Below are 461373 nucleotides of genomic sequence, written 5' to 3'. Positions count from 1 at the left end.
ATGTATTGATTTATAAATTCTGGAAAATGAAGGATTTTCACAATGCGAAATCGTGCTGTTTTTTATTGCAATGTGGTAACTTGATGAGAACCCAAAGGATAAAAACCGAACCTTTTAGTGCGAGGCCCCCCATGTCTGACGCAAAACCGGAAGCGCGAATCCAGGTCATCGACCGGGCCGCGACCCTGCTTGATGTGATCTCCCGCTACTCAACGCCGGTCAAACTCAAGGTGTTGAGCGCCGATGCCGGCCTGCATCCCTCCACCGCCTACCGGATTCTGCATTCACTGATCGATAACCGCTTTGTCGAGCGTGGCGAGGACGGCAGCTACCGGCTGGGACAGCGTCTGCTGCAGCTCAGCAACCGTATCCACTCCGACATCGAACTCAGAGCGGTGGCCATGCCCTATATGGTCAAGCTGCGTGATCAGCTGGGGGAAACGATCAACCTGACCATTCGGGAAGGCGATGCCGTGGTCTACTACGACAAGGCCACTCCCAACCGCATGATGCATGTGCACCAGATCATCGGCAGCCGGGCGCCCCTGCACGTCACCGGTGTCGGCAAACTGATGCTGGGCAAGGGGGGAGAAAAAGAGATTGCAGGTTATGCACAACGGACCAACCTGCCGGCCTACACCCGCAACACCTTTACCTCGCTACCGACGCTGACCGACGAATGCCTGGCATCGGTGGAACGCGGCTACGCATTGGATAACGAGGAAGCGGAGATCGGCGTGGGCTGCATCGGCGTGCTGATCTACGATCACACCAATCAGCCGGTGGCGGGATTGTCACTGTCCGCCCCGATCGAGCGCCGCCGTGACGAGTGGGTCGCCGACCTTGTGGCGGCGGGAGAAGCGATTTCGGAACAACTGGGGTATCGGCCGCCGGAGACAGCGGAGCAGTAGCCGCTCACGCAGGGTGCAGCTGTGCGATGTGACAGTACGGATGTGCTAGGCTGATTTTTACTACCAACAGATCTGCCGGCCCCGATTATGCCCAAGCTGCCGCGCTGGATACGCGATTGGATCGGGGGCTCTGACGTCATCCGTCGCACCGATCGCAAAATCACGCCAATGAACGCCCTGCAAAACGCAGGCGGCATTCTCGCCCTCGCCTTCGCCCAACCTATTCTCGCCTGGTTACTGGACAACGACTCGGCACAGGTGGTGCTTGTTGCACGCTTCATTATCCTGGCAGCGCTCGTTGCGATGGCGCACTACGTCGTCATATCGAAGTGCGAGGCACCACCGGACGAAACCACCCCAAGGCTGGCCGGTGTTGGTACTACCCCTAAACTGGCCTATGTTTATAGCGAAGGAGATCGGCTGACATCGAAACTCGTCGTGATCCTGGGACTGGCATTACTCGTGTATCTGTCCTGGCCCAAAGTTTCGACCTGCTATCTGTCGGTACAGATTCAGCCTCCACCGGGTGTATCCGTTACGTCCTTTCGCGGCATGTCGCTCGACGTAGCAGGTGCAGACTACAGCAATCAGTTTCTGCTCTCGGCAACGGGGACGGCACACATCGTGATCGAGCCCCCACAGGTGTCGGCCTGGACGCTGGGGTTGCATGATGCCGACGGCCAGCGCCTTACGGGTATCGAACTCAAGGGGTGTATCGATGCGCAACAGCGGGACACTTCAGCGGACAACTGGACATTCAGTTTCGCCCCGAGGTAACAGCCTGCGCCAGGGCACCCTGATGATCACACTGAGCCTGCTCATGGCCTGGCATCAGCCACTGCTGGCCGAAACCATTGTGCGCGGCAAGTTATCGGACCAGGTGTCCGAGCGGCCCATGATGGGCGTCCAGGTCAGCGTCTTAAAGGGAAGCCAGGTGCTCGACACGGCCAGCAGCGAAACGGACGGCCGTTACCAGCTTGTTATCGATGTGGGCACCAGCCCGTCGCCCCAGACCCTGACACTGTCCGCCGAACTTGACGGCTATGTTACCCAGACCCAGGACTTCACCGTCACCTCGGGGAGCACAGACAGCCCGGCATACGACCTGGAGCTGTTTCCGATGGCGCTGAACGCCTGTCGTATCACCGGAGGCCACGGCGTGATTGTCGGCTATTTTCGCGCACCGCCTGCGGCGAATGTCAGCGATCTGACCTACCGCATCAGTGATGCTCTGACCTACAGCCTGCTGACGCGTCTGCAGCAGGCCCACCTGGATACATCCCTGCAGCCGGAATTCTGGGCCTGCAACGAGGCCAAGCTGCGCTCCGCCACGCTGGGGCAAAGATACGCCACGGTGCTCGGTGCAGTCGCCTTCGTCACCGGTGACGTAAATTCGGCAGACGGCACATACGACATCAGCACCTATGTCAGTGATCGCTTCGGTATCTTCAGACTGCCCCACCGCTCCGTCAATCAGGCGGTGGACCTGGGCGATCCCGGCGCGGCAAAACTGGACCCCGGCACCCACGGCGCAATTCTGACCGCGGTAGCCGCCGCCTACGAGAATGACGGTCGTTACGCCGAGGGTGTGGATGTCACCGTGGCGGCCGAGCAGCTGATGGGTTTCCTGACGCCCGAGCTGGAAGCCATTCGCAGCCGCTGTCAGGCCAATATCGAGAACCGCGGGTTACTCAGGGGGGATTCGCCATGAAGCGGATTCACTGCGCACTGGCTGGCCTGGCGGCATTGCTGCTCTGTCTGCCGCATTATGTACTGGCAGGCATCCAACTCGATATTGAAACCGAACTTCGCCTGCTGGAAGAAGGCGGCCAGAGCCAGCGCTATATCCCCGCCGCGGAATTTCGGGCGGCCACGTTTACCTACGAAGACCCCGACGGTACCGGCTGGGGTGAAGAGATCGGTCGCCTTATGGGCCACGAGATTCTGATGAACAGCGGTGTCTATTCCCTGGGGGTGTTGAAATACGAGGGCCAGCTGGCACCTCAGGAAAAAGGCGGCCTGAGCTACTTCGACAAGGTTGAGCGGCTGGCGGAGGCACAGCAGGTGACGCTCTCTGTGTGGGGAGTGATCCGGCACACCGGCAACGCCTTCCAGATCGATACCTACGCACAGATATCGCCCAGCGCCTTGAAGCAGTATCTGCAGTGGCAACTCCCTTTGCCGAAAGCGATGGGAGGCGGCACGCTCCAGGCTCATCTGCGTCCCGACCGCATCCGCGTACAGAGCCTGAGCGTCGATGCAACGGCGATGGATGACATTCTCAGTGCCACCAGGCGCCTTGCGACCCTGCGCGCCTCGCCTCGCCGCGATGCGGCCGTGGTGGGCGAGCTTCCGCAGGGGCAGGTTCACTATGTGCTGCGACGAGAGGGAGATTGGGCGCTGCTGCAGATACCTCAAGGCCCGAAAGGCTGGGTCCCGGTGAGCGGATACTGCCTGCGTGCCTGCAAGCACCTACTGGAAGCAGCACGCTTCTCTGGCGGGGTGCTGAGCTACATGGCAAGCCACAAGTTACAGAACGCCAGCGATCACCTTACCAATGAGACGCTGGCGGTCGAGGAGCAGATCAAAGCGCTGGATGGGCTTAACAATCCATCGGCAGAGAAGATCAACAAAGAGAGCTTGCAACGCGCCGAGCGCTGGGTCGGCCCTGAGCGCTGGACAGGCAAAGACGAGTGGACAGAGATAGATCGTGGCAGTGGTATCGCCCCCGGCGGTGCCAGCTTCGCAAACATCCGTTCACTGGCCAAGCTGGCCATAGCCCTGCAACACGCCTACGAAGATCGCATCGAGACGCTTACGCCAGAGATCGCACACATCCAACGACGCCTGCAATCTGAGTACGGTGATGATTGGCGCCAGCATCTGCCAGAGCGGTTCAGCCCCAAAGGCATCTTCGACGGGGTCGCATTGAGAAAAGAGTTCGTTGAACAGATCGCCTTCGAGCTGGCCGATTCATCCCTTTACGACCCCAGGAACACCGACGTGCTTACCAATCTGGCAATGCTGTTCGGCTATGTGGGTGATACAGAACGCAGCCAGCTTGCGCAGGACCTGTACGAAAAGTACGCGGGTGTGCTCGCCCCTGCAGAGCGATAACACAGTTTTGATCTCATAGAATGCCGAAAAGGCTAAAGGGCTGCGCTTTGAGCTTTCCAGTGCCGATTACGAAAACGTACCGGGACATGGATAGAGGAAAGTAAGAAGAGCCAGAAACGAAAAAATCGCCAAACGGCGATTCTTCTGGTCTCTGGATTTTAATGGTCGGGACGGCAGGATTTGAACCTGCGACCCCCTGCACCCCATGCAGGTGCGCTACCAGACTGCGCTACGCCCCGACTGAGCTGAGACCCCAAGGTCTCGAAGAGAGATGCGAATACTACATTAAGGGTTTGATAATGTGAAGCTTTTTATCGAACTGTTTTTAACAGGTCGCGGATCTCTTCGAGCTCCGAAATGGTCTGTTTAAGCAGCTGGCGATACTGCTTGGCATCATCACCGGCGTGATCGCCCTTGAGCCACTGACGGGCACCGACAATGGTAAAACCCTGGTCGTAGAGCAGGCTTCTGATCTGACGAATGAGCAGCAGATCCTGGCGCTGGTAATAACGGCGGTTGCTGCGTTTGACCGGCTTGATCTGTTCAAACTCCTGCTCCCAGTATCGCAATACGTGGGGTTTGAGCTCACAGAGCTTGGACGCTTCGCCGATGGTGAAATACCGCTTGCCGGGAATGGGCTCCAGCTCAGTCTGAGTTGGATTGCTGTCCGGCATAGGCTTCTACACGTTCCTTCAGTTTCTGGCCCGGACGGAAGGTCACGACCCGGCGTGCCGAGATCGGGACCTCCTCTCCGGTTTTCGGGTTTCGGCCCGGACGCTGACGCTTGTCGCGCAGGTCGAAGTTGCCGAAGCCCGAAAGTTTCACATGCTCATTTGACGCCAGACTCGACCGAATCTCTTCAAAGAAGGATTCAACCATATCTTTAGCTTCACGTTTATTGAGGCCCAGTTCTTCAAAAAGGCGCTCTGCCATATCCGCTTTCGTCAAAGAGCTCATGACACCACCCTGTCTTAATCTCTTAAAGTCGCTCCCAGCTTTTCGCCCAGAGCGGCAACCACAGCACTCACTGCGCTGTTTATTTCTTCATCAGTAAGAGTGCGTGATGGATGCTGCCAGGTCAAGCCCAGGGCCAGACTTTTTCGTCCCGGTTCAATACCTTGGCCCTGATAGACGTCAAATAGCGTCACTTGCTTCAGGTGCTCTCCGGCCTCTGCAACAGCCACTTCACGCAGCTCTGCAAAGCGGGTTTCGGCACTAACCAGCACCGCCAGATCGCGGCGCGATTCCGGAAATTTGGACAGTTCGCTGAAGCGGGAAACCTGTCCTTCGATCACGGCATCCAGCTCGATTTCAAACAGGAACACGGGACCGGTCAGGTCCAGTGATTTCTGCAGGCTCGGGTGCAGCGCACCGATACGACCCACGGTCTTGCCACCACGCTGAATCGCAGCGCTCTGACCCGGGTGCAGGGCGACATTGGACTCGGCGACAAAACTGAACTGATCGGCACAGCTACCCAGTCCAAGCAGGGTTTCCACATCGCCTTTCAGATCGAAGAAATCGACCTTGTCGCTACCGCCGTTCCAGCCTTCCGGCTGACGGGAGCCACAGATAATACCGGCAACTACGTTCTGCTGCTTGAGACCATCTTCTTCAGGCACAAAGCGCTGACCGATCTCGAACAGACGCACGCGCGGCTGCTGACGGTGCTGGTTGTACTGCAGCGCCTTGGCCAGACCCGGCCAGAGCGTGGTGCGCATCACGGCCATTTCGGCAGAGATCGGGTTAGCCAGCGCCATCGGCTCATGCTGGTCATCGAACTGGGCGGACAGGCCTTTCTCGATGAAGCTGTAGGTGATCGCTTCCTGGTAGCCCAGGCTGATCAGGTGGCTGCGGATACGGCCCTGCAGCACCTGTGCTTCGGACTGAGGTGCGATCGGCAGCTCTGCCAGCGGTGTACGCGACGGCAGGTTGTTGTAGCCGTAGACACGGGCGATCTCTTCGATCAGATCCACTTCCAGGCTGATGTCGAAACGGTAGCTCGGTACGCTCACCTGCCACTGACGCTCGCCGCTGACTTCCAGCGACAGGCCCAGGCGGGTCAGGATCTCAACGATCTCTTCCGCCGGGATCTCCAGTGCCAGCATCGAGGTGACACGGTCATGACGCAGAGTCACCTGAGCCACTTCCGGCAGGTCTGCTTCGGACACCGCTTCGGTTACCGGACCGGCTTCACCGCCGACGATGTCGACCAGCAATGCGGTGGCACGCTCCATGGCGCGACGCTGCTGCTGCCAGTCCACGCCACGCTCAAAGCGATGGGAGGAGTCGGTGTGCAGACCGTAGCTACGGGCACGGCCAGCAATCGCCAGCGGTGCGAAGAAGGCGCTTTCCAGCAGGATATCGCGGGTCTCTCCGGTCACAGAGGTAGGCTCGCCGCCCATGATGCCCGCCATGGCAACCGCCTTGGACTGGTCGGCAATCACCAGCGTATCGCTGTTGAGTTTGATCTCCTGGCCGTCCAGCAGCGTAAGCTGCTCATCCTGCTCTGCCATGCGTACCTGGATGCCGCCATCGAGCTTAGCCAGGTCAAAGGCGTGCATCGGCTGACCGAGCTCGATCAGCACGTAGTTGGTGACATCGACTACCGGGTCGATGGAGCGGATACCGGAGCGGCGCAGTTTTTCCTGCATCCACAGCGGAGTTTCAACGCCAGGGTTGATGTTGCGGATCACACGCGCCAGATAGCGCGGGCAACCGTTGGCAGCAACCAGGGTTGCTTCGACCTGATCGTCGATCTGCGGAGCAACCGCAGAACAGTCGATATCGGTGACCGGAGCCTTGTTGAGCACGCCCACTTCGCGCGCCATACCCGCCAGGCTCAGACAGTCGCCACGGTTCGGGGTCAGGTCTACATCGATGATCTGGTCATCAAGCTTCAGGTATTCGCGGATATCGGTGCCGACCGGCGCATCCGCCGCCAGCTCCATCAGGCCGCCGTGATCGTCCGACAGACCCAGCTCATCTTCGGCGCAGAGCATGCCGAAGGACTCAACCTGACGCAGTTTGGCTTTCTTGATCTTGAAATCGCCCGGCAGGACAGCGCCTACCTTGGCAAAAGGCACGCGGATGCCGGCACGGGCATTGGGCGCGCCGCAGACAACCTGGAACTCTTCGCTGCCATCAGATACCTGGCAAACGCGCAGTTTGTCGGCATTGGGATGCTGCTCGGCGCTGATAATCTCGCCAATTACCACACCGCTGAACTGACCGGCCACCGGCTCGACTTCGTCGACTTCCAGTCCCGACAGGCTGAGCTGATCGACCAGTGTCTGGGTATCAATTTCGGGCTGCACCAGTTCGCGCAACCAGTGTTCACTGAATTTCATGCTGCTGTCCTGAAATCTCTGAATTCTGGGTTGGGTCGATCAACGGAACTGGCCGAGGAAGCGCAGATCGTTTTCGAAGAACAGGCGCAGGTCATCAACGCCGTAACGGAGCATGGCAAAACGCTCAACGCCCATACCAAAGGCAAAACCGCTGTACTCGTCGGGATCGATACCGGACATCTCCAGCACTTTCGGGTGCACCATGCCGCAACCCAGCACTTCCAGCCACTTGCCATCGCCACGGTCGATATCAACCTCGATGGAGGGCTCGGTAAACGGGAAATAGGAGGGACGGAAACGAACTTTCACATCTTCTTCGAAGAAGGCGCGCAGGAACTGCTCCAGCGTACCCTTGAGATCGGCGAAGCTGATGTTTTTGTCGATCAACAGACCTTCCACCTGGTGAAACATCGGTGAGTGGGTCTGATCGTAGTCACAGCGGTATACACGGCCCGGGCAGATGATGCGGATCGGCGGCTGCTGCGCTTCCATGGTACGCACCTGCACCGGCGACGTATGGGTACGCAGCAGTGTGTGGGTGTCGAAGTAGAAGGTATCGTGCATGGCACGTGCCGGGTGATGCGACGGAATATTGAGCGCTTCGAAGTTGTGGTAGTCGTCTTCGATCTCCGGACCTTCTTCAACGGTGTAACCGATGCTGCCGAAGAAAGATTCGATACGCTCCATGGTCTTGGTGACTGGGTGCAAACCACCCAGCTGCTGACCACGTCCCGGCAGGGTAACGTCGATGGTTTCCGCTGCCAGCTTCTGCTCAAGAGCGGCACGCTCGAGCTGTTCCTTGCGGGAACTCAGCTCTTTCGCCAGCTCTTCCTTGGCTTCATTGATTTTCGCACCCGCTGCAGGGCGTTCTTCGGCTGAGAGTTTGCCCAGCCCTTTCAGCAACTGGGTAAGATGACCTTTCTTACCCAGGTACTGAACGCGCACGTCGTCCAGCGTCTTTACATCGTCGGCCTGAGCGACCGCCTGTTTGCCATCCGCCAGGAGGGCGTGAAGATTTTCCATGTCCGGCTCCAAACAAAAATAGGGGAAGAGCTTGCACCCTTCCCCTATTCGATTCGATCAATTACCTACCATCAGGCGGGTGACGCCTTAGGCCAGGGCAGCTTTCGCTTTTTCGACAACCGCAGCAAAGGCAGCCTGCTGGTGAACAGCCAGGTCAGCCAGAACCTTACGGTCGATTTCGATGTTGGCCTTTTTCAGACCAGCGATGAAGCGGCTGTAGGACAGACCGTTGATACGGGCAGCAGCGTTGATACGTGCGATCCACAGAGCGCGGAACTGACGCTTACGCTGACGACGGTCACGGTAAGCATACTGACCAGCTTTGATGACCGCCTGCTTGGCAACGCGGAATACACGGCTGCGAGCGCCGTAGTAACCTTTTGCCTGTTTCAGGACTTTCTTATGACGAGCACGAGCCACAACACCACGTTTTACACGAGCCATGGTATTTCCTTCTAATTAAAAGTTGATTCAGACAAAAAGCTTACAGATACGGCAGCATGCGCTTGACCAGAGCCTGGTCAGCATCATGAACCTGCAGCATCGGGCGCAGCTGACGCTTACGCTTGGTGCTTTTCTTGGTCAGAATGTGGCTTTTGAAGGCCTGCTTGTGCTTGACGCCATTAGCAGTTTTCTTGAAACGTTTTGCCGCACCGCGGACAGATTTAATCTTAGGCATTACTCAATCTCCACGCATTCGTTTGTAATACGCCAGCCTGAATCGACAAAACCCACACAGTCTCTCTGCTATAGAGAAACAGCGCGGGTCTCGTAGAAACGCTGACTATTTCTTCTTCGGGGCGACGACCATCACCATCTGGCGACCTTCCATCTTCGGCTGCTGTTCTACAGTACCGAGCTCCAACTCGACGAGGTCTGCCTCGACGCGTCGCAGCAACTGCATACCCAGCTCCTGATGGGCCATCTCACGACCACGGAAACGCAATGTCACCTTGGCCTTGTCCCCGGCTTCAAGGAAACGTATCAGGTTGCGCAGTTTTACCTGATAATCCCCTTCTTCCGTACCGGGACGGAATTTCACTTCCTTGACCTGCATCTGAGACTGCTTCTTCTTAGCCTCATTTGCTTTCTTCTTCAGCTCATACTGATGCTTACCATAGTCCATGATCTTGCAGACGATGGGATCAGAATCAGAGATCTGTACAAGGTCAAGCTCGGCCTCCTGAGCATGCTCAAGAGCCTCATTAATCGAAACGACACCAACCTGGTTACCATCCGCTCCAATGAGACGGACTTCACGAGCACGAATGTTATCGTTGATTGGCGGCAGGTTCTGTCGACCGCCGCGCCTGTTATCACGCCTGATAGCTATATCTCCTGACGAATTTTATTCCTGACGCCCTTTAAGGGAGACTTCCACATTCAGCATCTCAATGAGGGCATCGACGGACATAGTGCCAAGATCTTCACCGGAGCGCGTACGCACTGCAACGGATCCGTTCTCCACCTCTTTGTCACCTATGACGAGCAGGTAGGGCACTTTCTGTAAAGTACGCTCGCGGATTTTAAAGCCGATCTTCTCGTTTCTCAAGTCCGCAACGGCACGATAACCCTGATTTTCAAGTCTTTCGGTCACTTCATTAACAAACGGCGCCTGTTTATCGGTAATATTCATCACCGCAACCTGCACCGGCGCCAGCCAGGTCGGCAGTGCACCGGCGTAATGCTCGATCAGGATACCGATGAAACGCTCGAAGGAACCGAGGATTGCACGGTGCAGCATCACCGGTGTTTCGCGATCGCCCTGCTCATTGACGAACTGCGCATTCAGGCGGCCCGGCATAGAGAAGTCCACCTGGATGGTACCGCACTGCCAGACACGGCCGAGGCAGTCACGCAGGGAGAATTCAATCTTCGGCCCGTAGAACGCACCTTCGCCCGGCAGTTCTTCCCAGTCCAGCTCAGCGGCGTCCAGCGCATCGGCCAGCGCCTTCTCGGCCTTGTCCCAGACCTCGTCGGAACCGACGCGTTGCTCCGGACGGGTGGAGAGCTTGTAAAGGATGTCGCTGAAGCCGAAGTCTGCGTACACCTCGTGCAGGAAGTCGATAAAAGACGCAACTTCCGACTGAATCGAGTCTTCGCCACAGAAGATGTGCGCATCGTCCTGAACGAAGCCGCGCACACGCATGATGCCGTGCAGCGCACCGGAGGGCTCGTTACGGTGGCAGGAGCCGAACTCCGCCAGACGCAGCGGCATTTCACGGTAAGAACGCAGGCCCTGGTTGAACACCTGGATGTGGCAGGGGCAGTTCATCGGTTTGATGGCGAAGTCGCGGCTCTCGGAGTGCGTGGTAAACATCTGCTCCTGGAACTTGTCCCAGTGACCGGACTTTTCCCACAGCGTGCGCTCGACAACCTGCGGTGTCTTGATCTCCTGATAGCCGTGCTTGCGTTGCTTGGCACGCATGTACTGTTCAATCTGCTGGTACAGAGTCCAGCCGTGCGGATGCCAGAACACCATGCCCGGCGCTTCTTCCTGCAGGTGGAACAGGTTCAGCTGCTTGGCCAGTTTACGGTGGTCACGCTTCTCTGCTTCTTCCAGACGGTGCAGGTATGCCTTGAGCGCTTTTTTGTCGCCCCAGGCGGTACCGTAGATGCGCTGCAGCATCTCGTTCTTGGCATCACCGCGCCAGTAAGCACCGGCAACCTTCATCAGCTTGAACGCTTTGATGTGACCGGTAGCCGGCACGTGCGGACCACGGCAGAGGTCGATAAAGTCGCCCTGCTTGTAAAAGGAGAGAGGCTCTTCACCCGGGATGTCCTGGATGATTTCGACCTTGTACTTCTCGCCCATCTGCTCGAACATCGCCACCGCTTCGTCACGGTTCATGATGGAGCGGGATACCTCCAGGTTCTGCTTCGACAGCTCGGTCATCCGCTTCTCGATCTTCTCGAGATCTTCCTGGGTGAAGGGACGCTCATAAGAGAAGTCGTAATAGAAGCCGTTGTCGATCACCGGGCCGATCGTTACCTGGGCGCCGGGGAACAGTTCCTGAACAGCCATGGCCATCAGGTGGGCGCAGGAGTGACGAATAACTTCGAGGCCTTCCTCATCGCGTGCCGTGACGATCGCCAGCTCGGCATCGTTTTCAATGACGTAACTGGTATCCACCAGCGTGCCATCGACTTTGCCGGCAAGAGCTGCCTTGGCCAGGCCGGTACCGATATCGGCGGCCACATCGAATACGCTGACGGGGTGATCGAATTCGCGAATACTCGCATCGGGAAGGGTAATAACAGGCATGGTAAATCCTATGCTTAGTGGTGGCCCCTACGACAGGCCACATAAGAGTGTTGGCCGACAATCGACGGACGACCCTGAGCAAGACGCGAGAGTATAACGTTCCCGCTCCAGTGCCACCACCCATACGGACAAATCAGTAGCTTAGGCGTACACTTTAGGGTCAAAACAGGCCCGATATATAACAATTCCATGCCACACATCCGTTTACGTATCAGCACCCGTTTAATGATTGTTCTGTGCCTGCTGGTACTGGTGCAGTCCGTTGTCCTGGGTGGTTTCGCCCTGCGTCATCTCGGCGACTCCCTTGAGGAACAGATCGCGCAGCGGGCGGTTCAGCTCGCTTCAATGATCGCGCAGACCCCATCGATCCGCCGCGCCGTGGCAGCCAACGACGCCGACACCACCAACCGTATCGCCTCCGAATTGCGCGATGCCACCGACGCCAGCTTTATCTCCATCGGCAATATCGACGGTATCCGCCTCTCCCACCCCGTTCCCGACCGCATCGGCAAACCGATGGTCGGCGGCGATAACTACGCCGTGCTCAAGGAGGGACGCACCATCATATCGGCAGCTACCGGCAGCCTGGGGCCGTCGATCCGCGGCAAGGCACCGGTGTTCAACGATATCGGCGAAGTGGTAGGCGTGGTTTCGGTGGGCTACCTGACCAATGAGATCGACAACACGGTACTGACCTACCAGCGTATCGTGATCATCGTCACCCTGGTCCTGCTGGTGCTGTCGGTGCTGATCGCCAGCTGGATCGGGCGCCGTTTCCGCGCCGCCATCTTCGACCTGGAACCTCATGAGATCGCCACACTTTTCGAGGAGCGCAACGCCACCCTGGAATCGGTTCGCGAAGGCATCATCGCTATCAACCGGCAGGGCCTGATCACCACCTTCAACCGCGCCGCCATCGATACATTGGACCTGGGCAGCGAGCCGCTTACAGGACGCCATATCCGCGAAGTCCTGCCCGAGAGCCGGATGCCCGCCCTGCTCGAAAGCGGCGAGCCGGAATTCGACAAGGAGATGGTGGTCGATGGCCGCCACCTGGTGATCAACCGGATTCCGATCCGTGTTCACGGCAAGATCAGCGGCGTGGTCGCCAGTTTCCGCGAGCGTGACGAACTCACCATGGTCAGCCGGCGTCTCACCCGTATCCGCCAGTATGCGGATTCCCTGCGCAGCCAGGCCCACGAATACGCCAACAAGCTGCACACCATCGCCGGTCTGATTCAGCTCGACAAGAGCGACGAGGCGCTGGAGCTGATCGGCCAGGAGACCCGGGATCACCAGGCGATGCTGCGCTGGCTGGTGGATTCGGTGGATGACCCGGTGGTCTCCGGCTGCCTGCTGGGCAAGTTCAACCGCGCCCATGAGCTGGGGCTGCACCTCGATATCGACGAGGACAGCCACCTGGGCCCCCTGCCGGCGGCAATTTCCACCGAACGGATGGTCACGCTGATCGGCAATCTGCTGGATAACGCCTTTGACGCCACCCTCTCCGAGGGCAACCGGCGCATCAGTCTCTCCATGACCGACATCGGCCAGGACATCATTATCGAGGTCGAAGACCAGGGACCGGGAATAGAAGATGACGACTTCGCCCGCGTTTTCGAGCGCGGCTTCAGCAGCAAGGCAGAAGGTCGCGGCATCGGCCTGCACCTGGTCAAAGAGATTGTCAGCGACCTGGGCGGCGAGGTGGTGGTTGAAAATCTCGCCGGCAAAGGCGCACGCTTCACTCTTTACCTTCCCAAGGAGACACATTGATGAGCACACCTGTGGGTATCGTTATCGCCGAGGATGATCCTCAGATCGCCGAGATCCAGCGCCGCTTCGTCGAGCGCGTGCCCGGCTTCGAGGTCCGCGGTATCGCACATACCACGCGGGATGCCCGGGAGCTTATCGAGGTATTCCAGCCCAACCTGGTGCTGCTGGATATCCAGTTTCCCGATGGTAGCGGCCTGGACCTGCTGCGCGAGATCCGCGCGTCCGCCAGCCCTACCGACGTGATTCTGGTGACCGCAGCCAAGGAGGTCGACAGTCTGACCGAGGCGCTGCGCTGCGGGGTATTTGACTATATTCTCAAGCCGCTGGTGTTCGAACGCCTGGAGCAGGCGCTGCAGAATTTCACCTCCCACCTGGCAAAACTCAAGGCACTGGAAAGCCTCAGCCAGCAATCGGTGGACGGCCTCCTGCCCCGCAACACACCGGTTCCGCAGCAAAGCACACAGCCCGCGCGTAAACGCCTGCCCAAGGGGATAGACACCCTGACACTGGATAAAGTGCGCAGTGCCCTTGTGGACAGCAAAGAAAGCCTGAGCGCCGAGCAGGTCGGCGAGCGGATCGGTTCCAGCCGGACCACGGCGAGACGTTACCTGGAATACCTGGTCTCGGAGCAGGAACTGGAGGCGGATGTGAACTACGGCAGCATAGGCCGACCGGAGCGGCGTTATCGTGCAGCGCCCGACCTGAAGCCGACAGAATAAAAAAGCCACCGCGTCAGCAGTGCCGACGGGTGGCCAGAAAATACCGGATGACAGGAACCTTGGGTCATCCGGCAGGTGCAAACAACAACGACGTTTGCGGAGGCTTAACACATGTCAGGCAGAGGGCTCAGTCGGCCTCTTCCGGAACTTCGAGACGGGCACGGGCACGTTCCATACGGCGACGCAGAACCGGGCCGATGATGTAAGGCAGTGCCAGCCCCAGGAACGCTACGATCCAGATACCGATGCTCAGGCCGCTGGAGAACAACGCCGTCCAGTCACCATCAGAGATAGTCAGCGCATGGCGCAGGTTCAGCTCCATTTCAGGCCCCAGCAGCATACCGAGGATGACCGGTACCAGCGGCACATCAAGCTTACGCAGGACGTAGCCCAGCAGACCGAAGCCGACCATGAAGTAGAGATCCAGCGCGCTGTTGCTAATTGAGTAGATACCCACAGCCGCCACCAGCGTAACCACCGGCATCAGATACTTCGGCGGAATGCTCAGCAGTTTGACGAACACACCGATCATCGGGATGTTCAGCAACAGCAGCATGATGTTACCCACCAGCAGGGCTGCAATCACACCCCAGACCAGTTCAGCATTCTGCTGGAACAGCATCGGACCCGGCTGGATATTCAGCGAGATCAGCATCGCCAGCAGTACCGCCGTGGTACCACTACCCGGCACACCGAGGGTCAGCATCGGCACCAGGGCACCGTTGGCGGCGGCGTTGTTACCCGCTTCCGGTGCAGCCACACCGCGGGGGTCGCCTTCACCGAACTTGCCTTTGGAACCAACTATCCGCTTCTCCAGGGTGTAGCTGATAAAGCTACCCAGAGAGGCACCGGCACCCGGCAGCACGCCGGAAACGAAGCCCAGCAGAGAACCACGCAAGCTGGTCGGCAGAACCTCGATAATATCCTTCATCTTCAGGCTCAGCTTGTTCAGCTTCGCTGCTGCAAGTCCTTCACCGACATGTTTCTCGATAAAGAACAGCAGTTCGCTGACTGCAAACAGGCCGACGATGGCGATGATGAAGTCGATCCCCTCGTAAAGCTCGAGGATATTGAACGTATAACGCTGGTTGCCGGTGGAGATATCCACACCCACGGTGGCTACCATCAGACCCAACGCCGCAGCGACGATGGTTTTTACCGGATTCTTGCCGGTAATACCGCCCAGCGTGGCGAATGCCAGTGCGAACAGCGCAAAGTATTCCGCAGGACCGAAATGCAGGGCGAAACGCGCCAGAATCGGTGCCAGGATGATCAGGCCGATGGTGGCCAGCAGGCTGCCGATAAAGGAGGCAATAGCGGAGATCGCCAGCGCCTCGGCGGCCTTGCCCTTCATCGCCATCGGGTAACCGTCGAGTGTCGTCATCATCGCCGGCTCGTCACCGGGGATGTTGAGCAGGATGCTCGAGATACGCCCACCATACATGGCGCCAGCATAGACCGAGGTCAGCATGATCAGCGATGCAGCCGGCGACAGACCCAGACTGAAGGCCAGCGGGATCAGGATAGCAACACCGTTAGCAGGGCCAAGACCGGGCAAGGCGCCGATCAGAGTGCCGAGCATCGCGCCGATCGCTGCAAACATCAGGTGCTCCGGTGTCAGCGCGACGGCGAAGCCCTGCAGCAGGAAAGAAAGAGTTTCCATCAGTTCAGCTCCTTAACTCAGCTCGAGGATGCCAGCCGGCAGATGCAGCTCAAGCACGAAGTTGAACAGCACATAGACCACCACCGCGCAGCCGATACCGGTCAGACCGGCCGAAATCGGGCGGGCACCCATGCGCCAGCAGAGCACACCAACCATCAGCGTAGTGGAGATCACGAAGCCCACGGGGGCCAGCATCGCGGAGAAGATCATCAGCACCACAAGCACGAAGCCGAGGTCGAGCAGGGTTTTCATGCCTGGCCAGGGCTGGTCCGGATCCGGCTTAACGATCAGGTAGACGCTGGACAGACCCAGGACTACCGCCAGCAGCAGCGGGAATGTCTCGGGCCCAACCGCCTCGGCGCCACCAAAGGGGACCGGGAACTGGCTGGCCTCCCAGCCGTACGCGACGGCCAGGAGGAGCAGAATGATGCCAAGAATACGATCGCCGATCATTTGATCAGACCGATTTCAACGGAGAGATCACGGATATCCTTCACCTGCTGCTGGACGAAGGCTTCGAACTCCTCACCGGATTTATGGAACGGCATCAGACCGTTCTGCGTCATGATCTGCTTCCATTCGTCGCTCTGGTAAACACCGTCGATAGTTGCGGTCCACCAGTCATAGGCGTCGTCCGGTACGCCGGCCGGCAGGTAGAAACCACGCCAGTTCGGAGCGATCGAGTCTACACCTTGCTCGACAGCGGTCGGCATGCCTGCGAATTCACCGGGCAGGCGTTCCTCTGACAGTACCGCGAGTACACGCAGGTCACCGGACTCGACGAAGCCGAGCACCTCAGATACGTCACCGGTGAAGCCCTGGATGTGACCACCGACCACCTGAGTGATCGCTTCGGCGCCACCGCTGTAAGCCAGGTATTTGATTTTCGGCAGATCGGTCACGCCGGCCGCCTTCGCCGTAATCAGCACTTTCAGGTGATCCCAGCCACCCAGAGCGCTGCCGCCACCGAACTTGACGGACTGCGGGTCTTCTTTGATCGCTTCGATCAGATCGTTCAGGCTCTTGTAAGGTGCATCAGCCGCTACAGCGATGACACCGTAATCCGCGCCGAGTGCGCCGACCCAGCTCACCTGATCAGCGCTCAGGCCGGCGAACTGCCCCTGCGCGAGGCGTGTCGTGGTCGCAGTACTGGCCGCGACGATCAGCGAGGAATCACCCTCGCGCTTGGAAACAGCATGCGCAAAAGCAACACCGCCGCCGGCACCCGGCATGTTCACGGTCTGAACATTGCCTTCAATGTAATCCAGGTCGGTCAGTACCTTGCCGACACTACGGCAGGTGAAATCCCAGCCACCACCCGGGTTGGCCGGCGCGATACACTCGGCGGTGCGCTCTGGCTCAAAGGCGTAGGACTGGGAAGCTGCAAATACGAGGGAAGTGGCAAGCATCAGCTTGCGGATAGGACGTTGCATAATGCGATCTCTCCGAGATTATTGTTTTAGTCGTGAGAGCCGGCCGTATTTTGGGGATGCCGGCATTACGCAGGCGCTCATGGGCAGCCTGATCACAACCGAAACATAGTCGCGAAGACACGCTGTTGAAAGTTAAGGTGAATATTAAGCGTTTAGGCCTTATCGGCCGTTTTGTTCATAAAGTTCACGCCCTAACCGTTTCGATCGAAGAGAATGTAGGAAATGAGGTGGACCCGCCCACCCCGTGCCATGAATGCGTTCGACAAAACCAATCAAGGGTCGGCATCGATGCCCAGGGTCGAAAGATCTTTTCCAAACGCTTGAAACGTACTCAGCTACTCGCGTTTCTCGTGGCCATACCGGGTTTCCATCGGCTGTTAATCACGACTGACTCACGATAGTTGAAATATCGGGCCCCGAGACCTGACACGTTATTGCCGTGCTGTTTCGCGTAAACAGCCTCGAAGGCCTATATTCAAGGGAAGCTGCGAGCAACAGCATTGGCATTGATATCAACTACGGAGAGTGATCATCCATGAAAATGAACAAACTGCTGTTTTCCTGTGTGCTGGCATCGGCGACGCTTTTGGCCGGGTGCGGTAGCGAGGAAGCCGACGAAGCGAAAACGGAAAAAAGCGCGCCCAGTGTCAAGGAAATGGCATCGGACGCTGCCGAGAAGGTTAAGGAATCTGCGGCCAAGGCCGGCGATGCGATGGAGGAAGCGGCAGACAAAACCGGTGAGATGGCTTCGGATGCCATCGACAAAGCCGGAGAGATGGCCGAGGACGCCGGCGATATGGCGAAAGACGCGGCCGACTCGGCCATGGAAAGTGCCAGCGAAATGGGCGAAGCGGCCGGTGAGATGATGAGCGATGCCGCCGATGCCGCCGGGGAGATGGCAGACGATGCCATGAAGGCGACCGGTGAAGCGGCTAAAGATGCTGCTGCGGCGGCGGACGAGGCTGTCGATGCCGCCAAGGAGTCGATGGGCATGAACGAGGCCGCCGAGACCGCCGAGGAGGCCGGTGACGCAGCGGCCGAAGGTGCAGAGGAAGCCGCCGATGCGATGAAAGAGGCCCAGCAGTAACTCGAAGTGGTGCACGGCGGCGCCCGGGTGAGGCCTGTTACAGCAGATCCTTCATCCGGTAATACAGCATCCCCATCGCCAGCAGCGGAGAACGCAGCGCCGGGCCGCCCGGGAAGGTCATATGCCTGACCTTGTCGAACACGTCGAAACGCTCCGCCTGGCCGCTGAGCATCTCGGCGATAACCCTTGCAGCCATATGGGTGGCGTTGACGCCGTGGCCGGCATAAGCCTGGGCAAAGAGGATATTGGGCGCATCCGGCAGACGCCCCACCTGGGGCAGACGGTTGGCGCCGATGCCGATCATACCGCCCCATTCGTAATCGATTTTAACGCCCTTGAGTTGCGGGAACACCCGCTCAAGATTGGGCCTCAGGGCGCCGGTGATGTCCCTGGGGTCTTTACCCGAATAATTACACAGGCCGCCAAACAGCAGACGGTTATCCGCCGACAGGTGGAAATAATCCAGCGCCACGCTGAGATCAGCAAAGGCCATGTTCTGTGGAATGATCTGTTTGGCCTGGGCATCGCTGAGCGGCTCAGTGGCGATGACGTAACTGCCTGCAGGCAGCACCTTGCCGCCGATATGAGACTCCAGCTTGTGGCCGATATAGGCGTTACCGCAGAGCACCAGGTAGCGGCAGCTGACCTCACCCTCAGGGGTCAGCACACGCGGCTTTTCGCCCTTGATGATCTTCTCCGCCGGGGAGTATTCAAAGATCTGCACGCCGGCGGCTTCGGCGGCCACCGCCTCTCCCAGCACCAGGTTGAGCGGATGCAGATGACCGCTACCCATATCCACCATGGCACCAAGATAACGGTCGGAGCCGATCACCTGTCCGACTTCGTCACGGTCGAGAATCTCCAGATCGTAACCGTACCCCAGGGCTTCGAGCTCGGCGCGCTCAGCCACCATCTCATCGATATGGCGCGGCTTGAGCGCCAGGTCGCAGTAACCCATCTGCAGATCGCAGTCGATGTTGTAGCGCTCGACCCGGTTACGCACGATCTCCACCGCCTCGATCCCCATGCGGCCCAGCGCCTCGACACCGGCGTCGCCGATCTGGTCACGGAACTGGTCAACGCCGTGGCCGATACCACGGATCAGCTCGCCGCCGTTGCGACCGGAAGCGCCCCAGCCCACCCGCTTTGCCTCCAGCAGTGCCACGGAAAACCCCCGCTCGGCCAGTTCCAGTGCCGTATTAACGCCGCTGAAACCACCACCGACCACGCAGACATCCACCTCCAGCGACCCGGACAGCGCCGGACGCTCCTTCTGATAGCGCGCCGTGGCGGTGTAAAAGGAGTTGGGGTAGTTATTGCTGTGTACGGGGTCTTTCATGGGAGTCTCCCGGTTCCATCGGGTTAATTTAAAACGTAACTGCCAAATAACTTAGCAGGGTGTTGAAAAGCGTTTTCGAGGCCGCCGAGGCAAGCGGTTCGCCGCCCGGGCAAAACAGGCGAAAAAGCGGAGTTTAGTACACTAAATGAGCATATTACTCGCTCCGCTCGCCCCTTTGGGGCCGCACTAAAGTGCGTTCAGGCAAGGCCTGTGAGCCTGTTTTTAACGCCGCATTCGGCAACGTAGATAGCTTTTCAGCATCCTGTCAGGGCATGGGCTGCTGCTGCGTAATGCAGTGAATATTGCCACCGCCAAGCAGTATTTCGCGGCCAGGCAAAGCAACGATCTTACGGTCAGGGAACATCTGCTGCATCAGCGCCTGTGCAGGCTCATCCGCGGGATCATCAAAGCACGGCATGATGACACCACCATTGACCAGAAGGAAGTTCACGTAGGAACCCGCCAGCCACTCCTCAGGGGTTCTCGGCTGACTGCCCTCCACCTGCTGTACACCCTGACATTCCGCTTCGGTAGCGTGGATCGCACCCGGCAGCGGCATCTTGTGCACTGTCAGTTCACGCCCTTTGGCATCACGGCTCTGCTCGATCACCGCAAGCGAAGCACGACAGCGCTCGTAGTTGGGATTATCCGGATCATCGGTCCAGGCCAGCACCAGCTCAGCGGGCGCAACAAAACAGCAGCAGTTATCCACATGACCATCGGTCTCATCGTTGTAGAGACCTTCCGGCAGCCAGATCACCTTGCTGACACCCAGGTAATCACCCAGCAGCTGTTCCAGATCGGCGCGGCTCAGGTGCGGATTACGGTTGGGGTTAAGCAGGCACTCTTCGGTGGTGATCAGCGTGCCCTCGCCATCCACATGAATGGAACCGCCCTCGAGCACGAAGTCGGCGGCGTAGCGGTCGCAGCCGGCAACAGCGGCCATTTTGGCGGCCACCCGCTCGTCCTGCTCCCAGGAGGCATAAAGCCCGCCGTTTTCGCCGCCCCAGGCGTTAAAACGCCAGTCCACGGCACGCAGGGTTTTGCCGTTACTGACGAACGTTGGGCCGGTATCCCGCGCCCAGGCATCGTCACTGGCGATCTCCACCACGGAGATCCCCGGGTAATCCAGCGCCGCCAGTGCCCGGTCATACTGGGCTGCACTGGCACCGACAGTGACCGGTTCAAACTCGGCGATCGCCCTGGCAACGGCGCTGAACGCCTGCTGCGCGGGCCCTGCGCCATCACGCCAGTTATCCGGACGCTCCGGCCAGAGCATCCAGACACGCTGCTGCGGCGCCCATTCGGCGGGCATACTGAAGCCTTCCTGTACCGGCTTGGCGTTAACTAGCATCGCGTCTTCCCCTATCAATTAACCAACCGATTTATGACTACCATCCAGCGTAGCAATCGCTGTGTACAGATCCGGGCGACGGTCACGGAACAATCCCCAGGCCGCACGCTGCGCCGCCAGTTTATCCAGATCGAACGACTGCACCAGCAGGGTTTCGCTTTCCTGGTCCGCCTCGGCGCAGAGCTGCCCGTCGGGACCTGCGATAAACGACGAGCCGTAGAAGCGCAGCTCCACCTCGCCATCGCGCTCACGGCCGATGCGGTTGGAGGCGATCACCGGCGTCAGGTTGGCGGCAGCATGGCCGCGCTGGGTGTTCTGCCAGTGCAGGCGCGAATCCAGCGTCGGATCCTGGGGCTCGCTGCCGATGGCCGTCGGGAAGAACAGCAGCTCGGCACCGGCCAGCACCATGGAGCGTGCGGTTTCCGGGAACCACTGATCCCAGCAGATCGCCACGCCGATACGGCCGTGGGCGGTATCCCAGACCCGGAAACCGGTATCGCCGGGCGAGAAATAGAACTTCTCGCTATATCCCGGGCCGTCCGGGATATGGCTTTTGCGATACACACCGGGCAGCACCTGGCCGTTCGCATCGATCACCACCAGGGAGTTAAAGCGCGCCTGGCCTGCACGCTCGTAAAAGCTGATCGGCAGCACCACACCCAGCTCTTCGGCCACACCGCGGAAATGCTGGATCGCCGGGTTCTCCTCCACGCTGGTGGCCAGCGCGAGATACTCGGCATCATGACGTTTGCAGAAGTAGGGTGTTTCGAACAGCTCCTGCAGCAGGATAACCTGGGCACCCTGAGCCGCCGCCTGGCGCACCAGCTTCTCGCCGTTGGCGATATTCTCTTCCACACTGTCGCTGCAGGCCATCTGGGTGGCCGCGACCACAACCGATCTTGTCATTGTTATTCTCCTCAGACTGTATGCAGGTACCAGGCGTATTCCAGGTCAGAAATCGTCTGTTCGAACTCGGCCAATTCGTGCTCTTTGCAGGCGACGAAGATATCCAGGAACTCGGATCCCAGGTATTCACGCATCACGCTGGAGGATTCCAGCGCACGCAGGGAGTCACGCAGGTTCGTCGGCAGGCAGGGGTCGACCTTTTCGTAGGCGTTGCCCTCGACCATTTCGTTGGGCTCCACCTTGTTGGTGATGCCGTAATGGATCGCCGACAGCATCGCCGCCATCATCAGGTAAGGGTTGGCATCGGTGCCCGCCACGCGGTGTTCGATACGGGTAGCCTCCGGTGCACCACCCGGAATACGCAGCGCGGTGGTGCGGTTCTCTATGCCCCAGGTGGGCGCCAGTGGCACGAAGAACTGGCTGCTGAAGCGGCGGTAGGAGTTGATGTTCGGGCAGAGGATGGCGAAGTACTGATCCAGGGTTTCCAGCAGGCCACCGAGGGCCCAGCGCATGATGTCGTTGGGCTTGTCGTTATCGACGGCGAAGACATTGTTGCCATCTCTGTCCACCAGGCTGATATGCATATGCATACCGTTACCGGCCTGATCTTCGTAAGGTTTGGCCATGAAGGTGGTGTCCATGCCGTGATCGTAGGCCACGTTCTTCACCACCCGGCGCAGCAGCGTGGTGTTGTCGCATGAGCGCACCGGATCATCCACATGGTTGAGGTTGATCTCAAATTGCCCCGGCGCCGACTCGGCGACGATGGTATCCGCCGGCAGGCCCTGCTCGCGGGCACTGGAGATAATATCCATCAGCAGATCGGTATACTCATCGAGTTCATCGATGGAGTAGACCTGCACACTTTCAGGACGCTTGCCGGAGATCGGCGAGCAGGCGGGTTGCGGACGTCCGTTTACCATCTCCTGGTCGATCAGATAAAACTCCAGCTCAAACGCGGTCACCGGCGTCAATCCGAGCTCTTCAAAACGGCGCACCACGCTGCGCAGAATCATGCGCGGGTCGGCAAAAAACGGCTCGCCCGGCTCTTCATACATCGACATCAGGCACTGGGCGATCGGACGCTTCTGCCAGGGCTCCATGGCCAGGGTGCCAGGTACCGGCAGACAGATACGGTCGGAATCGCCAATCTCCAGGCCCAGACCGGTCTCTTCGACGGTTGTACCCTGGATATTCAGACCATAAATCGATGCAGGCAGAGCGACACCGGATTTAAATACTTTGGAAAGGACTGATTTATCGACTCTTTTTCCACGAACGATGCCGTTCATATCGGCAATCAATAAATCGACGAACTGCACTTCGGGGTGTTTTTCAAGAAATTCTTCTGCTTCTTTTAATTCAGGATTTTCAGCATCCTTGGTACATACATTCGACATTTTATCTATCCAGTTATTAAAAACCGCGCGAAAGGATATCTGCGCTGGCTCGGATCGGTCGGAAATACAGGCTGGAAACAACCGAAATGCACCAAATTGGTACAACCAAGTTGTTGGCCGCACTATAGATGTGCCATATAATTCTGATTTAAAAGCGCTTTGCAGAAAATACCTCCCAGGGGGTATTGTCGCTCAGGCGCTCCAAAACGATGATCGAACAACACTCAAACGAGATAACGGGTCTTTCGGAAAAGCTGTTTTCGGGTAACAAATATCCCCGTTAAAAAGAGATTTAAAATTGTTTCCGAAAGCCTCGCGACGAATGGTTAAATAACATGGATAGCGACAAACCGGGTATTGAAAACTGGCTACGAAACGAAGCCATAACTGAAGTTGAATGCGTGGTCAGCGACCTGACAGGCATTGCCCGGGGAAAAATTTCTCCGGTGGATAAATTTATTGCCGAAGGCGGCATGCGACTTCCAGAAAGTGTGCTGCTGCAAACCGTCACCGGCGATTATGTCGAAGACGATCTTTACTACTCCCTGCTCCACCCCGCCGACATCGATTTCATCTGCAAACCGGATCCCAGCGCCGCCTTCCTGATTCCCTGGACCGAAGAGAAAACGGCCCTGGTAATCCATGACACTTACGATCGCCAGGGACGCCCCATCGAGCTTTCTCCCCGCAACGTGCTGAAAAAGGTACTGGACCTGTACAAGGCCAAGGGCTGGAAACCGGTGGTGGCGCCGGAGATGGAGTTCTACCTGACCGCCCGCACCGCCGATCCGGACCAGCCGCTGCAGGCGCCGATCGGTCGCTCGGGCCGTCGCGAAAGCGGCCGCCAGTCCTTCTCCATTGACGCGGCCAACGAATATGATCCGCTGTTCGAAGACATGTATGACTGGTGTGAGACCCAGGGTCTGGATATCGATACCCTGATCCACGAGGAAGGTACCGCGCAGATGGAGATCAACTTCCTGCACGGTGACCCGCTGCACATTGCCGACCAGGTGTTCGTGTTCAAGCGCACCATGCGCGAGGCCGCCCTCAAGCACAAGGTGATCGCCACCTTCATGGCCAAGCCGGTCAGCAATGAACCGGGCAGCGCCATGCATATTCACCAGAGCATTCTCGACGTCGAAACCGGTCACAATGTATTCAGTGGCGAGGATGGCCAGCGCAGCAACCTGTTCCTTGCCCATGTCGCGGGCCTGCAGACCTACCTGCCGGAACTGATCCCGCTGTTGGCGCCGAACGTGAACTCCTTCCGCCGCTTCCTGCCGGATACCTCGGCACCGGTTAACGTGGAATGGGGTGCAGAGAACCGCACCTGCGGCCTGCGCGAACCCGCCTCCAGCCCGGAGAACCGCCGTATCGAAAACCGCCTTGCCGGCGCCGATGCCAACGTCTACCTGGCGGTGGCCGCCAGCCTGCTGGCCGGCTACCTGGGCATGATCGAGAACCTGCGCCCGACCGCGCCCATCGATGGCCGCGCCTACGACCGTGACAACCTGCGCCTGCCGGTCACGCTGGAAGCCGCTATCGAACAGATGGACGAGTCACCCCAGGTCCGCCAGTACCTTGGCGATCTGTTTGTGGATGGCTATATCGCCACCCGCAAAGCGGAAATGGAAAACTTCAAACGGGTTATCAGCTCCTGGGAACGCGAGTTCCTGCTGCTGACCGTTTAGCAACGCCCATAAAAAAGAAGAACTCCGGCGTGCCACCGGGCAACGCCGGAAACCTCTGCCCCTTGTTGTAGAAGCCAAAAACCGAACTGAGATAAAGAACAACAACTGACAGCCACGGTCCCCACCGGGCTTCCTGTAACAGCTGAGGAGAGAAATGATGACATCAGGTTTCAAACGCACGCTGCTCGCCGTATCCACCGCACTGGCAATTTCGACTGTAGCCCAGGCCGAAGAGCGCACGCTGCATGTCTACAACTGGTCCGATTACATCGCCGAGGACACCCTGGCCGAGTTCGAGAAAGAGACCGGTATCAAGGTGGTTTACGACGTGTTCGACAGTAACCAGGTACTGGAAGCCAAGCTGCTGTCCGGCCACTCCGGTTACGATATCGTCGTGCCGTCCAACAGCTTTCTGGCCAAGCAGATCCGCGCCGGCATCTTCGCCGAGCTGGACAAGGAGAAGCTGCCCAACTGGAGCAACCTGAACACCACCCTGCTCGGCTCACTGAACAGCGCCGATCCGGGCAACATGCACGCGTTCCCCTATCTCTGGGGTACCACCGGCATCGGCTATAACGCCGACAAGGTAAAAGAAGCCCTGGGTATCGACGAGATCACCTCCTGGGACGTGGTGTTCGAACCGGAGAACCTGTCCAAGCTGCAGGAGTGCGGTGTATCCATGCTCGACGCCGTGGACGAGATCTACCCGGCAGCGCTGAACTATATCGGCGAAGATCCCAACCCGACCACCACCGAAGCGGTGGACAAGGCTGAAGAGATCGTCAGTGCGGTTCGCCCGTACGTGCGCTACTTCCACTCCTCCAAGTACATCACCGACCTGGCTAACGGCGACATCTGCCTGGCGATCGGCTGGTCCGGCGATATCCTTCAGGCTCAGGCCCGTGCCGTCGAAGCGGATAACGGTGTCGATGTGCAGTACGTTATCCCGAAAGAGGGCGCGGGTACCTTCTTTGACATGATGGCGATGCCGGCGGACGCCAAAAACAAGGATGAAGCCTACGAGTTCATGAACTACATCCTGCGTCCGGACGTGATCGCCAAGATCTCTGACTATGTCGCCTATGCCAACGGTAACACCGAGGCCACTGCGCTGATCGATGAGGAGATCCGTAACAACCCGGGTATTTACCCGAGCGACGAAATCAGCGAAAAACTCTATACCTTCGCTGACCTGGATCCGAAGGTTATCCGCGCGATGACCCGCAGCTGGACCCGTGTGACTGCCGGTCATTAAGCCGACACAGGATTTATCTAAAACAACCAGCTCCGGCGGTCGCCGCCGGAGCCAACTCTGCCTGGAGTAGATTGATGGCATTAGCCCAGAACACTCAACCGACTCCCTCCGCCGTTCCCGGCGAGGAGATCCTGCGTATCGAGGGTGTCAGCAAACTGTTCGATGACGTCCGCGCCGTCGACGACGTGTCTCTGAGTATCAAGCGCGGAGAGATCTTCGCACTGCTCGGAGGTTCGGGTTCCGGCAAGTCCACACTCCTGAGAATGCTCGCGGGATTCGAAAAGCCCTCCAGCGGCCGCATCTATCTGGATGGCCAGGACATCACCGACCTGCCGCCCTACGAGCGGCCGATCAACATGATGTTCCAGTCCTACGCTCTGTTCCCGCACATGAGCGTGGCGGATAACATCGCCTTCGGCCTCAAGCGCGACAAACTGCCGAAAGCAGAGATCGAAACCCGGGTGAAAGAACTGCTCGCCCTGGTACACATGGAAAAATTTGCCCGTCGCAAACCGCATCAGCTCTCCGGTGGTCAGCGCCAGCGTGTCGCCCTGGCCCGCTCCCTGGCAAAACGCCCCAAGCTTTTGCTGCTGGACGAGCCGATGGGCGCCCTGGACAAAAAGCTGCGTACCCAGATGCAGCTGGAAGTGGTCGAGATCCTGGAACGGGTCGGCGTTACCTGCGTCATGGTGACCCACGACCAGGAAGAGGCGATGACCATGGCGGCACGTATCTCCATCATGGATGAAGGCTGGATCGCCCAGACCGGCACCCCGATGGATATCTACGAGAGCCCCAACAGCCGCATGATCGCCGAGTTTATCGGCTCGGTGAACCTGTTCGAGGGTGACATCGTCGCCGACGAGCCGGATCACGCGATCATCCAGTCAGCGGGATTGAGCCAGCCGATCTACGTGGGCTACGGCGTCTCCACCAGCGCGGAGAGCCGGCATGTCTGGCTGGCGGTGCGGCCGGAGAAGACCCTGCTCTCCCGCGAGAAACCGGAAGGCGAGTACAACTGGGCCGCCGGTGTTATCGATGATATCGCCTACCTGGGCGGCCTCTCCGTGTTCTATGTCCGCCTGGAAAGCGGTCAGATCGTGCAGTGCTGTATGACCAACCGCGAACGCCGCGGCGTTCATCCGCAGTGGGACGATAAAGTCTATATCAGCTGGGAAGCCGACAGCGGCGTGGTACTGAGATCATGAAGTTAAGCGCATTGAAGCGTCCCAACGGGCGCATCTTTACCATCGGGGTGCCCTACCTCTGGCTGCTGTTGTTCTTCGCCCTGCCGTTCCTGATCGTACTGAAGATCAGCTTTTCCAGCATGGCGATCGCGATTCCGCCCTACGAGGCGATTATTCAGTATCGCGACGAGGTGATCGAGTTCGCCCTCAACATCGGCAACTACATTCTATTGATGGACGACTCACTCTACGTGTCGGCCTATCTGAACTCACTGAAGGTAGCGTTTATCTCTACCGTCTGGTGTCTGATACTTGGCTACCCCATGGCCTATGCCATCGCCAAGGCGCCGCCGCGCAAGCAGACCATCCTGCTGCTGCTGGTGATGTTGCCCTCCTGGACCTCTTTCCTGATCCGTGTATACGCCTGGATGGGGCTGATCAGCGACACCGGCCTGATCAACACCACGCTGATGTCGCTGGGAATCATCGACAGCCCGCTGCGAATCATGAACACCAATACCGCGGTCTATATCGGTATCGTCTACGCCTACCTGCCGTTCATGGTACTGCCGCTGTATGCCAACCTGGTCAAACTGGATCGCAGCCTGCTTGAAGCGGCGTCGGATCTGGGTTCTCGCAGCCTGCACAGCTTCTGGACTATCACTCTGCCCCTGTCCAAGGGCGGCATTATTGCCGGCTCCATGCTGGTATTTATCCCGGCAGTGGGCGAGTTCGTCATTCCGGAACTGCTTGGCGGCCCCAACTCGCTGATGATCGGCAAGGTGCTCTGGCAGGAGTTCTTCAATAACCGTGACTGGCCCGTGGCCTCCGCCCTGGCGATGGTGATGCTGTTACTGCTGATCATTCCGATCGCCCTGTTCCACCGCTATCAGTCCCGCACCATGGAGGCCCAATCATGAGAAAGCTTGGATTCTCCACCATCATGCTCTGGGTCGGTCTGGTATTCCTCTACCTGCCGATGCTGATCCTGGTGATCTACTCATTCAACGCCTCAAAACTGGTGACGGTCTGGGGCGGCTGGTCCGGCAAGTGGTATGCCGAGCTGTTAAAGGATGAGCAGATTATCGATGCGGTGTTTACCAGTCTGGCGATCGCCTTCTACAGCTCCTGTATGGCGGTCATTCTGGGCACCATGGCGGCCTTCGTCATGACCCGTTTCCGCCATTCCTGGGCCAAGATGACCCTGTCCAACATGATCACCGCGCCGCTGGTTATGCCGGAAGTTATCACCGGTCTTTCCCTGCTGCTGCTGTTCGTACACATGTCGGACCTGCTGGGCTGGCCCACCGAGCGCGGCATGACCACCGTCTGGATTGCGCACTCCACCTTCTGTGCCGCCTACGTGGCCGTGGTGGTGTCATCCCGCCTGCGTGAAGTGGACCGCTCCGTGGAGGAAGCCGCGCTGGATCTCGGCGCGACACCGCTGCAGTCCTTCTTCCTGGTCACGGTACCGATGATCACCCCGGCACTGGTCTCCGGCTGGCTGCTGGCGTTCAGTCTGTCGCTGGATGACCTGGTAATTGCCAGCTTCACCTCCGGCCCGGGCTCAACTACCCTGCCGATGGTGGTGTTCTCCTCGGTACGCCTTGGCGTCTCGCCGAAGATCAACGCTCTGGCGACACTGATCATCCTGGCGGTCTCGCTGGTCGCACTGATCGCCTGGTACGTGGCGCACCGCTCTCACAAGCGCTCCATGGCGAAGATGAACGAAGGCTGATCCAGCGCCTGAACTAAAAAAGCCACTGCGGTTTACGGCCGCAGTGGCTTTTTTGTCTGTAACCGGGAGCTCAGGCTCTTTCAGGTTGGGCTTATCCACGCCTTCACTCCGCAAGCATCCAGCTTCAGGGCCGGTAGTTCGCTTTACATATTCATCCGCTTCACGATACCGGTTTCGCCTGCTGACGAATCAAGAGTCTTGAACGGCTTTATGGACCGGTGCGCTCAGAGACTTAGGAAGAAACCGAACCTTGTTCTTGATACAGGCGGAAACAGGCCAAGCCTCGACTAGCCCCCCGTAGATAGTGACTGAAAAGCGAAAACAAAAACGGGCCTCACAGGCCCGTTTATAAGTCATTTTAGTCCTGAGCGAATCAGTAATCCCGCTTCAGGAACTTCACCATCCAGCGCGCCACACGCTCAGACTCCGGCTGCTGGCCCGTTTCCAGCCCCGCCAGCGCCTCATCGGCAACGGCTTCAGGCACGGTCGGTCCGCGGCGCGCGGCGACCAGCTCGCGTTCGTAATCGTTGCTGAACTCGGGATGCGCCTGCAGTGTCAGGATGCGGTCGTCGTACACCAGTCCTGCATAACGGCAGAACTCTGAGCTGGCAAACAGGCGGGCGTTCTGCGGCAGCTCAAGCACCTGGTCCTGGTGCATGGCGTTGATGGTAAAGCTGTCCTGCTCGTCGCCGGCAAGGAAACCCCAATCACCCTCGATCCGGTAGGTGTTCAGACCGACGCCCCAGCCAGCCTCATATTTTTCCACTTTTGCGCCAAAGGCGCTGGCAACGATCTGGTGACCGAAGCAGATACCGACCAGCGGCTGGCCGGCGTCATAAATCTCGCGAATCAGACCACTCAGGCGCTGCATCCACGGCAGATTATCGTAGACACCACAGCGGGAGCCGGTGATCACCCAGGCATCGAAGCTGTCGATCGATGCGGGGAAATCATCATCCCTGACGTCGAAAATCTCAAACGTCATCTCCGGGTCCTCGTTACCCAGCAGGGCGACGAACATATCGGCGTAGGAGCCATACTGCTCCAGCAGTTCCGGCGGGGTAATGCCGGTGGCCAGAATTCCAGTCTTCATCTTTTTTCCTGTATCCAAACTATTTATACAGCCTGTGCAAACCGTCTTTGCACACTGAGGTTCCGAATCTAGCTTTCAGTGTAGGAGACCAGCCTGAGGTTCAAAATATCCCCCGGTAGGTATATGCCCAGCACCGGAGCCCTCAGTATCGTGGGGGAAGCTTTCAACGAGCCGCCTAGCGCGAACATTTGATACTGGAGAGATTGAATGAATTCAACCACCCGAGCGATCCTCAGCCCCGAGTGCACCGAAACCCAGGCAAGGGACGCACAGCACCATCTGCACCCTTTTACCGACACCAAGGCGCTGAATGCAAAAAACGCCCGGGTTATTGAACGTGCCGAAGGCATCTACATCTGGGACAGCGAAGGCAACCGGATGATCGACGGCATGGCCGGTCTCTGGTGCGTCAACCTGGGCTATGGTCGCCCGGAGCTGGCCGAGGTGGCCGCCCAACAGATGAACCAGTTGCCCTACTACAACACCTTTTTCCAGACCACGACCCATCCGGCCGCCGAGCTGGCCGAGCAGATCGCTGCACTGACACCGGGTGACCTGAACCACGTATTCTTCGCCAACTCCGGTTCCGAAGCGATCGATACTGTGATCCGCATGGTGCGTCGCTACTGGGAAGTGGTCGGCAAGCCCTGGCGCAAGATCCTGATCTCCCGTGAAAACGCCTACCACGGCAGCACCCTGGGCGGTGTAAGCCTCGGCGGCATGGGCGGCATGCACGCCCAGGGCACGCCGATGCTGCCGGGCATCGAGCATATCCGCCAGCCTTACTGGTATGGCGAGGCCGAAGCGGGCCAGAGCGAAGAGGAGTTCGCCCTGGAGTGCGCCCAGGCACTGGAAGAGCGCATCCTGGAAGTGGGCCCGGACAACGTGGCCGCCTTTGTCGGCGAGCCGATCCAGGGCGCCGGTGGCGTCATCATGCCGCCGCCGGGCTACTGGAAAGAGATCCAGCGCATCTGCAAGAAATACGACATCCTGGTGGTTGCCGATGAGGTGATCTGCGGTTTTGGCCGCACTGGCCAGTGGTTCGGCAGCCAGACCCTGGGTATCGAACCGGACATGATGTCCATGGCCAAGGGACTCTCCTCCGGCTACCTGCCGATCTCAGCAGTGGCGGTCGGTGACCGCGTCGCCAACGCCCTGATCGAGGACGGCGGCGAGTTCAATCACGGCTTCACCTACTCAGGGCATCCGGTCGCTGCCGCCGTGGCACTGGAGAATATCCGCATCCTGCGTGATGAGGGCATAGTCGAGAAAGTGGGCTCGGATACCGGCCCCTACCTGCAGCAGCAGCTGCGCGAGCGTGTCGGTGCGCATCCGCTGATCGGCCATATTGAGGGTACCGGCCTGGTGGCCGGCATGGCACTGGTGAAAAGCAAGGAACCCAAGACCTTCTTCGGCAAGGATGAGGATGCCGGCACCGTCTGCCGCGACCACTGCTTCGAGAACGGCCTGATCATGCGCGCCTGCGGCAACCGCATGGTGCTGTCACCGCCGCTGATCATCAGCCGCGAGCAGATCGACGAGATGATCGATCTGGTGCTGGTCTGCCTCGACAAGACCGAAACCAGCCTAAAAGAGAAAGGCTGGATGTAAGCGCTAAAGCGCATTAAGTGCCCGGGCTCTGGCACACCTGTAATCGCCAGAGCCCTCTTTCCACGGTAAGCTGATACAATCGCGCAACCCTGGAGAGCAACGGACATTTCATGGCTGAACATTTTCCGGCGATTAACGTCACCAACAGCTGGCAGAAGAACCTGGCGGTTCTGATCGACCACGTTAAATCGAACACCTTTCCCGATTGCCTGGTGGAATACCTCGCGACCCTCTGCGATTTCAATACCGCGCTGACCGTCACCTACAAGAAGTCGTTCAAGCCGATCATTCTGCAGCCGCTGGATCCCGCCGAGCAGAGCCAGACGCTGATCTCCTATATCGACAACGGCTATTACCTGCTGGACCCGCTGTTCAACGCGGTGCAACAGGGGATCAGCGGTGTTGTTCGGGTAGCCGAAATCTCGCCAGACTCTTTCCAGCAGAGCGAATTCTTTGAGAACTGCTACCAGTACTTCAACATCATCGACGAGATCGTCCTGATCATCGACCTGAGCGACGAAGTCACCTGCACCATCTCCCTGGGCCGTCAGCCGTCCCTGGGCACCATCACCCGCGGTGAATTGCGTGCGCTGCAGGAGATCTACCCCGTGATCAGTGCGCTGTTTCGCCAGTTCTGGTCCACCCAGTCGGGCCAGTATGTGCAGTACGAACAATCCGACGATGCCACCAAGCAGGCGCTGAAGAGTTTCGGCAGCGGCGTGCTGACCCAGCGCGAACGCCAGATCACCGAACTGGTGGTGAAGGGCAACTCATCCCAGGCGATCGCCGATCAGCTCAACATCAGCGTGGGCACGGTGAAGGTTCACAGGAAGAACATCCACGCCAAGATGCACACTTCCACCCAATCTGAGCTGTTCAACCTGTTTCTGGATCACCTGAAGTCGGTGAGCTGAACGGATAAAACTGTGTTTCCGCGCAGCGCCTTGGGGTCAGAGCAACAGGCTATTCGATCCGCTCATAAGTCAGGGTCTTGCCGCCGGGGATATAGACAAACTCCAGTAACCTCTCCCCTGCCAAGGTGAGGTGGTAACAAAGGGTGTCAGCCTCGTCGGCAACGGTGAAAAACTCCCCCTGTGGATCCTGAATCTGCGCTTCGCAATTGTTCACAAACCTCAGAACGCCCTTGCTGACCACCGTATCGACGTAAATGGACAGAACAGTGTTGCCGTCAATTTCGAGGCTGGCAGAGGCATCGTTCAGGGAGCGCCAGCGGCCCTGCAGCCTGTCAGCGCTGCTGATGGAACCGGTTTCAGCTTTAACGGGGGCAACGTCGGCACCGGCCCTGCTCTCTGTCGAGCGCCCCGTCGAACAGGCTGAGACGCCAAGGGCGAGCATGAAGGCGAGCAGGGCAAAACGGTAAGGGCGGGCGTTGCCAGGCGGTGAATAACGCATCGACTTCCTTTCAGTTCCAGGCTTTCGGTTCCAGGTTTTCAGTTTCGAGCAGGTGAGACCCGCGCAGATCCAGCGGTTTGGCCAGGATTCAACGGAGAACAACTAACCATCTTCGTCTTCCAGGTTCGGCGCCCCGCGCAGGGCCGACAGTCTTAACTCGATGGCGGCCTCGGTGATGGGGCCGGCAATGCCATCAACACCCAAACCGGCCGCTGACTGGAACGCACGTACGGCCATCCGTGTCTTGGGCCCCATGCGGCCATCGACAACGAGTTGGGGATCAGCGCCGAGATCGTTGAGCGCCTGCTGCAGCTGCTTCACCTCGGGGTCTTCCAGACCGACCATATCCGGATCAACCGCCTGGCCCTCTTCACTCAGCAGCGGAAGCAGTTTATTGAACAGCTGTTTGCGGTGCGCAAGCCCATTGAAGCCGCCATTAATCCGGCGGGTAATCGCATTAATGTTGTTGCGATCAGCCTGGACGTTGAGATTGCCTTCTGTCCATTCCTGCAGTGCGGGCTTGAGCGCGTGCTCGGGATCGGTCGCCAGTTCAGGGTGGTTTTCGAAGTCGACCCCCACCGCATCGCCCATCCGTTTGTGGCCGCCCCGGCCCGTGGTCTGCAGGACACCGTTGCCCCGGTAACGAAAGCCATCACCAGGCTGGTCATTACCGAGCTCCCTGGCCTTGCGTGGATTGCCAAGTCCATAGACCCGTTCGGCTATCTGCTCCGGTTTATGTGCCAGCGACTCCGCCTCCGCCCGGGTCACCGCGGCGCTGTGGTTGCCGACGCCGAAGATCACGACCATGCGCTCGGCCGAGTAGCTCATATTTTCTCTAAGTATCCTGAACCCTCCCGTTTCATGAAGGGCTTGAGCCAGAAAATGCGCCATGCGCAGCGGCGTATTGATACCGTGCTGCTGGAACAGGGCATCACCCTTTTGCATAGCTTCCAGATACTCCTGTCTCGCGTGAGGGGCGAGCCGTTTAACAGCCTCGATAGCGGTCATAGCCATGATGGTTCTCCTGCTATGGGGTTAACCCGCAATTGGGTTTCTGGTAAACGGTTTCGGAGGTGCACCTCGGGGCACTGAGAATTACAGCCTGTTCCAGTCTATTGCCACCCGTTAAAGATGGCTTCAGGCAACTGCCGGTTCTGTCCAAACCCTGCTTAAACAGACCGGCCCCTGGGGTATAGGTACCGAACTTCACAACCGTTTCTGCTTTCCTTCGTCAACCAAGCCAGTATAGACCTGACAGCAGAATCGGTTCGTCCTGAGTCTATTACTCGGCCAGCCTTGCTTCGCTGGAGAGACGGCGCAGCCCTTCGATGTCGCGCTTGGGCGGCGTTCCATACAGGCGGCTGTACTCCCGGCTGAACTGGGATGGGCTCTCGTAGCCTACGGTAAACCCGGCACGGGCAGCATCCAGACCATCGCTGAGCATCAGCCTTCTTGCCTCGCTCAGGCGCAACCATTTCTGGTACTGCAACGGACTCTTGGCGGTCAGCTGGCGGAAGTAATGATGCAGGCTGGATGTACTCATCTGCACATGGGAAGCCAGCTCATCAATCCGCAGCGGCTGGTTGTAGTTGACCTTGAGCCAGTCAATGGCGCGGGCTATACGCTGGCTTTGGCTACCTGCCGATACAACCCGCCACAGGCCGGCGGCCAGATCACTTTTTAGCAGCCGGTAATGAATTTCCCGCCTGATCAACGGCTCGAGTACCGCGATATCTTCAGGTGTATTGAGCAGTTTCAGCAAACGCGAAAAAGTCTCCAGCAGCTCCGGCGAAAGCCTGCCGATATACGCTCCCTCCTCGCTGGTTCGTTCCCGGGGCGGTTGCAGGCGATGTTGAGAAATAAGCTCGGCAATAATATTCAGATCGAGGTTGAACACCAGGCCCAGGGATGGCTTCTCCTGCGATGCCTCAAGCACCTGAGAACTGGCGGGCAGATCCAGCGACGTGATCAGAAAACGGCCGGGATCGTAGCGATAGGCGTTATCACCAATCAGCAACTGCTTTACGCCCTGAGCCACCAGCACGATGCTAGGCTCAACGACACAGTCGCAAGGCTCGGTCACGGTTTCCCGGCGAAAAAGAGAGAGGCTGGAGATCGAGGTCTGTAGATCCTCTACTCCCACTGTCCACTGATCGATCACCTCGGCCAACTGCCTGTGGGCTTCATCCATTAATGGGTCAGCCTGCTGACCGGCCTGATTTGATATAGGCATGGTTATCTCCCCTCGTTGTATAAGCCGAGATTAAGTGGATAGCGCCCTTCTGTCTAATAAAAATCCGAAAGACTGGAGTAATAGGCAATAACCTGACCAGATCATTATACCGCTAACGTCTTCACCTGAACCAAAATATCAACAGTCAGCAAGCCTTCCTATCGATTGGCAAGGAGATTGTCATGGGTCAGACAGATCAATCCTCCGCCCGGGAGACATTCTTTACTTCAACTGCGGGGGTCGTCACTGACACGACCTATATACAACACCTAGCCGCACAGGAAGGCCTGGATGGAAGTCCCGTCACCTCGACCGAGCCGGTTACTGACGAGGAGGACCTCGGCGGCCCGGTCCTGAAGGACTGATATTTCTTCAGACCAGGCAGCATTCCTGCCCTACGGACTATTATTTTGGGCTGAAATGAGATTCAGGCAGCAGCCCGACCAGCATCAGGAGACTGAACATGAGCAACTACATTTTTACTCTCAGCGACAAAGTGACCCGCAAGGCGGTTAGCTACAAAACCCGCTTTGGCATCGAACTATCCGCTGACCTTTATCTGCCGGCAGACTTTGACGCCGCCAACAGCTATCCGGCGCTGGTCATTGGCGCACCCTACGGTGGTGTCAAAGAGCAGGGTCCGGGCGTGTATGCCAATGAACTGGCGCAACGTGGCTTTGTGGCACTGACTTTCGACCCGTCCTACAACGGTGACTCCAGCGGCTTCCCGCGTCACCTGTCGTCACCGGAAATGTTCGTGGAAGATTTTCACGCCGGTGTTGATTTCATCGGAACCCAGGCAGGCGTTGATCGCAACAGGATCGGTGTACTCGGTATCTGCGGCTCCGGCGGTTTCGGCCTCAGTGCCGCCCAGGTGGATCCGCGTATCAAGGCCGTGGCTACCGTGAGCATGTACGATATCTCCCGCATGCACGCAGAAGGCTTTGCCGGCTCTCTGGATGAGGAATCCCGCAAGGCGATGCTGGAAGCCCTGGCCGAACAGCGCTGGGCCGAGTTTGAAACTGGTCGACCAGAGCTGTCCGAACGTGGCGCACCGATGGAGATCGATGAAAATACGCACCCGATCGGTCGTGAGTTCGGCGAGTTCTACTCCCGTCCAAGGGGTTACCACCCGAACTCCATCACCCAGTTCACCCAGACCTCGGCCCAGGCCTTCATGAACTTCCCGCTGCTCGACAAGCTGGAGTGGATCTCCCCGCGCCCCATTCTGTTGATCATGGGCGAAGAGGCACACTCACGTTTTTACAGTGAGGATATCTATGCTGCTGCAGCCGAGCCGAAAGAGCTGTACATCGTACCGGGCGCCAACCATGTCGACCTCTACGACCGCACCGATGTAATCCCCTTCGACAAGCTCGAAGGCTTCTTCGGCGAAGCGCTGAAGTAACCCTTGCATCGAGTCCAGGCTAACTGCCCTTGAGCTCCTCACACCGGCAGCCCGCCAGACAACGCTTATCCAGCCCGGGTCAGCGTTGTCCGGGCGGCGGTTCCGCCGGTGCCCTTCATCACCTTCGAAGCCTGTTTCGGCCTCCCTCAGAGCGCGTGAATGCAGTAGTCACTCGGCAACCTCAAGGTCACTGGGCTATAACAGGCAAACCTGCCCGAGCTGATCTAGGCTGACTCGGTACTGACGCAGCGCTCCCCACAGCGACTGCCAACCGGTTTTCGGGGCTTTAATTACAGAATCAGGCAAGAAATCTGAAGAATCGTTGTACGCCTGACGATGGCAGCACTGATTGAATCAGACGATCAACTCATTGAACCCCGCTATCGAATTGCGGCTTTGGGAGACGCTTATGCAACTGGAACGCAGACATCTGAACCTTATCGCCATCGCCATAACCGGCTGGGGCTACAGCCTTGGGGCCCTGGCTGGAGATACACAGCCTGAGTCTCAAACCCACTACCCCCTGGGTTCACAGCAATCTTTCACCGGCCCTGAGAACCTGTTTAGCGGCGATGTTCAGGTCGACATCCTGTTTCCGGCCAATGAGACAGCGCACTTTTCCGGTGCCTATGTCACCTTCGCACCGGGCGCGCACACAGCCTGGCATAACCATCCGGCCGGTCAGCATATGATTGTGACGGACGGAACCGCGCTTACCGGGACCCGTGATGGCAAGGTGATCGATTTCACCGAGGGCGAGACGGTCTGGTGCCCGCCCGGTATCGATCACTGGCACGGCGCAACACCCGAGGCTCCGATGACACACCTGGTCATTACCGGCAGCCTTGATGGTGAAAATGTTAACTGGAAGGAAAAACTCACGGCTGCCGAATACAGCAACGCCGTGATTGAGAAGACCGCTGTATTCGAGGCACTGAGTACGAAGCAGCAGGCGCTCATTCCGATCGCTGCGTTCACCGCTAACGGCGACCAGGCCGCGCTCAAAAACGCCATTATCAAAGGGCTTGATGCGGGGCTGAGCATCAATGAAATCAAAGAGGTTCAGGTTCACCTCTACGCTTATACCGGCTTTCCGCGCGCCCTGAACGGCCTGGTTACTTTTATGCAGGTGCTGGAAGCGCGCAAGGCGAGCGGCATCGAAGATGAACAGGGCCAAGAACCCGGCGCTGTTGCCGCAACCGAATCCAGTCAGGTGGTCGGTGAACAGGTTCAGACCGAGCTGGTCGGCCGCCCCGTATCGGGCCCGCTGTTCGACTTCGCACCCGGCATGAATACGTTCCTGCAAAGCCACCTGTTCGGCGACATCTTCGCGCGGGGCGTTCTCGATTATGAACAGCGTGAACTGGTCACCGTATCGGCACTTGCCAGCATCACCGGCGCCGAGTCTCAGCTCGGTTCGCATATTCAGATGGCAACCAATGTGGGTGTCAGCGAGGCGCAACTGACCGAATTGGCGACCGTACTGGATATCAGCGTTGGCAAGGCGGAAGGACTGCGTGTTGAGCAGGCAATAACACGGATTCTGCACCCCGAAAACGACGCGGGTTAACCAGCACTTTGCTGCCTTGAAGTATCTATACTGAGAGGCACGGTTTTTCAGGTTGGCCGCGTCGTTAACGGCGCGGTCATCCGATAAACGGGGCGTTTCCTCCTGGAACACCGCAAAACCAAATTAAGGGCTAAGCGTGAAATACCGGGGCCTGCACAAGCTTTTTTGCCTGACGTTCTTACTGCCAGTACTGAGTCCTGCGCCCAGCCTCGGCGCTGATGGCCCCGCCAGTCCCTCTTCTATTCAAACTCAACTTCCGGACCCTGCTTTTATGAAGATCCGTATGATTATCAATGGCGAACCGGTGCCAGCCAGGCTCGATGACAACCCGTCGGCCCGCGATTTTTTTGCCCGCCTGCCGCTGACACTGACCTTTGAGGACTACGCCAGCACCGAGAAAATTGCCTACCTGGAGCAGCCTCTGGATCAGCAGGACGCACCCGCCGGATACTCTGCATCGGCCGGTGACATCACCTACTACGCGCCCTGGGGTAACCTGGCGCTGTTTTACAAGGGCTTCGGCTACGCCAAGGGCCTCATCAGGCTGGGGAATCTCGAGGAGCGTGCCGAACTGCTGGCAACGCCCGGTAAACTGAATATCCGCATCGAAGCCGATTGAATAGCGATGTAAAAATCCACCTGCATAGCAGGTAGCTTTGCATGAAGCTCCCTAAAAGGGAGCCTGGGTAGACCTACCGACTAATGCTGGGATCACCCATATCGGCTTACTTTTCGCGGCCTGTTTCGGCTGTTGCCGAGCAAAGGGACTTGTACGGACAAGTCCCTTTGCAATCCCAAACCGCCCCTATGGCTTGGTCGGCTACGCCGACTACCCTGTGCTTCTCGTCTAAAAGAGCGGGACAGGCTTTCTTTCTAAAAATCAGTCGGCTACGCCTCAAACAGCCTGTCCCTTGCCTCTCTTTCAGCCTGCGATGCTCGGCTGCGCCAAAGGGGATGGATTGCTGCGCTCAGGCAGCCATGAGACATCGAGCCCTGTCTTCACCAAGGCACCAGAAAGGCCTGGCCCCGATTAGACAATCACCACCTCCATAGGAGGAGGAGGCTTAAGAGCAACAATAAAAAACGCCTGCCCGGATAGCCGGACAGGCGTTTTAATGTACCCGTCTGCTTGCCTGGATTAGAGGCTGATCCAGACCGATTTGAGCTCGGTGTATTTCTCCAGCGAGTGCAGCGACTTGTCGCGGCCGTTACCCGAGCCTTTGACGCCACCGAACGGCATGGTGGTATCGCCCTCGCCCCAGGTGTTAACCCAGACCATACCGCTTTCGATCTCGCGGCTGACGCGGTGAGCGCGGGACAGGTTGTCGGTCCAGATCGATGCGCCCAGGCCGTAGACGCAGTCATTGGCCATGGCGATCACTTCCTCTTCGGTATCGAAACCGGCTACCGCCAGTACCGGGCCGAAGATCTCTTCACGCACACAGGTCATGTCTGCGTGGGTCTCGGTGATGATTGTCGGCTGGGAGAAGAAGCCTTTCTCGGCACTTTCGATGATGCCGCCAAACTCCACCTTACCGCCCTCTTCCAGAGCACCGGCGATGTAGCGGTTAACGGTTTCCAGTTGCGCCTTGTCCACCATCGGGCCCATTTTCACTTCAGGATCCAACGGGTTACCCGGCTTGTATTGGGCGGCATAGCGCTTCAGCGCTGCCATGAACTGCTCACGGATGCCGTTCTGCACATACAGGCGGGAGCCGGCGATGCAGACCTCACCCTGGTTGGTGAAGATAGCGGTGGCTGCGCCCTGGGCCGCGGCTTCGATATCGCCGCAATCATCAAACACGATCAACGGCGACTTGCCGCCCGCTTCGATCCAGACCCGTTTCAGGTTGGACTGACCGGCGTACTGCATCAGCATACCGGCCACACGGGTGGAACCGGTGAAGGCCAGAGAGTCCACATCCATATGCAGCGCCAGCGCCTTGCCCGCGGTGTGGCCAAAGCCCGGCACCACGTTCAGCACGCCATCCGGCAGGCCCGCCTCTTTGGCCAGTTCAGCGAAGCGCAGGCAGCTCAGGGAGGCTTTTTCTGACGGCTTGAGTACCACGGAGTTACCGGCGGCCAGTGCTGGCGCCAGCTTCCACATCGCCATCATCAGCGGGTAGTTCCACGGCGTGATCGCACCGATAACACCGATCGGGTGGCGGGTGATCAGGCCAAGTGTAGTCGCTTTGGTCGGCGCGATTTCACCGTAGATCTTGTCGATGCACTCCGCGCTCCAGCGCAGGCAGTCGATGGAATCGGGTACATCGATACCGGTCATCTCGGCAATGCCCTTGCCCATATCCAGGGTATCAAGCAGCGCGAACTCGTCGAAATGCTCCTGCATCAGGTCGGCCAGTTTCAGCAGGATGCGCTTGCGCTCCGCCGGTGCCGCTCGGGACCAGTCACCCGCCTTGAAGGCTGCACGGGCCGCTTTCACCGCCGCATCGATATCAGGCTCATCGCAGCTGGCCAGCTCGGTCAGCTGCTCTTCAGTGGTCGGGTTGATCGCCGGAAAGGTTTCACCGCTCGCGGCCGGGCGAAACTCGCCGTTGATCCATGCCTGGTGGCGAAACTCGATTTTCTCGGACAGGGCTGTCCACTCAGCCAGCGTATGCATGGTGTCTCCTTTAAACAGTGCTAACAATAGGGAGAGATTAGGCTTCCTGAAGGATGAAGCCAATACACCCCAGGGGGTAGATTAGTCGGCCTCGAGCAATCCCCGGGTATAGAGGATGTGATCCCGGGCGACACGGCGCGCGGTCTCGGCATCCCGCGCCTGGATCGCGCGGTGGATATCGGCATGCTGGCCACGAATCCCTTCCGGGTAGCGGCCAAACTTTTTCAGCGTGCGCGAGAGCACGCCATAGATCGCATTGAAGTAGCGCTCATAGAAAATCTGGCTAAAGGATACCAGCAACAGGTGATGGCTGTAGCGAGCGATCAGCGTGTGAAACTGCAGATCCGCCTTGGCCCTGGCCAGGGTGGTTTCCCGCTGCCCGCGCTCATAAAGCCGGCCATACTCCTCGGACAGCAGACCAAGTTCTGCCTCGCTGGCCCGGGTAGCACAGTACCAGGCGCACTCCCCCTCCAGAAACGCACGCACCTCCAAGACCTGCAGCTGAAACGCCAGATCATCGCCCAGCCCCTCCAGTGGCAGATTCAGGTGAGGCTCCACCAGGTTGGCTACCCGGTTAGCGCGCCCCTGGGAAACCTCCACAAAGCCAACCGCCTGCAGCCGGGTAGTTGCCTGGCGCACCATCTCCCGCGACAGCCCCTGTTCCTCGGACAGTTTACGCTCTGACGGCAATCGCTCACCGGGCGCGAGCTGCGTGCAGGCAATCATGCCCAGCAACTGCTCGTAAAGTTCATCACTGCGCGTGGCTGTTTCGTTTGGCTTCATGTCGACAAAACGCCCCCGGCTAGGCTGAGTAATCACTCTTGGTCAGACCAGTTTGCAGGATAACATTTCCAACCGCTGCCGCCTCACCTATCTTTCACTGCAGCCTGTAACTGCAAACAGCCAGTACCCCAAAAACAACCAATAAGAGATATCTGTCATGGCATCAGCACATCCCCGGGTCGGTCTTTTCGTGACCTGCCTGGCCGATATGTTCCGACCGGAAGTGGCCTTCGCCAGCGTCAAGCTGCTGGAACTGGCCGGCTTCGACGTCGAGGTTCCCGAACGCCAGACCTGCTGCGGCCAGCCGGCTTTCAACTCCGGCGACCGTCACGACAGCGCCGCCATCGCCCGCCAGACTATCGAGGCGTTCGACGGCTTTGAATATGTGGTCGGTCCCTCCGGCTCCTGCATCGGCATGCTGCACCATTACCCCGAGCTGTTCGCTGAGAGCGATCCCTGGCACCAGCGCGCCCTGGATCTCAAGTCCCGCGCCTTCGAGATCACCAGCTTTCTGGCGCAGCATCTTGATATGGACAAGCTATCCAGCTCTTTTAGCGGGAAAGTGACCTATCACGATTCCTGTTCTGGCCTGCGCGAGCTCGGCATCAAACGCCAGCCCCGCGAACTGCTGTCGAAGATTCCCGGCGTGCAGATCTGCGAGATGGAAGAGTCGGAAACCTGCTGCGGCTTTGGCGGCACCTTCTGCGTCAAATACCCGGATATATCCAACCGCATGGTCGGCAACAAGAGCGAGAACATCCGCGCCACCGGCGCCGATACCCTGCTCGCCGGTGACCTGGGCTGCCTGTTGAACATGGCCGGCAAGCTCAAGCGCGAAGGCGTTGATGTTCAGGCCCGCCACGTGGTCGAAGTACTGGCCGATATGGCCAGCACTCCAGCCATTGGGGAAGCGGCCATCGGCGAAACCGCTGTTGGCGCAGCAGAGAAGAGGAGCTGAGCCATGCAGATCAAGAGCCCCGAGTTCAAACAGAACGCCCGCATAGCGCTGCAAGATGCCAACCTGCAGCGTGCGCTGGGTAACCTGAAAGCCGGTTTTCCACACAAACGTGCTGCCGCTGTCGCCCGCATGCCGGAGTTCGACCAGCTGCGCGATGAAGCCCGCGACCTGAAAAACCATATTCTCGAGCACCTGGACCTCTACCTGGAAGAGTTCGAGAAAAACGTGGTCGCCAACGGTGGCACCGTGCACTGGTGCCGCACCGCCGAGGACGCGCGCAAAAAGATTCTGGAGATCTGCAAGGATCAGGATGCGAAGACGGTGACCAAGGGTAAGTCCATGGTCACCGAAGAGATCGATCTAAACGACTACCTGGAAAAAAACGGCGTCAAACCGGTAGAAACCGATCTCGGCGAATACATCCTGCAGCTGCGCGAGGATCATCCCAGCCATATCATCGCCCCGGCGATCCACCTCAATATCGAGGATGTGGCGGATGCATTCCACGAGCACCACCAGCGCCCGAAAAGCAACGACCCGGCTCACCTGATGCGTGAAGCGCGCGAAATGCTGCGCAAGCATTTTGTCGCCGCCGATGTGGGCATCACCGGCGCCAACTTCCTGGTGGCGGAGACCGGTTCCACCATCATCTGCACCAACGAGGGTAACGGCGACCTGACCCAGACGCTGCCGAAGACCCATATTGTTGTCTCCTCTATCGAGAAGGTGGTACCGACCCTGGAGGATATGACTCTGTTCCTGCGTCTGCTGGCTCGCTCGGCCACCGGTCAGGAGTTCACCGTCTACAACACCCTCTCCTCCGGCCCGCGTCGCCCCGGCGATCAGGACGGTCCGGAAAATTTCCATGTGGTGCTGGTGGATAACGGTCGCAGCGACATGGTCGGTTCCGAGTTCCAGGAGATGCTGCGCTGTATCCGCTGTTCCGCCTGCATGAACCACTGCCCGGTTTACGGCGCCGTGGGCGGCCACAGCTACGGCTGGGTCTACCCCGGCCCCATGGGCTCGGTGCTGACGCCGCAGATGATCGGCATCGAAAACGCGGGGCTTCTGCCCAACGCCTCCACGTTCTGCGGCAAGTGCGAGGAGGTGTGCCCGGTGCGCATTCCGCTGCCCAAGCTGATGCGCCACTGGCGCGACAAGGAGTATGAGAAGCATCTGAGCCCATCAAGCGTACGCTCGGGGCTGGCCCTGTGGAGTTTCTTTGCCACCCGGCCGAAGCTTTACCGCCTGTTCGCCGCTGTGGGTAACCGCTTCCTGCGCTTCAAGGCGGGCAAAAAAGGACGCACCAGCAAGCTGCCATTGGCCAGCGCCTGGACCGATCACCGTGATATGCCGGCACCGAGCGGCAAAACCTTCATGCAGCAGTGGAAGGAGCAGAACCGATGAGCAAGGCCGATATTTTCAACCGTATTCGCATCGGTCTGCATGTGCCCAGTGACGACTCGGCCCGACGCGAGGCGGTCAAGGCACGCCTCGATGCCCGCAAACGCAACCTGATTCCCCAGCGTGCCCAGCTGCCGGAGAACGAGCGCCTGCGCCTGTTTATCGATATGGCCGATGAAGCAGCAGCGGAACTGGTCGAGCTGCACAGCGCCACGGAACTGGTGGGTGCCATTGAGAGCTGGGCTCAGGAAAACGGCGTATCGCACCTGATAACCGCCAGCGATGAGCAGATTAAAAACCTGGACTGGTCCGGCAACGGCACCCTGGTGCGCGAAGAGCGGGTCGCCCAGGTGGGTGATGAGGCCAGCCTGACCTGCGCGTTCTGCGGTATCGCCGAGACCGGCACCCTGATGCTCTACTCCGGTGAAGACAGCCCAACCACGCTGAACTTCCTGCCCGACACGCATCTGGTCGTTCTGCGCGCCAGCACCATCGTCGGCCCCTATGAGGATGCTTGGCAGATGCTGCGAGATGCCACCGGTGGCGAGATGCCGCGCACGGTCAACCTGATCACCGGCCCGTCACGCAGCGCCGATATCGAACAGAAGCTGCAGATGGGTGCCCACGGCCCGCGCCGTCTGGTGATATTCCTGCTGCACGGCGAATAAGCTTTCCGACCTTTTAAAACTCTCGATTTCGCAACCTCTTAGCGCCCCAGCCGGGGCGCTTCTTTTACCCGCTATCAATCAAGCTATTGACCCCACCCCATCCTGGCATTAAGAGTAACCAATCCTTTCTAGTGGGCCTCACACGGCATGGAATTTATCCGGCATCGCATAGAGCAGCAGGTTTTCAGTATCACAGGCCTTGCCCTTAACCAGATCGACTATGAAAACCCCAAGGGCGACCCCGGCCTGTTCGGCCCCGGCAGCGTCTGCTGGACCGTCCATGCGGACTTCCCCTCCATGCTCTGTGGCGGCATCGGCGCGCTGATGCTGCAGATGCTTCACCCCTTGGCCCTGGCCGGTGTCTGGGACCACTCCAGCTTCCGCGAGGATATGATCGGCCGCCTGCGCCGCACCAGCCAGTTTATCGCCGGTACCACCTTCGCCGCCCAAAAGGATGCCGAATGGCTGATCGAGCGCGTACGTCAGATCCACTCTCAGGTGCAAGGCACGGCGCCGGATGGCCGGGCGTACTCTGCAAATGATCCGGACCTGCTGACCTGGGTGCATGTGGCTGAGGTGCGAAGCTTTATGGCGGGTTATCTGCGCTATGGTGATCCGACACTGAGTATCGAGAAGCAGGATCGTTACTTTGACGAGGTGGCGCTGATTGCCGAGGCCCTCGGCGCGGAAAACGTGCCCCGCACCCGGCGGGATATCGATGCCTATATCGAAGCGATGCGACCCCAGCTCTGCTTCAACGAGCGCACCGCGGAGGTACTCCAACTCCTGCTCACAGCACCTGCACCGAATCTGGTGACCAAACCCATGGGGTATCTGATGGCCAGAGCCGGAGTCGATCTATTACCGGACTGGGGGCTGGAGATGGCGGGTATCAAGCTGAGCCCGCGGCGGCGCAAGGCGATCCAGTCGGGCATGCACCTGCTCGCGCCCTCTTTGCGCTGGGCGCTGCGTAATGGTGTATCGAACCGGGCCAAGCGGCGTATGGGGATAACCTGAGCCAGCACCTTTGCGTCGCAGAATTCAACCTATACTTCCCGACAGCCGCCGCAGTCCACCCAACTCCACGCCAAGCCGCCTGCCTGGGTACCGGAGTAATGGTATAGGGAAAGATCATGAATACGACTTATCTACGCAGTATCCTGCTGCCGCTTGGGCTAGCTCTGCTCGCTACTTTCAGCCTGCCGTCTCAGGCTTACCAACTTATGCAAATTCAGGGTATACCGGGCGATGCGCAGGAGCCTGGCTATAGGAACTGGATCCGGATTGACTCAATTTCGGCAAACATTCTAAATGGGGAATGCAGTCAAATAGTGATTGCTAAACGCTTCGACTCTACCAGCCTGCCGCTGATCATGGCTGCCAGCTCCGGCATGATCATTGAAGAGATTTTGATTGCGAATCTGGAAAACACAGCTGGCGAAAAACCCATTGAAACCTTCCGCGTGCAACTTTCGCCTGCATCCATAGAGACGGTGTCCTTGTCAGGCGCTGATTCATTACAGGAAAGTCTCTCCATCATGACCGAAAACCTGACCTTTAACCCGGGCCCAGAAGAGTACATCGTGCCCTGTAACAAGAGGATCAAGTGAGCAGGGGGTCTAATCGCTCCCTACCTGCTGACTCCACTGCTCGTTTCTCCAGGATCAAAAAAGTCCCGGCTGAAAAACCGGGACTTTTTCGTTTCAGGCGACTTTTTAAAGTGGGAGCCCCCGGTGCCATACTGACACCAGGATACCTGCCGGTGGTTATTTTTGCTTCGGCCACTCAGCGATGACCACGCCATTCTCGGCAACGTAGTCTTCCCACTCCTGCTTCATCTCGGCAAGTTTTTCGGGATTTGCGTCAGCCAGGTTAGTGGTTTCGCCCGGGTCCTTGGCCATATTGAACAGCTGCCAGCCATCGGTTTTGACAGGTCCGACCTTAACCCACACCAGTTTCCAGTCTCCCTTGCGCAGCGCCTGTTTCTCGGCGATTTCAACACCCACCGCATAGTCGCTGTCGTGTACGGCCTCGGCTTCGCCCCTGATCATTGGCATCAGCGACTTACCCTTGTGCGGATAAATCTTGATGCCGTTGTAGGTCTCCGGATGCTCGGCATCGGCAACTTCCAGGAATGTCGGTGCAATATCCATCACGGTGGTCAGCGCGGTGGTATTCACCTTGCCCATGACACCCCCCGGGTATTTAACGATCAGCGGCGAGCGGATGCCGCCCTCGGTGACTGTGCCCTTGAAGTCACGGAAGGGTCCCGCGCTGGCCTGCGCCCACTCCTGGTATGCCGCGAACGAATTGGGCCGCCCCATATTTTCAAAGCTCAGATCGTAGGTCGCTTTCCAGTCGTTGGCGGCCTGCTCTCCATATCGCTTCCAGATATTGATCGGATTGCCGCCCTCGGGTCCGTTATCGGACATAAATACAAACAGGGTATTGTCGTACTCGCCAATCTCTTTCAGGTGTTCCAGCAGGCGGCCGATATTGAAATCCATGTTAGCCACCATCGCCGCATAAATTTCCATCTTGCGGCTCGATACGGCTTTCTGCTCGTCTGTCAGAGAATCCCAGGACTTGTGAATTTTCAGTGGCGTAAAGGCATAAGGGGCGGCATCTTCGGGGAAGAGTCCCAGCGCCTTGGCCCGTTCGGTGCGCTGCTGAACCAGCTTTTCATAGCCTTCAGCGTAGCGTCCCTTGTACTTGTCGATCCAGCTGTCAGGTGCCTGAATCGGCCAGTGCGGGGCGGTGTAGGCGACGTAGGCAAAGAACGGCTTGTCGTCGTTCCGGTCCTCGTCGATATACTCGATAACCTTGTCGGTATAGAAGTCGGTAGAGAAAAAGTCCTTGGGCAATGACTCGACTTCCTTGCCATTGTCCCTGTAGGGGGCAATGGGTTTATCCGGGGTGTAACCCTTCTGGGTGCCGAAATGACTCGCGCCCCCCTTGAGCATCACGAACGACTTTTCAAAACCACGGCTATGCGGCATGTGCGGCTCATCCAAGCCCAGATGCCATTTGCCGACCATGTAAGTGCGATAGCCTGCGTTTTTCAGCGTTTCCGATATCGGCATCACATCGTCTCTCAGATAGCCGACATAACCCGGTTGCCCCTGCTGGTTGGGTGCCTTTTTCCACTCGGCCATCTGCCCCATCCCGGCCAGATGACTATCGGTTCCGGAGAGCATCATTGACCGTGTCGGCGAACACTGGGGAGCCACCTGAAAGTCAGAGATCAACAGCCCTTCATGGGCCATCTTATCCAGGTTCGGTGTATCGATTTCCCCACCGGTAACCCCGAGGTCGGTATATCCCATGTCATCCGCAACAATCAAAACGATATTCGGACGTTCAGCGACCGCCAGCGGAGAAAAAACCAAGCCGCCGATCAAGGCACCCAGTAGCGCCTTGGAACGGATTCCAGCCCTGTACTTGCCTGTAAGATAAGCCATCAGTGACACCCCTTATGTTGTTAGCATTTATTATTCTGTTTTGATATCAAGCCAATGCACGTTGGCAGCGGTGATCAAGTCACCGGCGTGCAGCGATGCACTGCAAAACTTTGTGCTCAGGTCATAACAGTTACGCTTTAGTCTAGCGCTGCATTGCCAGTGTGAAGAATAGATTAAGGGCGGGCGTTCCACCTGGTGGCACAAAGTCGGCTGAAAAGCCGCGTGATCACTGGAGAGTGATATGTTGCCGATCTACTGCCCCGAATATCCGCGAAAAATGGACAACCCCAGAGTAGAAAGACCGGTCAACTAGCAGGTGGTTACCGCTGCTCTTGAATCATCTGGCACGGCGGTTGAGTTAGGGTTGAGTTAGCTCAGGCCAGCCCTGAGCGACGCCTGAGCAAAGACCGTTTAGGCGGTAAGGCTTCAGTTATCAGAAGGCACTGTCAGCTCGTTTGCATTCCTGCACACCCGCCCGGCCCTCTTCTTCTGACACTTCATGAAGTTGTGAACGAGCGGTCCACATGCCCATCTTCACCTCCTGCCAGATGAAATAATTCCTGCCGGCTTCAGTGGTCAGCGTTAAACGAGCCTCGTTTTCCGTATGGGAAACCACCTCATGCTGACCGGGCTCGACTTCCCAAAGGAAAAAGGTCTCAGGTCCTGTGCGCCCCGCCATGCGACCATCAAGACTGACCGGCATCGCAATGGCGCCACCGAACATCTCATTGCGATAGAGGTAGATATTCGACTTGTCATCGGCAACGGCAAACTCTTTTGCCTGCCGGTCCGCGTCCAGAGAGGTCATCGAGACAGAGGCACAGCCACCAAGCAGCAGAAACAGAAAGGGTATCAGGGTCAGGGCGAGTTTTTTCATTGTTGTTATCTCTCTGGGGAGGACGTCATCAACCGCTTTTAAGTAAAGCCTGTTTTGACGGAGTCTACCCGTACGGCGAAGCTGAACACTGATCTGGAGCAGTCCCCTAACGACGGCCCTGTCCCCGTTCAGCGCCCTGCAGGCACCCTCAACGTCAGTGTGCCGTCGCGCTGGGTCATTTCGAGATGCTGCATAAAGCTCATGCCAAGCAGTACGAGATCCTCATGCATGCCGGGGTTGATGGTGGCGCTGACGTTGTTCATGTGGATCCCGCCCAGGGTGACGCTGTCCAGGGTTGTGCGGTAAACCCTCACCACACCGTTGGCAGTCATCGACTGCATCGCCCTGCCGCGCTCAAGCCCCAGCTCCTCAGCCAGTGTCGCCGGTACACTGACGGTGGTGGCGCCGGTATCGAGCAGGAACTGAACCCGCTCGCCATTGATCCGCCCCGGCGCCAGGTAGTGTCCGGCGCGGTTACGCTCAAGCACGACCTCGGCGTTCTTGCCGTTGAGATAAGCCAGATCCGCATTCGGATTGTCGCGGGATTCGATGTAGTTGTTGAAGAACAGCGTCAGCATCGCCAGGATGGCGACCCAGGTCAGGTGGGTCATCAGCCGGCCCATGCGGCGGCGGTTTCGGTCGGGATCGTACATCGGCCTCTCGCTTCCTAAATTGCCCCAGCCTGCTGCCACCGGATTCAGAACAGACCGATCTGGGGCGCTGCCAGGGTTTCGAATCGCTCACCGATAAACGGCAGGATCGAATCAGCCACCGGCAGCAGCTGCTTGTCGATATAGTGCTGGTAATCGATCGGCGAGCGCAACAGCTCCAAAGGCTCGGGGCCATTCACGGTAATCAGATAACGTACACTGTCGCCAATGGCGTAGGCTGGCGGCAATCCCTGCTTGCGCCGTTCGGTTTCCAGCAAGCGTGCGGCACGCGCATGGGGCGGCTGGTTGTGGATGTAGGCATCCAGCGGCTGACGCAGTCGGCGACGGTAGACCAGCTCGTTATCGCACTCCCCCGCCTGCAGCCGGTTGATCGTCCGGTCGATCAGCTCCCGATAGGAGCGGCCATGAAAGATGCGCTCGTAGAGCTCGCGCTGAAATTCGCGCGCCAGCGCCGTCCAGTCGGTACGCACAGACTCAAGACCACGAAATACCAGTTCAGTGGCGCCTTTACCTTTTCGCTTTAGACCGGCGTACCTTTTCTTGGTGCCCTTGTCGCTGTGCCTCATGGTCGGCATCAGAAAGCGCTCGTAGTGTGCCTCGAACTGCAGCTCCAGCGCGCTGTCGAGTTCAAACTCCTGAGCCAGCTTCTGGGTCCACCAGGCGTTCAACGCCTGCGCCAGCTGCTCGCCATACTCTGCGGTATTCTGGTCGGGCCAGTCATCGCCCAGCCAGACGAATACGGAGTCGGTATCGCCGTAGATCACGCGATGGCCGTGATGCTGCTCTATCCGCTCGGCGGTCTGGTTGAGTATCTGGTGACCGCGCAGAGTGATCGAGCCGGACAGACGCTGATCGAAAAAACGGCAGATTTTCGATCCCAGCACCCCGTAGCAGGCGTTCATCTGGATCTTGATCGCCTGTGATAAGGGCGCATTACCCTCAGCCTTGGCCCGGTCACGTGCCTGCCAGAGCTGCTCGATAATACCCGGCAGCAGGTTGCGGGAGCGTGAGAAGATCGCGCCATGAAAGCCCGGCACCAGATCGTCGGGCTCGGCGTCATCGATCAAGCCCTGGGCCAGCCCCAGGGGATCGATCTTGAAGGTGCGGATAATACTCGGATACAGGCTTTTGAAGTCGAGCACCAGGATATGGCGGTAGAGTCCAGGTCGGGAGTCCATGACAAAACCGCCTGGGATCGTCAGGTCCGAGCGCCCGGAGGCATAGCGCGGCGCCACATAGCCCTGACGGTGCAGGGCCGGCAGATAGAGGTTATCAAACGCCTGCTGCGAGCCGCCCACCTTGTCCAGCGGCAACCCGGTGAGACGAGCTCTTTCGATCAGATACTCGATCAGGCCGGCGTGCTCAAAGATTTCGCTGACCAGCCGGCAGTCTTCCAGGTTGTAATGGGCAAACGCCAGTCGGTCTTCGGCGTAAAGTCGCTGGATCTCAGCGCCACGATCGTCCACCTTGTCGATCGCCTTGCCACGTCCGAGCAGCTCATGGGCAACAAAGTCCAGGCCGTAACGCTCGAAGCGCCAGGTGGCGCCCTTCAGCGTATCGATGCCATCGAGTACCACTCGTCCCGGTATACGCGCGAACCAGCGTCCGTTTTGCGCCCTGTCCACCAGTATCGGCTGGGGCTCTCTACCTTTATTGTCGCCACCTGTGCCGATGCGACCTATCGTCAAACTGAGCCCGCAGGCCCTGGCCCTTGCTTCCAGTACCCTCAGGTCAAAACCGATCACATTCCAGCCGATCAGGATATCCGGGTCGTACTCGTTAATCACCGCCATGCTGCGTTCCAGCAGTTGACGCTCGCCGACGCAGCTCTCGATCCAGGGTTCGGCAGGTCCCTGACCGTTGATCAGCACCCGTTCAAGCCCCGGCCCCTGCAGTGCCACCGACAGCACCCGGTCGGCCCGCATGGTGGTTTCGATATCGATGGAGAGAATGCGAAAAGCGGGAGTGTACTCGGCCGGTTTGAGCGCAGCACCGTCGGGGCGCTGGATCAACCGGGCACCGGCCTGCACGAACCGCTCCATCAGGTAGCGATCCACCGGCCGGATATCCTCTTCCATCAGGCCGATTCCGGCTTGCTGCAGGCGCTCGATCGACTGCCGCCAGAGCGCCAGGCTCCTGCAGTAAAGCGCACAGACCGGCTGCTGCGACAGATCTTTCAATGCCAGTTCGCGCAGGCGCCAGCCGGACAGATCACTGAGCAATTCTGCCGCCCTGTCCCGGTCATCCGCGCGCAGGAAAAACACCGCCTCTTCACCATGAATCTCCACAAGGCGGGGGCCTTCAGCCGTGGAGAGCCAGTAACTCAGTTCAATCTGATCATTGCGATCACGCTGCTGGCGGGCCAGCACAAATCCGCTAGCCAAGGTGGTCAGACACCAAACGGCTGAACGACTTCCAGCGACGGGAACTGGGCTTCAACCGCCCCGCGGGAGGCACTTTCAAACAGCAGCTTGAGGTTGGGCCCTGCATCCATGGTGAAGTAGAGCGCCATTCCTTCTGCACGCAGTTTCCAGACCTTCTGCATCGCCGCTACGCTGTCAGGCTGCCAGTAGAGCAGCGGCGGCCAGGAGGCGATCATGGTCGCGTGCATCGACAGCGCATTCTGCTCGGCCACGCTGCCAAGCAAGGCAAAGTCGCACTCCGCTATCGCTTGCTGCAGCTTGCCGAGATCGGCCGCGGCCTGTAGAGGCCAGCTCTGATAAAGATGGGCGGTCTCCTTGGTGCGCTGCATACCCGCGCGGGAGTCGACGCTTTTTTCGTTCTCGTCCACATGAAGAAGACCAACGCAGAGGCCCGGCCAGCGCTGCTCCAGCGGCTCGGCAAAGCTATCCATACCGTCTTCACGGACGCCCATCTGCCATTCAACAAAACCATCGAACAGTGAGCGGCAGGCACTGCCACTGCCCATACGCGCCATCACTGAAAGCTCGGTATCACTGAGATCGAGCTTGAACGCATCGTTCATGGCACGGGTCAGGGCAGCAAAACCGGATGCTGAAGAAGCCAGGCCGGCAGCGGTGGGAATGTTGTTCTCGGTGTTCACCCGGAACGCCTGCTCCGGATGGTAGATACGGAACAGATCGATAAAGGCGGACACCCGTTTCGCGAAGCGGGACTCCGGTTGCTGCCGGGCGCCATTAAGCCAGACTTCGTCCGCCTCGCCATCGATCGGCTCGACGCGGGTACGGCTGCCCAGGTGATCCAGGGATACCGACAGCGAACCGTTCACCGGCAGGTTCAGTTCCGTATCGCGTTTACCCCAGTACTTGCACAAGGCGATGTTGCTGGGGGCGAAATGCTCGGCACTGGCCCCTGGTGTTGCGCTTTGCGGCAACCATGCGGTCATAAAATCGGTCTTGTTCATCGCTAGCCTTCAGTCCTTTCCCAACTCGACTTCTGCACTATAGGATACCACTGGATCGGCCATTGGACGGAACGTGACCGGGATTCGGACAATGCCGGCAGACAGCGGAAAGCCAATCTTCACTATCTGAAGACCGCCCGGGGGAGATGCACAAAGTAGGAAAGTGTCAGAGCTCAACCACAGCGCCGCGAGCGGAGACCGCCACCGGAATCTGCTGATAGGCCAGGTTGTCGGGGGCCTTTTGGCCGAGCACAACGACACAGTCGCCAAGGCCGGATCCGGAGATCTTCGCCCCCCGATTCCCCTGCTCCGCTCTCAGCCGATAGATCAATTCAGACAGATTGGCATCGTTCACGCCGAGAGCATCCATCAACCCCTGGTAGATATTCATCAGTTCGCCCAGTGCGTCCCAGTCACTGCTGTCGATCGCCGCTTCTGCCTGCGCGCAGCAATCAGCCATCAGCCGGTCCAGCCCCGCATAAAGCATCGGGAAACGCTGGCTGCGTTGCTCGACCAGCGCCAGCACCGCGGGCGTCTTCATCTTGTAACCCACGTACCAGAGGCTCAGCGGCGGCAGGCCCTGCAGCGGGCGCAGTTCGCGCGGCTCGACCCGGTAGGCGATCAGGCCACCATAGAGACTGGCCGCCAGATCGGTACCTGAACCACGGCCATTCTGTACCGCGTGGATCACCCTTAGCGCGGCATCGAACTGCTGCTCGCGACTCATGTCGGTACCGGCAAACCTGTCCAGCGCCACGGTCAGCGCAGCAACCACGGCGGCGGAGGAACCCAGACCCACAGTGTGGGAAAACTCCGATTCGATCCTCAGATCCAGCCCCGCGGGCAGTTGCCCGGCCCAGTGGCGGATAGCGGTAACGACAAAGGAAAGGTCATCGGATTCGGGCAGCTGATCCAGCGTGGCGGAATAGGCACCCAGCGCACTCTGGATAGATACCTGCCGGTCCTCACGGGGAATCAACGTCAGGTGGATATAGCTGTCCACCGCGCAGGCGATGGCCCGGGCACCACGCAGTACCGCGTGCTCGCCCATCAACATGATGCTGCCGGGCGCACTAGCCCTGATCGTCGAGCAGTCGGACACCCTTCGGATCCTCCTTCAGTTCACCCCAGTGCCAGTCTTTCGGCATATTCAGCTGCGCCGGTGTTCCCTGCGGTAACCAGACCAGCATCAGGCCGCCACTGTCGCCGCTGACCGAGCCTGCGCCGGAGACCTTGGCGGCGCCGCCATGCTGCTCCACCTGTTCGGCAAACTGCTGCAGCGGTGCGGGCACCACCCCAAGCCGGGAGAGCAGATGGTGATTCTGGCGCACCAGTTCGGTCAGCGGTTTGCCATCGCGTAGAGAGTCTTCCACCTGGCCGGTGAGCTCGGCAAACTCGCTCCAGATCGCGGAGTGCTCGAAGCCGCGACGTACCTGATCGACACAGGCGCCGGTACTGGCCGCCGGTGTACCGGTAAAGACCCAGAACCAGCCCTCACCCAGCCCCTGCTCTGACAGAGTCTGGCGGCTGTACTCGCCGGCACGCAGCCGCACCAGCCCGCCGAGACACACCGTGGCCGCATCGATCAGACTGCCACGGCCGTGCTGCAGGCGTTCACAGTGATGCACCTGGCGGATCAGCTCATCCTCGCTGTCGAAATGGCCGAACAGTTTCAGCAGCGCGGCGATCAAGGCGGCCGAAGACCCCATGCCGGCACCGATGGGAATATCGGAGTCGATCTTCACGCTACCGCGGGGAATGGCATCCAGCCCCGACACCATGCGCGCCATATCCACGGCGTAGAACGCCAGTTCCGCCGGTTTCTTGAGGATATCGGTGATCGAGACTTCGCCGCGCAGGTAGCGCTCGAAATGGGAATCAAGCCGGCGCCGCAACGCGGCGAACTTGTCCAGCCCCAGTACATGGGTGCGCTCCTGGGCATGCCAGCTCAGGCGCGGCAGGCGGTCCGGCTCGTAGTAGACGCGCATGTGGCGGTCCACCGCCAGGGCCAGCGCCGGCGCGCCATAGACCACGGCATGTTCGCCACTGAGGATCACCTTGCCAGGGGCGCAGGCGATCCGCATCAGCAGGTCACGTATTCGCGCTTGTGATGACTGATCGCCGCAAGCCGGTAGCCGCCACGGGTGACGTGGGGCAACTCGTGCTCACCACCGTCGGTGGGGTTGGGGTAGTTGTAAAGATTGAGGTACTCGTCGTAGCTCAGCGACTCACGGTTGTCGAGTAGCTCGCGGTGCGCCTCGGTATGCAGGTGCTGCTCATAGCCCGGCTTGACCGTGCCACTGAAGAACTCGGCGACACAACCGGAACCGTAGCTGAAAAAGCCGATACGCTGGCCGGCCAGGTTCTCCTGGCAGGTCTCCAGCAACGAGCAGAGCCCAATATACATCGACGCGGTATAGCTGTTACCGATCGTGCGGTTATAGCTGAGTGTCGGCTCGATCTGCTCTTCGATCTGTTCCGGTGTCAGCGCCACCTTGTTCATTTTGGCCAGGTGCTGGTGTGCCTTCTGCGCCATGCGGCTGAACGGCAGGTGATAGCAGAAACGGCTCAGGTCGGAAAAATTCAGGGCACTGACTTCGCGGAAGTTCTCCCAGGCCTTTTTCAGCGACTTCAGATAGATCTTGGTGGAGTATTTGCCATCCACCAGCGCCGTTGTGCGGTAGTTCGGACGCCAGAAATCCATCACGTCTTCGGTGTAGTTACCCACTTCCGGATCGATGCTGACCAGGCGCGGGTTGGCGCTGATCATCATCGCCACGGCACCGCAGCCCTGGGTCGCTTCCCCCGGCGTGTTCAGGTCGTAACGGGCCACATCGGAGGCGATCACCAGTACCTTGCGCTCCGGCTGACGCGCCACCAGGGCACAGGCCATCTGCAGCGCCGCGGTGGCGCTGTAGCAGGCCTGCTTGAGTTCAACCACACGGCAGTTGGCACCAAGCCCCAGCAGGCGGTGCACGTAAACGCCAGCCGCCTTGGACTGGTCGATACCGGTTTCGGTGGCAAACAGCAGCGTACTGACGGCATCGCTGCCGGCGGCGTCGATCAGCGGCCGGGCGGCATTGGCTGCCATGGTGACGATATCTTCATCGGGGGCGGCCATGCCCATTTTTTCCTGCCCGATCCCGACATAATACTTCTCCGGGTCGGTCTCCTGGAATTCCGCCAACGTCCTCAAATCGAAGTAGTAGCTGGACGTATAAAAACTGATTTCGTCTATACCCACGGACATCTTAGGCTTGGATCCTCAACGCTCGTCCAAGATCAGCGCCCGGTTGTTGCGCAGTGAGGCAACATCCGCAACGCCTAGCAGGAACATCGCTGTTACAAATTCACGTTTTAACCGCTCGATTTCTGCAATCACGGCCTCGGTCGACTCGGCTGCCGGGCGCAGGAAAGGCGCCGCCAGGCCGCACAGCGAGGCGCCGAGTATAACAGATTTAGCCATATCGAGCCCATCTCTGAGGCCGCCACTGGCGATCAGGTTGATCCGCTCCAGCCAGGGTTCGGCACGTTTCAGCGCCAGCGGAGTCGGCAGACCCCAGTCCTGGAAGCGCAGGCCGATATCGCTGCCATCATTGCGGCGGTGGTGCTCAATCCGGCTCCAGGAGGTACCGCCGGTTCCGGCCACATCAAAATGGCGCACGCCCTGGGCGTAACCCGCGGCGATATCTTCCGAAGACAGGCCGGAACCCACCTCTTTCAGCAGCACCGGAACGCTCAGCGACTGAGTAATCTCGCCAATGCGCTGAGCGATTCCGGCAAAATTGGTATCGCCCTCCGGCTGGATCGCCTCCTGCAGCGGGTTCAGGTGCAGATAAAGGCCGTCGGCCTTCAGACAATCCACCGCCGCCTGGCACTGCTCGATACCGAAACCGTAGTTCAGCTGCACGGCACCGACATTGCCGATCAGCACCGTGGACGGCGCAAACTGGCGCAGTTCGAAACTGGCCCGCGCCGCCGGCTGGTCGAACATCACCCGCTGGGACCCCACGGCCAACGCAACGCCGCACTGCTCCGCTGCTTCGGCCAGGTGGCGGTTGATCTTGCGCACCAGCTCATGGTCGCCACCGGTCATCGACGAGATCAGCAGCGGAAAACTCAGACGCTTGCCGAGAAACTCCACCGCCGGGTCCACGGCCGCCAGATCCAGATCCGGTAGCGCCCGATGGGTCAGATGAATCCGATCAAAGTAGCGCCCGTCACGATCGGTGGCCGGATCGTTCTCGATAGCACGGATATGCTCGATCTTGCGATCATTGATCTGATCGGACATCAGCGCTCCAACTTGATGTGAGCATCCATCAGCTCACCCGGGTTGGTCTGTGCCGCCAACAAAGAAAGCTCACCGCAGAGTACCGTGGCTGCACAAATGGCGGCCAGGCGGCGGGCATTGGCGCCCGGCTCACGCTCTTCGCGGCAGCCCAGTTGCCTGAGGTTATCCTCGACAAAATCTATCCCCTTGCCGTTACCGACCGAGCCGACAATCAGGTTCGGCAGGGTGCAGGAGAAGTAGAGATCGCCATCACGCACCTCGGCGTGTACCACACCCTGGGAGCCTTCAATGATATTTGCAGCGTCCTGACCGGTGGCCAGATAAAAGGCCAGCAGCATGTTGGCGTAGTGCGCATTGGCACTGCGCAGGCCACCCGCCATCAGGGTGCCGATCAGGTTTTTCTTGATGTTCAGGTCGACCACTTTTTCCGGCGTAGTCTTCAGACGACGCTCGCAGACATCACGTGGAATCAGAATCTCGCTGACCACGTATTTGCCACGACCGAGAATACCGTTAACGGCGGTCGCCTTTTTGTCCGAGCAGTAGTTGGCCGAGATGGAGCTGTAACGCAGCTGTGGATATTCCGCCAGCAGCCAGGGAAACAGCTTGTCCGCCGCATTGGTCACCATGTTGTGACCTGAGGCGTCACCGGTGGTGAACTCAAGTCGCAGGTAGATCAGGTTGCCGACGATCTGACTGTGCATATCGATCAGGTTGGCAAAGCGGCTGCTTGTTGCGACCACCGCGTTCAGGTCATCCCGGCGCGCCTTGATCGACTCCACCGCCTGGTGCGCGGCCAGCGCATCATCGGCTTCCAGCAGGATGGAACGGGTCATCCGCTCGTCAACCAGGGTGGTCTTGATGCCCTCTTCGCACAGCATCGACACCCGCGCACCACGCCCAACGGAGGGCCAGAGCGGAGTTTCGTAGGTGGCCAGGGGGACGCTCAGGCTTTCATCCAGTACATTACCGCTGATCTTGACCGGGCCCACCCAGCGCATCGGGATAGGTGCCTGAAGTATCTTGTGTGATTTCATCGGCTCTCTTTGTCCCGCTGCTGCGCATCCTGCGCTCGCGGAAAAACTACGTCCTGTGGCTAAAACAGAAAGAGGGTTGCAGCTCCTGCAACCCTCTCAGGTAAAAAGGATGGCGGCGATTTTAGCCAGCCACCTCTATGGATGCAATCAGACCTCAGCTGGCGCTGCTGTCAGACCCCATCTCCTCCTCCGGCGCCATCTCGCCTTCAGGCATCGCTTCGGGCTCGGTGGTGACAGTTTCAGCAGCCAGAGCTACCTCGTCATCGAACGGCATTTCGATCGCCATCGCCTGCAGCAGCTGCCCGGTACCGTTCAGGATACGCAATTGGGCGATCTGCTGATCAAGCTGTGCTTCCGCCAGCTGGTTCTTTGCGGAGAACACTTCGTTCTCGGTATCGAGCAGGTCGAGCAGTGAGCGCTGACCGATATCGAACTGTTTCTTGTAGGAGTTGCGGGTCTCCTCACTGGACATCACGTGCTGTTCCAGATGCTCGATCTGGCGACCGAGAATCTCGTTGGCGTTCCAGGACAGTTCCAGGCTCTGCTTGATCTGACGCATGGAGTCGCGCTGAACCTGCTGCGCTTCGCCAATCTGGTACTCGGTCTGACGGATACGTGCCTTGTCGGCACCGCCGTTAAACAGGTTGTAGCGCAGGCGCAGCATGGCAGTGAAGTCTTCATCATTGCCTTCGATACCATCAATATCCTCGTCCCAACGACGCTCGAGCTCGAGATCCAGGCGCGGATACATGGCGCTCTTGGCGGCATCGCGCTGAGCGTAGGTCGCTTCCACGTCTGCCTGGGCTACGCCCACAATCGGGTGATTCTCATTGGCGATCGCCAGTGCCTCGTCGAGCGTTCCAGGCAGCTCGAACATTTCGTCCAGCGGCTCCAGCACTTCCGGCGCCGGCTGGCCGACTACACGCTCGTAGTTTGCCTGGGCATCGAGCAGATTGTTCTCGGCGGCCAAGGTGTTAACCTCGGCCAGGGCCAGACGGCCTTCAGCCTGCTGGATCGACGCCATGGTACCCAGACCCGATTCCGAACGACGCTTGATCTGGTCGTAGATATTGACGTGGTTATACAGGGTTTCCTTCGACAGTTTCAGCAGCTGGTCGCGGCGCAGCAGCTCCAGATAGGCCCGGGACGCCTGCAGCGCGTAGTTCTCCGCCACATCAAGCGCCGCACTGCGGGCTGACGCCATACGCGCCTCCTGACGTTTGACCTCGCTCGGTGTGGCCAGGCCGTCAAACAGCATCTGGTTGACGTTCAGGCGTCCCTCGCGTCGGTTCAGCTCGGTATCCTGAATGCCGTTTTCCTTGTCAGTCCACTCCCAGCCGTAGCCCAGGGTGGCATCCACGGTGGGCAGATAACCCGCCTTGGCCTGGTCAACCTCCTTGGTCACCGCACGATAGCTTTCAAGCGCCCGTGCGACCTCAGGGTTCTGGGCCAGATTATCCGCTACAACTTCCTGTACTGTCGCTGCCTGGACACCGCCGGCCATCACGGCTAGCAGAGCCGCAGCGAGCAAAGACTGTTTAAACTCCATCTTCTTCCCCTGTTTTCGTCTGTCCCTGTCTAGACAGCGTTTTGCTCAGCGTGCTGAGCCAGCAAAATCAGTTCAACGCGATCATGAGCACCCGTCTTAGTGAGGATAGCACTCATATGCGCTTTTACTGTCCGTTCGGTTATATTCAGCCGTCGTGCAACGACCTTGTTACTGGCACCGGCCATCACTTCAACCAGTACTTCAGCCTCGCGGTCACTCAATCCAAAGCGCTCCGCAAGGCTTTTTGCCGGTGGGTCGACCTGCTCCAGCAACAGTCGCAACACCGATTGCAAGACGTCGGGACCTGCCCAGATATCCCCCGCCTTGACCGCCTTCACCATCTCTCCCAGCAGACTGGGAGTCACAAACGTGTTGCCGTACCCTTTGGCGCCACGCCGAATCACCTCCCGGCCCTGTTCCGTGTTGGGGTAGTCGGTCAGCACCAGCAGCTGCAGTGCGCTGTTATGCGCCTGGCATAACAGGCGCTCCCGGGCCGCCGGCATCAGGCAATCCCAATGCGCCAGGCAGATCCCCTCTCCCGGAAGTTTGTCGTCCAGCACGTCAGTGCTGAGGTGATTCAGCGTCACATGCAATGCCAGTGACCAGCGCTCTGCAATATCCTCCCGGGCAACCAGGCAAAAATAATCCATTCTAACGCTCCGTCAGCGCACGCTCCCGTGCTCTGGTAATCGGTTTCAGCAGATACTGGAGTACCGTTTTCTTACCGGTCATGATATCCGCCGATACCGTCATCCCCGCTATCAGCGGCATTTCCTGTTCGTCGCCGAGGTAGGGCCTCTCGGTTTCAAGCCGCACCAGGTAATAGGTTTCGTCCTGCTCGTCGACGATAGTGCTCGGTGAAATATAGACAAGTTCCGCCGGAAGTCCGCCATAAATGGCAAAGTCATAGGCGCTGACTTTTACCACCGCTGGCTGCCCCACCCGAAGCTGGCCGATATCTGATGGCCGGATCTTGGTTTCGACCAAAAGCTTGTCTTCCCAGGGCACTATATTGAGCAGCTGGTCACCGGGGCGGACAACGCCCCCGATAGTGTTGATCAGCAGCTGTTTCACGCGGCCCTTGATCGGAGCACGCACCTCGGTACGGCGGATGCGGTCCTGCATACCGGTCAGCGTTTCCTGCAGCCGCGCCTGCTCGGCTTCCAGTTCATTGAGTTCCGAGCGCGCCTTGTTGCGGAACTGCAACTCCATCTCTTTAACTTTCTGGTCGATCTCATCGATGGTCGACCTGATACGCGGCAAACTCAGCTCGATACTGGAGAGCTCGCCACGCAGATCGTTGACCTGACGCCTCAACCGCAGATACTCAACCTCTGAGATAACACCTTCGCTCAGCAGCGGCTCGGTGATGCGCATCTCCTGCAGCAGCAGGTTGTAGCTGCGGCGCACCTGCCCCTGACGTGATTCCGCCTCACGCAGCTCCTGTTCACGCTGCTGACGCTGCTCGCTCAGCACCGCCAGGTTTGCTTCGAGCTCACTTTTGCGAGTGTTGTAAAGCCGCACTTCACGATCGAGCATGCTGGCGTACTGATCGGGAAATGCTTCCGGCAGTTTCAGCTCCTCGTTATTGGCCTCTGCGTTAAGTCGTGCGCCTTTAGCCTGGAGCTCCAGGAAGCGCACCCGGTTTTCCTCCACCGAGCTGACAAAACGCTTGTCCTCGATCCGCATCAGGACCTGGCCCTGCTCAACAAGCTGCCCCTCACGAACCAGTATCTCCGAGACGATACCACCCTCCAGGTTCTGAACAACCTGCAACTGTCGTGACGGAATGATCTCCCCATCACCACGGGTGATCTCATCCAGCGTCGCCCAGTTGGCCCAGGCTATGGCAGCGGCGATAAACAGTGCCATGGACCAGAGCAACAGGCTGGCGCCGCGCGGCGCCTGCTCCAGCATGGCCGCGCTGATGCTCGACGTGTAACCGAGATCTTCGGCTCTTGGCGTTACATCTTTATGTTTCATCGACCCACAGCTCCCTATCGCCGAACCTGCAGGCGTCCCTGCTTGAGTGCTTCCAGCACCGTATCTTTCGGCCCATCTGCGACGATCTGCCCCTGATCAACGACGATCAGGCGATCAACCAGCGACAGCAGCGACATCTTGTGCGTAACCATCAGCAGGGTGCGCCCCTTCATCACGTCAGTCAGCTGGCGTTTGAACTGCTCTTCCGTGGCGTTATCCATGGAATTACTGGGTTCATCCAGGATCAGCAGATTCGGTTCGTGAAGCAGTGCCCGGGCAATGGCGATCGATTGTTTCTGGCCGCCCGAAAGAGCCTGACCACGTTCGCCCGCAGGCATATCGAACCCCATGGGGTGCAGGTTAACAAACTGCTCCACACCCGCCAGCTTGGCGGCTCTCAGCATGTCGGCATCCGTGGCCCGAGGTGAACCGATCAGGATGTTATCCCGCACGGAGCCGGCAAACAGCATCACATCCTGGGGTACGTAGCCGGTGTTACGGCGCAGGTCCACGGGGTCGATCTGGTTGATATCGACCCCATCAAGCAGAATCGCACCATCGCTTGGCTGATAGAGCCCAAGCAGGAGTTTTTCTATCGTTGTTTTGCCCGAGCCGATGCGCCCGATCATCGCCACACGCTCACCGGCCTTGATACGGAAAGAGACGTTCTTCAACGCCGCATGTTCAACGCCGGGATAGTTGAAGCTAACATTTTTGAATTCCAGGTTTCCGTTCAACGTCGGACGATGCACAAAATGGGTGCCCTCATCACGCTCTACCGGCAGCTCCATGATCTCGTTCAGGGTTTTCAGCGCCTTGGCGGACTGTTCGTACTGGATGATCAGGCTTGCCACCTGGGCCATCGGCGCAATGGCGCGGCCGGACAGGATATTACAGGCGATCAAGGCACCCAGGGAGAGCTCCTGTTCCATGATCAGGTAGACACCGCCGATGATAATCAGCACCGAGGCCAGCTGCTGCGTGGCGCCGGCAAAGGTCACCACCGACGAGGACAGCATTCTTGACCTTAATCCCCAGCGGGAAATGTAACCGACAGCCTGCTCCCAGCGCTCCTGCAGCGGACTGGCTGCGCGCTGGGTTTTAACCGTTTCCATGGCGGTAAGCGATTCCACCAGGGTACCGTTCTTCTGCGCCGAGGAGGCGAAGGTACGCTCGACAGAATCGCGCAGCTTGGGTCGGATAATCATCGCATAAATAATAATCACGGGAACGGCAACGGCGGGCACCACGACCAGAGGACCACCGATCAGACTGATCACCAGGATGTAGATCAGCATGAACGGGATATCGATCAGGACGGTATTGGTGGTGGAGCTGAGAAAGTTGCGAATACTGTCGAACTCGCGCAGGTTGCTTGCGAAGGCACCGACGGAGGCGGGCATCCGGTCGTAGCGGACACGCATCACTTTCTCGAAAATCTGCGCTGACAACAGCACATCGGCCTTTTTCGCGGCCACCTCTATAAAGTAGGCACGCAACATCTTCAGTCCGAAGTCGAAGGCGTACACCAGCATGACACCGATCGCCAGCACCCAGAGCGTTTCCACCGCACCATTGGGCACGACCCGGTCGTACACATTCATGACAAACAGCGGGTTCGCAAGCACAAACAGGTTGATCAGAAAACTCGCAACCAGGACGTCGCGATAGATACGGCTGGATCTTTTCAGCGTACCCCAGAACCAGTGTCCGGAGCGCCCATCGAGTACCCGGTTGGAGTCACCGTTGGAGGCATATTCCTGGCGTACGAAAATCAGGTATCCGGAGTACTGCTCTTCAAGCTTTTCCAGCGGCAGCGAGAAGCTGCCGCCGCTTTCAGGCTGTTGAACAACAGCCTCCTGGCGTTCGTAATCCAGCTCGTGAAGAATACAGGCGCCCTTGTCCTTCAACAGCAGGACCACAGGCAGTAACAGACTGGAGAGTTCTTTCAGCGGGCGTTCGGCGACCTTTGCGGCAAGACCGGCCCGCGACGCCGCACGCACGAAAAGTTGCGGGGTCAGGCGGTTATCAACCAGAGGCAGCCCGTCTGCCAATACTTCGGCTGATGTGGGCCTCCGATATTGCTGGGCAAGTATCACCAGGCAATCCAGAAGCGGGTCGTGCGATGCATCCATACTCGTTGACCTTATTCTTAGGACGGTTAATACTAACAGCTGTTTGGATTTAATCTAGCCCTCAGATTTAGCAAGGATTCCGGTCGATGCTCTACGCACACTTCGACGACCAGGGAAAGGTAACAGGCTTAACGGAAACTCCTGCTCAGGGTGCCCGCGAGGTCAGCCTGAAAGACCCGGAAGTGCTGAAATTCCTCGCCATGGCCGAGGATGGCGATTTTGACCCGGACACCTTTCTCGACGAGTCCGACAAGGGCACGATCCGTATTCTCGAAGACCTGATCGACACTCTGGTCGAACATCACCTTATTCGCTTCACCGACCTGCCGATGCCGGCACAGAAAAAGCTGCTCGGCCGAAGGCTGGCACGCTCGCTGGTGCGTGAGGAGTCCGGCAGCACCGAAGCATCGAAAGATACACGGAGCAGCGGCGGTTTTCTTGCCGATGAAGATGAACCGTTGTTTTAACCAGCGTCCAGTTGCGCCACGCTTTCCGACAATCTCCGCCCCAGTCCCAGATAACGCTGCTGCTGCTTAGGCGTTAGTGCCGCAAACTGCAGTGAATAAAACGCCTCATCGCAGGCTGCCAGCATTCCCCGGTGTACAGTTCCGGGAGCGCGCCGGAACAGCTCCAGCGCGGTCTGCACCAGGTTAAGCGCGATACTCGGTGTGCCGGGCTGCTGCGCCAGCGCATCACTGAACGAGGCATAAGCCTCGGCCAGCTCTCCGTGTCGAAACTGCATCATGCCCTTCAGGTTTGCCCGGCCCCACTTCAGTCTGGCCATCTGCCGGTTCAGATCATGCCGCGCGGCCTGGGCTTCCTCCTCTACCGGGGAGCCCTCAACACCTTCAACCAGCTGCTCCAACCACATTGCCTGATCATCCGGTGACAGCTGACGATAGATCACCATCGCCTCATGGGCAGACAGGCTGGCCTGCTCTTCATCACCCACGGCGCGATAAACTTCGCTCGCCAGCAGACGACTCTTAAACTGAATAACAGGCTGATCGAGAAAGTCCCGTCGCGCCTGCTCCAGCAGCCGAACAGCCTCCTCCTCGGCCTGGCCGGAGGCCGCATCTGGACCACTCATCCGCTTCATCAGCGTTCTTACCAGCCCGAAGTAGAAATCGGGGTGCTGAAAGGCTGTATACCGGCTGTACTTGATGGCGGCGCGAAACGAATCGATCGCCAGGCGAGTATCGTTATTCATCGCCGCCTGGTTGGCCAGATCCCCCTGCAAGAGCGCCACCGTCGGCTGCACGACCACAGCCTGGCGCAGCAGATTCTGAGCTTCGCCATAATCACCGTAGAGACGATGGAGCCGGGCACGCCAGACAAACGCCTCGATACAGATCTGCTGCTGAGCGATAACCTGGTCCAGCTGCCCCTTCGCCTGGTCGAACCAGCCACTGCGGCAGGCCGCCATAGCCAGACCGATACGAATCCAGGGTTTATCCCGCCCTGACAGGAGCCCCGAAAACACGCCCCTTGCCTGCTCGGGCAGGTTTTGGCGCAGATAGATAATGCCGCGCAAACGCTGCAGGTAGATCCGCAACCCGGGATATTGCTCTTCAAGCACCTGGCAGGCATCGAGCGCTGCTTCAAGCTCACCCTTATCCATCAGGCTTTCCACCGGATACAGGCTCTGCTTCAGCCGCATCAGCTTTTCGATGCGCTGACTCAGCAGCACACGATCATAGGGTTTGGAGATGTAGATATCGGGCGCGTTTTCCGGAGATCCCAGCAGCAGGTTCGACTTTTCCGGATCGATCACCAGGATATAGCAGGCAGAATAGAGACGCCGGCCCTCAGCCTGCAGCTCAAACATCAACTGCAGTCCGTTTTTCTCGTCTCGGCCCAATTCGTAATTAAGGAAGAACAGATCGATCGGCTGATCATGCAGCAGGCTCAGTGCCATATTCACCGACGAGGCGACAAAAACATCGGATACGCCGATATTTTCCATGATAGCCCGCAGGGTCTGTAGATCTTCGAACTTCTTGTCGAGGATCAGCGTGGACTTTCCTGTTAACAGATTTGCCATAAGCTCAGAGGCGACCGAATTTCAGCAAAAGTAGCATGAAAATCAGCCAATTATCAAAAACTGACAAGCCCGGCTGAGAATAAAAACAGAAAAGCCCGCGAGCACATGGCTGGCGGGCTTTGTTGCAGTAACGACAGGCTGCGAAATCAGTCGTCCAGCAGGCTACGGCCTTTGCTGGCGGCGATACGCATGCGCAGCGCGTTCAGCTTGATAAAGCCTTCGGCGTCTTTCTGATCGTAGGAGCCGGCGTCATCTTCGAAGGTCGCGATGCTTTCATCGAACAGGCTGTCTTTAGAGCGACGGCCAACAACGGATACAGCGCCCTTGTAGAGCTTCACGCGAACTTCACCGTTCACGTTGCGCTGGCTGTAGTCGATCATCTGCTGCATCATCTTGCGCTCTTCAGACCACCAGAAGCCGTTGTAGATGACCTTGGCGTAACGCGGCATCAGCTCATCTTTCAGGTGAGCCGCTTCACGATCCAGGGTGATCGACTCGATACCACGGTGAGCGGTCAGCATGATGGTGCCCCCCGGCGTCTCGTAGCAACCACGGGACTTCATACCGACGAAACGGTTCTCAACGATATCCAGACGACCTACACCGTTTTCACCGCCGACCTTGTTCAGGTAAGCCAGCACGGTAGCCGGGCTCATCGCTTCGCCGTTGATGGCAACGATATCACCCTTCTCGTAGGTCAGTTCCAGGTAGGTCGGCTGATCCGGGGCTTCTTCCGGAGACACGCTCCAGCGCCACATATCGGTTTCAGCCTCGGCCCAGGGATCCTCCAGAATGCCGCCCTCGTAGGAGATGTGCAGCAGGTTGGCGTCCATGGAGTAGGGAGACTTCTTCTTGTTCTTGGCGAAGTCCACCGGGATGTCACGCTCTTCGCAGTAAGTCATCAGCTTTTCGCGGGAGTTCAAATCCCACTCACGCCAGGGCGCGATAACCTTGACGCCCGGCTTCAGCGCGTAGGCACCCATCTCGAAACGAACCTGGTCGTTACCCTTACCGGTAGCACCGTGGGAGATAGCGTCGGCGCCGGTCTCGTTGGCGATCTCAACCAGGCGCTTGGCGATCAGCGGACGCGCAATGGAGGTACCGAGCAGGTACTCGCCCTCGTAGATGGTGTTGGCACGAAACATCGGGAACACGTAGTCGCGTACGAACTCTTCGCGCAGATCCTCGATGTAGATCTCTTTTACACCCAGAGCCTCGGCCTTGGCGCGTGCCGGCTCTACTTCTTCACCCTGGCCCAGGTCAGCGGTAAAGGTCACCACTTCACAGTTGTAGGTGTCCTGCAGCCACCGGACGATCACGGAGGTATCCAGACCGCCGGAGTATGCCAGTACGACCTTATTGATATCGGACATGTATGCGACTCCAGATCACAGAAAACCGGCTCCCGTCACGGGAACCGGGTATTAAATTCGGAAAGCCGGGAAGTATATCAGATTGCGGACGGCGGCAGAACCAAGGCGATTCAGAGAGTGCTGCCCTCTTCGCGCTCCAGCCGAACCGTCACACGACGGTTGCGGGCGCGGTTTTCGACGCTGTTGTTCGGCACCACCGGGTAGCGCTCACCGTGATAGCGGGTAATGATCCTGTCTTCCGGCAGCCCCTGCTGCACCAGGTAGCGGGTGACCTCTTCCGCCCGCTTCTTGGAAAGATCCCGGTTGAGCAGACGACGTCCCAGGTTATCGGAGTGACCATCCACATAGATCGTCTGCACGCTGTTATCCGCTTTGACGTAAGTGGCGATCAGATCGAGACGCTGACGGGTGGCATCGGACAGACCGGACTGACCGGAGGGAAACAGGATCGCGGTACGCGCCACCTGACGGAAGTTAGCCGGCAACAGCCCGCTCACGCAGTCCAGATAATCAGTGTACGCCGACTGGAAGTTCGCCGCCGATACACCGACCTTGAGAAGCTCGGGAGCGCCATACCACTGATCGGTATTAAAGGTTGGCGTCATCCCCTTGTAGAGCGCTGCCAGCATATTCTCGGCAAGTTGAGCCGGCACTTCGATAACGCCCCGACTACCGCTGACACGAACCACACCAAGAAACTCCGGCGCCAAACCCGGTTGCCACTGGGAGGCTTCTGCCACAAGCCGTGCCGAGCCTCTAACCTGCTGCTGCTGGGTCGGGGTCAGTACAAAACGCACCGCCTCCCCCGCCTGGTGTTCAAAAGATGCCGTGCCGTAGGCAGGGATCGTCTGACGCAAACGGCAGGAAAACTCCGATGTTTCCATCTCCCAGCTGGCTTCGTCGATCTCCGCCTGAAAGGTGACGGCCTCAACCAAGGAAACAGGCAGAGATAAGATCAGAAACAGAAGACAGGCTCGCATCAAATGGTGATTCCGTAGGTCAGAGGTGTCGCAATACGGCCCAAACCGTTGCTCCAGCACCTGAGATTAACGGCCGGAAGGGCCACAGCTTTAGAAAAAGACCAGCAATTGGCCCCTCTTCCCCTGCCTGTTAGAATACAGACAGGAATCTCCTCCCCACAACACTGATCTAAGGAAGCTGTTTGAGCTCTGCACCCAAACACCCCATGTCCGATCGCTTCCGTGGTTTTTTGCCTGTCGTTGTCGACGTCGAAACCGCTGGATTCAATCCCCGAACCGATGCCCTGCTGGAGATCGCAGCGGTTACGCTCACCATGGACGAAGAGGGCTACCTGATTCCAGACAAAAGCTACGAAGCCCAGGTAGAACCGTTCGAAGGAGCCAACCTGGAGCCCGAGGCTCTGGCATTCACCGGCATAGACCCGCTCGATCCGGCGCGGGGCGCCGTCAGTGAGCTGACAGCGCTGGAATCGATTTTCAAGCCGATCCGGAAATCGATAAAGTCTCACGACTGCAAGCGTGCCGTGCTGGTTGGCCATAACGCCTCGTTTGACCACGGTTTTGTCTGCAACGCCGCCGAGCGTTCAGAGATCAAGCGCAATCCGTTCCACCCGTTCTCAACCTTTGACACAGCCACGCTTGCCGGACTGGCCTTTGGACAGACCGTGCTCGCCCGCGCCTGCGATGTTGCCGGCATAGACTTCGACGGCAAACAGGCCCACTCGGCGCTCTACGATACGGAAAAAACAGCGGAGCTGTTCTGCACCATCGTCAATCGCTGGAAAGACCTGGGCGGCTGGGAAATGGTACTGGCCACCCGCGACTAGGCCACGCCCCCTAATAGCGACAACGCACAGACACAAAAAAACCGCCCGAAGGCGGTTTTTTTTTCGGATCAGGCAAGCCTTACAGCTTGTCGGATTCCTCGGACAGGTACTTGGCAACGCCTTCAGTGGAGGCAGCCATACCCTTGTCACCCTTGTTCCAGCCAGCCGGGCAAACTTCGCCGTGCTCTTCGTGGAACTGCAGCGCGTCAACCAGACGGATCAGCTCGTCCATGTTACGGCCCAGCGGCAGGTCGTTGACGATCTGGGAACGCACGTTACCTTCCTGGTCGATCAGGAAAGCGCCACGGAAGGCAACACCGGCGTCAGCTTCAACGTCGTATGCCTGGCAGATTTCGTGCTTGGTGTCAGCAACCAGAGTGTATTTAACCGGACCGATACCACCGTCGTTGACGGAAGTGTTACGCCAAGCGTTGTGGGTGAACTGGGAATCGATGGAAACACCGATCACCTCTACGCCACGCTCCTTGAACGCATCCATACGGTGATCCAGTGCGATCAGCTCGGAAGGACAAACGAACGTGAAATCCAGCGGGTAGAAGAATACCAGGCCGTATTTGCCCTTGATCGCTTCGCTCAGCGTGAATTCATCAACGATGCTGCCATCGCCTAGAACCGCTGCTGCTGTAAAGTCCGGTGCTTTCTTACCTACGAGTACGCCCATGCTCTCTAAACTCCTTGCTTAGGTTGAGATATTCGGGGACTGAATCAAACGCTTATAAAGCCGCGTCAACTAACGGAAGAGGCTATCAAGCCTCTTCGGAACCTTCCTGCTTGGCCGCTGCGGCAACCAGCTCCTTGAGCTCGCCACTTTCCGCCATTTCGCAGATGATGTCACATCCGCCAACCAGCTCACCGTTGACCCACAGCTGCGGGAAGGTCGGCCAGTTCGCGTATTTCGGCAGCTCGGAGCGGATCTCCGGTGCTTCCAGAATGTTTACAAACGCAAAGCGCTCGCCGCACTCAACCAGCGCCGCCGAAGCCCGGGAGGAGAATCCACACTGGGGGAAACGGGGAGTACCCTTCATATATAGCAGAATCGTGTTGCTCTCGATCTGCTCTTTAATGGTGTCGACTACGCTCATGGTTACACCTTGCTATTAAATTTCTATGTACCCGGACCCCCGGGGCCCGAAAAAACCCAAGCCTCTTATCCTACCGCCATGCTCGGATAAATTGAACATCAAAATAGCCTGACAGCTAAGGTAGCAGCTTCGGTCTCGCTCCTGTTACCGACCTTTAATGGTGCCAAAACATTCCGATTCAAGTCCCCTGTCGCGCCCGCGCCATGAATATTGCCAAAATCATAACCCACACATAGAATGGTCGTTTTTTCGGCAGCTTTGGCTGCCTTTTTGCGTTGTATGGAGAAACGCCCAATGTCGCTTCAGCCTTTGATGAATACCTATAACAGGCTTTCGGTCGCCTTCGATCACGGCGAGGGCGCTTGGATTTACGACACCGACGGGAACAAATATCTGGACGCTCTCTGCGGTATCGCCGTCACCGGCCTCGGACATGCACACCCCGCGGTCACCAAAGCGATCAGCGACCAGGCCAGCCGCCTGATCCACTGTTCCAACCTGTACACCGTGCCGCTGCAGGAGCAGCTCGGTGAAAAACTCACCAGCCTGTCCGGCATGGACAATATCTTTTTCTGCAACTCCGGTGCAGAAGCCAACGAAGCGGCCATTAAACTGGCACGCCGCTATGGCCACCAGAAAGGGATCGACACCCCGACCATCATCGTGATGGAAAACTCGTTCCACGGACGCACCCTGGCAACCCTGAGCGCCACCGGTAACCGTGCCGCCCAGGCCGGCTTTGAGCCGTTGGTATCGGGCTTCGTACGCGTCCCCTATGATGATGTCGAGGCGATCCACCAGGTCGCGGAAAAGAACCCGAATGTGGTTGCCATTTTCGTCGAGCCGGTGCAGGGTGAAGGCGGTGTTCACATCCCCGCCGCGGATTACCTGAACCAGCTGCGTGAAATCTGTGACCAGCAGGAGTGGCTGCTGATGCTGGACGAAGTCCAGACCGGCAACGGCCGCACCGGCCGCTATTTCGCATACCAGCACAACAACATCCTGCCGGATGTGGTAACAACGGCAAAAGGGCTGGCCAACGGCGTTCCCATCGGCGCCTGCCTGGCACACGGCGCGGCAGCCAAGCTGTTCACACCGGGTACTCACGGCACCACCTTTGGCGGCAACCCGCTGGCCTGCGCAGCGGCGCTGGCCGTGGTGGATACCATCAGCGCTGAGAACCTTTGCCAGCGTGCAGAACAACTGGGTCAGTACATCGTCGACCAGTTCCGCGCCCAGCTCGGCGACGCCCCCTACATCCGCAACATCCGCGGCAAGGGGCTGATGATCGGCATTGAGCTGACCGAGGCGGGAACAGAGCTGGCCGTGCTGGCCAAGGTAAAAGGCGTACTGCTTAATGTTACAGGGGGCGGCCGCGTCGTGCGCATGCTGCCGCCGCTGATCATGAGCCAGAATGAGGCCGACCTCATGATCAATACTGTGTCCCAACTGATCCGTGTATACGCCGGTGACGAGCGTTCCAGCTGAACGCGACAGACACATTAATCCATCATTGACCTCTGGAACCGGCGGCTCCGCCGCCGTTAACTATATGAGTACAAGACACTTTCTGACCCTGCTGGATATGACACCGGCGGAGCTACAAGGAATTATCGAACGAGCCACCGAGCTCAAGCGCATCCGCAACAACGGCGAAATTTACGAGCCGCTGAAAAACCGCGTGATGGCGATGATTTTTGAAAAAGCCTCCACGCGCACCCGCGTCTCCTTCGAATCCGGCATGGCTCAGTTCGGCGGCCACGCCATGTTTCTGTCCCCGCGCGACACCCAACTGGGCCGCGGCGAACCGATCGAAGACAGCGCCCGTGTCATCTCCAGCATGGTCGACGTGGTGATGATCCGTACTTACAGCCATGAAGCGGTCGAGACCTTCGCCGCCCACTCCCGGGTACCGGTCATCAATGCACTGACTGACGACTACCACCCCTGCCAGCTGCTGGCCGACATGCAGACTTTCCACGAGCTGCGCGGCTCGATCAAGGGCAAGACCGTGGTCTGGGTCGGCGATGGCAACAACATGTGCAACTCCTACATCAACGCGGCGCAGCAGTTTGACTTCAACCTGCATATCGCCTGCCCGGAAGAGTTCGCGCCGAGCTCGGAACTGGTGCTGAAAAACGCTGACCGCGTGCGAGTATTCTCCGACCCCGAAGAGGCCGTCGCCGGCGCCCACATGGTCTACACCGATGTCTGGGCCTCCATGGGCCAGGAAGAGGAACAGAAGCAGCGCCTGCGTGAGTTCCGTGGTTACCAGGTCAGCCCGGCACTGATGGACCTGGCCGCTGACGACGCCCTGTTCATGCACTGCCTGCCCGCTCACCGGGGGGAGGAGATCAGCGAAGACATGATGGACGACCCTCGCTGTGTGGCATTCCACCAGGCCGAGAACCGACTGCATGCACAGAAAGCGCTGCTCGAGTTCCTGCTGGTAACCCACGGCAAGTAAGCACAACGGGGGCCTGGCGCCTGCACACCGCGCCAAGCCCCGCCTGCCAATCTCTTCGAACATCTCTCGCCAGACCCCAAGGCGCCGACTATACTGCCGACAGCGTCTAGTTTTGCCAGGCACCTGCAACCCGTTCCCCAACCAAGGAGAGTCCTTCTGGCATGATCGAGTTACGTCATTTGAAAACGCTGGCCGCCCTGCGTGATGCCGGAAGCCTCGTGGAAGCCGCCGAAAGAGTTCATCTGACGCAATCCGCCCTGTCTCACCAGATCAAGGACCTGGAAGAGCGCCTCAACTGCTCACTGTTCATCCGTAAAACCAAGCCGATCTGCTTTACCAGCGCCGGTCAGCGACTGCTGGCACTGGCCGACGACATGCTGCCGATGATCCGCAACGCAGAGCGCGACATCGCCCGGCTTGCCGGCGGCGAAGCGGGCCGGCTGAATATCTGTATCGAATGTCACAGCTGCTTCGACTGGCTGATGCCCACCATCGACCACTTCCGCCAGAACTGGCCGGAGGTGGAGCTTGATCTGTCCACCGGTTTCACCTTCCAACCGCTGCCGGCGCTGGCCCGCGGCGACCTGGACCTGGTGATCACCTCGGATCCAGAGCCCCGTAGCGGCATCCATTATGTACCGCTGTTCAGCTATGAGTCGGTACTCGCCATGGGACGCCAGCATCGGCTGATCGCGAGAAAGTTTATCAACCCCCGGGATCTGGCCCAGGAAACCCTGATCACCTACCCGGTGGAGCCGGGGCGCCTGGACGTATTCAGCCGTTTTCTCGACCCGGCCAACGTCGAACCCGCGGAGATCCGCACCGCAGAGCTCACCGTCATGATGGTGCAACTGGTCGCCAGCGGCCGCGGTGTGGCGGCACTGCCCAACTGGGCACTGCACGAGTATCTCGAACGTGACTATATCGCTGCCCGCCCGCTGGGGGAAAAAGGCCTGTGGTGCACACTCTACGCGGCGATGCGTGAAGACCAGAAAAACTCGGACTTCATGCTCGACTTTCTCGGTACCGCCAGAGATGTCACTTTTCGCAACCTGAACGGCATTCGCTGCGCCTCCTGAAGCCTCTCCCAGGCTTCAGCCTGCTCTCCCCTATCCCTTTGTTTACCCCTCCCGATAACATACACTTAGGGGCTGCGCGCGAGCGCGCTCACTAATAATCAGACGTACTTGGATATCCACACATGCAGAACTGGAGCCCCAGCAGCTGGCGCGAAAAACCGATCGTCCAGCAGCCTGTTTATCCCGATGCCGACGCACTGGCGGCGGCCGAAGCCAAGCTGTCAAAGTATCCCCCGCTGGTCTTTGCGGGCGAGATCCGCTCACTGAAAGAGGACCTTACAGCGGTCAGCCGGGGTGAAGGTTTCCTGCTCCAGGGCGGCGATTGTGCCGAAAGCTTTGCCGAGTTTAATGCCAACAAGATCAAGGACACCTTCCAGCTGCTGCTGCAGATGGCGATCGTACTGACCTTCGCCGGCAGCTGCCCGGTGGTTAAGATCGGTCGTATGGCGGGCCAGTTTGCCAAGCCGCGCTCATCCGGCACCGAGACCATCGATGGCATTGAGCTGCCCTCGTACCGCGGCGACATCGTCAATGACATCGCATTCACCGAAGCGGCTCGCACCCCGGACCCCCAGCGCCTGCTCGATGCCTACCACCAGGCGTCCTCCACGCTGAACCTGCTGCGCGCGTTTGCCGGCGGTGGCCTGGCAGACCTGCACCAGGTGCACCAGTGGAACCTGGGCTTTGTCGCACAAAGCCCGCTGCATGAAAAATATGAGCACCTGGCTGCCCAGATCGATCAGACCCTTTCGTTCATGAAGGCCTGCGGTCTCAGCCCGAGCAACACACCCCAGTTGAAAGAGACCGATTTCTACACCTCCCACGAGGCGCTGCTGCTCAATTACGAGCAGGCCCTGACCCGACAGGACAGCCTGACCGGTGACTGGTATGACTGCTCGGCGCACATGCTGTGGATCGGCGACCGTACCCGCCAGCCGGATCACGCTCACGTGGAGTTCCTGCGCGGTGTGCATAACCCGATCGGCATCAAGGTGGGTCCGACCACCGATCCGGAGGACCTGCGCCGCCTGCTGGACACCCTGAACCCGGACAACGCACCGGGCCGGATTACCCTGATCGCGCGCATGGGTTCAGAAAAAATTCTCGACAAGCTGCCGCCGCTGGTGCGCGCCGTGAAAGCGATGGGTGCCAACGTGGTGTGGAGCTCCGACCCGATGCACGGCAACACCATCAAGGCCAGTAACGGCTACAAAACCCGCAATGTGGCCGCGATCCTGCACGAAATGCAGGGCTTCTTCGAGGTACACAATGCCGAAGGCACCTATGCCGGCGGTGTGCATTTCGAGATGACCGGCAACGATGTGACCGAATGTATCGGTGGCGCCTACCAGATCACCGAAGAGGGTCTGGCCGACCGGTACCACACCCACTGCGATCCGCGCCTGAACGCCGACCAGTCGCTGGAACTGGCCTTCATGATCGCCGATACCCTGAAAGTCGCCCGGAGGCAACGTTGAGCCAACGCCAGCAAATTCTGTCCCTGTTGCTGGAGGTCGAGCGCGAAATGCGTGCGCTCGACCTCTGGTCCGAAACCATGCCGTCAGCGGAAGCGCTGATGAGTCAGCAGCCGTTCTGCGTGGACACCCTTGATTTTCATGAGTGGGTACAGTGGCTGCTGCTACCGCGCATGGAACAGATCATTGTCGAGCAGATGCCGCTGCCAACCAGCTGCGATATCGCACCGATGGCCGAGGAAGCTTTCAAGCAGATCGAGGCCGAAACAGACCAGTTATTGCAGTTGATTGCCGATCTGGACCGGGCCGTCACTGAGGGGCAGTAACCCGGGCGCCACCCCGCAAGCGCCCAGGGCAGGGAAGTACATATATGGAACACTCGCTTTTTGAACAGCTGCTACTGATCCTGGTGGGGGCGGTGATCGCCACGACCCTGTTCCGGCGGCTCAACATGCCGCCGATCCTGGCCTACATCGCCGTAGGCGTGGTGATCGGCCCCTTTGCTCTGCAGATGGCCGATCCTCACGAGATGGAGCTGATGTCGGAGCTGGGCGTGGTGTTCCTGCTGTTCATGCTGGGGCTGGAGTTTTCCCTGCCCCGCATGATCGCCATGCGGCGACTGGTATTTGGTCTCGGCGCGCTGCAGGTGGCGATGACCACCGTGGCGTTGATACTGATCTCCCTGGCCCTGGGTATCGACCTCAACAGCGGCATCGTCATCGCAGGTGCCCTGGCGCTGTCCTCAACCGCCGTAGTCACCCGCGAGCTGCTGCGACTCAATCAGCTCAGTGCACCGCACGGCCAGATCTCCTTCGGCATTCTGCTGTTCCAGGATCTGGCGGCGGTCTTTTTCCTGATTATCGTCCCGGTGCTGGGCAGCAACGGTGGCGAGGTCAACTCCGAAGAGCTGTTCATGTCGCTGCTGCAGGGCGCAGGTCTGCTGCTGGTTCTGCTGGTACTGGGGCGTACCGTGCTGCCAGCCCTGTTTAAAGAGATCGCCCGCTCCCGCTCCGACGAGCTGTTTGTCCTGATGGCGCTGGTGACTGCACTGGCCGCCGCCTGGATCACCCACGCGGCCGGCCTGTCCATGGCACTGGGTGGCTTCCTCGCTGGCATGATGCTGGGCGAGAGCCACTACAAGCATCAGCTGGAAGCGGATATCCGTCCCTTCCGCGACGTACTGCTGGGTCTGTTCTTTGTCACCGTGGGTATGCAGCTGAACCTGGACACCCTGATCACCAACTGGCACTGGATCCTGATCTGCGCCGGCAGTCTGATGCTGCTCAAAGCCGCCATCATAGCCCTGGTTGTCGGCCGGGTTAATCGCGACGGACACAACGCGCTGCGCTCGGCACTCTGCCTAGCCCAGGGCGGTGAGTTCGGCTTCGCGCTGCTGGCACTGGGGTTGGGTCACGGCGTGATCAGCAGCGAACTGAACGCCATTATTACCGCCACGATCATCCTCAGCATGGTCATCACCCCGCTATTGATCGGTTTTAACGGCCAGATCGCCTCCTTTCTGCTGCGCGAGAAAGTTCCGCAGAGCGCCAGCGTTAAAGAGCCCAGCCTCGAAGAGCTTAACGACGCCAGCGAGCATCTGGATGGCCATGTGATCATCTGCGGCTTCGGCCGTGTTGGCCAGATCGTCGCTCGTTTTCTGAGGCCGCTGGATATTCCCTATATCGCCATAGACTCCGACCCCTTCCGCACCCATGAGGCTGCTCAGGCCGGGGAACCGATGTTCTACGGCGACGCCCGCCGTGCCGACATCCTCAAGGCGATCGGCGCCGAGCGTGCCCGTCTGCTGATCCTGACCGTGCCGGACCACGGCGAGAGCATGGCGGCGCTGAAGCAGATCAAACGCAACTGCCCCGACCTGCCGGTGCTGGTGCGCACCCAGGATGACAGCAAGCTGGAACTTTACCAGAACGCCGGCGCCACCGAGGTGGTCCCCGAAGCGCTGGAGGGCAGCCTGATGCTGGTGTCGCATATCCTGACCCTGCTCGATATACCGGAAGAGGATATCCGCTCCCGTATCGATGCCGTGCGCTCTGAACGCTACCAGCTGCTGCACGGCTTCCTACATGGCAAGCGTTCGAAAAAAGTCACCGATACCGGCGACCCCAACGAGCTTCGCCACCCGGTGACGCTGACCGAAGACTGCTACGCCAGCGGACGTACGCTGGAAAGCCTCGCCCTGAAAGCGCGCGTGGTTGCGCTGAAACGCGGCGATATCGAGCTGGGTTCACCGCCCGGCGAAGAGGTGCTGCAGAGCGGCGACATCGTCATTCTGACCGGCGAACCGAGCCAGGTAGAAGCGGCGGAGGAACGCCTGTTCAGCGGCTGAGACGCAGCTGGTAGAATAGCGGCCCCTCAATGCCCGATCAGGAGCCGCCATGACCAGCCCCAACGAACAACCGACCCTGATGCAGGTGCTGCGCGAAGCCGGCGCGGCCGTACGTATCTTCGATATGGGCCGCCGCGTCAGCAAGCTGACCTCGGAGGAGTTCGAGCGTATCGAAGAGGCCCGCACGCCCTACCCCACTCCGTTTCTGCACCACGCCTGGCTCGGCATCCTGATCTGGCACCCGAAGCAACCCACCCAGAACGCCATCTGGTTTCTGAAGCTGCCACTGGATGAGCAGGGCTACCTGGTTCAGGCCGCCCGCGACGACCTGGTCAGCCGGCTGCTGCTCAACGCCGTCAACAGCAAGCAGGGCGCGCTGGAAGAGGATGCACTGAAGGACAATCCCTACTCTTTCAAACCCGAGCAGGAAAAGATGGCGATCTTCCATGCCCGCGCCGCACTCGCCACCGGCGCACCGGCATCCGCCTATTACGAGGCCGCCCAGCAGTATGTGAACGGCTCTATGCCGCTGGATCGCTGGGCCGATCTGGCCCTGCAGGGGCTGGCCGACCTGGTGGTCAGGCTGGATGACAACAGCCCAGCCCTGGCGGCCCGCATCACCGAAATGCCGGAACCGGTGCTGGCCTCTATTGCCACACTACTTGAGCATGTCACACCACCGGTTGTCGTGCGCGACGCGCTGGCAGGACGCCTGACAACGGCGCTGAGCGAAGGCGAAGAAAAGGCCCTGCTGGTGGCAGCACTGATTCGCGGCCTTTCCAACGTAGCGGACGAGCGCTTCAAACAGCAGCAGGTAATGAAGGTTCTGCAAAGCGAGCATGCGCTGGAGGCGGAGGTGATCGTCGCCATCGCCACCCGCTGCAGCTCGGCACTGCAGGCGCCGGACGTGCTGCTACCGTTTCTGGAACGACTCTCCGAGGGCAAGGCAGGACAGGCGGGATTCAGCCGTGTACTGGCGGACCTGATGTTTATGCCGGCGCAACGGGCGCTGATCATGCAGGCGTTTCGCAGCCCCGAGCGCAGCGAGCAGTTAAGTAAGGCGATTGGGGAGATGTTTGGGCAGACGTTTACTCGTCACTGACCATGACAGGCATTAGTCACTTAAAACTAATGTGGGTGGCCTTCTAGGCCTAAGTATATTTCTGTTGCAGGTTTCGCCTGCTGGCGAATTAAGGGCTTTAATGCAAAGCCCTTAATAATCCCAAGCCACCCCTGCCGCTTGGTCGGCTTCGCCGACTGCCCTGTGCTTCTCGCCTGAAAGAGCGGGACAGACTCTTCACCTTACAGGAACTCACTCCTTCGTCGCTCAAACAACCCGTCCCCTGTTTCTCTTTCAGGCTGCGATGCTCGGCGGCGCTGAAGGGGACGCCTTGCTGCGCTCAGCTAATATCAGACGCAATGGATAATCGAGCCCTGTTCAAACTCAGTATCAGGTGATCGCGCCCGGCTCGTCGGGCAGCTGGATCCCTTTACCCTGTTTGTCGAGCTTTTCCTGGGCCTGGGCCTTCAGGCGTTTGCGCACCGCGCTGCCCTTCGGCAGGGTCAGGTAGTAAAGCAGACTGCAGGCCTCTTCCGGGGGCAGGCCCTGTTTTTCACCGAAGGCGAGCATAAAGCGCGCAAGGGTGCCGTCCTGCTTGTTCTCTATAGCCGGCATCACCGGCAGCTCCAGCTCTTCGCCCTGACGCACACGGCGGCAGAGCACGTCGTAGTGGTAGCTGAACTTGGGCAGCACCTCCGGTTCATCCTCGCTGCGCAGTTCGAACCAGCCGGTGTTACGGCCGGCCAGATACACCGCCGGATGGCTCCAGTCGTGCTCACGGGGATGATCGGCGTACATGCAGGCTTCGGTATAGGCGTCACGCAGTGGCGGCAGGCCGAAGTCGCCATCCAGATCGCGGATAATGCTGAGAAACTCGGAGATGGTTGGCATCCAGGCCAGGGTTTCCTTGCAGCGGTTAATCGCCGCCACCAGCTCGCGCTCGCCATAGCCGCGCAGACTCAACGCCCACTCCCGCTTGGCGATGCGGATCTCCTGTTCGGTCTCGAAGCAGCTTTTGAACTTGTGCCCGTAGATCGCCATAAACCGGGTGAAGATCATGTTGACCAGCACCTTGGTCTCATCGGGAATCACCTGTTCCTGGGGATCCCGGTCAGCGTAACCGGCCCGGGGGTCACGCACTTCATGACCGCGATCACCAGTCGGTGTTCTTGATGTCCATGAGCGCTGCGGTAATCCGTTTCCGCTTTTCCCGAGAATCTGATCGGCTGTTTTCATCTTTCGCTGCTCCTGTTGAGCCGGATTCGCGCTCCTGCTGGTATCGCTGATCGCGCGCATCCTGTGTCTGCTTCTTGACCCATTCCCGTTTTACCCAGGCGAGGAACTTCTGATCCCAATTGGTTTCCTTGCGGTCCTTATCGAGAAAATAGAGCACAAATTCATCGATACAGCCGTCGGCAAAATCGGCCGGAATCGCATAGCGCGGCAGCAACTGGTGAAACAGGTCGGAGGGCTGCCAACCGATATACATCGCCTGCAGCTTCTGGTTGCGCTGCTCCGCCTGCTCGAAGATCTCCTCCAGCTCATCCTTGTGCCGGCGCCAGCCGATGCTGCCACCAAAGGTGGGCGCAGGGCCCTTTTGTCGGGCCAGATTGGGCTGACGAGCGGAGGCACGTGGCCCCTGGGCCGGCGGTTCATCCACCACCGGGATATGGCGCACACCCGCTTCCCGCGGTGGAGCAGGTTCAGGGCGCCTGGTCGGTACGGGCGTCTGTTCGGCCGCAGCCAGCTTCAGCCTGAGGTTACCGGCGCCGCCCCAGGCGATCTCGATCAGGCCCAGTTCGACCAGCTGCTCGGTCACTGAGCGCAGCCGCCCTTCATCCCAGAAGTCCGCCAGGGCCAGCCACTGACTGCGGGATAACAGCAACTCTGCCCTGCCGCGTTCATCGGTCATCCCGCTGCGCTCCATCGCCTCATGGTAGAGACCGAGCAGCAGTGCCGGTTCAACCCCGATCTGGCGCGCCAGAGACGGGTAAATCAGCATCGGCTTTTCCGGGAAAGTAAAACTCATGAGCGCTGCGCTCTCCTATAACGGTTTCCAATCTTTAATAGTAGCTCAGGCAGGCTGGCTTTCGATATGGCCTCAATCGAACACCACTGTCTTGTTGCCGTGGACCAGCACCCGGTCCTCCAGGTGCCAGCGCAGCCCCCGGGCAAGGGTGAGTTTCTCCACGTCACGCCCCAGGCGCACCATATCCTCCGGCAGGCTGCGGTGGCTGACCCGGGTAACCTCCTGGTCGATGATCGGACCGGCATCCAGGTCCGGCGTCACATAGTGGCAGGTCGCACCGATCAGCTTGACGCCGCGGTCATGGGCCTGATGGTAGGGTCGCGCGCCGACAAACGACGGCAGGAAGCTGTGGTGGATATTGATGATCCGGTGCGGATAACGATCACACACCTCCTGCGGCAGGATCTGCATGTAGCGCGCCAGCACCACGGTATCTGCATCGTGTTCGCGGATCAGTTCATCCACACGGCTGAAGTGCGCCTGCTTGTTATCTTTCTCTGCCGGCACGCAGAAGTAGGGAATACCGTGCCATTCCACCATCGAGCGCAGGTCCTCGTGGTTGGAGATCACACAGGGGATCTCGCAGAACAGCTCCTTGCTGTGATAGCGGTAGAGCAGATCAGCCAGGCAGTGCGACTGACGACTGGCCATCAGTATCACCTTTTTTGGCACACTGGAGTCGGTGATCGCCCACTCCATATCGAACGAACCGGCGATCGGTGCGAAGGCTTCACGCAGGCGCTCAAGTGTGAACGGCAGGCTCGACGCATCGATCTCAACGCGCATAAAAAAGTAACCGCTCATCGGGTCGGAATGCTGGTTGGCGTCGGTGATCGAGCCGCCATGGCTGGAGATAAAATTACTGACCATCGATACGATGCCCACACGATCGGGGCAGGATAAAACCAACCGGTAATTGCGTTCCATCAGAGGGAGTCCTGTTCACAGCCAGCGAAAATGAGCGTGGTATTCTACCAGTACCGGGGCGGTGCCGGGAGTCTGCCTTCGCTGAGCACTGCGCGCGGATCTTCAGTTGCGTTACTATTGAGTAAAAATTCAAGGATAAAACCGGGATGCATTTCACGCCGGAAAAGATGGCCCCCCTCAAGGCCTGCCGCCTGGGTATAGATACCCACCACGAGCCGACACTCTTTCTGCGTAACGACAGCCCGATCTGCCGATCGGAAGGTTTTGACAGCCTGTCACGGGTGCGGGTCAACTGCGGCGACCGACACATCATCGCCTCACTGAACATGGTCAGTTCCGAGTTGCTTGACCCAAGTCAGGCAGGCTTCTCCGAGTCTGCCTGGGAGCGACTGGACGCCACTCCCAATGCCGATGTCTGGCTGTCACACCCAAGACCTGTGCAGTCGCTGTCCCACGTTCGCGCCAAGGTGTATGGCCATGAGCTGAACGAGCTGCAGATCCAGAGCATCATCAACGATATCGTTGAAGGCCGCTATGCCGATGTACACCTGGCGGCGTTCATCACCGCCTGCGGCGACGAATCCCTGAACGATCGCGAGATCACCGCCCTCACCCAGGCGATGGTCAACGCCGGCAGCCGCATCGACTGGGGGCTGGAACGGGTGATCGACAAACACTGTGTCGGCGGTCTGCCCGGCAACCGCACCACCCCGATTGTCGTCTCGATTCTGACCGCCTGCGGCCTGACCGTGCCGAAAACCTCTTCCCGCGCCATCACCTCCCCGGCCGGTACCGCCGACACCATGGAGACGCTGACCGATGTCAGCCTCTCCCTTGAACAGATGCGCCAGGTGGTCGGTACCCAGGGCGGATGCCTGGCCTGGGGCGGCGCCATGCGTCTCAGCCCGGCGGACGATCTGCTGATTCAGGTTGAACGGGCGCTGGATATCGACAGCGAGGGTCAGCTGATCGCCTCCGTGCTGTCGAAAAAGCTCGCCGCCGGCGCCACCCACGTATTGATCGATATTCCGGTCGGACCCACTGCCAAGGTGCGCAGCCAGGAAGCGGCCGACAAGCTGGCACAGAGCTTCCGTAATGTGGCCGACAACCTGGGTCTGCAGCTGAAAACCCTGATGACCGACGGCAGCCAGCCGATCGGGCGCGGCATCGGCCCGGCGCTGGAAGCCCATGACATTCTCGCGGTACTGAAAAACAAGCCGGGCGCCCCCGCCGACCTGCGGGAACGGGCCTGCCAGATCGCCGGCGCCATGCTGGAGATGACCGGCGAAGCCGCCCCGGGAGAGGGCGAAAGGCACGCCCAGTCCGTGATCGAATCGGGCGCCGCCTGGGACAAGTTTTACGCGATCTGCACGGCTCAGGGCGGCTTGAAACACCCGCCGGTTGCACCCTATCGCTACGCGCTGATCGCCCCCCATGACTGCCGGGTGACCGGGATCGATAACCGCCAGCTGGCAAAGGTGGCCAAACTGGCAGGAGCACCTGCGGATCCGGCCGCCGGCATCGAGCTGCATGTAAAGATCGGCGATACGGTAGAGCAGTATGATCCCCTGCTGACGATCCATGCGGAGAACGCCGGCGAACTGAACTACGCCGTGGAATACCTGACTGACCATAAACTGGTCATGACCCTGAGCGAAGAGCCGAAAGGACAACCCTGATGCGACCACTGCTTTTCAACCTGGACGCCGACCCAGACCTCGGCAGCCGCCTCTGTACAGCCCTGGACGCAGACCACGGCGAACTGGAGCAGCGCCACTTCCCCGATGGCGAGAGCTATCTGCGCGTCCACACCGCGCCCGCCAAACGGGACTGCCTGATCCTGTGCAACCTCTACCGGCCAGACAATGTCACCTTGCGGCTGCTGTTCCTTGCCGATACGCTGCGGGAACTCGGCGCCAACCGGGTCGGCCTGATCACGCCTTACCTGCCCTACATGCGCCAGGACAAACGTTTTCACTCCGGCGAGTGCGTCAGTTCACGCCCTTTCGCCCGGCTGTTATCCAGCAGTCTCGACCTGCTGGTCACCGTGGATCCGCACCTGCACCGCTACAACTCGCTGGACGAGATCTACTCGCTGAAGTCCGCGGTGGTGCATGCCGCACCGATGATCGCCCAATGGATCAGCGAACAGGTTGAAAAGCCGTTGCTGATCGGCCCGGACAGCGAAAGCGAGCAGTGGGTTTCCGAGGTGGCAAAACTGGCAGATGCGCCGTTTCAGGTGCTCAGCAAGGAGCGCCGCGGCGATTACGACGTCAGCGTCTCGCTGCCGGATGTGGAAAAGTGGCGCAGCCATACGCCGGTACTGGTGGACGATATCATCTCCAGCGGCCGCACCATGCTGGAGACACTGAAACACCTGCAGGCGGCCGGCCTGCCCCGCGCCCGGGTGATCGCCGTACACGGTCTTTTCGCCGGCGATGCCTGGCAGCAACTGGAGGCGCTGGCGGATGTCACCACCTGCGAATCGGTGCCACATCCAAGCAACGCTATCGGTCTCGCCAAGGCACTTGCCGAGGCCACCGGGACGCTGCTGGCCAGCGATAAAGGTGCATAAGCCAGACAGCGGCGATGCACTTTTTGCACTGGTCCACCGCCGCTTGAGATTGCATCATGGGCGCTAGAATCCCGTTCTGAAGTCGATCCACTCATCCTTCCAGCGAAAGAGGTCCGTTTACCCCAATGAATGCCGTGATAGACCTGCTCAAAAGCCACCGTTCAATCCGTAAATTCCGCCAGGAGCCGATCGATCAGGAGACGCTGAACCAGCTGGTTGCAGCAGGCCAGAGCGCCGCCACCTCCAGTTTCATTCAGGCATGCAGCGTCATTCAGGTGGATAACCCGGAAACCCGGGAGCAGCTGGCCGAATGCACCGGCGGCCAGGCCTATGTCGCCGAGGCACCCCGTTTTCTGGTGTTCTGCGCCGATATGCACCGTCACCAGATCGCCTGCGACATGCACGCTGCCGAGATGAAATCCGGCTTTACCGAGCAGTTCCTGACCGCCTCTCTGGACTGCGCCCTGTTTGCACAGAACGTCGTGGTTGCCGCCGAATCTCTGGGCCTGGGCGTCGTCTACATTGGCGGCCTGCGTAACCAGATCCAGCGCGTGGCCGAGCTACTCGAACTCCCGGAGCTGGTCTACCCCGTGTTCGGCCTCTGCCTGGGTTACCCGGACCAGAACCCGGAAACCAAACCGCGTCTGCCGCTAACGGCCGTACTCAAACATGAACGTTATGACGACAACCAGGACCGGGAGATTATCGCCGCCTACGACAACGACGTGCGCGAATACTACCGCACCCGTACCGGCGGCAATAAAGAGATGAGCTGGAGCGAGCAGATTTCAGGCATGCTGGTCAAAGAGGCCAGACCCCATATGCTGGCGTTTCTGCAGAGTCGCGGCTTCCTGAAAAAATAGCCCTGTCTATACCATATGCAGCGCACAAAACTCTCGGCTATGATGAGGATGTAACCCAACCTAGCCGGGAGAGCGATAAGCCATGCCAGACAGACAGATTAATTCCCTGCTTGATGAGCTTGAACACCGGGCTAAACGCGTCGCCAGTCAGAAAGAGGTGACACTGAAGGTAGATCAGGAAGATCTGATCCGCCTGAGAGCGCTGGCCGAGGTGTATGGACTGAGTATCGACGAGGTCACAAACAGCCTGCTGCACAATATCCTGATGGAGGTGGAAGCGAAGCTTCCCTACCGTGCCGGCAAGCGGATCATCCGGGTCGAAGATGACGATCCGGTCTACGAGGATATCGGACCGACCCCCCGTTACCTCGAAGCCAAACGGCGTTTTGAGAAGGACTGCGCCTGACCGAATCGATCAGCCGGTTTCACCCCGCGTGAAAAGTTAACCCGGGGTTCTGCTTGCTGCCTGCCCGGCGGCCAAGGACAATGTGCGCTCGAATAAGGCTCACCACCTAAAGGCTGCAAGCGACGCATGGTCAGGATAGTAAAATCGGTTCCCACCAACATTGTTACCGGCTTCCTCGGCGCCGGTAAAACGACCGCCATCAATCACCTGCTCAGGCTCAAACCGGCACACGAACGCTGGGCCGTACTGGTCAACGAGTTTGGCCAGATCGGCGTCGACCAGTCACTGTTCGATGCCAACGACGCTGTTCATATCAGCGAAATCCCCGGTGGCTGCCTGTGCTGTACCCGAGGCCCACAAATGCGTGTGGCCCTGACCCGGCTGCTCAGGGAGGCCCGCCCGGACCGTTTACTGATCGAACCCACCGGACTTGGTCACCCCACGGGCATCGTCGACCTGCTGCAGGGCGCAGATTTCAACGCGGCCATCGATCTGCACTCGATGATCTGCCTGGTCGATCCCCAGGTCCTTGATGAGCCGCGGGTCCTGCGACACCCGGTCTTCAATGACCAGATCGAGTTGGCCGATATCCTGGTGCTGAACAAAACCGACCTCTGCGCCCCCCAGCAGCTTGCCGAGGCGGTCTCCCTCTCCAACAACATGTTTCCACCGAAACGCAGCGTCGTGCAGACAACCCGAGGCGAGATTCCGCTTGAGCTGCTAGACCTGAGCAGCGAGCGCAGCGCGGCGGGCTCCAGCCTCAGCCCCATCAACCGCCCGGCTCCGGTGGAGACGCCAGCAACCGAACCCTCAGTGGCTGCACCCGGTAGCCCGCTGCTGCAAACCGGGCAGCTGGACGGTATGTATAGCTATAGCTGGCTCTTCAGTGCCGACGACCTGTTTGATACGGACTCGATCCTGGCACTGCTCGATGCAGACACCGACGCGCTGCGGATAAAAGCGGTGCTGCGTCTTGGTCATGCCTGGATCAGTTACAACCGGGCTCTGTCCAATGACCGTGAGGTCAGAGAGAGTAGCTGGCGCCGGGATTCACGGGTTGAAATTATCAGCGATCGGGCGATGGATGCGGAAGCGATGAGCGAACGTCTGAGAAACTGCCTGAAAACGGGCATGTAAACGGTTTGGCCAGTTTGGCCTTTAACCGGAGAGCAAGCGTTAAAGCGGGGAGTAAAGCGGGGGAAGATATCGGAGGATGGATACCGGAATATCCATCCTCCTGAATACGGGCGCTACTTAAGCAACGACCGTAACGTTCTCAGCCTGAGGACCTTTCTGGCCCTGAGTTACTTCGAAAGTAACCTGCTGGTTTTCGTGCAGAGTACGACGGCCTGTGCCGTTGATTGCACGGAAGTGAACGAATACGTCAGGACCGTTTTCCTGCTGGATGAAGCCGAAGCCTTTCTCATCGTTGAACCATTTAACGGTGCCGGTTACGAGCTGTGACATGTTTTGCCTCTTTCTTTTTACTTTCAGACCAGCCTTTTGACTGGTGACTTCTAACTGACCGAAATCCTGTATTTCGACCTTTTCAGACGATTTCAACCGGCTGCCACTCCTGTGACACACTCGGTATAAAACCGCTTGACGATAACAGGCCGCTACGCAACCTGGCCTCGCCGTTCCGGCAACCGCGTGAGCTTTCCCGCGGCGCTGAACATTTCATCTGCGACTAAAGCCGCTCTGGGCCCGGGATCACCCTGCGCCCATCTCACCTCTGACAAATTCCGGACACAGCGCTGCCCTGATCGAAACGCCGGAGTCGACGACGATACGCTGGCAATCATGAGTCAAACGGAAAGCGGCGGCCGGAATGGCCGAAATCTGAGATGTGGCTGTCGCTTCAAAGGCCGTCGTTCCCTGACATGTGGATCGTACCGGCTGATTATGAAGCTTTGCGGTCAAAAACCCGCGAATGTTTTGTTGCATCAAACTTAAAATAACTCCGTGCCAGCATACCCGCTGGCGGGTCCGGTCTTGCTGCATCGTCTATCCCGTTGTGGATATACGTTTCAGGACGCTTGACAGCCTGCCCTGAAGTTGCCGACCGGAGGACAACCTTTTCCGCATAATACTCCAGTTGTGATCAATTACAATGGCCTGTTTGCGCGAAGTTGCTGATTCGGGTATCGGCGTAATTGCCGGCGCCTCAACTTCAAACCTGGCCCTCCCTGGCTGTCTCTGTGATGCGTTCGGCAAAGTCCGGCGGACCAGACTTAAACCCGACGCGCCTTGCGCTCGCCTTTACCCCGGCTTTTGCTCTTGCCCTGCACCTGCGTGCCCGGCTTGCGGGGCGCCGATGAGCGCGGCTTGCGCGAGCCATCATCCCGCGGCGGCAGACCGTTGTGCTGGGTCTGAATACGGCCCTTGCCGGCGCGCGCAGACTGTCTGGAGTTCTTGCGCCGCGGCGCATTGTAGGCCTGACCGTCCGGTTGATCTTTGGGGATCAGCTGGTGCTCGCCATCCCCGATCAGATCCGCCCGCCCCATGGCTATCAGCGCTTCACGCAGCAACGGCCAGTTTTCCGGATCGTGCCAGCGCAGAAACGCCTTGTGCAAACGGCGCTGACGCTCGCCCTTCACCGTTTCCACCTTCTCCGAGCTCTTCTTGTAGCTCAGGCGGCGCAGCGGGTTGCGGCCAGAGTGATACATGGCGGTGGCCGACGCCATCGGCGAGGGATAAAACGCCTGCACCTGGTCAGCCTTGAAGCCGTTGGTTTTCAGCCAGAGCGCCAGGTTCATCATATCTTCATCGGTGGTGCCCGGGTGCGCCGCGATGAAGTAAGGAATCAGGTACTGCTCCTTGCCCGCCTCGGCGGAGAAGCGTTCAAACATCTTCTTGAACGCATCGTAGGTGCCGATACCCGGCTTCATCATCTTGTCGAGCGGACCGCGTTCGGTGTGCTCCGGCGCGATCTTCAGGTAACCACCCACGTGGTGGGTCACCAGCTCGCGCACATACTCCGGATCTTCCACCGCCAGGTCGTAACGCAGGCCGGAGGCGATCAGGATCTTCTTGATCCCCTTGAGGCTGCGCGCCTCGCGGTAAAGCTTGGTCAGCGACGAATGGTCGGTATTCAGGTTCTGGCAGATGCCCGGGTAGACACAGGAGGGCTTGCGACAGGCCGCCTCGATCTCACGGCTCTTGCACGCCAGACGATACATGTTGGCAGTAGGGCCACCAAGATCAGAGATCACGCCGGTAAAGCCCGGCACCTTGTCGCGAATCTCCTTGATCTCGCGGACGATGGAGTCCTGGGAGCGGTTCTGGATAATCCGTCCCTCGTGCTCGGTGATGGAGCAGAAGGTACAGCCGCCGAAGCAACCACGCATGATGTTCACCGAGAAGCGGATCATCTTGTAAGCGGGAATTTCCTCCTTGCCGTAGGCCGGGTGCGGCACGCGGGCGTAGGAGAGATCGAACACATAGTCCATCTCCTCCATGCTCAGCGGGATCGGCGGCGGGTTCAGCCAGACCTCCTGATCACCGTGCAGCTGCACCAGCGCCCGGGCGTTGCCCGGGTTGGTCTCCAGGTGCAGTACCCGGTTGGCATGGGCGTAGAGCACCGGATCCTTGCTGACCTTCTCGTAGGAGGGTATGCGGATCACGGTTTTGGCGCGATCCAGTCGCATCCGTGGCGAAGACTCGATATGCAGCACCTGCAGCTCATCTTCGGCATCCATCTCGGCGGTTTCGCCGCCCTTTTCCCGCTCAATCTCACAGGCGGCCAGATCCCGGGTATTCACATAGGGGTTGATGATCTTGTCGATCTTGCCCGGGCGGTCGATACGGGTGGAGTCGATCTCCATCCAGCCTTCGGGCGTGTCTTTGCGCACGAAAGCGGTACCGCGAATGTCGCGGATCTCTTCCACCGCTTCGCCGGCATCGAGACGATGCGCCAGCTCAACCACGGCACGCTCGGCGTTACCGTAAAGCAGCAGATCGGCACGGGCATCCAGCAGGATCGAACGGCGCACCTTGTCCTGCCAGTAATCGTAATGGGCGATACGGCGCAGGGAGCCTTCGATACCACCGAGGATAATCGGCACATCCTTATAGGCTTCACGGCAGCGCTGGCTGTAGACCAGGCTGGCCCGGTCCGGACGTTTACCGGCCTTGCCACCCGGCGTGTAGGCATCGTCAGAACGCTTCTTCCGGTCCGCCGTGTAGCGGTTGATCATGGAATCCATATTGCCGGCGGCCACGCCGAAAAACAGGCGCGGCTTGCCCAGCGCCTTGAACGCATCAGCGCTGTGCCAGTCCGGCTGGGCGATAATACCGACACGGAAGCCCTGGGCTTCGAGCAGACGGCCGATGATCGCCATGCCAAAGGAGGGATGGTCGACATAGGCATCACCGGTGACAACGATGATATCGCAGGCGTCCCAGCCCAGCTGTTCCATCTCCTGCCGGCTCATCGGCAAAAAGGGTGCGGGATCGCGTCTGGCATTGAAGCTTGCCAGATCCTGAAGCGGGGTCGGGGTCTGCATAGGGAGTAAACCGGTTAAATCGAGCGTATCGGAAAAGGCCGGGCGGCCGGAATCGATGGCAGTATACCCCAGCCGTGCCTAATTTCCGACCAACTGGCTGCGATATTCCCCGCTTCAGTCCCGGATCGGGTCCAGCCAGGCCAGGCCCAGCTGGCGCATCTGCCGCTCTATCCAGCGCGCTCTTTTCTGTACATAGGGACCGGGCGGCTGCGCCGAGTAGCGCCAGGGGTTGGGCAGAATCGCTGCCAGCCGTGCCGCCTGGTTATCGCTGATGGTCTGCACCGGGCGCTGGTACCAGTACTCGCTGGCCGCACCGACGCCAAATACACCGGGACCAAATTCAGCGATATTCAGGTAGACCTCAAGAATACGCTCCTTGCCCCAGATCCACTCCAGCAGGAACGCCAGGGGCAGCTCCAGCCCTTTGCGCAGCCAGTCACGGCCCGGCCAGAGCAGCAGGTTTTTCGCTGTTTGCTGGGTCAGGGTGCTGGCACCGCGCAACCCTTCCCCTTCCAGCGCTTCGTTGACTGCCTCGCCGATCGCCTGGGTATCGACACCGGAGTGCAGCGGAAAACGCTGATCCTCAGAGGCAACCACTGCCAGCTGCATCGACAGCGGTATCTCCTCCAGATCGACCCACTGGTGGTAAAACTTGCCACTGAACTCCTCCGGCGGGTTGAACCAGCGGTGCATCTGCCAGCTCCAGACCGGAGGATCCAGGTATTTCAGTACAAGCAGCAGAGCCAGCAGGACGCCGACCGTCCCCAGCAGCAGCCAAAGCAATGCTCTGCGAAACCGTGCCAGCAGCCCCGAGGTACGTTTTTGCGATCCTTTTCTCAAACCCGGAATCAACGCTTCTACTACCTTCTAAATTTGCCCTGAACGCTTTCATTCGGCTGCTACAGCCAGCTTCAACTCTCCACTGCGCCGACTTTGGTATTGATCTTACACTCAGAAATATCTGATATGATCCGTTCTATCTTTTAATGCAGCAACGGACTGCGTATGACCATGAATCTCAAAACCCGGTTCATGCTGCTGATGATGGCACTTTTCCTGCTCTCGGCGGCCATTATCTGGGTACTTGTCCGCCAGCTCTCCGAATCCATCGTCGAGGAGTGGGCCACCCGCTATGCCGAAAAGCAGGTACTTTACGATAAAGCCCGCACGGTTCAGCCCATTCTGCGCGAGATCGCACTGTCCAGCCAGTTCGCACACTCCCGGCAGTTGATCGAGTGGGCGCAAAACCCGGACGATCCGGTGTTGAAGCAGCGCGCCATCGCCGAGATGGAAAACTACCGCCTCAACTTCCATGACAACAGCTATTTCGTCGCCCTTCTGGCATCGGGCGATTACTACCACAATAACGCCGCCAATGAATACGCCGGTGCCCAGTATCGCTACACCCTCGACCCTTCCCGCCCCGCCGACAGCTGGTTCTACGACATCATTGAACAAAACCGGGACATGCACCTGAACGTGAACCCGGATGTGGAGCTCGGTGTTACCAAGCTCTGGATCGACATGCTGCTGCGCGACGGCGACGAGATTCTCGGGGTGGTCGGCACCGGTCTGGATCTGACCAGCTTTATCAATGAGGTGGTCAACCAGGACGAACCCGGCATCACCAGCCTGTTCACCGACCATGACGGCGCGATTCAACTCTACCGTGACCAGAGCCTGATCGACTTTGCCACAATCACCAAGTCGAGCAGCGACAAGACCATGGTTGACCGGCTGTTCTCCGACCCGGATGACCAGCGTGCGGTACACAGACTGATGCAGCAGCTGGTTAACGACCCGAACCAGGTACTGACCCGTTTTGTCGATATCGACGGTCGCCGCCACCTGGCCGGCATCGCATACCTGCCGGAGATCGGCTGGTATGAGATCACCCTGCTTGACCTGGAGGTGGTGCTGCCGTTCAGCCTGTTCAGCGGCATTCTGTTCAGCTTCGGGCTGATGCTGCTGCTCAGCCTGTTACTCCTGCATCTGGCACTTAAATATTTCGTCATCACACCGCTGGTCAAGCTGGAAGCGGGGATGGACGATATCAAAGAGGGTCATTATCCGAAAAACCTGGAGCAGGCCCTGCCTTCCGGGGAAATAGGCCGCCTGATGAACCATTTCAAAGGCATGGCCAAGGCGGTACAGAGCGCACGTCTGGACCTGGAGTACAAGGTAAGGGTGCGTACCGAAGCACTGGAGAACCTGACCAAAACCGATCCGCTCACCGAGCTGCTTAACCGCCGCGGCATGCAGGAGCGTCTCGAGGGCGTGCGCCAGCAGCTGGAACGCGAAGGACGTCAGTTCGGCTTGATCTGGATCGATCTGGATGCTTTCAAGGAGATCAACGACCAGTACGGCCACAAGGCCGGTGACCAGGTTCTGCTCGAGGTCGCAGCTCAGGTCCGCACGCAACTGCGCGGTTATGACTGTGCCGCCCGCTGGGGCGGCGATGAGTTTCTGCTGCTGATCCAGACAGACGAGTTAGACGCGCTGCAAAGCCTCAGCGAGCGTATCCGCAGCGGCATCGGGGATTGCAACATCCATTACGACGACGATCAGGCGCCACTCAAGGTGACGGTCAGCGCCGGCTGCTACCTGGTGAGTCAGAACGAGTCGCTGGAGAAGTCTCTGCAGTCGGCCGACATGGCGCTTTACCAGGCCAAGCAGGCAGGTCGGAACCGCAGCGCCGCCTATGAGTCGCTCTGACCCCGTCAGATCATCTGCAGCAGCGCCTTTGCCACCGGCCAGGTCGGCCCCTTACAGACATCCACTCGCTTAGAGTCAGGGGACTTACCCGGGGCAAGGAACAACCTGCGTTTTTAATTCACCAGCCCCCATTTACAACGAGGCACCAACAAGTAGAAAGTTTGTATTCATCACACGACGAAAAGACAGTTTCAGAATTCTTGAGTAATATAAGGGAAGCTATGAACAGGTCCGTGCCATCTCAGGCTACACTGAAGCGCTCAAGTGCTATCGATAGTTTCTCATGGATAAGTCGAGACCTCGTCGGAGAAGAATATGGCAAAGAAGTTGCGCTTCCCCAAGCGGATGCTGCCGCCACTGATACTGGGAAGCCTGATCACCAGCCTGTCGGCAGAGCCGCTTGTTATCGCCACAGAGGGCACCTACCCCCCTTTCAGTTACACTGACGAACGTGGCGAGCTCACCGGGTTTGACGTGGATATTGCCTGGGCGCTCTGTGAACGCATGCAGCGCGACTGCGAAATGGTTGAGGCCGAGTGGACTCAGTTACTGCCACTGCTTGAGTCAGGCAAGGCCGATTTTGTCGTCGCCAGCATGGCAAAAACAGCGGAACGGGACCTCCGCGTGGACTTTACCGATTACTACTACCGCTCCCATACCATCTTTATCGGCGACCCCAAACGCTTCACTGCAAGCACGCCATCAGCGCTGGCCGGCGCAGTGCTGACCACTGGTCGCGGTACGATACAGGCCGATTTTCTTAACAAGCATTACACCAACAGCGAGATCAGGCTGACAGACGATCAGGTCCAGGCCCTGGAGCTGCTGACGTCGGGCCAGGCCGACCTGGTCCTGTCCGATACCATCAACCTGCTCGATTTCCTGCAGCAACCTGAATCATCGCAGTATGACTTCATCGGCGCACCGCTCAACTCCGAAGAGCTACTTTCGAAGGCCCACATCGCGGTTCGTCAGGGTGACGACGACTTACGGGAAGCGCTCAACAGCGCCCTCGAACGTCTGCGGCTTGATGGCGGCTATGACCGCATCAACCGCAAGTATTTTCCGTTCAGCATCTACTGATCCGAAACGGGAGAGATCAGGATGCAGAAACGGGCCCATCAGTTCCGCCCCAGCCTGGCCCACACCATTCACATCGGCGTGTTACTGCTGCTGCTGCTTCTTGGCGTGATGATCTGGCTGGCGATGCCGCTGATGAACGGCATCGTGGATAAAGCACGGGAAACCCGTGATATTCACCTCCCGGCCATCACCCAGTGGCGCCACAACAGCCAGCGGGCAGACCGGCTTTACTACTTTATCAACACCCTTTACCGGACGGAGGACCCGGCACTGATCCGCCGTACCCGCCTGCAGTCTCAGGTACTGGTTAACGGTTTTGCCTTCGAGCCGGACCCACAACTGGCAAAGCAGGCCAGCAGCGTAATGCAGGCCATTCTGCCACTGTCAGAACGGCGCACAGAACAGCATCGCCTGCAACAGTTGCTGCACACGGACGCCAGGGCGCTGCGCCAGATCAGCGAACAACTGGCGCTGCCACACCAGGCACAGATATCGGCAGGCCCCCAGGCGTCAGCGATCAGCCGCTCGCTGTTTGTCCTCGCCACCAACATAGAACATACCAACCTTCTCACCGCTGACTGGGCCGGACTGATCGAGGAGATCGAACGTACCAGGCAGCAGACATCCCAGAGCCCTTTGACCTTTGCCAGCTCGGCCGGCGCGTCAAGTGACACACTGGGTCAACTGCTGGCTCGGCTGCAGGAGCGTACTGTCGACATCATCCAACTGCAGATTCAGGCTGAAGGTTATTACCAGGAAGCGATCCGCGAACAGCTGCATCTCAGCAACCTGCTAAACAACGATGCCGCGCTGAAAACACAGCAACTGGCCAAGCGTGTGGAAGACGATGCCCTGCAGGTACAGCACTTAACCTGGGTCTTTATTGCCGCATTTCTGGTGATCGGCACGGCGCTGCTGATCGGTTTCAACTACCTGGTGCTGCGTCCCATACTGCGCACCAGCGAGGCCCTGGAGCTCGCCAGCAGAGGCATTCCGCTGTCCGATGAGGATAAAAAGCTGGGCTACTTCTCGGAGATAAATGCCATCGCCGAAAATATACAGCACTACAGCGAAACCTCTATGGAGCTTCGCCACCTGAATGAAGAGCTGGAAAAGCTGTCTCATCTCGATGGCCTTACCGGCATCGCCAATCGCCGCCAGTTCGACACCTGTCTGCAGCAAGAGCTGAACCGGGCGACGCGACACCAGCAAACCCTGGCACTGATCCTGTTTGATATCGACCATTTCAAACAGATCAATGACGCCTACGGCCATCAGCAGGGCGATGACTGCCTGCGCGCGTTCGCCCACCTGCTCAAACGCTTCGCTCAGCGCTCCGGCGAACTCGCTGCGCGCTATGGCGGTGAGGAGTTCGCCCTCATCCTGCCTCAGATCGGCCTTTCCGAGGCCCAGGCGATAGCCGAACAGATACGGGTTGAAGCCCCCGAACTCTCCATCCAGTCCAAGCAGGGCGAACTGATCAACCTGAACATCAGTGCCGGCGTCGCTTATTTTGACTACGGCGACCTGTGCACCGACAGCGAACTGCTGCAGAAAGCCGACTCGGCACTCTACCGGGCAAAACAGGCGGGCAGAAACCAGGTGGCCACCAGCCCGGGCGGCCCACCGGATGCCTACATTACCTGATAAACCCCGCCCCAATGCCGACACTGTGTCGGCAACCTCACACTGAGCCGCGACAAAACAACTGAATTTCATAAGCTTAGCCCTGGCATGGCGTTTGCCCCTGACAATCTGGCAACAGACGCGAGGAGACAGGGGTGAAACTTCAAATCGAGCGAAATGTGGCGACAACGCTGTTCCAGCGCTGTCCATCACTGACGACCTGGGAAGAGCAGCTCAAGCTGGCAAGCAGGGTTGAGATCCCGTTTCAGGTCTTCAACCAGGAGCAGTTAAATCTGCTGATCGACATCTACGGCCAGCTTCCGGGAGGGGCCGGCAAGAAAGCCCAACTGCAGGCGCTGCGCGATGCCAGTTTTGCCGCCGAGCCTGTCAGCGTAGGAGAGGATCTCGAGGAGCTGCTGCCGGAACTGATCGCCCATCTGAGCCAGAACGTCAGCCGGGGCTGGCTGTTCCGCCTGGAAGGCAGCGGCACTCTGCTGCCCTGGGCGGTCTCCCGCATCGACTTCACCCCCGCCGGCAGCGAGGAGCAGGCGCGTATCGTCATCGACCTGAAAGCCAACAGCCGAGGCAAGCTCCAGACCAAGCAGCTGATCATCTCCGAGCGTGACCTCAACAATCAGTCACTGGTAGAGCTGCTCGCCACCAAGGGTTATCTGAAAGAGACCGACCACCTGCTGGCCAGCTTTGACGCCGCCAACGAGCGCTATATCAACTGGCGCGCCAACTTCGGCGAGCAGTTCTCCGGCAGCGGCACCGGCATCTACGCCGAAGACCCGGCCGCCTCGCACCGCAACAGCGAATGGGGCCGCAAGCCCCGTGTCGTGCTATCCGCCAGCGGCGGCGACGCCCGGCTGGTGAACGACGAGGAGGTGCTCGCCGAGCGGGAACTGACGCTGCAGCAGAGCGGCAAGATCCTTAACGCCATCCTCAAGCGCATCGCCCGCCAGTCCAGCTTCAGTGATGAGGTGGACAAGCGCATCGAGGCCCTGGCCGAGGCGATCCCGGAACCCCTGTTCAGCCGAATTCCGGTGCATGGCTATATCCTGATGTTCCATCTGGAGCTGCACCACCATCTCTGGGTGCATGTGGATAACCTGCAGCCCTACCGCTATCAACCGGAGCTGAAAGATAAACTGGTCCTGCCCCAGGCCCACACTGATCTGATCGATATACTCACCGCCGAGATGGAGATGCTGCTGGACGATATCATCGACGGCAAATCCGGCGGCACCACCGTGCTCTGCAGCGGTCCCGCCGGTGTCGGCAAAACCCTGACCGCCGAAGTCTATGCGGAGATCATCGGCCGCCCGCTGTATCGCGTTCACTCCGGCCAGCTGGGGCTTAACGTGGCCGAGATGGAGAAAAACCTGAAGGATGTGTTGATCCGTGCCCAGCGCTGGGGCGCCGTAATGCTGATCGACGAGGCGGATGTCTATATCAAGCGCCGCGACGACAACCTGACCATGAACGCGGTGGTCGGTGTATTCCTGCGCGTGCTGGAGTACTTTAACGGTCTGCTGTTCCTGACCACCAACCGCATCGACGATATCGACGAAGCGATCATCTCCCGCTGTATCGCCATGGTGCGTTATCAACACCCCGATGCCGAGGAACGCAGCCGCATCTGGCAGGTGATGACAGAGCAGTTTGGTCTGCCGCTGGAGGCAGAGCAGCTTGAGCAACTGGCCGAACGCTTCGCCAGCGCCAGCGGCCGCGATATCAAGGGCCTGGCCAAACTGGTGGCGAAATTCTGCAGCTTCAGAGACTGCCCGCCGAGCATGGAGGTGTTCGAGCATTGCGCCGGTTTCCGCGGTCTGGATATGACCGGCACGAACGCACAACGCCCGAAGAGTGCCGCCTAGGGGAGTAATATCAGATGAGCGCTCTTATACCCGCTGAAGAGTGGCTGAAAAGTCATTCGCTTTCGCCTCGGGAGATCGACTGCGTGATCGCCCTTATGCTCAAGATCCTCGACGGCAAGTGCAAGATGAATGAGCAGGACAAGACGCTGGCTGCCGAGCTCTACCGACACTGCAGCACTCTCAGCGGTGAACATCTGGGGGACGAGATGCATACATTGATTGCCACAGTCGGGCAGACGCCCTCGGCGGCGATGATCGAGCAGATCTACGAAACCCGTGTACTGGCGGAAACGCGGATCTCGCGACCGGTGATGAAAGCTTTCAAGGCCAGACTCAGGAAAGAGGGACTACTGCCGAAGAAAAGCCCCTCCCCTGCCAAAGAGCCAGATTGATCAATTACCCGCCTGATCAGTTCAGGGATTTCAGAAAAGCGATCAGGTAGTCCTGTTCCACCGGGTCGGTCACCGAGACGTGACGCATGCGTGTGCCCGGCACCAGCGCTTCGTTATCGGCCACCCACTTACGCAGGTTCTCCTCGCTCCAGGTAAGCCCTGAATTTTTCAGCGCATCGGAATAGGCAAAACGCGGCACGGTACCGGCTTCACGCCCGACCACGCCATGCAGATCGGGACCAAAGCCGTTCTTTGCCGGGTCCAATGTATGACAGGCTTCGCACTGATGAAACACGGCAGCACCCGCCGCTGCCATCGCTTCCTGATCGCTGCCTTCGGCGTAAAGCGCGGGAGAAGCAACCAGAGCAGTGAGAGCAACCAGGGCAGAAGGAGAAAGTGCAGCTATCCAACGGTTATTCATGGCACACCTCATGAGGCCAGTTAACAGATAGCTCCACTATATGCCCCACCGGAATCCGGCCTCTTTAGTACTTGAGTACTGTTTGCAGGTCTCCTTTGATAAGGGTCAACAAACTCCGACCGACAGCCTGTTGCCAGAAACGCAAAACCCCGGCAAAGGAGGCTGTGTAAAAACACAGTTCCCTCAGGCCCGGGTAAAGAACCCTGTCATTTGGCAGGGTTCTTCGTTTCTGAGCGCGACTAATTCACAACCCATCTATCAGATCAGTTGCAGCATTCTCTGGACCCCAAGAGCATTGATCATGCGATTTAAGTTGTAAGCCATAACCGCCAACCCCATTTCTGATTCTGCACCGGATTTCCCCCAACATCCGAAACGCCGCATACCCATATTGTGCTTAAGTTGAGCAAACGGACGCTCGACAACGGCACTTCGTAACCGCATTAAACCTGGATTTTCATCAACTCTTTGCTGGGAACGATCCAGTGCGTCTTCATTGAAGTGTCGGGTGACCCAGCGTTTATCAGCGCTTGTGCACCGGCCCTGCAAGGGGCAGGCGTTACAACCAGTCCGGGCATATAGGCGGTGCTTTTTCTTGCGATTGTAGGTCTGGTAGGTCAACAACTGACCGGCTGGGCAAGTAAACTGATCTTGCTCACTGTCGTAGGTGAACTCACTTTTCTGGAAGTAGTTCCCCTTATTGTTAACAGCGCGATTGACCGGAACTGCGGGTTCGATGCCTTGCTCCTCACATCGCTCCAACTGCTCCCCATTGGAGTAGCCTGCATCGGCGAGAACTTGAAGTGTATCTGCACCAAGCTCCGACTTTGCAGCCGTTGCTATCGGCTCCAATTGACGGTTGTCGCTACCTTCGGTCGTGACATCATGATGGACGATCAGGCCAGTCTCTACGTCAACGGCACTTTGTACGTTATATCCAACCACAATGCCTTCCCGGCCGGAGCGCATACGCTTGGCCTCAGGCTCGGTTTCACAGCACTGTGATGCCCCTTTATCTAGAGAGCCTGAGAGCCCGTCGAGCCTTACTTTGCGCTTCTGGAGCTGACTCAATGCCTCGTGGATGGAGCCTTTGTCGTTCGTACCCGATTGCTCGGATTTAGCCATCAGGTGCAGGTAATCATCAATCTTGCGGTTTAAGCGTTTCTGGAGAGCGTCGAGCTGCTTACGGTTATACGTTTTACTCATGCTGGCGGCAGCTCGGAACTTGCTGCCATCAATCGCTATCATCCGACTATCAAGTAGGCTCGCTTCACGGCAAAACTGAATGAAGCCGCGGCAGGCCTCGCGTATGGCTTTGCTGTTTTGTTGACGGAAGTTAGCCAGTGTCTTGAAGTCGGGCGCCAATCGCTTCATCAGCCACAGTACTTCGACGTTGCGGTGGCACTCTTTCTCTAGTCTGCGGGTACTGCGCACTTGGTTGAGGTACCCGTAGGTATAGAGTTTAAGGAGATCGGCCGGGTCATAGGGTTTGCGACCGGTGTGTTTGGTAGCGGCCTGAGTAAAGCCCAGAGCTAGCATATCCAATGAATCCATGTAGGCATCGATAACCCTGACAGGATTATCTGCCGAGACATAATCATCTAAGCTTTCTGGAAACAGAGTGCTCTGCTGCCGGGGTTCCCCTTTGAGATGACGCATAAAAAAATACCCGCACTTATTGGTGCGGGTATTTTGTCGGTATAGAGAGTGTTTTTACACACCCTCAAAGGCCGGGGTTTGTCATGAAGCGGAGAGTATTTATCAGGCGCTGTGCGCGATGATGTCCTTCCACTTGGCCGGGCCAGTGGTGTGCACAGACTCGCCAGAGGTGTCTACCGCGACGGTAACCGGCATATCCTTCACTTCAAACTCGTAGATCGCCTCCATTCCCATTTCAGGGAAGGCCAGCACCTTGGAGTCGGTGATCGCCTTGGATACCAGGTAGGCGGCGCCGCCCACAGCCATCAGATAAACCGCCTGGCTGTCCTTGATCGCTTCGATGGCCACGGGGCCACGCTCGGATTTACCGATCATGCCCAGCAGGCCCGTGCTTTCAAGGATCTGACGGGTGAACTTGTCCATGCGGGTAGAGGTCGTCGGGCCTGCGGGGCCAACTACTTCGTCACGCACCGGGTCAACCGGGCCCACGTAGTAGATGAAGCGGCCTTTCAGATCCACCGGCAGCTCTTCGCCGTTGTTGAGCATCTCGACCATGCGCTTGTGCGCCGCGTCGCGGCCAGTCAGCATCTTGCCGTTCAGCAGGATGGTTTCACCGACCTTCCACTCTTTCACCACTTCCGGGGTGATTTCGTCCAGGTTGACGCGACGGGTGTTGGCGCCGACCTCGAAGGTCACTTCCGGCCACTCATCCAGGCTCGGCGGCGTCAGTACGGCCGGGCCGTTACCGTTGAGCTTGAAGTGGGTGTGGCGGGTCGCGGCACAGTTCGGGATCATGCAGATCGGCAGAGACGCCGCGTGGGTCGGGTAATCCTTGATCTTAACGTCGAGGATAGTGGTCAGACCGCCCAGACCCTGAGCGCCGATGCCCAGGGCGTTAACCGCGTCCATGATCTCCAGACGCAGCTCTTCGACACGGTTCTGAGGACCGCGCTCGCGCAGTTCGTGGATGTCGATCGGGTCCATCAGGGATTCTTTCGCCAGTACCGCGGCTTTCTCGGCGGTACCGCCGATACCTATGCCGAGCATACCCGGCGGACACCAGCCAGCGCCCATGGTCGGTACGGTTTTGACGATCCAGTCGACGATGCTGTCAGACGGGTTCAGCATTACCATCTTGGACTTGTTCTCGGAGCCGCCGCCTTTGGCTGCCACGTGAACCTCGACCTCGTCACCTTCGACGATCTCGTAGTGGATAACCGCCGGGGTGTTGTCCTTGGTGTTCTGACGCTTGCCGGCCGGATCGGCCAGGATGGAGGCGCGCAGAACGTTGTCCGGGTTCAGGTAAGCCTGACGCACACCTTCGTTGACCATATCGGTCACGGACATCTTCGCGTCCCACTGCACGTTCATACCCACTTTCAGGAACACGGTGACGATACCGGTATCCTGGCAGATCGGGCGGTGGCCTTCGGCACACATGCGGGAGTTGATCAGGATCTGCGCCATGGCGTCCTTGGCCGCCGGGTTCTCCTCCTTCAGGTAGGCTTCATGCACACCCTGGATAAAATCGATCGGGTGGTAGTAGGAGATGAACTGCAACGCATCGGCAACGCTGCTGATGAAATCATCCTGGCGAATAACGCTCATTCGTGACTCTCCATTCAGGCTAGGGCCATTGCTACTAGATAGTGGCCCTGGTTTGGATCAGGGCGCTATTCAAGCTTTGACAGACTCGCGGGCACCCCTCGGATGGCGCAGGATTATACACCAGATGTCGCAATGATGGTGCGGGTTGTACGACTAACGGTGTATGCCCAGGTAGCGATTTAGCCGATCGTTACGCAAAACAGTAAACCGAAAATCATCACCAGGCGCCCGGTGGCCGGCGGCAGAGGCCGCCGCTCTTCGGCCGGGCGGTTGAGATAGCGCAGCGGCATCAGCATGAACGGCAACGCCGCCAGCAACGGCCAGGGAGCCGGGATCATCTTCAGCCCCCAGAGCAGCAGCGTGCTCAGTGGTGTCAGCAACAGCAGGCTCAGGTAGAGCCGGCGTGAGCGCTCGTAGCCGCCACGCACCGTCAGTGTCTTCAACCCCTGCTCCCTGTCACTCTCGTAATCGCGCAGCTCATTGCTTAGCAACAGCAGCGACACCAGCAGACTGATCGGTACCGACTGCGCCAGGATCTGTGTATTCAGCGTGCCGCCCACCGCCACATAGCTGCCTGCGACCATAAACACGCCCATCAGCCAGAACACCAGCAAAACCGCCAGGCCCCGGTCCTTGTAATTCAGCGGTCGCAGGGTATAACCCAACGCCCCGACCAGGCCAACCAGGAAAAGCCCCAACAACGCGATGGAGCGATCAAACACCAGGTAAAGTCCCAGCGGTGTGGCGAGCAGAAAGCAGAGCATGCCGATACGGAAGTTACGCCGGATGGCGATAACGCTGGCTTTCACCTGCGCCGAATCGCCCAGCTCGGCGATATCCGAATAGTCGTTGATGAGATTGACGCCCGCCTGCAGCAGCAGTCCACCGACCAATACCAATACCGCATTGAGCGGAATGAGCAGGCCCTGCTGCCAGGCGGCAGTGATGCCGATCAGACAGGTGGTTAGCGCCACGCCAAAGGAAAAAGGACGCAGTGCACGTTTAAACTGGTACTTTGTTAATGAGTGCGCGGAGAGAGTGGTCAAGTCGGTAACTGCCTGTCGCCAGAAAACAAAACGGGAGCCTGAAGAGGCTCCCGTGATGATGCCATTATCCGGCGGGCCGGACTAGCGCGCAGCGGTTACTGCGAGATTAACGCTGCGGCGCGTTGGGCAGATCCCGCATCAGCAGCGCGTGGCGCATATCGGTATCGAAATCCAGCGGGATGGTCACGCGGTGACCGGAACCCGGTGCCGCATCTACCGCCTCACCCTTCTTGTTGTAGAGTTCGGACAGCTTGAAGCGGCGGTTACCGGCCGGCGTCATCAGCTCCAGCGTATCGCCCATCTCGAAGCGGTTTTTCACATCGATCTCCAGCGTACCGCGCTGGGAGTCGTGATCCAGTACTTCACCGACGAACTGCTGGTGCACGCCGATAGAGCTGCCGTTTTCGTAGTTCTGGTACTCGTCATGCACGTGGCGACGGTAGAAACCTTCGGTGTAACCGCGGTTCGCCATGTTCTCCAGTACATCCATCAGGCCCATATCGAAAGGCTTGCCGGCAACGGCATCGTCGATCGCCTGGCGGTATGCCTGGGCGGTACGCGCTACATAATAGTGTGACTTGGTACGGCCTTCGATCTTCAGGGAGTCCACGCCCATCTCCGCCAGCTTGTGTACGTGCTGGATGGCGCGCAGGTCCTTGGAGTTCATGATGTAGGTACCGTGCTCGTCCTCGAACGCAGGCATGTACTCGCCAGGACGGTTCTCCTCCTGCAGCAGGAAGATCTGGTCGGACGGTTTGCCTTCACCCAGGGCCGGCTCGTGGGTCGCAGCGCCCTGCTCGGCCGGGTCGAACGACTGTACCGGCACCACATCGCCAGACTCGTCTTCCTTCGCCTCGTGAGCGTCGTACTTCCAGCGGCAGGCGTTGGTGCAGGTGCCCTGGTTCGGGTCGCGGTGGTTCATATAGCCGGACAGCAGGCAACGGCCGGAGTAGGCGATACAGAGCGAGCCGTGCACGAACACTTCCAGCTCCATCTCCGGGCAGCAGTCACGGATCTCGGCCACCTCTTCAAGCGACAGCTCGCGGGACAGTATGACGCGCTCGATACCGTTACGGTGCCAGAATTTCACCGACGCCCAGTTCATGGTGTTGGACTGCACCGACAGGTGGATCGGCAGATCCGGGTACTTGTCCTTGACCATCATGATCAGGCCCGGGTCGGACATGATCAGCGCATCCGGCCCCATCTCGATGACGGGCTCGATATCACGCATGTAGGTGGTCAGCTTGGAGTTGTGCGGCAGGATGTTACTGGCCACAAAGAACTTTTTGCCCAGGTCATGGGCAATACGAATCCCTTCGGCCAGGTTGTCGTGCGTAAAGTCGTTATTACGCACACGCAGGCTGTAGCGCGGCTGACCGGCATAAACCGCATCCGCGCCATAGGCGAATGCGTATTGCATATTTTTAAGCGTCCCCGCCGGGGACAGGAGTTCAGGCGTTCGCATGTTCAACAACGTATTTGGGTTAGAGGCTGCCCGCACCGGCGGACAGGGGAATATCGAAAAGAGGTGTATAGATCGACCCGCGCTCGCCCGGGCGACTCTGGAACAGCACTACCGTATCAGCAGGTGCAACCTCAGCGAGCAGCGGCCACTGCGGCGGCGGCTCGAAGCGATTGTCCGCCGGTAGCCGGCCCAGCGTCACATGCGGCCGGAAGCCTCTCTCGTGATAGCGCACACCGGCAGACCGGGCCACCTCGGCCAGCTTCATCTGCAGGGCAGCCAGCGGAGCCGGCTTGCTGGTCAATGCTGCCACCAAGGACAGTTCCGGGTTGACCGGATAATAATCCAGCGTATCCAGCGGCACTCTGAACGGCGCCACATCAGCCAGGACCTTGCGCGCTTCGCGTTCAAGCTGCTGTACCTGATCCAGCGTAATCTCGCTCAGAAAACAGAGTGTCAGATGATAACCGGAGGAGTCGACCCAGGTCGCATCAAGCCCCCGATCATACTCACACAAGGTATCCGAATAATCGGCCAGTGCGCGGGCAACGCGCTCCGGGATCGGCAGGGCAAAAAAGGCGCGTATGTCCATGCGCGGTGTGCTGAACCTCTTTCAGAAACCGGCTATTGTGCCGCCGAAACTGGCGCGACGCAAACCTGAGTGAAAAGCTCAGTTAAATCAACCGCCTTCCACCCGGAGCTGCAGCTGGTTAAGTTGATCGCGCAGGCGCAGCAGGCTCTGGTTGAACTGACGGCGGGAGCCATCGATCGCCTGAATCGACTGCTCAATGCTTGCGATCCGTCCACTCAGATCGCCCTGACTCCGGGCACTCTGACCAATCTGATCGATCCGCTGCCCAAGCGCTTGCTGGGCTGCAACACGCTCATCCTTTTCCAGTGACAGCGCAAAACTGGTGTCGCTGCTGACCGATTCGATACGGGACTTCTGCTCGTTAAGCGCACTATCGAGGCTGGACAGCGATTTTTTCACCGATGCGAGCTCATCCTGCGTACCCGCAAACGAGGATAGCTGCTTTTCGGCCGCGGCCAACCCGGCCTTTAACGACTCCAGGGTTTCGCGCTGGGCATCCAGTGCTTTCTGCTGCTCCTCGAGCTGCGGCTTGTTGCGTTGGTAGGCCACGGTCCAGAGCTTGGCAATCTCGGAATCGAAATGCGCATATTTGTCGGTGGCAGTCTCTTCAAGCGTACCGATGCGTCCCATCAGCGTCTGCCCGGCCTGGCTCGCGGTATCACTGGTCAACGCCAGCGCCTCCGACATCTCGGCCAGCCGCTCGCGCATGACCGTCAATTCCGCCTGCTGCGAGTCGACGGTTTTTTTCAGCTCCAGTGACCAGTACCCCACTGCAGCGGTACCACCCGCCATAATCAACAGGATCAACGTTAACAGGATACCGCCGCCGCGGCCTGTATCGGATCTGGCGACTTCAGACTTCTGCCTGGGAGGCTGCGGGGCGCCACGCTTCTCTACCTCATCGGCTTCCAGGCCCGACAGGTTCAGTCCTGGTTCTTTACGTTCACTCATCTTTTGAAATCAATCCGTTACCACTGAAAAGTCACACTATCAGCTTTGCCATAAACGAAAAAGCCCCGCAATTGAGGATGTGTAAAAACACTCTCTATACCGACAAAATACCCGCACCAATAAGTGCGGGTATTTTTTTATGCGTCATCTCAAAGGGGAACCCCGGCAGCAGAGCACTCTGTTTCCAGAGAGCTTAGATGATTATGTCTCGGCAGATAATCCTGTCAGGGTTATCGATGCCTACATGGATTCATTGGATATGCTAGCTCTGGGCTTTACTCAGGCCGCTACCAAACACACCGGTCGCAAACCCTATGACCCGGCCGATCTCCTTAAACTCTATACCTACGGGTACCTCAATCAAGTGCGTAGTACCCGTAGGCTAGAGAAAGAGTGCCACCGCAACGTCGAAGTACTGTGGCTGATGAAGCGATTGGCGCCCGACTTCAAGACACTGGCTAACTTCCGTCAACAAAACAGCAAAGCCATACGCGAGGCCTGCCGCGGCTTCATTCAGTTTTGCCGTGAAGCGAGCCTACTTGATAGTCGGATGATAGCGATTGATGGCAGCAAGTTCCGAGCTGCCGCCAGCATGAGTAAAACTTATAACCGTAAGCAGCTCGACGCTCTCCAGAAACGCTTAAACCGCAAGATTGATGATTACCTGCACCTGATGGCTAAATCCGAGCAATCGGGTACGAACGACAAAGGCTCCATCCACGAGGCATTGAGTCAGCTCCAGAAGCGCAAAGTAAGGCTCGACGGGCTCTCAGGCTCTCTAGATAAAGGGGCATCACAGTGCTGTGAAACCGAGCCTGAGGCCAAGCGTATGCGCTCCGGCCGGGAAGGCATTGTGGTTGGATATAACGTACAAAGTGCCGTTGACGTAGAGACTGGTCTGATCGTCCATCATGAGGTCACGACCGAAGGTAGCGACAACCGTCAATTGGAGCCGATAGCAACGACTGCAAAGTCGGAGCTTGGTGCAGATACACTTCAAGTTCTCGCCGATGCAGGCTACTCCAATGGGGAGCAGTTGGAGCGATGTGAGGAGCAAGGCATCGAACCCGCAGTTCCGGTCAATCGCGCTGTTAACAATAAGGGGAACTACTTCCAGAAAAGTGAGTTTACCTACGACAGTGAGCAAGATCAGTTTACTTGCCCAGCCGGTCAGTTGTTGACCTACCAGACCTACAATCGCAAGAAAAAGCACCGCCTATATGCCCGGACTGGTTGTAACGCCTGTCCCTTGCAGGGCCGGTGCACAAGCGCTGATAAACGCTGGGTCACCCGACACTTCAATGAAGACGCACTGGATCGTTCCCAGCAAAGAGTTGATGAAAACCCAGGTTTAATGCGGTTACGAAGTGCCGTTGTCGAGCGTCCGTTTGCTCAACTTAAGCACAATATGGGTATGCGGCGTTTCAGATGTTGGGGGCAATCCGGTGCAGAATCAGAAATGGGGTTGGCGGTTATGGCTTACAACTTAAATCGCATGATCAATGCTCTTGGGGTCCAGAGAATGCTGCAACTGATCTGATAGATAGATGGGTTGTGAATTAGTCGCGCTCAGAAACGAAGAACCCTGCCAAATGACAGGGTTCTTTACCCGGGCCTGAGGAAACTGTGTTTTTACACACTCTCAATTGCGGGGCTTCTCAGGTCTGGAGCGCCTAGGCTGGCATTACATCATGCCGCCCATGCCGCCCATTCCACCCATGCCGCCCATGTCAGGCATAGCCGGCTTCTCTTCCGGGTGTTCAGCAACCATTGCTTCGGTGGTGATCATCAGACCAGCGATAGAAGCAGCCGCCTGCAGCGCAGAACGGGTTACTTTTGCCGGGTCGAGGATACCCATTTCCAGCATATCGCCGTACTCTTCGGTAGATGCGTTGAAGCCGAATGCGCCTTCACCGGCACGTACCTTGTCGACAACGACGGAGCCTTCGCCGCCAGCGTTGCTGACGATCTGGCGCAGCGGAGCTTCCATGGCGCGCAGCGCCAGCTGGATGCCGATGGTCTGGTCGTGGTTGTCACCTTCCAGGCCAGCGATCTTGCTCAGCGCGCGGATCAGTGCAACACCACCGCCAGGTACCACGCCTTCTTCGACAGCCGCACGGGTCGCGTGCAGAGCGTCGTCAACGCGGGCCTTCTTCTCTTTCATTTCAACTTCGGTAGCCGCACCAACCTTGATGACAGCAACGCCGCCAGCCAGCTTGGCAACACGCTCCTGCAGTTTTTCGCGGTCGTAATCAGAAGAGGTCTCTTCGATCTGAACGCGGATCTGCTGAACGCGGCTTTCGATATCAGCCTTGGAACCGGCACCGCCAACAACGGTGGTGTTTTCCTTGGTGATGTTGACGCGTTTGGCGGTACCCAGGTGCTCCAGGGTAACGGTTTCCAGGCTCAGACCGACTTCTTCGGAGATAACCTGACCACCGGTCATGATAGCGATATCCTGCAGCATCGCCTTACGACGGTCGCCGAAGCCCGGAGCCTTAACGGCGCAGACTTTAACGATACCGCGCATGGTGTTGACGACCAGAGTCGCCAGCGCTTCGCCTTCAACGTCTTCAGCGATGATCAGCAGCGGACGGGAAGACTTGGCAACCTGTTCCAGAGCCGGCAGCAGTTCGCGGATGTTGGAGATCTTCTTGTCGACCAGCAGGACGAACGGATCTTCCAGTTCGCAAGCCTGGGTTTCCTGCTCGTTGATGAAGTACGGAGACAGGTAACCGCGGTCGAACTGCATACCTTCGACAACGTCCAGCTCGTTTTCGAAGCCGGAGCCTTCTTCAACGGTGATAACGCCGTCTTTGCCGACTTTTTCCATCGCGTCAGCGATGATCTTGCCGACTTCAGCGTCAGAGTTGGCGGAGATGGTGCCGACCTGAGCGATCGCCTTGTAGTCTTCACACGGAGAAGACATTTCAGCCAGCTGCTCAACAACAGCGGCAGCCGCCTTGTCGATGCCGCGCTTCAGGTCCATCGGGTTCATGCCCGCAGCAACGGACTTCAGACCTTCGTTGACGATCGCCTGAGCCAGAACAGTTGCAGTGGTAGTACCGTCACCGGCCACGTCGTTGGCCTTGGAAGCAACTTCCTTGACCATCTGTGCGCCCATGTTTTCGAACTTGTCCTGCAGCTCGATCTCTTTGGCAACGGAAACACCGTCTTTGGTTACGGTCGGCGCGCCGAAAGCTTTGTCCAGTACAACGTTACGGCCTTTCGGGCCCAGGGTTGTCTTAACCGCATCCGCCAGAATGTTTACGCCGGCCAGCATGCGCTGACGGGCATCATCACCGAAACGTACGTCTTTAGCAGCCATTATCTGTATATCCTGTAATTCAGTCTGTTGTTAACGTTATGAGCGATTAACGCGACGATCAGTCTTCCAGTACGCCGTAGATTTCGCTTTCCTGCATGATCAGCAGCTCGTCATCACCGATTTTGACGGTGTTGGAGCCAGCGTACTGACCGAACAGGACCTTATCCCCCACTTTGACAGACGGCGCCTGAACGTCGCCGTTGTTCAGCACTCGACCGGGGCCGACTGCGACTACTTCACCGCGATTCGGTTTTTCGGCAGCAGAACCCGGCAGCACGATGCCGCTCGCCGTGGTGGTCTCTTCCTCACTGCGACGAACTACTACACGGTCGTGAAGTGGACGAATATTCATCTGGTTGTTCTCCTGGTATCTAGGATCCAATGCGATGTTGATTTTTATAACCGGGCCCGAGAGGGTGCCCGGTTCTGTTCAAAATATCTGTGGCTTTGTTTGTGGGGCCGGCACTGCCGATTTCAACAGTGCGAAGAAATTTTTTTTGCATTTCCAGTCGTCGGGGAAGCCGTGACTCAATCCTTTGCATCCCCAAACGAAAATCGGCCCGATGCCCCTTATGTGGGGTGGGCCGAAAATGGATTCAAGGGGTTGGAAGTAAAGATTTTGAGCGCTTACGGCTTGTCCCGGTCGTCGCGATCGATGACCTCGCCTTCAATGACATCACCATTGCGGCGTGGCTGCGCTGCATCGCCCGGCCCAGGGCGCTGAAACCCGCCCTCGCGGTGCGTGGCTTGGGAAGCGACGATCAGGGTGAAGCGACTCATCAGCAGTTTCACGAACGCCTTGCGCGATGCGGGTATCAGACAGCTGAAGCCGATGACATCGGTAACGAACCCCGGAGTGATAAGCAGCGCACCACCCACGGCCAGCACGATCCCTTCTACCATCTCCTGCCCCGGCATCTCCTGGCGGTTAAGCCGCTCCTGAGCGCGTCCCAGGGTTGCAAGGCTTTGATAACGCAGCATGTTGACGCCAATAAAAGCAGAAAGAAGCACCAGGCCAACCGTATACCAGGCACCAATCGCCTGACCAACCTGGATAAGAATAGTGATTTCGATGATCGGAATGACCACGAAGAGGATAAACAGAAAGCGCATCGCTCACCTCAATAGTTACTTACAGCCGAAAGACTAACAGACGGCGGTTCGGAACGGTATTAAAGTGGCTATCAACGCGGGCCCCAACCCAAAAGTACAGCTGCAACATGAATTTTGCTGCACTGGCGGCAAACCGTGTTGCAGCGCAACATATCGCAGCGCACAATATAGATTGCTACAGCCATCAAAATGTATTACCCACTACATACTGAGGAATAGCGTTATGGATCTGAAAGACAAGGTTATTGCTATAACCGGCGGTGGTCGTGGCCTCGGTCGCGCCATGGCTCTGGAACTGGCCGAAAAGGGTGCCAAGCTGGCACTGGTCGACCTGAACGAGGCCGATCTCGACGAGACTATCAATCTTTGCGTTGCAAAAGGCGTCGAAGCGCGAGGCTATGTTGCAGATATCAGTGAAGAGGCTGACGTAGAAAAGCTGTTTGGCGATATTGTCACTGACCTGGGTTCACTGCACGGTCTGGTCAATAACGCTGGTATTACCCGCGACGGTCTGTTCGTCAAGGCAAAGGAAGGTCAGGTTGTCTCCAAGATGTCCAAGGAGAACTGGGACCTGGTGCTCAAGGTCAACCTGACCGGCACCTTCCTGTGTGGCCGCGAAGCCGCCGCCAAGATGATCGAACTTGGCACTGAAGGCTGCATCATTAATATCTCCTCCATCTCCCGCTCCGGCAACATGGGCCAGACCAACTACACCGCGACCAAGGCGGCGGTTGAGGCGATGGCCGTGACCTGGGCAAAAGAGCTGGCACGCTACGGTATCCGTGCGGCCTCCATCGCGCCGGGTTATATCGGTACCGAGATGGTCATGGCGATGAAGCCGGAAGCACGCGAAAAGATCGAGGCGATGATTCCGACCAAGAAACTGGGCAAACCGGAGCAGATCGCAAAAACCGTCTCGTTCATCTTCGAAAACGATTACGTCGACGGCCGCTGCCTGGAGATCGATGGCGCCCTGCGTATCTGATCAACGTCAGTCATGTCCGGGCTCAGGTGCAGCCCGGACACCCTCCCATTACGCCCCTTGCCTGATCGACTTCTTGATTTCCTGTGCACCTGACGCACAATGATGGGCCGCCAGACTGTACCGGTCAGCCAGAGCACAGGACCCTTATGGATAACCGCAGCACGCAATGGATAAGCGCCCTGGGCGTCTATCTTCACCCCCGCCCGCTGATTCTTCTGTTTCTAGGCTTCTCCTCCGGGCTGCCCCTGCTGCTGGTGTTCTCGTCGCTTTCATTCTGGCTGCGTGAAGCCGGTATAGAGCGCAGCAGTATCGGGTTTATCTCCTGGGTGGCGCTCGCCTATGCGTTCAAGTGGGCCTGGGCGCCGCTGGTGGACCGTATCCGGCTGCCGCTGCTGGGCCGCCTGCTGGGCCGCCGCCGCAGCTGGATGCTGCTGGCACAACTGGGCGTGGCCGCCGGACTGCTGGGGATGGCATTTAACGACCCGGCACAGAACCTGGAGTTCAGTGTCTGGATGGCACTGGTGGTGGCCTTCTGCTCGGCCACCCAGGACATCACCGTGGATGCCTACCGCATCGAGTCCGGTGACGAGCGGCTCCAGGCGGCGATGGCCGCGACCTACATGGTCGGCTACCGCCTGGCGATGATCACCTCCACCGCCGGCGTGCTGGCCATAGCCGCGCTGGTCGATCCAAGCGAATCGACCTATGAACACGCGCCCTGGCAGCTCGCCTATTCGGTCATGGCGGCGCTGATGCTGCCGGGCATTCTGACAACGCTGTTTTCTCCCGAGCCCAAAGCACCCGCCAACCAGGAACTCGAGGCCCAGATCGAGCAGGTGGAAAAGTGGGTCTCTCACAGCCAGAGGGATGGCCGCTTGGCTCGCGCAGCCGGATGGGTGTATGTCACGCTGGTTTCACCCTTCGCCGACTTTATCAAACGCTATCGCTGGCAGGCGCTGCTGATCCTGGCGCTGATCGGTAGCTACCGCATTGCCGATATCGTGATGGGTGTAATCGCCAACGTATTTTACGTCGATATCGGCTTCACCAAGGCGGAAATTGCCGCCGTTACCAAGGTGTTCGGTGTCATCATGACCCTGATCGGCGCCCTGGCCGGCGGTGTGCTGGTCAACCGTTTTGGCGTCATGAAGATTCTCTTCATTGGCGCTTTGCTAGCCGCCACCACCAATCTGCTGTTCGCCTTGATGGCCCTAAACGGCCCGATTGTGGAACTGCTGGTCGTGGTCGTATCCCTGGATAACTTCAGTGCCGGCATCGCCACCGCGGCTTTTGTCGCCTACCTGTCGGCGTTGACCAATATCCAGTACTCCGCCACCCAGTACGCCCTGTTCAGCTCGATCATGCTGCTGCTGCCGAAATTTCTCGGCGGTTTTTCCGGCGTTGCGGTTGATCAGATCGGTTACCCGCTGTTTTTCACCGGCACCGCCATTCTCGGTATCCCGGTGCTGATTCTGATCGTTCTGGCGGCACGTCATACCCAGATCAGGCACTCAGCCCCACCGGACAGGGACAGCTAACCCTCTGCTCACTTTCCAGGCTTACCTTATTGCAAATGATATTGATTATCATTACATTCAATAAAAGAGCCTATTAAATGAGCAAGGAGACCCCTATGGCCTATCAGATTGATGCCTGGCTGGAACGCAAGGACCCGGAACTGAGAGTGACATTGCGCAATACCGGTGTGGTACTGCTGCACTGGCACAGTGAAGAGCTGCAACCGATGCTGGATGCGGGGCTGATTAACCCAGAGGACTTCTGCTGCTGTCAGGGCAGGGAGAAGGAGCTGGTGAGAGAGCTGTTTCTGCTGGCGTGCATGGAAGAGAGCGGCTGCAGCCGCTGCGTGGGTAGCAACGGGAAGAAGCACGGAGCCCTTCCCGTTGCTACCCGCGGTCTGTCGCGGAATGCGCTCAGTCGCGGAAGTTATTGAACTGTAGCGGCAGCTCGATATCTGCCTCGCGCAGCAGTGCCATCGCCTGCTGCAGGTCATCACGTTTCTTACCGGTCACGCGGACCTTTTCGCCCTGAATCTGTGACTGCACCTTCAACTTGCTCTCTTTGATGGTCTTGGTGATCTTCTTCGCCAGGGTCTGATCAAGCCCCTGCCGCAGGGTCACCTGCTGGGTCGCTTTGACGCCACTGACATCCGGGTCCTTCACTTCCATGCACTTGGTGTCGATCTTGCGGCTGGTCAGTTTGGCACGCAGAACATCAAGCATCTGCTGCAGCTGGAAATCCACTTCGGCCGTCAGTGTGACGGTTTCGTCCTGAAACTCGAAGCTGGCGCTAACACCCTTAAAATCATAACGACTCTGAATTTCGCGGTTGGCCTGATCCACCGCATTGGTCACTTCATGCATATCCAGTTCGGATACGATATCGAACGAGGGCATTTCCTACTCTCCTGAATTCAGACAACCGGAAGCGGTCGGCAAAAATCCAGATCCGCTTCCATCTTACTTTCTGTTATTGAAGCCACACCGCTATCATAGCGCTTTGCTTTGTCAGCAAGGGAGAATCACGATGCACTGGCATATTCTGGGCGCCGGCGCCCTGGGGTGCCTGTTCGCAGCACGCCTTCGGGAGGCCGGTATAGAGACCAGCCTGGTGTTACGCTCAGCGGAACGCCTGGAACAGCTAGTGGCAAAGAGCAGCCATATCACTGTCCATGACAGTGCCGGTGATCGGGATCTGCCCGTGTCGGGCGATCTGATCGATGGCGCAGGCAGCATAAGCCATCTGCTGGTAACCACCAAAGCCTACGACACCGACAGGGCGCTGGCATCGGTCAAACACCGGCTGACGCCCGGAGCGCAAATCCTACTGCTTCAGAACGGTTGTGGCCACCAGCAGGCGATCGCCCGCCGGTTTTCCGGGCAGCCGGTCTGGGCCGGTATCACCACCTCGGGCGCGCGCCGGATCTCCCCGTTCGAAATCCTGGTCTCCGGCGAGGGTGAGACACGCATCGGACCACTGAACCCTCTGGCCACTGAGCGGGGCGCCCTGCCCGACGGCTGGCAGGCACTCAGGCCACCGGCCATCGCCGTGGAGATTGAGCAGGCGCTCTGGCAGAAACTTACCATCAACGCCGCGATCAACCCGCTCACCGCGCTGCTTGGGTGTGCCAATGGTGAACTGATCAGCGACGAGCACTTGCCGAGACTGACGGCGCTGTGCCATGAAATCGAAACCGTCGCCAGCGCCTGCCATCAGCCGCTGTTTGAGACTCCGCTGATCGATCAGGTAATCCGCGTGGCAAGGGATACGGCAGCAAACCGCTCCTCCATGCTGGAGGATATCAGCGCAGGCCGGCCTACCGAGATCGAGCAGATTACCGGCTTTCTGTGCCGTGAAGCCGAGGCGGCCGGTATAACGGCACCACTGAACAGGGAACTGCTAGATGCGGTAACCTACAAGCAGGCGATCACATAGAAGAGGAAGTCGTGTGTCAAAAACCAAGAAGATGAAACGTGCCGAGTACGAAAGCCTGAAACTGGAGCTGCAGATCGAGCTGCTCAAGATGCAGAGCTGGGTCCGCACCAGCGGCGAAAAGGTCCTTATTCTGTTTGAAGGCCGGGATGCCGCCGGCAAGGGCGGCACCATCAAACGTTTCATGGAGCACCTCAACCCGCGAAGCGCACGGGTTATCGCGCTGGAAAAGCCCAACGAGCGTGAAAAGGGACAATGGTATTATCAGCGCTACATCAAGCACCTGCCGGCGGCAGGAGAGATAGTGCTGTTCGACCGCTCCTGGTACAACCGTGCCGGCGTCGAGCGGGTGATGGATTTCTGCACACCGTCCGAATACCTGGAGTTCATGCGTGAAACGCCTGAGCTGGAGAAGATGCTGGTGCGCAGCGGCATTCGCCTGTTCAAGCTCTGGTTCGAAGTGAGTCGGGACGAACAGTTCCACCGCTTTCAGTCCCGTCGTACCGATCCGCTGAAGCACTGGAAACTCTCGCCCATCGATATGGCCTCGCTGGACAAGTGGCATGACTACACCGAAGCCAAGGAGGCGATGTTCCGGCAGACAGACACCCCGGACGCGCCCTGGACGCTGATCCACTCGGACGACAAGAAACGTTCCCGCATCAATGCGATGCGTTTTATTCTTGCCAGCCTGCCCTACCCCGACCGCAACCCGGATATCCAGCTGCAGCCGGACCCGGAGATCGTTCTGCCGGCGCGCACCCTGCTGAAGTGATCTGACACCAGCGTCCGGGGCTAGAATAGGATGACACAACAACACCCGCTGGAGCGTATACATGGGTAACCGACTGACCCGCCTTTACACCCGCACGGGCGACAAGGGCACCACCGGACTGGCCAACGGCAACCGTGTTGCCAAAACGCACCCGCGTATCGAAGCGCTGGGCGACGTAGACGAACTCAACTCGCTGCTGGGGCTGCTGGCTGCAGAGCTCTCGGCCGGCGACTCACTGCAGCCGGACCTGATGCAGATTCAAAACGACCTGTTCGATCTCGGCGGTGAGCTGGCGGTGGCCGACGCCCAGTACACCGCCATCGATGCCGCGTGCCTCGAAACGCTTGAGGAGAAGGTGGATCATCTGAATGAAACCCTGCCGCCGCTGAAAGAGTTCATTCTGCCCGGCGGCAACCGGGCCGCGGCCCAGGCGCATCTGGCGCGCAGTGTATGCCGACGTGCGGAACGCCGTATGGTGGAACTTGCCGGCAAGGATACAGTCAATCCTTTGTCCGTCGCTTATCTGAACCGCCTGTCCGATCTACTGTTCGTCTACGCCCGCATTCTGGCGCGACGCAATGACGGTAATGAGGTGCTCTGGCGTCCCAGACAGGCCCGGAAGACAGACAATCAAGAGACCGATAGCGATGATGTTTAAATACCTGCTCACCGCCCTGTCACTCGGCCTCCTGGCGCCCGTTACGGCCCAGGCGGACTGCGCGTTTGACCAGACGCTCTGCGAAGCCCGCTGCAGCATCAACCACTTCAATGACAATGCCGCACGGCTCGGCTGCGAATCACGCTGCATGGCCGAGCGGGCCGCCTGCAGTACAGAAGCCGGTGCCAAGAAAGCGCTGGAGATGGGCAAGGAGGCCTGGGACGATACCGGCTCCTTCGTCGAGGGATTTACCGGCAACAGTGATGAGGAAAAGGTGGACAAGGATAATCCTTGAGCCAGGAAGAACCCTTGCTCCCCTGCCCCCTGATCCCCTAATTGGTGCTGCGCTGGCGCAGTTCCAGCGCCAGCCGGGCCTGCATCAGAAACTGGTTAAACACGCGGAACGCCTCTTCATCCAGGGGTGCACCCGCCGCCGTGTTGTCGGCGTAAAACAGTCCCACCGGCCGGTCATCGATGCGCAGCGGGCCGGCGATAAAGCCTTTGGGCGCAAGAGTCCTGGCCAACTCGGCCGGTAAGCGCTCGGCCCACCCCTTTTCGGCACAGTCTTCGACCAGCAGCGTACTGCCCCGCTCCGTCAGGCGGATAAACAGCTGCCCCACCGGCTTGGACAGGTCCAGCTGCAGCTGATCCATCAACTTGTCGTCATCCTTGCCGCGCACCACCCGGGCGGAGAGCCGGCGGCGATCCTTGCTCAGCAGGCAGAATGCCACCCGCTGCAGACCCGCACAGCGGGCGATCGCTTCGACAGCGGCCTCAATCACCGCAGTGGTCGATGCGCCGGTACTAAGCAGGTGGTTCATTTTCGCCAGGTAATCGAGCTGCAGCTGGCTTTGATTCACCCGCGTTGACTCGTTTTTCTCCACGTTCTCCGACACCCCTGCCGACTCGACACGGGAGCTGATATAAAACGCCAGTTTGCGCGACAACTCATCAAGATCGCTGTTGCCGCTGCCCTTGAACGGCGGCTTCAGGGCGCCCGGGTTGAGCCCGTAATCGACGCTGAGATCGCATACCTGGCGAAAAGCATCACTGATCGCGGCTTCCAGTTCATCCTGGGTGAGCCCGGTGTTGCCCGCTATCTGCTTGATCCGCTGGGTGTAATCGAGTTCACGACCGGTGTCACGGTAATAGATCATTTCCAGCAGATCGTGACTGCCCGCCGCCAGCAGGTGATTAAGCTTGTGCGACGGCCGCAGATGCTCGGCGGTCATCGGGTCCATCGCCTCGACCACCGTCTTGGGGAAGCCCCAGCCCTGGGTCAGGTCCTGGCCGATATCACTGAAATGACCACCCAGTTCCTGCAACTGAATGCGGCTCCAGCTATGGTTGCCCAGGGCGCGCTCAGCCTGCATCTGGCGATAGCGCTCAGGCAGGGTATAGGCCACGATGATCTCGCCCAGGCGGTAAAGCAGGCCACAGATGTAACTCTGCTCGGCATCCATGGCACCGCAGCGGATGGCGACTTCGCGCGCTATGGCGGCATTCAGAAAAGCACTGATAAGCAGTTTGTCGATGCCGGTTTCCGGCTGGTCTTCACTGAAGGTTTCAATCAGCTTCAGCGTCATCGACAGGTTCTGGATGCGCTCGAAACCGATCAGCACCACCGCCCTGGAGACAACGCTGATGTTGCCATGCCCCCGGTTGTAATGCGGCGTATTGGCGATCTTAAGCAGCTTGGCTGACAAGTTGGCGTCTTTCATCACCGCCATCGCCAGCACCATCGCATCACTTTCGCGCGACGAGCTGATCTGCTGGATTCGGTTTACCGTTGCGCTGAAGATCGGCAGATCGCCGAGACTATCCAGCTGGGCATAAACCGCATTCAAAGTTTCCTGATATTTCACCGACTGCGACACCTGGGAGAGTACTTGTCATTCCGTTGCTAGCCTGAGCATTATACGGAAAGCCGGCCGCCAAGCAGCAACTTGCATCAAGCAAAGCAACTACATTTGTGCCCGCGCTGCACTGACGGCCTTGCAGAGTTCGTCCAGCCCCGACAGAAACCGCGGCGTGGCCCGGTGCAGATAATCCGCCTCCAGGCTGACCAGTTGCTGCCTGGCAACCGCGGGGATCTGTTTCCAGGAGAGCCAACGCTCGCGCCAGTTATCGCCGACTTCGTTGGTGCTGACGATGAGATCGGGCTGTGCCGCGATGACCGCCTCCATATTCAACTGGGGTATCGCTTCGGGACGTTCGGCAAAGAGGTTGTCTGCACCACAGAAAGCGATCGCTTCACCGATCAGGGTAGAGTTGCTGACGCTGAGCAGCGGATCGTCCCAGAGGAGATAAAACAGGCGCGGGCGTGGCCCCTCCGCGGGCTCAAGCTCGGCCAGGCGCCGGTGAAAGGCTGCGGCGGCCTGTTCGGCCTGTGCCTCCTGCCCGGTCAGGCGACCCAGCTGGATCAGGTTATCCGGTATATCCCGGATATGTTGCGATGACAGGCGAAACACCTCTAGCCCCATCGCTTCAAGCTTTCGCAGTTGTGCTTCCGGGTTGCCCTCCTGCCAGGCGAGGACCAGATCCGGGTTAAGACTGAGAATCGCCTCGACATTGAACTGCTGATAATCACCGACCAGCGGTAGTTTGGCGACCTGAGCAGGATAATCGGTATGCGCCACACGGCCTACAACGCGGTCAAGCGCACCGATGGCGTCCAGGTCTTCGGCAAGATTGGGGGCCAGCACAACGATCCGCTGCGCCGGCTTTTCAAGCAGCAGAGGCTGCCCCCGGGCATCGACCAGCTCGCGGGCGTGCAGGCAGGCGGCGGGCAGCCATAACAACAGCAGTATCAGAAAACGCAAACCACTCTCCCGGCAAAAGGCGCAGTATAACGCGCCCAGAGCCGGCGGCCAGCGTATCAGCTGCTCAGCTTGATCAGGGTGCGTCCTCGGACCTCGCCCCGCAGAATACGCTCGGCGTAATCCGGTACCTGCTCAAGCTCGATCTCCTGCCCCAGATCGCCCAGCAGTTCCACATCCAGATCACTCTGCAGACGCTGCCAGGCCTCTGTGCGCACCGGCACCGGACAGCTCACGGAATCCACCCCCTGCAGACGCACGTTACGCAGGATAAACGGCATCACGGTCACCGGCAGATCGTGACTTCCAGCCAGGCCGCAGGCGGTCACCGTGCCACTGTAGAGCGTTTCCGCGATCGCCCGCGCCAGCACCGTACCGCCGACCGTATCGACGACCCCGGCCCAGCGCTGCTTTTCCAGCGGACGCGGGGTTGCGGCCATCTCATCGCGGGAGCGGATCTCAGAAGCTCCGAGTTTGCGCAGATAGGCCTCTTCCGAGGTGCGACCGGTCGCAGCAACCACCTCGAAGCCACGTTTGGCCAGCAGGGCCACCGCGACACTGCCGACACCACCAGAGGCACCGGTCACCAGAACCGGCCCCTGATCCGGGGTCACGCCCCCCTTCTCCAGCCCCAGCACACAGAGCATCGCCGTCAGCCCGGCGGTACCGATCAGCATCGACGTCCGCGCGGACATGCCGCTCGGCAGGGGTACCAGCCAGTCAGCCTTTACCCGGGCCTTTTCCGCCATACCGCCCCAGTGGCGCTCCCCCACGCCCCAACCGGTCAGAATCACCTCATCCCCGGCGGAGAAACGTGCATCTGCGGAGCTGGCCACTTTACCGACAAAGTCGATGCCCGGTATCGCCGGGAATGCCGAGATGATTTTGCCCTTGCCGGTTACCGCCAGACCATCTTTGTAGTTCAACGAGGAGTAGGCCACATCGACCAGTACCTCTCCCTCCGGCAGATCGGTTTCCTCCAGTTGGCGAATCTCTGAGCGGGTCTTGCCGTCAACTTGATCGAGTACCAGCGCCTTGAACATGGAACCTCCAGTGCTTTGCATTGTGTGGCTTGGCATAACCACCTAGGGGATAAACTATAGCAGCGACTTCAGTCGCGCCCTATTTGTCTTACTTATTTACAAATAAGAATCCAACACCTCCCACCTATTTGTCAAACAAATTAACAATAGAAGATCTTTGTGAAATAATCGCTCAGAGAATCTGCCCCAAACCCTCAGGAATCTATTTTGGAATTCAGCCCCGTCAGCCAGCAGAATCTGCCACGCCAGATCGCCGATCAGATACGCCAGGCCATTACCGAAGGCACCCTCGGCGCCGATGAGCGCCTGCCCACCGAAGATGAGCTGGCCAAACGCTTCGGGGTTTCCCGCCCCACCATCCGCGAGGCCTTGAAACGCCTGGCCGCACAGAACCTGATCCGGTCCCGCCGCGGCCCCACCGGCGGCACCTTTATCAATCGCCCTGACCTTGCGGAACTGGGCGAAAACCTGGCCAGCTCCACACGCCTCCTGGTCGGGCTTGATACGCTGTCACCGGAGGAAGTGATCCAGTGCCGGCTTGAACTGGAACAGCTGTGCGCAGGACTGGCGGCACGCTCACGGGACGAAACCCACCTCGCTCAGCTCGAAACCGCCCTGGCCGACCAGAAACGATTTATCGATCTGCCTGAACAATTCTGTCAGGCCGATGTCTGTTTTCATCGGGCACTGGTGGATGCCAGTGGCAACGGGCTGCTCAAGCTGCTGATGTATGCAGTCATCGAGGGACTGCAGCCGGTGAGCAACATGATTGTGTTTCGTTACCCGGAACGGGATCTGATTATCGATCAGCACGAAGCGCTGATCGAAGCCATCCGCGCCGGTGACGAAGCCGGCGCCCGCGAACAGATCGCGCGCCAGGTTGAGACACTCTCGGTGCAGATGAGTCGGGCCCGCGACGAAAGTCGCCGCTCGCGGGCATAGGCAGGACTGCGACTTTGCCTTATTCTAGAAATCAGTTGGTAACAATCAGTAAGGAGAAGTTGTGGAAGCAAGTAACGCTTGGACCCTCGCCCTGGCGGGCGTAGCCATCGGTCTTGTTATCGGATACCTGCTTGGTCGGGCCGGCCGCGGTAACCAGGAGGCCATGAGAAAGGAACTGGACGGCGCTCACGCGGAACTCGCCCGCTACAAGGAGCAGGTCACAGAGCACTTCGAAACCACAGCAGACCTGGTTAACGGGTTGACCGAGCAGTACCGTCAAGTACACCAGCACCTGGCTGCCGGCGCCCAGACGCTCTGCAACGACCAGCGCCCGGGTGAAGCACTGCAGGCCTCGCTGCAGCCCCGCATCAGCAGCCAGGATATCCCCACGGTGACCGATGCGGTGGAAAACGAGGATGCCGAGGAGCAGCCTCAGCCGCCGCGCGACTACGCACCGAAAACGGCGGACCAGGAAGGCACGCTCTCCGACACCTACGGCATCAAGCGCAACGCTGAAGAAAACGATGACGAGGTGCAGGCACCGGCCGATCCCTCGACCCCATCAGAGGACGAGGAGCCGAGAAAAGAAGAGAAGCAGCACTAACCGACTGCTTCCCTTCTGCCACTGACGCGTCAGACCGGGTTATCGATATCCACAAAGCGATGTTCCAGCCCGAAATGGCGCGCCAGGTGCTCTCCCAGCGCCTGCACCCCGTAACGCTCGGTGGCGTGATGCCCGGCAGCGATATAGTGGATACCCGCCTCGCGGGCAAAATGCACCACCGGCTCTGAAATCTCCCCGGTCAGAAAGGCGTCAGCACCCAGCGCCTGTGCCTGCTCTACCATGCGGTCGGCCGACCCGGTACACCAGGCGATATGATGAATCGGCCGCTGACCGCCGCTGATGGTCTGCGGCGTGCGCCCCAAAACTTTTTCTATCCTTGCAGCCATCTCGTCCAGAGTCAGCGGTTTGTCCAAAACGCCCAGGTTGCCGACACTGAGCGGATTGCCAGGCTCAAGCCCCGACTGAATCTCGATCCCCAGCAACCGTCCCAGCCGTGCATTGTTGCCATATTCCGGATGCGCATCGAGCGGTAGGTGATAGGCCAGCAGGTTGATATCGGCACTGAGCAGGGTTTTCAGCCGCTTGCGCTTGATACCGGTGACCGGGCCCGGCTCCCCTTTCCAGAAATAGCCGTGGTGTACCAGTACCAGGTCCGCCTCCCAGGCAACGGCCTCATCCAGCAGCGCCTGGCAGGCCGTGACACCGGTCAGAATCCGTTTAACCTGAGGACGCCCCTCAACCTGCAGCCCGTTGGGGCAATAGTCCCGGAACTTATCCGTCTGCAACACCTGATCGCAGTACTCGACCAGATGCGCTCTGGCCACACCTTTTGTTTCAGTCATGATGTTTCCCATTTATCCGCAACTATCCGTATAATCTCGGGAGGCTGTGAACACGTCCATGGCACCCCGTTGCATTATATTGTTGGCTTTATAACGCGCTTCCACTCTTTTTTGATTTTACTTTATGCGCATACTCTCATTTCTCGGCTGGCCGATTCTGACCGGCATACTGGCGGCCATTCTGATTCTTCAGCTCAAGCCGGAACTGCTCGGCAGCGGCGGCCCCAAAGTGGAGATTCGTCAGGCCGATGGCAATCCGGCGAGCCTGAGCGGCCCGTTCAGCTATGCTGATGCAGTGGACCAGGCGGCCCCCGCCGTCGTCAATATCTACACCCGAACCCGGGTCACTGACGGCGAAAAACCCCAGGATGATAACTCCATCTACCGCCACTATTTCAACGCTGACGAGCCACCGGCACAAGAGCAGATCCACGCCAGCCTGGGTTCAGGCGTCATCATCAACGCCCAGGGCTACGTGGTGACCAACAATCACGTGATCGCCGGCGCCGATTCTATCATCGTGGCACTGCGTGACGGCCGTGAGGCGGTCGCCAAGATCGTCGGTACCGATCCCCCCACCGACATCGCGGTGTTGAAAATCAACCTGCCCGACCTGCCCAACATTACCCTTGCCCCCAGCAGCAATATTCGTGTCGGCGATGTGGTTCTGGCGATTGGCAACCCCTTTGGCGTGGGCCAGGCCGTGACCCAGGGCATCATCAGCGCCACAGATCGCAACAGCCTCGGCTTGAACACCTATGAAGATTTCATCCAGACCGACGCTGCCATCAACCCCGGCAACTCCGGTGGCGCGCTGATCGACCCCGCCGGTAACCTGGTCGGGATCAATACTGCGATTTTCAGCAAGTCCGGTGGCTCGGAAGGTATCGGCTTTGCGATCCCCACCGATCTGGTCACCCAGGTACTCCAGGACCTGATTGAACAGGGACGCGTGGTCCGTGGCTGGGTGGGCGTTGAGGCCCAGGCGTTGAACCCGCGCCTGGCGGAGTCTTTCGGATTGGACCCGAACCAGCACGGGCTGATTATTGCTGGTATCTACCGCGACAGTCCGGCCCATGAAGCGGGCCTTCAGCCCGGCGACATTCTGCTCGCCTTCGATGAAAAGCCGATCACCGATGCCGGTCACAGCACCATGAACGCCATCGCCCGACTGAAGCCCGGCGAGAAAGCGCGTTTCACCATCTACCGGGATGGCCAACAGATGGACGTGGTGATCACCACCGTAGAACGCCCTGCTGATGTCAATTGATCCTGGGCACTTACAGACAGATAACAAAAAGCACGCTCTCTGGCGTGCTTTTTTCTGGCTGCCGAACGCCTAAACATCAGGACTTTATGCGGTATTCCGCTGAACGTGCGTGAGCAGTCAGACCTTCGCCACGCGCCAGCACCGAAGCGACCTTGCCCATTTCGGAAGCACCCTCGTCGGAGAACATGATCAGCGACGAACGCTTCTGGAAGTCATACACCCCCAGTGGCGAAGAGAAGCGCGCAGTGCCGGAGGTCGGCAGTACGTGGTTCGGGCCGGCGCAGTAATCACCCAGGGCTTCCGCCGTGTAACGCCCCATGAAAATCGCGCCGGCGTGGCGGATCTCCTTGAGCAGCGCTTCCGGGTCGGCCACGGAGAGTTCCAGGTGCTCCGGCGCTACACGGTTGTTGATACGGGCGGCGTCGGAGAGATCCTGCGCCTTGATCAGGATCGCACGATTACCCAGCGACTGCCGGATGATCTCCTCACGCTCCATGGTAGGCAGCAGTTTCTCGATACTGGCTTTGACCTGCTCGATGAACTCGGCATCGGGGCTGACCAGAATCGACTGGGCATCTTCGTCATGTTCAGCCTGGCTGAACAGGTCCATCGCCACCCAGTCCGGGTCGGTATCGCCATCGCAGATCACCAGAATCTCGGACGGGCCGGCGATCATATCGATACCGACAGCACCGAACACGGCACGTTTGGCGGTGGCAACAAAGATGTTGCCGGGACCGACGATCTTGTCGACTCGGGGCACAGTCTCGGTACCGTAGGCCAGCGCCGCCACGGCCTGGGCGCCACCGACGGTAAATACGCGGCTGACACCGGCAACGGCAGCGGCGGCCAGTACCAGCTCGTTGACCACGCCGTCCGGCGTCGGCACGACCATGATAATCTCTTCAACACCGGCCACGTGGGCCGGCAGCGCGTTCATCAGAACGGATGAGGGGTAAGCCGCCTTGCCACCGGGCACATACAGACCGACACGGTCCATCGGTGTCACCTGCTGGCCCAGCATGGTGCCGTCGGCTTCGGTGTACTGCCAGGAGCCGGCGAGCTGTTTCTCGTGGTAGGCACGAACGCGCTCTGCCGCTTTTTCCAGCGCCAGACGCTGCTCTGCCGGCAGACCCTCCAGCGCCTGCTGCAGACGCTCCTGGCCCATTTCCAGCTCGGCCATGGATGCAACGCTCATGCGATCGAAGCGGTTGGTGTACTCCACCAGTGCGGCATCACCCTCGGCCCGGATACGACCAATAATCTCGTTAACGGTCTGGTTTACACCGGCATCTGAGACGCTTTCCCAGGCCAGCATCTTGTCCAGACGGGCTTCGAAGCCGGCCTGCTGACTGTCAAGGCAGGTGATCTCTATGTTACTCATGCGCTTTTCTCCTCACGCTTGGCCTCGATAGCGCCAGCCAGCTTGTCCAGCAACGGCTGGATCTGGCGGTGCTTCATTTTCATGGATGGCTGACCAACCACAAAACGGGAGCTGATATCAGCGATATGCTCCATCGGCTCCAGGCCATTGGCGCGCAGGGTGTTGCCGGTATCGACGATATCGACGATGCGATCGGCCAGGCCCATGATCGGCGCCAGCTCCATCGCCCCGTAGAGTTTGATGATGTCGACCTGAGCGCCCTGACGGGCGAAATATTCCCGGGTGACATTGACGAACTTGGTCGCAACCTTCATTCGTCCCTGCACCGGCTGGGCATCTTTCATACCGGCAACCATCAGCCTGCAGCAGGCGATTTCAAGATCCAGAGGCTCATAGAGCCCCTCGCCGCCATGCTCCATCAGCACATCCTTGCCAGCCACCCCCATATCGGCGCCGCCATATTCCACATAGGTCGGTACGTCGGTGGCACGGATCACCACCAGCTTGATATGGGGATGGTTGGTATCGAAGATCAGCTTGCGGCTGGAGAAGATATCCTCAGCCGGAACGATGTCAGCCGCCGCAAGCAACGGCAGCGTTTCCTTCAGGATGCGCCCCTTCGACAGGGCGATGGTCAGCTGTTCTTTCATTTGCCTCTTCGCTCAATCATCCCGGTACGCGACGGATTCGCGCACCAAGCAACTGGAATTTTTCTTCAATACATTCGTAACCACGATCGATGTGGTAGATCCGGTCGATCAGGGTTTCACCCTCGGCCACCAGCGCCGCGATCACCAGGCTGGCAGATGCGCGCAGGTCGGTCGCCATCACCGGCGCTCCCTGCAACTTATCCACACCCTCGATAATGGCGGTGTTACCGTCGATGGTGATATCGGCCCCCATGCGGATCATCTCCTGCATGTGCATGAAGCGGTTTTCAAAAATCGTTTCCTTGATGCGGCCGACACCCTCGGCAACCGTATTCAGCGCGGCGAACTGAGCCTGCATATCGGTCGGGAACGCCGGATACGGTGCCGTGGTCAGGCTGATCGCCTTGGGTCGACGCCCTTCCATATCGAGACTCACCCAGGTGTCCCCGGTTTCGATCCGGGCACCGGTTTCCTCAAGCTTCTGCAACACCGCGTCAAAGGTATCCGGACGCGTATTCAGGCAGGTTACCTTGCCGCCGGTGATCGCCGCGGCCACCAGGTAGGTTCCGGTCTCGATACGGTCCGCCATGACCGGGAAACTGCAGCCATGCAGTTTCTCAACGCCGCGCACTCTGATGGTGTCGGTGCCGGCACCAGATATATCGGCCCCCATGGCAATCAGGCACTCGGCCAGATCAACCACTTCCGGCTCGCGGGCGGCATTTTCGATAAGGGTTTCGCCGTCCGCCAGGGTCGCCGCCATCAGAATATTTTCGGTGCCGGTCACGGTCACGGTGTCGAAAAACACGCGGGCACCCTTCAGGCGGCCATCCATGCGCGCACGGATATAGCCGTTTTCCACCTTGATGTCGGCACCCATCGCCTCAAGACCGCGGATATGCAGGTCGACCGGCCGGCTGCCGATGGCACACCCGCCCGGCAGGGAGATATCCGCACTGCCGTAACGTGCCAGCAGCGGCCCGAGCACCAGGATAGATGCACGCATCGTTTTTACGAGATCATAGGGCGCACAGAAATCGTTAATCGGCCTCGGATCGATCTGTACGCTCAGATTTTCGTCCAGCATCAGCTCGACGCCCATGCGGCGGATCAGCTCCAGCATGGTCGTGATGTCGTGCAGGTGGGGCAGGTTGCAGATCGTCACCGGCTCGCTGGCGAGCAGCGTGGAGGCAAGAATAGGCAGAGCTGAGTTCTTGGCACCGGAAATCCGCACTTCCCCGCGCAGGGGAACGCCACCCTCTATTATCAGTTTATCCATCAGGTGTTCCTGTATGCCGAGCGCTTACTGCTTGGCGGCCCACTGTTCGGGGGTAAAGGTCTTTATCGATACGGCGTGAATTGCGCCGCTGGCGATCTGTTCAGTCAGGCAGGCGTATACCAGCTGCTGTTTCTTGACCGGCGAGAGTCCGGCAAAACACTCGCCAACCGCCGTCACCTGAAAGTCGCAACCTTCGCCGGCGGTATGAACGGTGCATCCATCGAGCTGTTGCTCGATGATCTGTTTAACTTCTTCAGCTTGCATGCAGAACTCCGAAATGCAGAGTTTTAGATTCGTTTCAGGACAGGGGGTGAATGATACAGGTTAGGCGATGATCGGACCACCTCGCGACCCGACCTCGCCTGCCGCTGTATTAAGACAGGAGTTAACCCAGGCTATGATCGAGGCCGACCAGGTCAGCGACCGATGCCATACCCTGTGGAATGTTACGCAGACTCAGATCGAAGCCAAGGCTCTTCGCGTAGCGGCGACAGGCGAACCAGAGCGCCAGCGCCGAACTGTCAGCCCGGGATACGCCGGCAAGGTCGAGCACCCGATCGCCCTGGCCCGCCGCCAGCAGAGACTCAAGCTCGCCGCGCACGGTCATGACGCTGGAGAACAGCAGGTCGCCACTCACCGCGATCACGTTGCTATCGCGCTGCTCAACCTTCGTCACTACCACGCGCTCCATCGTTCAGCTCGGAGGATACCTGGCTTTCCCAGCTGTCGATAACGCCGGTCACGCTGTTCTCACGCTGGTAGATATCGGCAAACTGGTTCTTGAACGTCAGACGCAGGTTGACGCCATCAACCAGCACGTTCACCAGTGTCCATTGGCCATTCTGCTTCAGCATGTAGTAATCCAGGGTATAGGTGTTACCGTTGCCGGAGCTGACCTTTACGTTGATTACCTGCTTGTCCGGATCGGGACTTTCACCGCGCTGAGGCAGGATTTCGTAGCCGGTAAATTCGAAGCCGACGATCGCCTTGGCAAAGGTTTTCAGCAGGGTGTTCTTGAACACCGCGGAAAACCGAGCCAGCTCTTCTTCAGAAGCGCGGCGGTAGTACTTACCCATCACCCGCTTGGCGATGTAGGGGAAGTCGACCACCGGCGAGATCACCTTTTCAACTTCCAGCATCATGCGGTCGAGATTTTCCGGCGCCTTGAGGGTTTCATCCTCAACCACCGCCAGCATATCCCGGGTAGTGCCATCCATTACGTTGCTGGCTTCTTGCCAGCTCGGCTGCGTATTTGCCTGCGCAACGCCGGCAATGACCAGCATCGCCAAAGCCACCAGGGCGCCTTTTGCACGATTGACCATATTCATCAGTTACTTACCTCATTAAACAGGAACTTGCCGATAAGATCCTCAAGCACCAGGGCCGACTGGGTATCGGAAATCCGGTCACCATCTTTCAACGTGTCATCCTCAGCACCCGGGGTAATGCCGATGTACTGCTCACCGAGCAGACCTGAGGTCAGGATCTGTGCCGAGCTATCCGTGCTCAGAAAGTCCACGTCATCGTTAATTTTCATCTCCACCTCGGCCATCAGCATCTGGGGGTCTAAACGAATTGCCGTCACCTCCCCGATCTGAACGCCGGACATCGCCACCTTGGCACGGGGGGTCAAGCCACCGATATTATCGAAGCGGGCGAGCACGGTGTAGCCACCTCCCTGCTGAGACAGATTCAGGCCACTGATGTTCAATGCCAGAACCACCAAGGCAAAAAAACCGGCCAGCATAAGGAAGCCCACGCTGATCTCCATTGTACGCATGCGCATTGTTACAGCTCTCCAAACATTAATGCGGTCAGTAAGAAATCAAGCCCCAGTACAGCCAGGGACGAAAACACGACGGTCCTGGTTGTGGCCTGGCTGATCCCTTCAGAAGTAGGTATGCAGTCATATCCCTCAAACACGGCGATCCAGGTCACCACGAAACCGAAGACCAGCGCCTTGATAATGCCGTTGAGTACATCCGCACGAAAATCGACGGCCTGCTGCATATTGGCCCAGAAGGAGCCTTCAAAGATGCCGAGCCATTCCACCGCGACCAGCGCGCCACCCCAGACACCAACCACCGAAAAGATAATCGTCAGGATCGGCATGGAGATGAAGCCTGCCCAAAGGCGCGGCGCGATGATGCGACGCATCGGATCGACACCGATCATCTCGAAACTGGCCAGCTGCTCGGTTGCCTTCATCAGGCCGATTTCGGCAGTCAGGGCGGATCCGGCGCGCCCGGCGAACAGCAGTGCCGTCACCACCGGCGCGAGTTCACGCACCAGGCTCAGGGCAACCATCTGCCCCACCGCCTGCTCGGAACCGTAGTCGACAAGAATGGTGTATCCCTGCAGGCCAAGCACCATGCCGATAAAACCGCCGGAGACGACGATAATGATCAGCGAGAGCACGCCAACAAAGTAGAGCTGCTTGATCAACAGCGGAAACATGGTGACCGGCTCCGGTCGGGCGATAAGCGACTGCATCAGCAGCTGCCCCGCACGCCCGAACGCGGCCAGTCGCGACAGGCCGCGATGGCCCAGTGACTGAATCCAATCCAGCATCTATCAATTTTCCCGTAAGAGTTGCTGCAGATAATCCGGTGCCGGGTAATGGAAGGGAACCGGACCGTCCGGCAGCCCCTGCATGAACTGGCGCACCTGATCAGATTCCACTGCCGCCAGCTCTTCGGGGGAACCCTGGGCGATCACCCGACCATCAGCGACGATATACACGTAATCGGCAATACTCAGCGTTTCCTTGATATCGTGGGATACCACGATGCTGGTATGGCCAAGAGCCTGGTTAAGGCGACGGATCAGGTTGACCAGCACACCCATGGCGATCGGGTCCTGACCGGTGAACGGCTCATCGTACATAACGATATCCGGATCCAGCGCGATGGCGCGGGCCAAGGCTACACGGCGCGCCATACCACCTGACAACTCGCTCGGCATCAGATCGGCGGCACCACGCAGGCCCACCGCCTGAAGCTTCATCAGTACCACATCACGAATCATGTCGGCGGACAGATCGGTATGTACCCGGATCGGAAAAGCCACGTTCTCGAACACGCTCATATCGGTGAACAGGGCACCACTCTGGAACAGCATGCCCATGCGCTCACGGGCAGCGAACAGGTCACTGCGACCGAGGGTCGGGATGTTATCGCCCTCAAGAAGAATCTGCCCGGCATCGGGCTTAAGCTGCCCGCCGATCAGCTTTAACAGCGTGGTTTTACCGGTTCCCGAGGGCCCCATGATCGCGGTCACTTTACCGCGTGGAACCTGGATATCGATATTATCGAAAATAGTGCGTGAACCGCGGCTGAAGCTCAAACCGCGGATATCGATAATATTGTCGCTGAGAGGGTCCATATACCTGCCTTAGAATGTCCCGTATTCAGTTCCTTCTGGCACGTTGCGAGGACAATGCAGAATGAATCAAAGCGCAAAAATATATCACTCTGCCCCTGAAAACGAAACTTTATCCCCTCCCCGGATAGCCGGGTGTGCCCGGGACTCCCACTGTTGTAAACTCTTGCCCTCTACATCTTTCACTCCCTCAAAGAGATTGAGTTTCCCATGTCCGATTTCGACTTTCTCCGCGCGGGCAGCCGCACCATCGAACTGGAGCTGGATGCAGTCAAGAATCTGCTCAGCCATCTGGACGAACGTTTCACCCGCGCCTGCGAACTGATGCTCAACTGCAAGGGGCGCGTCATCGTTACGGGCATGGGCAAGTCGGGGCATATAGGCAACAAGATCGCGGCCACCCTGGCCAGCACCGGAACACCTTCTTTCTTTGTACACCCGGGCGAGGCAAGCCATGGTGACCTGGGCATGTTCACCCGGGACGATGTGGTGCTGGCACTGTCCAACTCCGGCGAAACCGCCGAGGTGGTGACGATCCTGCCACTGATCAAACGGATGCAGGCGCCGCTGATCAGCATCACTGCCAAACCCGAGTCGACCCTTTCCCAGGCGGCTGATGTAAGTCTGCACATACCGGTTGACCGGGAAGCCTGCCCGCTGGGACTGGCCCCGACCTCCAGCACCACGGCACAGCTGGTGCTGGGCGATGCTCTGGCGATCGCCCTGCTGGAAGCACGCGGATTCAGTGCCGAGGACTTCGCCTTTTCCCATCCCGGCGGGGCTCTGGGTCGCCGCCTGCTGCTGCTGGTCGATGACATCATGCATACCGGCAACGAAGTACCCCACGTCGATGTGGAGACCTCCATCCGCGATGCGCTGCTGGAGGTGACGCAAAAACGCCTGGGCATGACCGCGGTCACGGATACGTCCGGTGCCTTGGTTGGCATCTTCACTGACGGCGACCTGCGTCGTACGCTGGACCAGGAGGTCGACCTCAAGCAGACACCGATCGACCAGGTTATGACCGCCAACTGCACCACCATCAAAGCGGGCATTCTTGCCGCCGAAGCACTGCAGATCATGCAGAGCCGCAAGATCAACGCCCTGATCGTGGTGGATGAAAACGATCGCCCGGTGGGCGCCCTGAACATGCACGATATGCTGAAAGCGGGAGTTATCTGATGCTCGAATCTCTATCCCAGGAACAACTGGCCAAACTCAAAAAAGTCAGGCTGGTGGTATTTGATGTCGACGGCATACTCAACAGCGGTCAGCTCAACTTTCTTGCCGACGGCCGTGAAATTAAGTCGTTCAGTATCCTTGATGGCCTCGGCATCAAGCTGCTGCACAAGGGCGGCATCAAAAGCGCCATTATTACCGGACGCCGCTCACCCCAGGTCGAACTGCGCGCCGAAGCCCTGGGAATCAACTACCTGCGCCAGGGGCGGGAAGACAAGCGCATTGCGCTGGAGGAGCTTTGGCAGGAAACCGGGTTCGATGCAGAATCCACCGCTTATATCGGCGATGACCTGCCCGATCTCGGCGCCATCCGCTGTGCCGGTTTTGGCGCCACGGTACCGAATGGCCACTGGTACGTACGCGAACAGGCCGACTGGGTCAGCACCACGCCCGGGGGCCAGGGTGCAGGACGCGAGATCTGCGAACTGGTTCTCGCCGCCCAGGAGAAACTGATGCCGATCCTTGAGGAGTACCTCTGACGTGCTGACTGCGGGACGAGTGCGGCTGCTTGTTGCCCTGGCGATTCTCACGCCACTGTTGCTCTGGTGGGGTTTTGCCGGCAACAACCTGCCGCAGGAAAAGACGCTGCGCCAGGATACGGATACCAGTATCGACTTCTTCATGCGCGATGCCGAGACCCGCTACTGGGGTGAGGACGGCTCTTTTCAACGCAGCTGGACAACCCCCGAACTGCGCCACTACCCCAGGCTCAACTCCAGCAAGCTACTTGAGCCCAGCACGCTGATGCCGCAGGATAAGGGTGGGGCATACAAAATACGCGCCAACGAAGGCTGGGTGCTGGATGATCAGAGTGAGATTCAGCTTGCAGGCGATGTGGAGGTTAACCATAATCCGCTATCCGGGCCCGGCTCGGTACTGACAACCAGTACGCTCAGCGTTTACCCACCCAGGGATTATGCCGAGACAGACGCCCCCGCCACGTTGATTCGCGAAGACGAGCGCACCGAAACCACCGGTCTCGAGGTGTACTTCGACGAGCGCCGGGTTGAACTGCTTTCTAACGTAAAGGGTAGATACAATGCGCCTTAAACCGACCCTTCCTGCCGCGATCTGCAGCCTGGTATTCTGGCTGTCGGCTCCTGCCATGGCGCTTCCCGAGGATTCATCCCAGCCGATCCAGATCGGCGCCGACAGCGCCAGCATGAACGACAACACCGGCGTGACCGTGTACCGGGGCAACGTGGAAATCGAACAGGGCTCGATGAAAATTCGCGGCGACCAGGTCGAGCTTTACCGCAGCGCGGACGGCGATGTAGACCGTATCGTATCTATTGGTCGACCGGCAGAATTTGAACAAAAACCCAACGCCGATGACCCCGTCACCCATGCCTACGGTTTGCGCATGGAGTACCGGGTAAACCGGCAGGAAATCACGATCACGCAGGAAGCCCGCGTCGAACAGGGAAAAGACACATTTTCCGGCCAGCGCATTGTCTACAACATGGACAAAGCGATAGTTAACGCCTTCAGCAGCGAAAGCGGCGACCAACGGGTCAAAATGGTGATTCAGCCCAAGCAGGCTGGAGACAACCCATGATGCAGCTTGAAGCCCTCCACCTGGCCAAGAGTTACAAAAGCCGCCAGGTCGTGCGTGATGTATCGCTGCAGATCAGCAGCGGCGAGGTCGTTGGCCTTTTGGGCCCCAATGGCGCCGGCAAGACTACCTGTTTTTATATGATCGTCGGTTTGATCAAGGCGGATCACGGCCAGATTCGCATCAACCAGGACGACATTACCCGGCTACCGATGCACGGCCGGGCCCGTTCCGGTATCGGCTACCTGCCGCAGGAAGCGTCCATATTTCGCAAGCTCAGCGTTAAAGACAACCTGCTTGCCATCCTGGAAACACGCAAAGACCTGAGCAAGGCGCAGCGTGAAGCCAAGCTGGAACAGCTGCTCGAAGAGTTTCATATCACCCATCTGACACACAGCATCGGCATGTCGCTGTCAGGCGGTGAACGCCGCCGCGTGGAAATCGCACGCGCCCTGGCAACCGAGCCCCACTTCATCCTGTTGGATGAGCCGTTTGCAGGCGTAGATCCGATCTCCGTCGGGGATATCAAGCAGACGGTAAGACACCTGCAGGACAGGGGCATCGGCGTGCTGATCACAGATCACAACGTACGTGAGACGCTCGATATCTGTCAGCGCGCCTATATTGTAAGTGACGGCGGGATCCTGGCGCAGGGCAACCCGGAACAGATCCTGGCAAACCAGCAGGTACGTCAGGCTTACCTTGGCGAGCAGTTCAGGCTCTAGCAGCCTGGGGCGCCACTAACACCGACCCAGTAATGGTTTATCGCGTAGTAGTATGAAGCAATCCTTACAGCTCAAAATCGGTCAGCAACTCACCATGACGCCACAGCTGCAGCAGGCGATCCGTCTGCTTCAGCTATCGACGCTGGATCTGCAGCAGGAGATCCAGCAGGCGCTGGAGAGCAACCCGCTGCTCGAGGTCAGCGAAGAGGATAACGAACTGCCGGGCAGCGACGACGGCAATGAGAGCGATAACACCCAGGAAAAACCTGAAGCCGCCGAAAGTGGCGAATCCGAGCGCGAAGAAAGCTACGAAGATACCCCGGAAGACAGCTGGAGCGAGGATATCCCGACCGAGCTGACCACTGACAGTTCCTGGGATGACACTTACCAGACGACCCCGGCCGCCTCCGCTCCCGCGCGCGATGATGACTGGGAACCGGGCGATAACGACACCCGCGACGAGACCCTGCAGGACCACCTGATCTGGCAGCTCAACCTGACACCGATGAGCGATAACGACCGTCTGGTGGCTGAAGCGATCATCGACGGTATCGAGCCGGATGGTTATCTCACCCTGTCAGTGGAAGAGCTGATCGAGCAGTTCACCCGCCAGTACCCGGAAGACTTCATCGAGACCGAGCAGGACGAGATCGAAGCAGTCCTGCACCGTGTCCAGCAGTTCGACCCGCCCGGCGTTGCAGCCCGCGACCTGAGCGAGTGCCTGGCGATCCAGCTGCGCCAGCTGGACCCCGACACCCCGTACCTGCAGGACGCACTCAGGCTGGTCAGCGAGCACCTGCAACTGCTCGGCAACCACGACTACAAAACCCTGCTGCGGCGTATGCGGGTGAAGGAAGAGCAACTGCAGGAGATCATCCGCCTGATCCAGTCGCTGAACCCGAAACCCGGCGCGATGATCAATCCGAGCCAGTCGGAATATGTCATCCCCGACGTGGTGGTCACCAAAATCAAGGGTGAGTGGGCGGTCAACCTCAACCCCGAGGCCGCGCCGAAACTGCGGATCAACGCCCAGTATGCTGACCTGATCCGACGCGCCGACAACAGCGCCGACAACAATTTCCTCAAGAACCATCTGCAGGAGGCGCGCTGGTTCCTTAAGAGCCTGCTGAGCCGCAACGACACCCTGCTGAAGGTGGCCACAGAGATCGTTGAACGCCAGTCCGATTTTCTTGAACAGGGCGAAGAGGCGATGAAACCGATGGTGCTGCATGACATCGCCGAAGCGGTGGGCATGCATGAATCGACCATCTCGCGCGTCACCACACAAAAGTACATGCACACGCCGCGCGGCATCTTTGAGCTGAAGTATTTCTTCTCCAGCCATGTCAGCACTTCGGACGGCGGCGCAGCCTCCTCCACCGCCATCCGCGCGCTGATCAAAAAGCTGGTGTCAGCGGAAAATCCGGGCAAACCGCTCAGCGATAACAAGATCGCTCAACTGCTGGACGAACAGGGAATCAACGTCGCCAGACGCACGATTGCAAAATATCGTGAAGCGATGGCAATTCCGCCTTCTAATGAGCGGAAGCGTCTGGTTTAATTGAAGTGGAAAGCACGATAAAAAAGCGTGCATTGTGACTAGGAGAAAACGTATGCAGATCAACATCACTGGCCATCATGTCGAACTGACCGATGCCCTTAACGACTATGTTCGTACCAAGTTTGACAAACTGGAGCGCCATTTCGATAACATCACCAACACCCAGGTGACTCTGAGCGTTGAGAAGCAGCGTCAACAGGCCGAAGCCGATCTTCACCTGGCCGGCGGCCAGATTTTCGCGACGCACGAACACGATGATATGTATGCAGCCATCGACGGACTGGTGGATAAACTTGATCGCCAGATCATCAAGCACAAGGAAAAGATGAAGGCGCACAAATAAACGAAAACCGGACGCTCCTGTCAGATAATGAACTTAACTGAACTGCTGAACGAATCGCGCACTCTCTGTCACGCCGATGTCGTCAGCAAAAAAAGAGCCCTCGAACTGGCCAGCGATACTCTCGCTGGCCAGTCTGGTAATCCCCCCTCGGAAGAGATCTTTGCCGGTCTGTTGAACCGGGAACGCCTTGGCAGTACCGGTATCGGTGATGGCGTTGCGATCCCCCATTGCCGGTTGCCCGCCTGCGAAAGCGCGGTGGCACTGGTGATGACACTGGCGACGCCGATAGACTTTGACGCTATCGACAACCAGCCCGTGGACCTGCTCTGCTTCCTGCTGGTGCCCGAAGACGGCGCAGAGGAGCATCTGCAGACACTGGCGGGACTGGCCGAGCTGTTCAGCCAGCGCGACGCCAGGGAAAAGCTGCGCGGCTGTGAGACCTCCGCCGAGCTTTACTCCACCTTCATAACGCAGATGGAGAAACTGGGGGCTTAATGAAGCTTGTCGTGATCAGCGGTCGCTCCGGCTCAGGCAAAAGCACAGCCTTGCAGGCGCTCGAAGACGTTGATTTCTACTGCATCGACAACCTGCCAGCCCGTCTTCTGCCTGACCTGATCGACCAGATGCTCGGCGACCCGGAACACCCGGGACGCCTGGCCGTCAGCATCGACGCCCGCAACCTGATCAGCAACCTGCACGCCTTCCCAGAGATTATCGGCGAACTGGCAAAACGGGATGATCTCAGCTGCGAAATACTCTACCTCGATGCCGCCGAGCCCACGCTGATCAAGCGATACAGCGCCACCCGGCGCAAACACCCGCTATCCACCAACCAGGCGGGTCTTCAGGAGGCGATAAGTTACGAGCGGGAGCTGCTAGAGCCGATCGCCAGCCTGGCCGATATTCGCGTCGACACCACCCGGCTGACCCTCTACGAGCTGCGCGACACCATCAAGCTGCGCATCGCCCAGAGAAGCGAGCAGAGCCTTTCGGTTCAGTTCGAATCCTTCGGTTTCAAACACGGCGTACCTCTGGATGTGGACTTCACCTTCGACGTGCGCATGTTGCCCAACCCGTACTGGATTCCGGAGCTGCGCCAGTTCACCGGGCGCGACCAGCCGGTTATCGAGTTCCTCGAAGAGTCGGCGGATGTCTATGCCATGGTCGACGATATTCGCGATTTCCTCGAGCGCTGGATCCCCTCCTTCCGGCAGAACAACCGCAGTTATATTACGATCGGTATCGGCTGTACCGGTGGCCAGCATCGTTCGGTCTACATCGCCGAGCACCTGGCTGGCCATTTCAGTGAACTTATGGATAATGTTCACGTCCGTCACCGCGAACTGACCTGATCGCCGCCCGTTACCAGGAACCCCGATGATCGAAAAACAGTTAAAAATCATTAACAAGCTCGGTCTGCACGCGCGGGCTGCTGCCAAGCTGATCAACACCACCGGGCACTTTTCCAGCGAGATCAAAATCGACAAAGACGGCCGGCAGGTGGACGGAAAAAGCATTATGGCCGTGATGATGCTCGCCGCTTCCAAGGGAACCGACCTGACTTTTCGGGTGGCCGGTGAAGATGAAGTGGAAGCGATGGCCGCCATTGAAACCCTGATCAACAACCGCTTCGACGAGCCCGAGTAGATCCACCTCCGCGCCGCTATACTTCTCCGTAAGCCTTCCACCCCACGAGCGCAGCGATCCACTCCGGCATGAGCATCCCAAACGAAAAGAAAAACACCCTCGAAGAACTGAGCAGCGCGTTGACCAGCGACGAGCTCAAGCGCATGCGCTTCATGCTCAACAAGGGATTGCGTCCGGTTGAAGCGGCCAAGCTGCTGGAAAAGACCCCGCCACGGGAAAGGCAGATCCTCTGGAACCTGATCAGCAAGGAAAACGAGGGTAAGGTTCTTCAGCACCTCGGTGACGATGTCCAGAGCGATATTCTCAGCCGCATGGATGCCAACGAACTGCTTACCGTCACCGAAGGTCTCGACTCCGACGATGTCGCCGACATGATGCAGCAGATGCCCGACCGGGTGATGAAAGAGCTGCTTCGCATCATGGACAAGCAGAACCGCAAGCGCGTCGAAAAACTGCTTTCCTACCCGGAGGATACCGCCGGCGGCCTGATGAACACCGATACGGTCACCATTCGTCCGGATATCACCGTCGAAACCGTACTGCGCTACCTGCGTCGTCACACCGAAGTGCCTCAATCCACCGACAGCCTGTTTGTGGTCAGCCGCAAGGACTCATTTATCGGCTCGCTGCCGCTGACCCGGCTGTTGACGTCCGACCCGCAGGTGATGGTTCGCGAAATCATGCTGACCGAGCTGGCGGGGATTCCCGCCGACCTGCCGGACCAGGAAGTTGCCCGCCTGTTCGAGGACGAGGACCTGGTATCTGCGCCGGTGATCGACGAAAACGGTAAACTGCTCGGCCGTATCACCATCGATGACGTGGTCGACGTCATCCGCGAGGATGCCGACCACTCGCTGATGAGCATGGCAGGCCTTGACGAGGACGAAGACACCTTCGCCCCGGTCATGCGTACCACCCGACGCCGGGCGGTCTGGCTGGGCATCAACCTGATCACCGCCTTTATCGCTTCGGCGGTGATCGGCCTGTTTGAGGACACCCTGGAACAGGTGGTCGCACTGGCGGTGCTGATGCCGATTGTCGCCTCCATGGGCGGCATCGCCGGCAGCCAGACCCTGACACTGGTGATCAGGGGACAAGCGCTGGGACATATAGAGCGCGGCAATATCGGCTGGCTGTTCAATCGCGAGCTGATTGCCGGCGCACTCAATGGTACCCTCTGGGCACTGGTGGTGGCCGGCGTGGCCATGGTCTGGTTTGGCGACACCACCGTCGGCCTGGTGATCGCACTGGCGATAGTGATCAACCTGCTTGCCGGGGCGATGGCCGGCACCCTGCTGCCGATGGCTCTCAAGTCGGCGGGTATAGACCCGGCCCTGGCCGGTAGCGTGCTGCTGACAACGATCACCGATGTGGTCGGTTTCTTTGCATTCCTGGGTCTGGCGACCCTGTTTTTTGGTTAGGTCAATGAGCGATTTCAAAGATAGCCAGGAATACCCTGGCGATGAAGAAGACTGGGGCCCCAGTCGCAGTCAGGTAAAACGGGACATGGAAGCTCTGCAGGAGCTGGGCCGGCAGATTACCGAGCTGAACCCGGAACAGCAGGCCCAGGTGCCGATGGGAGAACGCCTTGCCAGCGCGGTTGCCGAGATGCGCCGCATCAGCGCCAACGGCGCGAAGAAGCGCCAGCTGCAGTTTATCGGCAAGCTGATGCGCACCGAGGATGCCGACGCGATCCGTGAAGCGATTCAACGTTTCGACTCGGCAAGTGCGGCCCATAACCAGCACTTTCATGCCCTGGAAAAATGGCGCGACCAGCTGATCGACGGCGACAACGATGTGCTCCAGCGCTATATCGAAGAGCACCCCGCAGCGGATATCCAGCACCTGCGCCAACTGGTGCGCAACGCGAAGAAAGAGCGCCAGCAGAACAAACCGCCGGCCCAGGCACGCAAGCTGTTCCGCTACCTGCGTGAGATCAGCGAGGGTAACTGAGCTCTCAGCGGCTTATTCAGCAGCGGTCGCGACGGTGCTGCCACACCGGCATCTGCGACCGCAGTTTGTGTAGCGCCTTCAGGTCGATATCGGCCAGGGCCAGCCCCGCTCCCTGAACGTGTGACGCCATCACCTCGCCCCAGGGGTCCACAACCATAGAGTGCCCCCAGGTTTCCCGGGTACGCGAATGCCAGCCGCCCTGATCCGCTCCCAGGCAGTAGCACTGGGTTTCGATCGCCCGCGCCCGCAGCAGCACCTCCCAGTGAGCCTTTCCGGTCACGGCGGTAAAGGCCGAGGGCACCAGCAGCAGTTCCGCACCAAGCTCACGCAGGCGCTGATAATGCAGCGGGAAGCGCAGGTCGTAGCAGACACTCAGACCCAGCACACCCAGCGGCGAATCCACTACCAGCACCTCATCACCGGGCTCGAAACGATCCGATTCGCGGTAGCGCGACTGCGCATCCCCCACATCCACATCAAACAGGTGCCGCTTGTCGTAGCGGGCAACCACCTCGCCCTGGTCGTTGAACACCAGCATGCGACTGCGTACACGGCCATCGGGTACCCGGGAGCCATCGGGACGGTCCACCGCCGGCAGGCTGCCGGCAATAACCCAGAGACCCAGATGCCGGGCCTGTTCGGCGAGCCAGGATTCCAATACTCTGGACTCAAGCTCCGCCTCCGCCAGCGCCAGCACCGACACACTGTCGAAAAGGGCAAAATTTTCCGGCAACAGCGCCAGCCTGGCACCGGCATCCGCCGCCTGCTCCAGCAGCGCCTGCGCCTGCTTCAGATTGGCCTCCACGTCCACCGTGGAGACCATCTGTACCACTGCAACCCGACTCATCGGAATACCTCCTCCCGCTGCCTGGGTGGCGCCGTTTCAAGCTCCACCTGCGGGTCACTCCAGTCACCACTGAGGTGATACCTCAACGTCGTCACCTGCTCCAGTTTGTCACCGATCAGACGATCGATAAGAAACACCGCGCCAGCCACCTGTGGCGCACCGAGCAGAACAGCCGCGAACGGCACATTGCTGGTTAACGGCAGCACCACCTCGATATCCTTATCCACCGTCTCCCGGTTGAAATCGATACGGCCACTGGCTTTCAGGTTAGCCGAGGGGCCCTCCATCAGCAGCGGCGCCTCGCTGCTGGCGACGCCGTTATCAAAACGATAGTCCGCTGCCAGACGGTCAAAGGCCACGCCTTTTTCAAACAGATCGCTGAAATCCAGACGTAAGCGCCGCCCCAGGGTATTGAAATTAAGGATACCGAACACGCGCAACAGGTTGGCGCTGTTACCGGATTCGATCAAATGGCCGTCCTTGAGAAGTAGCTGAGCCGAGCCATCCAGAGTATCACTGTTGATCTCCCAGGGTGATCCGGTCCACTCCAGCTGCAGATCGGCATTCAGCAACTGACTGTCGAGTGTTTTCGCCATGCCCCAGAGCTCTAGCTGCTCGCCTATGTCCTGCCCCTCAATTTTCAGGGTCATGCCGGTCCTGTCTTCGTCCTGGCGCAACCAGCTCATCTCGCCGCGCACACTCACCTGGCTCATCTGGCCTCGAATATCACGCAACCTGACGCTGTTGACGTCCGGTCGCAGCTGAGCGCTCCAGCGTCCAAGGGGACGTTCCTTGTAGATCAGATCAAGCACCGACAGATCAATCGCCGGCAGGTCATCAAAATTGAGCGCCGCGCCCGAGGCAGGCTTTGCCGGCGTTTCGGCCCCAGGCGCTTGGGCGACGATCTCAAGCCGCTGCAGGGCCACTTCCATCGGGGTATCGTCATCCGGCAGAATCACCTGTCCCTGCAGCGTTGGCCCGGACAACTGCAGCAGCCAGCCCAGATCAGCCGGTGAAAGACTGGCCGATACATTGTCGATCTCCAGGGCTCCAATCCCAAAGCGGTCAACCTGAAGCGCCACCTGCTTCAGAGCCCCGGCCCCGCTGCCGGCACCGCCCTGCGGCCCCTCAGCCTCTGGCGGGGCGATACTTTCCAGGCGATCCAGCAGGTCACTGATGTCACTGAGCTCAAGCCGCTCCATCACAGCTTCGACATAGAGACCGGGGGTGGAGCGAAGCTCAGGGGTACCCGCCCCCACAGACAGGGTTCCCGTCACAGGACCCGGCGAGAGGTCAAAAATACCCTTGAGCAGCCCAGCGTAGTCGAAGCTTAATTGCGCACTGCCCAGCGGCACCTGAATACCCAGGGAGCGTTGCGCATCTGACGCAAGTCCAAACCCGGCCGGCAGATCCACAGCCACCCCCTGCAACGTCGAGGTGAGCTCAAACCGGCTGCCGCACTGGACCTTGCCGTTACAGAGGATAAGCCAGGCATCATAGGCCAGATCACCGCTGACCAGCCGCAGGGGCGCTACACCACTCCACTCCCTGACCTTCGCTACGGGGGACGAGCCGGAGAGTTTGACGCTGGTGACACCGTCCCGGGTTTCGATCCGCCCGCTCAGGGGTTCGCCAAACAGGCTCCCCTCCAGTGCATCACTGCTAAGCCCCTCTTCGGTAGAAAACCTGACATTGCCATTCAGATTCTCCAGCTGAAGGTTCAACGACTCCGATACCAGTGAGCCACCGGCTAACCGCGACCTGACATCCACCTGCGCCTCGGCCTTGCCCCCCTCCCTGTGTATAACCGGCACTGCCAGCACCAGAGAGGTACTCAGCTCGCCACCCAGGCGCCAGTCGGCCATGCCATCGCCGATCACCTCACGCAGGGGATCAAGCGCCAGCACCTGGTTCAGGTCATCGGCCGGCCCCTGCAGCTGGAAAGCCAGTTGCAGCTGATCCTGGTGCAGCGGCTTGTAGGCCCAGCCCGAATCAACACGGGTGTTCATCAGGGTGCCTGAGCGCACATCGGCCCGCAGGTCACCGTTACGTAGATAGAGAAACAGATCAGCGTCGCTGACTTTCGGCCAGCTGGCATCGTAATTGAGTGTTGCCTGGCCGATATCGAAAAACAGCTGCACGCTGGGGTGACTGGACTGCTCCAGCCTGCGCGTGCCGCCATGCAGCACAAGCCCGGCCTGACGCACATCGCCCGCTTCTATTGCACTGCCAAGCCAGGCGTGCAGCCCCTGCCCCACCTCTTTGGCCGGGGTAAACCGCTGTGCCTGAGTTCCATCGGAGTCGCGCATGCCGATCATCAGTGTCAGTTCGGTCTGCTGCTCCCGACTGTAGGGAATATGGATACTGAACCGCCCTTCTGCACTGACACTGTCATCACTCAAGTGCAGCAGTTCACTGCTGATCAGCGCGGCATCCGGCGTCAGCGACCAGGCGATAACACCGCCGGCACTGTCGAAACGCCAGCCCTCGTCGTACAGCCTGGGAAAATGCAGGCCGAACTGCTCGGATTGCAGGTGCAGTCGGCCGCCGCTCAGATCCGCCTCGACAAGGCCTGAAGCCCCCGCAATAGCGGGCGCACCATAATAGGCCTCAACACTGAGATCCCGGGCATCGGCCCTGGCTTTGAACGCCTTGAGTGGGACGCCACTCTCCCAGTCGAGGACAATATTGGCCAGGGTGCCGGCGGGGGACAGGGCGGATAACGCTTGTGCCGCCTTTTCCGGCAGCCAGGGCTGCGCCAGGAACCAGGCATTCAGATGCTCCAGCGTCAACTGAGGTAGCGCCAGGCGCCGCAGCACCGGCTTGCCCTCGACCATCTGTGCATTCAGGACCAGCTGCGGCAGATCCAGTGCCTGTTCCCGGGAGTTCAGGTGAATCCGGTTAAGCTGCAGCTGGTAACCTTCTGCCTGCTTGAACAGCGCAAAATCCAGAGTGCTGTTACTCAGCTCAACCTGTGCCGACTCCTCACCATAGAGCAGACGACCCAGCGCGGCTCTACCCTGCAACCACTGCAACTGACCTTTGCCCCAGCGCCCCCAGAACTCGGTGCCGGCACGCAGCTGCTTCAGGGGCAGATTCACATCCACCAGGGTCAGCAGTTCGGGCCCCAGTGAATCGAGCTTGAGATAGAAGGGGTAATCCCCCTGCAGCGGATCTTCGGGCGTGCCCTGAAACTGCACCGCGAAGTGCAGCTGGGAGTCCTCACCCAGCCCCTTGACCCGCAACTGGCCGCTCAACTGATGCTCATCGCCGGCGTTTTCCAACAGCGCATCAACCGCCTCAAGGCGCCGCGAGGTGCCCTGTTCCGGCTGTAAACGGAGATTGGCCTGGCGAATGCCGACCTGTGGCTGGCTAAGCAGCAGATTAAGCAGCCGGCTCCAGCCCTGCTCGCTGAGACCGCTGCTGCTCTGGCCGATTCCGGGACGGTGCAGCCAGTGGCCGTCACGTTGACTCCAGATGCCGCTCGGGGCGACCACATCCAACTGTTTGAAAATCGGTTGCAGGCGCAGCAGCGAGCGCCAGGGGTCGAGTTTTACGTCGATACGGGCGATGCTGAGCCGCACCTCGGGGCCGCTCTCACCGGCATTTTTCACCCGGATCTGGTGCAGAGTCGCAGTGGGAAAGTAGCCATCCCACTGAGCCTCCAGCGAGTCGATGCTCAAGCCGATACCGAGCCGCTCGCCCACATAAGCGGCGATCTCCTCAGGGTAATCGCCCACCTTGGGCAGCGCCATGCGCAGGCCGATCAGCACCAGCCCTAACAGCATGGCCAGCATCAAACTCCACCAGAGCAGGTGTTTGACCGAAGCCTTGAGCATGGCTCACCCGCCCTTAGCGCAGCACAACGTCGAAATGTTCGGGGTTATACATCGGCTCGATCTGGAAGCGAATGGTTTTACCGATAAACACCTCAAGCTCCGCCACGTGATCCGATGCATCGTCGACCAGGTAATCCACCACGCGCTGGTTCGCCAGGACCAGGTATGAATCGGTATCGTAGGCACGGTGTTGGCGCAGGATTTCGCGGAAGATCTCGTAGCAGACTGTTTCCGGCGTACGGATAGAGCCGCGTCCCTCGCACTGCTGACAGGGCTCACAGAGCACCTGCTCCAGGCTCTCGCGGGTACGTTTGCGGGTCATCTCCACCAGGCCAAGCTCGGACACACCGGTCACCTTGCACTTGGCATAATCCTTTTCCAGTACACGTTCGAGCGTACGCAGCACCTGACGCTGATGATCCACATCCTCCATATCGATGAAATCGATGATGATGATGCCGCCCAGGTTCCTCAGGCGCAGCTGACGACCGATGGCGGTGGCCGCCTCCAGGTTGGTTTTGAAGATCGTCTCTTCCAGGTTACGGTGACCGACGAACGCACCGGTATTCACGTCCACCGTGGTCATTGCCTCGGTCTGGTCGAAAATCAGGTAGCCGCCCGATTTCAGCTCCACCTTGCGACCCAGGGCTTTCTGCACCTCTTCCTCGACATTAAACAGGTCGAATATAGGCCGCTCACCTGGGTAATACTCCAGCTTGTCCTCGATCTCCGGCACCAGAGAGCGGGAAAACTCGATCGCCTTCTGGAAGGTCTCGCGGGAATCGATGCGGATACGCTCAACGCCGGCATGGGCCATATCCCGCAGTGCCCGCATATTCAGCGGCAGATCTTCATACACCGCGGCTGGCGCCTTCACCTGCTCGATACGCTCCTGAATGCTGCTCCAGAGGCGGCGCAAGAACTGAATATCCGATGCCAGTTCGGCGCTGCTGACCCGCTCGGCAACGGTACGCAGGATAAAGCCACACTCGCTTTCGCCCTCCTCCTCGTTCTCGGTGAGCTGCTGAATCAGACCGCGCAGGCGCTCACGCTCTTCGGCATCTTCAATCCGCTGGGACACGCCGATATGGGTATTACCCGGCATCAGCACCAGGTAACGCGACGGGATCGACAGATGGGTGGTCAGACGTGCGCCCTTGGTGCCGATCGGGTCCTTGGTGACCTGTACCAGCAGTGACTGCCCTTCGCGTAATACTTGGGAGATGGACAGGCTGGAACGGGTTTCTCCGGTCTGACTGCTGTCGACCACCTCGTCCACGTGGATAAATGCCGCGCGCTCCAGGCCAATATCGACAAAGGCCGCCTGCATGCCGGGCAGCACACGCACCACCTTGCCCTTGTAGATATTGCCCACGATGCCACGCCGCTTGACGCGCTCGATGTAGATCTCCTGCGGCATGCCGTTCTCAATGACCGCAACCCGCGTTTCCATCGGCGTAAAGTTGATTAGTATCTCTTCACCCATGCCGCTTCCCTTAGCCATCAGGCACTGCTAGCCGGCACTGTCTGCCAGACCTTGATATTGAATTCTTTTAGTATGGTCGCGGTTTGCGCCAATGGCAGACCCACCACGGCCGAATAGCTGCCGCTGATAGATTCCACAAACACGGCACCGAGCCCCTGAATACCATAACTACCCGCCTTATCCACAGGCTCACCGCTGGCCCAGTACTGCCGTGCACAGTGCTCATCGAAGTCGATAAAGCTCACTTCTGTTATCACCGTTTCGACACGGCAGTGATCGCCGTTCGCAACAGCGACGCCGGTCATCACCTGGTGACGCCTGCCGGACAGTCGCAGCAGCGTCCTTACAGCATCTTCCTCATCCGCCGGTTTGCCAAGGATTTCGCCATCGAGAATAACCGCCGTATCCGACCCAAGTGCCGGCCAGTCTGCGCCGCCGGCCTCAAATCCCCGCTGCGCCTTTTCCAGTGCCAGACGCTCAACGTACGCCCGGGGCGACTCGTTTAACCTGGGGGTTTCATCGATATCGACAGGCTGCACCCGGTGAGGCACACCGATCTGATCCAGTAATTCGCGGCGACGGGGTGAGGCTGAAGCAAGTACAAGTTGAGCCATCGTCGCTCCCGAATCAGGCTATGTGGAAAACGCGGCGGATATTGCGCAGCAGCAGGAACAGCCAGGGCCAGACCAGAGCGCTGACCGCTGCCGGCAACAGGAAGAACAGGGACTCGCTGGTGGTACCGGTAATGCCCTGCATCCAGTGGAAGAGTAACTGATTGATTCCCACCAACACCAGGATCAGGCCTGACTGCTGCCAGAGCGGAAACATCCGCATCCGCTTGTAGAGAACCAGAACGAGGAAGGCGATGATCGTCATCGACAGGGCGTTAAGACCCAGCACCGAGCCGCGCACCAGATCCATCACCAGACCGAGCAGGAAGGCACTGCTGACCCCTATGCGGTGGGGCAGCGCCATGGTCCAGTAGATCAGCACCAACACCACCCAGGCGGGACGTGCCCAGATCAGCATATCGGGCATCGGGATCTGACTCAGTACCAGACCGATAATAAAGGTACCGAAGATGATCAGCCCGCCGCCGGCGCGCTCTTCACTCACCGGCAACCTCCGGCGGTATCGCCACCGGTTCGGGTTTTCCGCCTACCAGCAGCAGGTGGCGGCTCTTGTCCAGGCGTGCGGCCGGTTTGGCGCGAACCTGCACAAACTGGAGACCAGGATCGCGTATCACCTCGGTCACCACTGCCACCGGATATCCCCGTGGAAAGCGATCGCCAAGCCCCGATGTCACCAGCAGGTCGCCCTCACGCACATCGGCGGTATCGGCCACATGCTCCAGTTCAAGCTCGCCCAGCACGCCCTTGCCGAGGGCGATGGCACGGAAACCGTTGCGGTTGACCTCCACCGGGATCGCTGCACGGGCATCGGTGATCAGCATGACCCGGGCGGTGTAGTGGGAGAGCGATACCACCTGCCCCATGATGCCACCGGCATCGAGTACCGGCTGCCCCTGGTAGACATCGTCCTCGGAGCCACGGTTGATGATCACCTCGTGCTGGAACGGATCCGGGTTGACGCCGATAAGCTCCACCAGACGGATCGGCTCATCGACCCGCTGACTGGCGCTCAAGAGTTCACGCAAACGGATATTTTCGGCGATCAGGGAGGCGTTTTGCTGCACCTTGCGCTCAAGCTGCAGGGCTTCCGAACGCAGGCGTTCGTTATCGCTGAGCAGGGTCGCGCGAGATACCACCACACTGGAGAGGTTGTCGGCGGCGCGGGAGGGCAGATCAACCAGCCACTGCAGAGGTGTGACGACCAGCGACATCCAGGCACGCCCCTCACGCATCTTCGACCAGTTCAGGTCGGCGACGATCAGCAGCACAGCCATCAGTATCAGAACGACAAAGAGGGCACGCGGTGCCCCCCCTCTAAAAATAGTCTTGATAACAGACCTCCGGTTTTGACTCTGTGCCACCGGCCTCGACGGTGACAAGTCGAAAACAGGTCACATCGTTATTATTCGTAGGTCAGCAGCTCGAAGGAGTGCTTGTCCAGCATCTCCAGCGCCTTACCACCACCCCGCGCTACGCAGGTCAGCGGATCTTCGGCAACAACCACCGGCAGTCCGGTTTCTTCGCTGATCAGACGGTCGATGTTGCGCAGCAGCGCACCACCACCGGTCAGCACGATACCGTGCTCGGCGATATCAGCCGCCAGCTCCGGCGGGCACTGCTCCAGTGCGCTCTTGACCGCCTGAACGATGGAGGACAGGGGCTCCTGCAGCGCTTCCAGGATCTCGTTGGAGTTCAGCGTGAAGCTGCGCGGGATACCTTCGGCGAGGTTGCGACCGCGCACGTCGATCTCGAACACTTCCGCCGTCGGGTAAGCGGTGCCTACCTCCTGCTTGATCCGCTCAGCGGTGGCCTCACCGATCAGGCTGCCGTAGTTACGACGCACGTAGGTGACAATCGCTTCATCGAAGCGGTCACCGCCTACACGTACAGACTCCGCATAAACGATACCGTTCAGAGAAATCACGGCGATTTCGGTGGTACCGCCACCGATATCCACAACCATGGAACCGCTGGCTTCATCCACCGGCATGCCGGCGCCGATCGCTGCTGCCATCGGCTCTTCGATCAGGTAGACCTCGCGGGCACCGGCACCGATGGCCGATTCCTTGATCGCGCGACGCTCAACCTGGGTGGATTTGCAGGGAACGCAGACCAGCACGCGCGGGCTCGGTGTCAGGAAAGAGTTGTCGTGCACCTTGCTGATGAAATACTGCAGCATCTTTTCGGTGACGTGAAAGTCGGCGATGACGCCATCTTTCATCGGCCGGATGGCGGTGATGTTACCCGGGGTACGGCCGAGCATACGCTTGGCGTCTGCACCGACGGCCGCAACCGATTTCTGGTTGCCGTTGACACGAATCGCAACCACCGAGGGCTCGTTAAGGACGATATCCTGATCACGTACGTATATAAGGGTGTTAGCGGTGCCCAGGTCGATGGACAGGTCACTGGAGAAAAGACCACGGATTTTCTTGAACATGAGAAGCGGATACCCTGAGGTTTGCCATCTGGCCGCCACGGGATGCAAACGGGCCGGGCGACATTACTGGCCAGAAGTCCTGAAAGGCGATAACTCTAACAATGGCGGGGATTTTGGGCAAGGAACAAATGTGGTAACTTACTGCGCTTCGAATTCCTATCCCGAACGTTTAGACAGCGAGAAGCGGACTTATGTCTCTGGACCGATCCGACGTGGAACGTATCGCCCATCTGGCACGCCTCCAGATCGATGAAAGCGATATCCCCGCCTACACCGAAAACCTCTCCAATATCCTTAATCTGATCGACCAGATGCAGCAGACGGACACCACCGGTGTCGCCCCTCTGGCCAACCCGCTCGACGCGGTACAGCGCCTGCGCGCCGATGAGGTTACCGAGCCCAACCAGCGTGAACAGCTGCAGGCGGCGGCTCCTGCCGTCGAAGACGGACTGTTCCTGGTCCCGAAAGTGATCGAGTAATCCGGCTTCAGTTTTCAAGGAATAGCGAACCATGTTTGATAAGACACTGGCCGAACTGGCAGCCGGCCTGCGCAACGGCGATTTCACCAGCACCGAGCTGACCCAGGCCTGGCTTGAGCGCATCAAGGCCGAAGACAGCAAATACAACAGCTACATCACCGTGACCGAAGAGGAAGCGCTGGCGCAGGCGAAAGCCGCCGACGAAGCCTTCGCCGCCGGTACCGCGGGCCCGTTCACCGGCCTGCCGATCGCCCATAAGGATCTGTTCTGCACCCAGGGCGTGCGCACCAGCTGCGCATCGAAGATGCTGGATAACTTTATCTCCCCCTACGACGGCACCATGGTGGCCAAATTCAAGCAGGCCGGCGCGGTCATGCTGGGCAAGACCAACATGGACGAGTTCGCCATGGGCGGCTCCAACGAGTCCAGCTACTACGGCCCGGCCCGCAACCCCTGGGATACCGACCGTGTACCGGGCGGCTCCTCCGGCGGTTCAGGTGCTGCTGTGGCAGCACACCTGGCCCCTGCAGCCACCGGCTCCGACACCGGCGGCTCCATCCGCCAGCCCGCGGCTCTTTGCGGCATCACCGGCCTGAAGCCGACCTACGGCCGCGTCTCCCGCTACGGCATGGTCGCCTTTGCATCCTCTCTCGACCAGATCGGCCCGATGGCGCACACCGCCGAAGACTGCGCCATGATGCTCAACGTGATGGCCGGTTTCGATCCGATGGATTCCACCAGCGTGGACCGCGAAGTGCCGGATTACACCGCCACGCTGAACGAACCGCTGGCCGGCCTGAAGATCGGTCTGCCGAAAGAGTACTTCACCGATACGCTCGACCCGCAGGTGGCCGAGCAGGTACGTAACGCCGTGGCCGAGTTCGAAAAGATGGGTGCCACGGTCAAAGAGGTCAGCCTGCCGCGTACCGAGCTGTCGATCCCGGCTTACTACATCATCGCGCCGGCCGAAGCCTCCTCCAACCTGTCCCGCTTTGACGGCGTGCGCTACGGCTACCGCTGCGAAGACCCGAAAGACCTGGAAGACATGTACAAGCGCAGCCGTGGCGAAGGCTTCGGCGACGAGGTCAAGCGCCGCATCATGGTCGGCACCTACGCCCTCTGCGCCGGCTACTACGACGCCTACTACAACAAGGCGCAGCAGATCCGCCGCCTGATCCAGCAGGATTTTGCCAAGGTACTGGAAGAGGTTGATGTCATCATGGCGCCGACTACCCCGCACCCGGCGTTCAAGATCGGCGAAAAGAGCAACGACCCGGTCAGCATGTACATGGAAGATATCTACACCCTGTCGCTGAACCTGGCCGGCCTGCCGGGCATGTCCGTGCCCTGTGGACAGGTTGAGGGGCTGCCCGTCGGCCTGCAGATCATCGGCGACCACTTTGCCGAAGCGAAGCTGCTTAACGTGGCACACCAGTACCAGCAGGCAACTGACTGGCATAAACAGGCACCGGCTGGCATCTGAGAGGTTTGACTACGATGGAATGGGAAGTTGTTATCGGGCTGGAGATTCACGTCCAGCTCTCCACTACGACCAAGATTTTCTCCGGCGCCAGCACCGCTTTTGGCGCGGAGCCGAACACCCAGGCCTGCGCCGTTGACCTGGCGCTGCCGGGCACCCTGCCGGTGTTCAACGAAAACGCCCTGCGCATGGCCGTGATGTTCGGCCTGGCAGTGAACGCAGAGATCGGCAAACGCTCCGTGTTTGAGCGCAAGAACTACTTCTACCCGGATCTGCCCAAGGGCTACCAGACCACCCAGCTGGCCGAGCCGATCGTCGGCCCCGGCTTTGTGGATATCGAGACCGACGAGGGCGTGCAGCGCCGCGTACGCCTGCATCACGCCCACCTGGAAGAGGATGCGGGCAAGTCCCTGCATGAAGATTTCCACGGCATGTCCGGTATCGACCTGAACCGTGCCGGCACCCCGCTGGTGGAGATCGTCTCCGAGCCGGATATGCGCTCCTCCAAGGAAGCCGCCGCCTACGCCCGCAAGATCCACGCGATCGTCACCACCCTGGGCATCTGCGACGGCAACATGGCCGAAGGCTCCATGCGCTGCGACTGCAACGTCTCCGTGCGCCCGAAAGGTCAGGAAGAGTACGGTACCCGCACCGAGCTGAAGAACATCAACTCGTTCCGCTTTATCGAGCGCGCCATCGACACCGAAGTGGCGCGTCAGATCGACCTGATCGAGGATGGCGGCACGGTGGTACAGGAAACCCGCCTGTACGATCCGGACAAAAACCAGACCCGCAGCATGCGCTCGAAAGAGGATGCCAACGACTACCGTTACTTCCCCTGCCCAGACCTGCTGCCGGTGGTGATCGACGACAGCTACATCGACGCGATCCGCGAAACCCTGCCGGAGCTGCCGGACGCTCGCCGTGAGCGTTTTATCAGCGAGTACAAACTCTCCGACTACGACGCCGGCGTACTCTCCGGTTACAGCGCCCAGGCGGACTACTACGAAGCGGTAGTCAGTGCCTGCGGCGATACCAAGCTGGCGGCGAACTGGGTCATGGGCGAACTCGCCAAGTATCTGAACCAGAACGATACCGATATCAAGCAAAGCCCGGTATCGGCGGATCAGCTCGGCGGCCTGCTGGTACGCATCAAGGACAACACCATCTCCGGCAATATCGCCAAGAAGGTGTTCGAGCTGATGTGGAGCAAAGGCGGCAGCGCGGACGAGATCATCGAAGCGGAAGGCCTGAAGCAGGTTACCGACACCGGCGCGATCGAAAAGATCGTCGACGATGTGATCGCCAATGCCACCAAGCAGGTTGAGCAGTACAAGGCTGCCGAGCCCGAGAAGCGCGGCAAGATGCTTGGCTTCTTTATGGGCCAGGTGATGAAGGCCACCGGCGGCAAGGCCAACCCTGGCGCCGTCACCGGTATCCTGAAGCAGAAGCTCGACGCGCTCTGCGACTGACCCAGCTGATGGAGAAGCCCGCAGCGGGCTTCTCCATCTTCTCGTTTCACCTCAACAAACAGCGACGCCAACGCTGTGCACTTTGCGACAACCGCCCACCCCGTTCTCACCCCTGAAAACCTAACCCTCTGTTTTGCAAGCCCCGCAATCCAGACGCCCTGCTGGCACCGGTTTTGCTGCCTGTCATACAGATGAGCCTGAAACGACAACCCCAACACCAGGCACGTCATGTTGAGAAAAAAGCGGTTGAAATTTAATTAATACGAACTATTATCATTACCAATACTATTTGAACACCCATACTCTATAGTTTGAGCAAAAGGGGGCGCCATGTACGTGTGCATCTGCAACAACATCACCGAACGCGAGGTTCAACAGGCGATAGACGACGGCGCCAGCAGCGTGCGTGATCTTAACCGCTCGCTGAGCGTCGGCAGTGAGTGCGGCAAATGCACCTGTACCGCCCGCCAGATACTCAAGCGCGAGCAGGCCGAACGTGCCCTGGCTCTCGCGGTGCCTGCCTGACAGCAGGCATCCGCCCCTCCTCCGGGCCGCAAACGCCATTCCCCTAAGCTATACTCCTGTGACAGGGCTACTCACCCGCCCAGCCGCCGTTAAACGTTTGCAACGACGCAAAAGGAGTTCTTAATGCAAGGTGATAAAGCGCTGGTTCGCCGACTGAACAAAGTGCTCACAATCGAACTGACCTCAATCAACCAGTACTTTCTCCATGCCCGGATGTACAAGAACTGGGGATTGGAAAAGCTCAATCACGCGGCCTACAAAAAATCGATCCTGGATATGAAACAGGCAGATGAGCTGATCGAGCGCATCCTGTTTCTGGAAGGGCTGCCCAACCTGCAACAACTCGAACGACTACGTATCGGCGAACACTGCGCCGAGATGATGCAGTGCGACCTGGACCTGGAAATGGACCAGCTGACGCTTCTGCGCGAAGTCATCGCCGAGTGCGAGGCTGCCGGAGATTATGTCAGCCGCCACCTGCTGGTGGAGATCCTGGAGAGCGAAGAGGCGTACGTCGACTGGATCGAAGCTCAGCAGCACCTGATCCGGGAGACCGGCATCGAGAACTATCTGCAGTCCGCCATCGAGAAGGAATAAGTGATGCAAGGTAAAAAGAAAGTCATCAACGCCCTGAACAAACTGCTGGCCGGCGAGCTGGCCGCCATGGACCAGTACTTCATCCACTCGGAAATGTATGACGACTGGGGGCTGACCAAACTTTACGAGCGTATCTCTCACGAATTCGATGACGAAAAAGGCCATGCCAAGGCGATCATCGCCCGCATCCTCTTTCTTGAGGGAACCCCCGACCTGGTCACCCGCGAGCCGATCCACGTGGGCAAGGACGTGCCCGAAATGCTGCGCAACGACCTGAACACCGAATACACCGTGGCGAAAAACCTAAAAGAGGTGATTCAGCTCTGTGAAGAGGAACAGGATTACCAGACCCGCGAGATGCTGCGCCAGCAGCTGGAAGACACCGAGGAAGATCACGCCTATTGGCTGGAGAAACAGCTTGGCCTGATCGACAGGGTTGGCCTGAAGAACTACCAGCAGTCACAGATGTAAACTGGCCCGCACCTTCAGAAAAGGCAGATCTTCAGGTCTGCCTTTTTTGTTACCGGCAGCCAGCAACAGAAAGAGATCTCGAACGCAGGGCTTACAGGCTGATCCGCAGGCAAAAAAAACCCGCCAGGGCGGCGGGTGAATGTGTGTGATAAAGCCGATGTCTGTCCACATACCAGAACAGAGCAATCCAGTCTCGGGGGAGAGACTGCATGAGCAATATCGAGTATAGTCCTTATCAAACTATATAAAATTCGAATTTAATCTCACCTCTCTTCGAAATTTTCGAATGCGCATTCATAACCTTAACTTTCGCCACCTGCGCTATTTCATGGTCGTCGCCCAGGAGGGCACCATCGCCCGGGCCAGCAAACGCCTGAACCTGACGCCGCAGACCATCTCGGGGCAGCTGAAAGTGCTCGAAGAGATGCTGGAAATAGAGCTGTTTGAGCGCCATGGCCGACGCCTTGACCTGACCGACGCCGGTCGTCAGGCACTGGAGTATGCCGAAGAGATCTTCAGCCTCGGTGAGGCGATGCAGCTGCAGCTGCATGATGCGGGCAACCAGCGGATCAACTGCGCCGTCGGTATCGCCGATGTGGTTCCCAAAAGCATCGCCTACAAACTGCTGGCACCGGCTCTGGAACTGGAGGAGCCGGTTCACCTGGAGTGTCGGGAAGGATCAATGGAAGCGCTGCTGGGTGATCTGATCGCCAACCGGGTCGATCTGATTCTGGCCGACCGTCCCATCGACGCCAGCACCCATGTGCGCGCCTACAACCATCTGTTGGGTGAAACCGGCATCAGCATGTTCGCAAGCCCGGCCCTGGCCGCACACTACCGGGAAGAGTTTCCCGCCCGGCTCAATGATGCACCACTGCTGCTGCCCACCGACGACAGCGTCGCCGGCGCCAACATCATGAAGTGGTTCCGCGCCCGGCACCTCGAGCCATCCGTGCGTGTGCAGTGTGCCGACTCGGCGCTGATCGACATCTTCGGTCAGGCCGGCACCGGCCTGTTCTGCGGCCCTTCCGTACTGGAAAGCGAGCTGCAGCGCCAGCACAGCGTTGAGGTCATCGGTCGACTGGAGGGATTGCGGGAGCGCTATTACGCTATCTCGCTGGAGCGGCAGATCCGCCATCCCGGTGTGCAGGCGATTACACACCGGGCCCGCGAACTGCTTTCCGAAACCGGGTCAGAGAACTAATTCGGCCAGTGAGTCGATAACCCGATCCGCGCCCGCACTTTCGATGGGCGCCCCCTTGTTGTAGCCGTAGCTGACGCAGATGACCGGACAGCCGGCGCCGCGGGCGGCGGCCACATCAACCGATGAATCACCGATCATCAACGCCTTATCCGCCGCAGCCTGCAGACGATCGCAGGCATACAACAGCGGCGCCGCCGAGGGCTTCTTCTCAGCCAGGGTATCGCCGGCCACGACGACAGAGAAGTAGGCCGCAAGACCAAGCTGCTCCAGCAACGGCCCGGTGAAGCTGCCGGGCTTATTGGTGACCACGGCCATCGGCACACCCTGGTGACGGTAGTGTTCCAGCAGCTCCGCCACGCCGGGATAGACCTGACTGGTACGGCCATTAGCCTGGGCATAGGCACCGAAGAACAGCTCTCTCGCCACCGGGAAGAGCTCTTCGTTTTCCTCATCGAGCTGCACCTCAACGCTTCCGCTCAGCGCCCGTTTAACGAGCGTATCGGCGCCATTACCCACCCACTGACGCACAGCGTCGATGCCCGCCGGAGCACGCCCCAGCGCCTCCAGCATCTGATCCACCGCCCGCGCCAGATCCGGCACGCTGTCCACCAGGGTGCCATCAAGGTCGAACAGGACAGCAGCCGGCGCGCTCACAGCATCAGCAGCCATCACTTAGCCTGAGCCAGCTCGGCGCGCATGCTGTCGATCGTCGCGCGGTAGTCATCGGTGTTGAAAATAGCCGAGCCGGCGACGAAGGTATCCGCCCCCGCAGCAGCAATTTCACGGATATTACCCACACCCACACCGCCATCGACCTCCAGGCGGATCGGCAGACCGCTGGCGTCGATGCGCTCACGCACCTGGCGCAGCTTCTCGAGCGTGGACGGAATAAATTTCTGCCCGCCAAAGCCGGGGTTTACCGACATCAACAGGATCATGTCGACCTTGTCCATGACATGATCGAGGTAGTGCAGCGGCGTGGCCGGGTTGAACACCAGCCCGGACTTGCAGCCACCGTCACGAATCATCTGCAGCGAACGATCGATATGATCGGATGCTTCCGGGTGGAAGGTGATATAGGTTGCACCGGCGTCGATAAAATCGCCGATCATCCGATCCACCGGCTTGACCATCAGGTGTACATCGATCGGCGCCTGGATACCGTGTTTACGCAGCGCCTTGCACACCATCGGGCCGATGGTCAGGTTGGGAACGTAGTGGTTGTCCATCACGTCAAAATGGACGATATCGGCACCGGCAGCCAATACCGCTTCAACCTCTTCACCCAAACGGGCAAAGTCGGCGGAAAGAATCGAGGGAGCAATCTTGTAATCTGTCATCGGGCAATCTACCGCTGTGCTTGGTTGGGTGGAGCGCTATTGTACAAAAGCCGGCGCAGGGTTTCAGCCTTGCCCGCAGCGACGCTGCCGCCGATAATCGGACCATGAACTCGCTGATTAACAAGACACTTATTACGCTCCTGCTCCTGTGCCCTGTTCAGGCCCGGGCAGCCGAGGAAGCAGAGAACACAGCTTCCGCTGCTGCACCGGGTATGGATATGGCCAAGCTGTATGAGGTAGAGCGCAGCAGTGCCGGTAACCTGCCGCTGGATTCACAGCTTAGAAAACTGCTGCCCGCCGATACCGTGGTTTTGACCATGGAGGTGGGCGAGCAGCGTTTTCATGCCCTGCGCCAGGAGGCCAATCGCGAGGACGCGGTCGGCGGGCTGCTGCTGGTGCCGGACCCGGCCATAGGACCTGCCTGGGTAAACCAGGTTGAAGCCCTGCGCTTTGACCTGGCACAGAAGGGCTGGCTGACCCTGGCTCTGGAGCCACCAGCCAGCGAACGCCCATCCCTGCCGGAACGTACCCTGCCGGTGATGCAGCCGATAAACGCCGGATCAGCCGGCGCATCGGGGGCAGTCCCATCGGACAGCGCGCAGCCGACGCCCGCTGCCGATACCGCACAGGAAACAAATGCCGAGCCGCCCGCCCCGTTCGCTGAGCGCTTTAGCGAGCGCATGGACCTGGTACTGGAGCAGCTGCGCAGCGAACCGTTGGAGCCCCTGGTTGTGATCAGTTTCGGGCGTGCCACGCCCTGGACCATCGACTATCTGCTTAGCCATCCCGAGCTCGACCTGGCTCTGGTGATGATCGATCCGCTGCCGGACAGCGCGCCTGACGCCCCCGTGCTGACGACACTCCTGGAATCGCTGGGTGACATGCGCATCGTCGATATCTACCACGCGCCCCTGCCCGGTTATCCCCGGGCTGCCCCCGATGCGCGTATCCGCAAGGACCTGGCGCGACGGGAAGGCTTAGCCAACTATCTGCAGTCGCCGGTGTCAGGCTCCTTTACCGGCTGGAATGACGAGATGCCCTGGCTGACCGCCAAGGTGCGTGGGCTGATTAAAGCGGGCATCCTCGCCCCTATCGCCGAGGAACAGGAAGAGGCGGCGGCCGCAGCGCCCGCGCCAGGGCAGAATCAGCCGGGCGCCAGGCCGATTAACTGATCCCGCCTGCGTGGCTGCGACCGATGCCAGGGCTTAACGCATGCCACGGGATTTGCGGATCTGGTCGTAGGCCGCCTGGATCTCCTGGGCCTGTTCTTTGGCCAGCTGCATCATCTCTTCCGGTAACCCCTTGGAAACCAGTTTGTCCGGATGGTGCTGACTCATCAGCTTACGCCAGGCGCGCTTGACCTCGGCATCACTGGCCGAGGGTTCCACCCCGAGCACACCATAGGCCTGCTCCAGCGATGCAGCGGAGTAGCCCTCCTGCTGCGCGTGAGACTGGTAGGCCTGTTCACGAAACGCCTGCTCAGCCCGCATCCGCGCCAGCAGCGCCTGTACTTCCCGGGGTGTAAAGTGAAGCTGCTGACAGATCTGCTGCAGCAGTGCCTGCTCATTGGGACTGATTTCGCCATCGGCCATGGCCGCCTGAAGCTGAATCTCAACAAACATCAATTTCAGCGAACTGCGGTTACGCATCAGTGCCGCAAGCGGCAGCAGCACCTTGGCGATATCAAAGTCCGGCTGCTTGCCCTCGGAAAAGTACTCGATCGCCTCACGGCGCTTCTCTTCACTGAGGTTCATCCGCGCCATCACTTCACGGGCGAAGTTGATCTCCACCTCGGACACCCGTCCATCAGCCTTGGCCACCTTGCCCATGACACTGAACGTGGCGCGAAAGAAAAGCTGCTGAGGGTTATAGGTTGAAGCGGTTTTCCTCAGCGCTGAATCGATCCAGTAGCCCAGCGCCCCACCCAGCAGAAGCCCTACGGGGCCACCACTGAACAGACCGATCAAGGCGCCGATACCCAGACCGGCCCGGTGGCGGTAGATTTTCTGACCCAGGGTTTCAGCACCTGTCATCTATTACTCTCCTCTCAATCGCTTATCTAGTGCGGTTAAGCGCTCGGGCGTCCCGATATCATCCCAAAAAGCATTCAGGCGCGCGCCTGTCACCCGTCCCAGCGCCATCGCCTGGCGCAACAAGGGCGCCAGAGGCGCAGGCTCGCTGGCGACCAGCCCGGTAAACAGCGACGCACGCAACCGGCTGATACCCGAGAATGTCAGCCTGGGCTCTCCCTGGCTGGATAGCTGCCCTGTCGGTGACAGATAGAAGTCGCCCTCGGAGTGCCAGCTCGGGTTATCCACAAGTAACAGGTGAGCGTCGCTGCCCGCCTTCAGTTCCATTTTTTTCAGCGCCGCGGGAGTAAGATCGGTGAACACATCACCATTGACCACCAGGAAACTGTCGTCTTCGTGATCCGCCAACAGCGGTAGTGCCTGGCGGATTCCCCCGGCCGTTTCCAGCGGGTCGTTTTCCGGTGAATAAAGCAGCTCCACACCGAACCGGCTGCCGTCGCCCAGTGCCGCTTCAATCTGCTCACCGAGCCAGGCGTGGTTGATCACGATGCGCTCGACGCCGGCCGCCGCCAGTCTCTCGATATGGTAAACGATCAGCGGCTTGCCGGCCGCCGTCAGCAGAGGCTTAGGGGTTGTCAGTGTCAGCGGGCGCATGCGGGTGCCGAGCCCCGCCGCCAGAATCATCGCGCGCATAAATCAGCCGAGCTCCCGGGCCAGTTCGCCTGCCTCAAACAGCGGGTGGGCACTCATCGCCGGCACAACACGCCGCTCCAACCAGCGCGCAAAGGGCTCCGTCTCCGGATAACGGGCCGCCGCCCTGACCAGGTAGCCAAGGGTACGCGGCATATCCGGCAGGTAGCCGTCCTTGCCATCGCGCAGGTAGAGCCGGGAAAATATTCCCAGCACCTTCAGTTGACGCTGCATGCCCATGCAGTCGAAATCTTTCAGAAATGCCTCGGCCGAGGGTACCGAAACACCGGCGTCCGACAGTGCAGCGCGATACTCCTCCACCCACTGCGCCACCTGCGCATCGGACCAGCGTATATAGCTGTCCCTGAACAGGGAGACCAGGTCGTAGGTCTGTGCGCCCCGTACCGCATCCTGAAAATCGATCACGCCGAGCCCGCCGTCATCGAGCAGCATCAGGTTACGGGAGTGGTAATCCCTGTGCACCGTGACCTGGCGCTGGGAAAGCGCACGATCAACCAACCAGGACTTAACCTGCGCCAGCAACGCCACTTCGTCCTCATCAAGGGTCAGCGACAGCAGGCTGCCGGTGTACCATTCATCGAACAGGCCCATCTCCCGCTGCAACAGAGCCTCGTCGTAGGGCGCAAGGTTGTCGGCGGGAAGTTGCTGGATCTGCAGCAGGGTAGAGAGAGCCTGGGAGTAGTGACGCTGCGCCGTCTCGTCCTTCAATTCAGGAAGCAGCAGGCGGTCACCGAAATCTTCGAGCAGCATAAACCCGAGCTCGAGATCGGCCGCAAGGATTTCCGGCACCCTGACACCGCGGGCAAACCAGTCCCGCGCCAGATCCACGAACGGCCGGCTGTTCTCCTTGTCAGGTGGAGCATCCACGGCAATCCAGCTTGCATGCTCGCCAACAGCACGGAAATAACGACGGAAGCTGGCATCCCCGGACACCGGCAGCAACTCGCCGGAGAGGCTTTCGATCCCCTGCTCAGCCGCTGTCTGCTCTACCCACTGCTGCAGCTGTTGCAGGCGAATATCCATCTTTTCTCGGTTCCTCGTAACACTTGGCGAAGAGATTAGGTCGGTCTGCCCGGACAAACTGCAAAAAACCGTAGCAACCCAGGGGGCAGGGCACCGCTGCCGACCCGCCTCGGAGGTCTGGCCTTCGCGCCGGTAACAGCGGTATCATGCACAGCTCGGTATGGTACTCGACTTCGGGGGTGGCAAGAAACAGGCCGCCTTCTCGCGCAAACGGAAAGCGACTTGATGCCCTTTAAAAGAGCCCACTCTTTCAAGCTGATGCTGGCAGTTGCAGCAGCAGTGGCCGCGTCACAGGCAGCCGCTCAGGATGACCCAAGACTCTGGAACTGCGATCTCAACGCCGCTGGCGGATGGGACTGCGAGGTTACCGAATCACTCCCGCAGCAGGAGAGTTCCGGCGACACAGGCGCCCAGAGCCGCAACGCTCCTTCCCCCGCAACCAGCACCTCGGCAGAGGCCCTGCGACCCGCTCAGCCGGCCACAGACTCACCGTCTTCTGCTACAGCTGAAGTAAACCCAGCGCCCACTGACAGGCTTACAGCTCAGACAGAACCCGCCAGCCAGGCGGCGCTGCCGAGCAACGATCCTTCTCAGGCGTTTAGCTGCAGCGCAGTAAACGGCCAGTGGCAGTGTTTCGAAAACAGAGACGTCGCTACAGCGGGCGTTGCCTCTGGTGTAGCAGCCCGTGCGGTGCAGAACTACGCCTACCTGGACTGGTACACGTTCGCGCCCGGTGAGGAAGGCTACGGCAGCGCATGCTCTGGTGAATACCGTCAACCGGCACTGGATCTGGATGCCGCGCAGACTCTGGAAGAGCAGCAGACCATTTTTCTTGAGGCGCTGCGTTCCTCTACGGTGCTTGGCGGCACAACCCAGCTCGAAGGCGGCATCAACATGCGCCAGGGCAGTCGCCTGCTGACCAGCGAGGTGGCCGAGTATGACGCCAATAACCAGACCGCCACGCTTGAGCGCAACGTAACCTACCGCGAACCGGGCCTGCTGATCGTCGCCGAAAGCGCCCGGGCCGATCTGAATGCCGGCAATGCCGGCTTCCAGAACGCCGAGTATGTGCTGCACCCCCAGCACATGCGCGGTGAGGCGGAAGCGGTTGAGCGCTTTGGCGATGCCCGCGTGGTCATGACCAACGGCCGGGTAACCTTTTGCGAACCGGGCAGCAACGACTGGGCGATCGAAACGGATGACCTCGAAATCCATACCGAAGAGGGGTATGGCGAGGCGCGACATGCAACCTTCGAGATCGGCAATGTACCGGTACTCTATCTGCCCTATTTTTACTTCCCGATCGATGACACCCGTCGCTCCGGCTTCCTGTATCCGGCCCTGGGTTACTCCGACACCGACGGCCTTGATATTGCCACGCCCTATTACTTCAACCTGGCACCCAATTACGACGACACTTTCACGCCCAGGTACAACAGCGAGCGCGGCCTGATACTGGAGAACGAATTCCGTTACCTGAACGGCTGGTCGATGAATACCCTGAGCACCGCCTACATCAATGATGACAGGCAGTATGGCGACAGCCGCTGGGCCCTGGGTGCCGAACATACAGGTAATCCGTTCAACAACTGGTATACGCTCATCGACTACCGCCGCATCAGCGATGACGACTACCTGGACGATCTCGACACCACCAACCTGGAGATCGCCAAAGAGGATGACCTGGACCAGATCGCCTCCGCCCGCTACCAGGGCGATGGCTGGAACTTCACAGGAAAAGTACACCAGTACCAGACCATCGATGGCGGTATCGAACCCTACGAGCAGGTGCCCGCGTTGAGCGTTACCGGTCGCGAAGTCGCCCTGAACGGCGATGCCCAGCTGCGCTACCTGGCCGAGTACACCTACTTTGACCGCAACAATGATGACCTGGTAGATGCAGACAGGGTTGTCGGCAGCCGTATACACGTGCGCCCGAGTGTCAGCTACCAGTGGGACCGCCCCTGGGCATCGGTCAAGCCGCGCCTGACCTACTGGTACTCCCAGTACAACCTGTCTGACCAGCCGGCAGACTGGTCCAAGAGCCCGAGCCTGGGACTGCCCATCGCCAGTCTCGACTCGACGATCAAGCTGGAGCGGGCCTACGGTAACAACCTGACCCAGACGCTGGAACCCCGCATCAAGCTGATCCATGCCGCCAGCGAAGACCAGTCAGAACTGCCGGACTTCGATTCAGCACGCCTGGATTTCAGCTACTACAACCTGTTCGATGAGACCGGCTTCAGCGGCAACGACAACGTCGCCGGCACCACGCAGGCCACCCTGGCACTGAGCAGTGCGTTCTACTCCGAGTCGGGTGTTGAACGGGCACGTGTGGGCATCGCCCAGGCACACTATTTTGAAGACCGCGAGAGTGATACCCAGCTGCGACCCGGTGATGTGGACGGTACAGAAAGCCGCTCCAACCTGGCGGTGCTGGCAAGCTGGTACATCAGGCCCGATCTGCGCTTCACCCACGACAGCGAGCTGGACGATGAAGACAACCTGAAAATGGTGCAGCAGAACTATCGCCTCACCTACCGCCCCGACGACACGCGCCTGATCTACCTCAGCTATCGCGATAACTCGGGCACCCGCTTCGACGACCAGCGCGATGAGGACGAAAACGAAATTCGCCAGACCGACTTCGCCTTCCGCTGGCCGGTTTCGGCACAATGGAACATGATCGGCCGCTGGCAGGAAGATCTGCTCAGAGAAGAGAACATTGAAACCCTGCTCGGTGTCGAATACACCAGCTGCTGCTGGAAAGTCCGTGTAACGGGACGCCAGTACGTAGACGATACCGATTTCGGTGAAGACATAGAGACCAAAACCGGCGTCTTCCTGCAATTTGTACTGCGCGGCCTGGGCTCGTTCGGACAATCCGGCGGGCGTGAATTCCTAGAAGATATTACCGGCGAGAAAGAGGATGCTCGAAATGCGTTTTAAGCGGTTCGTTAAACGCCAACTGATCCTGGTGGCGACTCTGCTCACCCTGCAAAACGCGCAGGCAGCCGAGCTGCTGGATCAGGTGGTCGCCGTCGTTAATGACGACATTGTTCTGCAAAGCGAACTGGAGAACCGCACCGCACTGGTTCGTGACCAGATCCAGGCCCAGGGGGCAACGGCACCGGAAGCCGATGTACTGCGCAAACAGGTGCTCGAACGTCTGATCATGGACCGTATCCAGCTGCAGATCGGCGAACGTCAGGGCATCCGCGTCAGTGATCAGGAGCTGAACAGCGCGATGCAGAACATTGCTGAGCAGAACAACATGACACTGCCGCAGTTCCGCGAAGCGCTGATCGCCGAAGGCCAGGACTACGCCCAGGCGCGGGAGCAGATCCGCCAGGAGATCCTGTTGTCACGTATCCAGCAGGCCAACGTCAACCGCCGCATCAATGTCTCCGAGCAGGAGATCAGCAACTTTCTCGCTAACAGCCAGAACAGCAACAACACCGAATACCTGCTCAGTAACATCCTGATCTCGATACCCCAGAACGCGTCGCCACAGATGATCCAGCGCGCCCGGGAAGAAGCCGAGACACTCTACGCCCAGATGCAGGAAGGGGCGGACTTCCGCCAGCTGGCTACCGCAAACTCCGATGCCTCCAACGCGCTCCAGGGCGGTGATCTGGGCTGGCGTGCCCGCACCGAGCTGCCCTCGGATATTGCCGGCGCCCTGGGCCAGCTGCAGGTGGGTGAAGTGAGCACGCCGATACGCACACCGGCAGGTTTCCATCTTCTGCAGCTGCGCGACAAGCGCGGTGGCGAGGACTCCCTGGTGCAGCAGACCCGCGTACGCCACATCCTCATTTCACCGAACGAGGTACGCAGCCAGTCCCAGGCACGGGAACTGGCCCTGGATCTCTACAACCGTATCCAGGATGGCCAGGCATTTGATGATCTCGCCCGCCGCTACAGCGACGACCCGGGCAGCGGCTCCCAGGGCGGCGAACTGGGCTGGACCCAGGCCGGCCAGATGGTACCGGAGTTCGAGCAGGTCATGAACAGCACCGGCACCGGAGAGGTCAGCGAACCCTTCCAGTCGCGGTTCGGCTGGCACATCCTTCAGGTCGAAGAGCGTCGCACCCAGGATTTCGCCGACGAGATGCGTGAGAACAAGGCGCGCTCCGCCATCCGCAAGCGCAAGTTCAACGAAGAGCTGGATAACTGGCTGCGCGAAATTCGTGCCCAGGCCTATATCGAGCGCAAGGCGCTGGAGCAGCCGTGAGTCAGACATTCCGACTCGCGCTGACACCGGGCGAACCGTCGGGAATCGGTCCCGACCTCTGCCTGGCGATCGCCCAGCAGGCTCAGGCGCACCAGCTGGTTCTGTTTGCAGATCCAGACCTGCTGCGCCAGCGCGCAGAGCAGCTGGGCCTGCAGATCAAACTAACCCCGGTCGACCTGAGCAAGCCCGCCGCCCCTGCCCTGCCCGGTGAAATTTTCGTCCACCCGGTAAAGCTTGCGCAGCCTGCCGAGGCGGGCCAGCTCAATCCGGCCAATGCCGCCTATGTTCTCGAGACACTGACGGAAGCCTGCCTCGGCTGCCAGTCCGGCGACTACGCGGCCCTGGTGACCGCGCCTGTGCACAAGGGCGTCATCAACCAGGCGGGGATCAATTTCAGCGGCCATACCGAGTTTCTCGAAGCGCTGACGCGCACCGAGAAAGTGGTCATGATGCTGGCAACCGAGGGGCTCAGGGTGGCGCTGGCTACCACTCACCTGCCGCTGGCCAGCGTTCCGGCCGCTATCACCGAACCGCTGCTGCATGAAGTGATCGACGCACTGATCGCCGACCTGAAACGCTATTTCGGCTGTCAGCGCCCCCGCATTCTGGTCTGCGGACTCAATCCCCATGCCGGTGAAGGCGGCTACCTGGGCCGGGAAGAGATCGATGTAATCGAACCGGTTCTGCGCAGCTACGAGGATGCCGATGTGGACTTGATCGGCCCCCTGCCCGCCGACACGCTGTTTACCGACAAGTACCTGGCCAATGCCGATGCGGTGCTGGCGATGTACCACGACCAAGGCCTGCCGGTGCTGAAATACAAGGGTTTTGGCAACGCCGTCAACATCACCCTCGGCCTGCCGATCATCCGTACCTCGGTGGACCACGGCACCGCGCTGGATCTGGCGGGCACCGGCCTTGCCGACACCGGCTCGCTGCGCACGGCGATCGACTATGCTGCCACCATGGCAGCCTGCAGACAGGACAACAGCCACACCTCATGAGCAAGAAACCAACGATGCACAAAGCGCGTAAGCGTTTTGGCCAGAACTTCCTGCACGATGCCGGCATCATCCGCCGCATCGTCCGCGCCATCCACCCCCGGCCGGAAGACCACCTGGTGGAGATCGGCCCCGGCCTTGGCGCGCTGACCGAAGAGCTGCTGAGCGAAGCGGGCGCGCTGGACGCCATCGAGCTGGACCGGGACCTGATCCCGGTACTGCGCACCAAGTTCTTCCGTTACGAAGACAACTTCCGTATCCATGAAGCTGATGCGCTCAAGTTCGATTTCGCCTCCCTGTGTGAGGATGGCCGTCCGCTGCGGATCGTCGGCAACCTGCCCTACAACATCTCTACACCGCTGATTTTCCACCTGCTGAGCTTCAGCGGCCGGGTCAGCGATATGCACTTCATGCTGCAGAAAGAAGTGGTAGAGCGTCTTGCCGCGCAACCGGGTGAAAACCACTACGGCCGCCTGGGGATAATGGCGCAGTACTTCTGCCAGGTGGAAAAACTGTTCATCGTGCCCCCCGGCGCGTTCAACCCGGCACCCAAGGTCGACTCGGCCATTGTCCGCATGACCCCCTATGCGACCCTGCCCTGCCCGGCCAAAGATGTGACCAAATTGCAGGAAGTGGTGCGTACAGCCTTCAGCCAGCGACGCAAAACCCTGCGCAACAACTTGAAACCGTTGATCGATGCCGCCACATTGGAAACACTGGAGATTGATCCGCAGCTGCGCCCCGAGCGTCTGACGCTTGCAGAGTTTGTGCGGATCAGCGATGCGCTCAGCGACACTGACCAAGAGGAACACTGAATCGCATGGACCCTTTTGAATACGGCCGCAACATAGAAATTGATGTACTGACCTCCTACCTGCCCGAGCAATCGGACCCGGAGGCTCACCGCTTCGTGTTTTCCTACCAGATCACCGTGACCAATCACAACCCGGATCCGGTCAAGCTGGTCAGCCGCCGCTGGGTGATCACCGATGGCAATGAACAGGTACAGGAAGTAGAAGGTGAAGGTGTGGTCGGCGAGCAGCCGGTGATCGAGCCGGACCAGAGCTTCAGCTACACCAGCGGCACCGTACTGGCCACGGAAGTGGGCAGCATGCAGGGGCACTACCAGATGCAGACCGAAGACGAAGAGCTCTTCATCGCCCCGATCCCCGCCTTTACGCTGGCACAGCCCAACGCGCTTCACTAAAGCGCTTTAGCAAAAAAGTCAGAACAAACCGCCCTGCGCCTGAGAAGGCTCCGGCCAGGGCCTAAAGCCTCTATAACCCGACATTTTCTCCGCAAACCGCTGCGCCAGCAGTGGCGCCCGGGCATTATCCGGCGTGTGGAAAAACAGCCAGGGCGTACGTCCCTCTCCGATCCATTTTGTGGCGCGCTGCGCCCAGTAATCCAGTGCCGCATCCGCCAGTTGCAGATCCAGAGGCGCGATAAACCTGAGCATGGGGTTACCCGCCGTTGCCACGGGGCGCAGCGGCAGTTTCGGCTTGGCCTTCAACGCCTCGCGCGTCACCCGGTCACTGGCCGGATGACCGAACAGCACCCGGGTATCAAATGCCAGCCGGTTAACACCGGCCTGCGCCAGCAGATCGGTGAGCTGTTTATCCGCATCACCGCGCTCGAAAAACGCCGGATGACGAACCTCCACCGCATAGCGGAAGCCTGCCGGCAGCTGCATCAGAAACTGCGCCAGCTGCTGTAGTTGCGCAGGACCAAAAGCCGCGGGCAACTGCAGCCAGAGCATGCCGAGCTTGTCCTCCAGCAGCGCCAGCCTGCGGACAAACGCCAGCAGGTCGGCGTCACTGTGATGCAAACCGTTCTGATGACTGAGTTCCGACGGGAATTTGAAGCAGAAACGGAAATCGGGGCCGGTTTCTTCCTTCCAGCGCTGCACCGCATCGGCGGAGGGCAGGCCGTAAAAGGTGGTATTTCCCTCCACGGAATTAAAGCTGCCGGCATAGCTGGCCAGCGGTCTGGCATCATCGCCGGCAAAAAGGTGCTCATGCCAGGCGGGATGGTTCCACTGCGGAAGACCTATGTAGTAATCGGGATCGGGCACAGGGCTAAGCTGTCGATAACACTGAATGAGAGAGCGAGCCTAGCAAGGTTCGCCCCTCGATGCATCCACGCCGGCCAGTCCACAGCTACCAGAGCTCAGCCAGCAGACTCAGGCGGAGACGCCGCCACTCACTTCCAGAGTTGTGCCGTTGATGTAGCTGGCCTCATCGCTGGCGAGGAAGGCGTAAGCGTTGGCCAGCTCTTCCGGCTGCCCGATACGGCGCTGCCAGCAGGCGTTTTCAACCTGCCGCAGGATTTTTTCCGGCACCGTTTTGAGGATATCGGTGGCTACGGCACCCGGTACGATGGCATTGACGCGCACGCCCTTGGGGCCGAGCTCCCGCGCCCAGGTCTTGGTCATACCGATAACGCCCGCTTTGGAGGCGGAGTAGTTGCTCTGACCGAAATTGCCGTAAACACCGGAGATGCTAGAGGTGTTGATAATCGCACCGGCCCGCTGCTCTACCATCGTCGCTGCCACCGCCTGGGTACAGTTGAACGCACCCTTGAGGTTAACCGCAATTACGGAATCAAACTGCGCCTCATCCATTTTCAACAGGCTGGCATCCCGGGTGATACCGGCGTTATTCACCAGCACATCGATGCGTCCGAACCTGCGCTTCACAGAATCAACCATCGCATCAACCGTCTCACGCTCGCTGACATCAACCCGATATCCCTCGGCACGTCCGCCACTGGCCAGCAGCTCACTTTTGGCGGCTTCGACCTGAGCTGCATCCAGGTCGCAGACGATCACTATCGCCTCCTCGCTGACAAATTTTCTCGCCGTCGCCAGACCGATTCCATTCGCAGAGCCAGTGACGATGCATACTTTGTCCTGCAAGCGCATAGAGATTCTCCCTTGTCAGACGCCTGTGTATAGGCGCTTGTATTTGTTATTGGAATTATTCAGCCATACTTTCTACATTGAACCAAAGTATGTTGCCAACTAAACAAATAACATTGCATACAATAGTCTATTCTAATTATTATGGTGGCCGCATTCCTCGACAGAGGTGCCCGCGGTCAACCCACGCAGGCACGCAGCGACGGACGGGGTCTGCAGCACATAAGGCACATCTAATAATTATAAGGGTCCAAACATGCTAACTATGAAAAAGAGCCTTACCAAAGGCATCGCCATCGCTATCGGCCTCGCGGCTTGTTACGGCCAGGCCGTCACAGCCAAGGAACTGCGCGTCGCACCGGGCGTTCCACCGGCCCACCCCGCTACTGATCCACTCTATACCACCCTGCAGGAAAAGCTGCCCGAAGCCACCGATGGTCGCCTGACCGCCAAGCTGCTTGGCCCGGAGATCGCCTCGCTGAGTGAAATGCGTACCGGTATCAAGAGCGGCCTGGTCGACGCGGGTCTGTTCCTGTCGGCATACTTCCCTGCCGACCTGCCTGAGTTCAACCTGGTTGGCGACATGGCCTTCCTCGGCTCCAACCCGCAGGCGATGGGCGCAGCGCTCACCGAGTACATCGTCACTTGCAGCGACTGTCAGGCAGAGCTGAAAAAGCTGGGCGTGGTGTTCACCTCCGCTCACTCCACCAACATCTACCAGATTCTCAGCAACAAGCCGGTCACCGATGTCGACGACCTCAAGGGTCTGCGCCTGCGCGCGGGCGGCCCGCAGTACTCCCGCTGGGCTGAAGCCATGGGTGCGACTCCGGCCAGCATCCCGGTCGGCGAGCAGTTCGAAGCCCTGTCCCAGGGCGTGATCGACGGCACCCTGGCATCCACGGCCGATATCGTCTCTTTCCGTCTCGACGATGCGATCAAGTATGTCACCGAGGTTCCGCTGGGCACCTTCTTCTCCGACATCTCCCACGCCGTCAGCCTGAACACCTGGAAGAGCCTCTCCGCCGAGGATCGCCAGGCGCTGATCGAAGTCTCTTCCCTGGCCAGTACCCTGTGTACCGACCGCTGGGCCGCCATCTCTGAAAAGGGCATGGGCATGGCAAGCGAGGCCGGTGTTGAGGTGCTGCAGCCAAGCCAGGCGCTGATCGATGCGACCCAGGCCTTCATTGAGGAAGATCTGAAAACCGCAGCGGCACAGGCTGGCGAGCGCTACAATATCGAAAACGCCGATGCCAAGCTGGCGCGCTTCGAAGAGCTGGTTAGCAAGTGGGAAAAGATCGCCGAAGAGGCCAACAACGACCCTGCTGCCGTCGCCGAGGCGATGAACAGCGAGATCTGGGCTAAGGTCGATTTCAGCACCTACGGTATCTAAACGGCCACACCCGGGAGGCGCCACGATCCAGAACGGTCGTGCGCCTTCCATCCTTCCAAGATAATTCTCCAAGAGAGCTGTTATGAAACTGCTAGAGCGTTGGCTTGACCGCACGGCTCAGGGCGTGGCGCTTCTCGGTGCCCTGGGCATTCTGGCGATGATGGTTCACATCACCCTGGACGTTGTCCTGAGAAGCTCGATCTCCTTTTCCATCCCGGCGACCCAGGAGCTGGTCACCCGGTACTACATGATCACACTGGCCCTGCTGCCACTGGCCTGGGTTGAACGCAAACGCAGCATGATTTTTGTCGAAGCGTTCAGTGGTCTGTTCGGTAGCCGGGGTCTGCGCATTGTGGATTGCTTCGTGGCGCTGTTCTCGGCCGCCATTTACGCCGTCCTCACCGTCGCCACCTGGGACAAGGCGATGGAGCAGTACGATATCGGTTCCTATGTCATGTCACTCAATTTTCCGATGCCGGTCTGGCCCACCTACCTGATTCTGCCGGTCGCCTTCGCCCTGTCCACACTGGTGACCCTGGCCCGCATCCCCCTGCTGTTTACCACGGATCGAGAGGAGTAACCGGACCATGGGTATCGAAATCGGCTTTGCCGGGCTGGCACTGCTCATCGTTCTGCTGATCGTGCGGATCCCGATCGCACTGGCGCTGATCTCCATCTCGCTTGGTGGTATCAGCCTGATGTTCGGCTGGGATACCGCCATCAGCCTGCTGGCATCCAAGCCCTATGAATTTGTTTCCAAATGGACCCTCAGCGCGGTACCGATGTTTCTGCTGATGGGGTTCATCTGCTACCACTCCGGCCTGACCTCCGGACTGTTCAACGCTGCCAAGGTCTTCTTCCGCTGGTTGCCGGGCGGCATCGCCATCTCCAGCGTATTTGCCAGTTCCGGCTTTGCCGCCGTGTGCGGATCCAGCGTTGCCTGCGCCGCAGCCATGGGCCGTATCGCCATTCCGGAGATGGTCAAGGGCGGTTACAAGCCGAGCTTCGCCTGCGGCACCATCGCCGCCGGCGGTACTATCGGTGCACTGATTCCGCCAAGCATCCTGATGATCGTCTACGGCGTCTTTGCCCAGGTCTCGATCACCCAGGTTTTCCTCGGTGGTATCACCATCGGCCTGCTCACCGCCGTCAGCTACGCGCTGATCATTCTGGCTGTGGCCTGGTTCCGCCCCGATATCGTGCCGCGCGTTGCCAAGGATGCCGAGGATATCGATCCGACCCGCGCACTGATCGATGTCTGGCCGGTCCTGCTACTGGCGATTTTGGTGTTTGGCGGCATGTTCAGCGGTTTCTTCACTGCCACCGAAGCCGGTGCGGTTGGTGCGGCCGGCGCGCTGGCGCTCTCCATTGCGGTACGCAAGCTCAACTGGGCTAGCGCTAAGAAAGCGTTTCTGGAAACCCTGGGGACCACTGCATCGCTGCTGATTATCGGTATCGGCGCCAGCATGTTCACGCTGTTCCTGAGCCTCAGCGGCATCGCCGATGTGCTCACCTCCGCTGTATCGGGCTGGGACCCCTCCTACATCCAGCTGATGCTCGTCGTGGTTGTGATCTACCTGCTGCTGGGCCTGTTCATGGAGCCGTTCGGTGCGATGCTGGTGACCCTGCCGGTGCTGCTGCCGATTTTCGAACTCTACGACATCAGCCTGATCTGGTTCGGCGTACTGCTGGTGAAACTGCTCGAGATCGGCATGATCACCCCGCCGGTGGGGATGAACATCTTCGTGATTCGAGGCGTAGCGGGCCAATACGCGTCACTGGTGGATATCTTCAAGGGCGTCGCCATCTTCCTCGTCGCCGACCTCGTTGTCGTGGGCCTGGTTATCGGCGTACCGGACATCGTTTTGCTGATGAACAACTAGCCTAAGCCAGCCTAAAAGCAGGTAACGACCGAAAGCCGCCTCGCCCCGGGGCGGCTGTATTAAAAGTGCTCGAAATCTCCCCAGAGCCTAACCGCCTCCCCTGAACTGCCTACCCAAACGCTCCCACACTCCTTCCCTACCCCTGGCAAAGAGGCAGCATAAGCGATATCAGCATGCGCAAGGGGTTTGAGCAGCGCCTGGAGCAGGCAAACCGGGAACTGAAGCGGGTCGCCACTCTGGACCCTCTAACGGGTGTGGGCAACCGGATGATGTGCGATGAATGGCTGGCCGACCAGCCTGCCAGCACCGAGTTGAACGTAATAATGCTCGATATCGACCACTTCAAACGGATCAACGACCGCTTCGGTCACGAGCGCGGCGACCAGGTGCTCGCCGCTGTCGCCCAATGTCTGAAGACAAAGATAGGCGGCAATGACCTCATCGTACGCTGGGGCGGTGAGGAGTTCCTGCTGATTTTGCCAGGCGTCAGCCCCCTGCGTGCACACGCCATCGCAGAGTCGTTACGACATGCGGTCGAACAACTCCCCCTATTGCCTTCAGAAGAGCCAATCACCCTCAGCCTGGGCGTATCGACCGGCAGCACAGAGAGTGTCAACGCAACGATCGGCCTTGCCGACGCGGCACTGTACCAGGCCAAACGCACAGGACGTAATCAAAGCGTCGCGCTGACGCAATCGAGTGAACCGGATCAAAACATGAAGTAAACGTTCGAAAGAACACAGCGCAGCAGAAGTCTCCAGCGCTTCAAGACGAGAAAACGTCCGCCTGTACCCCAAATGGCCACAGCGCCTTGTCCGTACACCCGACACCCAAAGGCAGATCGCTAATTAGCTGATCTGCCAATTGGTTAGCCAGGCGCCATAACTGCTAGCGGGCCTCACCAACAGCCAAACAGGTAACCGCGCTCTTTCGCCTTACCGGTCATACTGGCCACAGTTGCGTTGCTGATGGTGGTGCGCGTTTTACGCATCCGGTACCAGTCATAAAGCGCCTGCTCCATACGCTCAAGCTGTTCTGCATGAGCCAGGTCCTTACCCAAGTCGTGCTGCTCCTGGGGATCCGTCTCCAGATCGAAAAGCTGCGGCCGGAAATGTTCATAGTGCACATACTTCCAGCGACCATCGGTGATCATGATGGCACGGGTCTGATCGGGTGCCATTTCCAACGTAAAGCGTGCATGGCGCCAGGCATAATCAGCTTCGCTGACAGCGTACTCACGCCAGTGTTCAACCCTTCCGCCCTCAATCAGAGGCAACAGGGAGCGTCCCTCCAGAATATGGTCCGGCACTTCCGCGCCAGCCAGGTCCACAAAGGTGGGTACCAGGTCGATCGCTTCCACCAGACGGCCGTCTACCTGACCACGCGTCTCATCTGCAGCCGCGCGCGGATCATGAACAATCATAGGAATGCGGGCACTGGCCTCGTGGAACAGCTCTTTTTCGCCCAGCCAGTGGTCACCCAGGTAATCGCCATGATCGGCGGTTATAACGATTACCGTGTTGTCGTACTGACCAATCTCTTTCAGAAAGGCGATCAGGCGTGCCAGGTGGTCGTCCAGCTGGGTAATCAATCCCATGTAGGCCGGTATCACGCGCTGGCGCACCTCTTCACGGGAAAAGTTAACTGATTCCTCATGCTCCATGAACGCCTTGATAACCGGGTGCAGGTCGGCTTTTTCCTGCTCAGTCGCATTGGCCGGTAGTACATCGTCACTGGTGTACATATCGTGGTAGGGCGCCGGAGCAATGTAGGGCCAGTGCGGCTTGATATAGCTCAGATGCAGACACCAGGGCGTGTCAGCCGATTCGCGAATAAAATCCATCGCACGATTGGTGGTGTAGGCGGTCTCTGAGTGCTCTTCAGGCACGCGTGCCGGAAGGTCACAGTTACGCATGTACCAACCGGACAGCACTTCACCGTCCTCTCCCTCCGCCGAGTTAGCCCACTCATGCCAGGGGTTATCACCCGTAAAGCCCTGTTCACGCAGGTACTTGTTATAGGCCAGATCCGGCGAAACGCTCTGATCCGGGTGCAGACCGTCATCACGCTCGTAAGGTTCAAAACCACACTCGCTGAGCAGCACACCGCGGGAAGACTCAGGGTCGACGCCCAGACGCTGCATCCCTGCCACGTCCTTTTTCATATGAGTTTTGCCAACCAGGCCCACACGATAGCCCAGGGGGCGCAGGTAATCACCGATACTCTGCTCGGACAGGTTGAGCGGCACATTGTTGTAAGTCGCGCCATGAGAAGACGCATACCGCCCCGTGTAAAAAGACATCCGTGAAGGACCGCAGACCGGGGCCTGAGTATAGGCTCGAGTAAAATTAACACCGGACGCGGCCAGGCCATCGATAGTGGGCGTCTTGATAGTCGGATGTCCATTGCAGCCAAGGTAGTCGGCACGCAGCTGGTCTGCCATCACGAAGAGAATATTGGGTTGTTTTGCCATGTGGATATCTTCCATCTGTTCTCGGCGCCCAGGAGCCATAACCTAAGCCCCTGCAGCTCAAAAAAATCTGACGAAAGAGTAATCAATTATGGCAAGAGACAGACAAACAGTTTCACCTGGTGACATATCGCACCGTATAGGGCTGCAATTGGTGGGGAAAATGATCCACTGCATTACACAGCAAGGGATAACCCATTGAGTAGTTGCTGAGCCACTTGGACGAACCAGCAGAGCCAGAATCCTGAGTGATCCTATGAGCCGCCTTTGGCCAGAGACTGCCATAAGGTCAGCAGAGCCTGGGGGCTCATTCAGCCCTTAAGGTCACTTGTCAATTGGAGACTTAAGGTCGGTTTCGAGAGAGGGTAGGTATAGAAATTTTCAGCATGGGCACAAAATGGACCCATTTTGGGCACATGGCCTTTTCCGGAGGCCAGAAACAAAAAAGGCAGATCGCTAAGTAGCTGATCTGCCTTCTTTAAATTTGGTAGCGGGGGCTGGATTTGAACCAACGACCTTCGGGTTATGAGCCCGACGAGCTACCAGACTGCTCCACCCCGCATCAACGTGAGCAAACTATACCTATGGTTTATGGGACTGTCAAATCAAAACCAGGCTTTTTTTAGTTAAGCTCAGCCATTCGATCGCCGCCTGTGTAAGCAGGCGCTCCCTCCGGCGGACCAAAGAGAGACATAGCAAGCTAATCACCGACACTCCCTCCTGGGATCGCTGAGCGCATTAGGTATACTCGGAAGGTATTTTAAGGGAAGTAGCACCAGCAAAGGACGGTTATGCCGGAGCGAACCATTGCGCACTATCATCAGCATGCCAAGCACTATCAGGCACAATACAACTCGGTGCCCGCCGAGGAGGTTCATGGCGACTGGGCACACCTGCTAGCCGGTCGCACACAGGGCCAGGCACTGGATGTGGGTGCGGGCAGCGGCCGCGATGCTCTCTGGCTGTCGACCCTTGGATGGGCCGTGACCGCCGCCGAACCGGCTCAGCGATTGCGTGAACTCGGGGAACAGGCCACTGGCAAGCGGGTACGCTGGGTTGATGCCAGACTGCCGTCGCTCTCCAGCCTTGCAGGCCCCTCTGGCGGCTACGATCTGATTATTCTCTCCGCCGTCTGGATGCACCTGCCCGCCAGTGAGCGCCCACTTGCCCTTCAGCGCTTGTCACGACTGCTGGCCAACACCGGCTTACTGATCATCACGCTCCGTTTCGGCCCTTCCGACCCGGCACGCCCCATGTTTCCCGTCAGTACTGCCGAGCTGAATGCCCTGGCCAGAGACACCGGCTTACAGATGCAGCTTATCAACACCCAGGCATCCCATGACCGACTAAAGCGCGCCGATGTGAGCTGGCAGACAGCCCTGCTTCAGCATCAAACGGAGCCACAAGCGTGAGCGCCAGCCAGTACCTGCTGACCGGCAGCGATAACCGCCAGCTGCTGCCTGCACTGCGCCGAGCACTGACCCAGGCCACCGACATCGAGATCGCCGTCTCCTTTATTCGCTCTACCGGGCTCAATCTGATCTTTGGTGACCTTGAAGCCGCGCTGCAGTCCGACACCCGCAATGTCCGCCTGACGCTGCTGACCAGCGACTATCTGTGCATTACCGATCCCAAGGCACTGAAGAAGCTGATGCTACTGGCCGAACGCGGTGCCGATATCCGGGTTTTCGAGACAGGCTCTGCCGACAGTTTTCACCTCAAGGCCTATATCTTTGTGCGCTCAGCACAGGGAGAGCTTGTAAGCGCCGATGCCTTTGTTGGCTCCAGTAATATCAGCGCCAAGGCGCTAACCGATGGGCTGGAATGGAACTACCACCTGGACTACCCCAACGAGCAGGATTCCTCGGCTGCACAGCGGCTGGACGAAATCCGCCAGCAGTTTCAGAACCTGTTGCTGCAGCCCCAGGTACAGCCACTCAATGACGACTGGATCGAACAATACCGGCAGCGCTACGAGCAGGCTCGGAAAGTAGTTTCGATCCATACCGCCAGGGTGGATGAACAGGAACCTGAGCCCGAGATCCCTACTCCTCGGCCCCACCAAACAGACGCACTTGAGGCCCTGGTTTCCGCGCGCCAGCGGGGCTGGCAAAAAGGACTCGTCGTGCTGGCCACCGGTATGGGTAAAACCTACCTCGCAGCGTTCGATGCCGCACAGTTCGAAGCCGGGCGGGTACTTTTCGTGGCACACCGCGAAGAGATCCTGCTGCAGGCCGAAGAGAGTTTTCTGGCGATTTTGCCGCACAAACGGGTAGGTCGTTACAGCGGAAAACAAAAGGACCGCGAATCCGACCTGCTGTTTGCATCGGTACAGACCCTGGGCCGTGTAGCCCATCTGGAGCGCTTCAACCGCGATTATTTCGATTACATCGTGGTGGATGAATTTCACCACGCCGCCGCAGGTAGCTACCAGCGCCTGCTGGAATACTTTCAGCCCGGGTTCCTGTTGGGACTCACGGCGACGCCGGATCGGACCGACGGCTCTGACATTCTGCGACTGTGCGACCACAACCTGGTATATCGGCGGGATCTGTTTGACGGCATTAACGATCAGCAGCTCTGCCCGTTCAGCTACTTCGGTATCTTCGATAGCGAAGTGGATTACGAACATATCCCCTGGCGTAACGGTCGCTTCGACCCGGACAGGTTATCCACACAGCTTGCCACCCGCGCCCGCGCCCGCCATGCGCTGAAAGAGTGGCAGGATAAGTCCCAATCGCGCACCCTCGCCTTCTGCGCCTCGCGCAGCCATGCGGATTACATGGCTGACTCTTTCCGCAAACAGGGTATCCCTGCGGCCAGCGTGCATACCGAATCCGATCTGACCCGCTCCGAAGCGCTGGAGCAGCTGGCCAGCGGTGAACTGAACGTGCTGTTTTCGGTGGACCTGTTTAACGAGGGTGTCGACCTGCCACAGATCGATACGGTCATGATGCTGCGCCCCACGGAATCGAAAATACTTTTCCTGCAGCAGCTCGGCCGTGGTCTGCGCCTGAGCGAAGATAAGGAAAGGCTGGTGGTGCTGGACTTTGTCGGTAATCACCATAGCTTCCTGAACCGACCTGAAATGCTGTTCGGCCCCGCCTTTGATCACAAGCCGACGCGCAAGCAACTGACCGAGGCGGTAAAAAGCCCCAACGATCTGCTGCCGGATGGCTGCTACGTCAATTACGACCTGGGCTTTATCGAGTTTCTGGATAGTCTCACAGGCGACAGACTCGACGCCCAATACACCAAACTGAAGCAGAACCTGAAGCGGCGCCCCAGCCTGACCGAGTTCTGGCAAAGTGGCGCTAACCTGAGCCGGCTGCGACAGAGCTACGGCAGCTGGTGGGAATTTATCGATGAACAGGGCGATGCCACCGCTGATGAGCTGCAGGTACTTGAACAGCACGTGCAGTGGTTCCGTGACCTGACGGTCACCAAAACCTCCAAATCCTATAAGCTCGTGCTGCTGCACACCCTGCTGGATAAGCAGGCGCTGATTCAGCCTGCAACGCTGCAGGAACTGGCCGCCTGGGCTAAACGCTGGTTTCTCGATCATCCGGACTGGTTGGCGGATCTACCGAAAAGCAAACTGCCGCTGGATGAAGTCAGCGACCGGGGATGGCTAAGCCATTGGCGCGAAAACCCGATCACCCACTGGTGCACCCCTGAACAGAGCTCCAAGATTGAGTGGTTCGTTCAGGATGGTATGCAGTTTCGCTACCAGCAGAGCCTGGACGCCGCTGAACTACCCATATTCAGCGCAATGACGCGTGAGGTCCTGAACTGGCGCCTGGCTCAGTATGCGCAAAGCAAACTGCCACAGGTAAACACCTTAACGCCGACCGTACCTGAGCCGGCCTCTCCTGAAGCCGGGGAACAGCTGCCCTTCTTTCCCAATATCAAGATCGCCTGCGGTCATTTCAAAACCGGCCACGCCGATGTGGAAGAGTATCTGCCGGCACCGACAGGCTTTGGCAACCTCTCGGTAGAACGTCACTTCATCGCCCGCGCTTCGGGCAACTCCATGAACGGCGGTAAAACCCCGATCTACGATGGCGACTACCTGCTATTGGAACAGGTGACGCCCGAAAGCGCCGGCAGCATAAGCAACCAAACTATGGCGATCGAACGTCAGGACGGCGCCGGCGACAACCAGTACCTGCTGCGCAAGGTGCTCAAAAACGCCGATGGCAGCTATACGCTCAGAGCCAACAACCCGGACTACGAAGACCTGATCGCCGATGAAAGCATGGTCACCTTCGCCCGCCTCAAGGGAAGCGTGGATCCGCTGGAGCTGCTGGTCGGCCAGACGTTCATGCGCGAAGAGATCCCGCCACTGTTCGATGCCCAATTCAACCCGGGCAACTGGCAGTCAGGCCACGTGGTATTGAAAGATCAACAGGCACAGATCCTGCTCGTGACACTGAACAAACAGGGCAAAGCCAGTGATCATCAGTACCACGACTATTTCATCGATAACGCCCACTTCCACTGGCAGTCACAGAACAGCACCAGCCCGGACAACAAACGTGGCCGCGAGATTATTGAGCATGAAAAGCTGGGCAGTCGGGTCTACCTTTTCGTGCGCGAACACAAACTGAATAGCGGTAAGGCAGCGCCCTTCCGTTATTACGGCGAAGTAAGCTATCAAAGCCATGAGGGTAGTAAACCGATGAGCGTGGTTTGGCAATTGAAAACACCCACTGCCTAAACTAATCAGCACAACGCTCGAAAGCAGACTGTCGGCTCTAGTCCTCGCGGGGCCTTAAAATCTCTCGTAAAAGAAAAAACCGCTCCCCTAAAGGAAGCGGCTTTGTTTTCGATTAACCCAATAACGCTACACCACACTGGTCTTACATTGCCGTGGCATTCAGTAGCATCCGCATAGCCTCAGCCAGCTTGCGCTCTGCCTCACTGTGGTTGCCCGCATTGTGAGCGGCCATGCCCTCATCTTTGAGTGCCATGACCTGGCTGCGCGTATCGTCGCTGACTTCCATGTTCGCAAGACCGGCTTCAATCGCCTTCGCGTCCATCGGACAATGGCTTGCCATAGCTGGAGCCGAAAGCGCTACCGCCAGTAGAGCCGTGACGCAGGCGGTTTTTATTCTGAACATGATCAACCTCCCGTTCCGGTGCGTTGGATCAGTTTGAGTATAGTTCAGCCCTGTGTTGATCGGCCGTAAAGCTCACGCTGGAGGGAGGTCGCTGCAGGAATCACATATCCAGAGGGCATAACAACCCCGTGCCGATTGAAGCTGGCACGGTGGTTATTTTAAACCAAGGCGGTTGATCGCGACGGGGCATGGCGCCTACAAAACCGACAAAAAAGGGGCTGAACCCGATAGAGTCCAGCCCCTTTTTTAGGTCGGCCGCGAACCGTTACGGCCGGCTGCCGCCGTAAACAACGAACCAGGGGTTCAGGGTTTCAGCGGTGTTGGCGTAACCCAGTACCTCGCCTTCCGGTGTTTCGATAGCACCGCCCGCCGCGTTAACAACGGCATGCGCGGCACCGGTATCCCAAAGGCAGGTCGGCCCAAGACGCGGATAAAGATCGGCAGCACCTTCAGCCACCAGACAGATCTTCAGCGAGCTGCCCATGGGCACCAGTTCATACTCGCCCAGCGGCTTCAGCCAATCCAGCGTATCCTGGCTGGCGTGGGAGCGACTGCCCACAACACGCCACGCAGCATCTGCATGCACGGCCACTTCGATAGGCTGACGTTCGTTCTTACCTTCAATTTTGAAGGCACCTACGCCTTCTGCACCCAGGTAGGTGACATCCAGAGCGGGCGCATAGACTACGCCCAGAACCGGACGGCCCTGCTCAATCAGAGCGATATTGACGGTGAACTCGCCATTACGCTTGATGAACTCCTTGGTGCCATCCAGCGGATCAACCAACCAGTAGCGGCCATTTTCATCAGCGCCATGGAACGCCTCTACCGCCTCTTCGGTCAACACCGGGATAGATACCGGCAGCGCCTCAAGACCTGCAACAATGATGCTGTTGGCCGCTTTGTCTGCCTCGGTCAGAGGCGACTTGTCCTCTTTCTCTTCGATGGTGAATTCGCGGCTGTAGATCGCCATGATCGCCTCGCCCGCTTTCAGGGCGATCTGCTCTACCTGGTCCATCAGCGCCGGCAGTGAAATATCGGTCATTTTCTATTCCTGCTATTCATGGCAAATGCCCTGCCTGAAACCCGGGCCGGGCACCTGTCCTTGGTAGGTTAAAGCTTAGAGCGTGGGAACGATGCCCCGTGCCTGCAGCTGACGGATCACCTGATCGGCCGCTTCTTCCGCCGTGCAGCGGGTGGTATCCAGCACGACCTCGGCCGCTTCCGGTGCCTCGTAGGCGGAGTCGATACCGGTGAAGTTTTTAAGTTCACCGCGACGCGCCTTTTTATACAGACCTTTCGGATCACGGTCTTCCGCCACTTCCAGCGGTGTATTGACGAACACCTCGACGAATTCGCCCTCCTCAACCATACCGCGCGCCATGGCACGTTCGGAACGGAACGGAGAGATAAAGGCGGTGATCACGATAAGGCCGGCGTCTGCCATCAGCTTGGCGACCTCTGCCACACGACGGATATTTTCCACCCGGTCGGCATCGGTAAAGCCGAGGTCCTTGTTCAGGCCGTGGCGGACATTGTCACCATCCAACAGGTAGGTGTGGTGACCCATGGCATGAAGCTTTTTCTCCACCAGGTTGGCAATGGTGGATTTGCCGGCGCCGGAAAGACCAGTCAGCCAGAGAACACTGGGCTTCTGGTTTTTGGCAACTGCACGAGCGGCCTTGTCCACATCCACATGCTGCATATGAATGTTCTGGCTACGACGCAGAGAGAAATGGATCATGCCGGCGGCAACCGTGTTGTTACTCATACGGTCGACCAGGATGAAACCACCGGTGTCCTGGTTCTCCTTGTAGGGGTCAAAGGCGATCGCCCGGTCCAGGCTGATATTGCAGATACCGATACCGTTCAGCGCCAGGTTCTTGGCCGCCGTATGTTCCAAGGTGTTCACGTTCACCTGGTACTTGATATCGGTGACGGTGGCGGTCACGGTCTGGGTACCGACCTTCAGCAGGTAGGGACGACCGGGCAGCAGCGGCTCATCGTGCATCCAGACGATAGTGGTTTCGAACTGCTCGGCGGTTTGTGCCGGCTGCTCGGTGGTTGAGATCACATCGCCACGGGAGATATCGATCTCATCCGCCAGTGTAAGGGTAACGGACTGGCCGGCAACCGCCTCATCCAGCTCACCGTCATAGGTATAGATGCTGGCCACGCGGCTGGTTTTGCCGGAGGGCTGAACACGAATCTCATCACCCGGGCGAATCACGCCGCTGGCCAGGGTTCCGGAGAAGCCGCGAAAATCCAGGTTGGGACGGTTAACCCACTGCACAGGCATACGGAAGGGATTACGCTGCAGGCGGTCATCATCCACCTCAACGGTTTCCAGGTAGCCCATCAGGGTGGTGCCGTGGTACCACGGAGTGCTGTCACTCAGAGCGGTGATGTTGTCGCCCTTGAGCGCCGACATCGGGATAAAGGTGATCTCATCCAGGTCGAGCTGCTTGGCGAATTCACTGTACTCGTCACGGATCCTGTTGAAGACCTCTTCGGAGTAGTTCATCAGGTCCATTTTATTGATCGCCACTACGATGTGGCGGATACCGATCAGCGACATCAGATAGCTGTGGCGTCGAGTCTGGGTCAGGATGCCCTTACGCGCATCAACCATCAGAATCGCTGCGTCGGCGGTAGAGGCGCCGGTCACCATGTTACGGGTGTACTGCTCGTGCCCCGGAGTATCGGCAACGATAAACTTGCGACGATCGGTGGAGAAGAAGCGATAGGCAACATCGATAGTGATGCCCTGCTCACGTTCGGCGGCCAGGCCATCCACCAGCAGCGCGAAGTCGATATCTTCGCCCTGAGTACCGTATTTTTTGGAGTCAGACTCGATCGCGGAAAGCTGATCTTCAAACAGCATCTTGGAGTCGAACAGCAGACGACCGATCAGCGTACTCTTGCCGTCGTCCACGCTGCCACAGGTGATAAAGCGCAGCAGGCCCTTGTTCTCGTGCTGTTTCAGGTACTGTTCGATGTCGCTGGAAATCAGGTCAGATACGTGTGCCATCAGAAATAGCCCTCCTGCTTTTTCTTCTCCATGGAGGCGGCGGAATCGTGGTCGATCACACGGCCCTGGCGTTCTGAGGTTTTGGTCAGGAGCATCTCCTGAATGATTGACGGCAGGGTATCCGCCTCGGATTCAACGGCGCCGGTCAGCGGGTAGCAGCCCAGGGTACGGAAACGCACCTTGCGCATCATCGGCACTTCACCCTCTTTCAGCGGCATGCGCTCGTCATCCACCATGATCAGGGTGCCATCACGCTCAACCACCGGACGGGTTGCCGAGTAGTACAGCGGAACGATGGGGATATTTTCCAGATAGATGTACTGCCAGATATCCAGCTCGGTCCAGTTCGACAGCGGGAATACGCGCATGCTCTCACCCTTCTGCTTGCGCGCGTTGTACAGCTTCCACAGTTCGGGGCGCTGCCCCTTGGGATCCCAGCGATGCTGAGCAGTGCGGAAAGAGAAGATACGCTCCTTGGCGCGGGACTTCTCTTCATCACGACGGGCACCGCCAAAGGCCGCATCGAAACCGTACTTGTTAAGGGCCTGCTTCAGGCCTTCGGTTTTCATGATGTCGGTGTGCAGGGCAGAGCCGTGGGTAAAGGGGTTGATGTCTTTCTCAACGCCTTCCGGATTGACGTGCACGATCAGGTCAAGGCCGAGATCTTTGGCTATCTGATCCCGAAACTCGTACATTTCACGGAATTTCCAGCGGGTATCCACGTGCAGCAGCGGGAACGGCGGCTTGGAGGGCGCGAACGCCTTCATGGCCAGGTGCAGCATCACTGCGCTGTCCTTGCCGATGGAGTAAAGCATCACCGGGTTTTCCGCTTCTGCCACCACTTCGCGCATGATATGGATGCTTTCCGCTTCCAGGCGCTTCAAATGTGTAAGAGACATAGAATTCCTTTAACCAGTCTGTGGTTATATAAAATCAGTTATCTAAAATCAGTTATCTAATGTGAGTATCTAAAGTCAGGATGAGCGCAGCTCCACCTCGGGAGGCACTGCAATCAAATTGATCCGGGTGTCATGTTGATCGAGCCAGGCCTGAAGCCGGCTGGCGCGCCACAGGTCCAGTCCCGCGAGACACAGGGCCAGGGGCGCCTTCTTTTGTGCCAGCAGCCGCTCCAACACGTCGATCAACCAGCTCTCGGTCGGCCAGTGCGAGGTCTCCAGCCAGAGCTGCTTGCGAAGAGCGGTCTGGAGGTATAACTGAAAGGTATCCGGGGAACGGCGCGCCGGCTGGCAGTAGGCAAGCAGCAGGCTGGCCTGATGCAGTTCCGCCCACTCCAGCAACGGCTCATACTCCTGCCGGTACCAACGGGCAGCAGGATTCCGCACACCCTTGGGTTTACGCACCTTCAGCGCAGGACAGTCCAGATGCCACTCCTGCAGCAATCGCGATACCGCGCGCTCCGAGATCTGCACGCCGAACAGGCTCGCGACTTCAGCCGCCACTGTTTCACGGCCCCAGAGCCCCGTTACCGGCGGTTCCAGGAGTCGCTCGCGCAGCCGTTGCTGCTGCTCTGTAGAGAGACCACTACCCTCTCCCGCCTTACGCCCTCTAGGCGCCGGTTTGATCGCCGCCCAGCCACCGTTTTCAAATGCCTTGAAAACCTTGGTTATCGTGGGCACGGAGAGCCCCGTCTGAGCAGAGGTTTCCGCCAGGGTATAGCCTGAGATACGAAGCTGAACAGCCCGAATTCGGGCCTGCTCCAGATTCTTCGGCGCTAAATCCTTAATAGCCAAAACCTCGTTAATTTATTGTTTTATAAAGAATTAAAAAGAAATAAACATCAAAAACCTGTTATTACCATGGACAGTTTATTAAAGCCTTCTATAAAATTTCAACCTTTTACGGTCAATACCCAGGGAGTTGCGCAATGGAGTGGGGAGTTCTTGCATCGGTTATTGGCCTGCTGGCGGTGCTGGCAAGCGGCCGCGTCCAGCCTGCCACTGCGTTTGTGACCCTTGCCTGCGGATACCTGCTGACCGGATTGGTCGATCTGCCCGAACTGCTCGGCAGCTTTGCCAACCCGGCCCTGGCCACCCTTATCCTCCTGCTGCTGATCTCGCTGACACTGGAGCGCTCTCCGCTGCTCGACCAGATCTCCGACCGAATCATCTCCGGGCGGCAGTCTTCCGCGCTGCTCAAGCTGATGGCCACCAGCGCCGTGCTCTCAGCCTTTTTGAACAACACCGCTATCGTGGCGTCCTTTCTAGGTACTCTGTCCCGCCAGACCCGCATCCCTGCTTCCCGACTGCTGATCCCCCTCTCCTACGCATCCATACTGGGCGGCATTACCACGCTGGTGGGCACCTCCACCAACTTGGTGGTCAGCTCCTTCGCCGTGGATGCGGGGCTACCAGAACTCAGCATGTTCCAGTTCAGCCTGGTGGGCGTACCTGTTGCGCTGGTCTGCCTGGCCGCGCTGATGCTCAGCGCGCACTGCCTGCCCAACAACAGCACCACAAGCCGGGATAGCCGCCAGTCCTACTTCCTGACCACCGAAGTCGCGGTGGATTCTCCGCTGGTGGGGAAAAGTATTGAAGCCAACGCCATGCGTAACTTGGATGGCCTGTTCCTGCTGGAAATCGAACGCGACGGCCGGCTGATCAGCCCGGTGACGCCTGAGGAGGTCGTCCAGGCCAGGGATCTGCTGATATTTACCGGAGAGGTGAACAAGGTACAGGCGCTGCAACGCTTTCAGGGCTTGAAACTGATGGGGGAAGACGCCGACGACCTGCTGGCCAGCAATCTGGTGGAGGTGGTGATCTCAAATGAATCCGAGCTCGCCAACCGAACCCTGCAGGATATGGACTTCCGCACCACGTTCAACGCGGGCGTGGTAGGGATCCGGCGCGGGGAGCGTCGACTTGAGGGGCAGCTGGGGCGCATCCCCCTGCGTGTGGGTGACAGCCTCTTACTCGCCGTAGGCGGCGACTTTAGTCAGCATCGTAATCTGGACCGCAACTTTCATCTGCTCAGCGGCACCCTGCAACGCCCTCGCCTGAGCATGAAGCAAAGCCTCGCTGCGCTTGGCGGTTTTGCAGCCGCGATTTTGGGCGCGTCGCTGGGCATCATCAGCCTTTTCGAGGCGCTGCTCTGTCTGCTGGGTCTGTTTCTGCTGGGAGGGCTGCTCAATGTTAACGAAATGCGCCGCCGCTTCCCGTTCGAGCTGTTTCTGGTGATAGGCTCAGCACTGACCGTCGCCAAGGGAATGAGCGCATCAGGCGCGGCGGGACTGGTCGCAGAAGGTATGCAGGCGTTATTCAACGGCTATGGTGTATACGCAGCTTTCGTCGGCATTTTTCTGCTGACGCTGATATTGACGGAAACGGTCACCAATAACGCCGCCGCCGCGCTGGCCTTTCCGATCGCCTTATCCACAGCCCAAGCGTTCAACGCCGACCCCATGCCGTTCATTATGGCTGTGGCCTACGGCGCCAGCGCCTGCTTCCTGATTCCATTCGGTTACCAGACCCACCTGATGGTTTATTCACCGGGCCGGTACCGTTTAGCGGACTATCTGAAAACGGGCCTGCCGGTAAGTCTGCTTTACACCGCAGCGGTGCTTATCCTTACGCCGCTGGTGTTTCCGTTTAACGCTTAAACCCGCTTGCGAATCCGGCGCCAAACGTGGGTTCTGAGCGCTGTTTTCCGCTTCTCCTGCCTCTGCCTTTGCAGGATATCGACGGCGGTTTCCGCGTTGATCTGGTCTCCGCTGTCCGGGTCAACATAGAGCGGGTAACGGATAAGCGTCGCCGCCACCAGTTCATCCAGAGTCCGTCTGCGGGTGCGGCGCGGGCAGGCGATATGATCCTCTGTTAGCCCCCAACCGGCATAGAACGGCAGCCCCCAGGTATAAACCGGGATATCTCGCAGCAACGCTTCAAACCCGGTCAGAGACGTCAGGGTATGAACCTCATTTACCTGCTCGAGCAGATCAGGCATCGCCAGATCCCGCACTTCCAGATCGAAATACTCCTGTCCAGGCACTTCTCCCTTGCGGGCACCTTCTAGCACATCCGGGTGGGGTTTATAGATGATATAGGCATCCGGACAACACTCTCGGACGGCCTGCAGCAGTTCAAGGTTGGTCTGCATCCGGGGCGATCCGGTGCGGATAGAGGCATCGGTTTCAACCTGCCCCGGCACCAGCACAATTTTGCGATCCTTCGGCAGATTCAATCGCTGCTGCTTGCCCACGTTGTACTTGGACAGTTTCAGGGCAACGAGACACTGTCTTAACGCCTCTGCCCGTCGTAATAGATCCGGCGAGAACTCGTCATGCTCAAGCATCTGTTCAAGGTCACTGGCAGAGGATGCATCGTAGTAGATTCCCCGTGAATCCATCACCAGTGACAAGGGATCGATCAGATCTACTCCCAAGCCAACGGAGCGGACAAAGCCATCTTCCATACGCCAGAGTTCTTGCTCCCTCTTCTGGCAGCGGGCAATCAGATCCGCATCCAGCTTGGAAGCCCAGGCCAGCACTTTGGGTGCGGATACCTCCGACGCCAGCTGTTTCCACTCAACCTTTGCACGTGGGCCGAGAAAGCGTCCGACAAATGCTCGCTTCCAGCCAGCAAAATCGACCGCATCCCAGTCACCAGCAAAGCGATCCCTCGCCCGTTTTTGATCGCCGATCAACGCTACCGTATCTTCGAACTCGCAGCGCTTCCCTGTGTAAGGGTTGATATAGCGGCAGTACTGCAGATAGGCGGCGTAAAACACCGACTCAAGACTGCGGCTAACGCCCCGCCGCTTAGATACCTGACGATCAGAGGTAAGCCCCCACCCGGCATAGAACGGCATACCAAAGCAGTGCACCTTCTTGCCCGCCAGCAGCGCCTCAAAACCGAACTGACTGGTCACCACATAGACCTGATCGACAAGGTCCAACAACGCCCAGGGGTTCAGGTCCTCCCCGATCAGACGACAGCCTGCAGCACGGGCCTGCTCCAGCAGGTGTCCCTGCTTTTTACCTGCGATCACATCCGGGTGTACCTTGACGAGAACCTCGGCATCCGGATTTTCAGCCACGGCAGCATCAAGCATTTCACTGAAAGAGCTGGCACTGGCCAAGCCATATTCGATGGAGGCATCGCCTGCGGTTTGATCCACAACCAGCACGCGGGAGGCCTTGCCTTCCAATCCGGCAGGCTGCCGATCCGGTGCATGGTTATATTTGGAGAGTCGATAGCTCTTGAGCAGCTCGATACAATCGCGGGCCCGCTGCAGCTGAGCCGGCTCCAGAGTCTGCTCAGATATGAGCGATTCAAGATCGGAAGGACGGGTGGCGTCGTAATAGATACCCCGTTGGTCAACGATAAGGCTATGCAGCGGCGCGCCATCAACACCCAGCCCCAGTGAACGCAGAAAACCATCCTCAAGTGACAGGAAGGGTAAACCAAGTCTTGCGGCATACTCCCGGGCTTTAGCGGCACTGGGCTTTAGCCCCCAACCGGCTACATGGGTGAGCCTCAAAAACCTCGTCAGGGCAGAAATCCGTACGCAGGGTGCCCCCACCAGCTCAGCCAACCAGGGTGTCTGGCCGAGCCCTTTTACAACATAGCCGACGCGCATACTCAGTTAACGCAATCCCTGTCAAAGGAGCCTATCTGATTGCGCTGAGTACCTGCCGCAATTTTCTTGGGATCCTGGCTTTCCAGTTCCCGCTGCCAGACCTTTTCAAACAGCCAGGCGGTCGCGCGAGGGAAAGGGGTAAACAGCGGATTAAAGGGGTTGTCCCGTGCCTGCATCCAGATCGTCATGCGGCGGCTGGGTTGCTCAGCAACGCCTCGGCGATGAAATCCATAGACGTTTCCGATCAACAAGGTATTTTCCGGCACGTGTAAGGCTTTCGCCTCAAGGCCCATTTCCGCCAGGTCAGCCTCAGTGGCCCGGAATGAACCATCCCAATAGCGCCCGGGCTGGCGTTTATCACCCTGCTTGGAAGCTTCCAGGCTTTCGCGGTACTCCCACTTCAACCGCTTCCAGGTGAGGCGGTGAGAACCAGGCACATAGACATGGGGACCGTTGCGATTATCGGCGGCATCGAGAAACAGCCAGCCTTTTACGCAGGGGTGAAAAGTATCGGTATGAAAATCCCTTTGCGGGTCGGGCTGAGGAGCCACGTTGGCGTGGTTGCAAAGGTTCTCAATGAAAAAGAAAGGTGGCCGGTTCTTGGATGAGCACCAGCGCATCAGCCGGTCCAGACGTCGACCATCGGTAAACGCACTGATTTCCCGTAGCTCGGCGCGCTTATCCTGGGTCAGAAAAGCACGCTGGGTTAGCGTAGTGCCTTCGACGAACTCGCGGATTAGCCCCTGATAATTTTCAGCCTCAGCCTTCAAACACAGGAAGTGCCCACGTTCGAGAAAATTCCGTTTCAGGATATAGCCATCTCGCAGAAAAGCTTCCCGATCCTCTTTTGCCACCAATGGCGCCAACAGCATCAGACGGAAACGGAACAGCCCCTGAGACACCACAACCCGCGCCACATGCAGGCCGCAGCGATTGAGCCAGTAATTGCCAATGATCGGGTTTTGCTTGAAGCTTTTTGCCCAGGTAAAAAGCTCGATAAACCAGTACGGGTAACGCAAAACGCGACCAATGACCGACTTTGCTTGCTGCATCCATATCTCCAGGAAGCCAATCGAAGACTACTGCGCACCAGGCCCGGCCTGGGAGACAGAGCCCGGAACGCCTTACAAAGAACCTGTTACCCGACCAGCTGCTGCGCCTCGCTGAGGATAGCTTCGAGATGCGCTTCATCCTTAAAGCTTTCCGCATAGACCTTGCACAGGTCCTCGGTACCGCTGGGGCGGGCGGCAAACCAGCCGTTCTCGGTCACTACCTTGAGTCCACCAATCGCAGCGCCATTACCCGGTGCCTCGGTGAAACAGCCCAGAATCGGATCGCCGGCCAGCGTATCAGCCTTAACATCGTCGGAGGTCAGCGCCTTAAGCTTCGCCTTCTGCTCTGCAGTGGCCGGACTGTCGATGCGTTTATAGACCGGCGCACCATAACGCCCGGTCAATTCCGCATAATACTGCGACGGCGTTTTACCGGTGACCGCCAGGATCTCCGCCGCCAGCAAGCAAAGGATAATACCGTCCTTATCCGTGCTCCACGGCTTACCATCGCGGGTCAGGAAACTGGCTCCGGCACTCTCTTCACCGCCGAACGCGAGTTTACCGCCATGCAGTCCCGGGACAAACCACTTGAAGCCCACCGGGACTTCATAAAGGGCCCGCTGCTGACCTGCGACAACCCGGTCGATCATTGAGGAAGACACCAGGGTCTTGCCGATAGCCAGATCTGCAGGCCACTGCGGCCGATGTGAGAGCAGGTAATCAATGCAAACCGCCAGATAGTGGTTGGGGTTCATCAGACCACCGGCGTCAACAATGCCGTGGCGATCGGCATCCGGATCATTACCAAACGCCAGATCAAAGCGTTCACGTATCTGCAGCAGATTGGCCATGGCCGCAGTGCTGGAGCAATCCATGCGGATCTTGCCATCATGGTCCGGCGGCATAAAGCCGAAATCCGGCGACTGCTCGCGGTTAACCACCTCGATATCGAGACCGAACTTCTCCGCTATTGCATCCCAGCTTGCCAGAGAGGTTCCACCCATGGGATCAGCGCCAATGTGAATGCCGGCGGCCTTAATGGCATCCATATCGATAACGGACGGCAAAGCTGACACATACTCAGCGACGAACGCATAGGGTTCGGCCTTATCCCGTGCCTCATCCACAGAAACACGCTTAACACCGGCGAGGCCCAACTTCAGCAGCTCATTGGCACGCTGTTCAATCCAACCGGTGACGCCAGCATCCGCCGGACCACCATCCGGAGTGTTGTACTTGATGCCGCCATCTTCCGGCGGATTGTGTGAAGGCGTAATAATCAAACCATCGGCCTGGTCCGACGGACTATCTGCATTCCAAGCCAGGATGGCACGTGACACCAGCGGGGTCGGCGTAAAGCCCTCCGCCACATCGACCATCACTCGCACACCATTGGCTACCAGTACCGACAGTGCGGATTCACACGCCGGTTGAGACAGTGCGTGGGTGTCCATACCGAGAAACAAGGGGCCTGAGATACCCTGTTCCTGACGGTAATCCACCGTTGCCTGGCTGATCGCCAAAATGTGAGCTTCGTTAAAGGTGGATTTCAGAGCTGAGCCTCGATGGCCGGAGGTACCAAAGCTTACGCGCTCACCGGAATTGTTTGGATCGGGTTTCGACTGGGTATAAGCGGAAATAAGCTCTGAAATCTGTTGCACAACAACACCTTTTATACTGGATTAAGCAGGACACGGGTATTGCCAGCGTCCCATGGGGTTAACTCATGGTCAAATATATCGAGCAACATCAGCCCTCGTAGAAAAGAGAGCACGAGAACAGCGACCAGAGCATTTGTACTGTTTATTACCCTGGTGAATTGACCTGACTCGCAGTCTATTGCGTCATGAACAGCTATTAAGACATTCCCTTTCTGACATGCGTCAGCATACTTTGACGCCTACCCGCATTGTCACCCAGATCTAAAATCGCCTCCACCCAAGCACTTGGCTCCATCGGCAGCAGCAAACCATTCTGCTCGTGCTGAACAATCGACCGATACACGGGATGGTCGGCGTAGATGCCGACGGCACCGGCCTGAGTAATATCATGAAATTTGGTGGCGGAACGAGCCTGATTGAACGAGCCTGACAGCAGTGGTGCAAGGCCGACGGTACGTCCCGGCCGGCTCACCAATGCCTTGTAGGCTGTCCAGCTCATCGGCTGCAGCACATGAACACGAGGCAGATGCGAAAACAGTTTACGAATTTCGGCATTACCGATCAGCTCGAAACTGAAGGAAGAGTCCCGCTGCAACACCTCCTCTACCACCGGCAACAGCCAACGAATCTCCTGCATGTGCGAGGCGGAGCCGTGATAGAAAAAGGTCTTTTGCGGCAGGCAATCAGTATAGGGTGACTGCGGCTCCATGACGCACGGTTGCCAATCAGCGTATTTATCGGCCAACCACTGGGTGGATACCCAAAGCTCTGCATCCATCCTGCGCAACCAGGCTTTATGGCGTGTGGCTAGGCGATAAAGCTTCCAGCGGTAGCGCAGAGGGAGTCCCTGGTGGGCGCTCAAGTCGAAGAGGTCATCATCCATAAAAAAAACCAGGCGCCCCAAAGACGCGCAATTTTTTTCAACCCATTGTCGCCATTGGGGCGTAAGGTAGCGCACAAAGATCAGGTTCATTCCGGCAGCAGGCGCTTCGGCCGGTACAGAAGCCAAGTGGCTCGTTCGCACCTCAAACTCTGCCAGGCAGGGGCGAATAAAATAATCACTACTGGGGTTTCGACCCTGCTCAACAATCAACCAGCTCAAATCAAGATCACCATGGCCAGTCAACACGGGGATACTTGCCCAGTGTGAAATCAGGCTTGGCATAGTTGAGGTTCGGGTTGTAGAACGGGTCTCGCTCGATCACATCAGCCCAGCGTTCACGCATGTATTGCACTTCCCGCTTCGCCCTCGCCTTCTTTTCAGGGTTATCATCCTTACCACGAGATACCGACTCATGATGGTAAAGTTCGGCATAAGGAGTATAGATTACGCGATACCCCGCTTCGCGAATACGCAAGCAGAAATCGACATCGTTGAAGGCGACGGTCAGGTTATGTTCATCCAGACCGCCCAACTTTTGGTACAAGCAACGAGTTGTCAGGAGACAGGCCGCCGTCACCGCTGACAACTCCTGAGGCAACACCGCACGATTCATGTATCCGGGGTCGTCCGCTTCTATGATGCCGTGCAGGTGGTTGGCACAGCCCCCGGGACCGATCACATCACCGGCGTGTTGAACGCGGCCATCACTGAAGTACAGCCTGGCACCCACGGCACCAACACCCGGCTGCAATAAGCGAGAGGCCATTTCATCCAGCCAGTCAGGACTGATCACTTCCGTATCATTGTTTAGCATGCAGACCAAATCACCCGTGGCGTGCGCTACCCCAAAGTTATTGATCGCCGAGAAGTTGAACGGATGATCATAGGCCAGCACTCGAACACGAGGGTCAGCCGACACGGACGTCATATATGCCAGAGTATCAGGGCAACTGCTCTGGTTATCCAGAATCAGCACTTCATAATTGGACCAGGTGGTTTTCTGCAGAATACTGTCCACACAAGGCTGCAGAAAATGCAGCATGTCACGAGTGGGGATGAGGATGCTGATTTTCGGAGAATTGGCCGGCATTCCATAGCGAAGGCGCAGCTGCCCACGGACATCCTGTACGACGCGCGCATCAATTTTATGCCTTTGCAAATGCGCCCCTAGCTGCTCCGGGCACGGCGATGTGCACGCATCCTCGTCCTGATGCCAGAGTACGGCCGGAATATGCCGAATCTGGTTGTCAATCGACAGCGCACCTACTTCCAGTGCCAACTCGTAGGCACCGGGCACATACCCCAGACGTTCGAGTATGGTTTGCAGCACTGAAGTCTTAACAAACAGGCAGTCGCCGACATAATGACTTGTACGCTGCAGCTCCAGTGACCAATCCGGCTTGAATCGAGGCGCAACGGGAGTTCCACCCCGTTGTTGCAGCGCGTGATCGGAATAGATCAGGCTTGCCTCAGGGAAACGCTCGGCTTCACTCAACAGCCACGCCAGCGCCCAGGGTTCCAGCCGTTGTCCGGGTTGCATCACGAGTACCCAGTCGCCGGTGCTATCCAGTCGAGCCAGCCCGTCGTCCTCGGACAACACATGAAGACGGGCCTCCAGACCAATCTGGGCTCGGACGGATTCCTGTGACTCGATGAGCCACTGATAAGCCGCCTCGTCCCCATTCTTTCGCGCCTGCCCCTCAACTTTGCGGGTGTCCAGCAACACCGGAATAGTGGTGTCCGCCAAACCACTGCGGCTCAAATACCGGAAGAGCCGCTGCTCCACCCCGTCGGAGCAGGACCAGTATTGAGCGCGCCATTCGGCATAATCAGGTGCCGGAAAGTGGTAGCGCAAACATCCAAGCAGACGGTAGGTCTTAAACGGATCATACGACACGCTGCGCCAGCCAATCCCCAAACGCCTGGCTTTATGTTTGTCCAGCGCGGGCAATGCTCCGAGTACCCGCCGCCACATCCAATACCAGGCCACAGGCGTGGATACAATCCGAGGGACGATGGCTTCGATAGCCAGAGGCCCCTGTTCACTTTCAACCTCAATGACCAGCTCATGAGCTTCGGCGGGCCGCGGGATCAATTCAAATACACGCCCTTTTAGACTCGCAGGCAGCGGTATACGGCACTCGCGCGTCCCGAAACGTATAACAGCCCAAACATACAGGTAGCTGTATCCCGTAGGCAGACTTGCACTGATCAGATACCAACGATCAGTGCGATATGGCTCTATTGCAAAAGCATTCATTCAGGAATAACTCTGAAGCAGAACAACGGGAGTGTCACACAGCCGCCTCGTGATCGATAGCCGACACGGGCACATGCCAGGGCTCAAGGCCAAGAGAGGTCACCAGTTCCAGATCGCTAACTTTGCGGATTTGCGCCTGCCGCTCAATAGCTGTGCAATCCAGACTATCCTGCTTTTCTATGATTGTATTCTTCAGATTGTAATCGGCAATCGGCGGTCGAATCATAAACCGCGCATTGGTCTGGACAATCAGATAATCCGGTGCGACGGCATCGATCAAGCTTGGGTCCAAATTGCCTGCGGTATGCACAAAGACCAGCTGTCGAAAGAAACGACTGAGATAATTGAACATGGAATAGCTGGATGAAGAGCCAAAAACAAGACAACACCCTTCTTCCAGGGCATCGGGATACTGGATGACAATCACACGGCCAAAGTTTGGCAATCCATTGTCGTAAACGACCCATTTGCCGTAATGAAATGACGTAAGGAAGGATGCCGGGGCAGCCATTCTGGGTTCCAGTTTGCTGCCCAGGTCACCGGCATGATTGCGCACCCTGTAACGATCGGACGCCAGCAGCCGGTCTAGATGCTCTGCTGACAAGCCCAATTTCCTGGCAACCAGCGCAGCTGCCAGAGAACCACCTCGGTGGGTCCAGTGCGTGTCGGTTTTGAAAAAGGCCTCATCACCCAGTGTATCTCGCAACTCGCTTACAGGGTGCAGAAGCAGACCGGGGGGAAACAGCGCGAACACGGGATCCAGGGGGGAGACTGCCGCTGCCGTCATGGGATGATAATGCCCCATCACGCTTTCCTTGGTCGGTGCCACAAGCATGACCGCAGGGCTGCGCTGCGCTCCGAAACCATTTTTGAGGGCGTCCACGTACGCCTCCCAACTTTTCAACCCTCGAGTTGTTAGCTGTAATCGCCCCGTAAACTGATCGATACTGAAATTGGTATCGTTATCAAGGAACAGCCAATCATTATGCCCCTTAATCACTTTTAGCAGGGTATTTTCCGCTACTGCCGGCTCAACCTCTATCCGCTGTAATGGCCAACGCTGACCATCCAATTCAAAAGACAGGTTGAATGAATGCAGATCAGGCGGCACCGTAAAACGAAACCCGCAGGATAGCTGCTCATGACCGTCGGCAGGCTGCTGAAGAATGCGCTCAATCACATCCAGTCGTTTCAACTCCAGTGGACAGCAAAGCTCAAAGGCCGGTTGCAGATGACAGATGATGCGCACTCGCGATAGCGTATCGGCCTTTTCTGGATCGAGCAAAACCCATCCCTGAACTACCCGCCCGGAATGCGTAAAGCGTGGTGCGTGATCAGGACTAGGATAATCCAGACACCAGGTCAGTAGCGGTGATCTATTGCCTGATACGGCATCTCTGACACGCTGAATCCAGCCTGCGACTTTCAGATACGACTTTTCACTTTGCGCTGCCAACCAGGCCTTGTCCATGAGTACAACTTTTTCTCAATGAAGATCGCTAAGCTTAGAATACATGACCAGATCAACGGCCCGGTATGCATTACCCAAGGCATGCATCAGCGCGTCTTGTCCGAAAACCCTCCATGCACGTTCACGGCCGGCATGGCCCAGAACAGCGCAGGATTCAGGTGCCGACGCCAATTTCCGCAAGTAGCCGGCAACAGCCTGAACATCGCCCAGCGCGGCAAGGTAACCGGTTTCGCCAGGTACCACAAGCTCAGACAGTGCGCCCCAGTCATAGGCAACAACAGGTCGGGCAGCCGCCATCGCTTCCAGCACAGTACGGCCAAAAGACTCCTGAAAGCGCGACAGATTAATGACTGCATCCAAATCTGCCAATACCTCAGCAGGGTCGCTTACATAACCGTGATAAGTAATATTGGCCGGGGCACGGCCGTCCGCTTGACGCTTGAGCAGCGTTTGCAAGGCGTCTGTTTCAGGGCCAATCAGCACCAGCTCGATCGGGACTTTCTGTTTTTCGAGCAACTCTCCCAGCGCTTCGGCATCAGCAAGCCCTTTCTTCGGCAGGTTACTGCTGAGCATGCCGACCCGTAACACCCTGCCGGCAGATGTGCCGGACAACTCGGGAATCGACAACAGAGAATCCATTTCAACCGTATTGGGTACGACACACACGGGAGTATCCCGCGAGCACTCAGTCGGCAGGCTTTGCTCAAGTTCACGTCGCGTATAACGGGAATTGGCGATCAACAGGTCGGCAAGGTCTGCAGCATGCGCCATGATGCCTGCAGGATCGCAGCCAAGCGTCTCACACAGCGCTTGATCCGCTGCCGGGAGCTCACGCACATGAATAATGGCGGGCACCTTGCACTGCCTGGCCGCACGCAAGGGTTCATCAAGCACCAGTGTATTGGCATGCACCGCAGAGACATTGAAGCGTTTTATCAGCTCGGAGAAGTGTTGCACCGTCGCCTCAACCGGTTGCCGCCCCTTCTGCCACCAGCCATAGGGAAGCACCGCAAGCGCCGTGCAGTGTTTCAGCATTGCCTGCTCATACGCCAGGTTCAGAGCCTCCGGGAGCGTTACCACCACGTTCGCCCCCAACCGTGTATAGGCGTCTACAACATCAATCAAACTTCGTTCCGCACCAAACAGCCGCGGGCCAGCCTGATGTCCACATACCATGATGGTCGGTTTGTCAGGAATCGGCACCTTGCCCCGCCACACGGGCAAAGCCTTGGCTGGATTCGGCGATTGAAGATAGTGCCAGAGAGGATTCTCGCTTTGGGCCGCTTCAGGGCAGATTCGCAGATAACCCGAGGACGAAAAGTTCGGCCCCGGGTCATACCCCAGAGAAGCCGACTTGTCCCAAAAATGTTCAAAAGGTTCTATCAGCGCCTGCTGCAACGCTATGTAGCGTTGCAAGTACCAGCCTGCATCAAACCAGCCACTTACACGGGCCCTATCCTTTAGTTCAAACTCGCTGACATCGCAGGTACTGTCAGATGTAGCGCTAAGCAAAATCGAGTGAGGTGCAATGAAAGGCCGTGTTAAGGGGTGTTGGGATAAATACAGGTCAGCGGGGCATTGAGCGCGTGCATGCCAGGCTTTAGCGGCCTTCATATAAGCGTAACGCGCGCCTGAAAACTGAGTAATCAGGTGGGTAGCTGAGTGTTGCGACAGAGAACCCTCATCTGCCCTGCCAAATGAAAGTGGAACACCGGGTAACACCTCTACAACCGCCTGGTTTCCAAACGCCATCTCGATACGTTCACGATACTCGGTATCCGCATTAACACGCACCTGGTCCCAGTAGCCAAGCTGCTCAAAAACCTCGCGCCGAAACATCAGTGACGAGATGTTGGGGTAGACCCAACCATGATCGTCCAATCGCCACCGATGAAAGAACAGTTCATCCGATACTCTCACCCACCAGGTCAAACAAGCGACGGGTGACGCCTGTTCCACTAAGGCGCTCGCCTGCCTCTCCAGCTTCTGCGGATGCGACCAGTCATCACTGTCATGCACGGTTATAAAATCGCCGTCAGCCACAGCCAGAGCAGTATTGCGTGCAGCATAAGCCCCCTTGTTAACTTCATGCTGAAGCAACCTCTGATGAATATGCGCGGGGCACTCAGAACTCAGGCGCGCAATCACGGCAAGACTTTCATCAGTGCTGGCATCATCTACCAACAGCAATTCCAACCGGGGCCAGGTCTGGCCGTACAAACTACGTAAAACAGTTGGTAGTGTATTGGCAGCGTTATAGACAGGGATGATCACGCTGACCAATGGCAAGGACGACAGGTTAGCACCATCCTGTTGGCCTATAAATTGGGCTAGACGGGGGAACAAATTATCAAGACCAAGCGGAGCACATGGGTTACGCCATGCCAGAGTAGCAAGCGAGTGACGGGCGAACAGCTGATTCATTAGCTGCAGACGAACAGCGTCGGCACCTTCGCCTTCTAAAGCCAATTTTGCGTTTGCATGTGCAAGTAAGGTGTCAGTCTGTTCCGGCCAGCCTTCATTGAGAAGGTCAGTTACACTTTGAAGCTGCGCCGCCCATTCGGATGGCCTCGCGTCATGCGTCATCATCAAACGGCACAATGCCTCTACCAAAAGCAGTAGAGACCCTGTTTTATTTTGCGGGTATTCCAAGGGTGCATTGAAAGGCATCAAGAGCCTGACGACAATCGACCACTCCTGTTTCCATGCATACCATCGCGCCAACTCCCAACGTGCATGTTGTTGCTCATTAACAGTGGAACCGGGGGCGGCTATAAGCGCTTCTAAACGTGGCTGTATAACATCATGCCCCCCCCTCCATAAGGCATCTCCCATCGCCAACGCGCGGTTCGGTGCGGGTAAACGCCCCTCTGCCCGGCCAAAGCGCGAATAGTGTGCCCAAGGATCCATCTCGGCAGCAGCCACATCAGGATAATGATGTAGATACCACTCTCGATCGAACCATTCGGGGGAGGCGGCAGAATCAAAAGAGGCCTTGCCCAAGAAACGGTTAAATAGACGTTTCAATGATCTGCCTGACTTCATACGATAGGCTTTGACTTTCAAATGAACTCAATAACCGTCTAGTTAATCAACAACATCGAATGATTTTGAGTAAAGCCTATCAGTCATTACCAAACAAATCCCGTGTGTAAACCTTATCCGCTACATCTGCCAACTCTGTTGTTGCACGATTAGCCAGGATGAGATCTGCTTCCTGCTTGAACGCTTCCAGATCATTGACTACACGTGAATGGAAGAACTCACTTTGCTCAAGCACCGGCTCGTACACGACCACCTCAATGCCTTTGGCCTTAATACGTTTCATTACGCCTTGCATTGCGCTAGCACGGAAGTTATCAGACCCGGACTTCATAATAAGCCGGTAAATTCCAACTACTTTCGGGTCACGACTTAGAACTGATTCGGCTATAAAGTCCTTGCGAGTGCGGTTTGCATCCACAATGGCTTGAATAATGTTGCTGGGCACATCCTGGTAGTTAGCAAGCAGTTGCTTGGTATCTTTCGGAAGGCAATAGCCACCGTATCCGAAGCTGGGGTTGTTATAATGGCCCCCAATACGCGGATCAAGACCAACCCCCTCGATAATCTGACGGGAGTTCAAGCCATGGGTTTCTGCGTAAGTATCCAGTTCATTGAAATATGCAACGCGCATGGCCAGATAAGAATTCGAGAACAGCTTGATCGCTTCAGCTTCAGTGCTGTCCACAAACAACGTCGGCACATCTTGTTTTACGGCCCCCTCCAGCAACAAATCGGCAAACTGCTGTGCCCGCTCGGAACGCTCACCTACAATGATTCGCGAAGGATAGAGGTTGTCGTACAACGCCCTGCCTTCACGCAGGAACTCTGGTGAGAATATCAAATTTTGAGTGCCAAAACGTTCACTGGCTTCACGGATAAAGCCCACAGGCACCGTGGATTTAACCACCATGACTGAGTCCGGGCTGATCGCCATCACATCCTGGATAACTGATTCCACTGAACCGGTATTGAAGTAATTCGTATCCGGATCGTAATCAGTAGGAGTCGCGATGATGACAAAATCGGCGTTGGAATAGGCCTGCTCTTTGTCTAGGGTTGCAGTGAAATTAAGTACTTTCTCTGCAAAAAACTGACTGATTTCAGAGTCTTCAATAGGGCTGATGTAGTCATTCAGCAGCTGAACTTTTTCAGCATCAATATCAAGGGCTACGACTTCGTGGTGTTGAGCCAGAAGCATAGCGTTAGAAAGGCCTACGTAGCCGGTTCCGGCGATGGCGATCTTCATTCTATAAAATCCAGAAATTACAGGGGTATCTTGTTCAAAGTATTCGTGACTAAGGCCTGCGCCTTTGCTGTACTGTCTGCTTCCGCATAACAGCGCAATTCCGGCGCATTCCCCGAAGGCCGCAAGTGCACGACATTTCCATCGAGCAAGCTCACGCGCAGTCCATCTGTCAGGTTTACTGCTCCAATTGGCTGACTAAGGCCGAGAGCCTGCACCATGGCAGAGGGATCCTGGGACCAAGCCGCCAGTAAAGCCTGGCTTTTTGCGGCAGGAATATCCTTCAAGCGATCACTGACGGTGTAGCGGGCCGGCAAATGCCGCACAATCTCGGATAAAGGTTTCTTCTGTTTTGCCGCCTCCACTAGGATAGTGAGTGCCGGCAGCAAGGCATCCCGGGTTGGCAAAGCGGCAAGCTGGCGCTCGCCTTCCGTAATCATGCTACCCAGCATAAAGCCGCCGTTAGCCTCGAAACCGGCGACACATTTGAAGTCAGTCGCCAACTCTTGCATTTCTGCGAGCACATAGGGTGAACCAATACGGGTTCGTACCACCTTGCTAAAGGCACCGGACTGTTCAATGGCCGTATTGCAGCTAACGGGTATTGCCAGTGCCTGCACGCCCAATGCGCGGGCACAGAGCAAGCCAACAATATCTCCACGCAGCCAGTGGCCATTTTCGTCTGCCAGTAACGGACGGTCACCGTCTCCATCCGTCGTTAATATTGCATCCAGTTGATATTGGAATGACCACTTGACCCCCAATGCAAGGTCTTCATCGCTGACCGCTTCTGTATCTACCGGAACAAACACCTCGCTACGGCCCAGAACAACCACTTCGGCACCGAGATCAGCCAACACCTGTTGATTTAGATCCCGACCGGCTGCGGAATGTTGGTAAAGGCCTATCCGCACTCCCGCTAGCGGACGCCCGGTGAACCACTGGGTATATCGTTGCTGGTAGCCAGTTATTGCCAAGTCGCTCGTATCCACCCGTTTGATTTCTGCGATCTTTGGCGTTGGCAGGGCCGCATCCAAAATCGCCTGCTCATCGACCTTTGAGATTTCCCCCTCGGGTCGGTAAAACTTGATTCCATTCCGATCAAACGGGATATGACTTCCCGTAACCATGATGGCTGGTATTCCGTCCTTCATCGCCTGTAATGCGAGTGCGGGCGTGGGTAGAACACCATAGTCGAGGACGTCTATACCCATCGCCTGTGCCGCCGCGGTGCAGGCTGCCGCCATACCCGGACTACTGGGACGACGGTCCACGCCAATGGCGACACGACACACCGCAGCGTCTTCTTTCATCACGGCCAGGAAGGCCGCTGTGAATGCGGCGCATACATCAGGTGTAAACTGTTCAACCAGGCCACGCGCACCACTGGTACCAAAGCTAATACCGCTTTTGGCGATGATCGCATTTACTCGATCAGACATCAGAGTCTCCAATCACTGAGAGGCAAATGTGTACCGTAGACTCAGGAACGTCCGTAACGGTCTTCAAAGCGCACAATGTCATCTTCGCCAAGGTAAGTGCCACTCTGAACTTCGATCAGTTCCAGCGGAATTTTACCAGGGTTCTCCAGGGCATGGACACTCCCAACCGGGATATAGATCGATTGGTTTTCCGTCAGCATTTGCGTGTTTCCGTCGATCGTAACATTGGCCGTTCCCGACACTACCACCCAGTGCTCAGCCCGGTGGTGATGCATTTGCACCGAGAGCTTCTCCCCCGCTTTTACTGTAATCCGTTTTACCTGGTATCTTTGCCCGCTATCGACCGAGTCGTATTTACCCCAAGGGCGATAAACCTCGCGGTGTAATCGGTGTTCGTGTCGCCCCTGCGCTTTGAGTTGCGACACTATCGCTTTTACATCCTGAACCTGACTCTTGTCAGCCACCAGAACAGCGTCTTTGGTTTGCACAATCACCAAGTTAGTAACACCTACTGTAGCGACCAGGGCATTTTCTCCCAGCACGTAGCAGTCCCTGGTAGCTTGAGTTACCACATCGCCTTTACAGACGTTGCCTTCGCTATCTTTATTGCCAAGCTCCCAAAGCGCAGACCAGGCCCCGACATCATTCCAACCAGCATCCAGCGGCACTACCATGGCACGCTCCGTTTTCTCCATCACAGCATAGTCAATCGATTCAGAGGGACACTGGGCGAAGGCCTGCTCATTGATGCGAATAAAATCCAAATCGGGTTGTGTATCCTTCATAGCAGCCAAGCAGCACTCGTAGATATCTGGACGATGGGCCTTTAGTTCCTCCAGATACCGATCAGCCCGGAGCAGGAACATGCCGCTATTCCAGTAGTACTCTCCTGTCGCCAGGTAATCTGTTGCCGTTTCTAGATCCGGTTTTTCGACGAATTGAGCAACCTGAAATGCGCCTCCCAGGGCCTTTCCCCGGCGGATATAACCGTACCCGGTTTCAGGATGTGACGGCACAATACCAAAAGTAACTAACTCACCAGCTTCAGCCAATGGCGTAGCAGAGTTCACCGCATCGCGAAACGCCTTCTCGTCAGTGATGGCATGATCAGCAGCGAGTACGAGTAACATCGCATTTTCATCGGAAGCCAGTGTAGTTTGCGCGGCAAGAGCAATAGCTGGCGCCGTATTACGGCCCGCCGGTTCCAGAATGATGTTGTGATTGAGTTGATCTATCTGGCGAAGCTGTTCCGCGGCCAAAAAACGGTGAGCTTCATTGCAAATCAGCACAGGAGGAGCGGTATCCAACCCCTTAAGCCGAAGAAGAGTTTCTTGAAGTAGTGTTTTTTCGCCTACCAAATCAAGAAACTGTTTAGGGTATAACTCACGGGACATGGGCCAAAGGCGGCTTCCGTTGCCGCCTGCCATGATTACTGGATAAATCATCTTTTACACTCTTTTGATCTAGAAATAACTGAATAAGGTACGAATCAAAATTGAAAACAAAACTTATAAATATGTATCAAACCTTAAAAACCGACCACCAAAAATAAAAAAACACTTTATATAACCAGAAAAAACGAATAGCCGACCTATGCTATAAAAAAATCACTTGAATACAGTTGTGAAAACTTAAATCTACTTAATTATTTAAATCGATTTTTATGGGGAATTAAGCTAAAAATAAGAAGATAAATTTAAACACTTTGCTTAGATAATAAAATTAATTTAGGAAAAATAATATTTATTCTTTAAATCCTTTAAAATCATTCCATATTCATAAACCATGGAGCTTTTGTGCCTCTTTTTACTTCTTAGTACTTATATAAATATAAACGAAGATGGCCTTAACCACGTTAACTACCCCTTATCAGGGTATCCAGCTTAAAGTGCTAAATTAGCAACGGCATCTTAATAAAGCTTTTTAAATGAAGAATAAAAATTACGCATAGTGTCACACTAATTTTAGCTACTTAGAACGAGGCCGCTTTCAATTAAAACTTCCCTTGAACAAACGTTTTCTATCTCTATAAAATCTTTACGCTTTTGAGAGAAGTTAATTAAAAACAGAGCTACCGCTTTAAAGGATAAAGAAATTCATCGAAAAAAGGCGATCCGAAAAAGGGCAGTGTAATTAAGTCGTCGTGCTCGGCCTGATCTGCTTTTTTATTGAATTGAGAGTTTACTAAGGCTCCTTGTTCCCGTTTTTCTATCCCCAAGCCCGTTTTTCCAAGCGATACAGACAGATCAAGCACATGTGCGTATCAGCTGATCCAACCGCACGACTTTCGCCAGTTCGAACAGCATAGACAATTGGCCATTAGACTACAGGCTATGATATCGCTTTCGCGAAGTCCGATGTTCACTTTATAAGCCGGAATCGAAGCTCTAACTTAGTTCGGATTCTCCCTTGGAGGCGTTTTGCTTTTAACCCTATTTCAATAGAGTACATTTACGTAAAACGCGCCTTGTAAGCTTCTATGTGAAAATGGTTTTGCTCATATAATTCGAAACTTTTTTTCACAAACTCTTTTATGTCAACAACTTCACCGTTATATATAATATGGGTTTCATTTTTGAAGGAAGATACGCATGGATTTACCCTCATTATAGTCCCGTCCAACGCACCATCTTTCAAATCGACGCTTTTAAAACTCAACCCTAGTAACTCTAAGATTCTATTAACCTGTATTTCCAATAAGTCGCTATAAGGATGATTAAATGTGTAGAATCGACACTTTCCTTTTAAGAAATCTTTCTCTATAATATCTGTCATTTTAACATCGACATGACGTTCTCTATTTTTTAACTCGATTAAAGAATCTTCCGCCACCCCAATATATTTTTTAGAGTTATATTCATAATCTCTGTATTTCCTTATCGTTTCTTCTTCATCATCTCCATTTATATACGAATCAAGTACAGTTCTATTATGATAATCTCCTATAGGCGATTGACATCGAACTCCTTTAACCCTTGGAATGTAACACCAATCTGGATGGTACCCTGTGAAAAACAAGTTTAATATTTTTACTACTTTACCAGGAAACTTGTCAGATATAGTATTTGTTCCTATGCCATGAATTTTTTCACTTATATTCTGAGTTATGATGTAATCAGCATCCTCCATTACATCATAAACTTTTGGATCGTGAGATTTATATTTATGAGCTCGAATAACCAAATCCACTTTAAATCTATCACTTTTTTCTTTTAAGATTTTCTCTATAACACCTGATTGACAGTTCCCAATAATTACAAATTTCTTTATACCAAGACTAAGCCTTAACTCATCATATAGTTGCCTTATATACTTCCCTTTAGGTCTATATTTCAAAGCGATCGCACACAACTCGAAAGCCATTTTTGGATCGGTCTCTTTTAGTTTTATCGCAGCGTCGCGTATACAGTTAATATCTAGTCGATTCATACCCAAAACCGTTATTTTCTCCAAATAACTAATTCTAAATGTACTAGCAATCGGATTTTTGCTGGAAAAACGAGCAAAATATTAAGCCTACCAATATTCGATTACGCTATTGATTCGCCAATAAATTAACACTTGAATATTACCTTCTTAATCCTCTGCATATATGGCTGATAGTATCGTTATACCTGTCAATATAAACCGGATTTTTAGGATATATCTGCGGCTCACAGAACTCGAAAAACTATAATTGAGAAACGTAGGGACGTTAGATAACCCTGCACCACAAAGCACCAAATATTTTTACAGTACTCGTGCACATAAATCACTGGTTAGCCGATGGTTAAGATACGCGTTAATTTACGTCCATGCCATATATAAAAAGACGTATAATTGTCTGTATGATTTTATCCAAAAGCGATACTAGCCTTGATTAAAACTCGACTACGCTCAGTAACGAGAGTGATCTAAGCGTATTATATACGATGCTTTAATAGCCCAATCAGCCGATCGAGCTTATAGCAAGCAAACGGTTAAAGTTCTTCGAGACAGCTTCTAGTGCATTCACCTCGATGAATAAAAAGGTGCCAAACGCGTCAACGAAACGACGAAACTAATTCTATATAATTTAGATCAACTACAAACTGCACCAACTTAATTCCTGAAAGTCACTATTAGGTATCAGGTTAGGTTACGACCCTTGCCTTTAACATAAAATTGCTGGATGTCTACAGCCGAAAATCACGCACTAGAGCCATTAAAAGCAATGGGGACAAAAACTTAGCCATTTATGGCTAAGCATTTTATGAGATTCATAATTTGTTATCGTACGCACATAAAAAGATAGGTGATACACTTTCTATATTTTTACTCTTATTCGGCCAGACCAACATGTTCTAAAACAGAGTTAAGTGACCTCCGGCAAAACCGGAGGCTTATCAGGGAACGCCCTCTAAGGGCTATTGCTTGCGCCCAAGCCGCTACATCCCGGGATTCAATTGATCACGATGCTCATCCGCTTTTTCCTAATTGCGGATGTACTCGCGCACCATAACTTCATCCAGGCCTACGGTTGAGACGAAGTACCCTCTCGCCCAACATTCCGCCGCTGAAGTTTCTCGGACGGCCTATGAACTATCTGCCGATGGCGATCGCACTTTTCCCCTTCAGGTAGCCAACCAAATTGGATACCGAGTACTTGGGCGGAATGCTGATACACATGTGGATGTGATCAGGCATCAGATGTCCCTCAACGATCTTTACGTCTTTGCGCCGAGCAAGTTCATGGAAGATTTCTCCCAGATACCGACGCGATTTCCCATAAATCAACTTCCACCTCTTCTTCGAGATGAACACCACGTGGTACTTACAATCCCAGCGCGTGTGCGCCAGACTTAAGTAGTCTCGCATAGGATTACCTTCATCTTTCTTGGTAGAAATGCGAGGGTATCTTGACCGTTGCCACGATAAAAACTATGCGAGTCACCCGGCATAGACGGCGATTTACCCCTGATTAATTACCCCTCACTCAGAAAAGTCAATTAAGGACTTCAACGAAATAGATTCAGGTGAATATTTTTTTATTGAATTTTGCTCAATTAGTTTTCTCAAATGCGATATGAAATAACCTATTCCACTGTCCAAAGAAAGTTCACCAAAATCCCAAAATGCATAATCCCAAAACCTGAGTTCCATCAATTCAGACACGGTAACGCTATCAAAACGCGGGCGAATTAACCGTGCTGGAACACCCCCAACTATGGTATATGGCTCTACATCTTTTGTTACTATTGCACCTGACGCAACAATAGAACCATCACCTATATTAATTCCTCTCGCGAGAGTTACATCTTCTCCGATCCATACATCATTTCCAATTGTAGTAATAGAACGGTTTTTACTTTGTTGAGAATTTTTTTGTTGATTAAAAATGGAATTGGGGTGATCCTCTAATGCTTTTTTACACATAATCATTCTATCGTCATACGTGATACTAGACGTTGTGAACCTATCAATTGGATGATCTATACCCATTACTTTCACCCCAATTGATATCGAGCTATATCTACCTATTTTTATAGAATTATTTTGAATAGGGCTTCTGGAAAAAGAGAAGCTTCCCATACTACAAAGTGTATTTCCTCTAAAGAACGTTGTATATGGCTCGATTCTTAACTCTTCTGGTACTTGAAGAAGATCACCGCTTTTTAGCCTTCTTTCGTCATTCCCTTTAAAATATATTCGCGCGCGGTCAAATATCTCCAGATGTCTTTCTGTTAAATACAATTTCATAAGTCATTAAAATTGTGGATTTCGCGTTGAATAATCATAATCTAAAAGTAATACAGTGATACCTTTTAGTTTTAACCAAATCATGTCTGGATACCTAACTAATACTTCATCAGATTAGTCTAGGAGTTATTAAACAGACCTCCAGTCCATTAAAGAATCCCTCTTATACTCCCATTTTGAATCCCCGCCAAAGACATCAGCATACTCTTTCCGTGCTCCGAGAAATTTAAATAAATTGGAAATAGTAAAAAGCATAGACCCAGCAGAGTTTAAGATATTTATTTGCCCGTATTCATTTATATTGACTGTTATTTTATCTTGAATAAGAATCTTTTCTGCTTCTTCAGTTAACGCCTTGGGTCCCGCGAATGTTGAGATACCTGACGCAGTTGCGAACTCGGCAGGATCTAAACTCAATATTCTTTCTGACATTGCGCGAACTAAAGGACAGTCTTTATGACTCAAAAATATACTATTATTTAGGTAAGGGGTATTTTCACGCCAATGCTTCATCAAAAAGTTACTCTGTTCATCCTGCACCCATGATTCCATTGACTGTATGTTAAAGTGACGAATATTCTTAGATGTAACTTTGGGAGGGACATGGTCTGCATCTATCCAAACCCCTCCTTTTTTTGAAGCGTAAGCTACACGAAAAATATCAGCTTCCATCGCAGGGTGAATAGCCCTTTTAAAAACCTCCTGATATTCTGGCGCATAATGATTCAACCAATCTATTGCTGTAATTTTATTGAACCGTTCTATTTTTAAAACCGAGCTATTCCTTAGGTAGTTATCCCAAAGTTTAAAGGCTTTAGAAATCTCGATAGGTCTTTCTTCTTGCGACCAATATTGAAAAACCTTAACCGTCTTAAAGTGTGAATTACTTTTATCTGGGTACTGAATTAGTTTATTGGAACTAAGACGAAGCAGGATCGGCCTTAATAGTTCAACCAGATCAGCTATTCCAGAAACTTTTAAACCAGTGGTACGAAATTGATTCATACTTAGCAAAGAAACCTTTTAAAAATTCGATGTTATTTAATAATAGATTACAATCGCGTGAGCTGTATTTTTTTCAATTTGCTCATCTGCGATTATATTATTTTCCTTCACTAGGATTAACATTTTCAAATCCTACCCGTAGTTAAATATTAAACCTTCGGCTTGCCTTTTTCGCAAACCCATCTACATCTTTTAAATCACCAATCATAGATAACTTATGTGTATTTTCTTTAGCAACGCATATATCTAAGCGTCTTTAACAGCAGCCAAATATCTCAAATAAAAGCTACGAACATCGACATAATATCGTATATTTTTCGTAAGCGTCTCTGTTTTATAGTACCTACTCAAGGAAAATTACAATTGAAGTACGAACCGAACCAAATCGAACCGAACCGAATCGAACCGAACCAAATCGAATCGAATCGAATAAAGTCGTAAACCAAAAAATCATTTAACATACTGTGTATTTTTAAAACAATTTAATATCGAAAACTACGCTTTATTTCTTTATAGATTTCTATATCGTCTTTACATATGTCTTCGATTTTTTGCAATTGGTAGTTCGACAAGCTAGATACCTGTGCTGCCTGAGGTTTAGGACTCTTATTTTCATGCCCAAACTCTACCTGAATTCCAAACATCTGCTCTATATCGTCAGCGAACTTAGGAAGATCTTCGAGAGTACCCACGATGTCGAATTTCGACATATTAGCTAACGCAGTCGCTAAACTAGCCTTTTCCTGTACGCCAGAAAAATATTTCTTATAAAAACTTCCTAAGCTAGAAGCCTCTTCGCTTTCTATAAAAGCCTCTAGGTCATAATCAAATCTAAAATGATCGGAATCTTTATGCTTATTATAGAAAAAATGCGATACAAAGCGGGATATTGGGTCTCGAACCAATGACACTAATCCGTAATCATCAGAAAACTGTTCTTTCATGAGTGGGTTATAGACACTATGCCCCATCACCAGATTATATTTTCCTGTAGCCAATACATACAAAACTAACATGTCACGAAATTCGTGGAGACCTAGTTTTTTACCGATATTATCAACTACGTATTTCGATGCATGAGCATCCACACTAAAAATCTTCTTATGATCATACCCTTTAGCTAAAGCTTTTTTAATAGATGTTCCTCCACACTTAGGAACATGCATAAAAAACATCTTTTTCATAAAACTACCCCTCTACAACTCTGTACGTTTTATTAATTGAAAGCTTCCAGTAAGGTGCAATTCCATCATGTGGAAAATAAACGTCCTTAGCGTCTGAAAAACTTTTTATGTATCTTTTATATTTACGTTCCAAATTTGGGGAGGACGGAGCTAACGAATGATAAATATGTTCGTAGCGAGCTTTATCAAAATGATCAATTTGCTTAAATGGCCACTTCGGCAAAATCCCGTGGCGAAGCACCCAGCTAGCAGCAACCTTCAATGCGCTACGATAGCCATCAGCCCCGTAATTTTGATTTGTATCTATAATAGATAATTTAGAAGTATTCTTTATCAATGAGTGAAGGCTGATCCAAAGGTGCAAATTGAACGAAGTATAATGCGCGGTTGTAGTGCGCTTAAGTTCATGTGGCTGCCGACCATCCGAATCAACATGTGATTTCAAACGGCTGGATGCACGAATTATAATATCATACATCGTTTCTATATCGCCGATGAATGCAGCCAAAGCGTATACTTGCAAATCATAGGCATTGCCATGATTATTCTTCGCCTTAGACTCTTGTATCCCTTGTTCGCTGGTACACAACCAATCGATAAAATCTCGACACCATTTATTCATGGTTGCGTCATCATTAGATGTCCAATAATCAGTCCTTTTGACAATTCTTATCGCATCAAGTAAGAAGTAAAGGTCTTTAGTTTCAATCAATCCTGATGCTGTTCCCTTATTATTATTTTTCCCCAACACCACCTGTGAGAAATTGAGATTAGGGTTCATTGCTGTTTCAGGCCGAATAAACCAACAGTGAATTAAGTCATAAGCTTTTTTTAGATAATCAGTTTTATTATATATATAACCGGCCAAACTTAGCGCTGTAGTTTCATCAAACAACCGCTGGATTGAAGTTCTATCGTATTTGACACTTTCTGCTTCGTACATCCGCGTTCCTGGAACCCGCTGTCCATCTTTGTGAACATAGGGAAGACCATCCGCAGTATCTGGATTGGGCCAAGCGTAAGGGGCTGGGTGCCAGTAGTCTTTTAAATCTTGGCTAGGTGGCAACGTTGTTTTGTGAATGACAGAATATAACGGGTTTTCGATGTACTCTTCCGCATTTTCTTTAAGCTTTTTCAAAGTATTCAGCAGGCCCAAATCGCCAGCGCAGTCGGGATTTTTTCTCAACTGATCTATCAAGCTTTCATCATAGTAGGCTAGGTTCTTTTTATTAAATCTCTTAAACGTTTCAGCTATGTCGTGATGTCGAATATATTTAACTATACCCTTTTCTCGACTGACAGCCCTTTCATGAGCGCTAAGCTCCTGACCTTCATTACCAGAGAATAAACGGGCAACCCAACCAGACCAAACGTAGTTTAGAGAATCTTTAGTAAATTCTACTTCGTGTTTTTTCCAAGGATATAGATTATTCCAATTATCCCAAACTCCAGGGACACCTAACCGTTTAAGCAAATCAACCTTCGGTTTAAGTCCATACATTAATCGCTCATCGAAATTTAGCTCCGCATCTGAGCGAAAAACGATTTGAGGCTCTTCACTTGGATTAGGCGAATAACCTTCTTCAATAACCGCTTGATTTGATACAATCCGATCCATAGGCACAATATGATATTGAATATCTGATCTAGCAGCGAGCGAAGCTGTCAAGGAGAGCCATGCTTGGTCGTTCAAGAAACAATTACCATCCCAAGGTAAGACCCACTTAGCTATTTTCTTACCTTCTTCTAGGGCTACATTCCGGGCACCATTATTATTCATAACATAATTATTTTTATGCTTTAGAATAGCCGTATCAACTATAACCTTGTTTCTCTCGCTAAGTTTCTCATACTCAGTAGTAAGTGTGTACTCATCAACAGGAAGATCATCAAAGCAAAATGCTGCCTTCGCAAGCTCCTCACTTTGATAAGGAATATCTATATATTTCTTATTATACTTTTCAAGCAGTGATATAATTTTATTTTTTTTATCTCTATCAATAATTCTATTCAGAATCCAAATCTTAACACATCCTTCAAAATCAGATTCATTTTCAAGTGTAAAATCAAGATTAGCGAGAGTTTGATTCTGATTATGTCGAAATGGTAAATCATTGCCCAATATACGAATTAAAGCAACTTCGTAACTTTTATTAAAATCCTTTGACTGCTTCCGCTCCAATGCGTAACTGGGGAAAATATTATTAAATGGCTTATCAGCTACAAGGGCTGACCATCTAAGCGACTTATTAATAGTTTGAAACTTTTTCGGATCGGAATCCCTAAACCCGCTTTTTGCAACCCCTAACATCAAATTTTCCATCTCTTCATATGATGAAAAAAGGAACCCCTGCTCCGGGCTAGTTACCAATTCGGGAAGTAAACCCGAGTTAGGTGCGATAATAGGTTTGCTGAAAGAAAAACTTAATAGAGCAGCGCCAGAGGTTAGAATCCGTTTGTAAGGGAGTACAACGATATCTGCGGCGTTAAAGTAGTACTGAGCGTCCGATTCCTGAATAAAACCTGGATGAAAAATTATACTCTTATCATGATTCGCATATGATTCGATTAATTCGCCGGTAGCCTTTTCAAACACCCTCCCGGCTATGATAAGACGAGTGTTTTTTATGTTTTGACTAACTCTTCGGTAGGATTCCAAGAGTTGATCAACTCCTTTGTAACCCTTAATGTTACCGAAGAAAAGAAAGACGAAATCCTCTTCCTTTATATCGAAGCGGTTTCGAGATATCGTTTTGTCTACGTAATTTGGATAATAACCTTCATAAGATCCATGAGGAACGACAGATACCTTATCAGGATCGACGCCAATCTCGTTTACAATTCTATCCTTAGCATACTCTCCGTGAACCAAAATATGATCGAAATATCGAGTCGCAAGACGACGAAACTTCCGCTCTCTTTCTATATATTCACTGTCATGAGATATGATGTTGTGCGCCGTGTATACGATCGTGTATCCATGAGCTTTTGCCGATTTTAGCTTCTCTATAAACTCGTCTGCGCCAGTTTCTTTGGTAAAGTCCATAAAGACATGTAGCCAGTGTAAGTGAACGACTCCAAATTCTTTAGAATTCAAAGATAATAACTCGGGGCAAAATAGCTTTTCGCTATACCCTTTAACCTTGGAGTTATATTTTTTAGAAATTGCCGCATATAGTAATTTCTGGTAGGGGTTACGTGCTGACCAATCTGGAAAGAACATAACGCCCTTACCATCCGCAGCGATATGAAATGTCTGCTTCTTTTCAATTGCACTTTGCTGAGTTTTCGTTGATGCACTTTTTTTACTAATATCAGAACGATATTCTTTTTTATAATCGGTTGGAGATTTAGATATCACCGCATCATACTTTTTAAGAATATGATTTTTTCCATTAAACTCACAAAATTCTTTTACTATCTCACGATCAACCGTGCCAAATATTAGTTTCGCTTTTTCATAGAATTTGTCGAACATTTTTGGAGCGATAACGCTCAATGTATAGATAAAACTACTGACCTTTTTGTACGCTACAACTCTGCCGTAATAATCTTTAACCTTTTCTTTTACTATCCAATTTTCAATTGCCTGGTAAGCTGATAGTTCAAAATTACAATCGGACGATTTTCGATAGTTTACAGTTACAGAGGAATCACTTTCTCTCCGATAATTATAACCAATATAGTCATCACAGAAAGAGACCCTGTGTGCGTAGTAATATGCTTTAAAAATAAACGGGACGTCGACGGCCGCTTTCGTTTCACCAAGTCTAAGATCGAATGCATCTATCATCTTTTTACTAAAGATCTTATCCCATATCATAAAGCTTTCATGATATTTAAATAAGCGAGATGAGGAATCATTAAAACCCGAATTACCATACTTTCGAATATCCATCCCTTTTTCAGTATGGTTATTAAAACCAGAAGAAAAGACGATATCCGAGTAACATCTACCGGCTTTATCCAATAGCACCTGATAAAAGTCAGGCTCAATCCAATCATCGCTATCAACAAAACCGATATATGCACCTTCAGCTAAAGCTAGTGCTTGGTTTCGTGGTGTTCCGGGATTACCACTGGGTCTCTCGTTGGATATAACCTTAATACGAGAGTCTTTCATTTCCAACTTTCGTATTATTTCGCCACAATCATCTGTTGATCCATCATTTATGACTAAAAGCTCAAGATCTTCAAATGTTTGATCCAAAATACTCTGCAGACATTTTTCGAGATACTTCCCTGAGTTATATACAGGGACAATCACGCTTAGAGTTGGACCGTTGTGGTTTTTAATATGGCTCCTGTTTTGATGCTCAAGGAATGAGTTTAAGGCGCGATCTTTAGGGTTTTCCGCGAGTCCTCGATAAATTTCTTGAGATGCTTCTTTAAGAAAACTAGCAGCTCGTAAAGCCAAGATTAAGTTTTGTCGATAGAAGTCTATTTTTCCATCATTGCCGACACCAGACCTATAAAGATTTATTGCTTTCTCATAATCACCATTTCTAAAATGTGAATTTGCGACCTTTAAAATATCCACCTTCGCACTCTGCATTTTAATTTTCAATCCTTTAAGAAAATAAAATCAAATATCATTTCGACCAAGATATAAAATTATTTCAATAGAAAAACAATCTACGAATTTACCTATTATAGAGAAAATATTAAAAACCTCTCCATGGTTCTCGACTACTCTCAAATCATCTTTTGACAAAGATATATTTATTTCACTCGCACTTTTATTAAAAATCTTTGTTTTAATTTTTCTGCCATCCTTCGTATCAGATAATATATATTTATCTGACTCTCTGTATTTTTTGCCCGGAAGCATGATTGGAAGATAAAAAGAAGAAGGAGTTATATTTTCTGAAGTCGTTTTTATCTCATATTTGATTTTTATAATTCTTGATGAAACGGTGTATTCGAATGTCCCCGATATACTTTTATCTCTAGTTGGGACCGAGCCGTTTAATGACGACATATACGAAATTTTAGATAGCAACGTAACCCTTCGATGATTTTCAGATATTTTTATATCGTCATAACACGGATATATAGCTCGTCTTTCTTTTCCTTCGAGATCCAAGACAGGACTAAACAAAAAGCTATCGAAATCCGGAACTGCCTGAACGAAACCTCTAATATATGGTGCCGGCTGATAGGCCGCTTTCTTCCAATATCGATCACCATTCACGAAGGGTATATTTATTAAACGCCCACCAACTCTAATGCTTGCTATACCGAAGCAGGCCTCTTTGTGACGTGCTTTCCATAACTTTCCTGATGGCTGTTTTGACAACCAGGTTGTTACAGACGCACTCAGCTCCGCCTCTTTTTTTACATCGCCGTAGGACTTCCAATAACTTTGACAGTAAATATGTTGATGAATTAATGATAAGTTTTCACCAAGTACCCTATTTTTCCCCCTGTAGGATTCGGTGGCTCTTCCATCTGACCAGAGATTAATACTACCTCGGCCCGGCTGGTACCAAAAATCAAGAAATTTGGCGGTAATACGTTCCGCAAAGTAACGGGCGACACGCATCTCTTCATCATTAAGGAGGTTGTGTACTGCTGCAGCAGTCAGTATCTCTAGAAAAGCGCTATCTCCATAAGCACCAATACTTCTCCCCCATTGAAAGCCATCGCCTCGACTGTTCACATTAAATAAAACATAATCAACCGAGGTTTTTAGCCATGTTTTCATTTTTTTCGTTAGTGGAAGTCCGGCTTCATAAAAGCTATAAGCTATTTCAGCAATTAATAAAAAGCTGTAACGATCATAGCGGCCTTTTCCATTAGTCTCATCAGCGAGACCTTCTCCGCCTGAAGCAGTTTCATAGTGATCTAATTCTTTTTTGAGCAGACATTCACTATGAATTACACTATCCCAGTTTAGTTGGTAGCGCGCATAAGCTATTCTGTAGGCTATTCCATAAAAATTATTTGGTTTTCCAATCAGTGTATAGTCGACTTCATTTACAAAACTACGCCAATCAAGTATACCTTTCAGGCTATTTAAATACTCGTAAGAAAAACAGTCTTTTAAAACACCCTTTTCGTTTAGCAAGCACAGCGCTTTTAAATAGAAAAAAATCCCCCAACTATCTATTTCAAATCCTTTCAGATCGCAAATAATATCGCGAAAGTTCATGCAACGTAGTTTAGTTATTTCACTACCTGCAGGATATTCAGTAACCCAATAGGCTAAACCCAAAGCAACCTTTCCAACAAGGAATGGATCTTTTTCCTTAAATACCTCAACTCCATCAATCACTAGATCTTGCCCATATATCACTAAACGCTTTGCAAAGCTGTCGAGTATGGTCATTAGTTGCTCAGTAAAGCTCTTACTACTGTCAACTAATAGAGGCAGTTCAAGTGATTCGGCAAAGAAATTTGGAATCTCTACAGCCAGGCCGATCTGACTGGACTGATGGTTTGCGCGGATTGGAGTGGTTAGTTGAACACCGATCTCTGGCGCGCCAATTTTTACGGATTGCTGAAAGTGTCCATACGCTGCTTTGAGATTTCCCATCAAAAGAGCTGCACGACCAAGTGAATTGTACGCACCGGATGTGAGGAGTTGTGCCACTACTCGATTTTCCATGCCCCATTCCAGCGCCTTTTTAATGTATGCCTGAGCTTTTTCCTCGGTTCCGTTCTGATAATGAGCTACGGCGATGATTGCGGCGACCCAAGCTTTTGATTCCAGTTGCTCGGCTTGCTCAAGCGATATAGAGACCAGAGAAGGCCAATCACCGCATCCCCATAGCGTTTGTATGAACGGGGGCAAGGGTTCGCGGTTTCTATATGCCTGTATACTGTTTAGCGCAGCAACATTGATTTCATCTTTTTTGATTTTATCGTCGCTGGGGACCATATTTACAGTTCGCCTTGTTGATCCAACATAAGCATTTTTATAGTCGAAATTTGTGCTTCGGTTCTGACCAATTCTTTTTCGAGCCCTGCTACTGTTTCCTTTAGTTTTTTGTTTTCATGGGTAATAGTTCGATTAGTTTCTGCTAATTCTCTGACCTGTTCCTGACGCTCTGCATTCTTACACTCAGTTTCGTTCAACTTCAGTTGCAGTGTGTCCATTTCTTTTATTTTCAACTGGAGAGTTTCTAGTTCCTTGACTGCCTGATCAGCACTACTCTCTAGTTCTGATACCTGTTTCTTTCTGCTTTCTAACCAACCCTTGAAATCTTCCAGTTTTTTTGTAGTTTCCTGGTGTGCTTGTTGCTCTTTTTCCAATTCTTGCTGAAATCCAACCAATAGTTCTTGCTTATCGACCAACTGCTGTTCCAGCTTGACGACAGCGTCTTTAAGAGGGTTGCGTACCAATTGCCAGCGTGGCCAATCAGGGTCCTCCTGATGTTCTACTGTTACATCATAGCCATCTTCGGCCAGTAGCCGCAGGGTTTCCGCTGCGGGAACGCTGTCCTGGTAGTAGGCTTCAGGGTTTGCCGACACATCAATGTGACTGAATTTTTTCAATTTCCCCGCATTTACCAAGTCTTTAATAATGGCGTACTCTTCTCCCGGGGTTTCCAATACTAGCAGTGCTGATTGTCCAGGCTCTGGAGCATGTTCCTGAAGCAGTTGCTGAGGTGTTAATGTCACCACAGTGTTTACAGTGTGGATTTTCAACCCTGGAAAAAGCTTCTTTAACCCAGTGGCAGTATGCAGGCCACAAGCCTCTGGTAAGTTGTATTCGTATAGCTGGTTATACGCCGGGTTGGTTGTTATAGCAGCCTCAATAACGGTTACTTGAGGCTCATTGCTGGTTTGTTTACGCAACTGATCAGCCAGTTTCGGGTTTGGTTCAACCAGTATGATCTCCCCAGCGCATGCTGTTAAGTAAACAGCCACTTCTATGCCGAGACCAGCGCCAACATGTATAATTTTATCCACCATTACCCCCTTGGACCCGGCAGATGATTCTGCTCTTCCGGCTTAGCTGCTCTCCCCTCAGCCTCCCCATGTTCCATGTAATGAATTAGTGGATTGATGCCCGAATCGGCCACATCAGGGTTTACTTGCAGGTACCAACTGGTGTTGAAGTGCGGGCTAGGATCGCGGCCTTCCGCTGCACCAAATTTGATGTAGTGTCGCGCAGGCTCCATTTTTTGCTGAGCCACGTCGGCATAGGTCATCTGGTACCAATTTGCATCAAATAAAGGTGAATCATTCAGTTTGCGGATATTACGCTGCAGTTTCCGTTTATTGGTAGAGGTCTTTCTCTGTGGCGTGGTCTCGGCCCGTTTAAGCAGCCTATAAAAGCGGCTAGCCTTGATGCTATTCAGCTCATTATGCAACTTAGCAATTTCACCATTAGCAACGGCTAATACAGCATCTTCATCTTTCCGCGCCGCCTCTAAGTGCTGCTGACGGTTACACGTCTGCTCAAGCTCTTCCTGTACCATATGGAGTTGCTCCAGCAGCAGATTACTCTCCTCCTGCTGAATTTTGAGTTGACCGCGAGTGGATTCAAGCTGTTCGATAACGCTAGCAGCGTCTTTTTCTTTAGCCACTAATTGCAGACCGAGCTCTGCCTTAAGTATCTGTTGGCGCTCCAACTCTTCCTGAGTAGTATGGAGCTGCTCCAGCAGTAGATTACTATCTTCCTGCTGAATTTTGAGTTGACCGCGAGTGGATTCAAGCTGTTCGATAACGCTAGCAGCGTCTTTTTCTTTAGCCACTAATTGCAGACCAAGCTCTGCCTTAAGTATCTGTTGGCGCTCCAACTCTTCCTGAGTAGTATGGAGCTGCTCCAGCAGTAGATTACTATTTTCCTGCTGAATTTTGAGTTGACCGCGAGTGGATTCAAGCTGTTCGATAACGCTAGCAGCGTCTTTTTCTTTAGCCACTAATTGCAGATCGAGCTCTGCCTTAAGTATCGATAGGCGCTCCAACTCTTCCTGGGTAGTATGGAGCTGCTCCAAAGCCTGTTTGGACTCTTCCTGCTGAGTTGCAAGTTGCTCAATATTAAAGAGTGGCTCGGCAAAAGATGACTCACCAAGTGGTAAAGTACTGGCTTCAAGCAGCCCCAAAAGTTCCTTTCCACCTTCATGCTGACGCATCAGCTGAGACGCCAATAACAGGTCGAGATCACTGATCTCAAGACTAGACTGCACCTCCTCTGGTAATACCGGCAAATGTCGAGGGCATCGTATATTCAACCAATCGCAGAGCTTTTCTATTGTTTCAGGAGCACTCAACAGCGCATCAACTTCAACAACAGTGGCACTTCGACGATTTCGTTTCAACCATGCCAGCAGTTGCTCTGCCTGAGCCTTCCATTCAGCAATAGCCTGTTGCGCTGTTTGCCCTGCTGCCATAGCTGTTGCGATGATCCGCTCGGGCCGGCGATGGAGCACTAAAACTAGCTGGTTCGATACTAGCGTATTGACGGAGTCCCAGTTTTCAATACTTTCTGCACTAAGCTCTTCACAGCCAAGACTTTCTAGTAATGTTCTAAGCGACTCCCAACCGGAATATGAAAGTGCTTTAACAGTCAGGCTCATACGAAATCAACTCCACTCGTGCTGTTAGTTATTACATTCATTATTTATCATACGCGACACATCCTGCCGTATCGAAACCGCTTTATTTTTTCTATAGCGGTGTTTTTCTCTGCAAAAAGGCATACCTGCCAATATTAAACTTTTTCAAATCAGGGGGCAGAGCGTTCAATATTCACAGCATGGGAACATAGAGATTATTCATATAATGCATCGTCTAGTTGATAACACCGAATACTTATACAAAGCTCATCGGTTACGCTAAAAAGTTTTTAGGCTTTATTATTAATCGTCACTCATACCCACTATAAAAAGAAAGGTTACTTGCGCCCATGCAAACCTGCCTACCTTGTACGAGTAGGAAGAAAGCAAAGCGAAGTGGCAACGCACCTCCCGGAGAACAACATTTTGGTCGCCATGTCACTAACAGTAACTGAAGGCGGCGTCATTTAGGCGGGTAATTTTAGTGTTCAAGTGATGCTGATAGTTTACACATAGTGTCGGAACTTCAGCGGAAAGTTACGTGTCACTCCATCCAATTTGACACGCTACCGCCCGGTCGCGCATTCCTCCGTATTGGAGAGCAACCTCTGTAGGAGCACTCGAAAGTCAGAGCGCGCGCAGAGCGCGCGGACCAAGACTCGTATTTTTCGCGTTAGCGTGGGCGCGTTCGCGTTAGTAACGAGAAATGCTAAAAATTAATCTTTATGATCTTTAACGATCAACACCAACATCTGGAGGATCAATCCAGCCAGTAATGCGACAATTGCAAAAACAACGGTATTGTAAAGTCTACGCGGCTCTACTGAATACTCTGGCAAAGTAGGACTCTGCAGCACTGATACTTGCTTAAGCTTGCGTGCCGCTTCAATGCGGGTATTTTCCAGCGCCATCAGTGCACCAGAGTAGCTTTCTTGGGCAAACTGGGTTCGGAGCTCAAGCGTTTGGTATTCAGATGAAAGTACATTCAGTGCGCCTCCTGACTGCTGAGCCATCCGAGCTCTTTCCAGACCGATTTGCTGAATCAGCGCCTTTATCTCAGCTTCTACACGCTGTACTTCCGATGAGCGCTGGCTCTGATAACTCAGCAGTGCCGTTTTCCTGGCTCTTAAATTAGCTAACTGAGCCTCAAGGCTTGCCACTACAGCGTTGATGCTTTCAACAGTGCCCGTGGGTGACACCAGGCCATTTTCGTTCTGGTATTCGATCAGCTTCTGGCGAGCCGCATCAAACTGCTCGGCCTGTTTGGCCACCTGCTTTTCCAGAAATCGAACCTGCTCTTCGGCCAGCCTTTGTCCCATCGCGTTCATGTGTCGCTCGCCTTCACTTAGCAGGAAGGTCGCCAGCGTATGAGCCATTTCTGGGTCAAAAGCTATTACTTTGACTCGTAAGACGCCGGCATAAGAATCCAATTCGACAAAGACACGCTTCAAAAAGTATTCATGTAGTTCTTCAATCGGTACATCCTCCGAAGACAGCTCCGAGAAGAAATCGATACCGCTTTGCGAATAATGGCCACGCAGGTCAAGGGCTGCATCCGCTTTGCGCAGCATATCTACCGACAACAGGTAATCGCGCAGAAGAAGCATGTCACCAGCGTCGCCCCCTGTCCCACTTAGAAGCGATTGGAAGCTTAATGTGGGGGGCGCAATCTGCGGGCTTTCGAGCACTACGTTGGCTTCAGAAACGTAGCGGTCACTGGCCCAAAGGCCCCAGTAGAACGTAACGAGAGCTATCGATAGCAGGCAGGCAAACCAATAGGGGTATTGCTTGATAAGCTGTTTAATATCCATTTTCATGCTGTTTGGGTAACCTTTTCTTTCTTACCACTACTCTGATGGTATGCCTCGATAGCATCATTGATATCATCAAACCAGATCGCCTGGCCCTGATGGAGCCATATACCCGACTGACACACGTCTTTTAAAATTCCTTCGGAGTGCGACACCATAATGATGCTGGCCTTGCCGACCCGGTCCCGAAACGCCTTGGTGGCTTTGGCTCTGAACACCCGATCGCCTACCGCTGTGGCCTCATCTGATAAATAGACATCGAAGTCGAAGGCAAGTGATAGGCCAAAATTCAGCCTGGAACGCATACCCGAGGAATAGGTTTTCACCGGTTCATCAAAGGCTTGCCCTATCTCTGCGAACTGTTCAACACGCGCTACAATAGCGTCGATGTCATTTCGGTTGCCGTGAACCCTGGCTACAAAACGGACATTCTGACGCCCGGTCATAGACCCCTGCAGGCCACCTGAAAGACCGATCGGCCAGGAAATACTGCTATTCGTGACAATTCGGCCCCGATCAGGGCTATCCATCCCACCTATCAATCGCAACAGCGTGGACTTGCCCGCACCGTTGCGACCAACCAGTCCCACACTGACATTGCTGGGAATCTCGATATTCACATCCTTGAGAACCCAGTCGCTGCCCTGGTGGTTGTGATATCGCTTATACAGGTTCTCCACCTTGATCATTGACGTTTCAACCTCAGCTCAAAGCGCACGTGTAACATCAAACCAAACGTCATCATCGCTAAGGCCCAATACCAGAGATACAGCAAAGTAGAGCCATGAAGCTCCCGATATAATGGGAAAAACGCCGCACGCAATGTCTCTAGACCGTGCACGATGGGGTTCCACATCACATAGATCAGAAGGTCATGAGGTATGAAATTCAGCGGGAAAATCACACCCGAAATGATCAGCAATGGCATAGATATGATGCGAAGTATCTTGCCAATTTCTGGAACCAGTCCGGCAAGGGCTGAAAAGAGAAGGCCAGCCCCCAATCCTAGACACCAGAGGGAAAACCATGCCCAAAGTGCAGACAACGGGTCAGCGGGGATCAGGCCAACATCCAGAAGCGCCCCTACCAGAATGAACAGGCTGAAGATAAAGGATTTGAGTAATCCTTCCAGATAGCAACGGATCAACACCGAGTCGATGGGCTTAACCTGGCGGTAAGCAAACAGCCCCTTGTTCGCATCAATCGCCCCTATTGGGCGCATCATATTTTCCCTGACTAAGAAAAAGCCAAACAAACCGATAACTATCCAAGGTATGAACTCGGCACCATCTATGTGGCGCATACGACCCAACACCACCGTGCGAATGGCCACCATAACAACAATCATTGCAATCGGTTCAAACAGCATCCAGAACCAGGCCATGCGATCGGCCATAGTGCGGGCGAGGGCCTCGCGGATAAACATGGCATGCCAAACGGAACGCGTAACCTGCCAGGGTGTGCGTGCTTTCACTACTGCTCTACTCCGTATTACGCACAGTGCGGGCATCCTAGCCCGCACTTGTGTTTACAACTCGTCTCTAGATTACAGCTAGATTACAACAGGAATATGACAACGCCCATAGGGCGCTGTCTATCACGCGTGATCAGAGATCGAAAGCAACCTTCGCTGCGATAGCGATCTGGTAAACGATCTGGCTGATACTGGTAGCCAGCTGCAGGTTCTTGGTCGGTATCACCGGCAACACCAGAATTTCGTCACCCGGTCTTAGAGTGACATCGCTGGCCTGGCGGAGTTCGCCATTCATCCGTACAACCAGGACGTTTTTATCATCCGCATTCTGGGTAAAGCCGCCGGAGCTTTCGATATAGTCACTGGCGCTCAGGCCCTGCTTATAGACCATGGACTGGGGCACCAACACCTCGCCACTGACCATAACCGAGTCACTGTATTCGGGCAGGGTGATGACATCACCATCCTGCAGGCGAATATTGCTGATCTGGTCATTATGTGAAACGACCAGGCGACCGGTCGGCTCGACTTGTGACGCCTTGGCCACGAAGTTGCTGATCAGCTCCGACTCTTTCAGACGAATCTCTGCCTCTTCTGAGGTAGCGGAAGGCGTTGAAAGGTAGTTGGTTTCCAGACGATGAAGGCTTTCTTCCAGGGCCTGACGTTGGCGTTCTGCGACGGAGACGCGGCGCAGGGAGATGCTGTGCGTATCGGTCAGCCCACGCGGAACGGCCACGGCGTCGAGCAACTCCTTGAGGCGCGCATCTTTCGGCAGCGCATAGCGGGAAGGGCCGTAAAAGCTGCCTTCAAGCTGCACCACGATCGTTTCATCGCGCTGATCCGAGCTGAACAGTACCTCGTCACCACTACGCAGCGGTTGCTGCTGCAGCTCGTCGACAGGCAGGTAAAGTGAGACAGGTCCGTCATCACGGTTGCCGCGCAACAAAACGTGGGAGACCTTAGACTTGGTACGTGCTAGGGACAGCAGAGCGCCACCGGTCATTTCGCTGGGCAGAAGCTCATAGCGATAGTCGCGTTCAACGTCCCCGGTCACAACAACAGCCGGGCCACGCTCGGAAATAACGATGGTGTCGCCATCCTGAAACTGAGGCAACGGCAACTTGCCTTCCAGCAGGAATGCATAGAGGTCAGCCGTGGCGATCACCTTGTTATCGCGCATAACGCTGATGTGTCGGTAGCTGCCCAGGCGGCTATCGATACCACCGGCCTGATCAATAAAGTACAGCAGCGAGTCTGTCGGTGTACCCGCATACCGTCCGGGGTGCTCCACGTAGCCTGTGACAAAAACGGCTACTGGCTGCACCCCTTGAAGGTTGGTGTAAACCTCAACACCTTCAGGATAAACGGACTTGATTGCCGAGGTGACCTTAGTATTCAGCTCCGCATTAGTGCTGCCCTGGACCTTAACCGGACCAATACCAGGGACAAAAATATTACCCTGAGCGTCAACCGGAAGAATGCGTTCAATCTCTACGGCGCCCCAGACTCTCAGAGTTACCTGGTCTCCCGGAACAAGGCGGTAGTCAGGATTGAGCCCATCAGCCCGAATCCCACTGAAGCCACCGCTAAACAGGTGACTTCCGAAGGGAAGTACCAACTCCTGGTCTCCATCAATCGAAGTCTGGCCGGGCCCTTTGCCATAACGAGCCGTCCGCCAGTCGGTACGCGACTGCTGCTCATCGATGGTCTGCGGTATCGGCTGAGCCTGGTCAGCCGCTGACAGGATACCGCTGTTGTCGATACTGACCGCCTGTACCTGACCAGCCAGGGCCAAGGCCCCCACTCCAGCCAGCAGCGGGCGTAACAATGCTTTGATCTGTTTCATACCCATATACCCGCTTTATTGTGCGCTGAGCAGTTCGGTAACCGGACGCACCGGTACCCACTGGTTGTTTTGCTGACAGGCGATGGCAGTCTTTGCCGCTTGAGCAGCAGGCAGCACCTGCAGGCCCAGACATTCACGCCCGGAACCGGCGTAGTACTGACGCTGGACAATCACATCGGCGTGATTTCCCCAAGGCGTCTGGTCAAAGTATGCAGAGGCCTGCTCAGCGGAGTTATTAAAAAACTGCTGAAGTTCTGGGCTCAGGTAAGTGGTGTTGTCAGCTGCTGCCTGCCACTGGGTACCGGAGGGAACAGTCGTTGATTGCGCACAACCGGCGAGAGCACCAGCACAGACCAAAGCTGTCAGGAGCCGTGATGTGCTGCTAAAGAAAGGGGTCTGCATAGCTACAGATAACTCCATTTATGCCCGCCTGCAAAGACATACCAAATCCTTTGAGGCGCGCACGTTAACATTTTCAGCCGGCACCGGCCATCAGGCCGGCCCGCCTACTGAGCTTTAAAATACGTTTCTATGCATCCTGGCCTTAACCTTAAGATCAGCGCCTTGAGGTCGGGCCTCAGGATGCTTTTTTCATCGAAAGCAGAGTTTCAAGGGTAAAGTCGATCTGCGCCTCGGTATGGTCGCTGCACACGAAGAAACGCAGCCGCGCACTCTTTTCAGGCACCGCGGGATACAGGATCGGCTGCACATTTATACCCTGTTTCAGCAGTTCCACCGATTGACGTGTCGCAACCAATGAGCTGCCACTGATAACCGGTACCACTGCACGACCGATACTCTCACCCACATCCAAACCTGCGGCTCGGGCCCGGGTTGCCAGATATTCAGAATTCCTTTGCAATGCGCTTACCCGCTCGGGCTCGGCCAGCATGATACGCAAGGACTCGATCGCCGCCGCAGCAACACTGGCTGGCATGCCAACGCTATAAAGGAAGCCCGGGGCGAAATGGCGCAGCATATCGATCAGCGGCTGACATCCAGCGATATAACCGCCGCAACCTGACAGATTCTTACTCAGGGTACCCATCCAGATATCCACACGTTTCGGATCTATACCGGCGTGCTCATGGCTACCCAGCCCCTTATCACCAAGAACGCCAAGCGCATGGGCTTCATCCACCATCAACCAACATTCGTGGGATTCTTTCAGCTCAACCAGGCTTGGCAGGTCGGGCGCATCCCCGTCCATGCTGTAGAGTCCTTCGACGACGATCAACACCCTTTCAAACTGATGACGATTTTGCTGCAAGAGTTTTTCAAGATGATTAAGGTCGTTATGACGAAACGCCATACGCCGGGCACCGGACAGCTGAGCGCCCATCAGGCTGCTGTTGTGGATGTATTCATCATGCAGGACGAGGTCACGGCTGCCCATCAGGTAACCGATAACAGACACATTGGTGGCATGACCGCTGACGAAAGCCAGGGCATCGTCGCTCTGGTAGACCTGCGCCAGCGCCTGCTCCAGCTCCCGATGGATGGGACGCTCGCCGGAGACCATACGGCTGGCGGAAACCGAAGTACCGTACTTAGCCGTCGCCTCCTGAGCAGCGTTGATGACGCGCGGATCCCCGGAGAGCCCCAGGTAGTTGTAACTGGCAAAGTTGATGCACTCGCGGCCATCGATGATAGCAGTGGCGCCGGAGCAGCCCTCGTGAACCCTGAAAAACGGGTACTCGACATCGAGCTTAACCGCGCTTTCGCGCATGATATTGAGCTGCTGCCAGCCGGGGTGCTGACAAAAATCGGTGCGCCGGTTAGGTGCCGGTGCCCCTGTCATCAAACTGCCGTTACTCGCTTTACGATCATTACGCTTGAGCTTGCGCTGAACAGATTGTTCGATCAGGCGTTGCTTCATTGATTGCGCGGCTTTCAAGTCCCCTTTACCTCATCTTCGCTAACGCCGTGCTTGGCTACTACCAGGGACTGCGTCAAATCTTCACTCTCTTCATCTTCACCGCTGATGCGCTCCAGCAACTTCACCGACAGCTTGGCAATCGTGGGCGATTCGCTGATCGCCATGGCCGGCAGTTGAACCCCGAAGCGGTCGTCGATAGCGGTGATCAGCTCAACACCCATCAGCGAGTCAAAGCCGAGATCATAGACGGACTGTTCCGGGTCAATCTGCTCTGCTGGCAACATCAGGATCTGCCCCAGACTATGCTTCAGCTCTTCCGCTATCCGGGCTAACTGCGCCTCGGGCTCCAGCTGCAGCAGCTCTGCGAGCAGATCGCCACCGCCATCACCTGAATCTCCGCCGTCATGGCTGCGGGCAATCAACTGGTAACGTGCAGCGTCTGCTTTGGGCAGGAAGCGTGTCAGCGCTGACCAGTCAAACTCCATTACACCCAAGAGTGGCTGTTCCTGCAACAGCATCTGCTCCAATACCGTCAGCGCGCGTTCAGTGGTCAGTGCGTTACCGCCCATGCGCGACTGCAGCGCCTGCTTGATCTGGCTGTTACGTGCCAGATAGCCGGCATCATCGATAGCCCCCCAACGCACACAGGTAGCCGCCAAACCTTGGGCCCGACGCAGTTGTGTTAGCGCCTCCAGTGCCAGGTTGGCAGCGACATAGTTGGCCTGACCGGGATTACCGAACAGAGTTGTCGCCGAGGAGAACATGACGAACAGTTCGAGCGACTTACCCGCGGTCAGCTCATGCAGATGCTGGGCACCAAAGGCTTTTGCCGCAAGCACCTGTTCGATCTGCTTATCGGTCATATTTTCGACCAGCGCATCGGCAAACACGGTCGCCGCATGCACAATACCGCCCAGTGCCGGCTGCTGCTGCTCAACCTGCTCAAGGGTATCTGCCAACAGCACCCAATCAGACACATCACAGGCGTAGGCCTGAACGTCGATCCCTTTATCGATCAGCTGTTCGATAACCGCCGCATCCTCACCTTCAGCCTTGCCCCGGCGACTGAGCAGCGCCAGATGACGGGCGCCCTTCTCTACCAGCCACTGGGCGGTGCGCAGGCCGAAGCCACCCAGGCCACCGGTTACCAGGAAGGTCTTGCCGGCCGACAGCCTGAGGCTTTCATGCAGCTCTTCTTTAGGCAGCACAGCCTTAGGAGGTTGTGGATAATTCACAACCACCTTGCCGATCTGTTTTGCCTGCTGCATGTAGCGGAATGCATCCACCACATGGGACGCAGAGAATGCGGTATAGGGCAGCGGATAGAGCTCACCCTGCTCAAACAGGGCCATCATCTCGCGGAACAGGGTACGCGTCAGCGCCGGCTGAACTTTCATCAGCTGGTCGGAATCGATACCGAAGTAGCTGATGTTGTTGCGGAAGGGGCGCAAACCTATGGAAGTATTCTCGTAGAAATCGCGCTTGCCCAGCTCCAGGAAACGACCAAAGGGACGCAGCACACGCAGGTTCTGGTTAATGGCTTCTCCCGCCAGGGAGTTAAGCACCACATCCACCCCCTCGCCCTGAGTATCCGCGAGGATATCTTCGGCAAAGGTAAGGCTGCGTGAATCGTAAATGGCATCGATGCCCAACAGACGGACAACGTCGCGCTTGGTATCGGACCCCACGGTGGCAAAGATCTCAGCCCCCATTAAACGACCGATCTGAATCGCGGCCAAACCAACCCCGCCGGCTGCACCATGAATCAGCAACCGTTCTCCGGGCTGGATCCGCGCCAGATGCTTGAGCGCATAGTACACGGTGAAGAACGTGGTCGGGATGGTTGCCGCCGCCTCGAAACTAATACCTTCAGGCAGGTGAGCCAGGGTTTCTTCACCCGTGACCATCCGGGTACTGAAGCTGGCAGAGCCAAACCCGACCACCGGGTCACCCGGTCGAAAATCTTTGACATCCGACCCCACCGCAGTGACCGTACCGGAAAACTCCAGCCCCATCGCCGGGCCAGAGAAGCCGTTCTCGATCGCCTCATCGGAGAGCAGCCCCAAGGCATACATCACGTCGCGGAAGTTAAGACCGGTGGCCTTGACCTCGACTTGGACCTGATCATCAACCGGCAGGTTTAGTTCACGCGGTTTCCAGCGCAGGTTACGCAGTTGCCCCGGCTGATCAAAGCCGAGAGTTAAACGCTGATTCTGTTCTTTGCTTCCACCCAGCTCATGGCTGGCGGCGTGGATCAGGCGCGGAACGTAACGCTCACCGGTAGCAGTCAGATACTGCTCATCTTCGTCCGCGGCACACTGCAGCGCCTGCTGCAAGGCAGTCAAATCTGTATCGGCAGGATTGCCCGGCAGATCAATCAACTGAAGTGGCAGACCCGTTTCGTTCATCAGAGTACGAACGAATCCCCAGACCGCCGCCTGGGTGACAACCTGCTCACTGGGCGGCAACTCATCGGGGTTTAACTGGGCTGCGCCGACACCTGCCGTCACTACCGTCAGATGCAGATCAGCATCGATCTGTTCCAGTGCCCCTACGAGGTCGCGAATCTCGGCACAACGCCGGGTAGCGCCAGCCTGAGAATTGTCAGACCCGGCTCCTGCCAACAGTACCAGCTGCAAGCTTTGTGGCTGATCAGTCTCGCCCTCGATCCGGCTTTCAAGCTCGTCGACAGAGGAAACCAGCTGCAGTGACGGCCACTGAGCGGCCAGTTGATCGGCCTGTGCCTGACCGTACTGATCGACCCAGAGCAAAGGCACTCTGAGTGAATCGAAGTCACTGCTGTCGACCTGCTGTGGCTGCGTTGCTGACAACAGGAAGGCGCTACCTGCCTGCTCGGCATCCTCCAGCAGCTGCACCCCTTCATAGCCCAGCCCCTTCAACAGGCGAGACCAGTGGTCTGTGCCCGGCTGCAGACTGCCTTCCTGCTCCAGCAGGTCTTGTTCAGCCGCCGCGAGCTGTTCCAGCCAAAGCGCCTGAGGCTGCCCCAGGAGCAGCACCTGCGCGCCAGACCTGAGTACAGTGTGCAACTGCTGCAACAGTTGGCGCACGTCGGATGGGTACATAAAGTCCAGGTGAACCAGCACCAGGTCCAGCAGCCCGAGCTCTTTCGGCAGCGAGGCTTTATCCCAGTGCAACGCATGTAGCTGCTGATCCTGCAGCTCGGCCCGGGCATCGTTAACGGCCGCGGCCGAGGCGCTGACAAAGCTCAGCTCAGCGTTACACCCCTGAATTTTTGCGGCCAGAGCTGGACTCAACACCATTTCACCGGCGGTAATTTCTGCCAGTGCCAGCCTTTGACCCGGCTTCAGGTCATCAAGCTGAGCAAACAGCGACTCGACCAGGCATCGCTGCAGCTCAGCCAGGCGCCTCGGCTCATGGCGTGAGCGATAGAGGTCACTCCACACGCGTTCGGTCACGCCTGGCAGTGGGCCGGTCTCATGCAGCCAATCGGCGAGATGTAAACCCAGGCGTCCAACGGCATGAACCGGGCCGAAAGCCTCGGGATACTCACGCAGCAGCAACTCCCATAGCTCGCTCAGTTCTACCTCGGGCGCTTCTGCAACCTGCAGCTCACCCGCGTCGTCTTCGAGCAGCATGCCCTGCTTGATCGCTGTATCAGCCCAACGTGACTGCACACTCCCCAGCTGGGCTAGCCGCACGGGTTGGGCAGTGAGGCCTGCGTTGAGTCCGGCCAGCGCCAGGGTATCCAGCAGCGGCTCGACTTCGGTGATCATGCGATCTTCGGACTGATCGGCAAAGAAACCCTGCAACCCCTGCAGCATTTCCGCCTGATCCTGCGCCGAAACAACCTTCGGCAGCGGCAGTGGCTGCAGCGGCATATCCAGCTGGGAGATCGGCAGTGAGTGATGCTTGCGCAGGGGAACAGCCTTGAATCTGACTCCTGTCAGCACCGCTACGGCCTCGCCCTGTGCATCGAAGAGCTCGACTTCAGCCAGCAAAGAGTGCGGGGAACGGCGCACCATGCGGACCTTCACCTGCGCCGGGATGATGCCAATATGAGCGCGACTGAACTGCAGCCGTTCGATCTGTACCGGTACGTAACCAAATCCACTTTGCTGCTTTTCCTGCGCCAGCAGCGGGATAAACAGCTGGAACGCCGTATCGAGAATCCCCGGATGAAGCAGCAGCCCGTCATGGCTCTGTCTGATCTGCTCGGTTGGGTCAAAGCGCCCGATGACAGAGTCACCCTCTACCCAGCCCTCGCTGACACCCTGGAATGCGGGACCATAGTCCAAACCGATTTGCGTCGCGGCAGCCAGGTGCTGGGCCCGATCAAAATCCGCCGCTCGCTCAGGCATCATCTCTGCCTGGCGGGTCAGCAGTCGGCCGGCACTGCCCTCAAACCAGCGCGCTTTGACATGCTCCTGCCACTCGCCTTCATGGGCATAGGGACGCGCCTTCACTTGCAGCTCACCACTCTCTTCATCGAGGGCGGTCTGCACAACCTTGGTGGAGCCCGGTTCCAGCAACATCGGCGCGCGAATCTCCAGCCCCTCGATATCGATCACCGGGGTGTCGGATTCGTGCTCGATCAGCTGCTGTTCCACTGCCGCCAGGGCAAGCTCCGCATAACCTGCGCCTGGGAAGACAACACCGTCGCCAACAACATGATCAGCCAGCCAGGGCTGACGCCCGGTATCCAGCTGTGCCTCCCACTGACCCGGCTGGTGCGGCAGGGCATAACCCAGCAACGGATGGCGGTAATGGCGCGACAACAACCCGATAGACTCGGCGCTATCAGGCTTCCAGTAGGACTGTTTTTGCCAGGGGTAAGCAGGCAGAGCAACCGCCTTCCCTTGCACCGGGAACCAGTGGCTCTCATCGAGCCTTGCGCCACTGAGCAGCAACTCTGCCAGTGCCCGTTCAAGCTCGACCGCCGCGTCCTGGCCACGGGAGAGGGTCGCAATCACCTGCCCCTGTTCCCCCTGCGCGCGCAGACACTCACTGAGGTAGGTACGCAAAACCGGGTGCGCACCGATTTCGACAAAGGTTTGCTGCCCCTTTGCCAGACAGCCGGATATCGCTTTTTCGAACAGAACCGGTTGGCGTATATTGCGCCACCAGTAATCCGCCCCCAGGGATGAACCTTGCAGCTCTTCGCCGGTTACGGTCGAGATAAAGGGGATTTTGCTCTCGCCGGGCTCCAGCCCTGCAAGCGCCTGTTTCAGGCCAGTTTCGATGGGATCCATGCAGGGGCTGTGGAACGCGTAGTTAAGGCTCAGGCGCTTGAAGCGGACGCCCTGCTCCCTCAACTGCGCCTCAACCAGCGTCAGCTGCTGCGGATCGCCTGCCAGTGTCGACCCTTTGGCACTGTTAACCCCGGCCACCGCGACGCGGTCACACCCGAGGGTCGCCAGCAATTCATTCAGGCTGGCCTCATCGGTCGCCACGGCTGTCATCTCGCCGCTGCCCGCGGTTTTGCCCTGGTACTGGCTGCGGATGCAGATAACGCGGGTCGCCTGTTCCAGCGTCAGTGCGCCCGATGCCCAGGCTGCCGCTACTTCACCGACACTGTGTCCGGTGACAGCTTCGGGCTCTAACCCCTGCGCTCGCAGGTAACGGGTGACAGCCACCTGCAGCGCGAACAGCGCCGGCTGCGCCAGCTCCGTCAGGGCGTAGCAGTCGTCATCCTGAGGCTGGCCCAACAGCTCCTCCACATCGCAGATATCGGAGTACTGTTTGATCAGTTGATTGATTTCGGCAACGGTCTCCCGAACCAGGCTGGACTCGGCCAGCAACTGCTGTCCCATACCGGCCCACTGACAGCCGTTACCGGAATAGACCCAGACACTGCCCTGGTCCTGCAGTTGACGACGCCCGGTGAAAACGCCCGAGCTCGCTTCATCATCATTCGCAAAACCATTCAGGGCTTCAGCGGCCTGTTCCGCAGTTTTTGCCCATACAAGCAGCGACTGCTCGTGCTGCTCGTGACGATAGCGTGCGCTCCAGCACAGGTCATAGAGATCAACCGCACTCTCGGAGCTGAGCAGATCCGCGGTGCGCTGGGCCATCTCTTTCAGCGCATCCCCGCTGCGGGCCGACAGGATCAGCGGTAGCTCACGATCAGAGTCGGCTACAGAAGAGTCGCTGACCGGCTGTTCCGATTCTGGCGGGCTTTGCAGAAGCACATGGGCGTTGGCACCGCCAAAGCCAAAGGAGTTGATACCGATCGTCAACTGGCCGGTTTTCGGCAGATCCAGCGTGTCGGTGACCGCCTCGATATTCCATTCATCGAAGCGGATATTCGGGTTGGGCTTACGCAGATTGATGGTCGCCGGCACCTGGCGGTTCTGGATCGACAGGATCGCTTTGGCAAGACCTGCCACGCCGGAAGCGGTTTCCAGGTGACCAAGGTTACTTTTGATAGAACCTATCTTAAGCGGGCGGCTACGCTGTTGACCCAGCGCCTGGCCGATCGCCCGGGTTTCGATCGGGTCACCCACCGGGGTGCCGGTACCGTGGGCTTCGAGGTAGTCGATCTGTTCCGGCTCCAGCCCCGCCTTGGCGCAGGCTTGGCGCATCAGCTCGATCTGCGCATCGGCATTGGGCACGGTGATGCCCGATTTGTAGCCATCGGTATTAACCGCCGATGCGGCAACGACCGCCAGGATCGGGTCGCCATCCGCAACGGCCTTTTCGTAATCCTTCAGCAGGAATACGCCTCCACCCTCTGAGCGCACGTAACCATTGCCATCCGCATCCCACACCTTGCAGCGGCCATCCGGCGACAACATGGTTGCCTTGGAGAAAATCATGAACCCGTTGGGGTGAAGATGGAGGCTGATACCACCCGCCAGGGCCTGGTCCGTTTCGCCGCTGCGGATCGACTGACAGGCCTGATGGAAGGCCACCATCGATGACGAACAGGCGGTGTCCATGGAGACACTGGGACCCTTGAGGTCAAACAGGTAAGAGATGCGGTTGGAGCCGATGCTGGATGCGGTACCGGTACCGGTGTTGGCATCGATGGCGCTGAAATCATCGGCGTAGAGGTAGCCGTAATCAACGGCGGCGATCCCCATGAACACGCCTGTATTACTGCCGCGCAGGCTGGAAGGCGCTATACAGGCACTCTCCATCGCCTCCCAGGACATCTCCAGCAGCAGGCGCTGCTGCGGGTCCATGTGGCTGACTTCCCGGGGGGAAAGACCAAAGAAGGCTGCGTCAAAGCCGCTCACATCACCCAGTGAGCCGGCGGCAAAGCTATAGCTGCTGCCCGGATGTTTCTTGTCCGGATGCAACCAGGCCTCTTTGCTCCAACGACTGTCATGAACTTCTGTCACCAGGTCACGTTTATCGAGCAGAGCTTTCCAAAGTGTTTCAGTGTTGTCGCAGCCTGGTAAACGCAGTGAGCAACCGATAACAGCAATTCGCTTGTCCATCTATTTGTACAGTCCCGGGATCTATCAGTTTAGCGGTGCATGGTAGCAAATTTACAATCTGCGTGTTTATACCCAGCGGCACTCTTTTACGATTTGCAGCCAGCATTTCGCGAGCTGTTCGGCAGCACAGGACGGCCCCTCCACACCAGAGCTGGCGCCGGTTTGCGGCATATTAGCGCTCGTCCATACCAGCCAGGGCGTGGTTGCTTCGGGTTCGCCAAAATGACTATACACCTCCGGCATGATCGGCACGTGATCGCCATACCAGCACAGCGAACCGCCGCGTTCAGTGCTCTGAAGCGCCTCCGTCAGGCGTGACACCATGGCGTCCGCATGCTGCAGATGGCCCAGATAAACGGTCAGATCATCCACAGGACCGGAAGGTATCTCCGTATAGACACGGGAAGCCAGCCCCGGTTCAGGTTGCTCCAGATGCAGGGGACCATGATTCTCCATGGTAATGACGAAAACAAACAGCGGCTCTCTAGTCGACGCCAGCAGTGCTTTCACTTTATCGCTGACCGCAAGATCGCCGGTGTACTGGCCACAACGGTCTGATTCATCGAAGGCTGATATATCGATAAACTCGTCAAAACCCAGCGACGCCAGCACCCGGTCGCGCTGGTAAAAGTGCCCCAGATAGGGGTGGACACAAACCGTTTTATAGCCCTGCGCCCGCAGGTGCGACGCCAGGGAGCTGACCGGTTTCTTTGCCAGCCGACGATAGGGATTGTACTGGAAGATACCCAGGGCATCGCGGGAGAGTCCGGTCAGCACAGCCGCCTCGGTGCGCACGGTATTCGCGCCCCAGGCAGGCACGGACAAGCGCCCTGCGGCGGCTGCAACCGCTGAACATTCATCCCAGTTTGCCAGCACCGAAGGCTCAACAAAGGGATAACTCGGGCGGGGGTCAAAAAAGGATTCGCTCTGCACCATGACCAGGTGCGGCATTGCGCCGTTCGACTCAAGGCTTGGCCATTCAGCGACCGGATCTGCGAATACCTTGCGACGCGCCAGCCAATACTCGGCAAGATGACTGTGCAGCAGAGAGATCAGCCCTGTCGTTTGCATATCCCTCAAGGGGTCTAACGTCAGGCGCGGCCTGATCAGCCAGGCACCTGCCGAAGCGATGAGCGATACAAACAGCGCCCCTGCGGGCAATTGCCAGGCACTCATTCCCGAACTGGAAAGCGGCTTTTCCAGCCAGAGAAACAACCCTATCGCGATCGCCGCAGCAATGATCAGCACCAGGGTTTTAACTATGCCAAAGAAAGGAATATAGAGTCTGGGATGGCGGATAGCATCGCTGAAATACTCGAAATCCTGCAGGATGAACGGCTCTCTCAACGCCGTAAACTTGGAGTAATTCACCGCAATCAGCACGGCGTGAAGCACCACGACCAGGGTCGCCGCAAAATAGGGCCGCTGGCTGATAAGACAGACCGCCGCGAACCAGGCCAGCCACCAGGCCAGACCGCTCAACCATGCATAGCTATTGGGAAGGCGCGGCCGCCCACCGGTTGGGCTGACAAGCGCGGCCATCAGCACTGATACCAGCAGGCCGGCGGATACAATTAACAGCATAGAGGTTCAGCCACCATAGCCCATAAGACGCAGAATCCGGTGCGACAGACCCGCCGGCAGCACCGCCAGCCACCAGGTACCAAAGTTCAACGGAAACGGAAAACTGACACGTCCCCGGCGTCGCGCCACGCGACTGCGGATATAGCCGGCGGCGCGATCGGCGCGCCAGAGAAACGGCTTGGGACCCGGCATGGCATCACACATGGCGGAACTCACATAGCCGGGCATCACCACCGTCACACTCACCCCGCTGCCGGACAGCCAGCCCCTCAGCCCTTCGCCGTAGGCTTTGACCGCCGCCTTGCTGGCACTGTAAGCGGGCGTCACCGGCAACCCGAACCAGGCAGCCAGGGAGCTCAGTAACACCAGCTGCCCCTGGCCCTTCACCCGCATCGCCTTGGCCATCAGGTGTGTCAGATAAAACGTGGAGCGGATATTCAGCTCCAGCAACTGTTCCGTGGCTTCCCAGCTTTCCCCGGCGTTATCCAGACCGGTATTGATATTCATGCCGGCATTGGCAAAGACCAGGTCCGGCACCTCTCCAACAACCAGTTCATCGACCCACTCACGCAGCGACTCCCGGTCACAGAGATCTATCACATAGGTTGTTACCTGAGCACCTGCTGTGCGACACCGCTCCGCTACCTGCTCCAACTGCTGCGCGTTGCGCCCCTGGAGCGACAGCAGCACACCTGGGCTCGCATACTCGAGCGCGAGGGCAGAACCGATGGCGCCAGTTGCCCCTGTTATCAGGATGTGAGCGGGCGCTTTCTGCGTCATAGCGGGCAGGCCTCCAACAAAGACTCAAAGGGTGTTTTCTCAGTGCATAGCACTTTGGCTGAGTTCTCTACCGCCAGACTGATACCGTCAAAGCAGTAGAAGCCACCGTTGATCTGCGTGGCATGCACAACCACCTTGCGAAAGGCCTCAAACAACGCTGCATCGGGCTGACCGCCGCCCTGCCAGAAATCATCCATTTCGCCCTGCCAGGTCAGGCCGGGCAGGTTGTAGATCGGGTCGCTCAGGCACAGGGTGGGGCAGTTTTTCTCCAGAGAGACCATGCCCACGGTACTGTTGACCGTTACTGTACCCGAAGCAGATTTCAACGCCTTTTCCAGGTTCCCCGTTTCGATATATTCAACCCGCCCCACCAGACCCAGGCGCTTCACAATCTGATCTATCTGCCCCGGATAATCGACCAGTCCCATATCCAGCGGATGGTTTTTGATCAGCAAACGCGAAAATACCGATGCCTTTCTGGCGAAAGATTCCAGCACATACTCGATTGCCTGCTGCATATTATCGAAGCGGGAGTGATCCCGTATCTGGGCATCGGTATTGAGCTGCAACGGCAGCAGATAAAACGGATGGTCAGCGGACTCACGACACAGGCGATCTATCACCTGAGCATCGCGTTTGCGCCAGAACGGCAGGCGCATAAAACGCGCGATATAACCGGCATACTCCACCGGTGCAGTTATCGGGGAGTGGGTCTGGTAGCGCGGGTTGAGAAAAAGATTCAGCATCCCGGCGACGTGATAGATCACATCGTAGCCGGCTCGTTTACGAAATGCCGAGCGAAAGCGGTTGGGCTTTTCCTCCGGCAGATCACGCAGGAAAGTGGCAGCCGAGCGAAACCAGTCCGGATCCCGCGGCAAGAGAGAGTGACCATTGACACCTTCACGCTCCAGCGTGACCCAGAACGGCCGGAAATAGCCCTCTTCGAATACGTGGGTACGCACGCCAAAGCGCTCTGCACTTTCTACCGCGGCACGATGCACCGGCCGTCGATCACCAAACAGGATCTGATCGGTAATACCCCATTTCTGCCAAAGCGACTCAAGGAACGCAGGTAGTTGCTCCAGAGTGCCACGATAATGGGCGTGATCGCCCCGGGGAAACCAGAACGCCAGGTCGCCGGCGTTGTAATTAACCTTATAGACCTTGTGACCGCATGCACGCAAAGCGTCGGCGAGGCGTGCAAAAAAGGGAGAAGCAACACCCTGCAACATCAAAAATGAACGAGATTCTACTGCCAACTGGTGTCAATCCTTGAGTTACATCCAAGCGAAGGAGGCTTTGCATAGCTTCCCAAAACCGGAACGCATCCTACCACGTTGACCTTTCGATATGGAGACAACAAACCGCCAGCCCCGTCGCCTGCCACATTGAGTCACTCACCGCTTTCACCTGATACCAGCGGAACTCTTGCCGGCCCGCCTTAGCACGGCTGCCACTGAACGATAAAAAGGCCCCGAAGGGCCTTTGATGGAGGGCAAAGCTGTAAACGCGCTGACGTTATTTGATGTGATCCGGTCCAAACTCCGGATAGGCGTGCATACCACACTCATGCACGTCCATACCTTCCGCTTCTTCCTGTTCGCTGACACGCAGCCCCATAACCGCTTTGATGATTAGCAGCACGATAAAGCTGGCGATAAACATCCAGGCGAAGGTGGCGGCGGTGCCGATCAACTGGCCCATGAAGGTCGCGTCCGGGTTGCTGATAAGTACCGCGAAGATGCCCCAGATACCGGCGGAACCGTGCACGGAGATCGCACCGACCGGATCATCGAGTTTCAGCTTGTCGAGCAGCAGTACAGAGAACACCACCACCACGCCACCGCCGGCGCCGATGAGGCTCGCCACACCAGCGGACGGCAGCAGCGGTTCGGCAGTGATCGCCACCAGACCGGCCAGAGCACCGTTGATGGTCATGGTCAGGTCGGTCTTACCGAACAGGAAGCGCGCCACCAGTGCGGCAACCACCATACCGGCGGCAGCCGCCGCGTTGGTGTTGACGAAGATTTTGGCGACCGCATTAGCCTCATCCACGTTGGCGATCTTGAGCTCAGAACCGCCGTTGAAGCCGAACCAGCCCATCCACAGGATGAACATACCCAGGGTTGCCATCGGCAGGTTTGCACCCGGGATGGCACGTACCTCGCCATTCGGTCCGAAGCGACCTTTGCGCGGGCCGACCAGAATTACCGCCGCCAGAGCCGCTGCAGCACCGGCCATGTGGACAACCACAGAGCCTGCAAAGTCCTGGAAACCGAGCTGATCGAGGAAACCGCCGCCCCACTTCCAGTAGCCTTCTACCGGGTAGATCACAGCGACCATCACGACGGCAAAGATCAGGAACGGCCAAAGCTTCATCCGCTCAGCCACGGCGCCGGATACGATCGACATGGTGGCAGCAGCGAATACCGCCTGGAAGATAAAGTCAGCCATGGCAGAGTAGTAAGGCGCGCCGTCACCGCCGGCGACCACGTCCTCAACGCTGTTATCGGCACCCAGCAGGAAGTCGATCCCCGGGATGACAGAGCTCACCGGGTTAGCCGGGTACATGATGTTGTAGCCGACGACGAGATAGACGATACAGGCGATGCCATAGAGCAGCGCGTTCTTGTTCAATATCTCGACTGTGTTTTTCGCGCGCACCAGACCGGATTCCAGCATGGCGAAACCAGCCGCCATCCACATCACCAGCGCAGTGCACATTAAGAAGTAAAAGGTATCGAGGGCGTACCCAAGTTCGAGCACCATATTTTCCATAGGTCGGTCTCCGCAGTGCATTCACGTGTTCCGGCCTACACCAGAACCCGCCATACTATTACCCAAAGGATATTTAATTTCTTAATACGAATAAGCAACCATCGGACCAACTTGCTCCAATCCTCTGTATTACTTGCAATAAGTGCTAACGCCTGTGGAAAAAGAGAGACAAACCCAGCCAAAAAGGTGCACCGCACGAGGCACGACATCCAGAACAGTGCACAATCCAACCAGGAGCCGCGCTTCGACCCGCACTCTTTCAGTGCCAGGCTTGTTCACAACTTGAGCTGACGCATCGATTTTCGTGCTAGCTGCCACTTACTCTAGGTTGCGGCCGGCAAATGCTTTACCAACGCCACGGGCTGCGGCATATTGTGCCGCCTTGCCCACAGTTAATAAGCACAACAGCTTTCTGTGAAGCGATGCCCAAAAAGATCGAAAAGGACGCCCCGATGCTGAAAAGACGCACCCTGCTGGCAGCCGCAGCCTCCTGCCTGCTGCTCAGCCCCTTTGCCCAGGCCGAGTACAAGGCTGAATACACCGTATCCACCGTGCTCCCCGCCGCCTTCCCCTGGGGACAGGCCGCTGAGAAGTGGGTCGAGCTGGTGAACGAGCGCTCCGAAGGGCGCATCAACATGAAGATCTACAGCAGCGCTCAGCTGGTCTCCGGCGATCAGACCAAGGAGTTCTCCGCCATGCGCTCAGGTCTGATCGATATGGCCGTCGGCTCCACCATCAACTGGTCGCCCCAGGTTCCGGAGCTGAACCTGTTCTCACTGCCATTCCTGATGCCGGACCACCAGGCGATCGACGCGATCACCCAGGGCGAAACCGGCGAGAAAATCTTCCAGGCGATCGAAAAGCGCGGCGTCACTCCGCTGGCCTGGGGTGAGAACGGCTTCCGCGAGCTGTCCAACTCCAAACTGGCGATCAGCAACCCGGAAGATCTGAAGGGTCTTAAGATCCGCGTCGTCGGGTCACCGCTGTTCCAGGACACCTTTTCCACCCTGGGCGCCAACCCGACCCAGATGAGCTGGGCCGATGCCAAGCCGGCACTGACCACCGGCGCCGTGGACGGCCAGGAAAACCCGCTGTCTGTTTTTGACGTGGCACGTATCGACCAGGTAGGCCAGAAATACCTGACCCGCTGGCACTACATGGCTGACCCGCTGGTCTTCGCTGTCAGCACCCGTGTATGGCGCACCTTCTCACCGGACGACCAGGCACTGCTGAAACAGGCCGCCATCGATGCCGGTCAGTGGGAGATTGAAAAGTCCCGCAGCGAACTGGACGCCACCCTGGCGAAAATCCAGGAGCGCGGCGTCGAGGTGATCGATCTGACACCGGAGCAGCACGCAGCCTTTGTTGAAGCGACCAAGCCGGTTTACGACACCTGGGCTCCGAAGATCGGTGAAGATCTGGTCAAAGAAGCTAAGGAAGCGGTGGCCAACCGCAACAACTGATCAGGCTATTGAAAAGCTACCTGCGTTGCCGGTAGCGGCGTTAAAAACAGGCTCAAAATGCTCATTTAGTTTACTAAACTCCGCTTTTTCGCCTGTTTTTGCCTTGCTCCGGCTGCCTCGATAACGCTTTTCAAAAGCCTGAGGGCACTTTTTATAAACTGATCCTGCCCGCCCGTTACCACGCGGCGGGCTTTTTCCTTTCTGGAGTTTACATGTCATCCAGACCGCCCAAGGCCCGGCCGGAACGTTTCCTGGCTGCGCTGGCACTGACTGTTATTTGCCTTATCAGCCTCGGTAACGTAGTCGTGCGCTACGCCACCGATGCCTCCTTTGCCTTTACCGAGGAGTTCTCCGTCTTCCTGCTGGTGATCGTGACCTTTGCCGGTGCCGCCGCGGCTGCTCGGGATAACCAGCACATCCGCATCGAGCTGATCGAGCACCACCTGCCCCGCCCGCTGCTGCCTGTGGTTTATCTGCTGCAGTGGGCCGCCGGCATCGCTGTGCTCGGTGCCGCCACCTGGTACGGCTCCACCTTCGCGCTGGAGGAGTACCAGTGGGAATCACTCTCGCCGGGGCTGGGCCTGCCCAACTGGATCTACGTGATCTGGCTGCCGATCCTGTCGGCGGCAATCATCATCCGCATGACCCAGAACCTGATCGATCGCCTCACCGGCAAAGCTGATAGCGGAGAGCAGCATGAGTCCTGATATTCTGATGATTGGCGGCTTTCTGCTCGCCCTGATCCTCGGTGCGCCAGTAGCTATTTCACTGGGTATCGGCGGCATGGTCGGAATCCTTGCCGGCCTGTCGCCGGATATGCTCGCCACCCTGGGCACCAACACCTATAACAGCGTGGCCAAATACCCGCTGATCGCCATCCCGCTGTTCATCCTCACCGGCCTGATTTTCGAATACGCCGGCGTCGCCGCCAGCCTGGTGCGCTTTGCCCAGGCACTGATCGGGCCACGCCACGGCGGGCTTGCCGTGGTTGTTGTACTGGTCTGCCTGATCATGGGTGGCATGAGCGGCTCGGGGCCCGCCGATGCAGCCGCCGTCGCCATGGTAATGCTGCCGAGCATGAAGCGCGCCGGTTATCCACAGCCGTTCTCAGCCTCGCTGATCGCCGCCTCATCCTCTACGGCGATCCTGATCCCGCCGTCGATTGCACTGATCCTCTACTCCATCGTGGTTCCCGGTGTGGACCTGCGCGCCCTGTTCGCGGCCGGACTGATTCCCGGTGTACTGGCCGGCCTGTCACTGCTGCTGCCGGCCTGGCTGCTGGCCCGCCGCTACGGCTGGGAAGACCCGGACACCACCGAACGCCCGCCCCTGGGTGAGAGTTTCCGTAAAGCCCTGCCGGCACTGTTCGCACCGGTGATTATTCTCGGCGGTCTGCGCTCCGGCCTGTTCACACCGACGGAAGCCGCCGTGGTCGCGGTGGCTTACGGTGTCATCGTCGGTACGCTGATCTACCGCAAACTGACGCTGAAAGACCTCTGGCGCCTGATGGGCGAAGCGGGCATCACCTCCGGTATCGTCATGTTCATCATCGCCCTGGCAGGGATCTTCGCCTGGGCCGGGACGACACTGGGTACCTTCCGTCACTTGGCCGAGGCGATGCTGTCCCTGTCTGAAAACGGCTGGGTGCTGCTGGGGCTGGTGATGCTGCTGGTACTGCTGGCGGGCATGCTGCTGGACGCGATCTCGATCTACCTGATCCTGATCCCGATCCTGCTGCCGCTGATGCAGCACTTCGGCTGGAACCCGGTCTGGTTCGGTATCCTGCTGGCGATGAACATCGCCATCGGCCAGTTTACACCGCCGGTGGCGGTGAACCTGATGGTGACCACAAGAATCGCCAATATCCGGCTGGAACAGACCTTGGGCTGGACCATGATCTTTGTCCTGTCGATGGCGGTGAGCCTGCTGCTGGTGATGCTGGTACCGGGACTTGCACTCTGGCTGCCTGAGAAACTCGGCTACGTAGTCGGCGCCTGGTAGGCCAGACCGTTCAAACGAAAGCCCTGCCAACGGCTCAAACAAAAACGGCCAGTCCCCAAAAGGACTGGCCGTTTTTGTTTTCAAGCCTGATCAGGCGGAAGCGACTCAGCACTCCCACCCGATACAGCGATCACTCGCTCAACAGCTTGAGGATAGAATCCACACTGTCCTTCGCGTCACCGAACAACATGCGGGTGTTGTCCTTGTAGAACAGCGGGTTATCCACACCGGCGTAACCGGTGCTCATGCCACGCTTGAGGACGATGGTGGCCTTGCCTTTCCAGGGTTCCAGCACCGGCATGCCGGCGATCGGGCTGTCCGGAACTTCCTGGGCGGCCGGGTTGACGATATCGTTGGCGCCGATCACCACGGAGACGTCCACATCCGGGAAGTCTTCGTTGATCTCGTCCATTTCATAGACGATATCGTAAGGCACCTTGGCCTCGGCCAGCAGTACGTTCATGTGGCCCGGCATACGACCCGCTACCGGGTGGATACCGAAGCGTACATTGACGCCCTTGTCGCGCAGCTTCTTGCTGATCTCGAACACGGTGTGCTGAGCCTGGGCCACGGCCATGCCGTAACCGGGCAGGATCATCACTTCCTTGGCGTTCACCAGCATATCGGCGGCTTCGTCCGCTTCAATCGGCTTGATGTCCTCTTCGCTGCCGGCCGCACCCGCAGAGGCGGAACCGCCACTGCTCTTGTTGCCGAAACCACCAAGGATAACGTTGAGGAACTTGCGGTTCATCGCCTTGCACATGATGTAGCTGAGGATCGCACCGCTCGAGCCCACCAGCGCGCCGACCACGATCAGCAGGTCGTTGCCGAGCATGAAGCCCATGGCAGCTGCCGCCCAGCCGGAGTAGCTGTTGAGCATGGAGACGACCACCGGCATATCGGCACCGCCGATCGCCACAACCATATGCACACCAAAAATCAGTGCAATGATGGTCATTGCCACCAGCCAGATGGCGCCGCCATCCGGGGACGCAGCCACGTACTCAACACCAAACCAGATCGCCAGCACACCGAGCCCGAGGTTGAACAGGTGACGCCCCGGCAGCTGCAGCGGTTTGCCGCTGATCTTGGCGGCAAGCTTCAGATACGCACAGACCGAACCGGAGAAGGTCAGTGCACCGATCAGAATACCGATATAGGTTTCTGATGCGTGAATCGCCTGCTCAACACTGTTCAGGCTAACGCCATGATCCAGGGCGTTGGCCCAGCCGACGAATACCGCAGCAAGACCTACCAGGCTGTGCAGAATCGCCACCAGTTCCGGCATCTGGGTCATCTCGACCCGCTTGGCCAGGATCCAGCCGATAATGCCGCCGACGACGATACCGCCAATCAGGAACACCTGATTCTCGGTGACCATTCCGACGATAGTTACCAGGACCGCAAGGCCCATGCCGAGCATGCCGTAGAAGTTGCCGCGACGTGCACTCTCTTGGTGGCTCAAGCCGCCAAGCGCCATGATAAACAGGGCGCTGGAGGCGATGTATGCAACTGTGATGATGCCTGAGTTCATTGTCGGCCCCTTATTTCCTGAACATCCGCAGCATGCGCTGGGTGACGGCAAAGCCGCCGACGATGTTGATACTGGTGATAAACACAGCCAGCGTCGCCAGAATCACCACCAGCGGACTGTCGCTGGATATCTGTATCAGGGCGCCGATAACGATGATGCTACTGATGGCGTTGGTGACGCTCATCAGCGGCGTATGCAGGGAGTGGGATACACCCCAGATCACCATGTAACCGATAAAGCAGGAAAGCACGAACACGGTCAGGTGGCCGAGAAACTCAGGCGGTGCCACGGAACCCAGACCAAACAGGGCCAGGCCGGCCAGCGCCAGCGGTGCCAGGAACGCCAGCGGATGCGCCTTTTTCGGCTCAGCCTTTTCCAGCTCTGCCTTGGACTTGATGCCGATATCTTCCTTCGGCGCCAGCGAGATACGCGGTGCGGGTGGCGGCCATGTAACTTCGCCCTCTTTCACCACGGTGGCACCGCGAATCACCTCGTCTTCCATGTTGACGACGATCTCGCCGTTCTTCTCCGGGCAGAGATCGGTCAACAGGTGACGCAGGTTGGTGGCGTACAGCTGACTTGCCTGGGCCGCCAGACGGCTCGGCAGGTTGGTGTAACCGATCAGGGTCACGCCGTGTTTGACGACCACCTTGTTGGCTTCGGTCAGCTTGCAGTTACCGCCCGCTTCCGCTGCCAGATCGACAATCACGCTGCCCGGTTTCATGTTGGCAACCATACGCTCGGTGATCAGCTCCGGCGCCGGTTTGCCCGGAATCAGTGCGGTAGTAATGATGATATCCACCTCGGCCGCTTGGGCCGCGAACAGATCCATCTCCGCCTTGATAAACTCGGGGCTCATGGTCTTGGCATAACCGCCCTCGCCGGCGCCATCCTCATCGTCGAAATCGAGCATGAGGAATTCGGCATCCATACTCTCGACCTGCTCTTTAACCTCAGGCCGGGTATCGAAGGCACGCACGATGGCGCCCATGCTTTTCGCCGCACCGATCGCCGCAAGACCGGCCACACCGGCACCGATCACCAGCACCTTGGCCGGCGGCACCTTGCCCGCTGCGGTAATCTGGCCGGTGAAGAAGCGACCGAAATGCTGCGCCGCTTCCACCACCGCACGGTAACCAGCGATGTTGGCCATGGAGCTCAGCGCATCCATCTTCTGGGCACGGGAGATACGCGGCACGGAGTCCACCGCCAGCGCGGTCACACCATGTTTCGACAGGTCCTGCAGCATCTCCTGGTTCATCGCCGGGTACATGAAGCTGATCAGCGTCTGTCCCTTGCCCAGCATCTCGACACCGTAGAAGCCCAGCTCCGGGTGCTCCTTGGGCGGGCGAACCTTCATGATGATGTCGGAGTTTTTCCACAGTTCACGTGGGTCTTCGACAATCTCGACACCGGCAGCGCGATACTGCTCGTCGTCGAAACTGGCGGCTGCCCCCGCCTGGGTTTCAATCGCTAGAGAGAAGCCCAGCTTGTGCAGCTGAGTGGCAACTTCAGGCGTTAACGCTACGCGGCGTTCGCCCTCTTCCACCTCTCTGGGGATGCCTATTTTCATTATTCTCAAGTCTCCAGTTTTTCTAAACAGGGGATTTCATCGAAAAACAAAACGATGCGGTTAAAGGATTAAGTTGCAGGAAGCTGTGAACGGGCCATTGGCGTTTCCGAAACGCTATAGCCTGCTGCATAGCTTCCTTTTCACAAATAGAACTTTTAACCCGTATTTCTCATACCTGTTGCTATACCCGTCCTGGTCACCATCAAGGCGAAGTCGACGGCTTCGCAGGGGCTGTTCCTGTCTCTCAACAGCAGCTCCGCCTGCAGGTAATGAAGCGGGTCGATGTAGGTTTTACAGACATCAAAAGACGCCCGAACTGCACCCTTATCCCGTAAACCTCGCGCTTTCTTAACCGCTCAATCAGGTTCTGGCAGTTACGAAGCCGCTCTATCAGCTGCTCTCCCAACGGGCCATACCGAGGCTAACCAATTGCTGCTGATAATAATGGGCAATTTCAGGGTCCGCTTTAGCCAGAACCATCCCCAACATGTCTACATACGACTTAAAGAGGCCTAAATCGCTGAACAACTGCTGCAAACTCTGCTGATGAGCCCAGCCCTGAGCGTCTTCGATCGCCCTGTCGCTAGCCGGGCAGGATCTCCTACGCGGTTACCGCAGCAGGCTCTAAAAGCAAGGAAAGGAAAGGAAAGGAAAGGAAAGGAAAATCAGATGATAAGCCGCCGGGACTCGCCGGCTCCGTCGGCCCCGATATCGACGCAGTCCGGGATAAAGGCATCACTGCGGTATTCAGCATCCTAACCGGCGCCAGCACTCTGGAGGACGCATTGAAGTGGGGCGCCGAGAATCTCAGGTTCTCGGCGCAAAGCCTGGCCCGGCTGCTCAAGCTCTCAGACATTAACGCGCCAACCTCAGCGTTGCAGGCGCTCGATTAACTGCTGCTGATACTCCGGCAGCTCGGAGCGGGAGATCGCCTGAAACGCCAGTGGCTCCAGGTAGGTCATGCCCGCGTGCAGGGCGCTGGCCTTCATCGGCAGGAACACATCTTCCAGCCTCACGCCGATGCGGCCGGACTCACCGTAGGTAGAGCTACTACCGGCAGCGGTGGTGACCAGCAGCATCTCCTTGCCCTGCCAGAGTCCCGGCCCTACGCTGCCCCAGACATCGTTGAGGTAGGCTTTCATCATCGGCGTGATGTTGAACCAGTGAGTCGGGAACATAAACACGATCCGCTCGACCTGGCGGGTAATCTCCTTCTCGCGCTGTGCATCGATAGCGCGGGTATCGAACCCGTACAGCGTTTCAAGATTACGCACGATCACACCATCAACACTCTCAGCCGCCTGCTGCATCCCCCTGGTCATCACCGAACGCTCCGGGTAAGGATGCGAGACAATCGCGAGGGTTTTGATATCGGTGCGGTAGGGCTTCTCTGTGGCAGCGGCTGAGGTATCGGTTGATACTGCGTTGGCGCTAGTCCCCCTGGCGGCAAGCAGACCTGCGGCACCGGCAAGCCCGGCCTGAATAAGTTGGCGTCGTTTCATCTGTTAATCCCTTCCCTATCGCTAAGTGTTAAATCGGTTCCGTATAGCTGACCACAAACCGGCCCCGATGATTAATAAGCCAGGCAGCTTTCAGCTATGAAGCGAATTAAATAGAAAAAGGCCCCGAAGGGCCTTGGATGAAACAGATCTCACGGGACTGAAACCAGACTGCCTCGATTCAGTTACCGATAAGTACAGTGGAACTGCCGGATACAAGGGTGCAACCACTTGCCGATGTATCACCGACTCTTGCGGCAGGCAGCCCGCCGATCAGCACAGTTGCAGACCCCTGTACTATTGATTCAACGGTTAAAACAGGGGTCTCCCCTTCCAGTTGAGTACACTGCACCTGGTCACCCAAGCGAGCTGCCGGCAACCCCTCTATCAACACAGTCGCCTCGCCGGGCGGCAGTATCTGGCCATTTATTCCGTCAGGGGAGCCAACCCTATCCGTAACCCGCGCAGCGGGTAACCCCGCGGCATTAACCGCACTGATACCCAAACAACAGGTTAGGAGGCACAGCATGAATCTATGGATTGTTTTCATCGCCACTAACCTCAACTCAGTTGATTTTGACTACTCCGCCCTCGAGACTCAGTATTCCGTCTCCTTGGACTGTAGTCAGTGTCGACCTGATATTGACCGCTGCACCACCCTGAATATCGACCTGCGCACCTTTAAGCGACACTTTCCCCGGATCAATGCGCAACTCCTGGTTACCCACCGCGAAAGAGATCGACTGGGCCGCCTTCATGGTGATGGCACCCTGAGTGGCCTGAACATCGATATTGCCACGAGTCGAAACCACATCGACCGATTCGCTGCTTTCAATCTGGATACTGCCGTCCGGGTTGATCACCACGCTGCCGCCTTTCGCTCTGACCCTGACCGCGTCCCCGGTGCTCTCTATCTGGATACCTGACGGCGTCACCAGATTAGGATAATCAACGCTAAGCGTGAGATTGTCGGGTGTCCCGGTTCCAACCAGCCCTGCGCCAGCTGCCGCCACGCCACTGGGACCCTGTATGCCCTGCTCTCCAGCTGGTCCCGCGGGGCCTACAGCACCGATAGTCAGCGCATATACGTCGTTCTCGGAGGCCGAGTCTCCTGTGGATACGCGGAGCAGATAGTCACCAACCGGGCACAAATAATCTGGTGCGGGGCAGGCAGCAGTGATTTCTGTAGAGGATTGAGCGAGTACTTCGAGTTCGACGACGCTGCCCAGTGAGACTGTTGCCAGCGAACCTATATCGAAATTCTCACCCCTTATTACGAGCAGGTCACCGGCACTGTCGTCGAAATCAACCTGGACTTCGATAATAGTTACCTGCGGAATGGCACTCCGATCGGGTTTACCGATCGCCAGGGCCGCGGAAGGCCATACAACAAAGCCGCCGCATAAGGCAGCAATAATAGCCGCCCCCCAGGCTCGCGATGACCGCCCTTTCCAAGTTCGTTTAAAAACACTGGCACAGACAAGCGTGTTATTTTTCATTGCTCCGCTCCTTACAATCGCTCTCCAATCTGTCGTATTGCCTTTGCTGAATTCGCTATGACCCTTCGCGTTAACCAGAAAAGCTTAGCTGAAGAAAATCCCGACGATATAAAACTGACGTCTGGCCGCTTCGTATTGATTGGCGGGGTCAACTCGCACCCAAGTCGTGAGGTACGTTGGTTTAATAGCCAAAAAAGAAAGGCCCCGGAGGACCTTTGATGGAGGGCGGGACGGAGTGCTATCCGCCCCTTTGATGAAAGGGGTCTTACAAAACAGGAGTCAGGCTGCGCTTTCCATCGCTTAACAGGTTTTCAAAATGATCCGCAGCCTGTGTATAACACTAACCAGCCTGACTCTTCACAGCTTGATCCATGCCGTTTTCAAGTCGAGGTATTTGTCAAAGGCGTGCAGGGACTTGTCGTGACCATTACCCGATTGCTTCATACCACCGAGGGGGACACTGAGATCCGCGCCGCCATAGGTGTTTACATGTACCAGCCCCGCCTTGATCTGGCGTACCATCCGATGCGCACGGGATAGATCAGACGTCCAGACTGCCGCGGACAGGCCATAGTCGGTGGCATTAGCCAACGCTACGGCCTCCTCTTCGGTATCGAAGGGAATCACCGCCAACACCGGCCCGAATACCTCTTCGCGTGCCAGCGGATCTTCAGGCCGCACCCCGGAGACTATGGTCGGCGCCATAAAATAGCCGCCGGTTTCTTCCAGAATGCGTTCACCGCCGGTCAAAATGTCGCGCCCCTGCTGCCTGGCCTGTTCAACAAAACGCAGGTTTTGTGCAAGCTGGGCTTCACTGTTCACGGCACCGGCAACACTGTCAGGATTGAGAGGATCACCAACCTTCATCTCCCGAGTAAACGCACACAACTTGCTGATGAATTCGTCATAGATGGAGCGCTGAACCAAGAGTTTGGATGCGGCAACGCACACCTGACCCGAATTACGGAAGATCGCATTGGCTGAAACAGCCACCGCTTCATCCAGATTCGGTGCATCTGCAAAGACCACATTGGGGGACTTGCCACCCAACTCCAGATACACCCGCTTAAGGTTTGACTGGGCGGAGTACTCCAGCAGCTGACGCCCGACACGGCCCGATCCGGTAAACACCAGCACATCGACATCCATCGACAGCCCAATGGCTCTGCCAACCACCGGGCCTTCACCGGTAATGACATTCAGCACACCAGCAGGAAGCCCCGCCTCCAGACCCAGTTCGGCCAAGCGCAGTAGCGAAAGAGAAGCGGTTTCTGCCGGTTTCAGGACCACAGAGCAGCCGCACGCCAGTGCCGGGCCCAGTTTCCAGGCAGCAATCATCAGCGGGAAGTTCCAGGGGACGATGGCACCCACAACACCGACAGGTTCACGCGTCACCATCCCCAGGTGTCCTTCGGCAACCGGCGCAACTTCGCCGTACAACTTATCGATGGACTCTGCGTAATAGCGCAGAGTCGCCGCCGCGGATAAGGGTTCCGCACGCAGTGCCATACCAATCTCTGTGCCATTATCCCGCACACCCAATACGGCAAGCTCCAGTGCGTTCTGCTCGATCAGACTGGCCCATTTCAGCATGACCTGTTTGCGCTCCGCCGGGGCCTTGGCTGCCCAACGTCCATCATCGAAGGCTTCACGAGCAGATGCTACAGCCGCTTCAACATCCTCCTCGGTCCCTTTCGCAAGGGTAGTGAAGGGTTGGCCATCCAGAGGCGAGATAACATCCATAACCCCGCCATCTGATGCAGGACGCTTGCTGCCATTGATGATCAGTGAGGCAGGCGGTACCTCTGCACTGCGCAATGCCTCGATACGTGCACGATCAAACATGTTCACACCTCTGTGGAGAAACTGAATTGGAAATAATCCCGGTGCCGCTAAGCCCAGGCCTGGCCACGGAAAATAAAAATATCATTATTTGAACCATAGGTGTCATTATTTTTGATTGGTAAGTTTTTTCATGTCAAGTTATTTTCATTATGCTAGCCACTAACAAGAACAGGGACTTGCCGATAAATAATGGGAACAATTACAAAAGCACTTGAAATGCTTAACTTTTTTTCACGACAGCGTCCTGAAATCGGACTCAGTGAATTTGTAAAGTTAACGCAGCGGGATAAAGCAACCGTGTTACGCCATCTGGCGGAACTAAAAGATAACGGCTTTCTGGAGCAGGCAACGGATACCAAGGCCTATCGGCTGGGGCCGGCAATTTTACGGTTGGCAGGGGTTAGCGAAGCGATTTATCCATTGCGAGACCGGGTGCGCCCGATTATCAACGAAATTGCGCAACAGGTCGGTGAACTCACCCACGTTGCCTTGTTACAAGGGGAAGCCCTCTCGCCCCTGTTCTATTCAGATGTCAAAATGCACGGCACCCAGGTCAACTACAATGAGGGTGAGCTACTGCCCTTACATGCGACCTCATCCGGCATGGCCGTACTCGCCTTTTCCGATCCGGCTTTCGTTGACAAGGTTCTGTCCCATGGCCTCAAGCCGTTCAGCAACCGCACCATGACAGACCCTGGACAGCTTAAAGCGCAGCTCGCGCAGATACACGAGACCGGCTTTGCCTATCAGGAAAAAGCCTTCGATGGCGAAGTAACCTCAGGAGGCGTCCCGATTTTCGGCTCCTCGGGGCAAGTGATCGGAGCCGTATCCGTCGCCATACCCTCCATTCGGCAAAGCGAAGAAAAAACCCAAGCGATTCGTGCTCACCTTTGTGATGCCATGCAACGCATCACTACCGCAGTGGGCGGTATCATTCCGCCCGAGCACGCCCACAAGTGGCAGCAACCCTGAGTCAGACAAGGGTAGAGACGTCACCGGCCTCCCTACCCACCTCCGCATTTTGCCTTAACTCCCAAAGCCAGTTCCGGCGTTGGAGCCGCAGCAGTTCCTCACACGCCTGCGGTTCCCGCATAAAATCTACAACGATATAGACCACTAGAGTTTTTAGTCCGCAGTAGGGCCTCCATAATCTCCGCCTGCAGAAAGGCACTACGGCTTCTAAGCAACTCCCCTCTTCCTCATATACGCGCCGCATAACTCAGCAGTTATATTAATCACGGACAGGGGCATGACGCAGAAACCCTAACTGCTGGACATTATTCACCCCAATGGATCACGGAGCTGGCATTTTTGCCCTTCCTTAGTGCAGACCATCTTTACTGCGCACTTATTAAGTGCATTTAACCTTTTGGTCAAGAAACCAAAAAACGTTGGTTCAATAAAAACTTACGATTTCCTATGCAACGGGATATGGCAACAGCTTTAAAAACGAAGCCAAAGATTCGTTTTAAATCTCAGGCCAACCAAATAAAAACCCTATAATTGATAACCACTTAGAGGCCTATCTGTCGTTTTCCCCGACATATATCGCTACCACAGGCAGTGCATTACCGGAAAAGAGGTTGACATAAAAATAGAGATTGATTAAATATATTTGAAACCAATGGTTCGAATATTGAACTCGATCAGTAACCGAGGAATCCAATAATGAAAAAAATGCTTCTTGCCGGCGCACTGGGCTGCGCGTCTCTAATGTCCGCATTTGCACACGCAGAATATCCTGAGCGCCCGGTTGAAATTATTGTTCCTTGGCCGCCAGGGGATCTTGAGGATGTGGTTGCACGCATGATTTCTGATCAGATTCAGAAAGATTACGGGGTACCTTCCGCCGTGGTGAATATGAAGGGCGGAGGTGGTGTCATCGGTGCCAGCCATGTCGCTTCGGCCCGCCCTGACGGCTATACCGTGGGTATGTTCACAGGCAATATCCTGACAACCCATATCATCAAAAAGCGGGCACCTTTCAACGCCGAGACCTTTGAGCCTGTCGGTATTGCAATCAGCTATCCCATGGCTATCTGGGCAAAGGGCGATCTGCCTTTCAATGACCTGGCTGGACTCGCCGAATATGCCAAGGAAAACCCGGTCAGACTGGCACATTATGGATTCAACGGCCCACCTACCCGCCAGACTCTAATGATGGCCAATAAGCTTGGATTCGAGTTCTCCGGCAATGCGGCCTATGACGAACCCAACTGCACGCTACTGGCAAGTGGTGATGCTGATGTGGTTATCAGTTCAGTCAAATTGATGCGCTCTTGCCTCGATTCCGGTGAAGCCAAGCCTTTGGCTGCCTACACAGCTGCTCGAATCAAGATTTTGCCGGATCTGCCCACTCTTGATGAACAGGTACCGGGTATTGCCGCGCCCTCTTGGGCCGGGCTTTTTGTACGCTCAGAAGTCCCCGAGGAGATTCGTGAAAAAATTGCGGCTTCGGCACAAAAGGTACTGCAGAGCCAGGTCGCTTCGGATATCGAAGTGAGCACGGGCGCCGTGCTTGACTGGACTGCCGATGATGCGGCAACCAGCTTCGTATCTGAGCAGTACAAGCGCATTGAGGCACTGTTGGCGCAATGAACGATCTGACAGAAAAAACGAAAGAAGAAGCCTGCCCCCAGGCTTCTGAGGGAAAGCCAGGGGGCAGGCTGATGTTCAGCCTTCTTGCCCTGGTATCCGGACTTCTGTTGCTTGCTATAGGCTCGCAGACGGAGCCGGGTATGGCGGGCGGTGGATGGTGGAATGAGCCTCGCAACGCCCCCTTATTATCTCTGAGCATCCTGTTTGTTTTCTCTCTTTTGTCTGCCATCTCAGCCGCCCCCTCCGCGCAGCGCAACGGTGGCCGGGAAACATTTATCAGCATCTTGATGACATCAGCGTTTCTGGGCGCTGTGTGGCTCATTCCTTTTATCGGATATGGGCTCTCGGTTCTGCTGTTCTGCCTTATTGCTGCCATCAGCGCTGGCTTCAAGGGACGTCAGCTGGCTCTGGTTGTTATCGGGCTGACGCTGTTCATGCTCATCATGTTTCGCTACATCCTGGGGCTTTGGTTTCCTGCGGCGCAGTTGTTTGACTTGATTCCAGGACTAGGGTTTCTGGGGGGATATTTGTAATGAATCTTGCGGATCTGAATATTGCGCTGGAGCAGGTTTTGACCTTGCCGGTGCTTATAGCACTGGTGAGCGGTAGTCTGCTGGGCATTGTCATCGGCGCCATACCGGGACTGGGCCCGGGTGTTGCCATCGCTATTCTGTTGCCGGTCACCTTCAGCCTTGATCCTCTTTCCGGGATCACTCTGTTGATGGGCGTCTATGCAGGTGCCTGGTATGGCGGTGCCATACCAGCGATTCTGATGAATACGCCTGGCACCGGTGTCAGTGTACTAACCACCTACGATGGCTACCCCATGACTCGAGCCGGGCAACCGCAACGAGCTCTGTCACTGGCGTATGCATCATCCTTTTTTGGCGGTACTTTCAGTGTGTTGGTACTGGCATTTATGGCACCGCTGCTGGCAAGTTTTGCCAAGCAGTTCGGTGCCGCCGATATGGCGATGGCTGCGCTTTTGGCCATGGTGCTTGTGGTAACCGCTCACCGAGGCGCACAGCTGGCAACAGCCGCCATGCTGGGACTGGGATTGTTTTTGAGCACTATCGGGCTGGAAGGCGCTTACGGGTCTCCACGTTATACCTTTGATAGCACCTGGCTCATGGGCGGCATACCGCTGATTTCGATTATTCTGGGCTTGTTTGCCATGAGCCAGGCATTCACCCTGATCGCGAGTCCTGATGTCAAAAAGGATGTTCCAGCAGAAGTCTCTCAGGGGCTGTTTTCTGGCTTCAAAGAAGTACTGAAATATCCCAGGACCCTGTTTCGCTCCTCTTCATTCGGGGTGAGCATGGGTATTCTGCCGGGTGTTGGTGAATTTCTGGCGCAATTCTTCTCCTATAGCTCGGCGAAGCGGAACTCCAAGACTCCCGACCAGTTTGGCAAGGGGGCGCCTGAAGGCATCATTGCATCCGAGGCGTCCAATAACGCAGTTCCTGCCGCAGCACTGGTTCCTCTCCTGGCGCTGGGTATTCCTGGAGAAGTACTGACAGCCATGATGTTGGCGGTATTTACCATTCACAACGTGGATCCAGGGCCGACACTTTTCTCCGAAAACGGTGCCTTTGTTTCGGGGCTGTATCTGTCCCTGTTCATGATGAACTTTGTCATTGTGGCGATTCTGATTGTGGCGACGCGCTGGATAAGCCTGGTTACCCGTGTCAGTGACCGGCTGCTGGGTATTGCTATTCTTTGTTTCGCCATGGCCGGTACATACTCAGCGAATTACCGTCTAACCGATGCGCTTCTGGCGGCGGCATTTGGCCTGCTGGGCTTTGCCCTGCGCCGAGCCCAGGTGCCGATGGTTCCTATCATTCTTGGGCTGGTACTGGGGCCTATTCTGGAAACGCGTATCAGGCAGGCACTGGGTGGAAGTAATGGGGATTTTACAATTTTTGTAGAACGCCCGATTAGCCTGGTAATGCTGATAATTATGGTGTTGTTGATTGGCGCGAGCATTTTTAATTTCAGGAAGAAAGCATGAAGCCCAACTTTCTGTTCATCGTTACTGATCAGCACCGGGCCGATTATCTTGGCTGTGCTGGTCATCCGGTATTAAAAACGCCACATATCGACAGCATCGCCGCTTCAGGGACAATGTTTGATCGGTTCTATGTGGCGAACCCGGTCTGTATGCCCAACCGGTCGGCCATTTTGACAGGTCGTTACAGCTCCATCTCCGGCATCCGTCATAACGGTATCCCGCTGCCACTTGAGGCCAATACCTTTGTTGATGTCATGCGAGCCGGCGGTTATGACACGTCACTGATTGGCAAGAGCCATTTACAGTGTACGCTCGACGGCGACCCTGAAATAGGCGCAAACCCTGCTGGGCAGGGCCCGCTGTCTAACGCAAGGCGACGACCTGAAGGGCGCTATGACCAGGAGCTCGAATCCACTTGGGAGAAGAAGGGTGAAGCCGCAATCTCCCTGCCCTACTATGGTTTCAGCCATGTAGACCTGCTCTCGGGGCATGGTGATGAGGCGGGTGCGGCTCATCTTATAGACCAACGCAAAGCACTGGGTGACCCCGAGTCACTGCGTGGTGCCGAAAATCAAATGCCTCATGACTACACCTGTCCACAGGCGATCAGAACCCGTATCCCGGAAGAGCAACACTCCACGGCATGGGTTCGCGATCGTGCCATCGATTACCTGTCTGACGCCAAACGTCAGGAGAACCCCTTTTTCGCCTTTGTCTCCTTTCCTGATCCGCATCACCCCTTCTCACCTCCCGGGAAGTATTGGGAAATGTATGATCCGGACGATATGCAAGTTCCGGCCAGCTTTTACCAACGTTCCGAGCTGCCCCCACCCCACCTGAAGTGGCTGCGTGAGCAGGGTGAATTCGGTAAAGCGGCTTATGGTGCAGCTATGGTGACCGAACGCCAGGCGCAAGAAGGCATTGCCCTTACCTGCGGCATGATAAGCATGATTGATGACGCCGTCGGGGAGATTCTTGATACGCTAAGATCGCAGGGGCTCAGCGAGAACACTATTGTTGTTTTCACCGCTGATCATGGTGACTTCCTCGGTGATCACGGCATGATTTTGAAAGGTCCGATGCATTACCAGTCGACCATCCGGGTGCCTTTTATCTGGTCTGAACCGGGGCGAATGGGTGAAGGAGTTCAGTCACGCCTGTCCTCATCAGTGGATATTTCCCGCACCATCCTCAACCGTGCCGGTCTTCAGCCCTATTGGGGCATGCAGGGCCAGGATCTTTTTGACGCACAGGCACGTGACAGTTTGTTGGTAGAGGATGAAGGAAACAGGGCCTCGCTAGGGTTCGAAACACCGCCGCGTGTGCGCACGCTGATAACGGACCTTTACCGTATGAGCATTTATCAGGATCAGTTGTGGGGTGAGTTATACGATCTCAAAAAGGACCCTGGTGAGATCACAAACCTCTGGGACGACCCCGAATATGCCAACATAAAGGCGGATCTGCAGTTCCGTCTGTTGCAAGAGATGACGAGGGCCTGTGATTCCAGCCCCTGGCCAGATGCCATGGCCTGACGAACGGCGTTTAGAAGCAACTGCTGGATTTTGCTCGGCGGGATATTATGAAGTCAGGTGGCAACACCTGGCTTTTTTAATGTCTACTTTAAACCACCGGCCATAAAGGTGGTGATCATTTAATCGGGGATCAGGCTGAAAAAGCCTGCTTGCGAAAGAGGGCTTCAGTTTTTACCAGTCAATAAATGGCACAAATAACGCGAGGGGATGTTAACCTTGGTCACCTTTTTTCCAGCCCATCCAGTATCACGGCGTTTTGATCCCGAAGCACAGATACAGCGCTTTGAAAATTTATAGGCTAAGAACTGCACGGCCTAATCTATCTCTTCTGCAAGAAACATTTCAGGCTCTGAATTTAAACGAGAAAAGTAAAGCTATGTATCTGCTATTTAGAGTATCGCCGAATTTGAATTTTCGGAGCTGATGGTTGTGCCTAATAAGCGAACTGCCATCTATCTGTTTACTTGCGCATTTAGCAATAATAAACCTTGGGGTAACCATGCCTGCCAATTAGGGTGATTTTTTTGGTTAGGTTGGATATAACGAGGAGATAAATCGTCGGTACGTGATATACCAAGCGAAAGTTGTTCAAGAAGATAAACCGCACCTATTGGTGCTGAAAGCATATAGAATAACCGCCCCCTTATCAGAGGGCGGTAAACACCGAGCTTTAGCCCTAGCCCGACAATCAGCTAACTGCCGAAATGCCTGCATCTATAGACGACAGAATAGTCTGGATCTCGTCGGCATTAATCACCAGTGAAGGGGACAGAATAATGTTATTACCGGCGATGCGGATCATCGCACCATTTGCGTAAGCGGTTTTCTGCAGCTGATCCATCAGCTTGAGGTCCAACGGCGTCTTGGCTTCAAGATCGGAGACCAACTCCATCGCGCACATCAGGCCGCGGCCGCCACGTACATCACCTACCAGCGAATGCTTCTCCTGCAATGCCTTAAGGCCCTGGAACAGCTGATCACCGCGCTCGGCAGCATTATCTTTAACCTGCAAACGCTCTGTTTCACGCAGGCAAGCGATCGCCGCAGCAGCGCCGACCGGATGACCGGAGTAGGTATAGCCGGAGCCAATGGCGGCCAACCCGGTGGTATCCTTTTCAAACACCTCAGCGACCTTGTCGGAGATCATCAGTGCCCCGAACGGGAAGAAGCCGTTAGTGATTGCCTTGGCCGTGCACATAAGGTCTGGCTGAACGCCCCACAGGCGCGCACCGGACCAGGCGCCTGTACGCCCATACGCTGTGATAACCTCATCAGAGATCAACAGGATGCCGTACTTGTCACAGAGTGCACGTACGCCCGGCATGAAGCTTTCGTGCGGCACGATAACCCCACCCGCTCCCAGAATCGGTTCCATGATCATCGCCGCTATGGTGTTGGGGCCCTGGAACTGAATCTCATCTTCCATAGCGGCCAAACAGTTTTGCGCCAGCTTGGCCGGATCCGTTTCGTTAAAGGGGTTGCGGTAGGTATGCGGCGCCGGGATATGGAAGCAGCCCGGCATCAGCGGCTCGTACTGGGTACGGAAAAAGGCGTTACCGTTTACCGAAGCACCCAGTGTGTGCGTGCCGTGATAACCCTTTTTCAGGCTGAGGTACTTGGTACGGGTCCCTTCACCACGCACCTTGTGATACTGGCGTGCCAGACGCAGAGCAACCTCAACACTGTCAGAGCCGCCAGAGGTAAAGAACGCACGGCTGAGACCGTCTGGAGCAAAAAAGCTCTTCAGCATCTGGCTCAGCTCGATAACCGCATCGTTACTGGTACCGCGAAAGATCGAGTAGTACGGGAGTTTTTCCAGCTGTGCCGAGATGGCGTCCTTTACCGGCTGGCATGAATACCCCAGGTTCACGTTCCACAATCCACCCACGCCATCAACTGTCCGGTGGCCGTCGACATCGATAATTTCGACACCTTCAGCGCCAACAATAATCTGTGGCGGGTTCGCCATTGAATCGGCCGGATGCGCCATTGGGTGCCACAGGTTTGTGGCGTTATGCTCTTTCAGGAACGCTGAACTGTTCATAATAATCCTCACAACAATCTTTAATGGCAGCCCTGCTGCCGAATAGGGTTAGTTCGACAGACAATGCCATTTGTATGCATGCTCTGGCGGCAGGGAGCCACCAAAGGCTTCGGTAATACGCACCACGGCTTCACACAATCGGCGTCGGATATCCGCCAACTTCTCATCACTTTGCCTGATGCTTGGTATAACGATCGAAACGGCACCGATGACCTCACCTGACGCGCCGAAAATTGGCGCGCCCTCGGAGGTGACTTCGTTATCAAAGTACTTTTCCTGATAGGCAAAACCACTGTCTCGTATTTCTGCTAGGCGCTCTCTCAGTTGAGCCGGATCGGTAATTGTCCGGCTACTGAAAGGTTGAAGCCCCTTTGCCAGAACTTGATCAACGAAGGAGCTCTCAGCGAAGGCCAGGACTGCCATGCCGGATGATGTTGCATGCAGAGGCAGCAGCTCCCCTTCGTTGTAATTCACCTGGGTACCGTGAATCTTCACGTCCGAGTACATCAGCGGTGACAGCGCATCTCCCTGAACAAGCGTGACATGAGTGAGTTCACCCACCTGCTGTGCAATCTCGTTAATGATGGGACGAACACGGTCGCGCAGTGGATAGATAGCCTCACTGACGCTGGCCAGCCGCAATATAGCGGGGCCCAGACGATAAGCCCTGCTATTCGGCGCTTGCTCGATAAACCCGTTTTCCTTCAATTCCGACAAATGTCTCAGCACGGTTGCCTTATCGCGCCGAGTCAATTTAACGAACTCACTCAGCCCTAATTCAGGGCGGTGGCGGGAAAAAAAGTTAAGCATTTCTAATGCTTTAGTAATTGTACCCATCGTTTTCTCGGTCAATTCCGCAGCCGGTATATGTGTTCAACATGGAAAAGAGCTTGACAGAAAAAAACTGTACGGGCAAGAATTAATGACACCTTCGGATCAAATAACAAACCATACAAAGACCAAAATAGTGAACGCCGTGATTGCTTGAAGTCAGTGCATTACTGCTTTCCAAATCACGGCACCCGATGGGGAGGGAGGACTGTGAACATGTTGAGCGTTTCGCAACTCGAGGAAAGTCGCACCGCCAAGGTCCTTGCATGCGTTCCCTTTGCTCAAAGTGTCAAACGCATTGCTGAAGAGACCGGTAGCTATTTCATGGCGACGACTATCGCTGCTGAACCATGACGGGCAAAAACCGGGCAAGTGGTTACACAGCCCCCCTTGCAGGCCTTTGAGAAGTATCAAGAAGCGAAGACGGCGCAGTTCAAGCTAAAACAGCCTTCTTCTGATCAAGTCGCACGCACCTAACACAGGTTCGGGTATGCAATCGCTACCAGAACCTGCTGCAAGCATATGTTTGCACCACGTCTCCCTGGCAGGAGCAGAAAGCGTAAACAGGCAATATTAATTAATATATTAATTAAATAGGTAAGCATCCCGATGAATAATGGCTTTAAAAAACTGGCACTCGCTGTCTCGGCTTATGGTTTCGTAATGGCGCCAGCGTTTGCAGAAGACAGCGACCTGTCACTTACATTGAGAACTCACTTCGGGCAGGTAGATCGCGACTTTGGCCCAGGGGATAGTGAAGAGTTCAGTCAGGCGTTGAGGCTGGATTATCGTTCAGGCTATTACAATGACCTGGTCGGCTTCGATGGATCGTTTTACTCTATCTTTAAACTCGCTGCGTCCGGTAATACCGCGCGTATCCCGCTGCTGGATGAGAATGGCGATGGCTTTACCAAAATCGGTCAGGCTAATCTGAAATTCAAGCTAGGCGACCAAACCACCCTGCGAGCCGGCCGCATGCGTATTATCTCACCACTGTTGATGGATACGGATGGCCGCTCCGAGCCCAGTACCCGTGAGGCGATTCACCTCAAAAGCAATCTGGGCGGGTTGGGTTTGTATGGTATCTACAGCGAGAAGGTATCGCCGAGCGGCACTGATACCTATTACAGATACACCGACAGTGGTGATGGTGTAGCCATCGTTGGCGGTAAGTACCGTTTTGATAACGGCCTGAGATTTCACCTTGCCCACGGGCAGCTCAAGGACGCCAAGCAGCAAACCTTCCTCAATGCGGGTTACGGCTTCCCTGTTGGAAATTCCAAACTCCTGCTTGATTTTTATCACTATGCCGCGGAAGAAATCGGTGATGCTTCAAACCTGAAGGATAACCCTGGTCCTGACGGCGAGCTGGATACTTACCTGACCAACCTCGCCGCCAGCCTGAAACAGGGTGACCTCACTTATACGCTGTCTTATCAGACGGTCGGCGACGATCTCTACGAACCAAGCTGGGATGGTTTCTCGCGGGATACAACCGTCCTCTGGTCCACCAACTCCGTGCAGATTCTGGACTTCTACAATCCGAATCAGGACTCCTGGCAGTTCAAGGTTAACTATGACTCCTCCGCCATCCCCGGACTGAGCATGATGACACGCTACACTGAAGGCAAGTACGACGGTGTCAAAGACACCGAGCTGGATGTGGAAGCCAAGTACGTTATCCAGACCGGCAAGGCGCAAGGCCTGAGCTTCCAGTTGCGCTATGCGGATGTTGATATCGGTGGCGTTGGTGAACTGGACGATCTGCGTCTAATCGCGCAATACAAGATGAGTATTTTCTAAATACCGATACCATTTCTGCATTGGTATCACTTCTTGGGCGGCTTGGTGCTGCCCTTTTTTGTGGTGTGCCATAACTAACGCACCACATTAGAAAAAGGCCCCGGAGGACCTTTGATGGAGGGCGGGACGGATCGCTATCCGTCCCTTGATGAAACAGGTCTCACAAGACTGGAATCAGGCTGCGCTTTCCATCGCCTCGCAGGCTTCCAGGGTGTTCTGCAAAAGGCAGGCGATGGTCATCGGGCCAGCGCCACCCGGCACGGGAGTGATCGCGGCGACTTTTTCCTTGGCGGCTTCAAAGTCCACATCACCGGTCAGCTTGCCGTTTTCGAGGCGGTTGATACCCACATCGATCACCACGGCGCCCTTCTTGAGCCATTCGCCCTTGATGAAGTTGGGGATACCTACGGCGGCGATAACGATATCGGCATCCGCCAGTTCGGCCGGCAGGTCCTGGGTTTTGGAGTGGCAGACGGTGACAGTGGCTCGTTCCATCAGCAGCTCCAGCGCGACCGGGCGACCCACGATATTGGAAGCACCGACAACCACGGCTTTCTTACCCATGGGGTCGATGCCGTAAGCTTTCAGCAGGCGCATGCAGCCGTAAGGGGTGCAGGGTCTCAGGGTCGGTGCCTTACCGGCCAGACGACCCAGGTTGTAGGGGTGGAATCCATCCACGTCTTTTTTCGGATCGATCCGCTCGATGACGGACTGAACGTCGATCTGTTTCGGCAATGGCAGCTGCACCAGGATGCCGTGGATTTCCGGATCGGCGTTGAGTTCGTCGATCAGTGCCAACAGGTCGCCCTGGGTGGTTTCCACGGCCATGCGATAGCTGCGTGACACGAACCCAACCTCTTCGCAGGCTCTCACTTTGCTACCCACATAAACCTTGGAGGCGGGATCTTCACCGATCAACACCACCGCCAGGCCCGGGGCCGGTAGTCCCTTCTCGCCGCGCGCTTTTACCTGTTCGGCGATTTCTTTACGTAGATTGGCCGCAACGGCCTTACCGTCGATCAGCTGTGCTGTATCCACAATCATCTCCTAAGGGTCTGTTAATCTGTTTTTATCTATTGCGGCGATGAACAAATCCATGGCACCTCGGGTTTAAGGGGCTGATGGCCAGGTCCGGACATACCATCGAGTTGTTCAGCGTTTACATTCAAAAGGCAGGGCTCCCCTCACTTCATCAGGAGGGAAGGGAACCCCGTTCCAGCGCCGGATCAGAAACTCTGACCGGGCACCCAGCTGGTGCCGGCCAGCGGCACACGCGCCATGGCGGCGGATTCAACAGTCAACGCCACCAGATCTTCCGGCTCCAGGTTACGCAGGTCGTTCTTGCCACAGGCACGCGCCAGCGTCTGGGCTTCCAGCGTCAGTACGCGCAGGTAGTTGGCCAGGCGGTGTCCAGCCTTCACCGGGTCCAGACGCTTGGACAGCTCCGGATCCTGGGTGGAGATACCAGCCGGGTCCTTGCCTTCCTGGTAGTCGTCATAGAAACCAGCGGCGGAACCGATCTTCTTGAACTCCTCATCGTACTTCGGATCGTTACAGCCCAGCGCGATCAGGGCGGCGGTACCGATAGCCACCGCGTCAGCACCCAGTGCCATGCACTTGGCCACGTCGGCACCGTTACGGATACCGCCGGAGACGATCAGCTGAACCTTGCGGTGCATACCCATCTCCTGCAGCGCCTGAACCGCCTGCGGGATGGCTGCCAGCGTCGGGATACCCACGTGCTCGATGAACACGTCCTGGGTAGCGGCAGTACCGCCCTGCATGCCGTCGACAACGATGACGTCAGCACCGGCTTTAACGGCCAGTTTCACGTCGTAGTAGGTCCGGGTCGCACCCACCTTGATGTAGATAGGCACCTGCCAGTCGGTGATTTCACGCAGCTCCTGGATCTTGATCGCCAGGTCATCAGGACCGGTCCAGTCCGGGTGACGGCAGGCGGAACGCTGGTCGATACCCTTCGGCAGGGTACGCATCTGCGCGACACGGTCGGTGATCTTCTGGCCCAGCAGCATACCGCCGCCGCCCGGCTTGGCGCCCTGACCGAGTACCACTTCGATGGCGTCGGCCTTGCGCAGGTCGTCCGGGTTCATGCCGTAACGGGACGGCAGGTACTGGTAAACCAGCTTGCTGGACTGACCGCGCTCTTCCGGGGTCATACCGCCGTCACCGGTGGTGGTGGAGGTGCCCACTTCAGAGGCACCGCGGCCCAGGGCTTCCTTGGCGTTGGCAGAGAGTGCGCCGAAGCTCATGCCGGCGATGGTGACCGGGATATCCAGGGTGATCGGCTTCTTGGCGAAGCGGTCACCGAGTACCACCGAGGTGTTGCACTTCTCGCGGTAACCTTCCAGCGGGTAGCGGGACATGCTGGCACCGAGGAACAGCAGGTCATCAAAGTGCGGCAGCTTGCGCTTGGCGCCAAAGCCACGAATGTCATAGATACCGGTATCGGCCGCGCGGCGGATCTCATCCATAGTGGTGCGGTCGAAGGTTGCCGATTCACGCAGTCCGCCGTTGTAGTTGCTATCGTTGCTCATTATTCAATCCTCATCAATCAGAGAACCGGTTGTTAAAGCGTTAGCGAGGCAGTCAGCAGTAGGCAAAAATCGGCGAAATGAGGGAGTTTATACCCGATAAATGACCGATTTGAGCCGATTTTTAACACCCTGCTGACAACGCAGTTAGCTTTAACGGCGGTTGCTTAGTACGCAGATACGTTATCCACTTTGAAGTTGTAGAGCTGTCGGGCTGAGCCGTAGCGCTTGAAGCTGGCCGGATCTTCATCCACACCGGCACGGTTCAGCAGATCGGTCAGCTCGGCGATATGCTCGTCGCGCATCTCTTTCTCGATGCAGTCTGCGCCCAGGGACTTAACGCTGCCCTTGACGTAGATGTGTACCTCGTACAGGGAGTCACCGAGTGCCTCGCCCGCATCGCCGCACACCACCAGACTGCCGGACTGACCCATGAAGCAGCTCATGTGGCCGACACTGCCCTTGACGACGATATCCACACCCTTCATTGAGATACCGCAGCGCGCACCGGCGTTGCCTTCGATTACCAGCAGACCACCGTGGGCGGTCGCGCCAGCTGCCTGGGACGCATCACCCTTCACGCGGACGGTGCCGGACATCATGTTTTCCGCGACGCCCTGGCCCACATTGCCATGCACAGTGACGTGGGCTTTCTTGTTCATACCGGCGCAGAAGTAGCCGGCGTGTCCCTTGATATCCACAGACAGGTTCTGGTCGATACCACAGGCGATGTTGTGCTGCCCCTTGGGGTTGGTGACTTCAAATTCGCGCTCGACACATTCCGGGGACTGGTCGTGAAGCATCTGGTTCAGGTCGCGTACCTGGGCTTCGCTAAGATCAAAAGTTTTCATCGTCATCTCTCCTCAGGCACTGCGTTCCCAGATATAGAAGGTGGCCGGTTCCGGCTCCCACACCTTGGCGTTCTCGATACCCGGCAGGGTGGTCAGTGCCTGGTACTCGGAAGCCATCGCGACGTAATCGTCGGTTTCAGCCAGCACCGCCGGCTTACAGGCGATCGGATCGCGCATTACGGCGAAGCCGTCGCGGGTACCGATGGTGAAGGTGAAGAACCCGTCCAGGTCTTCCAGCGCATGTTCCAGCGCTTCCTTCAGGCTGTCGCCCGAGCGCAGGCGCCAGGTCAGGTAACCGGCTGCCACTTCGGAGTCGTTTTCGGTCTCGAACTCGATCCCTTCACGCTTGAGCTTGTCGCGCAAGCGGTTGTGGTTCGACAGAGAGCCGTTATGCACCAGGCACAGGTCCATGCCGGTGGAGAACGGGTGGCTGCCTTCCATGGTCACGGCAGACTCGGTGGCCATGCGGGTGTGACCGATGATGTGGCTGCCTTTCATGTTCTTGAGGTTGAACTTGCCAGCGATCTTCTCCGGCAGACCCACCTCTTTCAGGATCTCGATCGACTGGCCCACGCTCAGGATCAGCACGTCCGGTGCATTCTCTTCCAGCCAGCCACGGATCTCGGCCTCGGTGCCGTTCACCTTGAACACGGTGACGTTGGCGTTCTGCATCCAGGACAATTCCTTGCGCAGGCTATGGCGCAGAGCGTCAGCCAGTCCTTCCCAGTCATATTCGTCATCTGGATGACGCAGGGTCAGCTTGATGCTGCCCTCGGCCACTTCGTCGCCGTAGATGGCAAAACCGGCACTATCGGGACCGCGGTCAGTCATCGCGATCAACATCGGCTCGAACAGCTCACCGAGCTTGCTCTCCAGGGCCGGGTTTTTCAGATAAAGTCCAACAATTCCACACATATTCTTGTCCTCTTGCCGGGCTCACCCGACATCACACATTTGCGCATAAAGATGCTGAATTAGAAAAACTCGGCGTAGTGCTTGAGTTCCCAGTCGGAGACGTGACGGCTGTACTCAACCCACTCGGCACGTTTCACCTTGAGGAATTCAGAGACGATTTCCTTGCCCATCTTCTCGGTGAACAGGGTGTCTGCTTCCAGCGCGTCCAGCGCCTCGTTCAGGTTCTGCGGCAGGATGCTGACGCCCTTCGCCTTGATCTCTTCGAGGCTCAGGCTGTACAGGTTGACGTTCATCGGCTCGCCCGGATCCAGCTCACGCTCGATACCGTCCATACCGGCAGCGATCAGTGCCGCGTGCACCAGGTAGGGGTTGCAGCCGGAGTCCGGCAGGCGGAATTCGAGGCGACCGTAAGGTACGCGGACCATGGCGGAGCGGTTGTTGTCGCCGTAGCAGACGTAAGCCGGTGCCCAGGTCGCGCCGGAGGCGCTGCCGCCAACCACGAGACGCTTGTAGGAGTTAACGGTCGGTGCCGCGAAGGCACAGATCGCATCGGCGTGGGCCAGGATGCCAGCGGTGAAGTGGTACGCCATCTTGGAGAGGCCCATACCGTTCTTGTCGCTGGCATCGTGGAACAGGTTCTTGCCGGCCGCATCGGTGATCGACAGGTGGAAGTGCATGCCGTTACCGGTACGGTCGGAAGCAGGCTTGGGCATGAAGGAGCAGACCATACCCAGCTTGTTGGCGATCTCGCCCGCCGCCATACGTACGAAGGTGAAGCGGTCAGCGGAGGTCAGCGCATCGCTGTAGGTGTAGTTGATCTCGAACTGGCCGTTGGCGTCTTCGTGGTCGATCTGGTAGACGTCGAAATCCACTGCCTGCAGGGATTCAACCAGCTCTTCCAGGAACTCGCGGGAGCGGGACAGCCCCTTGTAGTCGTAGCACGGCTTATCGAGCACATCGCTCTCATCCACCGGCACCAGGGAACCGTCTTCTGCACGGTTAAACAGGGAGAACTCAGGCTCCAGACCGGTATTCAGGGTCCAGCCGCGCTCGCTGATCTTTTCCAGCTGCTTTTTCAGCACCACACGGGAGCAGTACGGATGCGGCGCGTTGTTGACGTAACCGTCACAGGCGATGCGGGCGTAACCCGGCTGCCAGGGCACAGCGCTCAGCGTGTTCAGATCGCCACGGGCCAGGAAGTCCGGTCCGTGCGGTTCCATGCCCAGGCCCCAGACGGCGAAGCCAGCGAAACCGGCGCCCTTCTCGACAACGTCGGTCAGGCAGTTGGCAGGTACAGATTTAGTCTTGGCGACACCATGGATGTCGACGAACTGGGCCAGGATGTACTTGATGTCGTTCTGGCTGATAAAACGGTCGATTTCTGCGGGCATCATAGTGCACCTCCTTTGATTGATTCTTTGCCACCCAGTTCGTGAACCAGGGTGTTAAACAGGTCGCTCAGGTAGTGGTCGAAACCGGCGTCGAAGCCGATCAGCAGTGCTCCGCCGCTTTGCTCGCGGTACAGCCAGCAGTTCACACCGGCGACGGAGGACATCAGCCAGTCACCCGGCTGCATTTTGCGAAAGTCGTGCTGGCACAGCTGAGCCATCAGCTCGATCCAGCCCTCGCCCTCTACGGCGAGGATTCGGTCGGCGCGCGGGAAGCACCAGGCACAGGCCGGAGTCCCTTTTGCGGCGGGCAGAAACGCCAGGTACTCGTCGCTGCCGGTGCGGGCAACGAGGGCCCCTTCAGCTTCTTCCGCGCTGAGCTGCGCCTCGGGCATCGGCAGACCGGCGGCGGCAAGCGCTGCTGCGCTTTCAGGGCCGGTCAGCAGATAACCGTTCAGGTCGTCGCGGATACTCAGATTTAAGGTGTTCATCAAGCCACCTCCGTCAGGTCAGCAGTCTGGCGGGTACCATCTGCGTCGTAGAAAGGTGTTGCGCAGGGTTCGATGGTTACCATCGCACCGCTGTCCACACGCACCTGCAGCAGGGTGCCCTCATCCGCCAGCGGCAGGTCCACCATCGCCAGGCCGATTGTGCGACCCAGTGAGGGGCTGTAGGCGATACTGGTGATGCGACCGGCGATATCGCCGTTGTGGATAATCAGGTGACACTCTTTCGGCAGCTCACCGTTGAAGCCTTTGGGCAACTGGAATCCGATCAGCTTGCGCTGGCAGCGCGCCTTGAGCAGCGCCAGCGACGGCTTGCCGGTGAACCAGGGCTTGCTCTTCAGCGGCACCGCCCAGCCCATGTTGGCTTCAAACGGGTTGGTCAGACCGTCGGTATCCTGGCCCACGATGATGTGGCCCTTCTCCAGACGCAGGACACGCTGAGCCTCGACACCGAAGGGACGGATACCCGCAGCCTGGCCTTCACGCATCAGCGTTTCCCAGACCTCCAGGGCAGCGGCTGCCGGCAGGTGGATCTCGTAACCCAGCTCGCCGACGAAACCTACGCGGATCAAACGTACCGGGTAGCCACATACGGTGCCTTCACGCATACCGAGGTAAGGGAAGCTCTCTTCGCTCAGATCCACATCGGTCAGGCTGGTGAGCACCTTACGTGATGCCGGTCCCGCCAGGTTCATCGCGGCCAGGGAGCCGGTCAGGTTGGCCAGGCGCACATCCAGGCCCAGCTCCTGAATCTTCAGGGACAGGGTGCGGAAAGCTGCGGCGGCATGGCTGGTGGTGGCGGTAACGTAGAAGCGATCTTCGGCGATGCGGCCAACGATGCCGTCATCAATGATGACGCCACTGTCATCCACTGCCAGGGCATAACGGGTCATGCCGATTTTTATGGTGGACATTTTCATGGTGTAGACCACGTCCAGCAGGCGCCCTGCGTCCGGTCCCATCACTTCGATCTTGCCGAGGGTGGAGACATCGATGATGCCGAGACTGCTGCGCACCGCCTGTACTTCCTGCAGGATCGCCTGCTTACGCTGATCTGGACGGCCAGCGCCTGCGGCGTCAGAAGCGCCAGCTTCTGAAACAGGTAGATAGTACTCCGGACGCATCCACTGCCCTGCTTCCATCAGCTGGACGCCATTATCGACATGCCACTGGTGCATCGGGGTATGGCGCTCCGGACGGAAACGGCGGCCTGCCATGGCGCTGACCGGTACCGGGTGGAACATCGGACGGGCGGTGGTTGAACCGGTCTCGTCGATGGTCTTGCCGGTCACTTCCGCCAGCACGCGGATGCCGTTCATGTTGGAGTGCTTGCCCTGGCTCGGGCCCATGCCGTTGGTGGAGAAGCGCTTCATCAGTTCGATGTTGTCGAAGCCTTCTTTGGCGGCGTTGACCAGATCCTTGAGCTGCAGGTCTTCGTCGATATCGAGGAAGTTCTTGCCCTTGGGATGGCTGATGATCGGCCAGTCGTGGCTGTGGGCGACGCTGTCGCGGTGGGCTGCCAGATCCATGGTGATGGTTTCACCTTTAAGCTGAGCCAGCGCATCTTTCGCCGCACGTTCACCATCGGCCAGACGCTGTTCCAGCGTGAAGGCGCCGTTCAGGCGGCCACAGGCATGCAGCCCTTTGGCCAGCTCACGCGGCAGGATCTGGTGCGCTTTCTTGTCGTAGCCCAGCTTGCAGCCGGACTGGTACAGCATCTGTGATGCCGGTGCCCAGCCCACGCTCATCAGCAGCAGGTCGCAGTCGAACTTGCGGGTCAGGCCGCTATCGCAGCCACGGCCGTTAAAGTCGCCGACAACCACGCCCTTGAGCGCATCTTTGCCCTTGGCTTCGTAGATCGCGCTCTGCTCCAGCACCGGGATATTCTTGGCCTTGACCTGCTCAGCCCAGGGGCCGCGCTTATCGAGCCACTCAAGATCGACCACGGCGGCGACTTCGATGCCTGATTCAAGCATATCCAGTGCGGCACGGTAGCCTTCGTCGTTGGCGGTCAGGACGACGGCACGCTGTCCCGGCTTGACCGCATAACGGGTGATCAGACGCTGGGCAGCGGAGGCCAGCATCACGCCCGGCAGGTCGTTGTTGCGGAATACGGAGGGCTGTTCCATAACGCCGGTGGCCATCACTACCTGCTCGGCACGCATTTTGACGATACCTTCAGCGCCCACCAGCGGTACGTAGTGGTCGGTGTACCAGCCGGCCGCATAGTGGCCTTCCAGCAGACGGATGTTGGCGTGGCTGCGCACCCGGCTCTTGAGCTCGGCACGCACACCCGCTGCCTCAAGTACATTAGCCAGCTGGTAATCCAGGCTGCCGCCGATATGCGGATTTTCATCCACCAGCACCACATCGGCACCGGCATCCGCGGCTGTGATAGCTGCCTGCATGCCGCTGGCACCGGCGCCGATCACCAGCACGTCGCAGAAACCGTACTGCTTGGGCTGACGGGTGGCGGTCCAGCTGGTGTTTATCTCACCAAGGCCCGCCTTCTCGCGGATGATCCGCTCCCAGAAAGGGAAGAATTTTTTCGGCTTGTGGAACGCCTTGTAGTAGAAGCCCACCGGCAGGAAACGCGACAGCAGACCGATGTAGCTGTCCTTGTCGTTGGCGAGCGAGCCGTTGACGTTACAGGCGCGCAGGTCCAGACCTTCGCTGACCGGAGTGACATCGCCACGGATGTTGGTGGCTTCATCGCTCTGGAACAGCGCGTTCACATCGTGATTCGCCATCGACAGCACGCTGCGCGGGCGGTGGTATTTAAAGCTGCGACCGAGCAGTTTCTGGCCGCTGGCCAGCAGCGCGGAGCTCAGGCTGTCGCCGCTGAATCCTGTGAAAGACTCACCTTCGAAGCGGAAGCTGACCGACTCGCGACGGTCGATCCACTCCAGCGGCTGGGGATCAAGCCGGTACTTCATAATTCGGCTCCTTGTAACGAACGTCGGCGGCATCCGCCTGACCTGTGATCTCATCGGTCAGGGTGTCGCGATCAAGAATGAACCAGCGTCCTGTCGGGCGGTGATACCAACGCTCGCGCAGTACGCCCGGGGCACCATTGCGGTTGAAAACATAGTCAGCCCAGGTGGCCTCATCGGCGTCGCTAGGCGGCACGCGAACCTCACCGAGGTAATCAAATTCAGTGATCGGGCGTTTGCCGATCAGGGGACAATCAAGCAGTTTCATAAACCCGACTCCTTAGTGGCCCACCGATGCCGCACCTTTCTCGCCGACCAGATCGAAGTCAGCGAAACGGGACAGACGGAAGGGTTCAATCAGTTCATGGGTTTTGTCGTTGGCGACGGTCCAGGCCATGGTCTTGCCGCTGACCGGCGTCGCCTTGAAGCCCCAGGTTCCCCAGCCCGCATCCAGGTAGAAACCGTCGATCGGTGTTTTACCCATGATCGGTGCGAAGTCGGGGGTGAGGTCGGACATACCCGCCCACTGACGCATCACTTTCATGCGGCTCATGAACGGGAAGAGATCGAGCATCTGGTCCGCCAGGCCTTCAACAAAGTTGAAGCTTGAGCGGGTGGAGTGCAGCACCGACGGATCCACCGAGGCGCCCATTACCAGCTCCCCGCGGGAGGACTGACTGACATAGACGTGCAGGCTGCCGGACACGACGATGGTGTCCATAAACGGTTTCACCGGCTCGGATACACAGGCCTGCAGCGGGAAGATCTCGATCGGCGTGCGCAGCCCCAGCATCTCGGTGATGCGCGGGGTGGAGCCGGCGACCATGGAGATCACCTTGTTACAGCTGATCTGACCGCGATCGGTGTCCACGCCCACCACCTTGTCGCCTTTGGTGCGAATGGCGGTGACGCGGGTTTTCTGGTGGATTTCGACGCCACGGTTATAGGCACCGCGAGCGTAGCCCCAGGCCACCGCATCATGACGCGCTACGGAGCCGGGGGCGTGGTACAGCGCACCCATGACAGGTGCGTGTCCGGCGCAGTCCAGATCCATGTAGGGGACGTCCTTGGCGATCTCCTCGCGGCCCACGACTTCACTTTCAATGCCCTGATGCTTGTTCACTTCGGCACGCCAGCGCATGGTGCGCAGCGCACTGTCTGTGTGGGCCAGGGTGTAGTGACCGCGGGTGGAGTAGAAGATATTCAGGTCGAAGTCATCGGCCAGATCTTCGAACAGCTTCACGCTGGTGTCGTAGAACTTAACCCCTTCCGGCGTCAGGTAGTTGGACCGGACGATGGTGGTGTTACGGCCGGTGTTGCCGCCGCCGATATAGCCTTGCTCAAGCACGGCCACGTTAGTGATGCCGTGCTCTTTTGCCAGATAGTAGGCGCAAGCCATACCGTGGCCGCCGCCACCAATGATGACTACGTCGTAGTGCGATTTGAGCGGTTTGCTCTCCGGGAAGAAGCGGGGCTCGTTATGCTCGCTCTGCAACCCGAATTTCAGTAAGCGCCAGGGCATTGCTCGTCTCCAAACGGATAATCAGGCAAAAACTACGGTCTTGTTTCCGTACACAAGGACACGGTCCTCGATGTGGTAACGCAGGCCTCTCGCCAGAACTGCTTTCTCAACATCCTTACCAAGGCGAACCATATCCTTGGTGGTGTTGTGGTGTGTCACACGCTGCACGTCCTGCTCGATGATCGGGCCGCCATCGAGCTCAGAGGTGACGTAGTGGCAGGTGGCGCCGATCTGCTTAACACCGCGCTCTGCAGCCTGGTGATAAGGACGCGCACCGATAAATGAAGGCAGGAAGCTGTGGTGGATGTTGATGATCTTGTTCGGGTAGATCTCACACAGCTCTTCCGGAATGATCTGCATGTACTTGGCCAGCACGATGGCATCCGCATCGGCCGCCGCGATCTGCTCGCGCACCGCCTGGAAGTGCGGTTCCTTGTTGCTCATATCCACAGGCACGTGGATGTAGGGAATGCCATGCCACTCAACATAGGAGCGCAGATCGTCGTGGTTGGAGATAACGCAGGGGATGTCGATATTCAGTTCCCCTGAGCGCCAGCGGTACAGGAGATCTGACAGCGCATGGGCTTCCTTGGAGACCATCAGAACGACGCGCTTTTTAGCCGCAGAGTCGGTGATGTTCCAGGTCATATCAAACTCATCGGCCACCGGTGCGAACTTTTCTTTCAGCTCTTCGAGCTCAAACGGCAGCGAGTCGGAGACCACTTCATAGCGCATAAAGAAGGTGCAGTGTTCCGGGTCAGCGAACTGGTGGGCTTCGCTGATCCAGCCGTTATGGTCAGAGATGAACTGCGTGACCGCAGCAACGATGCCGACCTTGTCGGGGCAGGAAATAGTGAATCGAAAACGCCGGGTATTCTGGGGATCGAGAACCATCTTTCTCACCTTTATTCTCAAGAAGAAAAATAATTTATTTATGAGAAAGCAAACTCTTTGCCAACTTGGCAAAAGTCAGGAAATTTTTTGCGGCGCTCTCGCCAGAGGCCTGAAAACAGTAGGTTTGTGAATATTTATTTCCTTTTAGGAAAATTCAGGCGCGTATCTATTGCGACTTATGGATACTGATCTGCATCAATAAATCGCACCAGCAGGAAGCACTCATGCACCATCTCCAAGCAAAACATACCTAAACGCACCGCCAAGTCGGCTTCTGCACAATCAGGGAGCCAAACCACCCTGCCGCACAGCCCTCCTTATATAGGAATATTTTTTAACTAATGGGAATCGAACCTTTCGCAGGACTGGCGCGACTCTTGCTTTTCCTTTTGGGAATAATATTCCCCTAGCAGGAATCATAGCGATTTTCTGCTTACTCTATATAAGGAGGCACCAATGGCTAATTCCTGGCGTATCGCCGCCCTGGCCGACAAACACCGCGCACTGGGCTCTAACCTGGAAGACTGGAATGGCATGCCCACCGCATGGACCTACAGCAACAGCGGTTACACCCTCGCCGACGAGCATGAGGCTATTCGTACCAAGGCGGGCCTGATGGATGTATCGGGCCTTAAGAAGGTTCACTACGTAGGCCCGCATGCGGAAAGCCTGCTGGAGTGGGCAACCACCCGTGATATTTCCAAGCTGTATCCGGGCAAGGCGGTCTACGCCACCATGCTCAATGAGGGCGGCAAGTTCATCGATGACTGCGTCATCTATCGCATGGGCCCGAACTCTTTCATGGTCGTACACGGTACCGGTGGCGGCTATGAGCGGCTGGTGCAGGCGGCACTTGGCAAGCAGGTCGCCGTACTATTCGATGATGACCTGCACGATCTGTCACTGCAGGGCCCGACTGCCGTGGACTTCCTCGCCGAGCATGTCGAAGGCATCCGTGACCTGCCCTACTTCCATCACACCCACGCACGCCTGTTCGGCTGCCCGGTAACCATCTCTCGTACCGGCTACACCGGCGAGCGCGGTTACGAGATCTTCTGTAAGGCCACCGATGCCGCCACCATCTGGGACGGCATCCTCGAACAGGGCAAGGATTTCGGTATTATCCCCTGCTCATTCACCGCACTGGACTGGCTGCGTACCGAAAGCTACCTGCTGTTCTACCCCTTCGATAACTCGGAGTTCTACCCGTTCGAGAATGAGCCGGCCGGCGATACACTCTGGGAGCTGGGACTGGACTTCACCGTGTCCAAGGACAAGACCGACTTCTGCGGCGCTTTCGAGCACTTCCGCCTGCAGGGCAAAGAGCGCTTCAAGATCTTCGGTGTGCTGCTGGATGGTAAAGAAGCCGCTGCCGAGGGCGATGAACTCTGGGCTAACGGCAAGAAAGTCGGCGTGATCACCTGTGCCATGTACTCCCGCCTGACCGACCGTTCCATGGCGATCGCCCGTATTGAAGTGCCGTACGCGGAGCAGGGTACACCGCTGCAGGTCAAGGGCAGTCTGGAGGTATCGGCCATCGCCCATACCCTGCCGTTTGATGATCCGGAGAAGAAAAAGCGCACAGCCAAGGGCTGATATCGCCGAAAAATAGAGAGAGGGCGTATCGGCGCCCTCTTTTTAATTGAGTTCTAGCCGCAAGAAAAGCTCAGTGCACCGCCGTTTTCGAGAACAGATTGATCACGGCGACGCCCGCGATAATCAGGCAGATGCCCAGTACCGCCGGCAGATCCAGTCGCTGACCGAACGCCAGCCAGGACACCAGCGCCACCAGCACTACCCCCATGCCAGCCCAGATCGCGTAGGCGATACCGACCGGGATAGTCTTCAGCGTCAGCCCAAGCAGATAGATAGCCAGCACATACCCCACCACCACAATCACTGAGGGGATCGGCCGGGTAAAGCTCTCTGTGGATTTGAGCGCCGAGGTCGCTATCACCTCGGAGACGATCGCCGCCGCCAGAAATATCCATTGTTTCATCACCCCATCCCCCAGCAAGCTCGGATCTTTCGCCCCCTCAGGGTGGCGTACCAAGAGACTGGATGCTGACAGTAGCCCGCGAACAAGGCAACCCAGGGGCTGCCCTCTTATCTTCGCATCGCGAAACCTTTATCAGCCTGCCGTTTCCAGCGACTTACTCCAGAGCCTCGAGAGACTTACTCCAGAGCCTCAAGAGACTCGGGCAGAATCTGTCCGCCATCGACCACCAGCGTCTGACCGGTGATGTAGGCGGCCGCCGGTGAGGCAAAGAAGGCCGCCGCCTCGCCAATATCCTCCACACTACCCAGGCGCTTCAGCGGGATGGAGGCCGCCATCTGACTGAGGTAGTCCTCCCCCATGCCTTCCAGCCCTTCGGTGATGATATTGCCCGGCATCACGGCGTTGACGGTAATGCCGTATTTCGCCATCTCGATCGCCGCCGTGCGTACAAAACCGAGCTGCCCGGCCTTGCTGGCACCGTAATGCGACCAGCCCGGATAGCCGGTGACCGGCCCGGTGATCGACGAGGTCACCACGATGCGACCGGCGCTACTTTTCTTAAGGGCTGGAATCGCCGCCTGCACGGTATTGAACATCCCTTTCAGGTTGGTGTTCAGCACCAGATCCCAGTCATCTTCAGTCATGGTTTCAAGATCGGCGGACGGAAAAATGCCGGCATTGGCGCAGAGCACGTCCATCCCGCCAAACGCTGCGGTTACCTTTTCCACAGCGTCTTTAAGCGAGGCACGATCGGTCACGTCAGCGGCAACAGCCATCGCCTCACCGCCAGCGGCAACGATACCGGCCACAGCCTGCTCGGCGGCCTCCATGTGACGCGCCACCACGGCGACTTTGTACCCCTGGGCGGCGAATACCCGGGCGATCCCCAGACCTATGCCCTTGCTGGCACCGGTGACCATGGCGACGCGCTTGCTTGTCTCAGTCATGCTTTATCTCCTGTTAAATCGTTAACAAGTACCTGGCGGAGCTGCTCCAGCAACAGGTCAAGATGTTCGGGTTTAAAACAGAGCGGCGGGCGAATTTTCAGCACATTGCCGTAGAGTCCTGCGGCGCCGATCAGTACCCCGCGGTGACGCAGGGCGTTGATAATGCGGCTGCAGGTCAGTGGGTCCGGCTGCCCCTCTGGCGCAACGATATCCACACCGATAAACAGGCCGGCACCGCGTACCCGCGCCAACTGTGGAAACTCATCGCAGAGTGAGCGCAGCCCCGCCAGCAGTTCATTACCGGTGCTGAGCGCGTTGGCCTGCAGCTGTTCTTCGGCCAGCGTATCCAGCACCGCCTGCGCGGCCGCCACCGCCACCGAGGAGCCACCGAAGGTGTTGAAATAGCCAGTCTGTGCCGAGAGCTCCGCCAGCAGTGCATCCGGCGCCGCGAGTCCCGCCACCGGGTAGCCGTTCCCCATCGGCTTGCCGAAGGTGACGATATCCGGGATCAGACCATGACGGGCAAAGCCCCATAACTCGGAACCGGTACGGCCAAAACCGGGCTGCACCTCATCGGCGATCAGCAGACCGCCGGCGTGTTTAACCCGCGCAACGGCAGGCGCCAGGGCGCCGGCCGGATCGGCGTAGACGCCATCACTGGAGAAAATCGAATCGATCAGCAGCGCGGCGCAGCCGAAGCCACGCGATTCAAGCTTTTCGAGTGCGGCTTCCACCTGCTGGTCGAGAAATGCCGCCGCATCCACAGCCTCTACATTGAGCGGTTCCAGATCGATGCAGGCGACATAGTCGGGTACTCCGCCCTGCTTCAGCGAGGAGGGCGACACCTCGGTCACCGCTGCCGTGTTACCGTGATAGGCGGCTGCGGAGACGATGATGCCCTGGTGCCCGGTATGCAGCCGCGCCAGCCGCAGCGCCAGATCGTTGGCCTCGCTGCCCGTACAGGTCATTACCAGCCGCCCGTTCTCCAGCGGCAGAGTGGCCAGCAGCTGTTCGGCGTAGCGGTGCAGCGCCTCATCCAGGTAGCGCGTGTGCACATTGAGCCTGGAGATCTGCCGCGCCACCGCATCGATCACCCGCGGGTGGCAGTGCCCCAGCACCGGCACATTATTGTAGGCATCCAGATAGCGCCTGCCCCCGGCATCGAACAGCCAGACGCCCTTACCCTCCACCATCTGGATCGGCTCGTCATAGAACAGCATGGAGGTGGGCCCCACCAGATCACGACGCTGGCGAATCAACGAGCTCATCGGACCATCGCTGCCGGCGCGGTCAAAATCGAAGGCGTTCTGATCAAGAATGGAGCGGGTCTCGTTCTTCACAGCTCGCCCTCCAGGTAGCGGCGTGCAAGAGTTGCGGTGCCCGCGGTGTACCCCTCGCCAAACTCTGCGTAGGTACCGCTTTCCGAATGCTGCGCCAGCCAGGCGGTGAGCATGATCCGGCGGATCATGATGAAGGTGGAGAGCATCGTCTCATCCTCTGCCGAGAAATCAGCTTTGGAGCGGTAGCCCTTCACCCAGGCCTGTTGTAGTTCCGGTATCGAGGGATCCAGCTCGTAGAAACTGATGGCGGCGGCAAAATCGTAGGCAAACCAGCTGATGCCGCAGTCATCGAAATCGATCACCGACAGGCGCTCCCCCTCAACCAGCAGGTTAGCCAGGCGCAGATCCGCGTGCACCAGGCCAAAACGCTCAGCTCCGTCACCGTAGGCGGTGATACGTTCGGCGATTTTATCGATGGCAGTGGCGATCAAGCCTTCACTTTCTCCATCGAGCCCCTCCGCGCTGCGCCAGTCGCCCCAGTGTGCGTCGGCAGAGAGCATGGTGTGCAGATTCCACTCTTTGCGCACAAAGCCCTCGGGTCTTGGCCATTGGCGACTGTGCTGGTGCAGCGTCGCAGTGACAGCGCCCAACTGCTCGAACCAGCGCGGCAGGTCCTCACCCACGTTCGGCTCCCTGCCCGGGACAAAGTCGAAGCCCACCACGGCGTAAGACTGGCCATCGACCTGCACCGAGCAGACCCGCCCCGCTTCCCCCTCGACTATGGCCGGTGTATCCACGGCGTTGGATGCACGCAGTGCCTCAATCCACGCCAGCTCCGATTCGATCTCGCCCGGCTGATGGTAGTTGGGGCGATGCAGACGCAGAATCAGGCGCTGACTGTTATCGGCGGACTGCGCCAGGTAGGTGATGTTCTCGGAAACGGTCAGCGGCTTCACACTGGAACCGGGCGGCAGACGCCAGTTGGCGAGAGACTCCTCCAGCCGCTGCCGGATCGCCTCGATCAACGCATCGGTATAGATCATCGAACTTCTGACTCCTGCGACTTCTCACCTTTACTGAACGCCCGGCGACGGCCGGGAACGGTTATTGCTTCAGTTCAGCCTAAAGCAGGCGCACAGGCCTAGGTTATCGAAAACCGGCAAAGAATCAGCAGCGTGATATGACCAGATTTCTATTCACAGAGCAGGGCCAGCACGACGAAGGAAAGCGCGCTGACCGCCCAATAACCGGCCAGGCTGCACCGCTCAGGTGCAGCGTTTTCTCCGATGATCTGAACGAGCAGGCGGATGGCATCAGCGACTGGCAGCAGGAATATGACCAGGTCAGCGCCGGCGCCTTTCACGGTTCCATCGAGGAGTGCCGGATCGGTGCCCTGCAGGTGTTTCGCGAACACACCAGCAAGACCCTGCGGCAGAGCTGTGAGGTCTGGCAGGACGCGATCTGGGTCGGTATTCCGGTGGTAAGGGAGGGGTTTCGTATCAATGGCGAAGCGCCGGAGAGTGCTGATCTTCTCTGGCGTCGCGGCAAGGATGCGTTCGAGCTGATGACCCCTGACAACTCCAATATTCTCAGTATCGCCGTGCATGAACAGTCGCTGCTGCAGCATGCCGAGGCCCAGGGAATAGCGATACAACTGCCGAAGTTTGGCGCCAACCCGAGGATTCAGGTGGATCCACGCCGGATCGATGAAATGGGCTCAGTGATCAACCGGGTGATCTCGGTTAGCGCCGGCAGTATTGAGCGCCATATCCATGAAGATCTGGTGATGCAGGCGCTGCTGAACGTACTTCAGGACGCCAGCATCAACGACCGGCTGACGCCGAGCCATGCCCATCGCAAGGCGGTGGTGGAGCGGGTGCGTGAACACGTACGTGACACCGGCAGCCAGCCGGTCACACTGACGGAGCTTTGCGAAATCGCCTGCGTCAGCCGGCGTACCCTGCAGTACAGTTTCGAGAGTATTCTGGGGATCAATCCGAAGCTTTACCTGCGCACCAACCGGCTGAACCAGGTCAGGCGCCGCCTGAGCGATGGCGCCACCGAATCCGTATCCGATGCGGCCGCCCACTATGGTTTTTACCATCTGAGCCAGTTTGCCACCGACTACAAGCGCCTGTTCGGGGAGTTACCTTCGCAGACGCTTGCAAGACGAGCATAGTAATAACAGCCTCCCCCGGCAGGACGAACATCTTCATTATTTTCAAGGCAGGTTTCGCCTGCTGGCGAGCCAAGGGACTTGTGCGGCTTTCGTTACTAATTAAGTCCCTTAGCAATCCCAAACCGCCCCTGAGGCTGGGTCGGCTATGCCAACTTCCCTGCGCTTCTCGTCTGAAAGAGCGGGAAGGGCTTTCTTTCCAAAAACAGTCGGCTTCGCCTCAGACGGCCCTTCCCTTATTCCTCTTTCAGCCTGCGATGCTCGGCTGCACTGACGGGGATACGCTGGTGCGCTCAGCAGATTACGAGTTAATCGAGCCCTTCTCATTAATACGTCAGGCTTAAATCAACTACGTACCTTGATCCGCTCCGGATCATGGAACGGCAGGCTGACCACCTCGCCGCCAAGGCGCTTCTGGTGACCGTCCAGCTGGCCGACCTCCAGTTTTGTACCCGGCATTGCAAAGTCCGGCTGCAAACGCACCAGCGCTATGGTTTTACCGATCAGCGGTGAGCGGATCGCACTGGTGACGACACCCACCGGAAAGCGGCCGTTAAAGATCTGATCGCCGTGGGCGATGGCGTCTTCCGTATCCAGCACCAGTCCCATCAGCTTTTCCCGGTTTGCCGCCGGCACCCGCTCCAGCGCGGCACGACCGATGAAGTCCTCCTCCTTGGTTTTCAGCGGCACGGTAAAGCCGATACCCGCGGCGTACGGATCTGTCTCGGGGCAGAACTCGTAGCCGGCGAAGATCAGCCCCGCCTCGATGCGCAGCATATCCAGGGCGTCGAAGCCCAGCGGCGCCAGTCCCAGCGGTTGGCCCTTCTCCCAGATCGCGTCCCAGAGGGTTTCGCCATCGCTCGGGTGACACCAGATCTCAAAGCCCAGCTCGCCGGTGTAACCGGTACGGGACACCATCACCGGCGTTCCCTGTGGCCCGCCAAGACGACCAACGGTGAAGTGGAACCAGGCCAGTTCGCTGACCGGAGTGCGGGTTTCCGGCGTCCACACCAGCTCACTGAGCAACTGGCGGCTGAGCGGCCCCTGCAGCGCCAGGTTGTGCAGCTGATCGGTGGATTCCTGGATCCTCGCGCGGAAGCCTTCGCGCTCGGCCAGCTCGCGCAGCCAGGTGCCGGTGTAGGGATCACCGCAGATCCAGCGGAACGCCTGATCGTCCATGCGGAACAGGGTACCGTCATCGATCATGCCGCCGGTTTCATGGCAGATCGCGGAGTAGACCACTGCACCCACTGCCAGCCGGCGCACATTGCGGGTCAGCGCCTTTTGCATCAGCGCTTCGGCATCGGGGCCGGTAACCTCGAACTTGCGCAGCGGCGACAGATCCATCACCGCGACTTTTTCACGGCAGGCCAGGTATTCAGCCCTCGCGCCCCAGCCATCAAACTCGGTGGGCATCCAGTAGCCGCGGTATTCACTGAAGTGGCTTGTCAGCGCGGAGGTGCGGCTGTGAAAGGCGGTTTGCTGCGTCATGCGGGCAGGCTCCTCGGGTTGATTGCGGTAGGCGATGGCACGGGGAAACTCCTCGTCGGCGGCATAGATCCGCACCTGGATATCGGTGGGGCACCAGCCGTTGGCCGGGTCGATATCGTCCGGGCAGGCTGATGACACGCAGAGCAGATCGCGGCTCGCCCGCATCAGCACGTAATCGCCGGGACGCGACCAGGGCTCATCCATACCTATATGTCCACAGGGCTCTGCGGAGGTGTTGAAGAAGTAGTTGATCGCCGGCCAGCCAGAGCGCGGCTTGATGCCGTAAGGCTTGAGCGCCAGGTTGAAGTTGGCGGTGCAGCTGATATGGCCGAAATAGCCGGCATCCTCGTAGTACTTGGGTGTACAGGCGAGCAGGAAACTGTCGTGGCGCCCCACGCTGTCCTGCACCAGCTCCAGCATGGTCTGCATCCGCTGGTCGGCAAAACGGGAATAAAGCCCCGGCTGCGGCAGCGAAACACCGGCCAGGGTGCGGGTGGCGGTGGAGTCCAGGGTGACCTCTTCACCGTTTTTCAGGGCCTCCAGATCAAAGGCGATAAAGTCGGAACACTGCTTGCCCGCTATATCACTGACCTGTATCCACTCCCCGGCTTTGACCTCGTAGGCGCGGGCACTGGAGTGCGGTACGTGCACCTCGCGGATCGGCGCCACCGTCCTGCTGTCACCGGTGTACGGCGTCGGCAGCAGATCAACAGAGGCGGTGCGATAGTGATGCACCAGCGCCAGCTCACCTGGTGCTGTTTGCTGATCCACGGCCATATCCAGCCCCGGCGCCAGCACGATCAACTCCAGCGCTGCGCTGCTTTCCGGCAGTGCCAACTCCAGTGGCAGCCTATCGGCGGCCAGAGCAAAGCCACTTGTCTGTGCGCAATCCTCGACACCGCTCTGCATCAGCAGCGCTTTCAGCCTCTCAGCACTGGGGCGTTGCTGATCCAGTTGAGCCTGAAACAGCACGGCTGGCTGTGCATCCGCCCCCAGCGCCTGCGCGAGGTATTGCTGGCTGAAACCATCCAGCCCGATCAGCTCGCAGCACTGTTGTCCATCTGTACTGGCGATATTGAGTTTTTCACCTGCATTAAGCCGCAGGCGCAGGCCATCCTGCGCCGCTACCCGTAACTGGCGAACCTGGCTCAACCGGCCCCAGCCGGAGGGCGCTGTTTGCAAAGCGGTCATGCCCTGTCCCTCTTCTATTCGAAAGAGTTTGGACCGGTTTCAAGTCGGGCCTCATCCAGGTGCACTCCAGCTCTAAGCGAATCAGACTGGTGCAGCCGGAGAAGGCCCGAAAACCTCGAAAAACCAATCACTGTTAGGAAAAAATCTTTACTTACAATAGATGTGCGTTCAATGCGCCTCTGGAGTTACCCCTTTGGGGGTAAGCGACCGGATTGGCATGTTTGCTGCTGCATCCTGGCAAAGCTAATCGAGACACTGCCCCTATGGAACGACCAGGTAACGAGGTTTATCACCCATCAGCAGGCTTGCTGGGCCGGTTGAGGGACGCTCTGCGTGTGCAGCCGGCTGGGACGTCCAGGCCGGCAACTGCCACCAGCGACCCAGCCCGGTTCGCTGAACTGTCACTGCAGATTGCCGGCTGCGAAAAGCTCGACGCGGAGATCCCCCCCTTGCTGGCACTGCTGGAGCGGAGCCTGAGCCAGTTTCCGGACATGGCATCGACAAGCATCCTGCTCGCGACCGGCCGACAGGGTGAAGAAGCGCAGCTGCATGCTTCACAGCAGGCGGCCCCCGGCATCCACAGTTTTATCCGTTATCAGTTGAGCGGTGTACTGCAGGACCTGAAAGCTAACCGGTCCCTGACTCTGCCACTGCCGGCCTCGACCCAGGTCTTACACTGCACCCGGCTGGATGCCGCCCCCGCCGATGGCTGGCTGATGCTGGCAGGGCCTGTCAACCTGCCCGCGTCGGTCCCGTCCGAGCTCGCACTGATTGGCCGGGCAGTGAGCCGGGGCCTGTCGATTCACACAACCCACCGTCAGCGCCTGGACCAAGCGCTCAGCCGGGAGCGCCGCAACCACGCCGCCGAGTTGCACGACTCTTTGGCCCAGGTTCTGGGCTATCTGCGCCTGGGCGCATCCCGTCTGGATGCCCGCTGCGGCCGTTGCAACCAGCCGGACCTGCAGGCGATTGCCGCAGATCTATCCCAGCAGACACGCCACGCCTACCGTATGCTGCGCGACCTGATCAGCAGCTCACGCCTGACGCTGGAGGGCGGCTCGCTGCACTCTGCGCTGGCCGCTGCTGTCAGCGAGTTCGAGCAGCGCTCTGCCCTGGTGTTTGAGCTGGACGACCGCTGCCCACAAAGAGAACCGGATGAAAAGTGCGCGATCCAGTTGCTGATGATCGTACGGGAAGCGCTGAGCAACGCGGTCCGCCACGCCCACGCCAGCCACCTGCGTATTCAACTACTGCCACTGGAAGAGAAAGGCCTGCACCTTCGGATAGATGATAACGGCGAGGGACTGAACCCGGAGCGCCGCCGTGGCGACAGCTTCGGACTCGGCATCATGCAGGAGCGGGCCGAGCGTATCGGTGCCCGTCTGACCATTGGCGAGAGGCCCGGCGGGGGTACCCGCATAGACCTGGTACTGCCGAAATGATACTGCCGATCTGATATTGGAGAGACCCGATGAGCAACGCTGCCCCCTGGCAACAGACCGAGTCCTCCACCGCCCGCGTGGTGCTGGTGGACGATCACCCCATCTTCCGCCGCGGCGTGGCCGAGCTGCTGAACGAAAGCGGCCGTTTCGAGGTGATCGCCGACTTCAGTTCAGCCATCGCATTGCTGGATGAGATAGACAGCCTGCAACCGGACCTGGCGCTGCTCGACATGCAAATGCCGGGTGAAGACGGTCTCTGGCTGCTGCAGCAGCTCAAAAGTCGATCACCGGAGCTGCGCATCGTTATGCTCACCGCCTCCGATGACAGTGATCACCTGCTGCAGGCGATTCAGTCCGGCGCCGACGGCTACCTGTTAAAAGAGACCGATGCGGAGCTGATTCTGCAGCGGCTCGAGGGCGTTCTGGAAGGCAAGGTCGCGCTGGATGACGAGGCTCTGGTGATGCTGACCCAGCGCCTGCGCGCACCCGAAGCCCCGCTCCAGACCGACAGCACCCTTGATGAAATCACCCTCAGAGAGCGCCAGACCCTGTCGCTGATCGCCTCGGGTATGAGCAACAAGCTGATCGCCAGGGAGCTCGGCATCAGCGACGGCACGGTCAAGGTCTACGTCAAATCACTGCTGCGCAAACTTAACCTGCATTCCCGCCTTGAGCTGGCCGCCTGGGTACACGCCCACCCCGAGGTGGAGCTGGAGAGCGAGCTATGAGCCTGCTGAAGCTGAACTGGGGACGCCGGGAAAAGATGGAGATCGAGCCGGGAGACGTGCTCGACAGCCTGGACGAAGCGGTTTTGGTGATTGACGCACAGGAAACCATCCTGCACGGCAACCGACGCTGGCATCAGCTGACCGGGGATACCACCTGCGAAGGCCAGCCTGTGCATCGCTACCTGCACCCCCGCGATCTGACCCTCTGGCGCGAGCAACTGGATCAGCTGCGCCAGGGTGCTCTGCCAAAGCCCGTCTGGCTCAGGTTGCCTACCGGCAACGACCTGCACTGGTGCGAACTGCGCGCCCAACCCCTCTACCCCGACACTACCTGGCCGGTGAGCCTGACGCTGTGCGATATCACCCCACAGGTCCGCCGCGATCAGCAGCGCGCTGCCAGCCACAGGAGCCTCAGCCAGCTTGTCTCCAACCTGCCGGTGATGCTCTACCGCGCGCGTAACAACCGCAACTGGACCATGGAGTACGTCAGCGACGGCTGCCTGGACGTCACCGGCTACAGCGCCGATGCACTGATCAACCAGCCCCGCCTGAGCTACGGTGCCCTGATTCATCCGGACGATGCCGGCATGGTCTGGGATCAGGTGCAGGAAGCGCTGCACCGCCGGGAAAGTTTCGAGCTGCACTACCGCATTCACCACGCCGATGGCAGCGAACGCCGGGTCGAAGAAAAGGGACAGGGTGTCTACTCCGAATCAGGCACGGTGCTGGGTGTCGAGGGGGTGATCTTCAGCGTGGATAGATCCCGCTGATCCTCGCTGATCATCGCTCCTCTTCACACCCGCCCTTTCGTACCAGCCCTTCTTACCCCCACGCCCATCTAGCTCCACCCACAATCCTCTCAACCGTCACAGGCGTTACAGGCGTTACAGGCGTACCTATGAGGTTCTAAAGCCTCGTTTACCAGCCCCGAAACCGCCTCCCCACCTTGCACCAATAAAGACCAAATACCATGTATACAAAGCTAAAACAGCGCACCACCATGGACCAAAAAGCTTATTGAATTTCTAATTCATTGTTTTTCATGGATTTTTAAAAGTGGCATTCATATTGCTTTTGTATACAAGAAACAGCCTGACAACTTTCGACCTGTCGATACAAGGAACGAGATAGATGAATAAGCCGCTCAAAACCCTGATCAGCGCCATGACCCTGGCCATCTCCGCCACCGCCCTGCAGGCCCAGGCCGCCAGCGTGATCAAACTGCATCACGACATGACCGAAGACAGCGCCCAGCATGAAGGCGCCGAGCGTCTGAAGCAGTTGATCGAGGAGCGCTCCAACGGCGAATACGAAGTCAACATCTATCCAAACAACGCTCTTGGGGACGATGTTCAGGTGGCGCAGCAGATGCAGTTTGGTGCCGTCGAGGCGGCTCCTATCCCCACCGCCAAGCTCAGCGGCTTCAACAAGAACCTGCAGCTGATCGATATGCCGTTCCTGTTCCCGTCCCGCGAAGCCGCCTATGAACTGCTGGACGGTCCGATCGGTGACGAAGTTCTCTCCGGTCTGCGCAAGGCGGGTTTTGAGCCGGCCATGTTCTGGGAAAGCGGCTTCAAGCAGCTTACCTGCAACCACGCGGTGAACTCACCGGCCGACCTGGATGGCCGCAAGGTACGTGTCATGGAAAGCCCGCTGCTGATCTCCCAGTACAAGGCGCTGGGTTCCAACCCGGTACCGATCGCCTTCAGCGAAACCTATACCGCGCTGCAGCAGGGTGTGGTCGAGTGCCAGGAGAACCCGCTGGTTTCCATCTCGCAGATGAAGTTCTACGAAGTGCAGGATGACCTGATGCTCTCCAACCACGGCTACCTGGCCACCGCCTTTATCTTCAGCAAAACCTGGTTCGATCAGCAGAGTCCGGAAAATCAGCAGATGCTGAAAGCCGCCGTGCGTGAGGCCGGTGAGTACCAGCGCGAGCGCTCTATCGCCCGCGAGCAGGCGTACCTGGACGGCATCGAAGCCGCCGGCGGTACCGAGATCGTCAGCCTGAGCCCAGAGCAGCTGCAGAAATTCAGCCAGGCGATGACCCCGGTGTATGACGAGTTCGCCGGCAAGCTGGACGACAACCTGCTTGAGCGTACCCAGCAAGCCCTCGCCGCCCAGTAAGCCGATCAAAACGCCCCGGGGCTCTTTTCAGGGCCCCGGGCTGGAGACTCTTTATGTGGAACAGTTTCAGTCGTCTGCTGGCGTGGATCGAGAACGGCACCGTCGGTGTGTTGATCATCTTTGCCGCCACCATGCTCTGCGTTCAGATCGGCGCCCGCGCCCTGTTTAACTACTCGTTTAGCTGGGCCGAAGAGAGCGTGCGCTACTCGATTATCTGGATGGTGTTTATCGCCGGCAGCATCGCCTTCCGCCAGAACGCCCATATCCGGATCGATGTGCTCAAGCAGATCGCCCCTGAGAACATGCAGAAGCCGCTGCAGATTCTGATCACCCTGACCTGCATGGCACTGTGCGCGATGCTGGCCTGGCACGGTTATCACCTGACCCGCCAGATCATGATGTTCGGGCAGAGCTCACCGGCCATGGAAGCACCGATGTACCTGTTCTACATCTCTATTCCGCTCAGTTCGGCGCTGATGCTGATCCGGCTGTCGGAAACCCTGGTGCGCCTGCTGCGCAACCAGTCCCTCGAATACAGCAATACCCCGGCAGGTGCTTAACATGGGTTCAGGATTTCTTTTTCTTACCTCCGGCCTGCTAGCCGCCGGACTACCGATTTTCGTCGCGCTGACGCTGGCCGTATTTATCGGCTTGAGTGTCGCCGGCACCACCCCGCCGATGCTGATCGTGCAGCGCATGTTCTCCGGCCTCGACAGCTTTCCGCTGATGGCGATCCCGCTGTTCATTCTGGCCGGCAACCTGATGAGCACCAGCGGCCTCTCCAACCGTATCCTCAAGGTGGCGCAGATGCTGGTGGGCCCGTTCCGCGGCGGCCTGGCGATGACCACCGTGACCGGCTCCATGTTCTTCGGTGCCATCTCCGGCTCCAGCCCCGCCACCGTGGTTTCGGTGGGTCGGCTGATCCTGCCGTCAATGCTGAAAGAGGGTTACGACCAGAAGTTCTCCGTGGGCCTGCTGATGGCCACCGGCGCCGTGGGCATCATCATCCCGCCGAGCATCTTTATGATCGTCTACGGCGCCATGGCCGGCGTGTCGATCGGCGCCCTGTTTATGGCGGGCATCGGTGCGGGCCTGGTATACGGCCTGGTGTTCCTCGGTTACTGCTACTACCGCGCCTGCAAGTCGGGCATGGAGTCACGCCCCTTCCCGTCCCGCCAGGAGCTGTTCAGCGCCCTGCGTGAAGCTTCCTGGGGACTGGCGATTCCGGTGCTGATTCTGGGCGGTATCTACGGCGGTATTTTCACCCCCACCGAAGCCGCTGCCGTGGCCGTAATCTATGCCACCGTCGTCGGCATGTTTATCTACCGCGAGCTCAGCGTTGAAGATCTCTGGCGTGTCTGTGTCGACAGCGCCGTGGTCACCACCCAGGTGATGATTATCGTGGCTTCCGCCGCGGCCTTCTCCTGGTACCTGACCACCTCCGGCCTGACCCAACAGCTGGCCAGCGGCCTGCTCTCCCTGAGCGATAACCCGGTGGTCCTGCTGCTTCTGATCAATGTGGTGGTGCTGATCGCCGGTATGTTCCTGGACCCCAACTCCATCGTCATCATCCTGGTGCCGCTGGTGATCAAGGTGGCTGAAATAGCAGGCGTGGATCTGGTGCACCTGGGGGTGATCCTCTGCGTCAACTGCGCCATCGGCATGTTCACCCCGCCCTTCGGCATGAACCTGTTTGTGGCCAGCAGCCTCGGCGGCGTCACCTATGGCCAGGCGGTAAAGGGCGCCCTGCCACTGGTATGGCTCGCGCTGATCGTACTCTTCGTTATCAACGCCGTGCCGGAGATCAGCCTCTGGCTGCCACGCACCGTCATGTCCGGTATCTCCGGCTAACAGGATAGGGAAAGCCCCATGCAACTGACGACAGGTTTTATCGAGAACGACCCGGTGGAGCGCCTGCCCAGCGGCAGCGGTCCGCTGGATGGACTGGTCTTCGCCAGCAAGGATATCTTCGAGCTCAAGGGACATATCACAAGCCTCGGCCAACCGCAGTGGCGCGCGACCCACGCTCCCGCCACCACCGATGCCCCGGTGATTACCAGCCTGTTGGATGCCGGTGCTCACCTGATCGGCAAGACCCATACCGACGAGCTTTGCTACAGCATCGCCGGGCAGAACAGCCATAACGGCACGCCGCCGAACCCGGCCCTGCCGGGCGCCATTCCAGGCGGCTCTTCGAGCGGCTCGGTATCGGTGACCGCCGCGGGCCTGGTGGATTTCGCCATCGGCAGCGATACCGGCGGTTCGGTGCGGATTCCCGCCAGCTACTGCGGCGTCTATGGCATCCGACCGACCCATGGCGCAGTGTCCACCGAGGCTGCCGCGCCGCTGGCACCCCGTTTCGATACCCTGGGCTGGTTTGCCCGCGATATCGAAACGCTCGGCAAGGTCGGCAAGGTGCTGCTGCCGGAGGATACCCAGGCGTTCAGTTTTTCGCGGGTACGCGGCATTGCAGATGTGCACTCAAACGTAGAGCCGATACTGCTCACCCAGCTGCAGGAGCTGCTCGACGCCAACACGCAGCTAACCCAGATCGATGCGCTAACCCTCGGTGAGCTGGACCGATTCCCCTCGCTGTTCCGCGTAGTGCAGGGCTATGAGGCCTGGCAGGCCTATGGTGAGTGGATCGAGGCAACCCGCCCCAACTTCGGTCCCGGGATCCGCGAGCGTTTTGAGGCCGCCTCAAAGATCACCGCTGATGAATACGCAACCGCACTGGCCGCCGCCAACGCTCTGCGCGACCAGGTGCGTGCACGTTTCGATAGCAGCACCCTCTGGTGTATGCCGACGGCACCGAGCCATGCGCCTGCCATCGATGCATCCCCCGAAGAGGTGGATGCGATCCGCAGCCGCACCATGCGCATGAACGCCATCGCCGGTATCGCAGGTCTGCCGCAGATCAGCCTGCCGCTGCTGCATGACGGCACAGGTCCCGTGGGCCTTTCACTGATCGGTCCTGCCGGCAGCGACAGAGCGCTGCTGAATCTGGCTGCCGAGCTGGATGCCGACTGGAATAACCACAAATAAAAGGAGAGTATTAGTGAGGCTCGATGACACCAGCGTACTGGAAGAGGTGAAAGCCGCTTTCGCCGAGTACGAACAGGCCCTGATCAGCAACGATGTCGTAACGCTGGACAAGCTGTTCTGGAACGATCCGCGGGTGGTACGCTACGGCGCCACCGAGAACCTGTACGGCTATGACCAGATCGCCGAGTTTCGTAAACAGCGCCCGAGCAAGGGGCTCTATCGTGAACTGCACAACACGGTGATCACTGCCCACGGCCCGGATATGGCCACCGCCTGGACCGAGTTTACCCGCCCGGGCTCGGCACGGATCGGGCGCCAGAGCCAGGTCTGGGCCAGGCGCCCGGAGGGCTGGCGCATTGTCGCCGCCCATGTATCACTGATGGATCCGGCCACCTGATTCGCTCAGGCTGACGGGAAGAAAACGCGCTTGAGACTATTTATGTCCAGGCAACGCTAGCATCAAGGCACCGCTATGACTGAGCAAACAACGCAAGACCTGCCGCTGGCGGCTCGCATCCGCAGCGCCCTGTCGGACGATATTCTTTCCGGACGTATCGAGGCTGGCACCCGTCTCGATGAGGTGGCCCTGGCCGATCAGTTCGAGGTGTCGCGCACGCCGGTACGAGAGGCGTTGAAGCAGCTGATTGCTACTGGCCTGGTGGAACACCGCCACCGCCGCGGGGTATTCGTCACCGAGATCACGTCAGACCGGTTGGCGGAGATGTTTGAATATGCCGCCGAGATGGAAGCACTTTGCGCACGCATGGCGTCCATCAACATGAAGCAGGCCGAGCGCGAAGCCCTGCTGGCGATCCATCTGGACAGCCACACCCATGTGCTCAACGGCAATGTGGACGCCTACGAGGCCGCTAATATCAAGCTGCACGAGGCACTGTTTGAAGGTGCCCACAACCACTTTCTTGCCGAAGCGGTGTTGCTGGCACGGGCCAAGGTGACCCCCTATCGCCGCGCCCAGTTCCGCGTGGAGGATCGCCTGCAGACCTCGTTCACCGAGCATGGCGAGATCGTCAAGGCGGTGCTCAAGGGACAGTCGGAACTGGCTGCACAGCTGTTGCGTGAGCATGTGGGCCGCTCTCACCGTACATCACTGCAATACATGGAGCGTGACTAGCCTCTGCTGCTCACGCCCCTTTCTATTCTGTCACCCCGTTTTGCCAGGCTTTCGCGGCTATTTAATTCCGGCTGTTCCGCTATTGGCTGTTTTTCCTTGGACTCGCCTCTACCGACTACCCCTCCGATTACCCCTTTTTACCTACCCCCACCGGGGAATTACCACCAGCCTCGCTAACGCTTAACTTGGGTCTTACACACACGTTTCGTGCAGCTTTCTTTTCTAACCTGCATACGTACAGGAGAGACACATGAACAAACGCGTAGCTATTATCGGCGCCGGTCCCAGCGGTCTGGCGCAGCTTAGAGCCTTCCAGTCTGCCCAGGCCAAAGGTGCTGATATTCCGGAGCTGGTCTGTTTCGAAAAACAGAGCGACTGGGGTGGTATGTGGAACTACACCTGGCGCACCGGACTGGACGAAAACGGCGAACCGGTTCATGGCAGCATGTACCGCTACCTTTGGTCCAACGGACCGAAAGAGTGTCTGGAGTTCGCTGACTACACCTTTGAGGAACACTTCGGCAAGCAGATAGCCTCTTACCCTCCTCGCGAAGTGCTCTGGGATTACATTAAAGGTCGCGTCGATAAAGCCGGCGTACGCAAGTACATCCGCTTCAACACCCCGGTCCGCAACATCAGCTACGACGCGGACACCAAACTGTTCACCGTCGCCGTACACGATCACAACACCGACACCAGCTACAGCGAAACCTTTGACCATGTGGTCTGCGCCAGCGGTCACTTCTCTACACCGAAGGTGCCTGAATTCCCTGGCTTCACCCACTTCGGCGGCCGTATTCTCCACGCCCATGACTTCCGCGACGCACTTGAATTCAAGGACAAGGATATCCTGATCGTCGGCGCCAGCTACTCCGCCGAAGATGTTGGCTCCCAGTGTTACAAATATGGCGCCCGCTCCATCACCAGCTGTTACCGCAGCGCGCCGATGGGCTTCAAATGGCCTGACAACTGGGAAGAGAAACCCAACCTGACCCACGTCGATGTAGAGAACGCCTACTTCGCCGATGGCAGCAGCAAAAAGATCGACGCGATCATCCTCTGCACCGGTTACCTGCATCACTTCCCCTTCCTCGACGACGAACTTGCCCTGAAGACCAATAACCGTCTCTGGCCGCTGAACCTCTACAAGGGTGTTGTCTGGGAAGATAATCCGCAGTTCTTCTACGTCGGCATGCAGGACCAGTGGTACTCTTTCAACATGTTTGATGCCCAGGCCTGGTACGTGCGTGACATTATCCTGGGTCGCATCCCGCTGCCATCCAGGGAAGAGATGACTGCCGACAGCCTGAAATGGCGCGAAGAGGAACTGACGCTGGAAACAGCAAAAGAGATGTACGAGTTCCAGGGTTCTTACATCCTGCATCTGATCGAGCAGACCGATTACCCGACCTTCGATATCGACGGCGTGAACCGCACCTTCCTGGAGTGGAAGAACCACAAGAAGGAAAACATCATGACCTTCCGTGACCACTCCTACGCTTCGCTGATGACCGGCACCATGGCTCCGCCGCACCACACCCCCTGGCTGGAAGCACTGGACGATTCCATGGAAGCCTACCTGGGCGAGCCTGAAACCAAAGCCCAGAAGGCCAGCTAAAGGCAATTCAGAGGAGAATCGACGATGAGCAGCATTACCAAACTGCCGGTACGCAGTGTTGAACCGATTACCGACGACCTGCCGGGTTGGACCAAGGTGGCAGGCTCACCGAGCATGTCCACCTGGATCGAATACACCGCGCCGGACGAATCGATGATCGCCGGCTGGTGGACCGCCCAACCGGGTACCTACCACGCAACCTACGCCAGCTGGGAGTTTATCCACCTGATCGAAGGTAAAGCGATCATCACCCCGGACGGCGGTGAACCGGTTGAAGTAGGTCCGGGTGATGCATTCGTGATGGAGTCCGACTTTGTCGGCACCTGGGAGATCATCGAGCCGATCCTCAAGCACTTCACCATTCGGATGAAGTAAGCGACGCGGGGCGACCTCCTCTCTGTAGGAGGCGCGCCTCGCGCCGATTGAACCCTGCACCGCGATTAATTCAAAACACCGAGGTTGATCGCGGCGAGGGCGCCGCTCCTATGAAAACCGGAACTGGCTCTTCCAGTCACGGTGATTAAACACCTGGCCATTGGCCCGCACCTGCGCCAGGGCTTCAAGATCCAGCTCGGCGATGACCCAGCCGGCTTCGCCCTCTTCCCCCTGCGCCAGCACGCCATCATCGGGATAACCGTAATCCACAGGTGTATAGATCGCCGCACGGCCGCTATTGATATCCACCGCCTCTGACCAGGTTGCCTCGCCGATGGTCGGCGACTGGGCAACGAAACATTGGTTCTCCAGCGCACGGGCCTGACAGCCGATGCGTACCCGGTTGTAACCGGCCTGGGTATCGGTGCAGCTTGGCACCAGGATCAGATCGGCACCCATTTCCACCTGCCTTCGGGCGATGATCGGGAATTCGCTGTCGTAGCAGACCGAGATGCCCACCTTGCCGAAAACGGTGTCTATGACGCGGATCTCGCTACCGGCGCTGATCAGCCACTGCTCCGACTCAAAACGGGTCATCTGCAGTTTGTCCTGGTAATCACGGGTGCCGTTCGGGCGGAACAGCCAGGCACGGTTCACATAGCGGCCATTCTCCTGCAGCAGCGGAAAGGTGCCTGCCTGGATATACAGCTTGTGCTGCTGCGCCAGCTCGGTGAACAGATCCAGAAACGGCTGATGCAGGCTCTGCATCGCTTCCAGCTGGGCCGACAATGAACGGTAGACATTGGCCTCGAACAGGGAGGCCAGCTCCATGCTGAAGTACTCGGGAAACAGCAGGAAGTTCGCGCCACGAGATACGGCGTCATCCACCATGCCCTGGATTTTGGTACGGAAGTTTTCCCAGCTACCAACAAAGTTGATCGGGTACTGGGCGGCAGCGAGTGTCAGGGTGCGCGACATGGCATTCTCTCTGGAGCTGTTGATCGGGTCAGTATACGCGGAGTGTATCGATAGACAGACTACACCAGCCGCTTCAGATAAAACTGCATCGGCTTGGCGGTTTCGTCCTGGTGGTCCACATCCTGCCAGCTGAATTCGGTCACCAGCCCGGCTCTAGCGGAATAACCGAAGTGGCGCCAGATCTCATCCAGCGGCTGGTAACCGGCGGGCCTCAGCGGGTGATCGTCCGGGCGCTGCACGGCGCAGAACACGCTGATCGACTTACCTAAAGCAACCGCCTGAGCCTCTCGCTCGCGGAAAAAGCCTTTGTAGAAACCGGCGCCGCGGTGTTCAGGCAACAGCACAGACTCGGCACAGTAGAAGATATCGTCAATATTCCAGCCTGCCTGTTCGAACGGGCGGCGGAACTCCTCGGTCTCATCGCTCAGCGCCAGCCCGGTGGATGCGCCGACCACCCGGTCGCCATCCAGTGCCAGCACGCAGACGGCGGAGTCGGTTTCCACGTAGGTACGCAGGTACTTCGCCTCGTATTCCGGCGAGCCGTCGTAAAGATAGGGAAAGTCACGGAAAACCCGGATACGCAGTGCCGCCACATGATCGAGCCAGGGCTCAAGTTCGGCGCCACGCAGGGTAATAAGTCTGCTGCTTTTCATGCGCGGGATGATACCGCCTTTTGGGCAAAAGGCGGTATTTAAAGCTGTCAGTCGAAGGCGGTTTCAGCCGCCGACCTGGGCGATCCAGTCTTCCAGGTTGTAGTAGTTGGTGACCCGGGCCACCTTGCCGCCGCGCACTTCGAAAAACGCGCCAGCGGGCAGCTGGTAGGTCTGGCCGTTCGCCTCGGGCAGGCCTTCGTCGGTAACCAGGTATTCACCGTTGACGACGAACTCGGCGGCGGCGCGACTGCCATCGGCACTGCTCATGATGGAGATGCCGGTCAGCTCCTCGCGGTAGCAGCGATTCATGTGATCCATGAATGTCGCAAACGCATCGCGTCCGACCTGACGCTCACCCTGGTTGATATCGTGGACCACATCCTCGGTCAGAAGACCCAGAAAGCATTCCATATCGCCCTGGTTGAAGGCGCGGTAGTATTCGAAGATCAACGCTTCGGTTTCGGCTCTGCTCATGAGCTCACTCCAGAACTGTGGATATATAGCCTGAGACGATAGCCCGACGAACCGCCAGGCTCGTTCCCGAAAACGACATTTATGTGCGCCTAGGCGGTGCTGCCCTCGCCGACCAATTTCAGCCCGACCACACCCGCGATAATCATGCCGATACAGAAGATACGCAGCGCACCGCCCGGCTCCTGCATAAACAGGATACCGACAATCGCCAGCGCCGATGCGCCGATACCGGACCAGACTGCGTAGGCGGTGCCCACCGGTATCGTGCGCATGGCAAATGACAGCAGCGCCAGGCTGACCACGATCAGCACCGCCGTGATCAGCGAGGGCCAGAACCGGGTGAAACCATCGCTGTATTTCAGACCGATGGCCCAGAGACACTCCAGCACCCCGGCGATTAACAGATATATCCAGCCCAAAAGAATCTCCCTGGATCAGTTTGCCGGATCGTACTTGGACAGCCACTCAACAACCAGCGGATGGAAGCGGGTCAGTCCCTTGTAATCGATCAGCTCCTCCGGCAAGCCTTTCATAACGCGATGCATACGCTTGGCCCATTCCGGGTTGGTGACCAGATCTTCCAGGCTGATCAGGTAGGTACGGATACTGAACATCAGCGCGTTGCTGCGCGCCATGCGATCCAGCACCTGCAGCTCGACGCGCAGGTGTACTTTCTCGCCGACGTTTTCCGGTGTCACGCTCATACGGTCGGAGCCCCAACTTGGGTAGGTTTCCGGCGACGTATCCATGCGCGCGTTGACGGTCAGTGTCCAGTTAAGACGACGCACCGGACGGCCCAGCGGAATCGCACAGAGATATTTCAGGGCTCGATCGAAGATGCCCATCTCATGGGCCATGGGAACCGGTCCGTGCCACTCAGCGAAGCTCATGCCGGCATCGAACGCCAGCGACCAGTCTGCCGGACAGGTAACGATTCCGGCGTCCAGAAACAGGTCGCCATCACGCTGATCCAAAATGGCAAAGTCACCCTGTACCTGACGACCGATATACTCCATCGGCGGCAGCGGCAGGGTACTGCTGTCACCGAAGGTGAAGCTGTCCTTGATGTTCAGCAGCTTGTTTTCCCAGGTCCACAGGTCGCCCTCTTTGGTGAGGTTAAAATGCTCCGGATAGTCTTCCGCGAAGCAGTGCATCACCCGGTCGATCATGTCCCAGCAGGCGAGATCCATATGCGGCATCGCCAGGCAGCGCTTGGGGTTCTCTTTCAGCACCAGGTCACGCTCATGCATCTCGGACAGGTAGTGCTCATCGATGTCGAGCAGGTGCTCATAAACGCTGCCTTCCGGACCCGGCGTTACATGCGGCTCGATATTGACCGAGTACATGTACTCATCTTCCGGAAACGGAAAGGGGAAACGGGCGACGGCGCCGGGGCTGTTGGAATAGGTGAAGTCGTCGCGGAAACTCTGAATCGGTTTTGGGGCCATTCTCATGGGGATACCTCCAAATTAGGATGTTGAAAATCGTTTTCGAGGCAGCCGAGGCAAGGCAAAAACAGGCGAAAAAGCGGAGTTTAGTGAACTAAATGAGCACTTTGAGCCTGTTTTTAACGCCGCATTCGGCAACGCAGATAGTTTTTTCAACATCCTCTTAAAGATCGATAACCAGGCGTTTGCCGGAGGCGCGTGAAACACAGGGCATGATGCAGTCGCCCTGCTCGCGCTCGGCCGCCGATAAAAACTCATCGCGATGCTCGATATCGCCGGACAACACGCGGGTCACACACTGGCCGCAGACACCGCCGCGGCAGAGGTGCGGCACATCGACCTCGGCACTTTCCAGCGCTTCCAACAGAGAGGTCTCGCCATCGACGCTGACCGTGCGCCCGCTGCGCGACAGCTCCACCTCAAACGGCTTACCGGGCTGAGGTGCCGCAAAGGCTTCAAAATGCACATGGCTGGCCGGCCAGCCGAGCTCTTCGGTGACCTCGCGTACACCGGCGATCAGCGCTTCCGGGCCACAGATATACACATGAGTGCCGCGTGGCTGGTTGGCCAGCAGCTCGCCCAGCTCACAGCGCTGTCCGGCTTCGGAGTCATAAAGAAAACACTTATCGCCCAGCTCGGCTTTCAACTGATCACGGTAGGCGCCAGTGCTGGAGCCGCGATACAGGTAGTGCAGTTCAAAATCCGCACCGCGACGCTCAAGCTCCGGCAGGTAGGCCATAAACGGCGTGATACCCACACCGCCGGCCAGCAGCAGATGTTTGCCCGCCTGCCAGTTCGGCGCGAACAGGTTGGCCGGCGGCGTGATGCACAGTTCATCACCCAGCTTCACAGATTCATGCATGTAGACGGAGCCACCACGGGACTGCTCCTGCAGACGCACCGCGATGCGGTAATTGCCGCTGTCGCGCGGATCGCTCAGCAACGAGTAAGCGTTACGGTACGGACGCGGTTCAGCGGGCATCTCAACCACCACGTGGCTGCCGGGAGAAAACGGCAGCAGTTCGCCGTCGACGGCATCGAGGGTAAATTCACGAATCATAGGAGAGACCTGCTCGATGGCGCTCACCCGCACACGAATGCTATCGGTACTCATCACACCAGCTCCTCTGTTTCCGGGATATCGGCTGGATCCTCGGCATTGATCTGAACGCCCACGTAAGCGCCGTGCAGCTTCGAATAGTGATCGCGTACCAGCAGCAGGCGACCACAGGCGGAGCAGGTTTGCGGCGAGTGGGTCACGCCTTCGGTGATTTCGTAACAGTGAGTACAGAAAAGACGGCGCTCTTTACTGGTGGGCTCACACATCTGTACCTGCTCATCGGCAAGGCCCGCCGCCAGCGCCAGGTTGCGGATATCCCACATAAAGCCTTCACTGCCGCTGACATACACAGCGCTTGCCAGCGGCAGTGTCTCGAACACCGCTTCCAGCTCAGCGCGGAATTGCGCGGTCAGGCCATCCGGGCCGCCGTCGATGCGGATACATTGATCCTGCGGCAGGCTGGCTTTCAGCGCATCCAGCTCTGCGCCTGCACCGATAAAGAGATGTTTTTTCGCCTTTGGCCGGATAACGACCGGGTCATAGAGCGGCCGGCTTTTGATACGCGGATCGATCTGCATTACCACTCGCCTCCTTCATAAGGTTGAGTCTTATCGCCAGCGGGAATAAATGGGAGACACCGTAAAAACCGGCCCATTTATTTCCCTTTGGGATAGTTTATTTCTCATGAAGAAAGGCAATTTGCGCACCAAAAGATCTAACTTACTGATATAAAAGCAAGTTACCTTAGGAGTCCGTTTTTCACTCCCGTCAGGGTCGAGAATAACTACTCATTTTGGTGCAAAGGTGCGGTGGAGCGGTCCGAATTGAGGCGTAAACCGGTGAATGGTGAAACATGCACGCTGGAAATAGTCAGAGTTCCCAGGGTTCCGGCGAGCTGATTTCGGCGCCATCCTCCAGTGGAAGTGCCTCGTGAAACAACTCATAGACCAGACTGCGCATCCAGCGGTTGGCCGGGTCTTTGTGACAGCGGCCGTGCCAGTGTTGCTTGAGCACAAACACCGGGTTTTCCAGCGGCGGTTCCAGCACTTTGATATTGGCCAGCTCAGCAAACGAGGTGCCCACGGCACGCGGCAGGGTCACGATCAGGTCGGAGGTACTGACGATAAACGGCACACTCATAAAGTGAGGGATCGTCAGCACGATATTCCGCTTGATCCCCTGCTTGGCCAGCAAACGGTGGAAAATTTCCTGACTGCGCGCCTCCGGCGTAACGATGGCGTGTGGCACCTCAATAAACTGCTCAAGGCTGAGGCTGTCGCCGATAACCGGGTGGTCAGCGCGGGCGATGGTGGCGAAGTTATGCCGGAAAAGCCGCTGCTGATAAAAGCCATTCTTGACCAGGTCAGGGAAATAACCGAGCGCCAGGTCCACTTCGCCCTCCTCCATCGCCCGCTCCAGCCTCGCCGGCGGCATCACCAGGGTTTTTAGCGCGATCCCCGGCGCTTCCTGACGCAGCCTTTTAAGGAGTTTCGGCAGAAACACCATCTCACCGATATCTGACATGCTGAAGGTAAAGGTGCGCTCTGCACTGGACGGATCGAATTCCGCCTCATGCAGCAGCTCCCGGTTAACCGTTTCCAGAATCCGGCTGACCGGATCGACCAGTTCCATCGCTCTGGCCGTGGGTGTCATGCCCCTGGCGGTGCGCACAAACAGCTGATCATTAAATTGCCGACGCAACTTGGACAGCGCAAAACTCATGGCCGGCTGGCTTAATCCGAGTATTGCCGCCCCCTCAGAGACGCTTTTCGTCGTCTGAATGGCGTCAAAAACCTTTAATAGATTCAAGTCGATATCTTTAATATTCATTATTTTTATAGTCAAAATAAACAAACGATGATTTACAGATAGTAGTCCAGTTTCTAGTCTCGAACACAAGCCTGGGACAGGCCAGAGCAGCCGTCCCGACAACAGATAAAAATAATAAGCGAGGCTCAAAGATGAATATGCATGCCGTACAGCATGACGTACCCGTACTCGATGTAGATCCCTACAGCGACGAATTCCTGCTTAACCCCTACCCTTTCCATGAGCAGCTGCGTGAAGCCGGCCCCCTGGTCTGGCTGCCGAAGTACGAGGTCTGGGCCATGGCCCGCTTCGACCAGGTGAAAGCGGCACTCGGTGACTGGGAGACCTTCTGCTCCTCACGCGGCGTCGGCCTGACCGATTTCAAGAAAGAAAAACCCTGGCGCCCGCCCAGCCTGCTGCTCGAGGTTGATCCGCCCTTCCATGACCGTACCCGCGGCGTGATGTCCCGCATCCTGTCGCGCCCGTCGCTGGAAGCTCTGCGTGAACCTTTCGCCCGCAAAGCCGAAGAGCTGGTGAACCGCCTAGCAGACAGTGGCGAACTCGATGGTGTCGCAGAGATCGCCAAGGCCTATCCGCTGCGCGTATTTCCCGATGCGGTCGGTCTGGTTCCGGAGGGTCGCGAAAACCTGCTGCCTTACGGTGACATGGCATTTAACGCCTTTGGCCCCCGCAATGAGCGGCTGGAAAAGTCGATGGCCAATGCTCAGAAGGTGATCTCCTGGATTACCGATCAGTGCCGACGCGAGGCGCTGACCGACGATGGCTTCGGCGCCAAGATTTACGCCGAGGCGGATGCCGGCAACATTACCCACGAAGAGGCGGGACTGCTGGTTCGCTCGCTACTGACCGCCGGGCTGGACACCACCATTTTCGGCATCGGCAACGCCCTGCTCTGCTTCGCCCGTCATCCAGAGCAATGGCAGATACTGCGTGAGAATCCATCCCTGGCACCTCAGGCGTTCGAGGAAGTGCTGAGGTATGCTTCTCCCGCGCAGACATTCTTTCGCACAACCACCCGTGATGTGGATATCGAGGGGCAGACCATTCCCGAAGGCTCCAAGGTACTGCTGTTCCTGGCCTCCGCCAACCGGGATCCGCGCCAGTGGGAAAACCCCAACGACTTCAATATTCAGCGCAAGGCCGCAGGACACGTCGGCTTTGGCCACGGCATTCATGTCTGTGTCGGTCAGATGGTGGCCCGCCTGGAAACCGAACTGCTGTTCACCGCGCTGGCAAAACGGATCGAAAGCATTGAGCTGTGTGGCGAACCCCAGTGGTGGCTGAACAACACCCTGCGCGGTCTGGCCGCACTGCCGCTGCGACTGAAAACCGCCCAACAGCCTGCCGCAGCAGAGACGACCTCCGTGGAGCCGGTAGCAGCCCAATCTAAAGCTGATCCCAACCTGCTCAGCGTCAGTATTCGAGGCAAGCGCCTGGAAACCGCCGATATCTGCAGTTTCGAACTGGTGAGTGCCGATGGCGCGCCTCTGCCTGTCGCCAAAGCCGGCGCCCATATCGATGTGCATACCGGTAACGGCCTGATCCGCCAGTATTCGATCTGCAACCTCCCAGGAGAAAGCTCGGCCTATCGCATCGGTGTCCTCAAGGATCCCCAAAGCCGTGGCGGCTCCAACTGGATGCATGAGCAGCTGAACCCGGGCGACGCCCTGAAAATCAGCGCCCCGCGCAACCTGTTTGCCCTGAGTGAGAGCTCATCACCCAGCCTGCTGCTGGCCGGCGGCATCGGCATCACCCCGATTCTGGCCATGGCCTATGAACTGCAGAAGCGTGAGCAATCCTTCGGCTTGCACTACTGCACCCGTTCACGCGCGCGCACCGCTTTCCTCGACGAGATAGAAAACTCGAGCTTCGCCGACAGGGTCAGCCTGCATCACGATGACGGCGAGCGTCTGGATATCAAGGCGCTGCTTGGCCAGACAGAGCGGGATACCGAGATCTACGTCTGCGGCCCCGAGGGCTTCTTGCAGGCGGTGCTCGAAAGTGCCCGGGAGTTGGGCTGGCCGGAGGAGAAACTGCACTACGAATACTTCGCAGCAACGCCCGCCAGCAGCAGCGATGACCAGGCGATCGAGCTGCGTATCGCCAGCACCGGGCAAACCCTGACCGTACCGGCCAACGCCAGCGTACTGTCGACCCTGGAAGAAGCAGGCTTTGATATTCCCAAGTCCTGTGAACAGGGTGTCTGCGGCAGCTGCCTCACCGGTGTTACCGACGGCGAACCCGATCACAGGGACCACTTCCTGACACCTCAGGAAAGGCAGGCAAACAACCAGTTTACCCCCTGCTGCTCAAGGGCCAAGGGAGGCACCCTGACTCTGGACCTGTAAATGCTTATGCCTTCCGGAGAAGCCCTGGTCGCTTCCCGGAAGGCAGAACGCGGTAATGAAAAACCCAACAACATCCGTTTAAAAATAAAGATAAAGGATAAGCACCATGAAACTGACCTCTCTGATCAAGCCGCTCGCTGCCGGCGTGCTGCTGGGCCTCTCTGCTTCCGCCGCCCAGGCCGACGACTCCTACAGCCTGCGCCTGGCTCATTTCTGGCCGGCGGGCTCCAGCGTCGACAAGGTGGTTAACGCCTGGGCCGAGCGCCTCAACGAGCGCTCGGACGGACGCCTCACTATCGATATCTACCCCTCTCAAACCCTGGCCAAAGCGCCCGCCAGTTATGATGCGACCGTCAACGGTGTCGCCGATATTACGGTGACCGCCCAGGGCTATACCGCCGGACGCTTTCCGCTGACCCAGGTGATCGAACTGCCCGGCATCGTTACCAGCGCCGAAAACGCCAGCTGCGTACTGCAGAACCTCTACGACGAGGAGCTGATCAGCAATGAGTACAAGGATACCCATCCGCTGTTCTTCTTCGCCCATGGCCCTGGCCATATCCATACCGGGGAGAAACCGGTGAAAACACCGGAGGATCTTTCCGGCCTGCGTATCCGTCGCGCCACCACCGTGGTCGGCGACCTGCTTGAAAGCCTCGGCGCCCAGCCGGTCGGCATGCCGGCCCCGGAAACCTATACCGCGGTACAGCGCGGTGTGATGAACGGCGTAGCCTTCCCCTGGCAGGCAATGAAAGACTTTCGCTTAAACGAACAGCTGACCCAGCACACCGAGATCGGTCTCTATACGCTGTCGTTTATCACCACCATGAACAACGCCAGCTACACACGGCTGCCGGATGACCTGAAGCAGGTGATCGACGAGAACAGCGGTATGGAGTGGGCCCGCGCCATGGGCAAGGAGCTGGACGACCTGGATGCCCGGGGACGCGAAGAGGCACTGAAAGATGGGCACAGTTTCTACACCGTGGAAGGCGGCACGGAGAACCCGGCATGGAAAGATACTCTGCAGGGAGTGATCGACCACAATATCGAGATGCTCACGGCAAAATCCTTGCCCGCCGATCAGGTCTATAACCGCGCCAAATCCCTGGTACCGGTCTGCGCAGGTTAAGCGCATCAGTTCCCGCCCCGCCCTCCCTGATGGCGGGGCCTTATCTTTTTCTTGCCTCGGGGCCTCAGGATTTTCTCGAAAAAACGTCGCTTTTCTCGCCAAGAATCAATAAAGTTTCTTAACAGGAATGTTACACTCAATCCTGGTAAAACAAGAGAGCGGGCCTATGAGCGAAAAAAACACTGCTTCACGACATATCGACGCCCTGGAGAAAGGCGAGATCAGTCTTAGCCGGGAGAGCCAGAACCAGGACCCACGTCTGCGGCTTGAGCAGTACATCGCCATGCAGGTTAAGCGCAAACGTACCGAACAGGGTCTGAAGATTACCGACGTGGCGCGCATCGCCGGCCTTAGCCAGGGGATGGTAAGCAAGATCGAGAACGCCCAGGTCTCCACCAGCCTGGAAACGCTCAGCAAACTCTGCGATGCCATCGGCCTGCCGATCTCCCAGCTGTTCAGTGATTATGATCGCCCCTCCGGCGGCGCTCAGCTGACCAAGGCGGGCGAAGGGATGGAAGTGGTGCGCCGTGGTACCGAGAAGGGCCACACCTACCAGCTGCTCAATTACCATCGCGGCAAGAAGAAAAGCTACGAGCCGTTCCTGATCACCATGGACGACGCCAGCGAAGTGTTCCCGACCTTCTCCCACCCTGGGCAGGAGTTCATCTATATCCTCCAGGGCGAAATTCTCTACCGCCACGGCAACCACCTCTACGAGATGGGCCCGGGCGACTCGCTCTCTTTTGATGCCGAGGTTCCACACGGCCCGGAAGAGCTGCGCAAGGTGCCACTGCAGTTACTGTCGATCATCCATTACGACGACTGACAGCGTTAAATAACGCTTCCTCCGCGTTCACCGCAGGGAAAATGAGTTGTTTCCTCCGACTCAATCCGCTGGCTGAATTGCAGCCAGTTGCCAGAACGCCGCCAGGTTGCGCCCACAAAGCCTGAGGTTCAGTCCGGCATTGGCCAGCGCCGTGTCGAGATCCGTAACCCCCGGCAAAATCGGAAACACCGCTTTCAGCCCCTGATGTGATAGCGTCTGCAGCACCTGGGGATCCTCCGGCACCGCACCACCTACCGCGATACAGGGAATGCTGTGCATTCTTGCCCGGCGCGCCACTCCTACCGGTGTTTTCCCCCGCTCGGTCTGGCTGTCTATCCGCCCTTCGCCGGTGATGACCAGCGCCGCACCTTCCAGGTGTGAATCGATATCCACAGCATCGAGCATGATCTCGATACCGGGTTTGAGACTGGCGTTGAGAAAGGCAAGAAAGGCAGCGCCCAGTCCACCCGCGGCGCCGGCGCCGGGAATGGTGTCGACCTTCTCGCCGATACAGTGGGTAATCGCCTCCCCGTAACGTGCCAGACAGGCATCCATGCGTTTGACCAGCGCGGCATCGGCTCCCTTCTGCGGTCCGAATACGGCGGAAGCGCCCTGTTCGCCGGTGAGCGGGTTATCCACATCACAGGCGACCTGGAAGCTGACACCACGCAGACGCTTATCAAGCCCGGACAGGTCGATCGATGCCAGGCTCTCCAGCCCTTCGGCACCGGGGGCAATATCATCACCGTTTTCATCCCTCAGGCGCACACCCAGTGCCTGCAGCATACCCGCCCCACCATCATTGGTGGCGCTGCCGCCCAGGCCGATGATGATCTCGGTCATGCCAGCATCCAGCGCCTCGAGAATCAACTCGCCGGTGCCGCGCGTGGTTGCCCGCCAGGGGTCACGCTCGCCGCGGGACAGCAGATCCAGCCCCGAGGCCGCCGCACACTCGATGACCGCACGCTTGCCACCGAGTCGCCCCCAGAAGCCGTTAACCGGTTTACCCAGCGGGCCGGAGACCTCTTTGTGCTCCAGGCTGCCACCGGTGGCACTGACCAGCGCCTGCGTCGTGCCTTCACCGCCGTCCGCCAGCGGCAGTTCCACCACCTCGGTATCCGGCAGCGCCAGGCGCCAGCCCTCGGCCAGGGCCGCGGCGACCTCGGCGGCACTGAGACTTTCCTTGAATGAATCCGGTGCGATTACGACTTTCATCGGCGGGCCCTCGCTGGCTGGGGTTAGGGTTTAACCTGTTCCAGTTACCCTACCCCAAGCCATGGGTCGCCACCATAGGAAGCTGCAGACTCAGATTCCCTGTTTGCTGCGACCGGCCCAGAACTGCTGGGCCAGCTCACCGAAGCCGGTAGCAATGCCCAGCATGTGATGACTGGTCTGGGAGCTCTGCTCCACCGCTTCCAGGTTTATCCTCGACATATCGCGGATACTGAACACACTGCGGTTGATCGTTTCCGCCACCTGACTTTGCTGATCCACCGCATCCGCGATCTCCAGGCTCATGGCGGAGATCTGCTGAATCGACTCCAGCAGACGATCCAGCGACTCGGCGGTGTGCCCGCTCTGCTCGACGCAGATATCGGCCTGCGCCTGACCCGCTCGCATCGATTCCACAGCCCTGCGCGAGCCATCCTGCAGGCGCTCGATCATGGCGTGGATCTCATCCGTGGAGCTCTGCGTCCGTGTCGCCAGCGAACGCACCTCGTCAGCGACCACGGCAAAGCCCCGGCCCGCCTCGCCAGCACGCGCGGCTTCGATGGCGGCATTCAGCGCCAGCAGATTGGTCTGTTCGGAGACAGACACGATGACATCCAGAATGCCGGTGATATTGCGGCTGCTCAGCTCCACCTCCTGAATCACTTCGGCGGCGCGGGCGATTTCGGCTTTCATCTGCTGGATGGCGACGACGCAGGCATCCACGTCAGCCTTGCCCTCGGTCACCTCCTGCAGGCCCTGGGCTGCCGCGTCTGAAGTGCCCTGCGCACTGTGCGCCACGCTCTGAATACTCGCCGACATCTCGTTGACGGCGGAGGATACCTGATCGGTTTCCGAGAACTGGCGCCGGACACCGGCCTGGGATTGCTCCACCGCCGCACTCAGCCCGGATACGCCCGCGGTGAGCGCTCCGGAGGAGTCGGAGATACGCCCGATCAGACCCGCGGTTTCCGACTCCAGCATCTTCATCGCCAGCTGCAGCTTGCCGATCTCATCCATACGGCCGGTATAAATACACTGGGCGACGGGATCATTGACCACGCTCTCTGCCCGCTGGGTCAGTGCTCTCAGGGGGCTGAGCGCAAACAGCAGGGCGATCACCGCCACCAGCCCGGCACCGCCCAGCATCAGCAGGGCCTCATCGGACACGCCCAGGTAGCGCCCCACCAGCGCCGCCATCAACAGGGGCAGCACTACACACAGCTGCAACCGCATGCGGTAGGAAAGCCCCCAGCCTCTCAGACTGCAGGGCACCTTGCCCGCATTGAGCCTGGCATAGAGCGTTTCCGCCCGCTTCACCGCCTCTTGATCCGGTTTACGCCTGACCGACTGATACTCGGCGATTTCACCATCGCGCTCGATGGGGGTGACATAGGCATCCACCCAGTAATGGTTACCGTTACTGCACCGGTTTTTGACCACGCCCATCCAGGACTGGCCAGTTTTAACCCGGCTCCAGAGGTCACCAAATGCCGCCTGCGGCATATCCGGATGACGCACCATATTATGGTTGCTGCCCAGAAGTTCCTGTTCCGAAAATCCGCTGATACGGACAAAGTCTTCATTGACGTAGGTAATGCGTCCCTTGAGATCCGTGGTGGAAAGAATATTGGAGGACGCGGGAAACGCCTCTTCTATCTGAGTCACCGGCAAGTTCTGCTTCACGTTGGCTACTCCTGCTACCCTACTGCACAAATTGTCAGGAAGCCGACGTAGTCGACTATCTTCTGTAGCCTTATTGCAACAAAGGAGCCAGCCGCGCAAAGCCCCCGGTGACTTCACCCCTGCGCTGAAAGATACCCCTGAATAACCCGCCACTGCTCGCGTTTTGCCGCAAAATTCATCGCCGCATGGGCCGGACTGGTGGACGGCAGTTGAAGCAGAGCCGGCCCATTCGGGTGCTCTGCAGCCAGTAATGACCCAAAGTGGCGCCGGAACAACCGGTAGGCGGTGCCGCCATTGCAGACCACCAGCTGCAGCTGCGGCAGTTGTGCCAGCAGCCCCGGCAGATCATTGGGCTGCACCGACTCCGCCGCAATACTGCTGTCGAGACTGCCGGGCCGATAGCAGCGCCCGATCACATCCCAGAGTGCGATACCGGCCTCCTTGAGCCTTTCAAGCCGCTCCTCGTAGGGCAGCTGCGGCGAAAACCCGCACAGCTCTCCCAGGATCGGCCAGAACGCGTTGCGCGGATGCGCGTAATATCGCTGCGCCTCCAGCGACGCCACGCCCGGCATGGAGCCCAGAATCAGCACACGGGCATCGGCCCGCCAGCTGGGCGGGAACGACAGAGCATCGGACATGAATTACCTCTTGATTCGCTAAACGCTTTACCTCGCCCCTGACCTGGGTCATGGACCCGTACGGAAACACCGAACGATCCGGTATGATAGCGGACTTGTTTCACCGGACCAGACGGCAGGGGTAGATGGCCACTTACGCGATTGGAGATATTCAGGGTTGCTACGATGAACTGATGCAGCTGCTGGAACAGATTAACTTCAGCGAAGAGGACCGACTCTGGCTCGCCGGCGATCTGGTTAACCGGGGGCCCAAATCCCTCGAGGTGCTCCGCTTCATCAAAAGCCTGGGCTCCCGTGCCCGCACGGTGCTGGGCAATCACGACCTGCACCTGCTGGCGGTGCACTACGGCATGGCCAGCGGCAAGCGCAAGGATACTCTGTCACCGATTCTAGAAGCGCCGGACCGGGATGAACTGCTGCACTGGCTGCGCCATCAGCCACTGCTGGTGGATGACAAGACGCTCGGTTACGTGATGACACACGCCGGCATTCCGCACGTCTGGACGCTGAAACAGGCGAAAGGCTATGCCGCGGAGGTGGAGCAGGTACTACAGGGCACACTGGCGGATGAATACTTTCGCCATATGTATGGCAACCAGCCGGACCGCTGGCGCGATTCGGTTAAAGGCTGGGAGCGTCTGCGCCTGATCACCAATTATCTGACCCGGATGCGCTTTATCAGCGAGCACGGCAAACTGGAGTTCAGCGCCAACGGCGGCCTTGAAACCCAGCCCAAGGGCTACCATCCATGGTATGAGGTAGCCAGAGAAAAAGAGATTAAACGCACCCAACTGTTCGGCCACTGGGCCGCGCTGGGTACCACCGGCAAGCAGGCGGTGATCGCCCTGGATACCGGCTGTGTCTGGGGCAACTGCCTGACGGCACTGCGCCTGGAGGATGGCGAGCAGTTTTCATGCGACTGCCCCGGCCATCACCCCGTTAAACACTAATTCGCATTTTGGAGAGCCACCCATGGATCAATACCGCTGCATTTCACCTATCGAGGCGGCCGACCTGATCGACCAGGGCGCTGCCGTTGTCGATATACGCGACGGGCAGAGCTATTCGGCGCGCCGCATCACCAACGCCTTCAACCTGAACAACGACAACCTGCAGGACTACATCGCCGCAGCTAATATGGACAAGCCGGTCATCGTCTGCTGCTACCACGGTATCAGCAGCCAGTCTGCGGCCGGTTTCCTGTCGCACCAGGGCTTCGACGAGGTTTACAGCCTGGATGGCGGGTTTGAAGCCTGGCACCAGGCGTTCCCGGACCGCTGCGAGAGCTAAGGGTGCAGGTCTACCTGGTGGGAGGCGCCGTTCGCGACCGGTTGCTCGGCCTCAGGGTAAAGGATCGCGACTGGGTCGTCGTCGGCGCCACCCCGGAGCAGATGATCGACGCGGGCTTCAGGCCGGTGGGGAAGGATTTCCCGGTGTTTCTGCATCCGGACAGCGCCGAGGAGTACGCCCTGGCGCGCACCGAACGCAAGTCCGGCAAGGGCTACACCGGCTTTGAGTTTTTCGCCAGCCCCGAGGTCACCCTGGAAGAGGATCTGCGCCGGCGCGACCTGACCATCAACGCCATCGCCGAGGACAGCGAGGGCAGCCTGATAGATCCCTACGGCGGCCGCCAGGATCTGGACGCCCGCCTGCTGCGCCATGTCTCCCCCGCGTTCCGCGAAGATCCACTGCGGGTGCTGCGCACCGCCCGCTTTGCCGCCCGCTTCGCCGACCTGGGGTTTCAGATTGCGGACGAGACCCTGGCGCTGATGCGGAAAATCAGCCAAAGCGACGAGCTTGATCACCTGACACCTGAGCGTGTCTGGCAGGAGTTCGAGCGCGCGCTCGGCACCCGCTCACCAATCGTGTTTATCGAGACACTGAATGCCGCGCATGCCTGCAAAAAGCTGCTGCGGGAGCTCTGCGAACTGGATACGGACACGGCCTGTAGCGCGACCCGGCAACTGACCGATGCAAGCGGCACCCCGGAACAGCAGTTCGCCCTGCTGCTCTCTCTGGCGACCCGGAACAGCGCGCCTGACAGAGCCGAACAGCAGATTCGCGACCTCTGCCTGCGCCTGCGAGCCCCCAACCGCTACCGCGATCTGGCGCTGCAGCTGTGTCACTGGCATGAGAGCCTGAGCCGTTTCGAAAGGCTTGCGGCCGAACAGAAACTGAGGCTGATCAAACAGCTGGATCTGTTGCGCCGTCCGGAGCGTCTGGCGCAGCTGCGCCTATGCGTTCAGGCATTGAACGGGGCTGATGGGCCGGTTGCGCCATCTTTGGATGGATTGCTGGAGCAGATGAGGGCACTGGAACCACGCCAGCTGATGGCGGAAGGTTTTTCAGGCAAAGAGCTTGGACAGGAGTTGGAACGGCGCCAGCTGACGATCTGCGCAGAGGCTTAACCCCCCTGCTGAGCGCTGAAGCCGGTATTGTCCGGCACCGAGATCGCCCGGTCATGCCAGTCGAAGTGGATCGGCCAAAGCTGCTGATCACTGCTGTAGGCCTGCCAGAGGCGGGCGAAGGTCTGTTTCTCAGCGGGGTGCAACGCATCCGGCACCAGCTCCGCCAGCGGCCAGAGTACAAAGGCGTTACGCAGGATCTCCGCTCTTGGCAGTTGCACACCGTCAAAACTGCCGACACGATCGCCATAGATGAGGATATCGATATCCAGCGGCTGCTCCACCGGCTTGCCCCGGCGGATGCGGCCAAAGCTGTCTTCCAGCCTTTTCAGCCAGGATGAGAGCTCTGCCAGCGGCAGGTCGGTCTTAACAGCCACCGCCAGGTTGAAATAGTTCGATGCGGTACAGCCCACCGCTTCGCTTTCGAACACCCGGGAGACGCGGATCTCCCCGAACGCTTCGGACAGCGCATCGAGCGCCGCACTGATATTGGCGTGGCGGTTGAGATTGCTCCCCAACCCCAGATAGACATCGGTCATCAGGCCGCTTCGCCCCGCTCTATCTTTACGCCAACCGTGCGCGCCTCGCCAACGGCGCCGGGCTTGCTCAGTTCAAGACAGAGCCAGGGTACACCGAACTCTTCACGCACCAGGGTGGCGAGCTCCTCGGCCAGGGTTTCGATCAGCAGGCAGCGACTGGCTTCCACATGGGCGATCACCCGCTGGGAAACGCTCTTGTAGTTGAGCGCAGCGTCGATATTGTCACTGGCGGCCGCTTCCGCGATACTCCAGGCCATCTCGAGATCAATAATCAGCGTTTGCGGTGCCTTGCGCTCCCAGTCATAGATACCGATGACCGTTTGCACCTCTAAGCCGCGAATGTAAACTTTATCCATTTCCCAACCTGAAGAGCTCCACCTAAAGAGCTTAACCTGGAGAATTCTGAGGAATGCAGGAACCCCTGACATCGACAGCTGCACTGGTCGTCGGCCTGGGTTACCTTCTCGGCTCCCTGCCCACCGCCGTGCTGGTGTGCCACTCTATGGGCATCGCCGACCCCCGTCAACAAGGCTCACGTAACCCCGGCGCCACCAATGTGCTGCGTATCGGCAACCCCACAGCGGCGGTGCTGACCCTGCTGGGCGACCTGAGCAAAGGCGCCGCCGCTGTGGGCGCCGGCCTACTGGCCGGACTCAGCGGACCGGCACTGGCACTCAGTGCGCTGGCCGCGGTGCTGGGCCATCTTTACCCGATCCAGGGCATGCGCCACGGCGGTAAGGGCGTTGCCACCACGCTGGGCGGCTGCCTGGTACTCAGCCCACCGCTGGCGCTGAGCCAGATCGGCAGCTGGCTGCTGATCTTTGCAACCACGCGGATCTCGTCGTTGGCATCGGTACTGACCGCGCTACTGACACCTTTATATGCCTGGTTTCTGCTGCCCGAGATGCTGGGCACGCTGACGCTGATCTCACTGCTGCTGGTCGGCCGCCACGCGCGCAATATCCGCAACCTGATCAGCCGCCACGAGCCGAAGCTTTGAAAGCTTTAAAAGCAATCGGCGCGAGGTTTTTATGCACTTTGGGTGGGTGCATCCTACTGCAGCACCGAAGAGCAACCCTGGCGTAGGAGCGACGACCCGTCGCGATAGCCCGCCCTAACCCGTACCACTCATATATTAGCCGGCGCAACGGCCTCAAACCCGGGTACCCGCGACACCGTTAACGGCGAATGCGACTTCGCAGCTCAGATAGCCGGCAGCGTATCCATCGGCCAGCGCGGCCGTGCCAGGATCGTCAGGTCGCTGTGCTGCCCCGCCAACAGACGCTGACAACCCGCATAAGCGATCATCGCGCCGTTATCGGTGCAGAACTTGGGCCGGGCATAAAACAGCTTGGCACGCTCTTTCTTCATCACCGCTTCCAGCTTTTCACGCAGGCGGGCGTTGGCGCTGACGCCACCGGCGATAACCAGCTGACGGTAGCCGGTCTGCTTAATCGCACGGCGACACTTGATCGCCAACGTATCCACCACGGCCTCTTCGAACGCTGCCGCGATATCGGCCATGGTCTGGTCGTCGATACAGCCATTTTCATCGCGCTGGGCATTGGTGGTGTTGAGCGTGAAGGTTTTCAGACCGGAAAAGCTGAAATCCAGACCGGGACGGTCGGTCATCGGACGCGGGAAGGTAAAGCGGCTGCGATCGCCCTTCTGCGCCAGCTTCGCCACCAGCGGACCACCGGGGTAATCCAGGCCCAGCATCTTGGCAGCCTTGTCGAACGCCTCGCCAGCGGCATCGTCCAGGGATTCGCCCAGCAGGCTGTAACGGCCGATGCCCTCTACCTGCACCAGCTGGGTATGACCACCGGAGACCAGCAGGGCCACGAACGGAAACTCAGGCGGGGTTTCCTCCAGCATCGGCGCCAGCAGATGTCCTTCCATATGGTGTACCGACACGGCAGGCACACCGAGGGAAAGCGCCAGCGCGCGTCCGGTGGATGCCCCTACCATCAATGCGCCGATCAGCCCTGGTCCTGCGGTGTAGGCGATCGCATCAATATCGGACAGGGTCAGCTTGGCTTCTGCCATCACTTCGCGTATCAGGGGTATCAGTTTGCGCACATGGTCACGGGAGGCCAGCTCCGGCACCACGCCGCCATACTCGGCATGCATAGCCACCTGCGAATACAGCGCATCGCCAAGCAGGCCCTGTTCACTGTCGTACAGCGCTACACCGGTTTCATCACAGGAGGTTTCTATCCCCAGTACTCGCATTCTCTCGCCTTTTTTAAGCCTGTTTATTACCTGCCATTTCATCGTCAAACGCGCCGTAGGAGCGGCGCCCTCGCCGCGATTACCCACCGAACTGCTATCAGGCCGCCTGTTGCAACCAATCGGCACGGGGGCGTGCCTCCTACGAGGCTTTAATGCATTGGCTGAAACACCCCAATTATTTGACGCGCAGAATTATCCCATCTCTTTACAGGGACGACCAGCCTGACTACAATTTGCCGCCTTATTCTCTACGCGCAGCTTTTGGGGCTAAGCTAAGAGAGTAACTTTCAAACCCACAACCAAGCACAAGGTGACTGATAAATGCCTAGCGTTAAAGTTAAAGATAACGAGCCGTTCGACGTAGCTCTGCGTCGTTTCAAGCGTTCCTGCGAAAAAGCCGGCATTCTGGCTGAAGTTCGTCGTCGTGAAGCTTACGAAAAGCCCACTACTCAGCGTAAGCGTGCTGCAGCTGCTGCTGTTAAGCGTCACGCCAAGAAAGTATCTCGCGAAAACGCTCGTCGCGTACGCCTGTACTGATCGACCGTATTAAGTAACAACTACTTGTAATCGATACCCGACACAGGAATCCGGCCCAATGTCTGAACTCAAAGCGCAGATCTCCGCAGCGATGAAGGACGCCATGCGCGCCAAAGATAAAGCGCGACTGGCCACGGTTCGCCTGATCCTGGCTGATATCAAGCGCATCGAGGTTGACGAGCGTATAGAGCTCGACGATGCCCGGGTACTGCAGGTGCTGGACAAAATGGTCAAGCAGCGCCGCGATTCGATTGCCCAGTACCTGGCGGCTGAGCGCCCGGAGCTGGCAGACAAGGAGCAGCAGGAGCTGGAGGTGATTCAAACTTTCCTGCCGCAGCCTCTCAGTGACGAAGAGATCAACGCCATCCTGGATCAGGCGATCGCCGATACAGGTGCAAGCTCAATGGCCGACATGGGCAAAGTAATGGGTGTCATCAAGCCCAAGCTCCAGGGTCGTGCCGACATGGGCCAGGTATCCAAACTGGTAAAAGCGAAGCTCTGACACTAAGCTCTCGCTGCCAACCGACAGCGAGGTTCTATGGCAGGGCGAATTCCACAGCATTTTATTGATGACCTGCTCGCGCGCGTCAACATCGTTGATGTGGTCGACAGCCGCGTCAAGCTCAAACGTGCCGGCAAGAACTACTCCGCCCTCTGCCCGTTCCACAAAGAAAAATCCCCGTCGTTTTCCGTAAGCCCCGACAAGCAGTTCTATTACTGTTTCGGCTGTGGCGCCGGTGGCAATGCGCTCGGCTTTGTCATGGAACACGACCGTCTCAGCTTTCCGGAAGCGGTAGAAGAACTCGCCCGCCTGGCCGGCATGGAAGTGCCGCGCGAGAACGACCGCCCCCAGGACCTGGCGCGCGAGAAGCAGATCAAGAGCCAGTTTTCCGTACTGCAACAGGCCAACAGCTTCTATCAGCAACAGCTGCGCACCAGCGAACAGCGCCAGAAAGCGGTGGATTACCTGAAAAACCGCGGCCTCACCGGACAGATCGCCGTCCGCTTCCAGATCGGCTATGCACCGCCGGGCTGGGAAAACCTGCTCAACCACCTGTCCTCCTCTCTGGAAAATGCACCGACTCAGCTGGAACGCGCCGGCCTGCTTATCCACAATGAGGAGCGCGACAGTTACTACGACCGCTTCCGCGACCGCATCATGTTCCCGATTCGCGATATGCGCGGCCGTACCATCGGCTTTGGCGGCCGGGTACTCGGTGACGACAAGCCCAAGTACCTGAACTCTCCGGAGACCGACACCTTCCACAAGGGGCGCGAACTCTACGGTCTATATGAAGCCCGCCAGCAGACCCGGGACCTTAACCGGTTACTGATCGTCGAGGGCTATATGGACGTGGTGAGCCTGGCGCAGCATGGCATCACCTGGTCTGTGGCCACGCTCGGCACCGCGACCACCGAACATCACCTGGAACGGCTGTTCAAGATCGTCCCCGAAGTGATCTTCTGCTTCGACGGCGACAACGCTGGCCGCAAGGCCGCCAAACGAGCGCTCGACACCACGCTTCCAGTGATCAAGGATGGTCAGCAGGCACGTTTCCTGTTTCTGCCCGAGGGCGAAGACCCGGATACCCTGGTGCGCAAGGAAGGTGAAGCCGCGTTTACCCAGCGGGTCAGCGAAGCGCTGCCGCTCAGCGAATTCTTCTTCAAGGCGCTGGCGGAAGACGCCGATCTGTCGAGCATGGATGGCCGCGCCCGCTTCAGCAACCAGGCGCTACCACTGATCCAGTCGATGCAACCCAGCCTGCTGCAACAGATGATGATGGACCGCATCTGCGAGATCACCGGCCTGTCACTGGAGCAGCTCAACAGCGTAATCGACCTGCACCGCGCCACCGAAGCGCCACCCCCAGCGGAAAGACCCAGCCGCGAAGAGATGCCGCCACCGGCCAGTGAGTGGGATTACGCACCGCCGGAGTATCCGGACTTCCCGGATCAGTACCCGAGCAGCCCGGAAGCCTCAGGCCCAATCCCTGCGCCCGCGACCAGCAGCCGACCAAAATCCGGCAACAAGGCACTGAAGATCAACCTGGTCAGCAGCGCCATCTCCATTCTGCTGCACCAGCCTGACCTTGCGACTTCCCAGCCGGAAGCCAGTGTGCTTAAAGGCTTGCAGGAGCCCAATATCGAGCTGCTGATCGAGCTACTCACCTACCTGCAGCAGAACCCGGGCGCCTCCCTCGGCACACTGGTGGTGGACTGGCAGGAAGACCCGGCACGCCAGGCGCACCTGATGCTGCTGAACGAGATCGCACACCTGGAGCCGGTACTGGGCAATATCGACGCCAGCCAGTTGCTCGGAGAAACCATGCAGCGACTGGTCGGGCGCCACAGCGAGGCCCGCATCGACGAACTGATGAAAAAGCAGCGCCAGTCACCACTGACCGACGAAGAAAAGCAGCAACTGCAATCACTGCTGACCGGACGCCTGCAGGGCCACTGATTCACCCAACCTGCAGCGCTTACGGGCACCCGTGGCACAGATGCGCGCAAACCGGACCCGCACACTGCGAGAAGCACAATTCAGCGTTGCCCGCAGCGCCGGGCAAAACGGAAAATCTGTTCTAAAATCTAACTGTCTTCAGCACAAATTTCCCAGAGCAATGCGTAAACTCAATTGCTTAGTAACTGGCCAAAGAGTCGTTCAAACGCTATAATGTCGCGCTTGATTTTACACTGCCGTCAGTCACATCTTCAGCATCTACTCTTCAAACAGGGGTTCTATGTCGGATAACTCCCAACAGCAGCAATCACGTCTAAAAGAACTGATCGCCCGAGGCAAGGAGCAGGGTTACCTCACTTACGCTGAGGTCAACGACCACTTGCCCCAGGATATCGCCGATCCGGATCAGGTCGAAGACATCATCCGTATGATCAACGACATGGGTATCTCCGTGTCGGAAGAAGCACCGGATGCCGAAGACCTGCTGCTCACCGGCGGCGACTCTGCTGAAGAGGCAGACGACGAAGCCGTTGCCGCTCTGGCTGCGGTCGAGTCCGACGCAGGTCGCACCACCGATCCCGTGCGTATGTACATGCGCGAGATGGGTACCGTCGAACTTCTGACCCGTGAAGGCGAGATCGATATCGCCAAGCGGATCGAGGAGGGTATCCGCGAGGTGATGATCGCCCTCTCCCAGTTCCCCGGCAGTGTCGACACCATTCTTGAAGCCTACAACACCGTGCTTCAGGAAGAGGGACGCCTGAGCGATATCTTCAGCGGTTACATCGATCCGGATTCCGACGCTCCGGAAGAAGAGACCGAGGCGCCGATCGACGACATCGATGACGAAGAGTCTGACGATGATGATGAAGACGAAGATGACGACGATTCCAAGGACGACTCCGACAGCGACGAAAAAGAGCGCGGTCCGGATCCCGAGGAAGCCCGCATCCGCTTCGGCGCCGTGCAGGAAGCGGTAGAGCGTTTCCACGCCGCACGACTCGGCGACGACGCCAAGGAACTCTCCGAAGCACAGGCAGAACTGGGCCGGGTATTCTCCCCGATCAAGCTCTCGCCGCGCTTCTACGACGCCCTGGTTGAGCGTGTACGCGGCTACATTGACCGTATCCGCCAGCAGGAGCGCACCATCATGCGCATCTGCACCCAGCGTGCGCGCATGCCGCGCCGCGATTTCATCCAGAAGTTCCCGGGCAACGAAACCAATCAGGCCTGGGCGGATGAGCTGATCGCCTCCGGTGCCGGCTATGCGCCGTACATCGAAGACAACCTCTCCGACCTCCAGCGCGCCCAGCGTCGCCTGGTCCAGATCGAAGAGGAAGTGGGCATCTCCCTGGCGGAGATCAAAGAGGTCAACCGTCGCATGTCGATCGGTGAAGCCCGTGCCCGCCGCGCCAAGAAAGAGATGGTCGAGGCCAACCTGCGTCTGGTTATCTCTATCGCCAAGAAGTACACCAACCGCGGCCTGCAGTTCCTGGACCTGATCCAGGAAGGCAACATCGGTCTGATGAAAGCGGTGGACAAGTTCGAATACCGTCGCGGCTACAAGTTCTCCACCTACGCGACTTGGTGGATTCGTCAGGCGATCACCCGTTCCATCGCGGACCAGGCACGCACCATCCGTATTCCGGTGCATATGATCGAAACGATCAACAAGCTCAACCGTATCTCCCGCCAGATGCTGCAGGAGATGGGCCGCGAGCCGCTGCCGGAAGAGCTGGCCGAGCGTATGGAGATGCCGGAAGACAAGATCCGCAAGGTGCTGAAGATCGCCAAAGAGCCGATCTCCATGGAAACACCGATCGGTGACGATGAAGACTCCAGCCTCGGTGACTTTATCGAAGACACCACGCTGCACTCACCGGTGGATACTGCTACCGGCGAAGGCCTGCGCGAAGCGACCAAGGACGTACTCTCCGGCCTTACCGCCCGAGAAGCCAAGGTTCTGCGCATGCGCTTCGGCATCGACATGAACACCGATCACACCCTTGAGGAAGTCGGCAAGCAGTTCGACGTTACCCGTGAGCGTATCCGTCAGATCGAAGCCAAGGCCCTGCGCAAACTGCGCCACCCGAGCCGCTCCGATCACCTGCGCAGCTTCCTGGACGAGTAACACGACACAGGGCGTCCTCCAGTAGGAGCGACGCCCTCGTCGCGATCATTCTCGACACCAGCTTCCCTTTCAATTCAACATATTGCGCCGACCACACCACCCCGGTATCATTGGCGCTCGCTTTACGGGCCTATAGCTCAGTTGGTCAGAGCAGTGGACTCATAATCCATTGGTCGCAGGTTCAAGTCCTGCTGGGCCCACCACCTCCTTCCGTTCCCAAAGCAACCCAAATCAATTGGATCAGCGCTTCCGGCATTCCTCATATCCGCGCCGGCCTATTCGCTAAACACTAAAGACTTTTCTTCCGTTTCTACCGCCAATAAAGCTCTTCCCGTGCCGCCTCCGCCGCAACAACCGAGATTGATATTGTCCCTGGAGTGATTCAATGTGCTGAGCGGGCAGAATATGCGATGAGAGCTCATCGGGTTAATACCCTGCCAACACGGACAGACAATCGCGTCACGGCTACCGATCAACCTCAGACTGCTGATTCAGTCCGAAAGTAACGTTATACTGCCGCTCTCTATACAGGCCCGATCTATAAAGGAATATCGATGCAGTCACCCGCCGATAACAGCCCTCCGCAACGCTCCTATGCAGATGATGAGATCGACCTGTTCGAACTGATAGAAAACCTCTGGAAGCAGAAGCTGCTCATTATTCTGGTCACGCTGATCGTTGCGGCTTGCGGTGCGGCCTATGCCCTGCTTGCCACTCCAACTTATCAATCCACGGCCTATCTGCTGCCGCCATCCAGCAAAAACATGGCAGAACTCAACAAGCTAAAGCTGGTTGATGAGTCCGCTGCCGACTACTCCACTCGTTCGGTTTTCGACTATTTTCTGCAGACATTACAGTCCAATACCGCCAGACAGGCGCTGTTTAACCAGCCTGATGTACAGCAGCATTTCCTGGAGAAAACCGATGGCAACGCGGTCGAAGCCTGGAAACTGTTTAACGAGGCTATCAGCGTCAGCCCACCCAAAAAGGATGGCAACACCGCCAGCGTCAGCGTTAAAACCGATGCTGCCCAACCTGCTGCACAATGGGCTAATGAATATGTCCGCATCACGGCAGAGCAATCCCGCGAAAACCTTGCTGCCGACCTGCGTGAAGAGATCCAGTCCCGCGTTAATAAGCTGGAACAGGATATCCAGAGCCGTCGTATGATTTACCAGTCTCAGATCGACACTGAGCTGAACAAACTGACCGAAGCGCTCAGCATCGCCCAATCACTTAAGCTGACCGAGCCTCTGCGCACAGATACTGTGATCGACGAACAGAGCAACATGATGGTTGATGAAATCCGCCGCCTGTATCGTCTGGGCTCTAACGCATTGGAAGCAGAAATCGCAGCTATTAGCGAGCGTCGCAAGAATGAAGCGTTTATCCCTGACCTGACCAACCTTGAGCTGCAGAAAAACCTGCTTGAAGCGCTCAAGGTGGATCCTGAGAGTATTCAGCCTGTACGTGTGGACCTTGAAGCTCTGCCAGATGACAAACCGATCAAACCGAAGAAGCTGTTGATCGTTGCGTTGGCAACGGTCTTAGGCGGGATGATGGGCATTATGATCGCACTGGTACGTATGGCGATCCGGAATCGCTGTAAACCAAAGGCGCCGTGAGCCTGTTGGGAATTCCAGCCACGCAGAACCGCAACAGATATGGGCGTCAATGTATCACGCTTTTGGCGCTCGTGCTCCCAAGGGAAGAATGACCGCTGATTTGGAGCCTGGCTCATTGACTGCTCGCTCTACATGCAACCAATCGACAATCGGCGATGAGGGTACAAAGCCACTGACCGCCTGCTGCAGCAGGGTACGGGCCTCTTCGCCGCTACCCGCTGCCAGTGCCTGTTCCATGGCAAGCAGCAGGTCCGCCAAGTCGTCTGCAGCAAGCTTCTCCTCCCGCGCACGCATGATCTTCGGGTGATCGGTACCGACCACGTCCTCACCAATCAGCAGCTCTTCGTACAGTTTCTCCCCTGGACGCAGCCCGGAAAAAACGATTTCAATATCACCGCCCGGTGTTGCTTCATTGCGGATCTCATGCCCCATCAGTTTGATCATGCGGCGGGCCAGATCGACGATGCGCACAGGGCTGCCCATATCGAGAACAAAAATCTCGCCCCCCTGGGCCATCGTGCCAGCCTGAATCACAAGCGAGGCGGCTTCCGGGATCGTCATGAAGAAGCGGGTAATCTCTGAATGGGTGACGGTAACCGGGCCGCCAGTCTCGATCTGCCGCCGGAACAGCGGCACGACAGACCCAGAAGATCCCAGCACATTACCGAAGCGCACCATGGAAAAGGTGGTTGCCGGATTAGTCGCCGCCAGATCCTGCAGAATCAACTCGGCCATTCGCTTGGTTGCGCCCATTACATTGGTCGGCCGCACAGCCTTGTCAGTGGATATCAGCACAAAGCGTTCGACGCCGGCTTCCAGCGCCTTTTCCGCCAGCACCCGTGTACCCAGCACATTGTTGCGCACACCCTCCAGCACATTGTGCTCTACCAGGGGCACATGCTTATAGGCAGCTGCATGGTAAATAGTGTCCACCTTGAAGTAATCCAGCGTGTTGGCAACGCGGTTAGCATCGGCAACCGAACCCAGCACGGGATAGAGCGGTATATCCAGCTCCTGATCACTGATAAGCGAGCTGAGTTCCTGCTCAATGGAATAGAGTGCGTATTCACTCACTTCATAGAGGATCAGCGCTTTAGGATTGTTCACCAGCGCCTGACGACAGATCTCCGAACCAATAGAGCCACCGGCACCACTGACGAGAACAGTTTTGTTCCTCAGGCTACCCGCAATAAGCTCGGGCTTCGGCGGCACCGAATCACGTCCCAGCAGATCTTCGGGATCCACATCCCTCAGCGCGTCCATCGCCGCACCACCGATAATCTCCATCATCGACGGCACCGTTTTAATTCTAACCGGATATTCTGCCAGCCGCTCCAGTATCCTTCGCCGCTGTTTGATACTGACCGATGGCAGCGCCAACAGCACATGGGAAATCTTAAGCTCATCAATCAACTGCCCCAGTGATTGAGGCGGGTATACCGGCATCCCCCCTACACTCCCCTTCCAAAGGGACTTATCGTCATCCAGAAAACCCACCGCCTCAAACTCGCCGCCGCTGACAAAGGAACTGGCCAACTGAACGCCGGAACTACCTGCCCCGTAGATCAGTACTGGCGATTTGTTGGCATAGTGCCGCTGTAAAGAGTGATAGTAGTTCCTCACCAACAGGCGGCTGCCGCCCACGTATACCAGCGCCACCAACGCAAAGATGATCGGCACTGAACGCGGGAACTGATCAATATGCGAAAGATAGGCCGCCGCCCACATGCCTATTGCCAGCAGCACCACACCCTTGGCGACAGCTCCTATGGCCTGGGCACCCATAAAGTGAACGACGGCGCGGTAGAGACCCAAGCGGATAAAGATGAGTACACCCAGCAGCGGTGTAAAAAGAAACAGCCACCAACCGGCGGCCAGGAAATCGGTCGGCCACCAGTCAGCAAGACGCAATGCATAGGAGGACCACAACGCCAAAGGCAAGGCGACCAGATCCGCAAACACCATGATCAGCTTTTTGGCCGTGCGGTTCAGCGTAAGAACACGGTGATGGGCAGAGTTTGTCGGCAGACCATCTATCACTCTGTTACCTCAGCCATCACCTGTTTGAGAACATTGATCGTTTTGTCAATCTCCACATTCGTCAAGGTCGGATGAACCAGGAACATCAGACTGGTCTCACCCAGTTCATGAGCGACGGGCAGTGGCGAGTTCGGACGGTACCCCGTATCGTCGAATGCCTTTTCCAGATACACCTCAGAGCAGGACCCAGAAAAACAAGGTATGCCCTGGGAGATCATCACGTTCATGATCCGATCTCGAACTTCTCCGATATCGTTATAAGCGGCAAACTTCTGCGCATCCAGAAAGAGATAACATTTATACGCAGCATGCTCGATAGTAGCTGGAATATCCGGCACCCTGAGTCCTGGTAACAGCCTGGCTGCTCCCCAGATCTTCTCCGCATTGGTCAAACGCCTAGTGTGCCATTCGGGCATCCGCCTTAGCTGGATCCTACCGATAGCAGCCTGCATCTCAGTCATGCGCCAGTTAGTACCGAAAGACTCATGCAACCAGCGAAAACCAGGCGGATGCTGACGTTCATAGACAGCAGACCAGCTTTTACCGTGATCCTTGTATCCCCACATCGTCTGCCACAGCTGCTTATCATTGGTGGTGACCATGCCGCCCTCTCCGCCGGTAGACATAATCTTGTCCTGACAGAATGACCAGCAGCCTATGTGACCGATTGAACCAACGCTTCGCCCCTTGTAGAGGGCACCGTGCGCCTGGGCACAATCCTCGATCACATACAGGCCATGCTCCCGCGCCAACTCCATGATCGGATCCATATCACAGGGCCAACCTGCTAGATGCACGCAAACAATGGCACGTGTCCGCGTTGTCAAAACCTGAGCGATAGTCTCGGCTGTAATATTCTGGCTATCCCTGTCCACATCCGCGAATACCGGCACTGCACCAGCGTTCACCACACTGGACACAGAGGCGATGAATGTACGGGAGGTAACAATTACCTCATCTACCCTATCACCCTGGCCGATACCGAGCACCTTGAGGGCCAGATCCAATGCCACCGTGCCGTTTGCAACGGTCACCGCGTACTCCGAACCGAAATAATCGGCGAACTCACGCTCGAACTGCCTCCCCTCTTCACCTGTCCAGTAATTAACCCGGTTACTCAGCAGCACATCCCTGACGGCATCGCCCTCTTCTTCAGAAAAGCTGGGCCAAGGTGAAAAAGGACCGTTCAACATTTAGTGCACTACCGTTTTCAAAATATAGTGAAGGTCACGACGCAGCGACCAGTGACGGATATAGTCCAGATTGATCCTAACCTTATCGGGCCAGATCACCTCCCGATTGTAGGCCTCTGGATCTTTTTGCGCGGCCAGCAATGCTTCTTCATCACGGTATTTCAATGTCGCGGGCCCCGTTATGCCAGGCCGAACAGACAACATCGCCCGCTCTTCCCCTTGCAGCCTGTCAGCAAAACCTGGCACATCAGGCCTTGGTCCTACAAAACTCATCTGACCAAGTAACACGTTCCACAGCTGGGGCAGTTCATCAATCTTGGTACGGCGGTAGAAAGCACCCAAGGGCGTAATGCGGGGATCCCCTTTGGTTGTCACCGTTGTATCGATAGATGCTACCGGACGCATGGTCTTGATCTTCACCACACTAAAAACCTTGCCGTTACGCCCAACTCTTTTCTGGATGAAAAAGCCGTTGGAGCGTGTATCAACGCTTGCAGCGATCCAGGCTAGAAGAATCAGCCACCAGAGAAAAATCAACCCCGCAGCTGAAACAAGCAGATCAAATAGCCGTTTGCGGATAGCCTGACAGCGGCTCAAGCCATTCGAGTACGAATCAAAGGTAGTCATAACGCTTTAACGTATCCCCTACCAGCGCTTCGAGATGAGCGACCTCCTGCTGCCCAAGAGCTTTGCGGCCCTTGCCCAGGCTGCGTGACGAGACGCCTCCGACCGCCTTGGCTATCTTGCCGTCATCAACCTCTTGCCCCATAAACCTGAGAAGAGCGGCCAACTCTCGCGCTGGCTCACGCACAAAGTCTTCATACCGAACACGGATCACCTTATCTGCAGGCATGGCTGCGAACGCTTGCTCCGCATTATCCACACAACGCTGCCACTGCAAGGCACACACCTCATTCAAGGTATGGTTTTGCAGGATATCCTGCATACCATCCAATGCTGGCCCCCAGAAGGCGAGGCGCTTCTCCCGCGATATCAAGCGGTAAACCCGTGCCCATAAATAGCGGAACGCGTAATAAGGCAGGTCTGTCTTCGGCACGAACCGCACCTTTTTCAATATGTAGGGGATATCCAGCTCTGCCGTCCAACGCTCTCTTGCCGAGCCCATCGCATCAATCCCATCGCGATAGATGAAGATGTACTTGGCATTCGGTAGTACTGCATCGACAAAGGGCACTCTCAGGGAGTTGGCACAGGTCTTTTCGACAACAACATCAGCATCGTATTTTTTGGCAATATCAGTGAAGCGCTGTTGTATGTAGCTCTTAATCGATGGTGAGGCGTTGCCAGCGGGTATCTCATCGGAAGGATACCGAACATTTCCATGGCGCCATATATAGTTAATTTCATCACAGGGCCAGGTGGATATGCCCTCAAAAGAGGTTAAAACATCGCGTAGCATGTTGGTGCCCGAGCGCGGGGCTCCAACAATAATAACATCCTTATGACTCACTCAAACGTCCAAATTTATTTCAAAAGAGAAGACCATTCAGCCAAGACAACATCGGTGGAAAATGCACTTTCAGAAAACCCTTTGGCGCATTTTTTCATAGCATCAGTCCGCTCAGGCTGGTTTGCCAAAGATGAAATCGCATTAGCAAGCTCTTTAACATCGCCATTCTTGACGGCCAAACCTGCACCGCTCTCTGTAATATCCCGAGCAAGACAGCTATCCACTTCAGCCGCGACTAAAACCGGGCAACCTTGTTCCAGGTAAGTCATGGTTTTACTCGGATAAGCGTATCGATAAAGCTCAGACACCAGACTTACAAAGCCTAAGTCAGCTTTTGCCATTGCGGCCTTAGCAACTTCTACAGGCTGATGCCCCCAAAAAGTTACCCTGGCGCCAACGTGGTTCGCTTTGTCAGACAAACGATTCTTTTCGCTACCGTCTCCCATCATCACCAAGCGAATATCTGCTCGATCACGCAAGAGAGCTATAGCATCGACCAACGTGTCCAGTCCCTGAAAGCGCCCAATATTACCGGCAAAGAGCAAAATAAAGGGCTCACTGGGCCAAGAGAAAGGTAAAGCCGCCTGCCTTAAACTTTCCGAAGGTAAGCTGAAGTTATTAATCACAGCAGTTTCAGGTGGATTTTCAGGCGCTCTGCCAGCCAAGCTTTCAGCCATATCATCAGACAAAACCACAACAGGCTGCGCCTGAGCACAAGTCCATTTGTCCATCCGAGACAAAAGAGAGAAAACTCTCGGATTACGAAATTCACCCGAGATACGGCCAATTTCTGGATGTATATCCATGCAATGGTAAATAAATCGAGCGCCTGTCAGCTTTGCTATGACAGCAGAAAACCAGCCCCCCAGAACGGGAGGCGAAGTGGACACCATAATCACGTCATAACGCTCTTTTACCAGCGCCTGCCAAAATATCCCGGCACCCAGGCGCAAGGCATTAAAGATTCGAACCAAAGGTTTTCCGGCTTCAGTGGGCAGGTTCAAACGAATCACCTGCGTACGGTCAACAACCTGCCTTCGTGGTTGCTTCTCGTTCTTAACGCCAGACTTGTATGAAGGTTGAGAAGAGAGAACGTGAACTTCATGGCCATCATTCACCCACTGCCGCACAATCGTTCGCAACATTGAGGCATAGGGTGGCGTGTCGGGCCAGTAAAAGCGGTGTATGGCAAGAACCTTCAAAGAACGCCCCTCAATAATGCTTCCATACGGTTTGCATCACATAATCCCGATAACTATGAATAATGCGTACCACCTTCTCTGCAACATTCGGCATGCTGTAATCTTCCACCAGCCGCATGGAGCGATCGGTACCCCGGCACTGGTTTTCCAGTATGACCAGTCCCTGAAGTACGCGCTCAGTGTTCAGGCCCACCATCATGGCGGCAGTTTCTTCCATACCCTCAGGGCGCTCATGAGCTTCACGGATGTTCAGGGCGGGGAAATTAAGGATGGAAGCTTCCTCGCTAATAGTCCCGCTGTCGGACAACACCGCTTTGGCGCTCAACTGCAGCTTGTTGTAATCCTTGAAGCCCAGCGGTTTCAGCAGGCGCACGTTTTCATGGAAAGTCACACCCGACGAGTCCACGCGCTTTTGTGTGCGTGGATGGGTAGAGACTATCACGGGATAGCCGTATTGCTCAGAAATGGCATTCAGAGTGTCTACCAGGGCCAGGAAGTTTTTCTCGGAATCGACATTTTCTTCCCGGTGGGCGCTCACCACAAAGAACTCTCCTTCTTGCAGCCTCAGGCGGCGCAACACATCGGAGCCATCGATACCTTCGCGGAAGTGATTCAGCACTTCGTACATGGGACTGCCAGTTTTTACGACACGGTCCGGCAACAGACCTTCGCGCAACAGGTAGTCCCTGGCAATGGTGCTGTATGTCAGGTTGATGTCGGCGGTGTGATCGACAATGCGCCGGTTAATTTCTTCCGGAACGCGCATGTCGAAGCAACGGTTGCCAGCTTCCATGTGAAAGGTAGGAATTTTTCGGCGTTTGGCCGGAATAACCGCCATGCAGCTGTTGGTATCACCCAGCACTAGAAGCGCTTCAGGCTGACTTTCTGCCAACACCTTGTCCACGGCGACAATTACGTTGCCAATAGTCTCAGCACCGCTGGCACCGGCGGCTTCCAAAAAGTAATCCGGTTTACGGATGTCCAAATCCTGGAAGAAGATTTCATTCAGCTCGTAATCATAGTTCTGGCCCGTGTGGACCAAAATGTGTTCGCAATACTCATCCAGTTTGGCCATTACCCGGGACAAACGAATAATTTCCGGCCGAGTGCCGACCACGGTCATAACTTTGAGTTTCTTCATGGAGATCTCGGATTTGTTCAGTCTTTGGTACCCACCGGGAACGCGAAGGTGTCGGGATTTTCCCGGTCAAAAATCTCATTGGCCCAGAGCATACATACCAATTCGGTGTCGCCCACATTGGTAACATCGTGCGTCCAGCCGGGCACAGTTTCTACAATCTCCGGGGATTCACCAGAAGTAAACAGCTCGTAGAATTCGCCAGTGAGCATATGACGGAACCGGAAACAGGCTTCGCCCTTGATAACCAAAAACTTCTCGGTTTTTGAATGGTGATAATGCCTGCCACGGGTAACGCCTGGAAGTGCTGTAAAGAACGAGAACTGCCCCGCATCCGCTGTTTTCAGCATTTCCACAAACACGCCGCGGTCGTCGCTATGCTGGGGTACCCTGTAGGTGAAGCTCTCCGGCGGCAGATAGCTTACGTAGGTGGAATACAGCGCGCGCACCAGGCCCTTTCCCACAGGCTCGGTAACCAAGTTATCCCGTGTGGCCTTGAACCGGTTCAGCTGCTCTGCCAGTTCGCTCACGGTTATATGATACGTTGGCCCCACTTCAACAAACGGACCTTTTTGATCACCGGACTCCATCAACGAGAGGAAACTGGCAATCACATCATCGACATACACCAGGTTAATCACCGCGTCCGGGTCATTAATCTGTACTGGCAAATCTCGTGCGATGTTATGGCAAAAAGTCGCAACGGCCGAGTTGTAATTTGGCCGAGCCCATTTACCGAACACATGGGGTAGGCGGTAGATGTATACCGGATTTCCGGTCTTTTCATTAAGCGCTAGCAGTGAATCTTCTGCACCCCGTTTGCTGTTGCCGTAATCGTTATCCCGATCTACCTGAATGGAAGAACTGTAGATAATCGGAATATTGCGGCCAACTTGCTCCACTGCATCGCTAAGTGCCTGGGTGAAGTCAGCGTTACCGGTCTGGAATTCCGCCGGATCTTCGGGGCGATTAATGCCTGCCAGATGAACCACCCAATCAATACCCTCCAGCAGTTTCGGCAAATCATGCTCGCTGTGTTCACGGGTAAACGCCACAACTTCAAAATCGCCTTTCTCACGTAAGTGCATTAACAGGTTCTTGCCGATAAACCCTTTGGCTCCGGTGACCATTACACGCATATTAATCCTCCGGGCTAACGTATTCGCCCTGCTCCAAGGCGCGAATAAACTCCAGTTTCCGCAACAGCGCCAGCATGCCCGCGACATCAAGCCGTTCTGTGTTGTGAGAATTGTAATCTTCGGTTTGGGAAATCTTCTCCTCGCCCTGCTCCACATACTTTTCGTAATTCAGGTCCCGCAAGTCTGGAGGAATACGGAAGTAATCACCCATATCTTCTGCACTGGCCATTTCCTCACGGCTAAGCAACACTTCATATAACTTCTCGCCATGACGAGTACCGATTTCCTGAACGGGATGTTCCTGCTTGCCTGTTAGCTCGGTAAGCGCATGGGCCAAGGTTTTAATGGTAGCGGCGGGGGCTTTTTGTACGAACAGGTCACCATTATTACCGTGTTCGAACGCGTAAAGTACCAGATCCACCGCATCCGCCAAGGTCATCATGAACCGGGTCATGTTCGGGTCGGTAATGGTGATTGGCTTACCGGCACGAATCTGGTCAACGAACAACGGGATAACTGAACCACGGGAAGCCATCACGTTGCCATAGCGAGTGCCACATATAACCGTCTTAGCCGGATCAAGATTGCGGGACTTAGCGACCATCACCTTTTCCATCATGGCCTTCGAGATACCCATGGCATTGATAGGGTACACAGCTTTGTCTGTGCTTAAGCAGACGACACGCCTAACTTCATTCTGAATGGCGGCTTCAAGGACGTTTTCAGTACCAATTACGTTGGTTTTAACCGCCTGCATCGGGTGAAATTCGCAGGACGGCACTTGTTTCAACGCCGCCGCGTGAAAAATGTAATCAACTCCTCGGGTTGCATTCAATAGACTGGTATAATCACGCACATCACCAATGTAGAACTTCAGCTTGGGGTTTGCGTAGCGTTTACGCAAGTCGTCCTGCTTCTTTTCATCCCGGCTGAAGATTCGGATTTCTGCAATATCGGTATTCAGGAAACGGTTGAGAACTGCATTGCCGAAGGATCCGGTACCGCCGGTGATCAGAAGAGTTTTTTCGGTAAATTTCATGCGACTCCCAAGCTTTTTTTCAAAAGTTCTTCAAAGACTTTACTTTGATATTCAAGTGAATATGAGTTCTTTATGATTGATCTACAGCTTTCAGCACTAATAGATCCAGACAATATATTACTTTTACACCTTAATATCGCTGCTTCCAAAGAAGATACATTATTTTCATCGAACAGTTCACCGGTATAACCAGGGCAAATAGCCTCGTGTTCGGGCATCTGATTTTCAGCATTACTGTGAGTGATCACCGGAGTACCATAAATGAGAGAATGTATAGCTGTAAGACCAACATTTCCGGGAGACACTGTAATATCAGATGCTATAATAAGCTCCGCCAAAGTGACTTCCTCATAGATGGCACCATAGAAGGTCACGATATCTGATATCCCTAAACGCCCAACCAGCTGAGTCAGATAATCCCATTCATCTCCATCACCTACTATCTTTAGCTGAACATCAAAACAACTAGCTAGATTAGCGACGGCCTTAAGCAAAAGATCCAGCCTTTTAACTGCGGTCAGCCTACCAACGAAAATCAGCTTAATCTCAGATTCACATGTCGCTTCAAAACGAGACAGATAATTGTTATACACAGAATCTTGCTCTGAAAACTCAAGTGCATTATTAATTACAAAAAGCCTATCTTCCGAAACCCCAGCTTGGACTAATAATGACTTTGATCGATTACCATAAAGAAGCAAAGCATCGGCCAGCGAATAGAAAAGACACCTCACTCGTTTTTTCATCCATGATTCGTTGCCATATAGACCATGAGTCCAAAATACTAGCTTCTTTCCCATCAGCCTAGTCATACATGCTGCTAACCAGTTACCAGGGCAGAAGGCATCCCCCCAAAACACAACCACCTTAGAGTCATCAAAAGCTGCTGCAATCGAACCTGTTGACAATAAGAGCCTACCTTTTACCCTAAGGTCTTTAGAGCTTTTATAATGAAAACTAAACTGAACCGCTTCATCAAGAGAAGGTTTATTAATTTTTGACGAATCCTCTGAAAGGTCCGCATAAACACGAATCTTTAAGCCAAAAGAATTTTTAGACAGATTTTCAAAAACAGGAATTCTATAATGAGCCAGCCTATCAGGCACAATGGAAATAACGTCAGGCATAATTTAACGAAGATGAGCAAATATCACTAAAAGAATCTCCTAAAACTTTAAAACAAACAAATAATAAAACCTTCTTTGCTTTCCTTTAATGCGATAATCAATAGAGAATCCGCCTTACAGTTACTATTAACTATAACCACTCTATTTCAATATTCTCGAACTTTTATAAAACCTAAGCAAGAAAAATAATGCCCCATGATGAGATTGTTATAACCACCGCCGGTACGGACTTAACAATAACATCAAAATTGAAACTAGCATATTATATACGCTCCCAGTCAACTTAAAAATCGATTATAACCCAAAAAACTTTGAAAAAGGCTTCTTAGCCGGGTAAACAGAATATTTATCAGTTTCAATGTAAAAAACAATATCCGACAATAAAACCGAAAAGCTTTACACAATATTGACAAAAAGTATTAACTTACCGTCATCCGAAGGACTAAATCGCTGTTATGAAGTAGAAAACTATAAGTTATTTCCTCTTCTAACCTAAGATATCGCGAATTGCCGATCGAAGGCCATTAGCATATCTATAATGCCCGCACAATATTAAAGCTCCTACGGCTAAAAATCTCGTCAGGAGTGGTTTATCAATGATTTCAAGGCGCTTCTTTGTTGAAACCACGCGTTGACGATATATCCTTTCAAGCGTTTCAAGCCTTTCAATATGACGTTCAGGAGCAATACGCAAGGAATTATTAATCGCGTTACAAAATAATTTTAACTGTGTTAACTGAGACCGTAGATCTTTCTGGCTATTCGATTTTAATGCATTTCTTGATAAATGAATAAGAGCTTCTAGTCGATTAACTTTAGTTATTTTATTTACAATAAACTGCGATTCATTTGTTTCATGACGACGGTAATATTGCAAAATTTTTTCATCGACTATTTTTGCATTCAAACCATCAGCAAACCAAACTAACCATTTATCATGCGCTTCAACTCCTTCTGGGATTGGTGTACTAAGATCTAAAAGCTCTCTTCGCACCACACAACAACAGCCCATTACAAAGCTACGCATGTCGAAGCCCGCAGAACGTATCTGCCCTATCTTAGTCAGTCCATTATGGTTTAAAGTTTTATCAGTCAATAAAGCATTATTCATCATCAACAAGGCATCAGGATTATTCTCAGCAACGTTAAGCATGTACTCGATTTTATCTGGAAACCAAACATCATCCTGATCGCTGAGGAACACGAGGTCTCCTGTCGTTTTCGTTAAGGCAGCATTAAAATTACCGCAATAACCCAGCCTGCGACTGTTTCTGAATAGTAAAACATCGAACGGAGCTGCTTCCGAAAACTTTTTAACTATTTCCTCTGTTTGGTCTGAAGAGCAGTCGTCTGTTATGACTAACTCATCCGGTAGTACCGTCTGATCAAGAAAGCTTTCAAGTTGGTTTTCTATATAATTTTGGCCATTATAGACCGCCATAGCTATAGATATTTTCATAACCTACTCAATAACGCACTATAATTTTGAAAACCAATAAATCAAAGTGGAACTTTTGATATTATAAAAACTAAAAACTAGATAAAATTGACAAACCCTTTTTCTTTAATAAAACTCAGTACATTGATATCCACCTCCGGATTACAGTGTTTCTCATATATGTAATTGCTATCATATTCATATTTATTATTATCTAAATAATTCATTGCTTCCCAAGCGTCTTTTTCGTCAAGAGAGAATCCAAACGCATTCAATTCTCTACATCTCCCGAACAAGCCTAAGATAATCAATAAAATAGTCCCCGACTTAGGCGGTTTTTCTAATTTAGGAAAAGACTCTCCCTTAGACATAAAAATTCTAAAAATAGCATAAGAGTACATTGGCGTTTGTCTTGGATAATATAAAAATTCATTATTCACTCCAAGAAAAAATTTCTTATTTTTAATAGTAGTAATAATCCTCGCAGCTTCACCATGTAGTCGAGGAATACATTCTTGATGTTTGTCTACCATCGTAGCACCAATAAATCGAAAACTTGTTTTAGCCCCATAAAAGCGGTGCTGATTACAATCAGGACTAAATAAGTTAACCCTAATTACATAATCATGGGAATCGATAAAGTTACCATTTTCTCTTAACGTAATATTTGGAGAACCACCTACAACAGCAACTCTTTTACCTCTAAAAACAAGAATTAACTTTAACAAAAAATAGAAATAAATAATAAAAAAATATATTTTCTTTAGATGAATAAATAACATCAGCAATGCTTTCTACAAACCGCAAACAATGTATCTGTTCGGTCTAATCTGGCCAAAGATGCTTCATACTCTTTCTCTAGCTCGATACTTGAAAGAATCTGCCACTTCTTATGTCCGCCAGGAGAATCCATAGAAAGCCAATAGAGATGATTTGACAGGGGATACCTCTGCATTCCAGAAATTTCTATATCTTCAAACCCTGATACTTTCAAAGTTTTAAACAAACTTTGGCGCGTGTGCAGAACAAGATGTTCGCTCCAAAAGGTAAACTTTTTAAACGCATCACAATCGTACAATGAAAAAAGTGCGTCACGAGCATGAGGTACTTCGATCAGCAAAACACCACCAGGTTTTAATTTATCAAGAACTAAAGATAGAGCTTGAAGCGGTTTTTCAATATGCTCTAGGACATGAAACATTGTTACTACATCAAGCGATTTTTCTTCTAACTCTTCTAATGAATTAACAATATTGTGACCTTTATTAGATACAATCCTAGCTCGTTCTATATTGGGCTCTAGTCCGATAGCTAGATCAGCTTCATCACTAAGTTCATCTAGCATTCCTCCTAAGCCGCAACCAAAATCTAGCCAGCATTTATTTCTAATGTAATCAGAAAATTCCTTTGCTCGCCGTATGTTATCATCTAATTTTGGCGTTTTAATTTCAGAGTTATAAACGGAAAAAAACTCTTTTTCCTTACGAGATTCATAATAGAATTCTGAGATGTGATCCGAACTAGAAAGTACAATAACTTCAGTTAGACTATCTTGAAGAACCCTAACATCATCTCGATCCCTAACTCTTGGATAATACTCTACTAAATGATCTTTACAGAGGGCTCCAATACTCTCTAGCTCTGCGATAAGTCGTGACATTACTTACCTCTTAGAATTTTTTAAGATCTTATCGTTTAACTACAAGGATAATTCGTTTTCGACTCGATAAAAGTCATATTTTCTAAAGTTTTTTCCCATATTGCTTGTTGCACAATAGCGATATTATCTAATACAGTAGCACGATAGTTTTCAAAAATTGATAACATATCAATTAGCTTTTCAACCATTTTCTCGCTATTCACTTCAATTCCCCAGTTCGATTGGCCAATATCCTCCAGTAGGAATCTCACCTTATCATGGCTGATGATTGACATAATCGGACGCCTTAATCCAAGAGGAATCAATTGAGCATGCCCCCTCATACCAAAGACGAAATCAACCTGAGCGTAGAACTCCATGATTTGATTCGGACTCGCATCAGTCAAATCAGCCACATCATATTGCACACCCGCTGCGTCTAAATACGGCTCAATATCACGATCCATGGTTTTATGGGCGGCTAGCACAATATGCCAGCCGCGTTGCTCTGCAACGCTCACTGCCTTGGCAATCTCAGATAGTGTCTTGTCCGGATCATCGCCAAAACGTAATGCAGCTCTATCAAAGGCAGCATTAAAAGCCAATACCTTTTCCTTTTTCGCATCATGGGCTTCGGCTAAAGCCCTGTACTCTGGATATAGCTGCCAAATGACTGTTGTAGGGCAAAACTGGTGTTTAAGTTTTAGATGTGCTGGACCATCTAAATATTTTTCTAAAGCTTTTATAGATCCATGATTACGCAAACCAAGAAATGTGGATTTTTCTGCCAAGGTCTGTATGTGTTCTGTGAAAATAGGGTCAAAATCTTCCTGCCCTCTGAAGCGGTTATAGCCGATAGCAAAAACATAAATAGGGATATTTATCGCTTTTAGCGCACCCACCGAACAGTTCCACTGCCAACCACTATTCGATACGTCACTGCCCGCTTGATCCCTTAGCAGAAGTCCTCCACCTCCAATTACGATGCCGTCGAACTCTTGATTGATCGAATCGATATCATCCAAGGACAATTCTTCCCAAGCCTGTCTAAGGGTCCATTCAAACGGCCCTATTACAGTGTCAAACGCTTTACGTACTACCGGGAAAAGCAAAGTATCGCCTGCGTTCCGATTCGCTGAGTTATGTACGCCAATGTGGAGCAGCTTTTTCTTTCCTCTGCCTGCATTGATGCACATTGGCAACTTGGTCACAGGACCATAAGTTTTTATATTTCTAATGGGCATCGACTTTGCTCTTAATAGCGTTCCAAGGTTCAAGAACACCGCATAAGCGGCGAGCCAACTCAAGATCCTTTTGCTCATTGATATCAATTGAGCTGATGTAGTCCATGACAAAACCGACCGAATCTTCCATATGGAAAGTTCCGGCCTTACGGAGTTGTGCCGGCCGCGCCATAAAGATAGCCCCATTAACGCTAAAAAGTTTACTCTGTCCCTGACGCTGTGCGTTCCTATCTTCGCCTGGAGCGACCATGGATAGCTGATGACCATCTAAATAGCGCAAGTTAGTCAAATATTTGCCCAAATCAACCACGCTAATAACGGATGATGCCTGCTCATTGCGGAAAAGTTCAACAGCTCCATTGATATCACTGGCACGTCTAAGGGGGCTCGTTGGAAGCAGCATCATTACGGCCTCCGGTACAAGGCTTTCCTCTCTGAGGAACCAGTCTAATGCATGAAACACGACATGAACCGCATGCACCTCGTCTGCAGCCAAGTTAGCAGGTCTTAAAAAAGGCACTTCCGCACCAGCAGCCCTTGCAACCGAAGCAATAGTTTCACAATCTGTTGAAACGATCACTCTATCTACACAACCTGAGGCTATTGCTGCTTCTATTGTCCATACGATTAGGGGCTTACCACCCAACTCTGTAAGATTTTTGCCAGAGATTCCCTTAGATCCAGAGCGTGCTGGTATGACCGCTACAATACTATTATCGCCTTGCCGCCTCATTAATGACTCTCCGAGAAGCTACTTTCCAATCGATCTAATGCTACCCAAAAACCTTCACCTGTATTTTTATGCCCTTGCCATATTTCGGGTATGAATGAAACATTCGGAGACCACTGCTGTAAATCTTCTCCCAGTGCCTTAAAGTCGATATCACCTTCACCAATCTGAAGCCCTTCATCATCATACCCGCAAGCATCAACAATATGTAAATGGGCTGAATAGGGGCCAATTTTACGAATAAAATCGCGCATAGACCAACCAAAATAATTACACGCAAGTTTGGAATGAGACGTATCTAAACATACACGCATATCATATTTTACACAGAAATCTACTATCTCATCAGGATCCATAAACAAGTTATGATAACGCTGGCCGCCAAAATGCCAAGGAAAAGGTGGCATAGTCTGAGGAATTATTTCCACTCCGTCCGAGTCAACCTCTGCCAAAGCCAGACCTATCCGCTCATAGAGTTTTTCGCGATCCTCCTTCGGCATAAATCGATCAGAAGAAAACCCGCCCGCATTGATAATTATCAAGGGTTTTTCTGTATTTAAAAAATACTTCTTAAGTTCACGAGTTCGATTTACTACCCGCTGCAGTTCGAGTATAGATCGATCTCTGTAGTTGGCGTCAGAAGATGATAGGTCCATCAAATGGTCACCGGAAAATAGTTCTGGGCTGTGAACAACTAATCCTATGTTCTCCGGCTCGGAGAAGTAGTCACTCGGCTGAAGGTCAAGATCACGATAGCTGAAATGAATCTCTACAAAATCGGGTGAAGCACCGTCCGTCAGTGCCTGTATGTCATGGTAGCGTACTGGAATCCCCCAAGGCCGATTAAACCGGTATGGCCGTGGAGATACACAGTTACCCAGTATATCGCTCTCATAGAAGAGATCACCTTTCTGCATATCTCTATAAGCTTTTGTTCCTATCAGCTCCTTCGCTCTTGAAGGTTGGAGTCCACGTCCAGGACTACGAACCGTTAACATCTCTTCAGTTATCACTGTTCCTTTAAGGATTGTACATGACGCTATGAGCGATTTTGCCAAGACTTCTCTATTGAGCCTTTCTCCTTGGGTAAGCTGACGCTCTTTACTGGACCCTATAGCCTGCTCCACATTCCTGATTGCCTTAACCATTGCAGTGAGCTCCCCTGGCAGTAAACTAACTCTATGGTCATTACCTTCCATAGAGCGATCCAGAGTGAAATGCTTTTCTATTACTTTGGCACCACGTGCTATTGCGGCTATGCAGACCTCGTACCCCCTCTCATGTCCCGAGTAGCCTACTGGTACGTGAGCAATCTCTTTCAATCTATCCATGTAAGCTAAATTGATATCCTGCATTGGCGCCGGGTAGGTAGAATTGCATTGCAGTAATACGAAAGAGGCCCCTTCTTCGCGCAATACTTCGACCGACTCGCGGATCTCTTTCTCTGTAGACATTCCTGTTGAAACCAACATCGGCAAATGGGCACGAGCAGCTGCGCGTAGAAGTTCATGATTAGTAAGATCTGCTGATGCTATTTTTAGACCTTCTACGCCATATTCGACTAGCTTTTTAAGGCTAGCAACATCCCAAGGAGTACATAGCGCGGTAAGTCCTTTACTCCGTGCGTAATTTAGCGCCTCATACATTTCGCCAACGGAAAGCTGAAAGCGCTGAAGTAGATCTAGAGTATATTCTGCGCCTAAGTCTTCACTAACGGCATTGCCACCTTCGGTATAAAGGCTTTTCATATCACGAAGCTGAAATTTCACACAATCAACACCCGCTTCATCCGCTTGATCTATCAATAGTTTTGCGATTTTCAAACTACCATTATGGTTATTTCCAATCTCAGCTATAATAAATGCTGGTTTATCATCGCGGATTATATGGTGCCCTATACGAACCCCGGATTCTCCATTCCATGCAATCGATACCAAGCGGCCACTACTATCAACAAGAGGTATAGATAATATTTTAGAGCTGAACAAATTCTCGATGTCTTTATTAGGCAACGATTCTTCAACACAAACATATTCTTTGTTAGCTATTTCCGAAACTTTATTTTCCAAGTTTATATTTGATACAGTAACAACCCAACGCCTGAAATCGCCATCCGTTACGACACCTTCAAGAAACCCCGATTCTGATAGGCAATATACCATTCTCTTTGAATTTTTATTTATTTTTTCAAGAGCATATTGTATTGAGTCTTCGACATATACTATATATGGGTTTAAATTCCTATCAATTATCATATTAAATCTCTTAGAAAAAATTAAAATTACGCTTATATATTATTTTATAAAACTCGTAATTTGATAACAAAAAATTGTTTCCCATAAAAACCAATCAATAATATTCTTCTATTTTTTAAAATCGAATTTCTTACAAATAGTTCGTTATAATTAGCTTGATCGATTACTTATCCCTGATCCAGCAGAGAAATAGGATCACACTTGCGAACTGTTGCGAGTCGGTGTACGACCATTACTATGGTCTTTTCCAGATAAATCGTTGAACGCATCCATTACTAGTTTTTCTGTAATGCTATCTAACGCACTGGTTGCTTCATCAAGAATTAAAACCCCAACATCCTGATATAGCCCGCTCGCTATCCCTATACGCTGTCTTTGCCCACCTGATAGTTGCGCATCACACTCTCGTATCTAATCCTTGGGGTAGTTCTAACAAAAATTCATCAAGCTGAGCAAGCTTAGCTGCACTATTTACATTTTCCTCGTCAGCGTCTTCTATAGGTAATCAGAAAGCGATATTTTCACAAATGGAGCTATAGGCAGTTGTAGGCCGTTAGGGCCGGAACTCTATTTCCTTAGTATTTCCTTATCTTCAAAAACAAGCCCGCCGTCAACAGAGTATATAAGGTCACACTTTTCAACTGTCGTTAGCCTATGCGCTATCATCACTATGGTTTTCTTCCCTGAAAAATCGTAAATCGCATCCATAACCGCCTTTTCGGTAGCGCCATCCAGCGCACTGGTCGCTTCATCCAGAACCAAAATATCCGGATCATAGTACAGCGCTCGGGCAATCCCTATCCGCTGACGCTGCCCGCCCGAAAGCTGGATGCCCCGCTCCCCAACCCGGGTTTCCAGCCCGTCTGGCAGGCTTTCCAGCAATTCATCGAGATGTGCCAGATGTGCCGCGCGTGTCACATTGGCATCGTCTATCTGTTCCTGAGGTAATCCAAAGGCGATGTTCTCCCGAATACTGCTGTCGGCCAGAAAGATCGATTGCGGGACAAAGCCCACTACACGGTGCCAGAGGTGTCTGTTTGCTTCTGTTACCGGTTCGCCATCAATCAGCAACTGTCCTTGCTGGGGCTTTATCAGACCCAACAGTATGTCGATAATTGTCGATTTGCCGCCGCCGGATGGGCCAACCAGGCCTATGGTCTGATTCACATCGATATCGAGGGTAACATCCTTGAGTACTGGCTGCGTTTTTCCGGGATAGGTAAAAGTTACATCCTTGAGCTGAATACGCTGTTTCGGCTTCCAAGGGCTACCGTCGTTCATGCGGTCAGTCTCGGTAGGCAACTGTGGCACTAGTGCGCTAGCCTGCAGATCGGTGCGCAGCGCGTCGATGGCTGCCAGGTTGCCACGTATCTGGGAGGTGCTGCCATACACAACCTGCAGGGCAGGTAGCAGTTTAAAGCCCGCCAGCGCGTAGATCGAGAGCATCGGCAGAATCGCACCTAGGTTGCCGTCGTACGCAGCCAACAAATAAAGGACAAGTAAAATGATGCTGCCAAACGCCACCAACTCCATGATATAGCGTGGTATCTGTCCCATGGCACGAGTTGTTCCCTGGGCGCGCGCAAGGTGGTTACTGGCCCTTTCAAAGCGCGCTGTGAAGATCGGCTGGCGTTCCAGCAACAAGACATCTCGGATACCGCCGAAGCCTTCGTTCATTAACTTGAAACGTACGCCCTGGACGTCACTGATTGTGCGGCCGTTGCGAATAAGGCGACGGCGTACCGTTAGATACAAAACCAGATAGGCGGCAATAAATATACTGACACCGCCCAAAGCCACCAGCGGGTTATAGATAAAAATCGCCACCGCCATGCAAAACGCCAACACCAGTTTGGCGTTAAGTTGCATCAGTGGGTTGATCACGCTGTTGGTGACTCGCTGACTTTCCAGCGCAATGCGGTTGGTCAGTTGGCTGCTGGTTTGCGAAGTGTGGAAAAGCCAAGGCTGGTAGAGATAGTGTCTAAACAGGCGACAGGATAGTTCTGCACCAACCTTGGTGCCATAAAGCGCCAGACACCAGGCGGTGAAAATGGAGATCGCCGAGGCCAAGGTAAGTACGGTCAATACCCCAGCCCCTATCATCATCAGAAACGAATGTGGGTCCGCTGCACCAGAATATACGTAGAACTGAGCGATCAATCCCTCACCCCTCAATTGATCCAAATCACCCACTAGGGCCATGAAAGGGCCAATCGCGATCACGCTCGCGATCTCGGCGAATGCCATTAGAATTACCAACAGTTGAAGGCACAACAGTTTTCGCCGTTGCTCTGGGGTTAGGAGTAAAAATAGTTCTTTAAGTGTGGCGTACATGAATGATGATGTCTGGTGGATGGAAGATTTGGAGCTTTTCTCAGCATCGGCTGGAGTATCGACCTTTGATCTGGAGTCCAGAAGAGGCGTAGAGCCTATTTAGATATAGCTACGGAATCAAATCAGCATTGTTCCCCCCTATTTGCTTGGTGTTAACAAACTGATGTTTCAGCGCTTCCTTAGGGAGACTGTGATTAAGTTTTTATTTCCGTTGTGAGTCGAAATCGTCGCATCCAACACTCAATTGAGGCGCCATATTCCTGCTTTTACCAGCGGCGAACTGCTTTTCAGGCAGCACATACAGATTAACCATGTGTTCGTAAGATCAGATCCATACGCACGAGGTTTGACAGAGCAAACAGCATCGCCAGTTTGCCGTCATTTTTCTTCAGACCACAGTAACAGGCTTTCACGAAGCCAATTTGGTGTTTGATGATCCGGAACGGATGCTCAACCTTGGCGCGATGGCTGACCTTCAGATACTCGGTGCGGATCCAGACCTTATTGATCCGAGGGCGCTTTTTCAGTACTTTCAGGTTCCCTGGTTGTTCGGCGATGTGCCAGTCCGCACTCACATCCTGAAACTCGTCTCGCTTTTTAGCACCCCGGTACCCTTCATCGCCGTGGAGCAGATGTTCAGCCTGGTTCAGGTCATCCTCATTGACTGCCGTGGGGTGAAGCTGTGCGTGATACCGGTACGCGCATCTACACCGATATGTGCTTTCATGCCAAAGTGCCATTGATAGCCCTTCTTCGCCTGGTGCATCTCGGGGCCACGCCCACCACTGTGGTTCTTGGTTGAACTGGGTGCCTTGATAATAGTAACGTCGATCAGCGAACCTTCTTTAAGCAGGACACCTGCCTCGGACAGCCACTGATTGACCTCGTCGAAGATCTGCCGCGCTAACCCGTGTTTCTCCAGCAGGTGGCGGAACTTCAAAATCGTTGAGTGATCGGGGATGGCCTTCTTCAGTGACAGACCGGCAAACAGGCGCATGGAGGCAATTTCGTACGGCGCATCTTCCATGCCTAGATCGCCAAGGTTGTACCAATGTTGCATGCAGTGAGTCCGGAGCATGGTCGCCAGCGGATAGGGTCGTCGCCCATTAGCAGCCTTTGGATAATGAGGCTCGATTACCGCTTCCAACCACGCCCACAGGATCAGCTTATCCATACGGCCGAGGAATACTTACTTTCGTGTCTGGCGACGCTTGTTGCTGAACTCCCTATCGGCAAATTGTGAGCTGTTGGTCCATGGCGCTTCCTTGGTTCAGTTAATGGCCGCCATTCTCCCACGAGCCGAACTTGATCACACCGTCCCTAATTATGACTCGATCTATTTCAGGTAACGCTAAACCAGTGCGCGGTCGTGGTTTATACCTAACTTGAACTCTTCTTCCGGCATCAACGGCAGTAGTTTGGCTGAAGGCTGAGAGCGGTCCATTAAAAGCGGAAGCCAATAATCACGGGATACGTCCCACATGATCTATCTGCACGTGAGCGACGATCAACGCCCTTAGGCTGTCATCGATATGCAACTTAGGACATGACCCGGTAACGCTATCTCGTACGCCGTGATGCTGAATCTCTTTATATGGCATATCCCTTGCCCCTACCCGCTATTCACACTTCAACAGATTCAGGCCAAGGAGCGCTCTTTTGGCACGCTACCGCCCGGAGGTTATGGGTACACCTCAATCCTAGTTGAGCATTTGTAATGGTTGGTCATTCAAACAGCTGTTAGATGGTAATCGACTTTGTATCGACTAACACCGTCAGTCTAGGGTTGTAGCTGAAAACAAGGTGCTGGATCAATGGCTCGGCAGTATTGAAGTGGCGAAAAAGACAGGACTGGGTGGTCCGTGCTGCTGCAATCCAAGATGCATCGCAGCACCAAACCGTAGCCGGGAAAGAGAAGATACGCGTCCCTTTCGAGGCGGCAGGAAGTGTTCTCGCAGGATGAAACAGTTAGCGCATGTGAACGCTCTAGTCTGACGTTAACGATACAGAGGACGGTCAATACGCATTTTTGTTGATGAACCCCTTGAACACTGTCGCCAGGATAATCTTCAGATCCAGCCAGAGTGACCAGTTATTGATATACCAGAGATCGTATTGCACTCGCTTTTCCATCTTCTCAAGCGTATCTGTTTCACCACGATAGCCATTCACTTGAGCCCAGCCGGTAATCCCCGGCTTCACCTTGTGACGACGCATGTAGGATTCAACCAGATCCTTGTAATACTCATTGTGTGCCAGCGCATGGGGCCGAGGCCCGACGATGGACATCCGCCCCTGGAGTACATTGTAAAACTGCGGTAACTCGTCAAGAGATGTGCGGCGCAGAAAGGCGCCGATCGGCGTTATACGGCTATCGCCCCTGGTCGCCTGTGTGATCTGCCCTTCGCTTTCCTGATGTACCTTCATTGAACGGAACTTGTACACCTTGACGTTTCGTCCGTTTATGCCGGTGCGATACTGCTTGAACAGCACGGGTCCTGGCGATGTCAGTTTTATGGCGATAGCAATCGCCAGACAGACCGGCGAAATAAGCAGCATAATCAATCCACCGATAATCAAGTCTTCCGCTCGCTTGAACACCCGGGCCGGGCCGTTCATCGGCGTGACACTCAAATCTATAGAGTACATCCCCGCTACTGAGCTGACCCGGTGGTTCAGCAGTGGGATGTCTCTGAGTTCCGGCATATAGCGGATTTCAATAGTTTCGTTACGCAGCGCGTACATTAGCGCCTTGACCGTTGAGCCCATATCCAGAGGCACACTAATCCAGACCTCGTTACAGCCAGATGTGCGGATTTTCTCGACGGTTTCCTGCAAAAAAGAATCGCTAAACCCATCCGTCAGGCGAGTGACTCCCCCAATAGAAAACCCTTCGCTGCTGTTTTTGCGCATTTTCCGGGCAACTTTCAGCAGCGTTGCCGGCGGGCCCAATAGATAAACTTGACGGCGGTTACGACCACTGGTACGCAGGTGACTCAGCAGCAGGTGAGCAGATATACGTGCAGCACCCGCCAGCGTAAACGAGAAGAGCAGTGAGAAACCGAGCCACAGACGCGAATATTTTTGTGAGGCATCGGTAAAGTAGATCAGCGTGGCAATGATCAGCGACACCAGCGCCCAGTTTTGAAACAGGTTACGCAACAGGCGTAACAAGCTGGTGGTGCGCCACTGGCTGTAGGACTCAGTACTAAAGTTGACGAGGATAACGCATAGCATCATGACAGCTGTTGCCAATATGAACTGGTCAGCAACCGGTGTTACGCCAAAGCGCAACAGATATGCCCCCACACTGCCCAACAGAACCGCGACACAATCGGATAGCATCGCCAGACGATGCATTGGATAAGCTCGTACCAACTCAGGAGAGGAGAAAGCAGACATCAATCAGAGATTCCTTGCGGTCAACAACGACTATCTCAGGATAAGACGTTAACATTCTGGTTCAACACTAAACAATATCAGCTTGCTTTTGATCTATGTCGGTTATTAATAATACGAGGAATGAATAGAAGTGTATCCCACGCCTAAATTAATTAACAACTTATAGTTTATATCCGGGCACATAGCTGGATATGTCAGCAGCCTTCTTACTTAGATAGTAAGTACCTAAACAATTCAATCCCTCCTATATATTCCGACTGTCCATTCATGAGAAAAACATGAGTTCAAAATATTTCAGCACTTAATTGATAAAAAATCTGACATAAAACATCATCATATTTTTCGCCAAAAAGCCAAGGTATTAACCCCTAGCAAGTTATTGACCTGATATACACCAAGTAAGCTCTGCAAGGCGACGGCCAGTGATGAGGCGATAGCCCCACCTACAGGACCATAAAAAGGTATCAGTAAAACGCCTAAACCGACGCCTAGCAAAGCGCTAGCAACTACATTAAAACGCAATTGCCGTTCGTATCCCGTCATACTAAGTAGATAGCCAACAGATCCTGATGCGATATTAACGAACTGCCCCAGACCCAGAATCATAAGAACCCCGGCAGCCGCTTTAAACTCAGCACCAAACAGCCCCATCAACCACTCGGGAAAAAGCATCAGGAATAACACGGCGGGCACAGCCGCCATAAGCATTAGTCTTACCGACATCAGTGCAGTACGACGTAGCCCCTGCATATCGCCCTGTCGATACATAGCGGCAAATTTCGGGCCTGCGATCGCGTTTACTGCGACAAGTACAAAGCTAATTAGCATGGCTGTCCGTTGAGCTGTTGCGAAGAGTGTCACATCCGAAGGTGTCCCCCATACCCCAAGCAATAGCTGCGATGACCACTGCACGACCTGCCCAAACAACATAACCCCCCATAAAGGCAGGCAACTGGCCAGTAGCAGCCTAGAATCAAAGACAGGCCTTTCATCTGTTTTTGGTACGCTTCCGCGCCACCAAAACCAGCCGACACCCAAGGCGACAAAACAAGCTATTACATAAACCCAGGCTACAGAGGCAGCACTGTGCAGTGGGTATATCAGCATACATAGAAGTACTGTTGCCGGAACGACCACATTTAACGAAAACATTGCTTTAGCGACACGTTTCAGTCCCTGTAGTGATTGCGCCTGCAATGTGTAAAGCGTAAGCAGTGGTAGGGCAAAACTCATAATCCATAATACTTTAGCAAAGCCTTCAACATCGAAAAACCAACGGGCCAATAGTTGATTTGCCATTAACAATATACATAAGAGCAAAATCGAACAGGCAAGAGCCCACAACATCCCTTTACGATATACTCCGTGCACGCTTGCATAATTTTTCTGACAATTTTCCGCCGAAATATAACGGATCAGACTATTTTCCAGTCCAAAACGAGACAGTGTCGCCAATATAGTAACTAGCGTAAAACCTAGAAAAAAAGCCCTGCCTCATCAGCACCCAGAGTTCTGGCTACTACAAGACTCATTAAAAAAGATGCGCCTGCAGCAAGCACCTTCACGATTATCGCCGCAGCACTCCCCAAGAGGATTTCCCGGGTATGTGTATCACTTAATTTATCCTTCAAGGAAGAAAGAGCGGTAGTATTCATCTACCTTTTACTCAATTCTATCAGCACATCACGTAGATCTTCCTTCCAGCATGGGGGAACAATACCGCTTGCCTTCTCAAGCTTGCTGCAATCCATCACCGACCAGGCAGGACGCTTGGCCGGTGTCGGATAATCAGCCGTGGTAATCGCTGAAAGTTGCGGGCACTGCTGCACCTGGCCTAACGACTCAGCCTGCCGGAATATCTCTTCAGCGAACTCAAACCAGCTGCAGTACGGCGTACCACTGAAATGATAAACGCCCCTGGGCAACTCCTGCCTTATCCGGTACATTTCAGCCAGCTTCCAAAGCGCTGTTGCAATACTGACTGCAGAGGTAGGCCCACCCTGCTGATCGGCAACAACCGAGAGACTGTCTCGCTCGTTCCCCAGGCGCAGCATGGTTTTTACGAAATTATTGCCATGCGCTCCAAACACCCAACTGGTGCGCAGCACCAGGTAACGGCTGCACGCTGCCGCGAGCGCATTTTCCCCTGCCAATTTGCTGGCACCGTATACACCGGTGGGGCCGGTAGGATCTGTTTCGCTATAAGGCGTATCAGCATCGCCGGCAAACACGTAGTCCGTAGATATATGTAAGACCGGTATTTCCAACCCTTTAGCAGCGGTCGCAAGATTGGCAACGCCGTCCTGGTTCACCGCCCAGGCACGTTCGGCGTCAGATTCAGCCTTATCCACAGCGGTATACGCAGCCGCATTGATGATGAGCCCAGGTTGAATCCAGGCAACGGCGGACTGAACCTGGCCCAGGTCGGTGATATCGAGGGCGGCGGAATCAAGTCCAAGCACTTCAAACTCAGCTGGTGCAAGACGCGATAGCTCGTAGCCAACCTGACCACCCGCACCTGTAATCAACACTCGCATTCCGGCGCTCCTTCAGGTGAAATCGTTCAGACTGGGATAATGGCTGTCTTTTTCAGACAGCTGCACGTCCTGCAGCGGCCAGTCGATGTTTAGCACAGGACAGTTCCACGCGACGCCGCCTTCGTCACTGGGGTCATAGTAATCCGTGCACTTGTAAACGAAGTCCACTACGTCACTCAGCACGACGAAACCATGGGCATAGCCGGGCGGGACCCAAAGTTGGCGATGGTTATCTTCGCTCAGCTCAACGCCCACGTACTTCCCGAAGGTGGGTGAGTCCGGATTGATATCGGCGGCCACGTCGTAAACAGCCCCTCGCGTTACGCCGACCAGCTTGCCCTGCGGCTTGGTTTTCTGAAAGTGCAGACCACGCAGCACCCCCTTACGGGAGCGGGAGTGATTGTCCTGCACAAATTCGAGTGCAATGCCCGCCTGTTCTTCGTAGCGCTGGGCACTGAAGGTCTCCTTGAAAAAGCCTCGATGATCACCAAAAACCTTGGGTTCGATGATTTTCACGCCGGCCAGTTCAGTATCGATCACTTTCATACTGTCTTTTCCTCCTGTGCCAGTTTCAGCAGGTACTGACCGTAGCCGGTTTTAGCCAACTGATGCCCCTGCGCTTGCATCTGCTCCCGGGAAAGCCAGCCATTGCGATAAGCAATCTCTTCAAGACAGGCGATTTTCAGGCCCTGGCGGTGCTCAACAGTTTGCACGAACATCGCAGCTTCCAGCAGACTTGTATGGGTACCGGTATCCAGCCAGGCAAAACCACGGCCGAGCAGCTCAACGTTGAGATTGCCCCTATCCAGATAAGCCTGGTTTACAGTGGTAATTTCCAGTTCACCACGCTCTGAGGGCTTAACCTGCTTGGCGATTTCCACCACGTCGTTATCGTAGAAATAAAGCCCCGTTACGGCGTAGTTGGATTTAGGCTTGGCGGGTTTTTCCTCGATGGAAAGCGCCTTGCCATCAGCATCAAAGTCCACAACGCCGAAACGCTCAGGATCATTGACGAGATAGCCGAAAACAGTCGCACCGGATGGTCTACTAGCAGCGGCCTGTAACTGGCGGCTGAAGCTCTGGCCGTAGAAGATGTTGTCGCCAAGCACCAGACAGACACTATCGTCGCCGATAAACTCTTCGCCAATGATAAATGCCTGCGCCAGACCCTCGGGCGAAGGCTGTTCCGCATAACTTAGCTCAATGCCATAGTCGGAACCGTCACCCAGAAGTTTCTCGAAGTTGGGGAGGTCTTCTGGGGTGGAGATCACCAGAATTTCGCGTATACCGGCCAGCATCAACACCGACAGCGGGTAAAAGATCATCGGCTTGTCATAGATGGGCAACAACTGTTTGGAAACGCCCTTGGTAATCGGATATAACCGTGTGCCGGAACCACCCGCCAGAATAATGCCTTTCATCCCTTCTCCCCCAATCGACCCAACTGATATTCGCCACTCAACACACGCTGCCACCATTCCGGGTTGTCCAAGTACCACTGAACGGTTTTGCGAATACCGGTCTCAAACGACTCTTGCGGAACCCAGCCCAGTTCGCGCTGAATTTTGCTCGCATCGATGGCATAACGCACATCATGGCCGGGACGATCTTTCACAAACGTAATGAGGTCACGGTAATGACCAACGGGCTTCTCCGGAACCCAACTTGCGTGTTCATAATCTCCTGGCGGTACCATCTCCTGTAACAGGTCACAGATCGTTTCCACCACTTCGAGATTACGTTTCTCGTTATGGCCGCCAATGTTATACGTTTCCCCCACTTCACCCTCGGTCGCCACTTTTACTAGTGCACGGGCATGATCCTCAACATAGAGCCAGTCGCGGATCTGGTTACCATCGCCATATACCGGCAACGCCTTACCGGACAAGGCATTCAGGATCATGTGCGGAATCAGCTTCTCCGGGAAGTGATAAGGCCCGTAGTTATTGGAACAGTTGGTTACCAGCGTGGGCAGCCCATAGGTACGCTGCCAGGCGCGAACCAGGTGATCGGAGCTGGCCTTGGAGGCTGAATAGGGTGAGCTGGGCTCGTAAGACGTTGTTTCGGTGAACAGGTCATCGGTTCCTTCCAGATCGCCATACACCTCGTCTGTGGAGATATGATGGAACCGGAACGCTGACTTCTCACCCTCAGGCAAGCCTGACCAATATCGACGTGCCGCCTCTAGCAGCGTGTAGGTGCCAACCACATTAGTTTCGATAAACGCCGCCGGGCCATCAATAGAACGGTCGACATGGCTTTCAGCGGCGAGATGCATGACATGAGTAGGCTTAAACTCAGAAAACACACGGTCTAATGCTAGCGCATCACAAACATCTACCTGATAAAAAAGGTGACGCCCCCCCATAACTTTTTGAAGAGATTCCATATTTCCGGCGTAGGTGAGTTTATCGATGGTTGCGACCTTGGCAGTTGTATTCTCGATAATATAACGCACGACCGCCGATCCAATAAAGCCAGCACCGCCTGTGACTATAATATTCAAAAAAAAAGGCCCCTTTGTTTAAATTTAATATCAAGCGCAGCCAAATCACTAGATAAAATTAGAAATTAAGATAAAATAGCGATTTATTCTTTTCTAAAAACTTTCGAAATGGATATATATTTTCAATAATATGTAAAAAACATTTACCGTACACCAAAAAACACAAGATCTAAATTAAGAAAATTTTATTATGAGAAGATCGATTAAAAATTAAAAATCTCATATGAGAACACATTAACTTTATAAAATCTATTTGAATCTTTATCAAAAAAAATTCCCGAAGAATAGGCCACAGGCGCGAACTTCAACCAACCCCGAACTCAACGACACTACTACTGCTGAACTAGCACGTTAAAAAACCACACAATAAATAGAATTAGCATTACCTATAGCTATGCTTACCTTACAAAATATAATTTCGGTAATTCAATTTTACAAAAATATAGACCGAGCAAAAAACTTATTCCATATCGTGTAAATCATTTCAAACCTATCATAACTTACGGGATTTTAGTTTCTCCGAACAATACGCAACAACGATAAACAAAAAATCATTAAAATAGCGTTTAACTAAGCGACGAGGGTCAGAAACCATTCGATGAAGCCATTCTAACTTAGCTTTCTGCATCCACTTTGGCGCTCGTTTAATTGTACCTGTTGCAAAAGATATAGAGGCACCTATACAAAAACCAACCCCCGTACGTTCATTAGGTTCTATATAGCTTGCAAGTATTTCTTGCCTAGGAGCACCAACCGCGTAAAGCACAATTTCAGAGTGATGATCTCGTATAAAATTAAGACATTCATCGACTTCGCTAACACGTTCTATAAAACCCATTGGCGGGTTATGATGATACAAAAATATGCCTGGATAGAGTAATCTCAATCTTTCAACTTCCAGCTCACTCCCACCAATTAAAACAAGACGTAACCTATCCCGGTTCGCCCACGATAAAAGGTCGAGCGTCAAATCACTACCGGGTATAACCTCTTGTATGATAACTCCTAACGATCGTAATAGCGGTGATAAAACCCGGCTGTCGCATATACGGATACTTGCCTTACAGTATGCATCACGAAATTCATGATTTTTATTAAGCTGTACAAGATGATCTACATTTGGAGTCACTACAAAGGAATATGGCGCATAAATTCTTTTTTCTATATCCGATAATAAGCTTGACTTATCCGCCGTAAAAAAATCGACTCCGAATGCTACTGAATTTTCATTAGACATCCATAAGTACTCCTTTGAAAGCCCCTTTAATACCCATCCATACTAACTTTGGCTTATTATATTCATGTAAGGTGGTTATAAGTGACAAAAAGCAAGCGGAGGTAAAGGCAAACAAAATCCCATAAAAACGCTTATTAAACCGAACCGCAGCTCTATTCCTATAATAATAGTAAAACTCTGAACGACCTCCGTAGCTAAGAGATCCATGATGATATACCAAGCTTTCTCGAACTACTTTAATACTTATAGATTTCTTCTTTGCCCTATACTGCCAATCTACTTCTTCAGAATACATAAAGTATTCCTCATCCATTAAACCCACTTTATCTATTACAGCAACGGGAAAAGCTAAGCTACATCCCATAAGATAGTCGGGAGATTCTTGGCACTTGTTAACAAAATCAACTGGCTTACCTTTAGCTAACAACTTTGCTTTACCAAGGATTGGATAAAGTCTCCCTCCACCATAACATTCTATTTTTTGATCCTTATCGCCAACGATAACAGAGCCGATAAATTTTAAATCGCCTTTTTTAAGTTCTTTTAAAATTGGAAAAAATGCATCATCAACCACATACGCATCATTATTTACTATCCAAAAATTATCAACACTTAAATTCTTCAAACTCCATTTTATACCAAAGTTATTACCACCAGCATACCCACTATTACTCGCATTTATTAATACAGTTACTTTTTTATTATTTTTATGACTTTTCCATTCACACAGCCTTTCAACTGAACCGTCTCGGGAGTCATTATCGACGACAACAATAAAATCGATACTCGTACAATATTTAAGAAGGCTTTCAACACAAACAATAGTTTCATTTGGAGACTTGTAATTGAGTACAATCGCAACATTCATAATCTTGTCATTTCTCGTAATCGCTATAATTCTAACTTGTTTGATTTTGATAACGCTGAGACTGCACAAAGAGCCCCCATAACAAAGAAAACAAAAGGAAGCACGGTAAAAATGGAAAGTACACTCATCGAAACAAATGAACAAAAAATTGCTATTGACATTGACATTGACATATTTCGAATTATTTCATGGTTCGCTTTATTTTTAAATAAAGTAAATCCAGAATAAATCGAGCTAATAAAAACCATCATATAAAATAAAACTGCTGGGATACCTGAATCTAAGGCAACTGATAAAAACAAATTATCAATAGCCTCGTTCCAGATTATAAACGTATCAGGGTAATTTTCTCCAACTGTGACAATTACCTTGGTTGCCATACCAATGCCATGCCCTAGTAGAGGCTGCTCAGAAACACCTACAAATCCATTATATAGTTGTGCAAACCTAGTCATTGTGCTTGATATTTCAGCACCACTTCCTAATAACGCCATATCGTAAATTTTGTATAAAGCCACAAAAAAAACGAAAGGAGCTAAACCTAATACAAGTATAAATCGCTCATTTGCATAAAATATGGAACGTCCAAACCATAAAAACCTAATAACGAAATAAAGCACCAATCCTAACAGCAGAGCAACGTAGAAGGTTCTAACCATAGCCATACTGGCCGCAATGAAGAAAAAAAACCCAATGAGCATAACAAAAGGAATAAAATTCTTTTTACCCTTAAAAAATACTCCAGATAATAACAAAGGTATTACTACCAAATAATACTGCACAAGTGCCAAGGGGTGTTCAAAACCTCCTTGAACCCTTAAAACACCGTCTCTATATTTATTTTCAGCCGCTACAATCCCGATATTGGTATTTAAATCAGCGAAGCTAGAAAAAAAATTGTATCCGATCATTTTCTCTACAAACACATAAACAGAAGCAATTAATGCACCGTATATAGAAAATTTAATACACTTATAAACCCTATCTAATGAGTTCAGAGAAAACGCTGCCAAACAAAAAACAAAAAAGTTCATTAAAACTTCATTAACCAATAAAAGTAAAGAATAAATTCCCGGGTTATAAAAAAGAGAAAGCAGCCTTAATAAAAAATACAAAATGAAAAATAAAAAGACGAACCTATTTGATTTCACCACAAACCAAGAATATTTCCTATACTGAGAATTTACAGTAAAACAAAAAACAAAAAACAAAAAACAAAAAGCGACAATTGCCCTCTGAAAACTTATCCCCACATTACTGCTCAGCCGAATATCGATATAGTTAGGAATTAATGCAAAAGTGAATAGAAAGGAACACGAAAAAAATAAAAAGACACTCCCGTATTTAAAACAAAATTTATACATATCAATTCGCTTTATTATTCGAATCATCGATCTCTGTTTTAAAGGATCTTTTTTTAATACTTCCCCTTCTCATCAACATCCCTATAAAGGCCTTAAAACTTTTATAAAGACCGATTTCACGAACACCAACGCCAAAAGAAAACCCTTTATACACGGGAGGTTTTAACATCATAAACCTCATAGCCCATAAACGAGGTAATATGGTACTGCGTCGATAAAATTGAAACGGCTGAATTTTATTAAGTTTTTTAATATTGTATTTTTCGGTAATAATAACTCCTTCAGACTCAGCTTTAGAAAACAATTCTTCTCCTGTTCCGGTTCTCACTAATATTAATGAATAACCATCTTTCTCATCAAACGAAGGGTAGCCATTTTCATCTCCCTCCCAACCGTCTGCGCACACAATATCGGCGAATTCTCCGATGCCGTCAGGGCATATTTTGCAACGAGTTTGAAGATACCGATTAAGAACGCTTCCCCAAGACTCGTTATATGTCATCGAACGGGATTCACCGCTACGTAATATAGCTTTTGTTAACCCCGGCCAACCGTCACCACGGTATCTAAAACTGGCTACGTCACCCTTATCTATAGCCAGCCGTTCTAATACTTTCTCTGTCCCTTTAATACTTGGAGTCCCGGCGCACATGAACGAAACCAAATAAGGAATTTTAATCTTCAAATCACTATCACAAGCCTGTAGCTGCCTTATTGCGGCCACATCACATGGTTTCCCAATAAACAAATACTTTTTTTCATTAGACTGAGAAATTATCTTAAGTGCTTCAGCAGGAGATGCCGGCGCATACCGAGATCCAGCAGACTCCACTATGTTTTCTTCTGTGCAATTTACCACCGCTACATTTATTAAGGGATCCTCTGTCGATGCTTTAATCTGGATAACTCCATCGACCAATTTTTGATCCAAGCAATACTTAGCCAAGCCAGATATAACGCCCCCCGAAGACCCTTTCCTTCGAATATTTTCGTCTACAGCATAGCCTCTTAAGACTTTCTTTATCTGCCCCCATATTGCATCATAGTCATGAGATTTGTATGGCCGGATGTCTAAATTAAGCCCTGGACAAGACTTCGAAAAGTACGTTGTATTTTGACTAGAAGCGATGATGGTTTGATCTTTGAAGGTGCTCGATATTTGTGGCCTATTAAATCCGTCTCCATCGATACGCATCTTAACCGCGTTGTCCGCAGCTAAAAAACTACACAAGCCACAACCACTGCAAAGGTCGTTATTTAGAACCTGATTTATTTCTGCTCTCATTACAGAACTATCTCTTTAACCAGTTTAATCCTACCAACACACCCAATTTAAACTTCAGCTTTCATTTTCCCATATATTTTCATTATGACGACGGCATAGAAAATCGTAATAAACGTCATACCAAATGCTGAAACCCAAGGCGCAGCGACTATCCCTTTATCAGGGATATAAATCCAATAGAGTACTATTGTTATAACTCCTGACAGTATAATCCCACTTGTGCGTATAAATCCTGTTCCCAGCGCAACTAACTGCACTCCTATACCCGCAGCAGCAAAGCGTATAGCTGTAAAAACGCCAAAGGCCAACCACAGACTGTTTAGCAGTTTATAATCTGGGCCAAGAAACCAATTTGTAATTATGGGTCCTAAAATAAAAAAAGCGAAACCAAAAAACACTCCTACCACTATATACTCTAAAAATATTCGTAGCCCATATCCCTTTAAACGAGCACTCTTATCATATCCAAGCTTAGCACACCTCGGTATATGAATACTTGCCAATAAAACACTAAACGGAACTGCCCCTTGTAGTAACCTAGCTCCTGCAAAATATATACCTGCCATTTCTCGTCCAGCGAGGTGGTTTATAAGAATAACATCCAACTGAGAAAATATATTAGTTGCACCACTATCGACAGCAAAACTTAAAGATGACCTAAACCGATGCATAACTGTACTAAGATTAAAGAAAAATATTTTATCTTTAGAAAACCGACGTACCAATGAAATTACGGCCAATATTGCGTATAATAAACGAGACAAAATAAAAGCGAAGGCGATTAATATTAAATCATCACTTAAAAACACTACTACCAATAAAATTATAAAATGCAAAAATGCAGCGATTACTACAACCTCTGCTTCGCTTTTATATTCTCTAAGCCCCCGAAAAGCAACTAAAGCTAAGTCGCCGTATGAACCTGCCAACGTACCAAAAAAAAATAATGCGGCGACGACTCTTTCAATATCACTGAGTCCTGATACAAGTAAAATGAGCGGAATAAAAATGCACGTGGTGATTGAAACCAATATGGTTTTTCCAGCCAAACTGGAAGACATAACGTTAACAGCTCTTTCATTATTAGCACCTATATCACGAATGGCCTGCATATTAAATCCGTAGTCTGTAACTAACGCTGCAATAGCAGACCAAGTAACGACGACTGAAATAAAACCAAACTTATTAGGCCCTAATACTCGAGCTAATATTAGAAGGGTACCTAAAGCGACACTTATTCTTGCAGCAGTGACCACCCCCATTAACAAATAATCACGCATTATTTGCCACCAGACGAACGCTCATTGACTAGTGAGGAAACAAAAGCTTCTAGATTAGCGCTATAGACCGCCAACTTTTCCGAAATAATTGCACGACTAGTAACAACGTCATTTTTGAGTTGTTCATAATCTGCCAAGCACATCATAACTTCCTGCAAAGCACTTTCTGTACTTTCGGTCTTTAGGTTAACAACCCTACCGTAATCCAATGATTCATAAAGTCCAGAAAACTTTCGGCTATAAGCTAAAGGAACCACCGGAACACCAGCTGAAAAAGCACCTATTGTGGCATGCATCCGTGCGCCAATTAAAAAATCAAGACCGGCCATATATCTTTTTGCCTCAACAGGCCCCCTAAACCTTGGGGCCAGCACTAGCTGCGAATACCGTTCTTTTAACACTTCGGCCAGTGAGTAATCGTCCTCTTCTATAAAACCTTTTGGAATAACATGTGGAATCAGGTGCACCTCATAACCCCGGTCCAGTAACTCTTCTACCAGATGAAAAGTTAACTTTTTATAATCCGTTTTCAAGCCAAACTGGTTCTTATTATTTCTATACCCGCCGTGAAATAGTAATGCCGATATGGAAAGACCAATTTTTTTACTGCTATTTCTTTTAAAATCGTGACTCACCCCATAAGGCAAATAAAAAGCTACATCAACAGCCTCACACCTAGATAAAACGTTAAGTTTCTCTAACAGCTTTGTTGATTGATGATCTCGAGAAAATACTTCTTTACACCGCTTCATTATAAACGCTGCAATATACCGACCCCAAACTGTATCAAAAGGTCCGATCGTTTGTGGCGATAGTAACAAGGGTACTCCAGCGCTAAGCACCATAAATTTAGACACCAACAACTTAATCAGTCGCTTTTTACCATAAATATCCGAAAAGCTATCACCTTCACCGATATCAAACACCGCATCACAAGATTTAATAGCCTTATAGATCTTGTAAGGGTTTTTTAAAAATTCTTTTTCACTAAACTCTATAAATTCATATTTTAATGACTCTCCCACCGGAGGATAATTACAATCCCCCGAAGAACCTATCAGAACAAACTCCGCTTCAACCCCTTGTTTTTTAGCAGCTTCTTCTATCAACATCATATTAGATAAACTTAAAGCACCAACACCAAGGTTACCGGAAGAAAAGGAGTGCCAAAGTAAACCAAATTTCATTTACAACCTCAGCAAATCGGGAGTTACAAAGCCGTAACCCCGGTAATCTATTAAAAATTTAAAGAATAAAGGAATGGCTACCAACAATAGAATTTGAGTATTCGGTATTTATTTTAATAACTATTGTTTAAAACACTTACGAATCACTGCCAAACAAATCGCGTGTGTAAACCTTCTCAGCAGCGTCACTCAAGTTATCCGATCGACGATTCGCAATGATCACATCACTTATCTGTTTGAACTCCTCAAGATCTTTAATAACGCGCGAATGGAAAAATTCCTCTTCCTCCAGCACTGGCTCGTAGACAACCACCTCTATCCCTTTTGCCTTGATGCGTTTCATTACCCCCTGAATAGCCGACGCGCGGAAGTTGTCGGAGCCTGACTTCATCACCAGGCGGTAAATACCGACAACCTTGGGGTCCTTGGCAATAATGCTGTTGGCGATAAAGTCTTTGCGGGTGGTATTGGCATCGACGATAGCGCGGATCAGGTTGCTGGGCACCTCGGAGTAATTAGCCAGCAGCTGCTTGGTATCTTTTGGCAGACAGTAGCCACCGTAGCCGAAGCTGGGATTGTTGTAGTGGCTGCCGATACGGGGGTCCAGGCCAACACCTTCGATAATCTGGCGGGTGTCGAGGCCATGGGTTTCAGCGTATGTGTCGAGTTCGTTGAAGTAGGCCACGCGCATGGCCAGGTAGGTGTTGGCAAATAGCTTGATCGCTTCCGCTTCGGTGCTGTCGGTAAACAGGGTGGGCACATCCTGTTTGATGGCACCCTCCTGCAGCAGTCCGGCAAACGCCTTGCCGCGCTCGGACTGCTCGCCCACCACTATTCGGGACGGATGCAGATTGTCATACAGTGCCTTGCCTTCGCGCAGGAACTCCGGCGAGAACAGCAGGTTTTCGGTACCAAACTGCTCACAGGTGCTTTTGGTATAGCCCACTGGTACTGTCGACTTGATGACCATGACCGCGTCCGGGTTGATGGCCATAACATCCGCGATCACCGACTCGATGCTTTTGGTATTGAAGTAGTTTGTCTCGGGATCGTAATCCGTGGGCGTTGCGATAACGACGAAGTCAGCGTTTTTGAAGGCTGTTTCTTTATCGGTCGTTGCAACCAGGTTGAGGTCTGCGTTTCGCAGCATCTCCTCAATCTCGGCATCTTCGATCGGTGAACGCTTCGCGTTGATGAGGTCCACTTTCTCCTGGAGGATATCCAGGGCAACCACTTCGTTATGCTGTGCCAGCAGCACAGCGATGGAAAGACCCACATAGCCAGTACCTGCAACCGCGATTTTCACTCAACCCTTCTCCTGTATCCAAACCGGTACGTAACAACCGTTATTATGATGCGCTTTTGTCATTGCACTTTATAGGACGCGGTAACCGAAGCGCAGTATCCGCCAAAGAGTCCATAGGCTGAGGACGAAGCTTTTTGCCTTACATCTGCCGGCCAACACTCCGAGGCCAGTTTCGCGAAACCGGACCCGGCTTTCTGCCACGCTACCGCCCGGAGGTTGTCTGCCGGGCGCTCCTCGAACCCATAAAAACCAACGCTGGCCCAGCGACGTTTTAAACGCCCCTATTCCATTTCCAGAAACGATTACCATTTGCATATCAAGCGATTGCGTAAAGGTGCAACGTTCTGTGGGCCGATCGCGGGATTCTACATGACTTTAGCCGCACTCCCCATACGCCTATAATGTTTGTTTGAGTTTGATTGAGAAGAGTTTGTTCAATGGCGAGCTATAACTGGTATGTCGTGCAGGCCAAGCCGGGCCAGACGGCTCGCGCTCAGCAGGAGCTGGAGAATCAGGGCTTCGACCTGTTTGTGCCCTGGATCAGCGTCGAGAAAGTAAAACGTGGCAAGCGGGTAACGGAGGAGGAGCCGCTGTTCCCCGGGTATCTATTTATCTGGTTGTCAGAGATGGAGAGCAACTGGCGACCGATCCGTTCCACCCGCGGGGTTGCCCGCATCATCACCTTCGGCAACAAACCGGCCATCGTCCCTGCTCAGGTCGTCGAGGCACTGCGAAGCAAACTGCGTTGCGATAAAGAGCCGGAGCACCGGCTGGAAAAAGAGCAGAAGATCGAGATTACCGAAGGGCCTTTCCGGGGGCTCGAGGCGGTGTTCATGCAATACGATGGCGAGCAACGCGCATTCGTTCTGCTGGAGCTGCTGGGTAAGTGGCAGCGGTTATCCGTGGATCTCGGGGTCATTCGGGGTTAACACCCACCAGAGCACCGCCCCGGCCCTATTGCAGCTAGCAGGATATGTTTCCAGACCAGGCGGTGGTTGCGGCGAGGGGCTGCTCCCGGGGGAGCATCACCCCGGGAAACTCCGGTTTCATTAGACTCCTTCGAGCTAAGTCGTTATAAATACGCGTTGCGTTCCCGGAACGGAGATTTCTGGAATGCACGAAAATGCTTTGCCATAACGGCGACATATATTGGCTCAACTGACAGGAGTTTACCCCTGCCATGAACCTGATCTGGGTACCACTGCTGCCCCTTTTAGGCACCCTGGTGCCGCTGTTTTCCGAGCGCTATGGACGTACTGCATGCGCCTGGATGACAGCTATCCTGCCCGCTGCGGCACTGTTCATCGTTCTGAATCACGCCTCCGATGTACTCTCCGGGCAGACGCACTTTGCCAGTCTGCCCTGGATTCCGTCGCTTGGGCTTGAGCTGTCGTTCCGGCTTGACGGACTTGGACTGCTGTTCTCCCTGCTGATTCTCGGCATCGGCCTGCTGATCATTCTATACGCACGCTATTATCTGTCCGCGAAAGATTCGATGGGGCGGTTTTACAGCTACCTGATCCTGTTCATGACGGCGATGCTGGGCATCGTGCTGTCAAACAATCTACTGCAGCTGTGGATGTTCTGGGAGCTGACCAGTATCAGTTCGTTCCTGCTGATCAGCTTCTGGTCGGACAAACGCGAGGCACGTCGTGGTGCCCGAATGGCGCTGACCATTACCGGTGCCGGCGGCCTTTGCCTGCTGGCCGGCGTGCTGCTAATCGGGAACCTGGTCGGCAGTTTCGACCTCACCGTGGTGCTGGATCACGCGGTACAGATCCGTAATTCCAGCCTCTACCCGGTGATCCTGGTGCTTATGCTGCTGGGCGCTTTCACCAAGTCGGCCCAGTTCCCGTTCCATTTCTGGCTGCCCCACGCCATGGCGGCCCCCACGCCGGTCAGTGCTTACCTGCACTCCGCCACCATGGTGAAAGCCGGTATCTTCCTGATGGCCCGTTTTTACCCGGTGCTCTCGGGTACCGATATGTGGTTCCTGATCGTCAGTCTGACCGGGCTTGCCACGCTGCTGCTTGGCGCCTATTTCGCCCTGTTCAAGCATGACCTCAAGGGACTGCTCGCCTATTCGACCATCAGTCACCTGGGCCTGATCACACTGTTGCTCGGCATGGACACCAAGCTGGCCACTGTGGCCGCGATCTTCCACATCATAAACCACGCCACTTTCAAAGCATCGCTGTTCATGGCCGCCGGGATCATCGATCACGAATCGGGCTCCCGCGATATGCGCAAGCTCAACGGCCTCTGGAAGTACATGCCTTACACCGCAACCCTGGCGATGGTTGCTGCCTCCGCCATGGCCGGTGTCCCTCTGCTTAACGGCTTTCTGTCGAAGGAGATGTTCTTCTCCGAGACGCTGCATCAAAGCACTCTGGGCTCGCTCTCCTGGCTAATACCAGTGCTGGCGACCTGTGGCGGCGTGTTCTCCGTGGCCTATTCGCTGCGTTTTATCCACGATGTATTTTTCAACGGCGAACCGATCGACCTGCCCCGCACCCCCCATGAGCCACCGCGCTATATGAAGCTGCCGGTAGAGATCCTAGTGGCGCTCTGCCTTCTGGTAGGGGTAATTCCGGGTTACGTGATCGGCAGCCTGCTGCAAAGTGCGTCCGCCGCCGTGCTTCAGGGGCTGGTTCCCGAGTACAGCCTGGCGATCTGGCACGGCTTCAACCTGCCCCTGACCATGAGTATTCTGGCCTTCCTTGGCGGCCTGGTGATCTACTACAACCGCAAGGTGCTGTTCCAGTTCCATGCCCAGTTCCCGGAAGCCGATGCCAAGGAGGTGTTCGAAAAGGCGATGCAGTCATTCGTTGCCGGCTGTCGCTCGGTTCATGGCTGGCTTGAAAACGGCTCGCTACAACGCTACCTGCTGCTGATGCTGATCTTTACCGCCGCACTTATCGCGCGGCCGATGATGCAGCTCAACAACACCGTCGGGATCAATAAAGCCATCCCCGCCGATGGCGTCGTCATAACCGGCGCGGTACTGCTGGTGCTGGGCTCTTTCGCCACGGTTATCTGGCATCGCAAGCGCATGATCGCGCTGCTGACGCTCTCTATCGTCGGTCTGATTGTGTCCATGGCCTTTGCTCGCTTCTCGGCGCCGGACCTGGCGCTGACCCAGCTCTCCGTCGAGGTGGTCACGGTGATACTGCTGATGCTGGCGCTGTTCTTCCTGCCTCAGAAGACGCCGAAGGAATCAAGCCCCCACCAGGTGATGCGCGACCTGGGGGTCTCGGCCCTGATCGGCGGCGTGGTCGGTACCCTCTGCTACGCACTGATGACGCGGCCGCATTCGACGATCTCCGACTTCTTTATCGCCAACAGCAAGACCGGCGGTGGCGGTACCAACGTGGTCAACGTCATTCTGGTGGACTTCCGTGGCTTCGATACGCTGGGCGAAATCACCGTGCTTGGCATCGCCGCACTGGGGATTTTCAAACTGATCAACCGTATGCGGCTCTATATGCCGTCCGGTGATGAGCGCGGCCGTCCCTGGTCCTCCGACCGCTATCCGGTGATCCTCGCCGTGGTTTCCCAGCTGCTGCTGCCGCTTGCACTGCTCGTGTCTGTCTACATCTTCCTGCGTGGCCACAATATGCCGGGGGGCGGCTTTATCGCCGGCCTGATCACCTCGGTGGCGATCATCCAGCAGTACGTGGCCAACGGGGTTGAGTTCATCAAGCAACGCCTGAAGCTCAACTATCAGTGGCTGATCGCCTCCGGCCTGCTGATTGCGACCCTGACCGGTATGGGCAGCTGGCTGGCGGGACGTCCGTTCCTGACCTCCTGGTTCGATCACTTCCATCTGCCGCTGATCGGCGAGTTCGAGCTGGCCAGTGCGATGCTGTTTGACCTCGGTGTCTACCTGACAGTCATCGGTGCCACGCTGCTGATCCTGGCAAACCTCGGCAAACTGACCACCACCGAACGCCCTGTGCATAAAGAGGAGTCCTGAGATGGAGATGGTTTACGCTCTGTGCGTCGGTGTCCTGACCACCTGCGGTATCTTTCTGACGCTGCGGGGCCGTACTTTCCCGGTTGTTATCGGCCTGACCCTGCTCTCTTACGCCGTTAACCTGTTTCTGTTCGCCAGCGGCAGGCTCGGCGGTAAAGATGCCGCTGTACTGCAAGACAGCGCCACCCTGTACGCTGATCCACTGCCCCAGGCACTGGTACTGACTGCCATCGTGATCGGCTTTGCGATGACCGCGTTCACGGTCATCCTGGCCATGCGTGCCCGCGCCGACCTCGGCAACGACCATGTGGACGGCCGCCTGCCGGTCGCTAACGAAGAATCGCCAAAGAAGGAGAAAAACTGAATGGAGCACCTGGCGATTCTTCCGATCATCATCCCGCTGCTGAGCGGGATCCTGATGCTGCTGCCACCGGTCTGCCGGGATAACGCCCGGCAGCGCATGCTGTCGTTGGCGGCACTGGGACTGATGCTACTGGTGGCGCTGCGACTGCTGGTTCAGGCCGGCAGCGGCGAGATTCAGCTGTATGTGCTCGGTGACTGGCAGCCGCCGTTTGGCATCGTGCTGGTCGCCGACCGACTGTCGACACTGATGCTGCTGCTGACCGCCGTGCTTGGCTTTGGCGCCATGCTCTATGCCTGTGGCGGCGACGACAAACGCGGCATGTACTTCCATCCGCTGTTCATGTTCCAGATGATGGGCATTAACGGCGCTTTTCTGACCGGGGATATTTTCAACCTTTTCGTGTTCTTCGAAGTGCTGCTGATTTCATCCTATGCACTGTTGATCCATGCCGGCGGCAAACAGAAAACCCGCGCCAGTGTGCACTACGTGGTGCTTAACCTGGTGGGCTCGTCGATCTTCCTGTTCGCACTGGGGATCCTCTACGGCACCCTAGGTACGCTCAATATCGCGGACATGTCACGCACGGTCGCAACTCTGGGGCCCGAGGAGCAGGCGATCGCCACCACCGGCGCTCTGATGCTGCTGGTGGTGTTTGGCCTCAAATCCGCCATGCTGCCACTGCAGTTCTGGCTGCCACGCACCTACTCCAGCGCCAGCGCTCCGGTGGCTGCCCTGTTCGCGGTGCTGACCAAGGTGGGCATCTACAGCATTCTGCGCGTCTTCACCGTGGTCTTCGGTGAAGATGCCGGCGGGCTGGCTCAGATCGCCCAGCCCTGGCTCTGGCCTATCGCGATCCTGACTCTGATCGTCGCCAGCCTCGGTGTGCTGGCTGCATCGAGTATGCGGCAGTTGATCGCCCAGCTGGTTATTCTCTCCATCGGCACACTGCTGGCAGGCGTTGCCATGTCCCGCGTGGAGGCCACCAGCGCCCTGCTCTATTACCTGGTGCACTCGACGCTGGTCTGTGGCGGCCTGTTCCTGCTGGCGGATCTTATCCATCAGCAACGCGGCAAAGCCGAAGACCGATTTGTTATCGCGCGCCGCATGTGTCAGCCGGTACCCCTGGGGATAGCGTTTTTTATCGGCGCTCTGGCCATCGCCGGCCTGCCGCCCTTCTCCGGTTTTGTCGGCAAGGCGCTGGTACTGAAAGCCGCCGAGCTCAATGCCGAAGCGGCCTGGGTCTATCCGACGCTGCTTATCGGCGGTCTGGCGGCGCTGATCGCACTGTCACGCGCAGGCACGACCCTGTTCTGGAATGTCAGCCGCGAACAGGATGTCTGTGAGCCCCCGGCACGCATCAAGCTGGTGGCGGTTTACCTGCTGCTGGCCAGCTCGCCACTTCTGGTGATCTTCGGCGGCCCCATGACCGAGTTTACCGACCAGGCAGCCCTGCAGCTGCATGGCATGAGCTCTGATCTGGGCCCTCTCCTGCCGTTCATACCGGGAGGTGATTCATGAGACTTCAAGCCCGCAACCGCTGGGTGCCGATGCCGGCCCAGAGCCTGATTCTGTTCCTGGTGTGGCTGCTGCTGAACAACTCGGTCGCCCCCGGCCAGATCCTGCTGGGCGCGTTTCTGGCACTCGTCATTCCGCTGCTGGTAGCACCGATGCAGGCGCGACAGCCGCGAGTGCTGAAGCACGGACTGGCGCTGCGTTATACCCTGATGGTGATCTACGACATCGTGGTGGCCAACTTTGAGGTGGCGATGCGCGTGATCGGTCCGAACAGCGCACTTGAGCCCGCCTTCGTCGCGATCCCGCTGGATATTGAAGGCGCGCTGCCGATCACGCTGCTGGCGAGCACTATCTCACTGACCCCGGGTACCGTCAGCGCGGAGGTCAGCGAGAACCGACGCTGGCTCTATATTCACGTGCTTCACCTGGATGACGAGACCGCGCTGATCGAACAGATTAAAACGCGCTACGAGGCCCCGCTGAAGGAGATTTTCGGATGCTGAGCACGACCATCACGATCGTCAGTGTGATGATCTGCATCGCCCTGGTGATGAACCTGATCCGCCTGCTGACCGGTCCCGACCTGTCGGACCGTATCCTTGCGCTGGATACCCTCTACATCAACAGTATCGGGCTGATCCTGCTGTTCGGCCTGAGCAAGGGTTCGGCACTCTATTTCGAGGCCGCCCTGCTGATCGCCATGCTCGGTTTCGTCAGCACCGCGGCGCTCTGCAAATACCTGCTGCGCGGCGATATTATCGAATAAGGGGATCTGTCATGAGTCAAGCTGTTGAACTGGTCGTCTGCGCATTTCTGCTGATGGGCGGCCTATTTGTACTACTGGGATCCTTCGGCCTGCTGAAGCTGCCCGACTTCTACACCCGTCTGCATGCGCCCACCAAGGCGACGACGCTGGGGCTGGCAGGACTGCTGATCGGCTCGATGATCTATTTCTTCGCCGCCGAGCAGCGGCTGATGGTTCACGAGTTGTTGATCACGCTGTTTTTGCTGATCACCGCACCGGTCAGTGCCCACATGCTGGCAAAAACCGCATTGCACCATCGCGTAAAGATGCTGAAACGCTCCCACGGCAAGTCGCTGACCGCATCGGCCCGCGAGCGGCAAGTGCCCTCTTTTAGCGACGATAGCCACTAAATTGTTCAAAATGGGTGCCCAAGTGGCACCCGACATTTCATCGACTCGCCGCATACCCGCCCTCTTTTTGCACATTTGAGCTGCCTCACGACCCACCACAGGGCACGAATTACGAGCTGTGCGGGCGGTCATCGCTTTGTGTTATCGTTAAGCTTAAATGAGCCACAAAGGACTGCAGTACAATGCTGAGCAAAGTCGTAATTCCCGTCGCCGGTCTTGGCACTCGCGTACTTCCCGCCAGTAAAGCTATCCCGAAAGAGATGCTCACCGTCGTCGACAAGCCGGTGATCCAGCACGTGGTCGAAGAAGCGATCGCCGCTGGCTTCCGTGAGATCATCCTGGTCACCCGCAGCGGCAAGCAGGCGATCGAGGATCACTTCGATCACCACTACGAGCTTGAGCACGAACTGACCCGCAAGGGTAAGCACGACCTGCGCGCCGCCGTTAACGACACTCTCCCCGACAATGTGGAAATCGTCTCCGTACGTCAGCCCCAGGCACTGGGTCTGGGGCATGCAGTCCTTTGCGCCTCTCACGTGGTGGGGGACGATGACTTTGCGGTGATTCTGCCGGATATGGTGATCGATAACCCGGACGGCAAGCGCGACCTCACCGCCATGGCCAAGCGCTACGCCGAGACAGGCAAGGGCCAGATCATGGTGGAGTCGGTACCTGAAGACCAGGTACAGCGTTACGGTATCGTCGATTGCGGTGGCGTTAACGTGGAAGCCGGCAGCGCCGCCGAAATCAAGGGCATGGTGGAAAAACCGGACGTGGCGGACGCACCTTCCAATATGGCAATCGTCGGTCGTTACATTCTGCCGGCACGGGTCATGGAGCTGTTGAAAACCACTCAGCCCGGCGCCGGTGGCGAGATCCAGTTGACCGACGCCCTGCTGGAGCTGACCGGAGAATCCCCGCTGGAAGCCTACAACATGCGCGGCAAAATCTACGACTGTGGCAACAAGGCGGGGCTGCTGCAGGCCAACGTCGCCCTGGGTCTGCGCCACCCGGAAACCGCGGACGCATTGAAAGCGTTTATTCAGGGACTGGATGTCTGATTGCCCACAGGCAAGATCCCTATCCGGGGAAAAGGAGAAACCGTGAACCCAGATAAATGCTGGAGTGACCTGCGCGAATCCGCGCAGGCGCTGAAGAAACGTCACCTGAGCGAACTGATGGCTGATGACAGCCGCTTTGATACCTTCTCGTTCAGTCATGACGGCATGCTGCTGGACCTGAGCCGCCAGCGCATGCTGCCGGAAACCCTGGATCAGCTGGTCGCCCTGGCCGAGGCCAGCGGCCTGAAACAGAAGATCGACGACCTGATCGGCGGAAGCCATGTAAACACCACCGAAGACCGCGCGGCGCTGCACACGGCCCTGCGCACCCCAGCCGGCAAGCCGCTGGTGGTCGATGGCAAGGACGTGGTCGCCGGCGTTCAGGCAACGCTGGATAAAATGGACAATCTGGTCAGCACGCTGCACTCGGGCCAGTGGCGGGGCTTCAACGGTGAAGCGATCGACACCGTGGTCAATATCGGTGTCGGCGGCTCCGACCTGGGGCCACTGATGACCTGCCACGCACTGTCGGAGTTCCAGCCGGACAATGCCCGCGGCATCGACCTGCACTTTGTCTCCTCCATGGATGGCAGCCAGCTGTCGGGATTGCTCAGCCGTCTAAACCCGGCTACCACGCTGTTTGTGCTCTCGTCCAAATCCTTCACCACCATCGATACCCTGGCCAACGCGGCGACCGCACGCCAGTGGCTGCAGGACGCCAGTGGTCTGGAGGTTGAAACCATCCTCAGGCACCACTTTATCGGCATCACGGCGCAGCCGCAGAAAGCCAGTGAGTGGGGCATTCCCACCCAGAACCAGTTGCTGTTCTGGGACTGGACCGGCGGGCGCTATTCCATGTGGTCTGCCATTGGCCTGCCGATCGCCATCGCTACCGGCATGGACGGCTTCCGCCAACTGCTGGCCGGCGCGCACAGTATCGACACCCATTTCCAGCAGGCGCCGTTCAAGGAGAACCTGCCGGTGCTGCTGGCGCTGGCCGGCATCTGGAACATCAACCTGCTTGATATCCATGCCCACGCCATCCTGCCCTATGACGGTCGTCTGGCGCACCTGCCGGCCTACCTCGAGCAGCTCGAGATGGAGAGTAACGGCAAGAGCGTCAGGCTCGATGGTACGGACTCCGACCATCGTACCTGCCCGGTGCTCTGGGGCGAGATCGGCCCGAATGCCCAGCATGCCTTCTACCAGCTGCTGCACCAGGGCACCGAATCGGTGATGTGCGATTTCATTGTCCCGGCCAAGCGCTATACCGAACAAAGCAGGACACTGCAGGAGCAGCATCGCCTGGCACTGGCCAACTGCCTGGCCCAGGCGCGGGTATTGGCCCTGGGCGATAAAGCCCTGGATGCCGATACCGCCGCTTCGGCACCGCCCTGGAAACGTTATCGCGGCAACCAGCCCAGTACGGTCATCCTGCTCGACGAGCTGACACCCTATGCCCTGGGCCAGCTGATCGCCACCTACGAACACAAGGTCTATACCCAGGCTGTGATCTGGCAGATCAACCCGTTTGACCAGTGGGGCGTGGAGCTTGGCAAGAAGATGGCCACCGCCATGCTGGACGAGCTGGACGAACCGGGCCGCAGCGGCAAGCTGGACAGCGCCACGCAGGGGCTGCTCGACCGTATCAACGCGCAGCGCCACTCAGCGTGAGCCGGCTTTAAGGACTGCATTAAGGATTGAGTATGAAGATCTGTGTATGGGGTGAGGAGCTGGCCGGATGGATCGCGGCGGCCCATTTCGCCAACTTCGGTAACAACGTGATCAAGGCCGGCTCAGAAATGATGCCGGCGGAAAGCGGCAACCGCATCGAACCAGGCCTGATGGACAGCCTCAAGCGGGGTATAGATTCCGGCAAACTGGTATCCAGCGAGCAGGAGGACCCGTTCTCCGCCGATATCCACTGGCTGGCCATCGGCCCCGGGGAACTTGAAGCCGCTACCGAAATCGTCGCCCGCATCGCTGCGATGCATGATGAACCGGTGCTGGTGATCAACCAGAGCAACCTGGGCACCGGTGCCAGCGATGAACTCCAGGCTCGCCTGAATGAGGACAAGGATCAGCACGTCATCTACCTGCCCGATATGCTCCAGGCGGGCCAGGCGATGCGCCAGTTTGGCCATCCTGGTGTACTACTGGTTGGCTGCGAGAATGAATCCGCCCGCATCAGGTTCGCCGCACTGATGCGCCCGTTCACCCGCGAGGGTACCGAACTACGCCTGATGAACCGGCGCGAAGCGGAGTTTACCAAGTTCGCCATCACCGGCATGCTGGCGCTGCGACTTGGCTATATCAACGAACTGGCCATGCTGGCTGACCACGTGGGCGTGGATATCGAAACCGTGCGCGACGGCATGAGTACCGACCCCCGCGTTGGCTCTCACTACCTGGCCCCGGGATGCGGCTTCGGTGGTCAGCACTTCACCCAGTATATTGAAGGCCTTGCCGGTCTGCTCAGCAAGACCCGCGGTTCGACGCTGCTGGAAACGGTGCTCGACCAGAACGAGCACCACAAGGAGCTGCCGTTCCGCAAACTCTGGCAGCACTTCCATTGCGACCTGCAAGGACGGCGTATCGCCATCTGGGGTCTGGCGTTCAAGCCAGGCGTTGCCAATATCGAGGGCGCCCCCAGCCTGAAGACCGTCGATGCACTGCTCGCCCAGGGGGCGATTATCCAGCTGCACGACCCGGAAGCGCGCGAAGAGTTTCTCTTCCACTACGGTGAGCAGGAACAGCTGGTATACTGCGACGAGCCTTACGAGGCGGTCAAGGATGCCGACGCACTGCTGCTGCTGACCGCCTGGCCCGAGTACTGGTCACCGAACTACACCGAACTCCATCGCCTGATGAAGGATCCGGTAATCATCGATGGCCGCAACGTTTACGACCCGCAGCTGCTGCACGACCTGGGATTCACCTATTACGGCGTGGGGCGCTAGCGCTTCGAGGCTGTCCGCCTCCGGCGGGCAGCTTCTTCAACAGCGGATAGACCCCATTGAGCAACCAGCAAGACACCCGGCTCACACCCGCCGAGATCCAGTGGCAGGATGACACCCCGGTATCGGTCCAGTTTGACGATATCTACTTCAACAAGGCCGGCGGCCGGGCCGAAACCGACTATGTATTCCTCGACGCCAACAATCTGGACTCGCGCTGGCAAAGCCTGAGCCCCGGCGCACACTTCAGCATCGCCGAAACAGGCTTCGGCACCGGGCTTAACTTTTTCTGCGCCCGGGATCTCTGGCTCAGGAGCGCCCCCGCAGATGCCCGTCTGCACTATTTTTCCTGCGAAAAGTACCCGCTCTCCCGTGATGATCTGCAAACCGCCCTCGATCACTGGCCGGAGTTCAGCGATGCCTGCAGTGTCCTGATCGCTGGCTGGCCCCCGGCTGCGGAGGGCTTCTACACCCTGCTGTTCGATGGTGGTCGCATAACGCTGACCCTGGCGTTTGGCGATGCGGCAAAGATGCTGGCCGCTTTCGACGGGCGCGCCGATGCCTGGTTTCTCGATGGCTTCGCCCCCTCGCGCAATCCCGATATGTGGAGTGACGCGCTGTTTCACCAGATCGCGGCGCACTCGGTCCCTGGCACGACCTTCGGTACCTTTACCGCCGCAGGCATAGTGCGACGCGGACTGGCTGAGAAGGGTTTCGAGGTCTCAAAACGCCCAGGTTTTGGCCACAAGCGGGATATGCTGGTTGGCTGCCTCAACGAAGAAATTTCAGAGACCGATCCGGCCCCCTGGCTGGCCCGCCCTCACACCGAGTACGCTGAAAAGCACGCCATCGTCATCGGCGCCGGTATTGCCGGCGCCTTTACCGCCTCAGAGCTTGCTTCCCGCGGCTGGCAGGTTGACCTGCTGGAGCGCCACCCGGAGCCAGCCCAGGAGGGCTCTGGCAACGCCCAGGGCGCGCTATACCTGAAGCTTCCCAAGAACCCCACCCGCCAGGGCGAGCTGCATCTCCAGGGCCTGCATTTCAGCGGCGCTCTGGTAAAAAAGTTGCGACAGACAGACGCGGAACTGGGCGATATCTGCGGTCTGCTGAGTCTTGCTCTTACGCCCGCCGAGCAGAAACGCCAGCAGCAGCTGCTCGACAGCGAGCGCTACCCGGAAGAGCTGGTGCGCCCGGTAAACAGGGAAGAGGCCAGCGCGCTCGCCGGGCAGGAAACCGGGGCCGGTGGCCTGTATTTCCCGGACGGCGGCTGGGCCTCCCCGCCTCTGTTATGCCGACGCCTGCTGGAGCACTCCAATATACGCTGTCACTACAATACAGCGGTGGAATCCCTGGCACGTGATAACAGCAGCGGTGAGTGGATCATCAACGGCGGCGACTGGCGGGCGCCTGTTGTTATCGCCTGCACGGCGGCTGACACCCATAAACTGGAGCCCCTGGCTTTCCTGCCACTGAAGCCGATCCGCGGACAGACCACCCAGGTCGCCGCCCCTGAGGATGCCAGGGCGCTGCAAAAGGTTATTTGCGGCGAGGGCTATGTCTCACCAGCCCTGAACGGCCAGTACTGTTTCGGCGCCAGCTTCAAGCTGAACGACCCGGATACCGCAGTTCGTCAGGAGGAGCACGCTCACAATCACGAGCTGCTGACACGCGCCCTGCCACTGCTGGCCGCACAGATCGATATGGCGGCAGCCAGCGGTCGTGTGGCGTTTCGGGCCACCACGCCGGATTACCTGCCGATTGTCGGCGCAGTGCCGGATATATCCTGGAGCCTGGAGCGCTTTGACCGGCTGCGGCGGGATGCCCGCTGGCAGTTCGAGCCGGGCATGAAGCACCTGCCCGGGCTGTTTGTAAACGCGGGCCATGGATCTAAAGGACTGATCAGCGGTCCAATAAGTGCGCTAACCGTCGTCTCGTTGATCGAACAGACTCCGCTGCCAGTGCCCCGGATGGTGGCCGATGCGCTGAACCCCGTTCGATTTCTTATCAAGAATTTGAAAAAGGGGACGATATAAGTTGTAAACGGGAGGGTTTAATATGGCGCTGGTAGTATACGATCAAGGGTATCGCATTCAGACCCCCGTATCGTCACAGTTCAAACCCAAGGGGGTCGATCCTCTCACGGAGAGCAAACGCTCGGCCGCCATTCCCACCAGTGAAGACATCCCCCGGGACGAGGCTGAAGAGCTGGCGCAGTCTTTTACACTGCCAAATGCGTCAGAGGAGCGCTCAGCCCCCCAGCACCGTCGCCTGCCCGCTGCCACTGACAATACGAGAACACCGAACACCTACGGCAAAAAAGCCTTTGCCGGCCATGAAAGGCGCAAATCAGGCCTGACCGCCAAGCAGCTGTTTGTCTCCCCTGTCTTTACCGCCCGCACCCATGAAACGCTGTATACCGCTTACGAGCGGATGAAGGCTCATGGTATTCACCACCTGGTTATCGTCGATGATGACAGTCGTCCCCTGGGGCTGATCTCCGCCGCCGATATTGATGAAGACAGCAGAGACTCCGCGCGCACCATCGCCACCGTTTATCACAGCCAGATTATTGTCGCCTCGCTCGATACGGAGCTGTCGCTGCTAGCCGCCACCTTCGTCAACTACCCGGTAAGGGCTCTGCCGGTCATCGATGACGAAGAGAAAGTGCTTGGCATCATTACGCGTTCGGATCTGTTGCGTCTGTTGATCAACAACGCCCGTGTGGAAAGTTGGGCCTGAGCGGCTGCGGCGGTCAAGTAGCGCCTGCCGCTCAGCATCGCTGTCAGCCCCGGTTATCGGGAGAGGGAAGTTTGCCCGGCTCAGTGGGCCGGACGGGCTTCGGCTGTTGGGCAGTGGCGCCCGGGGGCTCCCGTTGGGGCGCTGAGTCGCCGCCACCGAACAACCGTGCCAGGAATCCAAACACCCGCTTGATCCCGCGCCAGAGCTTGGGCAACGCCCAGATCAGGAACAGAACAAACAGGATAAAGGCGCCGAGGAACCACCAGGGATGGTTCAGCGCCGTCCACAGACCACCGATGACAATCAGATCCTCGCTGAACGAGGCGGTCCAGTTGCTGACCGGCTCCGGCGAGGTGTTGATCATCACCCGCGTACCGGCCTTGAGACTGTGAGTCCCGGCCGCCACCGAGCCACCGACGATCGCCGCCGCCAGCCCCACCGCCGGTGACAGGTCACCCACGGCGCCGGCGGCCAGGGCCGCGCCTGCCGGTATACGCACAAAGGTGTGCAGCGTATCCCAGCCGGTATCCACACCGGGCACCTTGTCGGCAAAGAATTCAACGCAGTACATCAGTCCCGCCGCCATGATCACCAGGGGATCACTGACGATATCCAGCCCCGGCGGCAGATCGATATGCCCCATGTTGTTAAGCACACCGAGCATCAGCAGAGTAGCGTACAGGTTGATACCACTGGCCCAGGCCACGCCCATGGACAGGGCGATCATCGCCGTTATCTGATCAAGTTGTTCCATACAGCAGCTCCTACCGGGATCGCGCGGGGCGGATCACCGTTTCAATCGCTCTTTAGCCACTATAGAGCATTCAGCTGTACTCTCACTGAACACCAACACTACGTCACCGGCTCTCAGTTTTGCCATTACCTGCTCCACCTTGCGTGCCAGCGACACCTCCTGCTCTCCGTAGTCGGTGCCATCGCGGGTGACGAACTCCTCGATCAGGCCGTTTAATGCCTGCGGCGATAGCTCCTGCCAGGGAATAATCACAGCCCCTGCCCCTCGGCCTCAAGCAGCTCGATCAGCTGGGCTTCATTCAGCACCCGGATACCGAGCTGCTCCGCCTTCGCGAGCTTGGAGCCGGCTTTTTCACCGGCCACCAGCGCCGAGGTCTTGGCCGAGACACTACCGGCAACCTTGGCGCCCAGCGCCTGCAGACGCACCTTGGCTTCGTCTCGCGTCAGGGCCTCCATGGCACCGGTCAGCACCCAGGTCTCGCCCTCCAGCGGCAGGCTCTGCAGCGACTCTTCCGGCTGGCACTCCCAGTGCATGCCGAACTCGCGCAACTGCTGTTCAATGGCGCTCAGCCTGTGACGATGTGCCTCGGACTGCAGGTACTCGAACAGATTCCTCTTCGCCTGGCTGTTAAGGCCAGTGACGGCGGCGATCTGCGCCTCATTCGCCTCCAGCAGTGCCGACAGCGTGCCGAAATGAGCCGCCAGGTTATCCGCGCCCTTCTTGCCGACCTTGAAGATCCCAAGGCTGTTGATCAGATCACCAAAGGCGACGCTGCCCGTCAGTGCCGGGCTGACCTGACCGGACTCTTTGGGCTGCACCTCCAGGGACAACAGGTCATCGATTACCTTCTGGTTATGGCTGTCCTGCATGAAGTTGTGGATTTCGTAAGCCACCGTCAGGCCGATATCCTTCAGCGTCGCCAGTACTTCCGGCAACGCCCTGCGCACATTGGCAAGGCTGCCGAGGCTGGACGCCAGGGTACGGGCGGTCTCCTCACCTACTTCCGGGATACCCAGGGCGTAGATAAAGCGCTCCAGGTTGACCTGGCGGCTCTGGTCGATCGCGGCGATCAGGTTCTCGCTGGAGAGCTCGGCGAAGCCCTCCAGTCTCAGCAGATCGCGCGTGGAAAGCCGGTAAAGGTCTGCCGGCGAGCGCACCAGCTCGAGATCCACCAGCTGCTCGATATTTTTATCACCCAGGCCGTCGATATCCATCGCCTTGCGTGAACCGAAGTGAAACAGCGCCTGTTTCAGCTGAGCTTCGCAGGAGAGACGACCAACGCAGCGGTAAATAGCGCCCTCGCTAACCTGCTCGCCTCCTTTGCCGCGCTTGACCAGTTGCGTGCGCTCAATATCGGAGCCGCACACCGGGCACTGGGAGGGAATGTGCACCGGGCTTTCATCGCCGGTACGTTTTTCCGTGACCACTTTAACGATCTGCGGGATCACATCACCGGCGCGGCGGACCATGACGTGGTCACCGATCTTCACATCCAGGCGGGCGATCTCGTCCATGTTGTGCAGCGTGGCGTTGCTGACGGTCACACCGCCCACAAAGACCGGTTCAAGACGGGCAACCGGCGTCACCGCACCGGTGCGTCCCACCTGGAACTCGACATCGTTCAACCGGGTAATCTCTTCCTGGGCCGGGAATTTATGCGCGATGGCCCAGCGCGGTGCCCGGGCGACGAAACCCAGTGCCTGCTGGATCTCGCGGCTATCCACCTTGAACACCAGGCCGTCGATATCATAGGCCAGTCCGGCGCGCTTCTGCTCCATATCACGGTAGTACTCAAGGCAGCCATCCGCGCCTGTGACTACACGCATCTCGGGATTGATCTTCAGGCCCCACTCGCGCAGCTGGTGCAGGGTTTCGCTATGGCTGTCCGGCAGCTCGCCGCCATCGACGATACCGGTACTGTAACTGCAGAACTCCAGCGGGCGCTGGGCGGTGATTTTCGGATCCAGCTGCCGCAGGCTGCCGGCCGCGGCGTTACGCGGGTTAACAAAGGTTTTCTCGTCACGGGCGCGGGCACGTTCGTTCAGCGCTTCGAAACCGGCCTTGGGCATATAGACTTCGCCACGTACCTCCAGGCGCTCAGGCCAGCCGCTGCCACGCAGCTTGAGTGGCACGTTGGCGATGGTGCGCACATTCAGGGTGATATCCTCACCGGTATAACCGTCACCACGGGTCGCACCACGCACCAGCACACCGTTTTCGTAGACCAGGCTGATGGCCAGACCATCAAGCTTGGGCTCACAGGCAAAAGCCAGCGCAGCAGTATCCAGCCCCTTGACCCTGTCACCGATACGACGCACGAAACCGCGCAGTTCCTCTTCACTGAATGCATTATCGAGCGAGAGCATCGGCAGTTCATGCTGTACTTCGGCGAAACCGCCTTCCGGTTTGGCACCCACCCGCTGGGTCGGGGAATCCGGCGTCACCAGCTCGGGATTTTCCTCTTCGAGCTGTTTCAGTTCGCGGAAAATACGGTCGTACTCCGCATCTGGAATACTGGGCTCATCGAGGACGTAGTAGCGGTAGTTGTGATTATCGATCTGTTCTCGGAGCGCCTTGATGCGCTCCGGGGCTGAAGTGGTCATCGGTTCGGGATATCTCTGGGAAAAAAAGGCCGGAAACGGCCTTCAGGGTCGGGCGCAGCTCAGTGTGCGCGCCGGACCCGTTTGTGGATCTCGAAATCGCGGATACGTTCGCGATAGTGTTCCTTGGTCTGCGGTCGCATCACCGAGCGATCACCATCAAGCATTTCAGCTTCCAGGTGACGCGCCAGCGTTTCCGCGGTGGCCAGCATGCACTCGTAAGCGTACATGGGGTCAGCCGGGTCTCGCATCGACATGAAGAAGGTCACCGCAGGGGTTTCCAGTTCATCCATGGTCGCCTGGTCAAACGTGCCTGGCTGGATGGCGTTGGCCATGCTGAACTGCAGCGATCCCTGGGCGTTTGGATGCTCATGGCGATGGTAGATATCCATGGCGCCGATCTCCATGCCGCAGGCGTCGGCAATACGGTGAATCGCCGCACCGGGCAGGGTCTGGCCCTGACGGGCGACGACAAAGATCACCAGCATCTCATCCGGGTCCGCGGAGATCTCCGGTGCGGGGCGATTGTTCTTGCCCGATTCGCTCCCTGCCTCTTTTTCTGCCACCGGCAGCGGCTTTACAGGCTCGGGATCAGGCGACTTTTCTCGGGGCAGTTCGGCAATCTCAGGCTCAGGTGCAGATCGCGCAGGCTCTGCTTCAGCGCTGTCGGGGTCAGCGTCCAGATCAAGACTCAGGGCCTCTCCCAGACGGCTGCCATCATCCGACGGCGCGGGTACGGGCTCTGTTTCCGGCGCTGGTTCCTCAGCGACCTCGACCGGACGCTTTCGCTCACTGTTCTTTCTCTCGCTACTGGGGCGCACTCGGTCCATCAGCACCGGGATCGGCTGTTCCGGGTCAAAATCCAGGCTCAGGGGCTCAGGTTCGGAAGGGATATCGTCCTCGTCCCGGCGCGCTGTCAGCGGTGTATCCAGGGTACTTGGCGCAGGCTTGGCGCTATGCTGTTGAGGCGCCTGGCTTGCCGCGCTGCTGCGACGTCGCCCTACCGGCACATCATCAAACAGCGGATCCAGCTCGGCTTCCTGGTCAGCAAGCAGGTCGGGCTGCTGCTCCACGCCCGCGGAGGGCTTGCTGGCAGGCCAATCGGGTATGCGGTCTGATTCGGCACTGGCGGGCGCGGGCTCCGGCGAGAAGACCGGCTCATGCCGCTGCTCCTCTTCTGCTATACGGCGGGCACCACCGTTGGGCAGCTCAGGGTTCGACGGGGATACGCTCTCGTCGTCACCGTCACTGACGGCCGACCGGTCGATATCCATATGTATGCGGCTGCCATTGCCGCGAATCCGACGCCACCCATCAAACAGAATCAGCGCAATCACCAGAATTCCGCCAATGATTAGCCATTCGCGCAGACTGATTTCCATGGTTAGGCTCTTTTCCGGTCCGGTCTTTGTTTCAAGTTATATTCCCCGGTAACAGACTACTCTACAACCTGATCGATCACCAGTGTAACGCTGCCGGGTTCCCCGCCGACCGCTACCGGCGACTGACTGCCCAGCAGGTCGCCCGGCTGCGCGATCGCCTGGCCTGACGCACTGATACGTGCGCCAATTTCGACCGCGTCCACACTGGATAGTTCGGCCCCGGGCATCATAGCCATTCCGTCATTAAGCTCAACCGTCAGTGGCAGATCGGATACCTGCCTGCGCACCGCTGCCAGCGGCATCCGGCCACCGACCGGACGCGCGTAGATAAACACCGCCTGATCCGGCGACACCCGGTCCTTCAGTTCATCGGACAGGGTTACACTGACCTGAATCGACGCAGCGGTCGCACTCTGCAGCTCAGGCACCTCTTCACCGGCGGCGATCAGCTGCTGTGTCGCCTGATCGATACCCGACTGCAGCGACTGAACTGCATCACCACGGGCGTTGGCCTTCGCCTGGCTCCAGTATTCAATGGCTGCACGGTAATCGCCGGTTTCATAGGCATCGATCCCCAGCAGCCCCAGCGCCGCCATATCATCCGGATCCAGCGCCAGAGTTTTGTCGATCTGTGCCTTCACCTGCGCAGTCATGCTGCCGCCGGACTGGAAGTAGAGCGCCTGGGCGATCTGTCCCTGCACGCCCGCATACTGGGGCGCATCCTCGGGCAGGATCGCTGCAACACGCTGGAAGGCTTCAAGTCCCTCGGCAAAGCGGCCCTGGTTCACATAGGTGGTGGCCAGCAGGTACCAGCCTTCGGCGTTGTCCGGGTTCGCTTCGAGCTCCTGCTCAAGCTGCGCCACCGCTTCTTCCAGCGTCGGCATTGTTGGCGGGTTCAGTGCCAGCGCCAGGTCCGCGGAGCGCCCAAGATTGTTGTAGAGGCCAAACGCGATCACCGGCACCAGCAGCGCCAGCAGGACAACGGTCGTAAACTGGGCGGCGCCCGGACGCGGATGTTTCAGCCGGGGAGCCTGCTCCTCGGCATCGATCAGCAGGTTACGCTCGAGTTCCAGCTTGAGTACTTCGAAATTGCCGGCATCCAGCGTACCCGCTTCCCGCTCGCTTTCGAGCTCCGCCAGGCGCTCACGGTAGATCTCGATATTCTGGTGCTGACGGTCCACAGCCTGATCATCGGCCTGCACCGCCTGACGATCAGCCTCGCGGCGGGCCGCCAGCAGCGGCCAGAAGATGGCGGCCACAGCGATGAGGGTCAACAGCGCGATGCCGCTCCAGAGTGCGATCATTGTTTCTTATCCTGTTCCAGCAATTGCTCTAACCGTTCACGCTCTTCCGGGGCCAGGTTAGCCTCCGCGGCCCCGGCCGCTCCACCACGCCGACGGTGGCGGGCGATCAACACCACAACCAGCAGCCCGACGCCGAGCAGGACAAAGGGGCCATACCAGAGAACCCAGGTCATCTCGTTGACCCGCGGCCGGTAGAGCACAAACTCGCCGTAGCGGGTCACCATGAAGTCGACAACCTGGTCATCCGATGCGCCCTCGTTGAGCATGCGGTACACCTCGCCGCGCAGGTCGGACGCGATCGGCGAGTTTGAGTCGGCGATATTGTTGTTCTGACACTTGGGGCAGCGCAGCTCAGCGGTCAGCTGCTGAAACCGCAGCTCGGTGGCCTTGTTATCAAAATCATAGGCCTCGATGGCAGCCTGCGAGACGCCGGCCCAGAACAGGCAGCAAACGGTCAGGGCCTTGAGAATCCTTTTCATGCGCCCGCTCCGCCAGCAACCTGCGCCATAACCCTTTGCAGATCCTTCCAGACATTGGCGTCCACCGCGCCCACGTGGCGATAGCGAATCACACCCTCGGCATCGATCACGTAGGTCTCTGGTGCGCCATATACACCCAGATCCAGACCCAGCTTGCCATCCTGGTCGAGCACCACCTCGGCATAGGGATCCAGGTAGCGTTTCAGCCATTCGCGGGCTTTCACCGGCTCATCCTTGTAGTTGATGCCGTAAATAGTCACCCCCTGCTTCGCCAGCTGATTCAGGAAGGCATGCTCCTCCTTACAGGTGGGACACCAGGTTGCCCAGACATTGACCAGGGCCACCTCTCCCTTGAGGTCCGCCACCGTCATCATCCGCTCCGGCTCGGTCAGCGAGGCTTTCTCGAACGCGGGGAACGGCTCATTCAAGCGCGCAGACGGCAGCTCCGTGGGGTCAATGGAGAGTCCTTTCCAGAGGAAAAAACCTATCCCCAGAAAGATGACCAGCGGTAAAAAGAGTAGAAATCGACGCATAGTTACCTTCCTTATCAAGCGCTTTGCGCGGCCAGATCTCGACGGGCCTGTTTACGGTAGCGCGGGTCGGTCGCTGCCAGCAGCCCACCGGCTGTCATGAACAGCGCGCCCAGCCAGATCCAGCGTACGAACGGCTTGTACTGCACGCGCACCGCCCAGGCCTCTCCGCCCAGGGGTTCACCCAGCGCCACGTAAAGATCGCGGAACAGGCCAGGATCGATGGCCGCCTCGGTCATCACATTGCCGCGAGCCCGGTAGAGACGTTTCTCCGGATTCATCTCCGTGTAGAGCTCACCGTCGTGGAATACACGGATCACGCCGGTATCAGAGTGGAAGTTCGGACCATCCACCTTCTGAATACCGTCGAAAACAAACTCGTAGCCGCCAAATGTCTTGCGATCGCCCGGTTCCATGCGCAGGTCGCTGTGCTCGCTGAACGTGGAGACCAGCGCGACGCCAACAACCATGATGGCCACACCCACGTGGGCGAGCATCATGCCGTAATAGGCACGGGACTGTTTGAACATGGCAGACAGCGGACTGCGTTTGCTGCGGATGCGGTTGAACAGGTCACGCAGGCCGGTAAAGACAATCCACCAGGCCAGTACCAGACCGACGCTGACCCAAAGCCCCGGCAGTTCCGGCAGGACGAACAGGGTTGCGATACCCACGATCAGCGCCAGCAGACCCGGTAACCAGAGCTGGCTGGCGAGCAATGCACCCTGTGTCTGTTTCCAGCGCACCAGGGTACCGACGCCAAGGCTGACCATAAGCAGCAGGCTCAAGGGTACAAACAGCGCGTTGAAATACGGCGGCCCCACCGACAGCTTGCCAAGGCCCAGGGCATCGATCAGCAGCGGGTAGAGCGTACCCAGCAGCACCGTGGCGCAGGCCACGGTCAGCAGCACGTTATTGATCAGCAGGAAGGTTTCCCGGGAGATCAGGCCGAAGCTCGACTCGCTTTTTACGTGCGAGGCTTTGATCGCATAAAGCAGCAGCGAGCTACCGATGGTCAACGCCAGCAGCGCCAGGATAAAGAAACCACGATCCGGATCAGAGGCGAAGGCGTGTACGGAGGTCAGCACTCCGGAACGCACCAGGAAGGTGCCCAGCAGGCTCAGCGAGAACGCAAAGATCGCCAGCAGCACGGTCCAGCTTTTGAACACACCGCGTTTTTCTGTCACTGCCAGGCTGTGAACCAGCGCCGTGCCCACCAGCCAGGGCATCAGGGAGGCGTTTTCCACCGGATCCCAGAACCACCAGCCGCCCCAGCCCAGCTCGTAGTACGCCCACCAGCTGCCAAGTGCGATACCCAGCGTCAGGAACGCCCAGGCGATATTGGTCCAGGGACGGGACCAGCGTGACCAGGCGGCATCGAGCCGTCCGCTGAGCAGCGCGGCGATGGCAAAGGCGAATGCCACCGAAAAGCCGACGTAGCCCATATAAAGCATCGGCGGGTGTACGATCAGGCCGAAATCCTGCAGCAGCGGGTTCAGGTCGGCACCATCCTGTGGACTCTGCGGCAGGTGACGCTCAAACGGGCTGGAGGTAAACAGCACGAACAGGATAAAACCGGTCGCGATCAGCCCCATCACCGCAAGCACCCGGGCCCGGATATCGGTTGGCAGGTTGTCACTTTTGAGCGCCACCGCCACCGTCCAGCCGGTCAGGATCAGCACCCAGAGCAGCAGTGAACCCTCGTGTCCGCCCCAGACCGCGCTCAGGCGGTAATACCAGGGCAGCGCACTGTTGGAGTTGCTGGCCACATAGGCCACGGAAAAATCATTCTGCAGAAACGCCCAGCCCAGACAGAGAAAACTGAACAGTGCGAAACTGAACATCGTCACGGCCAACGGGCGTGCGAAACCGCACCACAGAGCGTTGCCACGGGCAGCACCCACAAGGGGTACGGTGCCAAGCAAAACAGCAAGACAGAGCGACAGGATCAGCGCGTATTCACCGAGTTCGGGGATCATTTATTGAACTCCTGACCGCTCGGCATCGGCATCTTGCCCGCTTTTTCCAGTGCTTCAGCCACCTCTGGCGGCATGTAGTTTTCATCATGCTTGGCCAGCACTTCCACCGCCTGGAGCACGCCCTGGTTATCCAGCTCGCCCTGAGCGACGATGCCCTGCCCCTCACGGAAGAGGTCCGGAAGAATGCCGTTGTAGTGCACCTGAACGGTGTTTTCGTAATCGGTAATCGCAAAGACAACGTCCAGGTTGTTATCGGAGCGCTTCACACTGTTATCAACCACCATACCGCCGGCGCGGATGCGGGTATCCACCGGTGCCTCGCCTTTGGCGATCTGCGTCGGTGAGTAGAACAGGTTGATGTTCTGATTCAGTGCAAAAAGAGTCAGGCCAACGGCTACGGCGACGCCGAAGACGATGAACAGCACGATATAAAGCCGCTGCTTGCGCTTCGGGTTCATGGACTTTGTTTCTCCCTCTGTAAACGGCGTTTAAGCTGAGCAATCAACTGGCTGCGCTCCATCAGGGGCACTACCAGATTAACGAGAATAACTATCAGACCGAGGGCGTAGCTGAGCCAGACATAAAGCCCATGGCCACCCATCGACAGAAATTCGGAAAAAGAGCTAAAACTCACTTCGACCTCACTTGGACAGCAGCAGATCCCTGACCCAGCCGGCGCGACGCTCGCGACGCAGAATCTCGTTGCGCAGCCGCAACATCAGGGAAACGGCAAAAAAGCAGTAAAAGCCAATCACCATGGTCAGCAGCGGCAACCACATCTCTGCGGGCATGGCCGGCTTCTCGGTCAGTTTGAAAGTGGCGGGCTGATGCAGCGTGTTCCACCACTCCACCGAATACTTGATGATCGGGATGTTAACCAGACCGACCAGGGCCAGCACTGCGCTCGCCTGTGCAGCAGTTGACTCGCTCTCGATGGCAGAGTTCAGTGCCATCACGCCGAGGTAGAGAAACAGCAGGATCAGCATCGAGGTCAGGCGCGCGTCCCAGACCCACCAGGAGCCCCAGGTGGGTTTGCCCCAGATGGCGCCGGTGAGCAGTGCCAGTACCGCCATCGTCGCGCCGATGGGAGCGCAGGACTTGGCGACCATGTCCGCCACCTTCATCTTCCAGATCAGTCCGATCGCCCCGGCTACAGCCATCAGCATGTAGCAGGACTGAGCCAAAATAGCCGACGGAACGTGCAGATAGATAATGCGGAAACTGTTGCCCTGCTGGTAATCAGCGGGCGCAAACAGCAGCGCCCAGACTATGCCGCCCAGGAGCAGGATCAGTGCTGCTACGGAAAACCCCGGCAGCAGTTTGCCGCAGATCCGGTAACACCAGCGAGGAGAGGCAAGCTGGTAGAACCAGCGCGGTAACCATTTCTTCTCTGCCATCGTCTATCTCTATCTACCCACTTACCGAAATTCGTAATGCCGCGCCGATTGCCAGCGGCGCCAGCGCCACACCCAGCGCCAGCAGTGCGCCCAGTAGCGCCAGGTAACCACCCAGTGGCAACCCGGTCACAGCCGCCTGCACGGCACTGGTGCCAAAAATAAGCACCGGAATATACAGCGGCAGCACCAGCAATGAAATCAGCACGCCGCCCCGCTTGAGACCCACCGTCAGCGCCGCACCTATGGCACCAACCAGGCTCAGCGTCGGTGTGCCCAGCAGCAGACTGAGCATCAGTCCCGCCACACCCTCGGAGGGCAAAAACAGCATGATCGAGATCAGCGGCGCCACCAGGGTCAGCGCCAGCCCGGTGAGCATCCAGTGCGCCAGCACCTTCGCCATGACCACCACCATCAGCGGCTGCGGGCTCAGCAGCAACTGTTCCAGCGAGCCATCCTCAAAATCGGTGCGGAACAGGCCATCCATCGACAGCAGGGTCGCAAGCAGTGCAGCGACCCAAAGCGCACCGGGAGCTAGTTCCGCCAGGAATCCCGGCTCAGGGCTGACACCCAGCGGAAACAGGGTGATCACCATCAGAAAGAAAATCAGCGGGTTGACCAGTTCACTTTTACGCCGCAGCGACAGCTTCAGGTCACGCTTGAGCGTCGCTGCAAACAGCGCCCCAATGCCGATTGGCTCTCTGCGCAGGGTATCCGGCTGTTGCGACATCAAAGCTCACCCTGTCGATCAAGATTGATACTGCGCACCGCGCCACTGCCCTGAAGATCCTGGTGCGTGGTCAGGATCACGCTGCCACCGCGGGCGATATGGCGTCCGATCAATGCCTCTTTCGCCGCTACCCCGCGCTTGTCGATGGCCGTAAACGGCTCATCGAGAATCCACAGTTTGGCATCACTGAGATACAGCCGCGCCAAGGAGACCCGGCGATGTTGCCCGGCAGACAGGGTATGGCAAGGTACATCTTCAAAGCCTTTCAACCCCACCTGTTCCAGCGCTTCCTGCACCCGGTCCGGGTTCAACGAGGCGTGCAGGGCACAGTACCAGCGCAGATTTTCCTCCGGCGTCAGCAGCGCTTTGACACCGGGCTGATGACCGAAATAGAGCAGTTCCCTGCGGAATGCATCCTGTACCTGCTGCACCGGCTCACCCTGCCAGTAGATTTCACCTTCGTAGTTGCGTGACAGGCCACTGAGTATCCGCAGCAGCGTGGTTTTTCCACTACCGTTGGCGCCCTCGATCTGGACGATTTCGCCGCTATCAACGTCGAAGCTGAGCTGATCGAACAGCACCCTGTCATCCCGCTCACAGAACAGGTTCTCAACTTTCAGCATCGTTTCGGACAAACAGCCTTCTCCGTCAGGTCGTAAAACTCGGGCCATACAAGCGCCGCCAGGCTACAGTTTCCGTCACGCTGGCCGACTGATTTCAAACGCGCCATTATAAACAGATCGGCGGCAAAGCGTCAGGCAACCGGCCCGCTCACGGGCACGAATAGTGCCAAGGTGTGACGCCAGCTGCTACCGAAGTCCAACCCGGCCGCTACCGGAGCCAGGGAGTCAGAATCAGTGCCGATCCAACTGCCCGTACAATCGCTGCAACCGCTGTCCACATCCGGCACGTCCGCCTCTGCCAATGCCGCACAGGCTGACATCAGTGCCGAACTCGCCGCCGGCCGCACCCTGGAGGCCAATGTACGGGACGTAGCCCAGGACCCACAGCGCCCCAACTTTTTTCGTATCAAGGTCGAAGTGCAAAGGCAACTCATGGAGCTGTTGACCTCAAAACCTCTGCAGACCGGCACACAGATAAGCCTGAGTCAGGATGCCGGCGGCAGGCTTCAGCTGACCCTGGCCAACCCGCCCCAAACCCGCAGTCAGGCAACAACAACGGCTGAAAGCCAGTCCACCACCCTGCAGTTGAGACCGCTCAGCGCAGCGCAAAGCGCCGACGTTCTGAACCGACTGCTGCCGATCGATCAGCCCCGCACAGCCCGGGTTATCCAGAACACCCCTGCCCCTGCCGCTGCTTCAGGCAGCACTCAGGACAGGCTCCCGAGCTCTCAGCCACAGAGCTCGCAACCACAAAGCTCAAGCCCACAGAAGGCGGGGCAGTCGTCAGTTCCCGCCACCGCCGGCGACACAACGCCAGGCAACCGCGGCAACCAACCCAATGTTCAGGCGCAGACCGGAAGCGTCCGGCCATCTCAACCTGAACCCGGGGCAGCATCACGTCAGACACCGACGCCGACACAGCCGCCGCCAGAAACCAGCAACCGCGGCGGTCAAACTCAGGCTCCGGCCTCTACACCGGGCAACACAACCGACAGGCCGCTACCAGCCGCTCAGCAACCGGCGCCTGCAGCACGGGGAAACCGGGCGGCAGTCACCGCGCAGCCCGCACCAGGCCCGGCGCCGCAAACCTCCCGGGATACTCCGCCACCGGCTCAGGGCGCTCAAACACCGGCGCCGGCGCAGCCTGCTAACGCGCCGCCTGCAACCGCCGCTACTGGCAACGTCCAAGGCAGCCTCTCTACTCCAGCAGCAAGGGGCGAACGGGCTGCAGCCAACCCGCAGCCCGCACCTGGCCCGGCGCCGCAAACCTCCCGGGATATTCCGCCAGTGGCACGGGGCGCTCAAATCACAACGCCGGCGCAAGCTGCTAGCACGGCGCCTGCAAGCGCTGCCGCCGGCAACGTCCAGGTCAGCCTGGCGCTCAGTGGTCAGCGCATAGATCTGCTCAGCCCAAGGCCACTGCAGCCGGGACTTCAGGTACAGCTGACCCGCAGCGGTGATAATCAGATCCAGCTGCAGCTCGCAACACCCCGCCATGATAGCGGGGCGCAGTTGAAATTACAGGAAGGGTTACAGCAAATCTTGCGCGACAATTTGCCGCACCAGCTGCCAGCCGGGGATGCACTGAACCAACTGAGGCAGATTCCCGTCGCCAGCCGGCAGAGTGGGGACGCCATCGCCCAGGTAGTAAAATCGATGCTCAGCCTCTTCAGCGTACCGGTCAGAGGGGACGCCAAAACCACCCAACAGGCGGTTCAGAATCATCTTCGGTCCAGCGGTTTGATTACCCAGCCGCAGCAACAGCATGGTGGATCCCCGCGCGAGCTGCCCCCCTTGCAACAACAGCTCGGCAAACTGTCACAACTGGCCGAGCGGTTGCCGCCCCAGGCACGGGAGCAGATGTTGACGCTGGTGAAAGGGCTGCAGGCACGCAGTGCCAGTCACCAGGCGACCAGCCTGCAAAACTGGCAGGAGCTGCCGGATGGATCGATAGAGCGCCAGTACCGTCTCGACCTGCCGATCCGCCTGGCTGGCGACCGGCTGGAAGATAGCGAGATCAGGATTCAGCAGCACAAGGAGCGCGACGACGAGGGTCGTTTCGTCTCGCAATGGTCGATTCAGCTCCACTTCGACCGGGAGCAGCTGGGCTCTGTGGACGTGCATGTCAGCCTGCAGCGCGAGTGGCAGCTCAGCGCCCGTTTCTGGGCAGAGCGGGACGAGACCAGCCAGCTGATTCGCGCGCAGCTCGGCGACTTCGAACAACAGCTCAACGCCAGCGGCTTTGAAGTGGACAGTATCCAGGTACAACGGGGCCGCCCGCCCAGAGATAACAGGCCCGTCATCAATCATCGCTTGGTGGATCTGCATACATGACAGATGAAAACGACTATCCGTCATTGAACCAGCGCGCCGTCGCACTCAAGTATGATCAGGATCTGGGTGGGGCACCGCGGGTCACGGCCAAAGGACAGGGATTGATTGCTGAACAGATCGTCGCGCTGGCGAAGGAACACGATGTTCACATCTATGAGAGTCCGGAGTTACTGGAGGTGCTGATCCGTCTGGAGCTTGGCGACGAGATTCCGGAGTCACTGTACCGGGCGATCGCCGAGATCATCGCCTTCACCTACAGTCTGAAGCTGGATAAAGAGGGTGATTAGTGCTGTTGTGGCAGAGACTCGCCGGTGTGCAGTTCACGATGCAGCAGAGCCATCAGCTCCGCCTCCGGACGACCTATACCGCAACTGCGCACCAGATCATCCACATCGGCACCCATCTCCATCAGCTTGGCTGCCTGGTTGTAGGCCAGTACGCCCGGATCCCGGTTCTCCAGTTCCTGCTGTTTTTCGACGGTGATATTGAGCCGGTGCTCGATCGCCAGTAAGCGCTTGCCCATACCGATAGAGCCGTTCGTCATGGCGCGTATCTCGTTTCGCAGCACGTTGATCAGTGCCTGCTGACGGCGCTCCTGACGGCGCAGACGCACCAACAGCACAGCGCACAACGCCGCGGTTATCAGCGTAACCGTGGCGAGAATCAGCATGATGATAGGGGTGGCACTCAGATCAAACACAGGCCTGTTCCAGAAAGATACCACTGCCCGACGGAAGGCCGGGCAGAACGTCACTGCTCACGATTGTAACCCAAGCCGGAAGCAGTCTCCCACAAATCAGGCGAGGGTCGCCTCAAACTCTTCAACCAGCTGCTCGATATCCAGAATCGCGCAGCGCTCGTCCATATAGGTCCCGAGCAACCAGGAGCGCTGGGCCTTGTCCTGGTTGAGGTTCACCCGGTCCATCGGGATCTGGATCGACTTGACCAGCCCATCACAGGCCAGAGCCCACTTGCGCCCCTGCAGAATCAGCACCTCGGAGTATTGTGAATGCTCCGGCTGGTAGCGCCCCGGTATCAGCCAGAGCGCGGTATCAACCACATGGGTCTGCTCCAGTTCTGTGCCGAAGGTACCCAGTATCCATTCCGGCATACCGCCGATCGACAGCGACAGGTCGCACAGATTAAGCGCGCCTTCAATGCGGTCGAAATGGACCGCCAGCTTGAGCCCGTGCATATCCATCAAAATACAGTTGAGCACCTGCCCCGGCCTACCAGCCGCGTTTGGCACGGCTGTCTGTGGGGCGGGTTCTGGTGTCGGTGCTGGCTCTGGCTCTGGCTCTGGCTCTGGCTCTGGCTCTGGCTCTGGCTCTGGCTCTGGCTCTGGCTCTGGCTCTGGCTCTGGCTCTGGCTCTGGCTCTGGCTCTGGCTCTGGCTCTGGCTCTGGCTCTGGCTCTGGCTCTGGCTCTGGCTCTGGCTCTGGCTCTGGCTCTGGCTCTGCAGGAGTGTGTGGTGCCTGCGCTGCGGCGTCAATCTGCCCAGGCGAGGCTTTTTCCTGTGTATCTGGCACCGGTTCAACGGCATCGGCCGGGGCGTCTTCATCCGCACCGGTCAGATCGGTCTCGGGGGACAGAGACTCATCCAGCAGATCCGGGTCTGACAGCAGCGCTTCGATATACTCAAAAACGACTTTTTTATGATCAGCCATTACTCCGCGCCTCCCTGCGCTGCTCCAGCAGATTTCTCAGCAATTTGGCATAGGCATGAACGCCCCGGCTTCCGGCATCCAGAGAGGATGGCACCAAACCTTTCAGGCTGGCGTTGCGGAATTTGGTATCCACCGGCACGACCGCTGTGGACATGCGCTCTTCGTACCTTTTGTGCAGCTCACGCAAACTGCTGACCGAGGCCTGGGTACGGCGATCGTAAAAGGTGGGAATAATGGTGTAATCCAGCTTGTTACGCCGCGCCCGATTCACCATTTCGATCGTGCGAATCATGCGCTGCAGCCCCTTCAGGGCAAGGAATTCAGTCTGCACCGGCACCAGCAGGTGATTGCAGGCCGCCAGTGCATTAACCATCAGTACGCCGAGCACCGGCGGGCTGTCGATCAGAACAAAGTCGTAACTCTGTCTCTGGGTGGCCAGAGCCTTGGCCACCTGCAGCCCCATCCCCTCCTTGCCAACGGCACGCCGCTCCAGCGTCGCCAGCGCCGTGGAGGCGGGCATCAGGTCTATCCCCTCCTGAGAACTTGGCAGGATCAGGCTTTTGGCGCGTTTTTCATCCACCTGCAACTGCTCGAACAGGTCATAAACGCTGTGTTCGAGTTCATCGGGGTCATAGCGGAAATAACTGGTCAGCGAACCGTGTGGATCCAGGTCCACAAGCAGTACCTTATACCCTACATCGGCAAGTAAACCTGCCAGAGTTACGACGGTTGTCGTCTTGCCGACCCCGCCCTTCTGGTTCGCAACAGCCCACACCTGCATAGCACTTTCCCGTTAGTCTTCCGGACTGGCCTGACGGATCAGAATACCGTCTTCCGTTTGTACCTGTTCCAGCGCCGGCGGCGCTTCTTCTTTAGTCTGTTCACTCAGCATTTCGCTGACCGCATCAGGGCTAACCTGCTCACTGCCAAAAGAGGTCACGGCACGGCGCACCTTTTCATCCCGCGAGACCACGATCACTATCCTTCGGTTCAGCCGCCGCCCTTCCGCGGTGCGGTTACTGTAAGCCGGCTGAAACTCACCATAGCCCACCGCCGCCAGCCGCTGAGGCTGGATACCGTTCATCGCCAACAGGCGCACCACCGCCGCGGCCCTTGCCGCCGACAGCTCCCAGTTGGAGGGATACTGGGCCGTTGAGATCGGTTCGTTATCGGTAAATCCTTCGACATGGACTGGGTTATCCAGGTCGATCAGTTCCTCGGCTATGGTCGCCAGGATGCTGTCCGCTTCGATAGCCGGTATCGCGCCGCCACTTTCAAACAGCAGGCTTGAGCGAATCTCGATGGAAAACCAGAGGTCCGAGCCCTGCACCTCCACCTCGCCGGCACTGATCTCGTTGCTGAAATCCGCTTCCAGGCGCGCACGCAGATCCTGCAGCAAGCGTGTTTCGACCTCGTCAGCCGGTCCAACCAGCGTCGCGGTGGCTTCGTTACGGCTCTCGCCTCCTTCGAGGATGCCGCTGCCCCCCTCCATGGACGGACTGACACCACGCAGCAGCCCCGGGCCTGAGAACACGTCGGACAGCGCTTCGGTCATGCGCCGGTACTTGTCCTCGTTCACCGAGGAGATAGCGTACATAACCACGAAAAAGGCAAACAGCAGGGTGACGAAATCCGCCCAGGAAAGCACCCAGCGATCCAGAGGTGCATCCGGTTCAGGAGGCCTTCGGCGCGGCATCGTCCGTCTCCAGGTAACCTTGCAGACGCTGGCGGATCACCTCCGGCCCCTGGCCTTCGGCGATAAACACCAGCCCATCCATCACCATCTCCTGGTACTGGGCTCGCCCCTGCACCAGCCGCTTGATCTTGTTGGCGGTGGGAATCAACAGCAGGTTGGCCAGGCCAACGCCGTATATGGTCGACACGAAGGCGGTGGCGATCCCCTGCCCCAGCGTCTCCGGTTCGGTCAGGTTGGCCATGACCTGAATAAGGCCCAGCACCGTACCGATGATTCCCAGCGTGGGCGCATAGCCGCCCAGGCTCTCGATCACCTTGACCGCCTGCAGGTCCCGCTGTTCGCGGGCGATCAGATCTACCTCAAGCACCGAGCGAATCATATCGGGTGGACGCCCGTCGGCGAGCAGCTGCAGACCGTTGGCGACGTACTCGTCGGGATGCTTGCCCGCCTCGGCTTCAAGCGCGATCAGTCCGCGGCGACGTGCCAGCTGACACCAGCGGTGCAGATCCTTCATGCCGGCCTGAAAGTCGGGTTCAGAGGTGCGAAAAGCCCAGCCAAACAGCCGGCGCGCGCGGCGAAAATCCTCCCTTGGCGACTGCACGATCGCTGCGGCAAGCGTGCCACCTACAACGATCAGCGCCGCCGTCGGGTTATACAGTTCTGACAACGCACCACCGCCGATGTAATTACCACCGACAATCGCCACCAGCGCCAGGAGTACTCCCAAAAATCCAAACATCGCTTATCCACGCCTGCTCTGTCGGGCCAACAACGGCCCGATATCATCCAGATCGAGCACCTCATCGGCCAATCCTGCGTTGACCACGGCCTGAGGCATCCCATAGATGGTGCAGCTTTCGCGATTCTGCGCCCACACCTTGGCACCCTCGCGTTTCAGCAAGCGTGCACCGTCGCAACCGTCCGCCCCCATCCCTGTCAGGATAACGGCCAACACCTTGGCACCATAAGCTTTGGCGGCCGAGGCGTAGGTCACATCCACACTCGGTTTGTAGGTCAGTCGGGCCTCGCCTTCCAGAATACGTACCCGGTCGGTCTGGCGCGGATCCACCATCATCTGCAAGCCGCCCGGCGCAAGCAGCGCCAGCCCGGGCCGCAGGCGGTCACCGTCCACCGCTTCTTTGACCTCAATCGCACACTGCTGGTTAAGACGCTCGGCAAACACCTGGGTAAAGGTTTTCGGCATGTGCTGCACCAGCAGCAGGGGGTACGGGAAGCCGGCCGGAATCTTGGTGAGAATATTCTGCAGCGCCGCCGGTCCACCGGTAGAGGTACCGATGACGACCAGCCGGCAATCCGGGAAGGTCACCCGCGACGGATTGCTGGTTCGGGGGGTACTCTCTGCAGTGGCAGGGCGCAGCATCGGCGACTTTGCCGCTGCCGTCTCCCGAGGTTTTATCTCTCTTTGCAACGCCTCCCGTTGCGGCGCCGCGGCTGTGCTGCGCCTGGCAGCAGCTGAGGTAACCGGGCGGGCCGGCTCAACTGCTGCGCGGCTGGGCGGGCCTTCCGGCCGAAACACCTGAGTCGTGCTGCCGACCGCCTTCGAGCGCGGATGCCGATGCTCAAACACTGAACCGGAACGAAAACGACGGCTGCGTCCCAATGCCAGGATGCGATCGATCAGCTGCGTGCGGATATTCTGGCTCTTGTCCATCCAGGCACGGATATCTTTCGCCAGGTAGTCGGCGGCGCCGGCTTCCAGCGCCTCCAGCGTCACTCTCGCGCCCTCATGGGTCAGTGAGGAGAGCATCAGCACATTGGTCGGGCATTCGCGCATGATAATACGCACCGCCTCGATGCCGTTCAGTTGCGGCATCTCCACATCCATGGTGATAACGTCCGGCTTCAACTGGCGTGCTTTTTCGACACCTTCACGCCCGTTAACCGCACTGCCAACCACTTCCACCCGTTTATCGTCGCGGAGTATCTCTTCGATGCGATGACGAAAGAAGCCTGAGTCATCAACGACCAGTACACGAACCGTCATAGGGCATCTCCACCCCCGTTAACCCGCATCCGTTCAGGTCTGCGCATAATATTTCAGCAGATTGGGGATATCGATAATCAGCGCGATACGACCATCGCCGGTGATGGTTGCACCGGACAGTCCAGGAGTGCCGTGCAGGATGGTGCCCAGCGGCTTGATCACCACTTCCTCCTGCCCGACCAGCTGATCGACAACAAAGCCAACCCGCGTGGTTCCCACGGTCACGATCACCACATGCCCCTGCTCCGGCAGGGGTGCGTTCTGCATACCGTTGACCATCCAGCGCTTGAGATGGAACAGCGGCAGCGCCTGATCGCGCACGATGATCGCCTGCTGGCCATCAACGATATTGGTCTTGGTCAGATCCAGGTTGAAGATCTCGTTGACGTTAACCAGCGGCAGGGCAAACGCCTGACCTTCAAGCATCACCATCAACGTCGGCATAATCGCCAGGGTGAGCGGCACCTGGATAGCGATCCGTGTACCCTGCCCGATAACGGAATCGATGCTGAGCGTGCCGTTTAACTGGGTAATCTTGGTTTTAACCACATCCATGCCAACACCGCGTCCGGACACATCCGAGACTTCGGTCTTGGTGGAGAAACCCGCCTGGAAAATCAGGTTGAAACACTCCTGATCGGTCAGCCGGCGTGCCGCTTCGGCATCGAGCATGCCGCGCTTCACCGCCAGGCTGCGCAGTTTTTCCGGGTCCATGCCGGCGCCATCATCCTGAATAATCAACAGGATATGATCGCCTTCCTGCTCTGCCGAGAGCAGCACATGCCCCTCGCGCGGTTTACCGATCCGGGCACGCTCCTCCGGTGACTCGATACCGTGATCGACGGAGTTCCTGACCAGGTGAATCAGCGGATCCGCCAGTGCCTCGACCAGGTTTTTATCCAGATCGGTATCCTCACCACGCAGTTCCAGCCTCACCTCTTTCTGCAGGTTGCGCGACAGATCCCTGATCAGGCGCGGGAAGCGGCCAAACACCTTTTTCACCGGCTGCATACGGGTCTTCATGACCGAAGACTGCAGATCCGCGGTCACCATATCCAGCGTACCGAGCGCCTTGCCCATCTCTTCGTCTTCATGGGTCACGCCGAGGCGCACCAGGCGGTTACGTACCAGCACCAGCTCACCGACCATGTTCATGATCTTATCGAGCAGGCGGGTATCAACACGGACATTGGTTTCCGGCGCCGGCTTGTTGGCCGCCGGTGCGCGTGAAGCGGGCGTCGCTTTTGCGGTTTCGACAGGCTCACTGCGCGCCGGCATAACCGGCTCTGGTTGCGCAAACGCCGCCTTGATCTCGGGCTGGGCAGTCGCCTGTGCAGGAGCTGTCTGAGCCGGCGCGGCAAAGGCGCCCTTGCCTTCCGACTGCAGCTGATCCAGCAGGTTTTCGAATTCGTCGTCGGTGATCAGGTCGCCGCCAGCCGAGGCCTCGGCGGCGGACGTCTCCACCGGGGATGCCGGCTTTGATTCGCTACCAGGCGCTCCGCCCGGCCCGTGCAGATCATCCAACAGCGCCTCGAACTCGTCCTCGGTGATCAGGTCCGGGGCACCGTTGTCGACACTGCTGCTCTGCTGCGCCTCGGCAGAGGCACCCGCCAGATCACCGAGCAGGGACTCGAAATCATCGTTGGGTGTATTTGGGTTGTCCGGCAACGGCTGTGCTGCTTCTGGCTCAGTCAGGTTCGCCGCAGCGGGCGCCGCGGATGCGCCGCCCTGGCCATGACCTTCGGCGAAGTCGATAAGGCGCTGCAGCAACTCGGGCGGCGCGTGTTCGGGCTCGACCCCATTACGCACGGAATCGAACATGGAGTTCACCGCATCCAGCGCCTGCAGAACCAGGTCCATCAACTGCTGGGTAACCGTCAACTCGCCATTACGCAGCTCATCGAACAGGTTCTCGGCCTTATGGCAGCACTCCACCATGGCGTCCAGCTGCAGGAAGCCTGCGCCCCCCTTGACCGTATGAAAGCCGCGGAAGATAGCGTTCAGCAGATCCTTATCTTCAGGACGCTGTTCGAGGTCGACGAGCTGCTCAGACAACTGCTCAAGAATTTCCCCCGCTTCGACAAGAAAATCATCCAGAATTTCCTGATCGACATCGAAACTCATAGGGTGCTCCTAATCAAAAACCCAGGCTCGAAAGCAACTCGTCAACATCGTCCTGGTCACAGGCGACATTGGCGCCACCTTTGGGGACCTGAGGACCTTCAGCTTTCACTTCATTTTTTCTGTTCGATTCGCCAGCCGGCCCGGCTTCACCGGCCTCGACTGCACCAAGGCTTGATGTTTCGGCTTCAGCTTCGGACAAGTCGACGCCACTGAGACGCTCGACCTTGGCAGCCATATCCATCAATTTGACCAGCTGCCCCTCAACCTGGGTCAGCAGCGTAATGACCCGGCGTATCAACTGCCCGGTAATATCCTGAAAACCCTGGGACACAAGAATGTCGGTGAGTGCGCTACGCAGCTCTTCGATGGTTTTTTCGGACTCATCCTTAAGCGCGCAGGTACGGTCATAGACCCCGTCCAATGCCTTGAACTCGCCCTCGAGCTGTCCGACCAGCATCAGAAGATCCCTGAACCTGGCACTCTGATCGTCGAGCCGGTCAACCAGCGTCAGGGACTGATCGACCCGATCCATCGTCTTATGCGCAGTTTCCTCGGTCAGCTCGATCACATAGGAGAGCCGGTCCGACGCATCGCTGACCGCTTCCGCACCCTCATGATGTTCGTCGATCTTGCCGCCCACATCACTTGAGAATGACTTGATCGCCTCATGCAGACCACGGGTCAGGTGCCCGACTTCGTTGTAGAACACCTCATGCCGGGCCGTCTGCAGCTGATTGATCAGGTTGATGGCCTCAGGCAGCTGCCCGGCCTCGAGCGCGGCAACCAACTCCTGCGCCTTGCCTTTGAGCAGCTCTTCCAACCCATCAAAGTCGACCGTTTTATCCTGTTCTGCCATCAAGCGATCCTCTGCCTGGAAATCTTAGCCCTGCAAGCGCTCGAAGATCTTGTCGATCTTCTCCTTCAGGGTTGCCGCGGTGAATGGCTTGACCACATAACCGTTAACGCCGGCCTGGGCCGCGGCAATAATCTGTTCACGCTTGGCTTCCGCGGTCACCATCAAAATGGGGATATGTGCAAGGTTGGGATCAGCGCGGACCTCTTTGATCAGGTCGATGCCGGTCATACCGGGCATATTCCAGTCCGTCACCAGAAACTGCACCCGCCCCTGTTTCAGAATCGGAAGCGCGGTTTTACCGTCATCCGCTTCTTCTACATTGGTGAACCCCAGATCACGCAGCAGGTTTTTTATGATGCGTCTCATCGTAGAAAAGTCGTCTACAACAAGAATCTTGATGTCTTTTTTCAAGACAGGTTCTCCCGGTTATTTACTCGTCTTCGGCAATGAAAAAGGGAAACGCCCCTCACTGCCAGTCTCTCAACTTAGCCCTCAGCCGTGCGGCCGCCTGGCTGTGAATCTGGCTGACACGCGACTCGGTTACGCCGAGCACCTGCCCGATCTCCTTGAGGTTAAGTTCCTCGTCATAATAGAGAGCCAGCACCAGCTTTTCGCGTTCCGGCAGGGTTTGGATGGCCTGGGCCAGTGATGCGTGGAAGGCACTGCCGTGGGTTGTGTGTTCGGGCCCCGGATCATTGCTGGCAAACTGTTCGCCAACCGAATCCTCCCCCGAGCTGCTCAGTTCATCAAGACTGAACAGCCGGCTTTCGGCCGAATCCTGCAGCAGGTTATGATATTCATCAATCGAAACGCCCAATTCCGCCGCGACATCTGTATCGGTCGCGTCTCTTCCCGTGCGCGCCTCTACTTTTGCTATCGCCTCACTGACACGCCGCCCGTTTCGGTGCACCGAGCGAGGCGTCCAGTCTCCGCGGCGCACCTCATCGATAATCGCGCCACGGATACGTATACCGGCATAGGTTTCGAAACTCGCCCCTTTGCCCGGATCGTATTTACCCAGGGCCTCAAGCAAGCCCTCCATCCCCGCCTGAATCAGGTCTTCGAGCACCACATTGGACGGCAGTCTGGCCATCAGATGGCGGGCTATCCGTTTCACCAGAGGAGCATACTGTTCGACGAGCTCCTGGCCTGACCTGAATTCCAGCTGGTTATACATGCAAGCTCTGCGCTACGTCCGTCTGTATTATCTAGACCCCTTGAACCAGACGCTCAACAAAGAACTCCAGATGCCCCCGTGAGGTTGTCGATACGGGCCATTCATCCACCTTGTTGGCGAGCTGTCTATACGCAAGCGCTGCCTTGCTCGAAGAAAATGCTTTCAAAACAGGCGTTTGCTTCTGAACAGCTTTGCGTACCGACTCATCATAAGGGATTGAACCCAGGTATTGAAGCGTGACATCGAGGAAGCGGTCGGTCACTGTCAGAAGCTTGCTGAACATGCTCCTCCCCTCCGCCTCATTACGGACCATATTGGCCAGTACCCGGAAGCGCGTCATGCGATAATCCCGGTTCAGCAGCTTGATAAGCGCATAAGCGTCTGTAATCGACGTCGGTTCGTCGCAGACTACCACAAGTACTTCCTGGGCGGCACGTATAAAACTGACCACCGACTCGGAAATCCCTGCGGCGGTATCCACGATCAGCACATCCAGGTCGTCCGCTATATCGTTGAAAGCGTGAATCAGCTCCGCATGCTGATGCACGCTGAGCGCAGTCATCTCCTGAGTGCCGGAAGAGGCGGGGACGATGTGAAAGTTTTCACTCGCTTCGACCATCACTTCCCGCAGCGTACAGCGGCCTTCCAGCACATCGGCGATATTCTGTTTCGGCCTCAGACCCAGCATGACATCGACGTTGGCCAACCCCAGGTCGGCATCCATCAGCACGGTACGCCGTCCCATCTGCCCAAGGGCAACCGCCAGATTAACGGACACGTTGGTTTTACCAACGCCGCCCTTGCCACCGGTGACTGCAACAACCTTGACCGGATGTGACTGCTTCATATTCATACTCTGCTATCAGCCGGCCCGGAATAGAGGGTTGGACGCGGTTTTGGCACGTTCACTGTCGCGCTGGGCGGTCACCACGGCACGGCTGACCAGGTCATGGCGGCGCGCCAGCCCGATATCGTCCGGGATCTTCTGACCATCGGCCACATAAGCCACCGGCAGCTGCTTTTCCACCGCCAGGGTCAGCGCCTCACCAAGACTGCCGGACTCATCCATCTTGCTCAGCACACAGCCATTGAGCCCGAGCGCCGAATAGGTCTGCCAGGCACTCTCAAGCAGCTGCCGCTGACTTGAGCAGGACAGCACGAGCAGTTTCTTCACCCGGACGGAGACACTTTCGAGCATCTCAAGCTGCAGCTGTCCGGAAGGATCCCGTGCATTCATGCCCGCTGTATCGATCAGTACCAGGCGCTTGCCCTTGAGCGACTGCAGCACCTCTTCAAGGCTGTGATTTTCATCCACCACCCGCACCGGCACATCGAGGATGCGGCCAAAGGTTTTCAACTGCTCATGGGCGGCGATGCGGAAACTGTCGGTGGTAACCAGTGCGAGGCTGGAACTGCCGTGCTGAAGTACATAGCGGGCCGCCAGCTTACCGATAGTCGTTGTCTTGCCGACACCGGTGGGGCCCAGAAACGCCAGCATGCCGCCACGCTCGATCAGCTCCTCACCGACAACCGGTATGGAATCAGCCAGTCGTGCCAGGGAGTTGCGCCAGGCCTTGTCGATCGCCAGGCCCGGCTCGATGGAAGCAAGCAAAGATGAGGTCAGACGGGCACCCAGGCCCAAGCGCTCAAAGCGGTGTTCCAGCTGCCCTTTCAGCGCCGTACCCTGAGGCGCGCTGCTGGTCTGCACCGGTTCCGCAAAATCCTGAGCCGGGGCTGCCTGGCTTTCCTGCTGACGGGACGAGATCTGCTGCTCCAGCATTGAGCGCAGCTGGTGAATCTCATCCTGCATATTTTTAATCAGGCTGCTATCTTCTGCCGCCGGCGCTGCCGGCTGGGGGCGCGGTTCGGGTCGTGCCGCCGCTCTCGGTTCAAAAGCCGGCTGCGGAGCAGACTCAGGCGCAGGCCTGGGCTGGGGTCGTCTCGGCGCCGCCGTCCGGGCGTCGCGTTCGCGCTGACGCGCTCGCAGCGACTCCAGTATGGAGTGCAGCTCCTCGTCGTCATCGCCGTCGAGTTGGCGATTGGCACCGGGGGTCACCTCCGGCTTTTCCGCCCCCTCCTGGGCGCGGGCAATATCCAGCCGGGTGCGTTCAAGCAGCTGGTCCAGATCGCGCCGCTTCTCGCTCTTATCGGGCGCCGGTGCGCTGGTCAGAATACGCACCTGCTCGTCACGGCGGCGCGCCCTCTCACGTTTGAGCTCGCTCTGCGCGGCTTCGTACTCTTCTTCGCGCGCAACAACGATCTCCACCCCGCCGGCAACCCGGTGGTTGGAAACAATAACCGCATCCGGGCCGATCTCTTCGCGTACGCGACGCATGGCCTGGCGCATGTCCGGTGCAAATATGCGTTTTACTTTCATATTCGTCCCTTATCGGCCGACAAGCGGAAAACTGTTAACCATTTTGTCCCCCAACAGTTGCCACTATGGTGACATTCTTGTTTTCGGGGATCTCCTGATAGGAGAGCACATGGATCAGCTGCTCGCCATAACGCACGAACTTGGCGAGAAGCGGACGGATCGGCGCTGAAACCAGCAGTACCGATGGCTGTCCTTTCATCTCCTGATTCTGGGCGGCCTGAGCCAGCGATTTCTGCAGCCGTTCCGCCATGCCCGGCTCCAGTACCAGCCCCTCTTCGCCCTGCTGACGCTGCTGCATGGAACTCAGCAGCATCTGCTCCAGTTGAGGATCCAGCGTAATCACCGGCAGCTCCGCCGCCGAACCGTTGATGGTCTGTACGATCAGCCGCGACAGCGAAATCCGCACTGCGGCCGTCAGCCCCAGTGGATCCTGGGTACGGTTGATCGCTTCCGCCAGTGATTCCATAACAGTGCGGAAGTCTTTCAACGGTACCTGTTCCATCAACAGGTTCTGCAACACCTTCAACAATACACTGATCGAGAGTTTTTTCGGCACCAGCTCTTCAACCAGTTTCGGCGATTTCTCTGCCAGCATATCCAGCAGCTGCTGCACCTCTTCGTGACCCAACAGCTCATGTGCATGGGCCTGGAGCACCTTGTTGATATGGGTCGCCACCACAGTGCTGGCATCCACTACAGTGTAGCCGAGGGTCTGGGCACGCTCCTTCTGCGGCTTTTCGACCCAGATCGCGTCGAGTCCGAAGGCGGGATCCTTGACCTTGATCCCCTCGATATCACCGAACACCTGCCCCGGGTTGATCGCCAGCTCCCGGTCAGGATAGATCTCCGCCTCCCCCACGATAACGCCCATCATGGTGATGCGGTAGGCCCCGGGCAGCAGATCCAGGTTGTCACGGATATGCACCGAGGGCACCAGAAAACCCAGTTCCTGGGACAGTTTCTTGCGCACACCCTTGATCCGATTGAGCAGCTGACCACCCTGCATCTTGTCCACCATCGGGATCAGTCGGTAGCCCACCTCAAGGCCCAGCATATCCACCGGCATCACATCGTCCCAACCGAGCTCGCGATTCTCCTCCGAGCGCTCCGCTTCGCTCTTCTCCGCCGGCTTCTCAGCAGCGGCCGCCGCCTCATCAGCCTTGCGCTTTTCCTCCTGCTTGAGGATGTACCAACCGAGACCTGCGGCAGCGGCGGCCAGGGACAGAAAGGCAAAATGCGGCATCCCCGGCACACTGCCCATAATCGCCAGGATAAGCGCCGACACAAACAGAGCCCGCGGCGAGGCAAACATCTGCCGGAACACCTGCTGCCCCATCCCCTCGGAGGAGTTGGCGCGGGTTACCATGACGGCGGCGGCGGTGGAGAGCAGCAGCGAGGGGATCTGCGCCACCAGGCCATCACCGATAGTCAGCAGCGCATAGAACTGCAGTGCCTGGTCAAAACTCAGCTGATGCTGCAGCATGCCGATGCCGAAACCACCGAAGAGGTTGATCACCAGGATCAGAATGCCGGCCACCGCGTCACCACGGACAAATTTGGACGCACCGTCCATGGCGCCGTAGAAGTCAGCCTCCTGGGTCACTTCCGCCCGGCGCGCCCGCGCTTCATCCTGGCTGATCAGGCCAGCATTGAGATCGGCATCGATCGCCATCTGTTTGCCGGGCATGGCATCCAGGGTAAAGCGGGCACTTACTTCCGATATACGGCCGGCACCCTTGGTCACAACGACGAAGTTGATAATGACTAGTATCGCGAACACGATGATACCGACGATGTAATTACCGCCGACCACCACGTCACCGAACGCCTGGATCACCTTACCGGCCGCCCCGGTGCCCTCGTGGCCATAGAGCAGCACGACGCGGGTCGACGCCACGTTCAGTGCCAGTCGCATCAGGGTTGCACCTAGCAGGATGGTGGGAAACACCCCGAAATCGAGCGGCCTCAGGGCATAGATCGCTACCAGCAGGACAACGATCGAGAGCGCGATATTGAAGGTAAAAAACACGTCCAGCAGGAAGGGCGGCATCGGCAGGGTGACCATCGCCAAAACCACGAGCAGCAACAGAGGAATCCCCAGATTTCCCTGCGTAAGAGTGCGCGCATTATTCAGTACGGCCGTGCGATCCAAAAATCCCCCAACACCCTAAAAACGTCAAAAAATTGGCTACAAAGAACACCAAACTCCCTGACCGGCAGATACACCGGACAAAAGTAGCCATAGTACAACATTTTTTTGACGCTTAATGATCGATCAACGTTATTTGAAGCAAGAACCCCGCCAAGTTACTCATCTGGATCCACCCGCAGGGATTCGGGAATCTCGATCTCACTCTCGTCGGGCGGCTCGGGCTTTTCATCCAGCCGTTTACGGTAGCGCTTGAGCTGATAGACGTACGCCAGCACCTGGGCCACCGACTTGTAGAGACCGATCGGCACCTCGTCCCCGACTTCGGTAGCGTGATACAGCGCCCGTGCCAGCGCCGGCGAAGCCAGCAACGGCACATCATGCTCCTCGGCGATCTCACGTATCTTGAGGGCGACGAAGTCCGCCCCCTTGGCAACCACAAAGGGCGCATTACCCCGCGACTGGTCATAGCGAATCGCTACCGAATAGTGAGTCGGGTTGGTGATCACCACGTCCGCCTCCGGCACCTCTTTCATCATGCGCCGCTGCGAAATCTCCCGCTGCATCTGGCGGATACGCCCCTTCACCTCGGGCTTACCCTCGGTGTTTTTCATCTCGTCCTTCACTTCCTGCAGCGTCATCTTCAGCTTCTTTTTGTAGCTGTACATCTGGAAGGGCACATCCACGACGGAAATCAGGATCATCGAGGCACTCATCAGCAGGAAGGACCAGATCAGAATCTCCAGCGCATGCTCCATGGCACTGCTTGTCGCCTGCTTTGCCAGCGACGCGATCTCGGGCCGGTCCCAGAGCAGCACACCCACCGCTACAGCACCGACCACCAGGAACTTGGCCATCCCCTTGAGCAGCTCTGTCAGCGCATTCAGCGAGAACATCCGCTTGATCCCGGAGAGCGGGTTAATGCGACTTCCTTTCGGCTGCAGCGCCTGGCCACTGAAATTCCAGCCACCGAGCGCGATAGGCCCCACCACCGCCGCGATAAGCACCAGCAGAAAAAAGCCCCAGAGACTCAAGAAGCCTTCGGTCATGGAATTGACGAAATGGATGATCATCTGGGCAGGGTCGGCGATGGTCGCCTGGTCGAGCATAAAGTTGGAGCGCATCATGCCCGCCATCGTACGCACCACCTGGGCGCCGAAGATAAAGGCCGCCAGCACCGCCGCCAGCAGCAGGATGGTGGTGGTCAGCTCCTTCGACCGGGGCACATCGCCCTTCTCGCGTGCATCCCGCAGGCGTTTGGCGGTGGGTTCTTCGGTTTTTTCCTGACCTGTTTCTTCAGCCACCGCGACCCGCCTCCCGGATAACGTTGGTGATCAACTCCAGCACCGCCTCGGCAAAGCGCTCGTACTGACCAAGAAAACCGCCCAGGGAGGCCCAGACGATAAAAATCCCCAGCAGCATGGTGAAGGGAAAGCCGATCGCGAAGATATTCAGCTGAGGCGCCGCCTTGGTCATGATACCGAAGGCAAAGTTAACCACCAGCAGCGCCGTAACCGCCGGCAGCGCCATCAACACACCGGCCGAGAAGAGCCAGCCACCTGCCAGTACAATGCGCCAGAGGTTATTCAGTGGCAGCCCGCCCTCACCGATCGGCAGCACCTCGAAACTCATCGCCAGGGTCTCGATAACCACCAGGTGGCCGTTCATCGCCAGGAACATCAGCATCACCATCATCAGGTAAAACTGCCCGAGCACCACCACATTGGTGCCGTTGGCCGGATCGGACATCGACGCAAACCCCAGGCCCATCTGGTTGGCAATCAGCTGACCACCGACAACAAAGGTTTCCATCAGGATCTGCAGCGTAAAGCCGATCACCGTACCGATCACCACCTGCTCGACGATCAGCAGCCACATTTCACCGGACAGGCCATCATAAGCGGGCACCGGCGGCAGCACCGGCACCAGTACAGCGGTAACGCCCAGCGCCAGCCCGAGACGGACCCGCACCGGCACCAGCCGGGTACCGAATATAGGCATGGTCATGAAGACGGACGCCACCCGAAACAGCGGCAGCAGGATCTGCCCCACCATCCGTTCGATCAGCGTCAGATCTATTTCCATGGTTAACCGATCAGGCGTGGGATGTTCATGAAGAGATACTGGAACTGATCCATCAGCTCGGTCACGATCCAGGGACCGAACGCCATCAGCGCCAGCAGCGTGACGATCAGACGCGGCAGAAAACTCAGCGTCTGTTCGTTGATCTGGGTAGCGGCCTGAAAAATGGAAACGATCAGACCAACAATCAGACCCGGCACCACGATAGCGGAGACGATAAGCACCACCGTCCAGATTGCGCTACCGAAAAGATCCAGCACCATACCGGTTGTCATGGGACCTCCTAAATGCCGAAACTGGCCGCCAGCGTCCCCATCACCATCGCCCAGCCATCCACCAGCACAAACAGCATGATCTTGAACGGCAGGGAGATGATCACCGGAGACAGCATCATCATACCCATGGCCATCAACACACTGGCCACCACCAGGTCGATCACCAGAAAGGGGATAAACAGCATGAAGCCGATCTGGAACGCCGTCTTCAGCTCACTGGTTACGAACGCCGGCACCAGCACCTGCAGCGGGATCTCATCAACCGACGCCACATCCGGCGTTTCCGAGATCCGCATGAACAGATCCAGATCATTCTCCCGGGTGTTACTGACCATGAACTGATGAAACGGCCGGCTGGCCGCCTGCAGGGCCTCCAGCGGCGCCAGCTCATCATTGAGGTAGGGCTGCACCGCCTGGGCATTTACCCGGTCGATCACCGGCGTCATGATGAACAGCGTCAGAAACAGGGATAACCCCAGAAGCACCTGGTTTGACGGGGTCTGCTGCAACCCCAGCGCCTGGCGCAGTATCGACAGTACGATGATGATCCGGGTAAAGGAGGTCATCATCATCAGGATCGCCGGCAGGAAGGTCAGCAGCGTCATCAATGCCAGGATCTGGATCGTGACACTGTAGTTGGTGGTACCGTCCTCGCCAGTGGTCACCGTGACCGCTGGAAAAGTCGCATCAGCACCCCAGGCGGACATACTCAGCAGCAACAGCGGCAGCAACAGCCAGCGCATCAGGGCTTTCTCCCCGTCTGCTGCATCACCTCTTTCAGCCGGTTGGCGAAGGCCCCCTGAGGCCCATGGCGCGGCTCGATGACCGGCGTATCAAACTTTTCCAGCAGGCTGACCTGAGAGCCGCTGACGCCCAACAGCAGCTGCTGCTCACCGACCTGAATCAGCACCGCCCGCTCACGCTGCCCCAGCGGCAGCACCGCCACCACCTGCATACCGGCACGTTGCCCCGGCAGTACGTTAAGACGCCTCACTACCCAGGCCAGCACCAGGATCAGGGCAACAACGGCGATCAAGCCGAGCACCAGCTCGACAATGGCGCCGGACCCCAGCGGACTGGGCAGGGCAGAGGAGGTCCCGGCCCCGGGTTCGGCGGCCAGACTGAAAGGAGTTAGGAGCAGAATCGCAACCGCGACCGGGAGACGCATCACTTCAACCGCCGGATACGTTCCTGCGGGCTGATCACATCGGTCAGACGTATACCGTAGCGGTCATTGACCACCACCACTTCCCCGTGGGCAATGAGGGTACCGTTGATCTTCACATCAAGCGGCTCACCGGCAACGCGGTCGAGCTCGATCACGGAACCCTGGTTCAGCTGCAGCAGATTGCGGATCGGGATTTCGGTACCGCCGACCTCCATGGTCATACGTACCGGTACATCGAGGATCACATCCAGCTTGGGGTCGTTGACCGGCGCGGATTCGTCCCTCAGCTCATCCAGATCCACCGACTGGGCACCATCATCACTGATCGCTTCGCCGCTGTCGGCACCGCCGACCTGCTCTTCGAGGGCCGCGGCCCATTCATCGGCAAGCGCCTGCTGGTCCAGATCGTTATTTTCGTCACTCACGTGCTATCTCTCCGCAGACAAGGACACTTAGTCCGGCTGCTTGAATTGTTCCAGAACCTTGATCGCCAGATTACCACGGGAGGCACCGAGCTGGCAGTTGTAGATCGGCACCTTGTTGGCGTAAAGCACCAGCTTCTCGGGCAGGTCCACCGGGATAATATCGCCCGCCTCGAACTCCACCACATCCCTCAGCGTCATCTCACGTTCGGCGACCACCAGGTTGAGATCCAGTGGCGCGAGCATGATGTCGCGCTGCAGTGCGACCCGCCAGCGCTCATCCTGATGATCCTCGGTATTCTGGTGCCCGGAGACCAGTATCTCGCGGATAGGCTCCAGCATCGCGTAGGGCAGGGTCACCTGCAGCTCGCCGGTACCACCCTCCAGGTCCACCTGAAAGGTACTGACCACGACCACGTCACTGGGATTGATGACGCTTGCCATCGCCGGGTTTACTTCCGAGCCGATATGCTCGAACTTGACCTTGTAGACCGGGCGCCAGGCCTCTTCAAGATCGCGGAACAACTGGGACAGCGTCTTGTTGACCAGGCGCGTTTCGGTCGGCGTAAACTCGCGCCCCTCGATTTTGGCGTGACGCCCGTCGCCACCGAAGAATTGATCCACCAGTTTGAAGACCAGCTTGGCATCCATGATAAACAGGCCGGTACCGCGAAACGGACTCACCTTGACCAGATTCATGCTGGTGGGCACGTACAGGGTGTGGATGTAGTCGCCGTATTTCATCACCTGCACACCACCCACACTGACATCGGCGGTACGGCGCAACAGGTTGAAAAGACTGATCCGGGTATGACGGGCGAAACGCTCGTTGATCATCTCAAGCGTCGGCATCCGGCCACGTACGATGCGCTCGTGGCTGGCCAGATCGTAACTGCGAACCCCGTCTTCGTCGCCCTCGGCGGGTTCTTCGTCGGCGGTGTCTACGTCACCGTCGTCAACGCCATGCAGAAGCGCGTCGATCTCATCCTGCGACAGTAGATCTTTTACCGACATGGTGTCTCCGCTTACTGCATTACCAGATTGGTGAACAGGATCGACTCGACACCCGGCCGGCCGATCTTTTCCTGCATGATCGACTGCACCAGCTCGGTCGCCTGGGTTCTGAGTTCCTGCTTGCCTTCGATAGTCATCAGGTGCTCAAAGGTCTGCGTCGAGAACAGCGTATTCAGGCGTGCCACGATCAGCGGCATATGCAGCTCCAGCGCATCGACGACGGTCTGTGAGCGGCTTTTCGCCTCGACATAGGCCTGCATATAGTGACGCTTGCCATCCTCAGACTGCAGGGTCACCACGAACATCGGCTTGCCTTCCAGGGTACGCACCTTGGTGTAAATCGCATCCTCGCGCACAGGCTCGGCGGTTTCGGCGGGCGCTTCATCGGCTGCGCCGAAAACGAAAAATGCGGCGGCACCCGCACCACCGACCAGCAGCACGCCAACCAGCGCAAGAATGATTATCAGCTTTTTCCTGGATCCCTTCGGAGCCTGATCTTCGGCCTGCGCCTCGTCCGCCATACTTTCCCCGTCAAATTACCCACGCGCCAGCGCTCCTGGCCGAGCGTTCAAACCTCGCCGCTAATATAACACACTGATTTCAGCGCTAAAGCATCAGGCGTAATAGTCGACCAGCCCCACTGGGGCCTGGGTAACATTGACGGGTGTTTCGTCACCGGAGCCGCTCTCGCCGTAGGCCGCCGAGGCTGATTGGCTGGAGCGCCCACCGCTGGAATCATCGCCGCGCCCCCGGGCGGACTGATCCGACACTGAGGACTGGCTCAGATCCATCCCCTGCTCTGCAAACATCTCCCTGAGCCTTGGCAACTGCTGCTCGATAGCATCCCGTACCTGGGCGTGTGGCGAATTAAAACTGACACTGACCTGATCACTGCCGCTCAGGTGAATTCTGATCTGCATGGCACCAAGCTCAGGCGGGTCCAGCTGTATCTCCGCGGTCCGCGGGCCATACTGCGCCATCATGATCGCCCGCTGTCCCATAGCCCGCCCCCAAGCGGGATCCTGCAAGCGCTGAGCCATGGCCGCCGCGGCTGAGGCGGCATCCGGTCGCGGCGCAGCGCCTCCGGTCTGCAGACCATTAGCCGTTTGAGACTGCCCCTGGGCATTGAGACCGCTGGCGGAGTCACCAGCAGCGCGGGTATCCGCCGAAAACAGGGTAGGGCTGCGCGATGAACCCGGCGCTGATTCGGCATCGCCCCTGGCTGACGCCTGCCCCTGTTGAGAGGCCAGCAACTCACCGGCGGCGTTTCGCTGACCGCCATTCTGCTGACCGCCTGACTCACCACCAGAACGGGCATTCTGAGCGGTTGCCTGGGCGCTATCGCCAGTCTGTGACTGAGCACCCGCCTGGGCGACATTGGCGTTACGCTCGATCGACTGGCTCACGGTATCCCGGGCCGACTGAGCAGAAGTTTGTCCCTCAACTGCAGGCGTAGATGACTGCGCGGCCAACTGAGCCGTTGCAGCAGACATCGGAGCTTCCTCTTCAACGACCCCGGCCTCCGGCACAACAGCCTCAGGGTTATCCACAGCCCCGCTATCCCGGGGTATTGAATCTACGGAAGCGCTATCAACGGTCTCGGACTGCAGTGTGCGCGTGCCTGTGCGACGGCCTTCACTGGCTAATTCAGACACCCTGACACCGGGCTTGCTTTCACCAGACGAGACCTCACCCGGCTTGCCATTTTGCAGTGCGGCAGCCCTGACTTCAGGACGTGCGCCCTGTTCCGACAGTTCAGGCTGAGTTTTTACAGGAGCTGTATCGGCAGAGAGCGGCGCTGTTTCACCAGACTTCTGGCTTGAAACGGCCGGCGCTGCGTCAGCCTGCACTCCGGACCGATCAGCAGCCCTGGCAGACTGCTGCGTGGTTTGATCATTTTCACCTGTTGCCCGTGCCGACAGCTGCGGAGCGCTCTCGCTCTCACTTTTGCTCTCACCCTGGACAACCAGCTTACTGCCGGAGTCAGTGCCTTCTGCAGCAGCATCCGCCGTCAAACTGTCCTGAGAAGGCTGGACGACACTATTTTCAGCACTCGGACCCGGTCGCTGCGCGGAACCGGAAATATGTGGATCGTTCTCCCCCTCGCCAGCCAGCTTATCCCCGGTAACAGTGACTTCTACACCAGCCTCTGTCTTCGAACTGCTCTGGGCAGACTGACCAACCCTATTTTCCACACTCAGACCCGGGCGCGGCACTTCAGCAGAAGAGGCCGGCTCCTTGAGCCTTTGCTGTGAATCCGCCGTAACAGCCTCCTCCGCGCCGTCATTCTGCGCCTGAAGCGCTTTATCTTCATGACCAGATTCTCCCTCCTCAGGCTCAGCGGTTGGCTGATCCACCTGATCGAGATCCTTTCCGGCCTTTTCAACGCTGGCATTGCCGGCATGTTCCGGCTGTAAATTTTCCTGTTGCCGCTGGGCAGGCAGCTCTTTACCGCCGCTCGGCAAAGCATCGCCGCCTTTCCCCGCCGCTTTGCCCTGGTGGCCCTGCGCATCACGCATCACCTCGGCAAAGCCACCGGAAGGCGTCGCCCCCCCCGGCGCTGCAGACGGCGCGGGCCTGGACGGCGATACGGAGGCCGAAACACTGGCGATGGATAGGGAAACACTGGCTGACGGCATACTCGCTCCTGAAGCGATAATCGGCGATTAACAACTCAACGGAGCAATATCGGGGCCAGATTTTTCAGAGCCGGGTTTGCAGAAGTCCGGTTTTTTTAAAGAAAGTTGGTACGGATATGCTGGGAACGCTCATCAAGCTCCTGCTGCAGGCGTTTTTCGTCATGCGCCCGCTGCTCATCGAGCGCCTTGTCGAGCAGCTTCTGCATCGCCTTGTAATGCGCCAGAGTCTGACGCCAGTGAGCTTCTACCTGCTCAAGCTGCGCCTGGCTCTGCTTGAGCGCTTCCTGCTGCTGCAGACTGGTGGCGCTGAGTTTGCTGATAAAACCCTGGTAAGCCTGCACCCCACCACTGGACAGACCGCCCTGGCCAGCTGTCTGAAACTGCTGCTGATACTCCAGCTGATATTGCTGCAACTGGGTGAGGCCCGCCTGCGCCTGGGAGACCCGCTGTTGGGCTTCAGCCAGCAGCCGTTCCGCTTCTTTGCGCTTGCGTTCCGCCAGATCCAGAAGTAACTGGAAGCGTTCTATCTTTTTCGCCATACCTGCCCTTCAGTGGAAGCCGTCTTCATCAGGGTTTACGCCTTAATCCGGCCGCTGCGGCGGGCCTCGGCTGTTGAGGCTGCTCCGGTTTCGCCTGCATGATCATCGCCAACTCCTGGATTGAACGCTTGATCGGCATCGCCTCCTGCATCCCCTGCTGCATGTAAGCCCTGATCGCCGGCATCAGGTCGATGGCCCGGTCGATCTCCGGATCACTGCCCCTGGCGTAAGCACCCACGGAGATCAGGTCTGCGTTTTGATGGTAGCGCGCCCAGGTGCGTTTCATCTGCACTGCCAGATGCAGGTGCTGCGGATCAACGATCTGCGGCATGGCTCGACTGATCGATGCTTCGATATCGATCGCCGGGTAATGGCCCTGCTCGGCAAGCTGCCGGGACAAGACGATATGACCATCGAGTATAGCCCGGGCGGAATCCGCCACCGGGTCCTGCTGATCATCGCCCTCGGTCAACACGGTATAGAACGCGGTGACGGATCCACCGCCGGTCTCGCCGTTGCCCGCCCGTTCCACCAGCCTGGGCAGCTTGGCGAACACCGAGGGTGGATACCCCTTGGTGGCGGGCGGCTCGCCCACCGCCAGCGCGATCTCGCGCTGCGCCTGGGCGTAACGGGTCAGCGAATCCATCAGCAGCAGCACGTTTTTACCCTGGCTACGAAAATGCTCGGCGATTCGCGTCGCCAGCTGTGCTGCGCGTAGCCTCATCAGCGGTGAATCATCCGCAGGCGCCGCCACTACCACCGACCGCTCACGCCCCGCCTTGCCCAGACTCTGTTCGATAAACTCGCGCACCTCACGGCCACGCTCGCCGATCAGACCCACCACGGTGATCTCCGCCTCGGTAAAGCGGGTCATCATCCCCAGCAGTACCGACTTACCGACACCACTGCCGGCAAAAAGCCCGAGGCGCTGCCCACGACCCACCGCCAGCATGCCGTTGATGGCACGCACCCCCACATCCAGCGTGGTTTCAATCGGGTGACGATTGAGTGGGTTGATGGTTTCGCCACCGAGCGGCACCATCGCCTCAGCTTGAAGCGGCCCCAGGCCATCAAGCGGACGACCGATGCCGTCGATAACACGACCAAGCAGCCCCTCTCCAACCGGCACCAGACTGGCGCCTATCCTCGGCACCACCCGTGCGCCTGGGCTCAACCCTTCGATACTCTCCAGCGGCATCAGATAGATGCGATCACCGGCAAAACCGACCACTTCAGCTTCCGCCGACAGGCCGGGGGAGACTTCAACCACACAACAGTCCCCCAGGGCCACGCGCAGTCCCACGGCCTCCAGGGTCAATCCAATCATGCGGGTAATCTGCCCCTCGATGCCGGGCCGGGGCGCCTGGTAGGGGATATCCAGGTATCTGGAAAGGCGCTCGTTGAGCGTCATTGAGGGTCGTCCTCGCCGCCCCCGACGACCGGCTCATCCCGGTCGGTAGTGGGCAACAGTCGCCGTTTGAGCTGATCGGCCACCTGCTGAAAGCGCGTTTCCGCGCGGATATCGACCCGTGAGGCGCCAGCCTGGAGTTCACAGCCACCAGGCGTCATGGCGGCATCCTCCAGTAATTCCCAGCCCTGGACTTCAGCCTGAGCGGCCAACAACGCGGAATCATCGGGATGGAGCACCAGTCTCACCGGCCCGCTATTGGGCGGCAAACAGGCCAGCGCCTCGGCGATCGCTGCAGAGAGTAGTTCGGGACGGGTGGCAAGCTCGGCCTGTACCACCGCTTCTGCCAGCTGGGTCACCAGCGTAAGAAGTGTGCCTTCCAGTGCCTGATGCTGGGCTTCGAGCGGCCGCTGGAGCGAGGCTATCACCGATTCCAGGCGCTGGATCTGCGCCTCGACCCTGGCCCGGCCTTCAGCTAGCCCCTGTTGCAGCCCCTGCTCCAAACCTTCCTGCTTACCCGCTTCCAGGCCCTCCTGACGCCCCTGCTCTAGACCCTCTTTGCGGGCCTCTTCGCAGATCTCCTCCCACTGGGAAAGCGTCAATTTTTCGGCATAGACCTCCTCCTCAACCACCTTGACCTCGGTGATCGGTTCGGGCTCCGGCTTCTGTGCCAGGGCGATCAGGCGCTCGCGCTCCACATCGGTCATGTCCGGCAGCTTCCAGCTGCTGACGCTGCCGACATCACGGGCACGAATACGAACGGGGATAGGGGAATCCGGCTTCATAGCATCAGATCATATCTTCACCGCCACCGCCGAGTACAATTTCACCCTCGTCGGCGAGCCTGCGTGCCACACCCAGAATCTCTTTCTGCGACGCCTCAACCTCGCTGACACGCACAGGGCCCTTGGCCTCCAGGTCATCACGCAGCAGCTCGGCGGCACGCTTGGACATATTCTTGAAGATCTTTTCCTGCAGCGCGCTGTCGGCACCTTTTAGCGCCACCACCAGCACATCGGTGGAGATCTCGCGCAGGATCACCTGGATGCTGCGGTCGTCCACCTCGAGCAGGTTGTCGAAGACGAACATCATGTCCTGAATCTCCAGCGCCAGCCCCTCGTCGGACTCCTTGATCGCTTCCATCAGTTCAGCTTCGATGCTGGAATCCAGGTAGTTCATGATATCGGCTGTCTGACGCACCCCGCCCAGGGTTGTGCTCTGACTGGTGCGCGTGCCGGTAAACTGGGTTTCCAGCATATCGTTCAGCTCCTGCAGCGCCTGCGGCTGAATGCGATCCAGGGCGGCGATGCGTGTAATCAGCTCGATACGCACTTTCTCGTCGAAAAAGCCGAGCACACTGGCGGCCTGGTCCGGGTCCAGGTAGGCCACGATCACCGCCTGAATCTGTGGATGCTCATAGCGCAGAATTTCGGCCACCTGGCGCGCTTCCATCCAGCGCAGGGTATCCAGGCCCGAGGTGTTGGTAGTCATCAGAATGCGGTCGATCAGCGTCTTGGCCTTTTCTTCGCCCAAGGCCTGATTCAGCATGGCACGGATATAACGGTCGTTGTTGATACCTATGCCGGTCTGATCACCGACAACGCCGAGAAAATCGGACACCACGGTTTCCACCCTGGACTGGGGCACATTATCGAGCTGCGTCATCGCCTCGCCGATCCGCTGTACCTCTTTTGGTCCCAGGTGCTTGAGAATTTCCGCGGCATCCGATTCACCCAAACTGATCAGCAGGATCGCCGCCTTTTCGATATCCGTCAGCTCACTCACGCTCAATCACCCACTGACGTACCGCCTGCGCCACTTTTTCCGGATCTTCCGCCACCAGACTGCGGATCGCATTGAGCTGGTATTCGAAGCTTTCGTTGGGCGTTGCCATCATGCTCTTATCGATATTGCCGAAGGTGACCTTGTCGTCCGAGACATCCATACCCTCAAGCCCTTCAAGCTCGGCAGACACATCCCCGGCTGGGCCCAGCTGCGACTCTTCGCCCTTGTCCGCCCCGGAGCTGGCCAGGCTGCGCAGGATCGGGCGCAGCACAAACAGCACCAGGATCAACACGAACAGCGCCGCCATCAGCTGCTTGCCCAGATCCCAGAACCACTCCTGCTGCCAGAAAGACAGCTCCACACTCTGCACCTCTTCCGGCGGTACGAACGGGGAGTTAACGACGGTCACGCTGTCACCACGGGCGGCGGAATAGCCAACCGCGTTCTCGACCAGAACCTGGAGCCGCTCCAGCTCGCTCTGCTGCCACTGACTCCGGCTGGCGGAGCCATCCGCGGGATTGACGCTGACCAGATCATCCACGACCACCGCCACGCTGATGCGCTGAACCCGGCCCTGCTGGTGCCGGGTGTAGCTAACCGAGCGATCCAGCTCGTAATTCTTGACCGACTGCTCCCGACTGCTGCCTGCAACCGCACTGGCGGCCCCGGCTCCCGCACCGGCGCCCGCCGCACCGTTCACCTGCTCAGGCACACTGCTCGGGCCAGGCGGCTGATTCGACAGGGCGCCCGGTACGCCACCGACCGCATCCCCGCCAGCGCGTTTCTCTTCGAGGACTTTCTCGCTGCGCAGGGCCGGCAGGTCCGGGTTGTACATCTCGTTAGCCTGCTCGATCTGGGTGAAGTCCACATCGGCCGATACCTCGGCACGGAAATTACCCAGCCCCACCACCGGCTGCAGAATACTGTTCACACGGTTGAGCAGCGTATCTTCAACACTGCGGGTGTACTCAAGCTGCTTGGCCGCCAGCACCACGTCGGTGTCGGCATCCCGGGTATTCAGCAGGCGCCCCTTCTGGTCGACAACGGTTACGTCTTTTACATCCAGTTCAGGGATACTGGACGCCACCAGATTGGCGATCGCAGCCACCTGGTCACGTTCCAGCCTGCGGCCGGAGAACATCTCTACAAATACCGACGCGCGCGGCTTGCGCGAATCCCGGATAAATACCGATTCTTTCGGAATCGCCAGGTGAACACGGGCATTACGTACCGCCACCATACTGGCGACAGTGCGCGCCAGCTCTCCCTCCAGGCCGCGGCGGTAGCGGGCGGTTTCCATAAACTGACTGGTGCCAAGACCCTGGTCCTGCTCCAGCAGCTCAAAGCCCACCGTCTTGTCGTTGGTAAACCCCTGGGACGCCAGACGCAGACGCGCCTGATGCACCTGATCCTGGGGCACCAGGATGGCACGGCCGGCGGTATCAAATTCGTAGGGAATCTGCAGCTGATCGAGCTGCTCGATCACTTCATTGGCATCGGCGAAGGTGAGATTGGAGAAGAGTACGCGGTAGTCCGGCTCCTGCGACCAGAGCACGACAGCAAACCCAATGGCGATACTGGCGGCGAGTCCCACCATCAAACCGAGCTGGCGCAGGATACTCAGACTGTTAAAGCCCGATACCCAGCTACCTTTGGTTCCGAACTGTCCCGCCGAATCTGCCATGCAGCCTCAAAATAGAGATCAAAAGTGCGGCGATCAGATCGCCATGTTCATTATATCTTCGTAGGCACTGACCAGACGGTTGCGCACCTGGGTCATCGCCTGAAAGGACACCGAAGCTTTTTGTGCCTGGATCATCACCTGGGGTAGGTCGACGCTGGGATCGCCCTGTTCGTAGGCGGTCCTGAGCCTTGAGGCCTCGGTCTGATGATTGTTGACCTGGTCGATCGCCATTTTGAGCAGATCGCCAAACTCGCTCTGCTGCGTTTTTTCAACCTGGTTTGGCTGACCGACCGGATTGGGCATATCGATCTGACGCACGCCCTGCTGAGCCTGCGCGCGTAGCTCGCGCATCTGCGCCAGAACGCCGTTGATGTCAGCTCGATCGACCATATCTCCCCCTGCCCGAGCGGCAATATTTTGACATTATAGGCTCAACATCTTCGACATCAAGCACAGCGACTCGTTAAAGCGACAAATAAACGTCACCTTAGGCCAAACTATGCGGCCCCAGGGGATATAAAGCAAAAAACGGGCCAGCAGCCCGTTTCTATTTTGACGCCTTAACGCCTCTCAGTGCGTACTGACAGGTGCCTGGCCGTGCTTGAGCCGCACATACATCAGCGCCACGGTGATCGCATCCCCGAGGGCGGTATGCCGTTTGATGATCGGAATATCCAGCGAGCTGGCGATGGTATCGAAGCGCAGATCCACATCGCCGCCCACGTGTTTCCACTTGATAATGTCGTGGTAAACGTGGGAGAGCTCGATCGCCTTATTGGGAAGACCGAAGCCGTAACGGGGCCGGAGGAATTTATCGACTACCCGGATATCGTAGTTGACGTAATAGCCGAGGATGGGTCGGTTACCGATAAACGCCAGCAGTTTTTCCAGCGCTTCCTCGAGCTCGATACCGTCGCTGAGGTCGCTGGCCCGGATCTTGTGAATCTTGATCGACTCGCCGGTGAGGCTTGCAGGTGGCTTCAGGCGTATATCGAGACGATCACTGGTTTTGACCTTCTGCCCCTTGATACGTACCGCACCGATCGAGAGGATTTCCGCCTCGGAGACATCGAGACTGGTGGTTTCGCAATCCAGCGATACTACCTCATCACCGTTATACGCCTCGAAGAGCTCCGCCCAGGGACCGTTGCGGTGGGCGCGCTTTTCCTGAAACCTGCGAATTGTTCTTGGAATTATCATTCGGCTCAGCCTCCCAGGTGGTAGCGGAGTGACAGATGTTTCTTGAAGCCTTTGACGATCTGCAGCGCATCCCGCAGCAGGTCTCGCTCCATCTTGTTGAGTTTGTGCAGCTCGATCAGGTTGGGCGTCGGATCAAAGCCGTCCTCACTTTGCTCGACACGCCGGATCTGCTGCCGCAGGCGCAGCTGAATAAACAGCGACAGCGCCTCCGAAATATCCTTGCCGTTATCGTCACGAAGCTGCCCGCCATCCACCAGCGCCTGAATCCGCTCATAGGTGTTGGTCGCGAGTATGCGATGCTCCAGCGCCAGAGTGCGCACCCCATGTACTATAGGAAAGATACCGCCCTTCTTGATATCCAGCTCATCCCGGTCACGGATGTTGCCGAAGAAGGTGAGCGGCGTATCGAACTCGATGGCAGCCTTGGCAAAGTGAGAGAAGAACACGTCATTGTTACGCAGGTGTCTCAGGAACCAGTTACGCGCCACCTTGAACAGCGCCTGGTTACCGGCCACCGGCTTGGCATCCACCGCGATCGCCAGGTTCATCTGGGCATCGCCCTCGCAGCTGTCCGCCCAGTCGCTGAGCTTCTGCGTCCAGTCACCGACGGAGTTCACCCACTGCGGATTGGAGACCATGATATTGCCGGGACAGGGGGGAAAGCCGAAGGAGATCAGGGTCTCACTGAAGCGCTGCATCGTCTCCTGCATCGACTGCCAGGAAAGCCCGTCACGGAAGATCAGCGCGTTATCCTGATCGGTCTTCATGATCTGTTCACCACGCCCCTCGGACCCCATAACGATCAGACAGACATGGGGCTGCATATCACTGGGTATGGTCAGGTCGAACAGCTTGGCGATGATACGACCATTCATCGCTGCCAGCAGGTCCATGGTAAAGCGGATCTTCACGCCGGTGGAGATCAACGCCTTGATCAGGTCATTCAACCCCTGGGCCGCTTCGCGCAGCTCTTCAATGGATGAAGCGCGCTCGATACGCAGGCCGATCACATGGGAGTGGCTCGAAAAGTAACTCAGCACGTCGGTGAGTTCGACGATGCCAACCATCTCCTGCCCGGACATCACCACCACACGCTCGATCTGCTGCTGTGTCATGGTTATCAGGGCGTTGAAGAGGTAATCCTCGGGGTCCGCGGTGACCAGGCGATAGGATGCAATTTCGGAGACGTCGCCATCCAGCGGCTTCTCTTTCAGCACCACGGCGTCGAGCAGGTCGGTGCCGGTCACCATGCCGTAACGACCGCCCTTGCGCGCCAGCACGCAGTCCGCCTTATGTTCACGCATCAGCGCGGTGGCCTGGCGGATACTGGTACCCTCCTCCACCACCAGCGGCTCACGCACGGTGGCACTGCTGATCTTGGAGAGCATGAACTCGGCCATATCCTGGTTACGGCTGTGCTGTGCGACAATCTCCGTCTTGGCACTGAAGTTCTGCTGGAAGTAGTCGGCGAACAGGGCGTTCGTCTGGATCAGGTCGATCAGCACCTTGGTCGGCAGAATATGGCAGATCGTTTCCTCTTCGGCGGTAAAGTCGTGGATCGCCTTGCCTCTCAGCGATGACCAGCCACCAAAGTAATCCTCGTCCTCGTAGTGGACATAGACGTGCTGATCCTCTTCTCCCGCCTCGCTCTCACGCACGCGCCCCTTGAGGATGATATACACCCCTTCGGGCGCCTCACCGGCGGTGATGATTTTCTCGCCCTGCTGGTAATACTCAAGATCGAGACTGGCCTCCACTGCCGCCTGCTCTTCCGGGGTCAGAAGACTGAAGGGGATGTTATCCATCTTGAATGAATCGGTCATCGGCCTTGCACCTCTGTATCGGGCTGCGTCCGGTGTTACCCGGCTCTTGTTGTTTTAGTAGAACTGTATCAGACCTTTCTACCCGCCACGCCTTTATCGGTATCTGTCGCATACCGGGTAGAAAGAGCTGTCATCAGTAAAAAGGGCACGCCAACTTCCGCTGGCGCGCCCTTGGGCTTAGCTCAACCGATCAGAGATCAGTGAGAATGTGCAGCACCAGCACCGCGCGGGATACGGATATCCTCAACGATATGCTGGATTTCAGCGGGCGGCGGCGGAGTCATCTTGGAGACGACGGTCGCCACGATCAGGTTCAGGATCATACCGACGGTACCGAAGCCTTCCGGAGAGATGCCCAGGAACCACTGGTCGGAAGATCCGCCCATGAACTTGAAGTAGATGATGTAGGCCATGGTAGAGATCAGACCCACCAGCATACCGGCAATGGCGCCCTGGGTGTTCATCCGGGTATTAAAGATACCCAGGATGATCGCCGGGAAGACCGAAGATGCCGCCAGACCGAAGGCCAGTGCCACCACCTGAGCCACGAAGCCCGGCGGGTTGATACCGAAGTAGCCGGCGATAAGGATCGCCACGATCGCCGCAAGACGAGCGTACATCAACTCCTGCTTGTCGGTGATATTCGGATTGATGGTCTTCTTCATCAAGTCATGCGAAATCGAGGTCGAGATTACCAGCAGCAGACCTGCCGCAGTGGACAGTGCCGCTGCTACCGCACCGGCGGCGACCAGAGCGATTACCCAGTTCGGCAGCTGTGCGATCTCCGGGTTAGCCAATACCATGATGTCGCGGTCGACGTAGACTTCGTTAGAGCTAGCGGACGCGTTGGTGGTTACACGCTCACCGCTGTCGCCACGGCCTTCAGCGAATGCCGGCTTGCCGTCGAATGCCGCACCTGCTTCGTAGTGAACCTTGCCATCACCGTTTTTGTCAGCCCAGGCGATCAGACCCGAGTTTTCCCAGTTCTTGAACCAGGACGGCATCTCAGCGTACTCGGTACCCGCATTATCCGGACCGTTGATGGTCTGGATCAGGTTTACACGACCGAAGCCGGCAACCGCAGGAACGGTGGTGTACAGGATCGCGATAAACAGCAGCGCCCAACCGGCAGAGATACGAGCGTCCTTAACACGCGGTACAGTGAAGAAACGCACGATTACGTGCGGCAGACCCGCAGTACCGCACATCAGCGCAGCGGTCAGGAAGAAGATATCGATGGTGGTTTTCTTGCCCGCGGTGTACTCGGCAAAGCCAAGCTCGACGGACAGCTCGTTCAGCGTGGTCAGAACCGACTTACCGCTTTCCAGGGTTGCGCCCAGACCGGTCTGCGGCAGGAAGTGACCGGTAACCTGCATGGACAGGAAGATCGCCGGCACCATGAATGCCAGAATCAGTACGCAGTACTGCGCCACCTGGGTGTAGGTAATACCTTTCATACCGCCAAGTACGGCGTAGAAGAATACGATCGCCATACCGATGACGACACCGGTATTGATATCCACATGCAGATAACGGGAGAACACGATACCTACACCACGCATCTGGCCCGCCACGTAGGTGAAGGAGATGACGATGGTACAGATAACCGCGATGGTACGCGCCGTGTTGGAGTAGTAACGGTCACCGATAAAGTCGGGCACCGTGAACTTACCGAACTTACGCAGGTAAGGCGCCAGCAGCATCGCCAGCAGTACATAACCACCGGTCCAGCCCATCAGGTAGGCGGTACCGTCACGACCGATAAACGATACGATACCGGCGAGAGAGATAAACGACGCAGCAGACATCCAGTCAGCGGCAGTCGCCATGCCGTTCGCTACCGGCGGTACACCGCCACCAGCCACGTAGAACTCTTTGGTGGAGCCAGCGCGCGCCCATATCGCGATACCGATATAGAGTGCGAACGACCCCCCGATAAACAGGTATGTGAGCAGATCAAGACTCATAGTGAGCGTCCTTCGTACTTATTGTTATTCGTGAACGTCATACTTCTCGTCGAGCTTGTTCATGCTGAACACGTATGCCCAGATGAGCCCGAGGAAGACGTAAATTGAACCCTGTTGAGCGAACCAGAACCCGAGCGGGAAGCCGAAGAACTGGATCTGATCGAGAGCGTCGACGAAGAGGATGCCGCATCCGTAGGACACGACGAACCAGATCGCCAGGTAGGTCATGATGATTCGCAGGTTTTCTTTCCAGTAAGCCTGCGCACTGCTGATGTTGCTAGACATGGCACCATCCTATCTATTTTTGTTATTTCGGTTGATGGAAGCAGACAGGCTGAATCTAACAAAGGAGCCGGGAGATAAAATCCCCGACTTTAGTCTGATTCATAGTGTCGACAATCCACCCAAAAGCGCCGCAACTCCTGCGCGAGTAGCATCAGCCACAGATTAGAAGCGGATACCCCGGGGAAACAACCTAGACCATGGTCTTACAGTCTGTAGGGAAATAGCTTTGGGGTTGCACGGCGACAGTCCCCAGGCGGTTCACAGCGCGTTACACTGTGTCTCATATTCACGTTGAGCAAACGGGACATTGTCGACATGTTATCGGGTTGGACCATCATACTGATCTCCCTCGCCTACCTCTGCCTGCTGTTTGGCCTGGCGTATTACGGCGATAAAAGCGATGCAGGCAAGAAATGGGCGAGCAACCCGGTGGTGTATTCACTGTCGCTGGCGGTCTACTGCTCGTCATGGACGTTTTACGGTGCCGTCGGACGCGCCGCCTCCACCGGCTGGGAGTTTATCGCCACCTATCTGGGACCGGTGCTGGTGTTCCTGCTCGCCTGGCGAGTGATTGAAAAGATCATTCTGGTCAGCAAACAGCAGAACATCACCTCGATCTCCGACTTTATCTCGTCACGCTACGGCAAGAGCCAGAGCCTGGCCGTGCTGGTCACGGTCATTGGCGTACTTGGGACCATCCCCTATATCGCGCTGCAGCTGAAAGCGGTGGCGATCAGCTATAACGCCCTGGCGCCCGGCGCTACCGAGGCGCTCAGCAAGGGCAGCGACACCGCCCTGTTCGTGGCACTGGCGATGGCCGTGTTCGGCATCCTCTTCGGTACCCGCCATATCGATGCCACCGAACACCACGAAGGCCTGGTGCTGGCGGTGGCGTTCGAGTCGATCGTCAAACTGACCGCCTTCCTGTCGGTGGGCCTGTTCGTGACCTTTGGTCTGTTCGGCGGTCTCGACACCATGCTGAGCAATATCCAGAACCAGCTGGTCAACAACCCCAACTTCAGCGCGCCGCTGGGTGACAGTTTTTTGACGGAGATTATTCTCGCCTGCGGGGCGGCGATCTGTCTGCCACGCCAGTTTCACGTCACCATCGTTGAAAACACGCGCAACCGCAATCTGCGCACGGCACGCTGGCTGTTCCCGCTGTACCTGATTCTGCTGTCCCTGTTCGTGCTGCCGATCGCCACCGCGGGCATCCTCTATTTCGGTCCACGCAGTGACGAGGCCGATATTTTTGTGTTGCTGCTGCCGCTGATCGGCGGGCATGAATACCTGGCCACCTTCGCCTTTATCGGCGGCCTGTCCGCAGCCACCAGCATGGTTATCGTGGCCAGCATCACCCTGGCGACCATGGTGTGTAACGACATCGTGATGCCGGTGCTGCTGCGCATCCCGCGCCTCAAGCTGGCTGAAACCTCCGACCTCGGCGCGCTGCTATTGCGGGTGCGCCGCATCACTATCATCACGCTGCTGCTGCTGGGCTACTTTTACTATCGCATCCTCGGCGATCAGGGCTCCCTCGCCTCGTTCGGGCTTCTCGCCTTTGTCGCCGCGATCCAGTTCCTGCCCGCCATTCTCGGCGGTATCTACTGGAAGCGAGGCAACCGTCGTGGGGCGCTGGCAGGCCTTACAGCCGGCTTCCTGCTCTGGGTGTACACCCTGGTTCTGCCGGCGATGCAATCTGCCCACCTGATCCCGAGCCAACTGCTGCCGGGCTGGGACACGCCGGACTGGATCGCACCCACGATGCTGTTCCGCATCCCGCTGTTCGATCCACTGACACACGGCGTTGTCTGGAGCCTGAGCATCAACGCGCTGCTCTATATCGCGGTCTCCATGCTCACCAGCCAGCGCTTGGTGGACCGCATCCAGGCCAGTGCCTTTACCAATGTGCACAACAAGAGCTTCGCCGAACCCGGCCGCATCACCAGCCAGGTCTCGGTGGGCGACCTGCAGATGCTTACCGAGCGTTTTCTTGGGATCAGCCGCACCCAACACGCCTTTGCCACCTTTGCCCTGCAACGTGGCGAGGATCCCGCCCTGCCCGGTGCCAAGGCCACGCCCGAGCTGATCCAGCACACCGAGCGTCTGCTCGCCGGCGCCATCGGCGCCTCGTCGGCGAGGATCGTAATGGATTCCACGCTGCGCGGTAAAGAGATGGAGATCGGCGACGTGGTTGCGATCGTCGACGAGGCCTCCCAGGCTCTGCGCTTCAGCCGCTCGCTGCTGCAATCAACCATCGAGAACATCAGCCTGGGCATCAGCGTGGTCGATCAGCACATGCGTCTGGTGGCCTGGAACCAGCGTTACATCGACATGTTCAACTACCCGGACGGTCTGGTCTGCGTCGGCCGTCCGATTGAAGAGATCTTCCGCTACAACGCCGTGCGTGGCGAATACGGGCTCAGCAGTGGCAGCCTCGATGACCAGGTAGCCGAGCGCCTGGCGGTGATCAGCTCCGGGGAGCCCCACGCCTTCGAGCGTTACCGCCCTGATGGCACGGTACTGGAGGTGCGTGGCAACCCTATGCCCAACGGCGGGTATGTGAATACTTACATGGATATCACCGAGCACAAGCGAACCGAAGAGGCGTTGCGCGAAAGTGAGCAGAATATCCGCGTCTATACCGACAACGTGCCGGTGCTGATCGCCTACCTGGACCCGGATCGCAACTTCCTGTTCGTCAACAAGGCCTACGCTGACGCCTTCGGCATCGACCGCCATACCATCGCCGGCACGCCATCGCGCAACATCCTGCCACAGGAGGAACACACCCAGCGTCAGCACTACATCCGCAAGGTACTCGCCGGCGAGCGCCAGCGCTTCGAAACCCGGATGCCCACCCGCGACGGCTCAGAGCGCTACGCCGAGGTTACCTATATTCCGCACATCGGCGAATATGGTGATCTGCTCGGCTACTTTACGCTCTATCAGGACATCACCGAGCGGCGCAAAGCCGAGATCGCCCTGCAGGAGACCAACGAAAACCTGGAACAGCGCGTGCGCGAGCGTACCCATGCCCTGTCGGTGGTTAACAAGGAGCTGCGCAAGGAAAACACCATCCGTGCGCTGATGGAGGACGAGCTGCGCCAGGCAAAATCGGATGCCGAAGCGGCAAACCTGGGCAAAACCCGCTTCCTGGCTGCCGCCAGTCACGACCTGCTGCAGCCGCTTAACGCCGCCCGGCTGTTTACCTCGGCCCTGGCCCAGCAAAGCCACCAGCCGGAAACCACCCAGCTGGTCGGGAACCTGGACAGCGCTCTTCATGCAGCCGAAGAGCTGATCACCGCCATACTGGATATCTCGAAACTCGATGCCGGCGCGCTTGAGCCCAATTTCAGCCACTTTGCACTGGACGCCCTGTTCCAGCACCTGGCCACCGAGTTCAATGCCGTTGCCCGGGAGAAAGGTCTCAGCTTCCATCACGTCAACTGCAAGCAGGTGGTCTACTCGGATCAGGCGCTGCTGCGCCGCATTCTGCAGAACTTCCTCTCCAACGCGATCCGTTACACGGCCAAGGGAAAGGTGCTGCTTGGCGCCCGTCACCAGGGCAACACCCTGCGCCTGGAGGTCTGGGATACCGGGGTCGGCATTCCTGAGAGCAAACTGTCAGAAGTGTTCGAAGAGTTCCGTCGCATCGACAACCCGAAACACAGTGAAGTGAAGGGACTGGGCCTGGGGCTTGCGATCACCGAGCGTATCGCCCGCATGCTGGGTCATCACGTCAATGTGCGCTCCTGGCCCGGACACGGCACCGTGTTCAGCGTCAGCGTCCCCCTGGGCGATCCAAGCCTGGCGCAAAAGCCCAAGCCCGAGCAGCGCGGCTGGATCCGTAGCAAGGGACTCAATGGAATCAAGGTGCTGGTGATCGATAACGAACCGAAGATTATCGAAGGCATGTCGGCACTGCTGAAGGGCTGGTCCTGCGAGGTGATGACCGCGCTGTCCGGCGCGGAGGCGCTGGACAAAGTGAAGGCGGACAACTGGGAGCCCGATATCCTGCTGGTGGATTACCACCTGGGAGAGACCGAAACCGGCATCATGGCACTGCAGGAGCTCACCCCCTGCTGGAACCGGCCCATCCCCACGGTGGTGATTACCGCCGATCGCACCGACGAGGTTCGCGAAGAAATTATCGCTTCCGGCGCGCAACTGCTCACCAAGCCGGTAAAACCGGCCGCACTGAGAGCCCTGATCAACAAGATGATCGCGACGGCAAAAGCCTGAATCTCGGACACGAAAAAGGCGTGCCGGTGAGCACGCCTTTTTACATTTCCCAGAGGGCGAATTACATCTCGGTCTTGGGTGGTTCAACACCAAGGCGCTGCGCAGCGATCACCGCCTGGGTACGGCTATGAACGCCGAGTTTGCGCAGAATGGCGGTTACATGGGCCTTGATGGTGGCTTCCGACACGCTGAGTTCGTAGGCGATCTGCTTGTTCAGCAGACCTTCGGTCAGCATGGTCAGAACACGGAACTGCTGGGGTGTCAGTGAGGCGAGTGCGGCGGCGAATTTCTGGTCATCTTCGGTAACCTGATCGTCCAGGTTATCGGAGATCTCCTGGGGCAGCCACTCTTCGCCCTCAAGCACCGCGGTGATCGCTTCCGAGATCACATCCAGCGGCGCCGACTTGGGGATAAACCCTGAGGCTCCGTAATCGATGGCCCGCTTCATCACATGGGGTTCTTCGCTGCCGGAGACAACGACAACGGGAATACCGGGATGCTGCCCGCGCATGAATACCAGGCCGGAAAAGCCCTGCGCGCCCGGCATATGGATATCGAGAAGAACGAGGTCGGCATCACCATGCGCTTCGGCGGTCTCCTGAACCGCAGCGAGCGTGTCCGCTTCGAGAATGGTCACCCCCGGAACAGCCTGCATCACCGCCTGTTTGAGCGCTGCTCTGAACAGCGGATGGTCATCGGCGATAATGATCTTCTGGGCCAGCTGCATGCGTTATTTCCCCCTTGCCTGCGATCCTGCTTGCGGGATCTACCTGATTCCAGAATTTACAGATCCGGCATCATATCAGGAAACAACAAAAAACGCCCTGTAGACAATCTGCCTACAGGGCGTTTTTTATGCGCAAAAGCCTTTAGCGTTTAAGCCGTTATCAACCTTTGCGGTTCATGCGGTGCTCGATCAGCTCATCGACAACGCTCGGATCCGCCAGGGTGGAAGTATCACCCAGAGCGCCAAAATCGTCTTCGGCGATCTTGCGCAGGATACGGCGCATGATCTTACCAGAACGGGTTTTCGGCATGCCCGGTGCGAACTGGATCAGGTCCGGAGAGGCGATCGGGCCGATCTCGGAGCGAACCCAGTTACGCAGCTCTTTCATCAGCTCGTCGGTCGGTTCAAATCCGGCCTGCAGGGTGACATAAACGTAGATACCCTGACCCTTGAGATCGTGCGGGTAACCCACCACGGCCGCCTCGGCAACGGCTTCGTGAGCCACCAGTGCAGACTCAACCTCGGCGGTACCCATACGGTGACCGGAGACGTTGATAACGTCATCCACACGGCCGGTGATCCAGTAGTAGCCATCGGCATCGCGACGGGCACCATCACCGGTGGTGTAGTAACCCTTGAAGCTTGAGAAGTAGGTGTTGGTGAAGCGCTCGTGATCGCCCCAGATCGAGCGGCTCTGGCCCGGCCAGGAGTCCTTGATCACCAGGTTACCTTCGGCGGCACCTTCAATCTCGTTACCTTCGTTGTCGACCAGTGCCGGCTGCACGCCAAAGAACGGCTTGGAGGCAGAGCCCGGCTTGGCGTCGGTGGCGCCCGGCAGCGGCACGATCATGATGCCGCCGGTTTCGGTCTGCCACCAGGTATCAACGATCGGGCACTTGTCTTTACCGACCACACGGTTGTACCACTCCCAGGCTTCCGGGTTGATCGGCTCACCGACGGAGCCCAGCAGCTTCAGGGTGGACAGATCGGAATCACCGAGCACGTCTTCGCCCTGCTGCATCAGTGCACGGATGGCGGTCGGTGCGGTGTAGAACTGGTTGACCTTGTGCTTCTCGATGACGCGGCCAAAACGGCTGTTGTCCGGGTAGCTCGGCACACCTTCGAACATCAGCGTGGTGGCACCGTTGGCCAGCGGACCGTACACGATGTAGCTGTGACCGGTCACCCAGCCCACGTCAGCGGTACACCAGTAGATGTCACCGTCGTGGTAGTCGAACACATACTCGTGGGTCATGGACGCATAGACCATGTAGCCGCCGGTAGTGTGCTTCAGGCCCTTGGGCGCACCGGTGGAGCCGGAGGTGTAGAGAATGAACAGCGGCGCTTCCGCTTCCATCTCGACCGCCGGGCACTCGGTGGACGCAGCGGCAACCGCCTCTTCGTACCAGATATCGCGGCTGTCGTCCCACTCGGTCTCTTTGTCGACACGCTTAACAACAACGACTTTCTCGCAGCTCTTCTTGGCGCCCGGGTGAGTCAGTGCTTTATCGACGTTGGCCTTCAGCGGAACAGCCTTGCCGCCGCGCAGTGAGTAGTTGGAGGTCACCACCAGCTTGGAGCCAGCACCCTCGATACGCGCCGCCAGGGCTTCCGGAGAGAAACCACCGAATACGATGGAGTGAACAGCGCCGATGCGGGCACAGGCCAGCATCGCTACGGCGGCTTCCGGGATCATCGGCAGGTAAAGCGTAACCACATCGCCCTTCTCAACGCCCTGTGCTTTTAACACATTGGCGAAGCGGCAGACACGCTCGTGCAGGTCGCGGTAGGTAATCTTTTCGTCTTCGCTGGGATCGTCGCCTTCCCAGATGATGGCAACCTGGTCGCCACGGGTTTCCAGGTGACGGTCCAGACAGTTGTAGGAGGCGTTCAGTGTACCGTCTTCAAACCATTTGATTGAGACATTGTGCGGATCGAAAGAGGTGTTCTTAACTTTGGAGAACGGTTTGAACCAGTCCAGTCGCTTACCGTGTTCACCCCAGAACGCTTCCGGATCGTTGACCGACTGCTCATACATCGCGTTGTATTTTTCGTTGTCGCAATGTGCATTGGCCGCAAACGCCGGATCTACCGGGTGGATTTTCTCTTCACTCATGGTAATGCCCCTAGCCTTATTAAATTGTTTTTATACAGATTCGGTACTGGCCCACTTTTGTAAAAGCTGTTGTTATCGCTGTGTCGCTCTACCTGGCCAGTGTTGAGTATTCTCAATCTGCATAGAGTTATACTTGAGCGGCGCCAAGGCCCTGAATTAGACATTGGTCTATCGAGTCTTAGACTAAAGAACTTGGTTACTGCAAGTATGTAAACACTTACAAACAAGCCTGCTGCGCTCTGGCCTCAGTATGAACAGCATTTATGGCAATGCGGTTTAGAACTCGATCCCCTCCTCCCGCATGCGTGCCAGTTTGTATCTCAGGGTGCGCGGACTGATGCCGAGTTTTTCCGATGCATCCTTGCGGCTGCCACCACAGGCGTTGAGTGCATCGATGATCAGTTGATACTCGCGCTGACGCAGATCCTGGCCAAGCACTCCGCCCTGCTCGTCAGGCTCAGCCAGATCCACTGCTGGTTGAGCGGGCGTCGAAACCGCCATCACCCCACCCAGCGGAATAGCGCCACCGGCCAGATGCAGATCGGCACCGTCGATCAGACTCCCCGGCTGCAGAATCAGCGCCCGCTGAATGGCATTATCCAGCTCACGCACGTTACCGGGCCAGTGATGGTCTCTCAGCAATGCCTCGGCAGCCGGGGTCAGCTGGGTGCGACCACGCTTCATCTTGTCGTTGTGACGAGCCAGTATGCGCCGCGCCAGCGGGACTATATCCTCGCGGCGTTCGCGCAGCGGCTGCCACTGCAGCGGGAAGACATTCAGCCGGTAGTAGAGATCCTCGCGGAAACGCCCTTCGGCGACAAAATCCTCGAGCTTGCGGTTGCTGGTGGCCAGCACGCGCACATCCAGCGGGATCGTCTTGCGACCGCCGATCCGCTCCACCTCCTGCTCCTGGAGTACACGCAGCAGCTTGGCCTGCAGACCAAGATCCATTTCACTGATCTCGTCGAGCAGCAGGGTGCCGCCGTTGGCCTGCTCGAACTTGCCAGGCGCGCTGGTGTAGGCGCCGGTAAAGGCGCCTTTCTCATGGCCAAACAGCGTGGCTTCCAGCATGTTCTCGGGGATGGCGGCACAGTTGATCGCCACAAACGGGGATTGACTGCGCGGCGAGTGATCATGGATGTAACGCGCCAGCACCTCTTTACCGGTGCCGGACTCGCCGGTGATCAACACCGTGGAGTCGGTCTGTGCCACCCGCTGAGCCAGTTGCAGCAGGTGCTGACTGCCGGGCGCTTCGGCCACCGGCGTCTGTCGCTCGCTATCCTGGCGACCACCGATACCGGCATGATTGCGGATCAGCTCGATCAACTGCTGCGGCTCGAACGGTTTCATCAGGTAATCCACAGCACCATTACGGATCGCATCCACCGCTTTTTCCACCTGGCCAAAGGCGGTGATCAGCGCCACCGGCGTGGCGGGATAGAGCGTGCGTACCTGGGCCAGCAACTGGTGGCCATCGATCCCGGGCATGTTCACATCGGATATCACCATCTCCACCGGCTGTTTTTTCATCAGCTCCAGTGCTTCTTCACCACTGCCGGCGGTAAGATGCTCGATATCGGACAGCTCAAGCGTATCCGACAGCGCTTCGCGCAACTCCTGATCATCTTCGACGATGAGTACACTAGGGGTCATAAATCCTTTCCGTTCTGTTCTGTCTCTGAGCGCTCGGACGCCGCGTCCATTAGGGGTAGTAAAAAGGTGGCGCAGGTGCCAGTGCCGGGCTTGGATAAGAGTTGAAATTCGCCGTGATGAGCACGGGCAATCACCTGTGCCACAGCCAGCCCCAGGCCGGTACCGTGGGATTTGGTGGTGTAGAACGGCTCCATCGCCCGCCGCACCTGTTCCGGGTCCATGCCCGGGCCGGTATCAACCACATCCAGCCGTAGCTGGCTGTTTTCCTGCGTCAGACGGATGGTCAGCTCTGCACCTTCGCCGCAGGCCTGAAGCGCATTGTTGACCAGGTTCATGATCGCACCGAGCAGCGCTTCCAGATTGCACTGGATCACCGCCTCCGGTGCCTGATTGATCAGGTGGCAGTCGGCATCGGCGCTCGCCAACGGCGTATCGAGCAGGTCGTCGATCCGTGTTTCCAGCTCGCGACCAGTCACCCGATTTTCCAGCCGGGTTTCGCCACGGGCAAAGATCAGCATATCGCGCACCTGCTGTTCCAGATGGGTCAGGCGTGATTTCACCTTGCCGGCGAAGCGGATCCGTTTTTCGTCATCCAGATGCGCAGCACCCAGGTGGCTGGCGTAAAGCAACGCGGCGGAAAGTGGCGTACGCACCTGGTGCGCCAGAGAGGCCATCATGCGGCCCATTTCAGACAGCCGCTGGTAGTGATGCAGTTTGTTCTGCAACAGCCGGGTATCGGTCTGGTCGGCAACGAACACCAGCTGGCCGGGCTCGCCTTCCAGGGCCCGCGTCGCCAGACTCACCCGTTTGCCGTTCTGCAGCGAGACTTCATGACCGTCATCGGGGCGCGGCGCAAAACAGGCGTTGATCACATCCACCCAGCGCTGACCGCTCAGCTCTGTGCCCAGCAACGCCTGCGCGGCGGGGTTACTCTCGGTAATCAGCCCCCGGTTATCGATCACCAGCACGCCGTTTGGCATCTGGTCGATCAAGCGGCGCAATCGCTCTGCCGCCTGCTTCTCTTCCTTAAGGCGCGCAACTTCAGCTTCCAGCTCGGCGATGCGCTGCTGCGCACTGGATGTTGTGTGACTCATTGCCGGGAAATACCGTACTTGCGCATTTTTTCCACCAGGGTTGTACGCCGGATACCCAGCTCGTCGGCGGCGCGAGCCACCACGTTGGCGCAGCGCTCCAGCGCCTGGCTGATCAGGGACTGTTCCAGTTTTTCGAGGAAAGGTTTCAGCTCTATGCCGTCAGGGGGCAGCTGCACCTCGCCGGTGGTCGGCAAACTGGGCTCTGCTCGCAATACAGGGTGATCAACAGCCTCCTGCTCATAGCGTTCAGGATCAGGCTCATCGATATGGCGGAATTTTGGCGGCAGCTCGGAGACACCGACGACGCCGTCGGGATAGATAATCGCAAGCCGTTCCAGCAGGTTGGCCAGCTCACGCACATTGCCCTGCCAGGGATGTTTTAACAGCGACTCCAGCGCAGACGGATGAAAACGAAAATGGCCCATCCCATCATTTTTCAGCCGTTCGATCAGGCCATTGACCAGCAGTGGCAGATCATCGAGACGATCACGCAGGGCAGGCATTTCGATGGGAAAGACATTGAGCCGGTAATACAGATCCTCACGGAATTCGCCGGCCTCGATCATCGTTTCTAGGTCCTTGTGAGTCGCAGCGATGATGCGTACATCGGCTTCCTGGGTTTTGGTGCCGCCGACCCGCTCAAACTGGCGTTCCTGAATAACCCGCAGCAGTTTTACCTGCATCGGCAACGGCATATCGCCGATCTCATCCAGAAACAGCGTACCGCCCTGGGCCAGTTCAAAGCGCCCTGCCCGGCTGGAGATTGCACCGGTAAAGGCCCCTTTCTCATGGCCGAACAACTCGCTTTCCAACAGTTCCGCCGGAATCGCACCGCAGTTAACCGGCACAAAGGGCCCCTCGGCGCGGGCGGATTGCTCATGCAGACAGCGGGCTACCACCTCTTTACCAGTACCGGATTCGCCGGTAATCAACACACTGATATCACGCGGGGCCACCTGGGCGACGAGCCGTTTGACCTCCAGGATTGAGGGGCTTTGCCCCACCAGAGATGCAAGTTCGGGATAGGTCGGTACGCTCTGCTGGGAGGAAAGCACAAAACAGCGGTGCAGCAGATCCAGCATGGCGGTGTAGCTGTATGGCTCGCTCAGATGCCCTGCGCCACCGGCCTTTTCAAAATCCGCTTCGGAAAGCTCAGGCCAGTCGCACACCAGCACCTTGGGCAGGGTTCGGCCCTGATCGTTGAGATCGGCAATCAGCTTGTTAAGGGAGATCGGCAGGCTGCTTTCGCCAAGAAAAACCACGGAGATAGTCGACAGATCAAAGGACTTGCCCTGCTGCAGCCAGGTAACGAAGTCAAAAACATGACACTGGAGCTCGAGGAATTCACAGATCCCCTGCAGATGGGCGCGCCGCTCCAGGGCATCATCAATGATCAGAACATTTGATCCGCTGAGGTGCATCGGTCGATCCGGGTTGCGTCAGTATTCTGACAAGTTACTCGACCGGGGGCTATTGTCAAGGAATTGACAGGTTGGATCGGCGCGAGGGCGCACCTCCTACGATACCGGCAGGGCCTGGCAGACCACCTTATCGTAGGAGCGACGCACCCAGAGGGCATAGTACCCCCGTCGCGATCATCCTCCGCGGTTCAAATCAATCACTACTGGTAGCAATCAAACTCGCGGGATCAAAGCTGTGGGCACCACCGCTGGCCTGGCTGCCCGGCAGGGCACTGTTGAAGATATGCGGTTTGATCTTGCCGACCACATGCATCTCGCAGGGCTTACAGTCGAACTTCAGGGTCAGCACCTCGTCACCATGCACCAGCTGCATATCGCTGACCTTGGTCCTTACGCCGGTCACACCCTTGGCCTGCTTGGGACAGAGATTGAACGAAAAGCGCAGGCAGTGCTTGGTGATCATTACTGGCACATCGCCGGTTTCCTGATGGGCTTCATACGCCGCTTCAATCAACTGCACGCCAAAGCGCTTGTAGAAAGCACGCGCCTTTTCGTTATAGACGTTATCGAGGAACGACAGCTGAGTATCCGGGTATACAGGGGCGGGATCGCTCACCGCTTTACGGAATCCGCGCGGATGTATCTTCAGTCGCGCCTCGGACAGCTGCTCGATCAGCTCCCGGCGCAGGGCTTTCAGCTGCGAACCCGGAATAAAGCGGGCATCTCCGGTAATGGTAATGTTTTCCGCGTGATAGAGGGTGTTGCCCAGCTTGGCAAAGCTGTCGTGCAGCTGCTGCTGAGCCTTTTCAACATTCTTTGCTGCTTCAAAGGGACCTGCCAGCTCGGCGGTAATTTCGACACCCTCTTCGCTGACGAGCCTTGCACTGAGCCTTTCTTCACTGGAGTCCAGCTGCCAATCCACCAGCACCTTGCGCGCGGACGAGGTTTTGGTCAGCGCCTGCTGCCAGTCATGGTCCAGGTTGCGGTTCAGTCTTAGCGGCGGGCGAACCTTTGCCAGCTCCTGCGGCATTTCATTGGGCACTACCCGGTACTGCCAGTAATGCACGCCATCATCTTCGCCGGATGGGAAGTCACACAAGGGGTAGACATTATTTACCCGGAAGCCCACCACCTCACGTTTCACCAGCACGTTAAGGCCATCGCCGTTATTCAGCTGGGTGGTGGTCTGAACAGTCAGATCCTTTTTGCCAACACCGATCAGCTCACCGACCGGCAGTCCCACAAACTTGGGTGAATCAAAGGCGCCGATGTCGATCTTCCGCTCAGACACGAAATAATCGGTGCTGCCGCGGTGGAAGGTCTGGTCCGGATCCGGCTGGAAAAAGTGCTCGGTCACACCACTGGACGCCCGTTCCAGGTCGGTGCGTTCCGCCAGAATCTCATCCAGTAGTTTGCGGTAATGAGCGGTGATATTTTTGACGTAGCCGACATCCTTGTAGCGCCCTTCGATCTTGAACGAACGCACACCGGCCTCAACCAACGCACGCAGGTTGTCGCTCTGGTTGTTGTCCTTCATCGACAACAGGTGCTTGTCATAGGCGACCACCTGGCCCTTGTCGTCTTTCAGGGTATAGGGCAGACGGCAAGCCTGGGAGCAATCACCACGGTTGGCACTACGGCCGGTCTGGGCGTGGGAGATATTGCACTGACCGGAGAAAGCCACGCAGAGGGCGCCATGGATAAAGAACTCAACGGCCGCATCCACGCTGTCGCTGATATCGCGGATCTGCTGCAGGTTCAGCTCACGGGCCAGCACGATCTGCGAGAAACCGGCCTGCGACAGAAACTCCGCCTTCTCCTGACGACGGATATCACACTGGGTGCTGGCATGGATCTCAATCGGCGGGATATCCATCTCCATGATGCCCATATCCTGCACGATCAGTGCGTCCACACCGATGTTATACAACTGGTGAATCAATGCCCGGGCAGGTTCCAGCTCGTCGTCGTGAAGAATGGTGTTGAGAGTGACAAACACCCGCGCATGATACTGATGGGCAAACTCCACCAACCCGGCAATATCCTCAACGGAATTGGCGGCGTTATGGCGGGCACCAAAGCCAGGGCCGCCGATGTACACGGCATCTGCACCATGAAGGATCGCTTCCCTGGCGATACCGGCATCGCGGGCGGGGCTTAGGAGTTCGAGCTGGTTTTTCTTGAGCATGAGGCCACCGGCAGTCGACTGAGCAGCTGCATCGTTATTTATAGGTGTGAAACGCGATAGCGGCAATTTTAGCCGGATTTGCAGTGAAACCCTAACTTAGTGTCCTAATAATCATGATCTCAGCTGGAGATCGCCCTGAACAATCCGCCCCTAAATGGGGGGCAGGGGGTAAAACACACTTATAAATCAGACAACCTCGATCTATGGCTCAACCCATGCTCCTCAACCCACTGGTCCCATTCGGATACCTCACTCCATTTACTTAAAAAAATGAAATCAAGACCCGCTCCGGCAGCGGCTTTAAAGTCATACTTGCTGTCACCCAGAAATAGAGCAGGCTTATGAATATTACCAATACCGAGTTCTCGCGCGAGAATCTCATCTTTAGTGTCTGGGCTGCCGAATATCCCCCCGTTGAAATAGTCCGCTAGTCCACGCTGTGTAAACACATCGCGAAGCTCTTCTTGGTCCCCTCCGGATACGATTAACCACCGTGCGTCGGGCGTCTTCTCTCGCAACGACTGCAGCCCCGGAGCAACTTCGCTCTTCAGTAAGCCCAGTCGCACCGTACTTGCGTAGTTATCCAGCAGGATATCCAGACTTGCTTCCACGCCATCCGGCAGAGATGAAGGCAGGATCTGATCAATGAAATAGGCAAACTTCTTGTACCGGGAAATTCCGCCATTAGCGACATGGTAATCAACCAGGGCCCTTGCAGGGGCCTCGCCAAAGGGCAATGCGGTTTTGAAGAAAGCTTCGGTCTTTACTTTATTGGAACACAGCACAACACCATCGCAATCAAATACCAAAGTCGCGTAATCCTCGATTCTCCGTTTCATACTCTAAGCTGGTCCGATGCCCGCAGTGCGGCTTCTACCTTAGCTACATCCTCCGGCGTATCGACCGCGAGACTACCGGGGCGTGTTTCGATCATTCTAATGACCTTACCCATCTCCAGAAAACGCAGGATCTCTATGTCCTCGCTGTACTCCAGTTCACTCTTACGCCCGAAACCGAGAAAATCGGCGAGTTCTTCGCGGGTAAAAGCATAAATACAAACCTGCTTCTTATACCTTTTAGGTGCACACTTGGGGTCTTTGAAACCCGGTAACGCAACCCGTGACATGTAAACCAGTTCATCACGCTCGTTAGTGATCACTTTAGGTATGTTAACGTTATGAGGGTTTTCCTCAGCGCCCACCCAGCTAAAACCGTTTATCACGTCGTCCATAGAAGCCAATTTAGCATCCCGCACCTTGAGAATGTCTTCAGGTGAGACTAGAGGCTCATCGCCCTGCACGTTGATATAGATATCGGCCGCGACATGCTCCACTGCCTGAGCCAATCGGTCGGTACCTGTCAATGCATCGCCCCCGGTCATCACTGCCTGAAATCCGGCCCCTTCCACAAGGTCTGCGATCCTTTTGTCTTCTGTAGCGACGTAGACGTTCTCAGCACCCAACGCACGCGCCGAAAGCTCCGCAACCCAGAGAATCATCGGTTTCCCCAACAGTGGAACCATGGGTTTTCCGGGATAACGGCTAGATCCGTAGCGTGCAGGGATCATGACAACACTGCGCATGGGCACCTCTTCTCAACTATCCAGAGCATAGACCGACTTGGTATCGATACCGTAACGGGTCGGCGTAATAGCCGTCAGCGGCAACGACTGTTCAGCTTTTTGATACTGTTCAAAAAGTGTTTGCATCTCCTGAGTCCTCGGATCATCCGCACCATAGCCATCAAAACCAGCCATCAGAATACTGGACGCATCGCCAGATGCAGCCACAGCTAAAGCATAAGCGACAACCAACGAAGTCGGCACCGTACAATGGACAGCCCCGAACTGGAAGGTATCAGGCTTTATATTCAGGCCAAAATCCAACACTTCCTTCCCTTTTAGCAAGGACTGGATAGCCGCAGGCAGCATCGAATAGGGTGCAATCAGAGGCTGAGGGAGATTTACATGACTCTCGACATCGGCCAGCAAACGGACAGGGTGACAGGCTACGCGAAAATCAATCAACTCCGGCGCCACTCCAGATTGCGTATTAAGCGCCAGTACCAAAGGTTTGTACTCTTTGATATAGCGTTCCAGAGCAGAACGGTGACGCGACACACCAGGACCGGCGCCGAGCAATAGCACTTCCCTGCCGGAAAATAGCTGTTGTGGTGACCACTGCCCTGCCGCTTCGCTCGCGTAGAAATGACGTGCCGCACTCAAGGTCGCGTTATTGAACTTTTTACCACCCTCCTCTCGTAAATGATCGATTACGGCAAGCACATCCTCCTCATCGTAGCGCGTATCGCTCAACATCTCCTGGATGTAAGTGGGGTGGATACCGTACTTCCCGGCCAGATAATAGTAAGGATTCGTGCCCCAACCATAGCGCGCCTGCATGGGCTTGAAATGTTCCCGAAGCAAAGCCATTAGAGGCACCATATTAACTTGCTTACCCCGCCGGCCGGCCATTTCGATAGCCAGCTCTTCGGTACGCGCATTGCCGGGCCCTCGCCCCATACCAGTCACCGTAGAATCAACCCATGTCGCCCCTTCATCCAGCGCACGAAGCGTGTTGGACAGCGCCAGTCCGAGGTTGTCGTGAGTATGGATACCCAGATCAAATTTCCATTCACTGCGTATCCACTGAATAATCTGCGCAACTCTGTCCGGATCCATGCTTCCCATGCTGTCGGCAAAGTACAGCGCGTCCAACGGATACTGCGATGCTTCGTGAGCCAACGCTTTGATCTCATCCTCGGAACGATCGGCTACTTGCATCAAATTGAAGCCGACCCGGTAGCCGCGTTCCTTCAGCCAGCTCACTGCCGGAAGAGCTTCCGTGAACTCATGTACATGACAGGCGACCCGCACAAGATCGACCGGAGAGTTGTCCGCATTGTTTGGAAACAGGCGCTCCAACTTCTCCTGCTGCGATCCCTCACCCACGAGCTCGTTTCCATTGACCATAACGCCAATCGTCAGCCCGCTAGGCAAGGTAAGACTGCCGATAAAATCGTCAGTAGAGAATGCGCACGCTCCTTTAAAGCCGGAGTTTTTGAGGGAGCGGAATCCTAGCTCCACAGCATCAACTCCTGATGCCTGCATGGCTTGAAGGTATTGATGGATCACATCTACCGGAAAATCCCACGCGTTGTAGTAACCACCATCTCTAAGTGTACAATCAAGAAACATATTCCAACGTCCCGTATCAGAGGTCTTACACCTAATTTAGGTGTCCGAATAACTCGCGTTTTTTTAAACGATCATCATCCACATCAGCAAGATCAAGATATCTCAAAAGTTTGGCACGAACCGATCACTCGACGTTACTGTAGTTTCCGGTCCCAAACAGGGCTCGCGACATCGACAGCCATACTCCACCGACTGGTGAAATAGCCTCTTCCGCCCCGCCCGCCAGCAGCAATTAAAAATCTATCAAAAAACCTCTAAAGCTTCCTCACCGACCGCCGCTAACCTAAGCACAAGGGCTTCAAACCCATTTGAAATGAATATCGATTGATCGTCTTAAGGAGACCGTCATGGCCAGTGTAGTTAACACTAATGTTATGTCCCTCAACGCACAGAACAGCCTGTCGCGTACTAACAGCTCACTGCAGACTGCGATGGAACGCCTGTCCTCTGGTCTTCGCGTTAACAGCTCAAAGGATGATGCTGCAGGTCTTGCTATCGCCAATCGCATGACCTCCCAGATTCGCGGCATGACCGTCGCTCAACGTAACGCCAACGATGGTATTTCTCTTGCTCAGGTAGCCGAAGGCTCCATGCAGACTATCACCGACACCATGCAGCGGATGCGTGACCTGGCGATTCAGTCTGCCAACTCCGGTGCCGTAAGTGGCGGCGATCGCGAGAAGCTGAACTCCGAGTTCCGTCAGCTTTCGGAAGAGATCAAACGTATCGTTGAAAACACCGACTTCAACGGTAAAAAAGTGTTGCAGGGTTCTATTCAGGGCAGCGCCGGTAACTTCCAGGTGGGTGCCAACACAACTGCCGACAACCAGATTCAGGTAAGCATCGGCAACCTGCTGACCGCATCCGGTATCGCCAGTGTTGTAGGCGCAAGCTTCGCGATTGGTGATGCGGGTACTCTCGTAGCCGGAGCTTCCGCTTCTCAGCTGGTAGCACAAGCAAGCACCCCCGCTACAAATGGTGGTGGTACAACACTCACAAATGGTGGTGGTACAACGATTCTCTCAGCCGTGCCATCTGCATCAGCGCTCGTAGCAGGCGCGTCCGTTATGAGCTACGCAATCACTACATCCGATATTCTTGCTGCCGTCGATACTATCGATACAGCTCTCGGTAAGATTGATTCAATGCGCTCCGACCTGGGTGCGGTTCAGAACCGTTTCAGCGCTACCATCGACAATTTGGCTAACGCCATCGAGAACCAGAGTGCTGCAAAATCTCGTATCATGGATGCAGATTTCGCGGTGGAAACTGCCAATCTGAGCCGTTCTCAGATCCTGCAGCAGGCAGGCACCTCCATGCTGGCGCAGGCGAACCAGGCACCACAATCCGTACTAGGCCTGTTGGGCTAATAGCGCCCGCCAAGTTTCAGTCTGACTTAAAAATCAAAGTGCCTGTATACTCATGAGTATCAGGCACTTTTACGTTACAGGAGGCTTTCCATGGCTATTACTCTCAGTGGAGTCGGCAGCGGTCTGGATATTCAAAGCCTTGTATCCCAGTTAGTACAGTCGGAAGGGCAGGCAAAAAACAACGCACTTAACCGTCGGGAGTCGAATTATCAGACGGAGCTTTCCGCGCTTGGTCGGCTAAAAAGCAGTCTAAGTTCCTTTCAGAGTGCTGCCGCTAAACTTTCCGATGTAAACGATCTGCTGCAACTCTCCGCCAATTCGGGCGATGATAGCCTTTTTTCTGCAACCGCCTCTGGCAGTGCGACCTCTGGCGAGTACAGTATCGAGGTACGCAATCTCGCCAAAGCCCAGAAACTGAACTCCGTAGGTTTCAGCTCCAGTGACGCAACGGTTGGCACCGGAACTATCAAAATTAGCAGCGGAGACAACACGTTCGATGTGGAGATTAAAGCAGGCGAGCAGTCTCTTTCCGGCATCCGTGATTCGATAAACTCCGCAGCTGATAATTCCAGTGTTTCGGCATCGATTGTAAATGTCGATGATGGCCTTGGAGGCACTGAAGCACGCTTAGTACTGACCGCAAAGAACTCTGGCACCGCCAATGAGATCAGCATCAGCGTCGCTGACGACGATGGCGACTCCACCGACACGTCAGGTCTTTCCCAGCTTGCTTACGATGTTGCAGACGGAACGATCAATCTGTCTGAGCTTGTTGCTGCCGACGATGCGGTAATTCGCGTCGACGGCCTAGATGTAACGCGCAGTAGCAACAGTATCGACGACGTTATTGACGGTGTGACGATCGATCTCAAAGTAGCCGAAGTCGATAGGACAGTCGGGCTGTTTGTTTCAGTTGATACCTCTGCAACCCAAAAAACTGTTCAGGCATTTGTCGATAGCTACAACAACCTTGTAAATACGTTCACCAGCCTCACCGGTTATGATGCCGACAAGGAAAGCGGCGGCGCCCTTCAGGGTGATTTCACGGCACGCCAGATCATGAATGATGTTCGCAGCATTTTGCGTGAAACATCCGATAGCGGTGAGTTCAGCTCTCTGTTCAGCATGGGTATCGAGATTGATCAATACGGCAAGATGTCTCTCGACAGCACCAAATTTAAGGATGTACTCGCCTCGCGACCGGATGCCCTGACCAATCTGTTAAGTTCGGAAGATGGCATCGCCGGTAAGCTGGAGGCCAGGCTGAAAGAGGCGCTGGATTTGGGCGGGGTCTTTGACAGCCGCACAAAAAGCCTGAACCAGTCTATCGATAAGATCGACGACGAGAGGCTGGATCTGGAGGATCACCTTTCCACGATGGAAACCCGTATGCTGAATCAGTTTATTGCTATGGATAGTCTGGTTGCACAGTACAACAATACGGGCTCATATCTGACAAGCCAGTTAGCGGCACTGCCTGGCTTCACCAGCCAGTCCAAGTGAGGAATAATTGATTATGAATGGTATAAATCAATATAAAACCATCGGTGTAGAAAGCGCTTCCCCACACAAGCTCATACAGATGCTGTTTGAGACATATCTCATGCGAGTCGACCAAGCGGTCATTGCCATTGAACAGAAGGATATGAGCGCCAAGGGCATCGCGATTTCCAAGGCGTTGGCAATTCTCGGGGGGCTTGAAGAGGGTCTTGACCTTGAAAAGGGCGGCGAGCTGGCGGAGCAGTTACAGGGGCTGTACCGTTATGCGCGCGAACGACTTTTGGTAGCGACCGACAAGAATGAGACGGCACCTCTGACCGAGGCACGTGAGCTTATTTTCCAGATTAAAGACGCTTGGGATCAGATTCCTGAAGAGTTTCACTACCACCAAGGCTGATGGTAGTGGTGTGAAGCCCTTCCCTTCATAAATAGACAAAGGGAAGGGTTGTTCTCGTCGCTCGCTCTACTCCCCGGTCTCCAACCCTTCTATCAGGTTTTTCACCAGGCTTACGCCCTCTTCATTACCCTGCTCGGAATACCACTTTCCAAGCTTATTCAAGGCAATTTTGTCGCCTGGGAAATACCTCAGATACTCGACCAAGTGCTCAATTGCATCACCAGCCTGACCATTCAGCATCAAAGCATCGGCATAGTTGTTCAAATAAAGGGCATTCAGGCTAGCCAAACCGGCAGTCGCATCCAGAACCGCCTGTTGATAGCCCAGTTCCGAAGTTAGGCCAACCATCTTAGCCAACACCTGCTCCAGAACTGGGGAGTCTGGCTGTTCCATTACAGGAAGCAGTGCCTCCAGTGCCTCCTGCGGTTGCTGCTTCATCTGGTACAGAGTAGCGGTGACTAGAGGCATATAGGGCTCTGCCTCCGGGTCTGTCTCAAACGCTGACGCCAACGCCTCCAGTGCTTCTAGATCTCCCGTATCTTTTAGCTGCTGCATTCGAGACGGCAGCATCTGTAGGTTTCTCGCTTTTTCACTCAGCGACAGTGCTTCGAAATAATTGTCGGTTGCTATCGCTGTATCCACTACCGACTTACCATCACCAGAGAGTATGCGCTCCGCCTTAGGATCAAGATCAAAGCATCGCAGTCTGCCCATCTCCCCGCGCTCGCCCCAGCGCTTGGCGATAAACTCCAACTCCTGCTCGGACATGGCGCCTAGTGATAGCTCTGCCAACCTCAACTCAACAGCTTTAGTCCCATTTGTAATATGCTTTTGTAACCTATAGGCGCCGGTTGCAAGGCTTTTGTAGTAGCCCGATAGCTTTTCCTTAATATACTCCGGCTCAATTGTATCCATTTCTCGGAGAGGCTGAGCCATACGAAGTAAACTTTTTATAGTCAATGATTTAGATAGTTTAAGGAGCTCCGGATGATCACGTTCCATAGTGCGATCAAGTTCCTCGAGCTCATTTTTCAAGGCGGCATCGATAAGATCACCTTTATACATCGACTCATGAATTTTAGAAGCGTCTTTGATTAGATCCTGCAAATCTGTTAATTGATCTATTTTTTCGTTTAACTCTATTTGCAGTTTTTCCAGATAGTCCTTTTTATTTATGGATGCAGGCTGAACCAAATTGTGATCGTAGGCGTTGTCCGTCAGAACGACTTCGGCAGGCGGCACGTAATCCACAAACTCTATCTTTGCCGCATTCTCCGAAATATTGATGATTGAGACCCCTTTCTCTCTCATCCTGTATGCCTGCACTCTTATTGATTTCACCGCTATCGCAAGATCCGACTTGGTATTCGCCATCCGGCCAGCATTGGTCATTACCGTTACACCGGGCAGATCAGTTTGAGGGCCTGCAGCACGCTCTTTGCTACCTTGAGCATGAGTGAAGCCCTCCGGGGTATAACATAGATCAACCCCCGCCAATATAATCTGAGAGGACCCAAGCCATGCAGCTGCGGAGATGGCACTGTTCGTAACGGTCGGACCTAACCCCCGAAAGTTATCTATGGGGTTCAGGTCAGACTCCCATGGCAGAATTTCACCACTAAAAAACTTACGGTGGGGCCACTGGGCTGGAAGCCAGGGAGCACAGTGACAATGGTTAACAAAGATAACCTCAGGCCCGAAGTTGAGCATCTCCTTACTGACCAAGTACCCTTTATCCGGAGTTGGATCGACTGAAAAAACGAAGTCCGGAATTAACCCAACTTGCTGAAGACGGACTGAAATCCTTGATACCGCAAAAACCACCAAACGATTACGGTTGGTTTGAATCCAGTCGAGATGCTCATCGAGACTGGGCCCTCCGCCCAGTACAATAACGGTTTTGCCCTCCAGGCAGCCTCGAATCTCCGTCAAAGGGTGCAAATCATCAGCGACGTTTTGCAGCTGACGCTCCATGAACTTATCCAATCCCATGGAGAGCATCACGTTCCATCGTAAATCGTTGCGTAGCCCATCAACACTCCAGTACTCAGCCCGATACTGATTCAGGTAGCCATACTCAGCCGATAGTGAGCGTTTCAAAACAACACCATTCACATACAGATAACTGATAACACCGGCTGCTTTAAGCGCTTCATTAAGCTTCTCCCGCGTCACAAGCGCTATCCGCCCATTCTCGGGGTCAAGATCTACATAAGCCGCAACCTGCTCCAGAATATCTGCAGGTTCTATAAAGATGTAACGGGTCCCTAAAGGAATATCTCGGCTCTGGATATAACGGATAATATTGCCGGAATCCGAGCCAATAAAAATAATCAGCGAGTCTTTACGCGCCAGCAGATCACCAAACTCTCTTTCGATACGATCCTTGGCACTTTCCTGTTCGAACATGCCTCGGTTAACGGCATACAGATACTGCTCACCAAACTTATTGGTGATCATCTCGCTCTGACTCAAACCACAAATCCTTATACTTTGCTTTCGACCAGCAGGCCTTTGGTATCACCGAAAAACTCTTCCGATATATCGCGCATCCGTTTCATTAGCTCCAATACCTCCTCAGAAGGTATTTGGCGGATTGTCTCGTCGTTTTCAGTGTTAATAACTTTCAGCACGACTCGGGACAAATCATCATCTACAGAAATTTTCAGACTGCTGCTGACCGTTTCCATAAACTGGGCAAACTTTTCTACCGCTTCCTGAACAGCCTTGGGGTCCGCAGCCGCTGTTTCAGCCTGCGCCCCGCGCTGATCACTGCTCGCCGCGCCTTGGGGGGCCTGAACGCCTTTTACCTGATTATCAGCCTTAGAGGTGATGTGCAGGCTGCTATTGATCGCACTACTATCGGTGATTTCCATAGTAGGTTACCTTCGTGATTTGAGTTAAGTAGCACTTGGGGCTACTGAAAGCGCAGGTACTCAGACGAAGCTCCACGCTTCTTTTTGAGTTGTTTTATCCCTGCAGCAAGGTTATCCCGTGATGCTTCCAGCTGCTTGCTTACCTGTCGATCCAGCCCTGCCAACTGCTTTAGGGCTTCTATATTCTCAAGTAACTTTGCCGGGTTATCCCAGGCGATATGGCGTATGGCATAACTGCGTATCTCTTCATACTGCCCGAACAGATTAACGCTGTTTTCATCCATTTCGCCTTTCAGCAGGCTTTGCTGCTGCCGGCTGCACTCTATCGCCGTAGCAATCAGGACCTCGGTCGTGGCGCCTTCGAGAGCCGTTTTATTGAACATAGTTGAACAGACTCATCTGCTGCACTTTTCCGAAGCTCTCATAGGCCGCCTGCAGGGCCGTGCTCTCCAGCGACAGCTGGCTGATCGCTTCGTAATAGTCGGTGTCAGCAAACCTTGAACGGGTGGACTCAGTGAACGTTTTCAAATCAGTCAGGGAGAGAGACTGATCATCCAGGACACGCATCCGGGAGCCCAGCTCAGCCTGTTTGCTAACGACGTTTTCATACCAGGCATTTACATCACTGGAGGCTGCCGATAGATCGGCCCCGCTTTCAAGCCCGTTTTTCAGATCCAGTATCGCATTGAGTACGTTACCATCGGTGTTGCCGAAAAACTCACTGCCCGGGTCGGTCGACTGAATCCTTGAGTTTTCGCCAATTTCAAGGAAACGAGCGCCATCGTCACCCTGATAGTCATAACCATCGTTGTCGTCATTCAGCACGTAGGGTTCCGTGGCCCCCTTAAAGCCGGCGAACATATATTCGCCCTGGGCGTCTTGGGTATTCATCAGTGATTTTACGTGACCGAGAATTTCGCCCAGCTCGTCGGCCAGAATATTCCGGTCGTTTTCCGACATCGAACCATTGGCTCCACGAATGGCGATCTCCTGTACCCGCTGCATAGCAGTGACGACAGAATCCACCGTTGATTCCTCGAGACTAAGCCTGCGTTCAGACACCGTAATATTTTCCGAAAACTGTTCGGTACGTGCGATCACCCGGTCAAACTTCATGATTTGGGTGGTCGCCAGCGGGTCATCGGAAGGCTGCTGCAGTTTTTCACCCGTGGACAGCTGTTGCTGCAATTTGAACAGGCGCGAGTTAGCCTCGCTGATATTCGTCTGATTCTGCGAGTAGAAGAGGTTCGTGGATAAGCGCATTTTAAAACTCCTCTATCAAACTGCCTGGATCAGCGAATCGAAAATTCGCTGAGATGCAGAAATTATCTGGGCCGATGCCTGATAGGCCTGCTGGAACTGGATCAATCTGACCGCTTCTTCATCCAGGTTGACCCCACTGACCGACTCGCGCTGAGCAATGGTATTGTTCAGTACCGCTTCGGAAGCACTGCGATCCATTTGAGCAACCCGGGTGTCTGTACCTACTCGCTCAACCAGGCGGCCATAGGTATCCTGGTAGTTTCCATCCAGCGAGCTGGCTTCTTTCATCAGCCCCGACATGAGCAGGCCGTTACGGTTATCTGAGACACCAACGTTAACCGGGCCGGATGCGGGATCAATATCAAAGTTGTAACCTAGCTCAAATACGTCCCCATCTTTCGTTTCTCCAGATAGGGTAACAGTCAACTCATTATCACCAAGCCCCCCACCCGTAAGCACAAGTTTTCGGGGATCTGAGCTGCTCGGGGTTACGGTTACACCGGCTACAGAAGTTTTCCAACCACCAACATCGGTGTAGCTCAGTTCAAACGGGAGACCAGGTTCGGGTGTCGTGCCCGAAAGAAGCTCAACAGGATCCTTAACGGTAAGGTCACCGATAGAGCTCAGCGCGACAGTCGCCTCAGACGTACTGCCATCACCCGACACCGACTTACTGATAGTCACAGGAGACGCGAGCGCCAGATCGCGCCCATTGGTCACGTTCAGCTCGATATCTTCAGCCCCTGTTCTCACCGGGCTGATCATCAGCTTTTCGCCCGATACAAAAGGCCCACCTGCATTGGCATCCAGCCGGAAACCATCCAGCTCAAGACTGATCTGGCCAATATCAGGATCGAAAGACAGGTTTCCAGAGGCTTCGAGAGCATCACTGCTCCAGATCTTACCGTCACTAAGCCGCTTAACCCGAAACTCGTTTGCGCCGGTGAAGACCAGCTCGTAATCACTCGCCTGCAGCTGTGAACTGTCTGTAATCTCGACACTACCTTCAGTGCCGTACAGAGAGCGTAAACGGCCACCGATCAGGTTAGGATCATTTACGTTGTTGAACAGTCTTTCGCCCATTTCCCCGTCGTAGTCGATACCCTTCTGATGTTGTTCATTCATGGTATCTGCAAAGATAATCGCCAGACGGCCGAGCTCGTTGAGGCTGCGATCCATGGTTTCGCGCCGGTAGGTCAACAGACCACCCAGTTCACCGCCATCAATCATCTCGGTGATGTTAGTTTCTGAACCCGCAATGTTGATCGTTATGTCGTAGCGGTCGGGATCAAAATCGTTTTGTCCCGCAGAGAACTGATAGGCTGACTTACCCACAACCAGCGGCTGGCCATTGCCGACAAAAATGCTGAGCTCGCCATTCGACTGTTCTGATACCTGAATATCCACCAGCGAGGCGAGTTCCTTGATGCTCTCATCGCGCTGGTCCTTGAGTTCAAAGGCATCCTTGCCGGAGGCTTCAGCAATGCGGATACGATCGTTTAGATCAGCGATATCGCCAGCCGAGACGTTGATTTCATTGGTCAGTTCACGAATGCGGGTATTGATGGTCTCATTCATGTTCGATAGCTGATCATCCAGATCATGATATCGACGTACCAGTGCATCCGCTTCCGCCAAGAACAGTTCGCGGTTGGTCAGAGAAATGGGATCATCGTTAGCAGCCTGTAAAGCGGCAAAATAGTCATCCATTTTCACATTCAGGCTGGTGCTATCGCTCGCCAGCAGGTTATCCAACTGGCTGGACAGCTGCTCATAGGCCTGAGCCGCCTCGAACCGGGAGTTGTCACTCCAGAGACGCTGATTGATAAACTGATCAACAATACGCTGGGTGCTATCCTGCAGCACCCCGCCCTCTTCCATGCTGTTGAACTGGGCCACCTGGCGGGTATACCCGGGCGTGTTCACATTGGTGATGTTATTACTAACAACACCCAGACCGGACTGGGCTGCCCGGACTCCTTGAACCCCTAGTGATAACAAGCCATATGACATCTTTCATTTCTCCAGCACGTTCAGGTATCAGTCGCGAACGTTCTTAAATTTGTATCGGCCGATGATCAGCCTTCTTGAGGTGTATTACCCAGACTGGCCAGCAGATCGCCATTGAAGATCCGCTCTATCTTGGTCGCATAATCCGGATCTGTGGCGTAGCCTGCATTATGCAGTTCACGCACAAAACGACTCGGGTCCGTACCATTTTCCAACGCCTGTTGATAGCGCGGATTGGAGCGCAGGAAGTCGACATAGTCATTGAAACTGTCGGCATAGCTGCCATAGGAACGGAAACGCGCCTGCTCTTTCTCGGGAACCCCGCCACGATACTCCAGGGTCTGCACCTGGACAGCATCGCCGGACCAGTCGCGGCCGGCCTTGATGTTGAACAGGTTACGGCTGCTCTGCCCGCTAGCCGCATCACGGGTGATGAACTTGCCCCAGCCGGTTTCCAGCGCTGCCTGTGCCAGCAAGACCGACGGGCTAACGCCAAGCGCTTTCGCAGCCTGCTCTGCCAGTGGCATCAGCTGGTCGATAAACTCGGCCGGTGTATCAAAGCGGATCGGCAGGGGATCAGTACGCTCGACCTTAACCTGCGGGGCTTCGATTGGTTTTTCTGCGTTTGCAGTCTCGCTGGCGTCAGTGCCGGAGGAGCCGGTTTTCAACACCATGCCAGGAGGCTGAACCACCGGCCCACTGCCCAGCGCCCGGTTGAGCATCTGCTCGGTCAGGGAGCGGGCATTGTGCTCATCGCTGTCCTCATCCGAGCCGGGTTGGGCTACTGCATCCGCCCTCTGGCTCAGCTGCTTTACGATAATATCGGCAAGCCCGAGGCTCTCTTTTTTGGCAAGATCCAGTGTCAGCTGCTGATCGAACATCTCCTGGTAGAACTTGACGTCACTGGAGTTGAACGGACTGTCACTGGCCAGCACATCATTGGCCTGACGCATGCTTTTCAGCATCATATTCATGAACAGCTGCTCGAACTCCTGAGCCACACCCTTGAGTGCTGCCTGTTCATCGTTTTTGGCCTGAGACTTAAGCTTGCTCAGCTGGTTCAGGTCTGTGTACACACTTGCCGAGGAGGGATCGACTCCACCATTGATCGCCATATCAGATCACCACCAGTTCGGCTTTGAGGGCGCCGGCCTGACGCAGGGCTTCCAGAATCGCCATCAGATCACCCGGCGCGGCACCCACCTGATTGACTGCTTCAACCACATCACTGAGGGTCGGCCCGGGTGCAAACTCGAACATATGACCCGAACCTTCGTCGACTTCGATACCGGTACGCGGCGTGATTACGGTTTCCCCGCCTGCCAGCGCGTTGGGCTGATTTACATCGAAGTTTTCGTTGATGGCGATGGTCAGACCGCCATGGGTGATAGCCACCGGCGAAATGGTCACGTTTTGGCCAATCACAATCGTACCGGTGCGGGAGTTAATAACGACGCGGGCAACTTCCTGCCCCGGCTCCACCGTCAGGTTCTCGAGCACAGACAGAAAAGCTACTCGCTGGGATGAATCTCGCGGGGCACGCACGCGGATCGATGTGGCATCCATGGCGCGGGCAACCTCTGGCCCCAACAGGCCGTTGATCTGTTCGGCGACACGGCGGGCCGTGGTGAAGTCCGGCTGGTTCAGGTTCAGCACCAACGAGTCGCCCTGAGAGAAGGCGTTAGGAACCGCACGCTCCACCGAGGCACCGTTGGGAATGCGACCTACGCTTGGCACATTCACGGAAAGGCGAGAGCCATCAGCGCCCTGAGCGCCAAAACCGGATACCACGAGATTCCCCTGAGCCACCGCATAAACATTGCCGTCCGCACCTTTAAGCGGCGCCATCAGCAGAGTACCACCGCGCAGGCTCTTGGCATCGCCAATGGTGGATACCGTCACATCGATGGTCTGGCCCGGCTTGGCAAAAGGCGGCAGATCCGCCGAAATCGCGACAGCAGCGATATTGTCGGACTCCGGGTCCACATCCGCCGGAATCGCCACGCCGAAGTTGTTCAGCATGTTACGGAAGGTTTTGGAGGTAAAGTCCGTACCATCACCGGTGCCATCCAGGCCGACCACCAGACCATAGCCGACCAGTTGGTTACTGCGCACGCCCGATACAGAGGTAATATCCTTCAAACGCTCGGCATAAGCGCCCGGCGCCACAAGGCTAAGCGCCAGAATCAAGAGAGAAACAATCTTCATCGCAAAGCTCCGCTAAAAAGCCACGTTAGAAGGGCCAGAGAGGACTGATAAAGAAGCGGGACAGCCAGCCCATGACGTTGGCATCCTGCACCGAGCCGGTTCCGCTGTAAGCGATACGCGCATCCGCAAGCTTGGTGGAGGCTACTGTATTGGCCTCATCGATATCCTGGGGACGGACCAGACCGCTGACGCGGATATATTCATCCCCCTGGTTCAGCGTCAGCCACTTTTCGCCACGCACCAGCAGATTGCCGTTCGGCAGCACCTTATGAACCGTCACGGTGATGTTGCCGCTCAGGCTGTTGCTCATGTCAGAGTCACCCTGGCCATCAAACGCGCTCTCACTGCCGAGTGATGCTGACAACGGGTTGCCAAAGGCTGAGAGGTTATTGCCGAAGACGCTGCCTGCACCCACTTCCACGCTGTTGGATTTATCGATCTGTGTCGAGCTGCTTTTCGAAGACTGGGTGCTCTCTTCCAAGGCAATAGTGATAATGTCACCGACGCGGCGGGCCCGACCGTCTCCATAGAGGTCCCTGGCCGTCGCGGCGTTATAGATCGACCCGGTCACCGGCTGGAGGTTCGGCTGAGGGGCCACCTCTACCGGCGCGTAGTAGGGGTTATCCGGTTTGGGCGGCTTATTGACGCAGCCGGTCAGCAGAACAGCTGCCAGAACGGCCATCACCTGTATAGCCAGTTTCATCGAATCACCCTTTTCTCAGATCATTAAAGCTGCTGGCTGACATAACCGAGCATTTCATCCGCCGTCGAGATCACCTTGGAGTTCATCTCGTAGGCCCGTTGTGTGGTGATCATGTCGACCAGCTCTTCAACGGCATTGACGTTGGAGCCTTCCAGCATCCCCTGCTTCAGGATGCCAATACCATCCTCACCCGGCGCGCCGACGATGGGCGCTCCGCTTGCCGCGGTTTCAGTAAACAGGTTCTGGCCAATCGCCAGCAGCCCCTGCGGGTTGACGAAATCTGCCAGTTCGATCTGCCCCAGCTCCTGCGGATCCGGATCACCAGCCACGGCAACACTGACAGTACCGTCACCACCCACCGAAAAATTGAGCACCTCGTTCGGCAGGGTAATCGCCGGCTCGATCGGATAGCCTTCAGCCGTTACCAGACGGTTATCGCTGTCCAGGTGCAGCTCACCATTGCGGGTGTAGCCTATCTCGCCGTTGGGCATCTCCACCTGCAAAAAGCCGCGACCGTTAATCGCCACATCAAATGGCTGATCGGTAATCTGCATATCCCCGGTCTGGAACAGCTTCTGGGTACCCACGGTACGGACACCGCTACCCAGCTGAAGGCCAGAGGGAAGCTGAGAGTCCGATCCGGTCGCCGCACCGGGCTGGCGACGAACCTGGTACAGAAGGTCTTCAAATTCCAGACGGTCTTTCTTGAATCCAACGGTGCTGACGTTAGCCAGATTGTTGGAGATAACCTTCAGCTGAGTATCCTGTGCACTCAGGCCGGTTTTTGCGACGTGCAACGCACCATGCATGCTTATAGCTCCTTAATGCCTTTACGCCTTATCAGCTTATTCTCAGTATTTCCGTAGCTCTGGAGGAGTTTTCTTCCGCGGTTTTCATCATTTTCACCTGCATCTCGAATTGTCGGGACAGGCTGATCATGGAGGTCAGTTCTTCCACCGCGTTCACATTACTCGCTTCCAGATAACCGGCCCGCAGCTGTGCATCCAGCGCGGCCGGCAGGGGTAAATCATTGTCGGTGTGCATGAACCCGTCCGAGCCCTTGTAAAGGGCGCCGTCCTCAGGCCTTACCAGCTTGATCTGGTCTATCTGTACTACTTCTGCAGCACTTCCCCCCAGAGGCCGGATATTGATCGTGCCATCTGATGCTATATCGACTTTCTCAGAGGGCGGAATCACGATCGGCAGACCCCCATTGCCCATCACCGGCAAACCGCTGCCAGTTACCAGCTGGTTAGCGGCATCGATCTGCAGCTCTCCGTTACGGGTATAAACCTCGTTGCCGTCGGGGCCGATGATAGCCATCCAGCCATCACCATCCAGCGCCACGTCCAGATCCCGACCGGTCTGCATTAGCGTGCCGGTTTCCATATTGGTACCGGGACGCTCACTCATGGAGTACACCCGGGACTCATAGCCCTCACCCAGCACCCGCATGGCCCGGGCCTGCTCGAGATCACTTTTAAACGCCGTGGTCGTCGCGTTGGCCAGGTTGTTGGCATGAGCCTGCTGCGCCAGCATATTTTCGCGGGCGCCGGTCATGGCTACATAGAGAACCTTATCCATCAACTGCTCCGGTAAAGAGTTGCCGTTTTGGTGGCTTTGTCAGTAATGGAGCAAACTGTGTGCCATTAACGAGAAAGCCGGGCAATGCCCGGCTTTGAAGAGAGGTATACTGAAACCTTTCGTCAGATCTGCAGAATCGTCTGAGTGATGGTGTTCATGGTCTCCAGTGTCTTGGAGTTTGCCTGGTAGTTGCGCTGACCTTCAATCAGCTTGACCAGCTCCTCAGACAGATCCACGTTGGACGCCTCAAGGGCCGCCGAGCGCAGCGTGCCGTTCAGGCCGGTTCCTGGCGGGTTCAGAATCGCATCACCTGAGGTCAATGTTGCCGCCCACTCAGTATCACCATTGGGCTGCAAACCATCCTGGTTTTCAAAGGTAGCAACAGCGACCACACCCAGAGACTGGTTTTCACCATTACTGTAAGAGGCCACCATTTCGCCGGTAGGTGCAAAGGTGACACCGATCAGATCGCCCTTGGTATAGCCGTCCTGCAACTGGCTTTTAACGATGGAAGCCGATGCGAACTGAGTCGAGCCATCCAGATCCAGGGTAATTTCGGTATCGGGATCAGCGGGGTCTGCACCCACTATCGTCAGCTTGGGTGCCGGCGCCCCTGGTGCAACTTCTTCTCCGTTTACAGAGGTGAGCAGACCGTTGCTGGGATCGAAATTAATGAGAACCGGACCTACCTCTTGACCACTCGCCTCTCCCGGATCCCGGTCCTTACCAATATTCAGCAGCTCATCATTATTGAGATATGCATAGGTGCGATATACCCCCTGGTACGAATCATCTCCTCCAACAGTCGAGTAAGGGTCTACAGTGCCCGCCGCACCGACCAGTGCAAAATCCCCTGCAATGGAAGAGCTCTGCTCGATTACAAGAGATCCATCATCACCGGCTTCCGGCTTAAATGTAACGACGATCGAATTTGTAGCTTCATCGTAACTTATATTTTCGACATCAGGGTTTGCGTCCAGGATTGCGCTTCTGCGATCAACAATCGCCTCTCCTACTGCCGATGACGACATATCGGCAGATCCAGCCGATATTTGCACCTCTACCCCACCAATCACAAGATTTGCAGTCGTACCTGCATCAAGACCGTCACCAACCTCATAGTACTGCTGTTTACTGCTGGAAACCCATGAGACAGCGGGAGAATCGTCGGTAGTCTGCGCGTACTCCAAGTTGGTTACGACGTCCCCATACTCTGTAAATTCAGACTTGAGAATCACCCTTACTTCATCGCTAACCGAATTGTACTCGACATCAAAAATACGCTCGTCCTGTTTCTGGATAAGCTCAAGGGTATCGCGGTCAATTCTCTGCCAACCATCCGGGCTAAGGCCACCATCACCAACACTGAAATCAGCAGTCGTATCTATTGGTCTAGGGTCTCCAGCAGCATCCTCAAGTCCAGACAACTCGAACTCGGTCAGAACCGTTCCACCATCATTTAAATTGAAGGTATGGACTTCCTTTTGCGGCCGTTGCTCGACGAAATTGTATTTAATAGTGTGCTCGTTACCCAGACTGTCAAAGCTACGGACGGTCGTTGTATAGGTTAGAGAAGCAGGCTCGTCTTTATCGTAGGGTACAAGCAGCTCTGAGGGATCTTCCCTGGAGTCAATATTGAATGAAAGCTCAATACTTTCAGTCGCCTTAGGCGGACTCTCTTTCTCGGTCACCCTCATATTATCGATGGGCAACCGGTTGCCATCGGAATCCAGCCCGTAACCCTGCAGGAACTTACCGGTCTTAGAGACAATATTGCCTTCTTTATCCAGTTCAAACGAACCCGCACGAGTGTAGGTAACACTGCCCTGACCATCATCCAGCTGGAAAAAGCCCGAGCCGTTGATCGCCAGGTCCAGGTTGTTATTGGTGAACTCGATGGTACCAGCGCTAAAGTCCTGCGCTATATCGGTTACCGTTACACCGGACCCAGGCGTGTTCGATGAACCAGCGCCTACAACGGCAGTGGCATAGATATCACCGAACTCGGTTCTGGATGCCTTGAAGCCAGTCGTGCTTGAGTTGGCGATATTGTTACCGGCCACATCCAACATCGTGGTGGAAGCCTTTAGACCTGTAACCGCTGTACTGAATCCTGCCATTATACTGCCCTCGGTTAACCCAGCTGTTTCACTTCACTCATATCGATAGAGCCAATTGCCGTATTGACCTTCATACCGATGCCGTTTTGGCCCAGAGTCACGCTGTTGATATTGAATCCCATGTAGGTCGCCACCTCTTCGTAGGTGCCGTCCTCTCCTGAAGCTGCTTCAGCCACAATACGGTAATTCCCGGGAGGAACGCCCTCTCCCGCCTTCCAGGCGAAGTTATGATCACCGGGAGTCTGCGCTCCCATATCCACCTGATCGACCAGATTACCTCCCGAATCGTAGATGGAGATACGGATATTGCTGGCACTGACATCGGTGGAAACCAGGCCGTCTACGTATCCCTCAGCTTCGGTCAGTTGAGCGATATTGGTATTTACAAATGCGCGCTGACCAACCATTGAGGACGCCTGGAGTGCCGTCTGGCTGCTGAGCAGAGTGTTGCTCATACCTTCCATCGTCGATGCCAGATTCTGAATACTCTCGACGTTACTCAATGTCGATATCTGCTGCATGAAGTCAGCGGGATCTGCAGGACTGGTTGGGTCCTGGTTCTGCAACTGAGCAATCAGCAGCTTCATGAACATCTGACTGTCTTCAGACTGAGATTCCAGCGAGGTTGCCTGGCTCTGGTTCGTCTGGTTTATCTGATCGAAAACGTTATTGTTGCCGACGCCGTTTACATTACTCATGGCGTTATCCTCTCAACCCAATCACTGCCCAAGCGTCAGCGTACGCTGCAACATCTGCTTGGCGGTGTTCATGATCTCCGTGTTGATCTGGAAAGAGCGGGAGGCGGAGATCATATCTGCCATCTCTTCCACGACATTCACATTCGGGTAGTACACATAGCCATTCTCGTCCGCCATCGGATGGCTCGGTTCATAGGCCATGCGCAGCGGCGCGTCGCTTTCAACAATACCTTCCACGCTGACGCCCTGCCCCGGTACCAGCCCCGCCTCGGCAGCGGCAAAATCATCTGCGCTTGGCTGCTGCACGGTGAACACCGGCTTGCGGGCACGGTAGGTTTCGCCCTCACTGGAGCTGACGCTCTCGGCGTTGGCCAGGTTACTGGCGGTGGTGTTCAGGCGTATGCTCTGCGCATTCATGGCAGAGCCGGCGATTCCGAAAACGTTAGACAGTGACATGCTTACTCACCCTTGACTGCGTTCATAAGGCCCGTGAATTTGCTGTTCAGGAAGGTGAAGGAGCTCTGAAAGCGGATGGCGTTATCGGTGTAGCGTGCCATCTCCTCCTGCACCTCGACGGTATTGCCGTCTACCGAGGGCTGATAAGGATTGCGGAACATCAGCTCGGCGGCAAAATCGGGCTCGATAAATTCATTGCTGTGCCCAAAGGAGGTGGTTTCCAGCTCCAGGCTCATCGCGTCCTGCTCACCGCGCAGTACCGATGCGAAATCTATATCGCGGGCCTTGAAACCCGGTGTATCAGCGTTGGCGATGTTATTGGCCAGCACTTCAGCGCGGCGCGCACGCAGCAACAGCGCGTCGTCGTGAATACCCAGTGCGGAATCGAAATTGATGGCCATGCAGCTCTCCTTTTGGTTGCTCATAATGCAAAGCAAATGGCGTACCAGAGAGACAGAAAGCCTGAATATGGGAGCTGCAGTCGGATAAGGAGTGATGTTGGGAGTTAAAGCGGCAAGAGGGTGCCTCCCGCTGGCGGCAAGGACTGCCGCCTTTGCCGCCAGCGGGAGCAGGTATCAGATCGCCTGGTAGATAATACCGGGGCGACAGTGAATCATCTTGTAGATATCGGAGAGCCCTGACAGGGACTCTGACGCCCCCAGCAGCAGATAACCGCCGGGACGAAGCTGACGACGCATCTTGCGCAGGATCTCCAGTTTCACGTCGGAGGAGAAGTAGATCAGTACGTTACGGCAGAAAATGATGTCGAACTGTCCCAGGGCGCCATACTGACCGAGCAGGTTGAGGCTTTGAAAACGTACGCGTGATTTGATGCCGGGCTGTACCTGCCAGGCGCCCTCCGAGGTGGCGTTGAAGTACTTCTTCAACCGATCCTGAGAGAGGCCCCGGCTGAGCGCCAGCATCTCGTATTCACCTTTCTGCGCCTGCTGCAGAATCTGGGTGGAAATATCGGTGGCGAGTATCTCCTCACCGGCACTGAACAGGCCAGGATTAGAGCGTTTGAACTCATCGATCACCATACTGATCGAGTAGGGTTCCTGTCCGCTGGAGCAGGCGGCGGACCAGATTCTCAGTTTCTGGAACTTGCGCTCTGCCCCGATCTCCGGCAATAGCCGCTTGGCAAGAATTTCGTAGGGGTGAATATCCCGAAACCAGAGTGTTTCGTTGGTGGTCATCGCGTCGATGACGCTCTCTTTCAACGCTTTGCCGCCAGGGCGGCTTAGCTGGTTAACCAACTCCTTGAGCGATGCGCAGCCCTGCTCGCGCACGATTTTGCCGAGACGACTCTGCACCAGGTACTGTTTGTGCTCTGCCAGCAGAATGCCGCAGCTTTGCTCCAGAAAAGCGCTGAATTGCCGGAAATCCTCGGCGGTAATCTCGAATCCCTGCCTCACCGATAAACCCGCCGTCAGTTTTCACGGATCTGGTTGATACGGTTGACCACAACCGATGCCAGCTCATTGGGGTTGAATTTGGCCAGAAAGCCATCGGCACCGACCTTCTTCACCATCGACACGTTGAAGCCGCCGCTGAGCGAGGTGTGCAGAACCACGTGCATGCGCTGCATACGGGTATCTTCCCTGATCATTGCCGTCAGTGTGTAGCCATCCATCTCCGGCATTTCGATATCGGAGATCACCATCAGGAACGACTTTTCGACATCGATCCCCTTGTCGGCCATGTCCCGCAGCAGCTCCCAGGCCTGCTTGCCGTTGTTGGCGGCGGTAACTTTCAGCCCCAGGCTTTCAAGTGAACGCTGCATCTGGTTTCGGGCCACGGCGGAATCATCGACGATCAATACGTGGTAATCGATCGCCTGCTGACGCACCTGACTGCTGGCAACCTCTTCACTGACCTCGGTGGGCATCGGATAGAGATCGGCGAGAATCTGCTCCACATCGAGAATCTCGATCAGGCGACCTTCATGCTCAAATACCGCGGTGAGATAGTTTTCCGAGCCGATTTCGGCCGGAGGCGGCATAATCTGATCCCACTGAGTGTTGAAGATGCGGTCCACCTTGCGCACCAGAAACGCGAGGGTGCGGCGGTTATACTCAGCTACAATCAGAAAGCACTTCAGCTGGTCCTCTTCCGGGATCGCCCTTCGGCCGATCGCTGCAGACAGGTCCAGCACCGGGATGGTTTCACCGCGAATGTGTGCCATACCCTTGATCGCCGTGGTCTGCCGGGGCACCTCGGTCAACTCGGGGCACTGCAGCACCTCACGTACTTTGAACACGTTGATGCCGTATTTCTGCGAGGTTTCCAGACCGAACAAAAGCAGCTCAAGACGGTTCTGCCCCACCATCTGAGTACGTAGGTTTACACTATCCAAGATACCTGACATGATCGTTCCAAACCCCAAGGCCAGCGTAGTAATGCCCTATCGTAAAGCCCTGTATTCTCAGGACTCAGGCGTGAACTTCCGCAATTTAATACTATTTGGTGTGCTCATCGCCACCTTTGTGTTTTTTCTCCCGCGATCTTCTTTCGCGTCCAGCGATACCAACTCTGACATAGAGGCTCAGGTCAGGTCGACAATCGGGGAGATTTACCGCGCAAGACTACCAGATAGTCGCTTAAACGTAACAGTAAACCCCATTAACCGCACCCTTTCTTTGACCCCCTGCAATCATCCGCTCAATGTCGAACTTCCGTTCGCCAGCGGCGAACGCGTCACCGCCAAGGTCAGCTGCCAATCCCCCCGGCAGTGGAGCCTGTTTGTCACCGCACGGGTGCAGCAATTTATCGATGTGGTGACGGCCCGCCGCCCGATCCCGAGAAACAGCACTATTCAGGCATCGGCACTGACATTGTCAGAGCGTGATGTCACAAGACTCAGGGGCGATTACTTCACCCGACTCCAGGATGTCGCCGGACAAACGGCAAGAACGCCCATCGATAACGCCGAGGTCATCTCGCCAAGAGCACTGGAAGCCACACTGGCGGTAAAGCGCGGTGACCAGGTCAACCTGGTGGTGCAAAAGGGAGGTCTGATTATCCGGACCAAGGGAATCGCACTGGAGGATGGTCACCTGAATGAGCAGATCGACGTCAGGAATCTCCGCTCTGGCCGCGAACTGCGTGGCAGGGTCACCGCCCCCGGCACCGTCAGCATGGAATGATTCGCCTTGGCAACGTGGTCAGCCTGCCTGGTTGGCCCGGTTGCTGGCGGGGTTTATACTGATCATCTCAGGTATCTGAAAGTCGACTTTTCGGTACCTGAGGAATTTTGTCAGTTTTTTTTAGAATTTGCCTAAAGTTTCCGGCCGGCTAACCGATACCCTTAGCTGTAACAGATAAGAGGTACGTAAAATGGCAATCGATCTAATAGGTCCGTCCTCCACGCCAAACAGCGGCGGACGCGGCAATAAGGTCAACAATGAGCAGCAGAGCACTACCGGTAAAGCCGGTGGGTCTGGCGGTGCTCAGCCATCGGTTAATCAGGCTCCGGTAGACACTGTAAAAATCAGTGAAGCAGCACTGGCAGCTCAAAACGTTGCCAAAGAGCTGAAATCAGAGCCCGAGGTCAACAGCGACCGGGTTGCAGAACTCAAGGCCGCGATCGACAGTGGCGAGTACAAAGTGAACGCCGAGCGGGTTGCTGACCGGATGCTGGCGTTCGAAGACCTGTTCCGCTGAGCCTAAGCAAGCAACGACCGATGCCAAATCCGCAACTATCCGAAGAACTCTACCCCCTGATAAACCAGGGCGTGGAGCTTCTGCGTGAGCTAAACACACTGATAGCCGATGAGCGCCGGGCGCTGGAAAAGCGCGATCTGGAAGGGATCGAGCACTGCACCGAGCGCAAGGCGGAGCTGCTCGGCAGAATCAAGGACAACTTCAATACACGGCACGAGCTGATGACGTCGGCCGGTATCGAGTTATCCGCAGAGGGCTGGGACGCATTTATCGCCGCGCTCCCCGCCGAAGCGGCCACGCCGCTGTCTCAGGCCTGGAATGAACTAAGCACTCTCCTGGAAGCCTCGCAGCGGGAAAGCCAGATCAATCAGCAGCTGGTTCATCGCGGCCAGGAAAATACCGCGCGCCTGCTAAACCTGCTTCAGGGCAAGAATCAAAAAAGCGAGCTTTATGGCCGCTCCGGTTCTCGCAACAATTTCAGCACCCAAAGCCGCATCGGCAAAGCCTAGCCTCAGCACCGCTTTGTCGCTACAATGCGCGCCGTCTCCCCATAGTTCAATGGATAGAACAAACCCCTCCTAAGGGTTAGATCGGGGTTCGAATCCCTGTGGGGAGACCACATTCCTCTCGTTTTTTATACCTTCCCCGCCCTTCCGGCCACACGGCATCGACGGCGCTTAGCGCAGCAATACACCAAGCGAACCTGGCGGCAGACTCTCTACCGGCTGTTGACGCAACAGTCCGAACTGATCCAGACGCTCCTGTGCAGCGGTATCCAGTGGCAGTTGTTGTGCAAGACGTAGATAGCGATCGACCATTTTCAGACGCTCTGCACGCCGCTGGCTCGTATCCCGCGCCGATTCCAGGTAAAGCTGCGCCAGGTTCAGCAGCGCAGCGGGATAACGCGGGTCGTACTCGATAGCCAGACCAAAATAGCGGATCGCCTGAGACAGCTTGCCGGCCATGTAATGCTTGACCCCCAGTCGGTTAACCTTGGCAGCCATCTCAGAGTCTCTGCGCGTGCCAGCGGTTTCAGCTGCTGGCTCAACAAGGGTTTCGGGCTCCAGCATCGGCACCCTGTCACCGCTAAGCAGCAACTCTTCCCGCTCCAGGTCCAGGGGAATCTCCAGCGCCCTGTTACGACTGTCCGCCTCCCGCTGCAGGCGACCCGCCTCCTCCTCGTCGCCCTGATCCCGGGCCAGCTTGCCGCGGAGCAGCGCGGACCTGACCTTTAGCGCAGGCTCCTTCGGAAAGTTATATTCGGCGTTATTCAGCAGCGTCTCAAACTCATTGCGCAGATCGGTCGCCCGGCGCGGATCGGCATCTTTCATCTCCAGCCGACGCACGTTGGCCAGACGAAGGTAGGGCTCCGGTGAACGAAAACAGCTATTCCGCCCAAGCACGATGGAACGCCGATAAGCCCCCTCGGCAACATCCAGGGCCTGTGACTGGGTCGCCACACGCCCCAGCTCCATCTGCCGCGGCACTCCCAACGGTGCTTTCCGGGTCGCCTCTTTCAGTGTTTCACGGGCATCGTGAAGCAGGCCATTGAGCTCGTGTACCCTTGCCAGCAGGTCATAGGCGGCGATCAGCAGCGGGTGGGATTCTATCAGCCCAGTCAGCAGCTCTTTCGACTCTTCAAGGCGCCCCAGCCGCAGCAAAGCCTCGGCCATCAGCAGACCGGTATCCTTGTCCTTGTCTTTCCAGTATTGCCGCTCCAGCTCCTCGTAAGCCTGACCCGCTTTACCCAGGTTTATCAGGCAACGGCCACGCAACCTTATCGCCTGATCAAAGCAGGGATCCGAACGGGAGATCTTCTTACAGGCCTCAACAGCAGATTCCAGGTCACCGATCTCAATCGCTTGCTCCATGGGATAGAGCGAGCGCTTGCGAATTATCAGCTGATCCAGGCGCTGCTTGAGTTCTTCAATGGAGAAAGGTCGCGTCAGGAGAAAGTCGGGGCGACTGTCGATAGCGTGCAGCACCAACTCCTGAGACGCATCGGAGGTCATGAATATCCACCCTGCCGTGGGTCGGATAAAACCGCGATAACGCGCCTCTTCAAGAATCTGGGCACCGCTTACAGCATCGCTGCTGTTATGGCCCAGCAGAATAATATCGAACGCTTCGTCACGGATCAGGTCCAGCACATGATCGTTAACCGAGCTTGCCCTCAGGTTCTGGACACCCAGCTCTCGCAGCATGTAAAAGATGGTCGAGCGCATGTTGCCGCTACTATCGACAAGCAGCACACTCTTATCGGAATAATCGATTTTCGGCGGAGCCACTTAACTTTTCGCTCACCCTGCTGAAACCGGCACGCACCGGTTGCTGATCCAAATGACGGGAATTCAAACGCCAGTATACAGAGACTTGAAGCGACGACGAAACAACGGCGGGAGCAGAAAAAGAAAAGGCACCGATGTAGGGTGAAAACATGCGGTGCCTAAAGACAGTTCTATGCTGTAGGTACAGACTACTCCTCCCGCCTGCGGAGCGTTATGACCTGCGTCAATGGGTCGCCGCAGACACTAGCCGTAAGACCTTCGCCTTAAATGCAGCGGCGGGCTTTTGTAATAAAATAAAAACAGATGGGACAAACGGACAAATAATGACAACAGCCTACATAACCCATCCGGACTGCAGCCTCCACAACATGGGGCCAGAGCATCCGGAAAGCCCTATTCGTCTGCACGCTATCCAGCGCGTACTGGAACGCACAGGCCTGATCGAGCAGCTGCTGCCTCTTGAAGCCCGGCACGTGACGCCCGAGCAGATCAAGCGTGTCCATAGCGAGCTGCATCAAACCCGGCTGGAGATGAAGCTGCCGATAGAAGGCGTTGTCTACACCGACGAGGACACGGCACTGTGCCCTGACTCCCTGCACGCTGCCAGCCTGTCAGCCGGTGGCGCCGTTCTCGCCACCGAGCAGGTGTTAAGCGGCAAGGTCAAAAACGCGTTTGTCGGCACCCGCCCGCCGGGCCACCATGCAGAATTCAAAGCGGCCATGGGCTTCTGCTTCTACAACAATGTTGCCGTGGCAGCCGCTCACGCCCTCGCCCAGGAGGGGATAGAACGGGTCGCTATCCTGGATTTCGACGTGCATCACGGCAACGGCACCGTAGATATCTTCAAGGAGCGTCCAGAGGTGCTGGTCTGCTCCACCTTCCAGCACCCCTTCTATCCCGAGCGTTACAGCGAAATAGACCGCCCCAACATCGTCAACTGCCCACTGGCAGCATTCAGTCCCGCCAGCGAGTGGCGCGAAGCGATAGAGTCGCGCTGGCTGCCCGCACTGGATGCACACAAGCCGGACATGCTGTTCATCTCGGCGGGGTTTGACGCCCACAAAGAGGACCCGATGGCGGATCTGAACCTGGAAGAGGAAGACTACCGCTGGGTTACCGAGCAACTGATGGCTGTAGCCAACAAGCATGCCGGCGACCGCCTGGTATCGGTGCTTGAAGGCGGTTACAACCCGGTCGCCCTGGCCTTCAGTGTGCTGGCACATCTGGAAGCGCTTTCAGCCTGAGGTGCTGAGCAAAAACCTCGCGCCGATTGAGCCTGGCACTGCGGTTCTCAAACGGTTGTGACCGATCGCGACGGGGCGTCGCCCCCACAAAAAGCTATCGAACCCGTGTCGATGAGTCACGGGATAGAACGCAAAAGGGCTGCCAGATGGCAGCCCTTTTCTATTACGTCATTGCTAACAAGTTAGCCGACGAACTTGATCATGACACCGGCCGCTACCGCCGAGCCAATAACGCCGGCCACGTTCGGACCCATGGCGTGCATCAGCAGGAAGTTCTGCGGGTTGGCTTCGAGACCGAGCTTGTTGGATACGCGGGCAGCCATCGGCACAGCAGATACACCTGCAGAACCGATCAGCGGGTTGATCGCGTCACCGCCCTGCATCTTGTTCATCAGCTTGGCCATCAAGACACCGCAGGCAGTACCTATACCGAAAGCGATGACACCAAGAACCAGGATGCCAAGGGTTTCCAGATCCAGGAACTTGTCGGCGCTCAGCTTGGAACCCACGGACAGACCCAGGAAGATGGTCACGATGTTGATCAGTGCATTCTGGGCGGTATCGCTCAGACGATCCACCACACCACACTCACGCATCAGGTTACCGAAGCAGAACATACCCAACAGCGGCGCCGCATCCGGCAGCAGCAGTGCCACCAGGATCAGCAGCAGAATCGGGAACAGAACCTTTTCGGTTTTGGATACGTGACGCAGCTGATGCATCTTGATCTTGCGCTCGGACTCGGTGGTCAGCGCGCGCATGATCGGCGGCTGAATCAACGGCACCAGCGCCATGTAGGAGTATGCGGCAACAGCGATGGCACCCAGCAGGTGCGGAGCCAGCAGACTGGCCACATAAATTGCCGTCGGGCCGTCAGCACCACCGATGATACCGATAGCCGCAGCATCCTGAATGGAGAAGTCCATCACACCGGTCATGCTCAGACCTACAGCACCCAGCACGGTCGCGAAGATACCGAACTGGGCAGCGGCACCGAGGAACAGCGTCTTCGGGTTGGCCAGCAGCGGACCGAAATCGGTCATGGCGCCAACACCCATGAAGATGATCAGCGGCGCAGCACCGGAGGCAATAGCCACACTGTAGAAGTTATACAGCATCCCGTTGCTGTAGCCGGCATCCAGTGCCACATCGGTAGCCGCCGTGTGGGCCGAGTGGGAAGCCCCTTTATAGGCTTCCAATACAGCATAGGGGTCAACTGAGTCGACACCCAAGGCACCGGCCAGGCCCGCCAGCACTTCCGGCTTGGCAAAGTGGATCGCGTTCTCCACCGCGGAGAAAGCCAGACCGGCTTCCGGGATGTTAGCGAGAATACCGCCGAAACCGATTGGCACCAGCAGCAGCGGCTCGAAATTCTTGCGGATCGCAAGAAACAGCAGCCCCAGGCCGATCACCATCATCAGCGCCTGACCCGGGCCGATGTTGTAGATGCCCGATGCCACCCAGAGATCGAGTAGTTTATCCATTACTCACACCTTTTATGGCTTCAGGCCAGAGTGACCAGCGAATCACCAACCTGAACGGCATCGCCCTCTTTAACATCCACGGAAACGATGCTGCCCGCGCGTGCAGCACGCACTTCGGTTTCCATCTTCATCGCTTCGAGAATCACCAGCACGTCACCTTCCTGTACGGCCTGGCCGGTGCTGACCATGACTTTCCAGATGTTACCGGCCAGCGGCGCGGGGACTTCTTCACCCGGTCCAGCAGCCGGCGCAGCAGCGGCAGGCGCAGCCTGGGCAGCCGGTGCCGGCGCCACGTTGGAGATATCACCGCCTTCTGCGACCTGAACCACGTAGCTCTGGCCATTAACAGTGATGGTGTAGACTTCCGGTCCGGATTTTTTCGGTGCTGACATGGCTTTAGCGTCCTCAAGCGTCGGTACAGGTTCAAAGGCGTCGGGATTGCCGCGGTTTTCCAGGAATTTCAGACCAATCTGCGGGAAGAGCGCATAGGTCAGGACATCGTCGATCTCGCGACCGCCCTGCTCCAGCTTGATGCCCTTCTCAGCGGCGATCTCTTTCAGCTCGGCATTGAGCTTGTCCATCTCGGGCTGAAGCATATCGGCCGGACGGCAGGTGATCGGCTCACTGCCAGCCAGTACACGCTCCTGAAGCTCGGCATTGTAAGGCGCCGGTGCAGCACCGTATTCGCCCTTCAGAATGCCCTGAACCTCTTTGGAGATGGTCTTGTAACGCTCGCCCATCAGCACGTTGATCACAGACTGGGTGCCCACGATCTGCGATGTCGGAGTAACCAGCGGGATGTAACCCAGGTCTTCACGTACGCGCGGAATCTCCGCCAGTACTTCATCGAATTTATCCGCAGCGCCCTGCTCTTTCAGCTGGCTTTCCATGTTGGTCAGCATGCCGCCCGGCACCTGAGCCACCAGGATGCGCGAATCGGTACCGCGCAGCGAGCCTTCGAACTTGGCATATTTCTTCCGCACTTCACGGAAGTAATGGGCGATCTCTTCGAGCTGAACCAGGTCCAGACCGGTATCGCGGTCGGTACCCTTCAGTGCAGCAACCACGGATTCGGTCGCGGTGTGTCCATAGGTCATGGACATGGAGGAGATTGCAGTGTCGACACGATCGATACCGGCTTCAACCGCCTTGAGGATCGTCATGTCGGACAGGCCAGCAGTGGCGTGGGCGTGCAGCTGCACTTCCAGGCCGGTCTGCGCCTTGAGGCGTGAAACGAGATCAAACGCACCGTAAGGCGTCAGGATACCTGACATATCCTTGATGGCGATGGAGTCCGCACCCAGCTCTTCCAGCGTTTTGGCGTACTCGACCCAGTTCTCGACAGTATGCACGGGGCTGGTGGTATAAGAGATAGTACCCTGAGCATGCTTACCGGTTGCCTTGACCGCCTTGATCGCGGTTTCCAGGTTACGCGGGTCGTTCATCGCGTCGAAAATCCGGAACACATCGATACCGCTTTCAGCGGCGCGCTCAACAAACTTTTCGACCACATCGTCGGCGTAATGGCGATAGCCCAGCAGGTTCTGGCCACGCAGCAGCATCTGCTGACGGGTATTGGGCATCGCAGCCTTCAGTTCACGGATACGGGTCCAGGGGTCTTCGCCAAGGTAGCGAATGCAGGAATCGAAGGTCGCTCCGCCCCAGCTTTCCAGTGACCAGTAACCGACCTTATCGAGCTTCTCCGCGATCGGCAGCATGTCATCCAGTCGCAGACGAGTGGCAAACAGGGACTGATGCGCATCTCGAAGTACGACGTCGGTAATGCCTAGTGCTTTCTTTGCGTCGGACATGGGATTGGCCTTATCTCAATCTCGTTTATGATTATTTATACGCCGCTCAGGAGCGGTGCTTTTTGATGGCGGCCGTCATGACGGCAACCAGTTCGTCGTTTTTGGCAGTGGCGTTCGCACTCCCTGCAGCCACAACCGGCTTGCGCGCACTCGCCGCCTTGGGGGCAGGTGCAGGGGCGTACTTCATCACCAGCTTCGACATGACGCCCGTGGTCAGTACCAGCAGCGTCAGGAAGACAAAGACGAATCCCATACCAAAGGCCATCAAGCCGAGACCTTCCGATAACAGATTATCCATCTATGGGTGCTCCTGTTCGTTACATAACCCTTTCGCCCAGCGCGGCTTATGGCCGCCGCGACCACATCAATTGTGCAATGGCCAACATGGACGGATGAACCGGTCGCCGGTTTTTTCTTATAACAGAAGTAAACCAACGTAACCGAGCGAGCTATTCTATCCCAGACTCTATGGGTAAAAGCAAGATAGGAGAGGTTATGTAATTTTTTTACAGAAATTCGAAGACAATCAGTGCAATAGACGATTTTGCACCTTGGCAGGGAAAGATTATCAGCCGCCCGAAATCATCCAGAATAAAGGCTAAAACTGTCAAGCGACAAAGCGCTCTGTTCATTGGAGTCTGCGACATACAAACAAGATTTACCAGCTTTCCAGGCCCTGACTGCAATCGACACCGGAAAGATGACTCATCAATTTATTTGCCGGCGTCGCTGCTCAACCTTAAAACCCGCGCTCCAGACAAAAAAAAGCCGCTCACTTGGGAGCGGCCGGTCGGTATACACCGATGTTTGCATAACCTTTTTCCACCAGATGCTGGGCATGCATCTGGCTCATGACCCCTTTCTCGCAGTACAGCAGGTACTCACGCTCGCTATCGAGCGCAGTCACGCCCTGCTCCAGGTTATAGAACGGAATCTTCAGAATCTCGCAGCCGGGCAGGTTCAGCGGCTTACGCTCCTCTTCGTGAGGTGCGCGGATATCGATGATTACCTGATTCGCCTCGACACGGGTGAGTGCCTGGATCTCGGAGTTAATATTCTGGTTTTCCACAATCTCATCGATGGAGATGACTTCGGTTGCCTCGACGGCCCGATCCAGCACCTCATCGTCGAAAGCGGATTCTTCTCGTTCGACCCTGTCCTTGCGCGCGGCGGTGGTCGGCTTGTCCGAGATCACACCACAGAACTCCGGCATCGCGCTGGCGAATTCGAAGGCGCCGATCTGACGGCTGTATTCGATGATATCCGGCTTATCCATGGTGATCAGGGGACGGATCACCAGATGCTCGGCCACATTGTCGATGATATTGAGATTGGGCAGCGTCTGACTCGAAACCTGGGCGATACTCTCGCCGGTCACCAGCGCCTGCACCTTCATGCGATCAGCCACTCGGTCGGCAGCACGCATCATCATGCGCTTGAGCACCACACCCATGTGGGAGCGATCAACACTCTGCAGAATCTCACCAACCACTTCCTCGAACGGCACGGTGATGAACTTGACCCGCGCGGAGGAGCCGTAACGCTTCCACAGGTAAAGCGATACCTGCTTTACGCCGATCTCATGGGCATGACCGCCCAGGTTGAAAAACAGGAAGTGGGTTTTACAGCCGCGACGCATGGTCATCCAGGAGGCGACGATAGAATCAAAGCCACCGGAGATCAGTGACAACACCGGCTCCTGGGTGCCCAGCGGATAACCGCCGAGGCCCTGATGTATACGGGTCACGATAAACAAACGCTCGTCGCGAACCTCCAGGTCAACCCAGACCTCCGGGTTGCGCACATCGACGCCTGCAGCCTCGGTATGCTGACGCAGACCGCCGCCCACGTAACGCTCAAGCTCCACGGAGGTAAATTCATGATTGCCGGTGCGACGTACACGCACCTTGAAGGTCTTGCCCTTGAGGCGCTCTTCGTAGGCCGCACGGGTCAACTCGTAGACCTGATGAAAATCACCCAGCGGGTGCTGTTCCACCTCGAGAAAGGTATGAATACCGGGGATCCGCGCCAGGCCGTCCACCAGGTCGTCACGCAGACTTTCCGGCATGCTGGCCAGATCACCCTGGTAAACCACCTCCAGCTTGTCCCAGAACCCGCTGACCTTCACCTCGGGGTGAATACGACCGAGTATGATCTGGATATTGTTCTGCAAACGAGCGATCAAGCGCTTACGGACAGGCCGGCTCTTGATGGTAATCTCAGGGAAGAGCTTGATGATGAATTTCATGGGGGCGTTATGTGGGGAATTAGAAGTGGCGCGCCCGAGAGGATTCGAACCTCTGACCGCCTGGTTCGTAGCCAGGTACTCTATCCAGCTGAGCTACGGGCGCATGCCTGAAACGGAATGAACGATCAAAGGATGGCGCGCCCGAGAGGATTCGAACCTCTGACCGCCTGGTTCGTAGCCAGGTACTCTATCCAGCTGAGCTACGGGCGCACACTTGAAAGCCTTACCGCATGTTGTCCATTTAATGGCGCGCCCGAGAGGATTCGAACCTCTGACCGCCTGGTTCGTAGCCAGGTACTCTATCCAGCTGAGCTACGGGCGCTAAATGGCGGTGAGAGAGGGATTCGAACCCTCGATACCCAGGAGGTATACACCCTTAGCAGGGGTGCGCCTTCAGCCACTCGGCCATCTCACCTTGACAACGG

Annotated in this window: 407 protein-coding genes, 8 tRNA genes and 2 pseudogenes; 145 read left to right on the top strand and 272 right to left on the bottom strand. The window is 56.7% G+C overall.

From position 1 onward, the window contains the following. Positions 1-131: 131 nt before the first annotated feature. The 4 genes from ACQUQP_RS06965 (at position 132) to ACQUQP_RS06950 (ending at position 4028) form a co-directional block, all read left to right on the top strand. Positions 132-911: an IclR family transcriptional regulator gene (locus tag ACQUQP_RS06965; RefSeq protein WP_432698076.1), complete on the top strand. Its 780-nt coding sequence runs from the start codon at positions 132-134 to the stop codon at positions 909-911. 87 nt (positions 912-998) lie between these two features. Next, entirely contained in the window at positions 999-1688 is a 690-nt protein-coding gene (locus ACQUQP_RS06960; protein WP_432698075.1) for a hypothetical protein, read from the top strand. Positions 1689-1710: 22 nt separating this feature from the next. Further along, positions 1711-2622 (top strand): hypothetical protein, encoded by a 912-nt coding sequence (locus tag ACQUQP_RS06955; RefSeq protein ID WP_432698074.1) that lies wholly within the window; start codon positions 1711-1713, stop codon positions 2620-2622. Beyond that, the gene (locus tag ACQUQP_RS06950) at positions 2619-4028 is read left to right on the top strand and encodes an SH3 domain-containing protein (RefSeq protein WP_432698073.1); all 1410 of its coding nucleotides are present in this window, start codon (positions 2619-2621) and stop codon (positions 4026-4028) included. The genes ACQUQP_RS06955 and ACQUQP_RS06950 overlap by 4 nt, the downstream gene beginning before the upstream one ends. A gap of 162 nt (positions 4029-4190) precedes the next feature. On the opposite strand, the gene ACQUQP_RS06945 is transcribed toward ACQUQP_RS06950, so the two are convergent. From ACQUQP_RS06945 to thrS, 9 genes are all read right to left on the bottom strand, one after another. Next, a tRNA-Pro gene (locus ACQUQP_RS06945) sits at positions 4191-4267 on the bottom strand. A 72-nt stretch (positions 4268-4339) separates the two neighbouring features. Further along, positions 4340-4702, bottom strand: coding sequence for a MerR family transcriptional regulator (locus ACQUQP_RS06940; protein ID WP_432698072.1), 363 nt, complete (start codon positions 4700-4702; stop codon positions 4340-4342). Continuing rightward, a complete protein-coding gene (ihfA, locus tag ACQUQP_RS06935; protein ID WP_432698071.1) occupies positions 4674-4985 on the bottom strand; it encodes an integration host factor subunit alpha in 312 nt (103 codons plus the stop codon). The genes ACQUQP_RS06940 and ihfA overlap by 29 nt, the downstream gene beginning before the upstream one ends. 14 nt (positions 4986-4999) lie before the next feature. Next, a complete protein-coding gene (pheT, locus tag ACQUQP_RS06930; RefSeq protein WP_432698070.1) occupies positions 5000-7378 on the bottom strand; it encodes a phenylalanine--tRNA ligase subunit beta in 2379 nt (792 codons plus the stop codon). Positions 7379-7417: 39 nt separating this feature from the next. Beyond that, positions 7418-8401 carry a phenylalanine--tRNA ligase subunit alpha gene (gene pheS, locus ACQUQP_RS06925; protein WP_432698069.1) on the bottom strand — a complete coding sequence of 328 codons (984 nt, stop codon included), beginning with the start codon at positions 8399-8401 and terminating at the stop codon, positions 7418-7420. An 87-nt stretch (positions 8402-8488) separates the two neighbouring features. After that, complete coding sequence (gene rplT, locus ACQUQP_RS06920; protein WP_104003274.1) at positions 8489-8845, bottom strand: 50S ribosomal protein L20; 357 nt, start codon at positions 8843-8845, stop codon at positions 8489-8491. 40 nt (positions 8846-8885) lie between these two features. Further along, positions 8886-9080: a 50S ribosomal protein L35 gene (gene rpmI / locus ACQUQP_RS06915; protein ID WP_104003275.1), complete on the bottom strand. Its 195-nt coding sequence runs from the start codon at positions 9078-9080 to the stop codon at positions 8886-8888. 105 nt (positions 9081-9185) lie between these two features. After that, positions 9186-9647 carry a translation initiation factor IF-3 gene (gene infC / locus ACQUQP_RS06910; RefSeq protein ID WP_432698686.1) on the bottom strand — a complete coding sequence of 154 codons (462 nt, stop codon included), beginning with the start codon at positions 9645-9647 and terminating at the stop codon, positions 9186-9188. A 102-nt stretch (positions 9648-9749) separates the two neighbouring features. Continuing rightward, positions 9750-11666 carry a threonine--tRNA ligase gene (gene thrS / locus ACQUQP_RS06905; RefSeq protein ID WP_432698068.1) on the bottom strand — a complete coding sequence of 639 codons (1917 nt, stop codon included), beginning with the start codon at positions 11664-11666 and terminating at the stop codon, positions 9750-9752. A gap of 225 nt (positions 11667-11891) precedes the next feature. Between thrS and ACQUQP_RS06900 the strand changes: the two genes are divergently transcribed. Together ACQUQP_RS06900 and ACQUQP_RS06895 are read left to right on the top strand one after the other, a co-directional pair. Continuing rightward, on the top strand, positions 11892-13439 hold the full coding sequence (locus ACQUQP_RS06900) for an ATP-binding protein (RefSeq protein WP_432698067.1): 1548 nt from the start codon (positions 11892-11894) through the stop codon (positions 13437-13439). Further along, positions 13439-14158: a response regulator gene (locus tag ACQUQP_RS06895; RefSeq protein WP_432698066.1), complete on the top strand. Its 720-nt coding sequence runs from the start codon at positions 13439-13441 to the stop codon at positions 14156-14158. Before ACQUQP_RS06900 ends, ACQUQP_RS06895 begins: the two co-directional genes overlap by 1 nt. 127 nt (positions 14159-14285) lie before the next feature. Here ACQUQP_RS06895 and ACQUQP_RS06890 read toward each other — a convergent pair whose 3' ends face one another. From ACQUQP_RS06890 to ACQUQP_RS06880, 3 genes are read right to left on the bottom strand one after another with little or no spacing between them, the layout of a single operon-like run. Beyond that, on the bottom strand, positions 14286-15821 hold the full coding sequence (locus tag ACQUQP_RS06890) for a tripartite tricarboxylate transporter permease (protein ID WP_432698065.1): 1536 nt from the start codon (positions 15819-15821) through the stop codon (positions 14286-14288). A 12-nt stretch (positions 15822-15833) separates the two neighbouring features. After that, a complete protein-coding gene (locus tag ACQUQP_RS06885) occupies positions 15834-16274 on the bottom strand; it encodes a tripartite tricarboxylate transporter TctB family protein (RefSeq protein WP_432698064.1) in 441 nt (146 codons plus the stop codon). Beyond that, positions 16271-17254 carry a Bug family tripartite tricarboxylate transporter substrate binding protein gene (locus ACQUQP_RS06880; protein WP_432698063.1) on the bottom strand — a complete coding sequence of 328 codons (984 nt, stop codon included), beginning with the start codon at positions 17252-17254 and terminating at the stop codon, positions 16271-16273. Before ACQUQP_RS06880 ends, ACQUQP_RS06885 begins: the two co-directional genes overlap by 4 nt. A gap of 535 nt (positions 17255-17789) precedes the next feature. On the opposite strand from ACQUQP_RS06880, the gene ACQUQP_RS06875 reads away from it, so the two are divergent. Further along, entirely contained in the window at positions 17790-18341 is a 552-nt protein-coding gene (locus ACQUQP_RS06875; RefSeq protein WP_432698062.1) for a hypothetical protein, read from the top strand. 37 nt (positions 18342-18378) lie between these two features. On the opposite strand, the gene ACQUQP_RS06870 is transcribed toward ACQUQP_RS06875, so the two are convergent. From ACQUQP_RS06870 to ACQUQP_RS06855, 4 genes are all read right to left on the bottom strand, one after another. Continuing rightward, positions 18379-19680: an NAD(P)/FAD-dependent oxidoreductase gene (locus ACQUQP_RS06870; RefSeq protein ID WP_432698061.1), complete on the bottom strand. Its 1302-nt coding sequence runs from the start codon at positions 19678-19680 to the stop codon at positions 18379-18381. Positions 19681-19945: 265 nt separating this feature from the next. Further along, positions 19946-21034, bottom strand: a complete 1089-nt coding sequence (aguA, locus tag ACQUQP_RS06865; protein WP_432698060.1) for an agmatine deiminase — start codon at positions 21032-21034, stop codon at positions 19946-19948. 18 nt (positions 21035-21052) lie between these two features. After that, positions 21053-21940: an N-carbamoylputrescine amidase gene (gene aguB / locus ACQUQP_RS06860; RefSeq protein WP_432698059.1), complete on the bottom strand. Its 888-nt coding sequence runs from the start codon at positions 21938-21940 to the stop codon at positions 21053-21055. Between the two features lie 11 nt (positions 21941-21951). Further along, a complete protein-coding gene (locus ACQUQP_RS06855; protein ID WP_432698058.1) occupies positions 21952-23340 on the bottom strand; it encodes a glutamine synthetase family protein in 1389 nt (462 codons plus the stop codon). A 335-nt stretch (positions 23341-23675) separates the two neighbouring features. On the opposite strand from ACQUQP_RS06855, the gene ACQUQP_RS06850 reads away from it, so the two are divergent. The 5 genes from ACQUQP_RS06850 (at position 23676) to ACQUQP_RS06830 (ending at position 29214) form a co-directional block, all read left to right on the top strand. Then, a complete protein-coding gene (locus ACQUQP_RS06850) occupies positions 23676-25034 on the top strand; it encodes a glutamine synthetase family protein (RefSeq protein ID WP_432698057.1) in 1359 nt (452 codons plus the stop codon). 154 nt (positions 25035-25188) lie between these two features. Continuing rightward, positions 25189-26289 (top strand): polyamine ABC transporter substrate-binding protein, encoded by a 1101-nt coding sequence (locus ACQUQP_RS06845; protein ID WP_432698056.1) that lies wholly within the window; start codon positions 25189-25191, stop codon positions 26287-26289. A gap of 74 nt (positions 26290-26363) precedes the next feature. Continuing rightward, positions 26364-27497: a polyamine ABC transporter ATP-binding protein gene (gene potA / locus ACQUQP_RS06840; protein WP_432698055.1), complete on the top strand. Its 1134-nt coding sequence runs from the start codon at positions 26364-26366 to the stop codon at positions 27495-27497. Next, positions 27494-28396: an ABC transporter permease subunit gene (locus ACQUQP_RS06835; RefSeq protein WP_432698054.1), complete on the top strand. Its 903-nt coding sequence runs from the start codon at positions 27494-27496 to the stop codon at positions 28394-28396. The genes potA and ACQUQP_RS06835 overlap by 4 nt, the downstream gene beginning before the upstream one ends. Beyond that, positions 28393-29214 (top strand): ABC transporter permease subunit, encoded by an 822-nt coding sequence (locus ACQUQP_RS06830; RefSeq protein WP_432698053.1) that lies wholly within the window; start codon positions 28393-28395, stop codon positions 29212-29214. The genes ACQUQP_RS06835 and ACQUQP_RS06830 overlap by 4 nt, the downstream gene beginning before the upstream one ends. A gap of 373 nt (positions 29215-29587) precedes the next feature. Here ACQUQP_RS06830 and ACQUQP_RS06825 read toward each other — a convergent pair whose 3' ends face one another. Next, positions 29588-30307, bottom strand: a complete 720-nt coding sequence (locus ACQUQP_RS06825; protein ID WP_432698052.1) for a glutamine amidotransferase-related protein — start codon at positions 30305-30307, stop codon at positions 29588-29590. A gap of 207 nt (positions 30308-30514) precedes the next feature. Here ACQUQP_RS06825 and ACQUQP_RS06820 point away from each other — a divergent pair, with 207 nt between their 5' ends. Continuing rightward, the gene (locus ACQUQP_RS06820) at positions 30515-31918 is read left to right on the top strand and encodes an aspartate aminotransferase family protein (protein WP_432698051.1); all 1404 of its coding nucleotides are present in this window, start codon (positions 30515-30517) and stop codon (positions 31916-31918) included. A 110-nt stretch (positions 31919-32028) separates the two neighbouring features. Next, positions 32029-32832 (top strand): response regulator transcription factor, encoded by an 804-nt coding sequence (locus ACQUQP_RS06815; protein ID WP_432698050.1) that lies wholly within the window; start codon positions 32029-32031, stop codon positions 32830-32832. Between the two features lie 49 nt (positions 32833-32881). On the opposite strand, the gene ACQUQP_RS06810 is transcribed toward ACQUQP_RS06815, so the two are convergent. The 3 genes from ACQUQP_RS06810 to ACQUQP_RS06800 form a co-directional block, all read right to left on the bottom strand. Continuing rightward, on the bottom strand, positions 32882-33331 hold the full coding sequence (locus ACQUQP_RS06810; RefSeq protein WP_432698049.1) for a hypothetical protein: 450 nt from the start codon (positions 33329-33331) through the stop codon (positions 32882-32884). A 102-nt stretch (positions 33332-33433) separates the two neighbouring features. Continuing rightward, a complete protein-coding gene (locus tag ACQUQP_RS06805; protein WP_432698048.1) occupies positions 33434-34345 on the bottom strand; it encodes a peptidoglycan-binding protein in 912 nt (303 codons plus the stop codon). 268 nt (positions 34346-34613) lie between these two features. Beyond that, positions 34614-35564: an AraC family transcriptional regulator N-terminal domain-containing protein gene (locus tag ACQUQP_RS06800; protein WP_432698047.1), complete on the bottom strand. Its 951-nt coding sequence runs from the start codon at positions 35562-35564 to the stop codon at positions 34614-34616. 182 nt (positions 35565-35746) lie between these two features. On the opposite strand from ACQUQP_RS06800, the gene ACQUQP_RS06795 reads away from it, so the two are divergent. From ACQUQP_RS06795 to ACQUQP_RS06780, 4 genes are all read left to right on the top strand, one after another. Beyond that, a complete protein-coding gene (locus ACQUQP_RS06795) occupies positions 35747-35929 on the top strand; it encodes a hypothetical protein (protein WP_432698046.1) in 183 nt (60 codons plus the stop codon). A 98-nt stretch (positions 35930-36027) separates the two neighbouring features. Continuing rightward, positions 36028-36972, top strand: a complete 945-nt coding sequence (locus ACQUQP_RS06790) for an alpha/beta hydrolase (protein ID WP_432698045.1) — start codon at positions 36028-36030, stop codon at positions 36970-36972. 409 nt (positions 36973-37381) lie between these two features. Further along, the gene (locus ACQUQP_RS06785; RefSeq protein WP_432698044.1) at positions 37382-38542 is read left to right on the top strand and encodes a (R)-mandelonitrile lyase; all 1161 of its coding nucleotides are present in this window, start codon (positions 37382-37384) and stop codon (positions 38540-38542) included. A gap of 271 nt (positions 38543-38813) precedes the next feature. Further along, positions 38814-39161 carry a cyclophilin-like fold protein gene (locus ACQUQP_RS06780; RefSeq protein WP_432698043.1) on the top strand — a complete coding sequence of 116 codons (348 nt, stop codon included), beginning with the start codon at positions 38814-38816 and terminating at the stop codon, positions 39159-39161. 519 nt (positions 39162-39680) lie between these two features. On the opposite strand, the gene ACQUQP_RS06775 is transcribed toward ACQUQP_RS06780, so the two are convergent. Beyond that, positions 39681-41165: an aldehyde dehydrogenase gene (locus ACQUQP_RS06775; RefSeq protein ID WP_432698042.1), complete on the bottom strand. Its 1485-nt coding sequence runs from the start codon at positions 41163-41165 to the stop codon at positions 39681-39683. Between the two features lie 81 nt (positions 41166-41246). Continuing rightward, the gene (locus ACQUQP_RS06770) at positions 41247-41948 is read right to left on the bottom strand and encodes a FadR/GntR family transcriptional regulator (RefSeq protein ID WP_432698041.1); all 702 of its coding nucleotides are present in this window, start codon (positions 41946-41948) and stop codon (positions 41247-41249) included. 157 nt (positions 41949-42105) lie between these two features. Here ACQUQP_RS06770 and ACQUQP_RS06765 point away from each other — a divergent pair, with 157 nt between their 5' ends. From ACQUQP_RS06765 to ACQUQP_RS06745, 5 genes are all read left to right on the top strand, one after another. Then, on the top strand, positions 42106-42906 hold the full coding sequence (locus tag ACQUQP_RS06765; RefSeq protein WP_432698040.1) for a (Fe-S)-binding protein: 801 nt from the start codon (positions 42106-42108) through the stop codon (positions 42904-42906). Between the two features lie 3 nt (positions 42907-42909). Next, positions 42910-44313: a LutB/LldF family L-lactate oxidation iron-sulfur protein gene (locus tag ACQUQP_RS06760; RefSeq protein WP_432698039.1), complete on the top strand. Its 1404-nt coding sequence runs from the start codon at positions 42910-42912 to the stop codon at positions 44311-44313. Further along, on the top strand, positions 44310-44978 hold the full coding sequence (locus tag ACQUQP_RS06755) for a LutC/YkgG family protein (RefSeq protein ID WP_432698038.1): 669 nt from the start codon (positions 44310-44312) through the stop codon (positions 44976-44978). Before ACQUQP_RS06760 ends, ACQUQP_RS06755 begins: the two co-directional genes overlap by 4 nt. A gap of 147 nt (positions 44979-45125) precedes the next feature. Then, positions 45126-45995, top strand: coding sequence for an oxygenase MpaB family protein (locus ACQUQP_RS06750; protein ID WP_432698037.1), 870 nt, complete (start codon positions 45126-45128; stop codon positions 45993-45995). 116 nt (positions 45996-46111) lie between these two features. Next, the gene (locus tag ACQUQP_RS06745) at positions 46112-46588 is read left to right on the top strand and encodes a type VI secretion system tube protein Hcp (RefSeq protein WP_432698036.1); all 477 of its coding nucleotides are present in this window, start codon (positions 46112-46114) and stop codon (positions 46586-46588) included. Between the two features lie 156 nt (positions 46589-46744). Here ACQUQP_RS06745 and ACQUQP_RS06740 read toward each other — a convergent pair whose 3' ends face one another. The 14 genes from ACQUQP_RS06740 to ACQUQP_RS06675 form a co-directional block, all read right to left on the bottom strand. Continuing rightward, positions 46745-48439 (bottom strand): arylsulfatase, encoded by a 1695-nt coding sequence (locus tag ACQUQP_RS06740; RefSeq protein WP_432698035.1) that lies wholly within the window; start codon positions 48437-48439, stop codon positions 46745-46747. Positions 48440-48872: 433 nt separating this feature from the next. Then, complete coding sequence (locus ACQUQP_RS06735; protein ID WP_432698034.1) at positions 48873-49316, bottom strand: DUF2846 domain-containing protein; 444 nt, start codon at positions 49314-49316, stop codon at positions 48873-48875. Between the two features lie 128 nt (positions 49317-49444). Further along, positions 49445-49969 carry a retropepsin-like aspartic protease family protein gene (locus ACQUQP_RS06730; RefSeq protein WP_432698033.1) on the bottom strand — a complete coding sequence of 175 codons (525 nt, stop codon included), beginning with the start codon at positions 49967-49969 and terminating at the stop codon, positions 49445-49447. 44 nt (positions 49970-50013) lie between these two features. Continuing rightward, on the bottom strand, positions 50014-52371 hold the full coding sequence (locus ACQUQP_RS06725) for a DNA polymerase II (protein ID WP_432698032.1): 2358 nt from the start codon (positions 52369-52371) through the stop codon (positions 50014-50016). 5 nt (positions 52372-52376) lie between these two features. Then, a complete protein-coding gene (gene mvaD, locus ACQUQP_RS06720) occupies positions 52377-53372 on the bottom strand; it encodes a diphosphomevalonate decarboxylase (protein ID WP_432698031.1) in 996 nt (331 codons plus the stop codon). Between the two features lie 166 nt (positions 53373-53538). After that, on the bottom strand, positions 53539-54474 hold the full coding sequence (gene mvk, locus ACQUQP_RS06715) for a mevalonate kinase (RefSeq protein WP_432698030.1): 936 nt from the start codon (positions 54472-54474) through the stop codon (positions 53539-53541). Then, positions 54446-55456 (bottom strand): mevalonate kinase family protein, encoded by a 1011-nt coding sequence (locus tag ACQUQP_RS06710; protein ID WP_432698029.1) that lies wholly within the window; start codon positions 55454-55456, stop codon positions 54446-54448. Before ACQUQP_RS06710 ends, mvk begins: the two co-directional genes overlap by 29 nt. Continuing rightward, positions 55456-56622 carry a hydroxymethylglutaryl-CoA synthase gene (locus ACQUQP_RS06705; protein ID WP_432698028.1) on the bottom strand — a complete coding sequence of 389 codons (1167 nt, stop codon included), beginning with the start codon at positions 56620-56622 and terminating at the stop codon, positions 55456-55458. Before ACQUQP_RS06705 ends, ACQUQP_RS06710 begins: the two co-directional genes overlap by 1 nt. 15 nt (positions 56623-56637) lie before the next feature. Then, positions 56638-57666, bottom strand: coding sequence for a type 2 isopentenyl-diphosphate Delta-isomerase (gene fni, locus ACQUQP_RS06700; protein WP_432698027.1), 1029 nt, complete (start codon positions 57664-57666; stop codon positions 56638-56640). After that, the gene (locus ACQUQP_RS06695; RefSeq protein ID WP_432698026.1) at positions 57666-58703 is read right to left on the bottom strand and encodes a hydroxymethylglutaryl-CoA reductase; all 1038 of its coding nucleotides are present in this window, start codon (positions 58701-58703) and stop codon (positions 57666-57668) included. The genes fni and ACQUQP_RS06695 overlap by 1 nt, the downstream gene beginning before the upstream one ends. A 154-nt stretch (positions 58704-58857) precedes the next feature. After that, entirely contained in the window at positions 58858-60252 is a 1395-nt protein-coding gene (locus tag ACQUQP_RS06690; RefSeq protein WP_432698025.1) for a TolC family outer membrane protein, read from the bottom strand. A 29-nt stretch (positions 60253-60281) separates the two neighbouring features. After that, complete coding sequence (locus tag ACQUQP_RS06685; protein WP_432698024.1) at positions 60282-60902, bottom strand: helix-turn-helix transcriptional regulator; 621 nt, start codon at positions 60900-60902, stop codon at positions 60282-60284. A 1-nt stretch (position 60903) separates the two neighbouring features. Further along, on the bottom strand, positions 60904-62235 hold the full coding sequence (locus ACQUQP_RS06680) for an HlyD family type I secretion periplasmic adaptor subunit (RefSeq protein ID WP_432698023.1): 1332 nt from the start codon (positions 62233-62235) through the stop codon (positions 60904-60906). 14 nt (positions 62236-62249) lie between these two features. Beyond that, entirely contained in the window at positions 62250-64370 is a 2121-nt protein-coding gene (locus ACQUQP_RS06675; protein ID WP_432698022.1) for a type I secretion system permease/ATPase, read from the bottom strand. An 86-nt stretch (positions 64371-64456) separates the two neighbouring features. On the opposite strand from ACQUQP_RS06675, the gene ACQUQP_RS06670 reads away from it, so the two are divergent. Then, positions 64457-64837 (top strand): hypothetical protein, encoded by a 381-nt coding sequence (locus tag ACQUQP_RS06670; RefSeq protein WP_432698021.1) that lies wholly within the window; start codon positions 64457-64459, stop codon positions 64835-64837. Here the strand turns inward: ACQUQP_RS06670 and ACQUQP_RS06665 are convergent. The 3 genes from ACQUQP_RS06665 to ACQUQP_RS06655 all read right to left on the bottom strand — a co-directional run bounded on the left by ACQUQP_RS06665 (position 64834) and on the right by ACQUQP_RS06655 (position 68767). Further along, positions 64834-66414, bottom strand: a complete 1581-nt coding sequence (locus ACQUQP_RS06665; protein WP_432698020.1) for a hypothetical protein — start codon at positions 66412-66414, stop codon at positions 64834-64836. The two genes, ACQUQP_RS06670 and ACQUQP_RS06665, sit on opposite strands and share 4 nt — an antisense overlap. A gap of 146 nt (positions 66415-66560) precedes the next feature. Continuing rightward, positions 66561-67787, bottom strand: coding sequence for an argininosuccinate synthase (locus ACQUQP_RS06660; protein WP_432698019.1), 1227 nt, complete (start codon positions 67785-67787; stop codon positions 66561-66563). A 110-nt stretch (positions 67788-67897) separates the two neighbouring features. Then, positions 67898-68767 carry a flagellar protein MotY gene (locus ACQUQP_RS06655; RefSeq protein WP_432698018.1) on the bottom strand — a complete coding sequence of 290 codons (870 nt, stop codon included), beginning with the start codon at positions 68765-68767 and terminating at the stop codon, positions 67898-67900. Between the two features lie 206 nt (positions 68768-68973). Here ACQUQP_RS06655 and rnt point away from each other — a divergent pair, with 206 nt between their 5' ends. After that, positions 68974-69594 carry a ribonuclease T gene (gene rnt / locus ACQUQP_RS06650; protein WP_432698685.1) on the top strand — a complete coding sequence of 207 codons (621 nt, stop codon included), beginning with the start codon at positions 68974-68976 and terminating at the stop codon, positions 69592-69594. A gap of 79 nt (positions 69595-69673) precedes the next feature. On the opposite strand, the gene ACQUQP_RS06645 is transcribed toward rnt, so the two are convergent. Both ACQUQP_RS06645 and grxD read right to left on the bottom strand, forming a co-directional pair. Next, positions 69674-70276 (bottom strand): peroxiredoxin, encoded by a 603-nt coding sequence (locus ACQUQP_RS06645; RefSeq protein WP_432698017.1) that lies wholly within the window; start codon positions 70274-70276, stop codon positions 69674-69676. Positions 70277-70361: 85 nt separating this feature from the next. Beyond that, positions 70362-70697, bottom strand: a complete 336-nt coding sequence (gene grxD / locus ACQUQP_RS06640; protein ID WP_432698016.1) for a Grx4 family monothiol glutaredoxin — start codon at positions 70695-70697, stop codon at positions 70362-70364. A 294-nt stretch (positions 70698-70991) separates the two neighbouring features. Between grxD and ACQUQP_RS06635 the strand changes: the two genes are divergently transcribed. The 7 genes from ACQUQP_RS06635 (at position 70992) to ACQUQP_RS06605 (ending at position 79167) form a co-directional block, all read left to right on the top strand. Then, positions 70992-72185, top strand: coding sequence for an aspartate aminotransferase family protein (locus ACQUQP_RS06635; protein ID WP_432698015.1), 1194 nt, complete (start codon positions 70992-70994; stop codon positions 72183-72185). 64 nt (positions 72186-72249) lie between these two features. Further along, complete coding sequence (gene argF, locus ACQUQP_RS06630) at positions 72250-73164, top strand: ornithine carbamoyltransferase (protein ID WP_432698014.1); 915 nt, start codon at positions 72250-72252, stop codon at positions 73162-73164. Positions 73165-73325: 161 nt separating this feature from the next. Then, complete coding sequence (locus tag ACQUQP_RS06625; protein ID WP_432698013.1) at positions 73326-74243, top strand: LysR family transcriptional regulator; 918 nt, start codon at positions 73326-73328, stop codon at positions 74241-74243. A gap of 122 nt (positions 74244-74365) precedes the next feature. Continuing rightward, positions 74366-75721, top strand: a complete 1356-nt coding sequence (locus ACQUQP_RS06620) for a class II 3-deoxy-7-phosphoheptulonate synthase (protein ID WP_432698012.1) — start codon at positions 74366-74368, stop codon at positions 75719-75721. Further along, a complete protein-coding gene (locus tag ACQUQP_RS06615; RefSeq protein ID WP_432698011.1) occupies positions 75718-76044 on the top strand; it encodes a YqcC family protein in 327 nt (108 codons plus the stop codon). The genes ACQUQP_RS06620 and ACQUQP_RS06615 overlap by 4 nt, the downstream gene beginning before the upstream one ends. Before the next feature lie 44 nt (positions 76045-76088). Further along, on the top strand, positions 76089-78065 hold the full coding sequence (locus tag ACQUQP_RS06610) for a cation:proton antiporter (protein ID WP_432698010.1): 1977 nt from the start codon (positions 76089-76091) through the stop codon (positions 78063-78065). 49 nt (positions 78066-78114) lie between these two features. Further along, a complete protein-coding gene (locus ACQUQP_RS06605) occupies positions 78115-79167 on the top strand; it encodes a DUF3549 family protein (RefSeq protein WP_432698009.1) in 1053 nt (350 codons plus the stop codon). A 348-nt stretch (positions 79168-79515) separates the two neighbouring features. On the opposite strand, the gene ACQUQP_RS06600 is transcribed toward ACQUQP_RS06605, so the two are convergent. The 3 genes from ACQUQP_RS06600 to purU (ACQUQP_RS06590) form a co-directional block, all read right to left on the bottom strand. Further along, positions 79516-80361, bottom strand: a complete 846-nt coding sequence (locus ACQUQP_RS06600; protein ID WP_432698008.1) for a replication protein P — start codon at positions 80359-80361, stop codon at positions 79516-79518. Continuing rightward, a complete protein-coding gene (locus ACQUQP_RS06595) occupies positions 80279-81154 on the bottom strand; it encodes a DnaT-like ssDNA-binding domain-containing protein (protein WP_432698007.1) in 876 nt (291 codons plus the stop codon). The genes ACQUQP_RS06600 and ACQUQP_RS06595 overlap by 83 nt, the downstream gene beginning before the upstream one ends. 72 nt (positions 81155-81226) lie before the next feature. Continuing rightward, positions 81227-82081 (bottom strand): formyltetrahydrofolate deformylase, encoded by an 855-nt coding sequence (gene purU, locus ACQUQP_RS06590; protein WP_432698006.1) that lies wholly within the window; start codon positions 82079-82081, stop codon positions 81227-81229. A gap of 146 nt (positions 82082-82227) precedes the next feature. On the opposite strand from purU (ACQUQP_RS06590), the gene ACQUQP_RS06585 reads away from it, so the two are divergent. The 5 genes from ACQUQP_RS06585 to ACQUQP_RS06565 all read left to right on the top strand — a co-directional run bounded on the left by ACQUQP_RS06585 (position 82228) and on the right by ACQUQP_RS06565 (position 87062). Then, positions 82228-83760, top strand: a complete 1533-nt coding sequence (locus tag ACQUQP_RS06585) for a thymidine phosphorylase family protein (protein ID WP_432698005.1) — start codon at positions 82228-82230, stop codon at positions 83758-83760. Continuing rightward, a complete protein-coding gene (locus ACQUQP_RS06580) occupies positions 83760-84656 on the top strand; it encodes a ribose-phosphate pyrophosphokinase (protein WP_432698004.1) in 897 nt (298 codons plus the stop codon). Before ACQUQP_RS06585 ends, ACQUQP_RS06580 begins: the two co-directional genes overlap by 1 nt. Positions 84657-84781: 125 nt before the next feature. Next, entirely contained in the window at positions 84782-85519 is a 738-nt protein-coding gene (nfsA, locus tag ACQUQP_RS06575; RefSeq protein WP_432698003.1) for an oxygen-insensitive NADPH nitroreductase, read from the top strand. Between the two features lie 82 nt (positions 85520-85601). After that, a complete protein-coding gene (locus ACQUQP_RS06570) occupies positions 85602-85925 on the top strand; it encodes a hypothetical protein (protein WP_432698002.1) in 324 nt (107 codons plus the stop codon). Positions 85926-86051: 126 nt separating this feature from the next. Continuing rightward, positions 86052-87062: a CobW family GTP-binding protein gene (locus tag ACQUQP_RS06565; protein WP_432698001.1), complete on the top strand. Its 1011-nt coding sequence runs from the start codon at positions 86052-86054 to the stop codon at positions 87060-87062. Between the two features lie 117 nt (positions 87063-87179). Here the strand turns inward: ACQUQP_RS06565 and ACQUQP_RS06560 are convergent, their stop codons facing one another. The 3 genes from ACQUQP_RS06560 to mtgA all read right to left on the bottom strand — a co-directional run bounded on the left by ACQUQP_RS06560 (position 87180) and on the right by mtgA (position 91273). Beyond that, on the bottom strand, positions 87180-87392 hold the full coding sequence (locus ACQUQP_RS06560) for a cold-shock protein (protein ID WP_010325086.1): 213 nt from the start codon (positions 87390-87392) through the stop codon (positions 87180-87182). A gap of 767 nt (positions 87393-88159) precedes the next feature. Beyond that, entirely contained in the window at positions 88160-90433 is a 2274-nt protein-coding gene (locus tag ACQUQP_RS06555) for a YgiQ family radical SAM protein (RefSeq protein WP_432698000.1), read from the bottom strand. A 114-nt stretch (positions 90434-90547) separates the two neighbouring features. Continuing rightward, positions 90548-91273 carry a monofunctional biosynthetic peptidoglycan transglycosylase gene (mtgA, locus tag ACQUQP_RS06550; protein ID WP_432697999.1) on the bottom strand — a complete coding sequence of 242 codons (726 nt, stop codon included), beginning with the start codon at positions 91271-91273 and terminating at the stop codon, positions 90548-90550. Between the two features lie 165 nt (positions 91274-91438). Here mtgA and ACQUQP_RS06545 point away from each other — a divergent pair, with 165 nt between their 5' ends. The 5 genes from ACQUQP_RS06545 to ACQUQP_RS06525 all read left to right on the top strand — a co-directional run bounded on the left by ACQUQP_RS06545 (position 91439) and on the right by ACQUQP_RS06525 (position 98129). Continuing rightward, on the top strand, positions 91439-93148 hold the full coding sequence (locus ACQUQP_RS06545; protein WP_432697998.1) for a diguanylate cyclase domain-containing protein: 1710 nt from the start codon (positions 91439-91441) through the stop codon (positions 93146-93148). Between the two features lie 315 nt (positions 93149-93463). Continuing rightward, on the top strand, positions 93464-94231 hold the full coding sequence (locus ACQUQP_RS06540) for a transporter substrate-binding domain-containing protein (RefSeq protein WP_432697997.1): 768 nt from the start codon (positions 93464-93466) through the stop codon (positions 94229-94231). 21 nt (positions 94232-94252) lie between these two features. Next, positions 94253-95878: a GGDEF domain-containing protein gene (locus tag ACQUQP_RS06535; RefSeq protein WP_432697996.1), complete on the top strand. Its 1626-nt coding sequence runs from the start codon at positions 94253-94255 to the stop codon at positions 95876-95878. Between the two features lie 134 nt (positions 95879-96012). Beyond that, positions 96013-97737: an ATP-binding protein gene (locus ACQUQP_RS06530; RefSeq protein ID WP_432697995.1), complete on the top strand. Its 1725-nt coding sequence runs from the start codon at positions 96013-96015 to the stop codon at positions 97735-97737. Positions 97738-97751: 14 nt separating this feature from the next. After that, complete coding sequence (locus tag ACQUQP_RS06525) at positions 97752-98129, top strand: hypothetical protein (protein WP_432697994.1); 378 nt, start codon at positions 97752-97754, stop codon at positions 98127-98129. A gap of 16 nt (positions 98130-98145) precedes the next feature. Here ACQUQP_RS06525 and ACQUQP_RS06520 read toward each other — a convergent pair whose 3' ends face one another. The 7 genes from ACQUQP_RS06520 to ACQUQP_RS06490 all read right to left on the bottom strand — a co-directional run bounded on the left by ACQUQP_RS06520 (position 98146) and on the right by ACQUQP_RS06490 (position 105871). Next, positions 98146-98550, bottom strand: a complete 405-nt coding sequence (locus tag ACQUQP_RS06520) for a c-type cytochrome (RefSeq protein ID WP_432697993.1) — start codon at positions 98548-98550, stop codon at positions 98146-98148. 258 nt (positions 98551-98808) lie between these two features. Then, the gene (locus ACQUQP_RS06515; RefSeq protein ID WP_432697992.1) at positions 98809-100209 is read right to left on the bottom strand and encodes an IS1182 family transposase; all 1401 of its coding nucleotides are present in this window, start codon (positions 100207-100209) and stop codon (positions 98809-98811) included. Positions 100210-100311: 102 nt separating this feature from the next. Then, positions 100312-101817 (bottom strand): fumarate hydratase, encoded by a 1506-nt coding sequence (locus ACQUQP_RS06510; protein WP_432697991.1) that lies wholly within the window; start codon positions 101815-101817, stop codon positions 100312-100314. A 179-nt stretch (positions 101818-101996) separates the two neighbouring features. Next, positions 101997-102863, bottom strand: a complete 867-nt coding sequence (locus ACQUQP_RS06505; protein ID WP_432697990.1) for a prenyltransferase — start codon at positions 102861-102863, stop codon at positions 101997-101999. Between the two features lie 106 nt (positions 102864-102969). Further along, a complete protein-coding gene (gene yegQ / locus ACQUQP_RS06500) occupies positions 102970-104331 on the bottom strand; it encodes a tRNA 5-hydroxyuridine modification protein YegQ (RefSeq protein WP_432697989.1) in 1362 nt (453 codons plus the stop codon). Between the two features lie 19 nt (positions 104332-104350). Then, on the bottom strand, positions 104351-104920 hold the full coding sequence (gene thpR / locus ACQUQP_RS06495) for an RNA 2',3'-cyclic phosphodiesterase (protein ID WP_432697988.1): 570 nt from the start codon (positions 104918-104920) through the stop codon (positions 104351-104353). 87 nt (positions 104921-105007) lie between these two features. Next, positions 105008-105871 (bottom strand): hypothetical protein, encoded by an 864-nt coding sequence (locus ACQUQP_RS06490; protein WP_432697987.1) that lies wholly within the window; start codon positions 105869-105871, stop codon positions 105008-105010. A gap of 139 nt (positions 105872-106010) precedes the next feature. Between ACQUQP_RS06490 and ACQUQP_RS06485 the strand changes: the two genes are divergently transcribed. Next, positions 106011-107411 carry an IS1182 family transposase gene (locus ACQUQP_RS06485; protein WP_432696783.1) on the top strand — a complete coding sequence of 467 codons (1401 nt, stop codon included), beginning with the start codon at positions 106011-106013 and terminating at the stop codon, positions 107409-107411. 144 nt (positions 107412-107555) lie between these two features. On the opposite strand, the gene groL is transcribed toward ACQUQP_RS06485, so the two are convergent. The 3 genes from groL to ACQUQP_RS06470 form a co-directional block, all read right to left on the bottom strand. Next, the gene (groL, locus tag ACQUQP_RS06480; protein ID WP_432697986.1) at positions 107556-109199 is read right to left on the bottom strand and encodes a chaperonin GroEL; all 1644 of its coding nucleotides are present in this window, start codon (positions 109197-109199) and stop codon (positions 107556-107558) included. 58 nt (positions 109200-109257) lie between these two features. Then, a complete protein-coding gene (locus ACQUQP_RS06475; protein WP_432697985.1) occupies positions 109258-109551 on the bottom strand; it encodes a co-chaperone GroES in 294 nt (97 codons plus the stop codon). 275 nt (positions 109552-109826) lie between these two features. Beyond that, complete coding sequence (locus ACQUQP_RS06470) at positions 109827-110312, bottom strand: FxsA family protein (RefSeq protein WP_432697984.1); 486 nt, start codon at positions 110310-110312, stop codon at positions 109827-109829. Between the two features lie 223 nt (positions 110313-110535). Here ACQUQP_RS06470 and ACQUQP_RS06465 point away from each other — a divergent pair, with 223 nt between their 5' ends. From ACQUQP_RS06465 to ACQUQP_RS06455, 3 genes are all read left to right on the top strand, one after another. Then, the gene (locus ACQUQP_RS06465) at positions 110536-111297 is read left to right on the top strand and encodes an SDR family oxidoreductase (RefSeq protein ID WP_432697983.1); all 762 of its coding nucleotides are present in this window, start codon (positions 110536-110538) and stop codon (positions 111295-111297) included. A gap of 146 nt (positions 111298-111443) precedes the next feature. Then, positions 111444-112835 (top strand): AmpG family muropeptide MFS transporter, encoded by a 1392-nt coding sequence (locus ACQUQP_RS06460; protein WP_432697982.1) that lies wholly within the window; start codon positions 111444-111446, stop codon positions 112833-112835. 95 nt (positions 112836-112930) lie between these two features. After that, complete coding sequence (locus ACQUQP_RS06455; protein ID WP_432697981.1) at positions 112931-113248, top strand: PA4570 family protein; 318 nt, start codon at positions 112931-112933, stop codon at positions 113246-113248. On the opposite strand, the gene ACQUQP_RS06450 is transcribed toward ACQUQP_RS06455, so the two are convergent. Continuing rightward, on the bottom strand, positions 113229-113711 hold the full coding sequence (locus tag ACQUQP_RS06450) for a YajQ family cyclic di-GMP-binding protein (RefSeq protein ID WP_432697980.1): 483 nt from the start codon (positions 113709-113711) through the stop codon (positions 113229-113231). The two genes, ACQUQP_RS06455 and ACQUQP_RS06450, sit on opposite strands and share 20 nt — an antisense overlap. A 130-nt stretch (positions 113712-113841) precedes the next feature. Here ACQUQP_RS06450 and ACQUQP_RS06445 point away from each other — a divergent pair, with 130 nt between their 5' ends. The 4 genes from ACQUQP_RS06445 to ACQUQP_RS06430 all read left to right on the top strand — a co-directional run bounded on the left by ACQUQP_RS06445 (position 113842) and on the right by ACQUQP_RS06430 (position 116475). Then, positions 113842-114750 carry a ketopantoate reductase family protein gene (locus tag ACQUQP_RS06445; protein ID WP_432697979.1) on the top strand — a complete coding sequence of 303 codons (909 nt, stop codon included), beginning with the start codon at positions 113842-113844 and terminating at the stop codon, positions 114748-114750. 13 nt (positions 114751-114763) lie between these two features. Then, complete coding sequence (ppk2, locus tag ACQUQP_RS06440) at positions 114764-115522, top strand: polyphosphate kinase 2 (RefSeq protein WP_432697978.1); 759 nt, start codon at positions 114764-114766, stop codon at positions 115520-115522. Positions 115523-115583: 61 nt separating this feature from the next. Further along, positions 115584-116180, top strand: coding sequence for a cob(I)yrinic acid a,c-diamide adenosyltransferase (locus tag ACQUQP_RS06435; RefSeq protein ID WP_432697977.1), 597 nt, complete (start codon positions 115584-115586; stop codon positions 116178-116180). Continuing rightward, on the top strand, positions 116170-116475 hold the full coding sequence (locus ACQUQP_RS06430; RefSeq protein WP_432697976.1) for a hypothetical protein: 306 nt from the start codon (positions 116170-116172) through the stop codon (positions 116473-116475). Before ACQUQP_RS06435 ends, ACQUQP_RS06430 begins: the two co-directional genes overlap by 11 nt. Before the next feature lie 37 nt (positions 116476-116512). Here the strand turns inward: ACQUQP_RS06430 and ACQUQP_RS06425 are convergent, their stop codons facing one another. From ACQUQP_RS06425 to ACQUQP_RS06415, 3 genes are all read right to left on the bottom strand, one after another. Next, positions 116513-118045, bottom strand: a complete 1533-nt coding sequence (locus ACQUQP_RS06425) for an HDOD domain-containing protein (RefSeq protein WP_432697975.1) — start codon at positions 118043-118045, stop codon at positions 116513-116515. Positions 118046-118144: 99 nt separating this feature from the next. Further along, positions 118145-119002 carry a cobalamin-binding protein gene (locus ACQUQP_RS06420; RefSeq protein ID WP_432697974.1) on the bottom strand — a complete coding sequence of 286 codons (858 nt, stop codon included), beginning with the start codon at positions 119000-119002 and terminating at the stop codon, positions 118145-118147. Positions 119003-119058: 56 nt separating this feature from the next. Further along, positions 119059-120063, bottom strand: a complete 1005-nt coding sequence (locus ACQUQP_RS06415) for an MDR family oxidoreductase (protein WP_432697973.1) — start codon at positions 120061-120063, stop codon at positions 119059-119061. 186 nt (positions 120064-120249) lie between these two features. Here ACQUQP_RS06415 and ACQUQP_RS06410 point away from each other — a divergent pair, with 186 nt between their 5' ends. Continuing rightward, positions 120250-120984 (top strand): FadR/GntR family transcriptional regulator, encoded by a 735-nt coding sequence (locus tag ACQUQP_RS06410; RefSeq protein WP_432697972.1) that lies wholly within the window; start codon positions 120250-120252, stop codon positions 120982-120984. Between the two features lie 61 nt (positions 120985-121045). Continuing rightward, positions 121046-121588, top strand: a complete 543-nt coding sequence (locus ACQUQP_RS06405) for a YhcB family protein (RefSeq protein ID WP_432697971.1) — start codon at positions 121046-121048, stop codon at positions 121586-121588. Between the two features lie 29 nt (positions 121589-121617). On the opposite strand, the gene ACQUQP_RS06400 is transcribed toward ACQUQP_RS06405, so the two are convergent. After that, entirely contained in the window at positions 121618-122391 is a 774-nt protein-coding gene (locus tag ACQUQP_RS06400) for a Nif3-like dinuclear metal center hexameric protein (RefSeq protein WP_432697970.1), read from the bottom strand. A gap of 124 nt (positions 122392-122515) precedes the next feature. On the opposite strand from ACQUQP_RS06400, the gene ACQUQP_RS06395 reads away from it, so the two are divergent. Further along, on the top strand, positions 122516-123661 hold the full coding sequence (locus tag ACQUQP_RS06395) for a S1C family serine protease (RefSeq protein ID WP_432697969.1): 1146 nt from the start codon (positions 122516-122518) through the stop codon (positions 123659-123661). 76 nt (positions 123662-123737) lie between these two features. Here the strand turns inward: ACQUQP_RS06395 and hisD are convergent, their stop codons facing one another. The 9 genes from hisD to mlaF form a co-directional block, all read right to left on the bottom strand. After that, positions 123738-125045 carry a histidinol dehydrogenase gene (hisD, locus tag ACQUQP_RS06390; protein WP_432697968.1) on the bottom strand — a complete coding sequence of 436 codons (1308 nt, stop codon included), beginning with the start codon at positions 125043-125045 and terminating at the stop codon, positions 123738-123740. Next, positions 125042-125695, bottom strand: a complete 654-nt coding sequence (gene hisG, locus ACQUQP_RS06385) for an ATP phosphoribosyltransferase (RefSeq protein ID WP_432697967.1) — start codon at positions 125693-125695, stop codon at positions 125042-125044. The genes hisD and hisG overlap by 4 nt, the downstream gene beginning before the upstream one ends. A 16-nt stretch (positions 125696-125711) precedes the next feature. Then, positions 125712-126974 carry a UDP-N-acetylglucosamine 1-carboxyvinyltransferase gene (gene murA, locus ACQUQP_RS06380; protein WP_432697966.1) on the bottom strand — a complete coding sequence of 421 codons (1263 nt, stop codon included), beginning with the start codon at positions 126972-126974 and terminating at the stop codon, positions 125712-125714. Between the two features lie 24 nt (positions 126975-126998). Beyond that, complete coding sequence (locus ACQUQP_RS06375; RefSeq protein WP_432697965.1) at positions 126999-127238, bottom strand: BolA family protein; 240 nt, start codon at positions 127236-127238, stop codon at positions 126999-127001. A 121-nt stretch (positions 127239-127359) separates the two neighbouring features. Continuing rightward, complete coding sequence (locus ACQUQP_RS06370; RefSeq protein WP_432697964.1) at positions 127360-127650, bottom strand: STAS domain-containing protein; 291 nt, start codon at positions 127648-127650, stop codon at positions 127360-127362. Next, positions 127637-128302: an MlaC/ttg2D family ABC transporter substrate-binding protein gene (locus ACQUQP_RS06365; protein WP_432697963.1), complete on the bottom strand. Its 666-nt coding sequence runs from the start codon at positions 128300-128302 to the stop codon at positions 127637-127639. The genes ACQUQP_RS06370 and ACQUQP_RS06365 overlap by 14 nt, the downstream gene beginning before the upstream one ends. Further along, entirely contained in the window at positions 128302-128760 is a 459-nt protein-coding gene (gene mlaD, locus ACQUQP_RS06360) for an outer membrane lipid asymmetry maintenance protein MlaD (RefSeq protein WP_432697962.1), read from the bottom strand. The genes ACQUQP_RS06365 and mlaD overlap by 1 nt, the downstream gene beginning before the upstream one ends. A gap of 2 nt (positions 128761-128762) precedes the next feature. After that, the gene (gene mlaE / locus ACQUQP_RS06355) at positions 128763-129545 is read right to left on the bottom strand and encodes a lipid asymmetry maintenance ABC transporter permease subunit MlaE (RefSeq protein ID WP_432697961.1); all 783 of its coding nucleotides are present in this window, start codon (positions 129543-129545) and stop codon (positions 128763-128765) included. 3 nt (positions 129546-129548) lie between these two features. Continuing rightward, positions 129549-130358: a phospholipid ABC transporter ATP-binding protein MlaF gene (gene mlaF / locus ACQUQP_RS06350; RefSeq protein WP_432697960.1), complete on the bottom strand. Its 810-nt coding sequence runs from the start codon at positions 130356-130358 to the stop codon at positions 129549-129551. Positions 130359-130565: 207 nt separating this feature from the next. On the opposite strand from mlaF, the gene ACQUQP_RS06345 reads away from it, so the two are divergent. The 12 genes from ACQUQP_RS06345 (at position 130566) to yjgA (ending at position 139378) form a co-directional block, all read left to right on the top strand. Then, positions 130566-131537 carry a KpsF/GutQ family sugar-phosphate isomerase gene (locus ACQUQP_RS06345; RefSeq protein ID WP_432697959.1) on the top strand — a complete coding sequence of 324 codons (972 nt, stop codon included), beginning with the start codon at positions 130566-130568 and terminating at the stop codon, positions 131535-131537. Then, complete coding sequence (locus ACQUQP_RS06340; RefSeq protein WP_432697958.1) at positions 131537-132073, top strand: KdsC family phosphatase; 537 nt, start codon at positions 131537-131539, stop codon at positions 132071-132073. The genes ACQUQP_RS06345 and ACQUQP_RS06340 overlap by 1 nt, the downstream gene beginning before the upstream one ends. A gap of 1 nt (position 132074) precedes the next feature. Beyond that, positions 132075-132644 (top strand): LPS export ABC transporter periplasmic protein LptC, encoded by a 570-nt coding sequence (gene lptC / locus ACQUQP_RS06335; protein ID WP_432697957.1) that lies wholly within the window; start codon positions 132075-132077, stop codon positions 132642-132644. After that, a complete protein-coding gene (lptA, locus tag ACQUQP_RS06330; protein ID WP_432697956.1) occupies positions 132634-133152 on the top strand; it encodes a lipopolysaccharide transport periplasmic protein LptA in 519 nt (172 codons plus the stop codon). Before lptC ends, lptA begins: the two co-directional genes overlap by 11 nt. Then, positions 133149-133874: an LPS export ABC transporter ATP-binding protein gene (lptB, locus tag ACQUQP_RS06325; RefSeq protein ID WP_432697955.1), complete on the top strand. Its 726-nt coding sequence runs from the start codon at positions 133149-133151 to the stop codon at positions 133872-133874. Before lptA ends, lptB begins: the two co-directional genes overlap by 4 nt. Positions 133875-133926: 52 nt before the next feature. After that, on the top strand, positions 133927-135435 hold the full coding sequence (locus ACQUQP_RS06320) for an RNA polymerase factor sigma-54 (RefSeq protein ID WP_432697954.1): 1509 nt from the start codon (positions 133927-133929) through the stop codon (positions 135433-135435). 52 nt (positions 135436-135487) lie between these two features. Continuing rightward, positions 135488-135778: a ribosome hibernation promoting factor gene (gene hpf, locus ACQUQP_RS06315; RefSeq protein ID WP_104003400.1), complete on the top strand. Its 291-nt coding sequence runs from the start codon at positions 135488-135490 to the stop codon at positions 135776-135778. Between the two features lie 27 nt (positions 135779-135805). Then, a complete protein-coding gene (locus ACQUQP_RS06310) occupies positions 135806-136273 on the top strand; it encodes a PTS sugar transporter subunit IIA (RefSeq protein WP_432697953.1) in 468 nt (155 codons plus the stop codon). Beyond that, complete coding sequence (rapZ, locus tag ACQUQP_RS06305; protein ID WP_432697952.1) at positions 136273-137130, top strand: RNase adapter RapZ; 858 nt, start codon at positions 136273-136275, stop codon at positions 137128-137130. Before ACQUQP_RS06310 ends, rapZ begins: the two co-directional genes overlap by 1 nt. A 25-nt stretch (positions 137131-137155) precedes the next feature. Next, positions 137156-137425, top strand: coding sequence for an HPr family phosphocarrier protein (locus tag ACQUQP_RS06300; protein WP_432697951.1), 270 nt, complete (start codon positions 137156-137158; stop codon positions 137423-137425). A gap of 68 nt (positions 137426-137493) precedes the next feature. Further along, positions 137494-138846 carry a magnesium transporter gene (mgtE, locus tag ACQUQP_RS06295; protein WP_432697950.1) on the top strand — a complete coding sequence of 451 codons (1353 nt, stop codon included), beginning with the start codon at positions 137494-137496 and terminating at the stop codon, positions 138844-138846. Positions 138847-138850: 4 nt separating this feature from the next. Then, positions 138851-139378, top strand: coding sequence for a ribosome biogenesis factor YjgA (gene yjgA, locus ACQUQP_RS06290; RefSeq protein WP_432697949.1), 528 nt, complete (start codon positions 138851-138853; stop codon positions 139376-139378). 16 nt (positions 139379-139394) lie between these two features. On the opposite strand, the gene ACQUQP_RS06285 is transcribed toward yjgA, so the two are convergent. The 7 genes from ACQUQP_RS06285 to ACQUQP_RS06255 all read right to left on the bottom strand — a co-directional run bounded on the left by ACQUQP_RS06285 (position 139395) and on the right by ACQUQP_RS06255 (position 148622). Next, the gene (locus ACQUQP_RS06285) at positions 139395-140225 is read right to left on the bottom strand and encodes a carbon-nitrogen hydrolase family protein (protein ID WP_432697948.1); all 831 of its coding nucleotides are present in this window, start codon (positions 140223-140225) and stop codon (positions 139395-139397) included. Continuing rightward, on the bottom strand, positions 140222-144064 hold the full coding sequence (locus ACQUQP_RS06280) for a YhdP family protein (RefSeq protein ID WP_432697947.1): 3843 nt from the start codon (positions 144062-144064) through the stop codon (positions 140222-140224). The genes ACQUQP_RS06285 and ACQUQP_RS06280 overlap by 4 nt, the downstream gene beginning before the upstream one ends. 13 nt (positions 144065-144077) lie before the next feature. Beyond that, entirely contained in the window at positions 144078-145550 is a 1473-nt protein-coding gene (gene rng / locus ACQUQP_RS06275) for a ribonuclease G (RefSeq protein ID WP_432698684.1), read from the bottom strand. A 17-nt stretch (positions 145551-145567) separates the two neighbouring features. Continuing rightward, positions 145568-146164, bottom strand: a complete 597-nt coding sequence (locus tag ACQUQP_RS06270; protein WP_432697946.1) for a Maf family protein — start codon at positions 146162-146164, stop codon at positions 145568-145570. Positions 146165-146177: 13 nt separating this feature from the next. Beyond that, positions 146178-146666, bottom strand: a complete 489-nt coding sequence (gene mreD, locus ACQUQP_RS06265; RefSeq protein WP_432697945.1) for a rod shape-determining protein MreD — start codon at positions 146664-146666, stop codon at positions 146178-146180. Next, the gene (gene mreC / locus ACQUQP_RS06260; protein WP_432697944.1) at positions 146659-147456 is read right to left on the bottom strand and encodes a rod shape-determining protein MreC; all 798 of its coding nucleotides are present in this window, start codon (positions 147454-147456) and stop codon (positions 146659-146661) included. Before mreC ends, mreD begins: the two co-directional genes overlap by 8 nt. A gap of 128 nt (positions 147457-147584) precedes the next feature. Next, positions 147585-148622, bottom strand: a complete 1038-nt coding sequence (locus ACQUQP_RS06255; RefSeq protein WP_432697943.1) for a rod shape-determining protein — start codon at positions 148620-148622, stop codon at positions 147585-147587. A gap of 191 nt (positions 148623-148813) precedes the next feature. Between ACQUQP_RS06255 and gatC the strand changes: the two genes are divergently transcribed. The 7 genes from gatC (at position 148814) to nhaR (ending at position 154850) form a co-directional block, all read left to right on the top strand. Continuing rightward, positions 148814-149101, top strand: coding sequence for an Asp-tRNA(Asn)/Glu-tRNA(Gln) amidotransferase subunit GatC (gene gatC / locus ACQUQP_RS06250; protein ID WP_432697942.1), 288 nt, complete (start codon positions 148814-148816; stop codon positions 149099-149101). A gap of 31 nt (positions 149102-149132) precedes the next feature. Beyond that, on the top strand, positions 149133-150584 hold the full coding sequence (gene gatA / locus ACQUQP_RS06245; RefSeq protein WP_432697941.1) for an Asp-tRNA(Asn)/Glu-tRNA(Gln) amidotransferase subunit GatA: 1452 nt from the start codon (positions 149133-149135) through the stop codon (positions 150582-150584). Between the two features lie 14 nt (positions 150585-150598). Next, positions 150599-152053 carry an Asp-tRNA(Asn)/Glu-tRNA(Gln) amidotransferase subunit GatB gene (gene gatB / locus ACQUQP_RS06240; protein WP_432697940.1) on the top strand — a complete coding sequence of 485 codons (1455 nt, stop codon included), beginning with the start codon at positions 150599-150601 and terminating at the stop codon, positions 152051-152053. 330 nt (positions 152054-152383) lie between these two features. Continuing rightward, positions 152384-152578 (top strand): (2Fe-2S)-binding protein, encoded by a 195-nt coding sequence (locus tag ACQUQP_RS06235; protein ID WP_432697939.1) that lies wholly within the window; start codon positions 152384-152386, stop codon positions 152576-152578. 123 nt (positions 152579-152701) lie between these two features. Beyond that, the gene (bfr, locus tag ACQUQP_RS06230; protein WP_432697938.1) at positions 152702-153175 is read left to right on the top strand and encodes a bacterioferritin; all 474 of its coding nucleotides are present in this window, start codon (positions 152702-152704) and stop codon (positions 153173-153175) included. Positions 153176-153178: 3 nt separating this feature from the next. Next, the gene (gene bfr, locus ACQUQP_RS06225; protein ID WP_432697937.1) at positions 153179-153646 is read left to right on the top strand and encodes a bacterioferritin; all 468 of its coding nucleotides are present in this window, start codon (positions 153179-153181) and stop codon (positions 153644-153646) included. Positions 153647-153932: 286 nt separating this feature from the next. Beyond that, a complete protein-coding gene (gene nhaR, locus ACQUQP_RS06220; RefSeq protein ID WP_432697936.1) occupies positions 153933-154850 on the top strand; it encodes a transcriptional activator NhaR in 918 nt (305 codons plus the stop codon). Here nhaR and ACQUQP_RS06215 read toward each other — a convergent pair. Both ACQUQP_RS06215 and rpe read right to left on the bottom strand, forming a co-directional pair. After that, positions 154839-155519, bottom strand: a complete 681-nt coding sequence (locus ACQUQP_RS06215) for a phosphoglycolate phosphatase (RefSeq protein WP_432697935.1) — start codon at positions 155517-155519, stop codon at positions 154839-154841. The genes nhaR and ACQUQP_RS06215 overlap by 12 nt on opposite strands. Further along, a complete protein-coding gene (gene rpe, locus ACQUQP_RS06210) occupies positions 155519-156190 on the bottom strand; it encodes a ribulose-phosphate 3-epimerase (protein ID WP_432697934.1) in 672 nt (223 codons plus the stop codon). The genes ACQUQP_RS06215 and rpe overlap by 1 nt, the downstream gene beginning before the upstream one ends. Positions 156191-156294: 104 nt before the next feature. On the opposite strand from rpe, the gene ACQUQP_RS06205 reads away from it, so the two are divergent. Next, entirely contained in the window at positions 156295-157362 is a 1068-nt protein-coding gene (locus ACQUQP_RS06205; protein WP_432697933.1) for a DUF3530 family protein, read from the top strand. A gap of 33 nt (positions 157363-157395) precedes the next feature. Here ACQUQP_RS06205 and djlA read toward each other — a convergent pair whose 3' ends face one another. The 3 genes from djlA to ACQUQP_RS06190 are packed head-to-tail and all read right to left on the bottom strand — an operon-like array spanning position 157396 to position 159954. Then, positions 157396-158223, bottom strand: a complete 828-nt coding sequence (djlA, locus tag ACQUQP_RS06200) for a co-chaperone DjlA (RefSeq protein ID WP_432697932.1) — start codon at positions 158221-158223, stop codon at positions 157396-157398. A 3-nt stretch (positions 158224-158226) separates the two neighbouring features. After that, complete coding sequence (gene murU / locus ACQUQP_RS06195; RefSeq protein ID WP_432697931.1) at positions 158227-158913, bottom strand: N-acetylmuramate alpha-1-phosphate uridylyltransferase MurU; 687 nt, start codon at positions 158911-158913, stop codon at positions 158227-158229. Between the two features lie 3 nt (positions 158914-158916). Next, a complete protein-coding gene (locus tag ACQUQP_RS06190; protein WP_432697930.1) occupies positions 158917-159954 on the bottom strand; it encodes an aminoglycoside phosphotransferase family protein in 1038 nt (345 codons plus the stop codon). A 225-nt stretch (positions 159955-160179) separates the two neighbouring features. Here ACQUQP_RS06190 and lptD point away from each other — a divergent pair, with 225 nt between their 5' ends. Genes lptD through apaG form a run of 5 tightly spaced genes read left to right on the top strand, consistent with a single transcriptional unit; the run spans position 160180 to position 166396 of the window. Then, entirely contained in the window at positions 160180-162903 is a 2724-nt protein-coding gene (gene lptD, locus ACQUQP_RS06185) for an LPS assembly protein LptD (protein WP_432697929.1), read from the top strand. After that, a complete protein-coding gene (locus tag ACQUQP_RS06180; protein WP_432697928.1) occupies positions 162893-164188 on the top strand; it encodes a peptidylprolyl isomerase in 1296 nt (431 codons plus the stop codon). The genes lptD and ACQUQP_RS06180 overlap by 11 nt, the downstream gene beginning before the upstream one ends. Then, positions 164185-165192, top strand: a complete 1008-nt coding sequence (gene pdxA / locus ACQUQP_RS06175) for a 4-hydroxythreonine-4-phosphate dehydrogenase PdxA (protein WP_432697927.1) — start codon at positions 164185-164187, stop codon at positions 165190-165192. The genes ACQUQP_RS06180 and pdxA overlap by 4 nt, the downstream gene beginning before the upstream one ends. Further along, positions 165189-166004: a 16S rRNA (adenine(1518)-N(6)/adenine(1519)-N(6))-dimethyltransferase RsmA gene (rsmA, locus tag ACQUQP_RS06170; RefSeq protein WP_432697926.1), complete on the top strand. Its 816-nt coding sequence runs from the start codon at positions 165189-165191 to the stop codon at positions 166002-166004. The genes pdxA and rsmA overlap by 4 nt, the downstream gene beginning before the upstream one ends. Before the next feature lie 5 nt (positions 166005-166009). Then, complete coding sequence (gene apaG / locus ACQUQP_RS06165; protein WP_432697925.1) at positions 166010-166396, top strand: Co2+/Mg2+ efflux protein ApaG; 387 nt, start codon at positions 166010-166012, stop codon at positions 166394-166396. A gap of 18 nt (positions 166397-166414) precedes the next feature. Here the strand turns inward: apaG and ACQUQP_RS06160 are convergent, their stop codons facing one another. Beyond that, a complete protein-coding gene (locus ACQUQP_RS06160; protein WP_432697924.1) occupies positions 166415-167263 on the bottom strand; it encodes a DUF72 domain-containing protein in 849 nt (282 codons plus the stop codon). Between the two features lie 108 nt (positions 167264-167371). Beyond that, on the bottom strand, positions 167372-168112 hold the full coding sequence (gene fabG / locus ACQUQP_RS06155) for a 3-oxoacyl-ACP reductase FabG (protein WP_432697923.1): 741 nt from the start codon (positions 168110-168112) through the stop codon (positions 167372-167374). Between the two features lie 253 nt (positions 168113-168365). On the opposite strand from fabG (ACQUQP_RS06155), the gene ACQUQP_RS06150 reads away from it, so the two are divergent. The 4 genes from ACQUQP_RS06150 to ACQUQP_RS06135 all read left to right on the top strand — a co-directional run bounded on the left by ACQUQP_RS06150 (position 168366) and on the right by ACQUQP_RS06135 (position 172107). Then, positions 168366-169499, top strand: a complete 1134-nt coding sequence (locus ACQUQP_RS06150; RefSeq protein ID WP_432697922.1) for a C4-dicarboxylate TRAP transporter substrate-binding protein — start codon at positions 168366-168368, stop codon at positions 169497-169499. 82 nt (positions 169500-169581) lie between these two features. Beyond that, on the top strand, positions 169582-170079 hold the full coding sequence (locus ACQUQP_RS06145; protein ID WP_432697921.1) for a TRAP transporter small permease: 498 nt from the start codon (positions 169582-169584) through the stop codon (positions 170077-170079). A 7-nt stretch (positions 170080-170086) separates the two neighbouring features. Beyond that, positions 170087-171382, top strand: a complete 1296-nt coding sequence (locus ACQUQP_RS06140; RefSeq protein WP_432697920.1) for a TRAP transporter large permease — start codon at positions 170087-170089, stop codon at positions 171380-171382. A gap of 173 nt (positions 171383-171555) precedes the next feature. Continuing rightward, positions 171556-172107 carry a GGDEF domain-containing protein gene (locus tag ACQUQP_RS06135; protein WP_432697919.1) on the top strand — a complete coding sequence of 184 codons (552 nt, stop codon included), beginning with the start codon at positions 171556-171558 and terminating at the stop codon, positions 172105-172107. Between the two features lie 173 nt (positions 172108-172280). Here ACQUQP_RS06135 and ACQUQP_RS06130 read toward each other — a convergent pair whose 3' ends face one another. Beyond that, positions 172281-173855 carry an alkaline phosphatase family protein gene (locus ACQUQP_RS06130; protein ID WP_432697918.1) on the bottom strand — a complete coding sequence of 525 codons (1575 nt, stop codon included), beginning with the start codon at positions 173853-173855 and terminating at the stop codon, positions 172281-172283. Between the two features lie 482 nt (positions 173856-174337). Continuing rightward, a tRNA-Met gene (locus ACQUQP_RS06125) sits at positions 174338-174414 on the bottom strand. 229 nt (positions 174415-174643) lie between these two features. Between ACQUQP_RS06125 and ACQUQP_RS06120 the strand changes: the two genes are divergently transcribed. Together ACQUQP_RS06120 and ACQUQP_RS06115 are read left to right on the top strand one after the other, a co-directional pair. Then, positions 174644-175264, top strand: coding sequence for a class I SAM-dependent methyltransferase (locus tag ACQUQP_RS06120; protein WP_432697917.1), 621 nt, complete (start codon positions 174644-174646; stop codon positions 175262-175264). Continuing rightward, on the top strand, positions 175261-178572 hold the full coding sequence (locus ACQUQP_RS06115; RefSeq protein WP_432697916.1) for a DUF3427 domain-containing protein: 3312 nt from the start codon (positions 175261-175263) through the stop codon (positions 178570-178572). The genes ACQUQP_RS06120 and ACQUQP_RS06115 overlap by 4 nt, the downstream gene beginning before the upstream one ends. Before the next feature lie 142 nt (positions 178573-178714). Here the strand turns inward: ACQUQP_RS06115 and ACQUQP_RS06110 are convergent, their stop codons facing one another. The 5 genes from ACQUQP_RS06110 to ACQUQP_RS06090 form a co-directional block, all read right to left on the bottom strand. Further along, entirely contained in the window at positions 178715-178912 is a 198-nt protein-coding gene (locus ACQUQP_RS06110; protein WP_432697915.1) for a hypothetical protein, read from the bottom strand. Positions 178913-179240: 328 nt separating this feature from the next. Beyond that, positions 179241-180020 carry a 3'(2'),5'-bisphosphate nucleotidase CysQ gene (gene cysQ, locus ACQUQP_RS06105; RefSeq protein WP_432697914.1) on the bottom strand — a complete coding sequence of 260 codons (780 nt, stop codon included), beginning with the start codon at positions 180018-180020 and terminating at the stop codon, positions 179241-179243. 75 nt (positions 180021-180095) lie between these two features. After that, positions 180096-182006 carry a sulfate adenylyltransferase subunit CysN gene (gene cysN, locus ACQUQP_RS06100; protein ID WP_432697913.1) on the bottom strand — a complete coding sequence of 637 codons (1911 nt, stop codon included), beginning with the start codon at positions 182004-182006 and terminating at the stop codon, positions 180096-180098. Beyond that, complete coding sequence (cysD, locus tag ACQUQP_RS06095; RefSeq protein ID WP_432697912.1) at positions 182006-182905, bottom strand: sulfate adenylyltransferase subunit CysD; 900 nt, start codon at positions 182903-182905, stop codon at positions 182006-182008. Before cysD ends, cysN begins: the two co-directional genes overlap by 1 nt. A 75-nt stretch (positions 182906-182980) precedes the next feature. Then, positions 182981-183757 (bottom strand): helix-turn-helix domain-containing protein, encoded by a 777-nt coding sequence (locus ACQUQP_RS06090; RefSeq protein ID WP_432697911.1) that lies wholly within the window; start codon positions 183755-183757, stop codon positions 182981-182983. 134 nt (positions 183758-183891) lie between these two features. On the opposite strand from ACQUQP_RS06090, the gene ACQUQP_RS06085 reads away from it, so the two are divergent. After that, entirely contained in the window at positions 183892-185622 is a 1731-nt protein-coding gene (locus tag ACQUQP_RS06085; protein WP_432697910.1) for an SLC13 family permease, read from the top strand. On the opposite strand, the gene ACQUQP_RS06080 is transcribed toward ACQUQP_RS06085, so the two are convergent. The 30 genes and pseudogenes from ACQUQP_RS06080 to amt all read right to left on the bottom strand — a co-directional run bounded on the left by ACQUQP_RS06080 (position 185619) and on the right by amt (position 237647). Continuing rightward, on the bottom strand, positions 185619-187598 hold the full coding sequence (locus ACQUQP_RS06080) for a capsular polysaccharide biosynthesis protein (RefSeq protein ID WP_432697909.1): 1980 nt from the start codon (positions 187596-187598) through the stop codon (positions 185619-185621). The two genes, ACQUQP_RS06085 and ACQUQP_RS06080, sit on opposite strands and share 4 nt — an antisense overlap. Before the next feature lie 2 nt (positions 187599-187600). Next, positions 187601-188650 (bottom strand): phytanoyl-CoA dioxygenase family protein, encoded by a 1050-nt coding sequence (locus ACQUQP_RS06075; protein WP_432697908.1) that lies wholly within the window; start codon positions 188648-188650, stop codon positions 187601-187603. 86 nt (positions 188651-188736) lie between these two features. Next, entirely contained in the window at positions 188737-190302 is a 1566-nt protein-coding gene (gene pgm, locus ACQUQP_RS06070; protein ID WP_432698683.1) for a phosphoglucomutase (alpha-D-glucose-1,6-bisphosphate-dependent), read from the bottom strand. A gap of 205 nt (positions 190303-190507) precedes the next feature. Then, entirely contained in the window at positions 190508-191413 is a 906-nt protein-coding gene (locus ACQUQP_RS06065) for a glycosyltransferase family 1 protein (protein ID WP_432697907.1), read from the bottom strand. Between the two features lie 7 nt (positions 191414-191420). Then, positions 191421-193454, bottom strand: coding sequence for a glycosyltransferase family 2 protein (locus ACQUQP_RS06060; protein ID WP_432697906.1), 2034 nt, complete (start codon positions 193452-193454; stop codon positions 191421-191423). Positions 193455-193488: 34 nt separating this feature from the next. Next, complete coding sequence (locus ACQUQP_RS06055) at positions 193489-194925, bottom strand: alginate O-acetyltransferase AlgX-related protein (protein WP_432697905.1); 1437 nt, start codon at positions 194923-194925, stop codon at positions 193489-193491. A gap of 15 nt (positions 194926-194940) precedes the next feature. Then, on the bottom strand, positions 194941-197991 hold the full coding sequence (locus ACQUQP_RS06050) for a glycosyltransferase (RefSeq protein WP_432697904.1): 3051 nt from the start codon (positions 197989-197991) through the stop codon (positions 194941-194943). 58 nt (positions 197992-198049) lie between these two features. Further along, positions 198050-199216, bottom strand: a complete 1167-nt coding sequence (locus ACQUQP_RS06045; protein ID WP_432697903.1) for a nucleotide sugar dehydrogenase — start codon at positions 199214-199216, stop codon at positions 198050-198052. A 17-nt stretch (positions 199217-199233) separates the two neighbouring features. Beyond that, a complete protein-coding gene (locus ACQUQP_RS06040) occupies positions 199234-200655 on the bottom strand; it encodes a phosphomannomutase (protein ID WP_432697902.1) in 1422 nt (473 codons plus the stop codon). 41 nt (positions 200656-200696) lie between these two features. Next, positions 200697-202100 carry a mannose-1-phosphate guanylyltransferase/mannose-6-phosphate isomerase gene (locus ACQUQP_RS06035; RefSeq protein ID WP_432697901.1) on the bottom strand — a complete coding sequence of 468 codons (1404 nt, stop codon included), beginning with the start codon at positions 202098-202100 and terminating at the stop codon, positions 200697-200699. 1006 nt (positions 202101-203106) lie between these two features. Continuing rightward, complete coding sequence (locus tag ACQUQP_RS06030; RefSeq protein ID WP_432697900.1) at positions 203107-204084, bottom strand: WcbI family polysaccharide biosynthesis putative acetyltransferase; 978 nt, start codon at positions 204082-204084, stop codon at positions 203107-203109. 1022 nt (positions 204085-205106) lie between these two features. Then, positions 205107-205491 (bottom strand): annotated as a pseudogene (tnpA, locus tag ACQUQP_RS06025) (IS200/IS605 family transposase). Positions 205492-205605: 114 nt separating this feature from the next. After that, positions 205606-206115 (bottom strand): CatB-related O-acetyltransferase, encoded by a 510-nt coding sequence (locus ACQUQP_RS06020; RefSeq protein WP_432697899.1) that lies wholly within the window; start codon positions 206113-206115, stop codon positions 205606-205608. A gap of 387 nt (positions 206116-206502) precedes the next feature. Continuing rightward, positions 206503-207378 (bottom strand): capsular polysaccharide synthesis protein, encoded by an 876-nt coding sequence (locus ACQUQP_RS06015; RefSeq protein WP_432697898.1) that lies wholly within the window; start codon positions 207376-207378, stop codon positions 206503-206505. Positions 207379-207860: 482 nt separating this feature from the next. Beyond that, positions 207861-208562, bottom strand: a complete 702-nt coding sequence (locus ACQUQP_RS06010; protein ID WP_432697897.1) for a sulfotransferase family 2 domain-containing protein — start codon at positions 208560-208562, stop codon at positions 207861-207863. Between the two features lie 4 nt (positions 208563-208566). Further along, positions 208567-213117: an alginate lyase family protein gene (locus ACQUQP_RS06005; protein WP_432697896.1), complete on the bottom strand. Its 4551-nt coding sequence runs from the start codon at positions 213115-213117 to the stop codon at positions 208567-208569. Between the two features lie 30 nt (positions 213118-213147). Next, positions 213148-215445: a tetratricopeptide repeat protein gene (locus ACQUQP_RS06000; protein WP_432697895.1), complete on the bottom strand. Its 2298-nt coding sequence runs from the start codon at positions 215443-215445 to the stop codon at positions 213148-213150. A gap of 2 nt (positions 215446-215447) precedes the next feature. Further along, positions 215448-216479, bottom strand: a complete 1032-nt coding sequence (locus ACQUQP_RS05995) for a hypothetical protein (RefSeq protein WP_432697894.1) — start codon at positions 216477-216479, stop codon at positions 215448-215450. Between the two features lie 2 nt (positions 216480-216481). Further along, positions 216482-218092, bottom strand: coding sequence for a hypothetical protein (locus tag ACQUQP_RS05990; RefSeq protein ID WP_432697893.1), 1611 nt, complete (start codon positions 218090-218092; stop codon positions 216482-216484). 695 nt (positions 218093-218787) lie between these two features. Continuing rightward, positions 218788-219888, bottom strand: a complete 1101-nt coding sequence (locus ACQUQP_RS05985; RefSeq protein WP_432697892.1) for a chain-length determining protein — start codon at positions 219886-219888, stop codon at positions 218788-218790. After that, positions 219885-220571: an ABC transporter ATP-binding protein gene (locus ACQUQP_RS05980; protein WP_432697891.1), complete on the bottom strand. Its 687-nt coding sequence runs from the start codon at positions 220569-220571 to the stop codon at positions 219885-219887. Before ACQUQP_RS05980 ends, ACQUQP_RS05985 begins: the two co-directional genes overlap by 4 nt. Next, on the bottom strand, positions 220568-221356 hold the full coding sequence (locus ACQUQP_RS05975) for an ABC transporter permease (RefSeq protein ID WP_432697890.1): 789 nt from the start codon (positions 221354-221356) through the stop codon (positions 220568-220570). Before ACQUQP_RS05975 ends, ACQUQP_RS05980 begins: the two co-directional genes overlap by 4 nt. A gap of 133 nt (positions 221357-221489) precedes the next feature. Further along, positions 221490-223202 carry a polysaccharide biosynthesis/export family protein gene (locus tag ACQUQP_RS05970; RefSeq protein ID WP_432697889.1) on the bottom strand — a complete coding sequence of 571 codons (1713 nt, stop codon included), beginning with the start codon at positions 223200-223202 and terminating at the stop codon, positions 221490-221492. 15 nt (positions 223203-223217) lie between these two features. Further along, the gene (locus tag ACQUQP_RS05965; protein WP_432697888.1) at positions 223218-223604 is read right to left on the bottom strand and encodes a DVU3141 family protein; all 387 of its coding nucleotides are present in this window, start codon (positions 223602-223604) and stop codon (positions 223218-223220) included. 175 nt (positions 223605-223779) lie between these two features. Continuing rightward, positions 223780-225099 carry an aminotransferase class I/II-fold pyridoxal phosphate-dependent enzyme gene (locus ACQUQP_RS05960; RefSeq protein WP_432697887.1) on the bottom strand — a complete coding sequence of 440 codons (1320 nt, stop codon included), beginning with the start codon at positions 225097-225099 and terminating at the stop codon, positions 223780-223782. Continuing rightward, a complete protein-coding gene (locus ACQUQP_RS05955) occupies positions 225096-232505 on the bottom strand; it encodes an SDR family NAD(P)-dependent oxidoreductase (RefSeq protein WP_432697886.1) in 7410 nt (2469 codons plus the stop codon). The genes ACQUQP_RS05960 and ACQUQP_RS05955 overlap by 4 nt, the downstream gene beginning before the upstream one ends. A gap of 66 nt (positions 232506-232571) precedes the next feature. Then, positions 232572-234089 (bottom strand): LTA synthase family protein, encoded by a 1518-nt coding sequence (locus ACQUQP_RS05950; RefSeq protein WP_432697885.1) that lies wholly within the window; start codon positions 234087-234089, stop codon positions 232572-232574. A gap of 6 nt (positions 234090-234095) precedes the next feature. Continuing rightward, positions 234096-234869, bottom strand: a complete 774-nt coding sequence (locus ACQUQP_RS05945) for an SDR family NAD(P)-dependent oxidoreductase (RefSeq protein WP_432697884.1) — start codon at positions 234867-234869, stop codon at positions 234096-234098. Further along, on the bottom strand, positions 234866-236128 hold the full coding sequence (locus ACQUQP_RS05940) for a capsule biosynthesis protein (protein ID WP_432697883.1): 1263 nt from the start codon (positions 236126-236128) through the stop codon (positions 234866-234868). Before ACQUQP_RS05940 ends, ACQUQP_RS05945 begins: the two co-directional genes overlap by 4 nt. A gap of 259 nt (positions 236129-236387) precedes the next feature. Continuing rightward, positions 236388-237647 (bottom strand): ammonium transporter, encoded by a 1260-nt coding sequence (gene amt / locus ACQUQP_RS05935; protein ID WP_432697882.1) that lies wholly within the window; start codon positions 237645-237647, stop codon positions 236388-236390. A 452-nt stretch (positions 237648-238099) separates the two neighbouring features. Here amt and ACQUQP_RS05930 point away from each other — a divergent pair, with 452 nt between their 5' ends. The 3 genes from ACQUQP_RS05930 (at position 238100) to ACQUQP_RS05920 (ending at position 241111) form a co-directional block, all read left to right on the top strand. Continuing rightward, positions 238100-239110 carry a DctP family TRAP transporter solute-binding subunit gene (locus tag ACQUQP_RS05930; protein WP_432697881.1) on the top strand — a complete coding sequence of 337 codons (1011 nt, stop codon included), beginning with the start codon at positions 238100-238102 and terminating at the stop codon, positions 239108-239110. 212 nt (positions 239111-239322) lie between these two features. Next, positions 239323-239817, top strand: a complete 495-nt coding sequence (locus tag ACQUQP_RS05925; RefSeq protein ID WP_432697880.1) for a TRAP transporter small permease — start codon at positions 239323-239325, stop codon at positions 239815-239817. After that, complete coding sequence (locus tag ACQUQP_RS05920) at positions 239807-241111, top strand: TRAP transporter large permease (protein WP_432697879.1); 1305 nt, start codon at positions 239807-239809, stop codon at positions 241109-241111. Before ACQUQP_RS05925 ends, ACQUQP_RS05920 begins: the two co-directional genes overlap by 11 nt. A 130-nt stretch (positions 241112-241241) precedes the next feature. Here ACQUQP_RS05920 and ACQUQP_RS05915 read toward each other — a convergent pair whose 3' ends face one another. The 4 genes from ACQUQP_RS05915 to ACQUQP_RS05900 all read right to left on the bottom strand — a co-directional run bounded on the left by ACQUQP_RS05915 (position 241242) and on the right by ACQUQP_RS05900 (position 244746). Continuing rightward, a complete protein-coding gene (locus ACQUQP_RS05915; protein WP_432697878.1) occupies positions 241242-242645 on the bottom strand; it encodes an NAD(P)(+) transhydrogenase (Re/Si-specific) subunit beta in 1404 nt (467 codons plus the stop codon). A 10-nt stretch (positions 242646-242655) separates the two neighbouring features. After that, positions 242656-244218: a Re/Si-specific NAD(P)(+) transhydrogenase subunit alpha gene (locus tag ACQUQP_RS05910; protein WP_432697877.1), complete on the bottom strand. Its 1563-nt coding sequence runs from the start codon at positions 244216-244218 to the stop codon at positions 242656-242658. A 155-nt stretch (positions 244219-244373) separates the two neighbouring features. After that, complete coding sequence (locus tag ACQUQP_RS05905; RefSeq protein WP_432698682.1) at positions 244374-244502, bottom strand: phosphoenolpyruvate carboxylase; 129 nt, start codon at positions 244500-244502, stop codon at positions 244374-244376. Between the two features lie 106 nt (positions 244503-244608). Beyond that, on the bottom strand, positions 244609-244746 hold the full coding sequence (locus ACQUQP_RS05900; protein WP_432698681.1) for a phosphoenolpyruvate carboxylase: 138 nt from the start codon (positions 244744-244746) through the stop codon (positions 244609-244611). A gap of 68 nt (positions 244747-244814) precedes the next feature. On the opposite strand from ACQUQP_RS05900, the gene ACQUQP_RS05895 reads away from it, so the two are divergent. After that, the gene (locus ACQUQP_RS05895) at positions 244815-245111 is read left to right on the top strand and encodes a glycerate kinase (RefSeq protein WP_432698680.1); all 297 of its coding nucleotides are present in this window, start codon (positions 244815-244817) and stop codon (positions 245109-245111) included. On the opposite strand, the gene ACQUQP_RS05890 is transcribed toward ACQUQP_RS05895, so the two are convergent. From ACQUQP_RS05890 to ACQUQP_RS05875, 4 genes are all read right to left on the bottom strand, one after another. Further along, entirely contained in the window at positions 245088-245720 is a 633-nt protein-coding gene (locus ACQUQP_RS05890; RefSeq protein WP_432697876.1) for an NAD(P)H-dependent oxidoreductase, read from the bottom strand. The genes ACQUQP_RS05895 and ACQUQP_RS05890 overlap by 24 nt on opposite strands. 178 nt (positions 245721-245898) lie before the next feature. Continuing rightward, positions 245899-246246, bottom strand: a complete 348-nt coding sequence (locus tag ACQUQP_RS05885) for a PAAR domain-containing protein (RefSeq protein ID WP_432698679.1) — start codon at positions 246244-246246, stop codon at positions 245899-245901. A 37-nt stretch (positions 246247-246283) separates the two neighbouring features. Then, on the bottom strand, positions 246284-247216 hold the full coding sequence (locus ACQUQP_RS05880; protein WP_432697875.1) for a hypothetical protein: 933 nt from the start codon (positions 247214-247216) through the stop codon (positions 246284-246286). A 357-nt stretch (positions 247217-247573) separates the two neighbouring features. Next, positions 247574-249061, bottom strand: coding sequence for an aldehyde dehydrogenase (locus tag ACQUQP_RS05875; RefSeq protein WP_432697874.1), 1488 nt, complete (start codon positions 249059-249061; stop codon positions 247574-247576). A gap of 189 nt (positions 249062-249250) precedes the next feature. On the opposite strand from ACQUQP_RS05875, the gene ACQUQP_RS05870 reads away from it, so the two are divergent. The 5 genes from ACQUQP_RS05870 (at position 249251) to ACQUQP_RS05850 (ending at position 255205) form a co-directional block, all read left to right on the top strand. After that, complete coding sequence (locus tag ACQUQP_RS05870) at positions 249251-250033, top strand: IclR family transcriptional regulator (RefSeq protein WP_432697873.1); 783 nt, start codon at positions 249251-249253, stop codon at positions 250031-250033. Positions 250034-250729: 696 nt separating this feature from the next. After that, positions 250730-251659 carry a tripartite tricarboxylate transporter substrate binding protein gene (locus ACQUQP_RS05865; protein ID WP_432697872.1) on the top strand — a complete coding sequence of 310 codons (930 nt, stop codon included), beginning with the start codon at positions 250730-250732 and terminating at the stop codon, positions 251657-251659. Beyond that, positions 251656-252192, top strand: coding sequence for a tripartite tricarboxylate transporter TctB family protein (locus tag ACQUQP_RS05860; protein ID WP_432697871.1), 537 nt, complete (start codon positions 251656-251658; stop codon positions 252190-252192). The genes ACQUQP_RS05865 and ACQUQP_RS05860 overlap by 4 nt, the downstream gene beginning before the upstream one ends. Positions 252193-252230: 38 nt before the next feature. Beyond that, positions 252231-253670, top strand: a complete 1440-nt coding sequence (locus tag ACQUQP_RS05855; protein ID WP_432697870.1) for a tripartite tricarboxylate transporter permease — start codon at positions 252231-252233, stop codon at positions 253668-253670. Next, positions 253667-255205 (top strand): sulfatase family protein, encoded by a 1539-nt coding sequence (locus ACQUQP_RS05850; protein ID WP_432697869.1) that lies wholly within the window; start codon positions 253667-253669, stop codon positions 255203-255205. The genes ACQUQP_RS05855 and ACQUQP_RS05850 overlap by 4 nt, the downstream gene beginning before the upstream one ends. A 688-nt stretch (positions 255206-255893) precedes the next feature. Here the strand turns inward: ACQUQP_RS05850 and ACQUQP_RS05845 are convergent. Next, complete coding sequence (locus ACQUQP_RS05845; RefSeq protein WP_432697868.1) at positions 255894-257249, bottom strand: aminotransferase class III-fold pyridoxal phosphate-dependent enzyme; 1356 nt, start codon at positions 257247-257249, stop codon at positions 255894-255896. A 48-nt stretch (positions 257250-257297) separates the two neighbouring features. Next, positions 257298-258086 (bottom strand): IclR family transcriptional regulator, encoded by a 789-nt coding sequence (locus tag ACQUQP_RS05840; protein WP_432697867.1) that lies wholly within the window; start codon positions 258084-258086, stop codon positions 257298-257300. Between the two features lie 603 nt (positions 258087-258689). Between ACQUQP_RS05840 and ACQUQP_RS05835 the strand changes: the two genes are divergently transcribed. Then, positions 258690-259883 carry an OprD family outer membrane porin gene (locus tag ACQUQP_RS05835; RefSeq protein ID WP_432697866.1) on the top strand — a complete coding sequence of 398 codons (1194 nt, stop codon included), beginning with the start codon at positions 258690-258692 and terminating at the stop codon, positions 259881-259883. 174 nt (positions 259884-260057) lie between these two features. Here the strand turns inward: ACQUQP_RS05835 and folD are convergent, their stop codons facing one another. The 10 genes from folD to purU (ACQUQP_RS05785) form a co-directional block, all read right to left on the bottom strand. Continuing rightward, positions 260058-260921 (bottom strand): bifunctional methylenetetrahydrofolate dehydrogenase/methenyltetrahydrofolate cyclohydrolase FolD, encoded by an 864-nt coding sequence (gene folD, locus ACQUQP_RS05830; RefSeq protein ID WP_432697865.1) that lies wholly within the window; start codon positions 260919-260921, stop codon positions 260058-260060. Positions 260922-261109: 188 nt separating this feature from the next. Next, complete coding sequence (locus ACQUQP_RS05825) at positions 261110-262438, bottom strand: FMN-binding glutamate synthase family protein (protein WP_432697864.1); 1329 nt, start codon at positions 262436-262438, stop codon at positions 261110-261112. A 164-nt stretch (positions 262439-262602) separates the two neighbouring features. Then, a complete protein-coding gene (locus ACQUQP_RS05820) occupies positions 262603-263286 on the bottom strand; it encodes a protein glxC (protein ID WP_432697863.1) in 684 nt (227 codons plus the stop codon). A gap of 12 nt (positions 263287-263298) precedes the next feature. Continuing rightward, entirely contained in the window at positions 263299-264201 is a 903-nt protein-coding gene (locus ACQUQP_RS05815; protein ID WP_432697862.1) for a class II glutamine amidotransferase, read from the bottom strand. Positions 264202-264260: 59 nt separating this feature from the next. After that, the gene (gene glnT, locus ACQUQP_RS05810; RefSeq protein WP_432697861.1) at positions 264261-265595 is read right to left on the bottom strand and encodes a type III glutamate--ammonia ligase; all 1335 of its coding nucleotides are present in this window, start codon (positions 265593-265595) and stop codon (positions 264261-264263) included. Continuing rightward, positions 265592-266080 carry a hypothetical protein gene (locus ACQUQP_RS05805; protein WP_432697860.1) on the bottom strand — a complete coding sequence of 163 codons (489 nt, stop codon included), beginning with the start codon at positions 266078-266080 and terminating at the stop codon, positions 265592-265594. Before ACQUQP_RS05805 ends, glnT begins: the two co-directional genes overlap by 4 nt. After that, entirely contained in the window at positions 266080-269031 is a 2952-nt protein-coding gene (locus ACQUQP_RS05800; RefSeq protein WP_432697859.1) for a 2Fe-2S iron-sulfur cluster-binding protein, read from the bottom strand. Before ACQUQP_RS05800 ends, ACQUQP_RS05805 begins: the two co-directional genes overlap by 1 nt. Beyond that, entirely contained in the window at positions 269015-269296 is a 282-nt protein-coding gene (locus tag ACQUQP_RS05795; protein ID WP_432697858.1) for a sarcosine oxidase subunit delta, read from the bottom strand. Before ACQUQP_RS05795 ends, ACQUQP_RS05800 begins: the two co-directional genes overlap by 17 nt. Positions 269297-269308: 12 nt before the next feature. Continuing rightward, a complete protein-coding gene (locus ACQUQP_RS05790; protein ID WP_432697857.1) occupies positions 269309-270550 on the bottom strand; it encodes an FAD-dependent oxidoreductase in 1242 nt (413 codons plus the stop codon). A 21-nt stretch (positions 270551-270571) separates the two neighbouring features. Further along, positions 270572-271444: a formyltetrahydrofolate deformylase gene (gene purU, locus ACQUQP_RS05785; RefSeq protein WP_432697856.1), complete on the bottom strand. Its 873-nt coding sequence runs from the start codon at positions 271442-271444 to the stop codon at positions 270572-270574. A gap of 456 nt (positions 271445-271900) precedes the next feature. On the opposite strand from purU (ACQUQP_RS05785), the gene ACQUQP_RS05780 reads away from it, so the two are divergent. Continuing rightward, complete coding sequence (locus tag ACQUQP_RS05780) at positions 271901-273040, top strand: aminomethyltransferase family protein (protein WP_432697855.1); 1140 nt, start codon at positions 271901-271903, stop codon at positions 273038-273040. A 70-nt stretch (positions 273041-273110) separates the two neighbouring features. Here ACQUQP_RS05780 and ACQUQP_RS05775 read toward each other — a convergent pair whose 3' ends face one another. The 4 genes from ACQUQP_RS05775 to ACQUQP_RS05760 form a co-directional block, all read right to left on the bottom strand. Further along, a complete protein-coding gene (locus ACQUQP_RS05775; protein ID WP_432697854.1) occupies positions 273111-273443 on the bottom strand; it encodes a DMT family transporter in 333 nt (110 codons plus the stop codon). Between the two features lie 176 nt (positions 273444-273619). Beyond that, complete coding sequence (gene fabG / locus ACQUQP_RS05770; RefSeq protein WP_432697853.1) at positions 273620-274390, bottom strand: 3-oxoacyl-ACP reductase FabG; 771 nt, start codon at positions 274388-274390, stop codon at positions 273620-273622. Next, a complete protein-coding gene (locus ACQUQP_RS05765) occupies positions 274387-275730 on the bottom strand; it encodes an aspartate aminotransferase family protein (protein WP_432697852.1) in 1344 nt (447 codons plus the stop codon). The genes fabG (ACQUQP_RS05770) and ACQUQP_RS05765 overlap by 4 nt, the downstream gene beginning before the upstream one ends. After that, positions 275727-276713: a phosphotransferase enzyme family protein gene (locus ACQUQP_RS05760; protein WP_432697851.1), complete on the bottom strand. Its 987-nt coding sequence runs from the start codon at positions 276711-276713 to the stop codon at positions 275727-275729. Before ACQUQP_RS05760 ends, ACQUQP_RS05765 begins: the two co-directional genes overlap by 4 nt. 137 nt (positions 276714-276850) lie before the next feature. On the opposite strand from ACQUQP_RS05760, the gene ACQUQP_RS05755 reads away from it, so the two are divergent. Further along, positions 276851-277849, top strand: a complete 999-nt coding sequence (locus tag ACQUQP_RS05755; RefSeq protein ID WP_432697850.1) for a helix-turn-helix domain-containing protein — start codon at positions 276851-276853, stop codon at positions 277847-277849. Between the two features lie 342 nt (positions 277850-278191). Here ACQUQP_RS05755 and ACQUQP_RS05750 read toward each other — a convergent pair whose 3' ends face one another. Further along, complete coding sequence (locus ACQUQP_RS05750; protein WP_432697849.1) at positions 278192-280528, bottom strand: DUF1989 domain-containing protein; 2337 nt, start codon at positions 280526-280528, stop codon at positions 278192-278194. A gap of 263 nt (positions 280529-280791) precedes the next feature. Here ACQUQP_RS05750 and ACQUQP_RS05745 point away from each other — a divergent pair, with 263 nt between their 5' ends. The 11 genes from ACQUQP_RS05745 (at position 280792) to ACQUQP_RS05695 (ending at position 290995) form a co-directional block, all read left to right on the top strand. Further along, the gene (locus ACQUQP_RS05745) at positions 280792-281970 is read left to right on the top strand and encodes a sensor histidine kinase (RefSeq protein ID WP_432697848.1); all 1179 of its coding nucleotides are present in this window, start codon (positions 280792-280794) and stop codon (positions 281968-281970) included. Positions 281971-281999: 29 nt separating this feature from the next. Further along, positions 282000-282698, top strand: a complete 699-nt coding sequence (locus ACQUQP_RS05740; protein WP_432697847.1) for a response regulator — start codon at positions 282000-282002, stop codon at positions 282696-282698. Then, a complete protein-coding gene (locus ACQUQP_RS05735; RefSeq protein WP_432697846.1) occupies positions 282695-283468 on the top strand; it encodes a PAS domain-containing protein in 774 nt (257 codons plus the stop codon). The genes ACQUQP_RS05740 and ACQUQP_RS05735 overlap by 4 nt, the downstream gene beginning before the upstream one ends. A 361-nt stretch (positions 283469-283829) precedes the next feature. Further along, entirely contained in the window at positions 283830-284825 is a 996-nt protein-coding gene (locus ACQUQP_RS05730) for a TRAP transporter substrate-binding protein (RefSeq protein ID WP_432697845.1), read from the top strand. Positions 284826-284878: 53 nt separating this feature from the next. Next, on the top strand, positions 284879-285385 hold the full coding sequence (locus ACQUQP_RS05725) for a TRAP transporter small permease (RefSeq protein ID WP_432697844.1): 507 nt from the start codon (positions 284879-284881) through the stop codon (positions 285383-285385). Between the two features lies 1 nt (position 285386). Continuing rightward, complete coding sequence (locus ACQUQP_RS05720) at positions 285387-286676, top strand: TRAP transporter large permease (protein ID WP_432697843.1); 1290 nt, start codon at positions 285387-285389, stop codon at positions 286674-286676. Positions 286677-286694: 18 nt separating this feature from the next. Next, entirely contained in the window at positions 286695-287870 is a 1176-nt protein-coding gene (locus ACQUQP_RS05715; RefSeq protein ID WP_432697842.1) for an amidase, read from the top strand. A 13-nt stretch (positions 287871-287883) separates the two neighbouring features. Then, positions 287884-288267 carry an oxalurate catabolism protein HpxZ gene (gene hpxZ, locus ACQUQP_RS05710; protein ID WP_432697841.1) on the top strand — a complete coding sequence of 128 codons (384 nt, stop codon included), beginning with the start codon at positions 287884-287886 and terminating at the stop codon, positions 288265-288267. 75 nt (positions 288268-288342) lie between these two features. After that, the gene (locus ACQUQP_RS05705) at positions 288343-289002 is read left to right on the top strand and encodes a GntR family transcriptional regulator (protein WP_432697840.1); all 660 of its coding nucleotides are present in this window, start codon (positions 288343-288345) and stop codon (positions 289000-289002) included. 250 nt (positions 289003-289252) lie between these two features. Further along, positions 289253-290620: an NAD(P)-binding domain-containing protein gene (locus tag ACQUQP_RS05700; protein WP_432697839.1), complete on the top strand. Its 1368-nt coding sequence runs from the start codon at positions 289253-289255 to the stop codon at positions 290618-290620. Positions 290621-290644: 24 nt separating this feature from the next. Further along, positions 290645-290995 (top strand): cupin domain-containing protein, encoded by a 351-nt coding sequence (locus ACQUQP_RS05695; RefSeq protein ID WP_432697838.1) that lies wholly within the window; start codon positions 290645-290647, stop codon positions 290993-290995. Between the two features lie 108 nt (positions 290996-291103). On the opposite strand, the gene ACQUQP_RS05690 is transcribed toward ACQUQP_RS05695, so the two are convergent. The 8 genes from ACQUQP_RS05690 to ACQUQP_RS05655 all read right to left on the bottom strand — a co-directional run bounded on the left by ACQUQP_RS05690 (position 291104) and on the right by ACQUQP_RS05655 (position 297438). Then, the gene (locus tag ACQUQP_RS05690) at positions 291104-291973 is read right to left on the bottom strand and encodes a carbon-nitrogen hydrolase family protein (protein WP_432697837.1); all 870 of its coding nucleotides are present in this window, start codon (positions 291971-291973) and stop codon (positions 291104-291106) included. Positions 291974-292032: 59 nt separating this feature from the next. Beyond that, on the bottom strand, positions 292033-292626 hold the full coding sequence (locus tag ACQUQP_RS05685; protein WP_432697836.1) for a GNAT family N-acetyltransferase: 594 nt from the start codon (positions 292624-292626) through the stop codon (positions 292033-292035). A 63-nt stretch (positions 292627-292689) separates the two neighbouring features. Further along, a complete protein-coding gene (locus ACQUQP_RS05680) occupies positions 292690-293100 on the bottom strand; it encodes a ketosteroid isomerase-related protein (RefSeq protein ID WP_432697835.1) in 411 nt (136 codons plus the stop codon). 89 nt (positions 293101-293189) lie between these two features. Continuing rightward, positions 293190-293519 (bottom strand): DMT family transporter, encoded by a 330-nt coding sequence (locus tag ACQUQP_RS05675; protein ID WP_432697834.1) that lies wholly within the window; start codon positions 293517-293519, stop codon positions 293190-293192. A gap of 15 nt (positions 293520-293534) precedes the next feature. Beyond that, the gene (locus ACQUQP_RS05670) at positions 293535-294554 is read right to left on the bottom strand and encodes a heme-dependent oxidative N-demethylase family protein (protein WP_432697833.1); all 1020 of its coding nucleotides are present in this window, start codon (positions 294552-294554) and stop codon (positions 293535-293537) included. Between the two features lie 157 nt (positions 294555-294711). Further along, positions 294712-295662: a PDR/VanB family oxidoreductase gene (locus ACQUQP_RS05665; RefSeq protein ID WP_432697832.1), complete on the bottom strand. Its 951-nt coding sequence runs from the start codon at positions 295660-295662 to the stop codon at positions 294712-294714. After that, on the bottom strand, positions 295662-296186 hold the full coding sequence (locus ACQUQP_RS05660) for a dimethylamine monooxygenase subunit DmmA family protein (RefSeq protein WP_432697831.1): 525 nt from the start codon (positions 296184-296186) through the stop codon (positions 295662-295664). The genes ACQUQP_RS05665 and ACQUQP_RS05660 overlap by 1 nt, the downstream gene beginning before the upstream one ends. 292 nt (positions 296187-296478) lie before the next feature. Further along, positions 296479-297438: a LysR family transcriptional regulator gene (locus ACQUQP_RS05655; RefSeq protein ID WP_432697830.1), complete on the bottom strand. Its 960-nt coding sequence runs from the start codon at positions 297436-297438 to the stop codon at positions 296479-296481. A 131-nt stretch (positions 297439-297569) separates the two neighbouring features. Here ACQUQP_RS05655 and ACQUQP_RS05650 point away from each other — a divergent pair, with 131 nt between their 5' ends. The 3 genes from ACQUQP_RS05650 (at position 297570) to ACQUQP_RS05640 (ending at position 301744) form a co-directional block, all read left to right on the top strand. Beyond that, positions 297570-299786 carry a cytochrome P450/oxidoreductase gene (locus ACQUQP_RS05650; protein ID WP_432697829.1) on the top strand — a complete coding sequence of 739 codons (2217 nt, stop codon included), beginning with the start codon at positions 297570-297572 and terminating at the stop codon, positions 299784-299786. A 106-nt stretch (positions 299787-299892) separates the two neighbouring features. Continuing rightward, on the top strand, positions 299893-300918 hold the full coding sequence (locus ACQUQP_RS05645; RefSeq protein ID WP_432697828.1) for a TRAP transporter substrate-binding protein: 1026 nt from the start codon (positions 299893-299895) through the stop codon (positions 300916-300918). A 166-nt stretch (positions 300919-301084) separates the two neighbouring features. Beyond that, positions 301085-301744, top strand: a complete 660-nt coding sequence (locus tag ACQUQP_RS05640) for a helix-turn-helix domain-containing protein (RefSeq protein ID WP_432697827.1) — start codon at positions 301085-301087, stop codon at positions 301742-301744. 60 nt (positions 301745-301804) lie between these two features. Here the strand turns inward: ACQUQP_RS05640 and ACQUQP_RS05635 are convergent, their stop codons facing one another. The 3 genes from ACQUQP_RS05635 to ACQUQP_RS05625 all read right to left on the bottom strand — a co-directional run bounded on the left by ACQUQP_RS05635 (position 301805) and on the right by ACQUQP_RS05625 (position 305277). After that, on the bottom strand, positions 301805-302959 hold the full coding sequence (locus tag ACQUQP_RS05635; protein ID WP_432697826.1) for a glycerate kinase: 1155 nt from the start codon (positions 302957-302959) through the stop codon (positions 301805-301807). A gap of 90 nt (positions 302960-303049) precedes the next feature. After that, positions 303050-304639, bottom strand: coding sequence for a methyl-accepting chemotaxis protein (locus ACQUQP_RS05630; RefSeq protein ID WP_432697825.1), 1590 nt, complete (start codon positions 304637-304639; stop codon positions 303050-303052). Between the two features lie 113 nt (positions 304640-304752). Next, positions 304753-305277: a DNA-deoxyinosine glycosylase gene (locus tag ACQUQP_RS05625; protein WP_432697824.1), complete on the bottom strand. Its 525-nt coding sequence runs from the start codon at positions 305275-305277 to the stop codon at positions 304753-304755. 125 nt (positions 305278-305402) lie between these two features. Here ACQUQP_RS05625 and ACQUQP_RS05620 point away from each other — a divergent pair, with 125 nt between their 5' ends. The 3 genes from ACQUQP_RS05620 to ACQUQP_RS05610 are packed head-to-tail and all read left to right on the top strand — an operon-like array spanning position 305403 to position 307685. Further along, positions 305403-306227, top strand: a complete 825-nt coding sequence (locus tag ACQUQP_RS05620) for a symmetrical bis(5'-nucleosyl)-tetraphosphatase (RefSeq protein ID WP_432697823.1) — start codon at positions 305403-305405, stop codon at positions 306225-306227. A gap of 22 nt (positions 306228-306249) precedes the next feature. Further along, complete coding sequence (gene glpE, locus ACQUQP_RS05615; RefSeq protein WP_432697822.1) at positions 306250-306567, top strand: thiosulfate sulfurtransferase GlpE; 318 nt, start codon at positions 306250-306252, stop codon at positions 306565-306567. Positions 306568-306569: 2 nt separating this feature from the next. Further along, positions 306570-307685 carry a hypothetical protein gene (locus tag ACQUQP_RS05610; RefSeq protein WP_432697821.1) on the top strand — a complete coding sequence of 372 codons (1116 nt, stop codon included), beginning with the start codon at positions 306570-306572 and terminating at the stop codon, positions 307683-307685. Here the strand turns inward: ACQUQP_RS05610 and folK are convergent. Together folK and folB are read right to left on the bottom strand one after the other, a co-directional pair. After that, the gene (folK, locus tag ACQUQP_RS05605) at positions 307682-308221 is read right to left on the bottom strand and encodes a 2-amino-4-hydroxy-6-hydroxymethyldihydropteridine diphosphokinase (protein ID WP_432697820.1); all 540 of its coding nucleotides are present in this window, start codon (positions 308219-308221) and stop codon (positions 307682-307684) included. The genes ACQUQP_RS05610 and folK overlap by 4 nt on opposite strands. Further along, positions 308221-308577 (bottom strand): dihydroneopterin aldolase, encoded by a 357-nt coding sequence (gene folB, locus ACQUQP_RS05600; protein WP_432697819.1) that lies wholly within the window; start codon positions 308575-308577, stop codon positions 308221-308223. The genes folK and folB overlap by 1 nt, the downstream gene beginning before the upstream one ends. Before the next feature lie 53 nt (positions 308578-308630). Here folB and plsY point away from each other — a divergent pair, with 53 nt between their 5' ends. After that, entirely contained in the window at positions 308631-309221 is a 591-nt protein-coding gene (gene plsY, locus ACQUQP_RS05595; protein WP_432697818.1) for a glycerol-3-phosphate 1-O-acyltransferase PlsY, read from the top strand. Between the two features lie 203 nt (positions 309222-309424). Here the strand turns inward: plsY and tsaD are convergent, their stop codons facing one another. After that, on the bottom strand, positions 309425-310453 hold the full coding sequence (tsaD, locus tag ACQUQP_RS05590; protein WP_432697817.1) for a tRNA (adenosine(37)-N6)-threonylcarbamoyltransferase complex transferase subunit TsaD: 1029 nt from the start codon (positions 310451-310453) through the stop codon (positions 309425-309427). A 321-nt stretch (positions 310454-310774) separates the two neighbouring features. Here tsaD and rpsU point away from each other — a divergent pair, with 321 nt between their 5' ends. The 6 genes from rpsU to ACQUQP_RS05560 all read left to right on the top strand — a co-directional run bounded on the left by rpsU (position 310775) and on the right by ACQUQP_RS05560 (position 317207). Next, the gene (gene rpsU, locus ACQUQP_RS05585) at positions 310775-310990 is read left to right on the top strand and encodes a 30S ribosomal protein S21 (RefSeq protein WP_104003575.1); all 216 of its coding nucleotides are present in this window, start codon (positions 310775-310777) and stop codon (positions 310988-310990) included. Positions 310991-311048: 58 nt separating this feature from the next. Continuing rightward, a complete protein-coding gene (locus ACQUQP_RS05580) occupies positions 311049-311492 on the top strand; it encodes a GatB/YqeY domain-containing protein (protein ID WP_432697816.1) in 444 nt (147 codons plus the stop codon). 36 nt (positions 311493-311528) lie between these two features. Then, positions 311529-313451, top strand: a complete 1923-nt coding sequence (gene dnaG / locus ACQUQP_RS05575) for a DNA primase (protein WP_432697815.1) — start codon at positions 311529-311531, stop codon at positions 313449-313451. 280 nt (positions 313452-313731) lie between these two features. Then, positions 313732-315582 (top strand): RNA polymerase sigma factor RpoD, encoded by a 1851-nt coding sequence (rpoD, locus tag ACQUQP_RS05570; protein ID WP_432697814.1) that lies wholly within the window; start codon positions 313732-313734, stop codon positions 315580-315582. Positions 315583-315708: 126 nt separating this feature from the next. Beyond that, positions 315709-315785: transfer RNA gene (locus tag ACQUQP_RS05565), tRNA-Ile, on the top strand. 351 nt (positions 315786-316136) lie between these two features. After that, entirely contained in the window at positions 316137-317207 is a 1071-nt protein-coding gene (locus ACQUQP_RS05560; RefSeq protein ID WP_432697813.1) for an LPS O-antigen chain length determinant protein WzzB, read from the top strand. Positions 317208-317261: 54 nt separating this feature from the next. Here ACQUQP_RS05560 and ACQUQP_RS05555 read toward each other — a convergent pair whose 3' ends face one another. The 32 genes and pseudogenes from ACQUQP_RS05555 to ACQUQP_RS05400 form a co-directional block, all read right to left on the bottom strand. Continuing rightward, a complete protein-coding gene (locus tag ACQUQP_RS05555; RefSeq protein WP_432697812.1) occupies positions 317262-319247 on the bottom strand; it encodes a polysaccharide biosynthesis protein in 1986 nt (661 codons plus the stop codon). Continuing rightward, positions 319244-320440: a DegT/DnrJ/EryC1/StrS family aminotransferase gene (locus tag ACQUQP_RS05550; RefSeq protein WP_432697811.1), complete on the bottom strand. Its 1197-nt coding sequence runs from the start codon at positions 320438-320440 to the stop codon at positions 319244-319246. Before ACQUQP_RS05550 ends, ACQUQP_RS05555 begins: the two co-directional genes overlap by 4 nt. Next, positions 320441-321067 (bottom strand): sugar transferase, encoded by a 627-nt coding sequence (locus tag ACQUQP_RS05545; protein ID WP_432697810.1) that lies wholly within the window; start codon positions 321065-321067, stop codon positions 320441-320443. Beyond that, on the bottom strand, positions 321054-321911 hold the full coding sequence (locus ACQUQP_RS05540) for a sulfotransferase family protein (RefSeq protein WP_432697809.1): 858 nt from the start codon (positions 321909-321911) through the stop codon (positions 321054-321056). The genes ACQUQP_RS05545 and ACQUQP_RS05540 overlap by 14 nt, the downstream gene beginning before the upstream one ends. Positions 321912-321925: 14 nt before the next feature. Further along, complete coding sequence (locus ACQUQP_RS05535) at positions 321926-323113, bottom strand: glycosyltransferase family 4 protein (RefSeq protein WP_432697808.1); 1188 nt, start codon at positions 323111-323113, stop codon at positions 321926-321928. 10 nt (positions 323114-323123) lie between these two features. Then, positions 323124-324254, bottom strand: coding sequence for a non-hydrolyzing UDP-N-acetylglucosamine 2-epimerase (gene wecB, locus ACQUQP_RS05530; protein ID WP_432697807.1), 1131 nt, complete (start codon positions 324252-324254; stop codon positions 323124-323126). Positions 324255-324271: 17 nt separating this feature from the next. Beyond that, complete coding sequence (gene wbjC / locus ACQUQP_RS05525) at positions 324272-325390, bottom strand: UDP-2-acetamido-2,6-beta-L-arabino-hexul-4-ose reductase (protein ID WP_432697806.1); 1119 nt, start codon at positions 325388-325390, stop codon at positions 324272-324274. Position 325391: 1 nt separating this feature from the next. Then, on the bottom strand, positions 325392-326429 hold the full coding sequence (locus ACQUQP_RS05520; RefSeq protein WP_432697805.1) for a polysaccharide biosynthesis protein: 1038 nt from the start codon (positions 326427-326429) through the stop codon (positions 325392-325394). After that, positions 326426-327556, bottom strand: a complete 1131-nt coding sequence (locus ACQUQP_RS05515; RefSeq protein ID WP_432697804.1) for a glycosyltransferase — start codon at positions 327554-327556, stop codon at positions 326426-326428. The genes ACQUQP_RS05520 and ACQUQP_RS05515 overlap by 4 nt, the downstream gene beginning before the upstream one ends. 487 nt (positions 327557-328043) lie before the next feature. Continuing rightward, a complete protein-coding gene (locus tag ACQUQP_RS05510) occupies positions 328044-329015 on the bottom strand; it encodes a glycosyltransferase (protein ID WP_432697803.1) in 972 nt (323 codons plus the stop codon). 77 nt (positions 329016-329092) lie between these two features. After that, a complete protein-coding gene (locus ACQUQP_RS05505; protein ID WP_432697802.1) occupies positions 329093-329776 on the bottom strand; it encodes a glycosyltransferase family 29 protein in 684 nt (227 codons plus the stop codon). Further along, positions 329776-330654 (bottom strand): class I SAM-dependent methyltransferase, encoded by an 879-nt coding sequence (locus tag ACQUQP_RS05500; RefSeq protein ID WP_432697801.1) that lies wholly within the window; start codon positions 330652-330654, stop codon positions 329776-329778. Before ACQUQP_RS05500 ends, ACQUQP_RS05505 begins: the two co-directional genes overlap by 1 nt. A 35-nt stretch (positions 330655-330689) precedes the next feature. Next, on the bottom strand, positions 330690-331877 hold the full coding sequence (locus tag ACQUQP_RS05495; RefSeq protein ID WP_432697800.1) for a polysaccharide pyruvyl transferase family protein: 1188 nt from the start codon (positions 331875-331877) through the stop codon (positions 330690-330692). Then, the gene (locus ACQUQP_RS05490; RefSeq protein WP_432697799.1) at positions 331867-332610 is read right to left on the bottom strand and encodes a cytidylyltransferase domain-containing protein; all 744 of its coding nucleotides are present in this window, start codon (positions 332608-332610) and stop codon (positions 331867-331869) included. The genes ACQUQP_RS05495 and ACQUQP_RS05490 overlap by 11 nt, the downstream gene beginning before the upstream one ends. Next, positions 332610-334862, bottom strand: coding sequence for an N-acetylneuraminate synthase family protein (locus ACQUQP_RS05485; RefSeq protein ID WP_432697798.1), 2253 nt, complete (start codon positions 334860-334862; stop codon positions 332610-332612). The genes ACQUQP_RS05490 and ACQUQP_RS05485 overlap by 1 nt, the downstream gene beginning before the upstream one ends. Positions 334863-335057: 195 nt before the next feature. Next, positions 335058-335222 carry a hypothetical protein gene (locus ACQUQP_RS05480; protein ID WP_432698678.1) on the bottom strand — a complete coding sequence of 55 codons (165 nt, stop codon included), beginning with the start codon at positions 335220-335222 and terminating at the stop codon, positions 335058-335060. Positions 335223-335429: 207 nt separating this feature from the next. After that, complete coding sequence (locus ACQUQP_RS05475; protein WP_432697797.1) at positions 335430-337109, bottom strand: ABC transporter ATP-binding protein; 1680 nt, start codon at positions 337107-337109, stop codon at positions 335430-335432. 392 nt (positions 337110-337501) lie between these two features. Continuing rightward, positions 337502-338452 (bottom strand): annotated as a pseudogene (locus ACQUQP_RS05470) (IS5 family transposase). Between the two features lie 760 nt (positions 338453-339212). Continuing rightward, complete coding sequence (locus ACQUQP_RS05465) at positions 339213-340598, bottom strand: undecaprenyl-phosphate glucose phosphotransferase (protein ID WP_432697796.1); 1386 nt, start codon at positions 340596-340598, stop codon at positions 339213-339215. A 333-nt stretch (positions 340599-340931) separates the two neighbouring features. Next, complete coding sequence (locus ACQUQP_RS05460; RefSeq protein WP_432697795.1) at positions 340932-342053, bottom strand: polysaccharide biosynthesis C-terminal domain-containing protein; 1122 nt, start codon at positions 342051-342053, stop codon at positions 340932-340934. 20 nt (positions 342054-342073) lie between these two features. Next, a complete protein-coding gene (locus ACQUQP_RS05455) occupies positions 342074-342253 on the bottom strand; it encodes a hypothetical protein (protein ID WP_432697794.1) in 180 nt (59 codons plus the stop codon). Then, positions 342254-343135, bottom strand: coding sequence for a dTDP-4-dehydrorhamnose reductase (gene rfbD, locus ACQUQP_RS05450; RefSeq protein WP_432697793.1), 882 nt, complete (start codon positions 343133-343135; stop codon positions 342254-342256). Between the two features lie 12 nt (positions 343136-343147). Further along, positions 343148-343681 carry a dTDP-4-dehydrorhamnose 3,5-epimerase gene (rfbC, locus tag ACQUQP_RS05445; protein WP_432697792.1) on the bottom strand — a complete coding sequence of 178 codons (534 nt, stop codon included), beginning with the start codon at positions 343679-343681 and terminating at the stop codon, positions 343148-343150. After that, on the bottom strand, positions 343678-344556 hold the full coding sequence (gene rfbA / locus ACQUQP_RS05440; protein ID WP_432697791.1) for a glucose-1-phosphate thymidylyltransferase RfbA: 879 nt from the start codon (positions 344554-344556) through the stop codon (positions 343678-343680). The genes rfbC and rfbA overlap by 4 nt, the downstream gene beginning before the upstream one ends. Further along, positions 344553-345641, bottom strand: a complete 1089-nt coding sequence (rfbB, locus tag ACQUQP_RS05435) for a dTDP-glucose 4,6-dehydratase (RefSeq protein ID WP_432697790.1) — start codon at positions 345639-345641, stop codon at positions 344553-344555. Before rfbB ends, rfbA begins: the two co-directional genes overlap by 4 nt. Before the next feature lie 493 nt (positions 345642-346134). Then, entirely contained in the window at positions 346135-346878 is a 744-nt protein-coding gene (locus ACQUQP_RS05430) for a WecB/TagA/CpsF family glycosyltransferase (protein ID WP_432697789.1), read from the bottom strand. Further along, complete coding sequence (locus tag ACQUQP_RS05425) at positions 346871-347746, bottom strand: glycosyltransferase family 2 protein (RefSeq protein WP_432697788.1); 876 nt, start codon at positions 347744-347746, stop codon at positions 346871-346873. Before ACQUQP_RS05425 ends, ACQUQP_RS05430 begins: the two co-directional genes overlap by 8 nt. 23 nt (positions 347747-347769) lie before the next feature. Then, positions 347770-348780 (bottom strand): O-antigen ligase family protein, encoded by a 1011-nt coding sequence (locus ACQUQP_RS05420; protein ID WP_432697787.1) that lies wholly within the window; start codon positions 348778-348780, stop codon positions 347770-347772. 331 nt (positions 348781-349111) lie between these two features. Then, complete coding sequence (locus tag ACQUQP_RS05415) at positions 349112-350395, bottom strand: Coenzyme F420 hydrogenase/dehydrogenase, beta subunit C-terminal domain (protein WP_432697786.1); 1284 nt, start codon at positions 350393-350395, stop codon at positions 349112-349114. A gap of 47 nt (positions 350396-350442) precedes the next feature. Beyond that, entirely contained in the window at positions 350443-351675 is a 1233-nt protein-coding gene (locus ACQUQP_RS05410; protein WP_432697785.1) for an oligosaccharide flippase family protein, read from the bottom strand. Then, positions 351675-352862, bottom strand: coding sequence for a polysaccharide pyruvyl transferase family protein (locus tag ACQUQP_RS05405; RefSeq protein ID WP_432697784.1), 1188 nt, complete (start codon positions 352860-352862; stop codon positions 351675-351677). Before ACQUQP_RS05405 ends, ACQUQP_RS05410 begins: the two co-directional genes overlap by 1 nt. A 136-nt stretch (positions 352863-352998) precedes the next feature. After that, positions 352999-354168 (bottom strand): nucleotide sugar dehydrogenase, encoded by a 1170-nt coding sequence (locus tag ACQUQP_RS05400; RefSeq protein ID WP_432697783.1) that lies wholly within the window; start codon positions 354166-354168, stop codon positions 352999-353001. A 437-nt stretch (positions 354169-354605) separates the two neighbouring features. Here ACQUQP_RS05400 and rfaH point away from each other — a divergent pair, with 437 nt between their 5' ends. The 12 genes from rfaH to ACQUQP_RS05340 all read left to right on the top strand — a co-directional run bounded on the left by rfaH (position 354606) and on the right by ACQUQP_RS05340 (position 367935). After that, positions 354606-355097 carry a transcription/translation regulatory transformer protein RfaH gene (gene rfaH, locus ACQUQP_RS05395; RefSeq protein ID WP_432697782.1) on the top strand — a complete coding sequence of 164 codons (492 nt, stop codon included), beginning with the start codon at positions 354606-354608 and terminating at the stop codon, positions 355095-355097. Between the two features lie 251 nt (positions 355098-355348). Then, positions 355349-358144 carry a monovalent cation/H+ antiporter subunit A gene (locus ACQUQP_RS05390; RefSeq protein ID WP_432697781.1) on the top strand — a complete coding sequence of 932 codons (2796 nt, stop codon included), beginning with the start codon at positions 355349-355351 and terminating at the stop codon, positions 358142-358144. A 1-nt stretch (position 358145) separates the two neighbouring features. Beyond that, the gene (locus ACQUQP_RS05385; protein WP_432697780.1) at positions 358146-358508 is read left to right on the top strand and encodes a Na+/H+ antiporter subunit C; all 363 of its coding nucleotides are present in this window, start codon (positions 358146-358148) and stop codon (positions 358506-358508) included. After that, positions 358509-360026 (top strand): monovalent cation/H+ antiporter subunit D, encoded by a 1518-nt coding sequence (locus ACQUQP_RS05380; protein WP_432697779.1) that lies wholly within the window; start codon positions 358509-358511, stop codon positions 360024-360026. Continuing rightward, positions 360023-360526: a Na+/H+ antiporter subunit E gene (locus tag ACQUQP_RS05375; RefSeq protein WP_432697778.1), complete on the top strand. Its 504-nt coding sequence runs from the start codon at positions 360023-360025 to the stop codon at positions 360524-360526. Before ACQUQP_RS05380 ends, ACQUQP_RS05375 begins: the two co-directional genes overlap by 4 nt. Then, positions 360520-360789 carry a K+/H+ antiporter subunit F gene (locus ACQUQP_RS05370; protein ID WP_432697777.1) on the top strand — a complete coding sequence of 90 codons (270 nt, stop codon included), beginning with the start codon at positions 360520-360522 and terminating at the stop codon, positions 360787-360789. The genes ACQUQP_RS05375 and ACQUQP_RS05370 overlap by 7 nt, the downstream gene beginning before the upstream one ends. Before the next feature lie 11 nt (positions 360790-360800). Continuing rightward, a complete protein-coding gene (locus ACQUQP_RS05365; RefSeq protein WP_432697776.1) occupies positions 360801-361178 on the top strand; it encodes a Na+/H+ antiporter subunit G in 378 nt (125 codons plus the stop codon). A gap of 182 nt (positions 361179-361360) precedes the next feature. Next, positions 361361-362239, top strand: coding sequence for a UTP--glucose-1-phosphate uridylyltransferase GalU (galU, locus tag ACQUQP_RS05360; protein ID WP_432697775.1), 879 nt, complete (start codon positions 361361-361363; stop codon positions 362237-362239). Positions 362240-362281: 42 nt separating this feature from the next. Further along, positions 362282-363913, top strand: coding sequence for a glucose-6-phosphate isomerase (pgi, locus tag ACQUQP_RS05355; RefSeq protein ID WP_432697774.1), 1632 nt, complete (start codon positions 362282-362284; stop codon positions 363911-363913). A gap of 32 nt (positions 363914-363945) precedes the next feature. Next, positions 363946-365199 carry a nucleotide sugar dehydrogenase gene (locus tag ACQUQP_RS05350; protein ID WP_432697773.1) on the top strand — a complete coding sequence of 418 codons (1254 nt, stop codon included), beginning with the start codon at positions 363946-363948 and terminating at the stop codon, positions 365197-365199. A gap of 56 nt (positions 365200-365255) precedes the next feature. After that, on the top strand, positions 365256-367229 hold the full coding sequence (mnmC, locus tag ACQUQP_RS05345; protein ID WP_432697772.1) for a bifunctional tRNA (5-methylaminomethyl-2-thiouridine)(34)-methyltransferase MnmD/FAD-dependent 5-carboxymethylaminomethyl-2-thiouridine(34) oxidoreductase MnmC: 1974 nt from the start codon (positions 365256-365258) through the stop codon (positions 367227-367229). 22 nt (positions 367230-367251) lie between these two features. Then, the gene (locus tag ACQUQP_RS05340) at positions 367252-367935 is read left to right on the top strand and encodes a CBS domain-containing protein (protein WP_432697771.1); all 684 of its coding nucleotides are present in this window, start codon (positions 367252-367254) and stop codon (positions 367933-367935) included. A gap of 43 nt (positions 367936-367978) precedes the next feature. Here ACQUQP_RS05340 and ACQUQP_RS05335 read toward each other — a convergent pair whose 3' ends face one another. From ACQUQP_RS05335 to ccmA, 13 genes are read right to left on the bottom strand one after another with little or no spacing between them, the layout of a single operon-like run. Beyond that, the gene (locus ACQUQP_RS05335; RefSeq protein WP_432697770.1) at positions 367979-368689 is read right to left on the bottom strand and encodes a DUF4126 family protein; all 711 of its coding nucleotides are present in this window, start codon (positions 368687-368689) and stop codon (positions 367979-367981) included. 33 nt (positions 368690-368722) lie between these two features. Further along, entirely contained in the window at positions 368723-368941 is a 219-nt protein-coding gene (locus tag ACQUQP_RS05330; protein ID WP_432697769.1) for a YheU family protein, read from the bottom strand. Next, a complete protein-coding gene (gene ligA / locus ACQUQP_RS05325) occupies positions 368938-371292 on the bottom strand; it encodes an NAD-dependent DNA ligase LigA (RefSeq protein ID WP_432697768.1) in 2355 nt (784 codons plus the stop codon). Before ligA ends, ACQUQP_RS05330 begins: the two co-directional genes overlap by 4 nt. A gap of 59 nt (positions 371293-371351) precedes the next feature. Beyond that, positions 371352-372671 carry a cell division protein ZipA gene (gene zipA, locus ACQUQP_RS05320; protein WP_432697767.1) on the bottom strand — a complete coding sequence of 440 codons (1320 nt, stop codon included), beginning with the start codon at positions 372669-372671 and terminating at the stop codon, positions 371352-371354. A gap of 56 nt (positions 372672-372727) precedes the next feature. Then, a complete protein-coding gene (gene ccmI / locus ACQUQP_RS05315) occupies positions 372728-373975 on the bottom strand; it encodes a c-type cytochrome biogenesis protein CcmI (RefSeq protein ID WP_432697766.1) in 1248 nt (415 codons plus the stop codon). Beyond that, positions 373972-374454, bottom strand: coding sequence for a cytochrome c-type biogenesis protein (locus tag ACQUQP_RS05310; protein ID WP_432697765.1), 483 nt, complete (start codon positions 374452-374454; stop codon positions 373972-373974). The genes ccmI and ACQUQP_RS05310 overlap by 4 nt, the downstream gene beginning before the upstream one ends. Further along, positions 374451-374987 (bottom strand): DsbE family thiol:disulfide interchange protein, encoded by a 537-nt coding sequence (locus tag ACQUQP_RS05305; protein ID WP_432697764.1) that lies wholly within the window; start codon positions 374985-374987, stop codon positions 374451-374453. The genes ACQUQP_RS05310 and ACQUQP_RS05305 overlap by 4 nt, the downstream gene beginning before the upstream one ends. 14 nt (positions 374988-375001) lie before the next feature. Continuing rightward, positions 375002-376963, bottom strand: a complete 1962-nt coding sequence (locus ACQUQP_RS05300; protein WP_432697763.1) for a heme lyase CcmF/NrfE family subunit — start codon at positions 376961-376963, stop codon at positions 375002-375004. Further along, positions 376960-377421 (bottom strand): cytochrome c maturation protein CcmE, encoded by a 462-nt coding sequence (ccmE, locus tag ACQUQP_RS05295; protein ID WP_432697762.1) that lies wholly within the window; start codon positions 377419-377421, stop codon positions 376960-376962. Before ccmE ends, ACQUQP_RS05300 begins: the two co-directional genes overlap by 4 nt. Beyond that, a complete protein-coding gene (gene ccmD / locus ACQUQP_RS05290; protein WP_432697761.1) occupies positions 377418-377597 on the bottom strand; it encodes a heme exporter protein CcmD in 180 nt (59 codons plus the stop codon). The genes ccmE and ccmD overlap by 4 nt, the downstream gene beginning before the upstream one ends. Positions 377598-377604: 7 nt before the next feature. After that, the gene (locus ACQUQP_RS05285) at positions 377605-378360 is read right to left on the bottom strand and encodes a heme ABC transporter permease (protein WP_432697760.1); all 756 of its coding nucleotides are present in this window, start codon (positions 378358-378360) and stop codon (positions 377605-377607) included. Positions 378361-378373: 13 nt separating this feature from the next. Then, positions 378374-379087: a heme exporter protein CcmB gene (ccmB, locus tag ACQUQP_RS05280; protein ID WP_432697759.1), complete on the bottom strand. Its 714-nt coding sequence runs from the start codon at positions 379085-379087 to the stop codon at positions 378374-378376. Continuing rightward, positions 379087-379722, bottom strand: coding sequence for a cytochrome c biogenesis heme-transporting ATPase CcmA (gene ccmA / locus ACQUQP_RS05275; RefSeq protein WP_432697758.1), 636 nt, complete (start codon positions 379720-379722; stop codon positions 379087-379089). The genes ccmB and ccmA overlap by 1 nt, the downstream gene beginning before the upstream one ends. 222 nt (positions 379723-379944) lie before the next feature. Here ccmA and ACQUQP_RS05270 point away from each other — a divergent pair, with 222 nt between their 5' ends. Continuing rightward, positions 379945-382044: a flagellar hook-length control protein FliK gene (locus ACQUQP_RS05270; RefSeq protein ID WP_432697757.1), complete on the top strand. Its 2100-nt coding sequence runs from the start codon at positions 379945-379947 to the stop codon at positions 382042-382044. Further along, positions 382041-382331: an EscU/YscU/HrcU family type III secretion system export apparatus switch protein gene (locus ACQUQP_RS05265; RefSeq protein WP_432697756.1), complete on the top strand. Its 291-nt coding sequence runs from the start codon at positions 382041-382043 to the stop codon at positions 382329-382331. The genes ACQUQP_RS05270 and ACQUQP_RS05265 overlap by 4 nt, the downstream gene beginning before the upstream one ends. Here the strand turns inward: ACQUQP_RS05265 and ACQUQP_RS05260 are convergent. Next, a complete protein-coding gene (locus ACQUQP_RS05260) occupies positions 382328-382744 on the bottom strand; it encodes a DUF2802 domain-containing protein (protein ID WP_432697755.1) in 417 nt (138 codons plus the stop codon). The genes ACQUQP_RS05265 and ACQUQP_RS05260 overlap by 4 nt on opposite strands. Before the next feature lie 96 nt (positions 382745-382840). Then, complete coding sequence (locus ACQUQP_RS05255) at positions 382841-383245, bottom strand: chemotaxis protein CheW (RefSeq protein WP_432698677.1); 405 nt, start codon at positions 383243-383245, stop codon at positions 382841-382843. On the opposite strand from ACQUQP_RS05255, the gene ACQUQP_RS05250 reads away from it, so the two are divergent. Continuing rightward, entirely contained in the window at positions 383234-383662 is a 429-nt protein-coding gene (locus ACQUQP_RS05250) for a hypothetical protein (protein WP_432697754.1), read from the top strand. The genes ACQUQP_RS05255 and ACQUQP_RS05250 overlap by 12 nt on opposite strands. Before the next feature lie 40 nt (positions 383663-383702). Here the strand turns inward: ACQUQP_RS05250 and ACQUQP_RS05245 are convergent, their stop codons facing one another. The 30 genes from ACQUQP_RS05245 to ACQUQP_RS05100 form a co-directional block, all read right to left on the bottom strand. Continuing rightward, the gene (locus ACQUQP_RS05245; protein ID WP_432697753.1) at positions 383703-384491 is read right to left on the bottom strand and encodes a ParA family protein; all 789 of its coding nucleotides are present in this window, start codon (positions 384489-384491) and stop codon (positions 383703-383705) included. 12 nt (positions 384492-384503) lie between these two features. After that, positions 384504-385406, bottom strand: a complete 903-nt coding sequence (locus ACQUQP_RS05240) for a flagellar motor protein MotB (RefSeq protein WP_432697752.1) — start codon at positions 385404-385406, stop codon at positions 384504-384506. After that, positions 385384-386145, bottom strand: a complete 762-nt coding sequence (locus tag ACQUQP_RS05235) for a flagellar motor protein (RefSeq protein WP_432697751.1) — start codon at positions 386143-386145, stop codon at positions 385384-385386. The genes ACQUQP_RS05240 and ACQUQP_RS05235 overlap by 23 nt, the downstream gene beginning before the upstream one ends. Before the next feature lie 3 nt (positions 386146-386148). Continuing rightward, positions 386149-387411 (bottom strand): protein-glutamate methylesterase/protein-glutamine glutaminase, encoded by a 1263-nt coding sequence (locus ACQUQP_RS05230; RefSeq protein ID WP_432697750.1) that lies wholly within the window; start codon positions 387409-387411, stop codon positions 386149-386151. Between the two features lie 33 nt (positions 387412-387444). Then, complete coding sequence (locus tag ACQUQP_RS05225) at positions 387445-389535, bottom strand: chemotaxis protein CheA (RefSeq protein WP_432697749.1); 2091 nt, start codon at positions 389533-389535, stop codon at positions 387445-387447. A 13-nt stretch (positions 389536-389548) separates the two neighbouring features. Then, entirely contained in the window at positions 389549-390391 is an 843-nt protein-coding gene (locus ACQUQP_RS05220; protein WP_432697748.1) for a protein phosphatase CheZ, read from the bottom strand. A gap of 24 nt (positions 390392-390415) precedes the next feature. Further along, positions 390416-390757 (bottom strand): chemotaxis response regulator CheY, encoded by a 342-nt coding sequence (locus ACQUQP_RS05215; RefSeq protein ID WP_432697747.1) that lies wholly within the window; start codon positions 390755-390757, stop codon positions 390416-390418. Between the two features lie 100 nt (positions 390758-390857). Continuing rightward, complete coding sequence (locus tag ACQUQP_RS05210; RefSeq protein WP_432697746.1) at positions 390858-391568, bottom strand: RNA polymerase sigma factor FliA; 711 nt, start codon at positions 391566-391568, stop codon at positions 390858-390860. 31 nt (positions 391569-391599) lie between these two features. Continuing rightward, positions 391600-392415 (bottom strand): MinD/ParA family protein, encoded by an 816-nt coding sequence (locus ACQUQP_RS05205; protein ID WP_432697745.1) that lies wholly within the window; start codon positions 392413-392415, stop codon positions 391600-391602. Positions 392416-392430: 15 nt separating this feature from the next. Continuing rightward, positions 392431-393945, bottom strand: coding sequence for a flagellar biosynthesis protein FlhF (flhF, locus tag ACQUQP_RS05200; protein ID WP_432697744.1), 1515 nt, complete (start codon positions 393943-393945; stop codon positions 392431-392433). A 34-nt stretch (positions 393946-393979) separates the two neighbouring features. Continuing rightward, complete coding sequence (gene flhA / locus ACQUQP_RS05195; RefSeq protein ID WP_432697743.1) at positions 393980-396097, bottom strand: flagellar biosynthesis protein FlhA; 2118 nt, start codon at positions 396095-396097, stop codon at positions 393980-393982. A 155-nt stretch (positions 396098-396252) separates the two neighbouring features. Continuing rightward, complete coding sequence (flhB, locus tag ACQUQP_RS05190) at positions 396253-397398, bottom strand: flagellar biosynthesis protein FlhB (RefSeq protein WP_432697742.1); 1146 nt, start codon at positions 397396-397398, stop codon at positions 396253-396255. Continuing rightward, a complete protein-coding gene (gene fliR, locus ACQUQP_RS05185) occupies positions 397391-398179 on the bottom strand; it encodes a flagellar biosynthetic protein FliR (protein WP_432697741.1) in 789 nt (262 codons plus the stop codon). The genes flhB and fliR overlap by 8 nt, the downstream gene beginning before the upstream one ends. Positions 398180-398181: 2 nt before the next feature. After that, on the bottom strand, positions 398182-398451 hold the full coding sequence (gene fliQ / locus ACQUQP_RS05180) for a flagellar biosynthesis protein FliQ (protein WP_432697740.1): 270 nt from the start codon (positions 398449-398451) through the stop codon (positions 398182-398184). An 8-nt stretch (positions 398452-398459) separates the two neighbouring features. After that, complete coding sequence (gene fliP, locus ACQUQP_RS05175) at positions 398460-399194, bottom strand: flagellar type III secretion system pore protein FliP (protein ID WP_432697739.1); 735 nt, start codon at positions 399192-399194, stop codon at positions 398460-398462. Next, positions 399194-399619 (bottom strand): flagellar biosynthetic protein FliO, encoded by a 426-nt coding sequence (fliO, locus tag ACQUQP_RS05170; RefSeq protein WP_432697738.1) that lies wholly within the window; start codon positions 399617-399619, stop codon positions 399194-399196. Before fliO ends, fliP begins: the two co-directional genes overlap by 1 nt. Beyond that, positions 399619-400044 (bottom strand): flagellar motor switch protein FliN, encoded by a 426-nt coding sequence (gene fliN / locus ACQUQP_RS05165; RefSeq protein ID WP_432697737.1) that lies wholly within the window; start codon positions 400042-400044, stop codon positions 399619-399621. The genes fliO and fliN overlap by 1 nt, the downstream gene beginning before the upstream one ends. 27 nt (positions 400045-400071) lie before the next feature. Next, complete coding sequence (gene fliM, locus ACQUQP_RS05160) at positions 400072-401055, bottom strand: flagellar motor switch protein FliM (RefSeq protein ID WP_432697736.1); 984 nt, start codon at positions 401053-401055, stop codon at positions 400072-400074. Between the two features lie 11 nt (positions 401056-401066). Beyond that, positions 401067-401576, bottom strand: a complete 510-nt coding sequence (locus ACQUQP_RS05155) for a flagellar basal body-associated FliL family protein (RefSeq protein ID WP_432697735.1) — start codon at positions 401574-401576, stop codon at positions 401067-401069. 93 nt (positions 401577-401669) lie between these two features. Next, the gene (locus tag ACQUQP_RS05150; RefSeq protein WP_432697734.1) at positions 401670-403694 is read right to left on the bottom strand and encodes a flagellar hook-length control protein FliK; all 2025 of its coding nucleotides are present in this window, start codon (positions 403692-403694) and stop codon (positions 401670-401672) included. A 95-nt stretch (positions 403695-403789) separates the two neighbouring features. Continuing rightward, positions 403790-404233 carry a flagellar export protein FliJ gene (fliJ, locus tag ACQUQP_RS05145; protein WP_432697733.1) on the bottom strand — a complete coding sequence of 148 codons (444 nt, stop codon included), beginning with the start codon at positions 404231-404233 and terminating at the stop codon, positions 403790-403792. Positions 404234-404261: 28 nt separating this feature from the next. Further along, positions 404262-405644: a flagellar protein export ATPase FliI gene (gene fliI / locus ACQUQP_RS05140; RefSeq protein ID WP_432697732.1), complete on the bottom strand. Its 1383-nt coding sequence runs from the start codon at positions 405642-405644 to the stop codon at positions 404262-404264. Continuing rightward, positions 405641-406426, bottom strand: coding sequence for a flagellar assembly protein FliH (locus ACQUQP_RS05135; protein WP_432697731.1), 786 nt, complete (start codon positions 406424-406426; stop codon positions 405641-405643). The genes fliI and ACQUQP_RS05135 overlap by 4 nt, the downstream gene beginning before the upstream one ends. A gap of 4 nt (positions 406427-406430) precedes the next feature. Beyond that, positions 406431-407432, bottom strand: coding sequence for a flagellar motor switch protein FliG (gene fliG, locus ACQUQP_RS05130; protein ID WP_432697730.1), 1002 nt, complete (start codon positions 407430-407432; stop codon positions 406431-406433). Beyond that, the gene (gene fliF / locus ACQUQP_RS05125; protein ID WP_432697729.1) at positions 407419-409110 is read right to left on the bottom strand and encodes a flagellar basal-body MS-ring/collar protein FliF; all 1692 of its coding nucleotides are present in this window, start codon (positions 409108-409110) and stop codon (positions 407419-407421) included. Before fliF ends, fliG begins: the two co-directional genes overlap by 14 nt. 33 nt (positions 409111-409143) lie before the next feature. After that, positions 409144-409500 (bottom strand): flagellar hook-basal body complex protein FliE, encoded by a 357-nt coding sequence (gene fliE / locus ACQUQP_RS05120; protein ID WP_432697728.1) that lies wholly within the window; start codon positions 409498-409500, stop codon positions 409144-409146. A gap of 180 nt (positions 409501-409680) precedes the next feature. Further along, the gene (locus ACQUQP_RS05115) at positions 409681-410310 is read right to left on the bottom strand and encodes a 3'-5' exonuclease (protein ID WP_432697727.1); all 630 of its coding nucleotides are present in this window, start codon (positions 410308-410310) and stop codon (positions 409681-409683) included. Positions 410311-410315: 5 nt separating this feature from the next. Next, positions 410316-412133 carry a putative nucleotidyltransferase substrate binding domain-containing protein gene (locus tag ACQUQP_RS05110; protein ID WP_432697726.1) on the bottom strand — a complete coding sequence of 606 codons (1818 nt, stop codon included), beginning with the start codon at positions 412131-412133 and terminating at the stop codon, positions 410316-410318. Positions 412134-412330: 197 nt separating this feature from the next. Then, positions 412331-414100 (bottom strand): sodium:solute symporter family protein, encoded by a 1770-nt coding sequence (locus ACQUQP_RS05105; RefSeq protein WP_432697725.1) that lies wholly within the window; start codon positions 414098-414100, stop codon positions 412331-412333. A gap of 24 nt (positions 414101-414124) precedes the next feature. Further along, the gene (locus ACQUQP_RS05100) at positions 414125-414385 is read right to left on the bottom strand and encodes a DUF4212 domain-containing protein (protein WP_432697724.1); all 261 of its coding nucleotides are present in this window, start codon (positions 414383-414385) and stop codon (positions 414125-414127) included. A 315-nt stretch (positions 414386-414700) separates the two neighbouring features. On the opposite strand from ACQUQP_RS05100, the gene ACQUQP_RS05095 reads away from it, so the two are divergent. Beyond that, entirely contained in the window at positions 414701-418630 is a 3930-nt protein-coding gene (locus ACQUQP_RS05095; RefSeq protein ID WP_432697723.1) for a hybrid sensor histidine kinase/response regulator, read from the top strand. Between the two features lie 61 nt (positions 418631-418691). Here the strand turns inward: ACQUQP_RS05095 and ACQUQP_RS05090 are convergent, their stop codons facing one another. From ACQUQP_RS05090 to ACQUQP_RS05050, 9 genes are all read right to left on the bottom strand, one after another. Next, the gene (locus tag ACQUQP_RS05090) at positions 418692-419357 is read right to left on the bottom strand and encodes a response regulator transcription factor (RefSeq protein ID WP_432697722.1); all 666 of its coding nucleotides are present in this window, start codon (positions 419355-419357) and stop codon (positions 418692-418694) included. Between the two features lie 160 nt (positions 419358-419517). Beyond that, on the bottom strand, positions 419518-421473 hold the full coding sequence (acs, locus tag ACQUQP_RS05085) for an acetate--CoA ligase (RefSeq protein WP_432697721.1): 1956 nt from the start codon (positions 421471-421473) through the stop codon (positions 419518-419520). 276 nt (positions 421474-421749) lie between these two features. Further along, on the bottom strand, positions 421750-423126 hold the full coding sequence (locus tag ACQUQP_RS05080; protein ID WP_432697720.1) for a sigma-54-dependent transcriptional regulator: 1377 nt from the start codon (positions 423124-423126) through the stop codon (positions 421750-421752). Next, positions 423123-424220 carry a sensor histidine kinase gene (locus ACQUQP_RS05075; protein ID WP_432697719.1) on the bottom strand — a complete coding sequence of 366 codons (1098 nt, stop codon included), beginning with the start codon at positions 424218-424220 and terminating at the stop codon, positions 423123-423125. The genes ACQUQP_RS05080 and ACQUQP_RS05075 overlap by 4 nt, the downstream gene beginning before the upstream one ends. Next, complete coding sequence (locus ACQUQP_RS05070; RefSeq protein ID WP_432697718.1) at positions 424217-425641, bottom strand: sigma-54 dependent transcriptional regulator; 1425 nt, start codon at positions 425639-425641, stop codon at positions 424217-424219. Before ACQUQP_RS05070 ends, ACQUQP_RS05075 begins: the two co-directional genes overlap by 4 nt. 193 nt (positions 425642-425834) lie before the next feature. Further along, positions 425835-427829 carry a peptidase U32 family protein gene (locus ACQUQP_RS05065; protein ID WP_432697717.1) on the bottom strand — a complete coding sequence of 665 codons (1995 nt, stop codon included), beginning with the start codon at positions 427827-427829 and terminating at the stop codon, positions 425835-425837. A gap of 179 nt (positions 427830-428008) precedes the next feature. After that, positions 428009-428668, bottom strand: coding sequence for an HAD family hydrolase (locus ACQUQP_RS05060; protein WP_432697716.1), 660 nt, complete (start codon positions 428666-428668; stop codon positions 428009-428011). Further along, positions 428665-429411, bottom strand: coding sequence for a 3-deoxy-manno-octulosonate cytidylyltransferase (locus tag ACQUQP_RS05055; protein ID WP_432697715.1), 747 nt, complete (start codon positions 429409-429411; stop codon positions 428665-428667). The genes ACQUQP_RS05060 and ACQUQP_RS05055 overlap by 4 nt, the downstream gene beginning before the upstream one ends. Before the next feature lie 12 nt (positions 429412-429423). Beyond that, on the bottom strand, positions 429424-431025 hold the full coding sequence (locus ACQUQP_RS05050; RefSeq protein ID WP_432697714.1) for an aldolase catalytic domain-containing protein: 1602 nt from the start codon (positions 431023-431025) through the stop codon (positions 429424-429426). 347 nt (positions 431026-431372) lie between these two features. Between ACQUQP_RS05050 and ACQUQP_RS05045 the strand changes: the two genes are divergently transcribed. The 3 genes from ACQUQP_RS05045 (at position 431373) to fliS (ending at position 434292) form a co-directional block, all read left to right on the top strand. Then, a complete protein-coding gene (locus tag ACQUQP_RS05045; protein ID WP_432697713.1) occupies positions 431373-432395 on the top strand; it encodes a flagellin in 1023 nt (340 codons plus the stop codon). A 90-nt stretch (positions 432396-432485) separates the two neighbouring features. Further along, positions 432486-433898: a flagellar filament capping protein FliD gene (gene fliD, locus ACQUQP_RS05040; protein ID WP_432697712.1), complete on the top strand. Its 1413-nt coding sequence runs from the start codon at positions 432486-432488 to the stop codon at positions 433896-433898. Between the two features lie 13 nt (positions 433899-433911). Continuing rightward, positions 433912-434292: a flagellar export chaperone FliS gene (gene fliS, locus ACQUQP_RS05035; protein ID WP_432697711.1), complete on the top strand. Its 381-nt coding sequence runs from the start codon at positions 433912-433914 to the stop codon at positions 434290-434292. Positions 434293-434358: 66 nt separating this feature from the next. On the opposite strand, the gene ACQUQP_RS05030 is transcribed toward fliS, so the two are convergent. The 16 genes from ACQUQP_RS05030 to ACQUQP_RS04955 form a co-directional block, all read right to left on the bottom strand. Continuing rightward, a complete protein-coding gene (locus ACQUQP_RS05030) occupies positions 434359-436767 on the bottom strand; it encodes a 6-hydroxymethylpterin diphosphokinase MptE-like protein (RefSeq protein WP_432697710.1) in 2409 nt (802 codons plus the stop codon). Positions 436768-436778: 11 nt separating this feature from the next. After that, positions 436779-437168: a flagellar protein FlaG gene (locus tag ACQUQP_RS05025; RefSeq protein ID WP_432697709.1), complete on the bottom strand. Its 390-nt coding sequence runs from the start codon at positions 437166-437168 to the stop codon at positions 436779-436781. Positions 437169-437209: 41 nt separating this feature from the next. Beyond that, positions 437210-437551 (bottom strand): hypothetical protein, encoded by a 342-nt coding sequence (locus tag ACQUQP_RS05020; protein ID WP_432697708.1) that lies wholly within the window; start codon positions 437549-437551, stop codon positions 437210-437212. Further along, positions 437541-438431, bottom strand: a complete 891-nt coding sequence (gene flgL, locus ACQUQP_RS05015; protein WP_432697707.1) for a flagellar hook-associated protein FlgL — start codon at positions 438429-438431, stop codon at positions 437541-437543. Before flgL ends, ACQUQP_RS05020 begins: the two co-directional genes overlap by 11 nt. Positions 438432-438446: 15 nt before the next feature. Beyond that, positions 438447-440444 carry a flagellar hook-associated protein FlgK gene (gene flgK, locus ACQUQP_RS05010; protein WP_432697706.1) on the bottom strand — a complete coding sequence of 666 codons (1998 nt, stop codon included), beginning with the start codon at positions 440442-440444 and terminating at the stop codon, positions 438447-438449. Positions 440445-440509: 65 nt separating this feature from the next. After that, positions 440510-441556 carry a flagellar assembly peptidoglycan hydrolase FlgJ gene (gene flgJ, locus ACQUQP_RS05005; protein ID WP_432697705.1) on the bottom strand — a complete coding sequence of 349 codons (1047 nt, stop codon included), beginning with the start codon at positions 441554-441556 and terminating at the stop codon, positions 440510-440512. A gap of 1 nt (position 441557) precedes the next feature. Continuing rightward, complete coding sequence (locus ACQUQP_RS05000; protein ID WP_432697704.1) at positions 441558-442649, bottom strand: flagellar basal body P-ring protein FlgI; 1092 nt, start codon at positions 442647-442649, stop codon at positions 441558-441560. Between the two features lie 25 nt (positions 442650-442674). Next, positions 442675-443352 carry a flagellar basal body L-ring protein FlgH gene (flgH, locus tag ACQUQP_RS04995; protein WP_432697703.1) on the bottom strand — a complete coding sequence of 226 codons (678 nt, stop codon included), beginning with the start codon at positions 443350-443352 and terminating at the stop codon, positions 442675-442677. 23 nt (positions 443353-443375) lie between these two features. Then, on the bottom strand, positions 443376-444161 hold the full coding sequence (gene flgG / locus ACQUQP_RS04990; RefSeq protein WP_432697702.1) for a flagellar basal-body rod protein FlgG: 786 nt from the start codon (positions 444159-444161) through the stop codon (positions 443376-443378). 31 nt (positions 444162-444192) lie between these two features. Next, on the bottom strand, positions 444193-444936 hold the full coding sequence (gene flgF / locus ACQUQP_RS04985) for a flagellar basal-body rod protein FlgF (RefSeq protein WP_432697701.1): 744 nt from the start codon (positions 444934-444936) through the stop codon (positions 444193-444195). Positions 444937-445058: 122 nt separating this feature from the next. Next, entirely contained in the window at positions 445059-447056 is a 1998-nt protein-coding gene (locus tag ACQUQP_RS04980; RefSeq protein WP_432697700.1) for a flagellar hook-basal body complex protein, read from the bottom strand. Between the two features lie 14 nt (positions 447057-447070). After that, a complete protein-coding gene (locus ACQUQP_RS04975) occupies positions 447071-447754 on the bottom strand; it encodes a flagellar hook capping FlgD N-terminal domain-containing protein (RefSeq protein WP_432697699.1) in 684 nt (227 codons plus the stop codon). Positions 447755-447775: 21 nt separating this feature from the next. Beyond that, positions 447776-448210 (bottom strand): flagellar basal body rod protein FlgC, encoded by a 435-nt coding sequence (flgC, locus tag ACQUQP_RS04970; RefSeq protein ID WP_432697698.1) that lies wholly within the window; start codon positions 448208-448210, stop codon positions 447776-447778. Between the two features lie 2 nt (positions 448211-448212). Continuing rightward, positions 448213-448611, bottom strand: a complete 399-nt coding sequence (gene flgB / locus ACQUQP_RS04965) for a flagellar basal body rod protein FlgB (protein ID WP_432697697.1) — start codon at positions 448609-448611, stop codon at positions 448213-448215. Between the two features lie 174 nt (positions 448612-448785). Further along, a complete protein-coding gene (locus ACQUQP_RS04960; RefSeq protein WP_432697696.1) occupies positions 448786-449625 on the bottom strand; it encodes a CheR family methyltransferase in 840 nt (279 codons plus the stop codon). Positions 449626-449639: 14 nt separating this feature from the next. Beyond that, positions 449640-450578: a chemotaxis protein CheV gene (locus ACQUQP_RS04955; protein WP_432697695.1), complete on the bottom strand. Its 939-nt coding sequence runs from the start codon at positions 450576-450578 to the stop codon at positions 449640-449642. On the opposite strand from ACQUQP_RS04955, the gene flgA reads away from it, so the two are divergent. The 4 genes from flgA to ACQUQP_RS04935 all read left to right on the top strand — a co-directional run bounded on the left by flgA (position 450577) and on the right by ACQUQP_RS04935 (position 452492). Then, positions 450577-451356, top strand: a complete 780-nt coding sequence (flgA, locus tag ACQUQP_RS04950) for a flagellar basal body P-ring formation chaperone FlgA (RefSeq protein ID WP_432697694.1) — start codon at positions 450577-450579, stop codon at positions 451354-451356. The genes ACQUQP_RS04955 and flgA overlap by 2 nt on opposite strands. A 190-nt stretch (positions 451357-451546) precedes the next feature. Further along, the gene (gene flgM / locus ACQUQP_RS04945; RefSeq protein WP_432697693.1) at positions 451547-451873 is read left to right on the top strand and encodes a flagellar biosynthesis anti-sigma factor FlgM; all 327 of its coding nucleotides are present in this window, start codon (positions 451547-451549) and stop codon (positions 451871-451873) included. A gap of 20 nt (positions 451874-451893) precedes the next feature. Further along, on the top strand, positions 451894-452382 hold the full coding sequence (locus tag ACQUQP_RS04940) for a flagella synthesis protein FlgN (protein WP_432697692.1): 489 nt from the start codon (positions 451894-451896) through the stop codon (positions 452380-452382). Positions 452383-452417: 35 nt separating this feature from the next. Continuing rightward, positions 452418-452492: transfer RNA gene (locus ACQUQP_RS04935), tRNA-Arg, on the top strand. Positions 452493-452550: 58 nt separating this feature from the next. Here the strand turns inward: ACQUQP_RS04935 and ACQUQP_RS04930 are convergent. Beyond that, positions 452551-454161, bottom strand: a complete 1611-nt coding sequence (locus ACQUQP_RS04930; protein WP_432697691.1) for a tetratricopeptide repeat protein — start codon at positions 454159-454161, stop codon at positions 452551-452553. 323 nt (positions 454162-454484) lie between these two features. Here ACQUQP_RS04930 and ACQUQP_RS04925 point away from each other — a divergent pair, with 323 nt between their 5' ends. Then, positions 454485-455405: a histone deacetylase family protein gene (locus ACQUQP_RS04925; protein WP_432697690.1), complete on the top strand. Its 921-nt coding sequence runs from the start codon at positions 454485-454487 to the stop codon at positions 455403-455405. 182 nt (positions 455406-455587) lie between these two features. Here the strand turns inward: ACQUQP_RS04925 and ACQUQP_RS04920 are convergent, their stop codons facing one another. The 8 genes from ACQUQP_RS04920 to ACQUQP_RS04885 form a co-directional block, all read right to left on the bottom strand. After that, a complete protein-coding gene (locus ACQUQP_RS04920) occupies positions 455588-456889 on the bottom strand; it encodes a sodium ion-translocating decarboxylase subunit beta (RefSeq protein ID WP_432697689.1) in 1302 nt (433 codons plus the stop codon). A gap of 20 nt (positions 456890-456909) precedes the next feature. Next, the gene (gene oadA, locus ACQUQP_RS04915; RefSeq protein WP_432697688.1) at positions 456910-458700 is read right to left on the bottom strand and encodes a sodium-extruding oxaloacetate decarboxylase subunit alpha; all 1791 of its coding nucleotides are present in this window, start codon (positions 458698-458700) and stop codon (positions 456910-456912) included. 46 nt (positions 458701-458746) lie between these two features. Beyond that, the gene (locus ACQUQP_RS04910) at positions 458747-458998 is read right to left on the bottom strand and encodes an OadG family protein (protein ID WP_432697687.1); all 252 of its coding nucleotides are present in this window, start codon (positions 458996-458998) and stop codon (positions 458747-458749) included. A 474-nt stretch (positions 458999-459472) separates the two neighbouring features. Beyond that, on the bottom strand, positions 459473-460948 hold the full coding sequence (thiI, locus tag ACQUQP_RS04905) for a tRNA uracil 4-sulfurtransferase ThiI (protein WP_432697686.1): 1476 nt from the start codon (positions 460946-460948) through the stop codon (positions 459473-459475). Between the two features lie 26 nt (positions 460949-460974). Next, positions 460975-461051, bottom strand: a tRNA-Arg gene (locus ACQUQP_RS04900). A gap of 30 nt (positions 461052-461081) precedes the next feature. Next, positions 461082-461158 (bottom strand) — tRNA-Arg (locus ACQUQP_RS04895). Positions 461159-461193: 35 nt separating this feature from the next. Continuing rightward, positions 461194-461270 (bottom strand) — tRNA-Arg (locus ACQUQP_RS04890). A 4-nt stretch (positions 461271-461274) separates the two neighbouring features. Then, positions 461275-461363 (bottom strand) — tRNA-Ser (locus tag ACQUQP_RS04885). Between the last annotated feature and the right edge of the window lie 10 nt (positions 461364-461373).

The sequence above is a fragment of the Marinobacterium sp. YM272 genome (genome assembly GCF_050908845.1).
In the GTDB taxonomy this organism is placed as follows: Bacteria; Pseudomonadota; Gammaproteobacteria; order Pseudomonadales; family Balneatricaceae; genus Marinobacterium_D.
Note: the sequence above shows the minus strand (reverse complement) of the source record. Positions and strands in the feature narration are given on the sequence as shown.

Coding starts and splice junctions, on each gene's coding strand:
- ACQUQP_RS06345 (WP_432697959.1), top strand. CDS start 130,566: ATGTCCGATTTCGACTTTCTCCGCGCGGGCAGCCGCACCATCGAACTG.
- flgB (WP_432697697.1), bottom strand. CDS start 448,611: ATGGCCATCAATTTCGATTCCGCACTGGGTATTCACGACGACGCGCTG.
- ACQUQP_RS05000 (WP_432697704.1), bottom strand. CDS start 442,649: ATGAAGATTGTTTCTCTCTTGATTCTGGCGCTTAGCCTTGTGGCGCCG.
- mlaE (WP_432697961.1), bottom strand. CDS start 129,545: ATGCTGGATTGGATTCAGTCACTGGGCCATCGCGGCCTGTCGCGACTG.
- ACQUQP_RS05350 (WP_432697773.1), top strand. CDS start 363,946: ATGAAGATCTGTGTATGGGGTGAGGAGCTGGCCGGATGGATCGCGGCG.
- ACQUQP_RS05430 (WP_432697789.1), bottom strand. CDS start 346,878: ATGTCTAATGAAAATTCAGTAGCATTCGGAGTCGATTTTTTTACGGCG.
- apaG (WP_432697925.1), top strand. CDS start 166,010: ATGGACCCTTTTGAATACGGCCGCAACATAGAAATTGATGTACTGACC.
- ccmE (WP_432697762.1), bottom strand. CDS start 377,421: ATGAACCCGAAGCGCAAGCAGCGGCTTTATATCGTGCTGTTCATCGTC.
- glpE (WP_432697822.1), top strand. CDS start 306,250: ATGGATCAATACCGCTGCATTTCACCTATCGAGGCGGCCGACCTGATC.
- ACQUQP_RS05065 (WP_432697717.1), bottom strand. CDS start 427,829: ATGCTCAAGAAAAACCAGCTCGAACTCCTAAGCCCCGCCCGCGATGCC.
- ACQUQP_RS06745 (WP_432698036.1), top strand. CDS start 46,112: ATGAATACGACTTATCTACGCAGTATCCTGCTGCCGCTTGGGCTAGCT.
- cysN (WP_432697913.1), bottom strand. CDS start 182,006: ATGGCACACGTATCTGACCTGATTTCCAGCGACATCGAACAGTACCTG.
- murA (WP_432697966.1), bottom strand. CDS start 126,974: ATGGATAAACTGATAATAGAGGGTGGCGTTCCCCTGCGCGGGGAAGTG.
- ACQUQP_RS06750 (WP_432698037.1), top strand. CDS start 45,126: ATGGAATTTATCCGGCATCGCATAGAGCAGCAGGTTTTCAGTATCACA.
- fliJ (WP_432697733.1), bottom strand. CDS start 404,233: ATGGCGAAAAAGATAGAACGCTTCCAGTTACTTCTGGATCTGGCGGAA.
- dnaG (WP_432697815.1), top strand. CDS start 311,529: ATGGCAGGGCGAATTCCACAGCATTTTATTGATGACCTGCTCGCGCGC.
- fliO (WP_432697738.1), bottom strand. CDS start 399,619: ATGCGTCTCCCGGTCGCGGTTGCGATTCTGCTCCTAACTCCTTTCAGT.
- mlaF (WP_432697960.1), bottom strand. CDS start 130,358: ATGGACCCTCTCAGCGACAATATTATCGATATCCGCGGTTTGAGCTTC.
- ACQUQP_RS05815 (WP_432697862.1), bottom strand. CDS start 264,201: ATGTGTGGAATTGTTGGACTTTATCTGAAAAACCCGGCCCTGGAGAGC.
- fliI (WP_432697732.1), bottom strand. CDS start 405,644: ATGACGCTCAACGAGCGCCTTTCCAGATACCTGGATATCCCCTACCAG.
- ACQUQP_RS05955 (WP_432697886.1), bottom strand. CDS start 232,505: ATGGACAAGCGAATTGCTGTTATCGGTTGCTCACTGCGTTTACCAGGC.
- ACQUQP_RS05925 (WP_432697880.1), top strand. CDS start 239,323: ATGTCATCCAGACCGCCCAAGGCCCGGCCGGAACGTTTCCTGGCTGCG.
- ACQUQP_RS05520 (WP_432697805.1), bottom strand. CDS start 326,429: ATGAAATTTACCGAAAAAACTCTTCTGATCACCGGCGGTACCGGATCC.
- ACQUQP_RS06670 (WP_432698021.1), top strand. CDS start 64,457: ATGCTCTACGCACACTTCGACGACCAGGGAAAGGTAACAGGCTTAACG.
- ACQUQP_RS05740 (WP_432697847.1), top strand. CDS start 282,000: ATGAGCAACGCTGCCCCCTGGCAACAGACCGAGTCCTCCACCGCCCGC.
- ACQUQP_RS06415 (WP_432697973.1), bottom strand. CDS start 120,063: ATGCAAAGCACTGGAGGTTCCATGTTCAAGGCGCTGGTACTCGATCAA.
- ACQUQP_RS05760 (WP_432697851.1), bottom strand. CDS start 276,713: ATGATCTATACCGATGCGTTGATCGAGGCGATCCGGCAGCGGCTGGAG.
- rfbD (WP_432697793.1), bottom strand. CDS start 343,135: ATGCGAGTGTTGATTACAGGTGCGGGTGGTCAGGTTGGCTACGAGCTA.
- ACQUQP_RS05915 (WP_432697878.1), bottom strand. CDS start 242,645: ATGAACTCAGGCATCATCACAGTTGCATACATCGCCTCCAGCGCCCTG.
- ACQUQP_RS06215 (WP_432697935.1), bottom strand. CDS start 155,519: ATGGCTGCTGATGCTGTGAGCGCGCCGGCTGCTGTCCTGTTCGACCTT.
- ACQUQP_RS06285 (WP_432697948.1), bottom strand. CDS start 140,225: ATGAGTCGGGTTGCAGTGGTACAGATGGTCTCCACGGTGGACGTGGAG.
- pheS (WP_432698069.1), bottom strand. CDS start 8,401: ATGGAAAATCTTCACGCCCTCCTGGCGGATGGCAAACAGGCGGTCGCT.
- ACQUQP_RS05715 (WP_432697842.1), top strand. CDS start 286,695: ATGCAACTGACGACAGGTTTTATCGAGAACGACCCGGTGGAGCGCCTG.
- ACQUQP_RS05510 (WP_432697803.1), bottom strand. CDS start 329,015: ATGAAAATATCTATAGCTATGGCGGTCTATAATGGCCAAAATTATATA.
- ACQUQP_RS06900 (WP_432698067.1), top strand. CDS start 11,892: ATGATTGTTCTGTGCCTGCTGGTACTGGTGCAGTCCGTTGTCCTGGGT.
- ACQUQP_RS05885 (WP_432698679.1), bottom strand. CDS start 246,246: ATGCTGTGCCTCCTAACCTGTTGTTTGGGTATCAGTGCGGTTAATGCC.
- ACQUQP_RS06885 (WP_432698064.1), bottom strand. CDS start 16,274: ATGATCGGCGATCGTATTCTTGGCATCATTCTGCTCCTCCTGGCCGTC.
- ACQUQP_RS06280 (WP_432697947.1), bottom strand. CDS start 144,064: ATGCTCAAGGCTTCGGTCAAACACCTGCTCTGGTGGAGTTTGATGCTG.
- ACQUQP_RS06875 (WP_432698062.1), top strand. CDS start 17,790: ATGAAAATGAACAAACTGCTGTTTTCCTGTGTGCTGGCATCGGCGACG.
- amt (WP_432697882.1), bottom strand. CDS start 237,647: ATGGAAAATATGGTGCTCGAACTTGGGTACGCCCTCGATACCTTTTAC.
- ACQUQP_RS05775 (WP_432697854.1), bottom strand. CDS start 273,443: ATGAAACAATGGATATTTCTGGCGGCGGCGATCGTCTCCGAGGTGATA.
- ACQUQP_RS05205 (WP_432697745.1), bottom strand. CDS start 392,415: ATGAAGCAGTCACATCCGGTCAAGGTTGTTGCAGTCACCGGTGGCAAG.
- groL (WP_432697986.1), bottom strand. CDS start 109,199: ATGGCTGCTAAAGACGTACGTTTCGGTGATGATGCCCGTCAGCGCATG.
- ACQUQP_RS05055 (WP_432697715.1), bottom strand. CDS start 429,411: ATGCGCAGTGTTGTCATGATCCCTGCACGCTACGGATCTAGCCGTTAT.
- thrS (WP_432698068.1), bottom strand. CDS start 11,666: ATGCCTGTTATTACCCTTCCCGATGCGAGTATTCGCGAATTCGATCAC.
- ACQUQP_RS05380 (WP_432697779.1), top strand. CDS start 358,509: ATGGAGCACCTGGCGATTCTTCCGATCATCATCCCGCTGCTGAGCGGG.
- ACQUQP_RS06730 (WP_432698033.1), bottom strand. CDS start 49,969: ATGTACGATCCCGACCGAAACCGCCGCCGCATGGGCCGGCTGATGACC.
- fliD (WP_432697712.1), top strand. CDS start 432,486: ATGGCTATTACTCTCAGTGGAGTCGGCAGCGGTCTGGATATTCAAAGC.
- fliE (WP_432697728.1), bottom strand. CDS start 409,500: ATGGTCGATCGAGCTGACATCAACGGCGTTCTGGCGCAGATGCGCGAG.
- ACQUQP_RS06890 (WP_432698065.1), bottom strand. CDS start 15,821: ATGGAAACTCTTTCTTTCCTGCTGCAGGGCTTCGCCGTCGCGCTGACA.
- ACQUQP_RS05945 (WP_432697884.1), bottom strand. CDS start 234,869: ATGACGCAGAAAGCGCCCGCTCACATCCTGATAACAGGGGCAACTGGC.
- flgG (WP_432697702.1), bottom strand. CDS start 444,161: ATGCATGGTGCGTTGCACGTCGCAAAAACCGGCCTGAGTGCACAGGAT.
- wbjC (WP_432697806.1), bottom strand. CDS start 325,390: ATGCGTGTAATGGTCACCGGAGCCAAAGGGTTTATCGGCAAGAACCTG.
- ACQUQP_RS06375 (WP_432697965.1), bottom strand. CDS start 127,238: ATGCAAGCTGAAGAAGTTAAACAGATCATCGAGCAACAGCTCGATGGA.
- folK (WP_432697820.1), bottom strand. CDS start 308,221: ATGACCGATGTCTATCTGGGGTTGGGGAGCAATCTCAACCGCCACGCC.
- aguB (WP_432698059.1), bottom strand. CDS start 21,940: ATGACAAGATCGGTTGTGGTCGCGGCCACCCAGATGGCCTGCAGCGAC.
- ACQUQP_RS06610 (WP_432698010.1), top strand. CDS start 76,089: ATGGAACACTCGCTTTTTGAACAGCTGCTACTGATCCTGGTGGGGGCG.
- ACQUQP_RS06460 (WP_432697982.1), top strand. CDS start 111,444: ATGGATAACCGCAGCACGCAATGGATAAGCGCCCTGGGCGTCTATCTT.
- gatA (WP_432697941.1), top strand. CDS start 149,133: ATGTTTGATAAGACACTGGCCGAACTGGCAGCCGGCCTGCGCAACGGC.
- ACQUQP_RS06235 (WP_432697939.1), top strand. CDS start 152,384: ATGTACGTGTGCATCTGCAACAACATCACCGAACGCGAGGTTCAACAG.
- rng (WP_432698684.1), bottom strand. CDS start 145,550: ATGGGTGAAGAGATACTAATCAACTTTACGCCGATGGAAACGCGGGTT.
- ACQUQP_RS05780 (WP_432697855.1), top strand. CDS start 271,901: ATGGCTAATTCCTGGCGTATCGCCGCCCTGGCCGACAAACACCGCGCA.
- ACQUQP_RS05650 (WP_432697829.1), top strand. CDS start 297,570: ATGAATATGCATGCCGTACAGCATGACGTACCCGTACTCGATGTAGAT.
- flgJ (WP_432697705.1), bottom strand. CDS start 441,556: ATGGCGATCAATGGTGGAGTCGATCCCTCCTCGGCAAGTGTGTACACA.
- ACQUQP_RS05150 (WP_432697734.1), bottom strand. CDS start 403,694: ATGCCGTCAGCCAGTGTTTCCCTATCCATCGCCAGTGTTTCGGCCTCC.
- ihfA (WP_432698071.1), bottom strand. CDS start 4,985: ATGAGCTCTTTGACGAAAGCGGATATGGCAGAGCGCCTTTTTGAAGAA.
- ACQUQP_RS06595 (WP_432698007.1), bottom strand. CDS start 81,154: ATGAGTTTTACTTTCCCGGAAAAGCCGATGCTGATTTACCCGTCTCTG.
- ACQUQP_RS06340 (WP_432697958.1), top strand. CDS start 131,537: ATGCTCGAATCTCTATCCCAGGAACAACTGGCCAAACTCAAAAAAGTC.
- ACQUQP_RS06680 (WP_432698023.1), bottom strand. CDS start 62,235: ATGAAACATAAAGATGTAACGCCAAGAGCCGAAGATCTCGGTTACACG.
- ACQUQP_RS06825 (WP_432698052.1), bottom strand. CDS start 30,307: ATGAAGACTGGAATTCTGGCCACCGGCATTACCCCGCCGGAACTGCTG.
- ACQUQP_RS05385 (WP_432697780.1), top strand. CDS start 358,146: ATGGAGATGGTTTACGCTCTGTGCGTCGGTGTCCTGACCACCTGCGGT.
- ACQUQP_RS06845 (WP_432698056.1), top strand. CDS start 25,189: ATGATGACATCAGGTTTCAAACGCACGCTGCTCGCCGTATCCACCGCA.
- ACQUQP_RS06430 (WP_432697976.1), top strand. CDS start 116,170: ATGATGTTTAAATACCTGCTCACCGCCCTGTCACTCGGCCTCCTGGCG.
- ACQUQP_RS05870 (WP_432697873.1), top strand. CDS start 249,251: ATGGGAACAATTACAAAAGCACTTGAAATGCTTAACTTTTTTTCACGA.
- ACQUQP_RS06055 (WP_432697905.1), bottom strand. CDS start 194,925: ATGGACAAGGCCTGGTTGGCAGCGCAAAGTGAAAAGTCGTATCTGAAA.
- ACQUQP_RS05790 (WP_432697857.1), bottom strand. CDS start 270,550: ATGCCCTGGCGCTTACTGAAATTCGGGTTGCAGAGCGAGCATAACGAG.
- ACQUQP_RS06525 (WP_432697994.1), top strand. CDS start 97,752: ATGAGCGCTCTTATACCCGCTGAAGAGTGGCTGAAAAGTCATTCGCTT.
- ACQUQP_RS05300 (WP_432697763.1), bottom strand. CDS start 376,963: ATGATCCCCGAACTCGGTGAATACGCGCTGATCCTGTCGCTCTGTCTT.
- ACQUQP_RS05410 (WP_432697785.1), bottom strand. CDS start 351,675: ATGCGTGATTATTTGTTAATGGGGGTGGTCACTGCTGCAAGAATAAGT.
- fabG (WP_432697923.1), bottom strand. CDS start 168,112: ATGCGCTTGCAGGACAAAGTATGCATCGTCACTGGCTCTGCGAATGGA.
- ACQUQP_RS06780 (WP_432698043.1), top strand. CDS start 38,814: ATGAAGATCCGTATGATTATCAATGGCGAACCGGTGCCAGCCAGGCTC.
- ACQUQP_RS05560 (WP_432697813.1), top strand. CDS start 316,137: ATGCAGTCACCCGCCGATAACAGCCCTCCGCAACGCTCCTATGCAGAT.
- ACQUQP_RS06710 (WP_432698029.1), bottom strand. CDS start 55,456: ATGCGGATCGCCTGCGCCCCTGGCAAGGTGATCCTCAGTGGCGAACAT.
- ACQUQP_RS06635 (WP_432698015.1), top strand. CDS start 70,992: ATGTCGCTTCAGCCTTTGATGAATACCTATAACAGGCTTTCGGTCGCC.
- ACQUQP_RS06585 (WP_432698005.1), top strand. CDS start 82,228: ATGCATTTCACGCCGGAAAAGATGGCCCCCCTCAAGGCCTGCCGCCTG.
- ACQUQP_RS05155 (WP_432697735.1), bottom strand. CDS start 401,576: ATGGCGGACGAGGCGCAGGCCGAAGATCAGGCTCCGAAGGGATCCAGG.
- ACQUQP_RS05695 (WP_432697838.1), top strand. CDS start 290,645: ATGAGCAGCATTACCAAACTGCCGGTACGCAGTGTTGAACCGATTACC.
- ACQUQP_RS05850 (WP_432697869.1), top strand. CDS start 253,667: ATGAAGCCCAACTTTCTGTTCATCGTTACTGATCAGCACCGGGCCGAT.
- mgtE (WP_432697950.1), top strand. CDS start 137,494: ATGAGCATCCCAAACGAAAAGAAAAACACCCTCGAAGAACTGAGCAGC.
- argF (WP_432698014.1), top strand. CDS start 72,250: ATGAGTACAAGACACTTTCTGACCCTGCTGGATATGACACCGGCGGAG.
- ACQUQP_RS06535 (WP_432697996.1), top strand. CDS start 94,253: ATGCAGAAACGGGCCCATCAGTTCCGCCCCAGCCTGGCCCACACCATT.
- ACQUQP_RS06620 (WP_432698012.1), top strand. CDS start 74,366: ATGCAGAACTGGAGCCCCAGCAGCTGGCGCGAAAAACCGATCGTCCAG.
- fliS (WP_432697711.1), top strand. CDS start 433,912: ATGAATGGTATAAATCAATATAAAACCATCGGTGTAGAAAGCGCTTCC.
- ACQUQP_RS05665 (WP_432697832.1), bottom strand. CDS start 295,662: ATGAGTACCGATAGCATTCGTGTGCGGGTGAGCGCCATCGAGCAGGTC.
- wecB (WP_432697807.1), bottom strand. CDS start 324,254: ATGAAGAAACTCAAAGTTATGACCGTGGTCGGCACTCGGCCGGAAATT.
- ACQUQP_RS05825 (WP_432697864.1), bottom strand. CDS start 262,438: ATGAGCAACGATAGCAACTACAACGGCGGACTGCGTGAATCGGCAACC.
- ACQUQP_RS05755 (WP_432697850.1), top strand. CDS start 276,851: ATGACCAGATTTCTATTCACAGAGCAGGGCCAGCACGACGAAGGAAAG.
- ACQUQP_RS05835 (WP_432697866.1), top strand. CDS start 258,690: ATGAATAATGGCTTTAAAAAACTGGCACTCGCTGTCTCGGCTTATGGT.
- ACQUQP_RS06695 (WP_432698026.1), bottom strand. CDS start 58,703: ATGAAATCACACAAGATACTTCAGGCACCTATCCCGATGCGCTGGGTG.
- ACQUQP_RS05920 (WP_432697879.1), top strand. CDS start 239,807: ATGAGTCCTGATATTCTGATGATTGGCGGCTTTCTGCTCGCCCTGATC.
- ACQUQP_RS05045 (WP_432697713.1), top strand. CDS start 431,373: ATGGCCAGTGTAGTTAACACTAATGTTATGTCCCTCAACGCACAGAAC.
- ACQUQP_RS06755 (WP_432698038.1), top strand. CDS start 44,310: ATGAGCAAGGCCGATATTTTCAACCGTATTCGCATCGGTCTGCATGTG.
- ACQUQP_RS04980 (WP_432697700.1), bottom strand. CDS start 447,056: ATGGCAGGATTCAGTACAGCGGTTACAGGTCTAAAGGCTTCCACCACG.
- ACQUQP_RS05025 (WP_432697709.1), bottom strand. CDS start 437,168: ATGGAAATCACCGATAGTAGTGCGATCAATAGCAGCCTGCACATCACC.
- ACQUQP_RS06560 (WP_010325086.1), bottom strand. CDS start 87,392: ATGTCACAGCTCGTAACCGGCACCGTTAAATGGTTCAACGATGAGAAA.
- mvaD (WP_432698031.1), bottom strand. CDS start 53,372: ATGAACAAGACCGATTTTATGACCGCATGGTTGCCGCAAAGCGCAACA.
- ACQUQP_RS06475 (WP_432697985.1), bottom strand. CDS start 109,551: ATGAATATTCGTCCACTTCACGACCGTGTAGTAGTTCGTCGCAGTGAG.
- fabG (WP_432697853.1), bottom strand. CDS start 274,390: ATGACTGAGACAAGCAAGCGCGTCGCCATGGTCACCGGTGCCAGCAAG.
- rpe (WP_432697934.1), bottom strand. CDS start 156,190: ATGACAGATTACAAGATTGCTCCCTCGATTCTTTCCGCCGACTTTGCC.
- tsaD (WP_432697817.1), bottom strand. CDS start 310,453: ATGCGAGTACTGGGGATAGAAACCTCCTGTGATGAAACCGGTGTAGCG.
- ACQUQP_RS06765 (WP_432698040.1), top strand. CDS start 42,106: ATGGCATCAGCACATCCCCGGGTCGGTCTTTTCGTGACCTGCCTGGCC.
- flgH (WP_432697703.1), bottom strand. CDS start 443,352: ATGAAACTGGCTATACAGGTGATGGCCGTTCTGGCAGCTGTTCTGCTG.
- ACQUQP_RS06775 (WP_432698042.1), bottom strand. CDS start 41,165: ATGCATACGCTGGCTGAGTGGACAGCCCTGTCCGAGAAAATCGAGTTT.
- ACQUQP_RS06790 (WP_432698045.1), top strand. CDS start 36,028: ATGAGCAACTACATTTTTACTCTCAGCGACAAAGTGACCCGCAAGGCG.
- ACQUQP_RS05725 (WP_432697844.1), top strand. CDS start 284,879: ATGTGGAACAGTTTCAGTCGTCTGCTGGCGTGGATCGAGAACGGCACC.
- ACQUQP_RS06870 (WP_432698061.1), bottom strand. CDS start 19,680: ATGAAAGACCCCGTACACAGCAATAACTACCCCAACTCCTTTTACACC.
- ACQUQP_RS06445 (WP_432697979.1), top strand. CDS start 113,842: ATGCACTGGCATATTCTGGGCGCCGGCGCCCTGGGGTGCCTGTTCGCA.
- ACQUQP_RS05050 (WP_432697714.1), bottom strand. CDS start 431,025: ATGTTTCTTGATTGTACACTTAGAGATGGTGGTTACTACAACGCGTGG.
- flgF (WP_432697701.1), bottom strand. CDS start 444,936: ATGGATAAGGTTCTCTATGTAGCCATGACCGGCGCCCGCGAAAATATG.
- ACQUQP_RS05245 (WP_432697753.1), bottom strand. CDS start 384,491: ATGCAGGTGTGGGCTGTTGCGAACCAGAAGGGCGGGGTCGGCAAGACG.
- nhaR (WP_432697936.1), top strand. CDS start 153,933: ATGCGCATTCATAACCTTAACTTTCGCCACCTGCGCTATTTCATGGTC.
- ACQUQP_RS05070 (WP_432697718.1), bottom strand. CDS start 425,641: ATGCACCTCAGCGGATCAAATGTTCTGATCATTGATGATGCCCTGGAG.
- ACQUQP_RS06815 (WP_432698050.1), top strand. CDS start 32,029: ATGGCTGAACATTTTCCGGCGATTAACGTCACCAACAGCTGGCAGAAG.
- rfaH (WP_432697782.1), top strand. CDS start 354,606: ATGGCGAGCTATAACTGGTATGTCGTGCAGGCCAAGCCGGGCCAGACG.
- gatC (WP_432697942.1), top strand. CDS start 148,814: ATGTCTCTGGACCGATCCGACGTGGAACGTATCGCCCATCTGGCACGC.
- ACQUQP_RS05240 (WP_432697752.1), bottom strand. CDS start 385,406: ATGCCGCGCCGAAGGCCTCCTGAACCGGATGCACCTCTGGATCGCTGG.
- ACQUQP_RS06690 (WP_432698025.1), bottom strand. CDS start 60,252: ATGGAGTTTAAACAGTCTTTGCTCGCTGCGGCTCTGCTAGCCGTGATG.
- ACQUQP_RS05210 (WP_432697746.1), bottom strand. CDS start 391,568: ATGTATAACCAGCTGGAATTCAGGTCAGGCCAGGAGCTCGTCGAACAG.
- ACQUQP_RS05805 (WP_432697860.1), bottom strand. CDS start 266,080: ATGAACACCTTAAATCTGAGTATCCGCGACGACCTGAACGGTTATCTG.
- ACQUQP_RS06570 (WP_432698002.1), top strand. CDS start 85,602: ATGCCAGACAGACAGATTAATTCCCTGCTTGATGAGCTTGAACACCGG.
- ACQUQP_RS05455 (WP_432697794.1), bottom strand. CDS start 342,253: ATGAATACTACCGCTCTTTCTTCCTTGAAGGATAAATTAAGTGATACA.
- ACQUQP_RS05680 (WP_432697835.1), bottom strand. CDS start 293,100: ATGAGCAGAGCCGAAACCGAAGCGTTGATCTTCGAATACTACCGCGCC.
- ACQUQP_RS05225 (WP_432697749.1), bottom strand. CDS start 389,535: ATGAGTTTCGATGTCGATCAGGAAATTCTGGATGATTTTCTTGTCGAA.
- ACQUQP_RS06805 (WP_432698048.1), bottom strand. CDS start 34,345: ATGGCTATGACCGCTATCGAGGCTGTTAAACGGCTCGCCCCTCACGCG.
- ACQUQP_RS05485 (WP_432697798.1), bottom strand. CDS start 334,862: ATGATAATTGATAGGAATTTAAACCCATATATAGTATATGTCGAAGAC.
- ACQUQP_RS04975 (WP_432697699.1), bottom strand. CDS start 447,754: ATGAGTAATGTAAACGGCGTCGGCAACAATAACGTTTTCGATCAGATA.
- rfbC (WP_432697792.1), bottom strand. CDS start 343,681: ATGAAAGTGATCGATACTGAACTGGCCGGCGTGAAAATCATCGAACCC.
- ACQUQP_RS06850 (WP_432698057.1), top strand. CDS start 23,676: ATGGATAGCGACAAACCGGGTATTGAAAACTGGCTACGAAACGAAGCC.
- ACQUQP_RS06950 (WP_432698073.1), top strand. CDS start 2,619: ATGAAGCGGATTCACTGCGCACTGGCTGGCCTGGCGGCATTGCTGCTC.
- ACQUQP_RS06060 (WP_432697906.1), bottom strand. CDS start 193,454: ATGAATGCTTTTGCAATAGAGCCATATCGCACTGATCGTTGGTATCTG.
- ACQUQP_RS05820 (WP_432697863.1), bottom strand. CDS start 263,286: ATGAAAACTTTTGATCTTAGCGAAGCCCAGGTACGCGACCTGAACCAG.
- ACQUQP_RS05020 (WP_432697708.1), bottom strand. CDS start 437,551: ATGTTCAATAAAACGGCTCTCGAAGGCGCCACGACCGAGGTCCTGATT.
- ACQUQP_RS05415 (WP_432697786.1), bottom strand. CDS start 350,395: ATGAGAGCAGAAATAAATCAGGTTCTAAATAACGACCTTTGCAGTGGT.
- fliR (WP_432697741.1), bottom strand. CDS start 398,179: ATGGAAATAGATCTGACGCTGATCGAACGGATGGTGGGGCAGATCCTG.
- ACQUQP_RS05800 (WP_432697859.1), bottom strand. CDS start 269,031: ATGAAGTACCGGCTTGATCCCCAGCCGCTGGAGTGGATCGACCGTCGC.
- ACQUQP_RS05265 (WP_432697756.1), top strand. CDS start 382,041: ATGACAGATGAAAACGACTATCCGTCATTGAACCAGCGCGCCGTCGCA.
- djlA (WP_432697932.1), bottom strand. CDS start 158,223: ATGACAGGTGCTGAAACCCTGGGTCAGAAAATCTACCGCCACCGGGCC.
- ACQUQP_RS05075 (WP_432697719.1), bottom strand. CDS start 424,220: ATGAGTCACACAACATCCAGTGCGCAGCAGCGCATCGCCGAGCTGGAA.
- fliP (WP_432697739.1), bottom strand. CDS start 399,194: ATGCGCTGGCTGTTGCTGCCGCTGTTGCTGCTGAGTATGTCCGCCTGG.
- ACQUQP_RS05730 (WP_432697845.1), top strand. CDS start 283,830: ATGAATAAGCCGCTCAAAACCCTGATCAGCGCCATGACCCTGGCCATC.
- flgM (WP_432697693.1), top strand. CDS start 451,547: ATGGCAATCGATCTAATAGGTCCGTCCTCCACGCCAAACAGCGGCGGA.
- ACQUQP_RS06835 (WP_432698054.1), top strand. CDS start 27,494: ATGAAGTTAAGCGCATTGAAGCGTCCCAACGGGCGCATCTTTACCATC.
- ACQUQP_RS06190 (WP_432697930.1), bottom strand. CDS start 159,954: ATGGATATTCGCCTGCAACAGCTGCAGCAGTGGGTAGAGCAGACAGCG.
- grxD (WP_432698016.1), bottom strand. CDS start 70,697: ATGAGCGTAGTCGACACCATTAAAGAGCAGATCGAGAGCAACACGATT.
- ACQUQP_RS05860 (WP_432697871.1), top strand. CDS start 251,656: ATGAACGATCTGACAGAAAAAACGAAAGAAGAAGCCTGCCCCCAGGCT.
- fni (WP_432698027.1), bottom strand. CDS start 57,666: ATGTCCGATCAGATCAATGATCGCAAGATCGAGCATATCCGTGCTATC.
- ACQUQP_RS05305 (WP_432697764.1), bottom strand. CDS start 374,987: ATGCGTCGATTTCTACTCTTTTTACCGCTGGTCATCTTTCTGGGGATA.
- ACQUQP_RS06450 (WP_432697980.1), bottom strand. CDS start 113,711: ATGCCCTCGTTCGATATCGTATCCGAACTGGATATGCATGAAGTGACC.
- ACQUQP_RS06180 (WP_432697928.1), top strand. CDS start 162,893: ATGCGTTTTAAGCGGTTCGTTAAACGCCAACTGATCCTGGTGGCGACT.
- ACQUQP_RS05965 (WP_432697888.1), bottom strand. CDS start 223,604: ATGCAGACCCCTTTCTTTAGCAGCACATCACGGCTCCTGACAGCTTTG.
- ccmI (WP_432697766.1), bottom strand. CDS start 373,975: ATGATCGCACTCTGGAGCGGCATCGCGCTGTTGACCCTCATCGCTGTG.
- mlaD (WP_432697962.1), bottom strand. CDS start 128,760: ATGCGCATGCGTACAATGGAGATCAGCGTGGGCTTCCTTATGCTGGCC.
- ACQUQP_RS06470 (WP_432697984.1), bottom strand. CDS start 110,312: ATGCGCTTTCTGTTTATCCTCTTCGTGGTCATTCCGATCATCGAAATC.
- ACQUQP_RS05375 (WP_432697778.1), top strand. CDS start 360,023: ATGAGACTTCAAGCCCGCAACCGCTGGGTGCCGATGCCGGCCCAGAGC.
- ACQUQP_RS05110 (WP_432697726.1), bottom strand. CDS start 412,133: ATGACCGATTCATTCAAGATGGATAACATCCCCTTCAGTCTTCTGACC.
- zipA (WP_432697767.1), bottom strand. CDS start 372,671: ATGGAAATCAGTCTGCGCGAATGGCTAATCATTGGCGGAATTCTGGTG.
- ACQUQP_RS05370 (WP_432697777.1), top strand. CDS start 360,520: ATGCTGAGCACGACCATCACGATCGTCAGTGTGATGATCTGCATCGCC.
- ACQUQP_RS05865 (WP_432697872.1), top strand. CDS start 250,730: ATGAAAAAAATGCTTCTTGCCGGCGCACTGGGCTGCGCGTCTCTAATG.
- ACQUQP_RS06035 (WP_432697901.1), bottom strand. CDS start 202,100: ATGATTTATCCAGTAATCATGGCAGGCGGCAACGGAAGCCGCCTTTGG.
- ACQUQP_RS06600 (WP_432698008.1), bottom strand. CDS start 80,361: ATGAAAACAGCCGATCAGATTCTCGGGAAAAGCGGAAACGGATTACCG.
- ACQUQP_RS05625 (WP_432697824.1), bottom strand. CDS start 305,277: ATGTCCGATGCTCTGTCGTTCCCGCCCAGCTGGCGGGCCGATGCCCGT.
- bfr (WP_432697937.1), top strand. CDS start 153,179: ATGCAAGGTAAAAAGAAAGTCATCAACGCCCTGAACAAACTGCTGGCC.
- ACQUQP_RS06580 (WP_432698004.1), top strand. CDS start 83,760: ATGCGACCACTGCTTTTCAACCTGGACGCCGACCCAGACCTCGGCAGC.
- ACQUQP_RS05705 (WP_432697840.1), top strand. CDS start 288,343: ATGACTGAGCAAACAACGCAAGACCTGCCGCTGGCGGCTCGCATCCGC.
- flgL (WP_432697707.1), bottom strand. CDS start 438,431: ATGCGCTTATCCACGAACCTCTTCTACTCGCAGAATCAGACGAATATC.
- yjgA (WP_432697949.1), top strand. CDS start 138,851: ATGAGCGATTTCAAAGATAGCCAGGAATACCCTGGCGATGAAGAAGAC.
- ACQUQP_RS05135 (WP_432697731.1), bottom strand. CDS start 406,426: ATGAAGCCGGATTCCCCTATCCCCGTTCGTATTCGTGCCCGTGATGTC.
- ACQUQP_RS06800 (WP_432698047.1), bottom strand. CDS start 35,564: ATGCCTATATCAAATCAGGCCGGTCAGCAGGCTGACCCATTAATGGAT.
- ACQUQP_RS05875 (WP_432697874.1), bottom strand. CDS start 249,061: ATGTTTGATCGTGCACGTATCGAGGCATTGCGCAGTGCAGAGGTACCG.
- fliM (WP_432697736.1), bottom strand. CDS start 401,055: ATGTCGGTAAAAGATCTACTGTCGCAGGATGAGATCGACGCGCTTCTG.
- ccmB (WP_432697759.1), bottom strand. CDS start 379,087: ATGTCGCAACAGCCGGATACCCTGCGCAGAGAGCCAATCGGCATTGGG.
- galU (WP_432697775.1), top strand. CDS start 361,361: ATGCTGAGCAAAGTCGTAATTCCCGTCGCCGGTCTTGGCACTCGCGTA.
- ACQUQP_RS05890 (WP_432697876.1), bottom strand. CDS start 245,720: ATGAAACGACGCCAACTTATTCAGGCCGGGCTTGCCGGTGCCGCAGGT.
- ACQUQP_RS05970 (WP_432697889.1), bottom strand. CDS start 223,202: ATGAAACAGATCAAAGCATTGTTACGCCCGCTGCTGGCTGGAGTGGGG.
- rfbA (WP_432697791.1), bottom strand. CDS start 344,556: ATGAAAGGCATTATTCTGGCGGGTGGTTCCGGCACACGGTTATATCCG.
- ACQUQP_RS05095 (WP_432697723.1), top strand. CDS start 414,701: ATGTTATCGGGTTGGACCATCATACTGATCTCCCTCGCCTACCTCTGC.
- ligA (WP_432697768.1), bottom strand. CDS start 371,292: ATGACCACTTCAGCCCCGGAGCGCATCAAGGCGCTCCGAGAACAGATC.
- ACQUQP_RS06565 (WP_432698001.1), top strand. CDS start 86,052: ATGGTCAGGATAGTAAAATCGGTTCCCACCAACATTGTTACCGGCTTC.
- ACQUQP_RS04920 (WP_432697689.1), bottom strand. CDS start 456,889: ATGGATAAACTACTCGATCTCTGGGTGGCATCGGGCATCTACAACATC.
- bfr (WP_432697938.1), top strand. CDS start 152,702: ATGCAAGGTGATAAAGCGCTGGTTCGCCGACTGAACAAAGTGCTCACA.
- ACQUQP_RS06015 (WP_432697898.1), bottom strand. CDS start 207,378: ATGAATCAATTTCGTACCACTGGTTTAAAAGTTTCTGGAATAGCTGAT.
- mreC (WP_432697944.1), bottom strand. CDS start 147,456: ATGGCTGTGCTGCTGATCGTCGCCGACCTGAACTGGTCGAAGATGCGT.
- ACQUQP_RS06255 (WP_432697943.1), bottom strand. CDS start 148,622: ATGTTCAAGAAAATCCGTGGTCTTTTCTCCAGTGACCTGTCCATCGAC.
- murU (WP_432697931.1), bottom strand. CDS start 158,913: ATGCGCGCGATGATTCTGGCGGCGGGGCTCGGCACCCGCATGCGCCCG.
- ACQUQP_RS06645 (WP_432698017.1), bottom strand. CDS start 70,276: ATGGGCGTACTCGTAGGTAAGAAAGCACCGGACTTTACAGCAGCAGCG.
- aguA (WP_432698060.1), bottom strand. CDS start 21,034: ATGCTAGTTAACGCCAAGCCGGTACAGGAAGGCTTCAGTATGCCCGCC.
- purU (WP_432698006.1), bottom strand. CDS start 82,081: ATGGAACGCAATTACCGGTTGGTTTTATCCTGCCCCGATCGTGTGGGC.
- ACQUQP_RS04955 (WP_432697695.1), bottom strand. CDS start 450,578: ATGTCAGGTATCTTGGATAGTGTAAACCTACGTACTCAGATGGTGGGG.
- ACQUQP_RS05645 (WP_432697828.1), top strand. CDS start 299,893: ATGAAACTGACCTCTCTGATCAAGCCGCTCGCTGCCGGCGTGCTGCTG.
- ACQUQP_RS06145 (WP_432697921.1), top strand. CDS start 169,582: ATGAAACTGCTAGAGCGTTGGCTTGACCGCACGGCTCAGGGCGTGGCG.
- ACQUQP_RS06365 (WP_432697963.1), bottom strand. CDS start 128,302: ATGAATATGGTCAATCGTGCAAAAGGCGCCCTGGTGGCTTTGGCGATG.
- rpsU (WP_104003575.1), top strand. CDS start 310,775: ATGCCTAGCGTTAAAGTTAAAGATAACGAGCCGTTCGACGTAGCTCTG.
- ACQUQP_RS06940 (WP_432698072.1), bottom strand. CDS start 4,702: ATGCCGGACAGCAATCCAACTCAGACTGAGCTGGAGCCCATTCCCGGC.
- ACQUQP_RS06830 (WP_432698053.1), top strand. CDS start 28,393: ATGAGAAAGCTTGGATTCTCCACCATCATGCTCTGGGTCGGTCTGGTA.
- ACQUQP_RS05620 (WP_432697823.1), top strand. CDS start 305,403: ATGGCCACTTACGCGATTGGAGATATTCAGGGTTGCTACGATGAACTG.
- ACQUQP_RS06770 (WP_432698041.1), bottom strand. CDS start 41,948: ATGAAGCCAAACGAAACAGCCACGCGCAGTGATGAACTTTACGAGCAG.
- ACQUQP_RS05255 (WP_432698677.1), bottom strand. CDS start 383,245: ATGGATATGCACGGGCTCAAGCTGGCGGTCCATTTCGACCGCATTGAA.
- ACQUQP_RS06300 (WP_432697951.1), top strand. CDS start 137,156: ATGATCGAAAAACAGTTAAAAATCATTAACAAGCTCGGTCTGCACGCG.
- ACQUQP_RS05505 (WP_432697802.1), bottom strand. CDS start 329,776: ATGTTATTTATTCATCTAAAGAAAATATATTTTTTTATTATTTATTTC.
- ACQUQP_RS05405 (WP_432697784.1), bottom strand. CDS start 352,862: ATGAAATTTGGTTTACTTTGGCACTCCTTTTCTTCCGGTAACCTTGGT.
- ACQUQP_RS06740 (WP_432698035.1), bottom strand. CDS start 48,439: ATGGCTTATCTTACAGGCAAGTACAGGGCTGGAATCCGTTCCAAGGCG.
- ACQUQP_RS05475 (WP_432697797.1), bottom strand. CDS start 337,109: ATGGCATTCGCCGAGATCGCGAGCGTGATCGCGATTGGCCCTTTCATG.
- ACQUQP_RS05465 (WP_432697796.1), bottom strand. CDS start 340,598: ATGTCTGCTTTCTCCTCTCCTGAGTTGGTACGAGCTTATCCAATGCAT.
- ACQUQP_RS06395 (WP_432697969.1), top strand. CDS start 122,516: ATGCGCATACTCTCATTTCTCGGCTGGCCGATTCTGACCGGCATACTG.
- lptB (WP_432697955.1), top strand. CDS start 133,149: ATGATGCAGCTTGAAGCCCTCCACCTGGCCAAGAGTTACAAAAGCCGC.
- ACQUQP_RS06665 (WP_432698020.1), bottom strand. CDS start 66,414: ATGGCAAATCTGTTAACAGGAAAGTCCACGCTGATCCTCGACAAGAAG.
- ACQUQP_RS05335 (WP_432697770.1), bottom strand. CDS start 368,689: ATGGAACAACTTGATCAGATAACGGCGATGATCGCCCTGTCCATGGGC.
- ACQUQP_RS06660 (WP_432698019.1), bottom strand. CDS start 67,787: ATGTCCGATATCAATAAGGTCGTACTGGCATACTCCGGCGGTCTGGAT.
- ACQUQP_RS06455 (WP_432697981.1), top strand. CDS start 112,931: ATGGCCTATCAGATTGATGCCTGGCTGGAACGCAAGGACCCGGAACTG.
- ACQUQP_RS06135 (WP_432697919.1), top strand. CDS start 171,556: ATGCGCAAGGGGTTTGAGCAGCGCCTGGAGCAGGCAAACCGGGAACTG.
- ACQUQP_RS06655 (WP_432698018.1), bottom strand. CDS start 68,767: ATGCGAGCCTGTCTTCTGTTTCTGATCTTATCTCTGCCTGTTTCCTTG.
- ACQUQP_RS05880 (WP_432697875.1), bottom strand. CDS start 247,216: ATGAAAAATAACACGCTTGTCTGTGCCAGTGTTTTTAAACGAACTTGG.
- ACQUQP_RS06965 (WP_432698076.1), top strand. CDS start 132: ATGTCTGACGCAAAACCGGAAGCGCGAATCCAGGTCATCGACCGGGCC.
- ACQUQP_RS05990 (WP_432697893.1), bottom strand. CDS start 218,092: ATGAGCCTGACTGTTAAAGCACTTTCATATTCCGGTTGGGAGTCGCTT.
- ACQUQP_RS05390 (WP_432697781.1), top strand. CDS start 355,349: ATGAACCTGATCTGGGTACCACTGCTGCCCCTTTTAGGCACCCTGGTG.
- ACQUQP_RS04925 (WP_432697690.1), top strand. CDS start 454,485: ATGACAACAGCCTACATAACCCATCCGGACTGCAGCCTCCACAACATG.
- ACQUQP_RS06010 (WP_432697897.1), bottom strand. CDS start 208,562: ATGAAAAAGATGTTTTTTATGCATGTTCCTAAGTGTGGAGGAACATCT.
- ACQUQP_RS06030 (WP_432697900.1), bottom strand. CDS start 204,084: ATGAATCGACTAGATATTAACTGTATACGCGACGCTGCGATAAAACTA.
- ACQUQP_RS05550 (WP_432697811.1), bottom strand. CDS start 320,440: ATGTTGAACGGTCCTTTTTCACCTTGGCCCAGCTTTTCTGAAGAAGAG.
- flgA (WP_432697694.1), top strand. CDS start 450,577: ATGATCGTTCCAAACCCCAAGGCCAGCGTAGTAATGCCCTATCGTAAA.
- ACQUQP_RS06625 (WP_432698013.1), top strand. CDS start 73,326: ATGATCGAGTTACGTCATTTGAAAACGCTGGCCGCCCTGCGTGATGCC.
- gatB (WP_432697940.1), top strand. CDS start 150,599: ATGGAATGGGAAGTTGTTATCGGGCTGGAGATTCACGTCCAGCTCTCC.
- ACQUQP_RS06685 (WP_432698024.1), bottom strand. CDS start 60,902: ATGGATTATTTTTGCCTGGTTGCCCGGGAGGATATTGCAGAGCGCTGG.
- yegQ (WP_432697989.1), bottom strand. CDS start 104,331: ATGCGAACGCCTGAACTCCTGTCCCCGGCGGGGACGCTTAAAAATATG.
- ACQUQP_RS06795 (WP_432698046.1), top strand. CDS start 35,747: ATGGGTCAGACAGATCAATCCTCCGCCCGGGAGACATTCTTTACTTCA.
- acs (WP_432697721.1), bottom strand. CDS start 421,473: ATGAGTGAAGAGAAAATCCACCCGGTAGATCCGGCGTTTGCGGCCAAT.
- ACQUQP_RS06075 (WP_432697908.1), bottom strand. CDS start 188,650: ATGCAGCAAGCAAAGTCGGTCATTGGTCGCGTTTTGCGTTACCCGTAC.
- ACQUQP_RS06880 (WP_432698063.1), bottom strand. CDS start 17,254: ATGCAACGTCCTATCCGCAAGCTGATGCTTGCCACTTCCCTCGTATTT.
- ACQUQP_RS05655 (WP_432697830.1), bottom strand. CDS start 297,438: ATGAATATTAAAGATATCGACTTGAATCTATTAAAGGTTTTTGACGCC.
- ACQUQP_RS05115 (WP_432697727.1), bottom strand. CDS start 410,310: ATGATAATTCCAAGAACAATTCGCAGGTTTCAGGAAAAGCGCGCCCAC.
- ACQUQP_RS05420 (WP_432697787.1), bottom strand. CDS start 348,780: ATGAACTTTTTTGTTTTTTGTTTGGCAGCGTTTTCTCTGAACTCATTA.
- folB (WP_432697819.1), bottom strand. CDS start 308,577: ATGGATAAAGTTTACATTCGCGGCTTAGAGGTGCAAACGGTCATCGGT.
- ACQUQP_RS06205 (WP_432697933.1), top strand. CDS start 156,295: ATGAACTCGCTGATTAACAAGACACTTATTACGCTCCTGCTCCTGTGC.
- flgC (WP_432697698.1), bottom strand. CDS start 448,210: ATGTCACTGTCTAACGTTTTCGGAATCGCCGGCTCTGCCATGAATGCG.
- ACQUQP_RS05220 (WP_432697748.1), bottom strand. CDS start 390,391: ATGGCAGAACAGGATAAAACGGTCGACTTTGATGGGTTGGAAGAGCTG.
- ACQUQP_RS06705 (WP_432698028.1), bottom strand. CDS start 56,622: ATGTCCGTGGGTATAGACGAAATCAGTTTTTATACGTCCAGCTACTAC.
- ACQUQP_RS06675 (WP_432698022.1), bottom strand. CDS start 64,370: ATGGATGCATCGCACGACCCGCTTCTGGATTGCCTGGTGATACTTGCC.
- ACQUQP_RS06515 (WP_432697992.1), bottom strand. CDS start 100,209: ATGCGTCATCTCAAAGGGGAACCCCGGCAGCAGAGCACTCTGTTTCCA.
- ACQUQP_RS06085 (WP_432697910.1), top strand. CDS start 183,892: ATGGAGTGGGGAGTTCTTGCATCGGTTATTGGCCTGCTGGCGGTGCTG.
- ACQUQP_RS06555 (WP_432698000.1), bottom strand. CDS start 90,433: ATGCAGACCCCGACCCCGCTTCAGGATCTGGCAAGCTTCAATGCCAGA.
- oadA (WP_432697688.1), bottom strand. CDS start 458,700: ATGTCCGACGCAAAGAAAGCACTAGGCATTACCGACGTCGTACTTCGA.
- ACQUQP_RS06895 (WP_432698066.1), top strand. CDS start 13,439: ATGAGCACACCTGTGGGTATCGTTATCGCCGAGGATGATCCTCAGATC.
- ACQUQP_RS05340 (WP_432697771.1), top strand. CDS start 367,252: ATGGCGCTGGTAGTATACGATCAAGGGTATCGCATTCAGACCCCCGTA.
- plsY (WP_432697818.1), top strand. CDS start 308,631: ATGCAGGAACCCCTGACATCGACAGCTGCACTGGTCGTCGGCCTGGGT.
- ACQUQP_RS06130 (WP_432697918.1), bottom strand. CDS start 173,855: ATGGCAAAACAACCCAATATTCTCTTCGTGATGGCAGACCAGCTGCGT.
- ACQUQP_RS06110 (WP_432697915.1), bottom strand. CDS start 178,912: ATGGCAAGCCATTGTCCGATGGACGCGAAGGCGATTGAAGCCGGTCTT.
- ACQUQP_RS05285 (WP_432697760.1), bottom strand. CDS start 378,360: ATGGCAGAGAAGAAATGGTTACCGCGCTGGTTCTACCAGCTTGCCTCT.
- rsmA (WP_432697926.1), top strand. CDS start 165,189: ATGAGCAAGAAACCAACGATGCACAAAGCGCGTAAGCGTTTTGGCCAG.
- rapZ (WP_432697952.1), top strand. CDS start 136,273: ATGAAGCTTGTCGTGATCAGCGGTCGCTCCGGCTCAGGCAAAAGCACA.
- ACQUQP_RS06045 (WP_432697903.1), bottom strand. CDS start 199,216: ATGAAGATCGCCATCGCCGGAACCGGCTACGTAGGCCTTTCTAACGCT.
- nfsA (WP_432698003.1), top strand. CDS start 84,782: ATGAATGCCGTGATAGACCTGCTCAAAAGCCACCGTTCAATCCGTAAA.
- ACQUQP_RS05640 (WP_432697827.1), top strand. CDS start 301,085: ATGAGCGAAAAAAACACTGCTTCACGACATATCGACGCCCTGGAGAAA.
- ACQUQP_RS05635 (WP_432697826.1), bottom strand. CDS start 302,959: ATGAAAGTCGTAATCGCACCGGATTCATTCAAGGAAAGTCTCAGTGCC.
- ACQUQP_RS06320 (WP_432697954.1), top strand. CDS start 133,927: ATGAAGCAATCCTTACAGCTCAAAATCGGTCAGCAACTCACCATGACG.
- rpoD (WP_432697814.1), top strand. CDS start 313,732: ATGTCGGATAACTCCCAACAGCAGCAATCACGTCTAAAAGAACTGATC.
- thiI (WP_432697686.1), bottom strand. CDS start 460,948: ATGAAATTCATCATCAAGCTCTTCCCTGAGATTACCATCAAGAGCCGG.
- ACQUQP_RS06955 (WP_432698074.1), top strand. CDS start 1,711: ATGATCACACTGAGCCTGCTCATGGCCTGGCATCAGCCACTGCTGGCC.
- ACQUQP_RS06810 (WP_432698049.1), bottom strand. CDS start 33,331: ATGCGTTATTCACCGCCTGGCAACGCCCGCCCTTACCGTTTTGCCCTG.
- ACQUQP_RS06485 (WP_432696783.1), top strand. CDS start 106,011: ATGCGTCATCTCAAAGGGGAACCCCGGCAGCAGAGCACTCTGTTTCCA.
- ACQUQP_RS05310 (WP_432697765.1), bottom strand. CDS start 374,454: ATGAAAAGGATTCTCAAGGCCCTGACCGTTTGCTGCCTGTTCTGGGCC.
- ACQUQP_RS05670 (WP_432697833.1), bottom strand. CDS start 294,554: ATGAGAATGGCCCCAAAACCGATTCAGAGTTTCCGCGACGACTTCACC.
- fliF (WP_432697729.1), bottom strand. CDS start 409,110: ATGGCAGATTCGGCGGGACAGTTCGGAACCAAAGGTAGCTGGGTATCG.
- ACQUQP_RS06150 (WP_432697922.1), top strand. CDS start 168,366: ATGCTAACTATGAAAAAGAGCCTTACCAAAGGCATCGCCATCGCTATC.
- ACQUQP_RS05700 (WP_432697839.1), top strand. CDS start 289,253: ATGAACAAACGCGTAGCTATTATCGGCGCCGGTCCCAGCGGTCTGGCG.
- ACQUQP_RS05090 (WP_432697722.1), bottom strand. CDS start 419,357: ATGCAGCTGGCCCAGAAGATCATTATCGCCGATGACCATCCGCTGTTC.
- ACQUQP_RS05840 (WP_432697867.1), bottom strand. CDS start 258,086: ATGGGTACAATTACTAAAGCATTAGAAATGCTTAACTTTTTTTCCCGC.
- ACQUQP_RS05910 (WP_432697877.1), bottom strand. CDS start 244,218: ATGAAAATAGGCATCCCCAGAGAGGTGGAAGAGGGCGAACGCCGCGTA.
- ACQUQP_RS05720 (WP_432697843.1), top strand. CDS start 285,387: ATGGGTTCAGGATTTCTTTTTCTTACCTCCGGCCTGCTAGCCGCCGGA.
- ACQUQP_RS06490 (WP_432697987.1), bottom strand. CDS start 105,871: ATGAGTGAACGTAAAGAACCAGGACTGAACCTGTCGGGCCTGGAAGCC.
- hpf (WP_104003400.1), top strand. CDS start 135,488: ATGCAGATCAACATCACTGGCCATCATGTCGAACTGACCGATGCCCTT.
- flhF (WP_432697744.1), bottom strand. CDS start 393,945: ATGAAAGTAAAACGCATATTTGCACCGGACATGCGCCAGGCCATGCGT.
- rpmI (WP_104003275.1), bottom strand. CDS start 9,080: ATGCCTAAGATTAAATCTGTCCGCGGTGCGGCAAAACGTTTCAAGAAA.
- ACQUQP_RS06520 (WP_432697993.1), bottom strand. CDS start 98,550: ATGAATAACCGTTGGATAGCTGCACTTTCTCCTTCTGCCCTGGTTGCT.
- ACQUQP_RS05425 (WP_432697788.1), bottom strand. CDS start 347,746: ATGAATGTTGCGATTGTACTCAATTACAAGTCTCCAAATGAAACTATT.
- rplT (WP_104003274.1), bottom strand. CDS start 8,845: ATGGCTCGTGTAAAACGTGGTGTTGTGGCTCGTGCTCGTCATAAGAAA.
- ACQUQP_RS06510 (WP_432697991.1), bottom strand. CDS start 101,817: ATGAGCGTTATTCGCCAGGATGATTTCATCAGCAGCGTTGCCGATGCG.
- ACQUQP_RS06040 (WP_432697902.1), bottom strand. CDS start 200,655: ATGTCTGATCGAGTAAATGCGATCATCGCCAAAAGCGGTATTAGCTTT.
- hisD (WP_432697968.1), bottom strand. CDS start 125,045: ATGAGTAACATAGAGATCACCTGCCTTGACAGTCAGCAGGCCGGCTTC.
- lptA (WP_432697956.1), top strand. CDS start 132,634: ATGCGCCTTAAACCGACCCTTCCTGCCGCGATCTGCAGCCTGGTATTC.
- ACQUQP_RS06120 (WP_432697917.1), top strand. CDS start 174,644: ATGCCGGAGCGAACCATTGCGCACTATCATCAGCATGCCAAGCACTAT.
- ACQUQP_RS06140 (WP_432697920.1), top strand. CDS start 170,087: ATGGGTATCGAAATCGGCTTTGCCGGGCTGGCACTGCTCATCGTTCTG.
- glnT (WP_432697861.1), bottom strand. CDS start 265,595: ATGATGCCCGCAGAAATCGACCGTTTTATCAGCCAGAACGACATCAAG.
- ACQUQP_RS05080 (WP_432697720.1), bottom strand. CDS start 423,126: ATGACCCCTAGTGTACTCATCGTCGAAGATGATCAGGAGTTGCGCGAA.
- potA (WP_432698055.1), top strand. CDS start 26,364: ATGGCATTAGCCCAGAACACTCAACCGACTCCCTCCGCCGTTCCCGGC.
- ACQUQP_RS05100 (WP_432697724.1), bottom strand. CDS start 414,385: ATGTCTAGCAACATCAGCAGTGCGCAGGCTTACTGGAAAGAAAACCTG.
- ACQUQP_RS04940 (WP_432697692.1), top strand. CDS start 451,894: ATGCCAAATCCGCAACTATCCGAAGAACTCTACCCCCTGATAAACCAG.
- ACQUQP_RS05980 (WP_432697891.1), bottom strand. CDS start 220,571: ATGATCAAGGTGGAGAACCTGTATAAGCGATATCACAACCACCAGGGC.
- thpR (WP_432697988.1), bottom strand. CDS start 104,920: ATGGACATACGCGCCTTTTTTGCCCTGCCGATCCCGGAGCGCGTTGCC.
- ACQUQP_RS06855 (WP_432698058.1), bottom strand. CDS start 23,340: ATGTCGAATGTATGTACCAAGGATGCTGAAAATCCTGAATTAAAAGAA.
- ACQUQP_RS06540 (WP_432697997.1), top strand. CDS start 93,464: ATGGCAAAGAAGTTGCGCTTCCCCAAGCGGATGCTGCCGCCACTGATA.
- ACQUQP_RS06820 (WP_432698051.1), top strand. CDS start 30,515: ATGAATTCAACCACCCGAGCGATCCTCAGCCCCGAGTGCACCGAAACC.
- cysD (WP_432697912.1), bottom strand. CDS start 182,905: ATGTCTCTTACACATTTGAAGCGCCTGGAAGCGGAAAGCATCCATATC.
- purU (WP_432697856.1), bottom strand. CDS start 271,444: ATGGTTCTCGATCCCCAGAATACCCGGCGTTTTCGATTCACTATTTCC.
- ACQUQP_RS05845 (WP_432697868.1), bottom strand. CDS start 257,249: ATGAACAGTTCAGCGTTCCTGAAAGAGCATAACGCCACAAACCTGTGG.
- ACQUQP_RS05215 (WP_432697747.1), bottom strand. CDS start 390,757: ATGAGACGCATCATAAAAAACCTGCTGCGTGATCTGGGGTTCACCAAT.
- ACQUQP_RS06435 (WP_432697977.1), top strand. CDS start 115,584: ATGGGTAACCGACTGACCCGCCTTTACACCCGCACGGGCGACAAGGGC.
- ACQUQP_RS06545 (WP_432697998.1), top strand. CDS start 91,439: ATGACCATGAATCTCAAAACCCGGTTCATGCTGCTGATGATGGCACTT.
- ACQUQP_RS05060 (WP_432697716.1), bottom strand. CDS start 428,668: ATGAAACGGAGAATCGAGGATTACGCGACTTTGGTATTTGATTGCGAT.
- ACQUQP_RS06760 (WP_432698039.1), top strand. CDS start 42,910: ATGCAGATCAAGAGCCCCGAGTTCAAACAGAACGCCCGCATAGCGCTG.
- ACQUQP_RS05580 (WP_432697816.1), top strand. CDS start 311,049: ATGTCTGAACTCAAAGCGCAGATCTCCGCAGCGATGAAGGACGCCATG.
- ACQUQP_RS05950 (WP_432697885.1), bottom strand. CDS start 234,089: ATGCTGTTAATTGTATCCGCCGGCCTGCTGGTATCAGTGCTGATGGCC.
- ACQUQP_RS05500 (WP_432697801.1), bottom strand. CDS start 330,654: ATGTCACGACTTATCGCAGAGCTAGAGAGTATTGGAGCCCTCTGTAAA.
- ACQUQP_RS04910 (WP_432697687.1), bottom strand. CDS start 458,998: ATGGATAATCTGTTATCGGAAGGTCTCGGCTTGATGGCCTTTGGTATG.
- ACQUQP_RS06000 (WP_432697895.1), bottom strand. CDS start 215,445: ATGGTCCCCAGCGACGATAAAATCAAAAAAGATGAAATCAATGTTGCT.
- ACQUQP_RS05660 (WP_432697831.1), bottom strand. CDS start 296,186: ATGCAGATCGATCCGCGTATCAAAAGCCGGCCGCTCTATGACCCGGTC.
- flgK (WP_432697706.1), bottom strand. CDS start 440,444: ATGTCATATGGCTTGTTATCACTAGGGGTTCAAGGAGTCCGGGCAGCC.
- ACQUQP_RS06005 (WP_432697896.1), bottom strand. CDS start 213,117: ATGCAGAGTGCGAAGGTGGATATTTTAAAGGTCGCAAATTCACATTTT.
- ACQUQP_RS05745 (WP_432697848.1), top strand. CDS start 280,792: ATGGAACGACCAGGTAACGAGGTTTATCACCCATCAGCAGGCTTGCTG.
- pheT (WP_432698070.1), bottom strand. CDS start 7,378: ATGAAATTCAGTGAACACTGGTTGCGCGAACTGGTGCAGCCCGAAATT.
- ACQUQP_RS06270 (WP_432697946.1), bottom strand. CDS start 146,164: ATGGCTCAACTTGTACTTGCTTCAGCCTCACCCCGTCGCCGCGAATTA.
- ACQUQP_RS06735 (WP_432698034.1), bottom strand. CDS start 49,316: ATGAAAAAACTCGCCCTGACCCTGATACCCTTTCTGTTTCTGCTGCTT.
- ACQUQP_RS05230 (WP_432697750.1), bottom strand. CDS start 387,411: ATGACGGTTCGTGTACTGGTCGTTGATGACTCAGGCTTCTTTCGTCAT.
- ACQUQP_RS05105 (WP_432697725.1), bottom strand. CDS start 414,100: ATGAGTCTTGATCTGCTCACATACCTGTTTATCGGGGGGTCGTTCGCA.
- ACQUQP_RS06605 (WP_432698009.1), top strand. CDS start 78,115: ATGACCAGCCCCAACGAACAACCGACCCTGATGCAGGTGCTGCGCGAA.
- ACQUQP_RS05490 (WP_432697799.1), bottom strand. CDS start 332,610: ATGAGGCGGCAAGGCGATAATAGTATTGTAGCGGTCATACCAGCACGC.
- ACQUQP_RS06465 (WP_432697983.1), top strand. CDS start 110,536: ATGGATCTGAAAGACAAGGTTATTGCTATAACCGGCGGTGGTCGTGGC.
- ACQUQP_RS05985 (WP_432697892.1), bottom strand. CDS start 219,888: ATGAAAATGGATATTAAACAGCTTATCAAGCAATACCCCTATTGGTTT.
- ACQUQP_RS05365 (WP_432697776.1), top strand. CDS start 360,801: ATGAGTCAAGCTGTTGAACTGGTCGTCTGCGCATTTCTGCTGATGGGC.
- ACQUQP_RS05495 (WP_432697800.1), bottom strand. CDS start 331,877: ATGCCCATTAGAAATATAAAAACTTATGGTCCTGTGACCAAGTTGCCA.
- hisG (WP_432697967.1), bottom strand. CDS start 125,695: ATGAAAGAACAGCTGACCATCGCCCTGTCGAAGGGGCGCATCCTGAAG.
- ACQUQP_RS05930 (WP_432697881.1), top strand. CDS start 238,100: ATGCTGAAAAGACGCACCCTGCTGGCAGCCGCAGCCTCCTGCCTGCTG.
- lptD (WP_432697929.1), top strand. CDS start 160,180: ATGCCCTTTAAAAGAGCCCACTCTTTCAAGCTGATGCTGGCAGTTGCA.
- ACQUQP_RS06020 (WP_432697899.1), bottom strand. CDS start 206,115: ATGGGTATAGATCATCCAATTGATAGGTTCACAACGTCTAGTATCACG.
- ACQUQP_RS05795 (WP_432697858.1), bottom strand. CDS start 269,296: ATGAAACTGCTTGATTGTCCCCTGATCGGCAAACGCCCGATCACTGAA.
- ACQUQP_RS06400 (WP_432697970.1), bottom strand. CDS start 122,391: ATGACTGAAACAAAAGGTGTGGCCAGAGCGCATCTGGTCGAGTACTGC.
- fliQ (WP_432697740.1), bottom strand. CDS start 398,451: ATGACAACCGGTATGGTGCTGGATCTTTTCGGTAGCGCAATCTGGACG.
- ACQUQP_RS06310 (WP_432697953.1), top strand. CDS start 135,806: ATGAACTTAACTGAACTGCTGAACGAATCGCGCACTCTCTGTCACGCC.
- ACQUQP_RS06960 (WP_432698075.1), top strand. CDS start 999: ATGCCCAAGCTGCCGCGCTGGATACGCGATTGGATCGGGGGCTCTGAC.
- ACQUQP_RS06785 (WP_432698044.1), top strand. CDS start 37,382: ATGCAACTGGAACGCAGACATCTGAACCTTATCGCCATCGCCATAACC.
- ACQUQP_RS05735 (WP_432697846.1), top strand. CDS start 282,695: ATGAGCCTGCTGAAGCTGAACTGGGGACGCCGGGAAAAGATGGAGATC.
- ACQUQP_RS05690 (WP_432697837.1), bottom strand. CDS start 291,973: ATGTCGCGCACCCTGACACTCGCTGCCGCCCAGTACCCGATCAACTTT.
- rnt (WP_432698685.1), top strand. CDS start 68,974: ATGTCCGATCGCTTCCGTGGTTTTTTGCCTGTCGTTGTCGACGTCGAA.
- cysQ (WP_432697914.1), bottom strand. CDS start 180,020: ATGACCGATATTTCACTGCCGGCGCTGATGGACCAGGTAGAGCAGATC.
- ACQUQP_RS05515 (WP_432697804.1), bottom strand. CDS start 327,556: ATGCCTGACGTTATTTCCATTGTGCCTGATAGGCTGGCTCATTATAGA.
- ACQUQP_RS05685 (WP_432697836.1), bottom strand. CDS start 292,626: ATGAAAAGCAGCAGACTTATTACCCTGCGTGGCGCCGAACTTGAGCCC.
- ACQUQP_RS05235 (WP_432697751.1), bottom strand. CDS start 386,145: ATGTTTGGATTTTTGGGAGTACTCCTGGCGCTGGTGGCGATTGTCGGT.
- ACQUQP_RS05750 (WP_432697849.1), bottom strand. CDS start 280,528: ATGACCGCTTTGCAAACAGCGCCCTCCGGCTGGGGCCGGTTGAGCCAG.
- ACQUQP_RS06080 (WP_432697909.1), bottom strand. CDS start 187,598: ATGCGCGTCGGCTATGTTGTAAAAGGGCTCGGCCAGACACCCTGGTTG.
- ACQUQP_RS05545 (WP_432697810.1), bottom strand. CDS start 321,067: ATGACTACCTTTGATTCGTACTCGAATGGCTTGAGCCGCTGTCAGGCT.